Source organism: Tissierella sp. QWL-11 (genome assembly GCF_058683765.1).
Genome location: NZ_CM178750.1, coordinates 346,029 through 807,401 on the forward strand (window position 1 = coordinate 346,029; position 461,373 = coordinate 807,401).

At 30.1% G+C, this 461,373-nt stretch carries 452 protein-coding genes, 3 tRNA genes, 1 other RNA gene, 6 riboswitches and 1 other annotated feature (2 of these 463 running past the window's edge); of the genes, 387 read left to right on the plus strand and 69 right to left on the minus strand.

Translation table 11 applies throughout. From position 1 onward, the window contains the following. The 17 genes from AC4PG3_RS01635 to clpB form a co-directional block, all read left to right on the plus strand. Window positions 1-2,164 carry the 3' portion of an InlB B-repeat-containing protein gene (locus AC4PG3_RS01635; RefSeq protein ID WP_492197343.1) on the plus strand. The gene continues 4,886 nt to the left of window position 1, outside the view, so only the last 2,164 of its 7,050 coding nucleotides appear in the window; the start codon falls outside the window, past its left edge; its stop codon occupies window positions 2,162-2,164. 199 nt (window positions 2,165-2,363) lie between these two features. Then, window positions 2,364-2,539: riboswitch (cobalamin riboswitch) on the plus strand. 140 nt (window positions 2,540-2,679) lie between these two features. Next, window positions 2,680-4,347 carry an S-layer homology domain-containing protein gene (locus tag AC4PG3_RS01640; RefSeq protein ID WP_492197344.1) on the plus strand — a complete coding sequence of 556 codons (1,668 nt, stop codon included), beginning with the start codon at window positions 2,680-2,682 and terminating at the stop codon, window positions 4,345-4,347. A gap of 15 nt (window positions 4,348-4,362) precedes the next feature. Then, window positions 4,363-5,343, plus strand: a complete 981-nt coding sequence (locus AC4PG3_RS01645; protein ID WP_492197345.1) for a DUF4430 domain-containing protein — start codon at window positions 4,363-4,365, stop codon at window positions 5,341-5,343. Window positions 5,344-5,346: 3 nt separating this feature from the next. Then, a complete protein-coding gene (locus tag AC4PG3_RS01650) occupies window positions 5,347-6,237 on the plus strand; it encodes an energy-coupling factor transporter transmembrane component T (RefSeq protein WP_492197346.1) in 891 nt (296 codons plus the stop codon). Then, window positions 6,210-8,933, plus strand: a complete 2,724-nt coding sequence (locus tag AC4PG3_RS01655; RefSeq protein WP_492197347.1) for an ATP-binding cassette domain-containing protein — start codon at window positions 6,210-6,212, stop codon at window positions 8,931-8,933. Before AC4PG3_RS01650 ends, AC4PG3_RS01655 begins: the two co-directional genes overlap by 28 nt. 180 nt (window positions 8,934-9,113) lie before the next feature. Continuing rightward, window positions 9,114-15,527 carry an InlB B-repeat-containing protein gene (locus AC4PG3_RS01660; protein ID WP_492197348.1) on the plus strand — a complete coding sequence of 2,138 codons (6,414 nt, stop codon included), beginning with the start codon at window positions 9,114-9,116 and terminating at the stop codon, window positions 15,525-15,527. Window positions 15,528-15,596: 69 nt separating this feature from the next. Next, complete coding sequence (locus AC4PG3_RS01665; protein WP_492197349.1) at window positions 15,597-16,544, plus strand: AAA family ATPase; 948 nt, start codon at window positions 15,597-15,599, stop codon at window positions 16,542-16,544. A gap of 19 nt (window positions 16,545-16,563) precedes the next feature. Further along, entirely contained in the window at window positions 16,564-17,784 is a 1,221-nt protein-coding gene (locus AC4PG3_RS01670) for a DUF58 domain-containing protein (RefSeq protein ID WP_492197350.1), read from the plus strand. Then, window positions 17,768-18,766, plus strand: a complete 999-nt coding sequence (locus AC4PG3_RS01675) for a hypothetical protein (RefSeq protein WP_492197351.1) — start codon at window positions 17,768-17,770, stop codon at window positions 18,764-18,766. The genes AC4PG3_RS01670 and AC4PG3_RS01675 overlap by 17 nt, the downstream gene beginning before the upstream one ends. Before the next feature lie 101 nt (window positions 18,767-18,867). Next, complete coding sequence (locus AC4PG3_RS01680; protein ID WP_492197352.1) at window positions 18,868-20,907, plus strand: S-layer homology domain-containing protein; 2,040 nt, start codon at window positions 18,868-18,870, stop codon at window positions 20,905-20,907. Window positions 20,908-21,065: 158 nt separating this feature from the next. Next, window positions 21,066-22,859 carry a 5'-nucleotidase C-terminal domain-containing protein gene (locus AC4PG3_RS01685; protein WP_492197353.1) on the plus strand — a complete coding sequence of 598 codons (1,794 nt, stop codon included), beginning with the start codon at window positions 21,066-21,068 and terminating at the stop codon, window positions 22,857-22,859. Window positions 22,860-23,007: 148 nt separating this feature from the next. Continuing rightward, entirely contained in the window at window positions 23,008-25,383 is a 2,376-nt protein-coding gene (locus tag AC4PG3_RS01690; protein ID WP_492197354.1) for a heavy metal translocating P-type ATPase, read from the plus strand. Window positions 25,384-25,481: 98 nt separating this feature from the next. Further along, the gene (locus AC4PG3_RS01695; protein WP_492197355.1) at window positions 25,482-25,688 is read left to right on the plus strand and encodes a cation transporter; all 207 of its coding nucleotides are present in this window, start codon (window positions 25,482-25,484) and stop codon (window positions 25,686-25,688) included. Window positions 25,689-25,702: 14 nt separating this feature from the next. Beyond that, on the plus strand, window positions 25,703-25,972 hold the full coding sequence (locus AC4PG3_RS01700; protein ID WP_492197356.1) for a metal-sensing transcriptional repressor: 270 nt from the start codon (window positions 25,703-25,705) through the stop codon (window positions 25,970-25,972). A gap of 202 nt (window positions 25,973-26,174) precedes the next feature. Continuing rightward, window positions 26,175-26,327 carry an aspartyl-phosphate phosphatase Spo0E family protein gene (locus tag AC4PG3_RS01705; protein ID WP_492197357.1) on the plus strand — a complete coding sequence of 51 codons (153 nt, stop codon included), beginning with the start codon at window positions 26,175-26,177 and terminating at the stop codon, window positions 26,325-26,327. A 290-nt stretch (window positions 26,328-26,617) separates the two neighbouring features. Continuing rightward, window positions 26,618-27,562, plus strand: coding sequence for a DnaJ C-terminal domain-containing protein (locus AC4PG3_RS01710; RefSeq protein WP_492197358.1), 945 nt, complete (start codon window positions 26,618-26,620; stop codon window positions 27,560-27,562). A gap of 14 nt (window positions 27,563-27,576) precedes the next feature. Beyond that, window positions 27,577-30,156 carry an ATP-dependent chaperone ClpB gene (gene clpB, locus AC4PG3_RS01715; protein WP_492197359.1) on the plus strand — a complete coding sequence of 860 codons (2,580 nt, stop codon included), beginning with the start codon at window positions 27,577-27,579 and terminating at the stop codon, window positions 30,154-30,156. A 43-nt stretch (window positions 30,157-30,199) separates the two neighbouring features. Here the strand turns inward: clpB and ffs are convergent. Both ffs and AC4PG3_RS01725 read right to left on the minus strand, forming a co-directional pair. Next, an RNA gene (gene ffs, locus AC4PG3_RS01720) (signal recognition particle sRNA large type) lies at window positions 30,200-30,465 on the minus strand. Window positions 30,466-30,478: 13 nt separating this feature from the next. Then, a tRNA-Ser gene (locus tag AC4PG3_RS01725) sits at window positions 30,479-30,569 on the minus strand. Between the two features lie 211 nt (window positions 30,570-30,780). Here AC4PG3_RS01725 and AC4PG3_RS01730 point away from each other — a divergent pair. Together AC4PG3_RS01730 and AC4PG3_RS01735 are read left to right on the plus strand one after the other, a co-directional pair. Then, complete coding sequence (locus AC4PG3_RS01730; protein WP_492197360.1) at window positions 30,781-32,214, plus strand: PTS transporter subunit EIIC; 1,434 nt, start codon at window positions 30,781-30,783, stop codon at window positions 32,212-32,214. Beyond that, complete coding sequence (locus tag AC4PG3_RS01735; protein WP_492197361.1) at window positions 32,207-33,259, plus strand: MupG family TIM beta-alpha barrel fold protein; 1,053 nt, start codon at window positions 32,207-32,209, stop codon at window positions 33,257-33,259. Before AC4PG3_RS01730 ends, AC4PG3_RS01735 begins: the two co-directional genes overlap by 8 nt. A 100-nt stretch (window positions 33,260-33,359) precedes the next feature. Here AC4PG3_RS01735 and AC4PG3_RS01740 read toward each other — a convergent pair whose 3' ends face one another. Together AC4PG3_RS01740 and AC4PG3_RS01745 are read right to left on the minus strand one after the other, a co-directional pair. After that, window positions 33,360-34,388, minus strand: coding sequence for a PfkB family carbohydrate kinase (locus AC4PG3_RS01740; protein ID WP_492197362.1), 1,029 nt, complete (start codon window positions 34,386-34,388; stop codon window positions 33,360-33,362). Window positions 34,389-34,412: 24 nt separating this feature from the next. Beyond that, window positions 34,413-35,042: a bifunctional 2-keto-4-hydroxyglutarate aldolase/2-keto-3-deoxy-6-phosphogluconate aldolase gene (locus AC4PG3_RS01745; protein ID WP_492197363.1), complete on the minus strand. Its 630-nt coding sequence runs from the start codon at window positions 35,040-35,042 to the stop codon at window positions 34,413-34,415. A gap of 190 nt (window positions 35,043-35,232) precedes the next feature. Here AC4PG3_RS01745 and AC4PG3_RS01750 point away from each other — a divergent pair, with 190 nt between their 5' ends. From AC4PG3_RS01750 to AC4PG3_RS01845, 20 genes are all read left to right on the plus strand, one after another. After that, on the plus strand, window positions 35,233-35,994 hold the full coding sequence (locus tag AC4PG3_RS01750) for an IclR family transcriptional regulator (RefSeq protein ID WP_492197364.1): 762 nt from the start codon (window positions 35,233-35,235) through the stop codon (window positions 35,992-35,994). Window positions 35,995-36,380: 386 nt separating this feature from the next. Further along, complete coding sequence (locus AC4PG3_RS01755) at window positions 36,381-37,172, plus strand: hypothetical protein (protein ID WP_492197365.1); 792 nt, start codon at window positions 36,381-36,383, stop codon at window positions 37,170-37,172. Window positions 37,173-37,185: 13 nt separating this feature from the next. Further along, window positions 37,186-38,709 carry a sodium:solute symporter family protein gene (locus AC4PG3_RS01760; RefSeq protein ID WP_492197366.1) on the plus strand — a complete coding sequence of 508 codons (1,524 nt, stop codon included), beginning with the start codon at window positions 37,186-37,188 and terminating at the stop codon, window positions 38,707-38,709. A 210-nt stretch (window positions 38,710-38,919) separates the two neighbouring features. Then, window positions 38,920-39,690 carry a 6-phosphogluconolactonase gene (locus AC4PG3_RS01765; RefSeq protein ID WP_492197367.1) on the plus strand — a complete coding sequence of 257 codons (771 nt, stop codon included), beginning with the start codon at window positions 38,920-38,922 and terminating at the stop codon, window positions 39,688-39,690. Between the two features lie 19 nt (window positions 39,691-39,709). Beyond that, window positions 39,710-40,891, plus strand: a complete 1,182-nt coding sequence (gene nagA / locus AC4PG3_RS01770; RefSeq protein ID WP_492197368.1) for an N-acetylglucosamine-6-phosphate deacetylase — start codon at window positions 39,710-39,712, stop codon at window positions 40,889-40,891. A gap of 298 nt (window positions 40,892-41,189) precedes the next feature. Continuing rightward, complete coding sequence (locus AC4PG3_RS01775) at window positions 41,190-42,467, plus strand: AGE family epimerase/isomerase (protein WP_492197369.1); 1,278 nt, start codon at window positions 41,190-41,192, stop codon at window positions 42,465-42,467. Then, complete coding sequence (locus AC4PG3_RS01780) at window positions 42,454-43,734, plus strand: hypothetical protein (RefSeq protein WP_492197370.1); 1,281 nt, start codon at window positions 42,454-42,456, stop codon at window positions 43,732-43,734. The genes AC4PG3_RS01775 and AC4PG3_RS01780 overlap by 14 nt, the downstream gene beginning before the upstream one ends. After that, window positions 43,734-44,240: an SIS domain-containing protein gene (locus AC4PG3_RS01785; RefSeq protein WP_492197371.1), complete on the plus strand. Its 507-nt coding sequence runs from the start codon at window positions 43,734-43,736 to the stop codon at window positions 44,238-44,240. Before AC4PG3_RS01780 ends, AC4PG3_RS01785 begins: the two co-directional genes overlap by 1 nt. A 41-nt stretch (window positions 44,241-44,281) precedes the next feature. Further along, window positions 44,282-44,491 (plus strand): hypothetical protein, encoded by a 210-nt coding sequence (locus tag AC4PG3_RS01790; protein WP_492197372.1) that lies wholly within the window; start codon window positions 44,282-44,284, stop codon window positions 44,489-44,491. A 29-nt stretch (window positions 44,492-44,520) separates the two neighbouring features. Beyond that, window positions 44,521-45,576 carry a mannonate dehydratase gene (gene uxuA / locus AC4PG3_RS01795; RefSeq protein ID WP_492197373.1) on the plus strand — a complete coding sequence of 352 codons (1,056 nt, stop codon included), beginning with the start codon at window positions 44,521-44,523 and terminating at the stop codon, window positions 45,574-45,576. 2 nt (window positions 45,577-45,578) lie between these two features. Continuing rightward, window positions 45,579-46,436 (plus strand): SDR family oxidoreductase, encoded by an 858-nt coding sequence (locus AC4PG3_RS01800; RefSeq protein WP_492197374.1) that lies wholly within the window; start codon window positions 45,579-45,581, stop codon window positions 46,434-46,436. 108 nt (window positions 46,437-46,544) lie between these two features. Beyond that, entirely contained in the window at window positions 46,545-47,339 is a 795-nt protein-coding gene (locus AC4PG3_RS01805) for a Cof-type HAD-IIB family hydrolase (protein ID WP_492197375.1), read from the plus strand. Between the two features lie 93 nt (window positions 47,340-47,432). Then, window positions 47,433-49,085, plus strand: a complete 1,653-nt coding sequence (gene dnaX / locus AC4PG3_RS01810; RefSeq protein ID WP_492197376.1) for a DNA polymerase III subunit gamma/tau — start codon at window positions 47,433-47,435, stop codon at window positions 49,083-49,085. Window positions 49,086-49,102: 17 nt separating this feature from the next. Then, window positions 49,103-49,441, plus strand: a complete 339-nt coding sequence (locus tag AC4PG3_RS01815; RefSeq protein ID WP_492197377.1) for a YbaB/EbfC family nucleoid-associated protein — start codon at window positions 49,103-49,105, stop codon at window positions 49,439-49,441. Between the two features lie 16 nt (window positions 49,442-49,457). Continuing rightward, complete coding sequence (recR, locus tag AC4PG3_RS01820; protein ID WP_492197378.1) at window positions 49,458-50,060, plus strand: recombination mediator RecR; 603 nt, start codon at window positions 49,458-49,460, stop codon at window positions 50,058-50,060. 204 nt (window positions 50,061-50,264) lie between these two features. Continuing rightward, window positions 50,265-50,645, plus strand: coding sequence for an IS66 family insertion sequence element accessory protein TnpA (gene tnpA, locus AC4PG3_RS01825; RefSeq protein WP_492196142.1), 381 nt, complete (start codon window positions 50,265-50,267; stop codon window positions 50,643-50,645). 2 nt (window positions 50,646-50,647) lie between these two features. Next, window positions 50,648-51,004: an IS66 family insertion sequence element accessory protein TnpB gene (gene tnpB / locus AC4PG3_RS01830; RefSeq protein WP_492196141.1), complete on the plus strand. Its 357-nt coding sequence runs from the start codon at window positions 50,648-50,650 to the stop codon at window positions 51,002-51,004. A 129-nt stretch (window positions 51,005-51,133) separates the two neighbouring features. Next, a complete protein-coding gene (gene tnpC, locus AC4PG3_RS01835) occupies window positions 51,134-52,693 on the plus strand; it encodes an IS66 family transposase (protein WP_492198183.1) in 1,560 nt (519 codons plus the stop codon). Window positions 52,694-53,313: 620 nt separating this feature from the next. After that, the gene (locus AC4PG3_RS01840; protein ID WP_492197379.1) at window positions 53,314-56,004 is read left to right on the plus strand and encodes an N-6 DNA methylase; all 2,691 of its coding nucleotides are present in this window, start codon (window positions 53,314-53,316) and stop codon (window positions 56,002-56,004) included. After that, the gene (locus AC4PG3_RS01845; protein ID WP_492197380.1) at window positions 55,997-57,016 is read left to right on the plus strand and encodes a ComEC/Rec2 family competence protein; all 1,020 of its coding nucleotides are present in this window, start codon (window positions 55,997-55,999) and stop codon (window positions 57,014-57,016) included. Before AC4PG3_RS01840 ends, AC4PG3_RS01845 begins: the two co-directional genes overlap by 8 nt. Window positions 57,017-57,275: 259 nt before the next feature. Here the strand turns inward: AC4PG3_RS01845 and AC4PG3_RS01850 are convergent, their stop codons facing one another. Next, on the minus strand, window positions 57,276-59,045 hold the full coding sequence (locus tag AC4PG3_RS01850) for a multicopper oxidase domain-containing protein (protein ID WP_492197381.1): 1,770 nt from the start codon (window positions 59,043-59,045) through the stop codon (window positions 57,276-57,278). A 199-nt stretch (window positions 59,046-59,244) separates the two neighbouring features. On the opposite strand from AC4PG3_RS01850, the gene AC4PG3_RS01855 reads away from it, so the two are divergent. The 8 genes from AC4PG3_RS01855 to fosX all read left to right on the plus strand — a co-directional run bounded on the left by AC4PG3_RS01855 (window position 59,245) and on the right by fosX (window position 64,735). Next, window positions 59,245-59,826, plus strand: coding sequence for a pyridoxamine 5'-phosphate oxidase family protein (locus AC4PG3_RS01855; RefSeq protein ID WP_492197382.1), 582 nt, complete (start codon window positions 59,245-59,247; stop codon window positions 59,824-59,826). Beyond that, complete coding sequence (locus AC4PG3_RS01860; protein WP_492197383.1) at window positions 59,813-60,334, plus strand: YcxB family protein; 522 nt, start codon at window positions 59,813-59,815, stop codon at window positions 60,332-60,334. Before AC4PG3_RS01855 ends, AC4PG3_RS01860 begins: the two co-directional genes overlap by 14 nt. A 66-nt stretch (window positions 60,335-60,400) precedes the next feature. Then, window positions 60,401-60,826: an N-acetyltransferase gene (locus AC4PG3_RS01865; RefSeq protein WP_492197384.1), complete on the plus strand. Its 426-nt coding sequence runs from the start codon at window positions 60,401-60,403 to the stop codon at window positions 60,824-60,826. Window positions 60,827-60,851: 25 nt separating this feature from the next. Beyond that, complete coding sequence (locus tag AC4PG3_RS01870) at window positions 60,852-61,415, plus strand: cation diffusion facilitator family transporter (RefSeq protein ID WP_492197385.1); 564 nt, start codon at window positions 60,852-60,854, stop codon at window positions 61,413-61,415. Continuing rightward, window positions 61,405-61,836 carry a hypothetical protein gene (locus tag AC4PG3_RS01875; protein WP_492197386.1) on the plus strand — a complete coding sequence of 144 codons (432 nt, stop codon included), beginning with the start codon at window positions 61,405-61,407 and terminating at the stop codon, window positions 61,834-61,836. Before AC4PG3_RS01870 ends, AC4PG3_RS01875 begins: the two co-directional genes overlap by 11 nt. A gap of 308 nt (window positions 61,837-62,144) precedes the next feature. Next, window positions 62,145-63,338, plus strand: a complete 1,194-nt coding sequence (locus tag AC4PG3_RS01880; protein WP_492197387.1) for an esterase/lipase family protein — start codon at window positions 62,145-62,147, stop codon at window positions 63,336-63,338. Window positions 63,339-63,496: 158 nt separating this feature from the next. Beyond that, a complete protein-coding gene (locus tag AC4PG3_RS01885; protein ID WP_492197388.1) occupies window positions 63,497-64,198 on the plus strand; it encodes a lysophospholipid acyltransferase family protein in 702 nt (233 codons plus the stop codon). A 114-nt stretch (window positions 64,199-64,312) separates the two neighbouring features. After that, on the plus strand, window positions 64,313-64,735 hold the full coding sequence (gene fosX, locus AC4PG3_RS01890; RefSeq protein ID WP_492197389.1) for a FosX/FosE/FosI family fosfomycin resistance hydrolase: 423 nt from the start codon (window positions 64,313-64,315) through the stop codon (window positions 64,733-64,735). A gap of 217 nt (window positions 64,736-64,952) precedes the next feature. On the opposite strand, the gene AC4PG3_RS01895 is transcribed toward fosX, so the two are convergent. Then, on the minus strand, window positions 64,953-65,708 hold the full coding sequence (locus AC4PG3_RS01895; RefSeq protein ID WP_492197390.1) for an NADPH-dependent oxidoreductase: 756 nt from the start codon (window positions 65,706-65,708) through the stop codon (window positions 64,953-64,955). 212 nt (window positions 65,709-65,920) lie between these two features. Between AC4PG3_RS01895 and AC4PG3_RS01900 the strand changes: the two genes are divergently transcribed. The 12 genes from AC4PG3_RS01900 (at window position 65,921) to AC4PG3_RS01955 (ending at window position 75,715) form a co-directional block, all read left to right on the plus strand. After that, on the plus strand, window positions 65,921-66,448 hold the full coding sequence (locus AC4PG3_RS01900) for an ECF transporter S component (protein ID WP_492197391.1): 528 nt from the start codon (window positions 65,921-65,923) through the stop codon (window positions 66,446-66,448). 116 nt (window positions 66,449-66,564) lie between these two features. After that, complete coding sequence (locus AC4PG3_RS01905; RefSeq protein ID WP_492197392.1) at window positions 66,565-67,434, plus strand: hypothetical protein; 870 nt, start codon at window positions 66,565-66,567, stop codon at window positions 67,432-67,434. Between the two features lies 1 nt (window position 67,435). Then, window positions 67,436-67,999 carry a hypothetical protein gene (locus AC4PG3_RS01910; RefSeq protein ID WP_492197393.1) on the plus strand — a complete coding sequence of 188 codons (564 nt, stop codon included), beginning with the start codon at window positions 67,436-67,438 and terminating at the stop codon, window positions 67,997-67,999. Between the two features lie 170 nt (window positions 68,000-68,169). Next, window positions 68,170-68,664: an RNA polymerase sigma factor SigV gene (sigV, locus tag AC4PG3_RS01915; protein ID WP_492197394.1), complete on the plus strand. Its 495-nt coding sequence runs from the start codon at window positions 68,170-68,172 to the stop codon at window positions 68,662-68,664. Between the two features lies 1 nt (window position 68,665). Beyond that, window positions 68,666-69,559: an anti-sigma-V factor RsiV gene (gene rsiV / locus AC4PG3_RS01920; protein ID WP_492197395.1), complete on the plus strand. Its 894-nt coding sequence runs from the start codon at window positions 68,666-68,668 to the stop codon at window positions 69,557-69,559. 222 nt (window positions 69,560-69,781) lie between these two features. After that, window positions 69,782-70,198, plus strand: a complete 417-nt coding sequence (locus tag AC4PG3_RS01925) for an OsmC family protein (protein ID WP_492197396.1) — start codon at window positions 69,782-69,784, stop codon at window positions 70,196-70,198. A 146-nt stretch (window positions 70,199-70,344) separates the two neighbouring features. Further along, the gene (locus AC4PG3_RS01930) at window positions 70,345-70,977 is read left to right on the plus strand and encodes a metal-dependent transcriptional regulator (RefSeq protein ID WP_492197397.1); all 633 of its coding nucleotides are present in this window, start codon (window positions 70,345-70,347) and stop codon (window positions 70,975-70,977) included. A gap of 13 nt (window positions 70,978-70,990) precedes the next feature. Further along, a complete protein-coding gene (locus AC4PG3_RS01935) occupies window positions 70,991-71,914 on the plus strand; it encodes a metal ABC transporter solute-binding protein, Zn/Mn family (RefSeq protein WP_492197398.1) in 924 nt (307 codons plus the stop codon). A gap of 18 nt (window positions 71,915-71,932) precedes the next feature. Then, window positions 71,933-72,670 (plus strand): metal ABC transporter ATP-binding protein, encoded by a 738-nt coding sequence (locus tag AC4PG3_RS01940; protein ID WP_492197399.1) that lies wholly within the window; start codon window positions 71,933-71,935, stop codon window positions 72,668-72,670. 9 nt (window positions 72,671-72,679) lie between these two features. Further along, window positions 72,680-73,813 carry a metal ABC transporter permease gene (locus tag AC4PG3_RS01945; protein ID WP_492197400.1) on the plus strand — a complete coding sequence of 378 codons (1,134 nt, stop codon included), beginning with the start codon at window positions 72,680-72,682 and terminating at the stop codon, window positions 73,811-73,813. Beyond that, window positions 73,813-74,934 (plus strand): metal ABC transporter permease, encoded by a 1,122-nt coding sequence (locus AC4PG3_RS01950; RefSeq protein WP_492197401.1) that lies wholly within the window; start codon window positions 73,813-73,815, stop codon window positions 74,932-74,934. Before AC4PG3_RS01945 ends, AC4PG3_RS01950 begins: the two co-directional genes overlap by 1 nt. A 70-nt stretch (window positions 74,935-75,004) precedes the next feature. Next, the gene (locus AC4PG3_RS01955; protein WP_492197402.1) at window positions 75,005-75,715 is read left to right on the plus strand and encodes a class I SAM-dependent methyltransferase; all 711 of its coding nucleotides are present in this window, start codon (window positions 75,005-75,007) and stop codon (window positions 75,713-75,715) included. A 110-nt stretch (window positions 75,716-75,825) separates the two neighbouring features. Here AC4PG3_RS01955 and AC4PG3_RS01960 read toward each other — a convergent pair whose 3' ends face one another. From AC4PG3_RS01960 to AC4PG3_RS01985, 6 genes are all read right to left on the minus strand, one after another. Continuing rightward, on the minus strand, window positions 75,826-76,803 hold the full coding sequence (locus AC4PG3_RS01960) for an ABC transporter ATP-binding protein (protein ID WP_492197403.1): 978 nt from the start codon (window positions 76,801-76,803) through the stop codon (window positions 75,826-75,828). Beyond that, a complete protein-coding gene (locus AC4PG3_RS01965; protein WP_492197404.1) occupies window positions 76,796-77,806 on the minus strand; it encodes an ABC transporter ATP-binding protein in 1,011 nt (336 codons plus the stop codon). The genes AC4PG3_RS01960 and AC4PG3_RS01965 overlap by 8 nt, the downstream gene beginning before the upstream one ends. A gap of 9 nt (window positions 77,807-77,815) precedes the next feature. Further along, window positions 77,816-78,715 carry an ABC transporter permease gene (locus AC4PG3_RS01970; protein ID WP_492197405.1) on the minus strand — a complete coding sequence of 300 codons (900 nt, stop codon included), beginning with the start codon at window positions 78,713-78,715 and terminating at the stop codon, window positions 77,816-77,818. Between the two features lie 11 nt (window positions 78,716-78,726). Next, a complete protein-coding gene (gene nikB, locus AC4PG3_RS01975) occupies window positions 78,727-79,653 on the minus strand; it encodes a nickel ABC transporter permease (protein ID WP_492197406.1) in 927 nt (308 codons plus the stop codon). A 69-nt stretch (window positions 79,654-79,722) separates the two neighbouring features. Then, window positions 79,723-81,330 (minus strand): ABC transporter substrate-binding protein, encoded by a 1,608-nt coding sequence (locus tag AC4PG3_RS01980; protein WP_492197407.1) that lies wholly within the window; start codon window positions 81,328-81,330, stop codon window positions 79,723-79,725. A 291-nt stretch (window positions 81,331-81,621) separates the two neighbouring features. Further along, window positions 81,622-81,813: a YwbE family protein gene (locus tag AC4PG3_RS01985; protein WP_492197408.1), complete on the minus strand. Its 192-nt coding sequence runs from the start codon at window positions 81,811-81,813 to the stop codon at window positions 81,622-81,624. 237 nt (window positions 81,814-82,050) lie between these two features. Between AC4PG3_RS01985 and AC4PG3_RS01990 the strand changes: the two genes are divergently transcribed. Continuing rightward, on the plus strand, window positions 82,051-83,694 hold the full coding sequence (locus tag AC4PG3_RS01990) for a M20/M25/M40 family metallo-hydrolase (RefSeq protein ID WP_492197409.1): 1,644 nt from the start codon (window positions 82,051-82,053) through the stop codon (window positions 83,692-83,694). Between the two features lie 92 nt (window positions 83,695-83,786). Continuing rightward, complete coding sequence (locus AC4PG3_RS01995; protein WP_492197410.1) at window positions 83,787-85,184, plus strand: MATE family efflux transporter; 1,398 nt, start codon at window positions 83,787-83,789, stop codon at window positions 85,182-85,184. Window positions 85,185-85,215: 31 nt separating this feature from the next. Here AC4PG3_RS01995 and AC4PG3_RS02000 read toward each other — a convergent pair whose 3' ends face one another. Further along, window positions 85,216-85,842, minus strand: a complete 627-nt coding sequence (locus AC4PG3_RS02000; RefSeq protein WP_492197411.1) for a copper homeostasis protein CutC — start codon at window positions 85,840-85,842, stop codon at window positions 85,216-85,218. Between the two features lie 164 nt (window positions 85,843-86,006). On the opposite strand from AC4PG3_RS02000, the gene AC4PG3_RS02005 reads away from it, so the two are divergent. From AC4PG3_RS02005 to AC4PG3_RS02090, 18 genes are all read left to right on the plus strand, one after another. Next, window positions 86,007-86,795 (plus strand): nitrilase-related carbon-nitrogen hydrolase, encoded by a 789-nt coding sequence (locus tag AC4PG3_RS02005; RefSeq protein ID WP_492197412.1) that lies wholly within the window; start codon window positions 86,007-86,009, stop codon window positions 86,793-86,795. 85 nt (window positions 86,796-86,880) lie between these two features. Further along, window positions 86,881-88,359, plus strand: coding sequence for a methyl-accepting chemotaxis protein (locus AC4PG3_RS02010; RefSeq protein WP_492197413.1), 1,479 nt, complete (start codon window positions 86,881-86,883; stop codon window positions 88,357-88,359). A 292-nt stretch (window positions 88,360-88,651) separates the two neighbouring features. Then, window positions 88,652-89,968: an aspartate kinase gene (locus AC4PG3_RS02015; protein ID WP_492197414.1), complete on the plus strand. Its 1,317-nt coding sequence runs from the start codon at window positions 88,652-88,654 to the stop codon at window positions 89,966-89,968. A 13-nt stretch (window positions 89,969-89,981) separates the two neighbouring features. Next, window positions 89,982-90,956, plus strand: coding sequence for an aspartate-semialdehyde dehydrogenase (locus AC4PG3_RS02020; protein WP_492197415.1), 975 nt, complete (start codon window positions 89,982-89,984; stop codon window positions 90,954-90,956). 180 nt (window positions 90,957-91,136) lie between these two features. Then, complete coding sequence (locus AC4PG3_RS02025) at window positions 91,137-92,306, plus strand: cation diffusion facilitator family transporter (RefSeq protein ID WP_492197416.1); 1,170 nt, start codon at window positions 91,137-91,139, stop codon at window positions 92,304-92,306. Between the two features lie 106 nt (window positions 92,307-92,412). Then, a complete protein-coding gene (locus AC4PG3_RS02030) occupies window positions 92,413-93,468 on the plus strand; it encodes a copper amine oxidase N-terminal domain-containing protein (protein WP_492197417.1) in 1,056 nt (351 codons plus the stop codon). Between the two features lie 185 nt (window positions 93,469-93,653). Beyond that, a complete protein-coding gene (locus AC4PG3_RS02035) occupies window positions 93,654-94,865 on the plus strand; it encodes a homoserine dehydrogenase (RefSeq protein WP_492197418.1) in 1,212 nt (403 codons plus the stop codon). A gap of 10 nt (window positions 94,866-94,875) precedes the next feature. Further along, window positions 94,876-96,354 carry a threonine synthase gene (gene thrC, locus AC4PG3_RS02040; protein WP_492197419.1) on the plus strand — a complete coding sequence of 493 codons (1,479 nt, stop codon included), beginning with the start codon at window positions 94,876-94,878 and terminating at the stop codon, window positions 96,352-96,354. Further along, window positions 96,347-97,222, plus strand: coding sequence for a homoserine kinase (gene thrB / locus AC4PG3_RS02045; protein ID WP_492197420.1), 876 nt, complete (start codon window positions 96,347-96,349; stop codon window positions 97,220-97,222). Before thrC ends, thrB begins: the two co-directional genes overlap by 8 nt. Before the next feature lie 93 nt (window positions 97,223-97,315). Beyond that, window positions 97,316-98,491 carry a cation:proton antiporter gene (locus AC4PG3_RS02050; RefSeq protein ID WP_492197421.1) on the plus strand — a complete coding sequence of 392 codons (1,176 nt, stop codon included), beginning with the start codon at window positions 97,316-97,318 and terminating at the stop codon, window positions 98,489-98,491. 433 nt (window positions 98,492-98,924) lie between these two features. Next, window positions 98,925-99,476, plus strand: a complete 552-nt coding sequence (locus tag AC4PG3_RS02055; RefSeq protein WP_492197422.1) for a sigma-70 family RNA polymerase sigma factor — start codon at window positions 98,925-98,927, stop codon at window positions 99,474-99,476. Further along, a complete protein-coding gene (locus tag AC4PG3_RS02060) occupies window positions 99,476-100,942 on the plus strand; it encodes a hypothetical protein (protein WP_492197423.1) in 1,467 nt (488 codons plus the stop codon). The genes AC4PG3_RS02055 and AC4PG3_RS02060 overlap by 1 nt, the downstream gene beginning before the upstream one ends. 257 nt (window positions 100,943-101,199) lie before the next feature. Continuing rightward, on the plus strand, window positions 101,200-101,796 hold the full coding sequence (locus AC4PG3_RS02065) for a hypothetical protein (RefSeq protein WP_492197424.1): 597 nt from the start codon (window positions 101,200-101,202) through the stop codon (window positions 101,794-101,796). Window positions 101,797-101,968: 172 nt separating this feature from the next. Next, a complete protein-coding gene (locus AC4PG3_RS02070) occupies window positions 101,969-102,262 on the plus strand; it encodes a hypothetical protein (RefSeq protein WP_492197425.1) in 294 nt (97 codons plus the stop codon). Window positions 102,263-102,375: 113 nt separating this feature from the next. Beyond that, window positions 102,376-102,750, plus strand: a complete 375-nt coding sequence (locus tag AC4PG3_RS02075) for a GntR family transcriptional regulator (protein WP_492197426.1) — start codon at window positions 102,376-102,378, stop codon at window positions 102,748-102,750. 2 nt (window positions 102,751-102,752) lie between these two features. Continuing rightward, the gene (locus tag AC4PG3_RS02080) at window positions 102,753-103,199 is read left to right on the plus strand and encodes an ATP-binding cassette domain-containing protein (protein ID WP_492197427.1); all 447 of its coding nucleotides are present in this window, start codon (window positions 102,753-102,755) and stop codon (window positions 103,197-103,199) included. A gap of 39 nt (window positions 103,200-103,238) precedes the next feature. Beyond that, window positions 103,239-103,628 carry a hypothetical protein gene (locus AC4PG3_RS02085; protein ID WP_492197428.1) on the plus strand — a complete coding sequence of 130 codons (390 nt, stop codon included), beginning with the start codon at window positions 103,239-103,241 and terminating at the stop codon, window positions 103,626-103,628. Next, complete coding sequence (locus tag AC4PG3_RS02090; RefSeq protein ID WP_492197429.1) at window positions 103,609-104,232, plus strand: ABC-2 transporter permease; 624 nt, start codon at window positions 103,609-103,611, stop codon at window positions 104,230-104,232. Before AC4PG3_RS02085 ends, AC4PG3_RS02090 begins: the two co-directional genes overlap by 20 nt. Window positions 104,233-104,330: 98 nt before the next feature. Here AC4PG3_RS02090 and AC4PG3_RS02095 read toward each other — a convergent pair whose 3' ends face one another. Beyond that, the gene (locus AC4PG3_RS02095; RefSeq protein ID WP_492197430.1) at window positions 104,331-104,717 is read right to left on the minus strand and encodes a DUF302 domain-containing protein; all 387 of its coding nucleotides are present in this window, start codon (window positions 104,715-104,717) and stop codon (window positions 104,331-104,333) included. 275 nt (window positions 104,718-104,992) lie between these two features. Here AC4PG3_RS02095 and AC4PG3_RS02100 point away from each other — a divergent pair, with 275 nt between their 5' ends. The 4 genes from AC4PG3_RS02100 to AC4PG3_RS02115 all read left to right on the plus strand — a co-directional run bounded on the left by AC4PG3_RS02100 (window position 104,993) and on the right by AC4PG3_RS02115 (window position 107,724). Further along, on the plus strand, window positions 104,993-106,069 hold the full coding sequence (locus AC4PG3_RS02100; RefSeq protein WP_492197431.1) for a hypothetical protein: 1,077 nt from the start codon (window positions 104,993-104,995) through the stop codon (window positions 106,067-106,069). A gap of 95 nt (window positions 106,070-106,164) precedes the next feature. Continuing rightward, window positions 106,165-107,106, plus strand: coding sequence for a hypothetical protein (locus AC4PG3_RS02105; protein WP_492197432.1), 942 nt, complete (start codon window positions 106,165-106,167; stop codon window positions 107,104-107,106). Window positions 107,107-107,154: 48 nt separating this feature from the next. Then, complete coding sequence (locus AC4PG3_RS02110; RefSeq protein ID WP_492197433.1) at window positions 107,155-107,283, plus strand: hypothetical protein; 129 nt, start codon at window positions 107,155-107,157, stop codon at window positions 107,281-107,283. A 24-nt stretch (window positions 107,284-107,307) separates the two neighbouring features. Further along, a complete protein-coding gene (locus tag AC4PG3_RS02115; RefSeq protein WP_492197434.1) occupies window positions 107,308-107,724 on the plus strand; it encodes a hypothetical protein in 417 nt (138 codons plus the stop codon). Window positions 107,725-108,146: 422 nt separating this feature from the next. Here the strand turns inward: AC4PG3_RS02115 and AC4PG3_RS02120 are convergent, their stop codons facing one another. After that, complete coding sequence (locus AC4PG3_RS02120) at window positions 108,147-108,518, minus strand: type II toxin-antitoxin system PemK/MazF family toxin (RefSeq protein ID WP_492197435.1); 372 nt, start codon at window positions 108,516-108,518, stop codon at window positions 108,147-108,149. 19 nt (window positions 108,519-108,537) lie between these two features. After that, window positions 108,538-108,804 (minus strand): AbrB/MazE/SpoVT family DNA-binding domain-containing protein, encoded by a 267-nt coding sequence (locus AC4PG3_RS02125; protein WP_492197436.1) that lies wholly within the window; start codon window positions 108,802-108,804, stop codon window positions 108,538-108,540. Between the two features lie 272 nt (window positions 108,805-109,076). Between AC4PG3_RS02125 and AC4PG3_RS02130 the strand changes: the two genes are divergently transcribed. After that, entirely contained in the window at window positions 109,077-110,255 is a 1,179-nt protein-coding gene (locus AC4PG3_RS02130) for an IS110 family RNA-guided transposase (protein WP_492196428.1), read from the plus strand. A gap of 406 nt (window positions 110,256-110,661) precedes the next feature. Here the strand turns inward: AC4PG3_RS02130 and AC4PG3_RS02135 are convergent, their stop codons facing one another. Next, entirely contained in the window at window positions 110,662-111,351 is a 690-nt protein-coding gene (locus AC4PG3_RS02135) for an MBL fold metallo-hydrolase (protein ID WP_492197437.1), read from the minus strand. A 267-nt stretch (window positions 111,352-111,618) separates the two neighbouring features. On the opposite strand from AC4PG3_RS02135, the gene AC4PG3_RS02140 reads away from it, so the two are divergent. Next, a complete protein-coding gene (locus AC4PG3_RS02140) occupies window positions 111,619-111,729 on the plus strand; it encodes a putative holin-like toxin (protein ID WP_492197438.1) in 111 nt (36 codons plus the stop codon). Between the two features lie 255 nt (window positions 111,730-111,984). Here the strand turns inward: AC4PG3_RS02140 and AC4PG3_RS02145 are convergent, their stop codons facing one another. From AC4PG3_RS02145 to AC4PG3_RS02155, 3 genes are read right to left on the minus strand one after another with little or no spacing between them, the layout of a single operon-like run. Next, a complete protein-coding gene (locus tag AC4PG3_RS02145; RefSeq protein WP_492197439.1) occupies window positions 111,985-113,283 on the minus strand; it encodes a sensor histidine kinase in 1,299 nt (432 codons plus the stop codon). 2 nt (window positions 113,284-113,285) lie between these two features. Continuing rightward, window positions 113,286-113,645 carry a LytR/AlgR family response regulator transcription factor gene (locus tag AC4PG3_RS02150; protein WP_492198184.1) on the minus strand — a complete coding sequence of 120 codons (360 nt, stop codon included), beginning with the start codon at window positions 113,643-113,645 and terminating at the stop codon, window positions 113,286-113,288. Further along, the gene (locus AC4PG3_RS02155; RefSeq protein ID WP_492197440.1) at window positions 113,645-114,010 is read right to left on the minus strand and encodes a LytR/AlgR family response regulator transcription factor; all 366 of its coding nucleotides are present in this window, start codon (window positions 114,008-114,010) and stop codon (window positions 113,645-113,647) included. Before AC4PG3_RS02155 ends, AC4PG3_RS02150 begins: the two co-directional genes overlap by 1 nt. Window positions 114,011-114,113: 103 nt before the next feature. Between AC4PG3_RS02155 and AC4PG3_RS02160 the strand changes: the two genes are divergently transcribed. From AC4PG3_RS02160 to AC4PG3_RS02185, 6 genes are all read left to right on the plus strand, one after another. Beyond that, on the plus strand, window positions 114,114-114,728 hold the full coding sequence (locus tag AC4PG3_RS02160) for an accessory gene regulator B family protein (protein ID WP_492197441.1): 615 nt from the start codon (window positions 114,114-114,116) through the stop codon (window positions 114,726-114,728). Further along, the gene (locus AC4PG3_RS02165) at window positions 114,709-114,885 is read left to right on the plus strand and encodes a cyclic lactone autoinducer peptide (protein ID WP_492197442.1); all 177 of its coding nucleotides are present in this window, start codon (window positions 114,709-114,711) and stop codon (window positions 114,883-114,885) included. Before AC4PG3_RS02160 ends, AC4PG3_RS02165 begins: the two co-directional genes overlap by 20 nt. A gap of 121 nt (window positions 114,886-115,006) precedes the next feature. After that, window positions 115,007-115,882, plus strand: coding sequence for a hypothetical protein (locus AC4PG3_RS02170; RefSeq protein ID WP_492197443.1), 876 nt, complete (start codon window positions 115,007-115,009; stop codon window positions 115,880-115,882). 253 nt (window positions 115,883-116,135) lie between these two features. Next, window positions 116,136-116,459 (plus strand): transposase, encoded by a 324-nt coding sequence (locus AC4PG3_RS02175; RefSeq protein ID WP_492197444.1) that lies wholly within the window; start codon window positions 116,136-116,138, stop codon window positions 116,457-116,459. Window positions 116,460-116,725: 266 nt separating this feature from the next. After that, window positions 116,726-116,887 carry a hypothetical protein gene (locus AC4PG3_RS02180; RefSeq protein ID WP_492197445.1) on the plus strand — a complete coding sequence of 54 codons (162 nt, stop codon included), beginning with the start codon at window positions 116,726-116,728 and terminating at the stop codon, window positions 116,885-116,887. Window positions 116,888-117,363: 476 nt separating this feature from the next. Further along, window positions 117,364-117,648 carry a hypothetical protein gene (locus AC4PG3_RS02185; protein WP_492197446.1) on the plus strand — a complete coding sequence of 95 codons (285 nt, stop codon included), beginning with the start codon at window positions 117,364-117,366 and terminating at the stop codon, window positions 117,646-117,648. A 72-nt stretch (window positions 117,649-117,720) separates the two neighbouring features. On the opposite strand, the gene AC4PG3_RS02190 is transcribed toward AC4PG3_RS02185, so the two are convergent. Continuing rightward, the gene (locus AC4PG3_RS02190) at window positions 117,721-117,861 is read right to left on the minus strand and encodes a GHKL domain-containing protein (protein WP_492198185.1); all 141 of its coding nucleotides are present in this window, start codon (window positions 117,859-117,861) and stop codon (window positions 117,721-117,723) included. Between the two features lie 214 nt (window positions 117,862-118,075). On the opposite strand from AC4PG3_RS02190, the gene AC4PG3_RS02195 reads away from it, so the two are divergent. The 3 genes from AC4PG3_RS02195 (at window position 118,076) to AC4PG3_RS02205 (ending at window position 121,306) form a co-directional block, all read left to right on the plus strand. Beyond that, window positions 118,076-119,332, plus strand: a complete 1,257-nt coding sequence (locus AC4PG3_RS02195) for an ATP-grasp domain-containing protein (RefSeq protein WP_492197447.1) — start codon at window positions 118,076-118,078, stop codon at window positions 119,330-119,332. Next, the gene (locus AC4PG3_RS02200; RefSeq protein ID WP_492197448.1) at window positions 119,325-119,618 is read left to right on the plus strand and encodes a hypothetical protein; all 294 of its coding nucleotides are present in this window, start codon (window positions 119,325-119,327) and stop codon (window positions 119,616-119,618) included. The genes AC4PG3_RS02195 and AC4PG3_RS02200 overlap by 8 nt, the downstream gene beginning before the upstream one ends. A gap of 791 nt (window positions 119,619-120,409) precedes the next feature. Next, window positions 120,410-121,306, plus strand: a complete 897-nt coding sequence (locus AC4PG3_RS02205; protein ID WP_492197449.1) for a hypothetical protein — start codon at window positions 120,410-120,412, stop codon at window positions 121,304-121,306. A gap of 244 nt (window positions 121,307-121,550) precedes the next feature. On the opposite strand, the gene AC4PG3_RS02210 is transcribed toward AC4PG3_RS02205, so the two are convergent. Both AC4PG3_RS02210 and AC4PG3_RS02215 read right to left on the minus strand, forming a co-directional pair. After that, entirely contained in the window at window positions 121,551-122,159 is a 609-nt protein-coding gene (locus AC4PG3_RS02210) for a DUF5301 domain-containing protein (RefSeq protein ID WP_492197450.1), read from the minus strand. A gap of 20 nt (window positions 122,160-122,179) precedes the next feature. Beyond that, window positions 122,180-123,571: an MATE family efflux transporter gene (locus tag AC4PG3_RS02215; protein ID WP_492197451.1), complete on the minus strand. Its 1,392-nt coding sequence runs from the start codon at window positions 123,569-123,571 to the stop codon at window positions 122,180-122,182. Window positions 123,572-123,776: 205 nt separating this feature from the next. Between AC4PG3_RS02215 and AC4PG3_RS02220 the strand changes: the two genes are divergently transcribed. The 4 genes from AC4PG3_RS02220 (at window position 123,777) to AC4PG3_RS02235 (ending at window position 129,679) form a co-directional block, all read left to right on the plus strand. Further along, window positions 123,777-124,214 carry a MarR family winged helix-turn-helix transcriptional regulator gene (locus AC4PG3_RS02220; RefSeq protein WP_492197452.1) on the plus strand — a complete coding sequence of 146 codons (438 nt, stop codon included), beginning with the start codon at window positions 123,777-123,779 and terminating at the stop codon, window positions 124,212-124,214. A gap of 20 nt (window positions 124,215-124,234) precedes the next feature. Then, window positions 124,235-126,478: an ABC transporter ATP-binding protein gene (locus tag AC4PG3_RS02225; protein WP_492197453.1), complete on the plus strand. Its 2,244-nt coding sequence runs from the start codon at window positions 124,235-124,237 to the stop codon at window positions 126,476-126,478. Next, window positions 126,475-128,328, plus strand: a complete 1,854-nt coding sequence (locus AC4PG3_RS02230; protein WP_492197454.1) for an ABC transporter ATP-binding protein — start codon at window positions 126,475-126,477, stop codon at window positions 128,326-128,328. The genes AC4PG3_RS02225 and AC4PG3_RS02230 overlap by 4 nt, the downstream gene beginning before the upstream one ends. 190 nt (window positions 128,329-128,518) lie before the next feature. Beyond that, window positions 128,519-129,679, plus strand: a complete 1,161-nt coding sequence (locus AC4PG3_RS02235; protein WP_492197455.1) for a baeRF7 domain-containing protein — start codon at window positions 128,519-128,521, stop codon at window positions 129,677-129,679. Between the two features lie 76 nt (window positions 129,680-129,755). Here the strand turns inward: AC4PG3_RS02235 and AC4PG3_RS02240 are convergent, their stop codons facing one another. Beyond that, the gene (locus AC4PG3_RS02240; RefSeq protein ID WP_492197456.1) at window positions 129,756-130,235 is read right to left on the minus strand and encodes a cupin domain-containing protein; all 480 of its coding nucleotides are present in this window, start codon (window positions 130,233-130,235) and stop codon (window positions 129,756-129,758) included. Window positions 130,236-130,398: 163 nt separating this feature from the next. Between AC4PG3_RS02240 and AC4PG3_RS02245 the strand changes: the two genes are divergently transcribed. Beyond that, window positions 130,399-131,616 (plus strand): ABC transporter substrate-binding protein, encoded by a 1,218-nt coding sequence (locus AC4PG3_RS02245; RefSeq protein ID WP_492197457.1) that lies wholly within the window; start codon window positions 130,399-130,401, stop codon window positions 131,614-131,616. 196 nt (window positions 131,617-131,812) lie between these two features. Here AC4PG3_RS02245 and AC4PG3_RS02250 read toward each other — a convergent pair whose 3' ends face one another. Next, window positions 131,813-132,991 (minus strand): IS110 family RNA-guided transposase, encoded by a 1,179-nt coding sequence (locus AC4PG3_RS02250; protein ID WP_492196428.1) that lies wholly within the window; start codon window positions 132,989-132,991, stop codon window positions 131,813-131,815. Window positions 132,992-133,261: 270 nt separating this feature from the next. On the opposite strand from AC4PG3_RS02250, the gene AC4PG3_RS02255 reads away from it, so the two are divergent. The 4 genes from AC4PG3_RS02255 (at window position 133,262) to hcp (ending at window position 136,983) form a co-directional block, all read left to right on the plus strand. Further along, window positions 133,262-133,963, plus strand: a complete 702-nt coding sequence (locus AC4PG3_RS02255) for a GTP-binding protein (RefSeq protein ID WP_492197458.1) — start codon at window positions 133,262-133,264, stop codon at window positions 133,961-133,963. Continuing rightward, window positions 133,956-134,951: an ATP-binding cassette domain-containing protein gene (locus tag AC4PG3_RS02260; RefSeq protein WP_492197459.1), complete on the plus strand. Its 996-nt coding sequence runs from the start codon at window positions 133,956-133,958 to the stop codon at window positions 134,949-134,951. The genes AC4PG3_RS02255 and AC4PG3_RS02260 overlap by 8 nt, the downstream gene beginning before the upstream one ends. A 19-nt stretch (window positions 134,952-134,970) precedes the next feature. Then, window positions 134,971-135,213 carry a hypothetical protein gene (locus AC4PG3_RS02265; RefSeq protein ID WP_492197460.1) on the plus strand — a complete coding sequence of 81 codons (243 nt, stop codon included), beginning with the start codon at window positions 134,971-134,973 and terminating at the stop codon, window positions 135,211-135,213. A 105-nt stretch (window positions 135,214-135,318) separates the two neighbouring features. After that, entirely contained in the window at window positions 135,319-136,983 is a 1,665-nt protein-coding gene (gene hcp, locus AC4PG3_RS02270; protein WP_492197461.1) for a hydroxylamine reductase, read from the plus strand. A gap of 222 nt (window positions 136,984-137,205) precedes the next feature. Here hcp and AC4PG3_RS02275 read toward each other — a convergent pair whose 3' ends face one another. Together AC4PG3_RS02275 and AC4PG3_RS02280 are read right to left on the minus strand one after the other, a co-directional pair. Next, window positions 137,206-137,529 carry a GHKL domain-containing protein gene (locus tag AC4PG3_RS02275; RefSeq protein ID WP_492197462.1) on the minus strand — a complete coding sequence of 108 codons (324 nt, stop codon included), beginning with the start codon at window positions 137,527-137,529 and terminating at the stop codon, window positions 137,206-137,208. 208 nt (window positions 137,530-137,737) lie between these two features. Further along, window positions 137,738-137,869 carry a hypothetical protein gene (locus AC4PG3_RS02280; protein ID WP_492197463.1) on the minus strand — a complete coding sequence of 44 codons (132 nt, stop codon included), beginning with the start codon at window positions 137,867-137,869 and terminating at the stop codon, window positions 137,738-137,740. A 381-nt stretch (window positions 137,870-138,250) separates the two neighbouring features. On the opposite strand from AC4PG3_RS02280, the gene AC4PG3_RS02285 reads away from it, so the two are divergent. Then, the gene (locus tag AC4PG3_RS02285; protein WP_492197464.1) at window positions 138,251-138,904 is read left to right on the plus strand and encodes a hypothetical protein; all 654 of its coding nucleotides are present in this window, start codon (window positions 138,251-138,253) and stop codon (window positions 138,902-138,904) included. Window positions 138,905-139,586: 682 nt separating this feature from the next. On the opposite strand, the gene AC4PG3_RS02290 is transcribed toward AC4PG3_RS02285, so the two are convergent. Beyond that, window positions 139,587-139,736, minus strand: coding sequence for a hypothetical protein (locus AC4PG3_RS02290; protein WP_492197465.1), 150 nt, complete (start codon window positions 139,734-139,736; stop codon window positions 139,587-139,589). A gap of 406 nt (window positions 139,737-140,142) precedes the next feature. On the opposite strand from AC4PG3_RS02290, the gene AC4PG3_RS02295 reads away from it, so the two are divergent. The 9 genes from AC4PG3_RS02295 (at window position 140,143) to AC4PG3_RS02335 (ending at window position 145,877) form a co-directional block, all read left to right on the plus strand. After that, window positions 140,143-140,931, plus strand: a complete 789-nt coding sequence (locus AC4PG3_RS02295; RefSeq protein ID WP_492197466.1) for an ABC transporter ATP-binding protein — start codon at window positions 140,143-140,145, stop codon at window positions 140,929-140,931. After that, a complete protein-coding gene (locus AC4PG3_RS02300) occupies window positions 140,924-142,537 on the plus strand; it encodes a hypothetical protein (protein WP_492197467.1) in 1,614 nt (537 codons plus the stop codon). The genes AC4PG3_RS02295 and AC4PG3_RS02300 overlap by 8 nt, the downstream gene beginning before the upstream one ends. 4 nt (window positions 142,538-142,541) lie before the next feature. Beyond that, the gene (locus AC4PG3_RS02305) at window positions 142,542-143,264 is read left to right on the plus strand and encodes an AzlC family ABC transporter permease (protein ID WP_492197468.1); all 723 of its coding nucleotides are present in this window, start codon (window positions 142,542-142,544) and stop codon (window positions 143,262-143,264) included. Next, window positions 143,257-143,568: an AzlD domain-containing protein gene (locus AC4PG3_RS02310; protein WP_492197469.1), complete on the plus strand. Its 312-nt coding sequence runs from the start codon at window positions 143,257-143,259 to the stop codon at window positions 143,566-143,568. The genes AC4PG3_RS02305 and AC4PG3_RS02310 overlap by 8 nt, the downstream gene beginning before the upstream one ends. 12 nt (window positions 143,569-143,580) lie before the next feature. Next, window positions 143,581-144,264: a CPBP family intramembrane glutamic endopeptidase gene (locus AC4PG3_RS02315; RefSeq protein WP_492197470.1), complete on the plus strand. Its 684-nt coding sequence runs from the start codon at window positions 143,581-143,583 to the stop codon at window positions 144,262-144,264. A gap of 77 nt (window positions 144,265-144,341) precedes the next feature. Further along, a complete protein-coding gene (locus AC4PG3_RS02320) occupies window positions 144,342-144,863 on the plus strand; it encodes a hypothetical protein (RefSeq protein WP_492197471.1) in 522 nt (173 codons plus the stop codon). A 126-nt stretch (window positions 144,864-144,989) separates the two neighbouring features. Then, a complete protein-coding gene (locus AC4PG3_RS02325; protein ID WP_492197472.1) occupies window positions 144,990-145,154 on the plus strand; it encodes a hypothetical protein in 165 nt (54 codons plus the stop codon). 114 nt (window positions 145,155-145,268) lie between these two features. Beyond that, window positions 145,269-145,715: a hypothetical protein gene (locus AC4PG3_RS02330; protein WP_492197473.1), complete on the plus strand. Its 447-nt coding sequence runs from the start codon at window positions 145,269-145,271 to the stop codon at window positions 145,713-145,715. 33 nt (window positions 145,716-145,748) lie between these two features. Next, a complete protein-coding gene (locus AC4PG3_RS02335) occupies window positions 145,749-145,877 on the plus strand; it encodes a hypothetical protein (protein WP_492197474.1) in 129 nt (42 codons plus the stop codon). A 23-nt stretch (window positions 145,878-145,900) separates the two neighbouring features. Here AC4PG3_RS02335 and AC4PG3_RS02340 read toward each other — a convergent pair whose 3' ends face one another. Continuing rightward, complete coding sequence (locus AC4PG3_RS02340; protein WP_492197475.1) at window positions 145,901-147,238, minus strand: SLC13 family permease; 1,338 nt, start codon at window positions 147,236-147,238, stop codon at window positions 145,901-145,903. Between the two features lie 139 nt (window positions 147,239-147,377). Between AC4PG3_RS02340 and wrbA the strand changes: the two genes are divergently transcribed. Beyond that, a complete protein-coding gene (gene wrbA / locus AC4PG3_RS02345; RefSeq protein WP_492197476.1) occupies window positions 147,378-147,989 on the plus strand; it encodes an NAD(P)H:quinone oxidoreductase in 612 nt (203 codons plus the stop codon). Between the two features lie 70 nt (window positions 147,990-148,059). Here the strand turns inward: wrbA and AC4PG3_RS02350 are convergent, their stop codons facing one another. After that, window positions 148,060-148,935: a DUF4349 domain-containing protein gene (locus AC4PG3_RS02350; protein WP_492197477.1), complete on the minus strand. Its 876-nt coding sequence runs from the start codon at window positions 148,933-148,935 to the stop codon at window positions 148,060-148,062. 206 nt (window positions 148,936-149,141) lie between these two features. Between AC4PG3_RS02350 and AC4PG3_RS02355 the strand changes: the two genes are divergently transcribed. The 20 genes from AC4PG3_RS02355 to AC4PG3_RS02450 all read left to right on the plus strand — a co-directional run bounded on the left by AC4PG3_RS02355 (window position 149,142) and on the right by AC4PG3_RS02450 (window position 166,215). Beyond that, entirely contained in the window at window positions 149,142-150,107 is a 966-nt protein-coding gene (locus AC4PG3_RS02355; RefSeq protein ID WP_492197478.1) for a 2-keto-3-deoxygluconate permease, read from the plus strand. An 8-nt stretch (window positions 150,108-150,115) separates the two neighbouring features. After that, the gene (locus AC4PG3_RS02360; protein WP_492197479.1) at window positions 150,116-151,006 is read left to right on the plus strand and encodes a dihydrodipicolinate synthase family protein; all 891 of its coding nucleotides are present in this window, start codon (window positions 150,116-150,118) and stop codon (window positions 151,004-151,006) included. Window positions 151,007-151,018: 12 nt separating this feature from the next. Further along, window positions 151,019-151,303 (plus strand): UxaA family hydrolase, encoded by a 285-nt coding sequence (locus AC4PG3_RS02365; RefSeq protein ID WP_492197480.1) that lies wholly within the window; start codon window positions 151,019-151,021, stop codon window positions 151,301-151,303. Window positions 151,304-151,318: 15 nt separating this feature from the next. After that, window positions 151,319-152,488 (plus strand): UxaA family hydrolase, encoded by a 1,170-nt coding sequence (locus AC4PG3_RS02370; RefSeq protein ID WP_492197481.1) that lies wholly within the window; start codon window positions 151,319-151,321, stop codon window positions 152,486-152,488. 26 nt (window positions 152,489-152,514) lie between these two features. Then, complete coding sequence (locus AC4PG3_RS02375) at window positions 152,515-153,345, plus strand: fumarylacetoacetate hydrolase family protein (RefSeq protein ID WP_492197482.1); 831 nt, start codon at window positions 152,515-152,517, stop codon at window positions 153,343-153,345. A gap of 193 nt (window positions 153,346-153,538) precedes the next feature. Beyond that, window positions 153,539-154,312 carry an IclR family transcriptional regulator gene (locus AC4PG3_RS02380; RefSeq protein ID WP_492197483.1) on the plus strand — a complete coding sequence of 258 codons (774 nt, stop codon included), beginning with the start codon at window positions 153,539-153,541 and terminating at the stop codon, window positions 154,310-154,312. A gap of 84 nt (window positions 154,313-154,396) precedes the next feature. Further along, window positions 154,397-154,939, plus strand: coding sequence for a TIGR01440 family protein (locus AC4PG3_RS02385; RefSeq protein WP_492197484.1), 543 nt, complete (start codon window positions 154,397-154,399; stop codon window positions 154,937-154,939). A gap of 61 nt (window positions 154,940-155,000) precedes the next feature. Further along, the gene (locus AC4PG3_RS02390) at window positions 155,001-155,645 is read left to right on the plus strand and encodes an undecaprenyl diphosphate synthase family protein (RefSeq protein ID WP_492197485.1); all 645 of its coding nucleotides are present in this window, start codon (window positions 155,001-155,003) and stop codon (window positions 155,643-155,645) included. A gap of 93 nt (window positions 155,646-155,738) precedes the next feature. Next, window positions 155,739-156,587, plus strand: coding sequence for a YitT family protein (locus tag AC4PG3_RS02395; RefSeq protein WP_492197486.1), 849 nt, complete (start codon window positions 155,739-155,741; stop codon window positions 156,585-156,587). A gap of 165 nt (window positions 156,588-156,752) precedes the next feature. After that, window positions 156,753-157,622 carry an orotidine-5'-phosphate decarboxylase gene (gene pyrF, locus AC4PG3_RS02400; RefSeq protein ID WP_492197487.1) on the plus strand — a complete coding sequence of 290 codons (870 nt, stop codon included), beginning with the start codon at window positions 156,753-156,755 and terminating at the stop codon, window positions 157,620-157,622. Next, a complete protein-coding gene (pyrE, locus tag AC4PG3_RS02405) occupies window positions 157,619-158,173 on the plus strand; it encodes an orotate phosphoribosyltransferase (protein ID WP_492197488.1) in 555 nt (184 codons plus the stop codon). The genes pyrF and pyrE overlap by 4 nt, the downstream gene beginning before the upstream one ends. A 135-nt stretch (window positions 158,174-158,308) precedes the next feature. Continuing rightward, window positions 158,309-159,055 carry an IclR family transcriptional regulator gene (locus AC4PG3_RS02410; RefSeq protein ID WP_492197489.1) on the plus strand — a complete coding sequence of 249 codons (747 nt, stop codon included), beginning with the start codon at window positions 158,309-158,311 and terminating at the stop codon, window positions 159,053-159,055. Between the two features lie 36 nt (window positions 159,056-159,091). Further along, a complete protein-coding gene (locus tag AC4PG3_RS02415; protein WP_492197490.1) occupies window positions 159,092-159,868 on the plus strand; it encodes a dihydroorotate dehydrogenase electron transfer subunit in 777 nt (258 codons plus the stop codon). Then, complete coding sequence (locus tag AC4PG3_RS02420; RefSeq protein WP_492197491.1) at window positions 159,861-160,787, plus strand: dihydroorotate dehydrogenase; 927 nt, start codon at window positions 159,861-159,863, stop codon at window positions 160,785-160,787. Before AC4PG3_RS02415 ends, AC4PG3_RS02420 begins: the two co-directional genes overlap by 8 nt. Continuing rightward, window positions 160,787-161,542 (plus strand): ABC transporter ATP-binding protein, encoded by a 756-nt coding sequence (locus tag AC4PG3_RS02425; RefSeq protein WP_492197492.1) that lies wholly within the window; start codon window positions 160,787-160,789, stop codon window positions 161,540-161,542. Before AC4PG3_RS02420 ends, AC4PG3_RS02425 begins: the two co-directional genes overlap by 1 nt. Then, the gene (locus tag AC4PG3_RS02430; protein ID WP_492197493.1) at window positions 161,539-162,330 is read left to right on the plus strand and encodes an ABC transporter permease; all 792 of its coding nucleotides are present in this window, start codon (window positions 161,539-161,541) and stop codon (window positions 162,328-162,330) included. Before AC4PG3_RS02425 ends, AC4PG3_RS02430 begins: the two co-directional genes overlap by 4 nt. Window positions 162,331-162,342: 12 nt before the next feature. Beyond that, a complete protein-coding gene (locus AC4PG3_RS02435) occupies window positions 162,343-163,125 on the plus strand; it encodes a nucleoside phosphorylase (RefSeq protein ID WP_492197494.1) in 783 nt (260 codons plus the stop codon). Window positions 163,126-163,138: 13 nt separating this feature from the next. Then, on the plus strand, window positions 163,139-164,179 hold the full coding sequence (locus AC4PG3_RS02440) for an ABC transporter substrate-binding protein (protein ID WP_492197495.1): 1,041 nt from the start codon (window positions 163,139-163,141) through the stop codon (window positions 164,177-164,179). A 15-nt stretch (window positions 164,180-164,194) separates the two neighbouring features. Then, window positions 164,195-164,950, plus strand: coding sequence for an ABC transporter permease (locus AC4PG3_RS02445; protein ID WP_492197496.1), 756 nt, complete (start codon window positions 164,195-164,197; stop codon window positions 164,948-164,950). Between the two features lie 71 nt (window positions 164,951-165,021). Beyond that, window positions 165,022-166,215 carry a M20 family metallo-hydrolase gene (locus tag AC4PG3_RS02450; RefSeq protein WP_492197497.1) on the plus strand — a complete coding sequence of 398 codons (1,194 nt, stop codon included), beginning with the start codon at window positions 165,022-165,024 and terminating at the stop codon, window positions 166,213-166,215. Window positions 166,216-166,265: 50 nt separating this feature from the next. Here the strand turns inward: AC4PG3_RS02450 and AC4PG3_RS02455 are convergent. Beyond that, window positions 166,266-166,342: transfer RNA gene (locus AC4PG3_RS02455), tRNA-Val, on the minus strand. A 47-nt stretch (window positions 166,343-166,389) separates the two neighbouring features. Beyond that, the gene (locus AC4PG3_RS02460; RefSeq protein WP_492197498.1) at window positions 166,390-167,508 is read right to left on the minus strand and encodes a threonine synthase; all 1,119 of its coding nucleotides are present in this window, start codon (window positions 167,506-167,508) and stop codon (window positions 166,390-166,392) included. A 119-nt stretch (window positions 167,509-167,627) separates the two neighbouring features. On the opposite strand from AC4PG3_RS02460, the gene zupT reads away from it, so the two are divergent. The 20 genes from zupT to pulA all read left to right on the plus strand — a co-directional run bounded on the left by zupT (window position 167,628) and on the right by pulA (window position 185,684). Then, window positions 167,628-168,449, plus strand: coding sequence for a zinc transporter ZupT (gene zupT / locus AC4PG3_RS02465; RefSeq protein ID WP_492197499.1), 822 nt, complete (start codon window positions 167,628-167,630; stop codon window positions 168,447-168,449). A 62-nt stretch (window positions 168,450-168,511) separates the two neighbouring features. Further along, on the plus strand, window positions 168,512-168,793 hold the full coding sequence (locus tag AC4PG3_RS02470; RefSeq protein ID WP_492197500.1) for a DUF2508 family protein: 282 nt from the start codon (window positions 168,512-168,514) through the stop codon (window positions 168,791-168,793). 59 nt (window positions 168,794-168,852) lie between these two features. Continuing rightward, complete coding sequence (locus AC4PG3_RS02475) at window positions 168,853-169,113, plus strand: pro-sigmaK processing inhibitor BofA family protein (protein WP_492197501.1); 261 nt, start codon at window positions 168,853-168,855, stop codon at window positions 169,111-169,113. Between the two features lie 70 nt (window positions 169,114-169,183). Beyond that, a complete protein-coding gene (locus AC4PG3_RS02480) occupies window positions 169,184-169,816 on the plus strand; it encodes a 50S ribosomal protein L25 (protein WP_492197502.1) in 633 nt (210 codons plus the stop codon). A 130-nt stretch (window positions 169,817-169,946) separates the two neighbouring features. Beyond that, on the plus strand, window positions 169,947-170,138 hold the full coding sequence (locus AC4PG3_RS02485; protein ID WP_492197503.1) for a sigma factor G inhibitor Gin: 192 nt from the start codon (window positions 169,947-169,949) through the stop codon (window positions 170,136-170,138). Between the two features lie 73 nt (window positions 170,139-170,211). Next, on the plus strand, window positions 170,212-170,847 hold the full coding sequence (tmk, locus tag AC4PG3_RS02490) for a dTMP kinase (protein WP_492197504.1): 636 nt from the start codon (window positions 170,212-170,214) through the stop codon (window positions 170,845-170,847). Then, window positions 170,847-171,173 (plus strand): cyclic di-AMP receptor DarA, encoded by a 327-nt coding sequence (darA, locus tag AC4PG3_RS02495; protein WP_492197505.1) that lies wholly within the window; start codon window positions 170,847-170,849, stop codon window positions 171,171-171,173. Before tmk ends, darA begins: the two co-directional genes overlap by 1 nt. A gap of 10 nt (window positions 171,174-171,183) precedes the next feature. Next, window positions 171,184-171,468 carry a cyclic-di-AMP receptor gene (locus tag AC4PG3_RS02500; RefSeq protein WP_492197506.1) on the plus strand — a complete coding sequence of 95 codons (285 nt, stop codon included), beginning with the start codon at window positions 171,184-171,186 and terminating at the stop codon, window positions 171,466-171,468. Window positions 171,469-171,481: 13 nt separating this feature from the next. Further along, window positions 171,482-172,462, plus strand: a complete 981-nt coding sequence (holB, locus tag AC4PG3_RS02505) for a DNA polymerase III subunit delta' (RefSeq protein ID WP_492197507.1) — start codon at window positions 171,482-171,484, stop codon at window positions 172,460-172,462. Continuing rightward, a complete protein-coding gene (locus AC4PG3_RS02510; RefSeq protein WP_492197508.1) occupies window positions 172,463-173,296 on the plus strand; it encodes a PSP1 domain-containing protein in 834 nt (277 codons plus the stop codon). It begins immediately after the preceding gene. Window positions 173,297-173,378: 82 nt separating this feature from the next. Next, window positions 173,379-173,546 carry a 4Fe-4S ferredoxin gene (fdxA, locus tag AC4PG3_RS02515; protein ID WP_492197509.1) on the plus strand — a complete coding sequence of 56 codons (168 nt, stop codon included), beginning with the start codon at window positions 173,379-173,381 and terminating at the stop codon, window positions 173,544-173,546. A gap of 77 nt (window positions 173,547-173,623) precedes the next feature. Continuing rightward, window positions 173,624-174,349 (plus strand): tRNA1(Val) (adenine(37)-N6)-methyltransferase, encoded by a 726-nt coding sequence (locus AC4PG3_RS02520; protein WP_492197510.1) that lies wholly within the window; start codon window positions 173,624-173,626, stop codon window positions 174,347-174,349. Between the two features lie 8 nt (window positions 174,350-174,357). Beyond that, window positions 174,358-175,179 (plus strand): 16S rRNA (cytidine(1402)-2'-O)-methyltransferase, encoded by an 822-nt coding sequence (gene rsmI / locus AC4PG3_RS02525; protein WP_492197511.1) that lies wholly within the window; start codon window positions 174,358-174,360, stop codon window positions 175,177-175,179. 9 nt (window positions 175,180-175,188) lie between these two features. Beyond that, window positions 175,189-176,184, plus strand: coding sequence for a DNA double-strand break repair nuclease NurA (locus tag AC4PG3_RS02530; RefSeq protein WP_492197512.1), 996 nt, complete (start codon window positions 175,189-175,191; stop codon window positions 176,182-176,184). A 45-nt stretch (window positions 176,185-176,229) separates the two neighbouring features. Beyond that, window positions 176,230-178,068, plus strand: coding sequence for an ATP-binding protein (locus AC4PG3_RS02535; RefSeq protein ID WP_492197513.1), 1,839 nt, complete (start codon window positions 176,230-176,232; stop codon window positions 178,066-178,068). Between the two features lie 83 nt (window positions 178,069-178,151). Then, window positions 178,152-180,050, plus strand: a complete 1,899-nt coding sequence (glgB, locus tag AC4PG3_RS02540) for a 1,4-alpha-glucan branching protein GlgB (protein WP_492197514.1) — start codon at window positions 178,152-178,154, stop codon at window positions 180,048-180,050. 16 nt (window positions 180,051-180,066) lie between these two features. Further along, window positions 180,067-181,203, plus strand: coding sequence for a glucose-1-phosphate adenylyltransferase (locus AC4PG3_RS02545; RefSeq protein WP_492197515.1), 1,137 nt, complete (start codon window positions 180,067-180,069; stop codon window positions 181,201-181,203). Window positions 181,204-181,214: 11 nt separating this feature from the next. Continuing rightward, the gene (glgD, locus tag AC4PG3_RS02550; RefSeq protein WP_492197516.1) at window positions 181,215-182,339 is read left to right on the plus strand and encodes a glucose-1-phosphate adenylyltransferase subunit GlgD; all 1,125 of its coding nucleotides are present in this window, start codon (window positions 181,215-181,217) and stop codon (window positions 182,337-182,339) included. Window positions 182,340-182,343: 4 nt separating this feature from the next. Then, the gene (glgA, locus tag AC4PG3_RS02555) at window positions 182,344-183,819 is read left to right on the plus strand and encodes a glycogen synthase GlgA (RefSeq protein ID WP_492197517.1); all 1,476 of its coding nucleotides are present in this window, start codon (window positions 182,344-182,346) and stop codon (window positions 183,817-183,819) included. Beyond that, window positions 183,786-185,684, plus strand: a complete 1,899-nt coding sequence (gene pulA / locus AC4PG3_RS02560; protein ID WP_492197518.1) for a type I pullulanase — start codon at window positions 183,786-183,788, stop codon at window positions 185,682-185,684. The genes glgA and pulA overlap by 34 nt, the downstream gene beginning before the upstream one ends. Before the next feature lie 21 nt (window positions 185,685-185,705). Here pulA and AC4PG3_RS02565 read toward each other — a convergent pair whose 3' ends face one another. Then, a complete protein-coding gene (locus AC4PG3_RS02565; RefSeq protein ID WP_492197519.1) occupies window positions 185,706-186,731 on the minus strand; it encodes a resuscitation-promoting factor in 1,026 nt (341 codons plus the stop codon). Window positions 186,732-187,031: 300 nt separating this feature from the next. Next, window positions 187,032-187,264, plus strand: a binding site (T-box leader). Between the two features lie 58 nt (window positions 187,265-187,322). On the opposite strand from AC4PG3_RS02565, the gene metG reads away from it, so the two are divergent. From metG to AC4PG3_RS02600, 7 genes are all read left to right on the plus strand, one after another. Next, window positions 187,323-189,281: a methionine--tRNA ligase gene (gene metG / locus AC4PG3_RS02570; RefSeq protein WP_492197520.1), complete on the plus strand. Its 1,959-nt coding sequence runs from the start codon at window positions 187,323-187,325 to the stop codon at window positions 189,279-189,281. 12 nt (window positions 189,282-189,293) lie between these two features. Continuing rightward, on the plus strand, window positions 189,294-190,064 hold the full coding sequence (locus tag AC4PG3_RS02575) for a TatD family hydrolase (RefSeq protein ID WP_492197521.1): 771 nt from the start codon (window positions 189,294-189,296) through the stop codon (window positions 190,062-190,064). A gap of 118 nt (window positions 190,065-190,182) precedes the next feature. Further along, complete coding sequence (rnmV, locus tag AC4PG3_RS02580; RefSeq protein WP_492197522.1) at window positions 190,183-190,731, plus strand: ribonuclease M5; 549 nt, start codon at window positions 190,183-190,185, stop codon at window positions 190,729-190,731. Then, complete coding sequence (rsmA, locus tag AC4PG3_RS02585; RefSeq protein ID WP_492197523.1) at window positions 190,718-191,584, plus strand: 16S rRNA (adenine(1518)-N(6)/adenine(1519)-N(6))-dimethyltransferase RsmA; 867 nt, start codon at window positions 190,718-190,720, stop codon at window positions 191,582-191,584. The genes rnmV and rsmA overlap by 14 nt, the downstream gene beginning before the upstream one ends. A 31-nt stretch (window positions 191,585-191,615) precedes the next feature. Next, the gene (locus AC4PG3_RS02590) at window positions 191,616-192,788 is read left to right on the plus strand and encodes a hypothetical protein (RefSeq protein WP_492197524.1); all 1,173 of its coding nucleotides are present in this window, start codon (window positions 191,616-191,618) and stop codon (window positions 192,786-192,788) included. A gap of 16 nt (window positions 192,789-192,804) precedes the next feature. Beyond that, on the plus strand, window positions 192,805-193,170 hold the full coding sequence (locus AC4PG3_RS02595; protein WP_492197525.1) for an ArsR/SmtB family transcription factor: 366 nt from the start codon (window positions 192,805-192,807) through the stop codon (window positions 193,168-193,170). A gap of 61 nt (window positions 193,171-193,231) precedes the next feature. Then, window positions 193,232-193,465 (plus strand): glutaredoxin family protein, encoded by a 234-nt coding sequence (locus AC4PG3_RS02600; protein ID WP_492197526.1) that lies wholly within the window; start codon window positions 193,232-193,234, stop codon window positions 193,463-193,465. Between the two features lie 53 nt (window positions 193,466-193,518). Here AC4PG3_RS02600 and AC4PG3_RS02605 read toward each other — a convergent pair whose 3' ends face one another. Beyond that, a complete protein-coding gene (locus AC4PG3_RS02605) occupies window positions 193,519-193,704 on the minus strand; it encodes a DUF1858 domain-containing protein (RefSeq protein WP_492197527.1) in 186 nt (61 codons plus the stop codon). 146 nt (window positions 193,705-193,850) lie between these two features. Here AC4PG3_RS02605 and AC4PG3_RS02610 point away from each other — a divergent pair, with 146 nt between their 5' ends. From AC4PG3_RS02610 to AC4PG3_RS02650, 9 genes are all read left to right on the plus strand, one after another. Then, a complete protein-coding gene (locus AC4PG3_RS02610; RefSeq protein WP_492197528.1) occupies window positions 193,851-194,222 on the plus strand; it encodes a phage holin family protein in 372 nt (123 codons plus the stop codon). Window positions 194,223-194,355: 133 nt separating this feature from the next. Then, window positions 194,356-194,652 (plus strand): iron-sulfur cluster biosynthesis family protein, encoded by a 297-nt coding sequence (locus tag AC4PG3_RS02615; RefSeq protein ID WP_492197529.1) that lies wholly within the window; start codon window positions 194,356-194,358, stop codon window positions 194,650-194,652. 105 nt (window positions 194,653-194,757) lie between these two features. Beyond that, window positions 194,758-196,110: a magnesium transporter gene (mgtE, locus tag AC4PG3_RS02620; protein ID WP_492197530.1), complete on the plus strand. Its 1,353-nt coding sequence runs from the start codon at window positions 194,758-194,760 to the stop codon at window positions 196,108-196,110. Window positions 196,111-196,302: 192 nt separating this feature from the next. Next, window positions 196,303-196,587 (plus strand): Veg family protein, encoded by a 285-nt coding sequence (locus AC4PG3_RS02625; RefSeq protein WP_492197531.1) that lies wholly within the window; start codon window positions 196,303-196,305, stop codon window positions 196,585-196,587. A 108-nt stretch (window positions 196,588-196,695) separates the two neighbouring features. Further along, window positions 196,696-198,231 carry a DUF3794 and LysM peptidoglycan-binding domain-containing protein gene (locus AC4PG3_RS02630; protein ID WP_492197532.1) on the plus strand — a complete coding sequence of 512 codons (1,536 nt, stop codon included), beginning with the start codon at window positions 196,696-196,698 and terminating at the stop codon, window positions 198,229-198,231. Between the two features lie 62 nt (window positions 198,232-198,293). Continuing rightward, window positions 198,294-199,139, plus strand: a complete 846-nt coding sequence (gene ispE, locus AC4PG3_RS02635) for a 4-(cytidine 5'-diphospho)-2-C-methyl-D-erythritol kinase (RefSeq protein ID WP_492197533.1) — start codon at window positions 198,294-198,296, stop codon at window positions 199,137-199,139. A gap of 57 nt (window positions 199,140-199,196) precedes the next feature. Further along, entirely contained in the window at window positions 199,197-200,702 is a 1,506-nt protein-coding gene (locus AC4PG3_RS02640) for a spore germination protein (protein WP_492197534.1), read from the plus strand. Further along, window positions 200,695-201,786 carry a GerAB/ArcD/ProY family transporter gene (locus AC4PG3_RS02645; RefSeq protein ID WP_492197535.1) on the plus strand — a complete coding sequence of 364 codons (1,092 nt, stop codon included), beginning with the start codon at window positions 200,695-200,697 and terminating at the stop codon, window positions 201,784-201,786. The genes AC4PG3_RS02640 and AC4PG3_RS02645 overlap by 8 nt, the downstream gene beginning before the upstream one ends. Next, window positions 201,783-202,904, plus strand: a complete 1,122-nt coding sequence (locus AC4PG3_RS02650) for a Ger(x)C family spore germination protein (protein ID WP_492197536.1) — start codon at window positions 201,783-201,785, stop codon at window positions 202,902-202,904. The genes AC4PG3_RS02645 and AC4PG3_RS02650 overlap by 4 nt, the downstream gene beginning before the upstream one ends. Window positions 202,905-203,043: 139 nt before the next feature. On the opposite strand, the gene AC4PG3_RS02655 is transcribed toward AC4PG3_RS02650, so the two are convergent. Beyond that, the gene (locus AC4PG3_RS02655; RefSeq protein ID WP_492197537.1) at window positions 203,044-204,156 is read right to left on the minus strand and encodes a YibE/F family protein; all 1,113 of its coding nucleotides are present in this window, start codon (window positions 204,154-204,156) and stop codon (window positions 203,044-203,046) included. A gap of 135 nt (window positions 204,157-204,291) precedes the next feature. Here AC4PG3_RS02655 and spoIIR point away from each other — a divergent pair, with 135 nt between their 5' ends. The 6 genes from spoIIR (at window position 204,292) to AC4PG3_RS02685 (ending at window position 212,218) form a co-directional block, all read left to right on the plus strand. After that, a complete protein-coding gene (gene spoIIR / locus AC4PG3_RS02660; protein ID WP_492197538.1) occupies window positions 204,292-204,906 on the plus strand; it encodes a stage II sporulation protein R in 615 nt (204 codons plus the stop codon). Between the two features lie 63 nt (window positions 204,907-204,969). Next, window positions 204,970-205,686, plus strand: coding sequence for a spore cortex-lytic enzyme (gene sleB, locus AC4PG3_RS02665; protein WP_492197539.1), 717 nt, complete (start codon window positions 204,970-204,972; stop codon window positions 205,684-205,686). Between the two features lie 18 nt (window positions 205,687-205,704). Then, window positions 205,705-207,063: a germination protein YpeB gene (gene ypeB, locus AC4PG3_RS02670; protein ID WP_492197540.1), complete on the plus strand. Its 1,359-nt coding sequence runs from the start codon at window positions 205,705-205,707 to the stop codon at window positions 207,061-207,063. Between the two features lie 337 nt (window positions 207,064-207,400). Continuing rightward, a complete protein-coding gene (locus AC4PG3_RS02675) occupies window positions 207,401-207,739 on the plus strand; it encodes a PTS transporter subunit EIIB (protein ID WP_492197541.1) in 339 nt (112 codons plus the stop codon). Window positions 207,740-207,922: 183 nt separating this feature from the next. Beyond that, window positions 207,923-210,286: an LTA synthase family protein gene (locus AC4PG3_RS02680; RefSeq protein ID WP_492197542.1), complete on the plus strand. Its 2,364-nt coding sequence runs from the start codon at window positions 207,923-207,925 to the stop codon at window positions 210,284-210,286. Between the two features lie 87 nt (window positions 210,287-210,373). After that, entirely contained in the window at window positions 210,374-212,218 is a 1,845-nt protein-coding gene (locus AC4PG3_RS02685) for an LTA synthase family protein (protein WP_492197543.1), read from the plus strand. A 252-nt stretch (window positions 212,219-212,470) separates the two neighbouring features. Here the strand turns inward: AC4PG3_RS02685 and AC4PG3_RS02690 are convergent, their stop codons facing one another. Beyond that, complete coding sequence (locus AC4PG3_RS02690) at window positions 212,471-214,438, minus strand: sensor domain-containing protein (RefSeq protein ID WP_492197544.1); 1,968 nt, start codon at window positions 214,436-214,438, stop codon at window positions 212,471-212,473. 152 nt (window positions 214,439-214,590) lie between these two features. Between AC4PG3_RS02690 and AC4PG3_RS02695 the strand changes: the two genes are divergently transcribed. From AC4PG3_RS02695 to AC4PG3_RS02770, 16 genes are all read left to right on the plus strand, one after another. Continuing rightward, window positions 214,591-215,430 (plus strand): S-layer homology domain-containing protein, encoded by an 840-nt coding sequence (locus tag AC4PG3_RS02695; protein ID WP_492197545.1) that lies wholly within the window; start codon window positions 214,591-214,593, stop codon window positions 215,428-215,430. A gap of 93 nt (window positions 215,431-215,523) precedes the next feature. Further along, a complete protein-coding gene (gene murJ, locus AC4PG3_RS02700; protein ID WP_492197546.1) occupies window positions 215,524-217,065 on the plus strand; it encodes a murein biosynthesis integral membrane protein MurJ in 1,542 nt (513 codons plus the stop codon). Window positions 217,066-217,100: 35 nt separating this feature from the next. After that, window positions 217,101-218,492, plus strand: a complete 1,392-nt coding sequence (locus AC4PG3_RS02705; protein WP_492197547.1) for a sensor domain-containing diguanylate cyclase/phosphohydrolase — start codon at window positions 217,101-217,103, stop codon at window positions 218,490-218,492. A gap of 153 nt (window positions 218,493-218,645) precedes the next feature. After that, window positions 218,646-219,659 (plus strand): aldo/keto reductase, encoded by a 1,014-nt coding sequence (locus AC4PG3_RS02710; RefSeq protein WP_492197548.1) that lies wholly within the window; start codon window positions 218,646-218,648, stop codon window positions 219,657-219,659. A gap of 12 nt (window positions 219,660-219,671) precedes the next feature. After that, window positions 219,672-221,405 carry a sigma-54-dependent Fis family transcriptional regulator gene (locus tag AC4PG3_RS02715; protein WP_492197549.1) on the plus strand — a complete coding sequence of 578 codons (1,734 nt, stop codon included), beginning with the start codon at window positions 219,672-219,674 and terminating at the stop codon, window positions 221,403-221,405. Window positions 221,406-221,661: 256 nt separating this feature from the next. Then, window positions 221,662-222,879 (plus strand): diaminopropionate ammonia-lyase, encoded by a 1,218-nt coding sequence (gene dpaL, locus AC4PG3_RS02720; protein WP_492197550.1) that lies wholly within the window; start codon window positions 221,662-221,664, stop codon window positions 222,877-222,879. A 39-nt stretch (window positions 222,880-222,918) separates the two neighbouring features. After that, a complete protein-coding gene (locus tag AC4PG3_RS02725; RefSeq protein WP_492197551.1) occupies window positions 222,919-224,100 on the plus strand; it encodes a YgeY family selenium metabolism-linked hydrolase in 1,182 nt (393 codons plus the stop codon). Between the two features lie 136 nt (window positions 224,101-224,236). After that, window positions 224,237-225,664, plus strand: coding sequence for a dihydropyrimidinase (gene hydA, locus AC4PG3_RS02730; RefSeq protein ID WP_492197552.1), 1,428 nt, complete (start codon window positions 224,237-224,239; stop codon window positions 225,662-225,664). Window positions 225,665-225,848: 184 nt separating this feature from the next. Continuing rightward, the gene (locus AC4PG3_RS02735) at window positions 225,849-227,252 is read left to right on the plus strand and encodes a cytosine permease (protein ID WP_492197553.1); all 1,404 of its coding nucleotides are present in this window, start codon (window positions 225,849-225,851) and stop codon (window positions 227,250-227,252) included. Window positions 227,253-227,350: 98 nt separating this feature from the next. Beyond that, on the plus strand, window positions 227,351-228,943 hold the full coding sequence (locus AC4PG3_RS02740) for an N-acyl-D-amino-acid deacylase family protein (RefSeq protein WP_492197554.1): 1,593 nt from the start codon (window positions 227,351-227,353) through the stop codon (window positions 228,941-228,943). An 89-nt stretch (window positions 228,944-229,032) separates the two neighbouring features. Beyond that, window positions 229,033-229,164 carry an HAD hydrolase family protein gene (locus AC4PG3_RS02745; protein WP_492198186.1) on the plus strand — a complete coding sequence of 44 codons (132 nt, stop codon included), beginning with the start codon at window positions 229,033-229,035 and terminating at the stop codon, window positions 229,162-229,164. Window positions 229,165-229,333: 169 nt separating this feature from the next. Continuing rightward, the gene (locus AC4PG3_RS02750) at window positions 229,334-229,714 is read left to right on the plus strand and encodes a hypothetical protein (RefSeq protein WP_492197555.1); all 381 of its coding nucleotides are present in this window, start codon (window positions 229,334-229,336) and stop codon (window positions 229,712-229,714) included. A 94-nt stretch (window positions 229,715-229,808) separates the two neighbouring features. Next, a riboswitch (Lysine riboswitch) is annotated at window positions 229,809-229,991 on the plus strand. A 132-nt stretch (window positions 229,992-230,123) separates the two neighbouring features. Next, window positions 230,124-230,990, plus strand: coding sequence for a transporter substrate-binding domain-containing protein (locus AC4PG3_RS02755; protein ID WP_492197556.1), 867 nt, complete (start codon window positions 230,124-230,126; stop codon window positions 230,988-230,990). Window positions 230,991-231,046: 56 nt separating this feature from the next. Continuing rightward, a complete protein-coding gene (locus AC4PG3_RS02760; RefSeq protein ID WP_492197557.1) occupies window positions 231,047-231,799 on the plus strand; it encodes an amino acid ABC transporter permease in 753 nt (250 codons plus the stop codon). 11 nt (window positions 231,800-231,810) lie between these two features. Continuing rightward, entirely contained in the window at window positions 231,811-232,551 is a 741-nt protein-coding gene (locus tag AC4PG3_RS02765; RefSeq protein ID WP_492197558.1) for an amino acid ABC transporter ATP-binding protein, read from the plus strand. Between the two features lie 147 nt (window positions 232,552-232,698). Beyond that, on the plus strand, window positions 232,699-233,865 hold the full coding sequence (locus AC4PG3_RS02770; protein WP_492197559.1) for a M20 family metallopeptidase: 1,167 nt from the start codon (window positions 232,699-232,701) through the stop codon (window positions 233,863-233,865). 30 nt (window positions 233,866-233,895) lie between these two features. On the opposite strand, the gene AC4PG3_RS02775 is transcribed toward AC4PG3_RS02770, so the two are convergent. Next, the gene (locus AC4PG3_RS02775; RefSeq protein WP_492197560.1) at window positions 233,896-235,266 is read right to left on the minus strand and encodes an aldehyde dehydrogenase; all 1,371 of its coding nucleotides are present in this window, start codon (window positions 235,264-235,266) and stop codon (window positions 233,896-233,898) included. A 136-nt stretch (window positions 235,267-235,402) separates the two neighbouring features. Between AC4PG3_RS02775 and AC4PG3_RS02780 the strand changes: the two genes are divergently transcribed. The 10 genes from AC4PG3_RS02780 to fumC all read left to right on the plus strand — a co-directional run bounded on the left by AC4PG3_RS02780 (window position 235,403) and on the right by fumC (window position 246,050). Continuing rightward, complete coding sequence (locus AC4PG3_RS02780; protein ID WP_492197561.1) at window positions 235,403-236,575, plus strand: MalY/PatB family protein; 1,173 nt, start codon at window positions 235,403-235,405, stop codon at window positions 236,573-236,575. A 110-nt stretch (window positions 236,576-236,685) separates the two neighbouring features. Continuing rightward, window positions 236,686-237,531 (plus strand): DMT family transporter, encoded by an 846-nt coding sequence (locus AC4PG3_RS02785; protein ID WP_492197562.1) that lies wholly within the window; start codon window positions 236,686-236,688, stop codon window positions 237,529-237,531. 24 nt (window positions 237,532-237,555) lie between these two features. After that, window positions 237,556-238,044, plus strand: a complete 489-nt coding sequence (locus tag AC4PG3_RS02790) for a MarR family winged helix-turn-helix transcriptional regulator (protein WP_492197563.1) — start codon at window positions 237,556-237,558, stop codon at window positions 238,042-238,044. A 118-nt stretch (window positions 238,045-238,162) separates the two neighbouring features. Further along, a complete protein-coding gene (locus AC4PG3_RS02795; RefSeq protein WP_492197564.1) occupies window positions 238,163-239,344 on the plus strand; it encodes a MalY/PatB family protein in 1,182 nt (393 codons plus the stop codon). Window positions 239,345-239,512: 168 nt separating this feature from the next. Beyond that, the gene (locus AC4PG3_RS02800) at window positions 239,513-239,797 is read left to right on the plus strand and encodes a hypothetical protein (RefSeq protein WP_492197565.1); all 285 of its coding nucleotides are present in this window, start codon (window positions 239,513-239,515) and stop codon (window positions 239,795-239,797) included. Next, complete coding sequence (locus AC4PG3_RS02805) at window positions 239,794-240,858, plus strand: APC family permease (protein WP_492197566.1); 1,065 nt, start codon at window positions 239,794-239,796, stop codon at window positions 240,856-240,858. Before AC4PG3_RS02800 ends, AC4PG3_RS02805 begins: the two co-directional genes overlap by 4 nt. Before the next feature lie 140 nt (window positions 240,859-240,998). Then, on the plus strand, window positions 240,999-242,204 hold the full coding sequence (locus AC4PG3_RS02810) for a DUF401 family protein (protein ID WP_492197567.1): 1,206 nt from the start codon (window positions 240,999-241,001) through the stop codon (window positions 242,202-242,204). Window positions 242,205-242,228: 24 nt separating this feature from the next. Next, window positions 242,229-243,209 (plus strand): dipeptidase, encoded by a 981-nt coding sequence (locus tag AC4PG3_RS02815; RefSeq protein ID WP_492197568.1) that lies wholly within the window; start codon window positions 242,229-242,231, stop codon window positions 243,207-243,209. Between the two features lie 185 nt (window positions 243,210-243,394). After that, window positions 243,395-244,621, plus strand: coding sequence for a DUF401 family protein (locus tag AC4PG3_RS02820; protein ID WP_492197569.1), 1,227 nt, complete (start codon window positions 243,395-243,397; stop codon window positions 244,619-244,621). Window positions 244,622-244,685: 64 nt separating this feature from the next. Beyond that, the gene (gene fumC, locus AC4PG3_RS02825) at window positions 244,686-246,050 is read left to right on the plus strand and encodes a class II fumarate hydratase (RefSeq protein WP_492197570.1); all 1,365 of its coding nucleotides are present in this window, start codon (window positions 244,686-244,688) and stop codon (window positions 246,048-246,050) included. A 33-nt stretch (window positions 246,051-246,083) separates the two neighbouring features. On the opposite strand, the gene AC4PG3_RS02830 is transcribed toward fumC, so the two are convergent. Continuing rightward, window positions 246,084-247,334, minus strand: coding sequence for a Glu/Leu/Phe/Val family dehydrogenase (locus tag AC4PG3_RS02830; RefSeq protein WP_492197571.1), 1,251 nt, complete (start codon window positions 247,332-247,334; stop codon window positions 246,084-246,086). Between the two features lie 12 nt (window positions 247,335-247,346). Further along, window positions 247,347-248,468, minus strand: a complete 1,122-nt coding sequence (gene ald / locus AC4PG3_RS02835; RefSeq protein WP_492197572.1) for an alanine dehydrogenase — start codon at window positions 248,466-248,468, stop codon at window positions 247,347-247,349. A gap of 559 nt (window positions 248,469-249,027) precedes the next feature. On the opposite strand from ald, the gene AC4PG3_RS02840 reads away from it, so the two are divergent. The 7 genes from AC4PG3_RS02840 to AC4PG3_RS02870 all read left to right on the plus strand — a co-directional run bounded on the left by AC4PG3_RS02840 (window position 249,028) and on the right by AC4PG3_RS02870 (window position 256,762). After that, window positions 249,028-249,876 carry a MurR/RpiR family transcriptional regulator gene (locus tag AC4PG3_RS02840; protein WP_492197573.1) on the plus strand — a complete coding sequence of 283 codons (849 nt, stop codon included), beginning with the start codon at window positions 249,028-249,030 and terminating at the stop codon, window positions 249,874-249,876. Between the two features lie 47 nt (window positions 249,877-249,923). Next, window positions 249,924-251,591, plus strand: a complete 1,668-nt coding sequence (locus AC4PG3_RS02845) for an ABC transporter substrate-binding protein (protein WP_492197574.1) — start codon at window positions 249,924-249,926, stop codon at window positions 251,589-251,591. Window positions 251,592-251,659: 68 nt separating this feature from the next. Then, window positions 251,660-252,625, plus strand: coding sequence for an ABC transporter permease (locus AC4PG3_RS02850; protein ID WP_492197575.1), 966 nt, complete (start codon window positions 251,660-251,662; stop codon window positions 252,623-252,625). A 21-nt stretch (window positions 252,626-252,646) separates the two neighbouring features. Continuing rightward, window positions 252,647-253,570, plus strand: a complete 924-nt coding sequence (locus AC4PG3_RS02855) for an ABC transporter permease (protein ID WP_492197576.1) — start codon at window positions 252,647-252,649, stop codon at window positions 253,568-253,570. Between the two features lie 11 nt (window positions 253,571-253,581). Beyond that, on the plus strand, window positions 253,582-254,547 hold the full coding sequence (locus AC4PG3_RS02860) for an ABC transporter ATP-binding protein (RefSeq protein ID WP_492197577.1): 966 nt from the start codon (window positions 253,582-253,584) through the stop codon (window positions 254,545-254,547). A 12-nt stretch (window positions 254,548-254,559) separates the two neighbouring features. Then, window positions 254,560-255,558 carry an ABC transporter ATP-binding protein gene (locus tag AC4PG3_RS02865; protein ID WP_492197578.1) on the plus strand — a complete coding sequence of 333 codons (999 nt, stop codon included), beginning with the start codon at window positions 254,560-254,562 and terminating at the stop codon, window positions 255,556-255,558. A gap of 13 nt (window positions 255,559-255,571) precedes the next feature. Continuing rightward, on the plus strand, window positions 255,572-256,762 hold the full coding sequence (locus tag AC4PG3_RS02870; RefSeq protein WP_492197579.1) for a M20 family metallopeptidase: 1,191 nt from the start codon (window positions 255,572-255,574) through the stop codon (window positions 256,760-256,762). A 25-nt stretch (window positions 256,763-256,787) separates the two neighbouring features. On the opposite strand, the gene AC4PG3_RS02875 is transcribed toward AC4PG3_RS02870, so the two are convergent. After that, a complete protein-coding gene (locus AC4PG3_RS02875) occupies window positions 256,788-257,954 on the minus strand; it encodes a hypothetical protein (protein WP_492197580.1) in 1,167 nt (388 codons plus the stop codon). A gap of 185 nt (window positions 257,955-258,139) precedes the next feature. On the opposite strand from AC4PG3_RS02875, the gene pyrG reads away from it, so the two are divergent. After that, complete coding sequence (gene pyrG, locus AC4PG3_RS02880) at window positions 258,140-259,738, plus strand: CTP synthase (RefSeq protein ID WP_492197581.1); 1,599 nt, start codon at window positions 258,140-258,142, stop codon at window positions 259,736-259,738. A gap of 37 nt (window positions 259,739-259,775) precedes the next feature. On the opposite strand, the gene AC4PG3_RS02885 is transcribed toward pyrG, so the two are convergent. The 3 genes from AC4PG3_RS02885 to AC4PG3_RS02895 are packed head-to-tail and all read right to left on the minus strand — an operon-like array spanning window position 259,776 to window position 263,854. Next, window positions 259,776-261,089: an ABC transporter permease gene (locus AC4PG3_RS02885; RefSeq protein WP_492197582.1), complete on the minus strand. Its 1,314-nt coding sequence runs from the start codon at window positions 261,087-261,089 to the stop codon at window positions 259,776-259,778. Next, window positions 261,082-263,139 (minus strand): COG1361 S-layer family protein, encoded by a 2,058-nt coding sequence (locus tag AC4PG3_RS02890; RefSeq protein WP_492197583.1) that lies wholly within the window; start codon window positions 263,137-263,139, stop codon window positions 261,082-261,084. The genes AC4PG3_RS02885 and AC4PG3_RS02890 overlap by 8 nt, the downstream gene beginning before the upstream one ends. Before the next feature lies 1 nt (window position 263,140). Continuing rightward, on the minus strand, window positions 263,141-263,854 hold the full coding sequence (locus AC4PG3_RS02895; RefSeq protein WP_492197584.1) for an ABC transporter ATP-binding protein: 714 nt from the start codon (window positions 263,852-263,854) through the stop codon (window positions 263,141-263,143). Between the two features lie 267 nt (window positions 263,855-264,121). Between AC4PG3_RS02895 and AC4PG3_RS02900 the strand changes: the two genes are divergently transcribed. The 31 genes from AC4PG3_RS02900 (at window position 264,122) to spoIIID (ending at window position 288,987) form a co-directional block, all read left to right on the plus strand. Further along, entirely contained in the window at window positions 264,122-264,973 is an 852-nt protein-coding gene (locus tag AC4PG3_RS02900; RefSeq protein WP_492197585.1) for a class II fructose-1,6-bisphosphate aldolase, read from the plus strand. 11 nt (window positions 264,974-264,984) lie between these two features. After that, window positions 264,985-265,626 carry a fructose-6-phosphate aldolase gene (gene fsa, locus AC4PG3_RS02905; RefSeq protein ID WP_492197586.1) on the plus strand — a complete coding sequence of 214 codons (642 nt, stop codon included), beginning with the start codon at window positions 264,985-264,987 and terminating at the stop codon, window positions 265,624-265,626. A 79-nt stretch (window positions 265,627-265,705) separates the two neighbouring features. After that, complete coding sequence (gene glpX, locus AC4PG3_RS02910) at window positions 265,706-266,674, plus strand: class II fructose-bisphosphatase (protein ID WP_492197587.1); 969 nt, start codon at window positions 265,706-265,708, stop codon at window positions 266,672-266,674. A gap of 20 nt (window positions 266,675-266,694) precedes the next feature. Further along, window positions 266,695-268,032 carry a transcription termination factor Rho gene (rho, locus tag AC4PG3_RS02915; protein WP_492197588.1) on the plus strand — a complete coding sequence of 446 codons (1,338 nt, stop codon included), beginning with the start codon at window positions 266,695-266,697 and terminating at the stop codon, window positions 268,030-268,032. Window positions 268,033-268,123: 91 nt separating this feature from the next. Beyond that, window positions 268,124-268,324: a 50S ribosomal protein L31 gene (rpmE, locus tag AC4PG3_RS02920; protein WP_492197589.1), complete on the plus strand. Its 201-nt coding sequence runs from the start codon at window positions 268,124-268,126 to the stop codon at window positions 268,322-268,324. Window positions 268,325-268,409: 85 nt separating this feature from the next. Further along, the gene (locus AC4PG3_RS02925) at window positions 268,410-269,354 is read left to right on the plus strand and encodes a DUF1385 domain-containing protein (protein WP_492197590.1); all 945 of its coding nucleotides are present in this window, start codon (window positions 268,410-268,412) and stop codon (window positions 269,352-269,354) included. Further along, window positions 269,348-270,223 carry a peptide chain release factor N(5)-glutamine methyltransferase gene (gene prmC, locus AC4PG3_RS02930; protein WP_492197591.1) on the plus strand — a complete coding sequence of 292 codons (876 nt, stop codon included), beginning with the start codon at window positions 269,348-269,350 and terminating at the stop codon, window positions 270,221-270,223. The genes AC4PG3_RS02925 and prmC overlap by 7 nt, the downstream gene beginning before the upstream one ends. Before the next feature lie 2 nt (window positions 270,224-270,225). Beyond that, window positions 270,226-270,744, plus strand: a complete 519-nt coding sequence (locus tag AC4PG3_RS02935; protein ID WP_492197592.1) for a chromate transporter — start codon at window positions 270,226-270,228, stop codon at window positions 270,742-270,744. A gap of 14 nt (window positions 270,745-270,758) precedes the next feature. Further along, entirely contained in the window at window positions 270,759-271,289 is a 531-nt protein-coding gene (locus AC4PG3_RS02940; protein ID WP_492197593.1) for a chromate transporter, read from the plus strand. Window positions 271,290-271,302: 13 nt separating this feature from the next. Beyond that, window positions 271,303-272,370, plus strand: a complete 1,068-nt coding sequence (gene prfA, locus AC4PG3_RS02945) for a peptide chain release factor 1 (RefSeq protein WP_492197594.1) — start codon at window positions 271,303-271,305, stop codon at window positions 272,368-272,370. 17 nt (window positions 272,371-272,387) lie between these two features. Then, a complete protein-coding gene (locus tag AC4PG3_RS02950; protein ID WP_492197595.1) occupies window positions 272,388-273,431 on the plus strand; it encodes an L-threonylcarbamoyladenylate synthase in 1,044 nt (347 codons plus the stop codon). 26 nt (window positions 273,432-273,457) lie between these two features. Further along, window positions 273,458-273,889: a low molecular weight protein arginine phosphatase gene (locus AC4PG3_RS02955; RefSeq protein ID WP_492197596.1), complete on the plus strand. Its 432-nt coding sequence runs from the start codon at window positions 273,458-273,460 to the stop codon at window positions 273,887-273,889. Further along, window positions 273,886-274,323 carry a ribose 5-phosphate isomerase B gene (gene rpiB / locus AC4PG3_RS02960; RefSeq protein ID WP_492197597.1) on the plus strand — a complete coding sequence of 146 codons (438 nt, stop codon included), beginning with the start codon at window positions 273,886-273,888 and terminating at the stop codon, window positions 274,321-274,323. Before AC4PG3_RS02955 ends, rpiB begins: the two co-directional genes overlap by 4 nt. Before the next feature lie 50 nt (window positions 274,324-274,373). Then, window positions 274,374-275,006, plus strand: a complete 633-nt coding sequence (gene upp, locus AC4PG3_RS02965) for a uracil phosphoribosyltransferase (RefSeq protein ID WP_492197598.1) — start codon at window positions 274,374-274,376, stop codon at window positions 275,004-275,006. Window positions 275,007-275,061: 55 nt separating this feature from the next. Next, on the plus strand, window positions 275,062-276,081 hold the full coding sequence (locus AC4PG3_RS02970; protein WP_492197599.1) for a glycosyltransferase family 4 protein: 1,020 nt from the start codon (window positions 275,062-275,064) through the stop codon (window positions 276,079-276,081). 22 nt (window positions 276,082-276,103) lie between these two features. Continuing rightward, the gene (wecB, locus tag AC4PG3_RS02975; RefSeq protein WP_492198187.1) at window positions 276,104-277,213 is read left to right on the plus strand and encodes a non-hydrolyzing UDP-N-acetylglucosamine 2-epimerase; all 1,110 of its coding nucleotides are present in this window, start codon (window positions 276,104-276,106) and stop codon (window positions 277,211-277,213) included. 249 nt (window positions 277,214-277,462) lie between these two features. Further along, entirely contained in the window at window positions 277,463-277,693 is a 231-nt protein-coding gene (locus tag AC4PG3_RS02980; protein WP_492197600.1) for an AtpZ/AtpI family protein, read from the plus strand. 4 nt (window positions 277,694-277,697) lie between these two features. Further along, a complete protein-coding gene (locus AC4PG3_RS02985) occupies window positions 277,698-278,069 on the plus strand; it encodes an ATP synthase subunit I (RefSeq protein WP_492197601.1) in 372 nt (123 codons plus the stop codon). A 26-nt stretch (window positions 278,070-278,095) separates the two neighbouring features. Beyond that, a complete protein-coding gene (gene atpB / locus AC4PG3_RS02990) occupies window positions 278,096-278,767 on the plus strand; it encodes a F0F1 ATP synthase subunit A (RefSeq protein WP_492197602.1) in 672 nt (223 codons plus the stop codon). A gap of 29 nt (window positions 278,768-278,796) precedes the next feature. Continuing rightward, a complete protein-coding gene (gene atpE / locus AC4PG3_RS02995) occupies window positions 278,797-279,075 on the plus strand; it encodes an ATP synthase F0 subunit C (RefSeq protein WP_492197603.1) in 279 nt (92 codons plus the stop codon). 37 nt (window positions 279,076-279,112) lie between these two features. Then, on the plus strand, window positions 279,113-279,625 hold the full coding sequence (atpF, locus tag AC4PG3_RS03000; protein ID WP_492197604.1) for a F0F1 ATP synthase subunit B: 513 nt from the start codon (window positions 279,113-279,115) through the stop codon (window positions 279,623-279,625). After that, a complete protein-coding gene (locus AC4PG3_RS03005) occupies window positions 279,613-280,155 on the plus strand; it encodes a F0F1 ATP synthase subunit delta (protein WP_492197605.1) in 543 nt (180 codons plus the stop codon). The genes atpF and AC4PG3_RS03005 overlap by 13 nt, the downstream gene beginning before the upstream one ends. Before the next feature lie 9 nt (window positions 280,156-280,164). Next, the gene (gene atpA / locus AC4PG3_RS03010) at window positions 280,165-281,676 is read left to right on the plus strand and encodes a F0F1 ATP synthase subunit alpha (protein ID WP_492197606.1); all 1,512 of its coding nucleotides are present in this window, start codon (window positions 280,165-280,167) and stop codon (window positions 281,674-281,676) included. An 18-nt stretch (window positions 281,677-281,694) separates the two neighbouring features. Then, window positions 281,695-282,549: an ATP synthase F1 subunit gamma gene (atpG, locus tag AC4PG3_RS03015; protein ID WP_492197607.1), complete on the plus strand. Its 855-nt coding sequence runs from the start codon at window positions 281,695-281,697 to the stop codon at window positions 282,547-282,549. A gap of 19 nt (window positions 282,550-282,568) precedes the next feature. Next, window positions 282,569-283,966 carry a F0F1 ATP synthase subunit beta gene (gene atpD / locus AC4PG3_RS03020; RefSeq protein WP_492197608.1) on the plus strand — a complete coding sequence of 466 codons (1,398 nt, stop codon included), beginning with the start codon at window positions 282,569-282,571 and terminating at the stop codon, window positions 283,964-283,966. Window position 283,967: 1 nt separating this feature from the next. Continuing rightward, window positions 283,968-284,369 (plus strand): ATP synthase F1 subunit epsilon, encoded by a 402-nt coding sequence (gene atpC, locus AC4PG3_RS03025; protein WP_492197609.1) that lies wholly within the window; start codon window positions 283,968-283,970, stop codon window positions 284,367-284,369. 146 nt (window positions 284,370-284,515) lie between these two features. Beyond that, entirely contained in the window at window positions 284,516-285,304 is a 789-nt protein-coding gene (locus AC4PG3_RS03030; RefSeq protein ID WP_492197610.1) for a YwmB family TATA-box binding protein, read from the plus strand. A 15-nt stretch (window positions 285,305-285,319) separates the two neighbouring features. After that, complete coding sequence (gene murA / locus AC4PG3_RS03035; RefSeq protein WP_492197611.1) at window positions 285,320-286,582, plus strand: UDP-N-acetylglucosamine 1-carboxyvinyltransferase; 1,263 nt, start codon at window positions 285,320-285,322, stop codon at window positions 286,580-286,582. 104 nt (window positions 286,583-286,686) lie between these two features. Continuing rightward, window positions 286,687-287,763 (plus strand): stage II sporulation protein D, encoded by a 1,077-nt coding sequence (spoIID, locus tag AC4PG3_RS03040; RefSeq protein WP_492197612.1) that lies wholly within the window; start codon window positions 286,687-286,689, stop codon window positions 287,761-287,763. Between the two features lie 70 nt (window positions 287,764-287,833). Continuing rightward, the gene (locus AC4PG3_RS03045; protein ID WP_492197613.1) at window positions 287,834-288,682 is read left to right on the plus strand and encodes a peptidoglycan DD-metalloendopeptidase family protein; all 849 of its coding nucleotides are present in this window, start codon (window positions 287,834-287,836) and stop codon (window positions 288,680-288,682) included. Window positions 288,683-288,732: 50 nt separating this feature from the next. Further along, window positions 288,733-288,987, plus strand: coding sequence for a sporulation transcriptional regulator SpoIIID (spoIIID, locus tag AC4PG3_RS03050; RefSeq protein ID WP_492197614.1), 255 nt, complete (start codon window positions 288,733-288,735; stop codon window positions 288,985-288,987). 36 nt (window positions 288,988-289,023) lie between these two features. Here spoIIID and AC4PG3_RS03055 read toward each other — a convergent pair whose 3' ends face one another. Together AC4PG3_RS03055 and AC4PG3_RS03060 are read right to left on the minus strand one after the other, a co-directional pair. Further along, window positions 289,024-289,365, minus strand: coding sequence for a hypothetical protein (locus AC4PG3_RS03055; RefSeq protein ID WP_492197615.1), 342 nt, complete (start codon window positions 289,363-289,365; stop codon window positions 289,024-289,026). A 5-nt stretch (window positions 289,366-289,370) separates the two neighbouring features. Beyond that, entirely contained in the window at window positions 289,371-290,624 is a 1,254-nt protein-coding gene (locus AC4PG3_RS03060; protein ID WP_492197616.1) for a DUF1576 domain-containing protein, read from the minus strand. 215 nt (window positions 290,625-290,839) lie between these two features. On the opposite strand from AC4PG3_RS03060, the gene AC4PG3_RS03065 reads away from it, so the two are divergent. Continuing rightward, entirely contained in the window at window positions 290,840-291,856 is a 1,017-nt protein-coding gene (locus AC4PG3_RS03065; RefSeq protein ID WP_492197617.1) for a rod shape-determining protein, read from the plus strand. 37 nt (window positions 291,857-291,893) lie between these two features. Here the strand turns inward: AC4PG3_RS03065 and AC4PG3_RS03070 are convergent, their stop codons facing one another. Further along, a complete protein-coding gene (locus AC4PG3_RS03070) occupies window positions 291,894-294,731 on the minus strand; it encodes a phosphodiester glycosidase family protein (RefSeq protein WP_492197618.1) in 2,838 nt (945 codons plus the stop codon). Between the two features lie 190 nt (window positions 294,732-294,921). On the opposite strand from AC4PG3_RS03070, the gene AC4PG3_RS03075 reads away from it, so the two are divergent. Continuing rightward, a complete protein-coding gene (locus AC4PG3_RS03075) occupies window positions 294,922-295,113 on the plus strand; it encodes an asparagine synthase (RefSeq protein ID WP_492197619.1) in 192 nt (63 codons plus the stop codon). A 56-nt stretch (window positions 295,114-295,169) separates the two neighbouring features. On the opposite strand, the gene AC4PG3_RS03080 is transcribed toward AC4PG3_RS03075, so the two are convergent. Together AC4PG3_RS03080 and AC4PG3_RS03085 are read right to left on the minus strand one after the other, a co-directional pair. Beyond that, on the minus strand, window positions 295,170-296,114 hold the full coding sequence (locus AC4PG3_RS03080) for an IS3 family transposase (RefSeq protein WP_492198188.1): 945 nt from the start codon (window positions 296,112-296,114) through the stop codon (window positions 295,170-295,172). Continuing rightward, on the minus strand, window positions 296,027-296,563 hold the full coding sequence (locus AC4PG3_RS03085) for a helix-turn-helix domain-containing protein (RefSeq protein ID WP_492196023.1): 537 nt from the start codon (window positions 296,561-296,563) through the stop codon (window positions 296,027-296,029). The genes AC4PG3_RS03080 and AC4PG3_RS03085 overlap by 88 nt, the downstream gene beginning before the upstream one ends. A gap of 129 nt (window positions 296,564-296,692) precedes the next feature. On the opposite strand from AC4PG3_RS03085, the gene AC4PG3_RS03090 reads away from it, so the two are divergent. Together AC4PG3_RS03090 and proB are read left to right on the plus strand one after the other, a co-directional pair. Continuing rightward, a complete protein-coding gene (locus AC4PG3_RS03090) occupies window positions 296,693-297,931 on the plus strand; it encodes a glutamate-5-semialdehyde dehydrogenase (protein ID WP_492197620.1) in 1,239 nt (412 codons plus the stop codon). A gap of 13 nt (window positions 297,932-297,944) precedes the next feature. Continuing rightward, on the plus strand, window positions 297,945-298,760 hold the full coding sequence (gene proB, locus AC4PG3_RS03095) for a glutamate 5-kinase (protein ID WP_492197621.1): 816 nt from the start codon (window positions 297,945-297,947) through the stop codon (window positions 298,758-298,760). 235 nt (window positions 298,761-298,995) lie between these two features. Here proB and AC4PG3_RS03100 read toward each other — a convergent pair. After that, window positions 298,996-299,072: transfer RNA gene (locus AC4PG3_RS03100), tRNA-Pro, on the minus strand. A gap of 222 nt (window positions 299,073-299,294) precedes the next feature. Continuing rightward, window positions 299,295-299,396, plus strand: a riboswitch (SAM riboswitch). Between the two features lie 81 nt (window positions 299,397-299,477). Between AC4PG3_RS03100 and metK the strand changes: the two genes are divergently transcribed. From metK to AC4PG3_RS03135, 7 genes are all read left to right on the plus strand, one after another. After that, window positions 299,478-300,659, plus strand: coding sequence for a methionine adenosyltransferase (metK, locus tag AC4PG3_RS03105; RefSeq protein ID WP_492197622.1), 1,182 nt, complete (start codon window positions 299,478-299,480; stop codon window positions 300,657-300,659). A 124-nt stretch (window positions 300,660-300,783) separates the two neighbouring features. Further along, on the plus strand, window positions 300,784-301,005 hold the full coding sequence (locus AC4PG3_RS03110) for a DUF1659 domain-containing protein (RefSeq protein ID WP_492197623.1): 222 nt from the start codon (window positions 300,784-300,786) through the stop codon (window positions 301,003-301,005). Between the two features lie 30 nt (window positions 301,006-301,035). Continuing rightward, entirely contained in the window at window positions 301,036-301,221 is a 186-nt protein-coding gene (locus AC4PG3_RS03115) for a DUF2922 domain-containing protein (protein ID WP_492197624.1), read from the plus strand. A 44-nt stretch (window positions 301,222-301,265) separates the two neighbouring features. Then, complete coding sequence (locus tag AC4PG3_RS03120) at window positions 301,266-302,606, plus strand: ISNCY family transposase (protein ID WP_492196949.1); 1,341 nt, start codon at window positions 301,266-301,268, stop codon at window positions 302,604-302,606. Window positions 302,607-303,068: 462 nt separating this feature from the next. Continuing rightward, window positions 303,069-303,209, plus strand: a complete 141-nt coding sequence (locus AC4PG3_RS03125; protein ID WP_492197625.1) for a YvrJ family protein — start codon at window positions 303,069-303,071, stop codon at window positions 303,207-303,209. 135 nt (window positions 303,210-303,344) lie between these two features. Beyond that, the gene (locus tag AC4PG3_RS03130) at window positions 303,345-304,058 is read left to right on the plus strand and encodes a LytR/AlgR family response regulator transcription factor (protein ID WP_492197626.1); all 714 of its coding nucleotides are present in this window, start codon (window positions 303,345-303,347) and stop codon (window positions 304,056-304,058) included. Next, window positions 304,045-305,325, plus strand: a complete 1,281-nt coding sequence (locus tag AC4PG3_RS03135) for a sensor histidine kinase (protein ID WP_492197627.1) — start codon at window positions 304,045-304,047, stop codon at window positions 305,323-305,325. The genes AC4PG3_RS03130 and AC4PG3_RS03135 overlap by 14 nt, the downstream gene beginning before the upstream one ends. Here AC4PG3_RS03135 and AC4PG3_RS03140 read toward each other — a convergent pair. The 4 genes from AC4PG3_RS03140 to tnpA (AC4PG3_RS03155) all read right to left on the minus strand — a co-directional run bounded on the left by AC4PG3_RS03140 (window position 305,314) and on the right by tnpA (AC4PG3_RS03155) (window position 309,294). Beyond that, window positions 305,314-305,472, minus strand: coding sequence for a hypothetical protein (locus AC4PG3_RS03140; protein WP_492197628.1), 159 nt, complete (start codon window positions 305,470-305,472; stop codon window positions 305,314-305,316). The two genes, AC4PG3_RS03135 and AC4PG3_RS03140, sit on opposite strands and share 12 nt — an antisense overlap. Before the next feature lie 1,393 nt (window positions 305,473-306,865). Further along, the gene (tnpC, locus tag AC4PG3_RS03145) at window positions 306,866-308,425 is read right to left on the minus strand and encodes an IS66 family transposase (protein WP_492198183.1); all 1,560 of its coding nucleotides are present in this window, start codon (window positions 308,423-308,425) and stop codon (window positions 306,866-306,868) included. A gap of 129 nt (window positions 308,426-308,554) precedes the next feature. Beyond that, on the minus strand, window positions 308,555-308,911 hold the full coding sequence (gene tnpB / locus AC4PG3_RS03150) for an IS66 family insertion sequence element accessory protein TnpB (protein WP_492196141.1): 357 nt from the start codon (window positions 308,909-308,911) through the stop codon (window positions 308,555-308,557). A gap of 2 nt (window positions 308,912-308,913) precedes the next feature. Further along, window positions 308,914-309,294: an IS66 family insertion sequence element accessory protein TnpA gene (gene tnpA / locus AC4PG3_RS03155; protein ID WP_492196142.1), complete on the minus strand. Its 381-nt coding sequence runs from the start codon at window positions 309,292-309,294 to the stop codon at window positions 308,914-308,916. Window positions 309,295-310,111: 817 nt separating this feature from the next. Between tnpA (AC4PG3_RS03155) and AC4PG3_RS03160 the strand changes: the two genes are divergently transcribed. From AC4PG3_RS03160 to AC4PG3_RS03170, 3 genes are all read left to right on the plus strand, one after another. Next, window positions 310,112-310,369, plus strand: coding sequence for a hypothetical protein (locus AC4PG3_RS03160; RefSeq protein ID WP_492197629.1), 258 nt, complete (start codon window positions 310,112-310,114; stop codon window positions 310,367-310,369). Between the two features lie 236 nt (window positions 310,370-310,605). Further along, window positions 310,606-310,911, plus strand: coding sequence for a hypothetical protein (locus AC4PG3_RS03165; protein ID WP_492197630.1), 306 nt, complete (start codon window positions 310,606-310,608; stop codon window positions 310,909-310,911). Between the two features lie 243 nt (window positions 310,912-311,154). Then, complete coding sequence (locus tag AC4PG3_RS03170; RefSeq protein ID WP_492198189.1) at window positions 311,155-311,451, plus strand: IS3 family transposase; 297 nt, start codon at window positions 311,155-311,157, stop codon at window positions 311,449-311,451. Between the two features lie 226 nt (window positions 311,452-311,677). Here the strand turns inward: AC4PG3_RS03170 and istB are convergent, their stop codons facing one another. Beyond that, the gene (gene istB, locus AC4PG3_RS03175) at window positions 311,678-312,436 is read right to left on the minus strand and encodes an IS21-like element helper ATPase IstB (protein ID WP_492196212.1); all 759 of its coding nucleotides are present in this window, start codon (window positions 312,434-312,436) and stop codon (window positions 311,678-311,680) included. A 55-nt stretch (window positions 312,437-312,491) separates the two neighbouring features. Beyond that, a complete protein-coding gene (istA, locus tag AC4PG3_RS03180; RefSeq protein WP_492196213.1) occupies window positions 312,492-313,700 on the minus strand; it encodes an IS21 family transposase in 1,209 nt (402 codons plus the stop codon). 101 nt (window positions 313,701-313,801) lie between these two features. On the opposite strand from istA, the gene tnpA (AC4PG3_RS03185) reads away from it, so the two are divergent. The 4 genes from tnpA (AC4PG3_RS03185) (at window position 313,802) to AC4PG3_RS03200 (ending at window position 317,292) form a co-directional block, all read left to right on the plus strand. Next, window positions 313,802-314,143 carry an IS66 family insertion sequence element accessory protein TnpA gene (tnpA, locus tag AC4PG3_RS03185; protein ID WP_492198190.1) on the plus strand — a complete coding sequence of 114 codons (342 nt, stop codon included), beginning with the start codon at window positions 313,802-313,804 and terminating at the stop codon, window positions 314,141-314,143. Between the two features lie 2 nt (window positions 314,144-314,145). Continuing rightward, entirely contained in the window at window positions 314,146-314,502 is a 357-nt protein-coding gene (tnpB, locus tag AC4PG3_RS03190; protein ID WP_492196141.1) for an IS66 family insertion sequence element accessory protein TnpB, read from the plus strand. Window positions 314,503-314,631: 129 nt separating this feature from the next. Further along, window positions 314,632-316,191 (plus strand): IS66 family transposase, encoded by a 1,560-nt coding sequence (gene tnpC, locus AC4PG3_RS03195; protein WP_492198183.1) that lies wholly within the window; start codon window positions 314,632-314,634, stop codon window positions 316,189-316,191. 207 nt (window positions 316,192-316,398) lie between these two features. Further along, window positions 316,399-317,292, plus strand: coding sequence for a CPBP family intramembrane glutamic endopeptidase (locus tag AC4PG3_RS03200; RefSeq protein ID WP_492198191.1), 894 nt, complete (start codon window positions 316,399-316,401; stop codon window positions 317,290-317,292). Window positions 317,293-317,645: 353 nt separating this feature from the next. On the opposite strand, the gene AC4PG3_RS03205 is transcribed toward AC4PG3_RS03200, so the two are convergent. After that, complete coding sequence (locus AC4PG3_RS03205) at window positions 317,646-318,824, minus strand: IS110 family RNA-guided transposase (protein ID WP_492196428.1); 1,179 nt, start codon at window positions 318,822-318,824, stop codon at window positions 317,646-317,648. Window positions 318,825-319,051: 227 nt separating this feature from the next. Then, window positions 319,052-319,150, minus strand: a complete 99-nt coding sequence (locus tag AC4PG3_RS03210) for a putative holin-like toxin (protein WP_492197631.1) — start codon at window positions 319,148-319,150, stop codon at window positions 319,052-319,054. An 874-nt stretch (window positions 319,151-320,024) separates the two neighbouring features. Between AC4PG3_RS03210 and AC4PG3_RS03215 the strand changes: the two genes are divergently transcribed. From AC4PG3_RS03215 to AC4PG3_RS03290, 16 genes are all read left to right on the plus strand, one after another. Continuing rightward, window positions 320,025-322,070 (plus strand): YcdB/YcdC domain-containing protein, encoded by a 2,046-nt coding sequence (locus AC4PG3_RS03215; protein ID WP_492197632.1) that lies wholly within the window; start codon window positions 320,025-320,027, stop codon window positions 322,068-322,070. Between the two features lie 93 nt (window positions 322,071-322,163). Continuing rightward, window positions 322,164-323,339 (plus strand): dicarboxylate/amino acid:cation symporter, encoded by a 1,176-nt coding sequence (locus AC4PG3_RS03220; RefSeq protein WP_492197633.1) that lies wholly within the window; start codon window positions 322,164-322,166, stop codon window positions 323,337-323,339. 163 nt (window positions 323,340-323,502) lie between these two features. Further along, a complete protein-coding gene (locus AC4PG3_RS03225) occupies window positions 323,503-323,796 on the plus strand; it encodes a hypothetical protein (RefSeq protein ID WP_492197634.1) in 294 nt (97 codons plus the stop codon). A gap of 132 nt (window positions 323,797-323,928) precedes the next feature. Beyond that, window positions 323,929-326,145, plus strand: a complete 2,217-nt coding sequence (recD2, locus tag AC4PG3_RS03230; RefSeq protein ID WP_492197635.1) for an SF1B family DNA helicase RecD2 — start codon at window positions 323,929-323,931, stop codon at window positions 326,143-326,145. A gap of 95 nt (window positions 326,146-326,240) precedes the next feature. Further along, window positions 326,241-326,753, plus strand: a complete 513-nt coding sequence (locus AC4PG3_RS03235; protein WP_492197636.1) for an RNA polymerase sigma factor — start codon at window positions 326,241-326,243, stop codon at window positions 326,751-326,753. Window positions 326,754-326,796: 43 nt separating this feature from the next. Further along, complete coding sequence (locus AC4PG3_RS03240) at window positions 326,797-327,612, plus strand: DUF4367 domain-containing protein (protein WP_492197637.1); 816 nt, start codon at window positions 326,797-326,799, stop codon at window positions 327,610-327,612. Window positions 327,613-327,857: 245 nt separating this feature from the next. Further along, window positions 327,858-328,370 (plus strand): C39 family peptidase, encoded by a 513-nt coding sequence (locus AC4PG3_RS03245; RefSeq protein ID WP_492197638.1) that lies wholly within the window; start codon window positions 327,858-327,860, stop codon window positions 328,368-328,370. Window positions 328,371-328,454: 84 nt separating this feature from the next. Beyond that, window positions 328,455-329,636, plus strand: a complete 1,182-nt coding sequence (locus tag AC4PG3_RS03250) for a hypothetical protein (protein ID WP_492197639.1) — start codon at window positions 328,455-328,457, stop codon at window positions 329,634-329,636. A 60-nt stretch (window positions 329,637-329,696) separates the two neighbouring features. Beyond that, entirely contained in the window at window positions 329,697-330,314 is a 618-nt protein-coding gene (locus AC4PG3_RS03255) for a hypothetical protein (protein WP_492197640.1), read from the plus strand. Between the two features lie 177 nt (window positions 330,315-330,491). Continuing rightward, a complete protein-coding gene (locus tag AC4PG3_RS03260) occupies window positions 330,492-330,842 on the plus strand; it encodes an SH3 domain-containing protein (RefSeq protein ID WP_492197641.1) in 351 nt (116 codons plus the stop codon). 168 nt (window positions 330,843-331,010) lie between these two features. Further along, window positions 331,011-331,931, plus strand: coding sequence for an LCP family protein (locus tag AC4PG3_RS03265; RefSeq protein WP_492197642.1), 921 nt, complete (start codon window positions 331,011-331,013; stop codon window positions 331,929-331,931). Window positions 331,932-332,051: 120 nt separating this feature from the next. Further along, window positions 332,052-332,558, plus strand: coding sequence for a hypothetical protein (locus AC4PG3_RS03270; RefSeq protein WP_492197643.1), 507 nt, complete (start codon window positions 332,052-332,054; stop codon window positions 332,556-332,558). Between the two features lie 155 nt (window positions 332,559-332,713). Continuing rightward, on the plus strand, window positions 332,714-333,595 hold the full coding sequence (locus AC4PG3_RS03275) for a hypothetical protein (protein WP_492197644.1): 882 nt from the start codon (window positions 332,714-332,716) through the stop codon (window positions 333,593-333,595). 38 nt (window positions 333,596-333,633) lie between these two features. Next, complete coding sequence (locus tag AC4PG3_RS03280) at window positions 333,634-334,131, plus strand: hypothetical protein (RefSeq protein ID WP_492197645.1); 498 nt, start codon at window positions 333,634-333,636, stop codon at window positions 334,129-334,131. A gap of 124 nt (window positions 334,132-334,255) precedes the next feature. Continuing rightward, entirely contained in the window at window positions 334,256-334,747 is a 492-nt protein-coding gene (locus AC4PG3_RS03285; RefSeq protein ID WP_492197646.1) for a hypothetical protein, read from the plus strand. A gap of 76 nt (window positions 334,748-334,823) precedes the next feature. Beyond that, entirely contained in the window at window positions 334,824-335,489 is a 666-nt protein-coding gene (locus tag AC4PG3_RS03290; protein ID WP_492197647.1) for a ComF family protein, read from the plus strand. 6 nt (window positions 335,490-335,495) lie between these two features. Here AC4PG3_RS03290 and AC4PG3_RS03295 read toward each other — a convergent pair whose 3' ends face one another. Both AC4PG3_RS03295 and AC4PG3_RS03300 read right to left on the minus strand, forming a co-directional pair. Beyond that, window positions 335,496-336,401, minus strand: a complete 906-nt coding sequence (locus tag AC4PG3_RS03295; protein ID WP_492198192.1) for a YihY/virulence factor BrkB family protein — start codon at window positions 336,399-336,401, stop codon at window positions 335,496-335,498. Window position 336,402: 1 nt separating this feature from the next. Then, complete coding sequence (locus AC4PG3_RS03300) at window positions 336,403-338,070, minus strand: hypothetical protein (RefSeq protein ID WP_492197648.1); 1,668 nt, start codon at window positions 338,068-338,070, stop codon at window positions 336,403-336,405. Window positions 338,071-338,377: 307 nt separating this feature from the next. Here AC4PG3_RS03300 and hpf point away from each other — a divergent pair, with 307 nt between their 5' ends. From hpf to tsaD, 18 genes are all read left to right on the plus strand, one after another. Beyond that, window positions 338,378-338,914, plus strand: coding sequence for a ribosome hibernation-promoting factor, HPF/YfiA family (hpf, locus tag AC4PG3_RS03305; RefSeq protein ID WP_492197649.1), 537 nt, complete (start codon window positions 338,378-338,380; stop codon window positions 338,912-338,914). A gap of 142 nt (window positions 338,915-339,056) precedes the next feature. Beyond that, on the plus strand, window positions 339,057-341,795 hold the full coding sequence (gene secA, locus AC4PG3_RS03310) for a preprotein translocase subunit SecA (protein WP_492197650.1): 2,739 nt from the start codon (window positions 339,057-339,059) through the stop codon (window positions 341,793-341,795). A gap of 26 nt (window positions 341,796-341,821) precedes the next feature. Further along, a protein-coding gene (prfB, locus tag AC4PG3_RS03315; RefSeq protein WP_492197651.1) for a peptide chain release factor 2 occupies window positions 341,822-342,926 on the plus strand; the annotation gives its coding sequence in 2 pieces (ribosomal slippage) (window positions 341,822-341,896 and window positions 341,898-342,926; 1,104 coding nt in all). A 32-nt stretch (window positions 342,927-342,958) separates the two neighbouring features. After that, complete coding sequence (locus AC4PG3_RS03320) at window positions 342,959-345,064, plus strand: Tex family protein (RefSeq protein ID WP_492197652.1); 2,106 nt, start codon at window positions 342,959-342,961, stop codon at window positions 345,062-345,064. Window positions 345,065-345,076: 12 nt separating this feature from the next. Then, window positions 345,077-346,237: an amidohydrolase gene (locus AC4PG3_RS03325; RefSeq protein ID WP_492197653.1), complete on the plus strand. Its 1,161-nt coding sequence runs from the start codon at window positions 345,077-345,079 to the stop codon at window positions 346,235-346,237. Between the two features lie 50 nt (window positions 346,238-346,287). Next, window positions 346,288-347,787 carry a Na+/H+ antiporter NhaC family protein gene (locus AC4PG3_RS03330; RefSeq protein WP_492197654.1) on the plus strand — a complete coding sequence of 500 codons (1,500 nt, stop codon included), beginning with the start codon at window positions 346,288-346,290 and terminating at the stop codon, window positions 347,785-347,787. A 29-nt stretch (window positions 347,788-347,816) separates the two neighbouring features. After that, window positions 347,817-347,934: riboswitch (FMN riboswitch) on the plus strand. A gap of 83 nt (window positions 347,935-348,017) precedes the next feature. Further along, window positions 348,018-348,623, plus strand: coding sequence for an ECF transporter S component (locus AC4PG3_RS03335; protein WP_492197655.1), 606 nt, complete (start codon window positions 348,018-348,020; stop codon window positions 348,621-348,623). Window positions 348,624-348,785: 162 nt separating this feature from the next. Then, window positions 348,786-349,118 carry a nucleotidyltransferase family protein gene (locus AC4PG3_RS03340; protein WP_492197656.1) on the plus strand — a complete coding sequence of 111 codons (333 nt, stop codon included), beginning with the start codon at window positions 348,786-348,788 and terminating at the stop codon, window positions 349,116-349,118. Further along, entirely contained in the window at window positions 349,084-349,410 is a 327-nt protein-coding gene (locus AC4PG3_RS03345) for a HepT-like ribonuclease domain-containing protein (protein ID WP_492197657.1), read from the plus strand. The genes AC4PG3_RS03340 and AC4PG3_RS03345 overlap by 35 nt, the downstream gene beginning before the upstream one ends. A 20-nt stretch (window positions 349,411-349,430) precedes the next feature. After that, complete coding sequence (locus tag AC4PG3_RS03350; protein WP_492197658.1) at window positions 349,431-349,559, plus strand: hypothetical protein; 129 nt, start codon at window positions 349,431-349,433, stop codon at window positions 349,557-349,559. Beyond that, the gene (locus AC4PG3_RS03355; protein ID WP_492197659.1) at window positions 349,552-349,899 is read left to right on the plus strand and encodes a hypothetical protein; all 348 of its coding nucleotides are present in this window, start codon (window positions 349,552-349,554) and stop codon (window positions 349,897-349,899) included. Before AC4PG3_RS03350 ends, AC4PG3_RS03355 begins: the two co-directional genes overlap by 8 nt. A 51-nt stretch (window positions 349,900-349,950) precedes the next feature. Then, window positions 349,951-350,307: a hypothetical protein gene (locus AC4PG3_RS03360; RefSeq protein WP_492197660.1), complete on the plus strand. Its 357-nt coding sequence runs from the start codon at window positions 349,951-349,953 to the stop codon at window positions 350,305-350,307. Window positions 350,308-350,376: 69 nt separating this feature from the next. Continuing rightward, window positions 350,377-351,327, plus strand: coding sequence for a ribonuclease Z (locus tag AC4PG3_RS03365; protein WP_492197661.1), 951 nt, complete (start codon window positions 350,377-350,379; stop codon window positions 351,325-351,327). Between the two features lie 15 nt (window positions 351,328-351,342). Then, complete coding sequence (locus AC4PG3_RS03370; protein WP_492197662.1) at window positions 351,343-351,558, plus strand: hypothetical protein; 216 nt, start codon at window positions 351,343-351,345, stop codon at window positions 351,556-351,558. A gap of 84 nt (window positions 351,559-351,642) precedes the next feature. Beyond that, window positions 351,643-352,098 carry a tRNA (adenosine(37)-N6)-threonylcarbamoyltransferase complex ATPase subunit type 1 TsaE gene (gene tsaE, locus AC4PG3_RS03375; RefSeq protein WP_492197663.1) on the plus strand — a complete coding sequence of 152 codons (456 nt, stop codon included), beginning with the start codon at window positions 351,643-351,645 and terminating at the stop codon, window positions 352,096-352,098. Then, window positions 352,095-352,784 (plus strand): tRNA (adenosine(37)-N6)-threonylcarbamoyltransferase complex dimerization subunit type 1 TsaB, encoded by a 690-nt coding sequence (tsaB, locus tag AC4PG3_RS03380; RefSeq protein ID WP_492197664.1) that lies wholly within the window; start codon window positions 352,095-352,097, stop codon window positions 352,782-352,784. Before tsaE ends, tsaB begins: the two co-directional genes overlap by 4 nt. A 228-nt stretch (window positions 352,785-353,012) precedes the next feature. After that, window positions 353,013-353,465: a ribosomal protein S18-alanine N-acetyltransferase gene (rimI, locus tag AC4PG3_RS03385; protein WP_492197665.1), complete on the plus strand. Its 453-nt coding sequence runs from the start codon at window positions 353,013-353,015 to the stop codon at window positions 353,463-353,465. Between the two features lie 5 nt (window positions 353,466-353,470). Then, the gene (gene tsaD / locus AC4PG3_RS03390) at window positions 353,471-354,475 is read left to right on the plus strand and encodes a tRNA (adenosine(37)-N6)-threonylcarbamoyltransferase complex transferase subunit TsaD (RefSeq protein ID WP_492198193.1); all 1,005 of its coding nucleotides are present in this window, start codon (window positions 353,471-353,473) and stop codon (window positions 354,473-354,475) included. Between the two features lie 163 nt (window positions 354,476-354,638). Here tsaD and AC4PG3_RS03395 read toward each other — a convergent pair whose 3' ends face one another. Both AC4PG3_RS03395 and AC4PG3_RS03400 read right to left on the minus strand, forming a co-directional pair. Beyond that, complete coding sequence (locus AC4PG3_RS03395) at window positions 354,639-356,546, minus strand: ABC-F family ATP-binding cassette domain-containing protein (RefSeq protein WP_492197666.1); 1,908 nt, start codon at window positions 356,544-356,546, stop codon at window positions 354,639-354,641. A 67-nt stretch (window positions 356,547-356,613) separates the two neighbouring features. Next, window positions 356,614-356,826 carry a hypothetical protein gene (locus AC4PG3_RS03400; RefSeq protein ID WP_492197667.1) on the minus strand — a complete coding sequence of 71 codons (213 nt, stop codon included), beginning with the start codon at window positions 356,824-356,826 and terminating at the stop codon, window positions 356,614-356,616. Between the two features lie 136 nt (window positions 356,827-356,962). Here AC4PG3_RS03400 and AC4PG3_RS03405 point away from each other — a divergent pair, with 136 nt between their 5' ends. The 8 genes from AC4PG3_RS03405 to AC4PG3_RS03440 all read left to right on the plus strand — a co-directional run bounded on the left by AC4PG3_RS03405 (window position 356,963) and on the right by AC4PG3_RS03440 (window position 365,109). After that, window positions 356,963-357,601: a redox-sensing transcriptional repressor Rex gene (locus AC4PG3_RS03405; RefSeq protein WP_492197668.1), complete on the plus strand. Its 639-nt coding sequence runs from the start codon at window positions 356,963-356,965 to the stop codon at window positions 357,599-357,601. A gap of 23 nt (window positions 357,602-357,624) precedes the next feature. Further along, window positions 357,625-358,500 carry a DNA-3-methyladenine glycosylase family protein gene (locus AC4PG3_RS03410; RefSeq protein ID WP_492197669.1) on the plus strand — a complete coding sequence of 292 codons (876 nt, stop codon included), beginning with the start codon at window positions 357,625-357,627 and terminating at the stop codon, window positions 358,498-358,500. 99 nt (window positions 358,501-358,599) lie between these two features. Beyond that, window positions 358,600-359,283 (plus strand): DUF554 domain-containing protein, encoded by a 684-nt coding sequence (locus AC4PG3_RS03415; RefSeq protein WP_492197670.1) that lies wholly within the window; start codon window positions 358,600-358,602, stop codon window positions 359,281-359,283. A gap of 201 nt (window positions 359,284-359,484) precedes the next feature. Continuing rightward, complete coding sequence (locus AC4PG3_RS03420) at window positions 359,485-359,766, plus strand: co-chaperone GroES (protein WP_492197671.1); 282 nt, start codon at window positions 359,485-359,487, stop codon at window positions 359,764-359,766. A 27-nt stretch (window positions 359,767-359,793) separates the two neighbouring features. Next, window positions 359,794-361,431: a chaperonin GroEL gene (groL, locus tag AC4PG3_RS03425; protein ID WP_492197672.1), complete on the plus strand. Its 1,638-nt coding sequence runs from the start codon at window positions 359,794-359,796 to the stop codon at window positions 361,429-361,431. Between the two features lie 207 nt (window positions 361,432-361,638). Beyond that, window positions 361,639-362,625: a UDP-glucose 4-epimerase GalE gene (gene galE / locus AC4PG3_RS03430; RefSeq protein WP_492197673.1), complete on the plus strand. Its 987-nt coding sequence runs from the start codon at window positions 361,639-361,641 to the stop codon at window positions 362,623-362,625. Between the two features lie 9 nt (window positions 362,626-362,634). After that, on the plus strand, window positions 362,635-364,155 hold the full coding sequence (locus tag AC4PG3_RS03435; RefSeq protein ID WP_492197674.1) for a UDP-glucose--hexose-1-phosphate uridylyltransferase: 1,521 nt from the start codon (window positions 362,635-362,637) through the stop codon (window positions 364,153-364,155). Window positions 364,156-364,170: 15 nt separating this feature from the next. Next, entirely contained in the window at window positions 364,171-365,109 is a 939-nt protein-coding gene (locus AC4PG3_RS03440) for a BadF/BadG/BcrA/BcrD ATPase family protein (RefSeq protein ID WP_492197675.1), read from the plus strand. Between the two features lie 34 nt (window positions 365,110-365,143). On the opposite strand, the gene AC4PG3_RS03445 is transcribed toward AC4PG3_RS03440, so the two are convergent. Continuing rightward, window positions 365,144-366,931 carry a MutS-related protein gene (locus AC4PG3_RS03445; protein WP_492197676.1) on the minus strand — a complete coding sequence of 596 codons (1,788 nt, stop codon included), beginning with the start codon at window positions 366,929-366,931 and terminating at the stop codon, window positions 365,144-365,146. A gap of 117 nt (window positions 366,932-367,048) precedes the next feature. Between AC4PG3_RS03445 and AC4PG3_RS03450 the strand changes: the two genes are divergently transcribed. From AC4PG3_RS03450 to guaA, 16 genes are all read left to right on the plus strand, one after another. Beyond that, window positions 367,049-367,600, plus strand: coding sequence for an RNA polymerase sigma factor (locus AC4PG3_RS03450; RefSeq protein WP_492197677.1), 552 nt, complete (start codon window positions 367,049-367,051; stop codon window positions 367,598-367,600). Beyond that, window positions 367,587-368,072: a hypothetical protein gene (locus AC4PG3_RS03455; protein WP_492197678.1), complete on the plus strand. Its 486-nt coding sequence runs from the start codon at window positions 367,587-367,589 to the stop codon at window positions 368,070-368,072. The genes AC4PG3_RS03450 and AC4PG3_RS03455 overlap by 14 nt, the downstream gene beginning before the upstream one ends. A 1-nt stretch (window position 368,073) precedes the next feature. Next, the gene (locus AC4PG3_RS03460) at window positions 368,074-368,853 is read left to right on the plus strand and encodes a hypothetical protein (RefSeq protein WP_492197679.1); all 780 of its coding nucleotides are present in this window, start codon (window positions 368,074-368,076) and stop codon (window positions 368,851-368,853) included. Beyond that, window positions 368,846-369,178 (plus strand): LiaF transmembrane domain-containing protein, encoded by a 333-nt coding sequence (locus AC4PG3_RS03465; protein ID WP_492197680.1) that lies wholly within the window; start codon window positions 368,846-368,848, stop codon window positions 369,176-369,178. The genes AC4PG3_RS03460 and AC4PG3_RS03465 overlap by 8 nt, the downstream gene beginning before the upstream one ends. A 68-nt stretch (window positions 369,179-369,246) precedes the next feature. Continuing rightward, complete coding sequence (locus AC4PG3_RS03470; protein WP_492197681.1) at window positions 369,247-370,077, plus strand: MBL fold metallo-hydrolase; 831 nt, start codon at window positions 369,247-369,249, stop codon at window positions 370,075-370,077. An 83-nt stretch (window positions 370,078-370,160) separates the two neighbouring features. After that, complete coding sequence (locus tag AC4PG3_RS03475; protein ID WP_492197682.1) at window positions 370,161-370,706, plus strand: hypothetical protein; 546 nt, start codon at window positions 370,161-370,163, stop codon at window positions 370,704-370,706. A 117-nt stretch (window positions 370,707-370,823) separates the two neighbouring features. Further along, the gene (gene uvsE / locus AC4PG3_RS03480; RefSeq protein WP_492197683.1) at window positions 370,824-372,074 is read left to right on the plus strand and encodes a UV DNA damage repair endonuclease UvsE; all 1,251 of its coding nucleotides are present in this window, start codon (window positions 370,824-370,826) and stop codon (window positions 372,072-372,074) included. Window positions 372,075-372,291: 217 nt separating this feature from the next. Then, window positions 372,292-372,966, plus strand: a complete 675-nt coding sequence (locus AC4PG3_RS03485; RefSeq protein ID WP_492197684.1) for a GTP pyrophosphokinase — start codon at window positions 372,292-372,294, stop codon at window positions 372,964-372,966. A gap of 392 nt (window positions 372,967-373,358) precedes the next feature. Next, the gene (locus tag AC4PG3_RS03490; RefSeq protein WP_492197685.1) at window positions 373,359-374,555 is read left to right on the plus strand and encodes a DUF2812 domain-containing protein; all 1,197 of its coding nucleotides are present in this window, start codon (window positions 373,359-373,361) and stop codon (window positions 374,553-374,555) included. A 3-nt stretch (window positions 374,556-374,558) separates the two neighbouring features. Further along, window positions 374,559-375,209, plus strand: a complete 651-nt coding sequence (locus AC4PG3_RS03495) for a hypothetical protein (RefSeq protein WP_492197686.1) — start codon at window positions 374,559-374,561, stop codon at window positions 375,207-375,209. Window positions 375,210-375,360: 151 nt separating this feature from the next. After that, window positions 375,361-375,669 (plus strand): ArsR/SmtB family transcription factor, encoded by a 309-nt coding sequence (locus AC4PG3_RS03500; RefSeq protein WP_492197687.1) that lies wholly within the window; start codon window positions 375,361-375,363, stop codon window positions 375,667-375,669. Then, on the plus strand, window positions 375,666-375,899 hold the full coding sequence (locus AC4PG3_RS03505) for a thioredoxin family protein (RefSeq protein ID WP_492197688.1): 234 nt from the start codon (window positions 375,666-375,668) through the stop codon (window positions 375,897-375,899). The genes AC4PG3_RS03500 and AC4PG3_RS03505 overlap by 4 nt, the downstream gene beginning before the upstream one ends. An 8-nt stretch (window positions 375,900-375,907) precedes the next feature. Continuing rightward, complete coding sequence (locus AC4PG3_RS03510; protein ID WP_492197689.1) at window positions 375,908-376,309, plus strand: arsenate reductase ArsC; 402 nt, start codon at window positions 375,908-375,910, stop codon at window positions 376,307-376,309. After that, complete coding sequence (locus AC4PG3_RS03515; protein ID WP_492197690.1) at window positions 376,296-377,312, plus strand: permease; 1,017 nt, start codon at window positions 376,296-376,298, stop codon at window positions 377,310-377,312. The genes AC4PG3_RS03510 and AC4PG3_RS03515 overlap by 14 nt, the downstream gene beginning before the upstream one ends. Window positions 377,313-377,454: 142 nt before the next feature. Continuing rightward, window positions 377,455-378,906 (plus strand): IMP dehydrogenase, encoded by a 1,452-nt coding sequence (guaB, locus tag AC4PG3_RS03520; RefSeq protein ID WP_492197691.1) that lies wholly within the window; start codon window positions 377,455-377,457, stop codon window positions 378,904-378,906. A gap of 8 nt (window positions 378,907-378,914) precedes the next feature. Next, a complete protein-coding gene (guaA, locus tag AC4PG3_RS03525; RefSeq protein ID WP_492197692.1) occupies window positions 378,915-379,865 on the plus strand; it encodes a glutamine-hydrolyzing GMP synthase in 951 nt (316 codons plus the stop codon). Between the two features lie 341 nt (window positions 379,866-380,206). Here the strand turns inward: guaA and AC4PG3_RS03530 are convergent, their stop codons facing one another. Continuing rightward, complete coding sequence (locus tag AC4PG3_RS03530) at window positions 380,207-380,635, minus strand: helix-turn-helix domain-containing protein (RefSeq protein WP_492197693.1); 429 nt, start codon at window positions 380,633-380,635, stop codon at window positions 380,207-380,209. A 276-nt stretch (window positions 380,636-380,911) separates the two neighbouring features. Between AC4PG3_RS03530 and AC4PG3_RS03535 the strand changes: the two genes are divergently transcribed. From AC4PG3_RS03535 to AC4PG3_RS03565, 7 genes are all read left to right on the plus strand, one after another. Next, the gene (locus AC4PG3_RS03535) at window positions 380,912-381,100 is read left to right on the plus strand and encodes a hypothetical protein (RefSeq protein ID WP_029451037.1); all 189 of its coding nucleotides are present in this window, start codon (window positions 380,912-380,914) and stop codon (window positions 381,098-381,100) included. Window positions 381,101-381,102: 2 nt separating this feature from the next. Then, window positions 381,103-382,224, plus strand: a complete 1,122-nt coding sequence (locus tag AC4PG3_RS03540) for a site-specific integrase (protein WP_492197694.1) — start codon at window positions 381,103-381,105, stop codon at window positions 382,222-382,224. After that, window positions 382,217-382,537 (plus strand): plasmid mobilization protein, encoded by a 321-nt coding sequence (locus tag AC4PG3_RS03545; protein WP_492197695.1) that lies wholly within the window; start codon window positions 382,217-382,219, stop codon window positions 382,535-382,537. Before AC4PG3_RS03540 ends, AC4PG3_RS03545 begins: the two co-directional genes overlap by 8 nt. 95 nt (window positions 382,538-382,632) lie before the next feature. Continuing rightward, on the plus strand, window positions 382,633-383,574 hold the full coding sequence (locus AC4PG3_RS03550) for a hypothetical protein (RefSeq protein WP_492197696.1): 942 nt from the start codon (window positions 382,633-382,635) through the stop codon (window positions 383,572-383,574). Beyond that, window positions 383,561-385,009: a VapE domain-containing protein gene (locus AC4PG3_RS03555; RefSeq protein ID WP_492197697.1), complete on the plus strand. Its 1,449-nt coding sequence runs from the start codon at window positions 383,561-383,563 to the stop codon at window positions 385,007-385,009. The genes AC4PG3_RS03550 and AC4PG3_RS03555 overlap by 14 nt, the downstream gene beginning before the upstream one ends. A gap of 347 nt (window positions 385,010-385,356) precedes the next feature. Further along, window positions 385,357-385,698 (plus strand): plasmid mobilization protein, encoded by a 342-nt coding sequence (locus tag AC4PG3_RS03560; protein WP_492197698.1) that lies wholly within the window; start codon window positions 385,357-385,359, stop codon window positions 385,696-385,698. 75 nt (window positions 385,699-385,773) lie between these two features. Continuing rightward, complete coding sequence (locus AC4PG3_RS03565) at window positions 385,774-386,784, plus strand: DNA cytosine methyltransferase (protein WP_492197699.1); 1,011 nt, start codon at window positions 385,774-385,776, stop codon at window positions 386,782-386,784. A gap of 117 nt (window positions 386,785-386,901) precedes the next feature. Here AC4PG3_RS03565 and AC4PG3_RS03570 read toward each other — a convergent pair whose 3' ends face one another. Both AC4PG3_RS03570 and AC4PG3_RS03575 read right to left on the minus strand, forming a co-directional pair. Further along, on the minus strand, window positions 386,902-387,672 hold the full coding sequence (locus tag AC4PG3_RS03570; protein ID WP_492197700.1) for a hypothetical protein: 771 nt from the start codon (window positions 387,670-387,672) through the stop codon (window positions 386,902-386,904). 3 nt (window positions 387,673-387,675) lie between these two features. After that, a complete protein-coding gene (locus AC4PG3_RS03575; protein ID WP_492197701.1) occupies window positions 387,676-388,653 on the minus strand; it encodes a DNA cytosine methyltransferase in 978 nt (325 codons plus the stop codon). A gap of 398 nt (window positions 388,654-389,051) precedes the next feature. Between AC4PG3_RS03575 and AC4PG3_RS03580 the strand changes: the two genes are divergently transcribed. The 7 genes from AC4PG3_RS03580 (at window position 389,052) to AC4PG3_RS03610 (ending at window position 394,125) form a co-directional block, all read left to right on the plus strand. Continuing rightward, on the plus strand, window positions 389,052-389,864 hold the full coding sequence (locus AC4PG3_RS03580; protein ID WP_492197702.1) for a phosphoribosyltransferase-like protein: 813 nt from the start codon (window positions 389,052-389,054) through the stop codon (window positions 389,862-389,864). A 26-nt stretch (window positions 389,865-389,890) separates the two neighbouring features. After that, on the plus strand, window positions 389,891-390,211 hold the full coding sequence (locus AC4PG3_RS03585; RefSeq protein ID WP_492197703.1) for a hypothetical protein: 321 nt from the start codon (window positions 389,891-389,893) through the stop codon (window positions 390,209-390,211). A gap of 269 nt (window positions 390,212-390,480) precedes the next feature. Beyond that, window positions 390,481-391,539 carry a reverse transcriptase domain-containing protein gene (locus AC4PG3_RS03590; protein ID WP_492197704.1) on the plus strand — a complete coding sequence of 353 codons (1,059 nt, stop codon included), beginning with the start codon at window positions 390,481-390,483 and terminating at the stop codon, window positions 391,537-391,539. Window positions 391,540-392,241: 702 nt separating this feature from the next. Next, window positions 392,242-393,141: a hypothetical protein gene (locus AC4PG3_RS03595; protein ID WP_492197705.1), complete on the plus strand. Its 900-nt coding sequence runs from the start codon at window positions 392,242-392,244 to the stop codon at window positions 393,139-393,141. 208 nt (window positions 393,142-393,349) lie between these two features. Next, on the plus strand, window positions 393,350-393,610 hold the full coding sequence (locus AC4PG3_RS03600) for a hypothetical protein (protein WP_492197706.1): 261 nt from the start codon (window positions 393,350-393,352) through the stop codon (window positions 393,608-393,610). Next, window positions 393,603-393,983, plus strand: a complete 381-nt coding sequence (locus tag AC4PG3_RS03605) for a retropepsin-like aspartic protease (protein WP_492197707.1) — start codon at window positions 393,603-393,605, stop codon at window positions 393,981-393,983. Before AC4PG3_RS03600 ends, AC4PG3_RS03605 begins: the two co-directional genes overlap by 8 nt. A gap of 7 nt (window positions 393,984-393,990) precedes the next feature. Then, window positions 393,991-394,125: a hypothetical protein gene (locus AC4PG3_RS03610; RefSeq protein WP_492197708.1), complete on the plus strand. Its 135-nt coding sequence runs from the start codon at window positions 393,991-393,993 to the stop codon at window positions 394,123-394,125. A gap of 332 nt (window positions 394,126-394,457) precedes the next feature. Here AC4PG3_RS03610 and AC4PG3_RS03615 read toward each other — a convergent pair whose 3' ends face one another. Beyond that, a complete protein-coding gene (locus tag AC4PG3_RS03615) occupies window positions 394,458-395,297 on the minus strand; it encodes a KilA-N domain-containing protein (RefSeq protein ID WP_492197709.1) in 840 nt (279 codons plus the stop codon). 52 nt (window positions 395,298-395,349) lie between these two features. Then, the gene (locus AC4PG3_RS03620; RefSeq protein ID WP_492197710.1) at window positions 395,350-395,661 is read right to left on the minus strand and encodes a hypothetical protein; all 312 of its coding nucleotides are present in this window, start codon (window positions 395,659-395,661) and stop codon (window positions 395,350-395,352) included. A 735-nt stretch (window positions 395,662-396,396) separates the two neighbouring features. On the opposite strand from AC4PG3_RS03620, the gene AC4PG3_RS03625 reads away from it, so the two are divergent. From AC4PG3_RS03625 to AC4PG3_RS03695, 15 genes are all read left to right on the plus strand, one after another. Continuing rightward, window positions 396,397-396,759, plus strand: coding sequence for a plasmid mobilization protein (locus AC4PG3_RS03625; protein WP_492198194.1), 363 nt, complete (start codon window positions 396,397-396,399; stop codon window positions 396,757-396,759). Between the two features lie 78 nt (window positions 396,760-396,837). Further along, window positions 396,838-397,065, plus strand: coding sequence for a helix-turn-helix domain-containing protein (locus AC4PG3_RS03630; protein ID WP_492197711.1), 228 nt, complete (start codon window positions 396,838-396,840; stop codon window positions 397,063-397,065). A gap of 19 nt (window positions 397,066-397,084) precedes the next feature. Then, on the plus strand, window positions 397,085-398,779 hold the full coding sequence (locus tag AC4PG3_RS03635; RefSeq protein WP_492197712.1) for a class I SAM-dependent DNA methyltransferase: 1,695 nt from the start codon (window positions 397,085-397,087) through the stop codon (window positions 398,777-398,779). Further along, window positions 398,772-399,998, plus strand: coding sequence for a restriction endonuclease subunit S (locus AC4PG3_RS03640; RefSeq protein ID WP_492197713.1), 1,227 nt, complete (start codon window positions 398,772-398,774; stop codon window positions 399,996-399,998). The genes AC4PG3_RS03635 and AC4PG3_RS03640 overlap by 8 nt, the downstream gene beginning before the upstream one ends. A 13-nt stretch (window positions 399,999-400,011) precedes the next feature. After that, entirely contained in the window at window positions 400,012-403,233 is a 3,222-nt protein-coding gene (locus tag AC4PG3_RS03645) for a type I restriction endonuclease subunit R (RefSeq protein ID WP_492197714.1), read from the plus strand. A 134-nt stretch (window positions 403,234-403,367) separates the two neighbouring features. Then, the gene (locus tag AC4PG3_RS03650) at window positions 403,368-405,107 is read left to right on the plus strand and encodes an AIPR family protein (RefSeq protein WP_492197715.1); all 1,740 of its coding nucleotides are present in this window, start codon (window positions 403,368-403,370) and stop codon (window positions 405,105-405,107) included. 722 nt (window positions 405,108-405,829) lie between these two features. Further along, the gene (locus AC4PG3_RS03655; RefSeq protein ID WP_492197716.1) at window positions 405,830-407,104 is read left to right on the plus strand and encodes an RNA-binding domain-containing protein; all 1,275 of its coding nucleotides are present in this window, start codon (window positions 405,830-405,832) and stop codon (window positions 407,102-407,104) included. A gap of 310 nt (window positions 407,105-407,414) precedes the next feature. Further along, window positions 407,415-407,996: a DUF2806 domain-containing protein gene (locus AC4PG3_RS03660; RefSeq protein WP_492197717.1), complete on the plus strand. Its 582-nt coding sequence runs from the start codon at window positions 407,415-407,417 to the stop codon at window positions 407,994-407,996. Next, window positions 407,989-408,321 carry a hypothetical protein gene (locus AC4PG3_RS03665; protein WP_492197718.1) on the plus strand — a complete coding sequence of 111 codons (333 nt, stop codon included), beginning with the start codon at window positions 407,989-407,991 and terminating at the stop codon, window positions 408,319-408,321. The genes AC4PG3_RS03660 and AC4PG3_RS03665 overlap by 8 nt, the downstream gene beginning before the upstream one ends. Window positions 408,322-408,597: 276 nt before the next feature. Next, window positions 408,598-408,719, plus strand: a riboswitch (adenosylcobalamin (AdoCbl) riboswitch). A gap of 42 nt (window positions 408,720-408,761) precedes the next feature. Then, window positions 408,762-410,342 carry an ABC transporter substrate-binding protein gene (locus AC4PG3_RS03670; protein WP_492197719.1) on the plus strand — a complete coding sequence of 527 codons (1,581 nt, stop codon included), beginning with the start codon at window positions 408,762-408,764 and terminating at the stop codon, window positions 410,340-410,342. Between the two features lies 1 nt (window position 410,343). Next, the gene (locus AC4PG3_RS03675) at window positions 410,344-411,297 is read left to right on the plus strand and encodes an ABC transporter permease (protein ID WP_492197720.1); all 954 of its coding nucleotides are present in this window, start codon (window positions 410,344-410,346) and stop codon (window positions 411,295-411,297) included. Then, on the plus strand, window positions 411,284-412,105 hold the full coding sequence (locus AC4PG3_RS03680) for an ABC transporter permease (RefSeq protein WP_492197721.1): 822 nt from the start codon (window positions 411,284-411,286) through the stop codon (window positions 412,103-412,105). The genes AC4PG3_RS03675 and AC4PG3_RS03680 overlap by 14 nt, the downstream gene beginning before the upstream one ends. After that, window positions 412,102-413,040: an ABC transporter ATP-binding protein gene (locus AC4PG3_RS03685; protein WP_492197722.1), complete on the plus strand. Its 939-nt coding sequence runs from the start codon at window positions 412,102-412,104 to the stop codon at window positions 413,038-413,040. Before AC4PG3_RS03680 ends, AC4PG3_RS03685 begins: the two co-directional genes overlap by 4 nt. Next, window positions 413,033-413,710 carry an ABC transporter ATP-binding protein gene (locus tag AC4PG3_RS03690; protein ID WP_492197723.1) on the plus strand — a complete coding sequence of 226 codons (678 nt, stop codon included), beginning with the start codon at window positions 413,033-413,035 and terminating at the stop codon, window positions 413,708-413,710. The genes AC4PG3_RS03685 and AC4PG3_RS03690 overlap by 8 nt, the downstream gene beginning before the upstream one ends. Window positions 413,711-413,816: 106 nt before the next feature. After that, a complete protein-coding gene (locus AC4PG3_RS03695; RefSeq protein WP_492197724.1) occupies window positions 413,817-414,653 on the plus strand; it encodes a class I SAM-dependent methyltransferase in 837 nt (278 codons plus the stop codon). Between the two features lie 342 nt (window positions 414,654-414,995). On the opposite strand, the gene AC4PG3_RS03700 is transcribed toward AC4PG3_RS03695, so the two are convergent. Continuing rightward, window positions 414,996-415,562: a DUF2179 domain-containing protein gene (locus AC4PG3_RS03700; protein WP_492197725.1), complete on the minus strand. Its 567-nt coding sequence runs from the start codon at window positions 415,560-415,562 to the stop codon at window positions 414,996-414,998. 423 nt (window positions 415,563-415,985) lie between these two features. Here AC4PG3_RS03700 and AC4PG3_RS03705 point away from each other — a divergent pair, with 423 nt between their 5' ends. The 29 genes from AC4PG3_RS03705 to AC4PG3_RS03845 all read left to right on the plus strand — a co-directional run bounded on the left by AC4PG3_RS03705 (window position 415,986) and on the right by AC4PG3_RS03845 (window position 449,094). Next, complete coding sequence (locus AC4PG3_RS03705; protein ID WP_492197726.1) at window positions 415,986-416,471, plus strand: NADH-quinone oxidoreductase subunit NuoE family protein; 486 nt, start codon at window positions 415,986-415,988, stop codon at window positions 416,469-416,471. Next, window positions 416,464-418,044, plus strand: coding sequence for a complex I 51 kDa subunit family protein (locus AC4PG3_RS03710; protein WP_492197727.1), 1,581 nt, complete (start codon window positions 416,464-416,466; stop codon window positions 418,042-418,044). The genes AC4PG3_RS03705 and AC4PG3_RS03710 overlap by 8 nt, the downstream gene beginning before the upstream one ends. A gap of 9 nt (window positions 418,045-418,053) precedes the next feature. Continuing rightward, window positions 418,054-419,787 (plus strand): NADH-dependent [FeFe] hydrogenase, group A6, encoded by a 1,734-nt coding sequence (locus AC4PG3_RS03715; RefSeq protein WP_492197728.1) that lies wholly within the window; start codon window positions 418,054-418,056, stop codon window positions 419,785-419,787. Between the two features lie 157 nt (window positions 419,788-419,944). Then, window positions 419,945-420,955, plus strand: coding sequence for a spore photoproduct lyase (splB, locus tag AC4PG3_RS03720; protein WP_492197729.1), 1,011 nt, complete (start codon window positions 419,945-419,947; stop codon window positions 420,953-420,955). Window positions 420,956-421,275: 320 nt separating this feature from the next. Beyond that, window positions 421,276-421,923: a TetR/AcrR family transcriptional regulator gene (locus AC4PG3_RS03725; protein ID WP_492197730.1), complete on the plus strand. Its 648-nt coding sequence runs from the start codon at window positions 421,276-421,278 to the stop codon at window positions 421,921-421,923. A 94-nt stretch (window positions 421,924-422,017) separates the two neighbouring features. Further along, window positions 422,018-423,247 (plus strand): MFS transporter, encoded by a 1,230-nt coding sequence (locus tag AC4PG3_RS03730; protein ID WP_492197731.1) that lies wholly within the window; start codon window positions 422,018-422,020, stop codon window positions 423,245-423,247. Window positions 423,248-423,355: 108 nt separating this feature from the next. Continuing rightward, window positions 423,356-424,030: an ABC transporter ATP-binding protein gene (locus tag AC4PG3_RS03735; RefSeq protein WP_492197732.1), complete on the plus strand. Its 675-nt coding sequence runs from the start codon at window positions 423,356-423,358 to the stop codon at window positions 424,028-424,030. Beyond that, window positions 424,030-426,552, plus strand: coding sequence for an ABC transporter permease (locus tag AC4PG3_RS03740; protein WP_492197733.1), 2,523 nt, complete (start codon window positions 424,030-424,032; stop codon window positions 426,550-426,552). The genes AC4PG3_RS03735 and AC4PG3_RS03740 overlap by 1 nt, the downstream gene beginning before the upstream one ends. A 76-nt stretch (window positions 426,553-426,628) precedes the next feature. Then, entirely contained in the window at window positions 426,629-427,303 is a 675-nt protein-coding gene (locus AC4PG3_RS03745) for a response regulator transcription factor (RefSeq protein WP_492197734.1), read from the plus strand. Beyond that, window positions 427,300-428,325 carry a sensor histidine kinase gene (locus AC4PG3_RS03750; protein WP_492197735.1) on the plus strand — a complete coding sequence of 342 codons (1,026 nt, stop codon included), beginning with the start codon at window positions 427,300-427,302 and terminating at the stop codon, window positions 428,323-428,325. The genes AC4PG3_RS03745 and AC4PG3_RS03750 overlap by 4 nt, the downstream gene beginning before the upstream one ends. 514 nt (window positions 428,326-428,839) lie before the next feature. After that, a complete protein-coding gene (locus AC4PG3_RS03755; RefSeq protein WP_492197736.1) occupies window positions 428,840-429,934 on the plus strand; it encodes an ABC transporter substrate-binding protein in 1,095 nt (364 codons plus the stop codon). A 15-nt stretch (window positions 429,935-429,949) separates the two neighbouring features. Next, the gene (locus tag AC4PG3_RS03760; protein WP_492197737.1) at window positions 429,950-431,578 is read left to right on the plus strand and encodes an ABC transporter permease; all 1,629 of its coding nucleotides are present in this window, start codon (window positions 429,950-429,952) and stop codon (window positions 431,576-431,578) included. Further along, the gene (locus AC4PG3_RS03765; protein WP_492197738.1) at window positions 431,562-432,485 is read left to right on the plus strand and encodes an ABC transporter ATP-binding protein; all 924 of its coding nucleotides are present in this window, start codon (window positions 431,562-431,564) and stop codon (window positions 432,483-432,485) included. Before AC4PG3_RS03760 ends, AC4PG3_RS03765 begins: the two co-directional genes overlap by 17 nt. Further along, a complete protein-coding gene (locus AC4PG3_RS03770) occupies window positions 432,482-433,702 on the plus strand; it encodes a glycosyltransferase family 4 protein (protein ID WP_492197739.1) in 1,221 nt (406 codons plus the stop codon). The genes AC4PG3_RS03765 and AC4PG3_RS03770 overlap by 4 nt, the downstream gene beginning before the upstream one ends. Window positions 433,703-434,141: 439 nt before the next feature. Continuing rightward, window positions 434,142-435,140, plus strand: a complete 999-nt coding sequence (dhaK, locus tag AC4PG3_RS03775; RefSeq protein WP_492197740.1) for a dihydroxyacetone kinase subunit DhaK — start codon at window positions 434,142-434,144, stop codon at window positions 435,138-435,140. A gap of 21 nt (window positions 435,141-435,161) precedes the next feature. Continuing rightward, window positions 435,162-435,794, plus strand: coding sequence for a dihydroxyacetone kinase subunit DhaL (gene dhaL / locus AC4PG3_RS03780; protein WP_492197741.1), 633 nt, complete (start codon window positions 435,162-435,164; stop codon window positions 435,792-435,794). Between the two features lie 10 nt (window positions 435,795-435,804). Beyond that, entirely contained in the window at window positions 435,805-436,197 is a 393-nt protein-coding gene (dhaM, locus tag AC4PG3_RS03785) for a dihydroxyacetone kinase phosphoryl donor subunit DhaM (RefSeq protein ID WP_492197742.1), read from the plus strand. A 236-nt stretch (window positions 436,198-436,433) separates the two neighbouring features. Further along, on the plus strand, window positions 436,434-437,915 hold the full coding sequence (locus AC4PG3_RS03790; protein WP_492197743.1) for an alkaline phosphatase: 1,482 nt from the start codon (window positions 436,434-436,436) through the stop codon (window positions 437,913-437,915). Further along, window positions 437,915-439,030: a YibE/F family protein gene (locus tag AC4PG3_RS03795; protein WP_492197744.1), complete on the plus strand. Its 1,116-nt coding sequence runs from the start codon at window positions 437,915-437,917 to the stop codon at window positions 439,028-439,030. Before AC4PG3_RS03790 ends, AC4PG3_RS03795 begins: the two co-directional genes overlap by 1 nt. Window positions 439,031-439,197: 167 nt before the next feature. Continuing rightward, complete coding sequence (locus AC4PG3_RS03800; RefSeq protein ID WP_492197745.1) at window positions 439,198-440,181, plus strand: helix-turn-helix domain-containing protein; 984 nt, start codon at window positions 439,198-439,200, stop codon at window positions 440,179-440,181. 147 nt (window positions 440,182-440,328) lie between these two features. Further along, window positions 440,329-441,993 carry an ABC transporter substrate-binding protein gene (locus AC4PG3_RS03805; RefSeq protein ID WP_492197746.1) on the plus strand — a complete coding sequence of 555 codons (1,665 nt, stop codon included), beginning with the start codon at window positions 440,329-440,331 and terminating at the stop codon, window positions 441,991-441,993. A 69-nt stretch (window positions 441,994-442,062) separates the two neighbouring features. After that, window positions 442,063-443,049, plus strand: a complete 987-nt coding sequence (locus AC4PG3_RS03810; protein WP_492197747.1) for an ABC transporter permease — start codon at window positions 442,063-442,065, stop codon at window positions 443,047-443,049. Beyond that, complete coding sequence (locus AC4PG3_RS03815; RefSeq protein ID WP_492197748.1) at window positions 443,046-443,867, plus strand: ABC transporter permease; 822 nt, start codon at window positions 443,046-443,048, stop codon at window positions 443,865-443,867. The genes AC4PG3_RS03810 and AC4PG3_RS03815 overlap by 4 nt, the downstream gene beginning before the upstream one ends. 9 nt (window positions 443,868-443,876) lie before the next feature. Then, window positions 443,877-444,686 carry an ATP-binding cassette domain-containing protein gene (locus AC4PG3_RS03820; protein WP_492197749.1) on the plus strand — a complete coding sequence of 270 codons (810 nt, stop codon included), beginning with the start codon at window positions 443,877-443,879 and terminating at the stop codon, window positions 444,684-444,686. Then, complete coding sequence (locus AC4PG3_RS03825) at window positions 444,670-445,308, plus strand: ABC transporter ATP-binding protein (protein ID WP_492197750.1); 639 nt, start codon at window positions 444,670-444,672, stop codon at window positions 445,306-445,308. The genes AC4PG3_RS03820 and AC4PG3_RS03825 overlap by 17 nt, the downstream gene beginning before the upstream one ends. 277 nt (window positions 445,309-445,585) lie before the next feature. After that, entirely contained in the window at window positions 445,586-446,122 is a 537-nt protein-coding gene (locus tag AC4PG3_RS03830; RefSeq protein ID WP_492197751.1) for a signal peptidase II, read from the plus strand. A 122-nt stretch (window positions 446,123-446,244) separates the two neighbouring features. Further along, entirely contained in the window at window positions 446,245-447,039 is a 795-nt protein-coding gene (locus AC4PG3_RS03835; RefSeq protein WP_492197752.1) for a mechanosensitive ion channel family protein, read from the plus strand. Between the two features lie 149 nt (window positions 447,040-447,188). Continuing rightward, window positions 447,189-447,548 carry a LapA family protein gene (locus AC4PG3_RS03840; RefSeq protein ID WP_492197753.1) on the plus strand — a complete coding sequence of 120 codons (360 nt, stop codon included), beginning with the start codon at window positions 447,189-447,191 and terminating at the stop codon, window positions 447,546-447,548. Between the two features lie 22 nt (window positions 447,549-447,570). Continuing rightward, a complete protein-coding gene (locus AC4PG3_RS03845) occupies window positions 447,571-449,094 on the plus strand; it encodes a diguanylate cyclase (RefSeq protein WP_492197754.1) in 1,524 nt (507 codons plus the stop codon). Window positions 449,095-449,148: 54 nt separating this feature from the next. On the opposite strand, the gene AC4PG3_RS03850 is transcribed toward AC4PG3_RS03845, so the two are convergent. After that, a complete protein-coding gene (locus tag AC4PG3_RS03850) occupies window positions 449,149-449,724 on the minus strand; it encodes a rhomboid family intramembrane serine protease (protein WP_492197755.1) in 576 nt (191 codons plus the stop codon). Window positions 449,725-449,865: 141 nt separating this feature from the next. After that, window positions 449,866-450,005: riboswitch (cobalamin riboswitch) on the plus strand. A 110-nt stretch (window positions 450,006-450,115) separates the two neighbouring features. Here AC4PG3_RS03850 and AC4PG3_RS03855 point away from each other — a divergent pair. From AC4PG3_RS03855 to AC4PG3_RS03910, 12 genes are all read left to right on the plus strand, one after another. Further along, window positions 450,116-450,436 (plus strand): CGGC domain-containing protein, encoded by a 321-nt coding sequence (locus AC4PG3_RS03855; protein ID WP_492197756.1) that lies wholly within the window; start codon window positions 450,116-450,118, stop codon window positions 450,434-450,436. 20 nt (window positions 450,437-450,456) lie between these two features. Beyond that, window positions 450,457-451,482 (plus strand): ABC transporter substrate-binding protein, encoded by a 1,026-nt coding sequence (locus AC4PG3_RS03860; protein WP_492197757.1) that lies wholly within the window; start codon window positions 450,457-450,459, stop codon window positions 451,480-451,482. Between the two features lie 2 nt (window positions 451,483-451,484). Continuing rightward, complete coding sequence (locus AC4PG3_RS03865) at window positions 451,485-452,387, plus strand: FecCD family ABC transporter permease (RefSeq protein ID WP_492197758.1); 903 nt, start codon at window positions 451,485-451,487, stop codon at window positions 452,385-452,387. A gap of 5 nt (window positions 452,388-452,392) precedes the next feature. Then, window positions 452,393-452,560 (plus strand): iron chelate uptake ABC transporter family permease subunit, encoded by a 168-nt coding sequence (locus AC4PG3_RS03870; protein ID WP_492198195.1) that lies wholly within the window; start codon window positions 452,393-452,395, stop codon window positions 452,558-452,560. After that, window positions 452,557-453,324: an ABC transporter ATP-binding protein gene (locus AC4PG3_RS03875; protein WP_492197759.1), complete on the plus strand. Its 768-nt coding sequence runs from the start codon at window positions 452,557-452,559 to the stop codon at window positions 453,322-453,324. Before AC4PG3_RS03870 ends, AC4PG3_RS03875 begins: the two co-directional genes overlap by 4 nt. Before the next feature lie 144 nt (window positions 453,325-453,468). Continuing rightward, entirely contained in the window at window positions 453,469-453,858 is a 390-nt protein-coding gene (locus AC4PG3_RS03880; protein ID WP_492197760.1) for a GntR family transcriptional regulator, read from the plus strand. After that, the gene (locus AC4PG3_RS03885) at window positions 453,855-454,748 is read left to right on the plus strand and encodes an ABC transporter ATP-binding protein (RefSeq protein WP_492197761.1); all 894 of its coding nucleotides are present in this window, start codon (window positions 453,855-453,857) and stop codon (window positions 454,746-454,748) included. Before AC4PG3_RS03880 ends, AC4PG3_RS03885 begins: the two co-directional genes overlap by 4 nt. Continuing rightward, complete coding sequence (locus AC4PG3_RS03890; RefSeq protein ID WP_492197762.1) at window positions 454,741-455,832, plus strand: hypothetical protein; 1,092 nt, start codon at window positions 454,741-454,743, stop codon at window positions 455,830-455,832. Before AC4PG3_RS03885 ends, AC4PG3_RS03890 begins: the two co-directional genes overlap by 8 nt. Window positions 455,833-455,842: 10 nt before the next feature. Beyond that, window positions 455,843-456,805, plus strand: coding sequence for a hypothetical protein (locus AC4PG3_RS03895; RefSeq protein ID WP_492197763.1), 963 nt, complete (start codon window positions 455,843-455,845; stop codon window positions 456,803-456,805). A 183-nt stretch (window positions 456,806-456,988) separates the two neighbouring features. Continuing rightward, on the plus strand, window positions 456,989-458,545 hold the full coding sequence (locus AC4PG3_RS03900; protein WP_492197764.1) for an ABC-F family ATP-binding cassette domain-containing protein: 1,557 nt from the start codon (window positions 456,989-456,991) through the stop codon (window positions 458,543-458,545). 494 nt (window positions 458,546-459,039) lie between these two features. Next, on the plus strand, window positions 459,040-460,455 hold the full coding sequence (gene ltrA / locus AC4PG3_RS03905) for a group II intron reverse transcriptase/maturase (protein ID WP_492197765.1): 1,416 nt from the start codon (window positions 459,040-459,042) through the stop codon (window positions 460,453-460,455). 196 nt (window positions 460,456-460,651) lie between these two features. Continuing rightward, window positions 460,652-461,373 carry the 5' portion of a MurR/RpiR family transcriptional regulator gene (locus tag AC4PG3_RS03910; RefSeq protein ID WP_492197766.1) on the plus strand. It continues 142 nt past the right edge of the window, so 722 of the gene's 864 nt are visible here — the first part of the coding sequence; it begins with the start codon at window positions 460,652-460,654; the stop codon falls past the right edge of the window.

Sequence of the window (461,373 nt, forward strand, 5' to 3'; positions counted from 1 at the left end):
TATAGGTGCAATTGGTAAAAATAGTGAAATTACAAATTTAAAGATTTATGGGAAAATGGCAGCAAAACCTGAAAGAAGAAGTTTTGGAGGTTTGGCAGGATATAGTTATGGTGATATCAATAATGTAGATGTGGAACTAGATCAAGAAGATAGGAATGCTGTATCTTACGGTCAATTATCAGGAGGTTTAGTAGGTGGAAACTATGGAGATATAGATAATGTCACTGTTAAGGCCTATATGAAAGTTAAGGCTGGAAGTCATGTTGGATTGGGAGGTTTGGCAGGAGTAGCACAACCTGGAAAGGTAGAAAATATAACTATTAAATCCGGAAGCTATTTTGAATTTTCCTCTGTTGGCTCTCCGATTGCTTGTGTAGGAGGAGCCATAGGTAATGTTTTTGGAAGGGTAAGTAATGGAGATTACTTTAAAAATATTACTGTTGAGAAAGGTGTTACAATAAAAGGAGATGCACATATAGTTGGTGGAATAATAGGAAATTCAAAAGGACGAATTATGGATTGTTATAATGGAGCAGATATATATATTACTGCGCCTGGAGTTGGTGGTATAGTAGGTTTTGATTATGATGGAGAATCTACAATTATAGAAAGATGTGTCAATGAAGGAGACATATATGGAGAGTCAGGAGAGGGTGGCTGGAATTGGGTTAAAGGTGTTGGAGGAATATCTGGTGGAGCTGATGGCTGGGGTATGGGTTATGTAGAGGAAATAATAGATAGTTATTCTTTAGGAAAAGTTGTAGCAACAGATAATGGTACAGCTCATGGAATAGCTCCAGATGCTGCTCTTGTAAAAAACACTTATTTTTATGGAGACTTAGTAGGGAGTAAAAAATATGGTATAACATCTTCAGAATATGGAGATGTGGAAAACTCTTATTATGGCTCAGATGATGAAGAAGTAACAGATCCTAATGAAAATTCAGAGATGAATTCTACTAAAGTAGGAGCTCCTATAAATTATACTGGAACTAAAAAGGTAAGTAGGGAGCAATTTGAAAATGGTGAAGTTGCATATTATTTAAATAATAATAAAGGAGTGCAAAGAGAAAAGCCTCTTTGGGGTGTTGACCCACATACAAAATTGCCACATTTTGGACAAAATTATTATGTGAAGATAGAAGTAAGTGATTTTGATGAAGAAAAAGGAAGTGTAAATCTTGTTGATGAGAGAAATGGAGAAAAAGTAGAGTTAAAATCAGGAGAAAGTACTTTTGTTAAAAAGGATAAAGATTATAAAGTAGATATAAAAATAAATGTTAAAGAAATTGATGAGGATGGAAAAGAATTAGGATATGATTTTGATCAAATAGAAATAATTTTAGGCAGTGGGGATAATGAAGAGGTAATTACTTTAGATGATGGAAAAACAATAACAGTTAACAAAGATGGAAAAACTGAAGTTGAGCAAGAACAAGATCTTTCCCACATAGACAAAGAAGAGAAACCAGAAGAACCAGAAGAGCCACAAGAACCAGAGGAACCAGAAGAACCAAGTGATGGAGAAGGTGAAGAACCAGGTGATGGAGAAGGTTCAGGCGGTGGCTCAGGAAGTGGCTCAGGTGACGGTTCAGGCTCAGGCCACGGAAAAGGCAAAGGAAATGGAACGGGCAAAGGAGAAGGCTCAGGTAAAGGAAGTGGAACTGGCATAGAAACTGGTGAATCTCAAGGTGATGATGCTGTTGAAGATATAATCAATGAAGATGATGAATCCGGAAATATCTCCAATAATGAATTAGAAGACAATGAAGTAGATGCGACAGAAAAGAAAGAAGAAGATGTTAAAGAAGAACAATTAGTAGCAACTAATATTGAAGATGTAGAAGAAGAGGATATACAAGATATAGTAGCAGCTGATATAGAAGAAGAAACAGAAGAAACTGAAAAAGAAGATACACAAGAAGAAGAAACAGATGAAGAAATAGAAGACATAGATGCTTCATTAAAAGAGCCTGAGGAAACTGAAGAAGAAACAGATGAAGTTGAAGAGGAACAAAAGATTTCATTTATAGAAAAAGTTACTGAAAAGGTAAAAGAAAATCCTATATTGGCAGCAATTGTTGCAGTAGCATTTATAGGTATAAATATACTAATTGCTTCTATTAGATTTATAGGAAAAAAAAGAAAAGATACAAATGAATAGGAATATTCAAGGCTATAAGCTAAGTTAAATGTTATTTGGTTTTCTAGTCTATTAAAAGAGATGATATTGAGAGATATTGTCTCTTTTTTTGTAGATGAAAAGTTTGAAAAAGATTTAATTGTAGCACTTGGTAATGTTTGATGAGTTTTTTATATTTATGAAAATAAACCTTGAAATATATTTAAAATTGTATATAATTGTTGATAGAATAGATTTACAATTTAATACTACATTATGCTTAAGAGATGGAATCAGGTGTAAATCCTGAACAAACCGGTTACTGTGATGCGGAGTAAACTTCAAATGCCACTTAAAGGGAAGGCGGAGGGAACTATGAAGCTAAGTCAGAATACATACTTAAACATTTTAGTATAGTTATTTTCCTGGATATAGAATAACTACTATAGAGTCGTTCAATTTCAACACAAACATTTAATTTACATAAGTAAATGACATCTATATTCCATGGAATATAGATGTTTTTTTGTGATTTTATTTAATAGAGGAGGAATTCGATGAAAAGGTTTAGAGGAGTAAGCATTTTATTATTAGTTGTTCTATTATTAATAACTGGAATGAACACTGAGTCTTTTGCTGTTGTTAGCGATGAAAGACTTAATGAGGTGGTGGAAAACACTGCTCAGTTTATGTACAAAGAGGTATCTAGTCCCCAAGTGGGCTCTATTGGTGGAGAATGGGCTGTTTTAGGATTAGCAAGATCTGGATACGAAATACCTAATGAGTATTATCATAAGTATTATTCCACAGTCGAGGATTATGTCAAATCATTAGATGGAGATTTACATGATAAGAAGTACACGGAATATTCCAGATTGATAGTGGCTTTGACTTCTATAGGTAAAGATCCTAGCAATGTAGATGGATATAATCTTCTTAAACCATTAGGAGATTATGATAAAACTATTTGGCAAGGATTAAATGGTCCTATCTGGGCATTGATAGCTTTAGATTCTGGAGATTATCCTATACCTGAAAATCCTGAAGCAGAGACTCAAGCGACTAGAGATATGTATATTAATAGAATTTTAGAGTGTCAATTATCAGATGGTGGATGGTCTTTGTTTGGTGGTACTGCATCAGCCAGCGTTAATGAAAAGTCTGATCCTGATATAACTGGAATGGCTTTGCAGGCTTTGGCAAAATATCAGGATATACCTGAAGTAAAGAAAGCTACTGAAGAAGCTCTTGAATGTATGTCTAAACAACAAGGGGAAGAGGGAGGATATTTTAGTTGGGGTTCTGAAAACTCTGAAAGTTGCGTACAAATTATAGTTGCCCTTGCTGAATTGGGAATTCATTTAGAAGATGAAAGATTTGTTAAAAATGGAAATACCCTTTTAGATAATTTACTTACTTATTATAGAGAGGGAAATGGTTTTTTACACACACATAATGGAACAGGCTCTAATCAAATGGCTAGTGAACAAGGGTTCTATGGTGTAGTGGCTGCTCAAAGGGCTAGAGATGGAAGAAACAGCCTATATCGTATGAGTGATGTCAAAGACATAGGAGAAGCTCCAATTAAGAAAACCATTAAGGGTTTAGAAAATAAGCACGAAGACATAAATATAATGCCTATAGCAAAACCAGGGACTACCTTTGAAGATATAACAGGCGTAAATGCTCATAAACATCAAGTTGCAATTGAATCTTTAGCTTCAAGACTTATTATAAATGGTAAGACTGAAGATAAATTTGAACCTAATGCGAATATGACTAGGGCAGAATTTGCCACTATAGTAGTTAGAGCTTTAGGTATTGAATCAAAAGGTGAAGATATATTTAAAGATGTAAATAGTTCGAATTGGTTTTATGATTATGTAGCTACTGCTAATAGATATGGTATAGTAAATGGTATTTCTAAAGATGAATTTAGACCGAATGCTACTATTAATAAGCAAGAGGCTGCAGCTATGTTGGCTCGTGCTGCAAAGTTGGCAGGTATGTATGTTCAGATGAATAAGGGCAGTACTAGAGATGTTTTGGCTCAGTTTGAAGATTATGTAACAGTAGATAGTTGGGCTATGCCATCTTTAGCATTTTGCTATAATGAAAATATTTTAGATGATTCTAGTATGTCTATAGAACCTAAAAAGATTATCAATCGTGGAGAAATTTCACAAATGATATTCAATATGCTAGGAAAGGCTGATTTACTATAGAATAAGGTGGTTTTTATGAAATTTAAAATTAATAGAAAAAAAATAACTATTTCAATTATAATTTTGGCAATATTATTGTTTGCTTATTGGTATGGCGGTGGTGCACCAGGATTACAAGGTTGGAATGCAAATCCAGAACCTTCTGGAAATGAAAGTGATGTGGTTTTAGAAGATGAGGATGCTCTCGAAGAAGAAACTTTAGAAGAATCTGAAGGAAAAAAAGCACCAGAAGAAAAAGAAGAACGAGAAGAGCCAGAAGAAAAAGAAGAAACAGAAGAAGAAAAACTTGATGAAATAAAAGAAGTAGTAGATGAAAAGGTGAAAGATAAAGAAGAAAAAGATTTAAAATCTAGACCAGGTGGAACTGAAGGGGGATTATCTGCAAATGAAAAGATAGAACTTGCAAAAAAGATAGCCGGAGATTCGTCACCAGGCGTGGAAAAAGGCTCTAAGTCCTATTCTGAATCCATGGGTATGTCTATTGATGATAAAACTGGTAAAGATAAATACTTAACTGATCCTGTTCCAGATGGAAAACCGGTACCCATAGAGCCACAAAACACTGAAATTACAGATGTTGAAGGATATTGTACCTTATCTGTGAGATGCGATACTATTTTAGATAATATGGATTGGCTTGATCCTGAAAAAATAGAATTGGTTCCAGAAGATGGTGTAATCTTTGCTACTAAAAAAGTAAAATTTTATGAAGGTGAAAGCGTATTTAATTTGCTTTTAAGGGAAATGAAAAAAGCAAAAATTCACATGGAATTTTCTAATACCCCTATGTATAACTCAGCTTATATTGAAGGCATAAACAATTTATATGAATTTGATTGTGGAGAACTTTCAGGTTGGATGTATAAGGTCAATAATTGGTTTCCAAACTATGGATGCTCAAGATATGGTCTTAAGGAAGGCGATATAGTCGAGTGGGTTTATACATGTGATTTAGGTGTAGATGTTGGAGGGTTTTCATCTATAGGAGGAGAGTAACAGATGAAGGATGCATTTTCTAGATATCATCCAGTTGTAAATTTTTTATATTTTGGTTTTGTACTTGGATTTTCCATGGTATTTATGCATCCTATATGCCTATTGATATCTTTAATTTGTTCTTTGATTTATTCAACAGAGTTAAAGGGGAAGAAAGCAATTAGATTTAATTTTGCATTTCTTCTTCCAACTATGTTGGTTACATCTTTAATTAATCCAGCTTTTAATCACGAGGGTGCAACTATAATTACCTATTTACATACAGGAAATCCTTTGACTTTAGAGTCTATAGTCTATGGACTAGCTGCTTCTACTATGTTAGCTACTGTGATTTGTTGGTTTTCTTGTTATAACGAAATAATGACATCTGATAAATTTGTATATTTGTTTGGTAGGATTATACCTAGTATGTCCTTGGTTCTATCTATGGCTTTAAGATTCGTACCAAAATTTAAGTCTCAGATAAAGCTTGTATCTCATGCTCAAAGATGTATCGGAAGAGATATATCAAATGGCAGTATATTTGAAAGAATAAGGCATGGATTAACTATATTATCAATAATGATTACTTGGGCTTTGGAAAACTCTATAGAGACTGCTGATAGTATGAAAAGTAGGGGCTATGGATTGGAAGGTAGAACTGCATTTTCTATATATAAATTTGACATAAGAGATAAATTGGCGATTATATCGATTTCTTTGCTAGGTTCATATATTTTAATTGGTGGATTAATTGGAGGATTTAGATGGAGATATTTTCCTACTATGAAGGGAAGAACTTTTGAATTATTTCCTATTAGCTTGTGGATAGCATATATAATATTGTGTATTGTACCAATTATAGTGAATAGACAGGAGGAGAGGCAGTGGAGAGCTACTCAATTAAATGTTTAAATTTTTCATACCCTGAGATGGAAAACTTAGTTTTAAACAATATTAATTTAGATATAAAAAGTGGGGAGTTTGTTGTTTTGTGTGGACCTTCAGGATGTGGAAAGACTACTCTTTTGGGACAGCTTAAAACTGTTTTGTCACCCCATGGTGTTAAGACTGGTGAGATATATTTTGAAGGAACTTTGTTAGACCAGCTAGATATTAGAGAACAGTCTTCAAGAATAGGATTTGTGATGCAAAGTCCTGATAATCAAATTGTAACGGATAAAGTTTGGCATGAATTGGCTTTTGGTCTAGAAAGCTTAGGATACGATACTCCTACTATTAGACTTAGAGTTTCAGAGATGGCATCTTTTTTTGGAATACAAAATTGGTTTTACAAAGATGTAAATGAGCTATCTGGTGGACAAAAGCAGTTATTAAATTTAGCTGGAATAATGGCTATGCAACCATCTGTATTGATCTTAGATGAACCAACAAGTCAATTAGATCCTATAGCAGCTTCAGAATTTTTAGCTACAGTAGGGAAGATTAATAGAGAATTAGGAACTACTATTATATTGACAGAACATAGATTAGAAGAAGCAATACCTTTAGCTAATAGGCTTATTGTTATGGATAATGGGAAGATAATAGCAGATGGAGTTCCTAAAGATGTTGGACAGAGGATACAGAAAGATAATCACAAGATGTTTTTAGCTATGCCTGTACCCATGAGAATCTATGCTGGTGTACATAATAGTCTAGAGTGTCCCATAACTGTAAAGGAAGGTAGAGTTTGGTTAGATAAGCTTATAAGTAATGGTTTAGAAGTAAAAGATATAGAAGACAATTATAAGACTAGATTTAGGAGTAATGGTGAAATTGTCTTGGAACTAAAGGATGCTTGGTTCAAATATGGGGAAGAATTTGGAGATGTTGTCAAAGGAGTATCCTTGAAAGTTAAAAAAGGTGAGTTTTTAGCTATATTAGGTGGAAATGGAACTGGTAAAAGCACTACTCTATCTCTTTTATCTGGAATTAATAGACCGTATAGAGGACGTGCCTATATAAAAGGTAAAGGTTTACATGAGATACCAGATGCTCAAAAATTTAATGGATTATTAGGTGTATTGCCTCAAAATCCTCAAACTTTATTTGTAAAGGGGACTGTAAAAGAGGATCTCTATGAAATTTTTAAAGGGAAAAGTATTTCTGAAAATGAAAAAAAACTAAAAGTCAGGAAAGTTTCTCATTTATGTGATTTAAATGATTTATTAGAAAGACATCCTTATGATTTATCTGGTGGTGAACAGCAAAAGGCAGCGTTGGCGAAGGTACTATTATTAGAGCCAGAGATACTTTTATTAGATGAACCAACTAAAGGTTTAGATGCTGAATTCAAACAACAATTTGCTAATATACTTAAAAATCTTTTAGCTAATGGGGTTACTATAGTTATGGTTAGTCATGATATTGAGTTTTGTGCAAACTATGCTTCTAGATGTGCTTTATTTTTTGATGGCAATATAGTTACAGAAGGAGAGCCGAAGGAGTTCTTTTCAGGGAATAGTTTTTATACTACATCTGCCAATAGAATGGCTAGACATAGAATAAAAGATGCTGTTACAGCTGAAGATGTTATATTATCTTGTGGTGGAGAATTAGATGAAGAAACTAAGTTTGAGCCAGAAGATGAGTTATTTGAAGTAGAATTAAAAGAGGAAGAAAATAAGGAGAAAAAAATATGGTATAAAAATAAATTTCTTGGTTTATTATCATTTTTATTATTATTAGCTATTTCTATTAAAGGCTTTCCTATAATATCGGATTTTGCTTGGGCTGGACTTACTGGAGATTTAGAGAGTATAAAATTTGATTCAGCAAAGGAACAATGGAAATATGTTGGTATGATGTTGATGTTTGTAGTATCAGGAGTTATGTTTTTTTTATCTGTATTTGAAAAAGGGGAAAAAGTACCTACTAGTGTGATACAAACACCTAAAGACAAGAGGAAATTATCTGAAAGAACTATTACTGCAGCTATTTTAATATTACTATGTATTCCTTTAACCATATTTATAGGTGTATTTTATTTGGGGGATAGGAAATATTATTTTATCTCTCTTTTAATAATATTGGAAGTCATGATGCCTTTTATAATGATATTTGAAGGTAGAGACCCTCAAGTTAGGGAACTGGTTATAATATCTGTATTATGTGCTATAGGAGTAGCAGGACGAGCTGCATTTTTTATGATTCCTCAGTTTAAGCCTGTTGCAGCAATTGTTATAATCACAGGAGTGGCTTTTGGTGCAGAAAGTGGATTTTTAGTGGGTGCAGTTACTATGTTTTTATCTAATATTCTATATAGCCAAGGACCATGGACCCCATGGCAGATGTTTACTATGGGTATCATAGGTTTTTTAGCTGGAGTACTATTTAGGAAGGGTTTTTTAAGGAGAGATAAAGTTTCCCTATCCATCTTTGGTGGTGTTGTTGTATTTTTAATATATGGTGGCATAATGAATCCAGCATCTGTATTGATGTTTCAGTCTAAGATAAACTGGAATATGATAGTGACATCTTGGGTAACAGGAGTGCCCTTTGATTTGATACATGCTGCAGCAACTGTCTTTTTTTTAATGATTATGGGAGAACCTATGTTGGAAAAATTGGATAGAATAAAAGTAAAATATGGTTTAGTTGAAAAATAAAATTCAATATATGATATGGAAAAGGTGAAAATCCTTACGAGTCGGTCACTGTGAAGCCTATTTAGGATAAGTCAGATACATAATTTTCAAATTTATTACCGCAACTAATAAATTTGAATGTATTCTTATGTACCTTACCTATTTGGGTTCCATAATAGAAATTAAAAGGAGAGATATATTATGAAAAATAAAGGTAGGGTCATAAGTTTAATAGTTTGTTTAACTATGTTGATGACTCAGATTATATCCCCGATATTTACTATTTCTGTATATGCAGATAATAGTAAAATAGAGGGTGAAACTACTACAGAAGAAAATAGTTCTGATTCTGAAGAACCAAGCGAAGTAGAGGACACAGAAGAACCAAGTGAAGGAGAAGACACAGAAACTCCAAGCGAAGGAGAAGACACAGAAACTCCAAGTGAAGGAGAAGACACAGAAACTCCAAGCGAAGGAGAGGACACAGAAGAACCAAGTGAAGGAGAAGACACAGAAACTCCAAGTGAAGGAGAGGACACAGAAACTCCAAGCGAAGGAGAGGACACAGAAGAACCAAGTGAAGGAGAAGACACAGAAGCTCCAAGCGAAGGAGAGGACACAGAAGAACCAAGTGAAGGAGAAGACACAGAAGAACCAAGCGAAGGAGAAGACACAGAAGCTCCAAGTGAAGGAGAGGACACAGAAGAACCAAGCGAAGGAGAGGACACAGAAGCTCCAAGTGAAGGAGAGGACACAGAAGAACCAAGCGAAGGAGAGGACACAGAAGCTCCAAGTGAAGGAGAAGTACCAGGGCAATCAGAGATACCAGAAAATCCAGTAATTCCTGAGGATCCAGAAGTTGTTCCTACAATACCTGTAGAAGATAGTAAAAAGATTGAATTTGAAATAAATGAAGAGCAGGGTTCAATAAAATTATTAGAAAAAGAAGATGAAGTAGATAATGAAGTACAGTTTCAAGTAAATCCTAGAGATGGATATATAGTAAAGAGTGTTTCTATAAAAGTAGGCGATGTATTACAAGAATTGGAACTAAATGATGAAAATATATATAGATTTATTATTACAGAAGAGGAAACAGCAATAATAACTGCTGAATTTGAGAGAGTACTTAAAGATATAAAGGTATCATTTGATGGTAATGGTGGAGTTTTTTCAGATGAGGAAGAAAAGGAAAATATAAGGGTATTAGAAATTAAGGAAAACTCTAAAATTGAAGATGAAGATATAGATCCTATTTTCCAAGACTTGTATAGAGAAACCAAAAGGGAAGGAAATATATTTATAAGCTATAAGTTCAATGGTTGGTTTATAGATGAAGAGTGTACTGAAAAGTTTGATATGGAAACTATATTAGCAGAAGAGATTACACTTTATGCTGGTTGGATAGAGGAAGAAATAACAGAGATAATAGTAAAATTTGATGGTAATTTAGGAAAAAATGTTTCTATAGAAGAATTACCAGAGGAACAAAATATAGAGATCACAGAAGATGCTTTAATAGAGGATCCAAATATAATCTTAGAATATAATGGTAGAAAATCTGACAAATATATCTTTAAAGGTTGGTCTATAAAGGAAGATATAGAAAAAAATAATGAACTGTGGGATTTTGAAAAAAATAAAGTAATGGACTCTTTAAATGAATTAGAGGAAGTTCAGATTGAAGATAATAATTTAGTATTAAATCTATATGCACAATGGGATATAGAAGATTTATTTGAAAAAGGGACAAAAACAGAGCCTTTTCAATTTAAAGATGGAGAAACATTAGCTGAATTAGCAGAGAAGGTGAACTTTGGTAAAGATTATAAGGACTGTTATTTTGAAATAGCAGAGAATATAGATTTAAGTAAGATTAATCCTTGGATACCTATAGGGAATAAGGATAAAGCTTTTAGTGGGAGTATTTTTGCAGCAGAAGTAAAACATTCAAAACCAAGTGAAGGAGAAGAAGTAGAAACTCCAAGCGAAGGAGAAGACACAGAAGCTCCAAGCGAAGGAGAGGAAACAGAAGCTCCAAGCGAAGGAGAGGATATAAGTTCAGAAAAATATTATAAGATAGTAGGTTTATCCATAAATAAAAAAGATGAAGATTTTGTAGGCCTATTTGGAAATATAAAAGAAGCAACTATAGAAAACTTAATAGTTGAAGGAGAAGTTAAAGGAAATAAAAATGTAGGTGGATTAGTAGGGTATGCAGGAGATAGTTCAAATATAAATAATATAAAATCTAATATTGAAGTAGAAGGAGAAGAAAATGTAGGTGGTGTAGTAGGAGACGCAGGAGACGAAGTGAAAATATCTTCTACTATAAACAAAGGAAAAGTAAAAGGTCGTAATAATATAGGTGGAATTGTAGGCTCCACAAGTAGCAAATTCAAACTACATGATTCAGAAAATCAAGAACACATTAATGGAAAAGAAAATGTTGGCGGACTAGTAGGAGATATTGGTACAGACAGCAATATATCAAGCTCAATAAATACAGGAAAAGTTAATGGTACAAAGGATATTGGTGGCTTAGTAGGTAAAGCAAACGATAATGTTGGTATCACTGATTCTACAAATGAAGGCCCCATAGGAAATGGGGACAATACTGGTGGAATCATAGGAGAGTCAAACGACAGTACAAAATTAGAGAGTGTTACTAATAAAGGAAAGATAGAAGGAGAAAATAGTCTAGGCGGGTTAATAGGTAAAGCTAATGACAATTTAATTGTTAAATATAGTAAAAATAATGTTGAAATAGCAGGAACAAGTGACAATATTGGCGGATTAGTTGGGGAAGCTGGAGAAGGAAGTATTATAAAAAATAGCTATAATACAAAAAGCATATCAGGAGATAACAATATTGGTGGTTTAGTAGGTGTATTTAGTGAAAGATTTAAATCTATTGAGAACTCCTATAATATAGGGGAGATAGAAGGTAGCACTTCTATAGGAGGATTAGTTGGTATAGCTAAAGGAAGCACATCAGGAAAAAGTAAGGTGACTAGATCCTATAATACAGGGCATATCAGCGGTAAAAACATAGGAGGAATAATAGGAGGTAAAAGTGGGTTTTTAATATCAGGATTGAATATTGAAAAAACTTATAATGAAGGAGATATTGTAGGTCAAGGGAATATTGGAGGTATTGTCGCATACTTACCAAAATCTTCATATATAAAAGATTCATTTAATATAGGAAATATTGAAAGCTCATCTGGAAAAGTAGGCGGCATCTCTGGAGAAAATTATAAACCAAGAGATACTACTATAGAAGTAAACTCCACTTATGTAATGGATTCCTATAATTATGGTGCACTTCCCAATGGTTCAGGGGCTATTATAGGAGCTGGATATATAGATAAGAATAAAAATAATTATTATTTAGTAGATAGTGTTCAAGATCCTAGTGATATAGATAGTGATTTAAGGGCTAAAAGTAGAGAGAAATTTAGAAGTGGAGAAGTAGCATATTTCTTAGATCAAAGGTCAAAGGGTAGTAGAAAATATATATGGAGTCAAGGTTCAGCATATCCAGTTTTATCAGGAAAGCCAGTATATAAAATAGGTATGGATGTAAAAGGATATAGCAATGGGATTGTAGATCGATCTAAAGAATATGGTAATGGAGATGAAGTTATAACTATTAAAGCCATGTCAAATCAAGGCTATATACTAAAGGAAATTGATGTTACTGACAAAAAAGGTAATTTTTACAATTTAAATATCAACAAAGATAATTATAGTTTTAAAATGCAAGAAGAAGATGTTCATATATATATAGAATTTATTGAAAAGCCTTTAGAACAGGAATTTACCGTTATTTTTATGCAGAATAATGAAAAATATAAAGAGGAGAAAGTTATATCAGGGTCTAAAGTTAAAAAGCCAGAAGATCCAAAAAAAGAAGGTAAAGTATTTGATAATTGGTATTTAGATGACAATCCTTATAACTTTAGTTCAGCTGTATTGCAAGATTTAACTTTAGAAGCTAGATGGAAAAATGAAGGTGAGTTCTTAGTTGAATTTGATTTAAATATTCCGGAAGGAGAAAGTGGAAGTGAAACTCCATCTCCTGTTAAAGTGAAAAAGGGAGAAACTATAAATAGACCTTTTGATCCAAGTAGGACTAGTAATAATAGATTATTGGAATATGAATTTAAAGGTTGGTCTACAGAAAAGACAGAAGGAGAAGAATGGGATTTTTCTAGAAGTGTTGATAGTAATTTAAAATTATATGCACAATGGGAAGAAAAAGATGGTCTTGTAGATGGCTTTTCATTTGAAACAGCAGAGGAGTTAAAGTTTCTAGCGGATAGGGTAAATGTAGGAAATACTTATGAAGGTTATACCTTTGAATTGGGCAAAGATATAGATTTAAATGATTTAGATACTACTTGGGAAGCAATAGGTTATCATGTGCATATATATCGTCCAAATCAAGTTAGAAAACAGGAACCTAGTGGTAGTTCTATTGTATTTGAAGGAACTTTTAATGGGAAAAATAATAGAATAAAATTGCAATCTGAGCAGCTATATTCATTATTTGGTTGTCTTGGTACAAAAGGAGAAATAAAAAATCTAAAGATTTACGGAAAGATGTCATCTAATCCTAATAGACAAAGTTTTGGTGGAGTATGTGCTTATAGCTATGGATGTATTAGGGATTGTCATTCTGAAATAGATCAAATAAATAGAGATGATACCGCCTTTAAGCAGACTGTAGGTGGAATTGTAGCAGGAAACTTTGGAATCGTTGAAAATTGTAAGGCAAAAGTTCATATGAAGGCTGATACAGATGGACAAGTATATTTGGGTGGTATAGTAGGATTATCAAAGTTTGGAGTGATAGAAAATTGTAAATTACTAACAGACAGTGAGATTACAGCAATTGCATCTAGTCCATGGGGAGGCCAAGGAATGGGTTTTTCAGGAGGAATAGTAGGTGCTATGGCAAGTGCATCTGGTAAGGGAGCCATAGTAAACTGTGAAACTGAAAAGGGAACTATTATAAAAGGCGAAGGTACCCAATTTGGTGGAATTACTGGACAATCTTGCTATAGGGTTGAGGCTTGCCATAACCGTGCTGATTTAGAAATTGTTGGTACTGCAGTAGGAGGTATTACAGGTTATGATGGTGGTGAAACCATACTATCAAACTGTATAAATGAAGGAAATATAATTGCTGAAAGTGGATCAGGTTGGGTATCAGGAATTGGTGGTATCGCAGGATCTAATATTAAGCTTATAGAAAATTCATATTCTCTAGGAGATGTAGAAGCTATAAATGGCGGAGAAGTAGCAGGGATATCAACAGGAACATCTAATATTAAGAACTCCTATTGGTATGGAAACAAGCTTAAGGGTGGTGAGCTATCAGCCATTACAACTAAAGAAAGTGATGATGTAGAAAGCTGCTACTATGGTTCGCCAGATGAATCTATAACAGATGTCAATGATGGAGAAGGTGTCTTTAGAAAAACTAAAGGACAATTTGGCAGCGGAGAAGTAAGTTATCTATTAGATGTTGGAAATGGAAAAGATAAACAATGGACATTAAATAAGGAGAGAGGATTACCAGATTTAGGCACACCTCATTATTCGAAAATAGAGCTAGAGACTAGTGAAGGAGATAAAGATAAGGGTACTATAAGTTTAATTAAAGATGGAGAAGATCCTTTAGTATTAACAGATGATTCTCCTGTATTTGTAGAGATTGGCTCAGACTATAAAGTAAAGGTAGATTTGAATGAATTTAAAGATGAAAATGGAGAAAATGATTATAAATATCCATTGGAACATTTGGAATTAACTTTTGATGATGGAGATCCAATTCAATTAGAAGATGGAAAGATAATAACTATTATAGGAGATGGGAATGCTGATGCAGAATTTGCTAAAGATAGCGCACCAGTTGAACCAGAAAAACCAGAAGAACCACAAGAACCAGAGGAACCAAGTGATGGAGAAGGTGAAGAACCAGGTGATGGAGAAGGTTCAGGTGGTGGTTCAGGAAGTGGCTCAGGTGACGGTTCAGGCTCAGGCCATGGAACAGGCAAAGGAGATGGAACAGGCAAAGGAGAAGGTTCAGGTAAAGGAAGTGGAATTGGTACAGAAACTGGTGAATCTCAAGGTGATGATGCTGTTGAAGATATAATCAATGAAGATGATGAAGCAGGAAATATTTCCAATAATGAATTGGAAGACAATGAAGTAGATGTGACAGAAAAGAAAGAAGAAGATGTTAAAGAAGAACAATTAGTAGTAACTAATATTGAAGATGTAGAAGAAGAGGATATACAAGATATAGTAGCAGCTGATATAGAGGAAGAAACAGAAGAAACTGAAAAAGAAGATATGCAAGAAGAAGAAACAGATGAAGAAAAAGAAGATATAGATGCTTCATTAAAAGAGCCTGAGGAAACTGAAGAAGAAACAGATGAAGTTGAAGAGGAACAAAAGATTTCATTTATAGAAAAAGTTACTGAAAAGGTAAAAGAAAATCCTATATTGGCAATAATTGTTGCAATAGCATTTATAGGTATAAATATACTAATTGCTTCTATTAGATTCATAGGGAAGAAAAGAAAAAGTACAAATAAATAGTCTATTTATATGAATACAATGCTTGAGTTTTGCTCAAGCATTGTATATTACTTAATATGGAGGAGAAATATGGAGTTTAAAATTAAGGAGTATTCTAAATTGTTACATGATATAGTAGCAAATATTAGTAAGGTGATAATTGGTAAAGAAAAGACTGTGGAGTTAGTGATATTATCACTAATAAGTGGAGGACATGTTTTATTAGAAGATATACCTGGTGTTGGTAAAACTAGTTTAGTATCTGCATTGTCTAAAAGTGTAGTTTGTGATTTTAAGAGGATTCAATTTACTCCAGATATATTACCATCAGATATAACAGGATTTTCAGTATATAATCAAAAAACAGGAGAATTTGAGTTTAGACCTGGTGCTGCCATGAGTAATTTTGTTTTAGCAGATGAAATAAATAGGGCGTCTGCTAAATCTCAAGCTAGTCTTTTGGAAATAATGGAGGAAAAGCAGATAACAGTAGATTCTAAGACTTATAAATTAGAGGAACCATTTATGGTATTAGCTACTCAAAATCCAGTTGAGAGTTTAGGGACTTATCCATTACCAGAAGCACAATTAGATAGATTTCAGATAAAGACTTCATTGGGATATCCAAGTCTAAATGAAGAAGTAAGGATAATTACTATGGATAAATCAGAAAAAAAAGAATTAAAATCTGTGGCAACAGGAGACAATATCATTGAGATAAAGGACTTTTTAAAAAATATAAAAGTTCATGAGTCTGTTGCTAAATATATTGTTGATATAGTAAACGCTAGTAGAAATCATGAAGATATTAAATTAGGAGCAAGTCCTAGAGGTTCTATAGCACTTTATGAAATGGGACAGGCATATGCACTCTACAATGGTAGAGATTATGTAATTCCTGATGATATCAAGTACTTAGCACCTCATGTATTGCCTCATAGATTTATATTGACTCACAAGGCAAAGATAGGCAAAAAAACACAACAGGATATTATGAAGGATATATTAGACAACACAGAGGTTTTGGAAAACATATAGTGATGGAGTGAATGACATTATGAAACTTAGAAGAAAAATATTTTTACTAATTATTATTGTAATAATTACTTTCTTTCTTATTATAAGATCACCTATTAGTTTAATACCTCTAATATATATGATTTTATCTATTGTTGTATCTTTCATGTATTTATTATTGATAAAAAATAGTTGTGAAGTAATAGTAGATAGTAATAAAAAGAGAATGTTTAAGAGATTATCTAGAGAGATTTATAATATAAAGATTAGAAATAAAAATATATTAATATTTCCTAAAGTATGCTTTTCTTTACAGTTAGAGAATATAGATGGAGAAATATTTAAAAAATATGAGTATGATTTTATGTTAAATCCTAGAGAAGAAAAGAATCTAGAGATTGAAGTAGAATTTCCTCATATAGGGATGTATATAGTTAAGATATCAGAGATTCAAATATATGGCATATTTGATTTATTCTTTTTAAAGTATAATCCTAAATGGCAGGAGGAGATATTTGTAGCACCTAAGATATATGATATTGAGGAATTTGATATAGATACTAAGAGGGCTGTTTTTCCTGTTAATTTTACAGTACCTTATAAGATTGATGGTGAAATTTATGATGATATAAGAGAGTATATCCCAGGTGATCCAATTAAAAACATACATTGGAAATTGTCTGCCCATGCAAATGAGTATATGACTAGAATACTTACTACAGATGCAGTTAGTGGCGTAAGTATATATTTGGATTTTTGCTCTAAGGATGATTTAAATGAAATGGAAAGAGCAAGTATAAATGATGCTATTATAGAGACAGGCTATGCAATATCATTATATTCTATGAAGAAGGATAGAGGTGTTAGTTTAATATATTCTGAAGATAATAATCCTACTTTTAAAGTACCCAATACTATATTAGATTTAAGGGAAGATATATATGGCTTGCCTAAAGTGTCTAAAGAGGAATTATATCCAATAGAATTGCTAGTTTCTGAATATGGCAATTCAAGTAATTCTTTAGATAATATGTTTATAATTACCAGCAATATATCAAATGAATTAATTACTATATTATCGAATTTTCTTGAGAAAGGTAAGCGACCCATATTGTGTTTAGTAGAATGTACTTTGAAAGCATCTTATTTAAAAAAATTTAAAAGAAATTTAAAAGAGAGTAATATAGAATACTATATTATTGAATCAGCAAAGGATTTTGTGAGCTTATTAGGAGGTGGTTTAGATGTCGAAGATAAATAGCATATTCAAAAATCTACTATGCCTTTTAATAGCCATATTGGTTTCTTTTATGGAAGCACAATTTTTTTCAGGAACTAGCTTTTATCCAGTAGCTCTTATAATAGTGATGGTACTAACTATACCTACTATATATTTATATTTTTTACCTAAGCATGAAACTATGATTATATTTTTATATAATATAATTTTAGTATATTTATTAGACTTTTTAGGTAAAGATGTAGATATTAAATTATTTTTACTTACATTGTTTTTTATTGTACTATTATTTACTCATTCCCTCTATACGGCAAATTCTCAGAAAACTAAATTGAGGAATCCAGCCTATCTAGGATATGTAATAATCTTGGTAGTGATACTACTAATTGTTTCTCTATTTACTTTATGTATATATGAGTATATATTAAAACCTAATGTGAATGAACAAAATCAATTGGCATTAGTATACGAAAATAAAGATACTTCTAATAATCAGATAAATAATATCCAAGAAGAAGAAGTAGAAAACAACTCTGGTGGAAGTGGTGGAGGTGGTGGTGGCACCATAGATGAACCTATAGATTTCAAATCTATTATTAAGTGGATTTTAATAATATCATTGATTTTAATTATTGCTTATATCTTATATAAGAGAATTAAATATAGATTATGGTTAATGAAAACTTTAAATTTACCAAGAGAAGAACAAGTAGTTATATTTTATAAATATTTTTTGAAATCTTTGTCTATTTTAGGACTTAAAAAATCTAAAGGAGAAACACCTTATGAATATATGGATATTTGCAAAAAAGAAGAGTTTCCCTTGGATATATATAGGTTTGAAAAATTAACGGACAATTTTATTAAATGTAAATATGGTAGCAAGGGAATAGTTGATGATGAATATGATCAGATACTTGAATATTTTTATTCTATTTCAAAATCTATTAGAGAGTGTATAGGTTTGAAAAATTATTTAATAAAATATTTGATAAAAATATAGTATATCCAATAAGCTCTAAATCTTGACATATATTGTAATGTATCATAATATAAGTGTAAGACTATTTAGAATATAAAAAATATAAAAGGAGATGTATTAGTATGAAGAAAAAATTATCCTTAATATTAGCCATTGTAATGATGATAAGCATTATCGCACCATTAATTGCTTCTGCTGAAGAAGGGGTAGAGAAATATATTCCAAATATAAAGAAGATATTTGACATAGGTGATGAATATGGTGAATTCAATTTACATACCCATACCCGTAGGGGAGATACCAGATATGATATGAATTGGACGGATGAAAGTAATAATTATAATATAAGTGTAGAGATTGATGTAGATGGAAATATTTTAAGATATAATAAATATAAGATGAACAATAGACAAGAGCATTCAAAATTTCCTAAGATAAGCAAAGAGGAAGCTTTAAAAACTGCTAAGGAAATGATATCTAAAGTAGACCCTACTCTATTACAAAATACTAAATATGAAGATGAAGATATAATGGGAGATTTAAATGGATATTACTTTAGATTCCAAAGGATAAAAAATGATATACCCTTTATGTATAATTCGATATCAGTTCAGGTAGACAATTCTACAGGGGAGATAAACAATTTAAGTATAGATTGGGATAGAGATTCCAAATTACCTAATAATGATAATATAATTGACAGAGAAGAGGCTTTTAATCGATATAAAGAAGGTCAAGATATAGAATTGGTATATAGATTAAATAATGAGGATGATAAATTAGAAGGAAAACTTTTATATACATTTAAAGATAAGACTAGAGCTATAGATGCCAAGACAGGTAAGGCTGTAAAGAATCTATACAGTATGAATGACTATATACATTATGGATTTTTATTTGGACAGGTGGAAAAAGTATCTATAGAAGATGCAAATAAACTTATAAATGAAAAAGAAATAGTGAGTAGAGAAAGTGCAAAAAAATCATTGAGAAAGCTTGCCAATTTAGATGAATCTTATGAATTACAAGGTAGCAGCTTAAAGAAAAGTAAATTAGATGATAGCTATGTATGGGACCTACAAATGCATATGCAAAAGGGAAATGGTGGTTATGGTACTACAGTTTCTGTAGATGCTAAGACTGGGGAAGTTTTAAAATTTCATAAATTCAATATAAATGAAGAAGAACAAGAACCAAAATATACTGAAGATGAGGCAATGGAAATAGCTAAAGAGTTTTTAAAAGATAATATGAAAGATAAGTATAATAAAGTAGAAAATACTGAGAGTTCCGTAAATGTATTTGGACCAGACATACAAGAATATTCTTTTACATTTATTAGAGAAAAAGATGGAATAAAAGTACCTCAAAATGGTTTTTCATTGAGCATCAATGCTTCAACAGGTGAAGTAATGAATTATAATTACATGTGGAATGATATAGAAATCTCATCTATAGAAGAGGTAATAGGAGCTAAAGAGGCTGAAGAAATATTATTAGGTGAGAGTAAATTAGAATTAAATTATATCATAGATAAAGATAGTGTAAGCAAAGATAAAAAGGAAATAAAACTAGTATATAATTTAGATAGTGAACAAAGTGTATTTGTAGATGCCATAACAGGGAAACTAATAAGTCCAGAAAATCTATATAAAAATCCTCTGAATGAAAAAGATAAAGAGTATAAGGATATAGACAAAAGCTATGCTAAAGATAAGATAAAAAAATTAAAGGAATATGGAATATATCTTCCAGGAGAAAACTTCAACCCAAGAGAAGATATTGTCCAAAAAGATTTTCTATATCTATTAAAAAATACCAAGGGCTATATATCACCTTATAATGAAGAGTATATATATGAAAGATTTGGAATGGAAGGTGTAATTAAGTCTGGAGAAAAAGCTCCAAACAAGACTATAACTAGAGGAGAAGCTATTAAATATTTGGTTAGAAGCTTTGATCAAGAAAGAGCAGCAAATTTAGAAGGTGTGTACAATTCAAATTATGACGATATAGACACTGTAGATAAAGAATTAAAAGGATATATAGCTGTAGCAGAAGGTCTAGGAGTAATAAGTGGAAGAGGAAATTTTAGAGCAAATGATAATTTAACTAGAGAAGAAGCAGCGATGATTATATACAATATATTGGATAGAGATTAGTGAAAAAACCAAAGACAAAGAAGAAATTCTGGGTCTTTGGTTTTTTTGCTTTTATCTTGTAAATAATTTTCAAAGATGTTAATATTTACATATAACTATCTGAATTTACAAAATTCAGTTTAATTAGAAATAATTATCAAAATAATAGGAGGGTTTTTATGAAAATTGCTAACAAAAAAGTTTTAAGTCTATTTTTATCCCTAGCTTTAATCATGGGAATATTTTTAGGCACAATGCCTCAAGTCTCTTTTGCACAATCAGGAGATAATCAAGTGGAAACACTTACTATTTTACACGTAAATGATGTACATGGTAGATACCTCTACCAAGATGCAGAGCAAAGAGAGCCATCAATAGGACATGCTAGATTAAAGTCTAAAGTAGATTCTCTAAGAGAAGAGGGAAATGTACTATTATTAGATGCAGGAGATGTAGTCCATGGAACCGTAGATGTAACTCTTAGTGAAGGTGAGGCGATGATAAAGCTAATGAATTTAGTAGGTTTTGATGCCCTAGTCCCTGGGAATCATGACTTTAACTATGGATATGAAAGATTATTGGAGTTAAAAGATATGGCTGATTTCCCTATAGTTGCAGCTAATGTAGTTAAAGAAGCTGATGGATCATCTGATTTTGAGCCATATATTATAAAAGAATTTGACGGATTTCAAGTAGGAGTATTTGGTATTTCAACAGAGGAGACAAAAGTAAAGTCAAATCCTAAAAACACTGAAGGAATAGAGTTCAAAGACTATATAGAGACATCTAAAGAGATGGTAAAAGAATTAAAGTCAAAAGAAGTAGATGTAGTAGTTGGACTGATGCATATAGGTATAGATAAAGAATCAGATATTACTGCTATAGATATAGCTGAAAATGTAGAAGGTATAGATATTATAATAGATGGACACAGTCATACTAAATTGCCAGAGGGTAAATTAGTAGGAGATACACTAATAGCACAATCAGGTTCCTATTTGGCAAATATAGGTATGGTTGAATTAGAGATTGAAGATGGTAAAGTAGAAAATAAGAAAGCTTCTCTATTTACAGTAGAAGAAGCTGCAGATTTAGTGCCAAATAAAGATATAGAAGGGGAAATACAAAAGATATCAGAAGTTAATGAAGATATAAAGGGAGAAGTTATAGGAAAAACTAAAGTTGATTTAGTAGGAGAAAGAGAAGTTGTAAGAGCTGGTGAATCTACACTTGGAAATCTTGTAACAGATGCTATGCTAAGAGCTTCAGATGCAGATATTGCACTTACAAATGGTGGAGGAATAAGAGCTTCAATCGAAGCTGGAGATATTACTTTAGGAAATGTAATGAATTCCTTCCCATTTACTAATTTCTTATCAGTGATAGAAGTTACAGGAGATGAAATACTAAAAGCATTAGAACATGGTGTAGATACTTATCCAGGTACTGCAGGGAAATTTCCTCATGTAGCAGGTATGAAATGTGAATTCAATCCCTCAAAGCCAGCAGGAGATAGAATATCGAAGGTACTAGTAGGAGATGAATATATAAAATCAGATAAAAAATACAAATTAGTAACAAATGATTTTGTAGCTGTAGGTGGAGATGGATATACTGTGTTTGAAGGAAAGAAGATAATAGCTGAAGGTGCACTATTATCAGATGTATTAGTAGAATATCTTAAGGCAGAAGGAGAAGTTGAGCCAAAATTAGAAGGTAGAATAGTGGCATTAGAATTAGAAGAAGAAGTAAAAGAAGAAGAAGTAAAAGAAGAAGAAGTAAAAGAAGAAGAGGTGAAAGAGGAAATTAAAGAAGAAGTAAAAACTCAAGTAAAAAAATACACGGTGGTAGAGGGGGATTGGCTTTCAAAGATTGCTATAAAATTCAATACTACATGGAGAAAATTAGCAGAATTTAATAATATTAAAAATCCTAATCTAATCTTCCCAGGTCAAGAGATATTAATTCCTTAATAAAATAATTAAACTTATATAAAAGCATCTGTATTCTATTTGGATATAGATGCTTTTTAGTATATATAAATATTGTTGACAAAAATTAAAAAGAATGATAAATTGTATATACACCCCCCTGGGGAGGGGGAATATAAGGAGTGGTAAAATGTCAATTAAAAAGATAGATTTAGAAGTAGTAGGTATGACCTGTGCTTCTTGCTCGGCTAGAGTAGAGAAATCTCTAAATAAAAAAGAAGGGGTCAATAGTGCTATAGTAAATTTATTAGGGGAAAAGGCTACTATAGAATATGATAGTTACAAGCTAAGTCCAAAGGATTTAGTGGAAGTAATAGAAAAGACTGGCTATGAAGTACCTTTAGTTACCAGAACTTTATTAATAGAGGGTATGACCTGTAGTGCTTGTTCTAGTAGAGTTGAAAAGGTACTAAATAAATTAGAAGGGGTAGAAAGGGCAGGTGTAAATCTTTCTACAAATAAGGCTACAGTAAGATATAAATCTGGTATGATAGAAGAGAAAGAATTATTAGATGCAGTAGAAAAAGCAGGATATAAGGCAGAAATAGAAATAGAAAGAGATTTAGATAAGGAAAAAGAGAGAAGAGAAAAAGAAATAAAATCTCTAAAAACCTCATTTATAATTTCAGCAATCTTAAGTATACCATTGTTTACAGCTATGTTTTTTCATATGGCAGGGATAGATACTATCTTAACCAATGGCTGGTTCCAATTAGCTTTGGCAACTCCTGTACAATTTATAATAGGATATAGATTTTACAGTGGAGCTTATAAATCTCTAAGAGGTGGAGGGGCAAATATGGATGTACTAGTTTCCATGGGAACATCTGCAGCCTACTTCTATAGTGTCTATAATCTTTTTGCAGGAGTTCATGAATATTATTTTGAGGCTTCAGCAGTTATTATTACCTTGATTTTATTAGGTAAAACTTTTGAGGCTGTGGCAAAGGGAAAGACTTCAGAAGCCATAAAGAAACTTATGGGTCTGCAACCTAAGACCGCTAGAGTGATAAGAGATGGAGAAGAAGTTGATTTACCATTAGAAGAATTAGAAATAGGGGATATAGTAGTTGTACGACCAGGTGAAAAAGTACCTGTTGATGGGATTATAATAGAAGGAAGTTCTTCATTAGATGAGTCAATGATAACAGGTGAAAGTATACCAGTAGATAAAACTGTAGATGATAAAGTAATAGGTGCAACTATAAACAAATTTGGAAGTTTTAAATTTAAGGCTACCAATATAGGTAAAGACACCGTATTATCTCAAATTATAAAATTAGTAGAAGATGCTCAAGGGTCTAAAGCACCAGTACAAAGATTAGCAGATAAAATTTCAGGGATATTTGTACCTGTAGTAGTAGCCATAGCCTTAATTACATTTATAGGATTCTATCTATATACAAAAGATTTTAGTGTAGGTTTAATAAATGCGGTAGCTGTATTAGTTATAGCTTGTCCTTGTGCTCTAGGTCTTGCAACTCCTACAGCAATCATGGTAGGTACAGGAAAAGGAGCAGAAAATGGAATTTTAATTAAATCAGGAGAACATCTAGAAAGAGCTCATGAGATGGATGCCATAATTTTTGACAAGACAGGGACTATTACAAAGGGGGAACCAGAGGTTACAGATATATTATCTTTTAATGGCTTAAAAGAAGAAGAAATATTAAAAATAAGTGCATCTGTGGAAAAAACATCTGAACATCCTCTAGGTCAATCTATAGTAAAGAAAGCAGAAGAAGATATGTTGATGATAAAAGAACCTGAGACTTTTATGGCGGTTCCTGGAAAAGGACTTCAAGCTACATTAGAAGGGCAAAAAGTTTTAATAGGGAATAGAAAACTTATGAGAGAAAATAGTATAGAAATTGAAAATAAAGAAGATAATCTAAAGAAACTAGAAGGAGAAGGTAAAACTGCCATGCTTCTAGCTATAGATGGTAGATTGGAAGGGATAATTGCAGTTGCAGATCAAATCAAAGAGACATCTTTAGCTGCCATAAAAGAACTTCAAGCTATGGGACTTCAGGTCTACATGATAACAGGAGATAATGAAATAACAGCAAAAGCCATAGCAAAGCAAGTTGGTATAGATAATGTATTGGCAGATGTACTTCCAGAAAACAAGGCGCAAAATGTTAAAAGACTAAAGAGTGAAGGAAAGCATGTAGGTATGGTAGGAGATGGAATAAATGATGCTCCAGCTTTAGCTGAAGCTAATGTAGGATTTGCCATAGGTACAGGCACAGATGTGGCCATGGAGGCGGCAGATATAACTCTTATGAGTGGAAATCTACAAGGTGTAGTTACAGCTGTAAGATTAAGCCATAGGACTATGAAAACTATAAAACAAAATTTATTCTGGGCCTTTTTTTACAATGCAATAGGGATACCCTTTGCAGCTTTAGGATTTTTAAATCCTATGGTAGCAGGAGCAGCAATGGCATTTAGTTCTGTATCAGTAGTTACAAATTCATTGAGACTTAAAAATTTTAAGGGCTAAGTGTGTTGATAAATTATAAAAAACGATTCTCAGGCTCAAAATTTAAGAAGTATAATCACACATAAAAATAAGTAGTAGAAAAAGAAAGGATGAAAAAAATGAAAAAAATATTAATAGTAGAAGGTATGGCATGTGGTCATTGTGAAAAGGCAGTGAAGAATGCTTTAGGACAAATAGAAGGAGTTAGCAGTGTTGAAGTAAATTTAAGCTCTAAAACTGTAGAAGTTAATGGAGAAAACCTTGTAGATGAAATATTAAAAGAAGCAATAGAAGATGCAGGATATGATGTAGTAAAAATAGACTAGAAATTGGTGATAGTATGAATGAAGGAAAAATGAAGGCAGCTAGTAAATTAAAAACTGCCAAGGGACAAATAGATGGCATTATAAAAATGATAGAAAATGACAGATATTGTATAGATGTGTCTACTCAAATTCTATCTGCCATAGGATTATTAAAAAAGGCAAATATAGATGTATTAAATAGCCATATTAGATCTTGTGTAACTACTGCTATTTTAGAAGGAGAAGAAGAAGGAGAAGAAAAAATAGAAGAGATAGTCAACATAATTGATAGATATATTAAGTAAGATAAAACCCTCTAAGTTTGGAGGGTTTTGTCTTATTTAAGGGAAAAATGTATGTTGAAATTTAGAAAAAATTAATATAATATATAGCTTATGTGATTCAATATTATGTATACAAACTAAGATTAAAATTCGGGTGGAGTTTTCAAAGCCATCGGATAAAATATATTTATATAATTATAAATACTACAAGAGAGGAGAAAAGATGTTAGATAGGATAAACAATTTAAAAAAAAATCTAAATGAAGTTTTAGAAGGAGGAAAGTTAGTAGACAAAAAGACTTTAAAATTAAGCCAAGAGTTAGATATGCTTATTTTAAATTATTATAAAAATTTATATTCTAAAAATGCATCTTAAATTGTTTTAGTATAATGGAAAATATAGAGAAGGATCCTTAATTTAAAGAAATAGGAGATATAAAGAGATGGAACAAAATTGCTAGATTTACAAATTTCTTAAAGTTAAAACAGACTAACTCTACGAATTTTCTTTTCTTTTATTATATGGGGAAATATATTTATCTGCAGTTTAAAGCGACTTAGGTTGCTTTTTTTTATTGATAATATAGAAGAAAAGTTGTATAATAATATTAAAGTCAAAGAAGGTCAAACTATTTTGCTCTTAAAATAGTAAGAGGAGATGAGTCTATGGAATACAAAGATTATTATAAAATACTAGGAGTAGAAAAATCAGCAAGTCAAGATGAAATCAAAAAGGCGTATAGAAAACTAGCAAAAAAATATCATCCAGATTTAAATCCTAATGATGAAAAATCTCAAGAAAAATTTAAAGAAGTAAATGAAGCATATGAAGTTTTAGGAGATAAGGAAAAGAGAAATAAATATGATACATTTGGAAGTAGCTATGATTTCTCTGGTGGTCAAAACTTTGATCCGTCTCAATATGGATTTGGGGGAGGTCATACTTATACCTATACATCTTCAGATCCAGGTGGATTTAGTGACTTCTTCAATATGTTTTTTGGAGGAGGAGGAGCCCAGACTAAAAGCCAGGGTTTTAATATAAATGATTTATTTGGAGGAGGGAAATCCTCTAGAAGTAGAACTTCTCAAGGTGCAAGACAGAGCTATGATTCCCAATTGAGTATTAGCTTAGAAGAAGCTTATAAGGGAGTCACTAAAGAAATGAGTTTAAACTTTGGTGGAGAGACAAAAAATATAAGTATAAAGATTCCTAAGGGAATATTACCTGGGAAAAAATTAAAAGCAAAGGGTGAAAAATGGGGTATCCCTGGAGATATTTTATTTAAAATAAATATAATAGAAGAAGATAAAATTACTTTAGAGGGATTAGATATTATAAAGACTTTAGATATATTACCATTTGAAGCTGCCTTAGGATCAAAAGTTGTAGTAGACACTTTTGAAGGTAAGATAAAAATTACTATACCAAAGGCAATAGATAGTGGTAAAAAAATAAAAATACCTAAAAAAGGTTATAGAGATATGAAGGGCAATATAGGAGATTTATATGTAAAAATAAATATAGTGAATCCCCCAACACTTACAAGAGAAGAAGAAAAATTGTATGAAAAGTTGAAAAAAGTGTCAAAATATAATCCAAGAGATTAAAGGAGGAAAAGTTTATGGATTTAAATAAATTTACTCAAAAAAGTATAGAAGCTATACAGAATTCTCAAAATATAGCAATGGAATATGGAAATCCTGAGTTAAAAGAAATCCATATTCATAGTGCTCTAGTAGGTCAGGAAGATGGATTAATCCCAAGAATTATTTCTTATATGGGAGAAAACTTAGATTTAATAAAAGCAGATATAAAAACACAGATAGAAAAACTTCCTAAGCAATCAGGAGGATCCATTTATCCAAGTAGAATTTATACTGATATTTTAAACAATTCACAAAAGGAAGCTTTAAAATTCAAAGATGAGTATATAGGAGTAGAGCATATATATATTAGTCTGCTAAAGCAAAGGAATACTATATCAGAAAAAATTCTCACCAAATATAATATAAATTTACAAAGATTTTTAGAAGCTTTAAAAGAGATTAGAGGTAATCAAAATATAACCTCTGACAATCCAGAAGGAACTTATGAAGCTTTAACAAGATTTGGTAGAAACTTAGTAGAAGAAGCTAAGAAGGGAAAAGTGGACCCTGTAATAGGTAGAGATGATGAGATAAGAAATACTATTAGAATATTATCTAGAAGAACCAAAAATAATCCTGTATTAATAGGAGAGCCTGGAGTAGGTAAAACTGCCATAGTAGAAGGATTAGCTCAAAGAATAGTAAATGGTGATGTACCAGAAGGTCTTAAAGGCAAGACTATTTTCTCACTAGATATAGGCTCATTGATTGCTGGAGCTAAGTATAGAGGAGAATTTGAAGAAAGACTAAAGGCTGTATTATCTGAAATTGAGAAATCAGAAGGTAAAATCATTATGTTTATAGATGAGATTCACAATATAGTAGGGGCAGGTAAAACAGAGGGTGCTATGGATGCATCAAATCTATTAAAGCCAATGCTTGCAAGGGGTGAATTGCAAACTATAGGTGCTACTACCCTAGATGAATATAGAAAATATATAGAAAAAGATGGGGCACTAGAGAGAAGACTTCAAAAAGTAATGGTAACACAGCCATCAGTTGAAGATACTATTTCTATTTTAAGAGGCTTAAAAGAAAAATATGAAATTCATCACGGTATAAGAATTTCAGATGGAGCAGTTATAGCCTCAGCTGTATTATCAGATAGATATATAACTGATAGATTTCTTCCAGATAAAGCCATTGACTTAATGGATGAAGCCTCTGCTATGATTAGAACAGAAATAGACAGTATGCCTGTAGAATTAGATGAAACAAAGAGAAAGGTTTTACAGCTTGAAATAGAAAGAGAAGCTTTAAAAAAGGAAACTGATGATGCATCAAAAGAAAGGCTTGAAAAACTAGAAAAAGAGCTTTCTGAGTTAAAAGAAAAATTTAATTTACTACAAGCTCGTTGGGAAGATGAAAAGAAGAGTATTTATAGAGTAAAAGCTATAAAAGAAGAACTAGATCAAGTTAAGACAAAGATAGAACAGGCTGAAAGAAATTATGATCTTGAAACACTTTCGCAGCTGAAGTATGGAAAATTAGTAGAATTAGAAAATAGATTAAAAGAGGCAAATAAAAAGAATTTAGAAGAAGAGAAGATGTTAAAAGAAGAAGTCACTAGAGAAGAAATAGCAGATGTAGTTGCAAAGTGGACAGGAATTCCTGTGACTAAACTAGTAGAAACAGAGAGAGAAAAGCTGTTAAATCTAGGAGATATACTTCACAAAAGAGTAATAGGTCAAGATGAAGCAGTAGATTCAGTTGTAGATGCTGTTATCAGAGCACGTGCAGGAATGAAAGCTGAAAATAGACCTGTTGGTAGCTTTATATTTTTAGGACCTACAGGAGTTGGTAAAACAGAGCTATCCAAGGCACTAACACAAAACTTATTTGATGATGAAAGAAATATTATAAGAATTGATATGAGTGAATATATGGAAAAACATTCAGTATCTAGGCTGGTAGGAGCACCTCCAGGATATGTGGGATATGATGAGGGAGGTCAATTAACAGAGGCAGTTAGAAGAAAGCCTTATTCTGTAGTTTTATTTGATGAAATAGAAAAGGCTCATTCTGATGTATTTAATATATTACTACAGGTGCTAGATGATGGAAGACTTACAGACAATCAAGGTAGGACTGTAGACTTTAAAAATACTGTAATAATTATGACTTCAAATATAGGTTCCAATTATTTACTAGAAGGGATCAAACCAGATGGAACTATAGATTCTATAGCCAAAGATAAAGTAATGGAAGAAATGAGAAGGAGATTTAAACCAGAGTTTTTAAATCGTATAGACGAAATAGTTATGTTTAAGCCTCTACAAAGAGGAGAGATATTTAAGATAATAGACTTACAGATAAGTGAAATTCAAAATAGATTAAAAGATAGGCAGATAAAAATAGACCTGACAAAAGATGCTAAAGAATTAATCTTAAATAGATCCTATTCTAGTCATTATGGAGCAAGACCAGTTAAAAGATTTTTACAAAAAGAATTGGAAACTAAAATGGGTAGGCTGATAATAGCTGGTGAATTAAAGGACAAGGACATTATTAAGATAGATGTAAATAATGGAAAGTTTGATTTTCAGATAATATAGTAAAAGAGCTTTAGTCATATGACTAAAGCTCTTTTTTATGTAGCTGTACACCCAGAGTCGACATACTACTCCAAGCGTTACCCAAGCAGTTAGCTCGAAGCAGGCTTCCCTACGGCACACGAAAAATTTCACTTATCGCTGCTTCCTTCCGGACCTGACGAGGTTCATGAGTTTTCGTTGCGCAGGACCCACTTGTCAATACCACTTACTTGGGGCAGACCTTACAATAGATATTACTAGTCTGGGACTTCAACCCTGCTATAGCGGATTGCAGGTTATAGGGTGCCGCTAACTCCCCATCTAGTACAGCAAAAATTTCTAATGGCGGAGAGAGAGGGATTCGAACCCTCGAAACACTCACATGTTTACCCGCTTTCCAGGCGAGCGCCTTCAGCCAGCTCAGCCATCTCTCCAAGTTACCCACAGATTAATATTATAAACTAAAATAGAGTATATGTCAAATATAAACACAATCTAATTATTCCAAAAATGGGTGAAAAAACCTATTATTTAATGATAATAAATAGATTAGATATTTGAAAGTTTAGTTTATGGGTATAATATGAAATAAAGAATTATATATTTATAATGTAATTAAAAATTTTTCCAAGAGAGGTGTTAATTATGGCTAATGATAATAAAGAATTAGCTGGCAAAATTTTAGAACTTGTAGGTGGCAAAGAAAACATAATTTCTGCAACTAACTGCATGACAAGACTAAGACTTACCTTGAGAGATTTTTCAAAGGTAGAAATGGAAAAACTTAAAAATGTAGAAGGTGTACTTGGAGTTACAGGGGAGGACAATCTTCAAGTTGTAATAGGGCCTGGACGAGCTAAAAAAATAGCTGATATATTTATTCAAGATTTTAATGTAAAATCAGAAGCAGACTCAGTAGTTACAGAAGATTGGCAGGCAAATAAGCAAGATGTAAAATCTGGTCAAAAGAAAGGACCATTAAAGAGGGGACTTGAAACTATAGCTGGAATATTTATTCCACTTATTCCTGCAATTATAGCAGCAGGTATATTTAATGGATTTGCGTCACTTATTTCAACACTTCAAAATAATGGAAATCTTCCTACAACAGATACTTGGAATATTATACAATTGATATTTGCCCTAATAGGTGGTAGTTTCTTAGGATATTTTGCAATATACACAGGTATAAATGCGGCTAAAAAATTTGGAGCAACAGAAGCATTAGGTGGTATGGTGGGAGCACTTTCAATAGGGGCTCAAATAAATACTATATCCCAGACACTAGGGCTATTCAATGAAGCTGTCCCTTTAAACTCTATCCTAATCACAGGAAAGGGAGGAATTATAGGGGTTATATTTGGTGTCTATGTACTTTCTAAAATTGAAAAATCTGTTAGAAAGAGAGTTCCAGATGTATTAGACTTAATAGTTACACCTTTAATAACACTATTAATAGTTGCAGTTCTAATGGTACTTGTAATAATGCCTGCATCAGGATTTGTATCTGATATAATAGTTAGGGGTTTGAGCGTTATAATTAATTCTGAAAATACAATAGTGAGTATAATATCAGGATATATACTTGCAGCAGTATTCTTACCAATGGTGCTTTTAGGTCTTCATCACGGACTTATACCAATATATGCAATACAACTTGAAGCTATGGGGGGAGTATCCTTGTTCCCAGTGCTTGCTATGGCAGGTGCAGGGCAAGTAGGTGCTGCAATAGCAATATATTTAAAGGCAAAAAAAGTTAACAATACTAGAATGCAATCAGTTATAGCAGGTGCACTACCAGCAGGGATACTTGGTATAGGGGAACCTTTAATCTATGGAGTTACTCTTCCTCTTGGTAAACCATTTATAACTGCAGGACTTGGAGCAGGATTTGGTGGAGCATATGTAATGGCAACACATGTACTTGCAAATGCTTGGGGTCCATCAGGACTTGTAGCTCTACCTCTTATGCAGCCAGATTCAATTTTAAACTACTTCTTGGGTATAATAATTTCTTATATAGGTGGATTTTTAATCACTAATTTCTTTATAAAGAGTGAAACAATAGAAAATGTTTAATCCTTTAGGATTTTCTGTTTATCTATCCTCCTTTGAAGACCAAAAGGAGATGTTAAAAAAATTTAGTGGAAGTGGAAACTATATTTTCACTTCCTTCCATATCCAAGAGGAATTTCATAGTTTAAAAGATTATACAAGTCGAGCAGAGGAAATGTGTAAATGGTTAAAGTCTAGAGAATTTAAAATAATAGGAGATATATCTAAGAAAACATTAGAATTCTTTCAAATTGATTCCATATTAGAGTTTGCAAAACATATGGACATAGATGTACTTCGAATAGACTATGGATTTAGTGAAAAAGAGATATTAGATATAGCTAGAGAATATCCCATATCTTTTAATCCATCTACAGAAGATGAAATCATAGCAAAGAAAATACTTGAAACTGGAACTAAATTATTTGGGCTACACAATTTTTATCCAAGACCAGAGACAGGTCTAGATGTGGACCAATTTAGAGGGATAAATAATCGATTAAAAGATTTAGATATAGAATTATTGGCATTTATACCAGGAGATGAGAAAAAGAGAAGACCCATATTTGAAGGACTTCCTACATTAGAAAGTCATAGAAATATCCCTCCATATATATCATTTTTAGATTTAAAGATAAATCATCATATGGACGGTATATTTGTAGGGGATATAGAACTTTCAAATATACAAATAGATTTAATTTTAAATTATATAAAAGATGATATTATTTCAATACCTATAAAATTCTTAGAAGGCTTTGAATATTTATATGGAGAAGTTTTTACAATTAGAATAGACTCTCCAAAAAACTTATTAAGACTTCAAGAATCTAGGGAATATGCAACAAAAGGTGAAATCATTAAACCCTTTAATACAGTGGAAAGACCTATAGGTTCAATTACAATGGACAATGAAGGATATAAAAGATATTCTGGAGAAATACAGATTTTGAATAAAAATTTAAAACAAGATGATAGAGTAAATGTAATAGGACATGTAGATCAAGAATATTTAGGGATAATGGACTGTATAAAAAATGGACAAAAAATAAGATTTATAGGTGCATAGTAATTATTTAAAGTTTAATAAATTATTTAAAAAGTTAAAGAAAAGGGGATAGTCCAATGAGCAATCATTGGACTATTTGATGATTAATGAATAAAAATATTTATCTTTGTACTCTACCTGAAGTATCACCTTGTAATAAGTTTTCAACTTCAGATATTGTTACCATATTAAAATCTCCATGGATTGTGTGTTTTAAAGCAGATGCTGCAACACCAAATTCTAATGCATCCTTAAAGTTTTTACCTTCTAATAATCCATAGATTACACCTGAGGCGAAGGAATCTCCACCACCAACTCTGTCTACAATTCTTACATCATATTTTCTAGAGTGATAAAATTCATTTCCATCATAAGCACATGCAGACCAACCGTTGTCAGATGCTGAATATGATTCTCTTAGAGAACTAATTACATATTTGAATCCAAATTTATCTTTCATTTGTTTAAATATACTTTCATAACCTGATAATTCCAATTCACCAGAAGTAACATCTGTTTTACCTGGTTTAAATCCAAGAGTTAAGTGAGCATCCTCTTCATTTCCAATACATACATCTACATATTCCATTAATTTTGTCATTATTTTTTGGGCTTGTTCAGGTGTCCATAGATTTTTTCTATAGTTTAAGTCTACTGAAGCGGTTACACCGTGTCTTTTAGCAGCTTTTAATGCTTCTTCTGTTAATAAAGCAGATTTTTGACTTAATGCAGGAGTAATGCCTGAGAAGTGGAACCATTTAGCATCTTTAAAGATTTCATCAAAATCAAAATCATCTATATCTGCTTCAGAAATTGAAGAATGAGCCCTATCGTAAATAACTTTGGAAGGTCTCATGGATGCACCAGATTCTAGGTAATAAATACCTACTCTATCTCCACCTCTTGCAACATAATCTGTATTAACTCCGAATCTTCTTAAGTGATTGATAGCAGCTTGCCCAATCTCATGCTTAGGAAGTTTGGATACAAAATGTCCTTCATATCCATAGTTAGTTAAGGATACTGCAACATTAGCTTCCCCACCACCATATACCACATCAAAAGAATCGGATTGTACAAATCTTTCAAATCTAGGAGTAGAAAGTCTTAACATTATTTCTCCTAAAGTAACAACTTTTCCCTTCTTCATATAATATACCTCCATTAAATTATATTATTGATTTCTAGCTTCTTTTACTTTTTTAACGAATTTTTTAGCCGCATTAGTCATATCTTGGCTAGAGCCTTTAGTTAAGCTTCCACCTACACCTACAGCTACGCAGCCATTTTTAATCCAGTCATCCACATTATCAATACTAACTCCACCAGTTGGCATTAGTTGCGCTTGTGGTAATGGGCCCTTAATTGTCTTAATAAAGGATGGACCAAAAGCACTACCAGGAAATACTTTAATAATATCTGCTCCAGATTCCATAGCCGTAATCATTTCAGTAATAGTCATACATCCAGGCATGTATGGAATTTGATATCTATTACATAGTTTTGCAGTTTCTAAGTCAAATCCAGGACTAACTATGTATTTAGCACCTGCTAATATGGCAACTCTAGCAGTTTCACTATCTAAAACTGTACCTGCACCAACTAACAAATTATCGCCAAATTCTTCTGTTAAATCTTCAATAACCCTATGTGCTCCTGGTACTGTAAAAGTAATTTCTATGGAATCTATCCCACCATCCATACAAGCTAAGGCTATTTTTTTAGCAGTTTTAGTATTTTCTGCTCTTACAACTGCAACAACTCCAACTTTTTCAATTCGTTTAAGAATTTTATATTTTCTCATATTAAAAGCCTCCTCCCCTAAAATAGTTTCGAACAATGAAACATTAAACTGCATTATGAAACAATGTAATTTAATTATAGTCAAATAAGAAAACAATTGCAAGGATAATTTTAAAAAATTTATCAGATAAATAATATTGGTTTGTGCTATAATCAAATAAATAGTAGAATAATAGAAAGGAGTTAGAAAGATGATTGATGTAGTACAGTCAGTAGATAGGACTTTATCTATATTAGAATTAATATCTAATTACAATGAAGGATTAGGTATTACAGAAATAAGTGAAAAAGTAGATCTTCACAAGAGCACTGTTCATAGATTACTGGGGACCTTAATATATAAGGGGTTTGTAGAGCAAGATGAAATAACTAATAAATACAAGATAACCTTGAAGCTTTATGAACTAGGTTCAAAACGAATCGAGAATTTAGATATATTTAAAATTTCAAAACCATATACTGAGAAATTGATGGAAGAATTAAATGAAGTTGTTCATTTAGTTATAAGAGATGGAAATGATATAGTATATATAGATAAAGTGGAAGCTGATAATACTATACGAATGGCCTCCACTATAGGTAGAAGGTCGCCACTATATTGTACTTCGGTAGGTAAAGCTATACTAGCTTTTCTTGATGAAAAGGAAGTGGAAGAAGTATGGGAGAATAGTGATATTAAAAAATTAACCCATAATACAATTACCGACCTTTTAACGTTTAAGAAAGAGCTCAGTAAAGTTAAAGAACAAGGTTATGCAGAAGACGATGAAGAAAATGAACTTGGAGTTAGATGTATCGGGGCACCTGTCTTTAACTATAAGGGTGAGGTAGAGGGGGCTATAAGTATTTCAGGACCTACCATAAGAGTGACAAAAGATAAAGTAGAGATAATTGCTTTAAAGGTAAAAAAATATGCAGGTTTGATATCAAAAGAGCTTGGTTACAGGGGATAATTAGGATATTACAATAAATAGATTTGTTTATCGCAGGGTATTAATCTAAGAAAAAGATTAATACCCTGTTTTTTATTAGAATTAAAGTTTTATATATAGTACTGTAATTAATAGAAATGCTATAGTTTATTAAAAGTAAATTTTAAAAATAATTAAAGTTATAATTTAGAACCAAAGTTTTAGCTATATTATAGTGTTTAAAATTAACTTATTATTATTTAAAAAGATAATAACAAAAAATTCAAAATATCCTTGCAATTGTTTTCCTTATCAATTATAATGAAATAAATAGGTCCGCAATATGAATAGGGGTTCCGAGATATGAAACAAAATAGATTTTAGAATTCGTAGTAAATTAATTTATGATTAATTAGAGGAGAAATATTATGAAAATAAATAAATTTAACTTTCTATATTTTATTGGGATATTTCCATTATTCTTTATTATGAATATATTGCTACTTATGACATTTTATAATAAAAGTATAATTTTTTATATTATTGTCTTAAGTTTTTTTATTATTAGTTATTGGTTTATAAAAAAGCTTATTATGCTACCTAGAAATATAAGTAGCTATACAAACTATGAAAAAATTGATTGGAAACTGCCTGAAAATATTGACATACCAATATATTCATCTGCTGATTTTGATAAATATGATTTGATTGTAAGGACTATTGAGATAGTTTCACCATTGTTTTTGAATAGAGAAAATCAAATTAAATTATTTGTCAGTGAAAAATTATTAAAGGAAAAAAGCCATACTTTTAATAGTATAGCTATAACTAGAGAAATAATTAAATTTAAGACTTTTGTTCAAGTAAAATCGATATTACTTCTCATAGTTCCTATAATGGTATTAATAGATGGATTCTTGCTAATAAAAGTTATGAATGTCAAATTTGAGCAAATTTTAAATCCTTTTATTTATAATTTTGGTATACCATCTATAACTTTAATTATATTCTTAGTACATATATATTACTGGAACATTTTTGTACAAAGAGAGGAAAAACTTGTAGACAAAAAACTGTTAAAATATCATTCCGTTGAGGACGTGATTTCATATATTGAGCAAATGGAAATTATTGAAGGGAGGAATGAAAAAGATAAATATAAAGAGTTTAATAAAAATTATGTTACTCAACGAATTAGTAATCTAAAATCAGTAAAATAAAGGGGGAGAAAATATGACAATGCATTGGCTTGACTACGTAATGGTAATTATATTTTTCGTGGTAATGCTATTTATAGGCTTTAAATCTAAGACATCCGTTAAAAGTTCGGAAGATTTTTTTGTGGCTGGTGGTAAAGTACCTTGGTGGCTATCAGGAATTTCCCATCATGTGTCAGGGTATTCGGGAGTTGTTTTTGTTGGATATGCTGGTATTGCATATACTCATGGAATTTCTATTTATTTTTGGTGGGCAGTGAATATAGCTATAGCTATGTCTCTAGGAGCAGTTATTATAGCACCAAGATGGCCTAGATTAAGAAGAACTCTAGGAATTCAATCTCCAACTGAGTACTTACAAATGAGATATAATACATCAACTCAAGTTATTGTTGCGATATCTGGTGTTATTGTAAAATTACTTGATGTAGGTGCAAAATGGGCATCTATGGGAATATTGCTTTATGGATTTACCGGGATACCTATTTGGGTTGGAATTATTATTTCGAGTGTAGTTTCATTAATATATATTGCAATTGGTGGGTTAATTGCCGATTTGTGGACAGACTTTGCTCAGTTTGTCGTCCAAATTATTGCAGGATTAGTACTATTCTTTGGTGTTACTTCAAAATTAGGTAATTATGGTCATACGATATTTTCAGCATTGAAGGTGCTACCAGCCTCAAATCTTGAAATTCTTAATTCGGGTAGAGGGCAAGGATCAGTTTCATGGACATTGTTGTATTTTTTTGTGATTTTCTTTAGTTACAATGGAGGGACTTGGAATTTGGCTGCAAGATTTATATCCACTTCCGATGATAAAGAAGCTAAGAAATCAGCATTTTTATCAAGTATTCTTTATTTAATTTGGCCAATAATCTTATTTTATCCTATGTGGGTAGGCCCTATTATATTTCCAGGAATGGATCAAATACAAGCGGAAGCAACATTGTATTCAAGCTTAACTAATGAGTTTCTCCCGGTGGGATTAATAGGGCTTGTTTTAGCTTCAATGTTTGCTAATACTTTGTCTATGTGTACATCAGATGCAAATACTATAGCTGCTGTATTAACAAGAGATATAATACCGAAATTAAAACCTGAATTTCATAATTTAGATGAGAAAAAATCTTTGTATTATGCAAGATTAACAACAATAATATTTACTTCATTAACAATATTAGTAGCATTATTTAGAGATCAACTTGGAGGTGTAACGGGATTGATTTTATCCTGGTTTGCTGCTTTATTAGGACCTACTGCAATCCCATTATTATTAGGGTTACTTCCACAATTTAAATATGCAGATGGTAAAGCAGCTATAATATCAATGTTGGGAGGATTTTCGGTATTTGTTCTTACAAAACTAGGATTAAACCTTGAAGCTGATATAGCATTAATTGCTCCTTTAGCAACTTCATTTATTTTATTTGCAGGTACAACTCTTTTAAATAAATATGTTTTTGGATACAAAGTACCAGATGAGATTGAAAAGCTAATGGTAGATTTAGGAGACGAAAATTTAAATAAATCTATATAACTTATACTAATTTAAATTTATGATAAATTTACTCTATGTAGGGATAGATTTTTAATATAATATTAAATGTTAGAGTTTGAATATTAAAGAAAGAGTAATCTCCTACTATAATTTACTTAATGCTAGGGGATTACTTTATTAATATTAAGTTACCTTGTAATTTTTATAAATGACGCATTAAAATTAAACACGTATATTAGGAGGATTTAAATGACAAAGCTTAAAGAATATATGGTAGAAAATATGACGGTTAAAATTTACTCTAATAGAGAATCAATGGGATTACATGCTGCTAGAGAGGCTACTAAATATTTAAAGGACTTACTGATTAAAAAAGAAGTTGTTAATGTAATTTTTGCAGCAGCACCATCTCAATCAGAGTTTTTATTAGAACTAACTAGTGATACTTCCATAGATTGGAGAAGAGTTAACGCTATGCATCTTGATGAATATATTGGATTGCCAAGGAATTCAAAACAACTTTTTTTGAATTTTTTAAATAAAAATATTTTTGAAAAAGTACCTTTTAAAAATGTTTTTATAATGGATTTTGCTGATGGCAATATTCAACAAGAACTCAATAGGTATAACAATATTTTAAAACAGAATCCAATAGATATAGCATTCATTGGTGTTGGAGAAAATGGTCATATTGCTTTCAATGATCCAGGAGTTGCTGATTTTAATGATACATTCCTTATTAAGGAAGTAATGTTAGATATGGAATGTAGACATCAGCAAGTAAATGATGGGTGTTTTAATAAGATAGAAGATGTCCCGAAAACAGCTGCAACTGTTACGGTTCCGCTAATAATGAGTGCAAAAAGAATATTTTGTATTGTTCCTGCGGAAACAAAAGCTAAAGCTATAAATAGAATGCTGACTGGCTTTATAAATGAAGATTGTCCAGCTACTATATTAAGAAAACATGATTTTACAACTTTATACTTAGATATAGATTCAGCAAAATATATATTATAAAAAAGGGAGGTTAGTGAGTATGATTATGGCTATTAAAAACGGTAAGATTATTACTCCCTATAGGTTAATTGACAACGCTACCATAATAATAAAGGATGAGTATATCTTAGATATATATGAAGGTAATATAGAAATAGATGAAGAGGAGATTAATGTAATAGATGCTAATGGGTTATATGTATCTCCAGGATTTATAGATATTCATACCCATGGAGGTGGAGGTTATGACTTTATGGATGGGACATTTGAGTCATTTATAGATGGGGGTTTAGCTCATTTAAAACATGGAACTACTACAATAGTACCAACTACATTAACAAGCTCTAAAGAAGAATTAATATCAAACATTGAAGCATTTAGGAAAGCTCAAAGTACACCTAATGGTCCAGAATTTCTAGGTTTACATTTAGAAGGACCATATTTCAATATGGAAATGGCAGGAGCGCAAGATCCAAGATATATTAAAAATCCTGATCCAAAAGAATATTTGGAAATTCTTAAATTAGGAGAAGGGGCTATAGTTAGGTGGTCAGTGGCACCTGAATTAGAAGGAGCCATAGATTTAGGCATTGAATTGAGAAAGCGAAATATATTACCTTCTATTGCTCATAGTGATGCAACTTATCAGGATGTATATAGAGCTTTTGAGAATGGGTATACACATATAACTCATCTATACTCAGCAATGTCAATGTTAAGAAGGATTAATGGTTATAGATATTTAGGTATAATAGAATCCGCTTATCTTATTGATGAAATGACAGTAGAGATAATAGCGGATGGTTCTCATTTACCGCCTGAGCTAATACAATTAGTATATAAAATCAAGGGAAGTGATTGTATTTGTTTAGTTACGGACTCTATGAGAGCAGCAGGAATGCCTGAAGGTGAATATATTTTGGGAAGTTTAAGGAATGGACAAAAAGTGATTGTAGAGGAAAAGGTAGCAAAATTACCTGATAGATCTGCTTTTGCAGGTAGTGTAGCAACTACTGATATGTTAGTGAGAGTATTGTATAAGGAGGCAAAGATTCCACTAGTTGAAACTATAAAGATGATAACAGCAACACCAGCAAAGATAATGAAAATTGATAATAGAAAGGGAAGTATAGCTAAGAATAAGGAAGCTGATCTAGTTTTTTTTGATGAAGATATAAATATTAAAAAGATATTAATAAAAGGTAAGGCTATAGATTTTTAAAATTATATAATACAATATATTCGTTTTCACCACAGATATAGAAACTGTATTTTTAAATTAAAGACCTCTCTACTTTACAACAATACAACCTCGTTAGATATTCAGTAACTAGGTACTATCCAGCTCATTCGCATATAGATGTAAAGAAGAGGCGTAACCCTTAATTAGGAAGACAACGCTTCAAGGAGATGAACTACGACCCCTATCTGTACAATTATTATCTCACAAGAATAGTGAGATAGAAAAGAAAATATAGTTTTTAAATTATAACTTTATTATACGAGGAGATGGTTTGAAAATGAGAGAAAATTTAAAGGAGCTTAAGGAGTTTTATATAAATCAAATTGAAGAAGACCTTTTTCCATTTTGGGAAAAAGCTTATGACGAAGAATTTGGAGGAATATATAGTTGCTTTAATAATGATAGTACAGAACTAGTTTCTAATGATAAATATACGTGGTCTCAAGGTAGGTTTTTATGGCTAGTAAGTAATTTATATAATATGACGGTTGAGAAAAAGTTAAATTTAGACTTGAGAAAGCTAAAAAAAATGGGAGATCAAACTTTTATTTTCTTAAGAGATAATGTTTTTTTAGATAATAATAATTGTGCCTATGCTTTGACAAGAGAAGGAGAAAAAATAGATTTCGACGGTAAAATAGATATTAGTATTTTTGCTGATACATTTGTCTTAATAGGATTTAATGCATATGGTAGATTTTTTAAAAATAATGAAGCCTTAAAATATGCAAATAAGATTTTAAATAATATTATATATCGAATAGATACTGGAAATTATTTGACTGAACCATATCCAATAGACAAAGCATTTTCATCGCATTCAATACCTATGATTTTATCTAATTGTTTATCTGAATGTTTACAGACCAGTAAAATTACAGGGTTCAAATATGAATTAGATCTTGAAGGACTATTAAAAGAAAAAATAGATACAATTTTAGAATATCATGTGCAACATAATAATACTATATGTGAGTTAATGACAGAAATAGACGAATATAAAGATACCTTGCTATATAACCACATTAATCCAGGACATACTATTGAGTGTTTATGGTTTTTAATACACGGTCTTGATTTATTAGGAAATGATGATTCTAGTATTAATAGAATCAAAGATATATTTAACGCTACATTAGAACGTGGACTTGATAAAGAGTATGGTGGATTATTAAGATTTGTGGATAAAGATACTGGGTTAAAACCAGAAGGAAGGATGATTGAAGATAGGTTTGAGGAATTAATAAATGAAACATGGGATTATAAGCTATGGTGGCCTCATTCAGAACTTCTTTATACGTCTTTACTTTTATATTTTAAAACAAAGGATGAAGAAATGTTAAGCATATATTATAAAGCCCATGATTATATTTTTGAGATTTTTCCAAACCCAGATAGGAATATAGGTGAATGGATTCAGATTAGGGATAGACAAGGTAATCCGATTAATAAGGTTGTAGCACTACCAGTCAAGGATCCATTTCATATAATAAGAAATTTTATATTAATAATAGGTCTATTATTTGAAGAGGATAAGAAAAATGAAAATATATAAGGGGAAAATTGATATAACGCCACAAGAAAGGTTAAAGTTGGCAGGATTTGTTCATAGAACAAATCAGTTTTTGGGAATAAAAAATGAGTTAAATCTTAGAGTTTTAGCAATTGAAGTAGATGATAGAAAAGTGGTTATATTTACTGCAGATGTGTTGTTTTGGGATGAGGAAATAGTAGACAGATTAAAGAAGATGATAGAAAAAATATATAAAATAGATAAAGAAAGTGTAATATTTTCAGCTACACATAATCATAGTGGACCATTATTAGCAGATGATATGCCTGAAGAAATAGGTGAATATAATAAAAAATATGTGGAATATTTAGAAGAAAAGGCCATGTGTTTATTAGACTTAGTATTTAACAATCCAATAGATGTCCGTGTAGAATATGTAATCGATAAAATGTATTTTGGTGTTAATAGAAGATATAAAGAAAGTGGTAATGTTTTTATGAAACCAAATCATTTTGGAGCTATAGATAATATATGTACTGTTGTAAAATTTATAAATAAAGAATCTGGAAAATTAGAATCACTTCTTATCAATTATGCATTACATGCTAATGTTACCGATGATAATTATGTTAATACTGATTATCCTGGAGTTTTGTGTAATAGTTTAGAAAATAAGTATCCAGATAGTATAGTTTTATTCCTTCAAGGATTTACTGGGAATATACGGCCAAAACTAATAATTGGAGAAGAATTTTTTAGAGGAACTTTTGAGACAGTTAAAAGTTTTTCAAGACAAGTTGAGAATAGATTGATAGAAATTATTAAAAAAGAAGGAAAAAGAATAGAACCAGAAATTAATAGTTATTTACTTAGGGTAGAAATGCCAATGGATAAATCTATTCAAAAAAGAAATAAACTTTTTAATGAGAAAAATAATGGCTATTTCTTAAAATGGTTGGAATTTCTTAAAAAAAACCCAGAAAAAAAAGCTAGCAGAAATTATCTTTTAATTCAAGGAATCAAGCTTTCTAAGAGTTTAATTTTAATTACATTAAATGGAGAGGTAGTTACTGAATATGCATTATATTTAAGAAAAAGATATCCTAATATTAACTTCTTAATACTAGGATATTCAAATGGTATGATAGGATATATAGCTACTAAAGAACAATTATTAGAAGGTGGGTATGAAGCAGAAGATTTTATATATTATTTTGGATTACCAGGTAAATATTCTATGGGTGTTGATAAAATTATAAAGGAATCTATGATAGAATGTATAGAAAAGTTGAAAGGAGAAGTGAACTAATGACTATAGATATTATAGATATGTATTATGAAGCTGTTACCAATCATATTGATAAAATATATAAAGAAGAAAAAGAAAAGATTAAGGAAGTTGCTAAGGTATTAGCAGAACATATAAAAAAAGATAAGTTGATTTATATCTGGGGACCAGGAGGACACTCAAATTTAGCTTCACAAGAAGTATTTTTCAGAGCGGGAGGGCTAATGCATATTAGTGCAATATTAGATGGAGGAACGCTGCTTAGCAATGGAGCTTTGAGGTCAATGCAAATCGAAAGACTCCCAGGTTATGGGAAAATAATCGTAAGAGAAAATGAAGTAGGTGAGGGTGATATATTAATAATTGCGAATGCATATGGGATTAACTCGGCTGTGATAGATTCAGCTTTAGAAGCAAAGGAAATTGGCGCTACAACAATTGGAATATCATCTTTTATTCATGCCGAATCTACACCATTAGACCACATAGCTAGACATCCATCTAAAAAAATCTTCATGAAATTGTAGACTATGCATTAGACTGTAAAATTGAAGTTGGGGATGCAGTATTGAAAATTGAAGGATTAGAGCAAAAAGTAGGAGCACTTTCAACTTTTGCAAATGCTTTTGTTTTGAATAGTTTAGTAGTTGAAACAATAAATAATTTAGTAGAGCAGGGGATAAAGCCTCCTATTTGGCAAAGTGGTAATTCAGATGGTGGAGATGCTTGGAACAAGAAATTTATGGAGAGATTTAAAGGAAAGGTTAAATGGCTATAGTAAAGAGGAAATAAAGGAGGTTGGATTACTTGAGATTATCATTTAGATGGTATGGGAAAGATGATCCAGTGAAGATAGAATATATTAAACAGATACCTACCATGGATAGTATAGTAACTGCAATCTATGATGTTCCTGTTGGTGAAGTTTGGAGCATGGACAAAATAAATGAACTAAAAAAAACTGTAGAAACTGCAGGATTAAACTTTGATGTTATAGAAAGTGTTCCTGTACATGAGGATATAAAGCTAGGACTTCCAAGCAGAGATAAATATATAGAAAATTATAAGCAAAATATTATAAACTTAGGGAAAGCAGGAGTTAAGGTTATATGCTATAATTTCATGCCAATATTTGATTGGACAAGATCTCAATTAGACAAAGAATTAGAAGATGGCTCAACGGCTTTGGTATATTATAAAGAACAAGTAGATAAAATGGATCCGTTGAATGGAGAATTATCCTTACCTGGTTGGGATTCATCATATACCAAAGAAGATCTAAATAATTTATTTGAGGCTTATTCAAAGGTTGAAAAAGAAAAATTATGGGATAACTTAGAATATTTTATAAGAGAAATAATTCCAGTAGCAGAAGACCATGATATAAAAATGGCTATTCATCCAGATGATCCACCATGGTCAATATTTGGACTACCTAGAATCATTACAACAGAAGAAAATCTGGATAGATTTTTAAAGATTGTGGATAGCAAGTATAATGGTTTAACTTTATGCACAGGTTCTCTTGGAAGTGGTAGTTTTAATGATATAGTTAGAATGGTAGATAAATATTCAGCACAGGACAGGATCCATTTTATGCATGTGAGGAATATTAAAATCTTAGAAGATGGAAGTTTTGAAGAATCAGCACATCCTTCATCTTATGGTTCTTTAGATATTGTAGATATAATGAAGGTGCTTCATAAGAATAAATTTAATGGATACCTTCGTCCAGATCATGGCAGGATGATATGGGGAGAAAAAGGTAGACCAGGATATGGATTATATGATAGGGCTCTTGGTGCAATGTATATAGCTGGAATATGGGAAACTTTAGATAAGGTATATAAAGGAGAGGTGTAGTTATGAAATTACCATTTAAGACTGATTTAAGTAATAGAGTTGTAGTAGTAACAGGTGGAACGGGTGTATTAGGAAGTATTTGGGTAGATGCTTTAGCTGACTGTGGAGCAAAGATGGCCTTACTTGGTAGAAATCATGATAAATTAGATAAGAAGGTAAAAGAGGTTGTAGATAATGGTGGAATTGCCCTAGGATTTGAAGCAGATGTATTAAATAAGGAAAGTTTAGTAAAAGTGCATAAAGAAATCTTAGAAAAACTAGGATCTTGCGATATTTTAATAAATGGAGCAGGGGGCAATCATCCCAAAGGTACTACAACTAAAGAATATCTTTATGAGGAAGATCTAAACAATGATGCCAAAGATAAAATAACATTATTTGATTTAGATGAAGACAGTATTAGATTCGTATTTGATTTAAACTTCTTAGGGACATTTTTACCTTCTCAAGAGTTTGCTAAGGATATGGTTGGTAGAAAAGGATGCACCATAATAAATATATCATCTATGAATGCATATACACCATTAACTAAGATACCAGCATATTCAGGTGCTAAAGCAGCTGTATCTAATTTTACTGAGTGGTTAGCTGTTCATTTATCTAAAGTTGGCATTAGAGTAAATGGAATAGCACCAGGATTTTTTTTAACCAGTCAAAATGAATCTCTATTATTGAATAAGGATGGTTCTTATACTGATAGATCTAAAAAAATATTAAATAGTACACCTATGGAAAGGTTTGGGGAGCCAGAAGAACTTATAGGAGCATTATTATTTTTAGTCACTGAAGAAGTATCCAGCTTTGTTAATGGAATTGTAATACCTGTAGATGGAGGGTTTTCAGCTTACTCTGGTGTTTGATAGTAAATAAATTCATGGGTTATAACGTAATTGTTATAGCCCATGAATTTATTTTTCTTTATGATATAATATAAAATATAATCATAACAAAGCAAGGAGAATTTAAAAATGAAAAAACCAATAAAATTAATTGCCCTAGATATAGATGGAACTCTTATAGATGATAAGTTTAATGTTTCCAATAATACTATAGAAGCTATTAAATCTATAGTAGACAAAGGGATTCATGTTGTTTTAGCTACGGGAAGAGCTCATAGGGCCGCCAATAATGTTACAAAGCAAATAGGTATAGACCTGCCTATTTTATCTCATAATGGTGGGAAGATTATATTGGACAATGGAAATGAAGTTTCAAATATTAAATTCCCTATCTCTATGGTTAAAAATATAATTCAACATAGTGAAGAAAATGGAATCTATATAAAGATATATGTAGACGATATATTTTATGTGAATATAGAAAACGAGATAACTAAGTATTTTGCCAAAAATCATGGCTTAAAATATAAGGTTGTAAATAAATTAAGTGAAGATGTAATAGAAGACTGTAACATGGTTTTATTAATTTATGATAAACCAGTAGATATAGAGGAAATAAATAGGTTTAAGGATATAAATCTAAATATCACTATGTCTACGCCTAGAGCGTTAGAATTTATATCAAGTGGAGTATCTAAGGGGAATGGCCTTAAAAAATTAGCAGGAATTTTAAATGTAGATAGAAAAGAAATATTAGCTGTAGGAAATAGTTTAAATGATCTAAGTATGTTGGAGTTTGCAGGTACTGGAATTGCTATGAAAAACTCTGATGAAAACTTATTAAAACAATGGAACAATGTATCAAAGTTTACTAATAACGAAGAAGGTGTTTATAATATATTAAGAGAATGTTTGCTAGATTAAATCTAGTTATAATGGAGTAAGATTTCTTTGTAGGTGTATAAATCCCATTTATCTGATATAATATAAAATATTATTATAATTGTAGGTGAGAAGATGTATCAAGCTCTGTATAGAAAATATAGACCGAAAAATTTCAAAGAACTATTGGGACAAAATCATATAACTACAACCTTAAAACACCAAGTAGAAAGGAAGAATATAGGTCACGCCTATCTTTTTTCAGGTACAAGGGGTACAGGTAAAACTTCAGCTGCAAAAATACTCTCAAGAGCTGTAAACTGTTTAGATCCTAAAGATGGAGATCCTTGCAATGAGTGCGAAAACTGTAAAAGCATCCTAGAAGATACTACTATGGATGTTATAGAAATGGATGCAGCAAGTAATAATAGTGTAGATGATATAAGAGATTTGAGGGATAAGGTAATCTATCCTCCTTCTAAATTAAATTATAAAGTATATATAATAGATGAGGTTCATATGCTTTCAAAGGGGGCTTTTAATGCACTTCTAAAGACATTGGAAGAACCTCCAAAGCACCTTATATTTATCCTAGCAACCACTGAGCCAGAAAGGCTTCCTCAAACAATCCTTTCCAGATGTCAAAGATTTGACTTTAAAAGAATCACAAATAGAGATTTAGTTCATAATATGAAGAATATATCAGAAGAAATAGGGATACAAGTAGAAGATGAAGTCCTAAGTCTTATAGCTAGAAATTCAGATGGAGCAATGAGAGATGCTTTAAGTTTACTTGACCAGTGTATATCATTTAATAGAAAAGAGATAAAATATGAAGATGCCCTAAACCTATTGGGAATCGCAAATAAAGATATAATCTTTAAAATGATAGACAATATAAATTCTAAAAATCTTGAACAATCTTTATTCACAATAGATGAGATAATTGGAAGTGGAAAAGACATAAATCAATTTATAAAAGATATAATAAATCATTTTAGAAATTTGATGATAGTTAAGTCTTCTAAAAGCCCTCAAGATATAATCAATATAGATGATATAGATAGATATTTAGAACAAAGTGAATCTATCAATATAGACTATATTTTAAATGCCTTAGAGATAATGAATCAAGCAGACTCACAAGCTAAATGGTCTACTCAACCTAGGATTATATTAGAAATGGCAGTTATAAAACTAGTGAAGCTAGAAGAGAGATTGTCCTTAGAGGAAAGAGTCAAAGAACTTGAAAAAACCATAGCAAGTGGCCAATATTCTCAAGGGCATAAAAAAATAGAACCTAGGACAAATGTTAAAATACAAAATCCTGTAGATGAAAAGGAAAAAGCTAATACTATAAAACAAACTAAAGAAGTAGAAATGCCTACAAAACCAGAACAAACAAATAAAAAAGAGATAATAGATGATGGCAGGGAGCTTAGTTTAGAACAGATAAAAAGAGATTGGGATATTGTAATAAAAGAAATCAAATCAAAAAAGATAAATATCTATGCTCTTATTATGGAAGGAGAAGTATTATCCTATGAAAACAATCAACTTACAGTAGGATATGATGCAGGATTTGGATTTCATAAAGAGGCTATAAGTGGTGAAAAGAATAAAAAAATAGTTGAAGAAATTGTATCAGGCTACTTTAATAAAAACATAGCCTTGAGATTTATTATGAAGGGTAGTAAAATCAAAGAAGAGCCTAAAAAAAAAGATAGTGAAGAGGCAGTAAAAAAGGTCATAGATTTTTTTGGCGAAGACATAGTAGAAATTAAATAAGGAAAGGAGAATTTATAATGGCTAGAAAAGGATTCCCAGGGATGGGAGGAAATATGAATAATATGATGAAACAAATGCAAAAGATGCAAAAGAAAATGGAAGAGATGCAACAAGAGTTAGAGGAAAGAGAAGTAGAAGCAAGTGCAGGTGGAGGAGCAGTTACAGCTGTAGTAAATGGGAAAAAAGAATTATTAAATATAAAATTAGATGAATCAGTTGTAGATCCTGAAGACATAGAGATGCTACAAGATCTTATTATTGCAGCAGTAAGTGAAGCTGTGAGAAAAGCAGAAGAACAAAGTGAAGCAGAAATGAAAAAACTAACTGGTGGTATGAACATACCAGGTATGTTCTAATTCTAGGAGTGATTAAATGGATAATCAATATCCAGTACCTATAGCAAATCTTATAGAGCAGCTATCTACACTGCCAGGTATAGGTAGAAAAACTGCTCAAAGACTTGCATTTTTTATATTGGAGATGGAAAATCTAGAAGCAGAAAAATTATCAGAATCAATATTAGATGCAAAAGAAAAGATAAAACTATGTAGTGTATGTTGTAATTTAACAGAGGCAGATCCATGCAGAATATGTCAAAATGATAAAAGGGATAAATCTATTATATGCGTAGTGGAAGGTGCAAAGGATATAATAGCCATGGAAAGGTCACGGGAATATAAAGGTTTATATCATGTACTTCATGGTGTAATCTCGCCTATGGACAATATAGGTCCAGATGAGATAAAAATAAAAGAGCTTTTAAGTAGACTAAATGATGGGGAAGTAGAAGAGATAATCATAGCTACAAATCCTACAGTTGAGGGAGAAGCTACTGCAATCTACCTTTCAAGATTAATAAAGCCTCTAGGTATCAAGGTCTCAAGAATAGCCCACGGTATACCAATAGGTGGAGATTTAGAATACTTTGATGAAGTAACTATAAGTAAAGCTATGGAAAATAGGCGGGAGATATAGATCTCCTGCCTTTTTTTGTCCCCACAAAATAAAGTTCTTCAACAAGAAAATAAAGTTCTTCAAAACTCAGGAGAGAGATGGATTTATCGTAAGCGATCAATAATCCCATGGATTCACAAATGTTACGTAACATGAGATAATACTCTCTACAAAGTACTTTTAAAGTTAACAAAGTAACTTTGCCAACATTGAAAGTGTAGGGAGATGATTAACATTACAACTATGAAAGCTACTAAACATGAAATACTTAAGGCTCAATGGTCGGAAATCATTAAAAGGCATAGTGAAAGTGACCAGTCCATAAAAGAATGGTGTGAAGAAAATGATATTTCAAGAACCAAATTCTACTATTGGCAGCGAGTAATCAGACAAGAAGCCCTAATTAAAGCAGGAACACTAGCTGTTACAGGTCAAACTCAATTTATAGAAGTTAAGCCAAGTGAAGCTAAAGCCAATATAGTAGGATCTAAATCTAACAATAAAGGTATCTGTGCTATCTTGCGCTCAAATGGAAATGAAATTGAAATTCTAAATGGGGCAGATCCAAATACATTAGGTATAGTAATTAATTTAATTGGTAAATAATCATGAGAATTAAATTTCCGGATGATATACGAATATACATTGCCTGCGGTAAGACTGATATGAGAAAATCAATTGACGGTCTTTCCGCTATAGTATCTCAAAACTTTAAGCTAAATCCATTTGAAAATGCGCTTTTCCTCTTTTGTGGAGGTAAAAGAGATAGGATAAAAGCGTTGCTTTGGGAGGGAGATGGATTTCTTCTTCTCTACAAAAGGCTTGAAGGCGGGGTGTTTCAGTGGCCAAGAACTGAAGAAGATGTTAGGGAAATTACTCCTCAGCAATATAGATGGCTAATAGAGGGTTTATCAATTGATCAAAAAAAGGTCATTCAAAAGATAGATAACAAAAGGATAATATAGATGCTTGAAACTGCTCAAAATTACATAGTTTCAAGTATTTTTTTGTTGTTTGTAGGTTAGGAAAATGATATAATATATTTAAATAAAACATATTAGAAAGGCTAAATTCCAATGAATGAAAACTCTTTGATAAAGACACTTCAAGATACAATTGAATTACAGAATAAAACCATAGAAGGCCTTAGAGAAGAGTTGAAAAAGGCTAATGAAAATATGGAATACCTAATTAAGAAACTCTATGGAAGAAAGACAGAAAAGACTTCTGCCATAGACGGCCAATTAATCATTAATGATATGGAATTAGGTCTATTTAACGAAGTTGAAAAAGAAGCCGACTTCTCTATACAAGAACCTGTTCCATTTGAAGAGCCTATTAAAAGAACTAGAAAAGGCTACAAGAGAAAAGACTTGTTTAAAAACCTACCTAGCCAAGATCAAATATTTAGGCTGGAAGAATCCCAGCAAATCTGCCCAATTGATGGAAAGAGACTCTCAGTTGTAGGAAGAAAATTCGTAAGATCAGAAATCAGATACATACCGGCAGAAATATCTGTAATTAATATATATCAAGAAAATTATGAGTGTAGAACATGTAAAAAAGAAGGAAGACCTGGAATCTTTAATCCAAATACACCCGAGCCTGTACTTCAGCATTCCTATGCCACAGCATCATCAGTAGCCTGGACCATGTATCAAAAGTTTGTACAGTCAGTACCACTATACAGGCAAGAAAAAGATTGGAAACAGATGGGCTTTCCCATAAGTAGAGCAACCCTATCCAACTGGATAATTAAAACATCAGAAGAATGGTTAAATCCCATAGTAGAAAAGCTAAGGGAAGAACTATTAAAAGATAAATATTTACATGCTGATGAGACTCCAGTTCAAGTATTAAATGAAGAAGGTAAGAAAAATACCACAAAATCATATATGTGGGTGTATTCTACTTCAGTTAATGCAAAGAGAGGAATAAGAATATTTAAATATGCACCTGGTAGAACAGGAGACAATGCCAAGGATTTCCTAAAAGGATTCAATGGCTACCTCCATACAGATGGATATTCAGGATATAACAAGGTAAAAGATATCCACCAATGTTTGTGCTGGGCCCATCTTAGAAGATACTTTAAAGATGCCCTTCCAAAAGATGTAAAAAGTGAAGAAGCAAGTCTACCAGCAAAAGGAATAGCATATTGTAATAAACTCTTTGATTGGGAAAGAAAGTTTAAAGATCTCACTCCAGAAAAAAGAAAAATTAAGCGTCTAGAAAAAGAAAAACCACTTCTAGAGGCCTTTTGGTTATGGGTAGAAAATAATAATGATAAAGTACTTCCCAAATCTAAAATAGGACAAGCATTACAATATGCTCTAAATCATAAAGAAAAATTAGAAACCTACTTAGAAGATGGAAACTGTGTCATATCCAATAATATTGCAGAAAACAGTATAAGACCATTTACAGTAGGTAGAAAAAATTGGACCTTCTGCGGAAGTCCAAAAGGTGCCTACGCAAGTGCCTGTGTCTACACCCTAGTAGAAACAGCAAAAGCAAATGGACTAAACCCCTATAAATATTTAGAATACATCCTGTCAATATTACCAGGATCCAATCTTAAAACCAATCCTAAAATCCTAGAGCTAATGATGCCTTGGGATGATTTAGTCCAAAAATCATGTAAATCTGAATAAATACTATTATAGGGATATCATACCGATATCCCTATATTTATACAATACATCTTTTATTCAACGCTTACGATTTATCCCCATTTTTCTCTTGTTTTTTTATCCCATTTTTCATTTCTCTCTTTTTTTTCTCTTTTTTTAATCCTTCTAATCCCTTGAAACTACTGCATTTTATAGATTATTTTCCTGAACCTCCTTGAAGAACTTTATTTTCATGGGAAAGGCAGTAATGTAGGTGGATAGTGGGTTTGAGGGGTGTTGGGGGGAAGAACTTTATTTTCAGGTTACATTAAGCCTAGCACATAGGATTGTAGTTAAAAAATATCTTTAGGCTAAGTAAATTCAAGGTATTAGGGTAATAATATAAATAAGTATATATATTTAAGTATAAGCAAGTAAACATAGGAATTACTGAATTTGTTACTTAAGAAAGGTTGCTCTAAATAGAGTGATAAGAGGAAATATTAAAGATAACGATTGGAAATTACTTATATTAAAGTTAAAAAAATTTGAAATCTCACGATATAACTATTTAAATATAAAAAATACTAGTAAATACTTGACAAATAAGTTAATATAGTATATGTAAGCATTAGTTTTAACTAATCAAAGGAGGTGATGGTATGACCACTAGACTAGAATCATTAAACTATGTAAAAAATTCTTTATATAGCATAGGATATGATAGGGGAAAGATTGCTAAGAATTATCCTATTATAACAGATAATAAAGTCATATATTTTGACTTTGTTGCATTTGGTCATGATAAAATTCAAGATACATCAACATCCTGTATATTGGTTAAATATTGCGATAATCAAAAAGAAGAGATACAAGTAGTTAAGGAATCAGTATATAGTGCAACCCCAATACTAATAGTACCAAAGCGAAACAAGGTTAATGTTTGGAAGATATCTGTCGAGAAAAGGTCTGAGAAGATTTGGGAGTTAAAGTATGATGAATTAGGAGAACATTTTGCATTAAATAGAGTTAAACTAGACTATAATAAAATTGTTTCATCTAAAGAAGAGATAGAACAACTTACATTTTTTAATGCAAATAACTTATTTAAGTTTGCATCAAAGATAAACTGTGAACTATTAGGGAAAGAATTTAAAAATGCGATATATAAAGGTAAGAAGATTATAAATGTAGACAATGAACAGGAAGTAAAAGATTTAACTAGTATTATCATGCATATTATTGCTGCTAAGATACTAAATGATAAATTAGTTTTAGGTAAAAGGCATCAAAACATACATGATATTATAGGTATACTTTCTATACAATATAGTGATTACTTTGACAAGGAGCATTTATATAAATATGGAGAACATTTAATTGATTTAATATATAACAGTTTTAGAAATGATTTATCTTACAGAAGTATTGATAATAAAATTTTAGGAAATTTTTATGAAAATACTTTGTTTGAAAGTGATGATATAAAGAATAAAGAATTAAAACGAGAATTAGGAATATATTATACTCCACATTGTATTGTTAATAATATGCTAAAGGTTATGCCAATAGAATTGTTAGATTTTAGGAATAGATATGTACTTGATGGTAGTTGTGGCTCAGGTAGTTTACTAATTGGGGCATATAAAAGATTAAAGTCATTATTACCTAAGAAAATGGATGAAGAATTAAAACATAAATATTTAATAAATTCAATTAGAGGTATAGATATAGATAAGTTTGCATGTGAGGTGGCAAGATTAGAATTATTATTAACGAGTGTTCCGTTTGGTAATGGATGGCAGATATATAATGAAGATTTTACAATAATTAACAATATGCGTTACAAACCTTCTATTATAGTTGCAAATCCTCCATACAGAGAAATTAGAGAAGGTGAACAAATAGAGAAGGCTACTTTATTCTTGGAAAAATATATTGGGATACTAGAAGATGATGGAATTTTAGCAATAGTTTTACCAGAATCTTTCTTAGAGAATAATAGTGGAAAGATTGCTAGACAAAAATTATTAAATGACATAAATATTTATGAAATTTGGAGTTTACCTAAAGGAATATTCGATACTAATAATTGTGCAACAACAGTTATTGTAGGTAGTAAAGTTAAAGAAACAAAACTAAAGGATGCTCCATTTAAAGTTAGGATAGTAAATAAAAATAAAGAATCTATCAGTAATTTTAAAACAAAAGGAGATTTTGATTTTGATTTTGTATGTGAATCACAGAAGAAATTTCTTAAAAATCATAATTGTAAAATAATATTTTCACCTATAGACAGTATAATTAAGAAGATAGAAAAACATGAAAGTATATCTCAATATGTGGATTATACACAAGGGATACAAATTCCATTTAAATACAACTACCCTTTAGTATCAGATAACTATAAGGAAGGGTATTCAAAATTTTTTAGAAATGCTAGATATGGATTTAATAAATTTAAAATTGAATGGAGTGAACAAAAGAAAACTAAGTATATAAAATATGAACCAGACAATATATTAAATAATAATTTTATGTGTAAAGGTAATGACAAGGGCTTAAGGTTAAGGGCAAACAGAAGGGATGTATTAGAAAGTGAAAAAGTGATTTTATCCATAAATTCTACTCCTGGTACATTTTGGAGGACGAAGGCTGCAATAGACCGAGAAATAATTTATCCAAGTCATTCATTTTGGTGTATGATTCCTAAAAATGAACATATTTCTTTAGAAATTATTGCTGCTTTAATAAATTCTAAATTGGCTAATTTATATATAGGAACAAAAAATAGAGCATTAAATATAAAAAAGGATACATTACTTAGTATACCTATGCCTAGATTTTTAAATGAGCAAAAAATGAAAATAGAAATGTTGGTACAAGAGATAGAAGATGGTAAAAATATGGACAAAAACTTAAATAGAATTGATGAAATTATTTATGATTCATTTGATTTGACTAAGGAAGAAATTAATTTAATAGAACAATATTATAAAAATATAAGTGGTCGTGCAAAAAAAGAAATAATTGATAACATAAATAATATAGAAGAAACTGTTGAATTAACAGGAAGAACTATAAGTGTAGATTTAGATAATAATTATATCAAGGTACAATTCATTGAATGTGAGGATATAAAATATATAAGTATTACAGACGAGATTCCAGGTTGGTTATTAAATCAAGGTTTGGCATTTACAGGTATAGTTAAAGAGGAAGATTTTTATGAACAACATATTTTTATAAAAGATGTAAAACCATTAGATTATACTTATTTAAATGAATCTGAATTTAACAAGTTACTTAGCAATGATTTTAGTTTATTTATAGGAGGTGGTTATAATGAATAAATCATCTCCTATGAAAATTGCTTTTTTAGATGTTGGGCATGGAGACTCTATTGTTTTAACTATGACTGATAAAAAAGGATTAAATCGAGCAATTATTGTTGATAGTGGGAACTATCTAAAAACTAAAAAGTATGTGATAAATAATAATATAGATATAATAGATTACATTATTATAACTCATTTTCATACAGATCATTATAGAGGCATAAATGCTTTGATAGACTCATTAACTAATAATGGGATAGTAATAAAAAATATTTGTTGGGAAAAAGATAAAGTTTATAGGGAGCCGGAAGAACAAATTACATATGTAAACTTTACAAGGAAGTTATTGGACAACCATTTAAAACTAGATATAGGTTGCATGGTAAAAAGATTTAACGGTACAGACTATATAAAACTATCTATAGATGATGTAGATGATGTTGATATAAACATAGTATATCCTAATAATTTTGCAGCAAATAGTTTTAGTGATAAAAATATAAACAATACATCAACTGTTTTAAGAATTGAATACAAAAATAAAAGGATAATATTGCCAGGTGACCTAGAAGGTGAAGGATGGAATATTTTAAATAACTATTTAAAGGATTTAAAATGTGATATTTTAAAAATGCCTCATCATGGAGATTATTTTCACTCTATGGATGGAGTATTATCAACATCACAAATTATTAGAGAAACTAATCCGAAGTTTGCAGTAATATCTACTGGGAAAAATGATATATATAATCACCCTGATAAAAAAACAATAGAATACTTAAAAGGTAGTGATATTACTGTACTATGTACACAAGTTACAAATTTATGTGATAAAGATCGGATAAATAAAAGGGCATGTATATTTAATAAATTACAAATTGATACAAAAGGATATAATAAGGGGTGGTGTCCTTGTATTGGAGACATTATATTTGAAATAAACGATGATATAAAACTAATATCATATACATACGATGATGTGAATGATATAAAACGAATATTTGATACACCTAAGTGTATTAAATAATGGATAAAAAACAAGATTCACAATCTCTTGTGTCCAATCATAATAAACATTGGTTAAAACCCCAGCAGTATCTGCAAGAGAAGTCTTGTGAGTGCTGTCGGGGTTTTTGCTTTAGTTTGACTTATGAAGCCCTTGCTAAGCCAAGTGCCGAAGCAAGCAGGATATGCCTTGACTGAGGAAGATTTAAGAGTTACTACATCTTCAGTTTGCCTATTTTCTATTGTTCTGTTTTCCTCCAATAACTTTATGCTAACATGGATTATTTAGAATCCTTTACGATTTCCATTGGTCGCATCATTTCATTATCTTCGTGATCTAACATATGACAATGCCATACATACCCAGGAAATTCCGTTGGATCAAAGGGAAAATAATTTTTACCAACCTCTATATACTTTGGATTCAACGTGCTTGGAAAGATAGGGAGAATAAGTCGTGTTACTTGACCAGGATAACAAATTACTGTATCTTTCCAGCCTACTTCATTGGGTAAAGCCTTTATTGGATCGCCAACAAGATAAGTGTCTGGATCAATTACCTTTGTGGGGTGATTGAATGGTGGTTCACCATTGATACAAAGCCAATCTGCCGCATACATATCCTTATCTAGATCTTGTCGGTTAACGATTTGACAATCCACTAGATGAATATGAATAGGATGTGGTCCTGTGGCAAGATTAACAATTTCCCAAATCTGGGTAGAACCTATTAAAGGTTTTTCAGATACAGGAGAGGTAAAAGTTTGTCCATTTAGGAGCAACATGTCCACTGTACCGTCTTTATTAACCGCGTTGAGTACAACAACACGCTTGGATACTGTTTCTTTTAATTTAGGTATATAGTTCAGCTTTTCAGGTAAACATAAGGGTTGATCACATGAGGGATATTTAACTCTAAATCGCATAACTTGCCCTGTTGTACATGGATCTGTTTGTTCGTCCTCTCTAACATTTAGTAAAAGAATTTCTTCGTTCATATTTGCTTTGGAAAAGTCAATAATAATATCTGCTCTCTCTGCAGGTGCCAATGTAATTTCATCCATCCAAACAGGATGAGGCAAATATCCTCCATCACTTCCAATTTGAATAAATTTTTGCCCATTGGAAAGTTTAAACTTATAAAACCTGGCATTTGCACCATTAACAATTCGAAAACGATATGCTCTTTGTTTTACATCTAAATTTGGCCAAACTTTTCCATTTACTAGGTTCGTATTCCCATAAAAAAACCTTCTCCAATAAGGATGACTAGCAGAATCACCTTCAGCGCTAAAGAATAAACTACCATCTTCGTTAAAGGATTTATCTTGAATCATCAGTGGAATCTCATAGGGTCCAGAGGGTAATATATTAAGTTCATCATTATCTAAAGGATTATTAGGATCCCGTAAAAGATAAAACCCACTTAAACCAGCGTAAACATTCAACCTTGTAATTCCTAAAGCATGATCATGATAAAAGAGTGTTGATGATTGCTGTTTGTTTAAATAAAGATATTCGTTAGTTTCATAAGCTTTACCCCTCTTGTCATCATGGGTAAACCAGGCATCAGGAAATCCATCATATCTACCAGGTGTTTCTCCGCCATGTAAATGAACCACAGCGGGAATAGGATATTGAGCTAAGTTATATCCTGGTGGATAAGGTTTAAAAGGTTCTGTCGGTATCTGCATATTATTAGGATTTGCCCAATGTAAAGTAGGATCCACTGGAAACATATGAGGATTACAAAGTTTATTATGCCATTTGACTAAAACTTCCTCATCAGTTTTCACTTCAAAAGTAGGTCCTGGAATAGATGCTTCATATTTACCACTGAAGCATTCAGAATCATAGACTACTCCACCATAAGCATATCCTTTAGTTTCTGGAAAACCCTCAGGTAGCATTTGGGTGTTAATCTCTACCATATCAACATTATAAGTTAAAATATATTTATTTCTTGTAGGATCATATTCTCGACAGGGTTTAAATACAGGTGGTATTGTTAATTGAGATTTATATTTGGGTATTAGATTACTATCTATCACATTATTTCCTCCTTTATTTACATTTTATTACAGTATATACTTGTACAAAGGATATTGTGTATAAAAATGGCGATCTAATCTTTGAAGAAATTTATATTTGGATTCTATTTTCAAAATGTTTTCTTTATTTAATTGGATAAACTCATTTATTAGTGTAAAATGTAAAGTGAAAATATATCCTTAATAGGAAGGTGAGACTATGAGAAGAAAAGACAGAGAGATGAGTAGAGAGTTTGCTATAGAAGTCATAGATAAGTCAAGATATGGAGTTGTTTCTATGGTCGATGAAGATAATGAACCCTATGGAATCCCTATTTCAATTGTAAGAGATGGAGATGATTTGTATTTTCACTCAGCTATGGATGGGAAAAAAGTAAAGATATTTCAAAAAAATTCTAATGTTAGTGTGGCTTTTGTAGGAGAAGTAAAAGTGCCAGAAAACTATACAAAAGAAGAATTAGATGAAATAGTAAAAGATGAATCTAAAGCAGCATTACTTATTAGTAGTGTCTTTACAACAGAATATGAATCAGTAGTTGTGAAAGGGAAAGTAAAATTAGTAGAAGAGGAAGAAGAAAAAGTTAAAGCCATGAAGCTTATTTGTGAAAAATATACTTCAACAAAGATGGATTATTTCAACATGGCTATTAAGGCAGGATTAAAAAGAACTAATGTATATAAGATAGAGATAGAAGAAATCAAATCTAAAAGAAAAAAATATGATATACATGGGAAAGAGATGAAATGGGGTAGAATGGAGGACAAAAATGGTGGAGTCTAAAATCATTATAAATACATCAATGTCAAAAGAAGACTATAGGAAATTTTTATATATCTCAGTATTTAAAAAAAATAAACTTTCAATCCCCTTTCTTATTTTGATTTCTTTAATTGGAAGTATGATAATTAACTTTGGAAATGATAATTTTAGCTTAATAGGATTTATTATAAGCTGGATTTTATTATTTGGTCTAGTGATTGGAATTATTTTATTTAAAATTGAAAGAAAGAATAGACAACGAGTAAAAACAGATAAAACAGGCACTTTTGATAGCCTGGATACTTTGAAATTCTATGATGATAAAATAGTAATGGAGAACAAATCTCTTAAATCAACAGGTGAATTAAATTACAATCAAATTTTTACTGTAATGGAGAGCAAAGATTATTTTATTTTTTATGTCACAGCAAATCAAGCATCGTTAATAAGAAAAAAAGATGTAGAAGATCTTAAGAAATTCAAAGAATTTATTGTTGAGAAGTTTGAAAGTAAATATAAGCAGATATAAAACTATATAATAAATAGGAATTTGAAAGTGGAGAAAATTACAATAAAGATAAAAGGAGTACATCTAATGATAAGAGAATTAGAAGAATCAAAAATAGATAATATAATGAAGATTTGGCTTGAAACAAATATTGATGCCCATGATTTTATTTCAGAAGATTATTGGAAATCAAACTATGATTTTGTAAAGAATGTATTGCCAAAATCTACTGTTTTTGTCTATGAAGATAATGGTGAAATAAAAGGATTTATAGGAATTATAAAAAAATCATATATTGCAGGACTGTTCGTTTCAAATAAATATCAGAATGAAGGCATAGGAAGTAAATTACTAGAAAAATGCAAAGCAGATTATTCTATCTTAAAATTAGATGTTTATGGTAAAAATTTAAAGGCTATAAATTTTTATAAGAAGCATGGATTTAAAATAGAGAAAGAAAAAGAAAATAAAGAAACTAAGGAAATTGAGTATTCAATGATATGGGAGATATAGAAAAAACAAAAAGGGGTGTATTGATTTGGGACATAATCATAATCATGGAAAGGAAGATAATATAAAAGTAGCATTTTTATTAAATATTACATTTACTATATTAGAGATTATTGGAGGATTATGGACTAATAGTATGGCAATATTATCAGATGCCCTTCATGATTTAGGAGATTCTATATCATTGGGAATTTCATGGTATTTGGAAAGATATTCTGAAAAAAAACCAGATGCAAAATTTTCTTTTGGATATGCTAGGTTTTCACTATTGGGTGCATTAATAAATAGTTTAATATTGGTAGCAGGTTCAGTCATTATTATATTAAATGAAATTCCTAAGATTTTTAATCCTGAAAATGTAAATGCAAAAGGTATGTTAGTATTTGCCATATTAGGTATTGTTATAAATGGTTTGGCAGTATTAAGATTAAAGGGAGGATCATCTTTAAATGAAAAAGCAGTTTATTTACATTTATTAGAAGATGTACTAGGTTGGGTAGTTATATTTATTGCTAGCATCGTACTTATATTTATTAATATACCTATAATTGATCCTATATTATCGCAAAGGGGTGGGACCCATGAAGGATAATAAAAGTAAATACAAAAAATATTTTGAGGTGATGCCGGGTTTGGTACTACTTCTATTCATAGTATTGTGGTTATCAATTATAGTTATTGTGGATAGTAATTGGAGTTCTCTCCTGAATGTTATCGCCGAAAAACTTAATACAATGCCTGATGTGCTACTCCATAGACTATTAATTATTTTGGGAATAGGCTATTTGCTTTGGTTTTGTTATTCTTTATTTATTTCTTCAAAAGAAAAAAATAAATTTATATTGGGTAGAAAAGCTTCTGTTTCTGTGGGGTGGTTTATACTTGCTTTTATATACAGCATAGGAGACACCCTAGGAGATGATTTGGCAATATGGTTGATTAGAATCATTACATTAGTTTTTCTTATATTGTATGTAATACTTAGTGTTATGTCAGAGCGAAGAAAATCTTAAAAGCTGTTCTTTACCATTCTTTATTTTCTGCACAGTGGGCAAATAAAGTAAATAAATTAGGCGCCAAGGTATGCGAAAGCACTGATGCGTAGCATACATATGTGAATTTGTTATAAATTAATGTGTTGCTAAAAATTCAACAAAAATTTCGGATAATTATACCTTTGTTCTTTGCTTTAACATAGTTTGTCTTAGCTTATTAAGCCAAACTATGTACCCAAGTACTTTTTTTACAGTACTTGGGGATTTTCACTCACCATCATAAAGTTATTGAATATTCTAGTATAAAAATGAAAGGTGGGATTAAGATGGATTACCCTATCATTTTTATACCAGGGCTTTTTGGATCGTTAGGCGATGATATAATAGATGGAACAGGTGAATTTTCATTTGGATTTGCGGAAGATATTTATAGACCTTTTATTGAAATATTAAATGGAATGGGATATGTAGAAGGAAAAGACCTTTTTATTTCTTATTATGATTGGAGAAAAACCGTTTTAGAATCAGTAAATAAATATCTATTGTCTGATATACAAAGTGTAAGAAAGAAAACAGGATCTAGTAAAGTCATATTAATTGGACATAGTTTAGGAGGCTTACTAGGCAGGACATATATAAGTTATTTTAAACCATCATGTGTTGATAAATTGATTATGTTGGGTACACCAAATTTAGGCTCTGTAAATGCGTATTGTTTTTGGAGTGGAGGAAAACTTCCGTATTCTAATATAGAAAATAATATACTTTACAATGCTATTAAAGCAGGATTTATATTATATTATAAATTATTTCACAATATGGATTATATAGATGCTGTTCGTGAAAACTTTCCTGTTGCTAGAGATTTATTGCCAAGTTATGGATATGGAAATTATTTAATTATGAAAAAACATGGTATTAATAGAGAAATTCCAATAGAAGATATGTCTATAGAGAATTCATTTTTAAATTCAATGGAAAAAAGACCTGTTAATAGAAATAATACATTTATTATAAGTGGAGATGGAGTATCTACAAATAACAAATTTTTAGTAGATACTAAAAATATACAAAAAAACATATGGACAGATGGAAGACCTATAAAGGCATATAAAACACTTAATGGAGATGGAACAGTAACTACATTTAGTGCATTGGGGAATTTAGGAGTAAATAATCTAGTATTAAAAGGAAACCATACAGATATTTTATATAGGTCTAAGGATTATTTATCATCTATTTTAGGAAGAACTTCAGCAACAAGAGTTAAAGGCAAGACATTAGAAAAAATATATATTATTTTAGCAAAGGATTGTAAAAAGATAAATATCAAAACTTCAAAGAATAATGAAATATCCAGCCAAGGTATAAACATTTTGGATCCTAGAGTGCAAGCTATAAATTTTACAAATAATAATTTTTGGATAATGATTTCAGGGGATAGAGACTTAAAGGTAAAATTAAATGTAGAAAGATTTAAAAATGCTAATCCAAAAATCCGGATGTCAGTTATTAAATAAATTAAGTAAGAAGAGTTATAGGTTAGTGAGCATTAGAAATAGATTGTGCTGTGCGGAGTAAAGCTAAGCATTGGATCAAACTCCTTCTTAATAATATGTTTATAAAGTGTAGGAAGCTCATAGATTTTGATATGTTAATTAAAAAAAGGGGGAGGCAAATGATATCTACAGCAGTAATAAAAATCATAAATATTTTACCTGATAGGCTTATCAGATACACATCTAAAAAAATTGTCGATCAATATCTAAAAAAATATGCCAATATAAGCATAAAGGGAGAGAAAAACCTAAAGGGAATAATAACACCTACTATTTTTATATGTAACCATTTAAGCAATTCTGATGGATTAGTTTTAGACAAGGCTTTAAAGGAAATTGATCCAACTTTTGTTGCAGGTATAAAACTATCAAATAATGCTGTTACGAGTATAGGAATAAATGTAGTAAAGACCACGAATATAAAACCTAATAGTGTTGACAAAGATGGTTTAAGGAAGATTATTAACCTTATTAAACAGGGGGAGAGTATATTGATTTTCCCAGAGGGAACTAGAAGTAGGGTTGGTAGTTTGATAGAAGCTAAGAGGGGCCCCCTTCTTATAGCAAGAATGACAGGGGCTCCTATTGTACCTATAGGATTATATGGTACAGAAAAATTGTTACCTGTAAACACTGAAGGAGATATGAGTACAGAAACCTTTAATTATGCAGATATTCATATTAATATCGGAAAACAATTTGGACTTCCAAATAAAACAATAGGGCAGAATAAAAAGGATTATGAAGATCTTGTCATGGAATATATGATGAAAAAAATAGCAGGGTTATTACCTGAAAAATATAGAGGAGTATATAAATAGGCAAACTGAAAGTTATAATATAAGTAAGCACGCAAATATTTTGCTGATTAGATAAATATTAGTAGAATTAAATGAAGTAAAGACTATTTATATTCTTTAAGGAGGACGGAAAAATTGATAGATGGAATTAGCCATATTACTTTTATTGTAAAAGATTTAGAAAAAACAGCAAGGTTTTTTAAAGAAATTTTCGACGCTAAAGAAGTTTATTCAAGTGGAGACAATAAGTTTTCGATATCTAAAGAAAAATTTTTCTTAATAAATGACATTTGGATTGCAATTATGGAAGGAGAAAAAGTAGAAAAAAGTTATAATCATATAGCATTTAAAATAGATGAATCAGATTATGAAATGTATCTTAAGAGAATAGAAAACCTTGGTTTAGAGATAAAAGATGGGCGAAAAAGGGTTGTAGGAGAGGGTAATTCAATATATTTTTATGATTATGACAATCATCTTTTCGAACTTCACACTGGAACATTGGAAACAAGACTTCTTCGCTACCAAAAAGAAAGCAATATGCAAAAGCACATTTAGATTTATTCTTGAAAATGACATTAATTTGCTTTATATATGCCCTTATAAGTCTCTTATTTAAGTTGTCTACTTGGATAGACATTTTGGTTATTTCTTTGGCTGTAATTGTAACAGCATTTTCAACAATTTCAATAAAATTTGAGAAATAGAAACACTTCCTATGCAAAATAAAGTTTAAAAAATGAAATGAGACAATGTATCTGTCCCATTGTCTCTATCAATCCTTTAATCTAAACTTAAATCCTTGTTTATTAATTACATTTAAAATTTCAGCCCTTTTTTCATTAGGAGTTGTAAATCGCATAACTACTTGCTTGCTAAATGAGTCTAAGGGTTTACTATCATCTCTTAAATCATAATAAGTTTGCATAGTTTTATCATATTCTTCTATAGATTTTAAATAATCATCTTGAATCTGGTACTTATTTTCAAATACTTTTGATGAAAGATCCATTCTAGGTTTTAATTGTGGATTTTGATCTGGGTATCCAAAGCCTAATCCTACTATTGGAAATGTAAGAGGTGGAAGTTCTAATATATCTATCAATTTAGCAGAATCATTCAAGATGCTTCCAAGATATACTGCACCCATGCCTAAGGACTCTATAGCTACATACATATTTTGAGCAGCGATAGCTCCATCTGTAAATCCTTGGAAAAACTTATCCATATCTATTATATCATCAATATTTGTTCCCATTTCCTTAGAAATATTTGCATTTCTATATAAATCTACAATAAATATTAATAGCTCAGGGGCAGTTGCTACATAGTCTTGATTGCAAACTTCGGATATAGATTTTTTCTTAGCTTCATCTGTTATATGGATTATGCTGTAGGATTGCATAGCAACACTGGAAGCTGTGTGGTTAGCGACTTTGAATAGAGTATTTAAAGTTTTTTGATCAACTTTTCTATCTTTAAACTTTCTAATAGTTCTGTGGTTAAATTGATTTTGTATAGTTTTGTTCATAAAAACATTCCTTTCTTTATACATTTGTTAATATACATACCACTATTTAATATTATAAAACAATTCAAAATATAAGCAGTACAATAAAATGCATTTTCTCAATTGTACCCCTACGATATGCGGAAAATAGCTTAAATCCATATTTACACCAATACACTTTGGTGATAAAATAAAATTAAATAATAAAGATCGTATTTATAGGGGGTATTGTTATGAATAAAAGTACAATAGGGAATAGGATTCAAAATATAACTATCTCAGGTCTTTTAATAGCTTTAGTCGCTGTATCAACTATGGTAATCAAGTTTCCTGTAATTGCAACGGAAGGCTATATTCACTTAGGAGATAGTATGATATTTTTATCAGCAATTATTTTTGGGAAGAAAAAGGGGGCTATTGCAGGAGGAATTGGTTCAGCTATGGCTGATTTACTTTTAGGATATACCCACTGGATAATTCCAACTCTTATTATAAAGGGGTTAATGGGATATCTTGTTGGATTAATTTCTGATGGAGAAAATGAACACTTAATAAATCTTAGAAATAGTATTGCTCTAGTATTTGGTGCTATTTGGATGGTATCTGGATACTTTATTGCAGGTGGAATTGTGAAGGGAAGTTTTTTAGTTGCAATGGCAAGCATACCTGCAAATCTTATTCAGGGATTTGGTGGAGCACTGATATTTATACCAATAGGAATTGCCCTTAAGAAAACTAAATATTTTAGTCAGTTTGCATAGATGTGAAAGTCTCTAATTTTTTAATTAGAGGCTTTTTTATATGGAAAATATCACATTATATTAATAAATAATATGATATAGTATATGCATATTAATAAAATCTGGAGTTGATAAATGTGGATTTAAATAAGAAAATATTAAAACATGGTCTTATGTCAGTTATAATAGTTTCAATAATTAGTATGATATTTGTATTTTATCTTAAATTAGATAATCCTGTATTTTTAAGCACATATATGGAGGATAGATTTGCATTTTCAAGTACTATGGATAGAGATGAGATCCATCAAGAGATAGTATTTCCAATAACTTATATAAAAAATATTTCAGACAAAAGAGAAATACAGAGAGTGGAGTTTCCAGAACATAAAGATATTCAATTTAGGATGAGTCAAGACGGTTGGTTTTTTCATAGGAGAGAAACTCCAGGTATATATGGAGTTAAAACAGTGGCTATAGAGCTATATACAAATACTCTTCCTGAAGAATTTGATAAACTAGAGTTTAATAAAGCTAAAGTAATATTTAATAATGGTGACACTTTGGATGTAGATTTAGGAAAACTTATTATATATAGTAAAAACATAGATGAGAAGTACATAGATCATCAATCTTCCGGCAGTTCATCTGATGGAACATCTAGTTATACGGGAAGAATAATGAGAGATTTAACTCTGGAGAAATTAGAATCTAGCTTATTTAAAGAAGCTAAGGGATTTTATGAAATAAAAGTAAATGGAAAGGACTACAGAGATATCTCTGATATATCTCTTAAAGAGGGGGCTATACTTAAAGTAGAATCTATATTTAAAACACCAAATGATATAATAAATAGGTACAATCAATTTGAAATGCAACCAAAGCTAACTTTTAGAACACCAGATGGAAGAGAGGATTCTATAAATATATACAATATAGACTATAGACTCTATGACTTTAACTTTTTTGGGATTATAAAATATTTAAAAGCTAGAGGTGAGATTTAAAATGTATAATGGATATAACAAGATATTTTGGGGAATTTTTATATTAACATTTAATATTAAATTGGGAATAGTAAAGATACTCCCTAGCTTTGTAGGATTCTTAATTGTTTTAAGTGGAATAAATGAGATTTGTGAAGAGTCTAAAATAGATAAATTTGAAAAGGTAAAAAATCTAGGAATACTTATGACTATAATAGCTTTTATAGGAGAGGCAATAGATTTTTTTGTTCAAGGACAAATGGGTTATTTTCTTCCAAATATAATTTGGATAATTTTTTATATGTGTTTTGAATTTGTATTTTTCTTTAAGCTCCTAGAAGCTTCAATTGAGTATTTAAAGATTAACAATTACAATATCTTAGAAGGAGAATATATAGGAAAGCTTAGAAATTATACTATATTTTCTATTTTGAATATCATTTTGCTAAGTATAAGCTTAATTTTTAATATGAGTGGTATGACTATACCTGGAATTATAGCTGTTATCCTAAGAATATATTTGATTACTATGATATATGGGCTTAGAAATACATTTAAAGAGCCTGAGGACTCGGAGGAAGAATAAATAAAAATACATAAAAAGCAGAAGAATTCATGGAAAAATTAAGGGTTCTTCTGCTTTTTAGATAAATTTTTTAACACTTTTAAATTAATTAAAACTTTTTGCTATACTTATCCGTCTATATAGTGTAAAAGCTTTTAGATGTACATCAAAAATGAAGGGAAATTTCAAAAATGAAAAGGAGTAAATTAGAACAACATGTTGAAAATTATATAACAGAATATAAAGACTCTATTTACAGACTAGCCTACAGCTATGTAAGAAATGCCGAAGACTCCTTAGATATTGTTCAAGAATCAATATATAAAGCATTTATATCTATTGATAGCCTTAAAGAACCTAAATTTATCAAGACTTGGTTTTATAGAATAGTTGTAAATACTTCTATAGATTTTATTAGAAAAAGGAAAAGGGAAATTTTGGTAGGTGAAGACTTTCTTTTAAGTAATGATATAGGTCATAGAGATACTTATACAGATATAGATTTAAAAAGAGCATTAGATGATCTACCTGAGGACTATCGAATAATAATAATATTAAGATATTTTGAAGACTTGAAGATAAAAGAAATATCAGAAATATTAGATCAAAATATAAATACTGTAAAAACTAAATTATATAAAGGTCTGGATAAATTAAAAATAAATATTAATAGTCAGGAGGTTTAGCATGGATGACAAAAGAATAGAGCAATTGAAACAAGAGTATATGAATACACCTATTCCAGAGAAATTGGACTTTATGATAGAAGAAACATTAAAAGAGAGGAGAATGAAAATGAAAAAACAAAAAAACCTTAGGAAAGTATTAATGCCAGCAGCTTCTATAGCTGCAGCATTTACAATAACAGTAGCAGGTATAAATACTAGTCCTGCAATTGCAGATAGTTTGGGAGGTATACCTATCATTGGAGATGTAGTTAAGGTGTTAACCTTTAGAGAGTATGAGATAGATGAAGATGGTTATAATGGAAATATAGTAACACCTAAAGTAGAAGGCTTGGAAAATCAAGATTTACAAAGTAGTTTAAATGAAAAATATCTAGAAGAAAATAAAAAGCTTTATGATGAATTTATGGTGGAAGTTGAAGCATTAAAAGAAAATGGTGGTGGACATTTAGGAGTTGATAGTGGATATGTTGTAAAGACTGATACAGATGAAATATTGGCTATAGGTAGATATACGGTAAATACTGCAGCTTCATCTTCAACAAAATTCAAATACGATACAATTTCTAAGCAAGATAATATTTTAATAACTTTGCCTTCTTTATTTGAAGATGATAAATATGTAGAGATTATTAGTGAAAACATCAAAGAACAAATGATTAATGAAAATAAAGTTGATAAAGAAAAAATCTATTGGGTTGAAGGTATTGAAGAGGATATTGAAGGTTTTAAAGAAATTTCTCCAGATCAGCCTTTTTATATTAATGAAGATAGTCAGCTAGTTATATCTTTTGATAAATATGAAGTTGCTCCTGGGTATATGGGAGTTATAGAGTTTGTCATACCAACAGAAATTTTATCAGACATTTTAGTTAGTAGCGAATATATAAAATAGTATATTGATAGTGGGTGAGATCGTTGATCTTACCCACTATACTTTTAAATCAACAACTTCTATAGTTAAGTACATCTCCTCATAAATATTTTCATTTTCAGATTTCTTGAATAATACCAATAGATTTAAAGTAATGTTATAATATAGATAAGTATCATTGGATAGAATTAAGGGTTGTAAATGAAGTCATATTTTAAAAGAAAATTAAAGGAGGAAATAATTATGGATAAAGTGAAACTTGTAGGACATTTAAAGGGCAGTAGAGGTTTTGAAATGGATTTAGATGGTCATACTTTAATTACTGATGCACCTATTTCAAATGGGGGAGATAATGCTGGTCCAACTCCTAAACAACTTCTATTAGCAGGACTAATAGGCTGCATAGGCATAGATGTTACAACAATATTAGAAAAAAAGCAAACTGAGCTTGAGGATTTAATTATAGAGGTAGAGGCAGATAATACAAATGGTACACCTAGAGTATATGAAAATATTCATTTAACCTTTAGATTTAAGGGAGAAAACTTATCTAAAGAGGAATTAGAAAAAGTTGTAGCTCTATCTAAAGAAAAATACTGTGGAGTATCAGCTATGTTAGAAAAGGCTACACCAATCACTTATGAGATAGTGGTCGAGTAATAAATATCAAATAGGACAAGGGACCTGATTCCTTGTCCTATTTTTTCGTCTCATTTTATTTTCAAAATTACAAAACAAAAGTTTAAAACTTGCATATAGTGGTATTATATATAATATTAGGCGCACCTAATCTTAAGGAGGAAATCATGTTAAAAAATAGAGAAGATTATATAAAAGCTATATATGAACTAGGAGGTGAAATAAATAAAGTATCTACTAAAAGTATAGCAGCAGCCCTTGATATATCCCCGCCATCAGTATCTGAAATGATTAAAAAGCTAGTAGGAGAAGGATTTGTAGAGTACACAATATATAAAGGTGTGAAACTTACAGAGTTTGGGGCAGAGGAAGCCCTTAGAATAAAGAAAAGGCATATTCTCTGGGAAGTATTTTTAGTAGAAAAGTTAGGATATAGCTGGGAAGACGTACATGAAGAAGCAGAACTGTTAGAACATGTCACAAGTTCTAAACTAGAAGAGAGATTAGAGAAATACTTAGATTATCCAAAAAATTGTCCCCATGGTACACCTATATATCAGGGAAATTATCTATTTGATTTTATTTCATTAGATAAAATATCCATAGGTAGTATAGTAGTTGTAAAGAGATTAGAAGAGAACAAAGAAACTCTAAGATATGTAAAAGACTTAGGCTTAAATCTTGGAGATAGAATAAAGCTTATAGAAAAAGATATGGAAAAAGGGATTTTTAAAATAGAAAAGGATAAAAAAGCATTAGAAATAGAAAAAGAATTTACAAATAAAATATATGTAAAATAAGGAGAGATTAAATATGAAAAAGATTATAAGTACAGTTTTAATTTTATCTATATTAACATTAGTATTAGTAGGTTGTACAGATAATAATGAAGTAAATGATAGCGGGAAATACAAAGTAGTAGTTACTACAACTATAATAGAAGATTTGGTAAGAGAAATAGGGGGAGGTCTTGTAGATGTTGAGGCTCTAATGGGTCCTGGAGTAGATCCTCATCTATATAAGGCAAGTGCAGGAGATGTAAAAAGAATGAACGATGCAGATATGGTCATATACAATGGTCTACATCTAGAGGGGAAAATGGGAGAAGTATTTGAAAATATAAAAGATAAGATAATATTTGCAGCAAATGAAAACTTAGATGAAAGCAAGCTTTTAGACTTTGAAACAAATCCAGGATATTTTGATCCCCACGTGTGGTTTGATATAGAGATTTGGAAGGGTGCAGCTGAAAGGGTAGCTGAAGGATTAAAAGAGTTAGATAGTGAAAACTCAGAAGCATATGATAAAAATTTACAAGACTATTTAGAAAAGTTAAATGAACTAGATAATTATGTAAAAGATAGAATAGAAGAATTAGATCCTGACAAGAGAATTCTTGTAACAGCTCATGATGCATTTCAATACTTTGGAAATGCCTATGGATTTGATGTAAGAGGACTTCAAGGTATAAGTACAGATGCAGAGGCGGGCACATCAGATGTGAGAGAATTGGCAGACTTTATAGTAGAAAAACAGATAAAGGCCATATTTGTAGAGTCCTCTGTTCCTAAAAAGAATATAGAAGCTCTTCAAGAGGCGGTAAAAGCTAGAGGCTTTGATGTTGAAATAGGTGGAGAATTATATTCAGATTCTACTGGAGATAAGGGAACAGAAGCAGAAACTTATATCGGAACATTTAAGGAAAATATAGATACTATTATAGATGCATTAAAATAAGTTTTAGGAGGACATTAAATGAATGACTTGGATTATATTATAAAGGTTGAAGATATGACAGTAGCATACAGTAAAAAACCTGTATTATGGGATATAGATTTAGAGATACCAAAATCAGTCTTAATGGCGATAGTGGGGCCAAATGGAGCAGGTAAATCTACCCTTATAAAGGCTATGTTGGACTTAATAAAGCCAGTCTCAGGAAATGTATTATTTAATGGAGAAAGTTATAAGGCACATAGAAAGCATATAGGCTATGTGCCTCAAAGTGAAAGTGTAGACTGGGACTTTCCAGCAAATGTATTAGATGTAGTTTTAATGGGAAGATATGGAGAATTAGGTTGGTTTAAAAGGCCAGGGAAAAAAGATAAACAATTGGCCTTGGAGGCTTTAGAAAAAGTAGGTATGAAAGAGTTTGTAAATAGACAAATATCTCAGCTTTCAGGAGGTCAGCAACAGAGGATATTTTTAGCAAGAGCTCTTGTTCAAGATGCAGATATATATTTTATGGATGAACCTTTTAAGGGAGTAGATGCTAAAACTGAAGGTGCCATAGTGGAGCTATTAAAAGAATTAAAAAATAGAGGTAAAACTTTAATAGTGGTACATCATGATCTTCAAACGGTAGAAGAGTATTTTGACTGGGTAGTTCTTTTAAATAGACAAATTGTAGAAGTTGGACCAGTAGAAAAGGTCTTTACAGATGAAAACTTAAACAAAACATATCGAAGTACAGGTAAGATTTTAAAAAGGTAGGTGATAGGATTGAATGTTTTAGAACTTATATTGACAGACTATACTCTGCAAATAGTATCTATTGGATCAGCCCTTCTTGGGATAATAAGTGGAGTACTTGGAAGCTTTGCAGTAATTAGAAAGGAAAGTCTACTTGGAGATGCGGTATCACACTCAGCTCTTCCTGGGATAGCTTTGGCATTTATACTTACAGGGACAAAGAATACTGAGATTCTTCTTTTAGGTGCTCTTGTCTCTGGATTTATATCTACATTTTTAATTATGGGAATAAGCAAGTATTCAAAAGTAAAATTTGATAGTGCATTAGCTCTTATACTTTCTGTGTTCTTTGGAGGAGGATTGGTACTATTGACTTATATCCAAAAGATACCAAATGCAAATCAAGCAGGTCTTGAAAAATTTATATTTGGTCAGGCATCTACACTTTTACTTCGAGATGTAAAGATAATATTTATATTGGGTATTATACTAATTTCTCTTGTATTAGTATTCTGGAAAGAATTTAAAATAGTGTCCTTTGATATAGAATTTGCAGAAAGTCTAGGATTTGATACTAAAAAGATTACTATGCTCTTATTTGCCATGGTAGTTACATCAATCATTATAGGACTTCAGACAGTGGGTGTAATATTGATGAGTGCAATGCTTACAGCTCCAGCAGTGGCAGCGAGACAATGGACGGATAAACTTCATATAATGGTCATATTATCTGCTGTATTTGGAGCTATTTCTGGAATAGGAGGTACTATTATAAGTTCTCTTGTATCAAAGCTGCCCACTGGACCTATGATAGTTATAATAATAAGTACTATAGTACTTATTAGCCTTACTTTAGCACCTAATAGAGGTCTAGTTTGGAGATATATAAGAGAAAAGAAAAATCAAATGGCAATAGGGGAAGACCAAGTATTAGTAAATTTATATCATTTAGCCATGAATCATGATAACCCAAGTCATTGTCATGATATATTTACCATAGGTTCAAATATATTTATAGATTCAAAAGGTAAAGATCGAATTAGAACTGAACTTAAGGCTCTAAAGGAACGAGGTTTAACTAAAGAGGATTATTTTGATAAATGGTGTATCACAGATAAAGGTATAGATTATGTAGAAAATTACTTTAAGGAGGGAGAAGATTAATGTCACCACAATTAGAAATTCAATTAATAGCAGTTATAGTAGCGGTAGCTTGCTCTCTTCCAGGAGTATTTTTAGTCCTTAGAAAGATGTCTATGATGAGTGATGCCATAACTCATACTATATTATTGGGAATAGTAATAGCATTTTTCTTAACTGAATCTTTGACATCTCCATTTTTAATAGTTGGAGCAGCTATTATGGGAGTTATCACAGTATTTTTAACGGAAGTTTTAAATAGTACAAAGCTAGTATCAGAAGACTCAGCTATAGGAGTAGTATTTCCCTTACTATTTAGTATAGCTATAATAATAATATCCAAATATGCAGGTTCAGTACATTTAGATACAGATTCTGTATTACTAGGAGAGCTGGCATATGCACCTTTTAATAGACTTATACTATTCGGAAAGGATATGGGTCCTAAGGCTATTTATTCTATGGGTACTATATTAGTTCTAAATCTTATATTTATAGTAGTATTTTTTAAAGAACTAAAGATAGTAACTTTTGATCCAGCTCTAGCTACTATACTTGGATTTGTGCCTTCTTTGATTCACTATAGCCTTATGAGTCTTGTATCGATTACAGCAGTAGGAGCATTTGAGTCAGTAGGTTCAATTCTTGTTATAGCATTTATGATAGGGCCTCCTGTTTCAGCATATCTTCTTACAGAGGATTTAAAGATTATGATAATATTAAGTGCATTAATAGGTTCTATAAATGGAATACTTGGGTATCAACTTGCAGCATACTTTGATGTATCCATAGCAGGTTCTATGGCAGTTATGACAGGAATTAGCTTTTTACTTGTATTTATTTTTGCACCTAAGAATGGGCTCTTAACTATCATAAGAAGGAGAAAATCTCAAAAAATAGAATTCGCAGAAAAATCTCTACTATTTCATGTATTTAATCATGAAGGGGATAAAAATGAAGATGTAGAACTTGGAATAGACACTATAAAAAAACATATAAACTGGGATAAAAGTTTTTTAGAAAAAATAATAGATGGTTTAAAACAAGAAAAAAAGATATATATACAAGACAAAATAATAAAATTAACGCCTGAGGGAAGAGACTACGCTATAAAGAGCTACGAAGAAATCTGGGAGGAATCATAAATTAATCACTGATATATCTATTCCAAAAGAAGGGTACAATATTATAAAAGATTTTAAGAGGAGAGATATGATGAGTCAATATAAAAATTTAGCAGATTATTATGAATTTATATTCCCTTCCAAAAAGAAAATAGACTTTTTAAATCATGAGTTTGAAAAAGACTCCTATCTATTAGATATAGGGTGTTCAGATGGAAGAGTTGCAAAAGGATTAGGGGAGATGGGCTTTAAAATAGAAGCCATAGACTTAGATGAAGATATGATTCGTGTTGCTAAAGAGGTCAATAAAGATATAAAAGATGTCAAGGTAAGACTCTTAGATATGAGAGAAGTAGATAAATATTTTGAGCCGGGTAGCTTTGATGGAATATATTGTATAGGAAATACTCTTGTTCATCTACAGGATTATATAGCTATAGAAGATACTTTGAAAAAGTTTAAGAGTTTATTAAAAGAAGATAAAAAGCTGGTCATTCAAATTTTAAATTATGATTATATATACAAAAATAATATAACAGAGCTTCCACTTATCGAAAATGAGAAGATAAAATTTGAGAGATATTATACATTAAAAGAAGAAAAGACAATATTTAAAACCAATCTAAAAATAAATGAAACAGGAGAAGAACTTAAAGGTCAAGTAGAACTTTTTCCAATTAGAAAAGAAGAATTAGAAAAGTCTCTAAGAAGGGCAGGATTTAAGGACTTCGCTTACTATGGAGGATTTGGTAAAAAGGATTTTGATATAGGTTCTATGCCATTAATAGTGGTAGCAAAATAAAACAGGGACAGGGGGCTACCCTTGTCCCTATTCTAATGTGGAAAAATTCCGAAAGCATAGCATGATACTATTTATATAAATAATATTTTTAGTTTAGATATTTAATTTCTTTAAACGGCTCTATGAGAGGTTTTTTCGATAATTTCCATAAAACATGCTACTTGATGACCTTTAGATATTTCAATTAATTCTGGTTCATTTGAATGGCATTTTTCAGTTGCATATTCACATCTATTAGCAAATCTACAAACCTTTTTAGGTTCAATTGGAGATGTAATCTCTCCCTTTAGAGTTATGCGTTTAGGTTTGTAGTGTATATCCGGGATAGGTATAGCTGATAGTAAAGCAGTAGTATAAGGGTGAAGAGGATTATTAAATAACTCTTCTGCGGTCGCCTTTTCAACTATTTTACCTAAATACATAACGGCAATCTCATCTGAAAAATGATTAACTACGGATAAATCATGTGTGATAAATAAATAGGTTAAACCTAATTCTTCTTGTAGATCTTTCATAAGATTAAGTATCTGTGCCTGAATAGAAACATCTAAGGCTGAAACCGGTTCGTCACATACTATAAATTTAGGACTTAAAGAGAGTGCTCTTGCTACGCCTATACGTTGTCTTCTACCCCCGTCTAATTCATGAGGATATGTATTGACTAAACGTTCTGCTAATCCAACGATCTCCATTATTTCAAGAACTTTTTTCATCATTTCGGCCTTGGTTTTGTATAACTTGTGAATTATCATTGGTTCCATTATTGTTTGGCTAATAGTTTTTCTAGGATTTAAGGAAGAAAAGGGATCTTGAAAAATTATTTGTAAATCCTTTCTTTTTCTTTCCATCTTAGATTTACTAAAGCCAGCTAAATCTTCCCCTTCAAAAAATATATTTCCATCTGTTGGTTCTAAAAGCCTTAAAATAGCACGACCCGTCGTTGATTTACCACAACCGGATTCTCCAACAAGGCCTAGAGTTTTTCCTTTATAAATATCAAAGTTAATATTGTCTACAGCATGCAGCATTCCGTGAGGAGTTTTAAAATATTTTTTTAAACCTTTTACTTGAATTAATGGCTTATCCACGTCTGATTATCCCTCCTTTTTTTATGGTGTCACTATTATAAAGATGACATTCCACAAAATGCTGATCATTTCTATATATCTTTTTTGGATATTCCTTTGAGCATATATCCATAGCATAATCACATCTTGGATGGAAAGGACATCCTGTCGGAAGATTTGTAGGGTCTGGCATCAAACCCTTAATAGGTATTAATTTTGTTTTTCTATCCTGTAGATTTGGAAGGGAATTGAAAAGACCTTCAGTATAAGGATGTCTTGTATTATCAAAGATATCTACTAAATTTCCATGTTCCACAATGTGACCAGCATAAATAACTGAGACCCTGTCACATATTTCTGCAACAACACCTAAATCGTGGGTTATCATAAGCATAGAAGTATCGTATTGTTTTTTTAGATTATTCATTAAAGTAAGTACTTGAGCTTGTATGGTAACATCAAGGGCAGTAGTAGGTTCATCAGCTATTAGTAATTTAGGTCTACATGCTAGTACCATAGCTATTACAACTCTTTGCTTCATACCTCCTGAAAACTGGTGAGGGTATTCCTTACCTCTTCTAGGAGGAAGACCGACCATTGTAAGCATATCATGAGCCTTATTAATAGCTTCTTTATAATCACCAGGATTATGATATGAAATAACTTCTGCAATCTGATCTTCTATAGTCATTACTGGGTTTAAGGATGTCATAGGGTCTTGAAATATCATAGAAACATCGTTACCTCTAATTTTTTCCATATCCTTGTCTTTTAAATTTCTTATATTTTTACTGTCAAGTTCAATTTTTCCATTTACTATTACTCCTGGAGGTGATTGTACCAAATCTAATATGGAAAGAGCAGTAGTTGTTTTACCTGCCCCTGTTTCTCCAACAAGACCGTGAGTTTTACCTTTTTCAATTTTTAAATCTAAACCGTTTACAGCATTAACTACTCCATCATCAGTTCTATATTCAACTTTTAAATCCTTTATATTTAATGTGAGTTCATTTTTTTTATTCATATGTCCTCCTTATTTTAGTCTTGGGTCTAGGGCATCCCTTAGGCCGTCACCTAAAAGATTTAAAGACAATATTGTTATCATTATAGCTAAGCCAGGAAATAGAGCCATATAGCTATTTTCCCTCATATAAGCTCTAGCACTGGACAACATAGCTCCCCATTCAGGTTGAGGTGCTGAAACTCCTAGACCTAAAAAACTAAGTCCAGCTATTGTCAATATAATACTTGCTACACTTAGAGTAGTTTGAACTATTACTGGTGCTAAACTATTTGGAATTACGTGTTGAGTTATTATTCTGAAATTATTAGCTCCGATTGCCCTAGCTGCCTCTACAAACTCTACATCTCTAACAGTCATTACAGAGCTACGAATTATCCTAGCAAATCTGGGGACACCAGATATAGACAAAGCTATCATTAGATTTAAGGTACTAGTGCCAAGGGCAGCAACAATGGTTATAGCAAACAATGTCCCAGGGATTGCCAGGAAGATATCCATCACTCTCATGATTACATTGTCTATATACCCTCCATAAAATCCAGAAATAGCTCCCAATATGCCTCCAGCAGCGAGAGAAATAATTACTGATGTAAATCCAATGGATAAAGAGGTTCGGGATCCATATATTATCCTTGCTAAGATATCTCTACCTAGTTCATCTGTTCCAAAAGGATGTTCTAATGAAGGGGACTGTAATCTTTCGCTTATATTTTGGTTGATAATATCATTATCATAATCATATATAAAGCCTGAAATTATTGAAAGAAATATAAGTATACTGATGATTATAAGTCCTAGTACAGAAGTTTTATTTTTTTTCAATCTAAACCATATTTCTTTTATCTGACTTTGCTTTTCATATTTTTCTTTAATTTTTAAAACATCAACAGTTTTTGTATTGTCACTCATTGTGTCCTCCTTTAAGAATATTGACTTCTAATACGTGGGTCAACAAAAGCATAAATAATATCCACAATTAAATTTACCAGTGAAAATGCCACTGTAAATACAATTATACATCCTAAAACCGTAGGGATGTCTCGACCCTGTATTGAGTCTATCATCAATCTACCAATTCCAGGAAGTCCAAATACTGTTTCCGTAAGAACAGAACCTCCTAACAGGGAACCGATTTGTAATCCCGCAACTGTGATTGTTGGTATTAATGCATTTCTAAGGGCATGTTTTCTAATAATTGTATTGTATGGAACTCCCTTACTTCTCGCAGTTCTGATATAGTCCTGGCGAATAACCTCAAGCATTGAAGACCTTGTAACTCTTGCAATAGCCGCCATACTTAAGAATCCTAAAGCAATTCCTGGCAGAACAAAAGACTTCCAAGAGGAGGCTCCTGAAACTGGAAACCAACCTAATTTAAGAGAGAAAAATAGTAGTAACATTAGCCCGAGCCAAAAGACTGGAATAGAAACTCCTATTAAAGCTATAAACATAGTAAGACTATCAATCCAAGTATTTTGCTTAACAGCAGCAAAAATACCTAAAGGAATAGAAATAACTACGGCAATCGCAATAGCTAGTACTGCTAACTTTGCCGTTGTTGGTAGTCTTGATTTAATTTCTTCCGCCACACCAACTTTGGTTTTATAGGATGTCCCCATATCTCCCTGCAATAAACCTAAAAAATAATTTTTATACTGAATTAAAACATTGTCATTTAAACCTAATTCTTCTCTCAATTCCTCTATAGCTTCAGGAGTTGCCTGTTCTCCAAGGATTGTTTTAGCAGGATCCCCAGGTGCCATATTCATTATTAAAAATACTATGAAAGTAACTCCAATAATAACGGGAATAAGATAAAGAAAACGCTTAGTTATATATTTCCACATAAGTCCTCCTTGTCTGCTAATTTATGCCACTCCATCAATGTTCATTGATGAAGTAGCATAAATTAATTATTATTTCCAACTCCACTCTTGAACTCTAAAAGATCCACCTGCAGTTATAAAAGTATTATCTAAGTTAGCTTTATGCGCACTTATTATATAATTCTGATATAAAGGCGCCTGATAAGAGTTCTCGTTTAATATTTTAGAAGCTTCTTCAAGAATCGATTTTCTTTCTTCTTGATCTATAGTTTTCGAAGCTTTATCTATTAAAGCATCAAGCTCTGGATTATTTGTTCTAGTTTTATTAGAAGCATCTATATTACTTGAATGAAATACACCTTTTAGATAGCTAACCATATCATTAGAAGTGTATCCACCTATAAATCCGGTGAAATTACCGGCTGCTGTTTCTGATAGATAAGTTGCTAAGTCCATTGAGCTTAAAGTAGCGTCGATACCAATTTCTTTTAAATTAGCTTGTATAACTTCTCCAGCTCTTCTTTTTGTATCATTTGAACAAATTATATCAAGTTCAATTGTAGAAGGATCTCCACCCCAAGCATCCATGTGTGCTTTAGCTGCTTCTAAATCATAATTGTCAAAACCTTCAGGAGAGAATCCTAATAGTCCTTCAGGTGTTTGCCCTTTAGTGGGAATGCCTGCATCATTTAATGCCACAGTTATAACGTCGTCTCTATTGATAGCACTGCAAAGTGCTTTTCTTACATCTAAGTTATCAAAAGGTGCTTTCTCATTATTTACAGTTAACCAGTTATGAGAAACACTAGGTACTTCCAAAACTGATACATTAGAATTTGCCTTAAGACTGTCTAAAGATGTTGAATCTAATTCAATAATATAATCTATCTCACCAGATTCTAATGCTATAGTACGAGAAGATCCCTCAGGTATAATTTTCCATACAATATTTTTAATACTCGGAGCACGATCAGGATCAAAATAATCTTCATGTGCTGTAAATTTAAGTTGCTCTCCTCTAGTCCACTCTACAAATTTATAAGCCCCTGTGCCGATAGGATTTGTATTAAAATCGTTTCTAGCATCTATCAAGGCTTTTGGCTTTATATAATTACCGTGGTGACTTAAATCATAAAGCAAAGCAGCAGAAGCTCCATCAGTAAATATTTTTAATGTTAAATCATCAACCTTCTCTGTATCCACTACTGATGTTGTATAAGTACGCACATCTGGCTTTGTTTTAGCTTCTTTTAATGTAGCTATTACATCATCTGATGTTACAGTACTTCCATCATGAAATTTAATACCTTCATGAAGAGTCATAATCCATATGCTTTCTTCTCCATTTTCATCTTTTTCCACGGTATAATCTTTTACAAGATCTGGAATAGGATTTAAATCATCATCTAGACGAAATAAACCATTATAGGTTAATTTATTTACATAATCTCCAGCAACTGCGTTGTGCCCAGCTGGAGATAAAGAAGGAGTTTCATCAGCTGTAGCAATTACAACTGTGTCCTTATCTATAGCTGGTCCTGATTTAGTATTATCAGATGTTTCTTGGACAGTTTCTTCACCATTAGTAGATTGTTCATTAGCAGATTGTTCATTATTAGAATTAGAGCATCCAATAACTGATACTGCCAGTGCAAAAATAACTAGCATAATTAATAAATTTCTTTTTGTCTTAAACATATTCCACCTCTTTCTATTTTTATCTAAACAATTAGGAAAAACTACCTTTATCCTCTATAGTAGAGGATAAATTTTGTGAATTTAATGTTTTTTATCACCTCAATTACTTTTATATTAGGATATAATATACTATGTACAAGTCTTGATAATTATGATAAGAATAGAATAAATTAAGGTTAAAAAATTCTAGAAGCATAATGAAAAGATGGAAACTACCTAGTTTAAAAAATGGCACAAAATAGGGACAAATGGTTAGTCCATTTGTCCCAAAGTATTTACTTTATTTATATATCACATAATTTCCTGAACTCTTCCAATCTTTCCGCTTTCAAGTCTGACTTTTATACCATGGGGATGAGTTTTAGAATTAGTAAGTATATCCTTTACAATCCCTTCAGTTAAATCTCCAGATCTTTGATTTTGCTTTTCTACAATTTTAACCTTTATCCCTATTTTTATATTGCTTCGTGTTTTACCGTCCATTTTAAAACTCCTTTTATCTTAATTTGTTTCTTAAATATATTTTAATTAGGTCTTTTTAATTATAATATAAGTATCATTATAATAATACCACTATTTATAGTAATTTATGCTTATGAAATTCATAAAAAATTTATAGTATTAATGTTATACTATATAAGTAGTAGCAATATAATATCTCAAATATTAAAGACAATTGGAATAAGGGGCTACTCTTTGTTTCAAAAAAGGGGAGAGATTATGAATTTAGGAAAAGAAATAGAATTAAGTTTATTACAATATGTAAATACAAAAACTCACACTAATTCAAGTCTAGAAAATAATAATATGGTATTTTTTAAAAAATGGTTTAAGCAGGTAGATTATTTAAAGGATAATCCTGATAAATATGGTTTTTTTGAAATAGAAAATGACTATTTAGATAGAAAAATCCCTTGGGCTCTATTAAAAGGAGAGGGAGAGGACACTATTATTCTAATTCATCATACAGATACTGTAGATACTAATGATTTTGGAAAGTATAAAGATTTAGCATATACACCTAAAGAATTAGAATATATGTACAAAAAGGAAAAAATACAAATAGATGAGGATTCTAAAAAAGATTTAGAAAGTGGAGAATGGATATTTGGAAGAGGAGTAGCAGATATGAAGGGTGGAGGTGCTATTCATCTATCCTTGTTTAAAAAATATTCTCTTGATAAAGATTTTAAAGGGAACCTGCTTTTATTAGCTCTTCCAGATGAGGAAAACTTATCAGCTGGAATGAGGGGAGCAGTAAACTTACTTAAAAATTTAAGGAGTAAATTTAAGTTAAACTATATTTTAACCCTAGATGCAGAACCACATGAGAGGGAAGATGATAATTTTCCAACTATATATGATGGTTCCATAGGAAAGATAATGCCTGTGATATATGTAAGGGGAAAGTTGACTCATGTAGGTCAAATATTTCAGGGGTTTAATCCAATAAATTTACTATCAGAGATTATTAGAAGAACTGAATTAAACAAAGACTTTATGGAAAAAGTGGGAAATACAGTAACTCCTCCACCTACTTGGTTGTATATGAAGGACAACAAAAATGTCTATGATGTATCCCTGTCAATGTCAGCAATGGGATATATGAGTATATTAACTCTTAGGAATTCTCCAAAAGAGATTTTTGACAATTTAAAGAAAATAAGCGAAGAAGCATTTGTTGAAGTAATAGATAAGATGAATCAAAGCTATATGGAATACAATACTCTAGAAAACAAAGAAGGAAAAGATTTAGAATTTAAACCCAATGTACTATTCTATAGTGAATTATATAAAATGGCCATGAGAGATTCGGGAAATAAATTTAAAGAAGAAATTACCATTTTAAATTTAGAAATAAAAGATAAATTTGAAAAAGATCAATTGACAATGGTAGAAGGAGTAAATCTAATAATAGAAAAAACTTTAGAGTTTGTAAATGATCGTCTTCCTATGGTTGTCATAGCATTGGCACCACCATACTATCCACATGTGCACAATATGGATTTAAAAGATTCAAATGAAATAGATAAAATTTTAAAAGAGATAATGGAATTTTCTAAGGACAATTGGGATCAAGAGTATAAAATTAAAAATTATTATACAGGAATAACAGATTTAAGCTATGGAATGTTTACCTTAGATAGTGAAAATATAGGCTATATTAAAGAAAACATGTTGATGTGGGGAAATGTATATAGCATAGATTTTGATAGCATAAAGGATATAAGTACACCAGTGTTAAATATAGGACCTTGGGGAAAGGACTTCCATAAATATACAGAAAGAGTATATAAGGAAGATTTATTTGAGAGAACACCTAGAATTACAGAATTACTTATAAAAAGGCTATTAAAGAATTAAAAATATATATTTTATAAAATAATTAATTTATATTTGCCTTCTAGATAATATTATCCTAAGTGATATAATAATATTATTTAGGAGGTGTTTTTTTGAATGATGTATATGAAAATAGAAGAGAATTCTTATTAAATAATAATAATTTATATTCAAATGTATTTTATTTGGCTTGGCCTATAATTATACAGTCCCTTTTACAAGTTTCTATTGGAACTATAGATATAAAGATGGTGGGGTCCCTAGGAGTAGATGCAATATCAGCCGTTGGGACAGGTAGAAATATTATTATGCTTATAATGGTATTAGTAATGGCTGTATCTACAGGAACCATCGCCATGATCTCAAGATTTACTGGGATGAATGATGATAGAAATGTATCTATTAGTGCAGGCCAAGCATTTTTCTTAAGTTTATTGGCATCAGCTTTTATGATACCCTTAGGGCTTATGACAAATGAATGGATTTTACATATATTAGGAGTAAATGATGAAGTGCTTATTTTAGCTAAAGAATACATGTCAGTATTTTTTATATCAATACCATTTTTTCTGTTAAACTTTATGGCAAAGTCTATTTTTCAAGGGGCAGGAGATACAAAGACACCTCTTATTATAGACATAGTTATGAATGTGGTTAATGTACTTGGTAATTTTGTATTTATATTTGGATTTTGGATATTTCCAGAAATGGGGGTAAAAGGTGCAGCTATGGGTACTTTTCTAGCTAGAATAGTTGGAAGTACTTTAGGATGGGCTGCTTTAATGAGTGGAAGGTTTGTGGTTAAAGTAGATTATAAGGATATGATAAAGCCAAGATGGGCAGTTTCTAAACAAATACTTAGAATAGGTCTTCCGACAGCTTTTCAAGGATTATCTAGAAATATAAGTACATTTCTTATCTTTGCAATACTAGCAAGAACTCTAAGAGCTGATGCTGCAGTACCAGCTTATATAATAGGAACTAATTTAAACCAATATGCCTTAATGCCTGGACTTTCTATAGGAACTGCATCTGCAACACTTTCAGGAATGAACCTAGGTGCGGGTAAAAAGGAGAGGGCAGAAAAGACTGGAAAGGTTTGTGCAATACTAGGGGCAAGTATTATGGCAGTGCTTGCTTTTGTCCTGGTGATATTTTCTACACCTTTTATAAAATTTTTCTTAGATGAATACAATGGGGAAGTAATAGAAATAGGTAAGACTTTCTTAATTATAATAGGATTATCTGAGCCACTACATGGAGTTACAATTTCACTATCAAGAACTATGCAAGGGGCAGGTTATACTAAATATCCTTTTTTAGTAACCCTAATAACTTGGTTAATTATGAGAGTTAGTTTAAGCTATTTATTTGCCTTTGTATTCAATTTCCAGTCCACAGGTGTCTGGATGGGAATAAGTATATCTACAATTATGTCAGGCATACTTATGTGTATAGTTTTTAGAAAGGGAATTTGGAAGGATGTAGCCATAGAAGATGCTACACAATGATAAGAAAAGCTATGGATTTTCCTAGCTTTTCTTATTCTAGGGCACCTACAATTTTAGTACCATGGACTTCTTTTACTCCTGTTTTTTCAACTATAGCTTCAAAGTTTCCCTTAGTAATTCCACCACCAGCTAAGATAGTTATCCTATTGTCAGCATACTCTACTAGTGACTTCAAACTATCTAAATTTTCAGGGGCAGGTTTTATGCCACCTTTAGTAAGTATTCTATGTATACCTAAATCAATTAGCTTCTCTATGGCCATTTTTTTATCTTCTATAAGGTCAAAAGCCATATTAAAAGTTACCTCCATATCTTTAGAGGATTTGATAAGTCTTTTTATAGTAGGCTCGTCTATTTGATTGTCCTCAGTTAATGCACCTATTACAACTCCAGGGATTCCTAAACTTTCACATATTTCTATATCTTTTTCCATCACTTCAACTTCTTCTTCACTAAATACAAAGTCTCCACCTCTAGGACGGATAATTACAAATATGGGTATATTTAAATTTTCCTTGGATATTTTTATAGCACCTAGGCTAGGAGTAGTGCCTCCTTCATAGAGATTGTCACATAATTCTATTCTATCTGCTCCTAATTCCTCAGCTCTTTTAGCTTCTAAGTAATTGCCTACACAGGCTTCTTTTAATATAGTCATAAAGATCTTCCTTTCTAATACATATATTCTATTTTAACACATAGAAGGATTAATGGGTATTAATCTTTGGTAAAATTTCTAATAAAACCCAATATGAGTTGGCAAATAGTGGCCAATACATTACAATATAGGGAATAGACCTAAATTTATTTTGGAGGAGTTAGATGAAAGATACAAGGATAGCTCTAGTACAGATGGAGTCTAAATTAAATAATAAAGAACTGAATTTAAAAAAGATAAGAGATTATATAAAAAAGGCATCAGAAAAAAATACAGATATTATATGCTTTCCTGAGGCATGTATAAATGGATATAGCAAAGATGCATCTCCCATAACTATCAGTGAAAGAGAAGAATTATCACAAATTTTCAAATCTATTTCAATAGAATGTGAAATTACAATATTAGTAGGGTTTATAGAAGATAATCCTAACAATATGCCGTATATTACTCATATGATATCTACTCCAGATGGGAAAGTAGATTATTATAGGAAAAGTCACCTAGGGAAAAGTGAAATGGATTACTTTTCAAGTGGAGATGATTTACCAGTTTTTAAAACACCGACGGCAATTATAGGGATTCAAATTTGTTGGGAGACTCATTTTCCAGAAATCTCTACAATAATGAGTTTAAAAGGTGCAGAGATAATCTTTACTCCATTTGCTTCCCCGATAAAGTTAAAGAAAAGAAAGGATATTTGGATGAAATACTTACCGGCAAGAGCATATGATAATACAATTTTTGTAGTAGCTTGTAATCAAAGTGGAACTTTAGCTATAGATCCAAAAGGAAATTTAATTAAAGAAGATTTTAATGAGGGAGAAAGCATATTGTTTGTAGAGCTGGATTCAAAAATAATAGATAATATAAAGGATACAAAAAATACCAGTATGTCAGGTAGACACTATATAAAATATAGAAGGACTGATCTATATAAAGATATTTTATAATATTACATATTTCGACAAATAAAAAGATTAATATAATTTTAACAGGGTATATTGTAAGAGTCAGAATAATAGGAGGAATAGAAAAGTGTTAAATAAGATAAAGAGTAAAGATTGTAAAGAAAAAGAAGGAATACTGGAATTTATAAATGGAACAATTAAAGGAAAGCCTAGCAATTCAGTAAATACTAAGAACAAAGAATATAATGATATGTTAAATAAATTTGAAAAATTAGTAGCAAATGAAAAGAAAATGGCAAATTCTGCTAAAAAAATATTAGATATTGCAAGTTCTTTGAGTGATTTTGATGTGGGAATGTCACATATTTCCTATCAGTTAATGGATTTTGCAAAGGAGATGGCAATTTTAAGCCAATCTAATTTAGCAATAGTTGAGGAAACAACAGCTGGTATGTATCAGGTAAATGAATCTATAAATAGCACATCCGAAACCCTAAGGAGTTTGTCAGATGAATCAGAGCTATTAGTAAAGAAAAACGATGAAAGTATAGTTCTTTTAAAAGATATGGAAGAAATAAAAGAAAACGTGGAAAAGGACACTTCAGATTTAAATGATAAATTCAAGCAATTAGTAGAACTTTCTGGAGAAGTATCTCAAATAGTAGAAAGTGTACAACAAATAGCAGATCAAACAAATTTACTTGCTTTAAATGCAGCTATAGAAGCTGCTAGGGCTGGAGAACATGGTAGAGGTTTTGGTGTTGTAGCTGAAGAAATAAGAAAGCTTGCTGATGATACTAAGGAGAACTTAAGAGGTATGGGTAAATTTTTAGCTAGTATAGGCACTGCTACAGAAGAGGGAACAAATAGTTTAAACAGTACTCTAGTCTCTACAAATGCCATGAGTGACAAAATTGACATAATAAGTGATACTGTAAATAAAAATGTCCATATGCTTAAAAATGTTATAGGTGATGTAGAGAGAATTGATGCATCTATGGAAGATATAAAAGTTGCTACAAATGAGATAAATCAGGCAATGGATGAATCAAGTAAAGATGCAGAGAGATTAAGCAATATGACAGAGAGTATTCATAATGAAGCTGCAGAAAGTGTAAATTTTGCTAAGAAGATATCTAATATAGATGATGAACTTTCAGATATTATAATAGAGTTATTTAAGGGTTTAAAGGGAACTGAAAATGCCATGGCAAATGATGAATTGATAAGTATAATTAAAAAGGCAAGGGGATCCCACATAAATTGGATGGAGACTTTAAGGAAGATAAAAGATGAAATGAGGATTCACCCTATACAGATAAATTCAAATAAATGCTCCTTTGGACATTTCTATAATGCTGTGAATATAACTCATCCTGATATAAAAGAAGATTGGGAATCCATAGATGAAACCCATCATAATTTTCATGCACTAGGTGGTAAAATATTAAATCAAGTAAAGGAAAACAATAAAGGGGCAGTAGAAAGCCTATATGAAGAAGCAATTCTTAAATCAAAAGAGATGCTAAAGAAACTAGAGAATGTAGAAGAAAAGGTAAATATATTAAAAGAAAAAGGAATAAATATTTGTAGAGGAAGAGAATAAATTTAAAAATTCTGCTTGACTTTATATAAGCAAAGTTGTAAAATATTTAAAAGCTTTGAATAGGAAGAGTAAATTTTTTAAGATCACAAGAGATGGAAATTCACCGGCTGAGAGATTTCCTTGATGCACTAAATTGAAAACCACCTATGAGCTCAATCCTGAATTTAGTAGGGAATTGCGTAAGCTTAACGTTAAAGCATAAACCTTTTATTTGGGTGGAAACAAGATTATTACACTTGTCCTATTTTTGGATAAGTGTTTTTTTTACATAAAAAACTAAAGGAGGGAAAAGATGAAAGATGTAATAGTAGCAAAGTTTGGCGGGAGCTCCCTTGCAGATAGTACACAAATACAAAAAGTGAAAAATATAATAAAAGAGGATGAAAATAGAAGATATATAATACCTTCAGCTCCAGGAAAAAGACATAAAAGAGATCACAAAATTACTGATTTGTTATATATGTGTTATCAATTAGCATCTCACAATCTAAATTTTGACGATGTATTTAATATAATAGAGGATAGATTTATCTCGATTTGTAGAGAACTAGAATTAGATATAAAAATAGAGGAAATATTATCAGAGATTAAACATAATATAGTTAATGGGGCATCTAGAGATTACTGTGCAAGTAGAGGAGAATACTTAAATGGAATTATACTTTCAAAATATCTAGATTTTGAATTTATAGACCCTAAGGAGATTATAGTTTTTGATAATTTAGGTCAGTTTGATGGGGAAGCTACACAACAAAAGATTAAGACTAAATTTAAAAAAGTATCCCATGCAGTTATACCAGGGTTTTATGGTGCTAAATTAGATGGAAGCATACAGACATTTTCAAGAGGTGGATCTGATGTAACAGGTTCTATAATCTCAAGGGGAGTAGATGCAAAACTATATGAAAACTGGACAGATGTATCAGGATTTTTAATGGCAGATCCAAGTATAGTAAAGAATGCAAGACCTATAAAGAGTATTACATATAGGGAATTGAGAGAATTATCATATATGGGGGCTCCAGTTTTACATGAAGAGTCTATATTTCCAGTTAAGAAGTCAGGAATACCTATAAATATCAAGAATACTAATGCACCAGAAGATCCAGGTACTATTATAATAGATGACCTAAGTCCTAGGAGTAGTTTTGGAACTATAACAGGAATAGCAGGGAAAAAGGACTTTACAGTTATTTCCATAGAAAAGACCTTAATGAGTAGTGAAAGAGATTTCTTTAGGAAACTTATATCTGTATTTGAGACAAATGATATACTAATAGAACATATGCCATCTAGTATAGATTCAGTATCTGTAATAGTATCTACCCATGAACTAAATTCAAAGTTAAAGAAAGTAATAGAAGAAATAAGGATTTACTGTAATCCAGATAATATAATAGCATACCCAAATATGGCCCTTGTAGCAGTAGTAGGTAGGGGAATGATAAATACTACAGGAGCATCAGCTAGAATCTTTAAAGCTCTAGCAAATGCAGATGTAAATATTAGGATGATATCACAAGGTTCAAGTGAGTTAAATGTAATAGTAGGGATAGAAAATAGTGATTTTGAAAAGGCAATAGAAAATATATACAATGCTTTCGAATAAGGAGGAATAAAAAGTGGAAAAATATAATTTAGCAGTGGTAGGAGCAACAGGTTTAGTAGGAAGTACTATATTAAAGACTTTAGAAGAAAGAGATTTTCCAATAGATAATATTTATTTTTTCTCATCTAAAAAATCAGCAGGAGAGAAAATAAGCTTTATGGGAGAGGACCATATAGTAGAAGAATTAAAGGAAGACTCCTTTAAGAGAGAGATAGATTTTGCTCTATTTGCAGCAGGGGGAGCAGTAAGTGAAAAATATGCTCCTATTGCAGTAGAAGATGGAGTTATAGTTATAGATAATAGTAGTGTATTTAGGATGCACAAAGAAGTTCCTCTAGTAATTCCAGAGGTAAATCCAGAGGATGCAAAGAAACATAAGGGAATAATTGCAAATCCAAATTGTTCTACTATTCAATCAGTACTACCATTAAAATCATTACATGAAAAATTTAAGATAAAAAGAATTATCTACTCCACTTATCAATCTGTATCAGGTTCAGGTCTAGGTGGTCTAAAAGATTTAGAAGATGGTGGCATAAACTGTTACCCTTATCAAATTCAGTTTAATGCAATTCCTCACATAGATGTATTTTTAGAAAATGGATATACAAAAGAAGAAATGAAGATGATAGAGGAAACTAAAAAGATACTAAATGATGATAGTATAAAGGTCACTGCAACTACTGTTAGAATACCTGTAAAATATGCCCATAGTGTGGCAGTAAATCTAGAATTCGAAAAATCTTTTGATGTGGAAGATATATTCAAGATATTAGAAAAAGAAGAAGGCGTAATTTTAAAGGATGATATAAAAAATAATATATATCCTATGGCAATAAATGCTGAAGGCACAGATGAAGTATATGTTGGTAGAATTAGAAGAGATTTTAGTGTTGAGAATGGTGTAAATATGTGGGTAGTAGCTGACAATATAAGAAAAGGTGCAGCTACAAATGCAGTACAGATAGCAGAATTACTAACTAAGTAAAAATTAAAATAATAAATTTGAAGGATGCTTTTAACTAAAGGCATCTTTTAAATTTGCTTGAATGTTTTTTTGTTAAATAATGGGGGTATAAAATAGATAATATTGAATTAAAAGGGAAAACCTATATAATAGTAGATGTGAAATATAAATATACAATGTATTGGATTTGGAGGAAGAATTTTGACAAATTTTTTATTGAAACTAACAGTTAAGTCAGAGGACTATAAAGATGAAAATGTAAGAACCAAGGTAGGCTATCTTGCAAGTATTGTAGGACTTATATCAAATATAGTTCTAGCTATACTTAAACTTAGCATAGGGTTTGGTATATCTTCAATAGGAGTTATAGCTGATGGCTTTAATAATTTAATAGACAGCTCTTCATCTATAATAACCCTCATAGGATTTAAATTATCAAGTATGCCTGCAGACAGGGAACACCCCCATGGGCATGGAAGAGCAGAGTATATAGGGGCATTAATTGTATCTTTTTTAGTAATATTTATGGGACTTCAATTTATAAAATCTTCTATAGAAAGGATTTTAAATCCTACAATAGTAGAGTTCCAAATGATACCATTTATACTATTAGTTTTGTCTATTTTAGTTAAGATTTGGTTGGCTATATTTAATAAAGACTTGGGGATGAAGATAAATTCAAAGAGCTTAAAGGCAGTCTATGCTGATGCACTAGGAGATGTTCTGATTACTTCAGTGGTTGTATTATCTATATTTTTTGGACAATTTACTACACTTCCAATAGATGGAATTATAGGAGTAGTTATTTCACTACTCATATTGTATTCAGGCTATAGTCTTGTAAGAGAGACTATTAGTCCCCTTATAGGAGAAGCTCCGTCAAAAGAATTACAAAAAGCAATATCTAGAGATGTACTATCTCTAGATTATATAACAGGAGTTCATGATTTAGTAATCCATACTTATGGAGAAGGTAGGACTATGGCTATAATAGATGCTGAGTTTCCAAGTAATATAGATATGTTAAAGATACATGAGGTAATAGACAATGGAGAAAGAGATATTGGAGAAAGATATAATCTAACTCTAGTGATCCATATGGATCCCCTAGGTCCAGAGTCAAAGGAGAGGTACCAACTTAGAAATAAGATAAAACATATTATAAAGGAAAAAGCAATATATAAGTCAATGCATGATTTTCAGATATTAGATGAAAGTGATGAAAAAATAGTCGAATTTCATATTGTAGTAGATGGAAACCTTTTGGAAAAAGAGGATACTCAAAAGATTATTAAAAAGGAAATAGAAGATTTAATTAAAGATAGATGTGAAAATTTGGAATGTAATATAATAGTAGATATAGAATATTGAATTGTAACTTTATTGTAAATCTTATGTAATACCCTCTTAATAATATTTTGATAGTATGTAGATAGACGAAATGCAAATAGGTATAATATTGAAAGGATGATACAATATGAGTACAATGAAGAAAGTAGCAACTCTTTTATTGGCTTTTTCTTTGGTATTTACTCCTGTAGCAATGAATGCAGAGGATATGGAAGAAAATGTAGAGGTAAAATTAATAAATCAAGAATTAGATGAAGTTGAATTAGATGAATATATTACTTATGAAGGGCACATTGTAAATGTAAACGATAAGGAAGACAGTATATCTATATGGGTACAAGAGGAAGATAAAGATAATCCTCAAGAAGGTACAATATTTCATATAAATGAAGATGTATTTCTTCTAAGTGATAAAACTATGGATAAAGTTGAAAAAGATTATCTAAAAGAAGGCATGGAAGTTTTAGTTTATTATGAGGGAAATACTCCTATGACTATGAGCTTGCCACCTCAAATAACTCCAGATGGGATAGTAGTGAGGGAAAATAAAAATTTAAGATCTATTAAGGTATCTAAGTTTAACGATGAATTAGTAAGTTTAGACAATCAACTAAAATTAAATATACAAGATGATACAATAATTGTAGATCAAAATGGAGAAAAACTAGAAAAAGAAGATTTAAAAGACGAAGATTTATTAGTCTTTTATAGTGTAACAACTAGAAGTATACCAGCTCAAACTAGTCCTCATACAGTTATTGTTTTAAATGATACTGATGAAGATTTAGAATTAGAGGAAGCCATTACTGTATTTGATAAAATTTCAATAGATAAAGAAGATGAAGAAAAAACAGTAAAAGTATTGGAAAATGAAATCTACAAGAATGAAGATAATGTATTAATGGTTTCTCTAAGAGAAATTGGGGAGACTTTAGGATATGAAGTAACTTGGGATGCAGAAAATAGAGCAGCAGAACTTACTAAAGGAGCTCAATGGACAAAAGTAGTAATTGGTGAAGGAACTGTTGGAGAAGATAATTATAATTTTGCAAAAAGAATCGTAAAACTTGGAGCTTCTCCAGTGTTAAAGGATTCTACAACTTATGTACCTGTAAACTTTATAGAAGAAGTTTTACAAATGGATGTAAGTATAGAAGATGGTATGTTAAAAATAGAAGAATAATTAAAAATTAAAGTTTTGAATTATAATTTTAATACACTTAAAAGTCATTAGTAAGTTTGGCTTTTAAGTGTATTTTTTAGATTTACATTTATATCTATAAATTCTAATTTTGAAAATACACTTTAATTCTCTGGGCTATTGATGTATAATAGTACAAATATTTAAAATACATAGGAGATGAAAACATGATAGATATAGGAATACTTGGCCTAGGAACTGTAGGTACGGGAGTAGTAGAAATACTAAATAGCAAAAGAGAAGAATTGAAAACCCTTTTGGGAAAAGATATAAATATAAAAAAGATATTAGTTAGAAATAAAGATAAAAAAAGAGATGTAGAGTTAAATGAAGGAGTTTTAACTGATAATTTTGATGAAATTTTAAAGGACAAGGATATCGATATAGTAGTTGAATTAACTGGTGATTTGGAAAAGAGCTATGAATATATTACAAAAGCTTTAAATGAAGGAAAGCATATAGTTACTGCAAATAAGGCAGTAGTATCAAAATACTTTGAAGAACTTTCTGGGTTAGCAGATGAAAAAGGAAAGGCTCTTTTATATGAGGCAAGTGTAGGGGGAGGAATCCCTGTATTAAAACCATTAAAAGATCATCTTGTATTAAATGAAATTCAAGAAGTACAAGGAATTTTAAATGGAACTTGTAACTATATCTTGACTAGAATGATAGACGAAGACTTAGAATATGAAGCAGTTTTAAAAATAGCTCAGGATTTAGGATATGCAGAAGCAGATCCTACTGCAGATGTAGAAGGTCATGATACCTTAAGAAAGTTAAGAATACTAGGGACTCTTGGATTAAAGGGGAAAATTAGAGAAGAAGATATTATTTTAAGAGGGATAAGTAGTATTACAAAGCTTGATATAGAAAATATAAAGAAAATAGATTCAACAGTAAAATTAATAGGTGAAGTAAAAAAGGTAGGAGATGGATTTACTGCAACTGTAGAACCTATGATAGTAAAAAACAGTCACTATTTTTCTAGTGTAAATATGGCTTTTAATTCTGTAGCATTTAAGGGAGACAATGTAGGAGAATTAAAGTTTTATGGACCAGGAGCTGGAAAACTTCCTACAGCAAATGCAGTTTTAACAGATGTAATAGATATTATAAAAGATGATCATTTTAAGACAAACCCTCTAGGAGATAGAAAACTACAAAACTTAAATAATGATATAAAGGGACAATACTATATAAGAGTTCCAGAAGAAGAGGGAATTTTAGAAGAATTAAACTTTGCTGCTAAAAAGATAATTTCTCCTAAAGATGATATTATAATAGTTACAGAAGAAGTTTTCTTTAAAGATATTATAAAGATAATAGAAAAAAGAAATATAGACAAAAAAGATTACTTTATAGCTAAAATTTTAGATTAAGGAGAAAACTATGAAATATATAAGTACTAGAGATAAAAACATAGAGATAACACCTAGCCAGGCAATTATACAAGGGATATCAGAAGACGGTGGATTATTTGTACCTAAGAGTTTTCCTAAAATAGACTTAAATACTTTAGTAGATAAAGACTATAGAGAAATGGCTTTTATAATAATGAAAGAGTTCTTTACAGATTTTAAAGAAGAGGCTCTAAAAAATTCCATAGAAAAGGCATATGATAAAAAATTTACTAGGGAAGAAATAGTTCCTTTGAAAAAGGCAGGGGATGCTGAATTTTTAGAGCTATATCATGGGCCTACTTCTGCCTTTAAGGATATGGCACTTTCTATACTTCCTTATCTTTTAAAGGAAAGTATGAAGATAAACAATATAGAAAAAGAAGTAGTTATATTAACTGCTACTTCAGGAGATACGGGAAAAGCAGCTCTTGAAGGTTTTTCAAATGTAGAAGGTACAAAGATAGTAGTATTTTACCCACAAAATGGAGTAAGTGAAATCCAAAAGTTACAAATGGAAACTCAAGAAGGTGATAATACCTTTGTAGTAGGTATTGATGGAAATTTTGATGATGCACAAACTGGAGTAAAAGACATATTTAATGATGAGAGCTTTAAAAGAGAATTAGAGGGGGAAGGATTTATTCTTTCTTCTGCAAACTCTATAAATATAGGTAGATTAGTACCACAAATAGTATACTATTTTTATTCTTATTTTACACTTCTAAATAGAGGTGAAATTTCTTTAGGTGAAAAGATAAATGTAAGTGTCCCAACAGGAAATTTTGGGAATATACTTGCAGCTTTCTATGCTAAGAAGATGGGATTGCCAATAGATAGATTAATCTGTGCTTCAAATGATAATAAGGTACTTACAGATTTCTTCCATACAAAGACTTATGATACTAAAAGGGATTTAATCCTTACTTCTTCTCCATCCATGGATATATTAGTCTCAAGTAATTTAGAGAGATTGCTATCTTATTTAAGTAATGGAGATGATATATCTGTAAAGGGAAAAATGGAGAGTTTAAATAAGGAAAAGACTTATTCTGTAGATTTAAATCTTCAGGAGTTCTATGGAGACTATTCAAATGAAGAGGAGATAGAAAAGACTATCAAAGATCTATATAAAAAGGATAATTATCTAATAGATCCCCATACTGCAGTAGCATACAATGTATATGAAAAGTACAAAAGTGAGACTGAAGACCATAAAAAGACAGTTATAGCTTCAACAGCTAGTCCATTTAAATTTGGAAAGAAAGTAGCTAAATCTATAGATATAGATATAAAAGCCAAGGATGAATTTGAAATACTAGAGGCAATCAGAGAAAAGACTGGAGTAGAAATTCCAAAGAACATAAAAGAGCTTAAAAATAAAGAAATAATCCATAAAAACATTTCTACAAAAGATGGTATGAAAGATAAAATAAGAGAATTTTTACAGGTAGGTGAAAAGCATGTTTAAAATAAAAGTTCCTGCTACCTGTGCAAACTTAGGTCCAGGCTTTGATACTCTTGGATTAGCTTTAGACTTATATAATACCTATCATATAGAAGAGATAGAAAGTGGGCTTGAAATTACAGGCTGTGAAGCAGAATTTGCAGATGAAAATAATTTAGTATATACTTCTATGATGCATTGTTTTGAGAAAATAGGATATAATCCTAAGGGAATAAAAATAGACATGGAGACTGATATTCCAATATCTAGAGGACTTGGAAGTAGTGCAGCTTGTATCATTGCAGGGGTTATGGGAGCAAATTTAATTGCTGGAAGCCCTTTGGATAAAGAAGAAATCTTTAAAATAGCAACTGAAATAGAAGGACATCCTGACAATATTGCACCGGCTCTCTTTGGAGGACTTGTAGTGTCTATTATGGATGGAGATGAGATTTACTATACCAAAGTAGATATACATGAGGGGATTAAGTTCATAGCTCTTATACCAGATTTTACCTTATCTACTAGTGATGCTAGGGCAGTTATACCTAAAACTATTCCCTTTAAAGATGCTGTATTCAATGTAAGTAGAGTTTCTCTACTTATATCTTCTCTAGTAAATGGAGAGTTTCATTTAATAAAACATGGAGTAAATGATGCACTACATCAAAACTATAGGGGGAAACTAATCCCAGATTATTTCCATATAATTAAAACTTGTGAAGAAATAGGTGCCTTAGGTTCTATCTTAAGCGGTGCAGGCCCTACTATAATGAATATAGTAAAAGAGGAAGACAATGATTTCCAAGAAAAGATAGAAGAAAAATTAAAATCCTTAGAGCATAATTGGCAAGTTAAAGAACTACATTTAGACTTAAAAGGAGCTCAGTGAACAAAGGGGAAACTTTGTTCATTTCAAAACATATAAAAACTCCTGCAGATAAAGGGTATCTGTAGGAGTTTTTAATGAAAAAGGAGTGATATAATGGCTACAAGTTTAGGGATAATAACTGTATTAGGGCTTTTGGCAAATGCATTATTCAAAAAAATAAAATTACCAGGATTACTTGGGATGATTCTAGTAGGTATCTTATTAGGCCCTTATGGTCTCAATATAATAAGTGAAGATATGATGATGGTATCTGCAGATTTTAGAAAGATTGCACTTATAGTTATACTTCTTAGGGCTGGATTTGGAATAAGCAAAGAAGACTTAAACAAAGTAGGAATAAAAGCACTAAAACTTAGCACTATACCAGTAGTACTTGAAGGTTTTTTAATAGCTTTTGTATCTATGAAATTATTTGAATTTAGTTTTTCTCAAGGTGGTATTTTAGGTTTTATTATAGCTGCTGTTTCCCCAGCAGTTATAGTACCATCTATGCTTGAATTTATAGATAGAGGATTAGGAAAAGAAAAAGGTGTTCCAACAATGATACTTGCAGGTGCATCTGTAGATGATGTAGTAGCTATTACCATTTTTTCCACATTTTTAGGAATATATGGTGGGTCAAATATAAATATAGGAATAAAAATACTAAGTATTCCAGTGTCAATTTTACTTGGAATATTATTAGGAGGAATACTAGGTATAATCTTGGTGAAAGTCTTCAAGAATTATCATATTAGAGATACAAAAAAGGTTCTATATATAATAGGTGCAGGTATACTGCTTACAGGACTTGAAGATTTACTTAAGTCAAAAGTTGAAATAGCAGGACTTTTAGGGGTTATGACTATAGGATTTATTATACTTCAAATAATGCCTAAAGTAGGAAAGAGAATATCTGTTAAATTAAATAAAATTTGGGTGTTTGCAGAAATACTTTTATTTGTCTTAGTAGGTGCACAGGTGAATGTTGGTTTAGCTCTTGATGCTGGAGGAAAGGGGATCTTACTCATATTTTTAGGTTTGGTAGCTAGAAGTATAGGTGTATTTATATCATTACTTGGAAGTAATTTAAATAAAAAGGAAAAGATATTTTGTATACTAGCTTATATACCAAAGGCCACAGTTCAAGCAGCTATAGGAGCGATACCATTATCATTAGGTGTAGAATCAGGAGATCTTATTTTATCATTAGCAGTATTATCTATAGTTATTACTGCACCTATTGGAGCAATATTGATTCATCTTACTGGAGAAAAGTTGTTGTCTTAGTTTTAAGTCTAAATTAGATGTGTATTAGTAGAAAAATGCTTAGTGAAACAAAATAAATTTATTTGTACTATACTTCTTTATTCTCTTTATTCTATTATGATGATTATTTTAGAAATTCGGATTGCAATGACTTATGTGCTTGAAGGGGCATTACTGGTACTATATCTTATATTAGTATCTTTTTTAGCATATGTCATAATATGATATGGAATAAAAATCTATAGTGAACACAAAAATAATCAGAATTAGAAATTGATTAAGACTCAAATAAAAAAACAAATATATGAATATATCAAATTTGATATATTCATATATTTGTTTTTAAATCTTTTATATAATTAGATATTGATAATTTTTAAGTGTTTTTTGGATTTCAACCGTTATGTATGTATAGGCGGTTAATTTAGATACAATTGAAAGGAGATGATGAAAAATGAAGGATGAAGAAATTGCAAAAAAGCTTAAGCAAAAGGATTCAGATATATTTGATTACATAATGGAGCAGTACAATAAACTTTTGTGGGTTGTAGTGGGGAATATTTTAGAGAAAGTGGGTTCTTCAGAAGACATTGAAGATTGTATAAGCGATGTTTACATTAGATTATTGGAAAATCCAAAGATTTATGATTATAAAAAAGGTAGTTTGAAATCTTTTTTAGTTAAAGTCGGAAAAAATCTCGCAATTGATAAATATAGGAAACTCACGAGGGGGAATGTTAAGAAATTTTGTGAATATTCTAGTGCGTATGATGAGGAGGATCCTCTTCAATTTATGATTACAAAGGAAAGTAGGAGAAAAATTTTAGAAGTAGTGGACAATCTAAAAGAACCTGATAGAGAAATTATTATAAGAAGATATTTTTACAATGAAAAGGTTAAGATTATAGCAGAAAAAATGGATTTGCCATCAAAGAAAATTGAAAATACGCTGTATCAAGGGAAATTGAGATTGAAAAGGATATTAATAAAAAAGGAGGGTTTTTGATGAATAATAAGGACTTAAATAAGGATCTGGATAATAAGGAAATTGAAATGATGCTAAAATATGTCCCTGAATATACGGAAGATAACGCAAGAAATATAAAGGATAAATTTGCACAAAAAGCAAAAATGAAACAAAGAAAATTTTCATTCAAGAAATGGGCCTTAGTTGGAGTTGCAGCAGTTATGGTATTGACTACAACCCTTGTCTACGCTGAGATTATTGATATAAGCAAAGCGTACAGAATTATCTTTGGAGAAAGCTCAGAATATATTGATTCATATATTGAACCGTTAGAGGGCTCAAATGATATAATGGCTGTTGATGAAAATCCTAATAGTAATGCCCCCTTGTCAATACAAAGTGAATATGACGGAATTGTTATTAAACTAATTTCAGCCATTAATGATGAAAATGCTTTGCGTATCTTTGCGACTGTTACGGATACAAAAGCCGATCGCCTGGGTGAAGACCTTGATTTTACAAGTTGGGGATTAAGTCAGGGATATGGTGGTAATTTGAGCGTAGTTGATTATGATAATGAAACAAAGACAGCAACATTAATGATTACTTCATTAGGAAACCATCATCAAGGCAGTGCAACACTTACGGTAAATGGTTTTTCAACTGGACGGGAATTCCTTGAAGATTTACCAGAAGACAGGATTAATATAGATGAACTACTTAAAGGGCATACTCCAAATATAATCTCACAGACTGAAGTTTGGAAGAGTGGTGGTGGTGGTAATCACGATCTGTATGAAGGATCCCAATTGTTGAAACCAGATGAGATGGATATTCCATTCGAAAATGTTGATATATTTTCAATTTCAAATATTGGATTTGTGGATGGATTATTTCATATACAAGCAAAAGCTAATTTGAGTGGTGTCGCTTTAATTGACGGTTACTATATTAATGCAAAACTTGTAAATTTGGAAAAAGAAATTGTTTATGATTCAACGGTAGGAATTAACTTTATAACCGATAAAAAATATGCATATGAAAAACACAGTAAAGAACCTCATAATAAATACAGTGAAATTATTTATAGTGGTATAACAAAGCCAGAGCAACTAGATGATTTATCCTTAACAATTGACTATATGAAATCGCCAGAGATTACAGAAGGTAAGTGGGAATTTTCATTCATAATTCCAGAAAAAATAACAACAGAATTTAAAGTTGACAGAGAAATCGATATAAATGGTAATAGAACAAGGGTTAATATGGTTTCATTGTCGCCTATTGGAATCACTGTTCATTTAAATCAAGATATATCAGATAACTTCAACGATAGTGATGTGGTTTATGTAGAGTATATAGACGGGGATATTATTGAATTAAATCAATCTTCAATTCATACTTATGAATCTGAATCTACTCTTGTTTTTAGGGGAAATATAATTGAAATTGAAAAAGTAAAAAGTATATTAATTAATGGTGAAAGAATAAATATTACCCAATAATATCCTTATCTTACCTTAAAGGTTTTAAATTCAGGTAGTCCGTAGAAGGACTGCCTGAATTAACTTTTATAATGATTTTCTATATTATATTAAACTATGTAATTTAATTTGTCACAATTTCAATTATGATAAATTAATAAAAAGATAAAACTACTAGGATTATTTGGAATGATTTTAGTATGTATCTTATTAGGCCCTTATTGCATCAATCTAATAGGTGAGTTATAATTTATGCAATAATAAGGAGGAGAAAGCAAATGAATAAAAAGATTATAGGAATAATTATTTTGCAAAGCATTCTTATTTTAGTTTTAATTGGGTGTGGGTCGTCTAGTGAGCCTGTAGATAATACATTTCTAGATATAGTCGATTTTTATGGAGAATACAAATTTGATGAAGTAGTATATATGCCCAAATCTTCTGAAATAAGTGAAGAACAATTTGAAAATGACTTAAAAGTGTTAACAGAAAACTTCAAAGATGTAGAATTTTCAATAGGAGAGAGTTATTTCTATGAAACTTCAGGAATATTTGGAGAAAATCCATCAGAAGATTTTGAATTTATTACAATAGAGGATTATGGTGAGAAATATTATGATGATTTAGTTCGAAAAGATATTGAGAATTTTGAGGGTCTTAGTTCTATATTTGATTATGACGATATCAAAAAAGAATTAGATGTTGACGAAATTAAGCATTATACTATGTATGCGGAAGATGGGATTTTATCAAATCCTATGTTCTATATAACAAAAAATAATATCTTTGTTGCTATGGAGACAATATCTTTTGGAGAAACAGAAGATGATTTGAAGGGATATACCCATTATTTATTGAAACTTAAAGAAAATTAATGAAGGAAATTATATATTTCTAGTTATTTTAAGAAATATCAAGTATGTACAAGATCTAGTTATATGGCATTATTAGTATTAGATTTTAAATAATATGATTTCAGTAGTATTGATCTTTTGAAATAAGGGTAAAAGCAAAAGTAATAAATAAAATAACATTGGAGGAATAATAATGTGGCTAATATTTGGCGTAATTGCGATAATAATAACTTTTATAAATCTTTATATGTATAAAATGGGCAAAGATTATAAATTGGCAATGGCAATGGGATTGTCATTCACAGCACTGACCCTTGTTTCAGAATTTAGTATGGTATCCGATTGGGTAAAGGTGGAGGATTGGGCTGCTTTATTAGATGTGGTGCCTAATATTGAAACATTATTATGGATTTTGACTATTGCATCTATCGTATTAAATATAGCACCTATATTTTTAGAATTAATGGATAAAAAAATATTTAAATAGTATAGTATAAAAACATTCCAGTATGTTGGAATGTTTTTTATTGACATAAATATTTAAACCTGATATATTGTATATATAGTATATGTACAATATATAAACTGAAGGATGATTACATGGACATTATTATTAGCAATTCAAATAAAAATCCTATTTATGAACAAATTGCATCTCAGATAAAGGACATGATAATGATAGGAGCCTTAAAAGAAGGAGACGCACTTCCATCTATGAGATTGTTAGCAAAAGAGTTAAGAATAAGTGTCATAACTACTAAAAGAGCTTATGAGGAATTAGAAAGAGATGGATTTATTGAAACAGCTACAGGGAGAGGTAGTTTTGTAGCTAAGAAGAACTTAGAATTAGTCAAAGAAGAACAACTACGCAGGGTTGAAGAATATCTTTCTGGAAGTGTTGATATCGCAAAGAGTAGTGGAATCTCTTTAAAAGAATTAGTAGATATATTGACTACTCTATATGAGGGGGAATAAAAATGGAATATATTTTAAAAGCAAATAGTCTAAGGAAGAAATACAATAATTTCATTCTAAAAGATATAAGTTTTAATATACCTAAAGGCTGTATAATGGGCCTAATAGGAGAAAATGGAGCAGGAAAGACTACTACTATTAAATTGATTTTAAATCTTATAAAAAAAGATGGAGGAAGTATAGAAGTATTTGGTCTTAATAATATTGAAAATGAATTAGAGATAAAAGAGAAGATAGGGGTAGTTTTAGATGAAAGCTATTTTCACGATGATTTAAATTCTTTGGAGATTTCTCTAATTATGAAAAATATTTATAAAAACTGGGATAATGATTTATTTTTAGATTACCTAAAAAGATTTAAACTTCCAGAAGATAAAACAGTAAAGGAATTTTCAAAGGGAATGAAAATGAAATTATCCATTGCAGTAGCTTTTTCCCACCACCCTTAATTACTTATTTTAGATGAGCCAACTTCTGGATTAGACCCAATGGTTAGAAATGAAGTTTTAGGTATGTTTTTAGAATTTATTCAAGATGAAAATAAATCCATATTATTTTCTACCCATATAACCAGTGACTTGGATAAAATAGCAGATTATATTACTTTTATTCATAAGGGTGAAATAGAATTTTCTAAAAGAAGAGATAAGTTAATTGACAGTTATGGAATAATTAAATGTGCAACTAAAGACTTTAATAGAATTGAAGATACTGATATTGTATCCTATAGAAAAAATCAATTTGGATATCAAGTGCTAATAGATGATAAGAAAATGGCTGAAATTAAATATAAAGATTTAGTTTTAGACTCTGTTAACTTAGAAGATATAATGTTATTTTATATAGGGAGGGAAAAAGATGAAAGGATTAATAATTAAAGATATTTTAAACTTAAGAAAAACATTAAAGACAAGTTTTTTAATGCTTGGTTTTTTTACATTAATTGCTTATAATTCTAAGGATCCAACTTCTTTAGTAGGAATGTTTGTGTTTATTTTAACTATGCAGTTTATATCTTTGATTTTTTATGACAATCAAGCAAAATGGAATGTATATGCCTTAACTATGCCTATATCAAGAAAAGATATAGTATTAAGCAAGTATATAATATCAATTTTACTCTCAATTATAGGATTATTATTATCGACAACAGTTGCATACTTCATTATACTTCCTAAAAGTGGTCTTACAGGTTTAGAATTTTTAATAAGTGTATATATGACTTTTGGAATTGCTGTGCTATTTTTATCAGCTTTACTTCCTCTTATATATAAATACGGAGTAGAAAAGAGTAGAATGTTAATGATTATAGTAATCTCCATACCTTCACTTTTAATATTTTATTTAAATAAAATAGGAATTGCTTTTCCAGAAAAAAATCAGCTAATGACTTTATTAAAAGTATCACCTTTGATACTTATTGTAGTTTTATTTATTTCAATTAATATTTCCTATAAGATATTTAAAAGTCTAGATATATAGAGGGGGATAAACTTCAAACATATATGAAAATTCTCAAATACAAGCAAAACAGTATTTAATTGATAATTAAAAAGTATAGGTGATATCACCTATACTTTTTAGATTGCAGCATCCACTGATTTTATCAATATCTTTTCAACTTCAGAAGCCACATCCCCCAAGTCATCATGACCCATCATTCCCATTAGTTTTTCTGGTTTTGCTGTTCCGATTATAGTATTTCCATCTTTTTCATAGACTACCATCTTGCATGGAAGAAAATATCCTACTTCAATATGCTTAGATAAGACTTCGTTGGCCTTTTGGGGATTACATACTTCAAGAATCATAAAATTACTTTTAAATTTAATATCATGTTCAGCCATTTTATCTCTAAAATTTAACTTCCAAAGCACACCAAACTTTCTCTTTTTTAGTTCCTTAGTTATGCTTTCTACAGCTTGGTTAAAAGATTTATCAGTGACTTTTTCATATATCAAATCCATCTAAATTACCTCCCTTTATCTATAAAATACCCAGTATATATAAAATTATAAATTAAATTACCACTCACACCAAAAAAATACAGTTTAAACCAATTATTAACAAAACATAAGCTTTATCTGATACAATTATTGTAAATCAATTCTTTGTCATCAAAAGTTTTTAATAATAGTAATATTAAATATTTAATTATAATAAAAAGTATTGAAGGTACTGATGAAATTGAAAGATAATAATTCATTTAAGCAGAAAATAGTAAATATTAGGAGCTGAGTTTATGAAAAACAAGAAGATTTACACATTTATTATCGGAATAATGATTTCAATCTTGTTGGCTGCTTGTTCAAAAGATACAACAACAGTAGAGACAAATATTTCTTCAGTTAAATCAACGGGACAGATTCACCTATATGGGGAACAACATGGTGTTGAAAAAATATTGCAAAAGGAATTAGAATTATGGGATACATACTATCATAATGAAAATATGCGACATTTATTTATTGAAATGCCCTACTATTCTGCTGAGTTTTTGAACTTTTGGATGCAGTCGGATAATGATGATATTGTGGAAGAGTTATATAAGGATTTAAAAGGGACAGCTGCATATAATCCCTATACTAAAGAATTTTATGAAAAAATAAAAGAGAAGTATCCCGAAACTATTTTCCACGGTACGGATGTGGGGCACCAATATCATACTACTGGAGAAAGATTTTTGAAGTATCTTGAGGAAAATAAATTAGAGAACACTGATAAATATTTATTGGCACAAGAATCCATTGAACAAGGTGAATATTACTATAAGCACTCTGATGATGAATATCGTGAAAACAAGATGGTGGAAAACTTTATCCGTGAATTTGATAAATTAGAAAACCAGGATATTATGGGGATTTACGGGGCAGCTCATACAGATTTTGATGCTATGGCTTATAGATCTAAGTCCACTCCTAGTATGGCAAATCAACTAAAAGAACGTTATGGAGACAATATATATGCTGAAGACTTATCTTGGTTAGCTAAAGAAATTGAACCACTTAGAGTTGAAAAGATTACAATCAATGAAAAGGATTATGAAGCTTCTTATTTTGGTAAACAAGATTTGACAGGATTTAAGGATTACTCATATAGAAAATTTTGGCGTTTAGAAAATGCTTATGAATATTTTAAGGATAAGGAGAAGACAGCTAATGTATTGCCTTATAACAATTACCCAATGTCCATAGACACAGGGCAAGTTTTTGTTATAGATTATATAAAAAAGAATGGTTCTGTAGAAAGGGAATATTATCGTTCTGATGGATATATTTGGGATGGTATGCCATCAACAGAAGAATTCATTGTAGAATAGTTGGATAAAAATGATACATACGATATAAAAGTGCCATTAACCGAAAAATAGTATGGTAGGCTATTATATAATTTGTATTTAGGGGATGTATGACTATGAAAAAGTATATTTTAATTATAGCAATATTTTTCGTCGCTGTGTTTTTATTATTTGATAATGAACCTATTCAAGAAGTAGAGTGGAATGAGTTTGTATGGTTAGGAAGTACTATTGGAGAAGAATATTATGATAAAGTTGGGCTATTGATTCCTTTTAGATTTAAAGATATAGAAGTGGAATATTATTTACAATTAGATACAGGAGCTTCTTCAGTTTTATATGGAAATTCTTTTTATGATATAGATCCTAGCTATATCATAAAAAGACAAAAAGATCAGAAACCATCTATAGTGTCTATAGATGGAAACTTGGGAAAATATGAGTTTGAATATGGATCTTTTGGATTATTACAAGACTATGGTAATACATTGCAAGAATTAAAGGAGGCTGAATATAAATTAATTGGAAGCCTAGGTCTTGATTTTTTTAAAAATAAGATACTTATTATAAATTTTCCAGAAGAAAAATTTACTATACTTAATAATCGAAAAAGTATTCCAAGAGATATTAAAGAAAATAGTTATTTTTTAAATATGAAATATAAAAACAATAAAATATATTTAATGTCTAAAATTGGAGATGAAAATTTATCTTTGTTTTATGATACGGGAGCCAGTATTTTTGACATTGTTACGAATAAAGAGACTTGGACTAACTTAACTAATGTTAAAGATCCTAATGATATTAAATCATTAGAGGTTCCTTCTTGGGGGGATATAGTACAACTTAAAGGAGCTAGATCAGAGAATGGTTGGGAAATTGGAGATATAAGTATAGAAAAGCCATTAATCTTTTATGAACCATCTGGATTAGAGAATTTTAATTTTAAATTAATCCAAGCTGATGGTTTGATAGGAAATGCTATATTTTATGATAATTATATAATTAGTATAGATTTAATCAATAAAAAATTTGGAATTATGGAAGCTGGACCATAATAGATTCATACGAATTTAAACTTAAACAAGAGCCAGTGTTTTTAGCCAGTGTCTTTTGCAATTAGACTTTCAATTGTAGTTATGGGTGAAAATATCACCTCTCTAATCCTAGGACCAAATTCTACAGAACTTGTTATCCATTTAGGATTTGAAAGAGGGGGAGCATTAGGATTATAAAAAATATTAAAGGTGTGGATAGGATTGAAGAATACTAATTTATTTAAACAAAAAATAATAAATATGATACTTTTAATTGGCATACCTATATTTACAGTTTTAATAATAGTATCTGCTACTAAATTTCTTGACAATAAAAAGATAGGTACAATAGAAGAGGAATTAATTATAGCAGAAGATATGTTAAATGATTTTTTAGAAGATGAAGAAGATCTAACAGTATTTATAACTACTAAAATTATAGATAATATTCAAGCTGAGATAGGTGATAAGACTGTTTTTAATTCAGATGGAATCATTAAAAATATGGATCAAAATCAAGACTATTACGGTTTTCCTACTATTATTACAACTTATATGAATTCAAAACTCAAAGGCAAATTCATATTAGATGAAAATAGAAATGTTTACTATATTCATGATAGAAAGATGATATTATAGTTTGAAAGATATGGTAAAAGGAGGGGAGGATACATGAAAGTTATGATAATTCAGAAATAAAAGAGATAGAATTTGAAAAATTATCAGAGGATAAGAACAAAATCGTATATGCTGTAAAATACAATAAAAATTAATCTCTAATAAAAATATATCTAAAATCTTAAGGGGGTATTATAATGGGTTTGGCTTATTTAAGTATGTCTTTAGGCTATATTAAATTAATATTAGAAATTTTACTATATATGTCACTGATCACTGTTTCATTTAAGGGAGTAAAAGCATTAAATATTTATATCAATAAAAATGCAAGATAATTTATTATGTTTAATTTGTCCGATTTATATACTAACACTAATTCTTATAGAAGTATGTTAAGTTATTTTAAACAAATAATATGTAAAATGCAAAATATATTTTGAATTTTACATATTAAATAAATCTTCATATAAGGCTTCATGAATTTCTTTACACCTGTGCAATTGTTTTAGAGGTAATTTTTCTACATACTGAAATTCCCTATCTTTTAAATCAACCATTCTATGATGTTCCATTAGTATAACGCCTTTTGTTATTGTCCTAGAGTCTAATTCTACATGTAAGGGAAAGCCTTTTTTTGTATTAGTTATAGGTGCTACAGAAACCATTCCATTTAAAAGTCTATTTTGCTTTTTTGGATTAGTTAATATAACAGCTGGTCTATATCCAGCCTGTTCATGCCCCTTTGTTGGAGAAAAATTTAATTTTATAATATCTCCACATTCTAGTTCATGAAGTTTTTTTGTGATTTTTTCCATTAGATACCTCCATTTTTCACTACCAAACTTCTTTACCTACTGGATCTCCCCAGTCAATTGAAACTTTAAATTCCGCTGGATCATCATTAAAATCTTCAAATATTTTATCTAGTTTTGTCATCTTTTTTATGGGATTTAGAATAAGTTGGCCATTTCTTATTCTAATTTCAAACTCAATTTGATGATTTTCTATTTCTTCAAGATCCAAATTTAATGATCTTAAGGTTTCTTTACTTATTCTTATTCCTTGACTATTTCCCCATTTAGTTAATTGGGCGATTTTCATATATTTACCTCCTCGTATAATAAAGTTATAGTTATTAAACTATAATCTCTTTTCTATCTCACTAATCTTGTGAGATAATAGTTGTACAGATAGGGGTCGTAGTCTACCTCCTTGAAGCGTTGTCTTCCTTAAATAGGGTTACGCCTCTTCTTTACATCCATATGCGAATGAGCTGGATAGTACCTAGTTACTGAATATCTAACGAGGTTGTATTGTGTAAAGTAGAGAGGTTCTAGACTTTATCTGTTAATATTTTAAAAGCTGGTGATTTTATGTTTTATGTTGGTATTGATATTGCTAAGAAAAACCACGAAGCTTCTATTATTAATTCTAATGGTGAGCTTCTCGCTAAAAGTATTTCTTTCTCAAATTCTCAAGCTGGCTGTGCTAAATTAGCAGCTTTACTTGATAAGTTTGAAGCTGATACCTCTAAGGTAATTATTGGTATGGAAGCTACTGGTCATTATTGGGTTAGCCTGTATTCTTATCTAATTGATCTTGGATTTACTGTTTATGTTATCAATCCTATTCAATCAGATGCTTTTAGAAAAATGTATATTAGGCAAACCAAGAATGATTCTAAAGATTCTTTTATCATTGCTCAAATTATGCGTTTCGGACAGTTTTCATCCACATCTTTGGCGAATGAGGATATTATGGCTTTACGTCAATTATCTCGGTATCGCCTTGCCTTAGTAGATGAATGTTCTGATTGGAAACGCAAGTGTATTGCTCTTTTAGATCAAGTTTTTCCTGAATACTCCAAGCTCTTTTCAGATACCTTTGGAGTAACTTCTAGAGAACTTCTTTCAAAATATCCAACTCCTGAAGATATGGTATCTGTTGATACTGATACTCTTACAGTACTTTTATCAGAAGCAAGCAGAGGCCGTTTTGGTTTGTCTAAAGCTTCTGAAATACAAGAATCAGCTATTAATACTTTTGGAGTCAGTTTTGCTAAAGATGCATTTGCATTTCAAATTAAGCAAATTATTGCTCAAATTAACTTTATTGAAGAACAATTAAAAGAACTAGAAATCGAAATTTCAACCTTGCTACATCAAACCAATCAAGTTATCACAACTATTACCGGTATTGGTGATGTTCTTGGAGCCATAATCATTGGAGAAATTGGTGATATCTCACGCTTTGAAACTGCTCCTAAACTTGTTGCTTATGCTGGCCTTGATGTTGCTGTAAAACAGTCTGGTGATTTTGTTGGTACACAGACTAAAATTTCTAAACGTGGTTCTCCGTATCTTCGTAGAGCAATTTGGTTAGCAGCTACAGTAGCTGCATTTAAAGATCCGGCATTATCTGTCTATTATCAGTCACTCAAAGCACGTGGTAAACACCATTTAACTGCAGTTGGTGCAGTTGCTAGAAAAATGTGTAATATTATATTTGCTGTATTGCGTGATAATGAACCTTATGTGCCTGATATCAAGTAACAATCACTTGTATAGCTTATTTATCATCCTAAATTTTGTACACACAGTTTAGGCTTATTTGTTTTGCCTAATTTTACATAAGAATTTATGGCAGGTTCTGTCAAGGGGCTCTTTTTCCCTTGACGGGTTCTGACAGAAATTCTATAATCACAAAGGTAAAATAAATTAAATTATTTATTGACTTTTAATAGCTGGTCTATCATAATCAAAATTTGAATTGATTTTATTATCTTACAACTATAGTATATCCTAGGATATACTATAGTGTCAATACAATTTATCCTCATAAATCCGTATTTTAAACATAAAAATATGCCCTGAAATTACCGATTAAATCAAAAAAGTACCACTTAATCTAAACTGTAATAAAACGTTAAAAGTTGCCTATTTAGTATAGTCTATTCAATTATTTCTTAATTTGAACCACTTGACCTTCTTTATTTATATCCACAATTTTAGTCTCTACATCACCTATTTTGTTGATAAATCTATTTGACGTATCGAACTTATCCCCAAAGTGCATCGGAATTAGATAGACTGGACTTAACTGTTGTATAATATATTCTGCTCCAAAACTAAATCCTTCTCCAAGTCTTGGGTCTACTGGGGAAAATGCTACATCTATATGTGTAGCTATCTGGTTTATTTTTTCAATTTCATTTTTAAATTGTATTTTCTCATCTTTTTGTGTCTCTTTGCTATCATTTTCCCAGTGCCACCAGTTTAGGTCACCTGCAAAGAATATTGATTTACCCTTATAATCTATGAGTAGTGAAAGACCTAAGTCTGTAGACCCAAAACTTTTAATATGAATATCTTTTACATCCAATGATTCATAGGGATTCATAGTATATATATTATTTGAATCTGGAGCATCTTTTATATCAGAACTCAGCACATAAGAGATATCTTCTATCTCTTCTTGCCAATTAAATATTTCTTTTGTATAGTGATCTCCATGACCGTGGGTTACAAATACTATAGTTTTTTTATCTTTTAAATCGATATCACCTTTGTAATAATCAAATACCATTAGTATGTCTTCTGTTTCAAGTATAAAGCCACTGTGAAATATATGCGTTACTTTTACATCCATTTTGTTGACTCCTTTCTGCACTTGTGTAATTATCTCTATATAGAATGATACCCCAAAAATTACCCATCAGACCAAATTCTAATAAAACTTAAACTTTATCTGGTAAAAACTATTGCCATCTGAATAAGGAACATTCTATTATAGACTATCTAAAGTGTAGATAAATAGAGTTGTTTATAAATATGCCATATGTTAAAATTAGGATAAGGTAATCGAGAAAGCAGGTGTGGTTGCCACCTCACTTCAGAAGAAAGGAGGTGGTGTGATATGGATACATTTCAAGCAATTTCATTAATGATTTCGTTTGGTATGCTAATTATATCACTAATCTCCTTAATTGTTATCCTGATAAAGGAAATAAATAAGGATAAAAAATAATCACCCTGTCTAGTCCACAGAGTGATTATATCAATATAATCGTATAAGTGGTAACCGCACCTTTGCGGTATCGATTACCTTACTTATATTATATCACATGCAATGCAAAAGTAAACACAAGTTAAATAATTTTCTATATGGGTTAAATTTATCTATATAACAAGGGTTCAAGAAAGTATCCAATATTCCTTCGAGCTAAAAAGCATATCATTTAATGTAAATTATCCAAGATGTTAAAATCTCTTTTCCTATTATTTAGGAGTGACTTAAATGAAGTATTATAGTAACTGAATACTCATTGTTTTCTCTATTTATATCCATATATCCATTGTATTTATCTACAATATCTTCTATAATTCTAAGACCATATCCCTCTACAATATAGTCCTTTTTATTTAAATACACCTTTTTGCCAGGACGGATATTATTATCATAGCTATTTTTAATCTTATAATATAGGAAATTTCCCTCTGGATACAATTCTAAGTAGATATATTTATTCTCTATATCACTATTTAAACAAGCTTCCATAGCATTGTCTATTGTGTTAAATAAAATAGAACTTAGATCTAAATCATCAATATTTAACTTTGGTGGAGCTACAGCTTTTACATCAAATTTGATTTGATGAGAACTTGCTTCTAAATATTTATCGTTTAAAATTATATCAATTAAATTATTACCAGAGCTTATTTTATTGGGAACTCTTTTGATCTTTTCTTTAAGAGAATTAAGATATTTAATTTGATCACTGCTTTCTAAATCAGTCATTCTTTCTAAAGTTTTAATATGATTATTCATATCATGCCATATCTTAGATAATGAATCTTCTCTTTTTTTAGAGTTTATAACAAATTTTGCATAGGATTTATTATAAATTGACTTTGTAGTTTCCTTTTGTAAATTAATATAAAAATTATTCGCATAAAAATATATTATAAGCACTCCTATACCTATAAACAATATAAATAGACAAATTAAAAATAAAATAAATTGTATATTTTTAGAAGACAAACTTAAAGTGGCATAAAATAGTAAAATCATAGAAGCACTAGACAATAGTAATATAGCTATAAGGATATAGTTTAAAACCTTTGGAAGTATAATCCTTTTATTACTAAACTTCCTTTTAACTATTGAAACAATTATTATACTTACAAACTTACTCATTACACCCAAAGATAAAAAAGAGTATTTATAAGCTGACTCTATAGTTTCAAAATCTATATTTAGAACATTTGAAATTAGTAGAGTAACTAAAAGCTCAGATATAATTATTATAAAATAATACAATGCAACTAATAATATTCTCTCATAAAACTCTATTTTATATAAAAATGTTATTAAAAATAATATTATAGAAATGATAATTATTTTAATATAGGGGATAACTCCTAATAGAGTCAAAGTGAATGCTATAGCAGACATGCTAATTAGTACAATAATATTGGTAAATCTATAATTGTCCCTGTTTTTTTTGAACATAAATAATAAATTTAAGAAGACTACGGTATCTATAATGGAAAATATAAAACTTAGTATAAGATTTGCCATAACTATCCCTCGCTCTTAGATGAAATGTATCTATAAAATTTTTGTTTGAAATCATTGAGTCGTCTTCTAGATATAGGAAGAGTTGCTTTATTAGAAAGAATAATTTTGTCCTCTGTAAAATCTTTTACATGATTTAGATTAACCACTACTCCTCTATAAACTTCGTAAAATTGATTTTCTGTGAGTTTAAAAGGTATATCTTTTAAAGAACGGTAATTTGAAATATATTTATTTTCTTGAGTATGTATGATTAACTGCCTGTCCAATATTTCAAGATATAAAATGTGATATAGTTTAAAATAGATTAATTGATCATCTATGGGAAAAGGATATTTTTGAACTAGATAATCTAATCTTTTTATTAATGATTAAGAATAGGATCTATTTCTTCATAGAAATGACTTTTCCTAATAAAATGGAAAATAGTTAAATCTAGTGCCTCATATACCTTTTCATTTAAGTATGTAATGAATATAAATATAGTATCTTCATATAATTCTCTAATTTTTGTTGCAACTTCTATCCCACTTAACTTAGGTAATTCTATATCGAAAAAGATTATATCATATTGTACTTTAGTATTTATTATATTATCAAGAATATCTTCTCCTGAATAAAAGCATTGGATTTTACACCTTATATTATACTCTATAAACTTTTTATAGATAATTTCTTTTAATTCCAAGGCAAAATTTTTATCATCCTCACAAATCCCTATCTTAAACATAAAAATCCCCCCTAAATTACCGCTCAGACCAAAAAAAGACCACTTAGACCAAATTGTAACAAAACACAAACTATATCTGGTACAATCATTATAACAGAAGGGAATGGAAATTAAAGTGATAAATAATCTTATTAAAAACTATATTTTACAAATATCCAAAGATGAAGAGGAAAGAGAAGTTATAATTTATGGATTAAAAGTATTGGGGACTAATATCTTAACTGCCGTGATCATACTTTTAAGTGGAATAATGGTAGGAGAGCCTATATTAGCTATAATTTATTTATGTGTATTGATTTTACTTAGAAGAAATGTAGGAGGCTATCACAGTAAAACTTATTTAGGATGTCTATCTATCACACTTTTGAATTTTATGATAATAATTTTCTTAGAAAACAGCTTAAAATACAATTATAAAGAAGTCGCTGGAATAATTTTTATTATTTATTCCACAATTAAGATTTATACCACTATTCCTCAAGTACATAAAAATAGAATTGTTAATGAAAAGACTATAGATAGGTGCAATACAAAGAAGAATATAAATCTAAGTATTATTTTATTTATAACTTTAATAATTTACAATTTTGGGAAACTAGGTTTTATAAATGGGATTAATTACTTCTTTGCTATTAGCAGTTCTTTAATGATAGTAGCATTGAGTGTTAATAAAATAAAACTAAAGGAGGAGAAGGGATATGAGAAAGGTATTAATTAATCAAATGGAGAAGATAGGTGAGTTTGCAAAGAAGGTGGCAGTGGAGTCGCAGAATACAAGTTCTTACTTTTTGTATTATGAACCTAAGGCACCAAAGGGGATTAATGAGGGGATGCTAGGAAATATCACAGATATTAAAGAAATAAAAGGAAAGTAAGTATAATAGAAAATTGTTTAATAATACTTTAAGTAGTTATGTAAAAATGAGTTTCAGTATTAAAATTCAATATGAATTTCAAATAATAACTAAGATTATACTTTAAGAGGAGGAAAAACTTATGAAAAAAACTGTTTCTTTATTTATGATTATGATTTTTATAATTTCTTCTATTACACAAGTGAGTGCAAGTGATATTATAGCCAGAGAGCTAACACATAGAAATACAAAAACAATTGGTGAATTAGAAATGATTAATAATCTCAAAAAACAAAGTAATCAAGAATTAGAAGCACATGGATATACAGAAAATGAAATAAATGAAATAAGAAAGTTTGATCCTACTGAAGAATTATTAAAAAGAGCACAACTAGATAAGGAAATATTAGAAAATATGGGCTATTCCGATAGACAAATTAAAATATTAAAAAAATATGAACATAAAAATGATCCTAAAAACATAGATGAGAAAAACCATATCACGAAAGAAGATATGATTCTGCTAGATTCAAGACTAAGTGTGAATATGAGTCAAATTAGTTTTTCGCATTCTTCAACCAATGGAACTGATGCAGTTGTTGATTTTGATTGGTCTTGGTCAATTCTTCCACTGCAAAGATATTATGATATAGTTGCAGTTAGCTGGGGAAAGGAATTTAATTCTAATGAAAACAATTCTTATGCACGAGTAAACTATAAAAGTCCTGTTAGTGGAAAATTAACGACCAAAACCTTTACAATAGATAATAAAAGTGCTAATAAGGGTTGTAGTATTAAGTTCCCTTATAACAGAGACACATATGGTGGAGATGCGGTAAGTGGATATTTTAGAGTTTTCTTATATCATCCTGATAAGGATATTTCAACATTTGAAGTGGTGGGAGGATATGGGCATAGTTATTTTACTGTTATTCCAAGTGTAGGTTTTCCGAGTGGTGGTTCAATAAGCTTTTCAGGAGGCATATCTGAACACTTTGATTATTTGACAGTAGAATGAATAAATTAGCATTATATAAAAACATTTAATAAAGAAGTCAAACTTGACTTCTTTATTAAATGTTACTTACTGTATTTTATAACGCTTTGGAGGATTACTAAAACTACTGTAAAATTGAACGCTATAGTTTAGCAGAAAGTTAATTTATTTAAAAATCATAAGATGAGGTTGAAATCTCTATGTGGTAGGATAGTTGTCGTAGAGTAAAAATAATGTATAATATATTTACGACAAAACCTAAGGAGAATAAACCATGTCTAAAAACAATAAAAACAAAAGATATACCGAAGAATTTAAAGCATCTCTACTAAAAACACTAGAACAACCTACAACAGATACAGTTAAAAGTTTATCAGAAGAACTCGAAATTCCTAGACCTACAATATATGAATGGATAAAAAAGAGTAAAGCTAAAAATGGCGATAATAAAACAAAATATAAATCGCGGAATAAATGGACATCTGAAGATAAATTCCAAATAGTACTTGAAACATCAACCCTTAACGAAATCGAACTAGCTGAGTACTGTAGAAGAAAAGGCATCTTCGTAGATGAAGTAAAAACATGGAGAAAGTAATGTCTTAACGCTAATGAGGAAGTTTCAGAAGATCCAAATAAGCTTAAAGATAGTCTAAAAGAAGAACAAAAAAGAAATAAAGATCTTCAAAGAGAACTTACACGAAAAGAAAAAGCATTAGCTGAAACAGCAGCACTATTAGTACTTATAGGTAGAGGCTTCATGTCAATAGTAAATTGGAAACGAAGAAACATAGTTTTTTATAAGAAAGCACGACAACTTTAAATACAAAATAAAATTTATATTATTTAGGAGGAACAAATTCTATGAATCAAATAAAAGATATGCTTTTAGGTATATCTATAATTTTAATTGTGATTTTAATTCATCTATTCGTAAATACACCCTTCTGGAGTGATGTTTTTGGAGGAGGTATAGGAATTATATTTATATTAAAAGGATACTCATCAAAGGGTAGTAATGAATAAATGTAAATATAGGACATATAGAAAACTCCATACATATATATGCACAGTATTATATAGATATCAAAGAACCTTATATGGTAAGATAGTTTTCGTATAAAAAATTCTCCGATTATTAATGATGACTTAAATTTAAGAACTATTAAAAGTGAATGGATTGAAGCAAGATTAAGAACTGGTGCATTAGATGTTGGTAAATTAGCTCTGGACACAGTTATTGCAGTAATCTCTATTAAACTAGGAATGGCCCCTACTACTCTAAAACGAGCTATTTTAGACCAACTCAAAGATTATGCAATTGGTGATTTATTGCCAGATTTCTTCTACATTAGTTGGAAAGAATATATCTATTATAAAAATATTAATCAACCAAGACCAGATATGAAGATTGAAACATTATTTTATACAGGGCAATATTTTGATGACTATCTTGGGAAAACTACAATATATGGTTGATTTAATACAGGGGAGATGATTAAATGTTGGAAAAAGAAGAATTACCGGATGGATTATATATAATAATATTTGTGATTCTAGCTTTTATTAGGCGTTCTTTTACTGACTCCCTTGATAAACAATCTGAAGCTTATTTGATTGCTTTCCCTATAATTCTAACGACCATAGCAGTTATAGTTATAATTAATGCTATAATTGAGATGAAGAAATATAAGGGAACACGAAAAGTTATATCCGCAAAGTGGGATATTGCAATTATGACAATAGCAGTAATTTATTTTTGCCTGAAAGAGTTTGGAGTATTTTAAACAAAAATATTTTAAAAAAGGGGCTGTTTCATAACTATTAAATTAGTTATGAAACAGCCCCTTTTTTATTATTTAGGAGTGACTTAAATGAAGTATTATAGTAACTGAATACTCATTATCTCCTATATCTATATCTAGATATCCATTATATTTATCTACAATATCTTCTATAATCCTAAGTCCATATCCCTCTTTAATATAGTCTTTTTTTATTTAAATATACTTTTTAATTACTGCTCAAACCAAAAAACAACACTTAGACCGAATTTCAACACAATTCAAACTTTATCTGTTATAATTATTATAACAGAAGGAGATGGAAATTAAAGTCATAAATAATCTTATTAGAAACTATATTTTGCATAGATAAAGATTAAATTACTATATTTTTCAAATTTCATTAGTTATAATTTAGGGAGGGAAAATTATGAATAGTATTATTTTTATTGAAGCAACAACAACTGGTGCAGGATATAAGGGAATAAAGGTTGCCAAAAACAAGGAGTTAAATGTGATCCTCTTAACAAAGAATAGATCAAAGTACGACTCCTGCGGAATATCTAAAATATGTGATGTTGTAATTGAAACAGATACAGATGACAAAAATAATTTACTAAATTTTATTTTAGAGTTAAAGAGTAATAGCAATATCAAAATTCAATCTGTAACAACTTTTGCAGATTTTTATGTTCCGCAAGCTGCATATGTCGCTGAAACTTTAAACTTACCAACTATACCATATGAATGTGCAAGATTATGCAGGAATAAATACTATATGCGTAAAGAAATAGACAAGATAAATCCAAAATATAATCCAAAGTATTTTTTAGTTGAAAATGTAGAAGATGCATTGGCAAAGGCAGAATTATTAGGATATCCTCTTATACTAAAACCTCAAGATGAAAATGATAGTTTTAATGTTCTTTTGATAACAAGCCAAGATGAATTAGAAATTAAATTTAATGAAATAAGTAAAAACACCTTAAATAGAATTGGACAAAAAAAAGAATCACAGGCTTTATTAATTGAGGAATATATGAGTTCACAAGAATATAGTGTAGAAACATATTCTACTGAGTCAGAGATAGAACTTATTGGTATAACTAAGAAGATAACTTCAGGAAAGGAGAGGGGACAATTTGTTGAAATAGCACATGTTTTTCCTTCGAAAGAACATGAATTAGAATTATATGGAGCTGTAAAAGATGTTATAACATCAATGGGTATAAAAAATGCTATTTGCCATACTGAAGCTAAGTATGAAAAAGATGGAATTAAGATTGTTGAGATAAACCCCAGGCTTGCTGGAGGAGGTATCGGTAGTGATATGATTGAACTTTCAACTGGACTATCGCCAGTTTCATATGCAGTGGATTTATCCTTAGGAATTAATAAAAAATGGGCTCCCACAAAGTTGAAATGTTCTGTGATACATAAGATTCAAGCTGATAAAACAGGTATACTTAAATATATGAAATTGCCAAGTGAAATATATAATGATGAGAAATTCGTAAAATTTGAAAGATTTATAAAGGATGGTACTTCAGTAAGACAACCACTTTTAAATGCAGACTTACTAGGCTATATATTGATGGTTGGAGACTTATCTGATGATATGTTATCTATTGCAAAACAATATATTGATTCAGTAGAACTATATATAGAGGTAAATAAGCATGAGTGATAAATTTTTAAATGATTTGCAAGAAGATATTTTAGAGGAAAAAGGAATTTATGTATTGTATGTATTTTTGTTTGTCTTATTTTTTATAATTACTATTGAAGAGATAAAACTATACTTCGACATAGTAAGAATTATTTTATCTTTTGTTCCTTTATTATTTTTAATTTATTTTAAATGTAAAAAGACAAGGGATATAAAACAAAATGAGATAATTTTGAAACATATAGTTTTGTTTATTATATTGTTATTCGCAACTGTATTTCAATTTATAAAAAATATTATTTAGATATCATATTGATTACTTTGATTGCATTAGCCCTAATCTATGAGAGTATTTAGTCTTCTGTTTATAAAATAATAACATAATATTACATTGTTAAAATGGTTTGTTTATAAATAAATATTTCGATAATTGAAAATTAAACTATTAAGGGGAAAAAATGTTTAAAAAAGCAACTTCGTTTATACTGTTTTTTGTATTCTATTGGTAGTTCCAAGTAGTATAGGTGCAGCTGTTAGTCTTATTTTAGCTGGAGGCTCAATATCATGAACGGTTTAAGATGAACATAGAATCTATAATAACACATAAAAAAGAAAAAAGAATTAGAATACTAAGTTTTGCAATTGTTTTTTTAATTCATCTACCTATTAGGAGCAAAATTATAGGATATGATATTAACAAAAAAATAATTATTATAAATAAGATTATTGGTAATTATGATTTGAATCTTTTACATTATAATAGATAAACCATAATTTTTGTAGATGATTAATGAGAAGAGGTTATAAAAGCTTTTATTTGCCATAACAGTGTTCAACTTGTGTGTATAAAAGAAACAAAAAAAGACAATCAAAAATAATTATTTTTAAGGTAAGCAGAAAAATACTATAGAATATTTGATAGAATATAACTTGAATGAGAAAATATTGAGCTAATTAAATTAATACAGGAAGCGATAGATAAATTAGATAAGATTTCTTAAGTAGGTGTAATCTATCCACTCGACTACATTAGACAAAAATTTTGCAATATCTATGTTATGCTAATATCAAACTTACTATGAGGAGGTTGTTTTTATGAAAAACAAAAGATTTGTTGTGTTTTTAGTATTGATTATGCTAATGGTATTTACAGCAGTAGCATACCCGAATGAAAGTAGAGGGGAGGCTCTTATAAAAGAAAAAGAGATTGAGTTAATGGAAGTAAATGTATACACTGAAACAAAGGATGTATTCTCTAAGGATGTCTTTGATAAAGTATTTTCTAAAAAAGATAAATCTTTTTTAGAAAATGATCTAAATGCCGATATAAATTATTTAAAAGACTCTGTTCAAGTTATAATAAAAACAAGGATAAACCCATCCACTCAAAACAATCTTATTTTATATGCTGATAACAATCCGGTAGAAGTTAGCTCAAAAGGAACTATATTAATACCCAAAGATACAAAAGTAGTTTCTAAATCAGAACTTTTAAATGATGAAAATATTTCTAATATCACTATAGGATTAGATGGCTTTGATATATCTATTATTGAAATGACTAAGGCAAATGGATCAGAAATTGTTTTCAGAGCTAGTTCAGGAGAACTTTTAGCTGTAATGGATGAAAAAGAAGATAAATTCCTTAATACTAATAATATGGTATCTTATCGTAAAGGTTACGGTGATAAATATTACCCCGGAGACTGGGTTCACTGTAATAGATTTAATGGTTCGAGTACAGACGACGTGCATTACGATTGGAGAAACGGGTCTGCTGATGAAAAAGCCAAGGCTGTAAAAAATTTTTATGGGAGTGACTGTCATATAGCATTAACCCAAGCAGGGAGTAAATGCACCAGTATAGGTTCATGTAACTGTAATACATCAGAAAGGGCAGCATATTGTTCAGGTTTTACAAAAGAAAAATGGATAGATAAAAATTGTGATTATACATATCATAAACACTCGTATTTAGTAATTCCAAGATAGCTACACAATAAAAAATTATGATTGACATAAAAGTGAGAAGTAATTAAACTTCTAGATGTTTTTAAAAAATCGATATAGAGTGTTAATGGTAAATTTAATAAGTAAAAGGCAATATAACTAATCTGTATCTTAGGAATGACTAATTACGCTTAAAGATACAGATTAGTTATATTTTTAAAGTAAAGTAATAGTCGATCTTTATCTATTCTCATAAGTGAATTTGTTCTATAGATATTTTATTAAGTTACTTTTTCAAATTTTTTTTAAGTATCTCATCAAGTTGCATTGAAATACTTTCTCTGTCTCCCCTTTCTATAATCTCATTTAATACATCCAAGTCATTAGATCCTAATTTAAAAATACCATTATATGGTTGGTCTATATAAAAAGTTTCATTCTCTTCATAAATTGACCGTAGACTGTTATGTCCAGATGTAAAGTTAAAAAGAACTGCGGTAAATTTTGTTTTGTTAGGAAAGTCAGAGATACTGTCTTTATTTATTTTCTTAGAGTTTTTGAATACTTCTAATAGTTCATATATGTCCGATTGTTCATAAACAACAACCCTTTCAGCACATTTTTCATTGACAACATTAATAAACGTGATGCTGCTTAATTTTTCAGGATTAGGAACTGCCAAATAACTGTTATGTTTACTTATTATAAAAATAGAGATTGCACCCATAAACAATATAAATAGAACAATGATTTTCTTTGTTTTTCTATAAATAATATCTACTCCCTTCGCCAAGTATATATATGTTAGAAGACACATAGATATTTTAGTATATCTATTGCTTATTATTATAACACTCTTTATCATCTTCAGGGCAAATATCATTCTACATTTCAAGTTGATTTATTTCTCTTTTCCTAATTCTCATCACAATTATCTAGGTCTTTACAATCTTCCATTTTTCTAAACACTTCTGTAAATATCTTTTTAAATAATATCAACAATAGAATAGAAGAAACTAATTCAGAAATAGGGAAAGAATACCATACTAAACTAAGTCCTCCTACTTTTCCAAGTATATAAGCAAGAGGAAGCAGTACTATGATTTGTCTTAGAAACGATAAACTCAAGCTTATAAAACCCTTCCCTATGGCCTGGAATGTGGTTGAACCAACTATAGCTATACCTACTATTGGGAATGAAAGACTTATTGTCTTTAAGGCATCTATTCCTACTTTTACTAAATTTGGATCATCATTAAATAAAGTGATCAAAGTCCTTGGTATTGTTTGAAATAGGATAAATCCAAACATAGTTATTGTAAAACCTACTATAAGACCATACTTAATTGTCTTCTTCATCCGTTCTGGATTATTGTGTCCATAATTATAGCCTATTATTGGCATATACCCTTGGTTTAGTCCAAATACTGGCATAAATATAAAACTTTGAAGTCTAAAGTATATCCCTACTACAGCTAAGGCATCAGGATTATAAGATCCTACTATTATATTTAGACCACCTACCATAACCGATGCCAAAGATTGCATTATCATAGCAGGAAAACCTACACTATATATATCTCTTATAATAGAAAAGTCAAACTTAAACTTCTTTAAATTTAACTGTAAATCTCCCTTATTGTTTAATACCTTATATACAATATAAATTCCACTTACAAATCTACTAAATACTGTGGCATAAGCTGCACCTGCAACTCCTAGTTCTGGGAAAAATCCTATACCAAAGATTAGAAATGGATCAAGTATTACATTTATAATAGAACCTATAAGCATAGAGACCATAGGTACAAAGGTATTGCCTTCACCTCTAAGTATATTATTAGATAACATAGGGACAAATAAGAATATAGATCCTATAAATATAATACTAATATATTCTGTAGCCAGATTGATTAAACTTATATCATCAGTAAATATACTGATTAAATCTCTGGAAAAAAACATTCCTATAATACCAATTATAAGCCCATAAAAAATAGACAGTAAAAGTACATGCTCTGCTACATTAGATGCTTTTTTATCTTCTCCCTTCCCTAAAAGTCTAGATATCAATGAGCTAGTACCTACACCTGTACCTACTGATATAGATATTAAAATTAATTGTAAGGGAAAGGCTAGTGATAGTGCAGACAAACCCATTTTACTGTATTGTCCTACATAGATGCTATCTACAACATTGTATAGAGCTTGAATAGTCATAGATAGTATTGATGGAATAGATAGTTTTATTAAAAGTGGCAAAATAGGCTCTACTCCTAGTCTATTTTCCCTTGGTTGGTTTTCCATAGTAACACCCCTTGCTAAATTTAAATAAAATAGGATTTAATTTATTTATACACCAAATAAGTATAATTAAGCATTTATAATTATATTTAGTCAACTAATAGTTAAATATAATTTAAATAAGTAAATATTGGATATTGACAAGAGTTAAATATAGGAGTATTGTATTCAGTATGATTAGACGACTAATTAAATAGGAGATGAGAAATTGGAAATTATAGATAAAAATTCTCTTTACTATGCTTTTTTAGAAATACTTAGACTGCATCACATAAAAGCACACCAACTGTTAGAAGAAATAGGATTATATCCTGGGCAACCCCCTCTTTTATTTATACTAAATAAAAAAGATGGGCAAAGTCAAAAGGATTTAGCAAAGGTATTACATATAAAAGCTTCAACAGTAAATGTGATGATAAAGAGGATGGAAAAAGAAGATTTGATCCAGAGAAGACAAGATAGTGAAGATCAAAGAATTTCTAGAGTATATATTACCCCTAAAGGTAAAGAAGTATGCAAAAAAGCTAGTAAAATGATGAAAAAAATGGAGCATGAGATGTTTTTAAACTTAAATACAGAGGAAAAGATTGTACTTAGAAGGCTTCTTTTACAAGTTAAAGAGAATCTTTCCATATCAGAAAATTAAAGCATAATTAGGAGGGAAATATGAAGAGAATAATAAAAGAAATGAAGCCATTTACTTTCATTGTCATTATAATAGTAGGACTATTGTTTTTTCAGGCTATGACAGAATTAGCTTTACCAGATTATATGTCGAAGATAGTAAATGTAGGTATACAACAAAATGGTATAGAAGATACTGTGCCAGAGATAATAAGAAAAAGTGAATTAGAAAAAATAAAGATATTTTTAAATGAAGAACAAAAAGATATAGTAGAAAAGAGTTATAAATTAATAGAAGAGTTAAGTGAAGATGAATACAAAGAATACAAAGAAAAATATCCTTTAATTGATGGGCAAACTATATATGTACTCAATGAGGCAGAAGTAGAAAACATAGAAAAACTAGATGGCTTTTTAAGTAAAGCTATGCTTACAGTATATGGGATAGAAAATGGAGGATCTCAAGGAATATTTAAAGAAGAGATGACTGCTGAGAATCCATTTGGACAGTTTCCAGAAGGAGTAGATCCTTTTGTAGTAATTTCAAATATGCCTGAAGAACAGTTAAATGGAATCAGATCAAAAATTGATGAAAGGTTCAGTGAGCTTCCAGAATCTATGATTGATCAATCTTCTATTCCTTTTATAAAAGCAGAATATGAAGAATTAGGTGTAGATATAGAAAAAGCTCAATCAAATTATATCCTGAAAATTGGGGGTATAATGCTATTAATTGCTTTAATAGGGATGGTGGCATCTATATCAGTAGGGTTTTTGTCTGCAAGGGTGGCAGCATCCCTTGGAAGAAATTTAAGGGAAAAGACATTTTCAAAGGTTATATCCTTTTCAAATAATGAGTTCAATAAATTTTCAACTGCTTCATTGATTACAAGAAGTACTAATGATATACAGCAAATTCAAATGCTTATGGTAATGTTTCTTAGGATTATATTTTATGCCCCAATACTTGGAATCGGTGGAGTAATAAGAGCACTAGATACAAATACTTCTATGGCTTGGATAGTGGGTGTTGGAGTTGCAGGAATAATAATTTTAGTGGGAATTCTATTTACCTTTGCTATGCCTAGGTTTAAGATTGTACAAAAACTTGTTGATAAAGTAAATCAAGTTACTAGGGAATCCTTAAATGGACTTATGGTAATAAGAGCCTTTAACACACAAAGTCATGAAGAAGAGAAGTTTGACAAGGCGAATAAAGATCTTACAAAGACAAACTTATTTGTATCCAGACTTATGGTTACTATGATGCCTACTATGATGTTTATAATGAATAGCATCATGCTACTTATTGTATGGATAGGGGCAAAAGAGATAGATGCAGGCGGTATGCAAGTAGGAGATATGATGGCCTTTATGCAATATGCTATGCAAATAATCATGAGTTTCTTAATGATATCAGTAATCTCTATAATGTTACCAAGAGCAACTGTAGCTGCTGGAAGGATAGGAGAAGTTTTAGATACTGAAATTGAGATAAGAGATTCAGAAAAGCCAATTAGTATAAAAGAAGGCTCAAAGGGTGTAGTAGAATTTAAAGATGTTAGCTTTAAGTATCCAGGAGCTGAAGAATGTGTGTTAGAAAATGTAAGTTTCAAAGCAAATCCTGGAGAGACTACAGCTTTTATAGGAAGTACAGGTAGTGGTAAGTCGTCTTTAATAAATCTTATACCTAGATTCTTTGATGTAAGCAAGGGTCAAATTACCATTGATGGAATAGATATAAGAGATATAAAAATCCATGATTTAAGAGAAATAATAGGATATGCTCCTCAAAAAACAACTCTTTTTAAAGGAGATATAAAGAGCAATCTAAAATATGGGAAAAATTTTGATGTAAATGAAAAGGAAATAGAAGATGCAATAGATATATCTCAAGCGAGAGAGTTTGTAGAGCAAAAAGATGAAAAGATACTTACTCCTATATCTCAAGGTGGTACAAATGTATCTGGAGGACAAAAGCAAAGATTATCAATAGCAAGGGCCATTGTTAAAAAACCCAAGATATTGATATTTGATGATAGCTTTTCTGCCCTTGACTTTAAAACTGATTCAAATTTAAGAAAGGCTTTAAAGGAAAATATAAAGGATGCTACTATTTTGACTATTGCTCAAAGGGTAAATACAATTAAAAATGCTGAAAAGATAATAGTATTAGATGAAGGTAAAATAGTTGGGACAGGAACTCATAAAGAGCTTTTAAAGTCATGTGATGTTTATAGACAAATAGCCTTATCTCAATTGTCAGAGGAGGAATTATCAATATGAGCAAAGAAAATAGAGAAGTGAGAACTCCTAAAGGCCCAAGGGGAGGTCCTGGTCCAGGAGGAATGGGAGTAGTAGAGAAACCCAAAAACTTTAAAGGGACTTCTAAAAAGCTATTGAATTATCTTAAACCCTATAAGTGGAAACTAATTTTAGTTATAATCTTTGCCATAGGAAGTGCAGCTTTTTCAATAGTAGGACCTAAGGTTCTTGGTATGGCTACTACAAAGATATTTGAGGGTTTAATATCCAAAATATCTGGGATTCCTGGTGGAGGAATAGATTTTTCCTATATAGGAAATGTTATAACCATACTTTTAGGATTATATATTTTATCAGCTATATTTTCATATATTCAAGGATTTATAGTGACAGGGATTGCACAAAATGTATCCTATAATCTTAGGGAGAGCATATCTAAAAAGATAAATAAACTTCCCCTTAGATACTTTGATAAAAATACCCATGGAGATATTTTATCTAGGGTTACAAATGATGTTGACACAGTAAGTCAATCTTTAAATCAAAGTATGAGCCAAATCATAACTTCTGTAACCACTATAATAGGTGTTTTGATTATGATGTTATCTATATCTTGGAGAATGACCATTGCGGCAGTGCTGATTTTACCTGTATCTATGGTGTTAGTATTGCTAGTAGTTAAGAAATCTCAAAAGTATTTCAAAGCACAGCAAAAATCTTTAGGGCTGCTAAATGGACATATAGAAGAGGTATTTAGTGGACATGATGTAATGAAAGCTTTTAATGCAGAGGAAGAAGTAGAAGGGAAATTTAAAGATATGAATGGTGAGCTATATAATTCTGCATGGAAGGCCCAATTTTTATCTGGAATGATGATGCCTATTATGAAGTTTATAGGTAATATTGGATATGTTGCAGTTTCAATCCTAGGAGGATGGTTTGCAATCAGGGGAGTTATTCAGGTAGGCGATATTCTAGCTTTTATCCAGTATATAAGGAGATTCACTCAACCTATAGCACAAGTAGCACAAATAAGTAATGTATTACAATCTACAGTAGCTGCAGCAGAAAGAGTATTTGAATTTTTAGAAGAAGATGAAGAGGTAAAAGAGGCATCAAATCCTATAAAACTAGAAAATGTAGATGGTAGAGTTACTTTTGAAAATGTTAATTTTGGATATGATGATGAAAATATAATAATAAATAATTTTTCAATAGATGTAAAACCAGGACAAAAAGTAGCTATAGTTGGTCCTACAGGTGCAGGTAAAACTACCATAGTAAAACTTTTAATGAGATATTATGATTTAAATGGCGGAAGAATTTTAATGGATAATCATGATATAAATGAATTTACAAGAAAAGATTTAAGAGACAATATAGGTATGGTATTGCAAGATACATGGCTATTTTCTGGAACTATTATGGAAAATATAAGATATGGAAGATTAAATGCCACAGATGAAGAAGTAATATCCGCTGCTAAATCTGCCCATGCCCATAGATTTATAAAGACACTTCCAGAAGGATATGATATGTTGATAAATGAGGAAGCTGACAATGTTTCTCAAGGCCAAAAACAATTATTAACTATTGCAAGGGCCATATTATCAGATCCAAATATATTGATTTTAGATGAGGCAACTTCATCTGTAGATACTAGGACAGAGGTCTTAATTCAAAAAGCTATGGAAAATCTCTTAGAAGGAAGAACTAGCTTTATAATAGCACATAGACTGTCTACCATAAGGGATGCAGATATAATACTTGTAATGAAAGATGGAGATATAATAGAACAAGGTAGTCATGAAGAGTTATTAGAGAAAAATGGATTTTACGCAGAATTATATAATAGTCAATTTGCAGCATAATATATTTGGGATAAGGAGTAGGATGCCTTGTCCCATTTTTAATTTTAAAAATAAAATAAATTTCCATATAAATAAAAAAGTGGAAATTCATCTTCATTATTTATCTATATAAGGTATTTATAAATACACATATGAAACTATATATTGGACAAATTAATATATATAAATAAATTTTTAAAAAGGAGGTAAAATGAATATTTTAGATAAAGAAATTTATGAAGAACTATTAGATACAAAAGGTGATTTATTAATATCTATGTATTTTCCTACTTTTAAAATGGGAGCAGATGTAAAGCAAAATGCTATAAGATTTAAACAGAGAATAAGAGAAGCAGAAGATAAATTGTATAATATGAAACTTACTAAAAAAGAAGTAGAAAATATATTGAAACCAGCTAGTAATTTAGTAGATGAGACCAAGTTTTGGCAAAATCAAAGTGAGTCTTTAGCAGTATTTATAAATGGAGAAGAAATAAATTATTATAATCTTCCATTTGAAGTAGAAGAAAAGACAGTTTTATCAAATAAATTTTATACTAAACCTCTTATTTCCTTATTTACTGGAGATAAAGAGTACTATATATTAGCAATTAGTCAAAATGAAAATAGACTTTTTAAAGCATCTAAACAATTTATTGAAGAAATAGAATTAAAAAATGCTCCAGGGAGTGTAGAAGATTTGAATATGGATTATGATCCTAGAACTAATCTTCAAATAAAAACATCTAGTCCAGTAGGTGGAAATTCCTTAGTCTACAACAAGGCTACACAAGGTCAAGGAGTCGAAAATGACTTTGATATTAATCAAGTAACTAAGTATTTTAGAGCTATAGATGAATCATTAGATAGATATAAAAAAGGAAATATACCTTTAATTCTTACTGGAGTAGAATATTTAATACCAATATTTAAAGAATCTAGTAAATATCCAAATATAGTAGAAGAATATATTAAAGGAAATCCTGAAATATTAGATGCAAAAGATTTACATGAAAAATCATGGGGAATTATGGAAGATAAGTTTAATAAAATACAAGAATTGGCAAAACAAAAATATGAACAGTATAAGGGTCAAAAAAATAAATTATATTCAAATTCATTGAGCAAAATAATACCTCAAGCCTATAAAGGACAAATAGAAACTCTCTTCATAGCAGAGGATTTAGAAAAATGGGGTAATTTTGATCCTGAAAACAATAAAGTAAAGATATTAAATGATAAAAAATTTGAAGCAGAAGACTTAGTTGCATATGCAGCAGCTCTAACAACTACAAGAGGTGGAACAGTATATTCTGTATCAAAAGATAAACTCCCTGATGATAGTGAAATATCAGCAGTTTTGAGATATTAAGGAGAAAAGATCTCTCAACTACAAAGAGAGATCTTTTTAAATGAAATAGATTTAAATTGTAGAGTTAATATAAAAATTACCAATTATTATCATGCATTTCAGCATCTTCTTTAGTTTTATGAACTGTACCATGAGGATGTTCAGGTGGTGCATAAATAGAATATAATTTAAGAGGAGTACAACCTATATTTATTAGATTGTGCCATTTCCCAGCAGGTATTAATATTACTGAATCATCACAAACTCTTCTTTCAAAGTACATATTATTAGGACTGTCTCCCATAACAGTTAGACCTTGGCCCTCTTCTATACGAATGAATTGATCTACATCGTGATGAACTTCTAATCCTACATCATCTCCAGGATTTATACTCATCAAGGTCAGTTGTAAATATGTTCCTGTCCATAGTGCAAGCCTAAAATTAGTATTTTGTTCTGCAGCTTCATGGATATTTACTACATAAGGACATGGGCCATAATCTCTTAGATCAATACAATGACAACAATATTCTGAACCATTATGTGACCTTGGATATCTTCTATAATAATCATTCATAGCTATCTTCCTTTCATTTGAGTTTGTACACTATAATATATGATTTTTTTTCAAAAAAGGTTCATAATAATTGGTAACTAATGTTACCGACTATTTTTCTATATGGATATATAATAATTACAGAATATAAATTACTCTGCTTTAACTTTATTAGGAGGCAAATATGAATAAATATTTTAATATAAAAGACAAAATCTATGATATAACTGAAAAATATCCAGAGACAATAGATGTATTTGTATCTAGTGGATTTGATAAACTTCAAAATGAAAATATGAGAAAGATAATGGGAAAAACTATTTCCTTAGAAATGGCTTGCAAGAGTAAAAAAATAAGTATAGATTTATTTGAAAAAAAGCTTATAGAAACAATACAACAAAATAGAATTTCCGAAGATAAATCTTTAATAAATATAGAAGAAAAAAAAGATGCAGATATAAAAATTGAAGGAATTCTTCCATGCCCTGTAAAATTACCTCTATATGAGAGTTTTGAAAAATGGTTAGAAAAACAAGATTTTCAATTTACCTTGGACTATGAGTTAAAAGTAGCATCTGGTGGAGTAGATTGGATAAAGGATAAAATTAAAGATTTAGAAGATGAGAAAGAGATAGCAGATATATTTATTTCAGCAGGATTTGATTTATTCTTTGACAATGAATTGATAGGTAAATATAAGGAAAGAGGAGTATTCAAAGATTTTACTCCAGCTCAGATAAATGAAGATTTTGACAATGAGTATATAAATTTAAAAGACCCAGATTCTCAGTATGGAATGATAGGAGTAGTTCCTGCTGTATTTTTAGTAAATAAAGAAGAGATAGGAGATAGAGAATATCCTAGGACTTGGGAAGATTTATTTAAGCCTGAGTTCCAAGGAGAGGTGTCTCTTCCAGTAGGTGACTTTGACCTATTTAATGCAATACTTCTAAATATATACAAAAAATATGGAGAAGATGGTTTGAGAAAACTTGGAAAATCCTTTATGAGAAATATGCATCCTTCTGAAATGGTAAAGTCCTATAGGAAAAAAGATAAGCCAACTATAACTATTATGCCATATTTCTTTACAAAGATGATTACAGGAAAAGGTCCTATGGTTCCCATATGGCCAGAAGATGGTGCCATCATAAGCCCTATATTTCTTTTAAGTAAGGCATTGAAAGAAGAAAAATTAAGACCTTTTATAGATTTCTTTACATCAAAAGAAGTGGGAGAAATACTTTCAAATAATGGAAAGTTTCCATCAACTAATTTAGAAGTAGATAATCAGTTAGATAGGCATCAAAAGTTTATGTGGCTTGGATGGGACTATATAAACAATCATGATATAGGAGCCCTCATAAAAAAATGTGAAAAGATATTTAATGAATCTATATAGACCAGCTATTAAAAGTCAATAAATAATTTAATTTATTTTACCTTTGTGATTATAGAATTTCTGTCAGAACCCGTCAAGGGAAAAAGAGCCCCTTGACAGAACCTGCCATAAATTCTTATGTAAAATTAGGCAAAACAAATAAGCCTAAACTGTGTGTACAAAATTTAGGATGATAAATAAGCTATACAAGTGATTGTTACTTGATATCAGGCACATAAGGTTCATTATCACGCAATACAGCAAATATAATATTACACATTTTTCTAGCAACTGCACCAACTGCAGTTAAATGGTGTTTACCACGTGCTTTGAGTGACTGATAATAGACAGATAATGCCGGATCTTTAAATGCAGCTACTGTAGCTGCTAACCAAATTGCTCTACGAAGATACGGAGAACCACGTTTAGAAATTTTAGTCTGTGTACCAACAAAATCACCAGACTGTTTTACAGCAACATCAAGGCCAGCATAAGCAACAAGTTTAGGAGCAGTTTCAAAGCGTGAGATATCACCAATTTCTCCAATGATTATGGCTCCAAGAACATCACCAATACCGGTAATAGTTGTGATAACTTGATTGGTTTGATGTAGCAAGGTTGAAATTTCGATTTCTAGTTCTTTTAATTGTTCTTCAATAAAGTTAATTTGAGCAATAATTTGCTTAATTTGAAATGCAAATGCATCTTTAGCAAAACTGACTCCAAAAGTATTAATAGCTGATTCTTGTATTTCAGAAGCTTTAGACAAACCAAAACGGCCTCTGCTTGCTTCTGATAAAAGTACTGTAAGAGTATCAGTATCAACAGATACCATATCTTCAGGAGTTGGATATTTTGAAAGAAGTTCTCTAGAAGTTACTCCAAAGGTATCTGAAAAGAGCTTGGAGTATTCAGGAAAAACTTGATCTAAAAGAGCAATACACTTGCGTTTCCAATCAGAACATTCATCTACTAAGGCAAGGCGATACCGAGATAATTGACGTAAAGCCATAATATCCTCATTCGCCAAAGATGTGGATGAAAACTGTCCGAAACGCATAATTTGAGCAATGATAAAAGAATCTTTAGAATCATTCTTGGTTTGCCTAATATACATTTTTCTAAAAGCATCTGATTGAATAGGATTGATAACATAAACAGTAAATCCAAGATCAATTAGATAAGAATACAGGCTAACCCAATAATGACCAGTAGCTTCCATACCAATAATTACCTTAGAGGTATCAGCTTCAAACTTATCAAGTAAAGCTGCTAATTTAGCACAGCCAGCTTGAGAATTTGAGAAAGAAATACTTTTAGCGAGAAGCTCACCATTAGAATTAATAATAGAAGCTTCGTGGTTTTTCTTAGCAATATCAATACCAACATAAAACATAAAATCACCAGCTTTTAAAATATTAACAGATAAAGTCTAGAACCTCTCTACTTTACACAATACAACCTCGTTAGATATTCAGTAACTAGGTACTATCCAGCTCATTCGCATATGGATGTAAAGAAGAGGCGTAACCCTATTTAAGGAAGACAACGCTTCAAGGAGGTAGACTACGACCCCTATCTGTACAACTATTATCTCACAAGATTAGTGAGATAGAAAAGAGATTATAGTTTAATAACTATAACTTTATTATACGAGGAGGTAAATATGAATTTAATTGTATTTTCAGGTCCTCCATCATCAGGGAAGACCTCTATAATACTTAAGACAATAGAATCTATGAAACAAAGGGATATAAAGGTGGGAGTAGTCAAATTTGACTGTCTTTATACAGATGATGATGAATTATATAAAAAAGCTGGTATCCCTGTGAAAAAGGGGCTATCAGGTGCTCTTTGTCCAGACCACTTCTTTGTTTCAAATATTGAAGAAGTGGTTCAATGGGGAAATAAATTGGGATTGGATATGTTAATCACTGAATCAGCGGGACTTTGCAACAGATGCTCTCCATATATAAAGGATATAAAAGGAATATGTGTAATAGACAATCTCTCAGGAATAAATACTCCAAAGAAAATAGGACCTATGTTGAAATCAGCAGATATAGTAGTAATTACAAAAGGAGACATAGTATCTCAAGCAGAGAGGAAAGTATTTGCGATGAAGGTAAACTCAGTAAATCCAAGGGCTACTACTATGCATATAAATGGACTTACAGGTCAAGGAGCATACGAACTTAGTACTCTTCTTTATGATGAAGAGCAAAAAGTAGATTCAGTACAAGGTAAAGAACTTCGATTTCCTATGCCGTCAGCTCTTTGCTCCTACTGTCTAGGAGAGACCAAAATAGGTGAAAGTTATCAAATGGGAAATGTGAAAAAAATGGATTTAGGTGATGAAGATGAATAATTTGACCATAGAAGAGTTAGAAGCAAAGTATCCCTTTGTATCAACTTACTTTGAAGAAAATAAATTAGATGTAAGTGAATTCAAAGATATTACATTTAAAGAATATTTAGATCACTTTAGTGAAGAAGAAATAGAAGATTTTGCCATAGACAGGGAAAAAATGTATCTAGATCTAGAAGAGTTTATCTCACAAATGAAGGAGTTTCTGGGAATAGAAGACAATACAAATATAGAATCATTGACTATCCTTCCAGGGCAAGATAAATCTGGTGTAAAAGAAGGCTTTGAAGAATTAACTATTCATAAATCAGAGATTATTTCAATAGTAGGACCTACAGGCTCTGGGAAGTCAAGACTACTTGCAGATATAGAGTGGACAGCTATGAGAGATACTCCAACTAATAGGGGGATTTTAATAAACGGAGAAAACCCTGATAAAAAATGGAGATTTTCTACTAATAATAAATTAGTAGCTCAACTTTCACAAAATATGAACTTCGTAATGGATTTAACTGTAAGAGAATTTTTAGAGCTTCATGCTGAGAGTAGGCTTGTAGAAGATATAGATGATGTGATAAAGAAGATACTATATGCAGCAAATAATTTAGCAGGTGAAAAATTTGATATTGATACACCAGTTACTAGTTTAAGTGGAGGACAATCTAGAGCTTTGATGATAGCGGATACCGCAATTTTAAGCTCATCTCCCATAGTGTTAATAGATGAAATAGAAAATGCAGGGATAGATAGGAAAAAGGCATTAGAACTTTTAGTCTCCAGTGACAAAATAGTGCTAATGGCTACCCATGATCCAACTTTAGCACTTATAGCAGATAAACGAATAGTTATAGAAAATGGAGGAATAAAAAAAGTAGTAGACACTTCCCAAGGAGAAAAGGGAATTTTAAAAGAACTAGAAAAGATGGATAATCTAATTCAAAATATGAGAAATAGTTTGAGATATGGAGAAGAATTAAAAACAAATTAAAATTGAAGGAGAGATTTCTATGCATGAAGGATGTACAGGTAGTTTTGGAGATGGAAAAGCAGTTGTAGATAAGATTAGAATGATGGGATTTAATAAAAGGCCTATGCCAAGTCCTATTAAAATACTATGTAAAGAATGTGAAAATGAATTTGAAATGACTCATTTAGAGACTAAATGTCCACATTGTAATATGGTATATGGTGTTACGCCTTGTTCTACTTCAAATCCAGATAGAATAATGCCAGCAGGAAAAGATTATTAATATTGTATTTGGTAACCTAGGTTACCGAATATATATTTTATATAAGCTATAATTAATTTATAGTAAAGGAGAAAATAAAATTTATATATAGGGGGAGATTAGCAAATGACAATGTTTTGTTATCAATGTCAAGAGGCAGCTGGAGGTAAAGGTTGTACAAAAGTAGGAGTATGTGGCAAAACTTCAGAAGTAGCAAATCTACAAGATTTAATGATCTACAGCCTAAAAGGAATTTCACAACTAGGAGTAAAGGCAGATGAAATAGGATATAAGATGGAAGGCATAGATAGATTTATCATCGAAGGTTTATTTATGACTATTACAAATGCTAACTTTGATAGAGAAAGATTCTTCTCTAAAATTAAAGAATCTTTAAAATTAAGAGATGAATTAAAAGAGGAATTAAATAGAAAAGCAGTAGACTTAGGGAAATTAAAAGATGCAGCTACTTTTACAGTTAACTCTAATGATGAAATAGTATTTAAATCAAATAGTAATGAGGTAGGAGTTCTTTCTACTGAAAATGAAGATATTAGAAGTCTAAGAGAATTAGTAATATATGGATTAAAGGGTATGGCGGCTTATGCAGAACATGCTGATAACTTAGGATATGATGATGAAGATATACCTAAATTTATGAGAAGAGCTCTAGTTGCTACAATGGATGATTCATTAAGTGCAGATGATTTAGTTAAATTAGTATTAGAAACTGGAGAATATGGTGTAAAAACTATGGCACTACTAGATAAAGCGAATACTTCTACTTATGGAAATCCAGAAATATCAGAAGTGAATATAGGGGTTAGAAATAATCCTGCAATATTAGTATCAGGACATGATTTAAAGGACTTCAAAGAATTATTAGAACAAACTCAAGGTACTGGTGTAGATGTATATACTCATAGTGAAATGTTGCCAGCAAACTACTATCCAGAGCTTAAAAAATACGATCACTTTGTAGGAAACTATGGTAATGCATGGTGGAAACAAAAAGAAGAGTTTGAGAAGTTTAATGGTGCTATATTATTTACTACAAACTGTATAGTACCACCTAAGGCATCCTATGCTGATAGAGTATATACTACAGGTAGCTCAGGATATCCAGGGTTTAAACATATTCCAGATAGAGTAAATGATGAACCTAAAGACTTTAGCGAAATCATAGAATATGCTAAGAGACTTCCAGCTCCAACTGAGATAGAAACAGGTACAATAGTAGGTGGATTTGCTCATGCTCAAGTATTTGCCTTAGCAGATAAGATTGTAGATGCCGTTAAATCAGGGGCAATCAAAAAGTTCTTTGTAATGGCAGGTTGCGACGGAAGAATGAAGAGCAGAAGTTATTATACAGACTTTGCAGAAGCACTTCCAAAAGATACTGTAATTCTTACAGCAGGATGTGCAAAATATAGATATAACAAATTAAATCTTGGAGATATAGGTGGAATCCCAAGAGTATTAGATGCAGGACAATGTAATGACTCTTATTCATTAGCAGTTATAGCTATGAAATTAAAAGAAATCTTTGAATTAAATGATATAAATGATTTACCAATAGCGTACAATATAGCTTGGTATGAGCAAAAAGCAGTTATAGTACTTCTTGCACTACTTTCCCTAGGAGTGAAAAACATTCACCTAGGACCAACACTACCAGCATTCCTATCACCAAATGTTGCTAATGTATTAGTAGATACCTTTGGAATGGGAACTATTGGAGAAGTAGAAGACGATATAGAAATGTTTATGGGAGAATCTGTAGGAGCATAATAGAAATAAGAAAACTCTGACAAGTTTAATTGTAAAGAGCAATTTAATAAGAGCTATATAAATAAAGAGGTTAACATATTGTTCATATACAATGTGTTAATCTCTTTTATAATTTTTAGTGATTATTAGAATAAATAATGTTCACTAAAGTTACTAAAGATAGTTATATTTCAGTTGTACATATACTCCACTATATATCACTATTAGTGTTTAAATGAAGTATTATAGTAACTGAGTACTCACTTTTTTATCTATATCGATATATCCATTATATTTGTCTATGATATCTTCTACTATTCTAAGGGTATATCCCTCTGAAATAAAATCCTTTTTATTTAAGTGGATTTTTCTTCTATGATTGCGATTATCAATATTATATGTATTTTTAATATTATAATATAGAAAATTACCATGTGGATATAATTTAAAATTGATATGTTTATTTTCTACTGTACTATTGAAACAAGCTTCTATAGCGTTGTCTATAGTATTAAATAGAATAGAACTAAGATCTAAATCATCAATATTTAACTTTGGCGGGGCCATAGCTTTTGCATCAAATCTGATTTCATGAGAACTTGCATCTAAATATTTATCGTTTTAAATTATATTAATTAAATTATTATCAGAACTTATTTTATTGGGAGTATTTCCAATTTTCTGATTTTTCAGTTGCTTCTATTCCATTTAACTTAGGTAATTCTATATCAAAAAAAGATTATATCATAGTTTTGGTTAGTATTTGATATATAATCTAGGAGATCTTCTCCGGTATAGAGCATTGAATTTCACATTCTAAATTATATTGTATGAATTTTCTATGGATAATTTCTTTTAATTGCAAAGCAAAATCTTTATCATCTTCCCAAATTCTTATCTTGAACATAAAAACACCCCCTAAAATTACCGCTCAGACCAAAAAAAGACCACTTAGACCAAATTCTAACAAAACTTAAACTTTATCTGGTACAATTATTATAACAGAAGGAGATGGAAATTAAAGTGATAGATAATTTCGGTAAAAGCTAGGTTTTTTAAATGGGATTAATTACTTCTTTGTCATTAGCAGCTCTTTAGTGGTAGTGGCATTGAGTGTTAATAAAACAAAACTAAAGGAGGAAAAGGGATATGAAAAAGGTTTTAATTAATCAAATGGGAAAGATAAGTAAGTTTGCAAAAAGGAAAAGAGTGGAGTTGTAAAATACAAGTTCTTACTTTAAATACTGTGAACTTGAGACACTTAAGGAGATTAAGGAGGATAGTATCTATGAATAAAAGAATTAGTTGTCTATTATTAGTATTTATGATATTATTAACAAACTTTACAAATGTATTTGCTCAAAGTAAAGAAAAAATAGAAGGACCTATTAATAAGGATAAGCATCTAAGTATCATTAATCAAAAAGTTATCAATTTATTAGAAGATAAAGAATTAGAGTTTATTATAACTGAAGAAAACACAATAAAGTTAATAGATCCTAATCCACAAGTAATATCAGAATTAAATAATGATCTTAACACTAGTAAGTTAAGTAGAACAACTTATCCTACTAGGTGGGTAGATATACCTGCATGGGCTCACTCAAGTAATAAAAAATTCAGGGCAGCATATAAAACAGCTTTTACAACAGCTTTAGCTGCATGGTTGATGGATCATACATTGGTTGCTAAGGAGTTAGCAAAATTAGCGGGTGCGACATTTGGATCATATTATTTTATAAACTCAGATGAAGAGAATGTATATTATTTCACTAGACATGCATATAGAGAATTGGGACCAGGTTATTTTGATTCATTAGGTAATCACATAGGTGAATATGAAATGAGAAGAACTGATAGAGTTACTAAGTCAAGCACAGATCGTGATGGACAACATAAAGTAAGGTATGAAGAATCAAGTCAAATAGTAAATATATTTTAATGATAAAATATATATTTTAGAGGAACTGTAAGATCGTAGACAAAATACATTTAAATGGTATTTAAATGTGTTTTGTCTTTTATTTTAAAGATTTAATAATAATTTTGTAAATTTATAAGAAAATCGAGAAGATAATAAACCTAATATCACAACTTTTTTTCTATAAATTTATTTTAAACCTATAGTTTGACTTATATATCCATATTTTGCATATATGAAAAATATGGAAAATATTAAAATTTGTTGTAGACAAAGAGTTCCTAGAATTTACCTGAGGATTTATACCAAGTGAAAATTATTCAATGGAAGTAGCAAAACTATTGGAATATTTTAATGGTGTTTAATATGAGATGTAGAGACTGATTTGGAAAAATTCTTTTTGCTAAATCTTTAATTTAAGAGTTTGTTAAAATGAAAATAACGATCAAAGATGAATTGTATCTATTTAAAATCAAACAATACAAGTTAGTATCATAAGTCTAGTACTTGAAAATCTATTTAAGCACCATGTTTTCGATATCTAAATGAATATCAGATAAGAATATTATGGGTTAAATAATATGAGCCACATGAAAGAAGAATTTTATGTATCGTTTGTGAGAAAATAGAGATTAAGGCTTACTTGCTTATTATAATGAGGGAGAAGTTTATTCTTTTATTATTCATTTAAAGAAACTTGTTATTAATTATCTCCTTTCAATAGATAAAAAATTATATAAGTTGAGCTTGAAATTGCTAATGCCTTTATATTGTCAACTTTTGCAAACAAAGAATTAAGTCCAAGAAAAATCAAATTAAATTTAATGAATTTTTCAATTTTTCTTAATGTCATAGAATCACCTCCAATATTTAATTTTGATATATTGCATTATATTTATCTATCATAAGATCCTAAGTAATGACATCAATAATTAAGTAAGTGGGTAATATCTTTTTAGATAAAACCCTATTTTAAACAAAATTTACATAATATTTAAAATTTGTTTTCTTGAACTTATAGTTAAATGATCAATCTATTATTTATAATAATTATAACATAATGGATTAAAGAATGTTTGATTTTGGATTAAGTTGATATAGTAAAATTAAAGGTAATTAAATAGAGGTAGCAAAAACCTCAGTTCTATTAAATTTAGATATTGTGGTTTATTATTTTTGATATTGATTAATTTTTAAGATATTGGAATACAAGTGTTTTTTATATATAATAGAGATATATGTAAAAAAAGGAGAAAGATATGGAGAAAATAATAAGCATAAAAAATTTAAACAAATTTTATGGACAAAAACAAGTTTTAAAGGACATAAATCTAGATATCTATCCAGGTGAAATTATAGGATATATTGGACCAAATGGGGCAGGAAAGAGTACCACAGTAAAGATAATGCTTGGACTAATAGAAGAATATCAAGGGCAAGTAGAAATATTTGGTGAAGATATAAAGAAAAGTGGAATAGAGTATAAAAGAAAAATAGGATATATTCCAGAAAGTGGAGATATCTACGAAAATTTAACAGCTAGAGAGTACCTTACATTTATAGGTGAACTATATGGAATGGAATATGATAATGTAAATAAAAAGGCAGAAAAGCTTATGGAATTATTTGGAATAAAAGATGTTTATGATGGAAGGATAAGGTCTTTTTCAAAGGGGATGAGACAAAAGGTCATCATTATATCTAGTCTGATAAATGATCCAGATATTCTATTTTTAGATGAGCCACTAAGTGGCATAGATGCAAATAGTGTTATGGTATTTAAGGAAGTTTTAAAGGAACTTTCTAATAGAGGAAAGACAATATTTTACTCATCTCATATAATGGAAGTAGTTGAAAAGTTGAGTAATAGAATTATATTGCTTAAGGATGGAGAGATCATAGCAGATGGAAACTTTGAAGAGTTAAATTCTAAACTTAGTAAGGGGTCTTTGGAAGAAGTATTTAATCAATTAACTGGATTTGAAAGTCATGGGAAAATAGCTAAAGAAATAGTAGATACCATAAAGGAAGATGATAGAGATGAATGATCCTAAATTCTTAAAATTTTTAGATGTATTTAAAGGATTGTTTAAAGTGTTTAAAATTGACTATCCTCTTATGAGGGAGATACTTAAAACTAAGCTAATATTAGATAGTAGAAGAACTTCTACAGTAAATATGCTAAAAGCAGAGGATAAAAATAGGGAAGATAAAAACAATTTTTTAAGGTCCCTCCCTATATATGTATTTATGGGACTAATACTAATTCCCTTTTTGTTTTTAAGTGAGAATTATCTTATGGGAATGAGTATGCTATTTTCAATATTTATGTTTCTAATGATGACTTCTCTTATATCAGATTTTTCATCTGTATTATTAGATATAAGGGATAATAATATAATTCTTACAAAGCCGGTGGATTCTAGAACTCTAAATATGGCTAAAATTATACATATATTTTTCTATGTATTTATGATAACTTTATCTATAATAGGGCCTTCACTAATAGTTGGCCTATTTAAAAAGGGATTTTACTTTTTCATACTATATTTATTTTCTGTAGTATTTATAGACCTATTTATAATAATGATTACTGCCTTAATTTATCTATTTATATTAAAATTTTTCAATGCAGAGAAATTAAAAGATATTATAACCTATGTGCAGATAGTTCTTAGTGCAATAATAGCTATAAGTGGACAATTAGTAGGAAGAATGTTTGACTTTAGCCAAATCTTTGAAATTCAATTTCAGCCTACATGGTGGAGCTATTTACTTCCTCCAGTTTGGTTTTCAAGTTTTTTTGAACTATTATTAAATGGCAATAGGCAAGGCTTTATAATCGCTTATTCAATTCTAGGAATTATAATGCCTATTTTGTCAATTGTATTATATATAGTATTTATTCCAAACTTTGAAAGAAATTTACAAAAGCTGAACGAAGCTGATAACTTAGGGAAAAACAAAAATAAATTGACAGTTAAGATAGCTAATTTAGTTTGTAAGACAAAAGAGGAGAAGAGTTTTTTTCGTTTTACTACAAGTATGATTAAAAGTGAAAGAAATTTTAAACTTAGAGTTTATCCAAGTCTAGTATATGGTATAATGTTTCCAATTATCTTTTTATTTGCAGGTGGAATAAGTGATGTTAGAGATACTAAAGCCTATTTTACAATTTATCTTATAAGTATGGTAGTTCAACCTATAATCCAGGTTTTAATTTATTCGGAAAATCATAAAGGAGCTTTTATATATAATGTATTTCCCATTGATTATAATGAAGTCTATAAGGGATCTTTAAAGGCCATGTTTTTTAATTTAATAACTCCCTTATTTATATTAATGAGTATACTTTATCTATATATTTTTAAAATAATGGTTTTACCTCATTTAATCGTGGTTTATTTAAATTTGTTTTTAAGTATTTACTTGATTTTCAAATTCACAGAAAAGGCATTACCATTTTCTAAAGCATATGGCGTTACAAATAAGGGGAATTTTTTAGAATTTTTAAAGTCAACTTTTATTTTAGTAGCACTTGCAGGCTTACATTTTTTATTTGCGAAGATTAATTATGGTGTATATATTTATTTGCTAATAGTTTTGATTGTAAATAAGTTATTATGGAATAAAGGTTTTAATCTGAAAGGATAAAATTATGAATAATAAAAACCAAACACAAAACACAAAAGAGAGTATAAAACAAGGAGCAATAATGTGTACCCCTATGATACTGGGATTCTTACCTATATCAATAGCATTTGGACTCCTTGCAAAAAATACAGGATTATCATTTAGAGATACATGGCTAATGTCATTTATAGTATTTGCAGGGTCAAGTCAGTTTATGGTTCTTGATTTAATAAATGCTGGAGTATCTGTAGGTAGTATGATTTTAGCTACATTTTTATTAAATTTAAGACATCTAATGATGTCAGCTTCACTTAGTTTAGAGTTTAAAGATATAGATAGAAGATATCTTCCCTTGGTGGGGTTTGGAGTTACAGACGAGTCATTCTCTATAGTTTCTTTTAATAAAGATAAAATAAATTTACCCTTTATTTTGACCCTATTTTTTCTAGCTCATACAGCTTGGTGGGGAGGAACTGTTATAGGTTATTTAGTAGGGGAGATACTACCCAGCTCCCTACAATTAAGTCTTAGCGTAGGATTATATGCTATGTTTGCAGGTATTTTATTTCCACAGATCAAAAAAGCAAGAAAGGTTTTAACTCTTACTATAATTTCAATGATAATATATGCAATAATTTATTATATCAATATACTGGGTTCAGGATGGGATATAATTTTAGGAATTATTTTATCTTCTATGGCTTGCGTATATCTATTCGACGAAAAGAGGTTTGAAAAAAATGAATAATTATATACCGTTAATATTGGGAATGGCTTTAGTTACATATATACCACGACTTATTCCTCTATTGATATTGAGTGATGATAATGTAAATCCAAAGTTAAGACAATTTCTTACGTATATCCCCTATACCTCTTTGAGCATATTAATTATTAGGGGAATTATAACATCCTCTGATGAAATGAGAATTCCAACAATTATAGGGATAATCGTTGCAGCCATAATAGCTTATTTTAAGGAAAACTTAGTTCTATCAGTTCTAGGTGGGATATTTGCAGCCTTTATAACTATAAATTTTTTAGGTATGTAAAGAGGTGGAATTATGAAAAAAGAGAAGAAAACGGCTTTAAATGTTATCTTCATAATGATTATATCTATACTTATTATGTTTGTTGTTGAATACTATATAGTTCCTGGATATATAATAAAGTCCATATTAAAGGTATCTATGTTTTTAATCTTGCCTTTAGTCTATGTAAGATTTGATAGAAGTATAAATATACTAGACTATTTTAAAATATACTCTAGGAGACAATTTCTAAAATCTCTAAGCCTTGGTGTATCAATATATATGCTTATAATTGGTGCATATTTTATACTTATAACTTATATAGATCTAAATCAAATTAGACAAATATTATATGAAAGTGGAGATATAACGAAGAAGAATTTTCTTTTTGTAGCAGTTTATATTTCATTTTTTAATTCTCTTTTAGAAGAATTCTTTTTTAGAGGATTTATATTTTTAAGTTTAAATAAAAGAGCTAGTAGATCAGTCGCATATTTTGTAAGTGCTCTAGCCTTTTCTCTATATCATATAGGAATAATGGTAGATTGGTTTAATGTAATTATATTTTTATTGGCACTTACAGCTCTATTTATAGGTGGATTAATATTTAACTATTTAAATGAAGAGAATAAAAATATATATAATTCTTGGTTAGTTCATATGTTTGCAAACCTTGCTTTAAATACTATTGGATTTATAATGTATGGAATAATCTAGAGTGATGTATTGAATTTATTATAAGAATATATATTATTTTAGGGAAAAGATATTTAGTTAGGGTTGGAGATGATTAGATGAAGCGAGTGTCAGAATTTATAGGTATAGTTTTTATTGTGGTATTAATGGCGGGGTTTTTTCTATATTTTAACAATGATATCGGGATTAGTAAATCTGCTATTGAGAGTGAAGCACGCAAATCTCACAAAATTAAAGAAGATTGGCAGGTATCAAAGGATATTAGGGATACTATGTCTGCTATGGTTTTTTATCCAGAGGACAAGTCTGACCATACTTTTTCTATTTATGTAAACCGCCCAAGGATTTCGTTTGGATACTTTTTTAGGGGCGGTGGGGATATTGTGGCAGTCGAAGAGTATATATCAGAGTTTACCCTTGAAGGATATAATGACCGTGCTTTTATTTCTTTGAATACACAGGAAGTAGAAAGAATGGAAATAGATGACGGAAATTCCATTGAAATGATAGACATTGATAGTAATAAACCTTTTGTTTTTGTATTGCCAAAGAATATTGGTAGAATTACTTTTTTTGATATTTATGGAAATACTGTTGAAACAATAAACAACCCATTATAAGCATTATCCTTGAGCCTTCATCTGTAGGCTCATTGCTGTAAGAATTGTAAAAAATGGGAAATGAAGATTACTTACATAATAGTATATTAATGTGTCACAAATATTATTTAATAGGGGGTTATAACGGTGATAGATTTTATAAAATTGATAACTATTATAATGGGTGTGGCCTTTCCTGCATTTTTAATTAAGGCAATCAAAGCAGAAAATAATAAAACAATATCAAAATATACCACTTGGGCTTGTGTTAGTTTTGGAATTGTCGTATTCACTTTAATGGGGTTACATTGATGTATGTACTTTAATTGGGTAGGATTATGAGCATAACTAAGATTTGAACTTAAGTCCTAGAATGTATAATAGTAAGAAAATGTGGTATCGGAATTTTAGTTAGGGGTGAATTATATGAAGATAAAAAAGTTTTTATTAACTATGTGTCTAACTTTATGTTTTGGGTTAATTTTGGTATCGTGCACATCAAACAATGTAAGTTTAGAATTTTTGATTACACCAGACGAAATAATACTACATAGTAACAATCAACTCATGGCATTAAATAAAATAGAAGATAAAACAAAGGATTTTATCAAATCACGCAATGAAAAGTATGATGACTCTACAAAAATATCTGAAGAAGATATGAAAAAGGCTGAAGAAATTCAAAATGAATTCTTGGATATTCTAAATTCAGGGAGAAAAATCGAAAATAAAATTACTATCGAAGATATATTCAATCAGCTTAGAGAACTTGAGGGCATATATGTTGATTCATTTGAAGAAGATGTTATTGTTAGGATTGACTTAATTGAAGACCTAAAAACACAATCAGTCGTTTCTTTAGAGAATGCTTAGCTTAGGGCACTTATTTTATTAGAAGATGGTAATATGATAATTCCTAAAGGGGTAATATCTAAATCTGAAACAGGGCTTGAACCAACTGGTAAACTTGAATATATTAAAGTAAAGCTTCCTGAGGAATTAAAACTTGAACTTGAAGAACTTGCTAAAGATTAAATGACATCATTAATAAAATATGACTACAATAACCCCATAAAACTCCAATAAGGAATAAAAAATAAAAATATACTTCCTATGGTCAATATAGTAAGATAAAATCCAAATCTCATCACAGTTTTACTAGTAAAATAGCCTTTCCCTTCACCTATTACCAAAATCACATTGTGAAAAGGTAGTATACTATGGGTTACAATACTTAAAAATACTATAAAGATTAATATTTCACTTTTAACTATACCTGAACTTATAAGTAAAAGACTTGGTATAACTACAGATAGTGTTGTAACATTACTACCTAGGATCATATGTAAACTCATGGTAGTTATAATGATAATGAATATATACTTGAATGAAAAAGTTTGTGGAAATAAACTTGTAAATGAGCTAAAAACTTTTTGTGCAATTCCACTTTCATTTATTACTGCCCCTATTGAAAATGCTGCAGTCAAAAAAACCATTAAACTAATATTCAAAGATTTCATGTCCTTTTTTTGAAGTGTATTTGTAAAAAAGAACAGTATACAGCCTAAGATAACAATTATAGTGGAGCTAATATTGTGTATACTTTCTGTAGACCACATAAAAGTTGTAAACATTATTATGGATACATTTTTCCAATCTGTTTTTGTAAGAATTTCTTTTGAAGGTATATTAGAGTTTTGAGAGTATCCCCTTAAATCTTTTCTAAATGCAATATAAAACAAAGCGACTCCTGAGATAACCATCATACCCCCTGGAATAGTCATATACTTTATCCATTCAAATTCACTTAAAAATATATCGCTTATAGACATCATTCCTAATGTTAATATAATATCTCCGCGGACAAATAGTATATTTACAAGAAATGAAAAGACAAAGATTCCAAACATTAAAATACTTTTTAAATCACTTTTTATTTCTATAGTATTAAAATATTGGGAGTATATAAGGGATAGAATTATTATCCTGGAAAATGGTTGAGGAATTATAAATATAAGTATTAGAGGAAATAATACCATGGATATTAATAGAGCTTTTAAGCTCTTAGTATATTTATATAGTAAAGGCTCTAATAACTTTTCTCCTAAATGACTATTTGCGATTCCTTGAGAAAATAAAAAAGAAAACAATATTAAAAAGAAATTTTCTGATAGAGGAAAAGAAAATATCTTATAAATTGAAGTATTTCCAAAGAGGATAAATATGCATAACAAAAATATAGACATGTATGTCCTATTTATATGTCCAGTAACCCAAGTGATAATTGTAAAGACTAAAGAGGCAAGGACTACACTTTGTTTAAAGTCAATATTAAATGGTCTAAAAATAAGAATTAAGATTGGTACTATAAGGGTATATAAATTTTTTCTCAACATAATATCCTCTCCAAAATATATTTATAATATTATATCAGATATCTAAGTCAATATGAATAAAATAAAATCAGAGGATTATCAAAATCCATCTAGGGTATAATTATATATAATAATGGAAAACCATGAAAGGAGAGCAAACATGGATAAGATAAAATTGACCATAGTTTATTATAGTATGACAGGAACAAATTATCAGATGGCAAAGTGGGCTAAAGAAGGAGCAGAAGAAGTAGGGGCAGAAGTTAGGATAGTTAAAGCTAGAGAGCTTGCTGCAGAAGATGTAATAGATCAAAATCCTGTATGGAAGAAGCACTATGAAGATACAAAGGATGTGTTAATTGCTACCAGTGATGATCTTGTGTGGGCAGATGCAATTATATTTTCATCACCTACTAGATTTGGAACTGTTTCTGCTCAAATGAAACAGTTTATAGACTTGCAAGGTGGAATATGGGCTCAAGGGAAGTTAGCAAATAAGGTAGTTTCAGCAATGTCATCAGCGCAAAACTTCCATGGGGGACAAGAACAAACTATACAGTCTATATATACTCCAATGATGCATTGGGGTGCAATTATAGTGCCACCTGGATACACAGATGAATCCATATTTAAATCTGGAGGGAATCCATATGGTACAAGTGTTACAGTTCAGGATGGCAAAATGGTAGAGGATGTAGAGGCTTCAGTAAAGCATCAAGCAAGAAGAACAGTAGAAGTTGCTAAATGGATAAAAGATGGAGCTAAAGGATAATTTAGGATAAAAAAAGACCTAATTACAAGAAATATTGTAATAGGTCTTTTAATTTGCCCTGGTTTATGGTTTAAGATTTATCTTTTTTTATCTTTTTAAACACCTTAAATGAGATAAATCCAAGTAAAATTAGGATTAATCCAAATGGTAAGAAATATATAAACCATATTATAAAGCTTTCTAAGGCTATTTTAAAGCTATACATAGAGTTTGATAGGGCATTTTTTACCTTTATACCAAAACTTGTTTCTACTGTTTCCGTACTACTTAATCTTTCTACTTCTTCTATTTCAAGATTTATAGTACTGAAATCTACTTTATCATCTAAATTTAAAAGTCTAGATTTTAATCTTTCCTTTTCGTATACAACTTCATTTAATTGGTTTTCTAGAGCTATAATATCTTCTATTTTTTCAGCTTTTTCAAGTAGATTTAAAAGTCTTTTTTCCTTAGTTTCAAGTATATTTAGTCTAGATTCTGTATCATTGTATTCCTTAGTTACATCGGTTTTATCAGTGCTTTCACTTACTATATTACCTACTCCATTTAGATCTTCTTTAAAAGATAAAATTTTATCCTTTGGAACTCGTATTATATATGATGCATATCTAAAATTTTTAGAATTATAGTAATTATTATATTTGACAATGGAATTTTCTATATATGAGTCATGTTCCTTTATGATTTCTGATAATCTTTTTTGAGCAGCAGAAAAATCAATAGTTTCAAAGTGCATATTTACTGTAGTTATAACTTTTTCTGGTTCTAGACTGGATTCACTTTCTCCTTGGGTAAAATCACTTTCAATTCCACCTATAGAATTTGAATTTTCCATAGGTTCGCTTTTAGACATATCAGTTGTGTTCTCTGAACTACATGCAGAGGCAAATACAAATATAATAATCATACTTAAAGACAATAATAAAAATTTCGTATATCTTTTCATTAATATCAGCTCCTTTAATTAATTATAAATTATAAATATCAAGCAAGATATACAAAGTGGTTACAATTTAGATTCAATTTGCAAAATTAAATTAATTCTAAAAAAGGCTTGACATAATTTTATAATAGTTTATAATTTAATACATATTCAGTTCGTAAGAAGAAACTAAGTTCCTAAATACGAACAAGATAAAAGGAGGAGATCAAATGATTAAAAAGTTTTTAGACAGAGTACCCGCAGGTATGATGATAGTTCCGATGTTTCTTTCTTCAATTATTAATACTTTTTTTCCTGAATTATTTCAAATTGGATCTTTTACCACAGCAATATTTACTAGTTCAGGTGTAGCAGCAATTATAGGAGTTCAATTAGTATGTATGGGAAGTCAGTTAAGAGTTCAAAAATTGATGGCCGTAGTAAGAAGAGGTGGAGTTTTACTTTTATCTAAATTTATTATTGGTGCAGTGATAGGTATAGTAGTAGGGAAAATCTTTGGAATGGATGGTATATTTGGTTTAACTACATTAGCAATATTAAGCTCTATTACTAATAGTAATGGTAGTTTGTATTTAGCTCTAATGAGTACTTATGGTGATGAAGTTGATCAATCAGCTATGAGTTTCTTAGCCTTAAACGATGGTCCTTTCTTTACGTTAGTAGCTTTAGGGGCTTCAGGGTTAGCAACAATTCCATTTATCTCATTAGTAGCTGTAATCGTTCCGATTGTATTTGGTATGGTAATAGGAAATCTAGATGAGAAGATGTCTAAATTTTTAGCACCAGGAGTTGGATTATTGGTACCTTTTGTAGGTATAACATTGGGTGCAGGTATTAATATTACAAATATAGCTAGAGGCGGATTTTCAGGAATTCTTCTTGGTTTAATAACAGTACTTATTAGTGGACCATTTGTAGTATTTATGGATAGAAAATTAAATAAAAGACCAGGATATGCAGGTTGGGCAGTATCTACAACTGCAGGTAATGCTATAGCAGTTCCAGCTGTAGTTGCAACTCTAGATCCAGCTTGGGCACCATATGTAGCGACAGCTACTACTCAAGTAGCAGCATCAACTGTATTTACAGCTATTGCAATTCCATTTATTACAAGTTGGTGGGTTAAAAAACATGGTAGTCCGCAGTATCCGTTAAATAGTAAATTAGGAGGATAAGAATAAAGATGAAATACAGAATATTAACACCAACAATAACAGTTTTTAATAAAGATGAGACAATTGATTATGATGGTAACAAGAAAGTTATTGAATTTTTAATAGAAAATGGAGTAGATGGAGTTGTTCCCCTAGGTAGTTCAGGTGAATTCCCAGATATCTCTTTTAAAGAGAGAAAAAAGTTTTTAAAGTTTTACTTAGAACAAGTTAATAAGAGAGTGGAAGTTTTAGCTGGAACTAGTTCAATGAATTATAATGAAACAGTAGAACTTAGTAATTATGTCTTTGAGTTAGGTGCAGATGGAGTCTTAATAATCCCACCTTATTACTTTGGAATAAGTCAAGATGAAGTATTTAGATATTTTGATAGATTGGCTGGAGATGTTAAAGGAGATATTTATATATATAATTTTGAAGCAAGATCGGGGTTTGATATAGATGCTGAAACTTTAACTAAACTCGCGATAAAGCATAAAAATATTAAAGGTATGAAAGATTCTACAGCATCAGTAGCCCATACTAAAGAGTGTATATGTAAAGTCTTAGAACATAGACCAGATTTTAGGATTTATTCAGGTTTTGACAATCATTTTATTCCGAATATTATGGCAGGCGGTGTTGGCTGTATATCAGCTATATCTAATATTTTACCTGAGTTATGGAGTAATTGGATCAAAGAGACAAAAGCAGGAAATTTTGATCAAATAGTAAAAATCCAAAAAAAGATTGATGATTTAATGCAACTATATTCAATAGATAGTAATTTCTCTTTATTATTTAAAAAGCTTATGAAAGAAAGAGGATTAGATATAAATACCACAACTCTATTCCCTTTTGATCTTATAGATGATGATAAATATAATAAGGCAAAAGAAATATTTAAAAAATATTTAAATTAGGGAGGAAATAATATGATTAATGCAATACGTATTAGTGATGAAGATAATGTTATTGTTGCTATTGAGAACATAAAAAAAGGTGAACAAGTAGAATATGTAATCAATAATGAAAGATTAAGCTTTAAAGCTTTAGATGATGTTAAAATCTATCATAAACTAGCAAAAGATGATATTAAAGAAGGTGAACATATAATTAAATATGGTGAACATATAGGAATAGCTGGCTCAGATATAAAAAAAGGTGAGCATGTTCATACACATAATGTTGAAGATTCAAGAGAAAAATTAGAAGCTTAAATGGGAGGTAAAATAATGAGAACATTTTGGGGTTATAAAAGAGAAGATGGAAGAGTGGGTATTAGAAATCATATTTTAATATTACCAGCAAGTGTTTGTGCATCAGATACCACTAGAATTATAGCTAGTCAAGTTGAAAGTGCAGTTACATTTAATAACCAATTAGGTTGCTCTCAAGTTGGAGATGACTTTGTTTATACTATGGATACCATGGCTGGTTTTGCAGCTAACCCAAATGTATATGGAGTAGTAATAGTAGCATTAGGTTGTGAGAATGCTCAAATGCATTTAGTTAAAGAAGCTATAGAAAAAAGAACTAATAAACCTATTGAGAATATAATTATTCAAGAAGAAGGTGGAACACTCAAAACTATAGAAAAGGCAGTTAGATTTGCTAAAGAAATGGCATCTGAAGCTAACATGTTGAGGAGAGAAGAGTTTCCGATATCAGAACTAATACTAGGAACTGAATGTGGTGGATCAGATCCAACTTCAGGAATCGCATCTAATCCAGCAGTAGGAGCTCTAAGTGATTTATTAGTGGAAGCAGGAGGTACCAGTGTTTTAAGTGAGACAACAGAATTTATAGGTGCAGAACATATACTTGCTAAAAGAGCAAAAAATAAAGAAATACATGATAGAATATATGAAATTATATATAGATATGAGGATCATATAAAGGTAAATACAGGAGAAGATGTAAGAGATGGTAATCCATCACCAGGAAATAAGGATGGAGGCCTTACTACTCTTGAAGAAAAGTCTTTGGGTTGCATACACAAAGGTGGAAATTCAGTTATAAATAATGTTTATGATTATTCTAAACAGTTAAAAGCAAAAGAAGGACTTGTAATAATGGATACTCCAGGTAATGATGCTTCATCTGTAACTGGAATGGTAGCAGGAGGATGTCAAATTGTTGTATTTACCACAGGTAGAGGCACTCCAACTGGACACCCAATATCACCTATAGTTAAAATTACAGGAAATAGAGAAACATATAAGACAATGGAAGATAACTTAGACTTTGATGCAAGTCCAGTTATATATGGTGAAACTACTATAGAAAAGCTAGGAGAAGAATTGTTAGATAGGTTAATTGAGTATTGTAATGGAAAACTTACAAAAGCTGAGTCTTTAGGATATATGGAAACTGCCATTCAAAGGGGAGCTAATTTCGTATAAAAATAATTTTAAAAGGGAGCATCTATATGAGATTTTTAACTTATCTACATGAAAACGAAGAATATATAGGATTTATTGAAAATGATATAGTTTATAAAGTAAATAGTAATAATATGATCGATGTTATAAAGTCTTACAAAGATATAGATTTTGAATCTATGAAAAAAGACATAGACTCTATTTCTGTTGAAAAAGTAAAAGTAATGTCTCCAATAGTAAAACCTGTACATGACATCATATGTGTTGGGAAAAACTACAAAGATCATATTGTAGAATTAGGATTTGATATCAAAGAAAAATTTACAGCAAGTTATTTTGGGAAAAGAGCTATTAGAATAATGGGACCGAACGAAAACATTAAGGGAAGATTTGATTTGGATAGAGCATTAGATTATGAAGTGGAGCTTGCAGTTGTAATAGGAAAAGAATGCAAAAATATAAAAAAAGAAGATGCGTTAGAATATGTTTTTGGTTTTACGATATTTAATGATCTATCATCTAGAAATATACAAATGGACCATGGGCAATGGTTTAGGGGAAAAAGCTTAGATGAATATAGTATTATGGGTCCCTATTTAGTTACTAAAGACGAAGTAGATTATAACAATCTACAGATTAAATCTTATGTTAATGGAGAATTAAGACAAGATTCTAATACAAGTAATATGATAATAAAGATAGAAGAGATAATAGAAGAGCTTTCTAGTGCAATGACATTAGAACCGGGGGATATAATTAGTACAGGCACTCCAGCTGGGGTTGGTTTAGGATATACTCCTCCTAAATTTTTAAAATCAGGGGATAATATTAGATGTGAAATAGAGGGACTAGGAAGTTTGTACAATGAGGTAATTTAATTATAACTGATAGTAATAAGTGTAAAACAATAAAATATAAATTAACTTAGTATTAGAAAGAATAAGACGGTATAGTTACCATAATAGAGCTATACTGTCTTATTTATTTTGTTATTTAATAAGATAAATAGATTGATGAATTTTTTCAAATGTGTTAGTTTATAATGTAGTAATAAACGGGGAGGGATTTTTAATGAATAAAGTGCATAGACCAACAGAGAGGGTTATAGATATATTAACTATAGTTTCCAGATATAAAGAAGGTGTGACTTTTACGGATATAAGCAGTGAAACAAATATCCCTAAAGGAACATTATCTCCAATATTACAGACTTTAGTAGATAAAAAAATGCTGTTTTTAAATAGCACTACAATGCAATATAGAATAGGAACTAAAGCATTTAAAATAGGATATTCATTTACAGATAGTATAGACATAATAAAAACAATAGAATTAAAGATGAAGAAGATTGTAGATCAATGTCAAGAAATATGTCAGCTGGGAACACTTGATGGTAAAAATGTCCTATACATGGGAAAGGTAGAGCCTATTCAATCTATAAGATTAGAATCTAGTGTAGGTAAAAGCTTTCCTGCATATGCAACAGCTTTAGGAAAATGTTTATTAATTAGATATGATAATGACCATATATTAGAGATGTATAAAGATGGTATGGAAAAGATGACAGATAAGACAATAGATAATGCAGCTAAGTTAATAGAAGAAATAGATAAAGTAAGGAAAAATAATATAGCCTATGAGTGGGGTGAATCTAATGAGCAGGTAATGTGTCTAGCAGTGCCTATATATTACGATAATAAACCTATACTATCAATTAGTGTCAGTATTCCTATCTATAGAGTAGAAAAAGAAAAATTAAAGTTTATAGAAGAAATATTACTTAATAATAAAGAAAAGATAGAAAAAGAAATAAAATTTTTGGAGATATCTAATATCTTAATATAAATCGCAAATAAGATATACAAAATGTTTACAGTTTATACTATTATAAACATAATGTGGTATATTATATATGAGGAGATGATTTAAATGGATTTAAAAAATATAGAAAAAAATGTAGAGCAGATAACCTTAGAACTTTTAGAAGCTGCAAAATTAAATCCTAAAGATGCAGTTGTAATTGGTGGTAGCACAAGTGAGATAATAGGTGAGTATATAGGATCTTCTACTAATTTAGAAGTTGCTAAAATAGTTATCAAAACTATAGTATCTATTTTAAAAGAAAACCACATATATCCAGTTATTCAAGCATGTGAACATATAAATAGAGCCTTAGTCGTAGAAAGAGAATATGCAAACAACAATGGACTTGATCCTGTAAATGTAGTTCCAGTAGAAACTGCTGGAGGAGGATTTGCAACTGCTGCTATGGAAATTTTAGAGGATCCTGTAGTAGTGGAAAAAGTAGGGGTACAGGCAGGTATAGATATAGGAGATGTATTTATAGGTATGCACATAAAAGGTGTGGGAGTAGTAGTAAGAAGTGACATAAAGAAAATAGGCGAAGCAAATCTAAGTATGATAAGAACTAGACTCAAATTAATAGGTGGAGATAGGTCGAAACACTTTTAGATCTGTTGGCATAAATCCTCGTATATTGTAAACAATATATATAAAAGAATGGAGGATACTTATGCGAATACCAGAACATTTAGCAATTATTCCTGATGGAAATAGAAGATGGGCACAAAATAATGGAATGACAAAAGAAAAAGGGTATAAAAGTGGATTAAATCCTGGACTTCAAGCTTTTAAGCTATGTGAAAAACTTGGGATAAAAGAGCTTACTTTTTATGGATTTACATCTGATAATACAAAGAGACCTAAGTTTCAAAGACTTGCATTTACAAAGGCTTGTATAGATGCGGTAGAAATGCTAGCCAAGGAAAATGCAGATTTATTAGTTATGGGGAATGTAGATTCAAAGATGTTTCCAGAGGAATTAATACCTTATACAAAAGAGAGAAAGAGATTTGGACATGGTGGAACTAAGGTGAATTTTTTAGTTAACTATGATTGGAAATGGGATGTTTCTAATATACTTAATTACGAAAAGACTTCAAACAATTTAATAGTAAACTTAAAGTCAAAGGATATATCTAGAGTAGATCTAATAATTAGATGGGGTGGACGCAGGAGATTAAGCGGTTTTTTACCTATTCAATCTGTATATGCAGACTTTTATATTGTTCCTGATTATTGGCCAGATTTTAAAGAACAAGATTTTCATGATGCTTTAAAGTGGTATGATACCCAAGATATAACCCTTGGAGGATAAAAAATCAACTCTCAAAATTTGGGGTTGATTTTTAAAGGATTTAAACATAGAATTTATGGAGGAAGAGAGATGAAAAGGGGGAGGAGATGGATAATGAAAGACAAATTTGATATCAAGCGATTTTTAATAATCAATTTTGGAACTATAATTTTAGCATTTGGAGTATATTATTTTTTAGTTCCTGCAAACCTAGTGGTAGGTGGAGTTTCTGGACTTGCTATGGTCTTAAACTATATTGTCCCAAGCATTCCCATAGGAATATTTATGTTAATTTTTAATGTGGTATTATTTGTTTTAGCATTTGTAGTTATAGGAAAGGAATTTGGAGGATATACAATATATACCAGTTTAGCTTTATCTGCAATAGTTTCTGTGCTTGAAATTGTAAGTCCTATGGATGGACCCATAGTAGATGATATGATGTTAAATTTGATATTTGGAATTTTGATCCATGGAGTTGGAATGGCAATGATATTTAATCAAAATACATCTACAGGCGGCACTGATATAATAGCTAAGATAATAAACATATTTACACATTTAGAGATAGGTAAATCTTTATTGTTGTCGGATTTTTTAATAGTACTATCTGGAGCAGCAGTATTTGGTGTGGAATTAGGTCTTTATGCTCTATTGGGTGCTATAATAAATACAGTAGTAATAGATAAGGTTATAGCAGGTTTTGGAACTAGAATTAAAGTTTCTATTATAAGTGAAAAGGAAAGAGAAATTACCAGGTTTATAACTACAGAACTAGTTAGAGGTGTAACTTTATTTCATGGTTCAAGTGGATTTTCAAATGAGGATAAAAAGGTAATAAATACCATAGTTTCTAGAAAAGAATATATAAAGATTAAAAATAAAGTAAAGGAAATAGACCCTAATGCCTTTGTGTGGATGAGTTTTGTCAATGAAGTATTAGGAGAAGGATTTACACATTAAAATAGTTGACAAGCCTTCACAATTGTGATATTTTTAAAAAGAATAATACCTTTAAACTGAACCTGAGAGTTCAAAAAGGAAAGCATATAATATGGGATAACTGTGCCTTCCTAAGGAAGGCACTTTTTTGTTGCTTCCTTAAAAACATAAAAGGAGGAAATTTTTTTGATAATTGATAGGCTTTATAAAGAAGTTGAAAAGAAGGGAATTGTATGTCTTGGACTAGATACCCATATGGATTATATACCTAATTGGGTAAAAGAAAAGTATGGAGATACAGATGAGGTCATATTTCAATTTAATAAAATGATAATAGACAATACACTGGATATAGTTCCAATATATAAGCTACAAATAGCATATTATGAAGCATATGGAATAGAAGGACTTTTAGCTTATAAGAGAACTTTAGAATATATAAAGAGCAAAGGCTCTCTATCTATTGGAGATATAAAAAGAGGAGACATATCAGCTACAGCTAAAATGTATGCCAAGGCTCATTTTGAAGGAGATTTTGAAACAGACTTTATAACCTTAAATCCATATATGGGTTTTGACAGTATCACTCCATATTTAGACTATATAAAAGATGGAGATAAGGGTATATTTGTCCTTCTTAGAACTTCAAATCCTGGGGCTAAGGATATTCAATATTTAAATATTGAAGGAAATGAAAATTCATCCCTATATTATAGTGTTGGAGATAGATTGAACCAAATGGCAAAGGACTATATAGGTTCGAATGGATATAGCCCAATAGGAGTAGTAGTGGGTGGTACTCATAGAGAAGAGGCAAGTGAAATAAGAAATAGATATAAAGATCAATTCTTCTTAATTCCTGGTTATGGACACCAAGGTGGTAAAGCTGAAGACATAGGTCTATATTTAAGCGATAAAAATGGTGGTATAGTAAATTCATCAAGGGGAATTATCCTAGCATATAAGAATTATGAAGATGGGGAAGAGAATTTTTATAAATATGCAAGAGAAGCTGTACTTACAATGAGAGATGATATATTGGGGGTTATAAAATGATAAAAGACTTATTAAGAGAAACAAACGCTTTATTAGAAGGACATTTCCTACTTTCATCAGGAAAACATAGTGACGGATATGTACAATGTGCAAAACTAATCATGCATCCTGATAAGGCTGAAGTCGCAATTAAAGCTATTGCGGATAAAGTAAAAGATTTAGACTTTGACTTAGTTGTAGGACCAGCAATGGGAGGCATAATAGTAAGCTATGAGCTTGCAAGACAAACTGGGAAGCCAGGCATATTTGTAGAAAGACAAGATGAAGAGATGAAATTAAGAAGAGGATTTACCATAGAAAAGGGACAAAAAGTATTAATTGCAGAAGATGTAGTTACAACTGGAAAATCTTCATATGAAGCTATAAAAGTAGTAGAAGGATATGGAGCAGAGGTAGTAGGAATAGGTTGTATTGTAGATAGGAGTAAAGGAGATATAAAATATCCAATATATAGTGCTACAAAACTAGATTTAAAAGTTTATGATAAAGAAGATTGCCAGATGTGCAAAGAGGGAAAAGAAATTATAAAACCAGGTAGTAGAAAAATATGAAAATTCTGAGAGAGTTTAAACTTTCTCAGAATTTTCATATTTTTAATATTTAAAATATATTTACAAAGGATTAATAAAGTGATATTATATATTATAATCCGCTATACGGATATCGTTTCCATGAGGAGGAAAACAATGAAGTTGATAGATAGGAGTTTCAAGGTATTGGAGCTACTAAGCAAATATCCAAAAGGTATTAGCATTAGTGAAATAAGCACTACTTTGGATTTACCCCTTAGTACTACTCATAGACTATTAAAGGCAATTATAAAAAATGGATATGCAAGTCAGGATTTAGAGACTAATAAATATAAAATGAGTTTAAAACTTGTAAGTTTGGCTAGAGGATATCTAGGTGCTAATCAGCTTATCAATATGTCTAAACCTCATTTAAAAGAACTCTTTGATAAATATAGGGAAGTAGTATTTTTGAGTAGTTTAGAAGGTGAAAAGATAATTTGTATAGATTCTGTAAACATAGAAGAAGGAGTTAATTTCTATGTAAGAGTTGGAAGTGAAATGCCTATAAACAGTTCTTCAGCAGCTCAAGCAATTGTAGCCTTCTTAGAACCTGGACAAATTGATAGTTTTATTGAAAATGGTAAACATTATAAATATACTAGAGAGTCCTTAATTAATCCAATAAATATAAAAGAAAAGTTAAATAAAATAAAAAAAGATGAGTATGCTGTTTGTGATGAAGAGTTTGAAGAGGGAGTTATAGGGATATCAGCTCCTATTAGAGATAAAAATTGTGAAGTAATAGCAAGTCTATCTATGATTTGGATCAAGGATAAAAATAATAATATATCAGAAAAAGTTTCTGATTTAAAAATAACTGCAAGGTCTATATCTTTTAAATTAGGATGTATGAACTTATAAACTACATATGACATAAAAATTAGAAAGGGTCATCTTATGATTATAGAGCAATGTCAGGTATTAAAAAACACAAAATTAAATCACAAATATCATCATTTAATTCTTCAAAGTAAATCTATATCTTCAGAAATTAAAGAAGGTCAATTTCTTAACTTACAATGTAGTGATGAGAAGGAACTATTAAAAAGACCCTTTAGTATATATAGATTTGATAGGGAAAAAGAGACTATAGAAATAGTTTATGTAATGAAAGGAAAAGGAACTAGATTATTATCTCACAAATTGCCAGGTGATTTTATAGAGGTTCTAGGTCCTTTGGGAAATAATTATAAAATAAATTCAAATGAAAAGCCAATAATTATCATTGGTAGGGGAGTAGGAGCAGCATCTGTCATTTATGTAGGAGAAAAGGCAAGAAAAATGGGTAAAGAGGTAATAGCTATATTAAGTGCTAAAAAAAATGGAGATACTCTCGGAGGCGACTTTCTAACTGAGCTTGGCTGCAAGGTATACTATCTTTATGATGATATAGGAACTAGCTGTATGGAGAATATGACTGATTTGTTAGAGCAAATTATTGAATCGGAAAATCCGGATCAAATATTCACTTGTGGTTCAAACAGAATTGGTAAAGTGGTAGGAGATATAAACAGTAAACACAAAGAAATAGAAGCATATATTTCCTTAGAAGAAAAGATGGCCTGTGGAATTGGGACTTGTTTAGTTTGTGTATGCAAAACTAAATCAGGACATAAAACAGTATGTAAAGAAGGTCCAGTTTTTCCAGTAAATGAGGTGATCTTTAGTGAATAATATAAATTTAGAAGTAGAAATAGCCGGTATTAAATTTAAAAATCCTGTAATGTCAGCCTCTGGTACCTTTGGAATAGAAAATTGCAAATTAATAGATGCAAATAAACTAGGTGCAATTGTGCCTAAAAGTATTACCTATGAACCAAGACTTGGAAATCCAACTCCAAGAATAGCTGAAACACCCTGTGGTATTTTAAATTCTGTTGGAATTCAAAATGATGGAATTATAAAATTTATAAATAGAGATTTAAAATTTTATTCTAAGTTTGATACACCAACTATAGTTAGTGTATCTGCATTTACTGTAGATGAGTTTAAGAGGAGTATAGAAATTTTAAATAGAGAAGAAGCTTGCTCTATGATAGAATTAAATATATCTTGTCCTAATTTAGAAAAAGAGGGAAAGGCATTTGGAATGAATCCTGAAGATACATATAGGATTGTCAAAGCGATAAAAGCTATATCCGATAAGCCTATTATTCCAAAACTCACTCCAAATGTAAACGATATCGTGTCTATTGCAAAAGCTTCAAAAGAGGCTTCTGCTGATGCAATATCCTTAACTAATACTTTTTTAGGAATGGCTATAGATATAAATACTAAGAAACCTAAGCTTGCAAATATAACTGGAGGTCTTTCAGGTCCAGCAATAAAACCGATTTCATTGAGAATGGTATGGCAAGTTGCTAACAATGTAGATATACCAATTATAGGTATGGGAGGCATTGCTAATTGGGAAGATGCTGTAGAATATTTATTGGCTGGTGCAACAGCTATACAAGTTGGAGCAGCAAACTTTTCAAGACCTAATTCTATGATTCAGATTATAGATGGTATAGAAAAATATTTAATTAATAATAATCATTTATCTGTAAAAGATATTATTGGTAAAATGAAAACTAAAGAGGAGGTGCTATAATGAAAAATAATAGTTTTTTAGCTATTAAAGATTTGCAAAAGGTGTACAAAAGTACTTTTGGAAAGGAAACTATTGCCCTAAAGGACATAAATTTAGAAGTAAAACAAGGTGAATTTATTTCTATAATTGGTCCTTCAGGATGTGGTAAGTCTACACTTTTAAAAATTATTAGCAATTTAGAAAAGTACAATGGTGGAGAAATTCAGTTTAGTGAAGAAATAGATGCAGTAGAAGATATAGGATTTGTGTTTCAAGATTCTGTCTTACTTCCTTGGAAGACTGTATATGAAAATGTAATATTTCCCCTAAAAATAAAAAAAATGGTGAATGAAAAAAATAAAGAATATTTGGAGCAGTTATTAGAAATAGCTGGATTGTCAGATTTTAAAGATTCACTTCCTAGAGAGTTATCTGGAGGTATGAAACAAAGGACATCTATAGTTAGATCCTTATCTTATGATCCCCAAGTATTACTTATGGATGAACCATTTGGAGCATTAGATGCTTTGACTAGGGACACTTTAAATATGAAATTACTAGAGATTTGGGAAAAGACTCAAAAGACAATATTATTTGTAACTCACAGTATTGAAGAAGCTGTATTTTTATCAGATAGGGTTATAGTAATGTCTCCTAGACCTGGTAGGATAAAAGAAATTTTAGATATAGATATACCTAGACCTAGAGATCTTGAGACTAGAAATGGAGATAAATTTAATTCTTATACGAAATACTTAAGGGAGGTATTAGAGTGAAGACTCTTAGAGATTCAAAGTTTATAAAAACTATTACTGAATATACTCTATCCCTAGGTGTATTTGTATTGATTTGGTCTTTATATGTAAAGATCAATGATGTACCCCAATATATGATGCCTAGTCCGATGCCTGTATTTAAAAGGCTATATGAAATGATTGTAAGTGGAGAAGTTTGGATTCATTTTCTAGTAACTACAGGAGAAATATTTTTAGGCTATATATTAGGGATAGTACTTGGCATAGGTTTTGGATATATAATTGCAAAATCAGAGATTTTAAAGGATGCACTTATGCCATATTTAATATTTGCACAAGCTTCACCTAAGATTGCCTTAGTACCTTTATTTGTAATTTGGTTTGGTCTTGGGATGACTTCCAAATTGGTATTAATTGTATCAATGGTATTTTTCCCTGTTATGGAAGGAACCATAGTTGGTATAGGGTCTATTCCAAAGAATGTAAGGGATTTGATGAAAATCTTAAATGCATCTAGGCTACAAACTTTTAAGGAAGTTGAGATACCATCTGCTATGCCTATGATATTTTCAGGATTAAAAGTAGGTATGGTTCAAGCTGTTATAGGTGCAATTGTTGCTGAGTGGATATCAGGAAAGCAAGGACTAGGGTATATACTTATATACGCTTCTTCTATTTTTGATACTGTGCTATTGATTGCAGGCATTATATTTACTATAATAGTTGGTATAATCTTTTATGAATTAGTAAATATCACAGAGAGAAAACTGTTATATTGGCATGAATCTCAGATAGCTAAGACAAAATAAGGAGGTGAAAGTGTGTATACTACTGCCGATAAACCTTTGTATGACAACAAGGTACCCCATTTAAGATGTGAAGCAAAGGATATAAGTGAAGTAGTACTACTCCCAGGAGACCCAGCAAGGGTAGAGTTCTTTAGAGAATTTTTAGATGAGTTTGAGATAGTATCTAGTAATAGAGAATACAAAGTAGGTAAAGGCTTTTATAATGGACATCCAATAACTATTTGCTCTACAGGAATAGGTGGACCATCTACTGAAATTGCTGTTACTGAACTTATTCAATTAGGAGCTAAAGTTCTTATTAGAATTGGAGGTACAGGGGCTTTAAAGGAAGAGATAAATTGTGGAGATTTTATCTTAAATACAGCATCTGTTAGGATGGGAGGTACTTCCGTATTTTATGCTATGCCAGAGTATCCTGCAGTAGCAGATTTTGAATTAGTTAGTATGTTAAAAGAAACTTGTATGGAAGAAAAAGAAAATTGTTTTTTAGGTATAGGAGCATCTGTAGGTTCATTTTATAGAGGACAAGGTAGAGATCCCTTTGATAGTGGGGATAAAAGAGTAAAAGAGCTATATGAAAAATTTATAGGCTTAAATGTGTTAAACATTGAAATGGAAGCAGAGACAATCTTTACCTTAAGCTCTATATATGGGGTTAGAGCTGCAAGCATTTGCACTACCCATTGTAATAGAATAAGTAATAAGTGGTTGCTTGACTATGCAGAACCTCAGAGAAGGCTTTGTGAAATTGCCTTAAAAACCAGCACCAAAATATATAATAGACTTTTAAAATAATAGGAGGAAAAACATGAAATTTCAAAAGAAGAATTATAAGTTTTTAGCATTAATACTTGTATTAAGTCTTAGTTTAACTGTACTTGCAGGATGTAGTGATTCAGGAAACAATGAAGATACATCAGATAATGGTGATGTAGAAGAATTAAAGAAAGTGTCAATCCAAATTGACGGAGCAGCTGTTCCTTATTATGCTCCTCTATATGTAGCAAAGGAAAAAGGTTATTTTGAAGAAGAAGGATTAGATGTAGAATTTTACTATGCAGCTGCTGCAGAAATCGTAAAAAATGTAGCTGCTGGAAATGTTCAATTTGGTTTTCCAAATGCTGATTCAGTTATAGCAGCAAAGACTCAAGATATTCCAGTTAAAGTTGTTCATACAACTTATCAAAATGGATTAGGAGCTGCAATATTTAAAAAAGACTCAGGAATTGCGACTCCTGCTGACTTTAAAGGTAAAAAAGTAGCTGTAACATCTCTAGGTAGTCCAAACTACATTCAATTACAAATAATGTTAGAAGATGCTGGACTTACTTTAGATGATATACAATTAGAAGTAATAGGAACAGGAGCTATTGTAAATGCCCTTGTAACTGATCAAGTAGATGTAATAGTATTTTCTATGTTGAGAACAATAGAGATGCAAAATCAAGGTGTTGAAGTAGAAGATATACTTTCTGATGACTATCTTCCATCTCATGGAAATGTTTTAATTTCAAGTGAAGATCTTATAGAAGAAGATCCTGAGCTAATTGAAAGCTTTAAAAATGGATTGGATAAAGGATTACAATATGTTATAGATGGAAATGCAAGAGAAGCTGTAGATTTATCTGTAGAAAAATATGCTGATAGCTTTGCAGGAAGAGAAGAAATAGTTACAGAAATATTAGAAAAAGTATTTATACCTTATTTATGGCAAAGTGAAAACACAGACGAAAATGGATTAGGTGCTGCAGATTTAGACAAGTGGAACAAATCTATTGAGATATTAAATGAATATGAAGTAATAAATGGACAATTTGATGCATCAGAATTAATTTATCAAGCTGATTAATTGGAGGTAAATTAAATGAAAAATAGGGAGATAAGAAAGATAGTATTACCTATATTGGTATTCCCGGTTTTGATTTTGATTTGGAAGGGATATATTGCATTATTTGATGTTCCTTCCTACCTTCTCCCCCAACCTGAACAAGTTCTTTCTGGAACTATAAATATTTTTACAAATGAAAATCTAGTAGGACATGTGGTTACTACTTTAAAAGAAGTGTTTATAGGAGTTGGAATTGGGATAGCTTTAGGTATGGTATTAGGCTATATAGTGGCTAAATCTAAATTAATTGAAAAATTAATTATGCCCCTTGTACTAATTGTGCAAACAGCGCCTAAAATTTCTTTAGCTCCTCTATTTATATTATGGTTTGGTTTAGGATTAGAGTCTAAAATTGCCATTGTAGTACTGGTTGTATCCTTCCCCATCATGATAAATGAAGTGGTAGCTATAAGAAGTATTGATTCTAACATTATGAACTTTATGAAGATATTAGATGCTTCAAGATTACAAAAGTTTTTGTTTATTGAATTGCCATATTCTTTAAAGGCAATCCTTTCTGGAGTTAAGGTAGCTCTTACGCAAGCTATTGTAGCAGCAGTAATAGGAGAGATGATAGGAGCAAAATCAGGATTAGGATACCTATTGACATTAGGAAATGAAACATACGATATAGAGCTGGTCATTTCCTCAGTAGTAGTACTAAGTTTAATAGGATTAGTACTCTACTTAGTAGCAGAATTTACAGAGAAAAAATTGATTAAATGGAGCTAAAATATAAGAGATAACCTTCAAGTTATCTCTTATATTTATTAAGGTAATATTAGTAAAGAAGGGGGATTATAGTGGAAAACTTAAAAAAATGGTTTTGTGAATTAGATGAAATAGGAAAAGACACCTTAGGTGGAGTTTCCCGATTAGCCTACTCTGTAGAAGAAGATTTTATGCACGACAAATTATCCGAATTTTGCAAAAATATAGGGTTGAAAACCAGTGTAGATGCTTATGGAAATACATTTATATATATAAATGATTATGCAGAAGAATATACTTTGATAGGCTCTCACTTAGATTCTGTGCCAAATGGAGGTAAATATGATGGAGTAGCAGGTGTTCTAGCAGGCTTACTTATTTTAAAGTGGATAAAAGAAAGCAATCTAGATATACCTGTTATGGTAGCTGCATTTAGAGCAGAAGAAACAAGTATATTTGGAAAAGCTACAATTGGGAGCAATCTAGCCCTTGGGAAAATTAGCAAGGAAGAATTATCTAATATAGTAGATGAAAATAAAAAAGCTCTATATAGTATTTTAGATGAAAAAGGATTTTTAAAAAATACATTTAAATTACCAAATATTAAGAGATATTTTGAAATACATATAGAACAAGGTAGAGTTTTATGGGATAAAAATATGGACCTAGGAATAGTTACATCAATAGCCGCCCCAAGAAGGTTTATGCTAAACATAGAGGGACGCCAGGATCACTCCGGTGCAACTCCTATGGATATGAGAAGAGATGCTTTATGTGGAGCCTCAGAGATTATATTAGCTGTAGAAAAATATGGCCAACAAGAAATGTCAAATTCTACAGTTGCCACAGTAGGGATATGTGAGACTTTGCCAAATGCAATGAATGTAGTTCCTGGACAAATAAGTTTAGGAATAGATATAAGAGGTATCCAAAGTGAAAGTATAAATAGGGTAGTAGAAAACTTAAAAGAATTTATAAAACAAGTTACAGTAAAAAGAGGATTATCATATGATTTAGAAGAAATATATCATGAAGAGCCTGTAGAACTTAGTATGGAAATAATAAAAGGACTAGAAAATAAAGCTGAGGATTTAAATTTAAACTTTAAAAAGATGCCAAGTGGAGCAGGCCATGATGCTATGGGATTTGCACCAAATTATAAGACGGGGATGATATTTATACCAAATAAGGAAGGTATAAGTCATAATCCAAAGGAAGACATAAGAATAGAGGATTTATATAGAGCTTCTAGATTTTTATATGAATATATAAAAGAGATAAACTAGGTTTATCTCTTTTGTTTACCCACTATGGTTCGTTAATTTAGCTTATAAAATGGTGGTCGATACTGGGCTCGAACCAGTGACCTCTACGATGTCAACGTAGCACTCTAGCCAACTGAGCTAATCGACCACTTAATACTATTCACTATTATAGCATTTAAGCTTATGGTTTACAATCTATTTTTCTGATTTTAACCCTGCTCCACAAAGGGGTAATACTACTTTCCCTAAAGAGCTCTTGTCTTTATAATTATGATTAAAGGCTGCAAAAGTGGCAGCAGTTGTTATTTCTACAAAAAAACCTTTTTGGGCTAAGTCTATTTGAGTAGAGAGTATTTCATCTTCAGGCGCAGTGATTATGTCTCCATTTGTTTCCCTCATGGCTTTTAAGATTTGCTTGCCTCTTTTAGGAGCTGCTATGGCAATTCCTTCAGCTTGAGTACCTTTATTTTCAACTTCTTCTACATAGTCTAAATCTTCTTTAAGAGCTTTATATATAGGACAGCATCTATCAGACTGGACACCTATAATTTTGGGCATACTTTTTATAAGTCCTAAATCCATTAAATCTCTTAATCCATAATAAGCTCCAAGTAAAAGTGTTCCATTTCCAACAGGAATAATTAAAGTATCTACCATATCACCTTTTAATTGCTCATAAATTTCATAGACATAAGTCTTAGTGCCCTGGTAGAAGTAAGGATTGTATACATGACTTGCATAAAAGCCCTCTCCGTTTTCTACAGCCTGTCTTGCAGCCTTAGCAGTATCTTCCCTTGACCCAGTAACTATATGGACATTTGCTCCATGGGATTGTATCATTTTTATTTTTTTAGGTGAAGTAGTTTCTGGAACATATATATCACAGTCAATATTAACTCTTTTAGCATATGCAGCTATGGAATTACCTGCATTTCCACTACTATCTTGGATTACTTTTTTAGCTCCAAATTCCTTTGCTTTTGAAATTAATACACTAGCACCTCTATCTTTAAAGGAAAGTGTAGGCATCATATAGTCCATTTTAACTAATATATTAGTATTTTCAGGGTCTAGTGGAACTAATGAAGTGAGTCCCTCACCCATGGATACATCCTTCCAAATTGATTGGTTATTTTCAAATGGGAGAGCTTTTAGGTATCTAAATAGGCTCCACTCTTCTTTCAATATACTATTTAGAGAAAGAACTTTTTCAAAGTTATCTAAATCTAGCATACCTCCACAGGTGCATATGTATGGAAAATCATATGGTGAGTACTTTTTACCACATTCGCTGCATATATAATCAATAGACATAGAACCACCCCTTAAATTATAATCTATATACAATTATAACATTTTTTAGATGGAATTCTCTAGATTTTTGATAATTTTTAAGATAAAATAAGTATAAATCATATATATTGGAGGAAAACATGGATATCAATATTATAAATGTTTTACAGAGTTTTGGACTTACATTAGTAGTAGGTCTTTCAATGGGAATAGGTAGCCTTATATCTTTCTTTGCAAAGGAGACTAATAAAAGGTTTTTAGCTCTTTCTTTAAGTTTTTCAGCGGGAATAATGGTATATGTCTCTTTTATGGGTATATTGCCTGAAGGCATTAATCTAATAGAGAGAAATATAGGTCATGAGACAGGTCATGTATTGGCATTAGTAGCATTTTTTAGTGGAATGATTATTACAGCAATAATTGAAAAAATAGTTCATTTATTAGGTGGGGAGCATCATGATCATAGTCATAGTGGACATCATCATATACATAGAGATGGAGGCCATCTAAACAATCTGGGTATTGTATCTGCCATAGCAATAGCTATTCATAATCTTCCGGAGGGTCTTGCCATATTTACTGCAGGACTAAATGATATAATGCTTGCAGTCCCAATATCTGCAGCTGTAATTATGCACAATATACCTCTAGGTATGGCTATATCAATTCCAATTTATTATTCTACAAGAAGTAAAAAAAAGGCAATGTTTTATACAATATTGGTAGGACTTTGCCAGCCTTTAGGTGCAATTATTGGATATTTATTGTTGTATAAATTCTTTAGTGATATATTATTTGGAGTACTATTTTCTTTGATAGCAGGTATAATGATATTTGTTGCAGTAGATGAGCTTCTTCCAACATCTCAAAGATATGAGGACCACCATACATCTGTATACGGCTTCATAATAGGGATGATGGTAATGGCAGTAAGTCTTAGTTTATTTGGACACAGTCACTAGAAAAAGGTATATATTCTCCAGCTTTTGTCAATAGTTATGGTAAAAGTTGGAGGTTGATTATAGTGAAAATAAAATTACTAAAAGTAAAAGAAAAAGTATCTGAACTTATAAATGGAATCATAAAGAGTATATTTAGATTTGAAGATCTAAGTGCTGAGGAAAGAGAAGACAGGGAAAGAATAAAATTAATTCAAGATGCTCACAAAGAGTGGATGGAAAAAGAGGAGTATTTCCACTTTGTAAGTGATACTGATTTAGTAGATTTTGCAATTTATGATATAGAAGCATCTAAGAGAAAGTACACATATTTGTTAAAAAAATTTAAAAAAGAAAGAAATGTGTAATATTTATTTGGATTCTACTCTATATTTATAGTATAATAATATAGTGTGGAGGGATTTTTATGCCGTTTGGTACAATAGGAGCATATTTAATTGGACTTCTTTTGCTTTATATAGTTGGAATGATTTTAGTAGTTCCAATTAAAATTTTAATAAAGTTACTTATAAATGGATTAATGGGCGGAGTAGTTTTATTTATATTTAATTTAGTAGGAGGTATTTTTAATCTTGCTATAGCATTAAATCCCTTAAATGCAGTTATAGTTGGATTTTTAGGTATCCCTGGAGTTATATTACTCCTAATACTTCAAGTAATTTTGTAGTTTAGCAATTTGCATAAATGGGGAAAATATGATATATATAACTATATATAAATGAATAGGGGGCATTATTATGTCATCGCTAAAGATGAAAATAGAAAAAAGAACTGAAATTGGTAGTAATAAAGTAAATAAATTGAGAGCGGATGAAATGATTCCAGCGGTAATCTACAAAAAAGGAGAAGATACACAGAGTATTCAAGTTAATAATCTGGGTTTCTTAAAGATTTATAGAGAAGCAGGTACTACATCTATTATCAACTTAGAATTAGATGGTAAAACTGAACCAGTAGTAATAAAGGAAATTCAAAGACATCCAGTGAAAAATCAAATTATTCACATTGATTTCCAAGGGTTAAATATGAATGAAAAGATTAAGATGAATATTCCTATTCACTTAAACAATAGGGACAATATTAAGCTTCAACCATCAGTATTGTCTCAATTGCTGGATCAAGTAGAAGTTGAATGTCTACCAGGAAATATACCACATGGAGCAAATGTGGATGTAGCAGATATGGACTTTGATACACCAAAATTAGTTGGAGACTTGGATATTGCAAGTGATAAGACTATAGATATACTTACTGAATTAGATACGGCAGTGTGTGTATTATCTGCACCTTCAATGGAAGAAGTAGATGAAGAAGCTGAAGTGGATGCAGATGATGTTCCATTGGTTTCTGAAGATAAAGACGAAGAATAATTAGAAAACAGATAAGTTAACTTATCTGTTTTTTTATTATAAATTTACCTTGCCAAGCACAAATTAATATATTTTGAATAAAATATATTAATAAGGAAATAATAGGTAAAAATGGTAAGGAGATGGTATTATGAATTGTAAAATTTGTGGTAACAGTCATGATAATATAAGTTTATTTAAGATAAATATATGCAAAGCTTGCATAGAAGAAATCGTAAACGTGGATATCAATGATTCCAATTATGATAAATATAAAAACTTGATAAGAATTCTTCTCGGCTATTACATAGATGAAAGTCCTAAATTAAACCCTGTAAACTAATCAGGGTTTAATTTTTTACCTAGATGGAGTATAATATAGAACAAACACTAGTTATGACAAAGGGGTTGTTTTTTTGAAAGGACTTTTTATTGCCTTAGAGGGACCTGATGGATCAGGGAAATCTACAATAACAAATTTGATAAAAGATTATTTAAAGGATAAAAATATAGATTTTATTGTTACAAGAGAGCCAGGAGGTACTCTAATAGGAGAAAATATTAGAAAAATTATCTTGGATAACAATAATACTGATATGGATGCCCATACAGAAGCTTTGCTATATGCAGCTTCTAGAGCTCAGCATGTTCATGAAAAAATAAAGCCTGCTCTTGATGAAGGTAAAGTAGTAATATGTGACAGATTTGTACTTTCAAGTCTTGCGTATCAAGGGGTAGGTAGAGATTTGGGAGTAGAAAATGTAAAAAATATAAATGACTTTGCCATAGATGGAGTATACCCAGATTTAATCTTGTTTTTTCATGTGGACCCAAAAACAGCATTACTAAGAAAGACAAAAAAATCAGGTGGAGATAGATTAGAATTAGAGGGTAATAACTTTCACACAAGGGTATATAATGGATATACAGACTTAATTAAAAAGTACCCTGAAAATATAAAAATAATAGATGCTACAAAGCCTATAGAAGTAGTATTACAAGAAAGTATACTAGAAATTCAAAGGACAATAAATCTTAGGGAGGTAAGATAATGAAACTTATAGTTGCTATAGTACAAGATCAAGATGCTCCAATTCTAATACAGGAATTGACAGAAAAAAAATATAGGGTTACGAAGCTTTCATCTACAGGAGGATTTTTAAAGGCTGGAAACACAACTCTTTTAATAGGAGTAGAGGAGGATGAGGTAAAAGATATAATGGATATTATTGAAGAAAATTGTAAGACACGTGAAATTCCTACATCTCTATTAACTGTATCTATGCCAGGGGATACCTATATACCCTATCCTTTGGAGGTTAAAGTAGGAGGAGCCACAGTATTTATTTTAGATGTAGAAGATCATATTAGGATATAGGAGTGATTTTATGAAACTTATAATAGCTATAATAGAAGATCGATATTCAAATGAAATCATAAAGACTTTAATGGAAAACAATATTAGAATCACTAAATTGGCTTCCACAGGAGGATTTCTAAAGGCTGGTAACACTACTCTTTTAATAGGGACTGAGCAGGAGAACTTAGATAAGACAATATCTTTAATAAGATCTAAATGTGAAGTAAAACATGGTAAAAAAGTAGTTGGAAAATCAGATGTTGCAGGAGCAAATTTATTTATATTGGATGTAGATAAGTATATGAGAGTTTAGAATGGAGAGATAAATGGATTTCAATGATATAATTGGACACGAAAAGAATATAGAAGTTTTTAAAAAATCTCTACAAAACAAAAGTCTCAGCCATAGTTTCTTATTTGAGGGAGAGGAGAGTATAGGCAAAAAAAAGGTAGCATTTGTACTCTCTAAGACGATTTTATGTGAAAAAGAATTGGATAAGCCTTGTAATGTATGCAGTTCCTGTTTAAAGTTTGATCATTTTAATCATCCGGATTTTTCAATTATAAAACCTGAGAATGGGACTATAAAAAAAGAAGAAATAGAGAAATTAATTAAGAATACTCTAACATCTCCATTTCAATCTAAAAAGAAGATATTTTTAATAGATGAAAGTGATAAGATGACTATAGAAGCTCAAAATAGTCTATTAAAGACATTAGAAGAGCCACCTTCATATGTAAATATAATTCTTATATCTTCTAATATTAATAGACTTCTTTCAACGATTCTTTCTAGAACTCAAAGAATCAATTTTTATCCTGTAGAAGGTGAAAAAATAGTAAAAATACTAGTAGAAAAATATAATAAAAGAGAAAGTCAAGCTAGATTTATTCAAAGTTTTACAAAGGGAGCTATAGGTAAGAGTATATCTCTTTGTATGGAGGATAACTTTTTTTCAGATAGAGATATAATAATACAATTAATAGATGATATTATAAAAGGTAATACAACAAAAATCTTTAATTCCATCCAATTTTTCAACGAAAATAAAGAAAAGATTGAAGAAATACTGGATATATTCCTCTATTGGTTTAGAGATCTTTCTATATACAAGGAAATTGGAGAGAGTGATTTATTGGTTAATAAGGATAAATTACAAAATTTATCCTTACAATCTATTATGGACTCTAGTAAAATTAATGATATAATAGAAAAGATAGAACTAACTAAGATAAATATTAATAAAAATATGAACTACCAATTGTCAATAGAAACCATGCTCTTTAGTATACAGGAGGAATTATAGATGATTACAGTTGTAGGGGTTAGATTTAAAAAAGCGGGAAAAGTATATTACTTTGATCCTGATGATATAGATGTTAATTTCAATGATTTTGTAGTAGTAGAAACTGCCAGGGGAATTGAATTTGGACATGTAGTAGTAGGACCAAAAGAGATTAAGGAAGAAGAAATTGTATCTCCTTTAAAAAAGGTGTTAAGAATTGCTTTAGATGAAGATTTTGCCATTCATAGAGAAAATAAGAAAAAAGCAAAAGAAGCATTGATAATATGTGAAGAAAAAGTTACTGAACATAAATTAGAAATGAAGATTATAGATGTGGAATATACATTTGATAATAATAAGGTAATATTTTATTTTACTGCAGATGGTAGAGTAGATTTTAGGGAACTTGTTAAGGACTTAGCTTCCATATTTAAAACTAGAATTGAATTAAGACAAATTGGAGTAAGAGATGAAGCTAAAATGCTAGGTGGAATAGGTCCTTGTGGTAAGATGTGCTGTTGTGCTCAATTTTTAGGAGAATTTGAACCAGTGTCTATTAAGATGGCAAAAGAGCAGAGTCTATCACTAAACCCAACTAAAATTTCAGGACTTTGCGGGAGGCTTATGTGTTGCTTAAAGTATGAACAAGAAGCATATGAGGAAATATTAGAAAATATGCCAGAAGTAGGTCAAAGAGTAATCACGCCTGATGGACATGGAACCATTCTATATACATACACCTTGAAGAGAAAGGTTAAAGTAAAGGTAAGACTAAAAGATGGTACAGATGATTTGATTCAATACAAGATAGATGATATAGAAATAACAGAAGAAAGAGATCCAGAATATAGTTAAGATTAAAAATTAATTTTGGACTTTTAAAATTCTACTTAATCTGTTAAAATATCTTATATAAACATTAAAGGGGGTGAACAATTTGGCATATCATATAACTGATGAGTGTATCGCATGTGGTGCATGTGAACCAGAATGTCCTACAAATGCTATATCAGCAGGAGATGTTTATGTAATCGACGCTGATGCATGTATAGATTGTGGTGCTTGTGCAGATGTTTGTCCTACAGATGCTCCGCAAGCAGAGTAATAATACATAACAAAAAAGACCACTAGTGGTCTTTTTTGTTATCCATATTTACATATAAAATAAAAAAGGTGAAAAATATGATAAGAGAAAATGAAAGAATAGATATTGTACCAGGAACAAATTACAAAATAATCCAAAATAAAAGCAATTTTTCTTATGGTACTGATGCAATATTTCTCTCGAATATAGTCAAAGCTAAAGGTAAAATAGTAGACTTGGGCACTGGTAGTGGCATAATTCCCTTAAGATTAGTAGGTAAAAGAAAAGTTGAAAAGATATATGGTATAGAAATTCAAGAAAAAGTAGCAGATTTAGCTAAAAGAAGTGTAGAGCTAAATAATTTAGAAGACAAGATAGATATTTTAAATATAGACTTAAAAGATTTAGATAATAGATTTAAAAAAAATAGTATAGATATAATAACTTGCAATCCCCCTTATATGAAAAAGGGAGATGCCTTAATAAATAAAGATGAAAATTTTGCCATTTCCCGTCATGAAATAGCTTGCAATTTAGAAGACATTTTAAACATTTCAGATTATCTCCTAAAGCCCTTGGGAAAATTCTATTTAGTCCATAGACCAAATAGATTAGTAGATATATTTTATACTATGAGAAAATATAAGATAGAGCCAAAATGGATAAGATTTGTTCAAGCAAAAAAAGACAAAAAACCAAATTTGCTTTTAATAGAAGGGGTAAAATCAGGGAAAATAGATTTAAAATTCCACGATCCATTAATAGTCTATGGTAAAGATGGCAATTATACAGATGAAATATATAAAATTTATGAGAATGAATAGGTGAGAAAATGGAAACAGGAAAACTATATATATGTCCCACTCCTATAGGAAACTTAGAAGATATTACTTTAAGAACTCTAAGGGTATTAAAAGAAGTAGACCTAATTGCAGCAGAAGATACTAGACATAGTATAAAATTATTAAATCATTATGATATAAAAAACTCTTTGACAAGTTATCATGAACACAATATAAGGCAAAAAGGAGAAGAATTAATAAGAAAGCTAAAGGCTGGATCAGATATAGCTATAATAACTGATGCAGGAATGCCTGGAATTTCAGATCCTGGAGCGGATATAATAAGACTTGCAATAGATGAAGATATAGAGATAATCGGGCTTCCAGGGGCTAGTGCTTCTATTACAGCTTTAGTAGTGTCAGGTCTTCCTACGGAGAAATTTGTATTTGAAGGATTTTTATCTTCAAAAAAGCAAGAAAAAAAGAGAAGATTAAAGGAATTAGAGAGTGAATGGAGAACTATAATATTATATGAATCTCCCCATAGGATACTATCTACTTTAGAAAATATTATAGATGTTTTGGGAAATAGAAAAATATCTATAATAAGAGAGTTAACAAAGCTATATGAAGACATCTATAGAGGAGATGTAAAGACAGCTATAGAAAAGTATTCTAAAGAAAAAATAAAAGGTGAATTTGTAATAGTCCTTGAAGGTGGAAAGCAAGAAGAAAAAGAGGAAATTGATATATTAAAGGAACTTCAAAAATATATAGATGAAGGATTTAGCAAAAAAGAGAGCGTAAAAATGGTATCAGAAGTTTATAATATCAGAAAAAACATAGTGTATTCAGAGAGTTTAAAACTTTAAAATAAGTAGGTGATTAAGATATATAGCTTAGACAATAAATTAAAGGACAAGTTCTTAGACTTAAATGATTCTATAAAGTATAGATATAAAGACATAATAAATTTAAAGACTGAGGAACTAAGGGATTTTATCTCTAAAAATATAGGTGAGATAAAATCTTTAGAAAAAATAGATAAAAAAAACTTAAAAACTTATCAAGAAAAAGGTGGAATCCTTGGAGTAGATGGATCTACAAATAAACTAGGAGGCTCCTATCCTCATTTTGTAGAAGCCTATCAAGCACTTGGGAAATCTACCTTATATAGAGAAAATCCAACTATAATAGCTGATATCTTTAGCCCCCTATCTCTTGAAGAACAAGAAAACCCCTTAGAAAATGATGAAAGAATTATAACAGAACAAAAGAATATAAAGCTGTCTACCTTAGAAGTGGAAGCTGCTATAGAGAGTATAAAAAAATTTAAACCATATGCCATATTAATGGATGGTGGGCTTATTAGATATAATATATATGCCTATGAAAAGTGGATGGAGCTAAGAAGGATTTGTGAAGAAGAGGAGATTATATTAGTAGGAGTAATAAAGGATATAAAAACTTGCATCATAGGAAACAGATTATTAAACAAAGAGGAAGATGAAAAACAGTGTTTTTACGATAGAGAGCTGTTATTTGGTAAATTAAAATATAAAGAAGCCATATTTATAAGAGATGAAGTAAATAAAAAAGATCCTGAAGGCTATTCTTCAATTTTCTTAAGATCCTCCTTAGCTCCAACGGTTATAGGTATGGACATTATAGATAGTCAAAAAGACCGTATGGAGGAAATGGCAAGATTGATAATTACTTTAACACCAGAAAATAGTAGAGGTGTACCCCTATGGCTTGATATAGTGGATAAGGAAGTAAAAATATCAGATGAGTTAATGAAAGCTTTGGTACAGAGATATATGGATAGAGATATATATGAAAGATTTTTTATATCAGAAAGAGACAAGAGAAATTGAACAAACGGCAAACTTTGTTCATTCGAGAAAAAATGAGGTGATAATGTGAAAGTAATAGGTATAACTACTCAGCAAGAGGTGTATATAGGCTCTAAAGAGAGAAACTTTAGAATCAATGAATTTTTGATAATAGAAGATACTTATCAAGGAGATCTCCTAGGGGAAGTGGTAGAAGCAAATACTTTTAACCGATATATCCCATTAAATATACATGGAGATTTTGTAGACAATTCTGTTTTAGAATCCTTAAGGGCTCTAGGATACAATGTAGATGAGGATACTATATATATATCCAAAGTGAGACTTTTCAATGAAGCACTTTATCCTATTCAGACAGGTTCAAATGTGAGACTTCCAAAATTTGAAGAAGTAAAAGATATAATGATACATTCTTCAAAGGAAGATGGATTAGTACTTGGGGTCATAAGGAATACAGATGATATGGCAGATGATATGGATAATGAATTTAAAGACTTACTCTATACCTTTGAAGAAGGAGAGTTGAAGCCTCAAAGAGAAATCCCCTATATAATGGATATAAGATCTATGCATCATTATCCCCATATAGGTGTATTTGGAGGCTCAGGTTCAGGGAAATCCTTTGGTCTTAGAGTAGTATTAGAAGAATTAATGAATCAAAATATCCCTACAGTTATTTTAGATCCTCATTATGAAATGGACTTTGGTGAGATTGCAGATTATCTAGATGAAAAGGATTATGATTACAAAGATAAATTTAAATGTCTTCAAGTTGGTACACATATTGGAGTGAAGTTTGAAGATTTATCTTCTCAAGATTTAAAAAACCTTTTAAGTGCAGCCAGTAATCTTACAGATTCTATGAATAATGTGGTAGATGTACTTTTTAAGCCAAGGGATTCATATTATAGTTTTTTCAATAGACTTGATATGCTGACTCAAGCCCAAGAAGAAGGTTCTGCAGATAGGATTCAAAATAAAATTGATGGGGCAAGGGATTCTGACGAGAGAAAGGCTTGGGAGATGCGTCTAGAATTATATAGGACCTATGATAGGACAAGTCCATATAATTCAGTTAAGGGAATACTTTGGAGGCTTAAAAGGCTTTCTAATGAAGGTGTATTTTCTAAAGATATAAGAGAAATAGAAGAATCCCTCCATGTAGGGAAATTAGTAGTTATCCAGGGAAGCACTAGGATTTTACAAGTTTTTAGTACTTATCTTTTAAATAATCTCTATCACAAGAGAAGAGACTATAAGGATGCTTTATATAAAAAAACTCAAGCAGAATACTTTCCCCCATTTATCATAGTAACTGATGAAGCACATAATTTTGCACCAAAGGGATATGAATCACCTTCAAAATCTATACTAAAGGAAATATCTCAAGAGGGTAGAAAGTACGGAGTCTTTTTAATACTTGCAACTCAAAGGCCTACATTACTAGATGAAACTATTACAGCTCAACTTAATACTAAACTAATATTTAGAACAGTAAGGGCATCTGATATTCAAACTATAAAAGAAGAGACGGACTTAACAATGGAGGAATCAACTAGACTTCCCTATCTTAGAACTGGAGATGTATTTATTTCATCTGCAACAATGGGAAGGACTATATTTTCAAGAATTAGAGCTGCTATTACTACCAGTCCTCATAGGGAAAACCCCTTTGATGAATTAAAATTTAAAGCCAAGGAAACTGATGAGGACTTTTTTGAAATTATATCAAATAAGCTTCCTATAAATGATGTAGAACTAGTCCATGTAGCAGTTGAAATAGAACAGGAAACCAGTATAACATATACTGTAGAAAATTTAGAACAAAAACTAAAACAGTTAGTAGAAAAAGAGTATATAGAGAAAGAAGACACCATTTTTGGGTATAGGTATATAAAGAAATAATTATATACCTTTTTTTTCTACAAATTTTTCTTTAATACAATAGTATAATCATGTGACATGTTCAAATATAAGGGGGCATTATTGTGGAAGAGAGAATAGTAAAAGAACATTTTTACATTGGAAGAGCTGATTTAGATGTACATCTATTCCATGAAGGTACATATTATAGATCATATGATTTTTTAGGGGCGAATAAAATAGAGAATGATGAAAAAGAATATATAAGATTTGTAGTATGGGCTCCTGGTGCAAGAGAAGTTTATTTAATAGGTGATTTTAACAATTGGGATGAAAGCAATTTGCCATTATGTAGAATTGAAAATAGTGGATTATGGGAGATATCCATATCAGATGTAAGAGAATTTGACAATTATAAATATAAAATAATCTCATCTAGTGGAGAGACTAGAATAAAGGCAGATCCTTATGCTTTCCATTCTGAAGAAAGGCCTAAGACTGCTTCCAAATATTATAACCTTAAAGGATTTCAATGGACAGATAATATTTGGATGGAAAATAGAAAGAAAAAAGACTATTCTAAAGAACCTATATCAATTTATGAAGTGAATCTATTATCTTGGCGAAAAAAGCCAGATGGAACCCAATATTCCTATAAAGAAATGGCAGAAGAATTAGTAAATTATGTGAGAAAGATGGGGTCTACCCATATAGAAATCATGCCTATAGCTGAACATCCTTACGATGGTTCATGGGGCTATCAGGTTACAGGATATTTTTCCCCTACATCTAGATATGGGACTCCAAAGGATTTTATGTACTTGGTAAATAGATGCCACAAATATAATATAGGAGTCATACTTGACTGGGTGCCAGTACATTTTTGCAAAGATGATCATGGTTTAGCTAGATTTGATGGTACATATTGTTTTGAGTCAATTGACCCTAGAAAAGCAGAAAATGAGCCTTGGGGTACCCTGAATTTTGACTTTACTAAGCCGGAAGTCCATAGTTTTTTAATATCAAATGCCATATATTGGTTTGATTATTATCATATTGATGGTCTAAGAGTAGATGCAGTAGCATATATGTTATACTATGACTTTTCTGGGAAAGACATAAAAAATATCTATGGAGGAAGAGAGAATTTAGAGGCAGTAGAATTTATAAAAAAATTAAACAGTGTTGTAGAAAAGAATTATCCAGATGTAATAATGATAGCAGAAGAATCTACTACTTGGCCTAAACTTACCTATTCTGTAGAGGATGGGGGGCTGGGGTTTGACTTTAAATGGAATATGGGATGGATGAACGATATATTAAAGTATATGGAGACAGACCCCTATTTGAAAAAAGACAAACAAGAGGCACTAACATTTAGTCTGCTATATGCATTTTCAGAAAAATTTATACTTCCTTTAAGTCACGATGAAGTAGTTCATGGGAAAAAATCTCTATTGGATAAAATGCCAGGAGAATATGAAGACAAGTTCTCAAATTTAAGACTTCTTTATTTATACATGTATGCACAACCTGGTAAAAAACTTTTATTTATGGGTGGCGAATTTGGACAATTTATAGAGTGGAATGAGTGGCAAGCTCTAGATTGGCATCTATTAGAATATGAGAGCCATAATAGAATGAAGGGATATGTAGAAGAGCTAAATAAATTATATAGAAAAGAAAAATCATTATTTACTCTCGATGATTGTTCTGAAGGGTTTAAGTGGATTGAGCACGAAAATCATAAAGATAGCATTATAGCCTTTGAAAGAATATCTGAAAATGGCGAAAAAATTATAGGGATTTTTAATTTTGGACCTGTGGAAAAAAACTCCTACCCCATAGGTGTAGACAAACTAGGAATATATAAAACATTGATAAACAGTGCTCACAAAAGATATGGTGGAAAAACTAAGAGAGTAAAGTCTTATAAAGCTAATAATGAGGGATTTCATGGAAGAGATTACTCTATCTCAGTAGATATTCCAAGATTTAGTGGTCTTTTATTAAAACTTAAGTAAATTAAGGAGGGAGAATATGATTAATAACAAAGTGGTAGCTATGTTATTAGCAGGGGGACAGGGATCCAGATTAAAAACACTCACAAAGCATATTGCTAAACCAGCGGTTCCATTTGGTGGTAAATATAGAATAATTGATTTTGCCCTTAGCAATGCAACAAATTCAGGGATATCAGATATTGGGATTCTAACACAATATAAACCCTATTTATTAAATACTCATATTGGGATAGGTTCAGCTTGGGATTATGATAGAAATGTAGGAGGACTTAGAATACTTCCACCATTTACCTCAGAAGACGGTGGTCGTTGGTATACAGGAACTGCAAATGCTATATTTGAAAATATTGACTTCATTGATGAATTAGATCCAGAGTATGTACTGATACTTTCAGGAGATCATATCTATAAGATGAATTATAATGATTTACTAATAGCACATAAAGAAAAACAAGCAGATGTAACTATAGCAGTAATGGAAGTACCTTGGGAAGATGCTTCTAGATTTGGGATAATAAATGTAGATAATAACAATAAGATAGTAGAATTTGAAGAAAAACCAGAAAATCCAAGGAACAATATGGCCTCAATGGGAATATATATGTTTAATTGGCAGAGCTTAAGAAAATACTTAGTAAAAGATCATCAAGATGAGGACTCAGTCCATGATTTTGGTAAAAATGTTTTGCCCTTAATGTTATCTGAGGGAAAATCCATGTATGCTTGGAGTTATAAAGGATATTGGAAAGATGTAGGTACTGTCACTAGCTATTGGGAAGCTAATATGGATCTTTTAGATAAAGACTGTCTGTTAAATTTATATGAGAAGGATTGGAGAATATATACAAAGTCTTTAAATTTGCCACCTCAATATATTGCAAATGGATCTAGAATAACAAATTCTTTGATAAATGAAGGCTGCTATATACTAGGTGAAGTAAATAATAGCATATTATTTAGTGAAGTAGAAATAGGAGAAGGTGCAGTAGTAAATAATTCTGTCATAATGTCAAATTGCTTAATAGAACCTGGTGCAGTAGTGAATAATTCTGTAGTCCTAGAGGGAATAACCATAAGGTCAGATGAAAAAATAGGTAGAAAAGATGATCATAAGGTGTATCTAGTCTCAGAGGAAGGGATTTTAGAGGAGTAGGGGGGATAAAAGTGGACAAATGTATTGGAATAATAAATGGAATAAATAATGAAAATAATTTTGGAAATCTTTGTAGACATAGACCTTCTTATATGTTGCCATATGGTGGTAGATATAGACTTATAGACTTTAGTCTATCCAATATGGTAAATCATGGAATAAAGAGTATAGCTTTATTTACGGGGCAAAAGCTTAGATCTACAATGGATCATATTGGCAATGGAAATCCTTGGGATTTAAATAGAAGATTCAATGGATTGTTTTTATTTCCACCTATATTAGATGGAAATATGAGAATGCCTAAAGGGAATTTACAACATTTCTACAGTGCTGAAGAATTTTTTAGACAATCAAAAGAAAAGTATGTACTAGTGTATAATCCTAATTTTATATCAAAGGTAAAATTGGATGAAGCCTTTAAACACTTTATAGATACAGATGCTGACTTTACCCTTATATATAAAAGACAAAATGATCCTTATGGTGATTTTATATATAGAGATAAAATGCATCTAGATGAATCGGGAAATCTATTAAAAATGGGAATGAATTTGGGGACAGAAAAAGAATTTAATCTTTTTATAGATATGGGATTTATAAAAAAAGAAGTATTCCTAGAGATTATAAAGAACTCTCTTGAAAGAGGAGATGTAAATGAACTAAGGGATGCGATGGTAAATAATAGAGAAAAATACAAGGTTAATACTTATGAATTTAAGGGTCATGTTGAAAATATTTCTGATATAAAAAATTATTATGATGCTAATTTAAATCTATTAAAAAAGCATATTTCAAGGGAGCTATTCTTTGAAGATGGACCTATATATACTAAATCAAAGGATGAGCCATCTACTTGGTATATAGAAGGTGCAAATGTGCAAAATTCACTAATTGCCAATGGGTGTATCATAGAAGGTAATGTACAGAATTCTATAATATTTAGAGGTGTGAAGATAGGGAAAAATGCTATAGTAAAAAATTCTGTAATAATGCAAAAGTCAGAGATAGAAGAAGATGCTATAGTGGTGAATTCTATCTTAGATAAATACACTTATATTGAAAAGGGGGCAAGACTTGCAGGAAATTCGTCTATGCCCTATGTAGTTGGAAAATATCAAAGGATAAGAAAGGATTGAAAAAATGAAGATACTATACACAGCTTCAGAGTCTGTGCCATTTATAAAGACAGGGGGCCTTGCTGATGTTGCAGGTTCCCTTCCATTAGAGTTAAAAAAATCAGGCTGTGATATTAGGGTTGTAGTTCCATTATATTCGAAGATTCCAGAAAAATATAGAAATCAGATGGAAAAAATTGGGGAATTTTATGTAGATTTAGGGTGGAGAAGACAATATGCTGGAATTTTACAGTATACCTATCAAGATGTAATATATTATTTTATAGATAATGAGTATTATTTTAAAAGAGGGAATATCTATGGGGAGTATGACGATGGAGAAAGATTTATATTTTTTTCAAAGGCTGCTACTATACTTCCCAGATGTTTGTCGTTTAAACCAGATATTATTCACAGTAATGATTGGCATACAGGGCTTATTCCACTGTATGTAAAAGATTTTGCAAAGGGAGATTTTTTTTACAGAGATATAAAAACTGTATTTACTATACACAATTTAAAATATCAAGGGATATTTCCAGATAGTATATTAGAAGATATAGCTGGATTATCTAGGGAATATATAAATGAAGACGGACTTAAATTTAATGAATGTATAAATATGATGAAAGCCGGGATTGTATATTCAAATATAATTACTACAGTTTCTAATACTTATGCAGAGGAAATTAAACATAGCTTCTTTGGAGAAGGACTTGAAGGTATAATTAGAAAGCATGAAGATAAACTAAGGGGTATAGTAAATGGAATTGACTATAATGTATATGATCCTGAAAGTGATAGATTAATAGAAAAAAACTATACTATAGATACAATAGCAGATAAAAAACAAAATAAAATGTACTTACAAGAGAAATATAATTTGCCTAAAGATGTAGACATACCATTAATAGCTATGGTTAGTAGGCTTGTTCCTATGAAGGGATTAGACTTAGTAAGAAGAATACTAGATGAATTATTACAAGAGGATATTCAAATTGTAATATTAGGTACTGGAGATAGAAAATATGAAAATCTCTTTTATTACTTTCAAGACAAATACCCTGACAAAATGGCTTCCAGGATATATTTTAACGAAGAAGAATCCCATTTAATATATGCAGGTGCAGATATATTCTTAATGCCTTCCCTTGCGGAACCTTGTGGTATCTCTCAACTCATATCTCTAAGATATGGAACTATCCCTATAGTAAGAGAGACAGGAGGACTAAGAGATACAGTAGAACCTTATAATGAATACACTGAAAAAGGCAATGGATTTAGCTTTGCCAATTTTAATGCCCATGAATTATTATTTAGCATAAAAAAGGCAATGGAATTTTATAAGGATAAAGATAAGTGGGAAAACCTAATAAAGCAGGCTATGAGTTCAAAGCATAATTGGGAAGAGTCTTCGAAGGAATATATGAGAGTATATGAAGAGATAAGTTTCGAAGGGGAGAAATTATGGGAGACTTTGGAAAAACAGATAAAAGATTAGGAATGATTTATAAAAAAGAAAGTACAACTATCAGAGTATGGTCTCCTATGAAAGAAAATATAGTATTAAATCTATACGAAGATAATAAGTTTAATGATAAAAAGAGTTTTTTGATGAAAAAATCAAAAGATGGTGTACATGAGATAGTATTAGATGGAGATTATAAGGGCTACTTTTATACTTTATTAGTAGATGGTGAATATGAGGTAACAGACCCTTATTGTATAGCATCAGCTTTAAACTCTAAAGCATCTGCTATTATAGATTTAGAAGATACAAATCCTAAAGGTTTTAAGACACATAAAATTCCTGAAGGAAACAATGATTGTGATTCTATAATCTATGAATTGCATATAAAGGATTTCACCATATCTCACACTTCAGGTGCTAAAAATAAGGGTAAATATCTAGGGCTTATAGAAAAAGATACAAATTATAATGGGTATAAAACTGGATTTGACCATCTAAAAGAATTAGGGGTCACCCATATACATTTAATGCCTGTATATGATTTTTTTACAGTAGATGAAAGAAAAGATAGCTTTTATTTTGATAAAAACTATAATTGGGGTTATGATCCAGAATTATACAATGTGCCTCAAGGTTCCTATGCAAGTGATCCAGAGGATCCAACAAATAGGATAAAGGAATTAAAACAGCTAATAATGAAGCTTCATGAAGAGGGATTTAAGGTTATACTTGATGTGGTATATAATCACACATATAAGACAGAGGAATCGAATTTTAATAGGTTGATGCCAAAATATTATCATAGGACAAACTGGGATGGAAGCTTCTCAAATGGATCTGGAACTGGAAATGAAATAGACACTGCTAAACCTATGGTGAGGAAATTCATAATAGAGTCTTTAGTTTATTGGGTAGAAGAATATAAAATAGATGGATTCAGATTTGATTTAATGGCTCTTATAGATAAGATAACTATAAAAGAGGCCCTAGATACCTTGAGAAAGATAAAACCCAATATATTAGTATATGGAGAGCCCTGGGCGGCAAGTACTAGTTTACTACCTAATGATATGATGACTATAAAGGGGACTCAGAAGGAAAACAAATTTGCTTTTTTCAATGATGATTTTAGAAACGCCTTAAAGGGAGATAATAATGGATCTGGGAGAGGATTTATACAGGGCAATAGATATTTAAAAACAGCTGTAGAAACAGGTATTGTAGGATCTATTTATTATGACAATAGGCATATAGGATTTGCCAACAATCCTAAAGAGACTATTAATTATATAAATAGCCATGATGATCTTATAATATATGATAAGATTAAAAAGACATTTCCCCATATGGCAGAAGAAGATAGAGTAAAATTAAATAAATTTGTATTTAGCATTTTATTTACATCTCAAGGTATACCCTTTTTCCATGAGGGGAATGAATTTTTAAGGACGAAATATATGATCTCAAATACTTATAATAAACCTTCAAGTATAAATGCTATAGACTGGTCGTTAAAAGAAAAAAATATAGATTTTTATAATTATTTTAAAGACTTAATAAGTTTGAGGAAAGTGTATAAAGAGTTTAGAATATGTAATAAAACTGAAATATTAAAGAATCTAAAGTTCTTTAAAAATCTAAATTTAGAGAATGTAATAGGATATACAATAAAGGCTGAGGATGGATATTTACTGGTGTTACATAATGCTAATTTTTATTTTGTGAATATAAATAAAAGACAAATAGAAACACATTTGACAGAATATCAAAGCTTTAAAAGAAAAGATATAAAAATAAATATTATATTTTACGAAAATGGATTAATAGAAGAAAGTAAGTATTATGATATATTAAATATCCCATATTTTACTACAAGAATATATAAATTAAAATAGGTTCCCGAAGGGGAACCTATTTTAATCTAATATATAAACTTTTACATTTCTTCTACCAAAGTTTCTAACATCTGTAGAAGACTCAAAAAACAAATCAATTTTATTTCCTTTAATAGTCCCGCCTTTATCTTCTGCTACAGCAAAGCCATAGTCCTTAGTTCCATCTAAGGATTGTATATACAACTTAGTTCCTAAAGGTATAACTCTAGGATCTACAGCAACTACGCCAGGTCTAACCTTTGTACCGGACGCTGTTATGCCGTAATATTTATCACCGGGTTTTTTTCCTGTACTTTGAAAAGAAAGATCATAGGCTGATGCATTCATAGTTATTGCCTTTTTATATCTAGTATCTCCTCTAGATGTATTTATAGTATTTCTTAAACCTGTTTCTACTATATGATCTGAAACTTCTTGTATTACTTCATCTTTTTTCACTTTTGAAACAACTAGTTCATCATTAATATATAGATTATATGTGTGTTTTTCTCTTAGTCCATCTGCTCCCTCTTGAATAACTTTATTTACTCCAACATCTAAATCTCTGGTTGTAGTGACTATTTTTTCGTGAGGAATAACTATTTCTTCAACAATAGTTTCTTCTCTTACTCTAAATAGTCTAATAGTACCGTTGGGTTCTATTTCCTGATTCAATTTGGGATAAGTATAATCACCATCTGTAAGCTGGGTGTTTTGATCTTCTAATATTTTTTCTACAGTATTATAAACTGATTTCACCTTTGTTACAGCTCCATTGTCATCAATGTAATAAGTTTTTAAATTATTTATGATAATATTTGAATTGTCTTCTAGCTTAGCATCTAAAGGAACATTTATATAGGCTCCTTCTTTAAAATTTATATCTTCTTGTTGGATGAACTTTTCCACAGTTTTTGCATAGGAAACTATGTTAAACTCTTCGCCGTCTACTTCTAAGGATACCTCTACTCCCTTATACATATAGACTCCTAAAGATAATGTGGCAACTATAACTAATAATATTAAAACTCTAAACTTATCAGCAATAGTAGCTTTATTGTTTTCCATTATTTACCTCCTAAATTTTGTAAAAAAATTTGTAACTAATTTGTAACTTTTTACTATTGTTGTATTGTAAACTATAAATTTAATTTTGTCAAATTATCACCTGCGTATCCGCAATATTCTGAAAAAATACTACATATTAACAATAATATTATTTATGCTTTTAAGGAAATTTATATATTTTTTAATATTTGTTTCCATTTATATGATAATTTATTCCTTTTTCATTATATTTGTGAATTGACAAATATATGCTTATTTCGTATAATATTTATTAAATTAAGCATAATATAGAAAAACATAGAAAAGATAGAGATGGGAAGAGTAAGATATACTTTATTCATTAGAGAACTGGAGTAGGTGAAAACCAGTGTATAGAGTTTATCCTAAGATGGCCCCAGAATCTTACAGCCCAAATAGATTAAGCTGTAACGTAGGCATATGTTAGAATGCAAGGTTATATACCTATTAAGATTTAGATTGAAAAATTTAGATAAATTAGAGTGGTACCGCGAACTCATACCTTCGTCTCTATAGAGATGGAGGTATTTTTTAGTAGAGGATTTTTAAATTTTAGAAGGAGGAATACGAAAGATGAAGACTTATTACATCACAACACCGATTTATTACCCTAGTGATAATCTACATATAGGGCATACTTATACCACAGTGGCTGCAGATTCTCTTAAAAAGTTTAAGACATTACAAGGATATGATTCCTATTTTGTAACTGGTACAGATGAACATGGTCAAAAAATTCAAGATAAAGCAAAAGAAAGTGGAGTAACTCCAAAGCAATATGTAGACAATATAGTCGCAGATATCAAAAAGCTTTGGAAGATGTTAGAGATTGATTATGATGAGTTTATAAGGACTACAGATACTCATCATGAAAAGGCAATCCAAGATATATTTACAAAGCTTTATGAAAAAGGAGAGATATATAAATCTCATTATAAAGGACATTACTGTACACCATGTGAATCATTTTGGCAAGAATCTCAACTTATAGATGGAAATTGTCCGGATTGTGGTAGACCTACCCATATTGCTGAGGAAGAAGCATACTTTTTTAAGCTTTCAAAATACACAGACAAACTTCTAAAGCTATACGAAGATAATCCAGAATTTTTACTACCAGAATCTAGAAAAAATGAAATGGTAAATAACTTTTTAAAAGAAGGTCTAGAAGACTTATGTGTATCTAGAACTAGCTTCGACTGGGGAGTAAAGGTACCTTTTGACCCTGAACATGTAATATATGTATGGATAGACGCATTATCATGTTATTTAACTGCTTTAGGATATGGAACTGAAGACGATTCAAAATATAGAAAATACTGGCCAGCAAATGTACATCTAGTAGGTAAAGAAATTGTTAGATTTCATACTATAATTTGGCCTGCACTATTGATGGCCTTAGATATAGAACTACCAGATAGAGTATTTGGTCATGGATGGATACTATTTGATGATGATAAGATGTCTAAATCAAAGGGGAATATAATTTATCCAGAGCCTATAATAGAAAAATATGGAATAGATGCATTTAAATATTTTTTACTTAGAGAATTTCACTTTGGTCAAGATGGATCCTTTACTCGTGAAAAGTTTTTACAAAGAGTAAACTCTGATCTTGCCAATGATCTTGGAAATTTAGTAAGTAGAACAGTATCAATGATAGAAAAATATAATGATGGTGAGATTAAAGCTGCTTCTACAACAGATGAGATAGATGACTCACTAAAGGATTTGGCACTATCAGCAGCTGATAAGGTAGAAGAACATATGGATAAATTAAATTATTCTGGAGCTTTAGAAGAGATATGGAAATTAGTTAGAAGGACAAATAAATATGTAGATGAGACTATGCCATGGGTACTTGCAAAAGAAGATGATAAATCTAGACTAGATACAGTTTTATATAATCTTGCTGAAAGTTTAAGAATTGTATCTATACTAATAAAACCTTTTATGGAAAAGACTTCAATACAAATTAGAGAGCAATTAGGAATTAAAGAAGAGGCAGATTGGAAAGATGCAAAGGTGTGGGGCAATTTAGAATTGGGTAGTAAAGTATCAAAGGGAGAGATAATATTCCCTAGACTAGATATCGAAAAAGAATTAGAAGATTTAGCAAATAAAAATCAAGAACTAATAGACAAAAGAGTTAACACAAAGAAAAAGGAGAATACGGACATGGAAAATTCACAGGAAAATACTGTTACAACTGTTACATTAGATGATTTTGATAAATTAGAGTTCAAAGTGGCAAAGGTTGAAAAATGTGAAGATCATCCAAATGCAGATAAATTATTGGTATTTACATTAAAATTAGGAGAAGAGACTAGACAAGTAGTATCAGGAATCAAAAAATTCTACAATAAAGAAGATTTAGTAGGTAAGAGGGTTATAGTAATTACAAATTTAAAACCTGTGAAACTTAGAGGTGTAGAGTCAAATGGAATGATTCTTTCAGCGGAAGATAAGGATGGAAATCTATCTCTTCTTACTACATTGGAAGATATAGAAAGCGGATCCACTATTGCATAGGAGGAATTTAAAATGCTAATAGACAGTCATGCTCATTTAGATGATGAAAAATTTGATTTAGATAGAGAGTATTTAATTGAAAACTTAAAGGAAAATGGAGTAGAACTAGTCATGAATATAGGGGCAGATTTACAAAGTAGTATAAATTCTGTAAATCTAGCCAAAGAGTATGAAAATGTCTATGCTGTAGTGGGGGTCCATCCCCACTCAGCTAAGGATGTTACAGATGAAACCCTAGAGGAGATAAGACAACTTGCTGGAGAAGAAAAAGTAGTAGCAATTGGAGAAATTGGACTAGACTATCATTATGACTATTCGCCTAGAGACATACAAAAGAAACAATTTATATCCCAGTTAAAACTTGCTAAGGAACTAGAGCTTCCTGTGGTAATTCACTCAAGGGAAGCCACACAGGAAACTTTGGATATCATAAAAAAAGAAGTGGAAGATGGAGGGCTTCGAGGAGTACTCCATGCATTTTCTGGAAGTCCTGAGATTGCAAGAGAATATATAAAGTTAGGATTTTTAATTTCAATAGGTGGGCCTATTACATTTAAGAATGCAAAAGTAGTAAAGGAAGTAGCAAAGGAAATTTCCTTAGAGCATATGATAATAGAAACAGATTCTCCTTATCTAACTCCTGTACCTTATAGGGGAAAGAGGAATGAGCCTATATTTGTAAAGTATGTGGCAGAGGAAATTGCAAAGATAAAGGATATAGATGTGGAAGAAGTCATAAGGATTACAAATGAGAACACTAAGAGGCTTTTTGATATAAAGTAGGATAGGTTGTAAAAATGATTTTAAGTCTGTCATTCCGAGCCTGTGGAGGGATCTATGGTTTAAAGCTTAAGATCCTTCACTATGCTCAGGAAGACAAGAAACAGAAAGAAGTGAAACAATGATAAAAGAAGTAATTGTAGTAGAGGGAAAAGATGATATAGCTGCTGTAAAAGCTGCTTTAGATGCAGAGCTTATATCTACAAATGGATTTAGGTTTAAAAGAGATTTAATACCTACTTTAAAAAAACTTCAAAAAAGAAGAGGTCTTATTATCCTCACTGATCCTGATTATGCAGGAGAACAGATTAGAAGGAGAATCTCTAGTGAGATAAAGGGGTGTAAGCATGCCTTCTTACCCCAAGGTAAAGCTCTTAAAAAGGGAGATATTGGAGTTGAAAATGGTAATAGTGAAGATATTATAGAGGCGATAAAAAAGGCTAGACCTGAGGAAGAACAAAGGGTAGATCTATTTACAGAAGATGATATGTTAAACTATGGATTAAATGGAGGAAAAGGCTCTAGGGAGAAAAGAGACAAATTAGGTCATATATTAGGCATAGGATATGGAAATAGTAAACAGTTTTTAAATAGACTAAATAGTTTTAAAGTATCAAAAGAAGAGTTCTATAATGCACTAGAAAGGATAGAAAAGAATGGGAAAAGATAGACTTTATTCACCTAAGTATGTAAAGTTTTTGTTAGATAAGTACGGATTTAAATTTTCTAAATCTCTAGGGCAAAATTTTTTAATTGATGGAAATATCGTAAGAGGCATAGTAAATGGAGCTGGAATAAAATCAAGTGACAATGTATTAGAAATTGGCCCAGGTTTTGGAACTCTTACTGAAGAATTAGCCTTAAATGCCAAAAAAGTAGTATCTATAGAATTAGATAAAAAGCTTTTACCAGTTTTAGAAGATACTTTGAAAGACTATAAAAACACAAAGATTATTCCAGGGGACATACTAGATATTCCATTAGACAAATTAATAAAAGAAGAATTTAATGGAGAAAAGGTAAAGGTAGTAGCAAACTTGCCATATTATGTAACTACTCCTATTTTGGGAAGGCTTTTAGAAGAAGATTTAAATATTGAATCTATAACTGTTATGGTGCAAAAGGAAGTTGCTGAGAGAATGGTTGCAAAATCTGGCAATAAGATCTATGGAGCTTTATCACTATTTGTAAATTTCTATACCCATCCTGAAATTATATTAAAAGTTCCTAAGACTGTATTTATGCCTCAACCAAAAATAGATTCTGCAGTTATACATCTTAAATTAAAAGAAGATTTACCAGAGGTAGATAAAGATAAGTTTTTTAAAATAGTAAAGGCTAGTTTTTCAAAGAGGAGAAAGACAATTGTAAATTCCCTATCTAATTCAGAATTAAATTTAGAAAAAGATATAATCAAAGATTCTTTAGAAATGGCTAATATAAGCTTAAATAGCAGAGCTGAAAATTTATCTTTAGAAGATTTTATCAATATTAGTACAATATTGCCTCCTTTAAACATATAAATATATAAATGTTTAATAAGGAGGTATTTTTATGGCTAATAATTTGAAGTATTCTAGGAAGTTTATCATTCTAAAAAAAGAATATTCCAATATGAGAAATCTAAATCCTAAGGGTCACGGCAAAATAGAACTAAGAGGACCTAGATTGAATATTTCTCTAAATATTGAGAATGGGGAAAAAAACACTTACTATAATGCGATTTTATTAAGTGGTATTAAAAAGTACGAACTAGGGAAAATATATTTAGAAGATCGAACAAGGGGAAGGGGAGAGTTTACACTAAATTATAAAGATTTGGAATCTTTAGGCTTTTCTCTAGACAAGATAAATGCTATACTAATTTTAAGAGATGATAAAGTACTGCTTGGAAACTATATAAATAAAAATGATGGATCTATTGAACGATATTTGAATGATAACATAGAAATAAATAATTTGGAAGAAGAAGTAGTAGAAGAAGTAGTAGAAGAGGAGTTAAAACAAGGTGAAGAAGCAAAAGAAATAGAGAAAGTGGAAGAAACAGAAAAAGTAGAAGAAATATATGAAATAAAAGAAGATATAAAGTTAGAAGAGAAAGAAGAAATCTCTGAAAAGAAGGATGTCGAGGCAATAAAGGAAGAAGAGACACCAAAGGAAAACAAACCTATAGAAGATGAAATAACAGAATTAGAATATGAAAAAGCAATTACAACTGTATTTGAACCAAATCATTCTAGATTAAATGTAGATATTGAAAACAAAATAGATAAAGTAGAAAAAAGAGATCAAACTACTGATTATATATTAAATATATTGAGTTTTTTCCCATATGCAGAGCCTTTTAAAATTGATTTGAAAGGATATAATTGGTGGAGGATAGATATAGATAATCCATTAGAAGAAAAGGGTTTTCTACCTTATTTTAGCTATATAACTGGTGGAAATCAAAAATACCCTATCATAAGAGATGCAATACATGCAAGTGAATTGATGAAAATTCATAAACACTATATATTTGGTCTCTACAATGAGAGTAAAAAAGTTAAGTTTTATGTGTATGGAGTTCCAGGTAAATTTACATCTAAGGAACACCCTGGCAGAGGATTAACTGGATTTGGAACCTGGTTTGAAGGTAAAGATGGAGAGGGATACTGGCTATTGTATATAGATCCAAGTACTGGAAGGATAATCTATCCAATAAACCCAATGATACCTAAGGATTAAAGGAGGAGGATTCGCTTTGAAAAATACAAAAGAAGATGGAAAATGTCTAGGACATTTTATGGAAGAGAAGCAATTAATGGAGATTAAGTCTACTTTAAATGGAGAAAAAAAAATTGAAAAACTAAGCAAAATATTTAAAGCTATGGGAGATAAAAATAGATTAAAAATTATTTATGTTCTATCTAAATCTCCTCTTTGCGTGTGTGATATTGCAACCCTTCTTGATATGACACAATCCTCTATATCTCATCAATTAAGAATTTTGAGAGATTTAAATTTAGTGAAATTTGAAAGACAGGGAAAATTAGTAGTATATTCTCTGGATGACTTTCATGTATTAGAATTATTAGAATCAGGCTTAGAGCATACCCATCATTTATGATGATTAAGTTGAATTTATTTGGGTAATATGAATAACATACAGATATCAAGGAGGAATTTAAATGGCTAATGTAAAAGTTTATACTAGTAGTACTTGTCCTTATTGTACTACAGCTAAGAGTTATTTAGAAGAAAAGGGAATAGATTATATTGAAAAAAATGTTCAAACTGACAAGGAAGCTAGAAAAGAATTAATGGATATGGGACATATGGGAGTTCCTGTAATCGTAATTGATGGAGAAGAAATTGTAGGTTTTGATAAAAATAAAATAGATGAAGTATTATTTAAAAAATAAAATATTTCAAAAAGATATAAAAAAATGGAAGTCCTAGGACTTCCATTTTTTATCTATTCATTCAAAGCTTTCATTAATTTATCTAAATCTAAACCGTGTACCATAGCAGCTTCTTCCAAAGTTTCCATTTGGCTTGAAGGACAACCTACACATCCCATTCCAAAGGACATCAAAGTTTCTACAGCTTCAGGCTTTTTTCTTATAAGCTCACCAATTAGCATATCTTTAGTGATTTCCATTTAAAAACCCTCCTCTTTTAATTCTTACTAATATAGTAGCATATTTTTTATACTCTTTCCAGTACAAATATAGTATTTGTAAAATTAAATTTATTATTTGAATAATTTAATATTAGTTGGGAGAATACTATAGATGGAGGTGTATTATGGAAGATAAAAATAAAAATCCAGACAGAGAAAGAGACTTTAATATAGGAGAAATGCTTTTAAGAATTTTAGTAACTTCAATAGTAATTGCATTAGCAGCATACTTCACACCTGGTTTTACTATTGATGGTATGGGAAGCCTTCTTTTTGCTGCAATTGTAATTGGAGTTTTAGATCATTTAGTACAAAAGTTTACAGGAGTAGATGCTACACCTTTTGGTAGAGGGATCGCAGGTTTTTTGGTTGCTGCAATAATACTATATTTAACTAAATTTATTGTAGTAGGATTTAATATATCAGTAATAGGAGCCCTTTTAGGTGCTATAGTATTGGGAATAGTTGATGCAATAATTCCAGGAAGAGCAATGTAGATGTGACACAATATAATTTTCCCTCATAGAATAATATATTAAATCTTATTGACTTAAAATAAGATTTAATGTATTATGTTTATATGATACCCGCCTGGGGTATGTATATAATAAAATAAAAGGAGTGGATATTGTGAAGATCATTGTAACTGATAGGGGCAAAGAAGAATTAACTAAAACCTTGGAGACAAAAAATACTGACAAATCACTAAAAATATATGTTGCAGGCCATGGTTGAGGCGGTCCATCATTTGGTTTAGCTCTGGATGAGCTAAAAGATGGAGATACTAAAGTATCATCTGAAGGATTTGAATTTATAGTAGAAGAGGGTCTAGAAGATATATATGGAGCGTTTACTGTAGATTATAGTGATAGTTGGCTGAGAAAAGGATTTGTGGTTCTTCCAGATAGAGGAGGAGCATCTTGCTAAAATAGGCTTAGGCCTATTTTTTTTGCTTTAAATGACCTTGCTGTGATATAATAAGTAGTAAAGATTATTTAGCTTAAAACTAATATATGAAAGAGGGTGTGGGTCTTGGATAATAGTCCATTAAGAGAAGAACAAATATTAGACTTAATTAAAGAAAAAAAATATGTAATCCTTAAAAAAGAACTTTCTGAAATGAAGGATGTAGATGTGGCGGAGATATTAAATCCACTAGACCCCAATACAACTTTACTTATATTTAGAATGTTACCTAAGGATTTGGCAGTTGATGTATTTGCTAACTTTTCAGTAGATCAACAAAGAGAAATCATAAGTGCAATTACAGATAAAGAGTTAGAGCACATATTAGATGAATTATTTTTTGACGATATGATAGATTTGATTGAAGAGATGCCTGCAAATATTGTAAACAAAATTTTAACTAATTCAACACAAGATGAGAGAAAACTTATAAATCAATTTTTAAAATACCCTATAGATTCTGCTGGAAGCTTAATGACTATAGAGTATGTGGAATTAAGAAAAAACATGACAGTAAAAGAAGCACTACATCATATAAAAGAAACTGGATTAAATAAAGAGACAGTATATACTTGTTATGTAACAAATAGGAAGAGAGTCCTTGAGGGGATAGTATCTTTAAGATCTTTAGTTGTTTCAGATGAAGATGAATTAGTTAGAAATTTAATGGAAGATGATATTATATTTGTAAACACTCACGATGATCAGGAGACAGTTGCAAATATATTTATAAAATATAGATTTTTAGCTCTACCTGTTGTAGATAAAGAACATAGATTAACTGGTATTATAACAGTAGACGATATAATGAATGTAATGGAGCAAGAGGCTACAGAAGACTTTCAAATAATGGCTGCAATGGCTCCATCTGAGGAAGAATACTTAGACTCTAGTGTGTTTTCTCTAGCAAAACAAAGAGTTACTTGGTTACTTATATTGATGGTTGGAGCAGCACTTACAGGTGGTATCATTAGTAGATTTGAAGAAGTTCTTAGTACTGTAGTGGTTTTAACAGCTTTTATTCCCATGTTAATGGACACAGGAGGAAATTCTGGAAACCAATCTTCTACTCTTATAATTCGTGGTTTAGCAGTAGGAGAAGTAACATTAAAAGATAAATGGAAAGTATTATTTAAAGAATTTAGAATAAGTATAATAGTAGGAGTAATTTTATCTTTAGTAAATTTTATTAAAAATATATATTTAGACAAGGTGGATATTGCAGTTGCACTTACTGTTTCTATAACCCTTTTAGCCACAGTTGTAATGGCTAAAATGATAGGAGGAGTACTTCCGCTTATAGCTAAAAAGTTTAATTTGGATCCTGCTATAATGGCGGGACCACTTATAACAACTATAGTGGATTCTTTAGCTTTGCTTATATATTTTTCTATTGCCACAGCACTGCTTCACATATAGTATTAAAACACATAAGTAAAGACAAAAATTATTAAGTTTATTTAAATAAAGATTATTGCATATTTCATTGACAAATTCACATTAGAATAGTATAATATTTTGTTACTTGACAAAATCTTTTTTTGATGCTATAATTTATCTATGGGTGTAAATACACTGTTTCTGGATCCTGGATAATTAGGAGAGAAACTAATGGAAGGTGGCTATCTTATAGATATGAATAGCGTAAATAAGATTCGTGAAGATTTAAAAGAATGTATCGGGAAGACAGTTATATTAAAGGCGAATAAAGGTAGGAAAAGAACGACCATTAGAGAAGGCATACTTGAATCAGCATACCCCAGCTTATTTGTTGTAAAAATTTCAAATGAATATGAGAGTACTAGAAGAGTATCCTACACTTATTCAGATGTACTAACTTCTACAGTAGAAGTTACTGTTTGCAACGAAGGAAAAAATCAGACAAAAATTTCTTAACAGAACTGTACTATTTTTAAAAAATAGTACAGTTTTTTTGCGCATAAAATAACTTATGGTTTCATATATATCTTTATAAGGCTAAAAGATTCTTATAGGGGTGATATTGTGTCCATTGAAATTATAAAAGAAAATATCAAGATGGAAGAATTGATAAAAAGTGAGCAAAATCAAGTATTAGTAGAAAAGGAAATCTATGTAAATACTGGAAATAGTCATATAGAAAATCTTATATGGGTAGATCCAAAGGTGGATATTTTAAGCAGCAAGATCTTAGAAAATAGGGTTTTGGTGAACGGATTAGTTAAATTTAATTTATTGTATAAAGATTCGGAGGGTACACTATATACACTAGAAGAGCAAAGTGACTTTAAAGAAGAAATTGAGATAGAAGATGCAGCTGAAGGTATGTCTTTTGACATAGACACTCATATAGAATATATAGAAGAAGAAATAGAGGAAAATAAAATATATCTAAGAGCAGTAGTAAATTTAAATGGAAAAGCTACCAAAACTAAAAAATTAGAAATGATAAAAGATATAGAAGGTAAAGATGATCTTCAGTCTTTAAAAAAGGAAGTAAGGTACAAGGAAGTATTTGGAAGTGAAACTTCCTATGAATATATAAAAGATACTTTGGCATTAGATGAAACAAAGCCACCTATAGAAAAAATACTTAAGTTTTCTGCCAATGCTAAAGAATTAGAAAGTGTAGTAGCGGAGGATAGGGTAATTGTATCCGGTGAAGTTCTAATCTCTATAATATACTTGAGTGAAGAAGATGTATATACAGTAAAAGAATCCATACCATTTAATCATTTTATAGAGATGGAGGGAGTATATAGAGATTTAGAAAATACACTTAAATTAAAGGTTAAAGATGGAAATTATGAAGTTTTAGAAGATGAGTTTGGAGATTTGAAAAAAGTAGACGTAAACTTAAATGTAGAAATGACAACAGATGTCTATAAGAACACTTCTAGGAACCTTATAGTAGATATATATTCTACTAAGGAAAATATTTTATTAGAACAAGAAGAAATAAACCTAAAAGAAAATATAGATAATATACATTATGATGATATAAAGAGTTTTGATATAGATATTGATGCTAAGGAAATATTAGATATAGAGGTTTTCCAAAACATACTTGACAAAAGATATCTAGATGGTGAAATTATAATTGATGGAATACTAAATACTAATATATATTATATAGATAAATCTAGTGATGAACTTTCAATGCTTAGGGAAGTCCTTCCATTTAAGTCTAGTTTCCCTGTAGATGAAATTTGTGAGGAATATTTAATAGATTTAAATTGTAGCTTAAAAGAGACGAACTATATCTTGAAAAAAGAATCGATGTCACTTGAAAGTAATATTTCATATGATTTATCTTTCAATAAGGACAAAATCATATATTGTATAAAAAACATAGAAGAAACTGGAGAAATTATAGATAAGAGGAATAAGCCTAGTATAACTATATATATAGTACAAAAAGGAGATATACTTTGGGATGTGGCAAAAAGATATAATACTACTATAGAAGAAATACTAGATGCAAATAATTTAGATGGAGATTATAAAATGGAAGTTGGAGATAAAATAATTATAGAGAAAAAATTGGATTTAGAATTGTAAACTATAAAAACATAGGGTTTTATGGTATAATACTTTCATGTCAAATTTTACAAGGAGACAATATGGAAGAGATAGTTGTAAAATCCTATGGAAAAATTAATTTAGCTTTGGATATTTTATATAAAAGATCTGACAATTATCATGAAATAAGAAGCATAATGCAAAGTATTGACTTCTTTGATAGACTCGTATTTAAAAAGCAAAAAAAAGGCATCACAATACAGACTAATAATCCTGATGTTCCCACAGATAAAGAAAATATAGTGTATAGAGCCTGGGAATCTTTAAAGCCCTTTTCAAAAACTAGTACAGGAATCCATATAAAGATTGAAAAAAATATTCCTATTGCAGCAGGCCTAGCTGGAGGTAGCTCAAATGGAGCAGTGACCTTGAGGGTTCTAAATAAGCTGTGGAATTTAAATTTGAGTGAAGAAAAGCTAATGGAAATCGGAGGGGAAATTGGTGCAGATATTCCATTTTGTCTAATGGGAGGTACAGCTCTTGCAGAGGGAATAGGGGAAAAATTAACACCTCTTAAGCCTTTTGTGGATAAGTTAATACTACTTTGTAATCCTGACATAAAGATATCCACACCCTATGCTTATAGCTTAATAGATACTAATAAAGAAAAATATGATCTAAGGGATTTAATTTATTCATTAGAACAGGATGACATATATGGAGTCTCTCAAAATCTAAAAAATAAAATGGAAGAGCCTATTATAAAGAAATATCCTATTATCAAAAATATTCAAGATATTATGAAGGACTCAGGTAGTCTGGGAACCCTAATGAGTGGAAGTGGATCTACAGTATTTGGAATATTTGATGATAAGGAAAAGTTAGAATTTGCATATAAAAGACTTTTAAAATTGACAAAGCAAGTCTATATTACAAAGACAATATAGTATATAAACCCCAACTTTTGGTAACCCTATTAGGTACAAAGGAGGGGTTTTTTTATTTTGGATAAACTTTGTAAAGATATAGAAAGAAATCTTGTTGAGATGAAAAAAGTGTTCAAAGATTGCGATGATATATCCTATAGAGAAATAGAGGTAGGAGAAATATTTAGAACAAGGATGAGCGTAATTTTCATAGGAGGATTAGCGGATAAGAATTACATATCAGAATATATGATAGAGTCTTTACTAGAAATAGAAGAAGTAAAATCTCTAACTCTACAAGGATATAGAACTACAATTGTAGACGCCATATCAAAAGAAGGACTATACTCAGCAGAATTGGTCTTAGAGCAAGATTTTAGAAAAATTATAAACCATATTCTATCTGGAGACGCTGTATTATTAATAGAGGGAATAGATCAAGGGATAGTAATAGATTCTAGGGGATGGATGAGTAGGGGAATTGGTGAACCTCAAACTGAAACAGTAATAAGAGGTCCTAGGGATGGATTTGTAGAGAGTCTAAAGATTAATACTACTATGATAAGAAGGAGAATAAAAGATACTAATTTAAAGGTTAAAATGTATAGTGTTGGAAGACGCTCTAAAACAGATATAGCACTTATGTATATGGATGATATAGTAAATAGAAAGATTTTAGATGAAGTGAAAAAGAGACTGGAGAATATAGATATAGATTGTATATTAGACAGCTCTATTTTAGAGAGTCTTATGGAAGACAATTACCTATCACCATTTCCTCAGATAGAAAATACAGAAAGACCTGATAGCGTAGCTGCATCTTTATATGAAGGTCGGGTCGCTCTAGTAGTGGATAATTCACCTTTTACATTAGTTGCCCCATCAACTATAGGTACACAGCTACAATCATCTGAAGACTATTATACTAGGTGGTCAGAGGCAAGTTTAGTGAGGATTATTCGTATATTTGCAGTATTGTTTACATTTCTACCACCGGCACTATACATAGCAACTAGCGCCTACCATCCAGGGATTTTACCTTCAAAATTGATTTATTATTTAGCTGCAAGTAGGATAAATGTACCCTTTCCCTCAGTGGTAGAGGCTACCCTAATGGAACTTACCATGGAGCTTTTAAGAGAGGCTGGCACTAGGATATCTGGTCCTATAGGCACTACTATAGGCATAGTAGGAGGACTTATAATAGGTCAAGCAGCAGTAGAGGCAGGGATAGTAAGTCCACTTATGATAATTATAGTTGCGCTTACAACTATATCAACCTTTGCTATACCTTCTTATGAATTAGCTTCAGCTTTTAGATTGTCAAAGTTTTTCTTTATATTTTTAGCAGGAGTGTTGGGACTTTATGGAATTATGATAGGAGTAATTATCTTAATAACCCACCTTGCTACATTGGATAGTTTTGGAATTCCATATACTTCACCATATTCAGGTCTTGGAGTAAAGGAAGGGGATATAAAAGACACTTTGGTTAAAGCTCCAGTTCAAGAATTTATAAGACGTCCTGGATTTACCTATCCAAGAGATAAAATAAGAATGAAAAGAAGGAAAAAAGATGAATAAAGATCCTAAAATTTCAAATATACAGTTAATGGGAATGTTTGTATCTATAGTAATAGGAATAGGTATATTTAAGCTGCCAAATCGATTAGCTAATGACTTTGGATCTTCAGGTTGGCTAATAATAATCATATCTGGACTACTTATATTTCCCATATTATTTGCATATCAAAAACTTTTTTTAATGTATCCTGATATGGATTTTTTTGAAATTGGAAGAGAAACCATAGGTAGTGTGTTATTTAATATATATCTTCTCATATATTTAACCAGTCTAGTTTTTTTTATAAGCTTTATATCTAGGAGTCTCGGTGAGATGATAAAATCATTTTTACTTGTAACAACTCCTATAGAAGTAGTAATTTTAGTATTTATCATAAGTACTTCTTATATAGCTTGCTATGAAATAGATGTAATTGGAAGAGTGGGTTTTATGATATATCCTATAATAGTTTTATTTACAGTTATTATAGTATTGATTTCAATACCTGAAGCTGATTTTACAAATCTATTTCCCTTATTTCAATTTGAATTAAAAGACATACCAAAGGGTATAAATTCCTCCTTTTTCGCCTATTCTGGATTTGAAATAGTGTTATTTGCCATACCTTATTTAGAAAATAGAAGGGAAAGTTTTAAATTTAATTCCATTGGTTTAATGACTGTAATTTTCATATATGTAGCTACATTTATAGTAACTATATCTCAGTTCAGTATAGAGCAAGTGAAAAGGCAGACTTGGCCTGTTCTGACCTTGGTAAAAACAGTAGATTTACCTGGATATTTTTTAGAAAACTTAGATGGACTTATAATGTCAATGTGGGTTTTGGTAATTTTTGCAACTATGGCTCCTGTGTATTTTAGTGCAGGTAAAATTCTTTCTAAGATATTTAAGACAAAGTCTCATAAGTATTTTGTATGGGGACTTATTCCTGTAATATATTTGATCGCTCTAATGCCTGAAAATCATGTAGAGATAAGTCAAGTAATGGGGAGATATTTAAATCTATCTGGAGTATTAACTGCAGTTATTTTACCGTTTATACTGCTTTTAGTAGCGAGCATAAAAAGGAGTATTAAAAAATGAAAAAAATATTATTATTAATTTTAATCTTAACAAATATATTTCTTACTGCCTGTTGGGATATGATTGAGATAAATCAGAGGAAATTCCCGTATTCTGTAGGTATAGATTTAAATGCAAATCAGGAAGGAAAATATATAATAACTTTTTCATCTCCGAATATAAATGCTATTGGGAAAAATAGAACCCAAGATGTAAGACTTAGGATAACTAGTGTAGAGGCTGATTCTATATTTACAGGAGTAAAAAAAATGTTTAAAAAGGTGCAAAATCCTGTATATACAAAACACCTTAAGGTCTTAGTCTTATCAGAGGAAGTGGCTAAAAGTAAAGATGATATAAAGGGTATAATAGATGGATTTAATAGAGATTTCCAAATAAATAAAGCCGTAAGGATGACTTTAGTTAAAGATAGTTCAAAGGACTTTTTGAACTCTATACCAGAAGCTGTATCTCAAGAAGAAGTAGAGGGAACTTTGTATAAACTTCTTACAAACAATCAAAAATCTAGTGCCTTTACTCAAAAGACTGTTATGGATTTTATAAATGATCATGACAATAAAAAAAGTTCGATTATTCCCTTTGGGAAAATTGAAGCAAATGAGTATGTATTTGAAGGTGGGGCAGTTTTTAAGGATTATGAATTTATAGGATATATAGATGCAAATATAAATAAAGGCTTAGGACTTTTATTAAATGATATAAAGGAAGATGAAATAAATATACAACATGATGGGATAAATCTATCGATTCATATAATGAATATAAACTTAAAAAGAAAGCTTCAAGATAAAGAGAATTTAAGCATTGTTTATAATATGGAGGTAGAGTGTCATCTTCAACAATATATTATAGATCACAATAAACATATAGATGAGGAAAAAGAAGTCAAAGAAATTCAAAGAAAGATAAATGAAAAGGTAGAAGAGCTCACATATCAAGCCATAGAAAAATTACAAAAGGATTTAAAAGTAGATTATATAGGAGTAGGTGAATATATAAGAAAATTCCATCCTAGTATTTGGGAACAGGTAAAAGACGATTGGGATATTTTGTTTCCAAGTATAGATATAGAAGTTGATGTGGACGCAAAGATAAGAAGGAGAGGACTTTCAAAATGACAAGAGCTTGCTTTGTCATTCCGAACATATCCTGTCATTCCGAACATACCACTCCTGTCATTCCGAACGTAGTGAGGAATCTTTGGTCCTAAGATCCTTCACTACATTCAGGATGACTAATATTGGAATTTTCAGTTGGCTATATAGACTTATTAGTTTTTCTTTTAATCAATATACTTGCTACAAGAGCAGTTAGTGGGATAGTTAAGATCAATCCAATACTTCCAGATAGAGATCTTACTATTTCAGATGCTATTACATCTAGATTTATAATTTTTGTAAGGGAGGTCTCATAAGCCATAAATAACAGTAATAGTGGTATAGATGCTCCTGTATATGCTAATATTAGAGTATTTGTCATCGTACCCATTATGTCTTTTCCTACATTCATTCCAGCTTTAAAGAGTTCTTTTTGACTCAAATCTTTATTTGCAATACTTATCTCCTCTATGGATGAGGAAATAGACATACCTATATCCATGATTGCTCCCAAGGCACCTAGTATTATACCGGAAAATAGTAAACCTTTAAAATCAAAGTCTACACCTAGGGGAGTATACATTAGCATAGTTGCCTCTTCTCCACTAAGACCTGTAAGCTTTATCTTAGTACCTACAAAAAAAGCTATAAGCCCTGCAACTAAGACTCCACTTATAGTACCTATAATTGCAGCTAAACTTTTACTACTTAGGCCACTAATTATGGTTATGGTAAGAAAGGTTACTAGGATAGAAATTCCAATAGATAAAAGTATAGGACTCATGCCTTTAAGTATACCTGGTAAAAATACTTTCAAAACTAAAAATATAGTTATTCCTAGGGTTATTACTGCTTTTAATCCTTTCATTTTTCCGATTAAGAGTATTAGTAGTAGAAATGCGGCTAATAAATAGTATATATAATTATCTCTTATATAATCTGATACAAATACCTCTGCATAATCTTCATATTCATCTATCATAACTATGACTTTATCTCCAGGTTCAACCATGAGATTATAGGCCATATTATCTGAAAGATAATTTCTAGACTCTGCTATTTCTCCCTTATATTTACCAGTTAAAATTTCTAGTTTTATATTTTGTACTTTCTCTACTATTCCGTCTAAATCTTCTAAAGTTTCATTTTCGACTTCTAGTATAACTGCTTTTGCATCAAGAGATTGAAATTCTTCTTCGTTTTCTGCATATGTAAATTTAGGATTAGCAAGTACAAGTAGAAGCAACACTAAAATAAACATTCTGTTTTTCATTTTATCCCTCCAATTTTATTAACATATTATATCACAAAAAAGAAAAATAGGTTTTAATATTATAAATTAGTATAGATTTCCTTAAACTGGTCACAATAAGAATAGACAAGCCTTAAAAAACAGGAGGAGAAAAAAATGAAATATAAAAAAACTATACTGCTATTATCACTTTTTATTATAACTTTTATCTACATAATAAACCCTTATATAGATAAAGAAAGATTGTTAGAAGAAAATTTGTTCAAGGAAAATAATGATGAAATAATAAGATTTCATGTAAGAGCAAATAGTGATTTAGAAGAAGATCAAGAGCTAAAATTAAAAGTAAGAGATGAAGTCCTAGAGACAATGAATAAAAGATTTAATAAAGACACTACTTTGGAAGAAAGTAGAACTATCATAAAAAAGAGTATGGAAGAAATAAAAGATATAGCTAAAGATGTTTTAGATGATGAAGGTAAAGATTATGCAGTAGATGTAACATTAGCTCAAGAAGTATTCCCTATTAGAAAATATGGGAATATGGTATTTCCTCAAGGTGAATATGAAACTCTACTCATAGAAATAGGAGAAGCCCAAGGTAAAAATTGGTGGTGTGTAATGTTTCCTCCACTTTGCTTTGTAGATGTAACTCATTCTGTAGCTGTAGAAACTCCTGAACTGGAAGAGTTTGTAATCGATGAGGAGGAGCCTATTAAGGTAAAATCAAAAATTGTGGAGCTAGTAGATACGATTAAAGATAAATTTTAGCTTAATATGTATAAAAATCAATATAATACAAAAAATAAGAAAAACATTTCAAGGAGGATTAAATTGAAACTAAAAAAGAAGACCATAAGAAATATAGCTTTGATTATATTGGTTTTAACATTTATCCAAGTATATGAACCTAGTAGCATTGTAAAAACTGCAAGTAGATATAGTAGTTACTTTGCACCTAGAACTCTTTATTGGGGGGTCACAGGTCAAGATGTAAAAGTAGTTCAAGATAAGCTCTTAAGATGGAAGTATTATGATGGATGGGTAGATGGAATATATGGTGCTAGAACCTATAGGGCAGTAAGAAGATTTCAACAAAAGAATGGATTAAATGTAGATGGGATAGTAGGTCCATCTACGGCTAGAGCTTTAGGTATTCAATCACAGTCCACAGCAGTTAGTGGTGGGGGAGTAAATAGAAAAGCAGATGAATATATGCTTGCAAGGACTATTCATGGAGAAGCAAGGGGAGAACCTTATGTTGGAAAAGTAGCAGTTGCTGCAATAGTGTTAAACAGAACAAAAAGCCCTAGTTTTCCAAACACTATAGCAGGTGTAGTCTATCAACCTTTAGCTTTTACTGCTGTAGCAGATGGACAGATCAACTTAACACCTAATAAAGACTCCATAAAGGCAGCTAGAGATGCTTTAAATGGATGGGATCCTACTTATGGATGCCTTTACTATTGGAATCCAGCTACAGCAACTAGTAAATGGATTTGGTCTAGAAAGGTAATGTTAAAGATAGGAAAACACTGGTTTGGAATTTAAAACCATAAGGAGGATATAATGAATAGAAAAAATATAATTGCCCCTGTGGTACTAGGTGTACTTCTTTTAGCATCAGTAGTATGGGGATATAATGAAAGATTAGATAAGATAGATTATGAAATAGCATTAGATAATCACTATCAAAGACTGTTTTATGATGTAAAGAACCATGTGGAGAGTGTCCAAGTAGGACTATCTAAATCATTGGTAGCATCAACTAAAGAGAGGAATATACTTCTCTTTTCTAAAATAATGACAGATGCTAATTTTGCTCAAGATAAACTAGCTCAAATGCCAGTTTCACATAATGATATAGCAAACACTCAAAAGTTCTTAACTCAAGCAGCAGACTATAGTTATTTTTTAATACAAAAGCATTTAGATGGTCAGGATATAACTGATGAACAAAGGGAAACTCTTTCTAATCTGCAAAATAATTCAGCTGCATTTACTCAAGAATTGGCAATTTTACAAGAGAGTATGAAGGATTCAAGTGCAATTTATGGAGTAGCAACTATGGGAAGAGATCAAAACCCAGAAAATGAATCTGCTTTTCAAACTAGTTTGATAAATTTAGATAGTCAAGTGGGAGATACTCCAGAGCTTATCTATGATGGACCATTTGCAGATCAAATGATAAATAGAAAACCAGTAGGATTAAGTGAAGAGCCTACTTCTTTAGAACAGGCTAAAGAATTGGCAACGAACTTCTTTGGAAAAGATAGAGTAGAAGGTATAGAGGCTTTTGAAGAGGGAGAAAATATAAATGAATTGAGAATACCTGCTCATACATTTAATTTATATGAAAAAAATGCTCAAAAGGATATGGCTGTATATATGGGGGTTTCTCGAAAAGGTGGAAGAGTATTATGGATGGCAAATCCTAGGGCTGTTTCAAATAGGGAGATATCTATAGAAGAAGCTCAAGACTATGCAATAAAATATTTAAAAGAAAAGGGCTTTAAAACAATGGAGCCAAACTATTATTTAGAATATGATGGATCTGTGTTGTTTAACTTTGTATACAAAGAAGATGATGTAACCATATATCCGGATTTAGTTAAAGTTAAAGTAGCCCTTGATAATGGGGAGGTAGTAGGATTTGATGCCTCAACATATTATTTAAATCATCAAAATAGAAAACTTGGGAAAGCGGCTATTTCACAAGATGAAGCCCGTGAAAAACTAAGAGTGAAGTTTGAAATTGACTCAGAAAGACTAGCTATAATTCCTAAAGGAAAAGAAGAGGTATTGTGCTATGAGTTTAAAGGAAAATATAAGGATGCAGACTTTATAATCTATATAAATGCAATGGATGGAAAAGAAGAACAAATACTACAGATAATTAAAAATGAAAATGGAACCCTAACATTTTAACTAAAACCCCTCTTGTCAAATTGATAAGAGGGGTTGTGTTCTTCTATACTCAAGGGATAAATTATAAAATAAGACTCGGAATGTGAAAAGTTTAATAGAAGTATTCACTAAGGAAAAAAATGTTTAGGTCTGTACTGTTTGAGCATAGCGAGTTTACAGACCTATTTCTTTCTGTGTGATTATACTTCTTAAACTTTGAACCTGAGAATCGTTTTTATAATTTATCCCAATATCTTGACAAGTATATATCTGAGAGTTAAAATATAATCGACGATGGAGATAGGGATATATATAGTATAGATAGTAGCTCAGGGGAAATTATATGAGGAGGATTTTGATGTCTGAGGTTTCTAATGGTATAGATATGTTGATTGACTATATAGGCGGAGAAAGCAATGTAGAAAGTGTTTCTCACTGTGCAACTAGACTAAGATTTGTAGTAAGTGATATGGAAAAAGTAGATAGTAAAAGAATAGAAGAATTAAACTTTGTAAATGGTAGTTTTTACCAAGGTGGACAATTCCAAGTTATAATTGGAAATGAAGTAGAAAAATACTATAGCAAAATAGTTGAAAATGGAAAGATAAAACTTCTAAAAAATGGAGAATTAGATCAGCAAAAGCTAAAAAAAACAAGTTGGATACAGAAGATAACTGGAAAACTAAATAAAAAATAGACATATAATGGGTCTATAGGCTCATTTAAGCTGCTGTCAAGATTGTATTTGACAGCAGCTTTTTAATATAAATTATTTCTATATTGATTATTATATATTGATTCTTAAAATTTTCCATAACTTGAAAATGATTATGGATTAATATAAACTAAAATAGATTAATTATTAAAATGAGGTGATTCATTGATTTTACTTTCAATTTTATCTATGTTTAAAACTCTATTATTTATAAATATGACAAATATACAGTGGAATAAAATACATGTATTTTTTATAACAATTTGCATATCTATATTTGTTTTATCAATTATAGACATGTGGAATTCTAAATATAAAAATATATTACTTATAAGTTTTTATACTGTTTTTTCAACTATAATGTTGATAGATGTAATTTACTATTCATATTTTAATGCCTTGCCATCTGTAAAGATGTTTTCTCAAATAGGACAATTACAAGCAGTATCTGAAAGTGTAAAGAGTTTATTTACCTTGAAAAATCTATTGTTTTTAATAGATTTGCCCCTCGTATTTTTATACTTTTTCAAATTTAAAAATAGGAAAATAGAGAATTCGTATAATAATAAAAAAAGGATTTTATTGCCAATATCTACTTTTCTTATAACTATTTTATTATTTACAATCTCCATAAGCAGTGGAGAAATCAATTCTATAAAATTACAAGAGATATTTAGTTTTCACTTTACAGATATAGTAAATAGTTTTTCTAAAGAGGATAATTATTCAAATTCTAACAAAGATTTTGATAAAGAAGATTTACTAGAGCTTAAAGAAAGAGCTAGATTAAAGGATGGAAAATATACTGGGCTGGGAAAAGATAAAAATTTAATAGTAATACAAGTAGAAGCTCTACAGAGTTTTGTAGTAGACTTAGTATATGAAGATCAAGAAATAACTCCAAATTTAAATCAGTTGATCCATGATAAATCATCCTTATATTATGATGAGTATTATCAATTATTAGGTCGTGGTAATACTTCTGATGCAGAATTTGTAACCAATAATAGCTTACATCCATCTATGGAAAGCCCTACTTATACACAGTATGAAAACAATACATTTTATGGCTTACCTTGGTTGCTTAGGGATAATGGATATACTGCTTGGGCATTTCATGGATACGAAAAGGATTTTTGGAATAGAAATAAGGCATATAAAAATCAGGGATTTGAAAAATTCATCTCTGAAGAAGACTTTGAATTTGAAGAGAGTATAGGACTTGGAATCACAGATAAGGATTTTTTCAATCAGTCTATGGATTATTTAAAAGAACTAGACAAAGTAGAAAACCCATACTATGCCTTTATGGTTACTCTAACTAGTCATAATCCCTATGATATGCCTAGTAAATATTATAAATTAAATTTAAAAGATAAGCACAAAGATACTTTACTTGGCAATTATCTTCAATCTATACATTATTTTGATGAGGCTCTAGGAGAGTTTTTAAAAGAATTAAAAGAAGAGGGTTTATATGAAGATAGTGTTATAGCTTTATATGGGGACCATTTTGCTATACAAAATACAACCAAAGAAATACGTGATATTATGGAAGATTTCTTAGGACATAAATATGATTATAATGATATAATGAATATACCCTTAGTAATTCATTTGCCAGGAGAAGATTTAGGAGAAACTATCTCAAAGGTAGGTAGTCAATTAGATTTTTATCCAACTATAGGAAATATTATGGGTTATGATAATATTAAAGGTGTAGTCTTCGGTAGAGATTTAAATAATTATACAGGATATACAAATGTAAATCCTCAAACTATAATGAGGAAGGGATCCTTTGTAGATAAAGATACTATATTTGAAATATCAAGAACAGAAATATTTGATCATAGTAGGGCATGGGATAGAAATAGCAGAGAAAAGCTTGATATAAATAAATATAGGGATGTCTATGATAAGGCCATAGAAGAAATAAATAAGTCTAATTTTATATTAAAAAATGACTTAATAAAACTTTTACTAGAAGGGGATAGGGAATTAGACCTTGATAGTATAGGTGAAGATGAGATAAATAAAAAAGAGCTAATTTTAAAAATCATCCAAGGGGAAAACAAAGATATAATAGAAGAATTAACTAAAGGATATAAAAGAGGGAATAGAATATTTGCATTAGATATAACATCTTCTTTAGATTTAGACTCAATTATAGAATGGGTAAAAGATCATGAAGACGCACATATACTATTTAGAAATAAAGATGACAATAAAACAGAAATCTTTGAAAAACTAAAATATCGCTACAATAAATTAAAAACTGACTCTATAGTAGAAATAAATAGTTTTGATGAACATTACTTCATTACTTCCCATGGATATGAAAATCTTCTATTAAATATTTCTGATAAAGATTATACAGATAAGGAGATATTAGACTTTTTTAAAGTACACAAATTATTTGGAGTAGTGTTAGATAAAAAAAGAGCAAATACAGATCTGCCTAAAGAAATTAATAGCTTAGGAATAGATGTATATACAGAATCAGAGAAAATTCTCTCTCTTTTTCGATAGTTAGGACGAGAAATCAAGCTTTGTTCCAATCAGGGATATCATCCTGAGGAACGAAGGATCTTATAAACAATTAGAAAGGTAAAAATTATGATACTTACATTATTATTGGCATTAAAATTTACACTGTTTACCTACCTTATAAAGGTAGAATTTTATAGGTTTCATATAATACTCATTAGTACAATTATTTCCATAATCATAATTAATTTGATATACAATTCAAAAATGAAAAATAAATACAATAAGGTATTGAGTTTTTATGTATTTATATCAATATTGTTACTTGCTGATAGCACATATTTTGCTCATTTTAATATGTTGCCAAGTGTTCGTGCATTAAAACAATTGGGACAACTTACAGCAGTAGGTGAGAGTCTTAGAATGCTTTTAAAACCTAATATACTTATATTAGTACTGGATATCCCCTTTGCAATATATGCTATGAAAAAGAGGAAGTTTAAAAAATACTTTAGACTAAAATCTAAGAAAACACTTCCTAGTACACTAGTAGTAATTTTAGCATTGATACTATTCGTAACATATAATAGGGGAGGAATTAAGTCCGTTACATCACAAGAAGTATTTTCTTATCACATATTAGATATAAAGGATAGGATAGTAAGCATAGGAAAAACAGGGATAAATGAAGATATAATGTCCCAAGAAGATATAGATGAACTTAAAGAACGAGCTAGTCTAAAGGAAGGAAAGTACACTGGGATTGGAAAAGATAAAAACTTAATAGTAATTCAAGTAGAAGGGCTACAGGATTTTGTAATAGACTTAAAACAAGGTGGAGAAGAAGTCACCCCTAATTTAAATAAACTTACAAAAGATAAATCCACACTATATTATGATGAGTACTTTCAACTATTAGGGCGTGGTAATACATCGGATGCTGAATTCGTAACACATAATAGTCTTCACCCATCTATGGAAGAACCAACTTATAGTATCCACTCTGACAATACATTTTATGGATTACCTTGGTTACTTAGGGATAATGGATATACTGCTTGGGCATTTCATGGATACGAAAAGGAATTCTGGAATAGAAATACTGCCTATGAAAGTCAAGGGTTTCAAAGGTTTATTTCCCAAGAGGACTTTGATTTTGATGACATAATAGGATTTGGAATAAAGGATAAAGATTTTTTTAGTCAATCCATAGATTATCTAAAAGAAATGGACAAGGTGGATGAAAATCCCTTTTATGCCTTTTTAATCACCTTAACTAGCCACACACCCTTTAATATGCCTGAGAAATATCAAGTCTTAGATATCGAAAAGGAATATAAAGATAATATGATAGGAAATTACCTTCAAGCAGTTCACTATACAGATGCAGCTATAGGTGAATTTATAGAAGAGCTAAAAGAAGAGGGACTATATGAGGATGCTGTAATAGCTATATATGGAGATCACTTTGGAATATCTGCTGCTCAAGAAGAAAGTGAACTTATGGACAAACTATTAAATAGGGAATATGACTTTGATGAAATGATGAATGTTCCTTTAATAATCCATGTGCCAGGAGAAGAATTAGGGGAAAAAGTCTCAAATATAGGAAGTATGATAGATTTTTATCCTACTATTTCCAATATAATGGGCTATGATAATACTAAGGGCTTAGTATTTGGTAGAGATTTAAATAATTATGAAGGCAAAAACCTAGTAAAACCACAAACCTATATGCTAAAGGGTTCATTTATAGATGAAGATATATTATTTGAAATAGCAAGGGATGGAGTATTTGCTCACAGTAGAGCCATAAACAGACACACTAGAGAAAAACTAGATGTAGAGGAATTTGAAGAAAGGTCAAAGAAAATACAAGAAGAGATAGATAAGTCAAATTTTATATTACAGAGGGATTATTTAAAAGAATTCTCTAAAAACTTTAACGAAGTATATAAAGCAGTTAATGGGTAAGAAGATTATCTCAGTATGTAGAAAAAGGAATATCCTATGCTATTAAAAGTTTCAAAGACAAAATTGATTTTCTCGTCAGATCAATTTTTAGAAAAGAAGCTTTATTTAGCAAGTTAAAGTATAACGAAAAGTTGACATGCAAAGATAAAAATAAGATATTTAAATGTTGTTTTTAACCAATTAAATATCTTATTTTTATATTGGAGACTATTTTTATCTCTAAAGCATAAAATTTTTTACAGTCTCAAATAATTATTTATATTTAACTAAACTACTATTTAAATTTTCTGAACAAACTGGTTTTGAAATATAATAACCTTGACCTAAGTCACAATTCATTTCTTTTAGAAGATTAAATTGTTCTTCAGTCTCAATTCCTTCAGCTACAACAATTAATCCAAATGTATTTGCCAATGAGATTACTGATTTTACCATAGCTTCTTCTTCGCTATTTTTTGTCATATTATCTATGAAGCTCTTATCTAATTTTAAATAATCTATTGGGATTGTCTTAAGTCTTGAAAGTGTAGAATATCCAGTTCCAAAATCATCCATAGCTATCTTAATCCCTATATTTCTCAAATAATTAATATTTTCTTCGATGTTTTTTATATTATCTGTAAATCCTGATTCAGTAAGTTCTAAAATTATTTCAGAATTTTTAAGACCATATTTTTTAATAGAGTTTTCCATAAATAAATTAAAGTTTACTTTAGAAAAAGATTTAGAAGATATATTTATAGAAATTTTAGGTACATTTACCCCTGATAAATTCCATTGTCTTTTTTGATTTAATGCTTTTTCAACTACAAAATTCATTAAATCATAGGCTAAAACAGTTTTCTCTATAATTGGAATAAATTTTCCAGGAGAAACCATACCTTTTTCAGGATGAATCCACCTTATTAGTGACTCAACTCCTATAACTTCATTTGTATTTAAATTCATGAAGGTTTGATAGTGTAGTACAAATTCGTCATTTGCAATTGATTTTTTTATTTCATGGATTATATTTAAGCTATCCAGTACAATAGCCTCTAATTTTTTAGAATAATATTGATAGTTTCCCCTATCTTTGCTCTTTAAATATTCTGATGTTAGATGTGCATTTTTTAATAGTATATCAAATTCATCTCCATCATAGGGGGCTATGGTAACTCCTATAGTAGCAGTTACATTGTATTCAACATTATTAAATTTCCAAGGGATTTCAATTTTTTTATATATTTTTCTTATTACTTTTTCTATATCTTCTTTAGAGTTTACATTTGTTAAAATAATTGCAAATTCATCTTGAGTAATTCTAGATAAAATGTCATTTTTAGAAATAGAGCTTTTAAGTAATTTACTCATATAGACTAAGAAAACATCTCCTGCATGATGGCATAAGCTTTCATTTATGTGCTTAAAGTCATCTATATCTACATACAAAAAAGCAAAAGGTTTATCTTTATAACTCTTTTTGCTTTTTAAATTTTTATACTTTAATTCTAAAAAAGTTCTATTTGGTAAATCAGTAAGGGCATCATAATAGTCTAGGTAGTGAATTTGCTTTTCTAATAATTTTTTTTGTGTTATATCTATAAGAACTGCCGTATACTCTAGTTTATTTTTCTTATTATTATTTTTTAAACTTATATTAGCTAAGGCATACTTATCTTCATTTGAGTTTGATAATATTTTCAACTCCATATTTTTTATATTCCCAATTAAAACATCTTCTTTGTCTATAGAGGATTCAAAAAGAATATTTATTTCTTTGCCTAAAATTTCATTTTTATCTAAAGATGTGAATAATTCCAAGTTTCCATTTATATTTTTTATATTTAAGTTTTCATCTAAGGACATTATTAAAAGCGAAGCAGATTTAACAATATTATCTATAAGATGTTTTTGATTGTTTATTCTATATTCAGCTTGGTACAAGTCAATTTCTTTATGATAAATTTCTTTTAAATTAGATTTTATAGTTTCTTCATATGTTTTTATTCTATTTAAATTTTTATATACCAAAAATAAAATTATAAAAAAAGCAAATATAACAAAGGTATACGATCTAAGATTTTGAAAATGGACATATAGATCAAAGTCATATTTGTAGATATTTAATAAAATCTTATTACTAAAATATGTGCCAATTAGAGATATAAAAAGGTATATAGCAGCAATTTTTAAAGCGACTAAAAAAGGATCTATCTCATTATAACTTTTGTTTTTCAAATTATCACCAACTATTATTTTATAATTGTTATTATATCACAATTCTACAAAAATTTACATAACCTGGATTTGGATATAATTTGTAACCTTAATGTAATATATATAGTGTACAAATAGGGTATATAATAGATAAGTATAGAGGGGGAATACATATGAAAAGAATAAGTGTTTTTTTAATTATAATTATAGTTTTAAGCTCTTCTATAGCTTATGCTAATTTTGATAAAAGCATAGAAGAGCATTGGTCAAAACAGATTATAGAAAAAAATTTCGCAGAAAAATATTTTCCTTATTTAATTGAGGAGAATTTTTCCAAATTCAAACCTAATAATCACATTACAGTAGCTCAGTTTTCAAGGTCTATATCACTACTTTTTCAAGACCACAATTATAAAATTACTGATATACTAAATGAGGATTTTCTATCTAGAGAAAAGATGGTAAATATTTTAGGGAGTGAATTAGAAAATATTGGCATATTAGCTGATAAAAATGTAGATATTCCTTTTAAAGATACTAATACTATGGATGAAAGTAACATAGAATTATTAAAGATGCTTTATAAATTAGAGATAATACAGGGAGATACGAATACCGAATTCTCTCCTGAGAGAAGACTATCTCAAGCAGAGGCAGTGATAATCTTGCAAAGAGCAAGGGAGGTATTAAAAACTATGGATACAGTATCTTTTGAAACTTTAGGAGTTGTACAAACATTTAATGGGGAAGAAGAGATAACAGTAATTCCACAAGAGGAAAAAGTCTTAGTTACAATAACAAAACAATTTCCCACTCCAGGATATAATATGTCAGTTAGCCATATAGTTAGGTCAAAGGATGGACATAAGATCAACTTCGATATAAAACCACCTGAAAAGGATTCTATACAGTTACAAGTTATTACTTACAAGACTATTAGCTTAGAAATAGACAAAAAGGATTTGGGAGATATGCCATATAATTTCATATTGGATGGTTACAATAAAATTTAATAAACTAAAGAATAAGGCCTGAGAGATTGTATTACTTTTCAGGTCTTATTTTATGGTATAATACTTTTAGACAATAATATAAAGAGGGATTTTATGAAAAAAAAGAACAATATAGCAAGGTCTGCTTTAATGATTGCAGTTTTTACATTAGCAAGCAAGGGACTAGGATTTATTAGAGAAATAATGATAGCTTATAGATTTGGTTCAGGCGAGAAAACAGATGCATACTTTGTAGCAATGACAGCCACTGTCATAGTTATAGGGGCATTAGGTGCAGCTTTAAATACAACTCTGATACCCATCTTTTCTGGGATTAAAGAAAAACATAGTAAATATGAAATGAGAAGATTTTTAAATAATATATTGAACTTAGTATTTTTTACAACAGTATTACTTTCAATAATTGCCTTTATAGCATCGCCTCTAATTATTAAAGTTCTTGCAAAGGGTTTTGAAGGAGAACAGTTTGATTTAGCTGTAAGATTAAATAGGATAGGATTACCTATTGTAATTTTTTTAGGTTTTACATATGTGTTTTCAGGGTATCTACAAAGCAACGAAATATTTGGACCTCATGCTATAATGGGTATCCCTTATAATTTTGTATTTTTAGTATTTCTTTTTTTTATAAGTAGTGGAAGAAATATAGAATATTTAATGCTAGTTACAGTATTAGCTGCTCTTACTCAGGTTTTAATTCAAGTTCCAGCAGTAATTCATTCAAGATATGTATATACATTAGATATAGACTTTAAAGATCCAAATCTTAAAAAGACAATTCATTTGTTTATACCAGTTCTTTTGGGTTCCGGGGTTCATCAAATAAATGCTATAGTGGATAAAACATTAGCATCAGAATTAGTTACAGGAAGTATATCTGCTCTTACATATGCCAAAAGACTAAATGATTTAATTATATCTGTATTTGTTATGGCAATTACTACAGTTGTGTTTCCTATGCTAAGTAAGGCCTTTTCAAATCAAGATAATTCAAATATAAAAAGAACATTGTCACTTGGGTTAAATATAATACTAGTAGTGACAGTACCTGCTACATTTGGTTTGATAATACTTGCAAATCCTATAGTAGAGTTGTTTTTCCAAAGGGGAGCTTTTGATTCTACTGCTACAATTATGACTAGTAGTGCATTGGTATTCTATTCAATAGGGCTTGTAGGTGCTTCTTTGAGGCTTATGTTAAACAAAGTTTTTTATTCCTTTGAGGATACAAAAACTCCTATGATAAATGGAGTTATAGCTGTAGCTATAAACATAGTATTAAATTTTATATTTATAAGATTTATGGCTCATGATGGCTTGGCATTGGCTACAAGTATCTCAGCTACAGTAACTACCCTTCTATTATTCATAGATTTAAGAAAAAAACTTGGACCAATCGGAATGAAAAATATAGTTTTTACTTTTTTGAAAACCCTATTAGCTTCTTTGGTAATGGGTTTAATTGTATATCTTATTTATTTTAAACTTGGTACATTACTTCCAGATATGAAAATATTTCAAATGATAACTTTAATATTGTCTGTAATTATTGGAGGGCTTTCATATTTTATATTGTGTATAATTTTAAGAGTAAAGGCAATATCTCAAATTATAAGATTTAGATTAGGAAGATAATAGTATATATCAAAAAATATAAATGAGGGATAGCTATGATTAATTCACAGGATAGGAATTATAGAGATCTTTTTAAAAAAGCACCTATAGGATATGTAATTTTGGATTGTGGTTTAAATCTTAGGGTATATAATAAAGCTTTTTTAAGAGCTGTAGATGAAAGAAGAAAAAATATTTTAGGCAGGTCTTTTAAAGAATATATAAATAAAGATTATATTTCTAAATTTCTTCTTAGTATAGAAACTTTAAAAAGAGATAAGGCATTTACTAGTGTGAGTGTGTATATGGAGAACAAAGACAAAAAGTTTTATGCTAATTTATCTATGGATATTATCACTTTAGATAATATTGAATATATAGCTTGTGTAATAGTAGATATAAGTAATGAAAAGACAATATCTGAAGAATTAAAGTATTTAAGTTTACATGACAAACTTACTGGACTATATAATAGGAGATTTTTTGAAGAAGAACTAGATCGCTTAGATACGTTTAGAAGTCTTCCCCTTACAATTGTAATGGCAGATGTAAATGGTTTAAAATTAATAAATGATAGCTTTGGACATACAGAAGGGGATAATCTTTTGAAAAAGGTTTCAAAGGCCTTTAAAAGAGCCTGTAGAGAAGATGATATTATTGCGCGGATAGGTGGAGATGAGTTTATCATAATCCTGCCAAATACAGGGGAAAAAGAATCGGATGATATTATAAATAGGATAAAAGGAGAACTTGATAGAGAAAAGTCGTCTAATATAGAGATTTCTGTATCCTTTGGATCAAGTACAAAATACAGTGTAGAAGAGGATATAGCAATTATATATAAAACTTCGGAAGATCAAATGTATACAAATAAATTGATAGAAAGTCAAGAAATGAGAAATAAAACTATTGAAAAGGCATTGATATCTCTTTATTTAATGAATTCTAGTGAGTCAGAACATTCTAAAGGAGTTAATGAATTATTAAAAGAATTAGCAAAAGAAATGGATTTTAATGATTTGACTTTAGAAGAATTAGAGAAAGTAGCAATTACCCATGATATAGGCAAAATCTCAATTGATAAAAACATATTGTTAAAAATTGTTCCTCTCACAAAAGAAGAAAGAGAAAAGATAAGTAAGCATCCAGAGGTGGGTTATCATATGTTAACATCTATTCATGGGATGATGAGTATATCAAAGGTAATTCTCCATCACCATGAAAAATGGGATGGATCAGGATACCCAGGGGGGTTAAAAGGGGATGACATACCTCTAGCTTCTAGAATGCTTTCTATATGTGAATCATACGATTATATGATAAATGATACTCCCTATAGAAAAGCATTTAGTAAAGAATATGCAGTTGAAGAATTAAGAAAAAATAGGGGGACTCAATTTGATCCGAATATAGTGGATATATTTTTAAAAATGATAATATCTCAATAGTTTAAAGGGTGATGTTTATTCCAAATACTTTGGTGTAAATATTACCCTTTAAATTTTAGATATGTAAAATTTGATAGATAAATACAGTATATTTACTTTTTTCTGTAAATATAGTAAAGTTAAGATAATAAAAGATTAAAAGGGGAGAGAATCATGGAAAAGCGAATACTTGGTAAAACAGGATTTGAAGTTTCAGCAGTGGGATTTGGCGGTATTCCCATTCAAAGAGTAAATGAAGATAGAGCCTATGAACTAATAGAAGAAGCATACAATAGGGGAATAAATTTTATTGATACAGCTAGAGGATATATGGAGAGTGAGAGTCTATTAGGAGCTGCCCTAGAAAAGTTTGGTAGAGATAAATTTATTTTAGCTACTAAGTCTATGGCAAGAACCTATGATGGAGTAAAAGCTGAATTTGAAACAAGTTTAAGAAATTTAAGAACAGACTATATAGAATTATTTCAATTTCACAATGTAAAATCTGAGAAAGAATTAGATATGATAATGGGTGAAAATGGAGCATATAAGGCTATTAAAGAATACCAGGATAAAGGAATTATAAAAGAAATAGGAATCACAAGCCATAGTGTAGATTTACTTGATATAGCTTTGGATACGGATTATTTCTCCACTATACAATATCCCTATAATCCAGTAGAAACTCAAGGAAGAGAGATATTTAAAAAAGCCAATGCTAAAAATATAGGCGTTATAGTAATGAAGCCATTAGCAGGTGGAGCTATTCCTAAGGGTGAATTGTGCATAAGATTTATTTTGGAGAATAAGGATGTAACTGTGGCAATTCCAGGCATGGATTCTGTAGAACAAATAGAAGAAAATACAAGACCTGCTATAGATGGCAAAGTATTAACAGATGAGGAAAGGGAGTTACTATTAAAAGAAGCATCCCTTTTAGGTGAAGAATTTTGTAGAAGATGTGGATACTGTGCTCCTTGTAGCATAGGTATAGATATACCAGCTCAATTTATAATGGAAGGATACTATACTAGATATAATTTACAAGAATGGGCAAAATCTAGATATGATAGTATGGAATTAAAGTCATCTGACTGTACAGAATGCGGAATATGTGAAGAAAGATGTCCTTATGATCTTCCTATAAGAAGAATGTTAAAGAGAGTATCAGAAAACTTTGCAGGGTGATAAGGTGATAAAATGGGAAGTGTCTTAAAAAATATGCAGGAAACAGTTATAAAATATGCAGAAGTATTATCTCAAGTATTAAGAGTAGATGTGGAGATAGTAGACAATGAATTATTTAGGGTTGCAGGAACTGGTATGTTTAAAGAACATATAAATAAGGATATGGGAAAAGAAGGACATGTATACTATGAAGTTATGAGAACTGGAAAAGAGCAAATTGTAATGGAACCTGGAGAACATCCTATATGCCAATATTGTTACAAACAAAAAAAGTGTGATGAGACCTTTGAAATAAGTATGCCTATAAAAATAGAGGATGAAGTAATAGGGGTAATAGGTCTTGTATGTTTTACTGAAGAGCAAAAGTCTCATATTTTAGATAATCTTTCCCTATTTACTGAATTCTTAGAGCAAATATCTGATTTAATATCTTCAAAAGCTAAAGAAGAATTAGAAAAAGATAAAATATTGAGTATGATAGGTATTTTAAGAAATATATTAGATAGAGTAGAGCAGGGTGTAATTATAATAAATGATGACAATAAAGTAGAAAGTATAAATAATATGGCAATGAGTATACTTGGTTTAGAAAAAACTTTTGAATCCATAGATTATATAAAAGAGACAGGAAATAAGATATTAGATTTAATAGAGTTTGAATTAAGTATAAATTCTAAAACTTATACTATATTAGGAGAAGAATATAAGGTCCCTCAAGGTGTAAGCTCCTATGACAAGGTATATATGTTTACAGACTTAAATAGATTGGAAGATTTAAGTACATCCATATCAACTTCAAGGGAAAATTTAAGCTTAAACAGTATAGTTGGTGAATCAGAAAATATGAAGGAGTTAAAGACTAAAGTTAAAAAAATAGGAAAATCCTTATCGACTGTACTTATAACAGGAGAAAGTGGAACTGGAAAAGAATTATTTGCAAGGTCTATTCACATGGAAAGTGAAAGGAAGGAGAAGGCATTTGTAGCTATAAACTGTGCTGCAATCCCAGACGCACTTTTAGAATCAGAATTATTTGGGTATGTAAAGGGTGCATTTACTGGGGCAGATCCTAAGGGGAAAATGGGAAAGATTGAATTTGCAAATAAAGGGACTCTTTTTCTAGATGAAATAGGAGATATGCCCTTGTATTTACAATCCAAACTCCTTAGAGTTTTGGAAGAAAAAGAGATAATTAGATTAGGATCAAATGAACCTACAAAGGTAGATATAAGAATTATAGCAGCTACAAATAAGGATTTAGAAGAACTTATAGAAGAAAATATGTTTAGAGAAGATCTATATTATAGATTGAATGTTATACCTTTTCAAATTCCTCCTTTAAGGGAGAGAAGAGAAGATATACAGATAATGACCTACTATTTTACTGAAAAATATTCTAGATTGTTTAAAAAAAATAGGGTTAGATTTGCAAATGAAACAATGCAAGCTCTCTATAATTACAATTGGCCAGGAAATGTAAGAGAATTAGAAAATGTAATAGAATATACTATGAATATGGTTAAGCCTGGTGGAATAGTAAATTTATGTAATTTGCCTAAAAAGATAGTAAGAGAAAAATCAGACAAAAGAGATTCTTTACTTCTAGAGGATATGGAAAGGGAATATATTAAAAAGGCCTTAAAACTATATGAAAAGGATTATGATGGAAAGCAAAAAGCTGCAAAAGAGCTAGGTGTAGGTATAGCTACCCTATATAGAAAGATTAAAAAATATGGATTAAATTGACTATCAAATTGATAAAACTACTATCAAATTGATAGTTAGGTAATTTACAGATTTAGACAAGAAAATGCTAATATATCTTTAAAACTATTATCAAATTGATAGTAGTTTTTTTGTTTTTAAAATATAAAAATAAGATAAGGATGTCTTTAATACAGGAGCACTCTTATTTGTAAGAAAATTATATAATTTGAAAGAAATGGCACAAAAGTTGCAATAATATATAGAGAACAAATATAAAAATTTAGGAGGCGTTGAAGTGACAACAAAAAAAGAGCTAATTAAATCACATTTAGTTGATGTGAGAAGGGATAAAGAAGAAAAGACAGATGTAGATTATATATCTGAAAGTGTAATAGAAGGTGTTAGAAACTTTCACAAGAGTTTTGATGAATATTCAGTAACTCCTCTACATAAATTGGAGAATTTGAGTAATTATCTAGGAATAAAAAACCTTTTCCTAAAGGATGAATCCTATAGATTTGGATTAAATGCCTTTAAAGTACTAGGTGGTTCATATGCTATAGGAAAGTATTTAGCAGATAAGCTTGGATTGGATATAAAGGATATCACATTTGAATACTTAAAATCTAAAGATGTAAAGGAAAAACTAGGAGAAATAACATTTGTAACTGCTACAGATGGAAATCACGGAAGAGGAGTAGCTTGGGCTGCAAATCAATTGGGACAAAAGTCTGTTGTATACATGCCAAAGGGATCATCACAAATAAGACTTGAAAATATTAGAAAAGAAGGAGCAGAGGCGGAAATCATAGATGGAGATTATGATGATGCAGTAGCACTTTCTGACAAAATGGCTAAGGAGCATGGTTGGGTAGTGGTCCAAGATACTGCTTGGGAAGGGTATGAAGATATACCAACTTGGATAATGCAAGGATATGGAACTATAATCCATGAAGCTGTAGAACAATTAAATGAATATGGAGAGAAGAAACCAACCCATGTATTTCTTCAAGCTGGAGTAGGTTCTTATGCAGGGTCTATGTTAGGTTATCTAATATCAAAATTTGGAGAAGACAGACCAATAACTGTAATAGTAGAGCCAGATAATGTGGATCCCCTATTTAGCTCGGCTAAAAAAGGCGATATAGTAAGCGTAACTCAAGGACCAACTATAATGGCAGGTCTTGCATGTGGAACTCCAAATACAATTAGCTGGGAAGTCATAAGAGATTATGCAGATGGATACCTTTCTTGTCCAGACTATGTATCTGCAAGAGGAATGAGAATCCTAGCAGCTCCATTAAAGGGAGACCCACAAGTAGTATCAGGAGAATCAGGAGCCGTAGGAGTAGGAGTAACATCTCTTTTAATGCAGAAAGAGGAGTACAAAGATTTAAAAGAAAAGTTAAACTTAAATGAAGATTCAGTAGTATTAATAATAAGTACAGAAGGGGACACAGATCCACAGAAGTATAAAGATATTGTTTGGGATGGAGAGCATAGCTCAATATAGATAAATATATAAATCATAAAGAAAGTGGGAGGCAAAAAAATGTATATTAATGATTCACAAATAGTTACAAAATTGACACAAGATTTAATTAAAGCTAGAAGCTATTCTGGAGAAGAAGATAAGGTAGTAGAGGTTTTAAAAAAAGCTTTTATAGATTTAGGATTTGATGATTATCATGTAGATGAATATGGAAATATCATAGGAAGAATCAAAGGGAATTTACCTGGTAAAAAGATTTTATTTGATGCTCATATAGATACAGTTCAAGTTCCAGATCCAGAAAAATGGAGTGTAGATCCTTTTGAAGGAAAAATTATAGATGAGAAAATATACGGCAGAGGAGCCTCAGATATGAAGGGAGCTTTAGCTTATATGATGTGTGGAGCATCTCAGTTTGCTAAGGTTACAAATAAAGAATTCCCAGGAGAAATATATGTAGCTGGTGTAGTTCATGAAGAATGTTTTGAAGGGGTAGGAGCAAGAAAAGTAAGTGAATATGTAAAGCCTGATTATGTAGTAATTGGAGAGGCTTCAGAATTAAATTTAAAGATAGGCCAAAGAGGAAGAGCTGAGATAGTATTTGAAACCTTTGGAAAACCAGCTCACTCAGCTAATCCAGACAAAGGAATAAATGCAGTATATAAGGCTGCAAATTTAATCAATAGAGTAAAAGAATTAGAAATGACATATGATGAGCATTTAGGATATGGAATATTAGAATTAGTAGATATTAAGTCTTCACCTTATCCTGGGGCATCTGTAGTTCCAAACCATTGTAAAATAACTTATGACAGAAGACTATTGGTTGGAGAAACTTTAGAGGGAGTACTTAAGCCTCTAGAAGAACTTATAGAAAAGATGAAAAAAGAAGATCCTGAGTTTGATGCAAAAGTATCCTATGCAAAGGGAGAAGAAAAGTGTTGGACAGGAAACATTATAGTTGGAGAAAGATTCTTCCCAGGTTGGAGATATGAAAAGGATGAAGAGTTTATCCAAGATGCATATAAAGGATTAAAAGAAACTGGATTAGATCCAGAAATAACTCAATACTCTTTCTGTACAAATGGAAGCCATTACGCAGGAGAGGCAAAGATTAAGACTATAGGATTTGGACCATCTAGAGAAAACCTAGCTCATACCATAGATGAGCATATAGAGATAGATCAATTAGTTAAAGCTATGAATGGATATTATGCTATATCTAAATCATTATTGAAATAAGAAAATATAGGAGTTTTATAGATAGTAAATATAATAGTACTATTCATTAATTCAACTTTTAAATTGTAGAAATAAAAAGTAATCATAAAGTTATTAATATTTTGAATCAATAAAATTTTGAAAGGAGTAATAATTTATGTATGATTTTATTATTAAAAATGGGATGGTTGTATCACCATCAACTACAATTAAAACAGATGTAGCTATCTCAAATGGAAAAGTTGTTGGGCTAGGAAGTTTTAATGAAAAAGAAGCTGGAAAAATCATTGATGCAGAAGGAAAATATGTAATGCCTGGAGTTATAGAAGCGCATATGCATTGTATGGCTCCATTCCAAGGATGTCTAGGTGCTAATGATTTTTATGAGCAAAGCATTAGTGCTGCATTTGGGGGAGTTACAATGTATATGGATTTTGCCAATGTATTTAAGGGGCAATCTGTATTTGATGCAGTTAAAGAAAGAGTTAATGAAATGAGCATTTCTGCAATTGATTATAGTGTTCATGGAAAATTTGTTGAATCTCCTCCTGAAATAATTGAAGAAATAGATAAATTAATTGAATATGGAGTTCCAACTTTTAAAATGTTTATGACTTACAAAAAAGAAGGTGTAATGAGTGATGATGAAACATTGCTTAAGATATTTGAAAAAGCTAAGAAATTAAATGGATTACCAATGGTCCATTGCGAGAGCAATGCAATAGCAGAATCAAATATAGAAAAATATGCTCAAGAGGATAATTTAAGCTGGGTTAATTTTGCAAAAAGTAAGCCAACACTATGTGAGGCAGAAGCGTTTTCTAGGGCAGTACATTTTTCGGAATATGTAGGTAATGGGTTATTAGTAGTCCATACAACTAATAAAGATGCTCTTGATATAGCTAGAGTAGCTCATAAAAAGGATTTACCTATCTATGTGGAGACTGGACCACATTATTTAACTTTATTTGATGATTTATATGAAAAAGAAGATGGATACTTAGCTATTTGCTCTCCTCCACTTAGAACACCAAAAGAAGCTGATGATCTTTGGGAAGGACTTAAAGATGGTACTATATTGTTGACAGGATCAGATGATTGTACATTTGATATAGATGAAAAGTCAGCATTTTTAGAGAAAAAATCAGATGGAACATGGAAACAGGATTTTACAAAAGTAGTAAATGGATTATCTGGCATTGAGATTAGATTACCAATCCTACTATCAGAAGGGGTAAATAAAGAAAGGATATCAATAAACAAAGCATGTGAACTAACTAGTACAAATATTGCAAAGATATATGGCTGTTATCCACAAAAAGGAATAATCGCACCGGGTTCAGATGCAGATATAGTTATTGTAGATATGGAAAAAGAAGTAACGCTTTCTAAAGATGTACTCCATAATAATATTAGTTATTGTTTACATGATGGAATGAAAATAAAAGGTTACCCTATTTTGACTATGGCAAAAGGTAAAGTAATTGTAGAAGATAATGAATTTAAAGGGGAAAAAAGTTCAGGTGAATTTGTAAAAAGAAGTATAAATCCTAATTACTTAGAAGGATATGGATTAGATTATTAAAAAATATAACTTTAAAAATTATCTATAGGTAAAGAGATATCATAGTTTTAATTAGTAGATTTTTATATTAATGGATTGAAATTTAGAACTTTGATATCTCAAATTTAAAATAAAATAGTATAAACTAAGTTTCAATATTTTAAAGAAATTATTTATCTTAATATAGGATATAAGGAGGATTAATATGATAAATGAAAGCAAGCATTTAAGAAGTAAAGAATTGATGCCAACTTTAGATTCAGAAAGAACAATGTCTTTACCAGATTATATGATTCTATGGGCTGGTATGACAATAAATATAGTAGCGTTTAGTTTAGGAGCTCAATATTTTAATGGTGGGGAAGGGTTATCACCTTGGACTATGGTATTAGTAATGCTAGTAGGTTATGGAATGGTTACAATTTTAACTTCTTTGGTGGGAGATATAGGAACAAACTATGGTATTCCTTTTGTAGTATATAGCCGTGCTCCATTTGGATATAAAGGTGTTAACATTGCCGGGTTAGTTCGTGCAATTCCAGGTATGTATTGGTTTGGATTTTTGACTTTTATTGGAGCTGGAGCTTTAAATAAAATTATGAGTCTTATTTTTTCTGGATTTGATAATTTGACATTAATGTTAATAATATTTACAATTGTACAAATAGCGAATGCTATGTATGGATTGAAAGCTATGGCTAAGTTTGGTTGGATAGCAATTCCAAGTTTAGCATTATTATTTACTGCAGTTTTAGTTATGACTATGCAAAAATATAGTGTTACAATACCTGATATTATGGCAACGGAAGCTAGTGGTGGGTATTCCATCCCATTTGCTATTGCAGGTATTGCTGGTGGATGGATAACTATGGCTTTAAATGGTAGTGATCTAAGTAGAGAAATAAAACGTGATGAAAATTATAAAGAAATGAATTTTTTTCAACGAAATAAAAGGGCGATTTTTGGACAAGTGACTGGTTTGATGTTGGTTGGTGTACTAACAATGTTAATTGGTATGGCTGCTGGTATTACCTCTGGATATTGGGATTTAAATGATGTTATTGCAGACTTATTCTCAAATCCTATCGTTTTAATTCTATGTTATTTAGCTGTAGCTTTTGCTCAATGGTCTACTAATACTGCTGCAAATTTATTGCCGCCAACATTAGTTTTGTTGAATTTCTTTCCTAAAATGAAATTTTCAACAAGTACTATTATATGCGGAGTTCTATCGGTAGCTATTATGCCATGGAAAATTCAGTCTTCAGGTGGATTTCTTGTAATTGTTCAGAATTGGATTTCTCAAATGTTAGGTCCTATTATAGGTATTTTGTTGACAGATTATTATATTATTCGTAAATGCAAAGTTAATGTAAAAGATCTATTTACAGCAGGAGGTCAGTATCAATATGATAATGGATATAATATAAGTGCTATAGTTGCATTAGTAGCTTCATTTGTTATAGGACTATTTGCTGGTGGTTATGCATTCTTTGTAGGACTAATTTCAAGTGTATTTATTTATTATATATTGATGAAGACTTATACTTTGAAAAAATATGATCAACATCTTGGTGAAGAAGTGCCCTTTAATCCAGATATAGACTAAGTAATATCTAGAGAGATTTGAATTTTGAAATAAAAATTTATATATTTGGAAAATGTAAAACATTATATAAATAAGAATTAAAATGAGGAGTTAATATTATGACTAAATTATTAATTAAAAATGGTACAATAGTTGATGGTACAGGAAAAGAAAGATTTAAAGGGGATATAGCAGTTGAGAACGATATCATAGTTAAAATAGGAGATATATCAGAAGAAGGTTTTGATAGAGTAATAGATGCCACTGGCAAAGTAGTAACACCAGGATTTATCGATACTCATAGTCATTCAAGTATGCTTTTATTTGAAGATCCATATTTATCTCCAAAGATTCGTCAAGGAATAACTACTGAATTAGTAGCTCAAGATGGTATGGGGCCTGCTCCTGTAAGTGATGAGACTTTATCACCTTGGATAAAAGCTATGAAAGGACTTGAAGGAGAATATGAAGTTGATTGGACATGGAGAAGTGTGGCAGACTATCTAGATATTATTGAGAAATTAGACTTAGGTCCAAATATTGCCTATTTAGCACCCCATGGAAATGTTAGGATGGTGTCAATGGGTTTAGAAAACAGAAAGCCAAATGAGCAAGAAATAAAGCTAATGCAAAAAAATCTTGAAAAGGCAATAGATGAAGGGGCTTTTGGTATGTCTACAGGAATGATTTACCCACCTTGTTGCTATGCAGAAATTGAAGAATTTTTTGAACTAGGGAAAGTGTTAAGTGATAAGGGCGCTATATTTGTTACACATCAGAGAAGTGAAGCTGATTATATATTGGATTCTATGGAAGAAATTCTAAAAATAGGCGAAGAAAGTGGATGTAGAGTACACTTTTCACACTTTAAGGTTTGTGGTAAGAACAACTGGGATTTATTTCCAAAGGTACTGGATAGATTAGATAAAGCTAAAGAAGATGGAATGATAGTATCCTTTGACCAATATCCATATGTAGCAGGAAGTACTATGATGAGTGTAATACTTCCACCATGGGTTCATGATGGAGGTACAGATAAACTTTTAGAAAGATTAAAAGATAAAGAATTAAGAGAAAAGATGAAACAAGATATAAAAAATGGAATACCTGGTTGGGATAACTTTGTTGAATTTGCAGGTTTAGAAGGAATATTTGTTACATTTGTAGGCTCTGATAAAAACCAAGATGTAGTAGGGAAAAGTCTGGTTGAGGTAGGAGAGATTAAGGGCAAAGATCCCCTAGATGCAATATTTGATGTAATATTAGAGGAAGAAAACATAGTTGGGTTAGTAGATTTTTATGGTACAGAAGAACATGTGAAATTAATTATGAGTCGTCCAGAGCAAAATGTTTGTACAGATGGAATTATGGGAGGTAAACCACATCCAAGGTTATATGGATCTTTTCCAAGAGTTTTAGGAAAATATGTAAGAGAAGAAAAAGCTTTTTCTTTAGAAACTGCTATTCATAAGATGACTGGCAAATCAGCAGAAGTTTTAGGTCTAGATGATAGAGGACTACTAAAAGAAAATTATGCGGCAGACATAGTTATTTTAGATCCAAATACAGTTATAGATAAAGGAGATTATACTAATCCAAATCAATATCCTATAGGCATTGATTATGTATTAGTTAATGGGAAGATTTTAGTAAAAGGTGGAAATCCTCAACCACAAAAAGCAGGGAAAGTTTTAAAATTTAAAAAAAGGTAAGTTCGGAATAGTGTAGCTTATATAAATAAATGTAAGCTACACTATTTTATTTTTCATAATAATGTATACTTAAAATCATATATTGGTTTATATTCAAAACTAAAGGAGCAACTAAGGTAAATACACTAAAGTTTCTATCTAAGGAATTAAAGATAAATATAGAGGATATAATTGCTATAGGAAGTGGATTAAATAATTTAAAAATTCATGTATTGGAATAAATATGAAAACTCTGATCTAAGCCTTTAAAATAGGTAGGAGAGTGTTTTGGAATTTGATAACAATGAAGAGAGCGTATTTAATATAATAAAGGATTTATAATAAATATAATTGTAAAACTACTCTATTAAATGATATAATAAAATTACTATATTATAGGAGAGTGCAAAGATGGATAAAACTATGGAATTGCTAGAAAAACTTTATACTGAGATGCAAGGTATGAAAGCTGAAATGCAAGAAATGAAAAGAGAAATGGCAACCAAAGAAGACCTAAAAGACTTTGCAACCAAAGAAGACCTAAAAGACTTTGCAACTAAGGAAGACTTAAAAAACTTTGCGACTAAGGAAGACTTAAAAGATTTTGTCACTAAAGATGACATAAAGAATTTAGCTACTAAAGAAGATTTGAATCTTTTAGCAGAAGAACTACATCATGAGATTCAAGGGGTGCATGATGAGGTAAGGGATTTAAGAGAAGATTTAAATGTTATGGAGATGCTGACTACTAAGAACGCATATGATATATCTAAACTAAAACTAGTAAAATAATATAGAAAAATCTGATAAACTTACTTGACAATTATAAAATTGCGTGTTATGCTATATAAAATTAAAACTTAATAAAAATCCTCATCCTTCTTTCAGATGAGGTAGAGGCGCGATAACTAAGAGTACACATACAGAGGACGGAATCCTGTGAAGTATGTAGAAAGGATTTATCGCCGAAGTTATAGATACCAAAATCTATTGCTGGGGCTAGATTCAACAAATCTAGTACTGTCATCATAGTATTTGATCCATATTATGATGTTGAGCTATCTCACTATGATCAAGAAAAGGAGAGGATGTCTAGCTTTGCTATACGCATATAAGCACCTGACAACTCGTTAGGTGTTTTTTTAATACAACGAGTTAAATGTTAAATTTAAAATTGAAATATAAAAGGGAGAGATTAAAGATGAAAAAAAGATTATTATTACTTTTAGTACTTAGTTTAATTGCAAGTAGCTTCTTAATAGGATGTAGTTCAAATGGAGATGAAACTCCTGATGAAGATACTCCTATAGAAAATGGAGAAAGCCAAGATGAAGATAATACTTTTAAAGTAGGTATGGAAGCTGGATATGCACCTTTTAACTGGACTCAATTAGATGATTCCAATGAAGGAGTTCCAATAGAAGGAAACTCAGAATATGCAGGTGGATATGATGTAGAAATAGCAAAGAGAATAGCAGAAAGTTTAGGAAAAGAATTAGTTATTGTAAAGACGCAATGGAACGGACTTGTGCCATCATTACAATCAGGAAAAATAGATGCAATTATAGCGGGAATGTCACCTACAGCAGAACGTATGGAGGCAATAGACTTTTCAGATATTTATTATAAATCTGACCTAGTAATGGTTGTAAAAAAAGGTGGAGAATATGAAAATGCAACTACTTTAGAAGACTTTAGTGGTGCAAAGATAACTGGACAAAATACAACTTTCCACTATACAGTTATAGATCAAATACCAGGAGTGGAAAAGCAAACAGCTATGACAGACTTTCCTGCTATGAGAGTAGCTTTAGAATCAGGAATAATTGATGGATATGTATCAGAGAGACCAGAGGGTGAGAGTGCTTCATCTGCAAATGAAAACTTTGCTTTTGTAGAATTTGATTCTGGATTTGAGACATCAGATGAGGACACTGCAATAGCTGTAGGGCTTGTAAAGGATAGCGAATTAAAAGATGATGTAAATGAGGCTCTTTCTCAGATTTCAGAAGAAGAAAGACAGGAGATTATGTCTGAAGTTATAAAAAATCAACCAGCAGCTCAATAATTTAAGTTCGAAACTGGCCAGCTGGTCAGTTTCGAATTGTGTAAAGGAGTGAAACTATGAGTTTTGAAGTTATAGAAAAGATATTTATAAATAATTGGCCTATGTTTATTCGTGGTGCAGGTATGACTCTTTTAATATCCATAATAAGTACTATAATAGGTTCTGCAATAGGTCTATTAATAGGAGTTGTAAGGACAATACCAAAACCAGAAAGAGGAATTAAAAAGATAGTATTAAATATAGTGAATGGAATACTTTCAGCATATATAGAATTTTTCCGTGGAACTCCTATGATGGTTCAATCAATGGTAATATTTTATGGTTCTGCATCAGCTTTTGGAATAGATATGGATAGAACAGCAGCAGCTATATTCATTGTTTCCATAAATACAGGTGCATATATGTCGGAAATAGTAAGGGGAGGTATATTTTCCATAGATAAGGGTCAATTTGAAGCAGCCCATGCAATAGGGATGAATCATGTTCAAACAATGTTCAACGTAATACTTCCACAAGTAATTAGAAATATACTTCCTGCAACAGGAAATGAATTTGTAGTAAATATAAAAGATACATCTGTATTGAATGTAATAGGAGTTACAGAATTATATTTTCAAAGTACAACTATAGCCGGCAATTCATTTAGATTTTTTGAGACTTTTTTTATTACAAGTATCATATACTTTGTTTTGACATTTACTGTAACTAGGATATTAAGATATATAGAAAAGAGATTAGATGGTCCTAAGAATTATAATATTATAGGAAATCAGATGCAGGTAAAAAGACCAGAAACACCGATGAGATAGGAGGGAAGATTTTGGAAAGTATTATTGATATAAAAAATCTAAGAAAAAGCTTTGGAGAAAATGAAGTATTAAAAGATATTAATTTTTCGGTAAAAAAGGGAGAAGTAGTATCCATAATAGGTTCATCTGGATCTGGAAAATCTACTCTTCTTAGATGTGTAAATTTACTTGAACAACCTAGTGGTGGAGAAATAATATATAATGGAGAAAATATATTAGATGAAAGTCATGACATAAATAAATATAGAACAAAATTAGGAATGGTATTTCAACAGTTTAATTTATTTAATAATCACAATGCCATAGATAATTGTACAGTAGGACAGATTAAAGTTTTAAAAAGAAATAAAGAAGAGGCAGAAAGAATTGCCAAAAAGTACCTAAAAGTAGTAGGAATGGAAAATTATATAAATGCAATGCCAAAACAATTATCAGGTGGTCAAAAACAAAGAATTGCCATAGCTAGGGCTCTGTCTATGGAGCCAGATGTGATGTTATTTGATGAACCAACTTCTGCACTTGATCCTGAAATGGTAGGAGAAGTTTTAAAAGTAATGAAAGAGTTGGCAGACTCTGGTCTTACAATGATGGTAGTAACTCACGAGATGGGTTTTGCAAAGGAAGTTAGTGATAGAGTAGTATTTATGGATAAGGGAGTTATAGCAGAGGAAGGTTCTCCGGAAAAGATATTTAATAATCCTGATCAAGAAAGAACTAAAGAATTTTTAAAGAGAATATTAAATCAAGAATAAAGCAAAGCTAAAATACATCTTAAAAGTCAATTGACTTTTAAGATGTATTTTAGCTTTAAAGTAGTTGAGTAATAAACTATTATTGTGTTTTAAGAATATTTAGAGTATAATTTCAATAAATAATAGTTTCAAAGAAAGGGTGGTTATATGAATATTAAAGAGTTAGTAAAAAAGCATAGTGATTATATTGTAGAAATGAGAAGAGACTTTCATATGAATCCTGAGCTTAGCTTTGAAGAGTTTAGAACTTCAAAGATAATAAAAGAAGAATTAGATAAGCTTTCAATTCCCTATATTACATTGGCAGAAACAGGAGTAGTAGCTACTATAGAAGGTGGAAAAGAAGGTAAGACTATAGCACTAAGGGCAGATATGGATGCACTTCCTGTACAAGAAGAAAATGATATAGAGTATAAATCTAAATATGATGGTAAAATGCACGCTTGTGGTCATGATGGCCATACTGCTATGCTACTTGGAGCAGCTAAAGTATTTAGTGAAATTAAAGATGAGATACATGGAACTATAAAGCTTATATTTCAACCTGCAGAAGAAGTTGCAGGGGGAGCTAAAGCAATGTTAGAAGAATTAGATTTTATGGATAATGTAGATGGAAGTTTTGCAATACATCTATGGTCGGGAGTTGACATTGGTAAAGTTTCAGTGGAAGCAGGTCCTAGAATGGCAGGAGCAGATAAATTTGAAATTACTATAAATGGAAAAGCCGGTCATGGTTCTATGCCACAGCAGGCAATTGACCCTATTGTAGTTGGCTCTGCAATAGTTATGAATCTTCAAAGTGTAGCAAGTAGGGAAGTAAGTCCCCTTGATTCTGTAGTTATATCAACTTGTTCTTTTAAATCTGGAACAGGATGGAATATAATTCCAAGCAAAGCAGTATTAGAGGGAACTACTAGGAGTTTTGACCCTGAGATAAGAAAAGAATTACCAAATATAATTGAGAGAATTGCTAAGAATACTGCTTCAAGTTATAGAGCAGAAGCAGAACTTAAATACACACCAGGTGCTCCACCGGTGATAAATGATAAAGAGGCATCGGAAATAGCTGCCAAAGCTGTAGAAAAGATTTTAGGTGAAGGATCTGTAGTTGAAATGATAAAGACTACAGGTGGAGAAGACTTTGCTTACTTTTTAGAGAAGGCTCCTGGAGTATTGGCATTTGTAGGAATAAGAAATGAAGAAAAAGAATCCCATTATGCACATCACAATGAAAGATTTAATATGGATGAAGATGCTTTAGGGATAGGAACTAATTTATATGTTCAATATGCAGTAGATTATTTAAATAAATAGATAAAACCTCTCCTTATCCAGGAGAGGTTTTTACTTCATAAATTTTTTAGCGAATTTTAATTGTCGATTATTATATGGAGGATATTTAAGATTTGGTTCCAAATTTAAAGAAGATTCGAATATGCTCTTTTCGTATGAAAAAGTGTCAAAGGTATATTTTGAATGATATCTTCCTAGACCACTATATCCAACTCCTCCAAAGGGTAGATTTGGATTTATAATATGAGATAATGTGTCGTTTATACAGCCTCCACCAAATTCTATCTTATCTAAGATGAATTGTTTTATAGAATCATCCTTGGTAAATAAATACAATGCTAAGGGATATCTATTTTTTCTAATTATATCTACTACCTGGGAGATATTTTCATAAGTCAGTATAGGAAGTATTGGACCAAATATTTCCTCCTTCATAATACTATCTTCTAAATTTACATCATCCATTAGAGTAGGTTGTATGAATAAATTCTCTCTATTATAATTTCCGCCCTCTAGTACATTTCCTTGACTTAAATATTCTATCAATTTATCAAATCTTTTTTGGTTTATAATCTTACCTAAACTTTTAGAATCCTTATTATGCCTACCATAAAACTTTTCTATGTGAATTTGAATTTTATTTACTAAATCATCTTTTATACTTTTATGAACTAATAAATAATCAGGGGCTATGCAAGTTTGACCAAGATTAAAAAATTTAGCCCAAGTAATTCTCTTTGCAGCTGTATCTAAATTTGCATCATTATAGACAATTACAGGACTTTTCCCTCCTAATTCTAGGGTGACAGGAGTTAGCTGTTTGGCTGCCATTTGAGATATTTTTTTACCAACACCTATACTTCCAGTAAAAAATATATGGTCTAGTCTATGATTTTCTATTAAAGAATCTGTAACGGAGCCTGGACCTTCTATTACAGCTATATAATTTTTATGAAAATTTTCTCCTATTATCTTGCTAATTATTCTTTGAGTATTTTTTGATTGACTTGAAGGTTTAACTATAGCACAGTTTCCAGCAGCGATTGCTCCAATTAAAGGAGAAAACAAGAGTTGAAAAGGATAATTCCATGGACTTACAATAAGTACTACACCCTTAGGATGTGAATATATGTGGCTTTTTCCCAAACTCAAATAAACTGGAGTGGGTACTTTTTTAGGGGTCATCCAGTCCTTTAAATTTTTAATTGCAATATTTAACTCTTCATAAACTATACCTATTTCTGAAGTATATCCTTCAAATTCAGGTTTAGCTAAATCAAGTTTGATACTTTTCATAATATCTTCTTCATTTTCCTGTATAACAGTTTTAAGCTTCTTAAGTTGTGATATTCTAAACTCAAAGCTTAAGGTATTACCTTCATCAAAATATTTTCTTTCAGAATTATATATATCATCTATCATAAAATCATTCCTTTTATTGTATTTTTACCTATTTACATAGAAACAAAACAATAATATTAGAAATCCAACTAAAAATAAATACATTATATGATATAATATTATATCATATAATTAACAAATATTAGGAGATGGTAAGATGAATTATGGTTTTGATGAAGTTATAGATAGAAAGAGTTCGGACTCCGTTAAATGGGCAAATTTACAAGAAGAATATGGACATGAGGACATGCTTCCCATGTGGATTGCAGATATGGACTTTAAATCTGCACCAGAGATTATAGAGTCTTTAAAAGATAGAGTTGAACACGGAGTATTTGGATACAATTATATAGAAGATTCCTTTTATGAAGCTGTAATTAATTGGGTAAAAGAAAGACATAATTGGGATATTAAAAAAGAGTGGATTGTATTTACTCCAGGAGTAGTACCTGGACTTAGTATTAGTATTAGAAGATTTACTAAAAAAGGGGACAAGGTATTGGTTCAACCACCTGTTTATCCACCATTTTACGAAGTATTAAAAGGTAATGATAGGGTATTGAGTGAAAATCCATTGATAAATAATGGTGAAAAATTTGCTATGGACTATGAAGATCTACAATCTAAGATAGACAAAGATACAAAACTTATGATTTTGTGTAATCCTCATAATCCTGTAGGTAGAGTTTGGACAAGAGAAGAGTTAAAAGAACTTGGAAATATTTTAATAAAAAATAATATAATTGTTGTATCTGATGAAATTCATGGTGATTTAACTTTAAAGGGAGTAGAGCAAACTCCATTTGCTTCTATCTCAGAAGAATTTGAACAAAATAGTATTACTTTTATAGCTCCAAGCAAAACTTTTAATATAGCTGGACTTAAAGCTTCCATAGCTATAATTCCAAATGAGAATTTAAGAAGAGAATATCAAGCTGAAATAGATACTCTTCATATAGGAAAGCCAACTATATTTGGTCAAGTAGGATTAGATGTTGCATATAATACAGGGAAGCCTTGGTTAGAAAGTGCTTTAAGATATATTGAAGATAATATTGACTATTCACTAGAATATATAGAAGAAAATATTCCCAAGATTAAAGCCTATAAACCAGATGGAACTTATCTATTATGGCTTGATTTTACAGGATTGGATAAAACACCTGATGAGATCAATGATGCTTTAATAAATAAAGGTAAGGTTTTATTAAATGATGGAAGGCCATATGGTACAGGTGGAGAAGGATTTTTTAGATTAAATATTGCAACTTCTAGAGTTAATCTAGAAGAAGGATTAAAGAGAATAAAAAAAGCAGTAGATAGCTTATAAAAAAATATAATAGCCCTTAGTTAAAACTAGGGGCTATTATCAATCTTAAGAATATAATAAACTAGAAAAGATTGGATTCTTATGTTAAGATTATCTTTGGAGGTGTAAAAATGGGTATTATTTTAATTTTATTATCAGCTTTATCTTTTACATTTAGTACATATTTTGGAAAAATAGTTACAAATACTACAGATATGTCAGGAGTAATTACTTCCTTTACTAGGTTTTTCCTTGGAGCAGTTATTATGACTATATATATTATATATAAGAAAAAGAGCTTTAAATCTCCAGACATCAAACCTATAATATTAAGGTCTGGATTTAACAGCTTTGCAATAATGCTTTATTCCATGGCATATGGATATACTACAATAACAAATATAAATATGTTAAATATGACTTATCCAATTTTTGTTGTTTTATTTGCACCGTATTTTACTAAGGAAGTAATAGATAAGAAAAAGTATATATATTTAGCAATGATTATGGCAGGCTCATATATAGTTGCAAATCCAAGTTTTGGAAATATAAATATAGGAGATCTACTAGCTCTATCATCTGCTATTATGGCTTCTTTTAGCATCATGTCTTTGACAAATGCAACAAAGAAAAATGAAGGATATATAATTTTATTTTATGTAATGTTATTAGGAACACTTTTTAATTTACCATTTGCATACAATGACATTCTTTCCTTTGACACAACAGCTATATTCCCTGTGCTTATGTCTGCTATATTAGGATTTCTAGGTCAAATATTTATTACATGGGGATATAGGTATGTAGATTCAGCTACAGGTAGTTTGACATCTGCAAGTAGAATTGTAATGGCGGCAATTGTAGGATATATATTTTTAGGGGAACCCCTTACTTTAAGAATAATTACAGGAATGATTTTGATCACAGGATCCCTTGTGGGATTGAGTGGATATTTCCAAAAGAGGAAAACTACTTAAATTATATAGTAGAGGAGTTTTATTATGTCGGAGGAAAAAATTTTTGCAGAGATCATGGAAGCCTTTAATACCTATTTTCGTATAATATATAGCTATCAAAATACTCCAAGGAAATATGGTATAGATGAGCCTCTATTCATGGCTGAAGCTCATATCATACAGGCAATAGGAGAGAATCCAGGACTTAGTCTAAATGAATTAGCAGAAAAAACTTATAGGACTAAATCGGCAATGTCTATGATGGTTAAAAGTTTAGTTGAAAAAAAACTTGTCAAGAGAAAAAGAGATGTAGAAGACAATCGAAGATATATAATAAACTTAACTCAGAAGGGAAAAATAGTGTTTGATTTTCATGCTAAATTAGATAGTAAAAATTATGGAGAAATATTAAAATCTATGAGGGAGATATCAGATATTTCCTTAGAAGACTTAAATAAATTCCATGCATTTATGAATAGTCACAATAAAGTGTTAGATAAAAGAACTGCAATTAGGAAAGCTAGAAAAAATTAATTTTTTCTAGCTTTTCTTTATTTTATTAATAAAAAGGGAATGTCCCTCATATAATTTAATAGCAAAGGAATAGTTCATTAAATGAACTGTTCTATATAAATTAAAGGAGGAGATTTTGATGAAGTTTAATTTTAATGAAGTGATTGATAGAAGTGGTACTAATTCGGCTAAGTGGGACCCAGGTGTATTAAAAGAAAAATTTGGAGAAAGTGATTTATTACCATTTTGGGTAGCAGATATGGATTTTAAAACAGTTCCAGCTGTAGTAGATGCAGTAGTGAAAAGAGCCGAGCATGGAATCTATGGCTATAGTGCAAGACCAGATTCCTATTTTGAATCTATTATAAACTGGACTAAAAAAAGATTTGGTTGGGATGTGGAAAAAGAGTGGATTGAATATACTCCAGGAATAGTTCCTGCAGTAAATTATATGATTCAAGCTTTTTGCAAGCCTGGTGATAAGATAATCATACAAGAACCAGTATATTATCCATTTAAAATGGCAATTGAAAAAAATGGATGTCATGTAGAAAATAATGCTCTTAAATTCAATGGTGAATATTACGACATAGATTTTGAAGATTTTGAGGCTAAAGCTAAAGATCCAAAGGTAAAGATGTTTATACTTTGTAGCCCACATAATCCTATTTCTAGAGTTTGGAAAAAAGAAGAATTAGAAATATTAGGAAATATATGTTTAGAAAATGATGTACTAGTAGTTTCTGATGAAATTCATAATGACTTAGTATATTCTGATTATAAACACATAATGTTTGGATCATTAAATGAAGATTTTGCTATGAATTCTATAACTTGTACAGCTCCAAGCAAGACATTTAATTTAGCTGGTATGCAATCTTCTAATATCATAATTCCAAATGAAAAATTGAGAAAAGAGTTTAAAGAAACTCTAGATAGAAATCATATAGGAGGGCAAAATCCTCTAAGTATTGTAGCTACAGAAGTAGCTTATAGTGAAGGAGAAGAGTGGTTAGAAGCACTTTTAGAATATTTAGAAGAGAATATAGAGTTTATAAATGAATACTTAGCTAAAAACCTTCCTAAGGCAAATATGATTAAACCTCAAGCAACATATTTAGGATGGATTGATTTAAGTGAATATGAGAGTGATGGACAAAAGCTAGAGAAATTGATGGCTGAAAAAGGTAAAATTGCTATGGATGGTGGAACATGGTTTGGGGAAGCAGGAGCTGGGCTTATGAGAATCAATTTTGCCTGTCCAAGAAGCTTATTAAAAGAAGGATTAGATAGAATTAAAAATGCTATAGACAGTATCTAAAACAAACTACTTTCTACATGTATAGATTTGTTGCAAAATGTCTTGTAACAAATCTATACAAAAATTCTTAATACTATTAGAAGTTTTTCCCTAGAATTAGTAACAGACTGTTTTTTATAAAGATGATTTGTATTAATTTAATAATACAAATTAAAGGAGGAGTAAAACATGTCAAATGCTACATCTACTAAGGATTTAAAGAGAGTATTAGGCTTTTGGGATCTTATGAGCACAGCAGTTGGGCAAATTATTGGTGCAGGTATAATGTCTTTAACTGGAGTTGCTATAGCCATGACAGGTAAGTCTGTGCCTATATCATTTTTGCTTGCTGCAGTGTTTGTAATATTTTTTTCAATTCCCCTTGCTATAATTATGTCCACTGCAAGATTTAGAGGAGGACAGTATTCTGTAGTTGCAAGTCTATTTGGGAAAAAATATGGTGGTTTTATATGATTGTATTTATTTTAAGTAATCTTTCAATAGCAATGTATGCCCTATCATTTGCAGACTATGCTTTGACATTTATACCAGGAGTAGGATTAGGTGCTAGAAAACTTATAGCAGTAGGATTGCTTACAATATTTTATATTTTAAACTTCTTTGGAATAGATAAAATGGCAAAGATACAAAACATCATCGTTGGAACATTAGTAGTTGCATTGGCTTTATTTGCAGTATTTGGTATAACTAAAGTAAACCCTAATTATATAGATGAAAATTTCATGACAGGCGGATTAGTTGGAATGTTTCAAGCAGCAGCACTACTTACCTTTGCCACAGGAGGGGCCACAGCGGCAGCAGATTTAGCAGGAGAGGCTAAAAATCCAACTAAGGACATACCAAAAGTTATAATAGTATCTACTGTAGTTGTTGCAGTGCTTTATGGATTTATGTCTGTTATAGCAGCTGGAGTATTACCTATAGAGCAAGTAGCAAATCAACCCTTAACATGGGTAGCTAAGGCTATACTTCCTCAGGCACTTTATGTGTTTTTTGTAGTAGGCGGAGCAATGTTTGCATTAGTATCCACACTTAATGCTCAACTTGCTTGGGCCACAAAGCCTCTTTTACAAGCTTGTGTAGATGGATGGTTCCCAAAAAGATTAGCTTACTTACATCCTAAATACAAAACCCCAGTAATTTTATTAACTCTATTTTATATAGTGGGATTACTGCCGATTGTATTTGGATTTGATATAGGTGTAGTAGGAAGTGTTGTAGTAATAGTAGGGAGCTTTACTAAGGCAATGGTGTCTATATCTCTGCTTAGTATGCCTAAGGTAATGCCAGAATTATGGAATAAATCACCACTAAAGGTGTCTCCAGGAACGTCTAAATTAATAGTAGTTTTGGCCATAGCAGTAGCAATTATGCAAGTAGCATTGTTAGCAGTTGATCTTTCTATGCCTTTATTTATTGCCAATGTTGCAGTATTAGTATTTGGTATGATATTCTCAATTACTAGATATAAATCTGGAAAGGTGCAGATGGAAGTAAGTTACGAAGAGCTTTAATTTTATGGATTAGGGACATGGATTTTTCATGTCCCAATCTATATTAGGCTTTATAAAATAAAGAGCAGATAAACTTAGGTTTAAAAATGTTAATTAATTATTGGGTTTATCTTTAATCCAATAGAAATAGGGGGAGAATTATGGATATACTAAAATTAGTAATTATATTTATACTAATTATTGGAATTATAAGATTTAAAAAACCATTATATATAGCAATACTTGTAGGAACTTTAATGACTAGCATATTATATAAAGTTTCCCCGATAGAGATGTTTAAAATAGCTGTGGAGTCAGTTACAAATTCAACTACAATTACAATTTTATTATCTTTTTATGCTATTACATTTCTTCAAAGAATGCTTGATAAAAGAGGACATATTCAGCTTGCTCTAACTTCTTTAAATGGAATCTTTAATAATAGAAGGATAAATATATCCATAGCTCCATTTTTCATAGGATTACTTCCATCAGCAGGAGCAATATTTATAAGCGGAGATATGGTAGATGCATCTGCAGGTGATTTAATAAGTAGAGAGGATAAGACATTTTTAACTACTTTCTATAGACACATACCAGAGAGCTTTCTTCCAACATATGGGTCTATAATTTTGGCGACACAGATTGTAGATATATCTGTTTCTTCCTTTATTATTTCAATGATACCAGTGGTTTTTATGTTATTTTTCTTAGGATATACGTTTTATTTAAGAAAAATTCCTAAGGATACAGGTCAAGCTCCAAGTAAAGATAAGAAAAAAGATGTGATAAATTTAGTGAAAAGTCTTTGGACTATAGCTGTTGCAATATTTCTAATCCTAGTATTTAATCTACCAGTCTACATAGCTACAGTTATAGTGATAATTTTATCTATAATAATAAATAAGTTTAAGTTCTATGAATTAAAGCCTATGTTCCTTTCAGCTTTTGAGCCCAGGATAATGATAATTACAATTGTAGTAATGTTCTTTAAAGATACTATAACTCATACTGGTGTAATAAATACATTACCAAGCTTATTTGAACAATTACCTATTCCAACTCCTATGGTATTTGCTATGATATTTTTCTTTGGAACTATAGTAAGTGGTTCTTTGGCAATGATAGGATTAGCACTGCCCCTTGCATTTATAGCTATACCTGATGGAGCAGTTCCATTAATGATGCTACTTATGAGCTATTCTTATGCAGCTATGCAATTTTCACCAACTCATATATGCCTTACTCTAGCGACGGAATACTTTGAAACATCTATGGTAGATTTATTGAAGAAAACAGGTCCTGTCATAGGAGTATTGAGTATATTTATAGGAGTATATTATGTTATACTTGAAATGATCTTGTAAATAAAGCTTAAAGGAGGGTACAAGGTGAAATATATTGATTTACATTGTGATACATTGATGAAGCTTTCAGAAATAAAAGAGGATCAGAACTTACTTAAAAATACTATTGCAAGTGTAGACTTTACTAGAATGAAAGAGTCTGGTGCAATGGCTCAATTTTTTGCTATTTTTCTCTTAAATGATGAAATTTTTAAGAAATTAGGAAAAGAGTCTATGGAAGATGATCAATATATAGAAAAGTTGAGAAATGTATTATTAAACGAAGTAGATAAGAATTCAGATATAATAGCTATGGCTTATAATTATGATGATGTAATTAGAAACTATAGTAATAATAAGATGTCTGCATTTTTAACTATAGAAGATGGTAGAAGTGTAGATGGAAAACTAGAAAAATTAGATAAGTATTATAATTTGGGAATAAGGCTTATTGGTCTAACATGGAATTTTGAAAATTGCTTTGGATATCCAAATTCAAATGATCATGAAATCATGAATAAGGGACTTAAAGATTTTGGAAAAGACGCAATTGAGTATATGAACCATTTAGGAATGATAATAGATGTATCACATCTATCTGATGGAGGATTTTATGATGTGGCAAAAATAAGTAAAAAACCATTTATAGCATCCCATTCAAATGCTAGAGAATTATCTTCACATAGCAGAAACTTAACAGATGATATGATAAAAATTTTAGGTGAAAAAGGCGGAGTAGCAGGACTTAATTTTGCACCACAATTTTTAAACAAAGATATTTCTTCTAGAGATAGTACTATAGAGCTTATGGTAAAACATTTAGATTATATGAAGAATAAAGGTGGAGAGGATATATTAGCTCTTGGATCTGATTTTGATGGTATAAGTGGTAATCTGGAAATAGATAGTTCGGATAAAATGCCAAATTTATTTGATGCTCTTAGAAAAGATGGATGGACAGAAAGATTAATAGAAAAGCTTGCATATAAAAATGTATTGAGGGTCTTAAAGGATGTTACGATGTAATAGAAAAATTGCCATAATAAACATCCTACTTTTGTTATTCCCAACATCTCTAGATTGTAAAGAGATTTAATGAATTTTTATTTTTAAATTGACCTCTCGAAAAAAGAGGTCAATTTCTCATAATATATAGTTATAATTCTCAAAAATGATATAATTAAATTAAATAAAACAAGGAGTTGAAAAGTATGTACCAACTATTTGCAGTTCTAATTTCATTTGCAATAATTCCAATACTTATAAAAAACAAAGTAAAATTAAGTTTTACGCTTTTAATAACTGCAGGAGTTTTAAGTATTCTTTCTAATATAGGGATTCAAAATATATTTGATGCAATTTTGGGAGTATTTATAAATTCAGCTTCCCGGACTACTGTGCTTACAGTTATGATGGTTAGCATACTAGGTGGACTTATGGGTCATTACAAAGTTTTAGAAAGAATAGTAAATTCATTAGGGAAGATAATAAAAAATAAAAAGAACATTTTGATGATCATACCTGCCTTTATTGGACTCTTAGTAATCCCTGGTGGAGCACTTTTATCAGCTCCATTCATAAATGATTTGGGAAAAGATTTAAATTTACCATCAGAGAGAAGGGCTGCCATAAACTTGGTATTTAGACATATTGCTATGTTTATTGTGCCTTATTCTACGGGAATATTAATTGTTTCATCAAGCTTTCCAAATTTAAGTATTATGAGGATTATAGGATTAAATCTTATATTTATAAGTATTCTTATACTAACTGGTTATTTTCTATTTATTAGAGATATAGAAGTAGAAATTTTATCAGAAAGAAAAGATCTAAGTAAGAATTTAATAGAACTTATAATTTTAACTTCCCCTATATACATTCCAGTAGTAATAAATTTGACAACTGGTTTACCCTTTTATATAACTCTTTTATTTAGCATTTTGATTGTATATTTTTTAAGTGATAAAAAAGATTTTATTAAGAAATTTATTAAGTCTATAAGTTGGCATACGGTTCTAACAGTAGTAGCTATTTTAATTGTAAAAGAGATAATTTTAAGAATGGATAGTCTTTTAGATATATTTACGACTATGTTTAATAGTAGTGACAATATCCTATATACTCTATCTATATTTTTAATAACATCTATATTCTTTGGATTTATAACTGGAAATCAAGGGGCATCCCTTGCAATAATACTTCCAATGTTATCTCAATTAGAAGTATCTGATAATATGCTATATATCTATATTTACTTTGCATATGTAGCAGCATTTATGGGATATTTTTTCTCACCTCTTCATCTATGTCAAGCTTTTACTTTGGAAGTGATGGGGGTAAAGACTGGAGATTTATATAAGGAGTATAGGAAATATATACCTATAATGTTTGTAATTTTGATGGGAACTTTTTTTATATTTAGAATTCTATTTGTATAGATAGTTATATAAACATTTATTAGGGTATATGCTTAGTAAAATATACTATAAAAGAGGGATTGAGATGGAATACAGAGTTGAACATGATACTTTAGGAGAGGTGAGGGTCCCAAAGGAAAAATACTGGGGAGCTCAAACTCAAAGGAGTTTTCAAAATTTCAAGATAGGTATAGAGAAGATGCCTATAGAAGTCATTAGAGCTTTTAGTGTTTTAAAAAAGGCTGCTGCAATTACAAATAATAAATTAGATAAATTAGAAGATAAGAAGATGGAAATAATATCAAAGGTATGTGATGAGATATATGATGGGAAACTAGATGATAATTTTCCATTGGTAGTATGGCAAACTGGAAGTGGAACTCAAAGTAATATGAATGTAAATGAAGTAATAGCAAATAGGGCAAATGAAATATTAGGAGAAAAATTGATACACCCTAATGATGATGTAAATATGTCACAAAGCTCAAATGATACCTTCCCTACGGCTATGAGTATCGCTACAGTAATAGCAATAGAAGATAATCTATTACCTGCTATAAATAATTTAAAGAGTACTTTTAAAAGATTAGAAGAGGATAATAAAGGAATAATAAAGACAGGTAGGACTCATCTACAAGATGCAGTACCTATAGGATTTTCTCAAGAGATAAGTGCCTGGACTTATATGCTTAAGCTAGGGGAAGAAAATATAAGAAAGTCTTTAGAAAGTTTAAAAACACTAGCCTTAGGAGGAACAGCAGTAGGAACAGGATTAAATGCACCAAAGGATTTTGGAAAATTAGTTGCAAAGGAAATCTCAAGGCTAACTGGAAAAGATTTTAAGACTTCAGAGAACAAGTTTTATTCACTTACAAGTAAAAGTGATTTTGTAAATTCTCATGGAGCTATAAAAGCCTTAGCAGTTGACTTAATGAAGATTGCAAATGATATAAGGTGGCTAGGAAGTGGACCTAGATGTGGTATAGGTGAGATAGAAATTCCTGCAAATGAACCAGGAAGTTCTATAATGCCAGGAAAGGTAAATCCTACTCAAAGTGAAGCATTAACTATGGTAGTAGCGCAAGTTATGGGAAATGATGCTTCTATAGGAATGGGTGCAAGTCAAGGTAATTTCCAATTAAATGTATTTATGCCTATGATAATTTATAATTTCTTACAATCTGTAAGACTATTAAGTGACGGAATTGATTCATTTAATAAAAATTGTGCAATTGGAATAAAAGCAAATAAAGATAAGATGGAGGAAAATCTAGAAAAGTCATTGATGCTTGTAACAGCTTTAAATCCTCATATAGGCTATGAGAAATCAGCTAGGGTTGCAAAATATGCTTATGAAAAAGAACTATCATTAAGACAAGCAGTAGTAGAATTAAACTATCTTAGTGAAGAAGAATTTGATCAATTTATAGTACCAGAAAATATGATTTAAGAAAAGACTAAAAAACTCCCCTAGGGGAGTTTTTTAGTACCAACCTCTTAATTTCATAGTATCTGATAATTTTTTTATGGAAGACATATAAGCAGCTTTTCTAAAGCTTGTATTATAAGTAACTTTTATATCCCACACATTATTAAAGGCATCTACCATTGCCTTTTCTTCTCTTTGTGTAATCTCATCTATATCCCAATAATATCCGTATAGGTTTTGAACCCATTCAAAATATGATACAGTAACTCCACCTGCATTTGTAAGTATATCTGGAGTAACTAGGATATTTCTTTCTTCTAATATCTCATCAGCTGAAGGTGTAGTTGGACCATTGGCAGCTTCACATATTATTTTTGCGTTAATTTTCTTAGCTACATCAGATGTTATTACATTTTCAAGTGCTGCAGGTACAAATATATCCACATTTAAATCCCAAAATTCATCTATAGATATTTTTTCAGCTTTAGGATAATTAGACAAATCTTTATTTTCTTTTAGGTGCAAAATAAGATCATTGTAGTCTAATCCGTTTTCATTGTATAATGTAAAATTCCTCATAGCTAGGGCTACTATTTTAGCTCCTTGATTTTGTAAATGTTTTGCTGTAAAGCTTCCTACATTTCCAAAGCCTTGAAGGGATACTGTGGCTTTATTTATATCAATGTCCAATTTTTTTAGAGTTTCTCTTGCAGTTATTGCAACTCCTAAGCCTGTAGCTTCTGCCCTGCCTTGAGAACCGCCAAATTCTACAGGTTTTCCAGTGATAGTTCCTAGGGCAAATTCACCTGTAAGTTTCATATACTCATCTACCATCCAGGACATTATTTGACCATTTGTATTTACATCTGGAGCAGGAACGTCTATTTTTTCTCCTAAGTATTTGTAAAGTCCTTGTATATATCCTCTAGATAATCTTTCTAATTCTCCCTTAGATAGTTCCTTGGGATTTACAATTACACCGCCTTTAGCTCCACCATATGGGATTCCAGTTACACAACATTTAAAACTCATCCAAACAGAAAGCGCCTTTACTTCATCTAGATTTACATCAGGATGAAATCTGATTCCACCTTTTCCAGGGCCTACTGCATCATTATGAAGAGATCTATATCCTTTAAATACCTTTACACTTCCATCATCCATTTTAACAGGGATAGATAGTTCGATAACTCTCTTCGGATCCTTTAAAAGTTCATATACACTTTCATCTAAAGAAAGGGCATCACAAGCCATTTTGATTTGATGTCTAGCACTTTCTAATGGATTTAAATTATCTTTTGCCATATTATTTCCTCCTTAGTTGTTTAAGATATCTTTTAGTTCTACATATTCCATATTATATAAATCTGCAATGGCAGGATATACAATATGTCCATCTATAACATTTGCTCCTTTTCCTAAGGAAGAATCAAGTTCTAAGGCTTTTTTCCATCCATTATTAGCTATTTTTAGTACATAGGGAAGAGTTACATTGGTAAGGGCTAAAGTAGAAGTCTTTGAGACAGCTCCTGGAATATTACCTACTGCATAGTGTATGACTCCATGTTTTATAAATGTAGGCTCATCATGTGTAGTTGCCTTTTCTATGGTCTCTACACATCCCCCTTGATCTATTGCCACATCGACAATAACACTTCCAGGTTCCATCTGTTTTACCATATGTTCTTTTATAAGTTTAGGAGCCTTAGCTCCAGGAATTAAAACTGTTCCTATGACTAAATCAGCAGATTTAATACTTTCTTTTAAATTATATTCATTGGAATACAAGGTTTCGATTTTACCCATAAATATTTCATTTAGATAAGTAAGTCTCTCTATAGAAATATCAAGTACTGTAACCCTAGCTCCTAGACCTACAGCTCTTCTAATTGCACCAGTTCCTGCAATTCCGCCACCTACTACTACTATATGGGCAGGAGCCACTCCAGGAACTCCATCTATTAAAACTCCCTTACCTCCGTTTGTCTTTTCTAAATATATACTTCCTTGTTGTATTGCCATTCTTCCGGCAATTTCACTCATTGGTGTTAAAAGAGGCAATGATTTATTTGGAAGTTGGACAGTTTCATATGATATGGCAATTATTTGAGAATCTACTAAGGCCTTAGTAAGTTCTAAGTTGCTTGCTAAATGTAAATAAGTAAAGAGGATTAAATCTTTTCTAAAATATTTGTATTCACTTTTTAGTGGTTCTTTTACCTTTAAAATCATTTCAGATTTTCCCCATACATCTTCAGTTAAATCTACTATCTTAGCTCCGAATTCTTTGTATAGATCATCGCTAAAACCAGCACCTATTCCAGCGTCTTTCTCTATTAAAACAGTATGGCCAAACTTTACTAAAGAATTTACTCCTGCAGGGGTAATAGCTACTCTGTTTTCTTTTATTTTTGTCTCCTTTGGTACTCCGATTATCATTTGCATTCCTCCTCATAAACTTATTATGGTTATTCTATCACTTATCTATAATATTTTCATTATTTAAATAAAAAAAATTTTCCGTTTCATGGATTATATTTCATGGTTAAATTTATTTTGTATATTCTAATAAACTTAGAACAAAGGCAAAGGGGTTTGTTTATGAAAAATAGAGATACAAATTATTATTAGTGTTGTGGGATATAGTGCTTATAAATTTAGCATATTTTTTAAGCCTATATATGGTTGCACTCTATTATTTTAAATTATATAAGAAAATATAATCTTCATACATCAATCTATATAATAGTAACACTTATATATATGACTCTCATAGGAGGGATGCGTTTTAGTTTTAGAACTATAGGCAGTAAAATCCTAGAATTATTTAAAAAGGATAATAAAAAAGGGCTATGATAATAGAAACAAGTAATGAATAAAATCTTTAAAAATAAATAAAATTATAGTAATTACTTTAAAAAGATAAAAAAAATCATTGACATACAAGTATAAACATAGTAAGATATTAAAAATAATAAATTTTAAGCGAGGTTATGTATTGGATATTTTAGATATTATTTTAGAAAAAAGAGCTAGTTTAAGTAATAAACAAAAAAATATTGCAGATTACCTGGTTTCAAATAGTGTAAAAATAGGTTTTATGAGTTTAAAGGATTTGAGTTTAGAAATAGATGTATCTGAAGTTACCATATTAAATTTTGCCAAGGTTATAGGATGTGAATCTTTTTCTGAATTAAAGAAGTCGTTTCAAGAATTAATCGAAAAACAACTTCATGTACCAAAGGATATTAAATCCTCACTTATGGAATTAGATAATTTAGATGATGTATACGACAACACTATACAAATACATAAATTAAACTATGAAACTGCACTTTTAGACAATAATTTGGAAGTTCTTAAAGAGATATCACATTGGATAAATAGTTGTAAAAGAGTATATATATGTGGACAAGGTATTTCGAAGGTAATCGCTGATTATATAAACAATAGATTCAAGTTGATAAATATTGATAGTAAGAGTATTGACATAGGAGACTTAATAGACTCTAGTATAGATTTTGTAGGTGCTACTAAAGACGAATGTTTTATTTTAATATCCTTTCCTCAATATTCCCATAATGTAGTAAAACTTGCTAAATATCTTAATGATAATGATTTTGAATACTTAGCTATTACTGATAGCGATGATTCCCCACTTATGAAAAATGCAAAATATTCCTTAAAATCTTATAGTCGTTCCATAATATTTCAAAACTTTATTTCATCTACAATATCATTAATAGAGATATTGTTAAGCATTATAAGTTTTCAAATGAAGGAAGAATTGATGGAACATTTAGATAAGCTTGAAAATATTCAATCGGAATTATCCCAATATTCCTAAAAGGCTAATTTTTAATAATATAATAAAAATAAAAAAGGAGTGGTCAAATGAATAAAAAACTAATAATATTTTTATTGGTAGGAGTACTTATGCTTTCTGTATTATCAGGATGTGGAAATGATCAAGAAGTAGATGGTGATAATTCAAGTGGAGATGGAAATGTAAAAAGTGAAATACCTAAGGAGTTGACAATAGGACTTGCAGGTGATGCTTATTCTTTAGATCCATATCCACTAAATGAGACAATTACAAATGCAATAAATAATCATATTTATGATACTCTTGTTGCCCCAGATAAGGACTTGCAACCAGAACCTGCCTTAGCAGAATCTTGGGATGTAACAGAAGATGCTAAGATTTGGACTTTTAATTTAAGAAAAGATGTAAAGTTTCACAATGGAAATGACTTTACAGCAGATGATGTAATATATTCTTTTGATAGAGCTAAAGAAGAGATGTCAGCCTTCGATTATACTCTAGCAACAGTTGAAAGTTATGAAAAGAAAGATGCTTACACTTTAGAAGTAGTTTGTAAAGAGCCAAATGCATTACTTTTAGCACATATGAAGGATTTAATGATATTAGATAAAGAGAGCAATGAAGGAAAAGATGATGAATGGATAGCTTTAAATCCAAATGGTACTGGAAGATATAAGCTTGTAGAGCATATAGGTGGAGATAGGCTTGTTTTAGAGAGAAATGAAGATTTTTGGGGTGAATTACCAGAAGCCGAAAAAGTTACATTTAAACCAATTACAAATGAAGGAACTAGAACTGCTAATATGGTTTCAGGTGCTGTGGATTTTGTAGCGGATGTACCAGTAAGAGATGTAGAGGTATTAAAAGCTAAAGATAATATTAATTTAGTAACTCAGCCTAGTTTAAGAATTATATACCTTAATCTAGCAGGTTGGACTGATGATCCAAGTAGAGATGCAGAGATGAAGTTAAAATCTCCAGATGGTACAAATCCATTTAAGAGTATTAAGGTAAGAGAAGCTATGTATAGATCCATAAATGAAGAAGAGATAATTGAGAAGATAATGAATGGCTTTGCAACACCTGCTGCTTCTTATATTCCTGAAGGATTTAATGGTTACAATGAGGATATAAAGAGATTTGAATATGATCCTCAATTAGCTGAAAAACTTTTAGATGAGGCAGGATATGAAAGACAAGAAGATGGATATAGATTTGAAGTAACCTTAGATGCTTCAAATGACAGATATATAAATGATGGAGAAATTGCAACTGCTATTACAGGATATTTTGAAAAAGTAGGGATTAAGGTAAACTTAAATCTAATGTCAAGAACTGTATTTTTCAAATATATAAGTTCAAACAATAGGGAAGGAGATAATACACATCTTGCTATGACAGGTTGGGCAGATAGTGGTGGAGAAAGTGCACTTATAGGACTAGATGCTCTTTATAGTATAACTCAAGATGGAAGTGTAAAAGAAGGATACGGCGGTGTTAATAGAGGATATTATCAAAATCCTGAAGTAGATAAATTAATAGATCAAGCAATAGCAACTGCTGATCCAGATGAAAGAGATAAGATAATGCAAGAAGTGTGGAAAATGGCAGCAGATGATGTGTCATATATACCTTTACATTTCCAACAAGATATATATGCTCATAATGATAATATAGAATACACTCCAAGAAAGGATAATTATATCCATGCTTGGGATATGAAGTTTGTAAAATAAAATATCTGATAAAGGAAAGGTCTATCTTTCCTTTATCATTTTTTTAAATTTTTATGCGAGGTGATTGAATGTTTAGATATTTATCAGTAAGAATATCTCAACTTATTTTAGTATTAGTTATTGTATCAATGCTTGTATTTGTATTTACAAGTGTAATGGGTAATCCTGTGTATTTGATGGTAAGAGAAAATGCAACAGAAGCAGAAATCCAAGCTGCGGAAGAATATTTAGGATTAAACAAGCCCCTACCTGTTCAATATGGGATATTTATTAAAAATGCACTAAAGGGAGATTTTGGAAAATCATACATATACCATCAACCTGCTTTAAAGCTTATAATGGAGAGATTCCCTGCAACTTTAGAATTAGTAATAATAGCAATGCTTTTATCAGCAATTATAGGAATCCCATTGGGAGTAATATCAGGAGCATATCCTAATAAGTTTTTTAGTAAATTTGTTATGACCCTATCTATAGCAGGAATATCCCTACCTTCATTTTGGATTGGTATGGTTATGATATTTGTGTTTGGACTTACATTAGGAATACTCCCTGTATCTGGTAGAGGAACTGTGGGTACTATTTTAGGCATAAAAACTAGCATAGCCACTGTAGATGGATTAAAGCATTTAGTTCTTCCGTCTATCACTTTGGCACTGGGTACTATAGCTACTATATTGAGATTGACTAGGGCTGGAATGCAGGAAAATATGACTCAAGATTATGTTAAATTTGCCAGAGCTAAAGGTGTACCTCAGAGAAAAGTTTTATTTAAGCATGCTTTAAAAAACACTTTAATACCTGTAGTTACTATATTCGGACTTCAGTTAGGATCTTTAATAGCTTTTACAACTATAACAGAGACTATTTATGCTTGGCCAGGTATGGGAAAATTACTAATTGATGCTATAAACAGTGCTGATAGACCTATTATTTCGGCATATATATTATTTGTAGCAGTTATGTTTGTATTTATAAACTTTTTTGTAGATATTTTATATACTTTAATAGATCCAAGGATAGATTTAAAATAATTATAATAGGCAGGTGATAAGATGGAAACACAAGAAATGAGTATAAATAAAATTCAGGATAAAGATAGTAAATTAAAGGCATTTTTAAACTCAGAATTCTTTTTTAATTACAAACATTCTCCAACAGCTATTATCGGATCAATTATAGTTTTTTCTATAATTATGATAGCAATATTTGGTCCGCTGTTTACAGTTCAAAACCCATATGATTTAACTAGTTTAGATTTGGCCAATTCATATAAGCCTCCTGCATGGATCGAAGGGGGAGAGACACAGTTTTTATTAGGTACAGACCAACAGGGAAGAGACATTTTAAGTGCCATAGTTTATGGTAGTAGAATTTCTTTAATAATTGGAGTGGTTGGTACTATTTTTACAAGTGTTATAGGAATTATCTTAGGTTTAATAGCAGGATTCTTTGGAGGTAAAGTAGATTCTATAATCATGAGAATAGCAGATATACAACTTTCATTTCCAACAATGCTAATCGCCATATTTCTCATGTCCATAATAGGTAGAGGAGTAGTAAATATATTGGTGGCTTTATCTTTAGTTGGCTGGGTTAGATATGCACGAACAGTAAGGGGGGAGACCCTTTCTGTGAAGAAAAAAGAATATGTTGAAGCTACAAAGGTAATTGGTATACCTAATTTTAAGATAATTTTCAAACATATAATGCCAAATGTTTTTACATCGATTATTGTATTGTCAACAATTCAGGTAGGTTCTTTTATACTTACAGAGGCTACTTTGAGTTTCTTGGGCTTAGGAGTTCCAGTTACTAGACCTTCTTTAGGAATGTTATCTAATAATGGATTTAATGTATTATATAGCGGTTTGTGGTGGGTTTCTATTTTTCCAGGACTTTATATTATGATTATTGTTTTTGGTATTAACCTATTAGGAGACTTTTTAAGAGATGAATTAAATCCTAAATTGAAGTAAAGGAGAATAGTATGGAAAAGAGATTATTAGAAGTTAAAAATTTAAAAACTTATTTTCACACATTTAAAGGTAAGGTAAAGGCTGTAGATGGTGTAAATTTTAATATAAATGAGGGAGAAATATTAGGAGTAGTAGGAGAATCTGGAGGTGGGAAATCAGTTACTGGATTTTCTGTAATAAGACTTATAGGAGAGCCTGGGAAAATAGAAAGTGGGGAGATAATTTTTCAGGGAAAAGATCTAATGAATTTGTCTGAAAAACAGATGAATCAGATAAGAGGTAAAGAAATATCAATGATATTTCAAGATCCTATGACTTCCTTAAACCCAGTATACACAATAGGGGAGCAGATGGAAGAAGTTTTACTTTTACATGAGAAGCTAAGTAAATCAGAAAGAAAAAATAGATGCATAGAACTTTTAAAAGCAGTAGGAATTTCCAATCCAGAAAGTAGATTAAAAAGTTATCCACATCAATTTAGTGGAGGTATGAGACAGAGAGTAGTAATAGCTATAGCCCTGGCTGCAAATCCTAGGCTTATAATTGCAGATGAACCTACGACCGCTTTAGATGTGACTATACAATCTCAAATACTAAGACTTATGCTAAAACTTGTAAAAGAGCAAGGATGTTCTTTGATGTTAATCACCCACGATCTAGCAGTTGTATCTGAAATGGCAGATAGGATCAATGTAATGTATTGTGGAAAAATCATTGAAAGTGGAAAAACAAAGGATATTATAGAAAAGTATAAGCACCCATATACTAAGGGACTTATCAATTCTATTCCTGATTTAGATAAGGATTCAGAAAGACTTCAAGCTATACCAGGAATAGTACCAAATATGTTTGATCTTCCTAATGGATGTAATTTTTCTCCACGTTGTAGACACTGTGAGGATATATGTAAAGAAAAAGAACCTGAACTAAAGGAAGTAGAAGATGGACACTATGTAGCTTGTCATTTTCCGCTGTAAGGAGGTGCAATTATGGAAAACATATTAGAAGTGAGAAATTTAGAGCAAAAATTTGATTTAAGCAAGGGAATACTAGATAAACTTAAATATAAGAATGGAAAAATAGTCAAAGAAGAGAAAATCGTAAATGCAGTAAATAATATAAGTTTTTCTATAGGAAAAGGAAAAGTATTTGGTTTAGTTGGAGAGTCAGGATGCGGAAAGTCTACTACTGCTCGAACAGTTATAAAGTTAATAGAGCCAAAAGGAGGAAGTATTAAATTTCAGGGTGAAGATATAACCAATACAAATAGAAATGAGATGCTTAAATATAGAAAAAAAATTCAGATGATATTTCAAGATCCCTATGCTTCATTAAATCCTAGACAAAGGGTTATGGATATACTTATGGAGCCCATACTGTTTCATGGGATTGCAAAAAATAAAAAAGAAGGAGAAGAGAGGGTCTTAGAATTATTGAAAAAAGTAGGCCTTAGACCTGAACAAGCTACAAGATATCCACATCAATTTAGTGGTGGGCAAAGACAGAGGATAGGAATAGCAAGGGCCTTAGCAGTAGAACCAGAGCTGATAATAGCAGATGAACCAGTTTCAGCTTTAGACGTATCTATTCAAGCTCAAATATTAAATTTGATGATGGACCTAAAGGATGAGTATAATTTTTCATATCTATTTATAGCACATGATCTTTCCGTTGTAAAACATATTTGTGATGACCTTGGAGTTATGTACTTAGGAAAAATTGTAGAAAAGGGAAGTAGAGATAATATATTCAATAACCCTTTACATCCATATACAAAAGCACTACTTAATTCAGTTCCTAAAATATCAGGAACAAACTTAAAGGAATCTAAGAATATAGAAGGGGAAATTCCAAGTGCTATAAACTTACCTAAGGGCTGTTTCTTTCATGAAAGATGTCCAAATGCTAAGGATATATGCAAAACACAAATGCCTAAAGAAAGAGAAATAGAAAAAGATCATTTAGTACTTTGTCATTTATATCAATAGGAGTTGAATTTTTGTGAATATAAAAAATCGCATATTAGAAGAAGTAGAAGATATAAGGGAAGAATTAATAAATTTAAGCAAAAAGATACATGAAAATCCAGAATTGAATTTTAAGGAATTTAAGGCTGTAGAAAATATTACCTCAGTATTGAGAAATCATGGTTTTTCAATAGAAGAGAAAGTTGGAGGACTAGATACTGCATTTAGAGCTGAGTTTAATTGTAATAAAGAGGGTCCAACCATAGCTTTTTTAGCTGAATATGATGCTCTACCAGAAATTGGACATGGATGTGGACATAATTTGATAGCTACCATGTCTGTAGGGGCAGGGATTGGACTTAGCAAAGTGGCAGATAAATTATTTGGAAAGATAGTAGTTCTTGGAACTCCTGCAGAGGAAGGTGGAGGAGGAAAAGTCATTATGGCAGATAAAGGAGTATTTGATGATATTGACTATGCTATGATGATTCATCCTAGCACTACAAATTTAATATGTAGAGGTGGATTAGCTACTAGATTTATTGAGATAGAATACTTTGGGAAATCTGCACATTCATCTGTACCAGAGCTAGGTATAAATGCCCTTTCAGCGGTAATCCATACATTTAATTTAATAGATCATACTAGGGCAATGCTTCCTTTGAAATCAAATATAAACGGGATAATTAAAAATGGGGGAACAGCTACAAATATAATTCCAGACTATGCCTCCTGTGCTTTCAGTATAAGAGCAGACAATGTGAAAGATCTAAAGGTAATTGAAAAGAGTATAGAAAACATAGTGGATTCTGTGGAAAAATTGATGAATATAAAGTCAAATATCAACAAGACATTAATATATACAGAGAGATATCCAAATAGAATAATGGCAGAAAGATTAAAGGAAAATATACAGCCTCTGGGAGAAATTATGGAGTATCCAGATCCAAAGATGAAATATGGCTCTTCAGATATTGGAAATGTAAGCTTGCTTATTCCATCCATACATTCATATTTGAGAGTTGCACCTTTAAATACCATTAGTCATTCTGTAGAATTTACAGAAGCATCAATAACAGATATGGCATTAAATCAAATGATTAAGGGTGCTAAGGCCCTGGCTTTAACTGGATTTGATATATTAAATGATGAGGATTTACAAAGACAGATATATGAAGAGTTTTATAATACAGTACCTAAATATACTAAAGAAGATTTAGGATAATAAAAAACCCCCAATTTGGGGGTTTTTATAGACTGTCACCTAAAGCATAAAATTCTATATTTTTTATCTGAATTTCTTCTTTATCTGTAGACTTTATTTTAAATGCAGATATCTTATATTGCTTTTGTTCAGTCATTTCACCATTCAAGGTTAAAATTATCACTTTATTATTATTTTTGAAGCTCACATCTTGTATAATACCAGCATTTGTCTGATAGCTACTTATAGATGATGCAGAATTAGTATCTACAGATTTTGTGAAAAAAAGATGAATCTCCTGTGAGTTATTTGTCTTTACATCTATAAAATCAAACGAGACTTCATCTGTGGATATTTTATCTACCTTAAAACTTTTAAAATATGTAGATTTATCTTTACTTTCGAATCTATATTCATAACTACCAATTTCAAGTTCATCTATTCTATGTTCGAAATTACCTTTTTTGTCTAAATCTATAGAAATTAGTTTTGCTCCGCTTTTTATAGTAGAAGTAGTAGGTCTTAGATTTAGTTTTAGGGAATTTGTACCTTGAGCAGTTCCTTTAAAGGTTACAGAGTTTTTATCTACTATAATTTCTGAATCCACTTTAAATATTTTAGGTATATTTAAATCTAATATATCACCTAATGTAAGCAAACTTCCTTTTTTAGTTTCATTTAAGGTATTTAGCACCATATATGCCATTTCACCTCTAGAGAGATTGTCTGAAGGGTTAAGTTCAAGATCTTTTGTTATACCTAAAGATTTAGCATACTCAGGGACTTCATTCCAATCCTTTGCCTCTTCTCCATATCCAAGAGCTCTTAATAGCACTGTTTGAAATTGTTGTACAGTTACATAGCTATTAAATCCAAATTTATCTTTTTCTATTCCTTCTATTAATCCTTGATCCTTTGACCAAGTAATATATGGGATATAAAATTTACGATTTGAATCTAAATCTTTGAATACATTTTTACCTATATAGTTCTTAGCCTTTTCCTCTTCTTTATAAAGCCTTGAGATCATAACTACCATATCTTGCCTTTTCAGGTTGTCATCCAGCATTAAGTCGTCGTCATTATTACCTTGTAAAACACCGATATCCTTTAGAACATTTCCTACTTCATCATATACATGTTCTGCAATTACTGGAGCGAGTGCTGATAATAATAAGACTAAGACTAATAGTACTGCTAATAGTCTTTTCAAAATTTCTCTCTCCTTTCATATTTTACTAATTCAATTATACTACATTAATATGTATTTTAATATTACAATCTAGTTACACTATAGATAAATACTAAATTTCAAAAATAAAATTGACTTCTTTTTTTTATTAGTATAAAATGATATAGTTAATTAAGAGATAAACAGTTGATGAAAGGAGATAAGATATGCCAACTAAATATATATTTGTCACAGGAGGAGTGGTATCTTCTCTAGGAAAAGGGATCACAGCTGCAAGTTTAGGTAGGCTTTTAAAAAGCAGAGGATTAAAGGTTACAATTCAAAAGTTTGACCCATATATAAATGTGGATCCAGGAGCTATGAGCCCATATCAACATGGAGAAGTATTTGTTACAGATGATGGTGCGGAAACAGATCTAGATCTTGGACATTATGAAAGATTTATAGATATAAACTTAAATAAAAACAATAGTGTAACTACAGGTAAAATCTATTGGACAGTGTTAAATAAAGAGAGAAATGGTGACTACGAAGGAAGGACAGTACAAGTAATACCACATATTACAAATGAGATAAAAGAAAGACTTATGAGAGCATCTAAAGAAAAAGAGGTAGATGTAGTGATCACAGAAATAGGTGGAACTGTTGGAGATATAGAATCTCTACCATTTTTAGAAGCTATAAGACAGATAAAATATGATGTAGGCAAGGAAAATGTAATGTATATCCATGTTACTTTGATTCCTTATCTTTCTAAAGCTGGAGAATTAAAGACTAAACCTACTCAACACAGTGTAAAAGAATTGAGAAGTCTTGGAATTCAACCAGATATATTAATATGTAGAACGGATGTAAATTTAGAGCAAGAATTAAAGGATAAAATAGCTCTATTTTGTGATTTAGATCCATCTGAAGTAATAGAAAACTCAAATGTAGATTCAATTTATGAATTGCCTATAATGCTAGAGAAACAAGGATTAACAAAACTTGTAATAGACCATTTAAATTTACAGTGTGAAGAATTAGATTTAAGCAATTGGAATAGCTTATTAGATAAAGTAAATAATATAAAAGGTTCAATAAATATTGCCCTAGTAGGTGAATATGTAGAGTTGAAAGATGCCTATATCTCCATAGTAGAATCATTAATTCATGGTGGAATTGAAAATGGTGTAGATGTAAATATAAAATGGGTTCAATCAAAGGATATAGATGCAGACAATATAGATGAAACATTGAAGGATGTAGAGGGAATATTAGTACCTGGAGGATTTGGAGATACAGAAGCAGAAGGAAAGATAAAGGCTATAAAATATGCAAGAGAAAATAAAGTACCTTTCTTAGGAATTTCAATGGGTATGCAACTTGCAGTCATAGAATTTGCCAGAAATGTTTTAGGTTTGAAAGATGCAGACAGTACTGAATGGAATAAAAATACTCTATATCCAGTAATTGATTTAATGCCTGAGCAAAAGGATTTAGAAGCTACAAATGGAAAGATGAGAAAAGGGCTTTTCCCATGTAAAATAGAAGAAAATACTTTGGCAATGGATGTATATAATGATGAAATAATCTATGAGAGACATAGACACAAATATGAATTAAACAATGAATATAGACAGCGATTACAAGAAAAGGGACTTGTGGTATCTGGAATATCACCAGATGAAAGATTAGTTGAAATAGTAGAACTAAAAGATCACCCTTGGTTTATAGGAGTAAACTTCCATCCAGAGTTTAAATCAAGACCTACAAATGCACATTGTGTATTTAGGGAATTTGTAAAAGTAGTAAAAGGAGAATAAATATAAAAAACCTTCCATTTGGGAAGGTTTTTTATATTTATTCAGTTCTAATTGCTTCAAGTGCTGATAGATTCATTGCACGTCTTGCAGGGAAATATCCTGAGATTATGCCTATTGCAGCTGAAAATGCCATAGAGGCAAAGACTATCCAAATAGGTATAACAGATAACTTTACATCTGGGCTACTACCCATACTTTCTAAAAATGGTCCTCCAAATTGATTTATACCAAAGGAGAGTAGATAGGAAAATGCTACTCCAAATACTCCTCCTAATAGTCCTATAAGAGCTGATTCAAATAAAAATAGTCTCTTTATATCTTTTAGAGATGCTCCTATAACTTTCATAACTCCAATTTCTTTGGTTCTTTCATATATACTCATTATCATTGTATTTGTAATTCCAATAGCAGCTACAAGTAGTGAAATCGCACCTATTCCACCAAGCACTGCCTGAATCACTGCAGTTTGGCTTTTAACTGAATCCAGTTGATCATTTAGACTAAAGGCATCAAAACCCATTTCTTTTATAGTATCTTGAACTGTTTGTACATTTTCAGGATCATTTACTTTTACATCAATTTTATTGTATTCTTTGGACTTTCTTTTACTTTGACCTTTAGTATCTTCTACCTTTTCTTTTTCCTTAATCATATCTTCGACATCGCTAATTGGCATATATATACTATACATATTATCCCAATTACCTTCTTCGAGTACTCCTGCAGCTTTTATCTTGTATTCTTTATAATTCAGCGGTTTTTGACCAGGCATATCATAGCCATAGTTTGGATTTAAGTTAAGACTTATTTTATCTTTCATAAGATCTATATCTATTTCTCTCCAAACCCTGGCATTTGGATCATAGAAATAGTCTTTTATGCCTGCACCATATACTGCAGTTAATTTATCATTTCTGTTTAAGAGTCGCCCCTCTTGTACTTCAAATCCAAAGTCTTCCATAGAATCTGGATCAATTCCTTTAATATTTGCATTTGCAATATACTTACCATTTATAAAGCTACCATAAGTTTCTACCATAGGGCTTACTGCCATCACATTTGGAAGATTTTTCAAGTTTTCTACTGCCTTATTATCTAATTTTTCAACTTTTTTGCTTGGACCACCTGTGGGGCCCATATCTCCACCCCATGACTTACGGACATTTATAGTGGTTAAACTTCCCATTCTAGCTATTTCATTTTCAAAAAATTGATTTAAGCCAAAACCTATACTGAGCATTACAATAATTGAACTGGCTCCAATTATTACCCCTAAAACTGTTAGAAAGGTTCTAAGTTTTCTTCTCCACAGGTTTTTTGCTCCCATTAAGATTAGGTCAATTCTACTCATCTAATGCCATTTCCTCTTCTTTTTTCTTTTTTTTCTTTTTTATCACTATGCCAGTTATAATTGCTGCAGCGATTATAGTTATCCAAAGAAATGGACTTTTAAGTAATCCTGTTATACCTTTAGGGCCTTCTTCCATATCTTCAGGAGGGAAATTTTCATCCATAGGTGGCATATCTGTTACATTTAAACTAAATTCTTTTCTTATCTCTTGCTCTTCACCTGAGGAGTCTTCATAGGTAAATACTACATCTCCTTCTAGAGTACCTGGTTCATTTGGTATTACATATCCCTCAAAGAACTCACTATTACCACTATCAAAATTACCTACATAGTATTGAGCATTCTCTGTTTGGAAATCTCCTTCTAATTTTACCATCATATTAGATAGTTGAACTTTTCCTGTATTGTAAAATTCTAAGGATATTGGAGTTGATTGACCAACAAATGCTTCAGGCATATATTCAAGTTCCCCTAAATCTAACTTTGACTGTTGAACTACTGGAACACCTATTAATTCAGTTGCAGTAAATGATTCTGTCTCTGAATCTTCATATTCAAAATTTGCAGTCATAGTATATGTTTTAGCTTTTGCATCTGGAACTGTAAACATGGTAACCTTTTTTTCCACTCTACCTTTAGGAGGGATACTATCTATATAAAAAGTATTTGATGTATTTACAGGTGTAAATACAGATCCTCCAGTAGAAACAGTATCTGAATCTTGAATTTCATCAGCAGTTAGAAATATCTTGATATTCTTTACACTTCTAGTACTATTTGTATTAAAGAATGAAAGGTTCATAGTAAACTCTTCGCCAGCCTTAACTAAAGTAGGCATAAAGCTATATTTATCTATAATAAGCTTTGGAGTGCTTTTTTTGTCATCATCAGGGTTAAATGCATTTATACCTACATATTGAGTGACTTCTATTCTATTTTCTTCACCTTGATTTAACTCATCTTCATAGGTTATACTTATATTTATAGGATAAGATCTAGTTATAGAATTCTCAGTAGGACTAAATACAAATGTAAATGATTCAGAACACTCGGGATCTAAATCACTTAATTTTTTAATTCCTATAGATTTGGGAATTATTGCTTCATCTGGGCTGTCCACCTTTATTATTATATCAGAAGCACTTAAATCACTATTATTTTTTAAGTCAAATTTGAGGATAAAATCTTTATTAGGTACAATCTTTTCCGTAGGATATTCTAAATTTTCTATAGATAGATTAGCTCCCAGGTCTTTATCATCTTCAACAGTGAGGTAAATCTTTTGTGGTTCTTCTTTACCATCATAACTAAATATTGCTTTTAATTCATATGTACCTGGTTTGATATTTTTAGAAGATTGCAATTCAAATCTAATTACATGTAAAAATCCACCTGAAACTTTTCTAATATATCCTAAATCTGAACCAGATGCTATAAAAAATTCATTATTATTTAATCCTTCTAATCTAACTTTTATATCTTCTGAATCTATAGTACCTTTGTTTTCAAAGAAAACATCTAGACTTACATCTTGACCTGGATAGATAATATCAGGGTAAGTTACGATATCTGATATTATAATCTGAGGTTGTATGGTCCCATCCTTTACTTCTACATAGATGATTTCTTCGTAACTTGCTTTATATGTTCTATCATATCCAGATGTATATCTATATTCAAATTTTAAAGTGATTGGATAATTCCCTGGTTTTGCTTTTGAATCTGCTTTTATCTCAAATTTTATTCTTTCTTTTTCATCTTCTTCTATATCCTTAATTGACATAGAATTAGTGAAATTATTAGTAGAAAATGGGCTGTTCTCTCCAAAGATAGGGGTCATAATTATATCTTGTGCTTCAGCTTCTCCGGTATTTTCTAGACTGAATCTTATAGTTTTAGTATCATCTGGATTTATTGAGGGAATATCTTGATTTTTTATATTAAGTGAAGGTTGATAAAATTCTGTTTCTATTTCTGTAGTAAATCCTAAACTTGGTATTATAGTAAAAATCATTAAAACTATTAGCATGCTACATATAAATCTTTTCATCTTAAACAATTTCCCCCTTGATTATGTTTTCATTTTCTTCAATTTTTTCTATAAGACCATCTCTTATGTAGACTATTCTATGTGCATAGTCAGATATCTCAGTATCATGAGTAACTATTATAAGTGTTTGATTGGCCTCTCTAGCCATACCTGTGATTAGATCCATTACTTCGAAGGTAGTATTTGTATCTAGATTACCAGTAGGTTCATCTGCAAATACTATCTTAGGATCTCCCACAAAGGCTCTTGCAATACTAACTCTTTGCTGTTGTCCACCACTCATCTCTGAAGGCTTATGATGTAGCCTGTTTCCAAGCCCTACATTTTGAAGCATTTTTTTTGCCATTTTTTCTCTTTTAGCCCTAGGAACTCCTTTAAATGTCAGCCCTAAACTTACATTTTCTAAAGCAGATAAAGTGGAGATAAGATTATATGATTGAAATACAAATCCTACATGTAATTGCCTAAATTGGGTTACCTTTTTTTCGCTCATTTTTTCTAAATGGTGATTCTTAATTATTATTTCCCCTCTAGTAGGCTTTTCAAGACCAGCCATCATATTTAAAAGGGTACTCTTTCCTGAACCAGAAGTACCTAAAAGACATATAAATTCACGTTCTTGTATATTAAGATTTATATTCTTTAATGCTACGATTTTTTCTTCTCCCATTCTGTATACTTTTCTTAAGTTTTTTAATACTATTAAATCATTCAAAGAAAACTCACCTCCTAAAAAGTCTTGTTATTTTATAATATCATAAAGAATTTTGAAAAGAGTTACAATATGATTAAATATTGGCAATTATAGATTCATATATTACCTATTTTAACACAATTTGATATGTATAGCCTTACAATTTTGTAACAATTAATTTTAAAATAATTGTAGAATTACAATACTAGTGGTATAATTATCATGATTAATGGTATAAGATAAATAAGAACTCGTTTTAAAACAGGGTAAAATATGGAGGGGAAACTTATGTTGATGACAGGTAAGGAGTTGTTATTAGATGCTCAAAAAAATGGATATGCAGTTGGAGCATTTAATGTAAACAATATGGAGATTATACAGGCCATTATAAGGGCAGCAGAGGATGCAAATTCTCCAGTTATATTACAGGCAAGTCAAGGTGGACTTAAATATGCAGGAATAGAATATATTGCTGAAATGGGAAAGATGGCCGCCAGAAATGCAAAAGTTCCAGTTGCTCTTCATTTAGACCATGGTACTGATTTTGATCAAGTTATTAAATGTATCAAAAGTGGATTTACTTCAGTAATGATAGATGGATCTAGATTTCCTTTAGAAGAAAATATTGCTTTTACTAAAAGAGTAGTTGAAATTGCTCATATGGTAGGGGTAACTGTAGAGGCAGAATTAGGGAAAATTGGTGGAACTGAAGATGATATTACTGTAAGTGAAAGAGATGCTACATTCACAGATCCAGAGGAAGCTAAGAGATTTGCTGAGGAAACAGGTGTTGATTACTTAGCTATAGCTGTAGGTACTTCACATGGAGTATATAAAGGAGAGCCAAAACTTGATTATAATAGGATAAAGGCTATTAGGAATACTATTGATATTCCATTGGTATTACATGGTTCTAGTGGAGTTCCTAAAGAAAGTTTAAAGAAGGCAATTCCTCTAGGGATTTCAAAGATAAATATAGATACGGATATAAGAATTGCTTTCTCCACATCTGTAAAAGAATATCTAAAAGAAAATCCAGAGCAAATTGATCCTAGAAAGATATTAGGACCTGCAAGGGATTCTATGCAAAAAGTAATAATGGAGAAAATGAAGATATTTGGTTCTGCTGGTAGAGCTTAAAGGAGGAGAAGATGAAACTTTTTATTGATACGGCGAATTTAGATGAGATAAGGGAAGTAAATGATTGGGGAGTAATATGTGGAGTAACTACAAACCCAAGCTTAATAGCAAAAGAAGGTAGGGATTTTAAAGAAGTAGTAAAAGAGATTACAGATATAGTAGATGGACCTATCAGTGCTGAAGTGATTTCTCTTGAATCAGATGGTATGTTAGAAGAAGCTAGAGAGCTTGCTAAAATTCACCCTAATATAGTGATAAAGATTCCTATGACAAAGGAAGGCTTAAAAGCTGTAAAAGTATTAAATTCAGAGGGAATAAAGACAAATGTAACTCTAATTTTTTCAGCAAATCAAGCCCTTTTAGCAGCTAAAGCAGGAGCCAGCTATGTAAGTCCGTTTATAGGAAGACTAGATGATATTGGAAATGAAGGATTGTATATTGTAGAAGATATAGCTAAAGTTTTTAAAATTCACAATATTGATACTGAAATAATAGCTGCAAGTGTTAGACATCCAGTTCATGTATTAGATGCTGCGAAGGCAGGATCTCATATCGCAACAATTCCATACAAAGTATTTTCTCAAATGTTAAATCATCCCTTGACAGATATTGGTATAGAAAAGTTTTTAAATGATTGGAAAAATGTAAAATAGTGCTAAATTAATTTATAGAGCCTAGGCTCTATAAGTTAATTGTTATGCTTTTTAATAAAATTTAAAATGAGGTGATCTTGTGGATAGAAATTTACCTGTTAACTTAGCTAGAGTAACAGAGGCAGCAGCATTGGCAAGTGGTAGAATGCTAGGACGTGGAGATAAAAACTTGGCAGATCAATTAGCAGTAGATGCAATGAGAAGAATGTTTGATACTATAGATATAGATGGGACAGTGGTGATTGGTGAAGGAGAGATGGATGAAGCGCCTATGCTATATATAGGGGAGCAAATAGGTAATCCAGGAAAATCAAATTTAAAAGTAGATATAGCTGTAGACCCTCTAGATGGTACTACATCTGTTGCAAATGGGCTTCCAAATGCAATATCAGTTATAGCAGTTGCACCATCAGGATGTTTACTTCATGCTCCAGATACTTATATGAAAAAAATTGCAGTAGGTCCAAAGGCTAAAGGTGTCATAGATATTCATGCGACAGTTGAGGAAAACATAAATAATGTTGCAAAGGCCTTAAAGAAAGATGTAGAAGATATAACTGTAGTTGTAATTGACAGACCTAGACATAAGGATTTAGTTGCTGAGATTAGACAGGCTGGAGCTAGGATAAAGATGATAAGTGATGGAGATGTATTAGGTGCAATATCTACATGTTTTGACTATACAAATGTAGATATACTAATGGGAACTGGGGGAGCCCCAGAAGGAGTTATTGCAGCAGCTGCACTAAAATGTCTAGGTGGAGAGCTACAAGGAGTAATGGCTCCTGTAACTGATGAGCAAAAGAGAAGATGTGAAGAAATGGGTGCAGATTTAGACAAAGTATATACTACAGATGATCTAGTAAAGGGTGATGAAATAATATTTTCAGGGACTGGAGTGTCATATGGTGAATTACTAGATGGAGTCAAATATTTAGATAATAATAAAGCAACTACTCACACACTTATACTAAGAGCTGAAACAGGAACTGTAAGATTCATACAAGCAACACATCAATTAGACAAAAAACCAGAATATGCAAAATAAGAGAGACAGGTGGTGAAGTTTTGGATATAGAGACCTTAAAAAAGAAAAAAATTTCGGAGTTAAGGGAGATAGCTAAAGCTTATCAAATATCTAAACCTTACAAGTATAAAAAAGATGAACTAATAGAGGTTCTTGTAAAGGGCTATAAGGAAGAAAACATAGAAAATACTAAATTAGATAAATCTCAAATAGATTTAGGCGATTTATCTAATAAAGCTACAGAGGAAATTGAACAATTAGAAGATATAAATATGGCAGAGGGAATTCTAGAAATTCATATGGATGGATATGGATTCCTAAGGCAAAACAATTATCAATCAGGGGATGATGATATATATATATCCCCTTCTCAAATTAGGAGATTTAGACTTAGAACTGGAGATAAAATACTAGGTGTAACAAGACCACCAAAGTCTGGTGAAAAGTTTAAAGCACTACTTTATATAAAGGCTGTAAATGGAATGGATCCAGAGAATGCAACAAGGAGACCAGATTTCGATTCATTAACTCCCCTTTATCCTAATGAAAGGCTAGAGCTTGAGACTGATTCTAAAAAACTTGCAACTAGAATGATAGATTTAATAGCTCCTATAGGTAAAGGGCAGAGGGGGATAATAGTATCCCCTCCTAAAGCTGGTAAAACATCACTTTTAAAGCTTATTGCAAATGCAATATCTAGGAACCATCCTGAAGTGGAAATTATAGTGTTGTTGATAGATGAAAGACCTGAAGAAGTTACAGATATGAAGCGATCTGTAAATGGTGATGTAATCTATTCAACCTTTGATGAAGAGCCTAGAAACCATACAAAAGTTGCAGAAATGGTCTTAGAAAGAGCAAAAAGGCTTGTAGAGCATAAAAAAGATGTAGTCATACTATTAGATAGTATTACAAGGCTTGCTAGGGCTTATAATCTTACCATTCCAGCAACAGGGAGAACTTTATCAGGTGGACTTGACCCAGGAGCTTTATATAGACCTAAGAGATTTTTTGGAGCAGCTAGAAATTTAGAAGAAGGTGGAAGTCTTACTATATTAGGAACTGCTTTAGTAGATACAGGAAGCAGGATGGATGATGTAATATTTGAGGAATTTAAGGGAACTGGAAATATGGAAGTCCATTTAGATAGAAAGTTATCCGAAAAGAGAATTTTCCCTGCTGTGGATATTTCAAAATCTGGAACTAGAAAAGAAGAATTATTACTTAATAAAAAAGAATTGGATACAATTTGGGCTCTGAGAAAAGCCATGGGAAATGCTTCCAATCAAGAGGTAACTGAAACACTTTTGAAAAACCTTATGTTGACAAAAGACAATGATAGCTTCATAGATAAGATAGGAAATAAAATTTTGAATTAGTTGATATAAAAAAACTTTTATGCTATAATTTAATGGTTGAAAAGAAAATATCTATATGATATATATACTTATGGTGAAAGAGGTGAAATAAATGAAGCAAGATATTCATCCAGAATACAAAGAGGCTACAGTTACTTGTGCCTGTGGAAACACCTTTAAGACTGGTTCTACAAAAGACGAATTAAAGGTTGAAATTTGCTCTCAATGTCATCCATTTTATACAGGAAAGCAAAAATTTGCTGAGCGTGGTGGCCGTGTAGAAAAATTCAAGAAGAAATACAACAGAGACTAGTTTCTTCGAAATTTAGGTTAGTTGCAAGAGCATCTAACCTTTTTTTGTAGGAAATTACTTGTTATAAATAAAAGGAAGTGTTTTTTTGGACAAAAAGAATTCACAATTAAATCCTAAACATAAAACCAGCATAGGGGGTCAAGCACTTATAGAAGGTGTTATGATGAGAGGGCCCAAATTTATTTCTATAGCTGTTAGAAAACCAAATGGTGAAATAGAGCTAAAGGTTGATAAATTAAATACTCTTGCTATGAGATATAAAATATTTAAACTACCATTTTTAAGAGGAATCATAGCTTTGATAGAAGCTATGATGATCGGAACAAAGGCTCTTATGTACTCTGCAGAATTCTTTGAAGAAGAGGAAAGTAAAAAAGAAACTTTTTTAGAGAAGGTGTTTAAGGATAAGGCTCAGGATATTGAGATGGTCCTAGCAGTTATATTTTCTGTCGTAGTGTCCTTAGGGATATTTATGATACTTCCAAGCTTAGTAACTAGCTTATTTAAGAAATTTATAGACAGCACTTTAATATTAAATTTAATAGAAGGTATATTTAGAGTTCTTATATTTTTAATCTATGTAATTTGGATATCTAAATTAGAAGATATAAAAAGAGTATTTCAATACCATGGAGCAGAGCATAAATCCATACATTGTTATGAAAATGGAAAAGAGCTTACTGTGAAAAATGTAAAGAAATTTCCAATACTCCATGGGAGATGTGGAACTAGCTTTTTATTTATGGTTATGATTATAAGTATAGTAGTTTTATCTTTTTTTGGTTGGCCAAATCCCTTGCAAAGGGTATTAGTTAGGATAATCATGTTTCCAGTAATTGCAGGAATATCCTATGAGGTAAATAGAATTATAGGTAGGAGTGACTCAAGATTTTGTTATTTCTTATCCTATCCAGGTCTTATGATACAAAAGATAGCTACTGTAAGAGAACCAGATGACTCACAAATAGAAGTAGGTATAGAAGCTTTAAAAGCTGTTATTCCTTCTAACAGGGAGGAAGATGCGTGGTAATAAACGAATTGTTAAAAATTGGTATGACTCTGATCGAGGGGGTTGAATATTCGAACCCTCTTTTAGAGTCTATACTAGTTTTATCCCATATATTAAAGGTAGATAAAATCTATATCTATACTCATGGAGATGAAGAAGTAGAAAAATGGGTGAAAGATGAATTTTTAAAGAAAATGGAAAAGCGGAGCAAAAACTATCCGATAGCTTATTTATTAGGCTATAGAGAGTTTATGGGATTGGATTTTTATATAGAAGAAGGAGTCCTTATACCTAGACCTGATACAGAAATAATGGTAGAGTATGTTATAGATTATGTGAAGGAGAATTATAAGGATAAAGACGTAAAGATTTTAGATATAGGCACTGGAAGTGGGGCAATTTCTTTAAGTTTAGGAAAGTTTTTACCCTGGGCAGAAGTCTATGGCATAGATATAGATCCTTTAGCTATAAAAGTAGCTAAGGAAAACAAGAATAGATTAGAGGCTGACAATGTAAGGTTTTTACAAGGTGATTTATTTCAAGCTTTAGATAATGGAAATCTTTCTATAAAATTTGATATAATAGTTTCAAATCCTCCATATATAAGGGAAAGGGATATAGATACTTTGCAAAGAGATGTAAAAGACTTTGAACCTCTAAAAGCCTTAGATGGAGGAGTAGATGGGTTAGATTTCTATAGAAAAATTACAATGGACTCAAAAGACTATTTAAAAAATATGGGAGTCTTAATATATGAAATTGGTTATAATCAAGGGAAAGAGGTAAAGAAAATATTAAAAAATGGAAGATTTTTAGAAATTAATATTTTGAAGGATTTACAAGGCCATGATAGAGTTGTATTTGGCATTTTAGATCAAGGGGAAGATTAGCTATGATTTATTTACAACTATTTATATCTTTTTTTAAAATAGGAGCTTTTAGTTTTGGCGGAGGTTATGCCATGCTTCCATTACTTGAGAAGGAAGTTATAAATACTCATGCTTGGATGAGTCCTACAGAGTTCATAGATATATTTGCAATATCTGAAATGACTCCAGGGCCCATAGCTGTTAACTCAGCTACATTTTTAGGGTATAAAGTAGCAGGGATATTAGGATCTGTTATTGCCACTATTTCAGTTATCTTACCTTCTTTTATAGTGATAAGTTTAATATTTATCTTTTTAAATAGATTTAAAAATTCCCCCTATGTAAATATGATATTTATGGGTATAAGACCTGTAGTATTGGGACTTATAGCTGCAGCAGGGATAACTGTTGCAAAGACTAGTTTTGTAGATTTTAAGTCAGTTTTTATAGGATTAGGGGTTTTTTATTTAGTGTCTTTTAAAAAACTTAGTCCTATAATAGGTATAATAATGGCAGGATTTTTAGGATTTATCCTTTATTGAGAGGGAGAGATTATATGTTATGGCAGATGTTTATAACATTTTTTAAAATAGGAGCTTTTACATTTGGTGGAGGATTTGCTATGATCCCTATTATTCAGGAAGAAATAGTTGAAAAAAGGAATTGGATATGTGAAGAAGACTTTTTAGATACTATATCTATAGCTCAATCTTCTCCGGGACCTATAGCTGTTAATACAAGTATATTTGTAGGTTATAGGATAAAAGGTATTAAAGGAGCTTTAGTGTGTACCTTAGGAGCTGTATTGCCATCATTTATAATAATACTTTTAATAGCAGCTTGTTTTTCTAAATTTAGTGATAATCTCATATTAGAAAAAATATTTTTAGGTGTACGACCAGCAGTTGTAGCCCTTATATTTTCTGCAGTATATAAAATAAGTTATAGATCTAGGATTCACCTCAAAGGCTTAGTTGTAGCATTTGTTGCAACATTAATAATAGTGTTTTTAAAGGTAAATCCAATATATTTAATTTTAACAGGAGCTATAGGATCTATAGTTTTAAATAAGATTGGAATAAATTAAAAGAGGTGAAAATATGATAGAAAAATTAGATTTTATTGAAAAAAAATATAAAGAACTAACAGAGAGAATGATGGATCCAGATTTAATAAATAATTTACAAGAATGGCAAAGTGTTATGAAAGAACATGCCGATGTTGAGCCTATAGTACTTAAGTATAGAGAATATACTAAAAACAATGAAGAATTAGAAGATGCAAAGGTACTTTTATATGAAAAATTAGATGAAGATATGAAGGAAATGGTAAAAGAAGAAGTAAAGGGATTAGAAGAGACTAAAGAAGCTTTAGAAGAAGAGCTTAAAGTATTGCTTATCCCAAAAGATCCCAATGATCATAAGAATGTTATAGTAGAAATAAGAGCAGGAGCAGGTGGAGATGAGGCTGCTCTCTTCTCAGGGGTATTATTTAGAATGTACTCTAGATATGCTGAAAGAAATAACTGGAGAACAGAAATAATGAGTACTAATGAAATTGGAATTGGTGGATTTAAAGAGGTTATCTTTATGATTAAAGGTAAAGGAGCATATAGTAGATTAAAGTATGAGTCGGGAGTTCATAGGGTACAAAGGGTCCCAGATACAGAGTCAAGCGGTAGAATTCATACATCTACTTCTACAGTTGCAGTACTTCCAGAAGCAGAGGACTTAGATTTGGAAATAAACATGAAGGATTTAAAGATAGATACCTATAGAGCCTCTGGAGCTGGTGGACAGCATGTAAACACTACAGATTCTGCTATTAGAATAACACATATACCTACAGGGTTAGTAGTTTCTTGTCAAGATGAAAAGAGCCAAACTAAAAATAAAGATAAGGCAATGAAGATTCTTAAAACTAGATTATATGACAAGATACAAAGTGATCAAGCTGCTGAAATAGCTGAGGAGCGAAAAGGTCAAGTAGGTACAGGAGATAGATCGGAAAGGATTAGAACTTATAATTATCCACAAGGTAGAATTACAGACCATAGAATAAATCAAACAGTCCACAAAATGACTAATTTCTTAGATGGGGATTTAGATGAGATGATAGATGCTCTTATAACAACTGATCAAGCTGAGAAGTTAAAAGAACAGATGTAAGTCTAAAAGAGGTAAATATGGAAACTAAAATAGTTAAAATAGATGAAAATAATATAGATAGAGAAAATATAAAATTAGCTGCTAATCTTATAAAATTAGGTAATCTAGTCGCCTTTCCTACAGAGACAGTTTATGGGCTAGGGGCAAATGGATTAGACGAGGCATCAGTAAGAAAAATATACAAAGCTAAGGGGAGACCAAGCGACAATCCCCTTATATTACATATAGCTGATTTAGAAGATCTAGAGAGCTTAGTAAAAGAGATTCCAGATATAGGTTATAGAGTCATCGATAAATTTTGGCCAGGACCTGTTACAATTATATTTAAAAAACGAGATATAGTACCGAATATAATAAGTGCAGGGCTAGATACTGTAGCGATAAGAATGCCTAAAAATCCTATTGCATTAGAACTTATAAGAGAAAGTGGAGTTCCCATAGCTGCTCCATCAGCTAATACATCAGGTAGACCAAGCCCTACTAAGGCAAGTCATGTTATAGAAGATATGAAAGGGAAAATACCTATGATAATAGATGGAGGAAATACAGATGTAGGCTTAGAATCTACAGTCATAGATATATCATCTAATACTCCCATGATACTTAGACCAGGGGGAATAAGTTATGAACAGTTAAGAGAAATTATCCCGGATATTATAGAGGATAAAAGTATACTTGATGAGAAGGCTATTCCTAAATCACCTGGACAAAAGTATCGCCATTATGCTCCGAAATGTGATATGATTCTATTTGAAGGGGATATAAAAGATATTGTAAAAAATATTAAGATTCAAGCAGATATCTATATATCACAGGGTAAAAAAGTAGGTATAATGGCAACTAAGGAGACAGAGAGTTTATATAATAAAGGTATAGTATTAGCAGTAGGGTCTAGGGAAGACAAAGTAACTATAAGTTCAAATTTATTTGAGACAATTAGAAGTTTTGATAATCAAAATGTGGATATAATACTTGGAGAAACCATAGATTTAGAAGGTATAGGAAAGGCAATCATGAATAGAATGATAAAGGCAGCCGGAGGTAAAATAGTAAGAGTATAAGAGGTGATGACTTGGAGATTTTATTTGTGTGTACGGGAAATACTTGTAGAAGTCCTATGGCAGAGGGAATATTAAATCATTTGGATAAAAAACATAGTCTAGATTTAAAAGCTAAATCCGCAGGAATTTTTGCTAGGGAAAGAGGAGATGTATCCATAAACTCTATAGAAGCTATGGAAGAATTAGAGATAGATATATCTAATTTTACTTCTAAATCTATAGACAATCTAGACCTTACAGATATTGATTTAATCCTTGTAATGGGAAAAAGTCACAAAGCTTTTTTAATAGATAGATATCCTGATTTAAAAGAAAAGATATTTTTATTAAATGAATATGCTTTTGGTAAAGAAGAAGATATTATGGATCCATTTGGAGGAAGTTTGACAGATTATAAAATAGTTCGAGATGAAATATATATGGGAATTTTGGAAATAATAAGGAGTGAAAAAAGATGAAAATAGGTATAGGTAGTGATCATGGAGGATTTGAATTAAAAGAAGAAATGAAGGAATACTTAATTAGTAAAAATATAGAAGTTATAGACTATGGAACTAATTCTTTAGATTCTGTTGATTATCCTGACTTTGGAAAAAAAGTTGCAAAAGCAGTTATAGATAAAGAAGTAGACAAGGGGATAGTTATATGTGGTACAGGCATAGGTATATCTCTTGCTGCAAATAAGGTAAAAGGTATAAGATGTGCACTTTGCTCAGATGTATTTTCTGCAAAGATGAGTAGAGCTCACAATAATGCAAATATGTTAGCTATGGGTGGTAGAATATTAGGCAAGAGTCTTGCAGCTGAAATAGTACAAGCTTTTGTAGATACAGAATTTGAAGGTGGACGTCATAGTAGAAGAGTAGAAAAAATTGGTGAAATTGACTGCTAGTTTATGATATAATTTGAAATGGATAAATTCCAAAGAGAAAGGAGCTTTTTATGGATAGTAAAGTTATAGTTTTAGACCATCCTCTAATAAAGCACAAATTAACATATATTAGAGATAAAGATACAGGTTCTAAAGAATTTAGAGAATTAGTCAAAGAGGTATCTACCTTAATGGCATATGAAGTAACTCGAGATTTAGAGTTGGAAGAAATTGAAATTGAAACTCCCTTAACTAAGATGAAATCAGAGGTAATAGCGGGTAAAAAAATGGGATTAGTACCTATAATGAGAGCTGGACTTGGAATGGTAGATGGAATGTTGAGTTTACTACCTGCAGCTAGAGTTGGACATATAGGCTTATATAGAGATCCAGAAACTCATAATCCAGTAGAATATTATTGCAAAATGCCACAAGACATAGAAGAGAGAAGACTATTAGTACTAGACCCTATGCTTGCTACAGGAGGTTCAGCATCAGCAGCTATAGACTTTTTGAAGAAAAGAGGAGCTAATAATATAAGATTAGTTTGCTTAGTAGCAGCACCTGAGGGATTAGAGGCAGTCAGATCGCAACATCCAGATGTGGATATATATGTTGCAAGTATAGATGAAAAATTAAATGACCATGCATATATAGTTCCAGGTCTTGGAGATGCAGGAGATAGATTATTTGGAACAAAATAATTATAAGGGGTAGATAATACTACCCCTTATAGGCTTTTAAAAGGAGAGAATCAGGTTGAGAACTTTTATATTACCACTTTTTATAGCATTATTCATATCTCTTATGCTTACCCCACTAGTTAGAAAATTTGCCATTAAAATTGGAGCAGTAGATGTACCTAAGGACAATAGAAGAGTACATAAAAAGCCTATGCCTCTTATAGGAGGCTTGGCAATTTACATCTCTACGGTAGCAGCATCACTTCTGTTTTTGCCTTTAGATAAGACTATTTTATCTATAATACTTGGGGCTAGTATAATAGTTATCTCTGGATTAATAGATGACACTAGAGGGTTAAGCCCTAAGCTGAAACTATTATTCCAATTAATAGCAGGTATAATACTAGTTTTAGGCGATGTAAAGGTTGACTTTGTGACAAATCCATTTTCTAAAACTAATATATTATTATATTTAGGCTGGTTTTCTATTCCTGTTACTCTCTTTTGGATTATAGGGATTACAAATACTTTAAATCTAATAGATGGACTAGATGGACTTGCAGCAGGAGTAGCTACAATATCCAGCATATCTTTGATGCTTGTAGCAGCAAAGTTTGAGAGTACTAATATAATAATCCTTTCAGCTATTGTAGCTGGAGGATGTTTAGGTTTTTTACCATTTAACTTTAATCCAGCTAAAATATTTATGGGAGATACAGGGTCCCTATTTTTAGGATTTATGCTTGCTACAATTTCCATAGAAGGTGTTATGAAAAGTGTTGCAACAATTGCAGTAGTAGTTCCTATACTGATACTTGGAGTTCCTATATTTGATACTACATTTGCCATATTTAGAAGATTATTAAGTGGAAAATCTATTATGGCAGCAGATAAGAGTCATCTTCATCATAGACTTTTAGATAAGGGTTTTTCCCAAAAGAAAACAGTATTAATTTTATATGGAATATCTGCAGTATTTGGAATTTTTGCAGTGATTATAGCTAATGCAAATAGCAGACAATCGATATATTTATCAGTCGTATTATTTACTATAAGTATTGTTACCGCAGTAAAGCTAGGTTTGTTTGAAAAGTAAAAGAGGTGGAGAATTGGAAAAGATAAGAGTAATGACTGTATTTGGAACTAGGCCAGAGGGGATAAAGATGGCCCCTATAATAAAAGAGATGGAAAATAGAAGTGAAATAGATAGTATTATATGTATTACAGCTCAGCATAGGGAGATGTTAGATCAAGTTTTAGATTTGTTTCAAATAGATCCAGATTATGATTTAAATATCTTTAAAAAGGGTCAAACTTTAACTGAAATCACTACTAGGGCACTAGAGGGTTTAGAAGATGTAATAAAAAAAGAGAAACCAGATGTATTACTTGTACAAGGAGATACTACTACAGTGTTCGCAGGAGCTTTGGCTGCATTCTATCAAGGAGTAAAAATAGGTCATATAGAAGCAGGACTTCGTTCCTTTAATATTTTATCTCCATATCCAGAAGAAGCAAATAGAAAACTTACAGGTGTCTTGACGAATTTCCATTTTGCACCTACACAGAAGAATAAGGAAAATTTAATTAGAGAAGACTATGACGAAAAGAATATATTTGTAACTGGAAATACAGTTATAGATGCACTAAAGTATGCAGTAAAAGAAGATTATAAATTTGAAAATCAATTATTAAATGATTTAGACTATGAAAACAAAAAAATTATCTTACTTACTTCCCATAGAAGAGAAAATATAGGAAAACCTATGGAAAATATATTTTTAGCTATAGACGAAATAACTAAAAAATATGAAGATGTGGAAGTTGTATTTCCAATACATTTAAATCCAAAGGTAAGAGAGATAGCTAAAGGAATCCTAGGGGAGAATAAAAGGGTACATTTAATAGAGCCTTTAGATTATGAACCATTTACAAATTTAATATCTAAGGTTTATTTAGTAGTCACAGATTCAGGAGGGCTACAAGAAGAAGCTCCTGCACTTGCCAAGCCAGTATTAGTTGTAAGAAGAGAGACTGAGAGGCCCGAAGGTATAAAGGCAGGTACTGCAAAACTAGTCGGTACAGAATATAAAGATGTACATGATAATCTAGATACTTTACTGTCAAATAGAGAAGAGTATGAGAAGATGGCAAAGGCAGTAAACCCTTATGGAGATGGATTTGCGTCTAAAAAAATTGTAGATGCAATAATAGATAGTTTAAGATGAAATAATTTCTCATCTATAAATAGGATAGATTATGAAAAAAATTCCCGTTTTACTTTCACAATCTATCCCTTATCAATTAATTATTAGATTAAAGATTCTGTATTTCTATACTCATATATATGTTTTTTTTTTAACAATTTTATTTTTAAGAGACTCTTGCTTGAATATATCTAAATAGTTTGATAAAATAGACTAGTAAATGTTTTTTAATATATAATTTAAAAGCAAATTTTGGAGATGAAAACTCTTATGAAAAAGAATAAAAACTATAAAGAGTCACTTAAAGGCTTGGCTTTAATATCTCAAATAGGAATCTCTATGATAACCCCAATATTATTGGGAGTATTTATTGGCCAATTTTTAGATAAAAAGCTTGGCACTGAAGGTATCTTTGCTATTGTGTTTATTCTTTTAGGTGTGGGTGGAGGTTTTGTGAATTTATTTAAAATCACAAATACAAATAGAAATAAGAGGAAGTGAAGTTTTGACAGATTTGGTTTTAAAAAAGATCTATATAAGGACCTTAATTGTTAGCTTTTTTATTATAGGAATTAGTCTGTTTATGTTTAATGAACCTAAAGAGATAATACAAGGATATGTTTTTGGAACTATTATAAGTGTACTTGGATTTGTATTGATAGAAAGGACTGTCAAGAGAGCTATAAAGATGAATCCAGGAAAAGCCAGTGGATACACTATGCTACATTTCTTTTTAAGGTATGCTATATATTTTATAGTACTTGTAATATCTGCTATAGCAGATTATCTGAATTTTCCGGCTACAGTTTTAGGCTTATTGATCATCAAATTGACAATTATATTTTCCGCATTTTTTGATAAGAATTTTATAAAGTAACTATTACTTAGAAAGGAGGAGTATCTTTGGAAATTTTAATTTCACTCGGTGGAAAAGAATATATTATCCATGACACCATTGTAAATATCTGGTTTATAATTATAGTCTTATCTATATTGGCATTTGTTGTAAATAAAAAGATAAAAGATGCAAGTATAGATGAAGTCCCTACAGGATTTCTAAATGTAGTAGAGACAGGGGTTGAAACCATAAATGGATTAGTAAGAGATACAATGGGTCCCCATAATATGAAATTTGGGGCATATATATTTACACTTATGGCCTTTTTAGCAGTAGCAAATCTCTTAGGGCTAATAGGCTTAACACCACCTACATCAGACTATAGTGTTACATTTTCTCTTGCTATAGTTACATTTTTTCTAACTCAAATATTTCAATTCAAGACTAGAGGAGGAGTTGGAGGTTATTTAAAAAGTTTTACAGAGCCATTTCCAGCACTTACTCCATTAAATGTAATTGGAGAATTGGCAAATCCAGTCTCACTTTCTTTTCGTCTGTTTGGAAATATAATGAGTGGTGGGATTATAATGGCACTACTTTATAATGCGTTAGGATATTTTGCTCCACTAATCACCCCAGTATTACATGGATATTTTGATGTATTTTCAGGATTATTACAGACATTTATATTTGTAATGCTTACAATGATATTTATAGGTGGGGCAACAGAAGAATAAAATTTAAATATTTTAAAGGAGGAAACAAAATGTTAGAAGGTATAACAAGTGAAGCTTTTATATTAGGATGTTCTGCAATAGGTGCAGGATTAGCAATGATCGCAGGTATAGGTGCAGGTATAGGTCAAGGTAATGCAGCAGGAAAAGCAGCAGAGGCAGTAGGAAGACAACCTGAGGCACAGGCAGATATAACTAGAACAATGCTTTTAGGACAAGCGGTAGCAGAGACAACTGGTATCTATGGACTAGTAATAGCTATAATCTTATTATTTGTAAGACCACTACTTACAGCTTATTTAGGGCTATAATAATTTGCAAATTTGGTAGATTTAAGGAGGTCAGTTTATGAATATACAAGTATTAGCACTTCCTGAACCCTTGGCTATGGCTATTACATTAGTATCAGTATTTATTCTTTATCTGATTTTAAGAAAATTTTTATACAATCCAGTTACAAATTTTCTAGAAGATAGAAGAGAAAAGATTTCTTCCCAATTAGAAGAGGCAGATGTAGTAAGAGATCAAGCCTTAAAATTGAAAAGTGATTATGAAGAAAAGATGGCACAAGCAAATAGGGAAGGTCAAGATATAATAGAAAAAGCAAGAAGAAGAGCTACTGAAATAAAAGAAGGCATATTAGAAGAGGCTAAAGAGGAAGCAAAAGATATAAGAGAAAGAGCTAGCAAAGATATAGAACTAGAAAAAGAAAAGGCTTATCAAGATGTAAAATCTTCTGTAGGAGAAATGGCCATACTTATTGCGTCAAAAATTATGGAAAAAGATATCACTATGGAAAATCAAAATCAATTAATTGATAAGTTTATTGATGAGGTAGGTAGTTCAAAATGGCAAAACTAGTTGGAAATAGATATGCTATGTCTTTATTTCAAGCAGGTGTAGAATTAGAAAAAATAGAAGAATTTCATAGTGAATTAAATTTTATGGGTAAGATTTTAAAAGATGAGCCTAAGTTATTTGAAATACTTAAACATCCAAGAATTAGCAAAGGTGAAAAAAAGAAAATAATTGATGATATATTTAAAGACAATATATCACAAGAGATGAAAAATTTTCTTTATATAGTAATTGACAAAAGAAGAGAAGAGAGCTTAATTGATATAGTGGATGAATTTAATAGCAAATACAATGAATTTAAAAATATAGTAAATGTAGAAGCTATAACTGCTGTAGAAATGGAAACACCAGCTAAAGAAAAGCTTATAAAAACTCTTGAGAAAAAGATGAATAAAAATATAATACTTACTAATAAGGTTGATAAGTCTATAATAGGAGGAGTTATCTTAAAATTAAATAATAAATTTATAGATAACACATTAAAAACTCAATTAGAAAATATGAATACACAAATAAAAGGTGCATCACTATAAGAATTTGAGGTGAAAAATTTGGAGTTAAGGCCAGAAGAAATAAGTTCAATAATAAAAGAACAAATTAAAAGATATGAAAAAAAATTAGAATTAGTAGATATTGGAACTGTAATGCAGGTTGGAGATGGTATAGCTAGAATCCATGGACTAGAAGGTGCCATGGCAGGAGAGCTTATAGAATTTCCAGGCAATGTCTTCGGTATGGTTCTAAACTTAGAAGAGGACAATGTAGGTTGTGTACTTCTGGGATCAGACAAAAACATTAAAGAAGGCGACACTGTCAAAAGAACTGAGAGAATAGTAGAAGTACCTGTTGGGGATGCGCTAATAGGTAGAGTAGTAAATGCCTTGGGACAACCAATAGATGGAAAGGGAAGTATTAATACAGATAAATTTAGCCCAGTAGAAAAGATTGCACCTGGGGTTATCACTAGAAAAAGTGTTGATGAGCCATTACAAACTGGAATAAAGGCAATAGATGCGCTATTTCCAATAGGTAGAGGACAAAGAGAGCTTATAATAGGAGATAGACAAACAGGTAAGACTGCTCTTGCCATAGATACTATTATAAATCAAAAACATGAAGATGTACTTTGTATATATGTTGCAATAGGGCAAAAGAGATCCACAGTAGCTCAAATTGTAGATACATTAGAGAAACATGGAGCTATGGACTATACTACAGTTGTATCTTCTACAGCTAGTGAATTAGCACCATTACAATATATAGCCCCTTATGCAGGAGTTACAATTGCAGAGGAGTTTATGGAAAATGGAAAAGATGTATTAATTATATATGATGACCTATCTAAACATGCTGTGGCCTATAGGGCACTGTCACTTTTACTTAGAAGACCACCAGGAAGAGAGGCATTCCCTGGAGATGTATTCTATCTTCATTCAAGACTACTTGAAAGAGCAGCAAGATTAGATGAAAAATATGGTGGAGGATCTATTACAGCCCTACCTATAATAGAAACATTAGCAGGAGATATATCTGCATATATACCTACAAATGTTATTTCAATAACAGATGGACAAATATTCTTAGAGACAGATTTATTCTTTGCAGGACAGAGACCTGCAATAAATACAGGTCTTAGTGTATCTAGGGTAGGTGGAGCTGCTCAAATAAAGGCAATTAAAAAAATAGCAAGTAAATTAAAAATAGAAATAGCTCAATATAGAGAACTAGCAGCCTTTTCTCAGTTTGGTAGTGAACTAGACCCAGAAACTAAGGCTAGACTTGACCAAGGAGAGAGAATGATTGAGGTTTTAAAGCAGCCTCAGTATAGTCCAGTAAAGGTAGAACATCAAGTTATAATATTATATGCAGTAGTAAATAAACATTTGATGGATGTACCAGTAGATAGAATTCAATTATTTGAAAAAGAATTTTTAGATTATATAGATAATAATCATCCGGAAATAGTAAAAGAAATAGGAGATACAAAAGAATTGTCTGATGAAAATATTCAGAGAATAAAACAAGCTATAGAAGAATTTAAAAAGAACTTCTAAAGAGTTGGAGGTGAAAATTTGGCCGAATCAACTAGAGATATTAAAAGACGAATAAGAGGAATAAGTAGTACCAAGCAAATAACTAAGGCGATGGAGCTGGTTTCCTCTGCTAAGATGCGAAAAGCTAGAATTAGATTAGAAGAATCTAGGCCATACTACTTGACTGTTTTATCTAGTATAAGAAATGTGATAAATCATACAAATGTAAAGCATCACTTACTTTCTTGTAGGCCACCTGCCAAATCTCTATATATAGTTATAACAGGAGATAGGGGACTAGCTGGAGGATATAATTCAAATATAAATAAATTAATACATTCAAAATTTAAAGATAAAAAATCTGATATATCTTTGATTACTATAGGCAGAAAGGCCAGAGATTTCTTTAAGAGAAGAGATTATGATATAGTAAAGGAATTTATAGGAGTTTCAGAGAATCCTCTTTTTTCTGATGCTAGAGAGATAGGTAATTTAGCAGTAGATTTATTTAAAGAGGAGAAAGTTGATGAAATCAATTTAGTATATACTAAATTTGTAACTACACTTTCTTATGAGCCTACTATTTTAAAAATACTTCCAACTGAAGAGATATCACAAGGAAATATAAAAGAAAGTAGAGTAATAGATTTTGAGCCATCCCCTGAAGAAGTATTAGATTATTTAATTCCAAAATATATTCAAAGTGTGATATATGGAGCTCTAATAGAGGCTTCAGCAAGTGAGCAAAGTGCAAGAAGAGTTGCCATGGATGCGGCAACTGAAAATGCTCAAGAGATGATAGATGAGTTAAATATGAGCTATAATAGAGCTAGACAAGCAGCTATTACAATGGAAATATCTGAAATAGTTACTGGAGCAGAAGCTTTAAAGTAGTATAGAAAGGAGTGGGCAAATGAAAAAGAACATAGGAAAAATAGTTCAGGTTATTGGGCCCGTTGTAGATATTCGTTTTGATGAAGAAAATTTGCCAGAGTTATTAAACTCAATTGAAATAGATTTAAACGGTGAAAAGATAATTGTAGAAGTAGCCCAACATATGGGTGATGACACGGTAAGATGTGTTTCTATGAATTCCACAGACGGACTTAAAAGAGGCATGGAAGCTATAAATACAGGAACACCTATAGAGGTACCTGTAGGTGAAGAAACATTAGGAAGGCTTTTTAATGTGCTTGGAGAAGTTATAGATGAAAAGGAAGATGTATCAAGGAAAAAAATGTCTCCAATACATAGACCAGCTCCATCCTTTGAAGAACAAGAAACATCTAAGGAGATGTTTGAAACTGGTATAAAAGTAGTAGACCTTATAGCTCCATATTCAAAAGGAGGAAAAGTAGGGTTGTTTGGAGGTGCAGGTGTAGGTAAAACTGTACTTATACAAGAATTGATAAATAATATAGCCACAGAACATGGTGGTATATCTGTATTTACAGGTGTAGGTGAAAGAACTAGAGAGGGAAATGACCTATACTATGAAATGATTGATTCAGGAGTAATAAAAAACACTGCATTAGTATTTGGACAGATGAATGAGCCACCTGGAGCTAGGATGAGGGTTGCGCTTACAGGTCTTACTATGGCAGAGTATTTTAGAGATGTACAAAAACAGGATGTACTTTTATTTATAGACAATATATTTAGATTTACTCAAGCTGGTTCAGAGGTTTCTGCCCTACTTGGTAGGATGCCTTCAGCAGTTGGATATCAGCCAACTTTAGCGACTGAGATGGGTGCTTTACAAGAGAGGATTACATCAACTAAGCAAGGATCTATAACTAGTGTTCAAGCAGTATATGTACCAGCAGATGACCTTACAGACCCAGCACCAGCTACAACTTTTGCGCATTTAGATGCAACTACAGTTTTATCTCGTGCTATATCTGAACTAGGTATTTATCCAGCAGTAGATCCTCTAGATTCTAGCTCTAGAATACTTGATCCAGCAGTAGTAGGTAAAGAGCATTATGAAACTGCAGGAAGAGTTCAAGAGTTATTACAAAGATACAAGGACTTACAAGATATAATAGCTATACTAGGTATAGATGAGCTTTCAGATGAAGATAGACTTGTAGTAGATAGAGCTAGAAAGGTAAGAAATTTCTTATCTCAACCATTCTTTGTTGCAGAGACTTTTACAGGTCTACCTGGTAGATATGTACCTGTAGCTGAAACTGTAAGAGGATTTAAAGAAATTCTAGATGGAAAACACGATGATATACCAGAAAATGCTTTTTATATGGTAGGCACAATAGATGATGCTTTAGCAAAAGCTAAAGAGGTGGAAAATTAATATGGATAAATTACATCTAGAGATTGTAACTCCTCAAAAATCATTTTTTAATGATGATGTGGACATGGTAATCGTAAGAGGTTTAGATGGAGATTTAGCTGTGTTAAAAAATAGAACTCCAATAGCTACCCCTCTTAAAGTTGGAAAGGTCAGAATTTTTAAAGATGACTTAGAAAGGGTTGCTTCAGTTGTAGATGGCTATATAACAGTTATGGATAATCAAGCTACAGTAGTAACAGAAGCGGCAGAGTGGCCTGGAGATATAGATGTAGAGAGGGCAAAAGCTGCAAAGCTAAGAGCAGAAGAGAGACTACAAAGAAAAGAATCAGGAATAGACTTAGCTAGGGCTGAATATGCTCTAAAGAAAGCTATAAATAGATTAGAAGTAAGTAAATATAAATAAAAAAATAAAGAAATAAATATGTATAAAAAGTACCCACCTATGTCAATACTTATATCATAGGGAAAGGGTACTTTTTATTAAATGTTTTGTCCCCCTTTACATTTTTTAAAAACACCCTTTCCTAAAATAATTAGGAGGGTTTATAAATGAAAAAATTTATACTTATTGCAATCATAATTACAATTTTATTTAGAACTACTACCATAGCTGAAAATAAATTCGAGGATGGACAAGTACTAAGAGATATTTTACATACTCTAGAAGGAGAGCAAATACAAGAAGATATTTCATTAAATGGTAAGATACTAGATAATTTTATATATGGAGATGAAATGCAAACATTGGGAGACGAAATTAGAGAGAGAGCAGGTTTAGTAGGTGTTCAAATAGATCCTATTATAGAATATGATATATTGCCAGAAAAATTTTTTACTAAAATGGAGATATTCGAAAAGAACTTTAGTCAAATAAATTATTCTGGATTTGACAAAGATAAAAATAAAATTGAAATATTTTTAAGTTCATACTTAGATGATGAAGAAGATTTAAAAGAAACACATTTATATGTAAATATTATAAAAACAGATGAATTTTCGAAGAATAATGATACAATGGAGAGTATAGAAGGCCTTTTTGAAGAGTTTGATTCAACTGTAGAAATTACCACTTGTGTTTTAGGTGATTTTTCTGGTAAATTAGGTTATAATAGTATAGAAGAAAAAATAAATATTATAGAAGACAAATATGAAATAACAACTTTAGAAAATTTTACAGATGATAATTTAGATTCTTATACTATGTATACACCTTTGATAAAAAAATTTTTAAGGGTTGACAAAAAAAAGATTAACTTAAATCTTGCAATAAGGTATAATGTTTATGAAGACAAAACTTACATAATGATAGGTTCGCCTATTATTGCCAATGGATATTAAACAGGGGGAGATATTTTGAAGAAAATTATAGTGGAGAAAAGCCCTCCATTAAAGGGAAGAGTAAAGGTAAAAGGTGCAAAGAATGCAGCACTTCCTATATTGGCCGCTTCACTACTAGGTACTGAAGATATAGTTTTAGAAGATGTACCTGATTTAAAAGATGTAGAGATTATGTGCCAAGTTCTCACATCTCTAGGAGCAAAAGTTGAAAAATTAGATAAAAATACAATAAAAATAAATTCTAAAGATGTAAATAACTATATAAATAAATATGAGCTTATGAATAAGATGAGGGCATCTTTCTTGGTTATGGGTCCTTTACTTACTAGACTTGGAAAGTCGAAAAATTCCCTACCAGGAGGCTGTGCCATAGGAACTAGACCTATAGATTTACATTTAAAAGGTTTCAAAGCCTTAGGTGCTAGTATAGATACTGAACATGGAAATATAGAAGCTTATGCAGATGAGCTTGTTGGAGATAAAATATATTTAGATTTCCCATCAGTTGGAGCTACAGAAAATATTATGATGGCTGCAGTAAAAGCTAAAGGGGAAACAATTATTGAAAATGCAGCGATGGAACCTGAAATAGTAGACCTACAGAATTTCTTAAATAAATTAGGTGCAGATATAAAAGGTGCTGGTACTTCTAGTATAAAGATAAAAGGAGTAGAGAATTTAAGTGGAGCTACCCATCAGATTATTCCTGATAGAATAGAAGCTGGGACATTTATGGTTGCAGCAGCTATTACAGGAGGGGATGTAATTATTGAAAATGTAATTACAAGCCATATAAAGCCTGTGATAGCAAAGCTAAAAGAGGCTGGAGTCAAAATAATAGAAAATGGTGATAGTGTTAGGGTTATAAGAGATTCTAAATTAAAGCCAATAGACATAAAGACTATGCCATATCCAGGATTTCCAACAGATATGCAGGCTCAATTCATGACTCTTATGACTATGTGTGAAGGAACTAGTATTGTTATAGAGACAGTATTTGAAAATAGATTTATGCATGTAGATGAATTAAAAAGAATGGGTGCAGATATAAAAATTGATGGTAAATCTGCCATTATCCAAGGTGTTAAATCTCTTACAGGTTCTCCTGTAGAAGCAAGTGATTTAAGAGCTGGAGCAGCCTTAGTTTTAGCTGGACTTGTAGCAGAAGGAACAACTGAAATAGATAATATATATCATATTGATAGAGGTTATGAAGGCATAGAAGAGAGATTTAGAAACTTAGGTGGTAATATAAATAGGAAAGATATAGAAGAATAATTTAATAGAATATTTTAAAGCTATCTTAAAATTTTAAGATAGCTTTTTTCATAAAATCACTTCCTTTTGAATAAGTATATATATGGAACATAAGGAGGAGAGATATGAAAAAAATCGGAATCTATTTACTTACAACATTGATAATAATTATTTTTATACCTACATTAATTGTAAAGACTTTTAATTTTGTACCAAAGACAGATGCAGCTCAAATAGATCAATTAGATTTTGATAGAAATAAGCAAGAACAAAATGAAGAAGCTAAAGAAGTTAAAGAAAAAAAATTAAGTGTTAGTATAAGTGAAAAAAATCTTAATTATATTAAAGTGCAAAATACTAGAAATAACGAAGTAGGAGAATTATTACTAGATGAATATGTAAAAGGTGTAGTTGCTGCAGAGATGCCTGCAGAGTTTCATATTGAAGCTTTAAAATCTCAAGCTATAGCAGCTAGAACTTATGCAATTAGTAGAAGTATAAAGTATAAAGAGGGTCATCCAGATCATAAAAGTGCTCCATTATGTTCGGGGATACATTGTCAAGCTTATTTATCCCTAGAAGAGCTTAAAAAAATCCATGGAGATGAATGGGTGGATAAGTATTGGGGAAAGATTGAAGAGGCAGTTGAATCTACAGAGAATTTAGTAATATATTATAATAGTGAAATAATAGAGCCTCTATATCATTCTACAAGTGGAGGTATGACTGAGGATTGTGTAAATGTATTTGCCGTAGATAGTCCATACTTAAAATCTGTAACAAGTCCCTTTGAAGAAGATGCACCAAAATATAAAGATACTTTAAGAATAACTGTAGATGAGTTTATAGCTAAATTAAAGACAAAATATGAAAACACAAATATAACAAAAGATAATTTCCTAGAAAGTATAAAATTAGTTGAAAAGACATCAAGCGGAAGAGTTAAGAAATTAGCCATAGATGGAGAGATAATAGACGGCAAAGAAATTAGAACATTATTTGAGTTGAATTCTACTAATTTTAAAATAATATATGATAAAAATGTAGATATAATTGAAATTGAAACCCTTGGATATGGTCATGGAGTTGGAATGAGTCAGTGGGGGGCAAATGGTATGGCAAAGAATGGTAAAAATTATAAAGAGATTTTAACCCATTATTACAATGGAATAGAAATACATGAGATTCAACCCCTTTTATAGGGGTTATTTTTTTATCTATTTATGTATTAATTCCTATATACTGGAAATAATAATTACTGGAGGTGGAAAGATGAAAGATAAAATAAAATATATTTTAAAGAAAAATGGATTTTTAATAGTTCTTTTTATCTGTGTATGTATAGTTGCCGCTAGTACCATAATTATTTCTACAAGAGAGCTAATAGCAAAAGAAGATGGAAATAGTAAAAACAAAGATGCTCCTATAGTAGAGGAAGAAAATTCACAAATAGAAGAACATAAGAAAGAAGAAGTAGACTTAGGATTAGAAGAGAGCAGCTTAGAAACTCAAGAATTAGAAAAGGAAGAGGATGAGGATAAATTAGAAGAGGAGGCAGTAAAAGAAGAAGTAGTAGTAAAAGAAGAGAATGAATTAGAAAAACAAGAAATCAATGAAAATTCTCAAGCACAAGAAAATACAGTGGAAGTTTTTAAGGAAGATACAGATGAAATAGAGTTTGTAGATAGTTATGAAGAAGAGGTAAAAGTAGAAGAAGAAACTTCCATATTGCCTGTAGAAGGAGAAATAATCAATGATTATACAAAAGATACTCTCGTTTATTCTGAAACTTTAGGAGAATGGAGGGCCCACTTAGGTATAGATATAAAAGCTGAAGTAGGGACAAATGTAAAAGCTATATTAGATGGAGAGGTTAAAAAGGTATATAAAGATAAACTTTGGGGAAATGTAATAATTATAGATCATGGAAATGGTTTAGAAACTAAGTATGCAAATTTAAATACATTAGAAATGGTAAAAGAAGGAGTAAAGGTGAAAAAAGGAGATTATATAAGTGGTGTTGGGAAGTCGGCAGACATTGAGATGCTAATGGATGCTCATTTACACTTTGAAGTTTTTAAAAATGGGAAAGTAGTAGATCCTCGTTCTATTATTCCTTAAAAATGCATAATAATTAATATAATACGTAAAAGAGTAAGGGGGGTTAATGTGTGAAAGATTATATAGAAGAAAGAACATTAGAAATAGCTAAATACATACTAAGTGAAAATGCCACAGTGAGGAAAGCTGCTGGAGTATTCGGAGTAAGTAAAAGCACAGTCCACAAAGATGTAACAGAGCGTTTGCCAAAAATAAACCCTCTTATTGCAAGTATGGTAAAAGAGATTTTGGAGGTAAACAAACAAGAAAGACACATAAGAGGCGGGAAGGCTACCAAATTGAAATATAGAGCCATGAATGAATAAAAAGTCCTGTACAGGACTTTTTATTTATTCATTTATTTATCGTTTTCGAAGTACAAATATTTTCAGATAATCATCTTGAAATATTACTTTTCCTTCATCTACAAAACTACCAAGTAGTTCAATTTCAGGATATCCGTGTTCTCCTCCCATTAGTGGCCAGTAGTACTCTTCAAATTCAGGCTGTCTAATATCATTTAATGCATCTTCTAATTTTTCAAGTTTTTCATAAGGTGGATCACTACAAGGGCCCTCTATGGTTATTGTTCCTTGGGTTTTATCTATTTTAAAATCCATTTTTAAATCATTCATTCCTATATCAAAGCAGAAGTTCATAAGTTCATCTAAAACCTTAACTAATTTATCTCTTTCATCTTTCATAAAAATTATCCTTTCTTAAATGAATCTATTATTGGGACCAATATTCCAGCTACTAGACCACCTGCAAATCCATTATTATATAGGTTCATACCTCCATGGAGATATCCTATATTCATAACTATAGATAGATGCAATATCCCAGCTACAATTCCATATATCCATCCGAATTTTCCAGAGATAGGAGCTAATGTAGTTCCAAATAAAGCTGCTAATATAACTGCTGTAGAATTGATTTCCCATGTATTAAAAATTGTTGCTATATAAACTCCTATTATTATTGGGGTTATATTTTTAAGATGCTTTCCAAAGGCGCCAAATCCTACAACTGTAAACATACCACCTATTACTGGCCCGTTTAAGTCACCCTTTACTAAAAAAACATATAAGATACTTCCTAACCCCAGTATACCCATATTTACAAGACTCAATCCAAACCCATTTAGACCTACAAAGTCTGCCAGAAGTCTACCAGTATGTTTAAGAATATTTTTATAACCACTAAAGCTCTTATTATTTAATAAAAATCCTAAAAGAATCATACTGAGAAAGAAAATTGTAAAATAAATTCCTAAAATAAGATTATTTCCCTGAGATAAAATACTCTGGGGAGTGTTTTCCAGTCCAAATGATCTAAATAGAGACATAAAAAGGGTTCCCACAACTCCAGCTGTAAATCCTATATTGTACAAGTTAAAACCTTGATGAAAGCTTATAAAGTGATTTGCTAAAGGAGTTAAAAAAAAGCCACCTACGATTCCAATAATATTACTTAGAATAATAGATAAAATAGGATTAAAATTAAATCCAAATGAAATTTGACTTATCATAGGACCTAAAGCAGTACCAAAAAAAGCAATTATAATAAATTTATTAAAACTATCATCTTGAGTCAATGAATAAATATATACTCCAAAGATAATACCCCACACATTATAAATATTTTTGCCAAAAAAGGCAAATCCGCCAATTGTCATTATACTTGCAATTATTGGGCCACTTATGTGAATATTATTCATATAGGAAATGAATAATGCTAGTATCATCAACAAGCCACTGTTAAAAAAAGCAGAACCTAAATTTCCTACAGAAATATAATCTGTAAGTAAAATACTAGGAGATATTATAATGTTTTTCATGCCTGAAAAGATTTCTACTGGACTATTAAAGAAAAAAGCTGAAATTAAAATAAGGCTTGCATAGGTAAATAAAACCATATATTTTATTTTTTCTTTTACAATTACAATATTTTTGTTAACCATAGGTTCACTTCCTTTTCATATTTGAATAATACCCACATAGATTGAAGATATACAATTAATTTCAATACTGTTTGTCTATGTTTTAACAATTATATTATAAAGAATAGGAAAGTTCAACTTTTTTACCAAATAAAGTTAATTTATTTTGTAAAAAATAAAGGAAATTTGTCATTTATGTAGAATAGATATATAATAGGAAATGAAAATTAAAAGAGGTGATAGATTTGTCTTTAAGGGCAGATGCGGGTATAGATTTAGGGACATCTAGTATTTTGGTATATATAAAGGGAAAGGGCGTAGTCTTAAGTGAGCCTTCGGTAGTTGCAATTGACCAATACACAGATAAATTTTTAGCAGTTGGAGAAGAAGCAAGACAAATGCTTGGTAGAACCCCGGGCAATATAGTGGCTATAAGACCTTTAAAAGATGGAGTGATTTCAGATTATGAAATTACTAAGAAAATGATAAAATATTTTATTCGAAAATCTTTAAATAGAACTATATTTAAACCTAGAATAATAATATGCGTTCCAAGTGGTATAACAGAAGTTGAAAAAAGAGCAGTAATAGAAGCTAGCAATAGTGCAGGTGCATTAAAGACATATATAATTGAGGAGCCTATTGCTGCAGCTATTGGAGCAAATATAGATATCACTGAGCCCAATGGAAGTATGGTAATTGACATAGGTGGAGGAACTACGGATGTAGCTATTATAGCTTTAGGTGGTATTGTAGTAAGTAAGTCCATAAAAATAGCTGGAGATGACTTTGACGACTCCATAACTAAATTTATCAAAAAGAAGTATAATATGCTGATAGGTGAAAGGACAGCTGAAAAACTAAAGATCAATATAGGCTGTGCATATCCATTAGAAGAAGAATTATATGAAAATATAATTGGAAGAAATCTTCTCACTGGACTTCCTATAAATATAGAAATTAGCTCTAAAGATATTTTAGAGGCGCTAAGAGAGCCTATAGATGAGATATTATTAGGAATACATGCTGTATTAGAAAAAACACCTCCAGAGCTTGCATCAGATATTAGTGATAAGGGAATTTTATTAACTGGAGGAGGGTCTCTTCTAAAGGGACTTGATATTCTAATTCAAGAAAAAACTGGTATAGAAACTAAAATAGCTTACAATCCTATAGAATGTGTAGCCAGAGGAACTGGTAAATCTTTAAATTGGGTTAGTGTACTACAAGATAATAAGTTGAAAAAAAGATAAAGAGTCGACTTTTTAGTCGACTCTTTAAAATTATAGATTATTTATCGAATACATTTTTAATAGTATAGGATATATCAGCTCCATTTGCAACAAATTCTACTATACTTTGATTGTATATATCATCTTTAGAGTTTAGTTTCTTTGTGTTTAATCCAATATATCTTATTCCGTCTTTTAATTCGGCATATGTCTTATTATCTCCATGTACTACAAAGATATTTTTACCTTTTTCTCTTGCTTTAATCATAGTTTCATGGAATAATTCAGCTTCTAGTTTATCATTAAAACCTCTTTGTCCAAATATTGGAGTAGTTAGGGTTATTATAATATTTGTTTCAGGTCTATTTTCTAAATCCTCTTTAAGCTTTATCCATTGATTTGCATTAGTAGCTCTTATACCACCTTTAGATGAATTTAGATGTATAAAGGTAGTATCATAGTGCTTGTTTATATTGTAGCTTTTAGAAGCGTCTAATACTATAGAATTTTTAAGTCCAGATCTAAATCCTTCACTAGTTCCATTTAAAAATATAGAAATTTTACTTTTATTTATTTTATCTTTCATTTGAGCTATAGGATTGTTTTCCACAATAGTATCTATACCTATAGGTTCATTTGCAATTACAAATCTAAATCCGTCATCTTTGATGGGCATTTCTTTATTTAAGCTATCCTTAAATACTGTCTCCTTAGGAAGTTCCATGTTTTTAATATTATTGGGGTAATAGGCACTTAAAGAGTCAACTAGGATCTCACCTTTATATTTTTTAGCATTGTCCGTTTCTGCAACATAGATTCTATTGAATGAAATAGGATAAGGTATATCTGATGGTAGTTTTGCTTCTATATATTTCCAACCTTTCCAATCAATAGTTTTTGCAAAGTCTATAGTATGTTCTTTCTTAGAAGAATCTAAGATATTTGCTCTTAGCCAAGCGCCATTTCCGTCGCCTTTAACCCATAAACCTAATTTTGTAGGTGTGTTTTCTAATTTTAAACCAGAGTTATTAGGATATAGATTTATATATGCAGCTCTAGTATTTTCTCCTTGAGTAAAATCGTAGCTTAGGGATACACTGGTTTTCCCATCTTTAAAATCTCCATTTAAATCTAATTTACCCGGTACAATCCTTGGCCAAGATGAGAAGACATAGTCTTTAATATTTTCAAAACTGTATACATGCTCTGCTTTTGAACCCATAGAGACTAGGATATTTTTTATACCTTGTCCACACTTAAGAGTTATAGCACCACTATTTGGATTTTCACCACTATAGAAAAATCCATCTTCTACATATCCAATATCTTCTTTTATTTCAAATTCTATATCTTTAGGATAGATTCTAGATTGAATACCATTTTCATCTTTACCATAAAAATTTGGAAGTTTATATTTATTATTTGGCTCTATGAATATCTTGTCTATACTAGTATAGATATCTTGTACTTCATTTAATACTTTTAGGTTTAATTCACCTTTTGCATCTTTTAAATTTGCTGTAATAGTAGCTACTCCAGATGTTGTAGGGATAAATGTATTTCCTTCAAATTTCCCTTCTACTCCTGTTATACTATATTCTATTTGAGAGGGGTCTATTTTAACTGGATTGTGATATTTATCAAAACCTTTTATAGTTAAATTTCTCCTAGTATTTACAAAAAACTTATCATCTTCTGTAGATAGCTTTAAATAAGATAATTCTCCCTTAGGGGCATCAGAAAATACTCCTATACCATTTACTACAGATCGTTCTCCTCCATCAGAAGGCTTGTTTACTACTTGAGATTTATCCTCACCAAGGGGTTTGATTGCCATGGTAGTTGATCCACCTCCGTCTAGGTTTATGGCGTTATAAGCACCTAGTTTTTTCAAGATAGCTCCAAACATTTCTTGACTAACTCCCTTAAATGAAGAGTCTCTACCATCTAGAGTTACTAATATAAGTTCTGTACTATCTTTATTTATACCAATTCCAGTTCTAGGATTGTTTCCACTACTATTTATATTTGTAAGTGAAAGTTCTCCATCTTTTAAGATAATACTTCCTCCACCTATGGCAAAATCTAAATCTTCTAAGTCAGATAAAGCTTGTGCATTCAAAGTGACTTTTTGTCCAGTTTCAAAACGAGTAAGTGGCTCTGCTCTTTCGCCTCTTCCTGCTAATACATATCCATTTTCAGGGATAATAAAGGGTTCTCCACCAGTTCTTACTTCCTTGACTATATCATCTACTACTAATACTTCTACTAAGTCTTTATGAAATCTTGATCCAACTGACTTTTGTCCCCACTTTCTATTTAGTAGTGTAAGAGTGTCAAAATTAGGAGTCACCTTATTAAATGTGTTTACGAATACAGTTTCTTTTAAATCATAATTATCCACTAAGATTCTTCTATCTAGATAACCTATTTTAGCTAAATTATCTTTATTTAAATAAAAACTTGGGTTTGCATAGGCAAGCTCTATAGGTGATGAAATCATCTCTCCCTCACTTACTAATGTGCCCATAGAAGATGGAAGTGGCTTATAGTTGAAATAATCTCCATTTATTCCACCAACAGCATCTTGTTTTTCTACCATGGAGCTAACTTTATCTCGATAGTATAGTCCATCTTGATTGAAAAGTCCTTTAATTTGTGTATAGTCATCTTTTAAGTCAATTCTAAGTACATTTATATTTCGCCATCCTACAGTAGTAAATTCTTGGATACTCTCATAGACTACACCAGAAGATAATTGCTCTACATTTTTTATCTCTTGAATAGTATAGGGCATATTTACTGTAATTTTACTTGCTAATACATTTGAAGTAGTACCAACTATAGTGCTTGCTAATACAAATGATAAAACTACTTTTTTAAATTTTTTTCTCAAATTTGTCACCTCTTAAATTTTCCTTTATTGTCTGTTATTGTCGTCTTATCCATTATATAATTTAGATGTATCAATAGAGTTACAATTGTATTACAATTACCTAACAAAAATTACATTTTCTATTCACGGATATCAAATATTAATAATAGGCATAATAAATGTAAATATATGTTTAAAAGGAGGTTAAGTCATGAGAAAAGGATTGATTAAGACAGCTTTAGGTACTGCAGTTACAGGTACAACTCTAGTATCAAGTATGAAGGATATAAGAAACAGAGGATTTAGAAAGAACAATTTAAATTCTACAATTGGAACAGCTATTTTAGGATTTGGTTTAGCTCATATGGTATTAGGAACTATAGATTTTATAAGAAATAGGTAGATTTAGCAGGGATTATGATGTGAACCCTTTAATACGGACTTTCGGATAATATTTAATTATGCGGCTTGTTGCCTATACTCAATAGGTGACAGGCCGTTTAATTTCTTCTTTATTCTTTTGTTATTATACCAGTTAATATATTCTGTAATCTTTTTCTCTAACTTCTTAATGGATGTAAATTTTTCTCCATAGTACATTTCTTGCTTCAATATCCCAAAGAAATTTTCCATTGGAGAGTTATCTATACAATTTCCTCTTCTAGACATACTTTGTTCAATATTTCTCTTTTTTAATCTTTTCACCCATTGAGCATGCTGATAATGAAAGCCTTGGTCAGAGTGAATTGTTAATTGATGCTTCTTAGGAAGCTTTTTAAGAGCATTATCTAAGGCATCCGTTGTAAATTTTACTGTAGGAGCTGTAGATAGATTAAATGAAATTATTTCGTTGTTAAAAAGATCCATAATAGGTGATAGATACAGTTTTTGATTACTGCCTTGGATTTTGAATTCAGTTACATCTGTAACCCATACTTTATTAGGAACTGTTACTTGGAATTGCCTATTTAATTTATTCTCTGCTATCTTTCCAACTTCACCTTTAAAAGAACTATAACCTCTAGATCTTCTGGAAAATTTTATGCACTTCATATCATTCTCTTTCATGATTCTATATACTCTTTTATGGTTTATCTTTAAGTCCTTTTGTTTTAGAGCAATGGTAATTCTTCTGTATCCATAAGTTTCATTTGATTCTTCAAATATATTTCTAATAATATTTATCAATTTTAACTCTTCTTTGTTAACTGTTTCTAGTTTTTCTACCCATTCATAGAATGAACTTTTGGGCAAGTTAGCTATCTTAAGCCAGATTCTCAATTTGATTGAAGGGAATTTCTGCCTTAATTCCATTATTACTTTCGTTTTTTCCTTGTTTTTTGCTCTCTTTTTTGGACTAAGGCTTTTAGCTTTTTTTCGTATGCTAAGCTCGCTCTCAGAAATTCATTTTCTTCTCTTAATTTAATTAATTCTTCTTTATCGCTTTTGGTGAGATTTAAAGCATCTTTTTTCTTCTTGTTTTCAGACATAGTACTAGGCCTCCCAATCGACTTATTAAGCCCTTCGAAGCCTTCATCTAAGTATTGCCTTTGCCAATTAGCAATCGTACCCTGATTGCTAATACCAAAGTGATTAGCAGCTTCTCTGTAAGAGCAATTATGGTATTGCCTATATTGTAATACACGTAGCTTAAATTCTCCAGAGTAAAAAGTTTTTGTAGATTTTATTTTTAGTCCTTCTTCTCCGTAGCTTTCATAATTTTTAACCCAATCCCTAACTCGACTAAAATTTGTTATAGCGTATTTTTTTGCTATAGATTCATAACCACCTGTTTCTCCACTTAAATAATCTTTCACTACTTCTAACTTAAACTTAAATGAATATTTAGACATGATAAAACCCCCTAAATCCGTGTCCGGATTTGGGGGGTAACATCATTATTTCCCTGCTTTTTTTGTTGCTTTTTTATTGTAACATAATGGATATCTGATATAATAGATTAAAAGAACGGAGGAATTAATATGAGTTATATAGAAGAAATAGGTAAAAAAATAAAAAAAGTAGAAAGTAATTTGGCTACAGCTTCTACAAGGGATAAAAACTTAGCTCTAAAAGAAGTGAGTAAGGCTATAGATAAATTTAGAAGTGAAATTTTAAAAGCTAATGAAATAGATGTAAATTTAGCTATAGAACAAGGTGTAAAAGAAGGGTTAATAGATAGACTTAAACTAGATGATGCCAGGATAGATGGTATAATAGATGGTATAGACACAGTAATAAAACTTCCAGATCCAGTTTGGCAATCGGATAAAGCTTGGACTTTAGAAAATGATCTTACTATAACTAAGATGAGCGTACCTTTAGGGGTGATAGGAATTATATATGAATCTAGACCAAATGTTACAGTAGATGCTTTTTCTTTAGCTTTAAAATCTGGAAATGGTATAGTTTTAAGGGGAAGTTCATCTGCAATCAATTCAAATATTTCTTTAGTAAAGGCTATAAAAGAGGGACTTAGAAATAGTAATATCTCAGAAGATATAGTTCAATTTATAGAAGACACTGATAGAGCCTTAGTAGGAGAGATGCTAAGGGCTAACGGATATATTGATTTAATAATTCCTAGAGGTGGAAAAAATTTAATCAATTTTGTAGTAAGTGAAGCTTCAGTGCCAACTTTACAAACCGGTGAAGGTAATTGTCATCTATTTGTAGATAAAACAGCAAATTTAGAAGATGCTCTTAATATTTTAATAAATGCAAAAACTCAAAGACTTGGAGTATGTAATGCTTGTGAGACTTTATTAGTACACAAAGATATTAAAGAAGAATTTTTAAAGATGGTATATGAAAGTTTAAAAGATAGAGTAGAGATGCGAGGATGTACTGATACTTTAGAGATTATAGATATAAAAGATGCTAAAGAAGAAGATTTTAAAGAGGAATTCTTAGATGCAATTATAGCTATTAAAGTTGTTAAAGATGTAGATGAGGCAATAGACCATATAAACAAATATGGTACAAAACACTCTGAATCAATAATTACAAATGATTTAATAAATGCAAAGAAATTCCAGAGACAAGTAGATGCTTCGGCTGTATATGTAAATGCTTCTACTAGATTTACAGATGGATCAGAGTTTGGATTTGGAGCGGAGATGGGTATAAGCACTCAAAAATTACATGCTAGAGGGCCAGTAGGACTAGAACAATTAGTAACATACAAATACCTTATAGATGGAGAAGGACAAATAAGATAGTAGGAGGAAATTTATGGAGCATAATATAATAAATAACAGTTCTAAAATAATAGTAAAAATAGGCTCTAGCACTATTACAAGTGAAGATGGGCATATAGATAAAGATTTTATAGACAATCTAGCTTTTCAAGTAAAGACATTGAGAGATTTAGGGAAAAAAGTTATCTTAGTGTCTTCAGGTGCAAGAATAGCAGGAGTAAGTACCATAGATAAATGGTCTAGAAAAGAAGATATCCATTACAAACAAGCACTTTGTGCCATAGGTCAAGTAGAGCTTATGGATTCCTATAGAAGAATTTTCAACAAATATGGAATACATATAGGGCAAATACTTTTAACCAAAGAGGATTTATTGGCAAAGTCTAGAACTATGAATATTAGAAATACTCTCTTTACTCTTTTAGATGAAGGGGTAGTACCTATAATAAATGAAAATGACACAGTTTGTGTAGATGAAATAAAGATTGGTGACAATGATGTATTGGCAGCACATGCCACAGTTTTATGGGGTGGAGATCTACTTGTGCTTCTTTCAGATATAGATGGAATATATGATAAAAACCCTACAGAAAATAAGGATGCAAGATTAATAGAGGTAATTGAAGACATAGAAGAATTAGAGAAAAACATCACAATTGGAAAAACTAGCTCCTTTGGAACAGGGGGCATAATCACAAAGATAAAGGCAGCTAAAATAGTAAATAATTATGGGGTACCATTAATAGTTGCAAAGGGAAAAAAGGAAAATATATTATTAGATTTAGCAGAAGGAAAAGAAAAAGGCACCTTATTTTGCTCAAAAGGTCAATGTACTACAGTTAAATTATAATTTAATAAAAATAAAACTTTAAATGAAAAATAATACAAGATATGATTATATGATACTTCCAAAGTAGATGGTCTAATTAATTTTAAATAGACTACCTACTTGGAGGTATTTTTATTTAAAAGAAGGATTTTAAATCTTATGTAGACACACATCAAAAGGTATATCGGAGATTAATAAGATAATTTTTTACAAAATAAAAAAGCTATAGGAATTAACCTATAGCTTTTTGTCGTTATGGTCGGGGTGAGAGGATTTGAACCCCCGGCCCCATGGTCCCAAACCACGTGCGCTACCAAACTGCGCTACACCCCGTTGTCCTGACGACTATTATAGTATATGATAAATCCTATATAAACGCAACTTAAATTAAATATGATTATAAGCTCCTTTAAATCATATTTAGAGTTAATAATCAAATATCTTAATATTAATCAATTTACCTCCGTTTATCTAAGTATTTCATTTTGCGGATTTTATCACTAACTCCTTGACTATAATTTTAAATTATGTTAACATCTTATTAACTTAATAAATACCTTATTAAGAGTGGTGGAGGGGATAGGCCCGTTGAAGCCCAGCAACCTAGTGAAGACTAAGGTGCTAAATCCTACAGAATTTAATTCTGAAAGATGAGGTTTCAGACTTTTAGCCTTTTCTTTTTGAGAAGGCTTTTTTTGTTGCCTTAAAAGATACTTTTAAATATAGGAGGAAGAAAAGATGAAAAAATGGTTATTTACTTCTGAGTCTGTGACAGAAGGACATCCAGATAAGGTATGTGATCAAATATCTGACGCTATCTTAGATGCCATACTTGAAAAAGATCCAGATGCAAGGGTAGCTTGTGAGACTTTAGTGACTACAGGACTTGTATTAGTAGCAGGTGAGATAACTACAGATTGTTATGTAGATATTCAAAAAATTGCTCGTGATACTGTAAAGGATATCGGATATGTAAGGGCAAAGTATGGCTTTGATGGAGATACTTGCTCAGTTATCACAACTATAAATGAACAATCTAAAGACATTGCTATGGGCGTAGATGCTGCTCTAGAAAAGAAAGAAAATAGTGAAGATGATTTAGATAAAATCGGAGCAGGAGATCAAGGTATGATGTTTGGATATGCATGTAATGAAACTGAAGAACTTATGCCAATGCCAATTGATCTAGCTCATAAATTATCTAGAAGACTTACTCAAGTTAGAAAAGAAAATATATTAAAATATCTAAGACCAGATGGAAAAACTCAAGTTACAGTAGAGTATAATGATGGAAAACCTGTAAGAATAGAAAATATAGTAGTTTCAACTCAACATAAACCAGATGTAAGCCTTGAGACTATAAAAAAGGATATAATAGAACATGTAATAAAAGCCATCATCCCAGAGGATATGATAGATGATGATACAAAATATTATGTAAATCCTACAGGTAGATTTGTAACAGGAGGACCTATGGGAGATGCAGGACTTACTGGTAGAAAGATAATCGTAGATACCTATGGTGGAGCAGGTAGACATGGTGGAGGAGCATTTTCAGGGAAAGATCCTACAAAAGTAGATAGATCAGCTTCCTATGCAGCTAGACATATTGCTAAAAACATTGTAGCAGCAGGACTTGCAGATAAATGTGAGATTGGTCTTGCATATGCAATAGGAGTTGCAAAACCACTATCTATATATGTAGATACTTTTGATACTGGAAAAGTTTCAGATGAAAAGATGGTAGAAATAATAAGATCAAACTTTGAATTAAGACCGGCTGGTATCATAAGAGATTTAGATCTACAAAGACCTATTTATAGACAAACTGCAGCATATGGACACTTTGGAAGAAGCGACATAGATCTTCCATGGGAAAGACTTGATAAAGTAGAGGCTTTAAAAAAATATATTGATTAAAAAACATATTAGATACAAAAAAAGATTGGGTTTAAAATTAATTTTAAACCCAATCTTTTTTTATAGTAAAATCTTCTCCCCTATTCTATATACTTATTGAACAAGGAAAAGAGGAGGTGAGAAAATGGCAGTTACAAAAGTAGTAGAAGATGTGATTTTAAAACTAGAGTTAGATGGAGGAGTAGTTGATGGAAAACAAAAGATTAAATCTAAAAGATTTAATAAAGTAAAACTTGATGCACTAGATGAATCTATCTATCAAACTGGTGTAGCACTATCTGGTCTTCAAAACAAAACTTTAATGAATGTAAAAAGACTAGACGAAGTATCTTTAATCCAAGAGTAGAAATAGAAAAATTAAACTGGAGGTGAGAATATGGAAACAGTTAAACTGGAAATGAACTTTGGAGACGCCTTAGAAAAGAACTTTAGACTAAGTATAGAAGACCCCAAAGCAGATTTAGATGAAATACAAATCAAAGAAGCCATGACAAATATAATAACTCAAAATATATTTGACTCAAATGGTGAGTGTAGTTATTCTATGATAATGTCATATTAAAATTATTCTGATAAAATGTCAGTATGAGAAAGGAAATATTTAATATGACACAAAAAGAAATCTCTAGGCTTAGAGTCATCAATCAAACTATTGATGAAGTATTAACTATTCGTGAAGCTGCTGAACTTTTGAACTTAAGTGAACGGCAAGTATTAAGGTTAAAGAAGGGAGTTAAGAGTGAAGGACCTGGGTTCATTATCCATAAAAATAGAGGTAGAAAGCCAAAGCATGCTACAACGGATGATATTAAGAATTTAATTGTTAAACTGAAACAAACAAAGTACAAAGAAGCTAATTTTAATCATTTTCATGAGTTAATAGAAGAACATGAAAGTATAATAATTAGTTATCCTACTGTGCATAGAATTTTAACTAAGGCTGGTATTAAAAGCCCTAAAAAACATCGTAAGCGAAGGGTTCACTATCGCAGAAAAAGAAAACCTCAAAAAGGAATGTTGGTTCAAATTGATGCTTCGCCACATAAGTGGATTATTGGTGGTGATTCTTTTGATATTCATGGTGCTATTGATGATGCTACTGGCGAAATTCTAGCTCTTTATTTTACTCCTAATGAGTGTATGGAAGGGTATTTTGAGATAGTTAGACAAATAGTTTCTAATCATGGTATTCCTACTAGTCTTTATTGCGATCGTCATGCAGTATTTGTGCCTCGTAATTATGATAAATTATCTATTGAGGATCAATTAGAAGGAAAAACTGTTAATTTAACTCAGTTTGGTAGGGCTATGGAGGAGTTAGGTATTAATACTATCAAGGCATATTCTCCACAAGCTAAGGGCCGAATTGAAAGGCTATGGGGTACTCTTCAAAGTAGATTACCTGTAGAATTTAAAATACATGGTATTAAAACTATTGAACAGGCTAATTCTTTTTTATCTGAGTTTATGATTAAGTACAACAAAAAATTTGGGGTTTCTCCTGAAGATAGTACTTCTGCATTTAGAAGTTTAGATTCTAGTATTAATCTTGATTATATTCTTTGTATTAAACAAGAGCGCACTATTATTGAAGGTTCTGCTTTTTCTTATGGTGGAAAGTATTATCAAATTGTGAAAAATGATAAAAAATCTAGTGCATTACCAAAAGCTAAATTAACCGTTTTGACTAGCGATAAAATTGGAGTGAAAGCTATGTATTCAGGTCTAGTTTACGATACAAGAGAGTTGAAGGAACGACCTAAAAAGGCAATTTCTCATCATCCTAAGGAAAAGATTTGTAAAGCTAAACCATCTAAAAATCATCCTTGGAGGGTAGATTTAGATAAAAAAACCATACCCTATAGAGAGAACAGTCTGTATGAACCAGATACAGAGATCGATGAGATCTTAAAAGGATTGTTCAACTCCACTAGGGCATGGGGGTAAAGAGATTTACTCTTTAGAATATCATACTTCATTTTAAGGCTCTTTTTCAAGGGTTTATTTTCTTATGCCTATTTTAAATTGGAAATTCATAAATACAAGTATTTAATCGTTTATGCCGCGAAAGCCTATTGATATGGGGTAGACCCCTCTGGTAAAATCTTGAGGCGGAAATACCGACTGCTACAGATTATTTTCGACATAGATGGGTGTCCAGAGGGGTTAGGGGCCCCATGTCAATAGGAGCGTGGAATAAATGCGATTCTTCTAAATACTAATAGTGACATTTTCATTGAATAAAGCTTTATACTTTTAGGTGACATTTTCACTGACTATTGACATTTGACTCAAATGGTGAGGATATAATAACTGTAAAAAGTGCAAGACTTATAACTACAAACATTCAAGAAATGGAGTTTTAGTATAGGGGCCTTTAGGCCCCTATAAATATGAAAGGAGAATCCTATGGAAGATATATATTCTAATATAGCAAATTTAGGATTTCCCATAGTTATCTCCATATATCTACTAGTGAGGATAGAGGGAAAACTAAATCAGCTTACAGAGAGTATAAATGAACTTACAAAGGTAATAGCAAGTATATAGATAAAGCTGTTTTCTATGATTAATCATGGAAAACAGCTTTATTTATGTTTTGAAAATCTAATTATGTTAAAATAAATATAGTATTATAAATCCACCTAAATCAACTGTGAAATATAAATATTAGGAGGTAATAATATGGCTAAGATAATGATAGTAGAAGATGATATAAATACTGCAAAAGGTCTAGCTAAGATAGTTAAATCTATAGAAAGTGATGTAGAAACAACAATAACTGGCTATGCAAAGGAAGCTTTAGAGCATGCAAATACAAAAACTTACCATATGTTTTTGATAGACATACAATTACTGGACTATTCAGGATTAGAATTAGCAAAAGAGCTTAGAAATATTGATAAATATAAATTAACACCTATAGTCTTTATCACTTCAATTCCTACAAAAGAATTATTAGCGTTTAAAGAAATACATTGTTATGATTATATAATCAAGCCTTTTAAGAAAGAGGAAGTCATAAAAGTAATAGACACAATAATAAATTATGGAATAAAAAAAGAGATTAAAAAGGAATATATAAGTTTTAATCTAAGAGATTATGTGTATCGTGTAAAACTAGATGAAATAATATATTTAGAATCCAGATATAGAAAAATCAAAGTAGTAACTACAAAGGAAGAAATAAATCTGTCTAATTATACACTAAATAAATTATTAGATGAATTAACAGATAACTTCATAAGATGCCATAGGGGGTATATAGTAAATATAAATCATATTTATAGAATTGATAAAATAGGTGATTTAATAGAATTGGATCATGTTGATATATCAATACCAATGGGTAGAAAATACAAGGATAGTTTAAGAGGTGCTATGGATGAGCTTTATTGAGATTAGTATAATGTCTTTATTAGATTTAATTGGATATTTAATAGTTTCTAATAAATTAACAGCTGATACCCCTCATTTATATCTAAAAAAGAAATTATTAACTGTTATTTTGGTTATTGTATCTATATCTCTTACTATGGGAATTCTAGGGATTTTAGATATAGGAAATTATAGCTTTATCTATGGGGCATTACTTATCATTATATTTATTTATTTTTTATATAGAGGAAATTTTAAAGAAACTATATTTTTATATATTATATCTACAATTATACTCCTAATAATTCAAATTTTAATTATTTCTATTTTTGAATTAGTGGGAGTTTCGAAAACTTTAGATTTTAAAATGGGTCTGATAGCCCACTTTCTTATAATTTCAATTCTTCTTTTAATACATAAATATACTCATTTAAATTTAATATTTAAATATGTTTATACAGAAAATAAATTGTTCAAGAGCTTAGTTTTAAATATGTTTGTCATAGTAACTTCATTTCTAGTTTATAGATATATAGAAATGGAAGGATTCTTAAAAGACATATTAGTTGTTGCAATATTGTCTATAGGAATGATATATATAAACTTTGTATTGATAAAAAATGGCTTAAAAAATGAATATGAAGAAAAGATGCTCTCTACATATAGAAGATATCTCCCTGTTATAGACGATTTAATGGAAAAAATCAGAGGAAAACAGCATGAATTTGACAATCATATTCAAGCACTAAATATGCTAACTCTAACATGTACAGATTATGACAGCATGGTTAGTTCAATGAAAAAATATATTGATGACTTAGAATTAGACACAGATATAAGAGATTTAATTAAATTGGATAATAAAATATTAGCTGGATTTTTATATGAAAAGGTGAAAAAATCAAAAGAAAACAATATAGACTTTAAAATTAAAATTGAAGACTATGGATTTAAAACTAATCTAAAAGACTATGAATTAATAGAGATTATTGGTAATCTAATTGACAATGCCTTTGAAACTGAAGTAGATAATAATATAGTAGAGATTTTATTTAAAAATGAAGAAGATATGAATATTATTCAAGTGAAGAATAGACATCCATATCTTAAAAATGATTCTCTATCCAAGCTTTTTAAACAAGGATTTTCAACCAAAACAGGAAAAGGACATGGTTATGGACTACCCAATATCAAAAAGATCATAGATAAAAATAATGGAGTAATAAATCTTCAGAATGAAAATATTCATGGAGAAAATTACATAGTATTTAGGATACTATTTCTCTGAATACAACTCTAATAAATCATCAGGACATTTAGGTTCTCCCCACATAAGTATGCAATTTGTCTTTTGTAGCATTAAGGGAGCTAGACAAATTAAAAAACTACATAAAACATTAAGAATTGCTTTGATAATATGATTTCTTTTTTTCATAGATATCCACTCCTTTTTTTATTAATAATTGTATAGATTGTAAAGCAAAAATCCATATTGAATTTCTAAGATATGGATTTTCATTTGTAATTGTGTAAGCTATAAAATGTCGTTTAGACATATAGGAATGTTGTTCATCCGAATATATGGAAATTTCAAATTATTTATGATAGAGTGAAGTTAAAAATAGTGGATAAAAATGGTAGCATAATAAAATTAATATAACTAAGATTTATTCATATGTCTTGGTTTTATTTAGAACAAATGAAAAAAAGCGTTATACTTTTGGAAACTGATGCACAAATATTATAATTACTTCTATGCTTTTATTAGCTATTTAATAAAATATGGATTTATTATGTTTAATTTGTCCTTTTTCTTGACAGAGGACAAACAAGGAGAAATAAATAATGCAATTTAATAATAGTAAATTTATATACATTATTTTATTTTTTTTACTAATAATAAACATACTTTTTATTATTATAAAAAATAGTATATATAAAAAAAGATATTTAAAAAACAGTGAAAACTATAAAAATAAAATATGTATCGAACTTATAATACTAATATTATATATTATAACCATTTTCACAATTTTCAAAAATTATGAAAATAATATTCACGTTTGGACTATGTTAATTCTTGTAATTACAATAATTATAAAGTTTATGTTAATTCATTTATCAAAGTACTGATATAAGGCAAAATAACAAAGGTCAAATTTTTTTATTAAAAACACGCAAAGACCACAAAGATAATTTATATTATAAAAAAATATCTATCTCGTTTATTTCGTTAATTTTTATATCAGCAGAAGACCATATTGTAATTAGTTTAGATTCTAAAGAATATATTTTAAATCATAGTGACTTAATTCATATAGAAGGAGATGTAGTTTTAAAATAGTTAGAATAGGAGGTTTTATTATAAAAATAGAAGATAGATATTTATTAATTAATAAATATTTAATAACAATTTCTAATCTAATATTTTTTTGTATTTATTATTAAGAGATAAAGTAGGTCATCAACTAAATTGTATATTTTTAATTGTGTCTCTCTTAGTATTTGCATCTTCTCTTTCATTTTTAATTTTTTCTATGATAAAGACAAAATCTATTATATCAAAGACACATTACAATTATTATATAGTTTTGGTAACATGGTATATAAATTTATTCATTATTGTAATTCTATCTAATGTAATAAAATTAGGATAATATTTATAATAAAATATATTATAGATTTACAAATATAAAATAAAAATAGAGCTGTTTTCTATGAATTAATTCATGGAAACAGCTTTATTTTTGTTGTTTAGACGTAAGCGTTGAATAAAAGATGTATTGTATAAATATAGGGATATCGGTATGATATCCCTATAATAGTATTTATTCAGATTTACATGATTTTTGGACTAAATCATCCCAAGGCATCATTAGCTCTAGGATTTTAGGATTGGTTTTAAGATTGGATCCTGGTAATATTGACAGGATGTATTCTAAATATTTATAGGGGTTTAGTCCATTTGCTTTTGCTGTTTCTACTAGGGTGTAGACACAGGCACTTGCGTAGGCACCTTTTGGACTTCCGCAGAAGGTCCAATTTTTTCTACCTACTGTAAATGGTCTTATACTGTTTTCTGCAATATTATTGGATATGACACAGTTTCCATCTTCTAAGTAGGTTTCTAATTTTTCTTTATGATTTAGAGCATATTGTAATGCTTGTCCTATTTTAGATTTGGGAAGTACTTTATCATTATTATTTTCTACCCATAACCAAAAGGCCTCTAGAAGTGGTTTTTCTTTTTCTAGACGCTTAATTTTTCTTTTTTCTGGAGTGAGATCTTTAAACTTTCTTTCCCAATCAAAGAGTTTATTACAATATGCTATTCCTTTTGCTGGTAGACTTGCTTCTTCACTTTTTACATCTTTTGGAAGGGCATCTTTAAAGTATCTTCTAAGATGGGCCCAGCACAAACATTGGTGGATATCTTTTACCTTGTTATATCCTGAATATCCATCTGTATGGAGGTAGCCATTGAATCCTTTTAGGAAATCCTTGGCATTGTCTCCTGTTCTACCAGGTGCATATTTAAATATTCTTATTCCTCTCTTTGCATTAACTGAAGTAGAATACACCCACATATATGATTTTGTGGTATTTTTCTTACCTTCTTCATTTAATACTTGAACTGGAGTCTCATCAGCATGTAAATATTTATCTTTTAATAGTTCTTCCCTTAGCTTTTCTACTATGGGATTTAACCATTCTTCTGATGTTTTAATTATCCAGTTGGATAGGGTTGCTCTACTTATGGGAAAGCCCATCTGTTTCCAATCTTTTTCTTGCCTGTATAGTGGTACTGACTGTACAAACTTTTGATACATGGTCCAGGCTACTGATGATGCTGTGGCATAGGAATGCTGAAGTACAGGCTCGGGTGTATTTGGATTAAAGATTCCAGGTCTTCCTTCTTTTTTACATGTTCTACACTCATAATTTTCTTGATATATATTAATTACAGATATTTCTGCCGGTATGTATCTGATTTCTGATCTTACGAATTTTCTTCCTACAACTGAGAGTCTCTTTCCATCAATTGGGCAGATTTGCTGGGATTCTTCCAGCCTAAATATTTGATCTTGGCTAGGTAGGTTTTTAAACAAGTCTTTTCTCTTGTAGCCTTTTCTAGTTCTTTTAATAGGCTCTTCAAATGGAACAGGTTCTTGTATAGAGAAGTCGGCTTCTTTTTCAACTTCGTTAAATAGACCTAATTCCATATCATTAATGATTAATTGGCCGTCTATGGCAGAAGTCTTTTCTGTCTTTCTTCCATAGAGTTTCTTAATTAGGTATTCCATATTTTCATTAGCCTTTTTCAACTCTTCTCTAAGGCCTTCTATGGTTTTATTCTGTAATTCAATTGTATCTTGAAGTGTCTTTATCAAAGAGTTTTCATTCATTGGAATTTAGCCTTTCTAATATGTTTTATTTAAATATATTATATCATTTTCCTAACCTACAAACAACAAAAAAATACTTGAAACTATGTAATTTTGAGCAGTTTCAAGCATCTATATTATCCTTTTGTTATCTATCTTTTGAATGACCTTTTTTTGATCAATTGATAAACCCTCTATTAGCCATCTATATTGCTGAGGAGTAATTTCCCTAACATCTTCTTCAGTTCTTGGCCACTGAAACACCCCGCCTTCAAGCCTTTTGTAGAGAAGAAGAAATCCATCTCCCTCCCAAAGCAACGCTTTTATCCTATCTCTTTTACCTCCACAAAAGAGGAAAAGCGCATTTTCAAATGGATTTAGCTTAAAGTTTTGAGATACTATAGCGGAAAGACCGTCAATTGATTTTCTCATATCAGTCTTACCGCAGGCAATGTATATTCGTATATCATCCGGAAATTTAATTCTCATGATTATTTACCAATTAAATTAATTACTATACCTAATGTATTTGGATCTGCCCCATTTAGAATTTCAATTTCATTTCCATTTGAGCGCAAGATAGCACAGATACCTTTATTGTTAGATTTAGATCCTACTATATTGGCTTTAGCTTCACTTGGCTTAACTTCTATAAATTGAGTTTGACCTGTAACAGCTAGTGTTCCTGCTTTAATTAGGGCTTCTTGTCTGATTACTCGCTGCCAATAGTAGAATTTGGTTCTTGAAATATCATTTTCTTCACACCATTCTTTTATGGACTGGTCACTTTCACTATGCCTTTTAATGATTTCCGACCATTGAGCCTTAAGTATTTCATGTTTAGTAGCTTTCATAGTTGTAATGTTAATCATCTCCCTACACTTTCAATGTTGGCAAAGTTACTTTGTTAACTTTAAAAGTACTTTGTAGAGAGTATTATCTCATGTTACGTAACATTTGTGAATCCATGGGATTATTGATCGCTTACGTTTAGACATATAGGAATGTTGTTCATCCAAATATATGGAAATTTCAAATTATTTATGATAGAGTAAAGTTTGAGGGGTGAAAACGTTAAGGCTATTACTCCGTTAAACTTTTAAAGGATAAACAAAATATAGAGCAAATATAATGAGAAGGATAACTAAAGATGTTTGTCAAGCCAGTTGTAGCATTTAGATACTAATACTACAAAGGATAATTATCTATGAGAAATATAATAGTAAATATCATGCCAGTAACAATGATAATTTTAACAATATTATTGACGATATACATTATTAGGAAAATAAGCGATAAGACTAAATAACAAATAGAGATCCAATAATTCATATTTAGTATATTAGGTCTCTATTTGTTAACAAAAATAGATGACTACAAATGTCATAGCTGAAAGCGAAGAAATTTCTTTGGAAGAATTAGAGAAAGTAGAGAAAGCATTGAGACAATAAGGAGTAAAGGACCAAGACATCAAAAAACTTATAAATAAGTTGGTAAATGGAGATGGAATATGGGTAGATGGGACTATTGGCTAAATTTTCTTGAGTTATAAACATTGACAGTTAATGACCTTGTTCAGTCTAATAGAACAGAGTCATTATTTTTTTATTCCTAGAAATATAAACTATTTTTCATTCTAGCACTAGTCTCATTGTTAGTATTATTAAGGATAGGGAGGATTAGTCTCATATGATAAATCATAAGAAGATAAATGGGAAAGATTTTTTTCTTATACTAATTGCTTATATAGTAATTACTGGACAATTGGTATTTTATTCATTAAATGATATAGAACCACCTGATTTATATTTCTATCTTATGGTAGGAATTATAATGATATTCAATAGAATTGTACCAAAAAATAAATATATCAATATAATTAGATACACATCTAACTTCATTTATTTATTATATGGGCTATCAATCATAATTAGATTAATCAATTGAATTGTTTAAACTAATAGGGATATCTGTCATTCAAAGGCTCAAAATCTATAAAAGATGGATTTATATTATGAATTAATTCATGGAAACAGTTTTATTTTTGTGGTTCAGACATATAGAAATATCCTTCGTCCGAATTTGTAGAAATTTGAAATTGTTTATGATAGAGTGAAGTCAAAAGGGGTAAGAACGTTAAGTCTATTATTCCATTAAACTTTTAAGTGGTGAGTGATTATATAATGAAAAAAGATAAAACAAATTTATATATAATAATAGCAGCTTTAATTTCCATATCAACAAGTTTAATAAAAGAATTCATCGTAAAAGACAATTTATATGCATACTTAAGTCTAACCATAATTACAATAATTACTATGATTTATATTATTATTAATCAGATAGTTAAAATAAAAAGAAAACTAAATAGTAGAAAACAACAAGACAATTATAAAATCACTAAATTTATAGATGATATAGTACTATCTATATTAATTTTAATTGTCATTTATGGTTTAGCAATGGATGTTCTACATTTATTAATATAAAAAGAATCCTATCCTGAACGAGAATGCGTTAGACATCTTAAAAAAGGCTATAGGCATACTCAACGAAGATTAACTGAAGCAATATACATTGAGCTTGATAAAGCTAGAAAGAAACGTCAAATTTCAGTTAAGGGTGTGTCTAAATATCTAGGTATTTAGACATCTGGATTCTATGATTTTATAAATCGAAAAGAATCTAAGCAGTCAAAACGAAAGAAAAATATTAAATAGCTAATAACAGAAATCTATAATGAATCAAACCAAATATATGGAGCTCCAAAGATAACTAAAATATTAAGACGAATGGGATATATAGTTGCCGAAAAAACAGTGGATAACTATATGAAAGAGCTTAATATTAGAGCTATATGGGTTACGCCTTATAAAAGAGAGTGGATAAATAGATTTGTAATTCAACATCTTAGCCATGCTTATGAATTGATATTTGAGTATATTGAAACATTTTACAATACAAAGAGAATCTATAGTTATTGCAATATGAAATCGCCTTATGATTATGAAGAAGAAAATGTTATTTAACAGAATATAGATTTATTATGTGTAAGCGATCAATAATCCCATGGATTCACAAATGTTACGTAACATGAGATAATACTCTCTACAAAGTACTTTTAAAGTTAACAAAGTAACTTTGCCAACATTGAAAGTGTAGGGAGATGATTAACATTACAACTATGAAAGCTACTAAATATTAATGTCAAGATTATTTTGCATAAATGTGCCAATATTTCTATGTACAGTTTTGCTAATTATCTTTATTAGATATTTTAGATAGAGCAGTAGCTGTTCTATAAGAATTACCTAATATATTTACTATACTAGAATGATGGACTAATCTATCTAAGATGGCACTAGCTAACATATTGTCTACAAATATTTCACTCCAATCCGATAAATTTATATTGCTAGTAATTATTGTGCTTTTCTTTTCATATCTTTTATCTATTAGTTGGAAAAACATTTTAGCTTCCATCTCTCCAATAGGAAGATAGCCTATTTCATCAATTATTAACAATTTATATTTGCTAAAATGTTTTATTCTACTGTCTAATTTATTTTCTAAATATGCCTTTTTTAGTTGAGCAATTAAGTCTTGACATTTTATAAAATAAGTGCTAAATCGCTTTTTAGCAGCTGCCATACCAATGGAAGTAGCAAGATGAGTCTTGCCTACCCCACTATTTCCAATTAGTATTATATTACTATTGTTTTCTAAAAATCTTAAACTCTCAAAATCTAAAAATTGTTGTTTATTTATTTTAGGCTGAAACTCAAAATCGAAATCTTTCATTTCTTTTAAATGTGGAAATCCTGCTACTTTAACCATTGCATTTGTAGCATTAAAGTTTTTTATTTCTATTTCTTTTGTAGTAAGCTCATAAAGTGCGTCTACTAGACTTATTTTATCCTCATTTACTTTTGTAATATATTCATCTAGTCTCAAGCTTGTCTGAACTAACTTTAACTCTTTTAGGTTCTCACATAACTTTTGATAATTGTTCATTAAATTTCTCCAATTCTTTTAAATGTTTATCTGCATACTCTGAAACATCTTCTTTTCATTTAAATGTTAATCCTAACATCTTTAAATGATGATCATTGTGATAATTAATCTTTTTTTCTGTTATTCTATGGATTGTAATTAGTTTTTTGTTATAATATACATGTAAGTTATTTTCACTAACTTGTATTGTAACATTTTTACCAATTAAATCTGGTGGAGCTGAATACATATTATGCTTGTATTTAAATAGGCTATTGGTATTCACCTTTGCTTGTACAGTTTCATTTTTGTAAAAAGAACAGATTTTATCATGTGGGAGTGGTAATAGATGTTCTTTTTCTTTGTTAAAAACTAATATAGGTGGTAATCCTGTAGCTTGACATACTCTTGAATTAGCTTCATTTGTGATTACACTCATCTTTTCATGCAATTCTTGTAAATCTTCTAAAACACCATTGTAATTCATAATTTCATCAATTATTCTCATTGGATTTTCAACTTTTGCTTTAGTATTAGGTCTTGCTCTAACACAAGGATATATGCTAAATCCAAAGTCATCAGAAAGTTGCTTAAACTTACTATTTACTTTACCATCTGAACACTCGGTTCTAGCTTTATCCATCATAGTAGAAGCGTTATCAATTACTATTTCTTTTGGCACTCCACCTAATGATTCAAATGAATTAGATAAAAAATCAAATAGATGATTCTGACTTGTTGATGGATATATTGCCCATACCTTGAATCTAGAGGCAGATAAGACTAAGCTACCTACATTTAAAAGCATTTCACTATTATCTTTAAAAGAAAATTTTAATTTCTCTTTCCAATCAAACTGAGCTTGTTTACCAAAAGGTGTTTCAGATTTCACAGAATCTTTTTTTGCTTTTGGTTTAAAATACTCAGCAAATTCACTTTTCTTTAAAATGTAGTAATTAAAATTGCTACGAGAACATTCAAGCCCGTGCTCTCTTACCAGATATCTATAGAGATGAGATTTGTAGTAGAATATCTGCTTGCTTTTTGCTGATAGCAAAGAAGTGATAATATTGTGATAATCATCTATTTTAGATTTCTTCTCTTTTCTTTCTTTTTCCGTATTTCCTTCATAATATTTTTTAACTGTTCTCCTATCAACTCCCAACTCCCTTCCTATTTCACTGAAATTTGGTTTTTCCAAATTATTAACCTCCACTAATGTTTTTAATTTGTTTAAATCTTTTACAGTTTTTATCTCTATTTCTGTATTAATGTTTAAAATCACTTTCATCACCCATTAATACTATAGAGAATTTTGTAAATATTGTACATTAAAATATTGGCAACTTCCTACAATATTATTTTAGCATTTATACTAAACATGAAATACTTAAGGCTCAATGGTCGGAAATCATTAAAAGGCATAGTGAAAGTGACCAGTCCATAAAAGAATGGTGTGAAGAAAATGATATTTCAAGAACCAAATTCTACTATTGGCAGCGAGTAATCAGACAAGAAGCCCTAATTAAAGCAGGAACACTAGCTGTTACAGGTCAAACTCAATTTATAGAAGTTAAGCCAAGTGAAGCTAAAGCCAATATAGTAGGATCTAAATCTAACAATAAAGGTATCTGTGCTATCTTGCGCTCAAATGGAAATGAAATTGAAATTCTAAATGGGGCAGATCCAAATACATTAGGTATAGTAATTAATTTAATTGGTAAATAATCATGAGAATTAAATTTCCGGATGATATACGAATATACATTGCCTGCGGTAAGACTGATATGAGAAAATCAATTGACGGTCTTTCCGCTATAGTATCTCAAAACTTTAAGCTAAATCCATTTGAAAATGCGCTTTTCCTCTTTTGTGGAGGTAAAAGAGATAGGATAAAAGCGTTGCTTTGGGAGGGAGATGGATTTCTTCTTCTCTACAAAAGGCTTGAAGGCGGGGTGTTTCAGTGGCCAAGAACTGAAGAAGATGTTAGGGAAATTACTCCTCAGCAATATAGATGGCTAATAGAGGGTTTATCAATTGATCAAAAAAAGGTCATTCAAAAGATAGATAACAAAAGGATAATATAGATGCTTGAAACTGCTCAAAATTACATAGTTTCAAGTATTTTTTTGTTGTTTGTAGGTTAGGAAAATGATATAATATATTTAAATAAAACATATTAGAAAGGCTAAATTCCAATGAATGAAAACTCTTTGATAAAGACACTTCAAGATACAATTGAATTACAGAATAAAACCATAGAAGGCCTTAGAGAAGAGTTGAAAAAGGCTAATGAAAATATGGAATACCTAATTAAGAAACTCTATGGAAGAAAGACAGAAAAGACTTCTGCCATAGACGGCCAATTAATCATTAATGATATGGAATTAGGTCTATTTAACGAAGTTGAAAAAGAAGCCGACTTCTCTATACAAGAACCTGTTCCATTTGAAGAGCCTATTAAAAGAACTAGAAAAGGCTACAAGAGAAAAGACTTGTTTAAAAACCTACCTAGCCAAGATCAAATATTTAGGCTGGAAGAATCCCAGCAAATCTGCCCAATTGATGGAAAGAGACTCTCAGTTGTAGGAAGAAAATTCGTAAGATCAGAAATCAGATACATACCGGCAGAAATATCTGTAATTAATATATATCAAGAAAATTATGAGTGTAGAACATGTAAAAAAGAAGGAAGACCTGGAATCTTTAATCCAAATACACCCGAGCCTGTACTTCAGCATTCCTATGCCACAGCATCATCAGTAGCCTGGACCATGTATCAAAAGTTTGTACAGTCAGTACCACTATACAGGCAAGAAAAAGATTGGAAACAGATGGGCTTTCCCATAAGTAGAGCAACCCTATCCAACTGGATAATTAAAACATCAGAAGAATGGTTAAATCCCATAGTAGAAAAGCTAAGGGAAGAACTATTAAAAGATAAATATTTACATGCTGATGAGACTCCAGTTCAAGTATTAAATGAAGAAGGTAAGAAAAATACCACAAAATCATATATGTGGGTGTATTCTACTTCAGTTAATGCAAAGAGAGGAATAAGAATATTTAAATATGCACCTGGTAGAACAGGAGACAATGCCAAGGATTTCCTAAAAGGATTCAATGGCTACCTCCATACAGATGGATATTCAGGATATAACAAGGTAAAAGATATCCACCAATGTTTGTGCTGGGCCCATCTTAGAAGATACTTTAAAGATGCCCTTCCAAAAGATGTAAAAAGTGAAGAAGCAAGTCTACCAGCAAAAGGAATAGCATATTGTAATAAACTCTTTGATTGGGAAAGAAAGTTTAAAGATCTCACTCCAGAAAAAAGAAAAATTAAGCGTCTAGAAAAAGAAAAACCACTTCTAGAGGCCTTTTGGTTATGGGTAGAAAATAATAATGATAAAGTACTTCCCAAATCTAAAATAGGACAAGCATTACAATATGCTCTAAATCATAAAGAAAAATTAGAAACCTACTTAGAAGATGGAAACTGTGTCATATCCAATAATATTGCAGAAAACAGTATAAGACCATTTACAGTAGGTAGAAAAAATTGGACCTTCTGCGGAAGTCCAAAAGGTGCCTACGCAAGTGCCTGTGTCTACACCCTAGTAGAAACAGCAAAAGCAAATGGACTAAACCCCTATAAATATTTAGAATACATCCTGTCAATATTACCAGGATCCAATCTTAAAACCAATCCTAAAATCCTAGAGCTAATGATGCCTTGGGATGATTTAGTCCAAAAATCATGTAAATCTGAATAAATACTATTATAGGGATATCATACCGATATCCCTATATTTATACAATACATCTTTTATTCAACGCTTACTATTATGTTAAATTTGTCCTTTTTCTTGACAGAGGACCAATTTATGAACTTGTTTATCTATATTTAAATATTAATTTATTATTATATATATATCCAACATGCTTGATTTATAGATTAAAGAGGGAAAGAAGTGAGAGAAATGAAAGATGATAAATCTACTATGGAGTTTTTATTTCATAATTTAGTAAGAATAATATGTGTCACAATATTATTTTTAATTTTTAGCATTATGACATATAGAATTCCAATGAGTTTAAATTTTCTTAATGGATTAAGTATATTTGCTGTACAATTTTATGCTAGTATTCTTCAAGTTATTATCATATTTTTGATATTCAAATATGGTTTTAAAAATGAAAAAAAATTTGAAGAAGATAATAGGAAAATTAAAACAAACTTATTTGATGTATTTATTTTTTTATTTATAGGATTATTATTTAAAAATATAATTTATGAAGTATTATTCTATCTTGAAAATATTGTAAAAATTACTCAAAAATATAATAATGATGTGACACGAGGTTTAATTGAAGGAATGGAAATTACAAATGTAGATAAGATATATAGTTTTATAACAGGAGTAATATTATCGTCAATAGTAGAAGAATTATTTTTTAGAAAAGGTGTTTTTGAATATTTCGGGAGAAAGGATATTAGGTGTAGAAATTTGATTTTACTATCAGGCATATCATTTGGATTAACTCATTCAATGGGAATAATTATAGCAATACACGCTATGGTAACTGGAATCATTTTTGCAGCTATATATGTGATAACAAAAAATATTATCTACCCCATAATTGGACATGGATTAAATAATTTAATGCCATTTATTATAACTATATTCAGGGATAATAGCGGTATTGAAGATGTTGAGTCTTATATTGAAGCCGGTAGAATAATTGAGATTAGAGGAGCTATAATTATTAGTTTAATACTGCTGATTATCACAAGTATTATATCTTATATAAAAAGGAAAGTCATAATAAGTTCAGATTTTAAGGATAGTGTTAAAGAGGTATTTACTGAATAAATAATAGCAGAGACTAGTTTACTTTAGAGCTAATTGTGGTATAATATAAGTGAGGTAATCGATACCGCTAAGGTGCGGTTGCCACAAAATGGTTAATTAATTTAGATCACTCTGTACTGGCATACAGGGTGATTATTTTTTATCTCTTTCTAAATAGACCAGCTATTAAAAGTCAATAAATAATTTAATTTATTTTACCTTTGTGATTATAGAATTTCTGTCAGAACCCGTCAAGGGAAAAAGAGCCCCTTGACAGAACCTGCCATAAATTCTTATGTAAAATTAAGCAAAACAAATAAGCCTAAACTGTGTGTACAAAATTTAGGATGATAAATAAGCTATACAAGTGATTGTTACTTGATATCAGGCACATAAGGTTCATTATCACGCAATACAGCAAATATAATATTACACATTTTTCTAGCAACTGCACCAACTGCAGTTAAATGGTGTTTACCACGTGCTTTGAGTGACTGATAATAGACAGATAATGCCGGATCTTTAAATGCAGCTACTGTAGCTGCTAACCAAATTGCTCTACGAAGATACGGAGAACCACGTTTAGAAATTTTAGTCTGTGTACCAACAAAATCACCAGACTGTTTTACAGCAACATCAAGGCCAGCATAAGCAACAAGTTTAGGAGCAGTTTCAAAGCGTGAGATATCACCAATTTCTCCAATGATTATGGCTCCAAGAACATCACCAATACCGGTAATAGTTGTGATAACTTGATTGGTTTGATGTAGCAAGGTTGAAATTTCGATTTCTAGTTCTTTTAATTGTTCTTCAATAAAGTTAATTTGAGCAATAATTTGCTTAATTTGAAATGCAAATGCATCTTTAGCAAAACTGACTCCAAAAGTATTAATAGCTGATTCTTGTATTTCAGAAGCTTTAGACAAACCAAAACGGCCTCTGCTTGCTTCTGATAAAAGTACTGTAAGAGTATCAGTATCAACAGATACCATATCTTCAGGAGTTGGATATTTTGAAAGAAGTTCTCTAGAAGTTACTCCAAAGGTATCTGAAAAGAGCTTGGAGTATTCAGGAAAAACTTGATCTAAAAGAGCAATACACTTGCGTTTCCAATCAGAACATTCATCTACTAAGGCAAGGCGATACCGAGATAATTGACGTAAAGCCATAATATCCTCATTCGCCAAAGATGTGGATGAAAACTGTCCGAAACGCATAATTTGAGCAATGATAAAAGAATCTTTAGAATCATTCTTGGTTTGCCTAATATACATTTTTCTAAAAGCATCTGATTGAATAGGATTGATAACATAAACAGTAAATCCAAGATCAATTAGATAAGAATACAGGCTAACCCAATAATGACCAGTAGCTTCCATACCAATAATTACCTTAGAGGTATCAGCTTCAAACTTATCAAGTAAAGCTGCTAATTTAGCACAGCCAGCTTGAGAATTTGAGAAAGAAATACTTTTAGCGAGAAGCTCACCATTAGAATTAATAATAGAAGCTTCGTGGTTTTTCTTAGCAATATCAATACCAACATAAAACATAAAATCACCAGCTTTTAAAATATTAACAGATAAAGTCTAGAACCTCTCTACTTTACACAATACAACCTCGTTAGATATTCAGTAACTAGGTACTATCCAGCTCATTCGCATATGGATGTAAAGAAGAGGCGTAACCCTATTTAAGGAAGACAACGCTTCAAGGAGGTAGACTACGACCCCTATCTGTACAACTATTATCTCACAAGATTAGTGAGATAGAAAAGAGATTATAGTTTAATAACTATAACTTTATTATACGAGGAGATAAGTGATAAGATAAACATTCCAAATGCTATCATTAAATAGATAGATTCAAATATACTCATCTACACCACCTCCTTCCTTTCTTATCTGAAGTGAGGTGGCAACCACACCCTGCTTTTCGATTACCTTATTATCATATTATCACATTGTTTTTCAGCTTACAATATAGATTGTAACATATGTAAATATTATGTCGTTCAGACATATAGGAATGTTGTTCATCCAAATATATGGAAATTTCAAATTATTTATGATAGAGTGAAGTTCAAGACAATATACCGATGGGAATAGAATACATTAATATGGGGGTAGTAATATAAAAAAAATTTTAAATAGTATTGGGGAATCTATATTGACTGAAGGACCTTATTATTATTTATTTTGGATAATTTATTTTGGATCGGAACTACTAATTACTTACAATAATTATGATTTTTATAAATTTGTCATGATTGTAAGGACAATATATATAGCAGTTTACTTTATTTTAGTTTTATCTTCTTATATATTTATTAAACATAACAACAAAGATTCAAAAAAAATTAGAAAGAATATAATAATAATTGGTTTATTTTTATTTTTTTCTTTAATACGGATAAAAAAATAACATCTAAATTGAGGCCACTGAAAAAAATGGCCTCAATTGCTTTAACCTAAAATCGTAGGGAAAATAACTTTTAAGTAAAAGGTAGCAACAATATACATAGAACGAGCTAGTGCATATATATTAATAGGATGTATAAGCTTTATTAGAGATGATCATTTTCTATGGATACTATTTATACTTGTTATACTAAACATAATCAAATTAAATTATGATAAATGTATTTTCTTGGGAAATGATATGAGATAATCTTGACATATATATCCAAATATACTAGTATGAAGGCAACACTATTCAGAATATAATAAAAATAAAAAGGAGGATGGATTAGAGTGAAGAAAAAATTATCTTTAGTTTTGGCCATTGTAATGATGGTAGGTATAATCGCACCATTAGAGGTATCTGCAGATGTAGGAGTAGAGAAATATGTTCCAAAGATAAAACAGATATTTGATATAGGTGATGAATATGGAGAATTCGACCTACGCACAAATAGCCATAGGGGAGAAACTACATACCATATGACTTGGAGGGGTGATGGTGATAACAATTATATAAGTGTAAATATTGATCCAGAGGGAAATATTATAAGATACAGTAAATATAAAAGTAGTAATAGAGAAGAGCATTCAAAATTTCCTAAGATAAGTAAAGAAGAAGGTTTAAAAAAGGCAAAAGAGATTATATCCAAAATAGATCCTAGCTTATTAGAAAAGACTAAATACAATGATGAAAGCATAATGGGAGATTTAAATTCTTACTACTTTATATTTGAAAGAATGGAAAATGATGTACCTTTTATATATGATTCAATTTCAGTAGAGATAGATAATTCTACAGGAGAAGTAAATAGTTTGAATATATATTGGGATAAAGATATAAAATTACCAAATAAAGACAATATAATAAAAAAGGATAAAGCTTATAATCTATATAAAGAAGGTCAAGGCGTAGAGTTAGTATATAGACTAGATAATAAGGATAATAAATTAGAGGGAAAGCTTTTATATACATTTAAAGACAAAAATAGAGCTATAGATGCTAAGACAGGTAAAGATGTAGAAGACTTAAATAGTATGAATAGCTATATAAATTATGGATCGTTATTTAGAAATATGGAAAATGTATCTATAGAAGATGCAAATGAACTTGTAAATTCTAAAGAAATAGTAAGCAGAGATCAAGCAGGAAAAGCATTGAGAAAATTTGCTGATTTAGATAATTCTTATGAAATACAAGGTGGGAATCTAAAGAAAAGCAAAGTAGATGGAAGTTATATATGGGAGATATCAATACACAAGCAAGAGGGAAATAGTGGATATGGAACCAGTGTATCTGTAGATGCTAAGACAGGAGAAGTCCTAGATTTTCGTAAGTTTAATATAAGGGAAGATGAAGACCAAGAGGAAAAATATGGTGAAAAAGAAGCAATAGAAAAAGCCCGAGAATTTCTAAAAAAGAAGATGCCAGATAAATATAAACAAGTAGAATATACAGGAACTAATTTTTATCAATACCAAGAAAATATACAAGAGTACTCTTTTACATTCAATAGAGTAAAGGATGGAGTGAAGGTGCCACAAAATGGATTCTTATTAAGTGTTAGTGCTATCACAGGCGAAGTAATGGATTATAATTATATGTGGAGCGATATAGAAATCCCATCTACAAAAGAAATAATAGCAGAAGAAAAAGCAGAAGAAATACTTTTAAATGGTGGCAAGCTAGAATTAAATTACATCGTAGATAGAGATAGCATAAAAAACAAGAAAAAAGAAACAAAGCTAGTATATAATTTAAATAACGAAGAAAGTCTATATGTAGATGCTAATACGGGTGACACCATAAGTCAAAAGGATCTACTTGGTATGAATAACATAAACGAAAGAGAAAAAGAGTATAAGGATATAGATAAAAGCTATGCTAAAGATGCAATAAAGAAATTAAAAGAAAATGGAATATATCTTCCAGGTGAAAACTTTAAACCGAAGGAAGGTATATCACAAAAAGATTTCTTCTATCTACTTTCAAGCACAAAGGGATATGTATCTCCTTATGATGAAGAGAATATATATGAGAGATTATCTAGAGAAAATTTTATAAAGGCAGGAGAAAAAGATCCAGATAAAATTATAACTAGAGGTGAAGCTATAAAATATGTAGTAAGAAGCTTTGGACAGGAAAAGGCAGCTAGTTTTGGAGATATGTATAAATCAAATTATGAAGATATAGATAGTGTAGATAAGGAATTAAAAGGATATATAGCTGTAGCAGAAGGTCTAGGTGTAATAAGTGGAAGTGGAAACTTTAGGGCAAATGATAATTTAACCAGACAAGAAGCAGCTATGATTATATACAATATATTGAATAGAGATTAAGGAAAAATATGATCTAGTTTAGTTTACTTTGAGTTAACATATATATAATATATAAAGTAGTTATGACTAGGGAAAAATAAAAGGAGGAAGACAATGAAAAAAATAGGATTATTGCCTAAACTCATCATAGCTATTATACTAGGGATTATTATTGGAAGTACGTTACCTGAAAAAGTAATAGAAGTACTTGCTACTTTTAATGGAATTTTTGGGGAGTTTTTAGGATTTACAATACCGTTAATAATTTTAGGGTTTGTAGCTCCAGGTATAGGAGATCTTGGAAGAGGAGCAGGAAAAATACTAGGTATAACAACTGCTTTAGCGTATGGTTCAACTGTATTATCTGGGACTATAGCATACTTTGCAAACTCTGCAATATTAACTAACTTTCTAAAGGGGCAAAGTATTATGGCGGATTCTTTAAATGGTGGAAAAGAATTAGCAGGAGCACTTATAGAGATAAAGATTCCACCAATAATGGGAGTTATGACTGCGTTAATACTGGCATTTACAATAGGTATAGGGATTGCAGTGACGGATTCAAAAGTGATAAAAGGATTCATGAAAGAAACTCAAGAAATTATAAGTAGAATGATTAAAGGAATAATAATACCACTATTACCAATTTATATACTTGGAATATTTGCAAACTTAACTTTTGCAGGTCAAGTAGCATCTATACTAAGTGTATTTTCTAGGGTGTTTATTTTAGTAATACTATTACATTTTACTATTATTATTATTCAATATACAATAGCAGGAGCATTGGCTGGACAAAATCCATTTAAATTAATAAAAACTATGATTCCAGCATATTTTACAGCAATAGGAACTCAGTCTTCAGCAGCTACTATACCAGTAACTTTAGCTCAAACTAAGAAAAATGGTATAAATGAAGGTGTAGCAGATTTTGTAATTCCACTATGCGCTACTATACATTTATCAGGAAGTACTATTACAATAGTAAGCTGCTCTATTGCAATAATGATAATAAACGGAATTCCATTTACATTTGGGACATTTTTTGGATTTATACTAGCAGTAGGCGTGACAATGATCGCAGCGCCTGGGGTACCAGGAGGAGCAGTTATGGCTGCTCTAGGATTACTTCAAAGTATGTTACACTTTGATCCAACAATGACATCCTTGATGGTAACACTTTATTTAGCACAAGATAGTTTTGGAACTGCTTGTAATATAACAGGAGATGGAGCCATAGCAATAATAGTAAATAAGATTTCAGGCTATAAATTAAAACAACCAGCTTAAAAAAGCAATCACCTTAGTAAAACTTATTTTTTAGACAAATATCATTATGGTTAATTACTTTAAATCACTCTGTACTGGTATACAGGGTGATTATTTTTCAATCTCTTTCTAAATAGGACATAAGTGAATTGAGGGTTTGAACTTTTTCTGAGGAGGTAGTTCTATGTCAAATTTAAAGACTAAAAATAAAGAAAAAGTATATGCATTAGTATATATTATATTTCTTATTTTTGTAATTGTTTTATTAAGCAGTGATAATCCAAAAGCTATAATGATTTCTAAGCTTACTGCATCTTTTATATCCATACGTATGATATATTTATCATACACCTCCTTAGTTAAAAATGAATCTTTTATATCAAAAATATGGAACTTTTTCTTGATAGTATTTTCTACTATACTTTTTGTTATTTTACTAACATCTTTTTTAAATATAATTAGATTGATTTTATTTTAATAAAATTATCAACTAAATATAAAATATGTAAAAGAGCTGTTTTATAGGAATAAATTCCTATAAAACAGCTTTATTTATGTTTTAAAAAACTTGAAATATGCTATAATATCACTAATGACAGGGGTGATTTAGGTGTTAGTTGTAGAAGGCACAATAGAAGATATAATATTTAGAAATGAAGAAAATGGATATACTGTGGCAAAATTAAATACTAGTGATGGAATGGTAACCATAGTTGGAAATGCTGCCATTATAAATATAGATGAAATGGTAGAAGTGGAGGGCGAGTGGATATATCACAATACCTTTGGTGAGCAAATTCAATTTAAAAGTATCAAAACTACTAGCCCCTCTACTATAAAGGGTATAGAAAATTATCTTTCTTCAGGTTTATTGCCCCATGTAGGTCCTAAAACAGCAAAAAATATTGTAAATAGATTTGGATTAGATAGTCTTGAAATCATCCAATACAATCCAGAGAGATTAAAAGAAATCCCTGGTATTGGAGAAAAAAAGCTAGAAAAGATAGCTAAAGCCTATGAAGAGCAAAGAGAATTAAGAGATATAATGGTATACCTGCAGCAATTTGATATAACTGTAAAAAATGGAATTAAAATATATAAAAAGTATGGAAAAGACACCATAAGTACTATCTCAGAAAATCCCTATAGACTATCAGAGGATATATTTGGGATAGGATTTAAAACTTCAGACAATATAGCCAGAAAAATGGGCATAAGTTTAGAGTCTCCCTATAGAGTAGAAGCAGGGCTTAAATTTGTAATGATGAAAAGTGCAGGAGAGGGTCATTGTTATCTACCTAAGGATGAATTATTGAGAAAGACTTCTAGTCTATTGGAAGTAAATATGGAATTAATAGAAGATGCTCTAAGAAACTTAGCTTTAAGAGATAAGTTTTACATAGTTCAAGATAAAGAAGATGCATTAGTATACTATGCTCCATTTCATATAGCAGAAAATAATGTAGCTAAAAAATTAGTTGAAATGTCAAGAGTAGAGTTTCCAGATTTAGAGCTAGATGTAGAAAAAGAAATAGAGACAATAGAAGAAAGAGAAAACATAGAATTTGGAAAAAGACAAATTCTAGCTATAAAAGAATCCATAAATAATGGTGTAGTAGTAATAACTGGAGGACCAGGTACGGGTAAGACCACGACTATTAATGCAATTATAAATATATATGAGGACTTAGAGTTTAATGTAATACTTGCAGCACCTACAGGCAGGGCAGCAAAGAGGATGACAGAGACTACAGGAAGAGAAAGTAAGACAATCCATAGACTACTTGAGTTTGCCTATATGGAAGAAGACATGGCCTTTAATAAGGATGAAGATAGCCCAATAGAGGCAGATGTAATAATAATCGATGAGGCATCTATGATAGATATACTTCTTATGAATAGTCTTCTAAAAGCTATAAATCCTGGTACTAGAATGATATTAGTAGGAGACATAGATCAGCTCCCAAGTGTTGGAGCTGGAAATGTCTTAAAGGATATTATAAATTCTAAAAGTATAAAAATTGTAGAATTAGATCAGATATTTAGACAAGCCGAAGAGAGTATGATAGTAGTAAATGCCCATAAGATAAATAAAGGAGAGATGCCTTTAGTAAATCAAAAAGACAAGGACTTCTTCTTTTTATCTAGTGGAAAATCCAATAATACATTAGAAACTATAGTTCAACTCAATAGAGAAAGACTTCCTCAATTTTATAACTTTGACCCTATTAAAGACATACAAATACTAAGCCCTATGAAAAAAGGAGATATAGGTACAATTTCTCTAAATAAAGCAATTCAAGAAGCTTTAAATCCAGAGTCAGATGATAAGGAAGAAAAAAAGATAGGCGAGGACATATTTAGAGAAAATGACAAGGTTATGCAGATTAAAAATAATTATAAATTAGAATGGACAATGTTCAAAGATGGATCTTTAGAAGAAGGAGAAGGAGTATTTAATGGAGACTTTGGATATATAAAAAAGATAGATAATGAAGACCAAACACTTGAGGTTTTATTTGAGGATGAAAAACTAGTTGTATATGATTTTAATCAATTAGATGAACTGATCCTAGCCTATGCAACTACAGTTCACAAAGCACAGGGAAGTGAATTTCCTGCAGTTATAATTCCAGTTCACTGGGGACCCCCTATGCTCCTAACTCGTAATTTAATTTATACAGCCATAACTCGTGCAAGGGAATTAGTAGTATTAGTCGGAGAAGCTGGATATCTTAAAAAGATGATCGGAAACAATAAAATTGAAAATAGATATTCATCTCTAGATAAAAAGATATTAGAATATATCTATCAATTTTATAACTAAAGGAGTCAATATGGAATATATAAAAGTTTTTAATAATTTAATCTTTATGGGGAATGGGAGGTAAACAATTAAGAAGTTGTGGGAGGATACTTAATATGAAGAAGAGTGGTAATTATTCTAACAATAATTCTATATATAAAGATATTGCTAAAAAATACTATAGGGAGATATTTAATTACTGCTATGTAAAATTAAGATATAATAAGCAAGATGCTGAAGAATGTACACAAGAAACTTTTATGATACTTCTAATAAAATGGAAAAGCTTATCTAGTATAGATAACATTCGTGCTTGGCTCTATCGTACTTCTGATAATGTTATAAAAAACTATAATAGGAAAGCTAATAGACATAGGGATGAACTATCTCAATTTGATAATGCAGAATATGATATTAGTCTAAAATATGATGATGACTATTATGCTTTCGAATTGTTATCTATATTAAGTATAGAAGAACAACAATTAATTAAAGAATATTATTTAGATAAGTCAACAGCCAAAGAACTATCTAATAAATATCAAATCTCAGAAAGTGCTATATTTGTTAGGATACATAGAATAAAGATAAAACTAAAAAAAGTTATTAAAAAGGAAAACAATATGTAAGGTTTAGATATTTTGATGACATTACATATAAAGGGTGATTGAGATGAATAAGGAAAATATTTTAAAAGAAACATTAAATGATGATTCAATAAACTATTCTAAAGAAGATTTAGAACTTATTCTTGAAAATGAATTAGAGAAGTCATATTCGGATAGAGACTATGATTTGATTAATGAGATTACTGAGACTTTAATTATAATGGAAAATCAGGAAATAGATATTGATATAGACAATAGTATTAATGAGATTATAACTGAACATCATAGTAAAAAAAGAAAGTTTCAAAGGTTTTTACGAATGCCTGTCGCAGCAAGTCTAATACTTTTAGTACTTTTTGCTGTAAATACAATATCTATTTCAACCTTCAATATTGATTTGTTTGAAGAAATTGTAGAATTTGGGGAGGAACTTATAAGGTTTGATTTCAATGAATCTAAAAGTAATACCATAGAATTAGAGACATCAAATAAAGACCCATACGGACTTAGAGCTGAAATGGAAAAGATAGGTATGGTAGCTATGATTCCAAATTATATTCCAGAAGGTTTTGAATTAGAAAACTTAGAAACTGACGGTATAGAAGAAAATAGTTATGATTATTTATTATTAAATTATAATAACAAAAGAGAAATTTTAAATATTGATATTACACAATTTAAAGATCAAATTTCTAAAAATATTGGGATACCAAGTGACAAAGGCAATTTAGAAGAAATAAGAATAAATGGAATGAATATATTTATACTGTCAGAAGACGGATGGTATAGAAGTGTTTTTTCAAAAGATTTAGTAGTATATAATGTCTCCACTAATTTAGATTATGAAATATTTATAAAAATTCTAGAGTCATTTGAATAATAAAGTAAAAAACCTCCTAAAATTTGATAATTTTAAGAGGTTTTTTAAATAAATATAAAATATTTGTAAGGATTTTAGACTTTGTTGAAATTACATTAATGAAGGTGTAAATATAGAGTTTAAAATTCAAGGGGCGATTCCGATGGTAATATAAATGGATAAGATATAGTTACTATTTAATTTCCAAAATATAACAGGATAGGGATAAGGATTTTATATTTTGCAAGTAAGGGAAAGGTTAAGAGATGAGATCTTCAGCCTCTAGAAAACTAAATGTATCCTTAAGACAGCAACAAAGGAATAACTGGTGTGGTCCAGCTAGTGCTGAAATGACAATTTTATATGTTAATGGTAATAGTCCAAGTCAAAGTACGCTTGCTAATAATATGGGAACTGATGGTTCTGGCACCATAGTAGCAAATTTAACAAATGAATTAAATAAGTATACTAGCTATGGTTATACAACCACAAGTAAATCTAGTTATGTAAATGATTTAATTTATAGCATTGATAATGACAAACCCATGATAGCTCATGTTAGAGCTGGTGCACTTCCTCATTCTCCTGGGGCTGGAGCAGGTCATTATATTGTAAATACAGGATATCTTTGGGGAATGAGTGGGGCGACTAGTGAAGATGTTGTTTATTATAATGATCCACATCATAACAATGACTATTATGGTAAGTTTTCTTGTAGATGGGATCAAATGGTTAAAGCTATAAATGAACGTGCAGGTTTTTATATTAGAGGACTTTAACTTTTAGCATATTTAATATTATAGAGACTAATAATTATTAGTCTCTATAATATTAAAAAATTTCTAAAACTAGGAGGAGTCTATGTGAATAGACGTATACATATACATAAAATTAATGCAATGATTATTCTATTTACTATTCTTTTAATTTGTATTTCTTGTAAAAATATTGATATAGAGATTGGAGAAAATCAAGATAATATAAAAATAGAAGACGAAGTAATTGATACTAGCATAAAAGAGTTTGATATTTTAAGCATATTTCAAGAAAACAATATAGATATACTATATAAGTTTTATAATATTCTACTTATAGAAGACAATTTAATGTTTATAGCCATAGAAGACTATTTACCAGAAGATATTGATCCTATGGATGAACTAGGTCCAAGTGTCATCCATAATAATATAGTTGCTCTTGATTACAAAGCAGGTAACATTGAAAGAGTTATTAATTTAAAAGAAAAGATTTATTGTTTTGACTTAATAATAAAGGAGGAAAATGAAATTTTAATATCATATAAAATGGTTAATCTTAGAAAAGAAGATAAATCTTTAGAAGATGTATCATACTTTATAGGAAGTATTGATATTGAAGATAATATTAAAATTTTAGATACTTATGAAGGATTAAAATATATGCCTCCTAATTTCAATAAACTATCATCTGAAATATATTATACTAATCAAGAGAAGATAAATGGCAAATATATATGTGGAATAAATAAAATATATAATAATAAAATAATTGATATTATTGATTTTGAAGATGCTAATTATTTAAGTACAAAATTATTAGGAAATACAAATCTATTAATGGTTTTAGTGGAAAATAATTCTGCAGCATGTTTCTATGTTTTTAATGAAACAGGAATAATAGACAAAGTTTATTTAGAGCCATATGAAAAGATATTATCGTATAATATATTGGACGATGGAGTTATTGTGTCATATCAAAATGATAATAATGGAAAATCAGAGATAATGTTTATAAACTTTATAAATCATCAAAAAGATATTATAAGAAGCGCAGATACATATAGTATTGTCAGCAATGGTTCTAATCATTGTATATGCACAGATTATCTTTTTAATGTCTATAATATAAAAGTTGATAATGGTAAGATTATAATAAAAAAAATTGATACTATAAATCATATGAAGAATAGTGAAACAGATATTGTTATTTTATTTCCAAAAAATAACAATAATTATGGAGTATATTTGGAAGATGAATATTTGTATTTAGATTTAATTATTAAATGAAGTTCAAAATTAAAAAAGGTAAAATATAAAAAATCAGAAAAGAATATAGGAGATATTACTATGAAATTTTTAATGTTTTTTGTTGCAACTGTATTTATTTTACTAGTATATTCATGGACTAATCGAAATGATAAAGGTAGATATATAGCTTTAGGAACTATTATAGTACTTTTGATTATATCGTCTATTACAATCTATAAATATCAGAAGACTAAGTCTACTTTACATCAAGTAATGTATAATAATTATCGTGAATTTACATCTGCTCTTAATATAAATTACTCAGGTAATTCTGAATCAGAGAAAAATGAATATTTCAAGAGACAAATTGTGTTGTTATTAGATCAGATTATAGAATTTGATACAATTTCTGAAATTACACCTATGTCTTCCTTTTTTACTTCTGAATCTATGAGAGAAGTCTTTCCAGAGATTAAAGAAGCTATATACTCTATACATTTTAAAATAAAAGAAGAAGATTATTCTCTGGAACATAATATGATTGAAAGCCTATCTAAACATTTGAGTGATATAGGATTCATGCTAGGAGAACATGTGGATAGTTTGGGACATAATAACTGGGGTGTTTTAAGAGCTAGAATTGACTATGAAGAAAGTAAAATTGATAGGGTAAAAGAACTAGTAGATGAAATCAACCAAGTTTTAAATTCAAAGTAATAAACTAAAACCTCTTTTAAAATTATATAATTTTAAAAGAGGTTTTAAAATAAATATAAAATATTTGTAAGGATTTTATATTTTGGTGACATTACATTAATGAAGGGGATGATTCCAATGGTGAGATAAGATACTGATAAGAGTAAAACTAAGGAAGAGAGAAAGGAGAATTTATTTATGAAACAGGAAAATAAGAAACCAGTATTAATTTTGAGCTTAATAATGATTGTCTCAATCTTTTCTATAAGTGCAATAGCAGAAGAAGTGACTTTACCAAACATAAAAGAAGATGTTATGCCAGCGGCTGTTTATAAATGTGAAATAACAGAAAATGGAGTAAATATAAGATCTGGTCCAGGTTTAGAATATACAAGCTATGGACATTTAAATAAAGGGGATATTGTATATGAACATAGAGGTCCATTTGTAGATAGTGATGGTAGGGAATGGATGTATGTGCTACGTAATGATAATGGTAAATATGGATATGTAGCAAGAGAATTTTTGAGACAAGTCCCTGATTTTTAAGATAGAGTTTATTAAAAAATATTATCTATAATATTAGATGTAGTTGTAAAATTTAAAATAAGTAATAGAGATGTAACATTTTATATGTCCCTATATCTCTATTACTTATTATTTATTGATTAGATATTAAAATATAGTATTTTAAAAAGTTATAAAAGAGGGATACACATGAATAAAAAAATTTTAAAAGTTTTTATACTCTCAACTGTTATTTTTTCGACTTTTTATATACTTATAGGACATAAAATCTCTAATTTAGAAAGCTTTAGAGTAGAAAAAAATGTGTTTTATACTTCAGAAAAATTAAGTCGAGACAATAAAGATGGAGATCTTAAATTACTAAATAATGATGAAATTTTATTTTTAATAGCGGCGATTGATCATTATAACTTGTCAGATGTTCTAATGTTGTGCAAAGCTAATTTTAAAACGGGCGAAATTGATTTAATTTCAATTCCTAGAGATTCTAGAGTATATGTGGATGGAAAGCTAGATAAAATAAATCATGCTCATGGTAAAGGGGGAATTAATTTAACTCTTAAAACAATAAGTGATTTTTTAGATATAAAAATAGATAGATATGTGAGGGTTGACTTCAAAGCTGTAAAAAACATGGTAGATGCTATAGGTGGTGTAGATATCGATGTAAAAAGAAATATGCATCATGTAGATACAACAGTAGGAAAAGAGCTATTTATAAATATAAAAAAGGGGCAACAAGTTTTAGATGGAGATAAAGCATTAGAGTTCTTAAGGTTTCGTAGTTATCCAGACGGAGATGAGGGTAGGATAAAAGCTCAACAACAATTTATGGAGGAGTTTATTAAGCAAACATTACAGATTAAAAACATTGATAAATGGACAGATTTATTGGAGACTTATTATGGCTATGTAGATACTAATATACCTTTTACTGAGATAGCCAAAGGATTAAAAATGATTCTGAAATTGGATAAAGAGAAAGTTCAAATGCTAACTATACCTGGACAAGGAAGGTATATAGGGAATATAAGTTATTATATTGTTGATGAAGAAGGGACTAAAGATGTCATTGTAGAAATGTTGGGAGACTATTTACAATCTAAATAGTGATATTAGAAAACTTAAATTAGAGATTTAAAATATTTGTAAGGATTCTAGACTTTGGTGACATTACATTAATGAAGAGGTAAATATAAGAACTTAAAATTAAATGAAGGGGATGATTATTTGAAAAAGAGAAAGATTTGCATAACATTAGTGATGTTAATTTTACTATCTAGCTTTCCAGTATTTGGAGAGGGAAATAGCACAAAAAATATTTTAAAACCTACCGGAATTATTTCAGAAAATAAGAATCATGCAGAAGGAATAAACAATGAAGAAGTGACAGAACTTAAAAAAACAATTATTGATTCCACGAATTTAGATTTATATTTGGTTAGTGATGGAGATATAGCGATAGAAGCTTGGACAAGATGTATAGAAAAATCAAGTGTTGTTGGATTTAAAAAGATATCTCTTCAAAAATGGAATGGAAGCAAATGGGTTAATGTAATAACCCCTTGGGATGATTTAGAAAATAATATTCAGAAACATAATTTATCTTATCAAACTAAGGTAGATGGAGGATATTATTATAAGGTTTCACTATATCACTATGCTCAACAGGGAACAGGGCTATTTGCTAATAAAGAAGAAAGATTTAATGAGACAAGCTATATATGGGTTAATTAATAAAGAATTTATAAAAGGGAAGTGTATGGTGAAGTTTATTTTTATAGGATAGTATTTTAAAAATATGTTTATGACATAAGTACGATTAAGATATATAAATATTTGAATCAAATGATGGGTAGTATATTTTAGAGGCTTGTGAAAGGAGAATAATAATGAAAAATGCTAAAATTATTTGTATAATTATTGTTTTGTGTATTTTATTAACAAGTGTAAATATAGGTAGCATAAAAAGTTTTGCAGATAAAGCATATATAAGAGTTAAGGTAAATCCAAATAATATTAAGGAAGTCAATTCTGCAGTAGAAGCTTTTAAGCTGCACGAAGAAACTAAAAATAGCATTATAGAATTTTCCAAAAGTTGTATCAATGGGGAGATAAATTCTGAAGAATTATATATATATGTAGATACTCCGGATAAAACTAAAATTAATAATTTAGAAGTAGTTAATTTTTCCTCAATGAATTTAGATGAGATTAATAATTTTACAAATTCTAGAAGAACATATACAGGATATAAGGGTAGAACATATCAAGATGATATTTATGAAACCAAAATAAGCTCAAATTGGAACCTTATTTACGAAGGGAAAAATATATCAAAGTACTTTGATAGTACAATTTCTAATATAATTAGTTTAATTATTGATGGGAAAATAGACTTACAAACAAAGGGAATATGGAGTATCGGAAAAGTGATATTTAGCAAATTTAATGCTGATAAGATATCATCTAATACATCGATTAAACATGAGGCAAAACTTCAATCTAAAAAGGTTGAGAAATTTACTTATATTTTAGAACCCGATGGACAGTATTATTTAGGATGTAATACTGTTAGAGGAGATTACTATTTTAGAAATTATTTAGATGTACCTGGGGAAGAAGGGGTTGAAAGTAGTAGTCCAACATCATATTTTAAATCCGATTCATGGGATAAGGCTGATGAAAAAGCATGGCAATGGAGATATAACCCATGGCTTGAAAGTGCTAAAAGTGTAAAATATGGAGAAAAGACTTTTGTAATAGGGTATTAGTAGAATATTTTTAATTTAAATAATCAAAGAGGACAGATATGAAAATAAAAAAAATAATATTTCTAATTACCATATTGTTTGTTATGCTTATGTATTTGTTTACTATCCGAAATATAGAGGTTTTTGATTTTAAAGATGAGCAGATAATAGATTATCATATATCATATAGTTTTATAGATAAGGATTTTAAAGTTTATACATTAGAAGACAAACAAGTTTTCAACACTCTGATAAACAGAATAAAAAGAGAAGATTATGCAAAAGTAATTGAGCTGAGACCGAGAAATTCAACTAAATCATATACTACAAAGGGTTGGATTACAATTAGAGTCTGGATAAATGATGAAGGTGAATTTTTTTCTTATATATTTGATATTGATGGGAGTGGAAAAATAAATTATAAAAAACATAAGAACTATAAAGAAAAAAATGATATTAGAATTGCAGACAATAAAATAAAAATTGGTCTTTGGAACAATGAAGAAATTAAAAAGTTGTATAGTGATTTAAAGAATATAATTGAGGAAACTTTATAAATATCCTTGAAGTGTTTTAGGTACTAGTAGTATTTTGGCATGGGGACATTGATCAATTAATATATATTAAAACTGGCCGGGTTAATTAACCCGGTCAAAAAATATAGTAAGGTGGTTGCTTTATATGAACACAAAAACCAAAAGGATATTAATTTTATTGATTATAATAGCTGTAATTATTGGAATATATTATATTTCAACAAATACTGATAGAAGAAATAGAAAGTTTTTAAAAATATATGAATGGGAAGTTGAGGGAAAACCATATGTAAAAAAATACAGTTCAAAAGAAGATATAAAGGCTGTATTACAGGATATAGAGTGGATACTACAAGAAAATTCAGATTATGAAAAATTAATATCTATGTTATCAGAAATAGAAATAGAGTTTAATATTAAACCATATAGAAAATTAGAAATTTATCAATATAGCCTAAAACAAAAAAGTGGAGACAATCATATACTGGCATATATATGGAGGACTGATGGAGAAATAATATTATCATATGTTCAAAATACAGAAATACATCATAGAATTTGGTTCTGGCCAGTTAATTATGACTACGAAAAAATTAAAAGTGAAATCCCAGATTTAAAAGCGGATTATGCAAAATAAAATTAGCAGTAAAGTATTAATGTTATTATATATATGTTAATATGGTATCAAGATAATTGATGCTAAAGGAGTCCATATGGAATATATAAAAGCTTTTAACAATCTAATTTTTATGGGAAATAAAATGTGTCTCTTTTGTAAATGTGAAAATTTACATTTAAAAGACTTTATATGTGAGGATTGTAGAGATCATTTAGAAATAATAAATAGAAAAATAGAAATAGATTCTCCTTATATAGAGTTTGTGTACTATTCACTTATGTATAATAAAAAGATTAAAGAAGTGATAAAAGACTATAAATTTCATAAAAAGAGTTATCTATATAAGCCACTAGCAAAGCTTATGATAGATACTTTCAAATTTTATGATTTAAAAGATGAAGTAGATCTCATAGTATATGTACCTATGCATAGGAGAAAAGAAGCCATAAGAGGCTACAATCAATGTGAACTGCTGGCAAACTTTATAGGAAAGGAATTAGATATTCCCATATCTCACAATAATTTATATAAGACTAAAAACACCAAATCTCAAAATAAATTAGATAAAATTCATAGACTTGATAATTTAAAGGATTCCTTTAAATTAAAAAATCCAGAGGAGATAAGGGGTAAAAGAATATTACTAATTGATGATATTATAACTACAGGTTCCACTATGATAGAATGTGGAGAGGTTTTAAATAAAAATAAGGCAAGAAAAGTCATAGGTCTTGCCCTTACATCAAGTAAAAGAGTATAGAGTTGCTTAAATATAGTGTTTAAGCACGCTCTTATTTTTATGCCATTTCCATCCATATATTTTAAAATACTTTAGAGTTGCATTTATCTCTCCACCTAGGATTATTATTATAGAGCTTATAAACAGCCATATAAGTAGGAGGATAATCCCTACTAAACTACCATAGGTTATAGCATATCTGCCAAAATTATTTACATAATATGAAAATAATGTAGATATTATCATCCAACCAAGAGTTGTAAAAATTGCACCTGGTAGAGTTTCAGTTAGTTTAATACTACTTCTGTTTTTTATACAAGGACTATATTTATATAATAGAGCAAATATAAGTATCATATATAAAAGTGGTATTATAATTCTCATATATTCCCATAGGATTACAAAGATATTTTCAATACCCAAGAATGAAAATAACATATTGCCAAGTGCTTGACCAAATACTAAAGTTAAAAATACCATAGTAAGTAATATAAGTAGAGCTATAGTAAATAGCATAGATAGAAACTTTAATTTTAAAAAAGATCTCTCTTCTTTATAGCTATAAGCTCTATTTATAGCCTTCATAATAGCTTTTATTCCAGATGAAGCTGTCCAAATACCTAAAAATGCTGATACAGAAAGTAATTTTTGGCTACTACTTTGAGCTATATCATTTACAAAGCTATTTATTATATCTTGAGTTGCATTTGGTAGATAATAAATTATATTATCTAATACATTTTGATCTATCAAAGGAGTAAAGCTTACTATATTTAAAAAAAGAATTAAAAATGGAAACACAGACAATATGAGAAAATATGTCTGTTGAGATGCAACTGCGATTATTCCATCATCTGCAATCCTAAAAATAAGTTGGTCTAAAAATAAAGTTGGCTTATATTTAGTTAGGTCTTTTAAAAAATTATAAATAATATCACCTCTTTTTTAAACTTTCCAGATATATTAAATTTGATTTTTTATCTTCTGTATTTCTCTTTATAAAATAGTTTATTATAGATTTACCAAATGGTGTACTTGTACTGTTGTAATGTGGCGAATCTTCATATTTTATAATACTTAGTAAGTCTAATTGTTTAAATAAAGATTTAGAGATATTTAAATCTTTTGTTTTTAATAAAAAACTACTAAAATCTATATATTCACTATCAAATAGCTTGATAGACTTTAGATATTTATCTTCTATAAACTCTCCACTTAATACATATTTACATAGGATAGAATATTTTTCTTCATCTTTTAATCTGAAAAAGTAGTCTGTATTATCTGAAATAAATAAATTGTCTTCTTTTATCTTGATTAATTCTAAATTTAATGATATAAAATAAAACAATTCAATCAAGGGGTAATCTTGTTGATTTGGAGCCTTTGAGCTTGGAGTAGATTTAAGTCTTAAATTTTTATTTATATAGGATAAATGATCTCTACTTATAAATTTATTCTTTTTAGTAAGCTTTGGATTTGTCTCATCTATCATAGATAAGAAACTATCAAAATCTTTTAAAATAATCATCATATCATTATGAAAAAATTGAGATACAATATGAACTATATATGAATCTATATTAAAAATCATAGATTGAGATTTCATGTATTTTGTATACTTAAATCTGTCTTTACTTATATTTAAAATTTCTTTATAAGAGTCCTTATATCTTTTATCTATGGAATTTAAAAATCCTAAATATGATTTTAAAGTATCTACATAAGAATTAAATTCTTCTTTTGTAAGGATAAATCTATCATCCATAGATTCTTTTAAAAAATCTCTTAAATCTAGTAGGGCTAAGTCTTTAATGTGAATATTTTTTTCTTCTAATTTATATTCGTAAATATTCATTAAATTATTCATATGATTTTTTAAAATGTTTAGATTTGAATTAGAATTAGAAGATAAAAAGCTTTCGAATTCATCTAATTGGCTAAATAAAATATAATCTTCTTCATATTGAATATCTTCTACATCTAATAAGCTATTTTCATATATATTGTAGATATTTAAAGTATGAGTTTTTAAATAAGTTTTTATATCCATTTGTGGATAATTTTTCCTGATACTATTAAAATCTCTGAGTAAATTTTCCATAAAAATAGGTTTTACAGATATTGGTAGATAGTTTATATCTCCTATAAATTTATAGTTATCAAGAGTTTTTCCTACTCTTGATAGAAATATTTCTCCTTCTTTCATAAGTCCATTTAATTTTGGTTCCCATAATTTGTAGTTTAAATTATTTAGCAAATCCTTTACTATAATATATTCATTTTTAACTTTTGTTATTTCTAGAAGGCTTATAAATGAATTAGACTTTCCTCTTAATATATTTCTTTCTAACTGGTTTAAATTACTTGGTACTTTTTTTAAGAAGTTTTCAATTAGTCTTTCTCCTTCTTTATTTGCATAGTCCATAGTGAGCCAAGAATTAAAAGCTAGACGAGAACTTTCATCTTTAAAAAAGTTAAAGCTTTCATTTACCTCTCCATATAATTTGTGAATATCTATTAAAGAATCTATATAAACCAATAATTTATTAGTGGCATTTATTTCTATGTTTTGTACATCTTCATAGCTAATGTTTCCCATCATTTCCTCCTAAAGTAATAAATATAATTTTATTATATCCTACATTATACATGATAAATAATAAAAAAGCATTAAAAGTATAATGGTACACAAGTTTATACACAAGATAAATAAGTTATACACAATTGTCAACAGACTTATCAACATTATCCACAGGGTATGTATATAAGTATTAAAAACTATCAACAAAATATTAACAATATAGGTGGATAAACTTAGAAAAATATTTATATGTTTTAAATCCATACTTAGGTGGGTAATATAATAATAAATAGTATAAGTTGTTTATACGAAAGGAGTTGGGTTTATGAAAATGAACTATGCTGGAAAAAATATTGAGGTAACAGATGCGCTAAGAGATATAACAGAGAAAAAATTAGGGAAGCTAGATAAGTATTTTGACAAGGATATAGAGGGCAATACTACATTTAGCACAGAAAAAAATAGAAAAATTATAGAGGTAACCATAAACCTTCCTGGTACTATTATTAGAGCAGAAGAGTCTACTGATGATATGTATGCTTCAATTGACAAGGTTGTAGATGTACTTGAAAGACAAATTAGGAAATATAAGACAAAATTACAAGACAGGTATAAAAATAATCAGACAATTAGATTTGAAAATGTGATGCCAATGACTTCCAATGAGGGAGAAGATGATTCTCCTAGATTAGTTAAAACAAAAAAGTTTGGACTAAAACCTATGAAGTATGAAGAAGCAGTATTACAAATGGAATTACTTGGTCATAATTTCTTTGTATTTAGAGATGCTGATACAGAGGAAACTAATGTAGTATATAAGAGAAAAGATGGAAACTACGGATTAATAGAACCTATAAATTAAATAAAATTTAATTAAATAAAACTTATAAATTATAAAAAGTTGTAGCTTAAGCTGCAACTTTTTTGTATATACTCTAGTTGAAAGCTAAAGATATAAATGATAAAATAGTGTAGGTGTAAAAATTGAAAGGTGGTTAATTTAAATGGCAAGCTTTATCCAAAAGATATTTGGTACGTATAGCTCTAGAGAGTTAAAAAAGATTGACCCAATTGTAAGGAAGATTTTAGATTTAGATAAACAGATGCAAGGTTTGACAGATGAACAGCTAAAGGCAAAGACAATAGAATTTAAAAATAGATTAAATCAAGGTGAAACAGTAGATGATATATTAGTAGAAGCTTTTGCAGTTGTTCGAGAAGCATCCTATAGAGTCCTTGGAATGAAGCATTTTAAAGTGCAAATTTATGGTGGAATAATCCTTCATCAAGGAAGAATTGCAGAGATGAAAACTGGTGAAGGTAAAACTTTAGTTGCGACTTTGCCTGCATATTTAAATGCCCTATTAGGTAAGGGCGTCCATATAATTACAGTAAATGATTACTTGGCAAAAAGAGATAAATTATGGATGGGAAAGGTATTTGAATTCCTAGGATTAAAGGTAGGCTGTATAGTTCATGGTATAACAGGCAATGAGAGAAAAGATGCATATATGGCAGATATTACCTATGGAACAAATAATGAATTTGGTTTTGATTACTTAAGAGATAATATGGTTATATACAAGGAAGAAATGGCTCAAAGAGGCCAATTTTATGCCATAATAGATGAGGTAGATAGTATATTAGTAGATGAGGCTAGAACTCCTCTTATCATCTCTGGTAAAGGTGATAAGTCTACTAAATTATATGAGGCAGCAGATAGTTTTGTTAGGACACTTAAAGGAAGAATTTTAACTCAAGAAGAGACAAAAACAGATCCATTCAATAGAGAGATAAAAGAAGAAGTAGTGGACTTTTTAATAGATGAAAAGGCAAAGAGCTGTACTCTTACTGAAAAGGGAAATAAAAAGGCAGAGAGCTTCTTTGGTGTAGAGAATATGGCAGATATGGAAAATATGGAAATAGCTCACCATGTAAATCAAGCTTTAAAGGCTAGAAATATAATGAGAAAAGATAGTGACTATGTAATAAAAGATGGTGAAATCATTATAGTAGATGAGTTTACAGGTAGACTTATGTATGGTAGAAGATATAGTAATGGTCTACATCAAGCTATAGAAGCTAAGGAAAAACTAGATGTAAGATCTGAGTCAAAGACTCTGGCTACTATAACTTTCCAAAACTATTTTAGGATGTATGATAAATTATCTGGTATGACAGGTACTGCTAAAACTGAGGAATCAGAATTTAGAGAGATATATGATATGGATGTAGTAGAGATACCTACCAATAAACCAGTTATAAGAGAAGATCTTGCAGATAGTGTATATAAATCTGAAGATGCTAAATTTAATGCAGTAGTAGCAGATATAAAAGAAAGACACGCTAAAGGTCAACCTATACTAGTTGGTACTATTACCATTGAAAAATCTGAGCTCTTATCAAAATATTTAAAAAGACAGGGCATAGATCATGAAGTGCTAAATGCAAAGTATCATGAAAGGGAAGCGGATATAGTTGCTCAGGCAGGTAGATTTAATGCAGTTACAATAGCTACAAATATGGCAGGTAGAGGTACAGATATAGTTCTTGGAGGTAATCCAGAGTATCTTGCTAAAAGAGATATGAAAAAACAAGGATATACTGATGAGGTTCTTCAACTATTGGATGGTTTTATAGATACACAGAATGAAGAGATTCTAAAGGCAAGACAGGTATATGAAGATTTAAAAAATAAATATGAAGAAGATACAAAAGAGGAAAGTAAAAAAGTAATAGAAGCTGGAGGATTACACATAATAGGTACAGAAAGACATGAGTCTCGCCGTATAGATAATCAGCTTAGAGGTCGTTCTGGTAGACAGGGAGATACTGGTAGTTCAAGATTTTATATTTCCCTAGAAGATGATCTTATGAGATTATTTGCAGGGGAAAGATTAAAGACTATTATGGAAAATATGAGTATGCCTGAAGATGAACCTCTTGAGCATCCACTTCTTACTAAGACCATAGAGTCAGCTCAAAAGAAAGTGGAAGGCAATAACTTTGGTATAAGAAAGCATGTATTAAAATATGATGATGTAATGAATAAGCAAAGAGAAGTAATATATGGAGAGAGAAAGAAAGTTCTTGAGGGAGAAAACTTAAGAGACCATATATTCAATATGATTAAAGGATTGATAGATTCAAGTATAGAGATGTATACTATGGGGGCTAAATATCCAGAGGAGTGGGATATTGAAGGCTTAGAAAATCACATGGTAAAAATATTTGATTTCGAAAAAGATTTTTTAGCCGATTTAGATCGTTTGAATATGACTAAAGAAAGTCTATCAGAGCTTATATTTGAAAAGGCGGAATCTAAATATAAAAATAGGGAAGAAGAGTTTAAAGAAGAGAGATTTAGAGAAATAGAAAGAGTTATCCTACTACAAGTAGTAGATAAAAAGTGGATGGATCATATAGATGCTATGGATCAATTAAGACAAGGTATAGGACTTAGAGCATATGGTCAACAAGACCCAGTAAGGGCATATCAGATAGAAGGATTCGATATGTTTGATGAAATGACCAGTAGTATCTCTGAAGAAACTGTAAGATTTTTATATAATGTAGAAAATCCAGAAAAAGTAGAGAGAAAAAGAGTTGCAAACCCTATAAATCCTAATAAAAAAGAAGAAAATAAACCAGTAGTAAACAAACAAAAGAAAATTGGAAGAAATGATCCATGTCCATGTGGAAGTGGGAAGAAATATAAAAAATGTTGCGGTAAAAACATATAATTTTTAAGAAAGTAGGTTTTAAATCTATGCAAGATTTCTATATTAAGAGACAAGAGCTACAAGATTTAAGAGAGATGGTAGAAGAGATAGGTGTTTCACTTTGACTTAGATAGTCTAAGAGAAGAAGTAGCTTTAAATGAAAAATTATCATTTAAACAGGGGTTTTGGGATGACACACAAAAAGCCCAAAATATAATGCAAAAGATCAAAGCTCTAAAGGATAAGATCTCAGAGTATGAAGAACTTATAGGTGGCATAGAAGATTTAGAAATGCTTCTTCAGCTTATGGAGGAAGAAGAGGATTATGATGATTACAAAGAAGCATCAAAGTCTATAGATAAACTCTTAAAAAAGGGCGAAGAATTTAAATTATCTACACTTTTAAGTGGAGAACTTGATCAAAATAATGCTATATTGTCTATACATGCAGGGGCAGGTGGCTTAGAGGCTCAAGACTGGGCGCAAATGCTCCTTAGAATGTATAAAAGATGGGCAGAGAGTAAAGATTTCAAAGTTGAGACACTAGACCTTCAAGTAGACACAGAAAGTGGAATTAAATCTGTTACACTTTTAATTAAGGGATATAATTCCTATGGATATTTAAAATCTGAAAAAGGTGTCCATAGATTAGTTAGAATATCTCCCTTTGATAGTTCTGGAAAAAGACACACATCCTTTGCAAGTGTAGATATTTTCCCTGAATTGAATGAAGATGTAGAAGTTGAAATAAATGAAAAAGATCTGAAGGTAGATACCTATAGATCTTCAGGTGCAGGTGGACAACATGTAAATACTACTGATTCTGCTATTAGAATAACACATATACCTACAGGTATAGTAGTTCAATGCCAATCAGAAAGGTCACAGCATACAAATAGGCTTACAGCTATGAATATGTTAAAAGCAAAGCTTATACAGCTTAGAGAAGAAGAAAAAAAGGAAAAGATCGAGGATCTTCAAGGAAACTATTCTCAGATAGCTTGGGGTTCTCAAATTAGATCATATGTATTTCATCCATATAGTATGGTCAAAGACCATAGGACAGATGCTGAGGTTGGAGATACAGGTAGAGTTATGGATGGAGATTTAGATTATTTTATTAATGAATATTTAAAACAACAGGCTCTATAATAGAGCCTGTTGTTGGGTACAGGAGTGGTTAGATGGATATAAAAAAAATATTATTAGATGAATTTAAAATTAAAAGTATACACTTAGACAATGTGATAAGCTTACTTGATGAAGGAAATACTATTCCCTTTATAGCTAGATATAGAAAAGAAATGACAGGGGAAATGCAAGATACTACTCTTAGGGATTTATCCAATAGACTAGAGTATCTAAGAAATTTAGAAAATAGAAAAGAAGAAGTCATAAGATTAATAGATGAGCAAGAAAAGCTTACTGAAGAATTGGAAAAGAAGATTAAAAAAGCAAAAACGCTACAAAGAGTAGAAGACTTATATAGACCATATAAGCAAAAAAGAAGAACTAGAGCTACTAAGGCTAAGGAAAAAGGATTAGAACCTTTAGCAAATATAATTCTAGAACAAAAATTAGAAGGCAAAGATTTTGAAGAAAAGGTCTTAGAATTTATAGATGAAGAAAAAGAAGTTCTAACAAGGGAAGATGCTGTAAATGGAGCTATGGACATAATAGCAGAGATAGTAGCAGAAGATCCAGACCATAGATTGTGGATAAAGAATACTATATATAATAATGCTCATATAGATGTAGAGGCAGTAGAAAAAGAAGAAAAATCTGTATATGAGATGTATTATGAATACAAAGAACCAGTCAAGAAAATTCCAAATCATAGAGTACTTGCAATAAATAGGGGAGAAAAGGAAAAGAAATTAAAAGTCAATTTAGAGATAAATCAAGAAAATATAATTAAAAAATTGCAAAAGAGTATCACTACAAATCCTGATTGGAAAGAAAAAGAGTATTTAGAACAGGCTATAGAAGATGGGTATAAGAGATTACTATTTCCATCAGTAGAAAGAGAAATTAGAAGTGACCTAACTACAAGGGCAGAAGATGATGCCATAGATGTATTTTCTATGAATTTAGACCCATTACTAATGCAGCCACCTATAAAAGATAAGGTGGTAATGGCACTAGATCCAGGATTTAGAACGGGATGCAAAGTAGCTATAGTAGATGAAATAGGAAAACCATTAGACCATACGGCAATATTTCCACATCCACCTCAAAATAAAAGAAAACAGAGCAAAGAGACTTTAAAAGAGTTAATAAAAAAATATGATGTGAATATAATAGCTATAGGAAATGGTACAGCCTCTAGAGAAACTGAAAGCTTGGTTTCAGAACTTATCAAAGAGATTGATAGAGAAGTTTACTATATAATAGTAAGTGAAGCAGGAGCTTCAATATATTCAGCTTCAAAGATAGGTATAGAAGAATTTCCAGATTTGGATGTTACAGTAAGAGGAGCTATTTCAATAGCTAGAAGACTTCAAGATGCCTTGGCTGAACTAGTAAAAATTGATCCTAAACACATAGGAGTAGGCCAATATCAACATGATTTAAATCAAAAGAAATTAGATGAAGCACTTTCTGCAGTAGTAGAGGATGCTGTAAATACAGTTGGTGTAGATTTAAATACAGCAAGTAGTTCTCTTTTAAAATATGTTTCTGGAATATCTAATAAAGTTGCAAATAATATTATAGTATACAGAGAAGAAAAAGGAAGATTTAAATCTAGAAAAGAATTATCAAAAGTTAAAGGACTAGGTCCTAAGACATTTGAACAGAGTGCAGGGTTCCTACGAATTTCTGGTGGAGAAAATATACTTGATAATACAGGGGTACATCCTGAAACTTACGATATAGCATCTAAGCTTATAGAACTTGACTATCACAATATGGATATAGATGAGCTTTCAAAATCCCTAGATATAGGAGTGCCTACATTAAGAGATATTATAAAAGAACTAGATTCTCCAGGAAGAGATCCAAGGGACGAAGAAATAAAACCTATTTTAAGGCAAGATGTACTTAGTGTAGATGATCTAAAAGTTGATATGGTATTAAAAGGAACTGTTAGAAATGTAATAGACTTTGGAGCCTTTGTAGATATTGGAGTAAAAGAAGATGGTCTTGTACACATATCTCAATTATCAAATAAATTTGTAAAGCATCCAAAAGAAGTAGTAAGTGTAGGAGATATAGTAGATGTAAAGATAATAGATATAGACAAAGAAAGAGGTAGGATTGGTTTAAGTATGAAGGATCTAAATAAATAGGGGGGAGTTATAATGATACTTATAAAAAATGCTCGTATATATACTATGAAGGACGAAGTAATAGAAAATGGTTCTATATTAATAAAAGATGGAAAGATACAAGAAGTAGGTAAGGAGATAAATGCAGCTGATGCCAAAATAATAGACGCAAGTGGTAAAATGGTAACCCCAGGATTTGTAGAGGCTCATTGTCACCTTGGGATGTGGGAAGACGGTATAGGATTTGAAGGTAGTGATGGAAACGAAACTACTGACCCAATAACTCCTCAACTTAGAGCAATTGATGCCATAAATCCTATGGATAGAACTTTCAAAGAAGCATATGAAGGTGGAGTTACAACTGCTGTAACTGGACCAGGTAGTGCAAATGTAATAGGTGGTAGTTTTGCTGCCATAAAGACATATGGACATAGAATAGATGATATGATAATAAAAGAGCCTGTGGCTATGAAGATTGCCTTTGGGGAAAATCCAAAAAGAGTGTACAGTGACCAACAAAAATCTCCTATGACTAGGATGGCAACTGCAGCAATACTTAGAGAAACTTTATTTGAGGCAAAAGCTTATATGAAGAAAAAACAAAGTGAAGATGAGTCAAATCATCCAGATTTTGACATAAGGATGGAAGCTCTAATCCCAGTACTAAAAAAAGAAATTCCTCTAAAAGCTCATGCTCATAGAGCAGATGATATATTTACAGCTCTTAGAATTGCCAAGGAATTTGATGTAAATGTAACTTTAGATCACTGTACAGAAGGACATTTGATAAAAGAAGACTTAGCTAAAGAGGGAAAGGGCGCTATAGTTGGACCTTCATTAAGTGAAAGATCTAAATTTGAATTAAAGAATTTGACCTTTGAAACTCCAAAGGTATTAAATGAAGCTGGAGTAAAAGTAGCTATTACAACAGATTCTCCAGTAATTCCTCTACAATACTTACCTCTTTGTGCAGGATTAGCTCACAAAGCAGGAATGGATGAAATGGAAGCTTTAAAGGCAATTACTATAAATCCAGCTGAGATTATAGGAATAGATAATAGAGTAGGTAGTATAGAAGTAGGAAAAGATGCAGACTTAGTCATATTTGATAAAAATCCATTAAAGGATATAGATGCACATACATTTATGACAATTATAAATGGTGAAATAGTTTATAGTAGAGAAGAACAGTAATAGAACAAACAGATAAAATTAGACATTTACAAATTACAGAGGTGAAGAAAGTGGATTATGGTTGGTTATCAATTCTTCCACCAATTGTTGCAATAATCTTAGCACTTGTAACAAAAGAAGTAATTAGTTCCTTACTTGTAGGAATAATTGCAGGCGGATTGATTTTAAGTAGTGGAAATATATTAGTTATGTTAGAAACAGTTTTTGAACTTATGGGAAACCGATTAGGGGAGAATAGTCTAATGATTATTTTCCTTGCATTACTTGGTTCTCTAGTTATGGTTATGAATATTGCAGGAGGTTCATTTGCATATGGTAAATGGGCTAGTAAAAAGATAAAAAGTAAAAGTAGTGCAAAATTTGCAACCGCTATTTTAGGAACTTTAATATTTATAGATGATTATTTTAATTGTCTTACTGTAGGTGCTGTAATGAAACCTGTAACAGATGAAAATAATATATCCAGGGTGAAACTTGCACATATTATAGATTCATCTGCAGCACCTATTTGTATTCTTGCTCCAATTTCTAGTTGGGCAGCATCTGTAGTGGCAATTATAGGAAGTGCAGGTATAGAAAACCCTATGAAGGTATTTTTATCTACAATACCCTTTAATTTATATGCACTTCTTACAATCCTTACAGTTATGTACTTTTGTTTTTCAGATACAGAAATAGGGTCTATGCAAAAATTTGAAATAGAAGATACTTCAAGACTGAAAAATGAAGATGAAGTAGGATATGAGCATTCTGATAAAGGACAAGTAATAGACTTGGTACTACCAGTTCTTGTATTAATAGGAACTACAGTATTTTTTATGCTTAGAACAGGTGGATATTTTAATGGAGAAGGGATTTCTCTGGGAGCAGCCTTTGGTGAAGCTAATGTAAATTTATCCTTGGCAATTGGTTCAGTAATAGCAATCTTTACAGCTTTTATTATGTATATTCCTAGAAAATTGGTGACATTTGAAAGATTTATGAGTGGAATTGTTGAAGGAATGAAGTCAATGATTGGTGCAATAGTAATCCTAACTCTTGCATGGACAATAGGTGGAATAACAAGTGCAGATTATTTAAATACTGGTGGATTTATTGGAGGAAAACTTGCGGCAAGTACAGTTCCAATGTGGATTTTACCTTCGATAATATTTATGGTGGCTGCTTTTTTAGCTTTTTCCACAGGAACAGCATGGGGGACTTTTGGTATCCTAATTCCTATAATGGTACCTATACTTATGCATATGAATCAAATGGAATATTTGAGTATAATTCTTGCGTCCATATTTTCAGGTTCTGTATTTGGGGATCATTGTTCTCCTATTTCAGACACTACAATTCTCTCCTCAGCAGGAGCTGGATGTAATCATATTGATCATGTTCAAACTCAAATACCATATGCCTTAAGTGTAGCAGCAGCTTCCATAATTGGATTTATTATAGCAGGATTTACTAAAAATGTATTGATAACACTTTTGGTATCCACAATATCACTATTAATTATAATTAGTGTTATGAAGAGAATAACAAAGAAAAAATATTTGACTTAAGAAAAAAATAGAGTTATAATGAAATTATAATATATCTTCAGGGGGAGGTGCAATTCCTCACCGGCGGTAGAGCCCGCGAGCCATTTAAATGGTTGACTTGGTTAGATTCCAAGGCCGACAGTAAAGTCTGGATGAAAGAAGATAAATTAGACTATTTTTGTCTATCAACCCCGAAGAAAACTTCGGGGTTTTTTTAAATCCCGAAATACAATAAAAATGGAGGGATTTTTATGTACACATTGAGTAGAGATACTTGGACTACAAGAAACATGGTAAAGATGTCAGTTTTGGGAGTTATCTCCATGGTTTTGATGTTCTTTGATTTACCAGCATTTTTTGCACCACCTTTTTTAAAGATAGACCTATCAGATTTACCTTCTCTAATAGGTGCCTTTGCTATAGGACCTATGGCAGGAGTTATAGTACAGTTTTTAAAAAATATCTTAAATTTATTAATAGAAGGTTCTATAACTGGTGGAATAGGTGAATTATCAAATTTCTTAGTTGGAAGCATATTTGTATACGTATCAGGATTTGTATACTACAAAAAAAAGACTTTCAAATCAGCAATTATAGGCTTAGCATTAGGAATTTTAACTATGACTATATTTGCAACTCTTAGCAATTACTTTGTAATATTTCCACTATATGCTAAGATATTTGGATGGCCATTAGAAAAGTTAGTAGGAATGGGAAGTGCAGTAAATAAATTTGTAGTAGATTATAAAACTTTGATTCTTTTTGCAGTAGTACCATTTAATCTATTAAAGGGAAGTATAGTCTCTTTAGTAACTATACTTATATATAAAAAAGTATCACCAATACTTCGTAAATAAATAAAAGATAAAATAGATAAAATGTCTTAAGATATTTTATCTATTTTTTTGAATATTGGAAAGGTCTAAGGTCTAAGTTATGCTTCTTTATGTAGCAAGTTTATATTAATAGGGTATAATATAGATAAATATATTATTAAAGAATAATAGAGGTGAAGTGCTATGAATTCTAAAATTATTTCAGTTGAGGAAATTAAGGAAAATGTAATTCCGATATTAAGAAATTATCCAGTAAGTAGGGCAATATTATTTGGATCATTCGCAAAAGGAGAAGCTAATAAAAATAGTGACATTGATTTATACATTGATACTAACGGTAAATTAAAGGGGCTTGATTTTGTTGGGTTACTTGAAATTCTTGTTGATACTTTAGGAATAGACATAGACTTAATTGACAAATCACATATTGATACAGATTCATTGATTATACAAGAAATTGAAAGTGGGGGTATGATCATATATGAAAAATCAAAAGATTATTCAAAAGATAATTAACTATATTGATTCAATATTAAGATATACAGATAATATAGATTATTCTGAGTTTAGGAATAATAGTATGATGGTAGAAGCATGCGTATTTAATTTGAGTCAGATTGGGGAATTAGTCAATAAATTAGATAAGGAATATATGACAAAAAATCTACAAATACCCTGGTTTAAAATTAAAGGTTTAAGAAATAGAATAGTTCATGACTATGAAGGTGTAAATTTAAAACTAATATGGGAAATTATTGATACAGATATAAATACATTAAAACAACAGTTATTGAAACTAATTGACTAGATTTTTTTGAACATTGAGGAATGAAAGCTTTATCCTTTTTATTAAATCAAATCATAGATGAAGTGTTGTTAAGAGAAGATTTGTATGAATCAAAGAGAGAAGAATTTCTAAATAAATTATCTGGATTTAGGGTGAGATATAATGTATAGAATAGTATGTGAAAGTTATAAAAACTATAAAAAAGATTTCTTGCCAAATAATACTCTAGACTATAGGTATAAAGTAGCTGAGCCCTTGGAATTAATAGTAGATTTAGAAATATATAAAGAAGAAAAATTGGCAAATACATTGAAATATCGCAAACTAGAACATTTAATATATTTGTTAAAAGAAAATATTAATGAATATCCCAATTTTAAATCTTTTTTATGGAGTTTAGAATCCAGGTGTATTTATGGCAAGAACTATGAAGTTCTAGGAGACAAAGATTTTAAGGAATTAAGTAAGATCTTAAATATGTTTTTAAAATTATCTTATTGGGATTCATGAACACTAGTATTTAAACATGCAATAAAATAAATTTATATGGAGAGGATAAAATTGAGAAGAGGATTAGCTATTATTGTTATTATTCTTATATTATTAATAACCGGCTGTAGTTCCAATGAAAATGTTACTCATATGGGAGTAAATGCAGAAATTTTAGAAGTTAGCAATATTGTTAAAGGAATCGTTGTAAAAGGGTTAGATAAAAATAGTATTTTAGGAGAAGGGTGTTATATAAATTGTGAGGCACCAGATGTATATTTTCTTTATGTTAATAATACTTCAGGAGAAGTGACGGATATACAATTTGAGGATTTAATAGTGGGAGACAAAATAACTGTGGATGTAGAGTCAGTGGAAAATAAATATGCCTTAACTTCACGAGTTCAGCTTTTAACACAAAGGAAATGAGCATCTTCTATATAAAGCAAAAATTATCTAAATCTTAATTGGTAATTTCACTATAAAGGAATGATTTAAATGTTAGATATAACATTATTGGGAACTGGTGGAGGGATGCCTATCCCTGATAGATTTCTTTCTTCTTTAATTATAAACTATAAGGGAAGAAAGATTCTAATAGACTGTGGAGAAGGTACTCAAGTTGCCATGAGAAAAGAACATACTGGGTTTAAATCCATTGATATAATATGTATAACTCATTTTCATGGAGATCATATTCTAGGACTTCCTGGACTTCTTTTAACTATTGGAAATAGTGATAGGAAAGAACCTATTACTATAATAGGTCCTAAGGGAATAGAAGAGGTTTTAAATGGACTAAGAGTTGTAATTCCTTATCTTCCATACAGTATTAAAGTAATAGAAATGACAAAAGGAAAGTTAGATTTTAGTCTTTTACCTGAAGGATTAAATTTAAAAGAAGAAAATGATAATTTGGTAGAAGATGTTATAATTTCAGCACTGGAATTAGACCATTCTGCACCTTGTATCGGATATAGCTTTTATATACCCAGAAATCCTAAATTCGACCCTGAAAAAGCTCTATTAAATAAAGTTCCAAGAGAACTTTGGAAAATACTACAAAAAGGTCAAACTGTGGTGGATAAAGATAAAAAGTATGAGCCTGATATGGTATTAGGTAAAGGAAGAAAGGGTATAAAGCTAAGCTTTATAACAGATACAAGGCCTATTGATTCTATAGTAGGATTTATCAGAGAAAGTAATCTATTTGTATGTGAAGGAACTTATGGTGATAACAAAGACCAAGATAAGGCTATAGAAAACAAGCATATGACATTTGTTGAAGCCGCTAAATTAGCAAAGAAGGGAAATGTAGGTACTCTTTTATTTACTCATTTTAGCCCCTCAATAAAGATGCCTGAACAATATAAAGGGAATGCTACATCAGTTTTTAAAGATACAATTATAGGATATGATGGACTTACTATGAGTCTATCTTTTGAATAGAGAGGATGTATTAAAGTGAAGGATTTTATTGCCATATTTCTAGCTTGCTTTATGACTTGCATAATAGTGATAATATTTTTAGGGGAGCCAATCTTTAAAAATATTTGGCTTATTATTACAATGATTTCATTATTATTAGCTGTTTTAATTAAAGTTTTTATGAATCATGAAACTAGAATTGAAGAATTAGAAAAGAAAATTGAACTCTTATCTAGTGACAAAGAGGATTAAGGAATGTTTCCCAATCTCAATTATTGTCTACTCTCCATCTTAATGATATAATGATAGTAGTTTAAACTTGAAAGGCGGATAGTTTTGAAGAAGATCTTAAAAAACTTAGAAGATACAAAAGAATTTGGCATAGCTTTGGGAAAAGCTTTAAGACCAGGAGATATAGTCTGTTTAAATGGAGATTTAGGCGCTGGAAAGACTACCCTTACTAAATCCATAGGAGAAGGACTAGATGTAGAGGATTATATTACAAGTCCTACATTTGCCCTTATAAATGAATATGAAGGAAGATATCCAGTATATCACTTTGATACATATAGACTTGAAAATATAGAAGAGATAGATGATTTGGGATTTGATGATTATATATATGGAAGAGGAGTCTCTATAATTGAGTGGGGAGATAGAATAGAAAAATTTCTTCCTAAAGAAAAGATAGTAATAGATATTAAAAAAGGAAATAATAATGAAGAGAGAATATTAGGGATAAATGGATTTGGAGACAGATTTGATGAAATAATAGAGGAGTTAGAAAGATGAAGATACTTGGATTAGATACATCTACTATGATGGCAAGTTGTGCTGTAATAGATGAAAGGGAAGTCTTAGGAGAATACACCATAAATCAGGATATGGGTCATGCAGAAAATCTTGTACCTATGATAGAAGAAATGATGAAAAATATAAGTTTAAAAATAGATGATATAGATCTATTTGCTGTGGCAATAGGACCAGGTTCTTTTACAGGTCTTAGAATCGGAGTTGCTACTATGAAGGCCTTTGCCCATCTATTTAATAAGCCTATAATAGGGATTAATACTCTAGAGGCTCTAGGGTATAATTTAGGATTTCAAAATACAAGAGTTCCCATGATAGATGCAAGGAGAAATAGAGTATATACTGCCATATATTCTCTAGAAGATGGTAAATTAATAGAAAAGATGAAGACCAATGCAGTTGATATAGATGAATTAATAGAGATTTTAAAAGATGAAAAGGATATAGTTGCAAATGGAAATGGAACTCTGCTTTATAGAGATAAACTAGAAGAGGAATTAGGAGAAAATATTAGATTTGCAAGTTTAGCTCAAAATAGTCCAAGGGCAGTTAGTATATGTGAATTGGCTTTAGAAAAGTTTAAAGAAGGAAGAACAGATGATGCATTTACCCTTGCTCCAGATTATTTAAGAAAGTCTCAAGCTGAAAGACAATTAGAAAATAAATAATAGGAAAATTCTAGGCCGAATATATATTTTGTCTAGAATTTTCTATTTAGATGTTTTATAGATATAGATACTTTGTAATTTATTGGATTATTTTGCCAAAACTGTATGGCTCATTACCTTTAGGGGGAGCATAGTTAAACAAGCACAGACAAAAAATATGTAAACTACTATAGATATATTTATCTAAATTAGATACAATTATATAAAGAGATAAAAAGGGGTAATAGAATGGATATAAATATCCGAGATATGGAAATTAGTGATATAGATGATGTTTTAAAAATAGAAAGCGAGTCATTTTCTACTCCTTGGAGTAGAAAAGCTTTTTCAATAGAATTAAAGGAAAATAAACTAGCTAGATATATAGTAGCAGAAATAGATGAAAAGGTAGTAGGATATGGAGGTATATGGTTTATATTAAATGAGGGCCATATAACAAATATCGCCGTATTAAAAAAATATAGAAGCAAGGGAATTGGAAATAAACTTTTAGAAGGCCTTATTCGTAATTGTATAGAAAATGATATAGATAGCATGACTCTAGAAGTTAGAAATTCAAATATAGTAGCTCAGAACTTATATAGGAAATATGGATTTATAGATTCTGGTATTAGACCAGGATATTATTCAGACAATAAAGAAGACGCTATAATAATGTGGAGAAACAATAAAGAAAGGTGATTAATTTGTTAACATTGGCAATAGAAACATCATGTGATGAGACATCAGTTGCAGTATTAGAAGACGGAAGAAAAATATTATCAAATATAGTATCTTCCCAAATAGAAATTCACAAAAAATTTGGGGGAGTAGTTCCAGAAATAGCATCAAGAAAACATATAGAAAGTATAAATAATATAATACAAGAGGCCCTAGATGAGGCGGATTGTACCTTTAAAGATATAGATATTATTGGAGTAACTAGAGGTCCTGGACTAGTTGGAGCCCTTCTTGTAGGAATTTCCGCAGCTAAAGCACTTGCGTATGCCATGGATATACCTCTTGTAGGGGTTAATCATATAGAAGGACATATTTCTGCTAATTATATAGAGCATAAAGAGCTTGAGCCACCATTTACTTGCCTTGTAGTATCTGGAGGACACACTTATCTTTTAAACGCAAAAAGCTATGAAGACTATGAATTAATAGGACGAACTAGAGACGATGCCTCAGGTGAAGCTTTTGATAAAGTTGCCCGAGCTTTAGGTTTACCTTATCCAGGAGGACCTTATATAGATGAATTAGCTAAAAAGGGAAATCCTGATGCAATAGATTTTCCTAGGGTATTTTTAGAAAATGATAGCTATGACTTTAGTTTTAGTGGACTTAAAACTGCAGTATTAAACTATTTAAATCAAATGAAACAAAAGGGTGAAGAGATAATTATAGAAGATGTAGCAGCAAGTTTTCAACAGGCAGTATTAGATGTGCTTGTGGATAAGTCATTTAGACTTGCAAAAGAAACAAATTCTAATAAGCTGGTATTAGCTGGAGGAGTAGCTGCAAATGAGGGTTTAAGAAATATGATGGAAAAAAGAGGGAAAAAAGAAGGAATAGAAATTTACTACCCTTCAAGGATATTATGCACAGATAATGCAGCAATGATAGGATCAGCTGCTTATTATAATTATATAAATGGGAAAACTTCAAATCTACATCTTAAGGTATCACCAAATTTGGGGCTAAACTGACAAATATCAACAAGGTTTTCCACAGATTATTAACATGTTTAAAATAATAAAGAAAATAGCCTGTGGATAATGTGGGAAAGAATTCAGAAAATCTTCTATACAAGCTATAATCCGGGGATAACTTTGTGGACATTGTGGATAAATTGTTAATTACTTGTGGATATTACTCAGTAAGTGATATCCACTTATCATATATACTATCTAATTCATCTTGAAATAATTGTCGCTTTTCACCTAATTCTAAAACTTTTTTTGGATCCTCATATATATCCTTCTCACAAAGAAGTAAGTCTATTTCTTTAATAGAATTTTCAATTTCAGATATACTAGATTCTAATTTTTTAATTTGTTTATTTTTTTCTTTTTCTTGCTTTAATTTTTCTCTTTCTCTTTTCTTTTCTTCTTTTAATTGAGTCTTAGTCTTTTCTGGACTATTATCTTCTGTGATAATAATTTCATTTTTCTTTTCTAAATAGTAATTGTAATTTCCAAGATATTCTTTGATACCATTTTCAGTTAACTCTAATATCTTTGTACAAACTCTATTTAAAAAATATCTATCATGGGAGATGACAAATAAAGTTCCATCATAGTCTTTTACAGAGTCCTCTAATACTTCCTTTGAATCTATATCTAAGTGATTTGTAGGCTCATCCATAAGTAGGAAATTAGCCTTAGATAGCATCAATTTCAGTAAGTTTATTCTTGCCTTTTCACCACCACTTAAAAGAGATATTTCTTTAAATATATCATCTCCTATAAATAAAAATTGACTTAAAAGTGTTCTAATTTCAGTATGACTTAGCTTAGGATTTTCATCCCAAATCTCATCTATAATAGTTTTGTCTAGATTTAAACTCTCCATCTCTTGATCAAAATAAGCTGGAAATACATTGTGGCCTAGATTTATTTCTCCATTATCGTATTTTAATTCTCCTAATATTATTTTAAATAAAGTGGATTTACCTATTCCATTAGGACCTATTAAGCCTACTTTTTCTCCTTTATAGATTTGAAAATTAATATCTTCTAAGAGTTTAAAACTATCAAAACTCTTAGAAATACTTTCTACAAAAAGTACATCATTACCAGATTTTATCTTGGGTTCAAATCGCATTCTAGTCCTTGAAGATTCAGTTTTTTTCTCCATGACTTTTATTTTATCAAGCATTTTTTGTCTACTTCTTGCAAGACGATTATATCTTTCTCCGCCATATGCCTTAAATCTATCTATTATTTCTTGTTGTCTTTTAATCTCGCTTTGCTGTTCTTCAAAGTGCTTCTTATAGACTTCTAGGTCTTTTTTTCTTCTCTCCATAAACTCTGTGTAATTAGTATTGTAGATATGAAGACTTTTATCTTCTATATAGAAGATTTTATTTACCACATTATCTAAAAAGTATCTATCATGAGATATAATTAGACTAGATCCTTTATAGTCTTTTAAGAATTTTTCTAACCAAGATATGGCATCGATATCTAAATGGTTTGTAGGCTCATCTAAAAGGAGTATATCTGGTTTTTGAAGCAAGAGCTTAGCTAAACCTAATCTGGATTTTTGTCCTCCACTTAAAAGATTAACTCTTTTTTCAAAGTCTTCTTCTAAAAATCCTAATCCTAATAGGATGCCTCTTATCTCAGAATTATACCCATATCCATTTAGCTCTGTAAATCTTTCAGATAGTTCACCATATTTATCCATTAATTTAAGTAATTTAGGAGAGTTATCTTTAGAACTCTCCTGGGATATCTCATTTTCTAAATGTCTCAAGTCTTTTTCCATTTGAATTAAGTCTTTAAATATGTCTAGACATTCTTCAAATATACTTTTTTCACTGTCTATATTTACATGTTGCTTTAAATAACCTATTTTTAAATCTTTTTGAATATAAATTTCACCACTGTCTTTTTCAATTTCACCTGCCAGGATATTGAAAAGCGTAGTTTTTCCTGAACCATTTAGACCAATTACACCTATCTTGTCATTTGGTTCTACTCTAAAGCTTATTTCATCTAAAATAGTGTCTACAATATATGTTTTAGTAATATTATTACATGATAGTACGGACATAAACTTCCTCCTAAATTTTCATACTATCATTGTATCAAATATTAGATTTCTTTAAAAGAAATTAAAATTAAGATTTAAACTCTGTTTCCATAGCTAGGGCTGACAATACTTTGTCAATTAAATTTAATTCACAGGTATGTTCATTTGTGAAATGGGTACAATTAGTACAACTCTCATATTTTTCTTCACTCATACTTTTAAGAGAAGAGGCAGTAGAATCATCTAAATTATAACTATCACAGTGAACTGCAATTTTTCTAAATTGTTCTAGACTTGCCATTTAAATCACTCCTTTTAAATAGTATGAGGATATATTATTTTAATATTCAAGCCTAAATAACTTTAATTGTAGGAAAATTGACTAAGTTTTATCAAGATGCTATAATATGTAATAAACTATTAGGATGGTGGTAAGAATGAAAAAGGATAAGGTATCAATAACAGTAATTAGAAGACTGCCTATATACTATAGATATTTGGAAGAATTGCTTCAAAATGGAATAAATAGAATATCCTCAAAAGAATTAAGTAATATAACAGGTTTTACAGCATCTCAGATTAGACAAGATTTAAATAATTTTGGAGGGTTTGGGCAGCAGGGATATGGATATAATGTAAAAGAACTTCATGGGGAAATTGGCAAGATATTAGGATTAGATAAAGAATATAAAGTCGTATTAACAGGTGCTGGTAATCTTGGCCATGCAATTGCCATATATAAAGGATTTAAAGAATCGGGATTTAATACTGTAGAAGTATTTGACAAGAATCCAGATAATCCTAGACATAAAAATAGAGGTTTAGGAGTTAGACCTATGGAGGAATTAGAAGGATTTTTAAAAGAAAATCATATAGATATAGGTATTATAACTACTAATAAAGCTCAAGCTCAAAGGGTAGCTGATATATATGTAAAGAATGGTGTAAAAGCTATTTGGAACTTTGCACCTATAGATTTAGTAGTACCAGAGGATGTAATTGTAGAAACTGTAAGATTAAGTGAAAGTCTATTTACATTATCATACTTTTTAAAAGAATCAAAAAAGACAGATTAGTACTTATATATAAGGGAGAGTCTATGAAATATACTATAGTAGAAGAAAAGAATAGGATAATCCTAAAGGATATAAAAAATTTTAATCCTAAGCATATATTTGAATGTGGTCAAGCTTTTAGATGGGAAAAAAAAGAAGATTTAAGTTATGATATAGTAGCTTTTGGTCGAATGTTAAATGTGAAAAAAGAAAATCAAGATATTATCTTAACAGGTACGGATATAGAAGACTTTAATAGTATATGGTATAATTATTTTGATTTAGATAGGGATTATGATGAAATAAAAATGAAACTATCAAAGGATCCAATATTAAAAGAAGCTATAGATTTTGGTTCTGGATTAAGAATATTAAATCAAGAACCCTTTGAAATAGTAATATCTTTTATAATATCTGCAAATAATCAAATACCTAGAATAAAAAAATCAATAGAGTTAATTTCTGCAGAATATGGTACACAAAGGAGTGGACCTTGTGTGTATTATAGTTTTCCAACACCTTTAGAATTATCTAGGGCAAATGCGGAGGATTTAAGAGCTAAGGCAAAGGTAGGATTTAGAGATAAACGAATTGTTGAAACCAGTAAAATCATATCAAATGGAGATTTAAATTTAGACGATATATTTAAAATGAGTAGAGAAGAAGGAAAAAAATTACTTATGACCCTACCTGGAGTAGGACCAAAGGTTAGTGATTGTATACTTTTATTTGCCTTCAATAAAGATGAAGCTTTTCCTGTAGATGTTTGGGTTAAAAGAGTAATGGAGTATTTTTACTTAAAAAAAGATACAAATATAAAAGATATTGGTATGTATGGAGCTAAGATTTTTGGAAACCTTGCAGGTTTTGCTCAACAATATCTATTTTACTATGCAAGAGAACTTGGAATAGGTAAATAAATATTATTTAGGCTAGTTTATAGCCTATTTTTTTATGGTAATTTTTATTAAAATAGTATATTCTTATAGATATTAAATTAAAGGACAAGGAGGGTTTCTATGTTAGGCACTATGGTAAATGTAGTAGCAATAATAAGTGGGGCATTACTTGGAATTATAATAAGAAATGGAATAAAAGATGATTACAAAAATACAATTATGGATGGTCTAGGCCTATCGGTAATTATAATAGGTATAATGGGTGGTATAAAAGCTCAAAATATGACTTTAGTAATTGTAAGTATTGTAATAGGCAGTATTATAGGAGAAATTATAGGAATAGAAAAAAGATTAAATAACCTGGGAGATAAAATGGAGAAATCCTTTGGAAAAGGGGATTCTAATTTTTCTAAGGGGTTTGTAACAGCTTCTTTAGTCTATTGTATAGGGGCAATGGCCATAGTAGGATCACTTGAATCAGGGCTTATGGGAAATCACAACACTTTATTTGCGAAGTCTGTATTAGATGGTATCTCAGCTATAATATTTGCATCAACTCTTGGGATTGGTGTAGCCTTTTCTGCTGTACCAGTACTTATATATCAGGGAAGTATTACATTGCTTTCCGGTTCTCTAAAGGATATATTAACTCCAGAAGTTATAACAGAGATGTCTGCTGTAGGAGGAATACTTATACTTGCCATAGGAATAAATATACTAGAAATCAAAAAGATTAAGATAGGAAACATGTTGCCGGCTATATTTATACCTATAATATATTCAGTTATAATATCTTTATTTTAAAATGGAGAAAAAGCAAGTAAAACCAAGAAAATTTGAGTAAATAAGTATAAATTTGAATTAATGGTAAATAATGCTAGGGTGGTAAAAAATCTAGCACTTGATTAGACAAATAATTTAAGGTAACATTGAATACAGGACTTAGCACTCACTGCAGTCGATTGCTAATAAAATAAAAAAGATAAAACAAGGAGGTAGTATCCTATGAATTTAAAACCATTAGGAGACAGAGTGGTTATTAAAAAAGTAGAAGCGGAGGAGAAGACAAAGAGTGGTATAGTTTTACCTAGCTCTGCTAAAGAACAGCCACAAATGGCTGAAGTTATAGCTATTGGAGCAGATATTACTAATGATGAAAAGAAAAAAGAACAAATCAAAACTGGGGATACAGTAATATTCTCTCAATATGCAGGTACTGAAATCAAACTTGATGGCGAAGAATTAACTATCTTAAAATTATCAGATATCTTAGCGGTAGTTCAATAATTAATCGATTAAAAGGAGTGAATATAAATGGCAAAGGAAATTTTATTTGGTGAAGATGCCCGTCGTGCAATGGAGACAGGTATAAATAAATTAGCTAATACAGTTAAAGGTACTTTAGGACCTAAAGGTAGAAATGTAGTATTAGATAAAAAATTTGGTGCACCACTTATTACAAATGATGGTGTAACTATAGCTCGTGAAATAGAATTAGAAGATAAATATGAAAATATGGGAGCACAACTTGTAAAAGAAGTTGCTACAAAAACTAATGATGTAGCTGGAGATGGTACTACTACTGCAACACTACTTGCTCAAGCTATCATAAGAGAAGGACTTAAAAATGTAGCAGCAGGTGCAAACCCAATGATTATTCAAAAGGGAATAAAAAAAGCTGTAGATGCTACAGTTGAACAAATCAAAAACTTTTCAGTAAAAGTAGATTCTAAAGATGCTATAGCTCAAGTAGGATCTATATCTGCTGGAGATGAAGAAATAGGAAAACTAATAGCAGAGGCTATGGAAAAAGTAGGAAATGACGGAGTTATAACTGTAGAAGAATCAAGGTCAATGGGCACTACTTTAGAAGTTGTAGAAGGTATGCAATTTGACAGAGGATATGTATCACCTTATATGGTAACAGATACAGATAAGATGGTAGCAGAAATTGAAAACCCATATATCCTTATTACAGATAAGAAAATTACAAGTATACAAGAGATACTTCCAGTATTAGAGCAAATAGTTGAACAAGGTAAACCTTTAATCCTTATTGCAGAGGATATTGAAGGTGAAGCAATGGCTACTTTAGTAGTAAATAAACTTAGAGGTACATTCAACTGTGTAGCTGTAAAAGCTCCAGGATTTGGTGATAGAAGAAAAGAAATGTTACAAGATATAGCTATCTTAACAGGAGCTACTGTTATATCTGAAGAATTAGGATATGAATTAAAAGAAGCTACACTAGATATGCTAGGTAGTGCAGCAAAAGTTAAAATAGATAAGGAAAACACTGTAATAGTTAATGGAGCTGGAGACGATTCAGTTATAAAAGACAGAGTAAGACAATTAAAAGTTCAACTTGAAGAAACTGAAAGTGAATTCGATGCTGAAAAACTTCAAGAAAGGCTTGCTAAGCTTTCAGGTGGAGTAGCAGTTATCCAAGTAGGTGCTGCAACAGAGACAGAACTAAAAGAGCGAAAACTAAGAATTGAAGATGCTCTATCAGCTACTCGTGCAGCAGTAGAAGAAGGATTAGTACCTGGTGGTGGAACAGTTCTAATAGATTCTATACCTGCTGTTGAAAAAATCTTAGATGAAACTGTTGGCGATGAAAAAACAGGAGTTAAGATTATCCTTAAAGCTTTAGAAGAACCAGTAAAGCAAATAGCAACAAATGCAGGACTAGAAGGTTCTATCATAGTTGAAAAAGTAAAAGAAGCAGAAAATGGAATAGGTTTTGATGCTTTAAATGAAAAATATGTAAATATGGTAGAGTTAGGAATAGTTGACCCAACTAAAGTAACTAGATCAGCTCTACAAAATGCAGCAAGTGTATCTGCTATGGTTCTAACTACAGAATCTGCAGTTGCTGATATTGAAGAAGAAGACTCCATGGCTGGTATGGGCGGCATGGGAGGAATGGGTGGCATGGGCGGAATGATGTAATAATTCCCCAAACCCGTTAATCAACAATTTTATAAAGTGAAGAATTGATTTAATAAGAAGAGAGGTCTATCATTAATTGATAAATTAGTGATGGACCTCTTTTGATTGATCAGATGTATAATCTTTTTTAAATCTTGACAGTATTGACAATACAGAATACTTACAATAGTATTAGAATTAAAAGATGGAAAATTAAGGGGGAGAATTATGTCAATTTTAGTTTGTGGTGGAGCAGGATATATTGGTTCTCACTGTGTATATAAGTTGATTGAACAAGGTCAAAAAGTTATTATAATAGATAATTTAGAAACAGGTAATAAAGAGGCAATCCATCCTAATGCAGTGTTTTACAAAGGAGATATAAGGGATGAGAGCTTTTTAGAAGAGGTATTTGCCAAAGAAGAAATAAAGGGAGTTATTCATTTTGCCGCAAATTCTCTAGTTGGAGAGAGTATGGTAAATCCACTTAAATATTTTAATAATAATGTTCATGGAACAGAAGTCTTATTAAAATCAATGGTTAAACACAATATAGATAAAATAGTATTTTCTTCCACTGCAGCAGTTTATGGTGAGCCTGGAAAGGATTTAATAGACGAAGAGACAAATCCTAATCCTACAAACACTTATGGAGAGACAAAGTTAACCATGGAAAAGATGATGAAATGGGTAGATAAGATACATGGAATTAAATATGTAAGTTTGAGATATTTTAATGTGGCGGGAGCTCATAAAAATGGGAAAATAGGTGAAAGTCATGATCCAGAAACTCATCTTATTCCCTTAGTACTCCAAGTTCCCTTGGGAAAGAGAGACAAGATAATGATATTTGGGGATGACTATCCTACAAAGGATGGCACTTGCATAAGAGATTACATTCATGTAGAAGACTTAATAGATGCACATCTTTTAGCTCTTGATTATTTAAATAGGGAAAATACAAGCAATATATTTAATCTTGGAAATGGAGAAGGTTTTTCAGTAAAAGAGATTATAGAAGCAAGTGAAAGAGTTGTAGGTGAAAATATAAAAAAAGAAATTGCCAAAAGAAGAGCAGGAGATCCAGCAGTACTTGTAGCATCATCGGAAAAAGCTAGACAAACACTAGGTTGGAAGCCTAAGTACACAAATGTAGAAGATATAATAAATTCTGCTTGGAAATTTCATAAAAAACATAAAAACGGATTAAAATAGGTGATTAATATGATAGATATAAATGTAGAGATAAGAGATTTAGTGGAATACGCCATAGATAAAAAATTCTTAGATAGAAGAGACAGAGTATATGGTATAAACAGGATACTAGAAGTTATAAATCAAAAAGAATATAAAGAACCTGATACATTTACAAGCACTAAAAGAGATATAGAAGATATTTTAAATAATTTTAGAAAATGGGCAGTGGAAAATAAAATAGTGGAAAATGATAGCGTAAGTACCCTAGACCTATTTGATACAAGAATTATGGGGGTACTAGTAAAGAGACCTTCAGAAATAGAGAGAGAGTTTTGGGAGAACTATGACATATCTCCTAAAGAAGCTACAGACTTTTATTATAATTTATCTATAGATACAAACTATATTAGGAAACAAAGGGTTTCAAAGGATATAAAATGGGTTTATAAATCATCCTATGGAGATTTAGATATAACTATAAATATGTCTAAACCAGAAAAAGATCCTAGAGATATAGAGAGGATGAAAAATGAGAAGTCTTCAAATTATCCTAAATGTCTGCTATGTAGGGAAAATGAAGGTTATAGAGGTGGAGGGTCCCATCCAGCTAGAGGAAATCATAGGATAATTCAGCTAGATTTAAATGAAGAACAATGGTTTCTCCAATACTCTCCTTATACATATTATAATGAACATTGTATAGTCTTTAAGGGAGCTCATGAGCCTATGAATGTGGACATAAATACATTTAAAAGACTATTGGATTTTGTAGAAGATTTTCCCCATTATTTCATAGGTTCAAATGCAGGACTACCAATTGTAGGAGGTTCTATATTAAGTCATGATCACTTCCAAGGTGGTAGATATTCCTTTGCTATGGAAAATGCACAGGAGGAAAATCATTTAGAAATAGATGGGATATATACATCAACTTTAAAATGGCCTATGAGTGTGATAAGGCTTAAATCAAAAGATAAAGAGAGATTAATACAAAAAGCCTATGATATATCCAAGTCTTGGGAAGTCTATAATGATAAATCAGTGGGGATCATATCTGATACAAATGGAACACCTCATAATGCGATTACACCTATTTGTAGAAAAAGAGATAATCTCTATGAGATTGATTTAGTTCTTAGAAATAATAGAACTACAAAAGAAAGACCATATGGCTTATTTCATCCTAGAGAAGAATATCACAATATAAAAAAAGAAAATATAGGGCTGATAGAAGTCATGGGCTTGGCTGTCCTTCCATCTAGATTAAAAAGGGAAATTGAAGATTTAAAAGAATATCTTTTGAAAAAGGATTTAGATTCTATAAAAGAGGATAATAATTTAAAAAAACATTTAGATCTTGCTAAAAATATATTGGAAGAAAGCAAAGTAGATAGGGAAAATATTGATTATATAGTAGAAAATAAAGTAGGAGAAGTATTTTTAAATGTACTAAAAGATGCAGGAGTTTTTAAGGATACAGAAGAAGGCCAGGATGCTTTTAATAGATGTCGAGAGAATTTATTTTCACAAGTTCAAATAGTCTCATAGATTGAGGGGAAAAAGATGAAATTTTTAGGAGTAGATGGTGGTGGAACTAAAACAGAATTCATTATAATAGATGAAATGGGCAATATACTCTCATATTGTAAAAGATCTAGTTGTCATTACAAACAGACTTCTCTATTAAATTTTAAAAATGTCTTAAGGGAAGGCATTGATTATGTATGCAAGAAATCACACACTAAACTTTTAGAAATCGACTATGCAGTCCTTGGAATTCCTGGATATGGATGCATTATAGAGGATATGAATATTTTAGAGGATGTAGTAGGCGAAATATTTCCTACAAATAGATTTAAATGTGTAAACGATGGAGAAATAGCTTGGGCAGGTTCCTTAGCTTTTCAGCCAGGAATAAATATCGTAAGTGGGACAGGCTGTATTGGATTTGGAGTAGATAGGGAGTATTCCAAATTGGAAAGTGGCGGTTGGGGAAGTTTTTGTGGAGATGAGGGTTCAGGATATTGGCTTGGGAAAAAGGCAATAGAACTCTTCACTAAGCAATCTGATGGAAGACTTGAAAAGTCTCCCATCTATTATATCTTAAAAGAAAGATTTAAACTAAAAAATGATAGACAAATAGTGAATATACTATTAAACAAATACCATATGGATAGGAGAGAAATAGCATCCTTATCAAAGAGCTTAAAGCTTGCTGCAGATATGGGAGATAAGTTTGCAATAGAATTTTTTAAAATGGCAGCTTATGAATACTATTTAATTGTAAAATCGCTAATAAATCAATTGGATTATAAGCTAAAAGAAGAAATTTTAATTTCTTATTCAGGTGGAGTATTTAAGGCGGGAGAATATGTATTAGAGCCTTTTAAAGCTTATTTAAATAATCTAAGTGGAAACCTAAAACTTATAGAGCCAATTTTAAGCCCTGTGTTAGGGGCAGCTCTATATAGTATGAAGATAGTTTTAGGTGAATTAAAATGAACAAAGGGTAGGGGAAACTTTGTTTATTTTTCCCCTACTCCATAACCTCTATACCAACTAATTCCATAAGATGTCTTGCATTGGTAGACTTTGATCTACCTTTTTTTATTTTATAATCAAAGGAAATCTTTCCGTTTATATAGTCCTCAGCAAAGTGATAATTTTCTATCCTAGGATATCTATCTAGTTCACATAGCTCAAAGTCATGGGTAGTAATAGCACCTATTAATCCTAGGGCATTTAAATTTTTTAATACATTTTTTGCTCCAAATATTCTATCCTTAGAATTTGTACCTTTAAATATCTCATCTATTAAAAATACTGTATCTTTATTTTTTTTAGCATAATCTAAAATCTCTTTAATCCTCAAAAGTTCTGCATAAAAAGTAGATATTTTATTTTTTAAATCATCTGTAACTCTCATGGAAGTATAGACATTCATAATTGGAGATTTAAATTCCTTAGAGATAGTTACACATCCAGCATTTAAAAGAACTAGATTTATACCTATTGTCCTTAAAAATGTAGTCTTACCACTCATGTTAGATCCTGTGATAACTAATATATTATTATTTATATCTATATTATTGTTTATTCTATCTTCTACTTCCAATAGAGGATGACCACAGGATTTAGCTTTTATCTCCCTGTCGTTTATTACAATTGGAAATGAAGTATTTTCCTCTATCTGTAATAGGGCAGATAGACTTGTCAAAGATTCAAATTTTCCTATGGAGTAGATCCAATGTCTTACATCATTAGCATATTTATTCTTCCAAGCTTCTAATGAAAATACACATCTATATTCCCAAAGGAAAAGTATATTCAATAGAAGATAGAGAAGTCCACTGTGTTTTAAATTTATCTTCTCAGAGACTAGGTCTAATTTCTTTATAGCTTTAATTGCATTTTTTTCAGAAAATAAATCTGTTTTCATTTCCTTTAAAAGTGGAGAGGTAAAGTTTTCTTTCTCAATAACTTTTAAAAGGTCTAAGTATACTTCTAAATTATCTTTAAAGGGTCCTACTTTATCTAATATCTCTGCATTTTTTCTTATACCTAGTAACCAAATTATTATTTGAAATGCAAATAAAAAAAACACTAGGCTATATAATTGTTGAATTTTAAAGAATAAGATTATACCAGATATTCCTAAGACTACTATAGGTAACATCTCTATAAAAGCTCTTTTATTCTTAGAATAAGAAAAGCTTTCCTTATTTTCAAAATAAGATATTAATTCTTCTGGGCTTTTCATCTTTTTCTTTTTGCTACTTTCATATTCTAGATTTTGGGCAAAATCTAATTTAGAGGACAATTCTTCTATAGCCTTTTGTCTAGATAATATGTCATCTTTATTATACTGTGGGTTTAATAAATCATTAGCTAAAGTATTTCTTCCAATCCAAGTATTAGATAAATTTATTCTCTGAAATAGAGACCTATCCCCTATAATGTCTAAATCACTAGAGTATCTATGTGATTTATTCCAAAACTCTTCTCCTATGTCGGAAAAGTTTATCCATTTTCCATTTATTCTATCTAAATATCTATTGTTTATATCTATCAGACTCTTTGCAAAAGATAGTTTATCTTTTACTTTATTATGGTATATGATAAGACATATAAAGCCTATAATAGCTGCTATGGTTAAGAAATAAAAGAAGTCGCTGTAATTAGTTTTTACATATCGATATCCTAGATATACTATAGAGATAAAGGAGATAAGCCTTATACTGGCAATTAAGTTTAAATTTCTTTTTAAATTTTCTTTTTCTTCATTATATTTTTTTATTCTAGTGTAAAATTTATCTGTAATCAATATTTATCACCTCAGTTTAGTATTTACATTATTATCATAACATAAAAGAAAATAATAAGTTTATTTTGCAGTACTTTTTATTTTATTTTCGTTTACATTATTGAGAGGAGGGGAGAGATGGAGTCAATTTTAATCCAGAAAGCTACTAAAGGAGATGAAACAGCCTTTAGGCATATTGTGGAAAATTATAAGAATTATATATTTGCAATTGTATTAAAATTTATAAAAGATAATAAAGAAGCAGAGAATGTGGCTCAAGAAGTATTTTTACAGATTTATCTCTCCCTACCTAAATATAAGGATGATAATTTTAAAGCTTGGATTGGAAGAATTGCTACCAATAAAGCTATAGATTACAATAGGAAAAAGAAAAACAGAGAAAAAGAAGATTCACTAGAAGAAGAGATCATAGAAAATTTAAATATAAATACTCTACCCACTCCAGAGGAAATATTTATTCAAGAAGAAAAGAAGTCTGACATAAGAAAAGCACTTAAAAATCTACCTAAGATATATGGAGAAGTAATATATAAGTTTTATTTTGAAGCTAAATCATATGATGAAATAGCCATAGAAGAAAAGGTTACAAAAAAGACAGTGGCATCAAGGCTCTATAGAGGTAAAAATCTATTAAAAGAGGAATGGAGGCTAGAAGATGACTCATTATGATATTGTAGAATGGAAACTTTTTAAAGAAAATCTGTTAGATGAAAATATAAAAATAGACATGGAAGATCATCTATTAGAATGTGATAAATGTATGGATATATTCCTTTCACTTGTAGATGAAGAATTAGAAGAAAGTCCTAAGGTTTCAGATGATTTCACCCACAGTGTAATGGGAAAAATACAGAGCCAAACACAAATAAATAAAATCAATAAGAGAACTAAAAAATCTAAGAAAAACATCTACAACGAGCTTTTAGTCTACTATATAGCTGTTGCCTCTGTTGCAATATTTTTAACGGGAACTGGATTTTTTAACACCATAGTGTCACAAACACCTCAATTTGGAGAAACGATAATAGTAAGTAAAAAACAGGTAAAATTAGATTCTGTATATAATTTTTCCAAGAATATAACAGATTCTACTTCAAACTTTGTAAGAGATTTTAATTTAGAAATAAAGGAGAAGAGATAATATGAAGAAAAAAAGTAAATTTTTAACATTTTTATTGAGCTTTATACCAGGATTATCCCATATTTATTTAGGGCGTTTTGAAAGAGGAGCAATTTATCTGTTTCTAACAGGAGGATTATTTGTAGCTGCCATTGTCCTAGGGGGTATGATGTTTTATAATGATCTTGCAGTTTTAATGGCCTTTGCTGGAGTTGCAGTAGTATGGCTAATAGCTCTATTAGATGCTTTTTCAAGTTTGAATAATAGAGAAGCTTTAATTGATGAGGAGGGAAAAGTTATAAATAATAAAATAGAGAATAAAAAGATAATCACATTAGCTCTATCTATGATTCCTGGAGCAGGACATATGTATTTAAATTATCAAAAAAGAGGGCTTATATTTATGGCAGGATTTTTCTTTACCATATTCTTTATGGGATGGTTAAATTTAAGCTTTTTAGTATTTATATTACCACTTATATGGTTTTATTCATTTTTTGATGCATACCATATATTAAATGGAGGAGAAATAGAAGATATAAATTTAGAAGGATTTTTACCAAAATTAAAGCAAAAGTATATAGGTATAGCTCTTATAGTAATTGGAGTAACAGTTATACTTCAAAATATGGTATATCCATTAATTAGAATTTATATAGATCATAGCATGGTAAGATATATACAAACACTTATAGTATCATTTATATTTATCATAGGTGGAATAAAGTTAATAAAGGGAAGAAAAGAAATAGAAGATACAGAAGATATAATAGAAATAGAAGAAGGTGAAAGAGATGAATAAGAGAGTAGGTACTATATCCATGGGATTGGTCCTTATATTCTTTGGGATCATAATCTTAATAGCACAGGTAAGTGGAAGCTCTGCAGTAGAACTATTTGTAAAGTTTTGGCCTACTATCTTAATCTTAATAGGATTAGAAATCCTATTTTATTCCTACAAAAATAATACAGGAGATACAAAGATTAAATATGATGTATTTTCAATATTTATTGTGATAATTATACTAATGGTAAATATGGCCATATATGGACTTATGGAAACTGGAATAATGGACTTAATAAGATTGAGAGTAGATCAGGAAATAGAGTACTATGAACAATATTAATATATTATAAATATTAATGAAGATAAATTTCATCATAAGGGTAATAATTATCTAAGAGGTGAAGATTGATGAGAATAGTTACATTGATGGAAAATAAATTAGGCAGTACAGACGATTTAGATATAGAACATGGGCTTTCAGTATATATAGAGGTAGATAATAAGAAAATTTTATTTGACACAGGACAAAGTGGGAACTTTATAGACAATGCTAGAAAGCTAGGAATTGATTTGAAGGAACTGGACTATGTACTAATTAGTCATGGACATTATGATCACAGTGGAGGATTTCAAAGACTTATAGAAGAAGTCAATCCCCACATTAAACTCTATGTAGGAGATGGATTTTGGGATAAAAAATATGCCTTAAGGGAAAGTGGAGATTATGAATATATAGGGAATTTATTTGAGGAATCATTTTTAGTAGAAAACCATATACCTATAGAATATATAAATAAAAATATGATAAATATCACAGAAAACTTGATGGTGTTTACTAATTTTGATAGAAATGAGGATTATGAAAACAAAAATGAAACTATGTATTTAAAAGAGGATGGAAAATATAAAATAGACAATTTTACAGATGAAATCTCTTTAGGTATTAAAACAGATAAAGGTCTAGTAGTTATAGTTGGGTGTTCCCATCCAGGAGTTGTAAATATACTTGAAAGCATAATAGATAGAACTGGGATGGATATTCATACATTAGTAGGTGGGACTCATTTAGTAAAAGAAGATGATGAAAAGATAAACAATATAATAGAATATTTTAAAGAAAAAGATATAAAAATTATAGGGGCTTGTCATTGCACTGGAAAACAAGGGGAAACTATGCTTAGTCAACAATTAGAAGATATATTTATAAATAATAACACAGGAGATATTCTAAAGGTCTAAATTTGAAGAAAGATAGCTATTGAAAAAAGCCTTTAATAGTTGTAAAATGGAGAAGTTATTATAATTTTTTTTAGAGGTGAAAGATGGAAAAGCAAATTTATATTTTATTATCCCATAGTGGATCTATTTTGTCCAAGCTTATAAATATCTATACTAGAAAGAAATTTACTCATGTTTCCATAGGCTTAGATAAAAATTTAGATGAACTATATAGCTTTGGTAGAATAAGACCCAATAATCCTGTAATAGGAGGATTTGTTAGGGAAGATATATTAAATGGTACTTATAAAAGATTTCCAAAGACGAGATGTGCAATATATTCTTTAAATGTAACCCAAGAACAATACAACAGATTAGAAAAAGAGATTGGAAGATTTAAAAAAGAGCAGGAAAAATATGGATACAATTTAATAGGACTGTTTGGAGTCTTATTTCATTATCCAATATATAGAAAATATAATTATTTTTGCTCTCAATTTGTATCAGAAGTACTTGCAAATAGTGGTATAAATATTATAGAAAAATCTCCTGGTCTCACATCACCTACAGATTTTATAGGGTGTAAAGGGTTAAAAGAAGTATATGTAGGACCAATTAGAAATTATAAAAAGCTATCAACCTCCCTATAAGGGAGGTGTTTTTATTTTTAAACAAAAAAATAAAAATTTAAATTTAGGGTAAACATAGAGAAAACTAAGAATGATTCTTAAAATTAACAAAATTTAATAAAATTGTGAGGGAATTAAATGGAAATCGGCTATGCGTGTTTAACAATAGGAGTAAGAGATACTAATTTTAAGACTTGTAGCTTAAAAAATGCAAGCAAAGAAAATCTCATCAAAATTATTGATCATAATTTGAAATCTCTAGAAAATATAATAGACTACAATATAAAAAGTGGTATAAAACTATTTAGAATAAGCTCTGACATCATACCCTTTGGTTCAAGTCCGGTAAATACAGTATCTTGGTGGAGAGTATTTGAGACCCGTTTAGATTATATAGGAAAAAAGATAAAAAAATCTAATATGAGAGTATCTATGCATCCAGGACAATACACAGTTTTAAATTCAAATGATGAAGATGTAGTGAAAAGGTCGGTTGAGGATTTAGTATATCACAATAGATTTTTAAATAGTTTAGGTATAGATAAAAAGAACAAGATAATTCTTCATATAGGAGGAGTTTATGGAGATAAAAAAGGAGCAATAAATAGATTTATAAAAAACTATGAACTCCTAGATCAAGGGATAAAGGATAGGCTTGTAATTGAAAATGATGATAAATCTTATAATATAGAGGAGGTCTTAGGGATTTCAAATATATTACATATACCAGTAGTCTATGATAACCTTCACAATCAAGTGTTGCCAGCAGATTTTTTAAAAGATGATAGATACTATATAGAAAAGGCTAGAAAAACCTGGAAAATAGAAGATGGAAAGCAAAAGACTCATTATTCACAGCAAAATCCAGATAAAAGACCTGGAAGCCATTCAGAAACTATAGATATAAAAACATTCGCAGATTATATAAAAGGCTTACCTGATATAGATATAATGTTTGAAGTAAAAGATAAAAATCTCTCTACAATAAAAGCTATTAATTATTTAAATTTAAATCAAAACATCAAAAATCTAGAATTAGAATGGAGTAAATATAAATACAATGTTTTAGAACATTCCCCTAATGCTTATAAAGAGATAAGAAATTTATTAAAAGATAAGAAAACTTATCCTGTATTTAAGTTTTATAATTTAATAGATGAAGCTCTTGAAACTAAAGTAGAATTTGGTAATTCTCTAAATGCAATTTCTCATGTATGGGGATATTTTAAAAATAAAGCTTCAGAAAAAGAAAAGAAAAAATACAATTCGTATTTGAAGCGTTATGAGAAGAGAAGCTTTTCCATAAAAGCTATTAAAAAGCTACTATGGGAAATGGCAGTAAAATATGATGAAGATTATTTATTATCTTCATATTACTTTTACTTTTAAGGTTAGCAAAACTTTGAAATTATAAAAAAACAAGTGAATTTATTTTGATGACTAAAAAAATATAAAAAACTCTTACTCTTATATTAAGAAGGATATAATTAAATTAAATAAGAATATAAACAAAGTAATAAAGTGGAAGTAGAATATTTATAAAAGCTTTAAAGAAAAGTAAAAAGCTAGTATAATTAAATACATAATATTAAATGAGGTGGCATAAATGGAAAAAGATGATTCTAAAAAAACTATATTGACAGAAACAGTATTACCTAAAGTACCAGAGGAGATTATTAAAGAAATAGCAAATTTTAGAGAGCTTATGATGATATATAATTCTGCTATTAGAGAAGTAACTACAAAATTAGAGATATTAAATGATGAATTATCACTAAATAATAGAAAAAATCCTATACAATTTATTAAATCAAGAATTAAAAAACCAGATAGCATTTTAAACAAACTTAAAAGATTAGACAAAGAAATAAGTGTTGAATCTATCACAGAATCTCTTAATGATGTAGCAGGAATACGAGTAATCTGTTCTTTTATTGATGATGTGTATAAGATTGCTGATATGTTGATTAAGCAAGATGATATCACTTTAATTGATGCAAAGGATTATATTAAAAAACCTAAGCCAAATGGATATAGAAGTTACCATTTGATTATTGAAGTTCCTGTTTTCTTTTCACAAGAAAAGCAAATGGTGAGAGTAGAAATTCAAATTCGAACATCAGCCATGGACTTTTGGGCAAGTGTAGAGCACAAGTTAAAATATAAAAAGGATTTCGAAACATCCAAAGAAATAGAAGATGAATTAAAGCAATGTGCAGAGACTATTGCTCAAACTGATTTACAGATGATGAGTATCAGGGATAAAATAGAAGGGAATTAGTCTGTTTTATTAATAATGAATGTAAGATAAATAATGTGTAGTAATATAAGTTTGCTGGTGTAGACATATTTATAAAGAACGCAGGTTCCGTTCAAGATTCTTAAGTATCACGACACAGAATCTTTCATAAGTCAGCGCTTATGTTTATAAATATGTCTTGCGAAAAGGCTTTTCTTCAGTTAATTAAATAAAACTTGACATTGGAATAGTCATAGGTGCAATAATGGATGAAAATAAAAACAAAGAATAAACGAATGTTATGATTCAAAAACTTAAGACCTAGTATTTATCTCATATCTCTTAAATTATATAATAAAAAATACATATTTGAAACAGAAGACAATATAAGATAGTATAATGATTACATAATAATGTAAGTTGGTGATATTAATATGGATAAAGTAGTTCGAAGATTGTTACTTGGAGATTTGTCTAATATTGAAGAATATGAAGAATACTTTTCTGATATGTCTAGAGAAGGTTTACATTTAGAAAAGATAGGAAAAATATTTGCATATTTTAAAGAAGGAGAACCTAAAAATTTAAAATATAGAATAGATATAGCAAGGGAAAAACAAATAGAGGAGAAAAAAGAAAAACATAAAGAAAAGGGTTGGAATTTTGTTGCAGCTAAAGATTCTTTTCTAGTTTTTTCTATAGAACAGTCTTCTAATTTAAAGGAACTATATGAAACTCCAGAAGAACAAAGATCCTCATTCATAGATGCTCAAGAAGAAATTATTAAAGATGAGTTTAATAATGTAATAATGCAGGGGCTAGTTATTATAGTTATAGTGAGTCTTATTTATTTTCAAATAAGCATGTCTGGAGGTCTTTATCTTTCTTTAACAGAAGAAAATGAAATATATAGATTTATATTTATTACTCTTCTTCCTTTCTTTAGTTATGGAAAAAAGAGAAAAAACTTAAAAAGAATAGAAAATACTTTAGAATCTGGAGAATTTCTAAGACATGAAGGTGACTATTCTTCAATGAGTAAGAAGTTTGTTATTAAAAAATCTATAGCCACCTTATTAGTTTTAATTGGATTTATTCTTATATATTATAGAGGTACAAATTTTGAAATTATAGAACTCAGTCCAACAGATGATTTAGACAAATTGCCTATGGTCACAATTGAAACCATAGAAAAGGATAATCTTGAAGATAAAACAAATGACATCTATGAGATAAAATATCCTACAAGATCTCCCAATTTTATAAGGAAAGAATGGAGTCCCTTTGCCCCTAAAAATTATATATTGATACAAAGTGTTATATTGAAAAATCAAGATGAAGAGTCTAGGGATGCTAAGGCCTTTTTAAAAATAAACTATTATTTGACTAGATTTGAATTTATAGCTAAAGGCTTAGAAGAGGATATAAATAGAGAAAGAAATAAATACGGTATAAATTTTGAAAAACTTCAAGGGGAAAAAGATATGTCTATTCATTCCTTTGAAAAAGAAAATACCATATATCTATTAATGAGAAAAGACAAAGAAGTAATATTTTTAGAATATGAAAATGGAAGAGTTAATTTAGAAGAAATAATCCAAGTTGTAAAGAAAAAGATGGGAGATGAATAAGCTGTGAAAAAAATACTATATTTAATAATCTTATCTATGATGGTATTTATTACTTCTGCCTGTACAGCATCTAACTATTCTAATATGCACATAGAAATAGCTGAGTTAACACAGGAAGAAGAGAATATAGTAAAATTACTTGGTGCAGGTATGCACGGCAAGATATATGACTTTACTCTAGATGATAAAGCACAGACTATGAAAATAAATAAATATAAGTTAAAAGATGGAAAGTGGCATTCTGATTCTAATCAATTCAGAGAATTTAAAGACAATGATGGAAGATTAGCTTTAACTTTTGATAATCTTGCTAATGGTTTGGGAATTGCAGTACAAAGTGAGAATGGAAATGAATATAGTTTGCACTCAACTGAGTATGAAGAAAAACATGATGATAAGTCTTATACAACTTCCCATTTAAGCGAAAGAACAGAGATTATCTATGAAAAAGAAATACCCCTTGCTATTCAAATAATAACATCTAAAGATTCGGTTAGTTCTTATAATGTAGAATATTTTTATAGTCCTGAGGAATATGAAAAACATGGATATGAACATGTCTATGCAGTTACAGTAATGTTTAGTACCAAATCAATTAATGAATTAGATGATATAAAATTAGAAGAAGTAGAAGAAGAATTAAGCAAAAATTAGGAAGATAGGATAAATTTTAATTTTGGTTTTTATAAAAAACACACAATTAATTGTGTGTTTTTTATTTTTTAATACTAAAACTATTGACGAATTTATATCATAGGAGTATTATATAGATATATAGAAATGTATCTATGTAAGGAGGGAGAATTTGAAAGAAAAAGCAGAACTATTTAAAGCTTTAGGAGATGAGACAAGATTAACTATATTAGATATGTTGTCATGTGGAGAGTTATGTGCATGTAATATTATAGAAGGTCTAAACTTAACACAGCCTACTATATCACATCATATGAAAATACTTCAACAAGCTGGAATAGTAAATGGAAGAAAAGAAGGTAGATGGATTAAGTATTCTATTAATAGAGAAACTATAGATGATTTACAAGGATTTATAAATTATGTAACAAATTATAAAGAAGATTGTATATGTAATAAAAATAAGGAGGAATTAAAATGATAATTAAAATTTTAGGTTCAGGATGTAAAAAGTGTAAGAAGATGGAAGAAAATGTAAGAGAAGTAATAGAAGAATTAAATTTAGATGCAAAAGTAGAAAAAGTGGAAGACTTTAAGGAGATAATGAAGTATAAAGTTTTATCTACACCTGCACTAGTAGTAGATGAGGAAGTTTTATCTAGTGGTAAGCTTTTAAAGCCTAAGGATATAAAGAAACTATTGGATAAGTAGGTGTAAACATGAAAAAAAGAGTAGCTTTTGTATGTGTTCATAATTCATGCAGATCACAAATGGCTGAAGGATGGATGAAAGAATTAGGTAGTGATATATTTGAAACTTATTCTGCAGGAACAGAGGAGTATCCAGAAGTTAAGCCTCTAGCAGTTGAAGTAATGAAAGAAGTTAAAATAGATATAAGCAAACAGTATCCAAAATTATTAAAGGATATACCTGGTGAAGTAGATTACCTGATAACTATGGGATGCAATGTAGTGTGTCCATATATTCCAAATTCAATTACAGAGGACTGGGGTATAGAAGACCCATCAGGCGGTACTACCCAAGATTATCGTATTGCAAGAGATATTATAAAGGAAAAGGTAATAGACTTGATAAATAGGGAGAGGGGTGATTCAAATTAGAGCTTTCTTTAGTTTTTTTAATGCACAATTTCTTAAAATGGAGTGGCTTTGGAAATTAGTTGAACTACTAGTAGAAAAAGGATTTAGACTTTCTATAGATTCTAGATTAGGTAGTAGTATACATTTTTTCATATATGATGTAATAAAGATATTTATCCTATTATCAGTACTGATATTTACTATATCATATATCCAAAGTTTTTTCCCACCTGAGAGAACAAGAAAAATTCTAGGAAAATATAAAGGAATTACTTCAAATATACTATCAGCACTACTTGGTACAGTTACTCCCTTTTGCTCCTGTTCATCTATACCTTTATTTATAGGATTTACATCGGCAGGATTACCTATAGGAACTACTTTTTCATTTTTGATTTCATCACCTTTAGTGGATTTGGCATCAATAATTTTAATAGCAAGTATATTTAATTTCAAAACTGCTTTAGCATATGTACTAGTAGGTGTAATACTTGCAGTAATTGGAGGCAGTATAATAAGTAAATTAAAACTTGAAGAATATGTGGAAGGTTTTGTATATTCTGATGAGACAGTAGGTACAGATTATGAAGAATTGACAAAAAGGGAAAGAGTAGAGTTTGCTAAGGATCAAGTCTTAGATATTATAGAAAAAGTGTGGATATATATACTGATAGGAGTTGGAATAGGAGCTGCCATACACAATTATATTCCACAAGGAATAATAACTGCACTACTTGGGGAGGATAAATGGTATTCAGTACTACTTGCAACTATAGTCGGAATACCAATGTATGCAGATATATTTGGAACCCTTCCAATAGCAGAGGCTTTAGTTTCAAAGGGAGTAGGATTAGGTACAGCTTTATCATTTATGATGGCTGTGACGGCACTTTCTCTACCTTCGATGATAATGATTTCTAAAGTAGTTAAGAAAAAACTCTTATTTATATTTATATCAATAGTAACAATCGGAATACTTATAATTGGGTATTTATTCAATATATTTGGACATTTGTTAATCTAATAAGAGTACTTTTAGTGCTCTTTTTTAGTATTTAGAGTTACTATAGATTTTTTTATTTTAAAAGAATATAATTTTTAATATATATTATAAAAAAAGTGAGTTTTGTGGTATACTATTAAAAAACATAAGAGGAGGAATTGTAGTGGAATTTGTCGGAGATGGTTTAACTTTTGATGATGTACTATTAGTGCCTGGTAAATCTGAAGTACTTCCAAGAGAAACCAGTATAAAAACTAATTTAACTAAAAATATAAAATTAAACATACCTTTAATGAGTGCTGGTATGGATACTGTAACAGAATCAGAAATGGCAATAGCTATGGCTAGAGAAGGTGGAATAGGTATAATCCATAAAAATATGAGCATAGAAAAACAAGCTCTAGAAGTAGATAGGGTAAAGAGATCAGAACATGGAGTAATTACAGATCCATTCTTTCTATCACCTAATCATATGGTATCAGATGCATTAGAATTAATGGAAAGATATCATATATCTGGGGTTCCAATAACTGATGAAGAAGGAAAATTAGCAGGAATAATTACAAATAGAGATATTAGATTTGAAAAAAATATTTCTAAGAAAATAGATGAAGTTATGACTAAGGAAGATTTAGTAACTGGTGAAATTGATATTTCAATGGATGATGCTTTAGAAAAAATGAAAGAACATAAAATAGAAAAGCTTCCTCTAGTAGATAAAGATTTTTTCTTAAAAGGACTTATAACTATAAAGGATATAGAAAAATCAATTCAATATCCTAATTCAGCTAAGGACTCAACAGGTAGACTACTTGCTGGTGCAGCAGTTGGAGTTACTGCAGATGTACTAGATAGAATAGAGGCTCTAGTTAAATCAAAGGTAGATGTTATAGTAGTAGATACTGCCCATGGACACTCTAGAGGAGTATTGGAAACTATAAAGAAGATAAAAGCAGCCTATCCAAATCTAGAGCTTATTGCTGGTAATGTAGCTACAAAAGAAGCTACAATAGATTTAATAAAGGCAGGAGTAGATGCAGTAAAGGTAGGTATAGGACCAGGATCAATTTGTACTACAAGAGTAGTAACAGGTATAGGTGTACCTCAAGTTACAGCTATTATTAACTGTGCTGAAGGCGCAAGGGAGTACAATGTTCCAGTAATAGCAGATGGAGGAATTAAATACTCTGGAGATATCACAAAAGCTTTAGGAGCAGGAGCAGATGTTATAATGGCAGGTTCACTATTTGCAGGAACTAAAGAGTCACCTGGAGAAGAAGTTCTATATGAAGGTAGAAGATACAAAGAATATAGAGGCATGGGATCTATGGGTGCCATGGACTCTGGAAGTAAAGATAGATACTTCCAAGAAAACACTAAAAAATATGTACCAGAAGGAGTAGAAGGAAGAATTCCATTTAGAGGACCATTGGGAGATGTGGTTTATCAACTTATGGGTGGACTTAGATCTGGTATGGGATATGTAGGAGCTAAAGATATCCCAGAATTACATGAAAAATCTAGATTTATGAAAATCACTTCAGCATCTTTAGTTGAAAATCATCCTCATGATATCCATATTACAAAAGAAGCACCAAACTATAGTAGAAGATAGGTGATAAAATGAAAGATTTTATAGATAAAAAGATAAAAGAAATAAAAGAAACTGTAGGAGATAAAAAGGCTATTTGTGCCTTATCAGGTGGAGTTGACTCTTCTGTAGCAGCAGTTTTAGTAAATAAAGCTATAGGAGATAATTTAACTTGTGTATTTGTAGACCATGGACTACTTCGTAAAAAAGAAAAAGAAGAAGTAGAAACTACTTTTAGAGATAAGTTTCATATGAATCTAATAGTAGTAGATGCAGAAGATAGATTTCTAAATAAGCTTAAAGGCATAACAGACCCAGAACAAAAAAGAAAGATAATCGGAGAAGAATTTATCCGTGTATTTGAAGAGGAACAAGAAAAACTTGAAGATGAAGATACACAATTTTTAGTTCAAGGGACAATTTATCCTGATATAATAGAGAGTAAAGATAAATCAGGGAAATTAGCTGTGAAGTCTCATCACAATGTAGGTGGGCTTCCAGAGGATGTAAACTTTGAGCTTATAGAACCATTAAAAGAACTATATAAAGAAGAAGTAAGAGAAGTGGGTAGAGTTTTAGAAATACCTGAAGAAATAGTTGGAAGGCAACCATTCCCAGGACCAGGTCTTGGTGTAAGATGTCTAGGAGAGCTTACTAAAGAAAAGCTAGATGTATTAAGAGATGCTGATTATATCTACAGAGAAGAAATCAAAAAAGCAGGTCTAGACAAGGAAATCTGGCAATATTTTGCAGTCCTACCAAATATTCAATCAGTAGGAGTAGTAGATGGCAAGAGAACTTATAAGCATCTAATAGGACTTCGTGCAATCACTACTAAGGATGCAGTAACAGCTAAATGGTATCCAATGCCACTAGAACTATTAGAGAAAATATCTACAAGAATTACAGATGAGGTATCTGAAGTAAATAGAGTAGTATATGATGTGACAAGTAAACCACCTGCAACTATTGAGTGGGAATAGTTAAAACAGAAGATAAAAGCTTGTAAAACCAATGATTACAGAGATTAAAAATCATCAACTGGAACGAAATTGGGTAAAAAAGTTTTTTAGAATAACTCCATAAATAGTGCCAAGTGGATTGCAAATAGGGACACCATAGAGATCTTGTTAAAAGAATCTATGGTGTTTTTTGTATTTGTATTTATATTTATTTTATGAATATAAATAAATTTCTAAAGGTATCGAATTCGAGACGGTTAGAACTCGAGTTATGGACCATATACTTAGTATTGAATTATTTTTTTAAAACTAGTCGATTTCGACCAGTTTAAAAGTGAGCTTATATATTTATAGTGTAATAATTATTTTCTTAATCTAGACTTCTTAGGATATGAGAGCTTCCAATCCTCAAATTCCTCATCTGTAATTTCTCCGTTATAGTGTTTTTTTCTAATTTCATCCCATTCAATAAGGAAGTCATTCAAATTCATATCGTGTGAAAGCAGTCCTATTGTAGAATCTTCTACTATGGGTCTAATTTTTAAATCTTCTTCATAATCAAAAAGAATTTGCATAAATTCAAAATTAGATATAGGAGTATGGTCAATTAAGGCAGAAACATCACAGTCTAAGACCTGGGCTATTTTTATTAATTGATCCTTATTAGGCGAACGATAACCCAATTCATAATTCCTTATAGCAGAATCTGTAAGTCCTGATTTTATTGCTAATTCCTTTTGTGTCAATTCTCTAAGTAATCTTAACTTTTTTAGCTTTTCACCTGAAATCATTTTAAACTCCTCTTGGTAGTATTTTAATTTATTTTATCACAAGATATCATTTATAGCAACAGAAGTGAACGATTATAAATTTAATGAAATCTCTTGTTATAGGAAAGATAAATAGAAATAATTTAAAACTAGTCTTGACAACACGAAACTGTGCTGATATTATATAATTAAATAGCACGAAACTGTGCTATTCAATTATAAGGAAACCAAATTGATGCTCGTCATTTATTCATTGATGAGAAGCTTATAAATAAAAACACAAGGGGGAAGAAAAAAATGAATAAGATTTTTATGAACGCAAAAGAAGTTCAGGATTTTTTAGAAGTTAGCAGAACTACAGCCTATCAAATAATAAATGAAATGAATGGAGAACTAGTTGAACTAGGCTATAGAGTTCAAAGAGGCAAAATTAATAGACAATATTTCTTGGACAAGTATTGTTATCAAGTAAGAAAGGAGGCTTAGTAGTGGGAGCTTATAGGGATGAAAGTGGAAATGGCACCTGGTTTACCAAATTCACCTACACCAATTGGAGAGGTGAAAAGATTAATAGGAAGAAAAGAGGATTTAAGACAAAAAAAGAAGCTCTGAAATGGGAAGAAGATTTTTTAAGAGAGCAAGCTGGAAATCTTGATATGACATTTACTGAATTTTTTCAAGTATATGGAAAGGATATGCGACCAAGATTAAGAGAAAACACCTGGAGAACTAAGGAACAAATAATAAGGACGAAGGTGATTCCCTATATAGGAGATCTTCAAGTTAATGAAATTACTAAAATGACAATAGTTAAATGGCAAAATATATTAATGAAAGAGGAAGATGATAAAGGCAAAAAATATTCTCAAACCTACTTAAGAACAATACATGCTCAATTAAGTAGTGTCCTAAATCATGCTTGCAAGTACTATAACCTAAAATCTAATGTTGCAAGGGATGTTGGCTCTATGGGAGAAAAGGAAGCTTCTGAGATGAAGTTCTGGACTGAAAAAGAGTATGACAAATTTATAGAGGAAGTTAAAGACAAACCTTTATCCTTCCATGCTTTTCAAATTTTGTATTGGTGTGGACTAAGAACAGGAGAATTACTAGCTTTAACCAAGGAGAAATTTGATTTTACTAACAATACTATTAGAGTAAACCAATCTCTACAAAGAATAGATGGAGAAAACATTATTACAGAGCCTAAGACTAAAAAAAGTATCAGAACAGTTGTTATGCCAGACTTTTTGGCAGAAGAAATGGAAAAATATATGGCTGGAATATACAAGCTAAAGGGGGATCAATTATTATTTCCAATTACTAAGTCCTATCTACACCATGAAATGACTAGGGGAAGTAAAAAGGCTGGAGTTAAAAGGATTAGAGTCCATGACCTAAGACATTCCCATGTATCTTTATTAATTGAATTAGGATATTCGGCAATAGCTATAGCAGATAGATTAGGCCATGAATCCATCGATATAACCTATAGATATGCCCACTTATTTCCAAGCAAACAAAATGATATGGCTAACTCCCTATCTACTATAAGAAAAAGCAACTTAGATGATGAATGGGAAAAATTATTGGAGGATGAAGATGAGTAAGGAAATAAAAAAACAAGTTAAAAGAAAGAGAAATAAGATAATTTCTTTTAGGGCAACAGAAAAAGAGGCTGGCCTATTAGATAGAAAAGTAGAAATAAGTGGTCTTAGCAAGCAAGATTATATAATAAGTTTATTAACTTCTCCTACTGTGTCCATTAAAGCTGACTATAGACTTGAAGATAAATTTGCTATAGAAATATTTAGACTAGCAAAAGTTATAAAGAAATACGGAAGATTAGAAGAGGATGACCAAGAGATTTTAAGGTTTTTAATAGAGATTTACTATGAAATCAAAAAAGAAAAAAGCCTTTAGCACAAAGGCCAAAGGCACACCCCATATGGAATGTTTCTACCAAATTTATTTTACCATATGGGGTCTGTTTTGAACAGCATGAGGAGGTAAAAAGAATGGAAAAATATAAATATCTACCAGAAGAAATGAAAAAATTGAAAAGATTTGTAGGTTGGAGAAAGGAAGAATTAAATGGTAAAGTAGCCAAGCTTCCCTTTTCCCTAATTGATGGAAAAGCTAATGATTGGAATCATCCAGAGCGATGGATAGATTTCAATGAAGCTAAGACTAAGAATAGACCTCTAGGCTTTGTTTTAGTGGAAGAAGACAGGATTATCTGTATAGACCTAGACCATGCAATTCAAGATGGAAAGCTAACTCCTATGGCAAAAGAAATTGTAGAAAACTTTGCAGGAACTTACATGGAGTTATCCCAATCAGGCAAGGGAATCCATATCTTTGTCCAAGGGACTATTCCAGATAATCTTAACTTATCAAGTAAAGGAATTGAGATATATAAGAATAACCGATATATAGCTCTTACAGGAAATATAGGAGATGGATTCTTCTTTCCTAGAAGTAATAAACTTTTAGAAAAAGATGGTGAACTAAATAAGCTCTATAAGAAATGGACACAGGAGAAGGCATCTACTCTAAAACAAATTAGAGAGTATAAGTATGAGCCTTTAAACAAGTTTTCTAGACTAGATGACCTAAGCCTAGATGAAATACTAGTCACCATGGAAAGAACTAATAGAAAGGCAAGTATGCTTATCTCAGGAGCTAGTCTAACAGGTGACCATAGTCGAGATGACTTTACATTTTTATTACTTGCTAGAAACTATACAGATGGAAATCCTAACTTAATGAAAGAGCTATTTTTAATGACTCCTTTAAATCGACTAGGAAGCAATGAGAAAAGAAGGGATGATAGAAAGTATCTTGACTATGTAGAAAAGACTATAGAGAAAGTCTTAGACCTGGGAAATTTTGTGGCCTTTGACTGGAGTAGACATTTTCAATACAAGAAAAGGACTAGGGCCTATGAAAGAGTTTAAACTAGCTTTTCCTGAAATAGACCAGTCCTATTCTTTAATTGATTTACAAAAAACAGTAAAAGGTAATGTAAAGCAAATTACAGGAAATATTGTAACAGTACTTCTTAATCCAAAATATTGTAAGGCTAAGAAAATATATGAAGGACAAATCTTCTATGATAAGTTTACCAATGAAATTAAATTTCAGGGTAAGATTATAGGGGAAAAAGGCATAAAGCTAAACCAAATTAGGCTATGGGATGACTCACTAAACAATAGGCTAGGACTTGAAATAGAAAAGCATTTTGGACTTAATTACAATGCTAATAAAATGTGGGATGCAGTTCGCTTTGTTGCCCATCAGTATGAAATAAGTCCACCAAAACAATATCTAAAAAGCTTAACTTGGAAGGGAGATAGAAATGCAATAAGAAAACTTCTTCCAACTTATCTAGGAGCTGAAGATACAGAACTTAATGCCTGGATTATGGAGCATATGATTTTAGGTTTAATTAAAAGAGTCTTTGAGCCAGGATCCAAGTTTGATGAAATGATGGTTTTAGTAGGTGGACAAGGAATAGGAAAGTCTACTTTTGCTAGATATTTGGCTATTAGAGATGATTGGTTTTGTACCATTGAAAATATTCAAGGTAAGGATGCTGTTATGAACTTAATGGGAAAGACTGTAGTAGAAATTGAAGAATTTGTAGCCTTAAGAAATGCAAAATCAGCTAATGAAGCAAAATCATTTTTATCTAAATTAAGCGATAGAATAAGAATCCCCTATGAAAAGTTTTCAACAGATGTTCCTAGGACTTGTATTTTAATTGGAACATTAAATGAAAGAACTTTTTTAAATGACCATACAGGAGAGAGAAGATATTTACCTGTAGAATGTCATAAAGAAAAGAGAAGGAAGGCCATTTATCTCGACAAGGATTTTCAAGGAGAGCAATCAGAAAAAGAGTATTTAGATTCAATCCGAGAAGATTTTAACCAGGCCCTTGCCTATGGATATAAACTCTACAAAGAGAAGAAACATTCCTGGACCATACCAAAAGAACTCCTTGAGGATCTTTACCAGGAACAAGAAAAGTTTAAATACCTCAATCCAGATGCGGAAGATATTCGCTACTTCTTAGAAGAATATAAAGTAAAAACACAAGAACCAAATATAACTTGTTTTAAGGAATTATCCATGCAAGGCTATGGGATTAAATCAAAATCTTTTTCTGAAATCATGGATAATTATTTTCCAGAATGGAAGGCAATCAGGTCATCGAAGACTAAGAGAATTTCTCCTAGTGGAGTATCTATCCCAGTAAAACTTTATTATGAGAAGGGAGAAGAGAAAGAAAATGACTTTGTAGAAGTTGATAATAATGATTTACCAATAGAATGGCAAGAACCAGAGCAAATAGAAATGGACACAGGAGAGAATAGGAAAGAAAAATAGAAATTGTAACTTTGTAACATTGTAACTTGTAACCGAGATTTTAAAAGTACTTAAATTGGTCGAGTAAAAACTAAAAGTGATTGATATCAAGGATTATATAGATTAAGATAAATGCTAATGTCTAATTTGAAGACTTTTGAAATAGTAGGTTACAGTTACAATCTCTCTGTGCCTATTAAAACTTTAGTAGCAAGCACAGTAGCTGTACGGACAGCTACGGGAAAATTGTAAAAGTAAGTCCTGTTGGGCTTACTTCTACATATAAAATTTTCTACTTGTTCCTATCAGAATGATTTAGGGGTTCCCCCTAAGACCCTGTTTAAAATATAAAAGAAAAGGAGAAGAATATGGCGAATAGATATAGAAATGAAAGAATTGAAATCAAGCTGACCAAGGAAGAAAAAGAACTTTTCAAGAAAAAACTTGAACTAAGTAAATCAAAATCAATGGGACATTTTATAAGGAAAAGTGTTTTAGAAGCCCCTATATTTGTAATAGATATGAATAAATTTAGGAAGATGCAGACCCTTATTGGGAGGAATGCAAACAATCTTAATCACATTGCGAAAAGAGTAAATACTACAGGAGTAATTTATAGGGAAGACATAGAAGATATTAAAAAAGAGAATGATGAAATATCTAGAGAGATATTAAAGATACAGAATATCTTGTTGAGAAAATATATTTAAAACTACTTACAGCTGTAAAAACTAATAGAAGTTTGATATAATTACTTAATGGTATATTTAAAGAAGGAGGCAATTATGCTTGATATAAAGAAAAAAACACTAAAAGGATATACATTTATAGATTTATTTGCAGGAATAGGTGGGTTTAGACTTGCTCTTGAATCTTTTGGTGCAGAATGTGTTTATTCTAGCGAGTGGGATAAATATGCTCAGGAAACATATAACTTGAATTTTAATGAAATACCTGATGGAGATATAACACAGGTAGATGAGAAGAATATTCCAAGTCATGATATTTTATGTGCTGGCTTCCCTTGTCAAGCATTTTCTATTAGCGGAAAACAAAAAGGGTTTGAAGATAGCAGGGGTACTTTATTTTTTGATGTTGCTAGAATAGTAAAAGAAAAAAAACCTATGGTTGTATTCTTAGAAAATGTGAAAAATTTTGCTACTCATGATGGAGGTAATACATTAAGAGTAGTAAAAAAAACTATGCAAGAACTAGGATACAGTTTTGATTACGAAGTACTAAATCCTATTCATTATGGAATGCCTCAAAAAAGAGAGCGTATATATATGATTTGTTTCAGAGAAGATATTAAAAGAGAAACTTTTGTTTTTCCTAAACCTTTTCAATTGGATAGATATGTTGAGGATTTTTTATTACCAAGCAATAAAGTTATTGACTATATTGTTGAAAGAGATGACTTACTGTTAAATGATAAAGCAGAAACCACTGAAAATTCTAATTCTACAATTCGTGTAGGTACCGTTGGAAAAGGTGGTCAAGGTGAAAGAGTTTATTCTCCTAAAGGGATTGCTATTACATTATCTGCATATGGTGGAGGTATATTTTCTAAGACTGGTGGATATCTAATTGATGGTAAGACTAGAAGACTACATCCTCGTGAATGTGCAAGACTTATGGGTTTCCCTGATACGTATAAGTTGCATCCCAATAAAAATCAAGCTTATAAACAATTAGGAAATTCTGTAATAATAGATGTTTTGCAGCTTATTACAGAGCAAATAGGAGAAGCATTAAATTGTGAATATAGTGGTATTAAGCAATTAGCTATTATTTAAAGCAATAAGAAAATTTTCTAATATACCTGGAAAGCCTAGAAGATAGACTTTGTCTAATAATATATAGTGCTTAAACTCTTACCCCCTAAATCTATATAATGATTTAGGGGGGATTTATTACAATTTTGATTTAAATTTTTCTAAATCAAATTTATCTTGATCTTTAATTAATTTAATGCTAAAAATAACATTGGGGTTATTTGTATTTGATAGCTTTCTAATTCTGTAAGTATTACCATCATATTTTCTAATCATATAATCGGAATCTGCTATAGAAAATCTTATATTATCAATTGACTGAGTTGATTTAATCATGAAGTTATCTAACAGAACAAATTCTACATTCATGTTACTCAATTGATTGAGAACATCATTTTGGCGACTTTTAGGAACATTGCTTGATCCACTTTTTTTAACTCTAAAATTACAATTTATTTTAAAGTATTGGCTATACTGCTCAATAGGGAATATTATGAAATCTTCACCTTTTGTTATAAAAAATTCTACACCTTGATTCTTATAGTTACTAATAATCCAATTGCTAAAAAGATCTTGTGAAAGACATATTTCCTCTCCCCTAGTTCCAGCATTTTCATATTTAGAAAAGTTTTTGTTCATATGATCTATAATAAACTCAACATTTTTATCAATTTTGCTTTTATTCCTTGGTGAGAATACAAACTTCTTTTTATCAGAATCCGGCAATAAAACAAATTGTCCACTTTGTGCTGAGGGCATCTTTGCTTCAATAAAAAAAGACTTTTCATCCTTTTTGTATTCTATATCACTTGTGGTCGAGTCACTGAATCCTAAGTGACTGAAGTAATTTCCGTAGGTTTTATTTAAATAGTCCACGCATTCCAACTCAAATTTTCTCCAATTTTCCATTTACTATTTACCTCCTGAGAGTGTTTTTAATATTGACCTTCCTATTTCTTCAACAACATTTGCTGTCATTGCATTACCTGCTTGCATCAGTAAATGCCTATTAGTTACTTTGGTTTTGACACGGGATACATGTTCATGGTTAAATCCTTGAAATAATAATGCCTCTGCACCTGTCAAATAATACACCTTTTTATTTTTAACATAGTAAATCCCATCTCTATGTGCCCTTAAAGTTGGCATTCTATTGATATAGAGTCTTAAATCTGACATTCTTGTGTCTACAATTAAATTATCTTGGTTTAAAATATTATTGATATCAAATTTTCCTTTATTTTTTTCGTTATTAAGATACTTGTAATAGAACCACCTTTTATCATCAGGACTCATCTCATTATCCCTAGGAAATAAGAAATCTGATATATTTACTCTTGCCTTAGGGACAGGCCAAGAAAAATCTTGAGAACCAACATTCAAGTCTTCACGAAAACCAACTATAAAAACCCTTTGTCTCATATGTGGTACACCATAGTCAATGCTATTGAGAATCTTATAAAATACTGAATATCCAATTTCTGACAATGACACTATTATTTCTTTAAATGTTTTACCACCATCGTGACTTATAAGACCTTTTACATTTTCTAAAATGAAGGCTACAGGCTTAGTTTTTTCCAAAATATTCATTAGATAATAAATAATTTGACCCCTAGGATCTTTAGTTCCTGCTTGTCTTCCTATAACTGAAAAACTTTGACATGGGAATCCAGCTATTAGCAGGTCAAATTTAGGTGACACTTCAGGATCAAAATTTTTCAAATCACCATAATTTTTATCATTTTTATTTGGAAACAAAAGATCATAAGTAATATTTGCAAGCCTACTAGTATCAGATGATCCTACACATTCAAGGCCACAATTTTCTAACCCGAGTCTTCCTCCTCCAATACCAGAACAAAAGTCAAAAAACGTTTTCAATTCCAAATAATTCACCTCCCTAGGATATATTACTTTTTATTATATCAGCCACAAATTTTAAATACCAGAGCATACTTGCTTATCTATGGAATATAAAAGTCATTAAAGAATTTCAATGAAAAAACATTATTTTATTTGACGGATTTTATGGAGAAAAATAAAATAATTAAAATTTTCCTATATCTAAGAATTAGTTATGATAGAAATATTTATTTAAAGAATAAAAAGCAAGATAGGGTAAATTTATGTAATGAGATCTGTTATTAATATCCAAAAAAATATGTAATTATAGAGTTTAAACTAATATATGATTCTGCAAGTGGGAAGCTTGTCTTAATCTAGATTTTAGTATAAAATATAATTGTAATGCGGAACTTAATTATAAGGAAAGTGGAAGAAAAAACATGGTAAAACAATCTAAAGAATTATCGGCAATTGAATTGAATAAAATAATAAATCTTTTTGAAGAGAAAGGTTGGGAAATTGATGAAAGTAATAAGAGTAGTTTATATAAAAGATATATAAACAGATATACTTCATTGAAAACAAAAGAAGAAAAAGAATTTTTTCTTTCAATTTCTAAAGAATATAAGTTAGTTGATTTAAACGAGTATAATCAGTTACTTATAAATATACTAAATACAATTTTTAAGAAAACAGAAAGAAAGGACTTATTGATATTTCCATTGCTGCCCAAAAGAGATATTTCTAAAATTAAAAGCTCTACTTTTATGTGTTATTTATTTAATCATGTATCAATTAATTATTATGATAATTTATCAAAAAAAAGCTTTACAATAGTGGATAATTATAAAATGTTAAATATAAAATTTAAAGAAGGAAAATATCTATTGTTAGTAGATGACTATATAGGTAGTGGAGACCAATGTACTAATGCACTAGATGATATAATCAAAGAAATAGACATAGAAAAAGCCAACCATATTTATATAATTGCATTATATATAAATGAAAAAGGGATAAAAAGAGTTACAAATAAAATTAAAAATTATGACAATGTGAGTTTATATTATGGAGTTAAAACAGAATTTGTTTTAGATGAAAGTGAACATATTCTTGAATCAATAGGTATTGTAGAGAAAGATCAAAAATACCTTGGATATAAAGATTGTGGAGATTTAATTACTTTAATAAGAACTCCTAACAATACTATTCCTTTATTTAGACATAAAAAAAGTGCCCCCTTTCCTAGATAAACCAAATTTAAATTAGAAGGTGCGAAATGGAAGATAATATGATATTATTATATTTATTAATAATTATTAAGAACTCAAATGATATTTACGTATTAATAGAAAAATGTAATATATCAAGCATTACTCTTAACAAAGTCTATGTTAATGCACTAAAATTAGGATTTATTACAGAAATACAAAATGAAGCTATCCTTACTGAAAAAGGAGAACAACAAATTATTCAGTTAAGACGAGAATTCAACTTAAAGGGCATTAAGGCATTTGTTGTTCCATATAATTCATATAAACGCGAGGTCATTAGCAGGGATTATATATATATACCGCCAAAATTAGAAAATAGAAAGTAAAAAAAAAATAAATGTTAACTATGCTGACTAGAATGAATGTATAATTTGATTATATATGTATAGCGATGTCGCTATGCTTTTGTGAACATGCTTTCAAGCCTTCAGGGGAACCTTTGATGCGAAAAGGATTTCTCCTCAAAGGTTCCCCTGATGAAAATTGGAGAAAACCACTCCAATTATTCATTATCTCTTTGCTTAGTGAGAAAACCGCTCACTAAGCAAAGAGATGCAAGATATTTGGTAGTGGGCATAGTTATTTGAGGTGTTTTATGGAATTTAATAAATATGAAAATAATTTTATAAAAAAAGCTAAAGATAATAATTATTCATCTGATGAAATTGATGAAATGCTTAAATATGCTAAAGTATTACATGAGAAAAATGTACCTATTATTTTTGATACAGTTCATTTATCTTTACTTTTAGGAATAGATATAGGATATTTGTATAAGGTGAGCAATTCCCCAAAAAAATTTTATAGACGATTCACTATAAAAAAATCTGATAAAACTGATCGCATAATTGAAGAACCACTGCCGGTATTAAAAGAAATACATATCTGGATATTAGAGAATATATTAAATAATGTTTCTAGTAGTATATATACCAAAGCTTTCAAAAAAAATCTTTCGATAAAAGACAATGCTAGGTTCCATCAAAATCAAAATATTGTGATATGTATGGACATTAAGGATTACTTTGGTTCAATATCAGAATATAAAGTATATGAATTATTTAGTAAAATAGGGTACTCTAAACAAATCTCAACTCTTTTAGCTAAGTTATGTTGTTTAAATAATTCCATACCGCAAGGGGCTTCTACTAGTCCAGCGATCTCTAATCTGATTACTATTGATATGGATACAGAATTAGCGAAGCTTGCAAAGAAATTATCAACTGAAAGTTATAATGTTAGATATACTAGATATGCAGATGATATTACTTTTTCAGGTAAAATTATTGATAAAGATTACTTAATAAATTCAGTTAATAAGATTATTAAAAAGTTTGATTTTAAATTAAATACCAAGAAGACTAGAGTTTTAGGTAGAAATAGTAGACAATTAGTTACAGGAATTGTAGTAAATAAAAAAATGCAAGTTTCACGTAATAAGCGGCGGGAGTTACGTGCAAATATGTATTTTATTGATAAATTCGGAATTGACGAGCATATGAGGACAAAGAAAATAACGGAATCAAAAGAAAAGTACATAAGGAAATTACTGGGGACTGTAAATTTTGTGTTATTCGTCAATCCTAAGGATGTAGAGTTTATAAATTATAAAAAAATGTTAAATGAATTATATAATTTAAATAAACTATCCTAATTATTACTATTTTTACCTATAGGTTATATATTATATAACCTATTTTCTCTAAGTATTGCTAGAGTTGGGGATTAGGATGTTAATATTTAAACAAATTTCAAAATTAGTCTAATATACTTCTTATTCATGGAATCTAGAAAAATCAAATTATCAGCTATTTAATATTATGATATCTAAATTCATAGATAATTCAGAACCGGAACCGGAACTGGGACTGGAACGGGTAAAATTAATTATAAATGTATCCAAATTAGACGGATAGAACAGAAATGAACGTTCTAATAATGGCTAATTTAAAAGGTTTAATATATATCTGATGATATGAAATGAAGAGTGGGAGTAGAGAGAAAATTATTTATATTATTCTGAGTGCTCTGTAGTATACTAGAAGAGGGTTTTTTATTCCTCTTCTTTTTATTATCCAAATTTTGCTTATAAAATAGAACCATTTTAGAACCATAGTATCTTTGTCCCTATTATTCTTATATACTAGTGAAACAAGAGGAAGAATAATTATATGAAGAAATTTATAAAAGCAAAGAATAGGATGAATTCATTGTAATTAATGATATAATTACATATAAGCAGTGTATAGATTTAAAATACAAGATGTAAAATTAGTTTAAAAGAGGGTAAATTAGTAGAATTTTTAAAAAAATCAATACTTTTACGATTATATAATATTTTAAGGAGGGATGCGAAATGAAAAAGACTAAATTACTGTATGTTGTAATTGCAATTCTTGTAGTAACTCAAGTTTATTCTATATTTCAAATTAACAGTCTAAAAATAAAAGTGCAACAAACGAAAAACGGAATAGCTTATGCTGAGGAACGCTTAAAGAGAAATATCAGTGAAATTTATTCCAATGTAGATAGAAAACTCGAAGAATATACAAGCCTTGTAACAAGGTGTGAATATGAGATCGGTGAGTTTAATCTACAAACACTTAAAGTTCCTATAACTTTTAAATTACAGCCAAAAACACTTACTGAAACAACTGAGGTTTTCCTAAAATTCGGCGAAGAAAAAATTCCAATGAAAATGCAAGACACCGAATTTGTACTGACTAAGGCTTTTGCAATCAAAGACGAAATTTTCCCTACAATTCTAATAGAAGATAAGGGCACCTTACAGTTTGAGGAGCACAATTATCTTAGAGTATATAACATCAAAGATGAAGTCTTTTCCTCATTTTCACCTCGTTTTGAGGGGGAAATGGGATATAGTGGACAGGAGCCTTATAACTACCGCATGAAGGGCATTATTGCAATGGATCCTTCTGTCATCAACGGTAACAACAGCTTTAAAGACATAAAGTATATCGTCACATTAGATGATGAAGTTATTAAAACTTATCAAGCTGACTTTGTAGGTATGGGGAATATTGAAGTTAACGATAATTTTAAAATGGAAACTGGACAGACGCTTATAGGAAAAGTAATATCGACCGATGGACTTAATTTTACCCACGAATATTCGATTATGCACTATGTTGCAGGGGATGAGAGCGAAGAGAACAGACACTATCGTGGAAATGAAAAGATAATTGCACCTGATGGCACAGTGATTTACGATTATGATGAAAGAGAATATAGATAAAAAAATATTAAGCAGATTGATTTTAAAGAAGAAAAAGGTTTTACTATTGTTAAAAGATTAGATAATATTAGTATTATACGTCCAGATGTATTCAATCAGAATTCATTTTAAACTAGTAAATAAAAGACCTAAAAAGGGGTAATATATAAGTAAAAGGTATTACTATAATATTATAGATAAATTTTAATATTGAAAGGAGTGTATTATTTTGAAATGGAAAGAAGCTGTAAGAAATTATCCTAATAAGTGGGTATTATTTGAAGCTATAGAAGCATGTTCAAAAGATGGGAAAAGAATTATTGAAGACCTTTCAGTTATTAATTCATTTGATGATAGCAGAGAAGCCTTAAAAGAGTATTCTGAAATGCATAAAAGGGATAAATCAAGAGAAATGTATGTTTATCATACTAATAATAAAGAATTAATTATAGAAGAGAGAAGCTGGGTAGGGGTTAGAAAATATGGTTAAACTTGAATATAAATATGGACTACCCTTTTGTAAAATTAAAATTGAATATGAAGGAAAGTCAATAACCTTAGATAATATTCTTTTAGATATAGGATCAGGTGGTACTATTTTTAAAATGGATGAAGTTGATAAAATTGGTATTACAATAGAAAAAAAAGATACAATAGAAACTATTTCTGGTGTCGGTGGTATAGAATTTGTATATAAGAAAGAAATTGATAAAATTAAATTTGGGAATTTGGAAATAAAAAACTTTAATATTGAAGTTGGAGTTATGGATTATGGATTTGAGATAAATGGAATAATAGGGATAGACTTTTTAGAACATATAGGAGCAATTATAGACCTAAATAAAATGCTTGTATATAATTGAGAAAAGGATGACTAAGAAGTTTGTAGTATTACCTGATAAAACAAAAGAAAAAATATCAAAATTAGATGCTGAAACTTTAGAAATTATAATAGTTGAAGTTGTTGAATACAAAGGCTTAGAGGATATTAATAAATATTTATAAAATAATATAGATTTAAAAATAAAAAGTTTAAAGGTTCTAAAATGGTTCTAAAAATTTTGAAACACAGTATAATATAGCATATATTAAATAATATGAATAATAGAAGTATTGTAAAATACACATTGTATATTTAAGTAAATATGGGAATGTTGAGTGGGAGTAGGATTATAATATTTCCCTGTCAGGGTTGGCGAGATTTATAGCGACTAATAAGGAGCTAGAAGTTCGGAACCTACGGTGTGGAGTATTAAATAAAAGCCTTGAAACCTTTGGAAATAGAGGTTTCAAGGCTTTTTTGTTTTGTGGAAGTACTATTTTGATTTTAATAGTAGCTATTCTAGTTCTTTTAAGGTATTTGTATTTAAATTTTCAATAGATTTTAATTGTTTTTTAGCAAACTTATTTAATGTTAATATTCTTTCAGATTGTTCCATGCCCTGCTCAATTAAGATTGCATTATAATTTTCCATATTAGCAAGTACAAGTAATTCATTTAAACTAGCGTAGTCTCTAATATTACCTTTTTTATCTTTATTTTTTGTTCTCCATTGTTTTGCAGTTTGTCCAAAAAGTGCAACATTTAATAAATCAGATTCAGTAGCATATGTAAAACCGACTTGTGAGGGAGATAATTCAGGAACAATTAAATGTTCTTTAATTGCACCAGTATGGATACGATAATTAATTTTTGAAATTTCACGATTTAAATTCCATTCTAAAGATAATCTGCTATTTTCATCTGATTTTAAGCGCTTATAATCTTGAATAATATAGAGCTTAAATTCTGGAGAAATCCATGAAGCAAATTCAAAAGCAATATCTGAATATGCATAAGTTCCACCATATCTACCAGCTTTGGATACTATACCAATAGCATTTGTGCTATCAATCCACTTTTTAGGAGAAAGCGTAAAAGCATTTAGTCCAGCTTGATTTCTAATTCCCTCGAATTCGAGGGAATTGAATTCAGGATTATGAAGAGATTCCCATAAACCTAAGAATTCAAGCGTGTTTCTGTTTCTTAACCAGTTTGCAATTACAGCTGAAGGTTCGTCACTTTTATACTTTGCAATGTCGCTTAAAGATATAAATTCACTCTGATAATCTTCTGTGTATATTTCTATCGGAAGTCCTTTTGCATAAAGCTTGTCCTTTACAATTTTTTTACTCACTTTTTTCACCTCATTTAATTTTTATATAAAATTATAATCAATCTCTCTTTATTTAATCTTCTATATGATATTTATAATTCCTTTTCTTATTGCTTACATTAGCTTCATAGTCAGCATTAGTACTAGAAGGCCAATTTCCTTTCCAGTCCTCATATTCTTCTCTTGTAATTTCTTCATTATCGTATGCATCTCTCATTTTCTTCCAAGCAGGTAAAAAACTTGACATAGATGCAGCAGCTGCATCTTGAAAATGCATTACATATTCAGTTTTAGTATATTTGTTTCCCTTTTTGCCAGTATATTCAATATCAACTTCTTCTATCTTTAATGGATAAGTAGTATCTAGTTTAAATAAGCTATACATAGCTTCTTCTAAACTTTCAGGGAATCCCCCTGTTTCTAAGTATAAATCTTTTATATCTAAAGCCTCTGCTAATTCTTTTTGTAAATCTTCTCTTGGAGTTCTAGCTCCACTTTCATATTGTGTTTTTATAGTTTAATTATATAGCATAAAGACATTAAATCAAAATGTTTAAAAACTAGTTATCATATAAGTGTTATTGTACCTTTCAGTTTATACATGGTAAAGATACTATTATGAATTTAATTGGGAAGACAGTACGTTCATCTAAGACCAAAAGAATTTCTCCTAGTGGTATATCTATACCTGTTAAACTTTATTATGAGAGGTAAGAAAAGATATAAGAATTTACAGAAGTGGTTACCAAAGACTTACTAAAAGAATCATAAGAGCCAGAGCAAACAGGGAAGGATGAAAAAGAGAAAGAAAAATTGTAATTTTGTAACTTGTAACCAAGTTTTTAAAACCTTTAGAATCAGGCTGGTAGAAATGAAGGTCTAGTAATATCAAGGCTTGTAGGAATTAAGATAAGAATCAATGCCTTATTTGAGGACTTTTGAAATAGTAGGTTACAGTTACAACTCTCCTGTGTCTATTAAAACTTTAGTAGCAGCACAGTAAGTGTACGGACACTTACGAAAAAATTGATAAAGCGGACCTTAAGGTTCGCTTTATCAATTTTCTACTTGTTCCTATCTGAATGATTTAGGGGATACCCCTAAGACCCTAGTTAAAAATATAAAAGGAAGGAAAGATATTATGGCTAATAGATACAGGAATGAAAGAATTGAAATCAAGTTGACTAAAGAAGAAAAAGAACTTTTTAAGAAAAAACTTGAACTTAGTAAATCAAAATCAATGGGACATTTTATAAGGAAAAGTGTTTTGGAAGCTCCTATATTTGTAATTGATATGAATGAATTTAGGAAGATGCAGAGCCTTATTGGGAGGAATGCAAACAATCTTAATCAGATAGCTAAAAGAATAAATGCTACAGGAGTAATCTATAGAGAGGATATAGAAGATCTTAAAAAAGAAAATGATGATATATCAAGAGAAATATTAAAGATACAGAATATCTTGCTTAGAAAATATATTTAAGACTACTTACAGGTGTAATAAGAAAGTAAGTCTGTTATAATTATAGTAATGATTGAATTTACAGAAGGAGGCAGGGATATGGAGGATTTTGGACATGTGGTTTTCAAGATTGATCAAGTCTTGGAAGAAAAAAAGATTAGTAAAAATAAATTAGAAAAAGAAGCAAAACTTCAAAGAACCCAGCTTAATTCTTATTGTAACAATAAGGTCAGGAGGATTGATTTACAAACTTTGGCAAAGATTTGCTATGTATTAGATTGTGGAATAGAAGACATTATGGAGTATAAAATAGATAAGAAAATTTGAATACACGGGAGGAATAGATTTGGATACAAAAACAATAAAAGACTTAGAAAAAAGATTATGGGATACAGCAGATGAACTTAGGGCAAATACAGGACTTAAAGCATCAGAATATTCAACGCCTATCTTAGGACTTATATTCTTAAAGTTTGCTGATAGCAAATACCATACATATGAAGAAGAAATAAAAAGAGAATACCATGAACTAAAAGGTGGAAGAAGAGAAAAACCTATGGAAGAAATAGCGATAGAAAAATGTGGATTTTATCTTCCAGAAGAATCAAGATATGACTATTTATTAAATTTAAGCGAAGAAGAAGATATAGCAAAAAAGATCAAAGAAGCTATAGAAGGTATAGAAAAGTATTCCCCTGAACTAGTTGGAATACTACCAAAAGATAGCTATCACAATCTAAGCAAAGAAGATAACAATAAAATATTAAATAGATTACTTAGAAACTTTAACGATATACCAACAGATATAGAAAACGATATCTTTGGAGAAATATACGAATACTTTTTAGGTAACTTTGCCCTAAAAGAAGGACAAGGTGGAGGGGAGTTCTTTACCCCTAGAACGGTGGTACAATATATGGTAGAAGTCTTAAAACCAAGTGAAGGGAAAATATTAGACCCAGCCTGTGGTTCTGGAGGTATGTTTGTACAAGCTGCTCACTATGCTAAAAGACAAAAAGAAAAGCATGGAGAAAATCATTCCATAAACCTAAGAGCCTATGGAGTTGAAAGAACTGGAGAAACAGCAAATCTGGCTAAGATGAACTTGTTTTTAAATAATATAAGGGGAGATATAATAGAGGCTAACTCTTACTATGCAGATCCCCATAATTCATTTGGAAACTTTGACTATGTAATGGCAAACCCGCCATTTAATGTAGACAATGTAGAGCTTGATTTAGTAAAAGAGCAAAAAAGATTTAATCATTATGGAGTCCCTCAAACTAAGGGTAAAAAGCCAAGGGTTCCCAATGCAAATTATCTTTGGATAAATCAATTTGCAACTGCCTTAAATGAAGAAGGAAGAGCAGCCCTTGTAATGGCTAACTCTGCATCAGATGCAGGACACAGTGAAAAGGATATAAGAAAAGCCTTAATAGAAGATGGAGTAATATCTCAAATGGTAGCCCTTCCTTCTAATATGTTTATAACAGTAACCCTTCCAGCTACCCTTTGGTTTTTTGATAAAGGAAAAGAGAAAAAAGATGAAATTCTTTTTATAGATGCAAGAAATATATTTACCCAAGTAGATAGGGCCCTTAGAAAATTCTCAGACGAACAAATTAAAAACCTATCCATAATAACCAGACTTTATGAAGGAGATAGGGAAAGTTTTTATGAGCTTATTAAAGAATATGAAGATAAAAGGGATAATGGAGAAACAGAAGAAGATAAGCAATACTTTCAAAAACAAATAGATTGGTTACAAGAAAGATTCCCTCAAGGGATCTATGAAGATGTTCTAGGTCTATGTAAAGTAGCAAAACTCCAAGGAGAAGATGGAATAATAGACCAAGACTATTCACTAAATCCTGGAAGATATGTGGGAGTAGTTATAGAAGACGATGGAATGACAGCAGAAGAATTTAAAGAAGAACTCTTTGGACTCAATGATGAGTTTAAGAAGTTAAATAAAGAAGCTAAGGAACTGGAAAAAAAGATAGAGGATAATTTAGATAAATTGGTGATTGAGTATGAGTAAATGGAGAGAGGTTAGATTACAAGATATTTGTAAGGTAAATGGTGGTAAAAGATTACCTAAAGGTAAGTTTACAATGAAAACTAAGACAGATTATCCTTATCTAAGAATTACTGATTTAGGGAATCATGGAAATGTAAATTTAAACTCTATAGAATACATTACTAAAGAAATTTATGAAAAAATAAAAAAATATGTAATCTCGAAGGAGGATATATTTATTACGATAGCTGGAACCATAGGACTATCTAGTAAAATACCTGAAGAAATAGACGGTTGTAATTTAACAGAAAACTGCGCAAAACTAACCTTAAATAAAAATAAAGTTAATCAAATCTATTTATTAAATTACCTGAAGTTAAAAGAAAACGAAGAATTATTTAAAAGTTATTCTAGTGGTTCATCTCAACCTAAATTAGCTTTAAGATCTATAAGAAATTTTAGAGTTTTGATTCCCGATCTAGAAACTCAAGAAAAAATAGCAGACATTCTTTCAACCTATGATAGACTAATAGAAAACAATAATAGAAGAATAGAAATCCTAGAAAAAACAGCAGAAGAAATATATAAAGAATGGTTTGTAAGAATGAGATTTCCAGGGTATGAAAATACTAAGTTTATAAAAGGGATACCTGAAGGATGGGAAGTAAAGAAACTTAAAAACTTTTCGAAACTTGTACATGGATACACCGAGTCAGCTAATGAAGTGCAAATAGGTCCAAAGTATTTAAGAGGTACAGATATAAATAAAAATAGTTATATAAACTGGGAAGAGGTACCTTATTGTGAAATAGACAAAAATATGATAGAGAAGTATAAGTTATATAAACATGATATAGTCATAATAAGAATGGCAGATCCAGGTAAAGTAGCTATAGTTGAAAAAGATACTCAAGCTGTTTTTGCTTCATACTTAATTAAAATAGATTATAATGAAAATAAAATAAGACCGTATTATATGTTTTATACTTTATATTCAGAAGGATATCAAGATCGTATAAAAAGTTTTTCTAATGGAACAACACGAAGTAGTATTAATTCTAAAATGATATTAAATTCTAAGATACTTGTGCCAACTATTGAAATACAAGAAAAGTTCAATCAAATTATAAAGGTTAATAGAAATATGATGAATAAATTGCTTGACCAAAACCAAAACCTAATCAAGCAGCGTGACTTACTCTTACCAAGACTTATGAATGGTACTATAGAGGTAAAATAGAGGGGGGATATATGTGGCTAAAGTTTTAACCGAAGATATTATAGAAAAGGCCTGTATAGAAAGATTAACTTCTAATAAAGACTACAATCATATAAATGCATTTGTTTCAAAAGATCTTGTAGATTCTAAAGAAAATATTTTAGATACTATTAAAGATGGGACAGGAAGAAGAAATGTAAAAGAAATTATCTTACCAGAAATTTTATTTAAATCTTTAAAAGCTATAAATCCACAGATACCTGACAATATATTACAAGAAATAGTAGAAGACCTTAGACTATATTCAACAAACAAAGATATAAAAGATATCAACTATGAAAACTATAAAATGATTAAAGATGGAATAAGAGTAGAATATGAAAAAGATGGAAAGAAAAAACAAGATATTGTTCGGATAATTGCTTTTAATAATCCTTATAGAAATGACTTTACTGTAGTTTCTCAAATGTGGATAAGAGGAGAGCTTTATTTTAGGAGACCAGACCTAATTCTCTTTGTAAATGGCCTTCCTCTTGTCTTTATAGAACTTAAAAACTCTGATATAAAGTTAAAAACATCCTATGACAAAAATCTAAAGGACTATATAAGAGATATTCCACAACTGTTTTCCTTTAATCAATTCTGCGTCCTATCTAATGGAGTTGAAACTAGAATAGGAAGTTTTACAGCTGGCTATGAACACTTTTTTGAATGGCTAAGACTAAGGGAAGAAGATAAAGTAGATAGAGAAGAAATTAGAAAAGATGGGACAAGTATAGAATACCTAATAGATGGATTGTTTTCCCATGATGAATTATTAGATTATATTGAAAACTTTATCCTATATGAAAATAAAAGAGAAAAGATTATAGGAAAAAACCACCAATACTTAGGAGTCAATAAGGCAGTTGAAAACTTTAAAAATAGAAAAGAACTAGATGGCAAGCTAGGAGTATTTTGGCATACCCAAGGTAGTGGTAAATCATATTCTATGGGAATGTATGTTAATAAGGTAAACAGAAAAGTTTCCGGAAATTTTACCTTTTTACTTGTTACGGACAGGATAGACTTAGACGGTCAGCTTTATAAGAATTTTTTGAGGACAGAGATAATTACAGAAGAAGAGTCTGCCCAGCCTAGAAACAGTAAAGAGTTAAGAGAAGACCTAAAGACAAATAAGGCCTTTGTCTTTACCCTAATTCATAAATTTGGTTACGATAAAGGAAAAAAATATCCTATATTATCTAAGCGAGATGATATTGTGGTTATAGTAGATGAGGCCCATAGAACTCAGTACAAAGATTTAGCACAAAATATGAGAACAGGGATTCCAAACGCCCAGTATATAGCCTTTACAGGTACTCCACTCCTAGGTTCAAAGAGACTAACAAATCAATGGTTTGGAGACTATGTATCTGAATATAACTTTGCAAGATCTATTGAAGATGGGTCTACTGTTCCTCTATATTATTCTAGGAGGGTTCCAGAAGTAGAGCTTGTAAATACTGATTTAGACGATGACTACTTAGAGATAATAGAAAAAGAAAACCTAACAGCTGAAGAGCAAGAAAAACTAGAAAGAGACTATGCAAGGACAAATGAAGTTTTAAAAAGAGACGAAAGGCTTGATAAGCTAGCAAAAGATATAGTTGATCACTTTCCAAGTAGAGGTTATTTAGGTAAGGCTATGGTTGTTTCTGTTGATAAATTTACTGCTGTAAAAATGTATGAAAAAGTACAATACTATTGGGATAAAAAATTAAAAGAATTGTACGAAGAAAGATCAGCAAATAGTTCAAAAAAAGAAAAGGCGGATATAAAGAAAAAAATAGACTATATGAAAAATGTAGAGATGGCAGTAGTTATAAGTCAAGATGACGATGAAGAAAGATTTACTAAGTATGGATTGGATATTAAGAAGCATAGGGAAAGAATAAATCATATAGATGAAAATGGCCATGATATAGAAGATAATTTTAAAGATCCCAATCATCCCCTATCACTAGTATTTATATGTGCAATGTGGTTAACGGGCTTTGATGCACCTAGCGTATCTACCTTGTACCTAGACAAGCCTATGAAGGGACATACCCTAATGCAAGCTATAGCAAGAGTAAACAGGGTATATCCAGGAAAAAGTTCAGGTCTAATAGTAGACTATCTAAACCTATTTAAATCTATGAAGAGAGCCCTTGGTGACTATGCAAGTCCAGATAATGAAGATGAAATGCCTGTTAAAGATATAGAAGCTATGCTAGAGTTATTGGATCAAACCATAGATGAAACTTATAAGTTTTGCAAGAAGCTTAGTATAGATTTTGATAGGATATTAGAGATAGATCAAGCCTTTTCAAGAATATCTTTGTTTGAAGAATATTTAAATATATTACTAGATAAAGATGATTACAAAGAAGAATTTAAAGTCTATACTAATTTATGTAGAAATATATATGAAGCAAGCAAACCAGAAGTATTTGAAAGAAATTGGAATAATAAGTATTTAACAGTTATATTTTATTTAGATGATATGTTTAAAGCATCTGTTAGAGAAATAAATATAGATAGGGCTAAAATAGAACTAGATAAAACTTTAGATTTAAGTGTGAAGGCTTCTTCTGTACATGAAGAGAGTAAAGCCCAAGAATACGGAATAAAGTCTATGAAGACTATAAGTCTTGCAGAAATAAATACAGAAGATATAAAAAGAAAAATACAAGGGTCACCATATAAAAATATCGAGATACAAGAGCTTAGAAGCTTTATAGAAGAAAAACTTGAAAAACTATTACAAGAAAACAAGACAAGAATATCTTTCTCTGAAAGATATAAAGCCATAATAGATAGATATAATTCAGGTAACTCCAGTAATGAAAATTACTATGAAGATCTAATAGACTTTGTAGATGACTTAAAAGAAGAAGATGAAAGAAATATCAAAGAAGGTTTAACAGAAGAAGAATTAGAGCTATATGATTTATTAAGGAAAGACAATTTAACTAAAAAAGAAGAAGAACAAGTGAAATTATCAGCTAAAAAACTATATGAGGCTATTATGAGAGAAGATAGTGAAACAAAAGTTGTAGACTGGTATAAAGATGAACAACCTAGGAGAAAGGTTAAACTAAGAGTTGAGAAAATATTAGATGATTTTCTACCTGAAAGCTATAGTAGGGATATATTTACTAGAAAATCAGAAGTAGTATTTACACATTTACTAGAAGACGCAATGATGGGAAGTCAAAGATATGCTAGTTAAGGGGATTGGTTATTTTAAAAAACAGTGCTCAGCCTTTAACTTAATAAGAAATATTATTTATCCCAAAAAAGTAGGATAATGAATTATTTATTATATGCTAAATTATTATCTAATGAGATAGCAAGGAGGAAATAATGGGAAAAACAAATAGTAATAAAATAGAAGGTACAAAGATAATACTAAATGCCGTTAAAAAGAGTATGGAAGATATATATAATAATAGTTTTGATGAATTAGTATTTGATGTATTTTTTGATGAAATAAGTGCTAATTTTGATATAAGCAGGATATGTACAGATGCTTATGGTGACGGAGGTGTAGATTATTTATTTTTCACTGCTAATAAAAAAATATTATTAACGGAAGAAGATATATTAGATATTGAAGATAAAGATATAATAGATATTCATTTTTTACAGATGAAAGAAAGTGGTAAAATAGATTCTAACGTTCCTAATAAACTCATAGAATTGAGTGAAAATTTCTTTAATGGTAAGAACATTTCTCATTATAATCAAGAGGTAAAGGATAATATTGATTTATTTAATAAGATAAGTGATAAGATTCTACCGAAAGGAAAATTTAAACTTAATTTTTATTACTTTGGATTTTTTGATAAATATCAACTTAAAGATGCTAGTGATTTATGGAGCAGGTTTGACACGTTAAGAGAAAAAACTCAAGATCTGGATTATATATCTAAAACAAACATTTCAATAAAAAGCATTTCAGATATTTATAATGAATTATCTAAAGGCCGTGAATTTGAATATAACTTTAAAAAGATTGAAAAGTATGTTGCGGAAGTTAATGAAAATACAGATGAAACAGAGGCAGTTATTGCATTGATACCAATAAGACAATATTATGACTTTATAACATCAGAAAATGATGATATAAATACAAAACTTTTTGAATCGAACATTAGGGATTACAAAGGAAAGTCAAGCGTAAATAAGGATATTCTTAAAACACTTTCAGAAAATAATTATTCGATGCAATTCTGGTGGTTAAATAATGGCATAACTATTATTGCTGAAGATATAAAAGAATCTACATCTGCAAAAAAAATATTGATCACTAATCCACAGATTGTTAATGGATTGCAAACATCATACTCTATTTTTAATTTTTTCAATGAAAACAAAGAAAGATTAGATAATGAAGCAAGAGATATATTTATAAAAATAATAAAGATAGATCCTGAGCTTGAAGGTAAAGAATTAGATATAACTATAGCAACAAACAGGCAAAATGAAATAAGAGATAAGGATATAAGGGCTAATGATGAAGTGCAAAAAAATATAGAACTATTTTTCAAAGAAAATAATAAATATTATCAAAGAAAGGATAAGTATTATACAAACAGAAAATATCCTAAAAAAGACATAATAACTTTATTTGATTTGGCAAAATATGTTTACACAATTTATTATAAAGATCCAGCTTATACAAGAAATAATCCAGGGAAATTATTAAAGGATGATAAATATGATAAAATCTTTGATGTAGAAAACAATAACCAAGACTATAATAGATACTTGGTAGCCTATCAAATATATGAAAGAGTCATTTCATTAAATAAAGGTAAAATAAATATAATGGATAATAGTTTTGAAAAAGCTAACTTTATACACCACCTAGTATATGTAACTATATCATTGCTTAATAAAGATAGATATTATAATTTTAAATCTATAAAAAGTATAGAAATAAAAGATATAAATGAAAAATTAGTGAGTGAGGCATATGATATTATAATAAAGGCTATTAATGAAAACGAAATTTTGCCGAGCCAAGTTCTAAAAACCATTAAAGAACAAAAATTTAATGTGTTCATAAACAATAAATTAGATGAAGTTATAAATGGATGATACAATAAAAAGAATATCTTTATAATATAAGCTTCAAGATATTGAATTAATTCCAAGCAATCCTTTTAATAGTAGATAAAATTGAAGATAATAAAGAGTTTTTAAAAGATTTACTTATGGAAATATTTAATATGAGATATAGTTCTGTATCGTGAAACATAGATATACAATTTTACGCATTGATAAATTGCTGTATAGGATCAAGCAATGTTTTTATAACTATATGACTTAATATAAAATAGTAAAATTTTTCACCGGAACTGGGACTGGAACGGGTAAAGTTAAGTATAAATACATCTAAATTAGACGGATAGAACACAAATGAACTGATAGACAATGGCTAAATTGAAAGTTTTTGCATATAGCTGACTATATAAAATGAAGAGTGGGAGTAATTTCAAAAGTTATTCTCAGTTATTCTGAGTATTACCTATTATTCTAGAAGAGGGTGATTATTCCTCTTCTTTATATTATCTATATTTAGATTATATAATAGTGCTATTTTGGTACTATAGTAATTTTGATTCCAAAAAGATTTTAATTGCCTTGAATTCGAGTCAATTAAAATCTTTTTCTTTAAGCAGATATATCGATTCAATCGTTATGCAACGATAAATACATATTTAGATTTATTTGTAACGATAACTGCAACGATAGTATTATCGTTGCAAACCTATGGAAATGATGTTAGAATATATATAAAGATAAAAAGAGGTGAAATTATGTTTGAAAGAGAAAAATATGATTTAGAATTTAAAGAAAAAATATCAAAAACCTTTTTAAAAACGGTTAGTGCATTTGCTAACTATAATAATGGCAAGATAATATTTGGAATTAGTGATTATGGAGATGTAATAGGATTAGATGTTACAGATGAGGAATGTTTAAAAATAGAAAATATGATAAATGATTCTTTGGATCCTGTACCTGATTATAAATTAGAAATAAAAGACTGGGAAGGAAAGAATATTATAATCTTAAAAATATATAAAGGAAAATATACACCGTATTATTATAAAAGTAAAGCTTATAAAAGATCAAACACTTCAACTTTAGAAGTAGATAGATTAGAGTTAAATAGGCTAGTAATGGAAGGAATAAATATAGATTACGAAGAAAATAAAGCATCAAATCAAAATTTGAATTTTAAAGTATTAGAAACAAAACTTAAAAATATAGTTGGAATAGACAAACTAAGTTTAGATATATTAAAAACTTTGAACTTATATAATAAAGACGGATATTATAATATCGCTGGTGAATTGTTAGCTGATAAAAATTATATTGAGTTTTCAGGTATTGATATAGTTAGATTTGGAAAAGATATCAATCAGATTTTATATAGGGAGACTTTAAATAACAAATCACTATTATTACAATATGATGAGACGATAGAAATATTTGAAAGATATTATCAATATGAACAAATTGAAGGATATAAACGTATAAGAAAAGAATTAATACCTAGAGAAGCTTTTAGAGAATCCTTAGCTAATGCAATAGTGCATAGAGTTTGGGATATCAAAGCTCATATACAGATTTCTATGCATAAAGATAGAATAGAAATAAATTCACCAGGAGGGTTACCAATTGGAATATCAAAAGAAGAATATTTAAATGGAAATATATCTATATTAAGAAATCCTATTATAGCAGGAGTATTTTATAGATTGAATTTCATAGAACAATTTGGAACTGGAGTAATGAGAATAATAGAGGAATATAGGCAAAGTATTTCTAAGCCGAAATTTGAAATTAGTGAAAATAATATAAAAATAATTTTACCAGTTATAGAAATAGATGAGTCTAATTTATCAGAAGATGAAATTTTAATTTATAATATATTAAAGGATGAGATAGAGTTATCTAGAGGAGAATTAGATGACAAATCTGGATTCAACAAGTCAAGAACACTTAGAGTTATTAATAACCTTACAGATAAAAACTTAATTAGAAAATTAGGAAGGGGACCAGGGACAACTTATACTTTGAACTAGCATAATTATTTGCTATTAATAAGTTGAACTACTCCAAAATTTCGATGAGTTCAATTTATAAAAAATTAATATTGATGTTTTGATTTGTATCAATAGAGTTTTAACCTAAGGATTAAGCTTTATCATGATATAATATATATGAATATTTAAGAGATAAATACATTAAAATGAAAAAATATAAGTCATATTAATTATAACTATATTGGATAAGGAGGATGTAAATGTCTGGAGTAAGAGGTGTAGAAATATCTGACCTATTATGGGGTTATCGGGTCCATTATGTAAATTGATAGAAAGTGTCTCTAGGGGAGTGGGGAAAATATATGAACCTACAAATATAAAAAGGATAGCAAAAGCTAAATCTGAAGAATTAAAAATGATTAGCGGTGCAGTTAATGAGAATATTGATCTTCCCATCAGTTATAAAGATGGTGAAATTGAAATTGATTCTTCTAATGTTGAAGAATTACTTAAGAGAACAGGAGAAAGATTCATTTTTCAAGAAATACAAAAACAACAAAATATAGAAACTGTAATAGGATATGCTTATTCTGAACTTGAAGAAGAGGAAGAAGTTTCAGAAGAGAGTGTTGATACAGATTGGATTTTAAGATTTATGAATTCTATAGAAGATATTAGTAATCAAGAAATGCAAGAATTATGGGGAAAAATACTAGCTGGAGAAGTTAGACAACCTACAACATATAGCCTTAGAACATTAGAAGCATTACGTAATATTTCTGCTGATGAGGCTAAAAGATTTGAAAGATTATGTGAATTTATTGTTACAATAAATAATGATATTTGCATTTATAACAACAATAAAATACTTAATAAATATAATATAACATTTATTAAGTATTTTATTATTAGAAGAATGTGGGTTGGTTAAATCAAATGGACTATCATTAAAAACAAAAGTAAATAGTGATATAGATTGTAAAATATATAATTCCGAAGTTTTAGGTATAATTAAGGGGAAAAACAAAGAATATAAAGATATTGATTTTGGTATTTATATGTTGTCTGAGACAGGAAATCAATTATATAAAACATTGAATATAAAAGCAAATGAGAATTATGTTATTGATATAATTAAATTAATTGATGAAACTCTGTCTAGAGAGGACTATATTATTAGTGCTCATAAAATTATTAGTATTGATTCAAAAGAAGGTATTAATTATTATGTGGAAAATATTTTAGAAAAATTTTAACTATCCTATATCCTACTACATAGGGTAAATCACAGGTTACATTCTATAGTACTAAAACAATACTAAAAACTTCTAAACACCAAATAGACACAGATAAATCAAATAATACAAATACTACAACCATTGAAAAATACAAATCTAGAATGAAAATATTCCTATAATCATTGAGTTTTAGATATAGGACTAGCAGGAGATATCATTCTGATGATAACTATCTTTGTTTTTAAATATGTTGCTCTTTATATCAATTCATTATATAATGGATTGAGAAAAATAAATAGACTAAAAAGGGGAAGTAAGGTGAAAATCCTTCACAGTGACGCTACAGTGATGTCGTAAGACTAAGTCTGAGTACCTATATATAACCAAACTCTTCCGATCCAGAGGAGTTGGTTTTATATTGTTTATTTATAATTCAAATACTATAATGGAGGAATTATATGCTAAACAATTTAAACAAGAGAGGTTTAAGAATTTTCTTAGTTTTTTCATTAATATTTTCTTTGGCATTGGTAGGATGCCAGAGTAATAATGAAGACATACAAGAAACTAACAGCGAAGAAGCAGTAGAGAAAGACGAGACAATTGTCTTAGGAGGTAAAAGACATTTAGCACCAGGAGAAGAGGATGGATATTATTGTAGTTCTATTTTATATGTTTGGGAACCACTTATAAGACAAGGAAAAAATGGAGAACCTGTACCATCTTTAGCGGAAGAATGGAAAATGTCAGATGATGGAAAGGAATGGACATTTAAACTAAGGGAAGGCGTAAAGTTTCATGATGGACAAGACTTTAATGCAGATGCTGTTATAGCTAACTTTGATAGAATGAGTATAGGAGTAAAGCCTTCTTCTTACTATCCACTAGATATAGACTCACACTATCCTGGATTAGTTTCTTATGAGAAAACTGGAGACTATGAGTTTAAGTTAGTCTTTGAAGAACCTAAACCAACACAACTATATAGAATGGTTAATTTTGGAAGTCCGATATATAGTCCAGAAAACTTTGATGAAGAAGGAAATTTCAATGGAATTGCAATTGGGACAGGCCCTTTTAAAATCACTGAAAACAAGAAAGACGACTTTGTAATGCTAGAAAGAAATGAAGAATATTGGGGAGAAAAGGCAAGAGCAAAATCCTTAAAAATAAGATCGATTCCAGATGTAGATACTAGGTATTCTGCTTTAAAAGCAGGAGAGATTCATGGAACATTGGACTTAGATTCATTAACACCTGCTTTAGCTGAAGAACTAAAGAAGGATGATAAATTTTCAGTAGTTACTACTGGCTCTACCATGATAAGATTTTTGGTTATTAATGGTGAAAAAGAACCATTTAATGATCTTAGATTAAAAGAAGCCATAAGCTTGGCTTTAAATCGTCAAGAGATAGTAGATGTAGTTTACTTTGGCTATGGATCTCCGACGACTAATATATTAAATTATTCAACTCCTTTTTATAAAGACTTTTCAGTTGAAGAGGATATGGAAAAAGCTAAAAAATTAGCAAAGGAAGTTCTTGGAGAAGAAAGACTAGAGACAGTTTATTATATAAATGGGAATGCTCCAACGCAAAAGACTGAAGCAGAATTAATAGCACCTTGGTTAGCCGAGATAGGTATAGATGTTAAGATACAGCCTATGGAATATTCAGTTATACGAGAAAAGTTAAAAGAAGGAGATTTTGGATTTGCAAGACTACAACAAGGTCTTTCAAATGGAGAACCATCTACAATATTTAGAAGATTTATGCTAGTTTCAGGTGATCATAATGGGAATTATAGCTTAGGCTATAACAATGAAGAAGTAAATAGTTTGATGACAAGAGCAGATCAAGAGTTAGATGTTGATAAATTAGAAGAAATATATAATGAGGTTCAAGAACTATCTACAACAACTTATCCAATATTCCCTTTATTTAATGATACTAATATTATGGGACATACAAATAAATTGACAAATTATAAAGCAGAAATGTATGGTTTAGAATTGCCTGAAATAGAATGGGCTAAGTAATATGAAAAAATATATTATGGAAAGAATTAAATCTCTTTTTATAGTATTAGCTGGAATAACAATAATTGCTTTTCTTCTGGGTTTAATAAGCCCAGGAGATCCAGCTGAATTATCATTGAGTAGAAGTGGAAACTTTAGCCCTACACCAAAGCAAATAGAAGAAAGGCGAGAAGACCTGGGATTAAATAAACCAGTGCATCTTCAATATCTTGATTGGGTAAAAGGTGTAATTAAAGGTGATTTAGGAAAGTCATATTCTAATAACGAATCCGTATCAGAAATGATTAAAAGAAAATTACCTGTGACTTTTAAGTTAGCTACATATTCCATAGCTATAACAAGTTTGTTAGGCATAAGCCTAGGTATTATATCGGCTATATATAAAGATACTGCTATAGATAGTTTAATTAAATTTATGACTAATATTATGCTAAGCCTTCCTTCGTTTTGGCTAGGGCTTTTATTTATTTTGATTTTTTCTGAGATTCTGAGATTATTACCTACTTCTGGAAATGGTGGATGGAGATATATGATTATGCCAGCATTTTCTTTATCTCTTGTTACTATTGCAACTACTATTAGAGTTATGAGATCTTCAATGATACAAGAAATGGGGAAACAGTATTATTTAGCTCATAAAGCTAAGGGTATCTCTAAATATAGTTTATATATTAGAAATATACTACCAAATTCTATATTGCCAGTATCAACCCTATTGGCTAATTTTATGGGGTCTATACTAGGAGGGTCCGCAGTTATAGAAACTATTTTTGCATTACCGGGATTAGGTAGTTATGCAATAGAATCTATTTATCTTAAAGATTTCCCATATTTACAATCTTATGTTTTAATTACTGGATTTATTTTCGTGCTAGTGACAACTATGATAGACATAATATCTATAATTATAAATCCTAAGATTAGGATAGGAGATGTTAAATATGAAAAACAATAAAAAGATAGCAGGTATAATAGCAGTATCTATTTTAATGATAATAGTCTTAAGCTCTATATTTGCTAATGAAATAGCACCTTATGATCCAAATTATCAAGATTCTGCTAGAAGGCTCGAAACTTCTAGTGCAGAACATAAGCTAGGAACAGATGCATTAGGTAGAGATTTATTAAGTAGGATAATTCATGGAGCAAAAACATCAATACTAATAGCTTTAATAGCTACAATAGTTTCAATGTCTATAGGGGCTTTAATTGGAACTATAGCAGGATATTATGGTGGAAGAATTGATTACTTATTAACTTCTATAACTAATATATTTCAAGCATTACCACAAATGTGTTTTATTATAGCTATTGCGGGAGTTTTGGGTCCTAATATTAAAAACTTAATATTGGCACTTAGTATAAGCTCTTGGGCAGGATTTTCTAGAATAATCAGAACTGAAATATTAAAAATAAAAAAAGAGCCATATATCGAAGCTATGATTTGTTTAGGGAGTAATGATACATCTATTATTTTTAAACATATAATGCCCAATATATTTCCTAATATTGTAATTTTATTTGTAATAAGAACAGGAAGAGCTATATTAGCAATAGCATCTTTGAGCTTTTTGGGATTGGGAGTACAGCCACCCTCTCCAGACTGGAGTGTAATGATAAATGATGCTAGGCTGTATTATAGAACTTATCCTCATTTGATAATAGTGCCGGGATTTTTTATTTTTCTTACATTGATGTCTATAAATATGATTGGAGATTTTTTGAGAGATATTTTTGATGTGAGGAGTGAAGAAATAATATGAATCTAAATTCTGATATAGGATTAGAAAATTTCCAGGTAGAATTTAATACAAGAGGACAAAAGGTTAAAGCATTAAGAAGCACAGATATAACAATAAAAAAAAATAAAGTTACTGGAATTGTAGGCGAAACAGGATGTGGTAAAAGTGTTTTAGCCTTAGGCATATTGGGGTTATTACCTAAATATGCTGTTATAGATGGAAATATTTATTATGATAACTTAAATCTTCAAAAAATAAATAAAAAAGAAAGAGCTAAATACTTAGGTAATGTTTTTGGATATATTCCACAAAATCCAGGTGAGTCTTTAAATCCTATAAGAAAAGTAAAACAACAAATTAAAGAATCATTAAGACTAATTTATAATAAAAAGAATGATATTTACAATAAATCTAGAGAGTTAATTGGGATGTTTGGATTTGAAGACGTTGAAAGAGTTTTAAATTCATATCCATTTCAATTAAGTGGTGGGATGCAACAGAGAGTTTTGACTGCAATATCTATAGCTAGTAATCCTGACTGGATAATAGCTGACGAACCTACAAAAGGGTTAGATAAAAAGGTTCAAAAAGATGTTATTAAAGTGTTTAATCAGATAAAAAATCAAGGGATAGAATCTATGCTTATTATAACTCATGATATAATTTTAGTTAAAGATTTTTGTGACGAACTTATAGTTATGTATAGTGGTGAAGTAATTGAAATTGGAGAAAATATTATAGAAAAGCCTATGCATCCATATACTATTGATTTTTTAAAATCTTTACCTGAAAATGGTATGAAGCCTATTTTAGGAAAAGCCTTATCACCAACAGAAGATATAGCAGGTTGTAGATTTTTCAATAGATGTAAATATGCTACAGAAAGATGTAAATTAGAAAAACCTAATTTATACAATATATCAGGTAGAAAGGTTAGGTGCTTTCTCTATGATTAAATTAATAAATATTAGTAAGAAGTATTGTAGTGGAGTCAATTCTAGTGAAAATTTAGTATTAGATGAAGTGAACTTTACACTTGGAGAAAACGAAATCTTAGCTTTAATGGGACCGAGTGGATGTGGTAAAACTACTATTGCTAGATTGATATTGGGTTTAGAAAAACCTGATAAAGGTTCTATCTTTTATAAAGAGGTAGATTTATCAAAATTGAATAAAAAAGAACTTAAGCTATATAGAAAGAAAATACAGTTTATATCACAGAATCCAGGTTCTTTCTTTGATCCATCTATAAAGTTGGGTAAAAGTATAATTGAACCACTAAATAATTTTAAAATCTCTGTAAAAAGTAAAGAGGGTAAAATAGACGAATTACTAGATGATTTAAAGCTAGATAGTAAAATTTTGACAAGGTATCCACATCAAGTTAGTGGAGGAGAAATCCAAAGATTATCTATTTTAAGAGGATTACTACTTGAACCAAGGGTACTTATTTTAGATGAAGTTACCTCAATATTAGATATATCTGTTCAAGCTCAGATCCTATCTCTTCTAAAAGAGATAAAGAGAAAGAATTATATGTCATATCTCTTTATTTCTCATGATGAAGAAGTAGTGAATTTATTCGCTGATAGAATGATAAGATTAGATAAAGGGAAAATCATATAAAACATATAAAACATATAAAACATATAAATTAAAAACTACTATTAATAAATCATTTGATTTTGGGTTTAGATATGGTTTTCAATATTTTATTAATAGGGGGAAAAGGATGAATTATAGTTTATTTATAAAACAATTAAAAAATGATACCAATAAAATGTGGATGGAAACTTTAGTTTCTAAAGATGAGTTTAGTACTAAAAGGGCATGTGATGATGATGTAGAAAAAGAATTTTGGAAACATTACAGTCAAGAGTATGATAATAAACCATCATTATATCAGTATTGCCCTGAAACCCTTGATAAGATAATTAGTATTATAGGTGAAAATAAGAATGTGTTGGAATTTGGAGCAGGTACTGGTCAATTTACAATACCCATGGCTAAGAAACAAAAGGGTATTATAGCTGTTGATTTTTCTCCTGATATGTTAAATAAACTTGGAGATAAAATTGGAGAAATAAATAATATAAAACTTGTACAAGATAAAATCGAAAATATTAGCTTATATGAAGTAGACGTAATATATGGGGTTAACTGTATATATAGGATACAAGATATGAAGCAGGCTATTAATAATATGCTAGAGATAGCAAGTGAGAAAGTTTTATTTGTTTGGACTATGCAAAGAAGTAAATATGATAGTATTATTAACAGTACAGGGAAAAAGGGTATTTTAAGGAAACAAGAATATATTCATATTGTTAATCTTCTTTACGATATGGGAATAGATTGTAATCTTGAAATAATGAAAGTAAATAAAAATATATTAATTGAAGATATCCAAGATAATTACAAGGAATTATTGGAAATTAGTAAGAAATATAATCTTGACTATAATTACTTGAAAAATAAATTTGAAAAAAGAGTATTTAGTGATGGAGAAATATATTATAAATGTGAATTAAAAGTTGCATATATTTATTTTGAAACAAGAGAGGAATAAAAATCTGTAGTACTAAAACAGTACTAAAAACTTCTAAACACTAAATAAACACAGATAAATCAAATAATACAAATACTACAACCATTGAAAAATACACTCTAAAGTAAAGATATTTTTATAATCTTTGAGTGGGAGTAATTCCTCATTGCATCAAGCTTTTAGCGTAGATGGAATGAATAGAATTACCCCTGTCAGGGTTGGCAAGGTTTGTAGCGACTGTAAAGAGCTAGAAGTCCGCAACCTACGGCTGGAGTAAGATGACAAAAGTCTTGAACCTCTTTGAAATAAAGGGTTCAAGACTTTTATATTTTCGGTTAACTTTTATTATAATTGATTAACATACTATTTCTTCTCAGTTTGATTGCTTTTTTTCATAGATGGTAGTTTCAATTTTTTAGCCTTTTTCATTGAACTAACTAAGAATCCACCTTTAAATCTTCTTGGCTCATAAGAAACAATAAATGCAGTTGGTTCATACTCGGTAATCAAATCTAAAAGTTCTTCTTCCCTATTTCGCTTTGTAAGGATGTCTAAACTATATCTTTTGCTGTCTCTGCCTTCTCCTTCAAAAACTGTAACTCCAAATCCTTCATTTCTTAGATGGTTAATTAAATCTATATTTTTATTCATAAGATTTACTGTAAAACTGTTATATCCAATTGCAAGTTTATTTTCAACAGCTCCACCTACAAGTATACCTAGTCCAAATCCAAGAGCATATACTAACATTGCAAGTGGTCCTTGTTCCCCACTAAATACAAGAGACAATCCAAATACATATATAAGTGCTTCTACAAATCCAAGAATTGCTGCTATTGTAGTCATGTTTTTAACTAAAAATATGGTCCTAAGAGTTAAGATTGGAACATATACTAATTGTAATACTAGAATTAAAAGTATATCTATCATAAAAGCTCCTTCCTTAGTTTAATGTATAACATAATTATAAACTAATACAAATAATTTTCCAAATTGAAGACTATTTTTCTTTAATGTGCAGTAAATAAAAAAGAAAATATAGAAAAATTTTAGGAGGATGTATTAACTAGGTTCTGGAGTTAGAAATATTTATAAATATAGTAAAATAAAAATGAACCAAAAGTTTACAATATATTAAATCATCAAGTAGAATTATCCAGATGAAAATTTAGATAAGGTAATATACAACATATTAACAGAAAAATAAATTTAGTCAAAACATACAAAATACATTTTTAATACAGAATATTCTAAAAACATCTTTCGTTTTTACTAAATATTTGCTATGATATGTTAAAAAGGCAGGAATATTAGAGATATTATATGAATATGTTTTTATATGGAGGGGAAAAAATGATAACCCAAGAAAAAGAGAAGTATGAAGTTGTAAACCAGTTTTTAAATGGTGTTGAAAGCGAATCAGATCTTATTGAGGTATTGCATAAAACTCAAGACTTATTTGGATATATTCCTAAACCAGTAGTTACTAAAATTGCCGAGACATTGGACATTCCAGGATCTACTATTTATGGGGTAATCACATTTTATTCAAGATTTAGTTTAATTCCAAAGGGCAAATATTCTATAAGTGTTTGCATGGGTACTGCTTGCTATGTAAAAGGAGCGAATGATATTTTAGATGCTTTTTCTAAAGAATTAGGAATTGGAGTAGGAGAAACTACAGATGACCAATTGTTTTCAATTGTGGAAACCAGATGTGTAGGACAATGTGCTTTGGCACCTGTAGTAAATATTAATGAAGATGTATATCCGTTTTTTAAGATTGAAGATGTTAAGACTATAATAAATGAATTGAGAGCAGGTGATAAGAATGAGTAATAATTCCATGCTAGAAAAAATAAAAGACACTGAATATCCAAAACTGTTGGACAGGCTATCTAAGGATAGTAAGTATATAGTTGAAAATAACAATATTACTTTAAGTGGTGACTTCTATCAAAAACAACAAAGAATTGCACTTAAAAATTATGACATTATAAATCCTGAAAGCATAGAAGAATATATTGCACTAGGTGGCTATTTTTCTTTGCAAAAAGTTCTATTTGACTTAGATACCACTGAAGCAATTGATATTATCAAAAATTCTAATCTTCGTGGCAGAGGTGGGGCAGGATTTCCTACTGGTAGGAAGTGGGAAAGTGCAGCAGGTGTAGAGTCAGATGTAAAATATGTAATCTGTAATGCTGACGAAGGGGACCCGGGAGCGTATATGGATAGATCTATACTTGAAGGAGATCCTCATAGCGTTATTGAAGGCATGATAATAGCTGGAAAAGCTATAGGTTCAAACTATGGATATTTATATGTTAGAGCGGAATATCCAAAAGCGGTCGTAATGCTTAAAAAAGCTATAGAACAAGCTAAAGAATATAATTTACTTGGAGAAAATATACTTGGAAGTGGCTTTGATTTTGATTTAAAAATTAGACTTGGAGCTGGAGCTTTTGTATGTGGTGAAGGTACTGCTTTAATTCAATCTGTGGAAGGGAAAAGAGGAATGCCACAGGCAAAAGTATATAGAACTTATGAAAAAGGATTATTTGGAAAGCCAACTATAATAAATAATGTTGAGACCTTTGCAAATATAGCCCAGATAATTACTAATGGTGCTGATTGGTTTAAATCCATTGGTACAGAAGACTCTGCAGGGACCAAAGTATTTGCATTAGTAGGTAAAGTAGTTAATGCTGGTCTTGTAGAAGTACCTATGGGAACTACTATAAATGAAATAGTTTTTGAAATAGGTGGAGGAATACCAGACGGTAAAAAAGTTAAAGCTGTGCAAACAGGAGGACCTTCTGGTGGGTGTATACCTCCAAATTTATTTGATACTAAAGTAGACTTTATCTCCCTAGAGGAAATTGGTTCCATAATGGGGTCTGGTGGTATGGTAGTAATGGATGAGGATGACTGTATGGTTGATATTGCTAAGTTTTTTATGGATTTTACTGTAGATGAATCCTGTGGAAAATGTACTCCATGTAGAATAGGGAATAAGAGGGTACTTGAGATATTGGAAAAAATCACATCAGGAAAAGGAGAAATCAATGATCTTGTTTTACTAAATGACCTTTGTACTGTAATTACAGATGCAAGCTTATGTGGCCTTGGTAAAACTGCTACTACCCCTGTTATTAGTTCTATGCATTACTTTAAGGAAGAATACGAAGAACATATACTTAAGCAGACCTGTAGAGCTTCAGTATGTAAAGATTTATTGAGATATTATGTAATGTACAATTGTATTGGATGTGGTATATGTAAAAAGAAATGTCCTGTAGATGCAATCTCAGGGTCACCAAAATCCAGACATGGAATAGATAGAGATAAGTGTATAAAATGTAATGCTTGTTTAGAAGCATGTCCTGTTAAAGCTATTATTAGAAAATAGAGGTGTCTTATGATAAATTTAAAAATTAATGGTAAAGATGTTTTAGTAGAAGAAGGTAGTACTATTCTAGAAGCTGCTAGGAAAGTAAATGTTAATATCCCCACTCTATGTCATCTCGACTTACATGGACTGGGACTAGTAAATCAAGAAGCTAATTGTAGAGTTTGTATGGTTGAAACAAAACGTGGTAAGATGGTTCCGGCATGTAATACATTAGCAAAAGAAGGTATGGAAATAAGAACTGATACTTTAAGGGTAATCAATACAAGAAAGACTATGATAGAGCTTTTATTGTCTAATCATCCAAAAGATTGCTTAGTATGTGTTAAAAATGGAAACTGTGAGCTTCAAGACTTAGCACAAATGGCTAATATAGATAGAATAAGATTTGAAGGAGAAACTATACAGTTTCCAATAGATGATAGTAGTTTGTCCATAGTAAGAGATCCAAATAAATGTATTCTATGTAAAAGATGTGAAACAGTATGTATGAATGTTCAAACAGTAGGTACTTTAACAGATATTGGAAGAGGCTTTGATACTGTTATAGGAACCCAATATAATAATCCTATGCATAGGACTAATTGTACATTTTGTGGACAATGTTTAGCAGTATGCCCTACTGGAGCACTTGCAGAAGTAAATAGTGTTGGAAAGGTATACGATGCTTTAAGAAGTAATAAAACTGTTGTAGTTCAGACTGCTCCTGCGGTTAGAGTGGCATTAGGTGAGGAGTTTGGTATGGAACCAGGTACGGTAGTAACGGGGAAAATGGTTAGTGCATTAAAGAATCTTGGATTTGATTATGTTTTCGATACAGATTTTGCTGCGGACCTTACTACTATGGAAGAAGCGGCAGAATTAGTTCATAGATTAAAAAATGGTGGAAAATTACCTATACTTACTAGCTGTTGTCCAAGTTGGGTAAAATTTATTGAGCATAATTTTGGAGATATGCTGGATATACCATCAACATGCAAATCACCTCACGAGATGTTCGGTTCAATAGTTAAAACATATTTTGCAGATAAGAATAATATCTCCCCAGAGGATATAGTAGTGGTATCAGTTATGCCTTGCGTTGCAAAAAAATATGAATCTGCAAGACCAGAACTAGGTGGAGAAGGCTATAGTGATGTAGACTATGTAATTACTACTAGGGAATTAGCATCTATGATAAAGGACTTTTCTATATCTTTTGCTGATCTACCTGATACAGAATTTGATAATCCATTAGGAGAATCATCAGGAGCTGGAGATATATTTGGTGCTTCAGGTGGAGTTTTGGAATCAGCCTTAAGAACTGCATATCACATGATAACTGGAAAGGATCTGGAAAAACTAGAATTTAATGATTTAAGAGGATTAAAAAGTATTAAAAAAGCAGAGATTGAAATAGATGGTAAGACTTTAAAGGTTGCAGTTGCAAGTGGACTTGGTAATGCAAGGGAATTGTTAAACAATGTGAGAAAAGGGATAGAGCACTATGATGTAATAGAGATAATGGCATGTCCAGGTGGATGTATAGATGGTGGTGGACAACCATTTATACATGGAGATGTTTCAATAGTAGAGAAACGTATGGAAGGTCTTCACGGTGTAGATAAAGACAAAGAATTAAGACTTTCATATAAAAATAAATCTATTAAAAAGATATATGAAGAGTTTTTAGGAGAGCCTTATGGAGAAAAAGCTCACGAACTTCTACACACTAAGTTTGTTTATAGAAAGAAACATGAATAGTACTTTATTTAATAGGAAAAAATTTTAAACATCAAACAAATACCTTTAGATTAAGACTTCTAGGATTTAAACAGTATATTTTCATAGGTCTTTTGGTACAATAAGTACTTTAGAAGATATCATTAAAGAGGCTTATATTATAATTGAGGTGGAAAAAGTGAAATTTTTTATACCAGATAAAGCATTTATTAATCCTAGGAGTTTAGAATATGAGGTTGGCAAATTTGCTAAGTCTCAATTAGAAAAGTTAAATGTTCCAATAATAGAAACTAGAAATGTTTCAATTGAAGGTAAATCACCTTCTGAAAATTATGTTAAGGCAAAGAAAACTATTTATTTAACTATAACTAAAGAAAAGAAATTAAGGCCTTGTAAACCATCAGCAGATTATCAATTTGCTCTATCAAGTTCATGTCCAGGCCACTGTGAATATTGTTACTTGCAAACAACTCAAGGGGAGAAACCTTTTATGAAGGTATTTGTAAATATTCAGGATATACTTGATGTTATTCAAGCTCACATAGATAAGAATTTACCTAATATAACTACTTTTGAATCAGGGAGTATTACAGATTCAATCGCTCTTGAACATTTGACAGGAAATCTTAAAAAATGTATAGAGTTTTTTGCAAATAGTAAAAATGGTAGACTTAGAGTGATTACTAAATATGATAATGTAGATTCTTTTTTAAAGATAAAACATAATAATCATACTAAATTTAGATTCAGTATTAATACTAAATATGTAATAAATAAATTTGAACATAATACTTCTAGTTTTCATGAAAGAATAGAAGCTGCAAGAAAGATCGCAAAAGCTGGATATCCTATAGGATTTATTATTGCTCCTATTATGAGATATGACAATTGGAAAACTGATTATAAGGAGTTATTAGATGAATTGAGAGCTCAATTAGGAGATTACAATGAAAAAATTACTTTTGAACTGATACAACATAGATTTACGGCTACTGCCAAGGAACTTATACTTACTAGATTTCCTAAAACTCAACTTGATTTGAATGAAGAAAATAGACAATTAAAATGGGGTCCTTATGGAAAATTTAAATACGTTTATCCTAAGGAAGAAAGTAATGAAATCAAAGAATATATTTCCCACCTTATTTTAAACAACTTTAGTAATGCTGTAATCGAATATTTCACATAGAAAATTGATCAAACAAAGATAGTTTCTAGTACTACATGATAATTTTTATAGAAGAAGTAAAAATAAATATTTTAAATTTAGTGTTTATATTATACCATTTAAATTTCAAAAATAAAGAGCTATATAGAGACGGACAATTTAATTTATCATAATCTTTAAAAAATGGATATTATTTAGTAAGAAACTCAATAACATCTGTAAATATTATAAATAAGAGAAACTCTATAGAAGTTAAGTGGGAATAACAATCAATTGACAAGAAAATAAAATCGTGTTAAAGTAAACATACCGTTAGTATGTTCATGATAAGGAGTGGTACTATGGCTAGGAATAAATATCCTGAAGAAACAATAGAACGTATTTTAGACGTATCCTTAGAACTATTTACTCAAAAGGGATATGAGAATACTTCTATTCAAGATATAGTAGATAACCTTGGAGGTTTAACCAAAGGAGCTATATATCACCATTTTAGATCTAAAGAGGAAATTTTAGAGTCTGTAGCTCAACGTATTTATTCTTCTGCAGAAGATTCTATGTTAAGTATAATAAATAGTGAGGATTTAACAGGGTTAGAAAAGTTAAGAAAAATATTTGATAAATCTATAGAAAATCCAAATCAAGATTTAATGTTTTTAAGTTCACCAAAATTATTGGAGAATCCTAACTTACTTGCTATGCAAATGAAGGGACTTATAGAAGAGGTTGTTCCTAACCATGTGCAGCCAATTATAGAAGAAGGAATACAAGATGGTTCTATTAAAACAGATTATCCTAAAGAATTAGCAGAAGTAATAATATTACTTTTTAATATTTGGTTAAATCCCTTAGTTTATGATGTGTCTGTTGATGAACTAGTAAACAAAATAAAGTTTTATGACCTTTTATTAAAAGGAATAGGAATGGAGATTTTCAATGAAAATCTTTCTGAAAAAATCATTAAATTGAAAAATTTATCAATAAGATAATATAAAATTTTAATAGCTGCCTAATTAAAGGCAGCTATTAAAAAAACAGATACATACCAACGGTTGGTATCTAAAATAAAAGGAGATGCTTCATATGGAAAACAAATTATTTACTAAAGATTTTACGCTCGTGATAATTGGGCAAATTATTTCATTATTTGGAAACACTATTTTACGTTTTGCTCTACCACTATATCTATTAAGAAAAACAGGATCTGTAGCTCTATTTGGACTGGTTTCAGCATTATCATTTATTCCAATGATAATCATGTCTTTAATTGGTGGAATTGTGGCGGATAGAAAAAACAAACGAAATATAATGGTAATTCTAGATTTTTTAACAGCAATTACTGTTTTAGTTTATGTTTTATTTTATAAAAACATATCTTTTGTTCCATTTTTAATTATCATTTTAATGATTTTATATGGGATTCAAGGAACTTATCAGCCAGCAGTTCAGGCTAGTATTCCTTTACTTCTAGATAGGGATAAAATAATGCAGGGAAACTCCATTATAAATTTAGTTAGCTCTTTAGCTAATTTAATAGGACCTGCAATTGGAGGAATTCTTTTCGGTGCTTATGGAATTATGCCAATTTTAATTGTAAGTATAATATGCTTTATTTTTTCTGCAATCATAGAGATATTTATTAAAATTCCTTTTGAAAAAAGTAAATCCTCAGGTAGTGTATTTTCTATTATTAAAGATGATATGACATTAAGTATTAATTTTATATTAAAAGAGAAATCAATTTTAGGAAAATCTATATTGATAATTTCTGCATTTAATTTATTTTTAACATCAATGCTTATTGTAGGTATGCCATCTATCATAATAAAAACCTTAAATCTTAGTGATGAATTATATGGTATAGCACAAGGGATATTAGCCATGGGGTCAATTATTGGAGGGATTATTACAGGGATTTTAAGTAAAAAATTGAACATTAAAAACTTACACTATCTGTTGATAGCTTGTACATTTTCAATTATTCCCATGGTATTAGTGTTGTCATATACAACATCATCTTTATTTACCTATATTATAATATCTGCAATGGGATTTTTTATTATGATATTTGCAACTATGTTTAGCATTCAAATGATGACATTTATCCAGAGACAAACTCCACCTGAAATAGTAGGAAAAGTAATTTCTTGTTTATTGGGAGTATCTCTATGTGCTATGCCTATTGGTCAAGCATTATATGGAGGGTTGTTTCAAAACTGGATAAACTCTCCTGAAATTGTCCTTATAGGAGCTATAATTTGTTCCCTTATTATATCGATTTTCTCCAAACGCACATTTAATCAATTAAATTAGCTATATTAAATTTTATATTACTTTGTAATGGGATTGTAAGAACTAGTATGTATAATTTAGATCATAAGATAATTATGGTCTATTTTTTATTTAAAGGAGGATTTTACAATGACTATATTAAAGACAGAAAAATTAAAGAAGTATTATGATGAAAAGATTAATTTAGTAAAAGCTCTTGATGGAGTGGATTTAGAAATAGAAAAAGGTGAATTTGTTTCAATTGTAGGTACATCTGGTAGTGGGAAAAGTACATTATTACATATGCTTGGAGGTTTAGATAGGGCAACAGAAGGCAAGGTATATGTAAGTGGTAAAGATATATTTTCAATGAAAGATGATGAATTGGCAGTATTTAGACGTAGAAATATAGGTTTTATATTTCAAAACTATAATTTAGTACCTATATTAAATGTTTACGAAAATATTATACTTCCTATAGAGCTTGATGGAAATAAAATAGATAAAAAGCATTTAGACAATATTATAAAAACCCTTGGACTTTCTGAAAAGATTAATAATCTACCAAACAATCTATCAGGTGGTCAACAGCAAAGAGTAGCCATAGCAAGAGCACTTGCTACAAAACCAGCTATAATTTTAGCGGATGAGCCTACGGGCAACTTAGATAGTAAAACAAGTCAAGAAGTCTTAGGGCTTTTAAAGATAACCAGTGAAAAATTCAATCAGACAATAGTTATGATTACCCACAATGAAGAAATTGCACAGCTTGCAGATAGGATTATTAGAATAGAAGATGGGAAAATCATAAGAGGTGATAATTAATGTATGAAAATAATAATAAGGCTATTATAAATAAATTAGCGAAATCTAGCATTAAGACCAATAGAATGAGAAATAATTTTGCTATAGTAGCTATCATACTTACTACTGTTTTATTTACCTCTGTATTTACCATAGGAGTAAGTATGATGAAATCCATTGAATATAGCACTATGAGACAAGTAGGAGGCTCAAATCATGGAGGATTTAAATATCTTACAACAGAAGAATATGAAATATTAAAAGAACATAAGGATATAAAAGAATATGGAATAACTATTCCAGTGGCTGTTGCAGAAAACCAACAGCTTGCAAAAAGACAAGTTGAAATAAATTATGTAGATGAAAATGAAGCTAAATATAGATTTATAACACCACTTATGAAGGGAAATATGCCAAAAAAAGAAAATGAAATTGTGTTAGATACCATAACTTTAGATATGTTAGGTTTAAATTATGAATTGGGGCAGGATATTACACTAGAATATAGTATCAATGAAGAGGATTATAGTAAAGATTTTATTTTAACTGGATATTATGAAGGGGATATAGTATCTATGGCAAGTGCAGCCTGTGTATCAAAAGAATTTATAGAAAAAAATCTTTCGGATATAGATCAGGAATATTCTAGAGAAACAGGTTCTTATGCAGGTGTAATTAATCTTGATGTAATGCTAAATAATAAATATAATATTGAGGAAAATTTACTTAAAATATTGTATGACAGTGGATTTGAACCAGATAATATTGAATATGGAGTAAATTGGGCATATATAGGTAGTGGCTCATCAATGGAACTTAGTAATATACTATCATTGGTAGTTTTATTATCTTTAATAGTTCTAAGTGGTTATCTTATTATTTATAACCTGTTTTATATATCTATAATTAAAGATACAAGGTTTTATGGACTTCTTAAGACAATAGGTACAACCTCAAGACAACTAAAAAAGCTAATTATCAAACAGGCAATGATGCTTTCGCTTATAGGTGTTCCTATTGGACTAGCCATTGGATATTTAGTGGGAATAATTCTTTTGCCATATGTTATGCAAATATCAACTATAACACATTCTACTATATCAATAAATCCGATTATATTTATTGGTTCTGCTCTATTTTCCATAGGGACTGTGTTAGTAAGCTGTTATAAACCTGCCAAAATTGCTGCGAAAACATCACCTATTGAGGCAGTCAAATATACAGGATTATCTAATAAGGGAAAGAAAAAGTTGAAGAAATCATCTAATGGAGCAAAACTTCATAAGATGGCATTTTCAAATATATTTAGAAATAAGAAAAAAGCTTTTGTAGTTATAATCTCACTGTCTATTAGTATGATATTGTTAAATAGTGTCTATACAATGGTATCTGGATTTGATATGGACGAATATTTAAAGAGACGGGTTGGAAGTGATTTTTCCATAGGAGATGCTACATATTATAGATGGAATTTCCATGAGGAAAACTCCAATGCTGTTACAGAAGAATTATGTAAGGAGATAGAACAGCTTCAAGGTGTTGAAGGTGTTTACAAATTATATAATAGGCAAGTAAATGTACCTATTACTGAGAAAATAGAATTGTTATTGAAGGATAAGATGGAAACAGTAGATGATAAATACAAAGATATTTTTGAGAACAACCTTATGAGTAAGAAAACTTTAATTGATGTATATGGAATGGACAACGAGTTACTTCCACTATTAAACCAATATGTAGTTGAGGGTGAACTTGATTATGAGCCATTTAAAACAGGGGACTATGCAATAATAGTAAAAAGAACTAGGGATATCGACATGTATCATGTGGGTGATAAAATAACCTTATCATCAGACAATGGAAAAACTAAGGAATACACTATAATGGCAGCTGTTGATAATTTACCATCATATATTTATAGTGGGAAATTCATTGTAGGTGCAGGTAATATATATATTCCATCAGCAGAGTATGTAAAGCATACAGATAATATGTCAATAATGACTGCTTTATTTAATGTGGAAGATGATTATATTGAAGATGTAGAAAATTATATGCAAAACAAGGTAAAGGAAATGCCAACTTTAGATTATCGTTCAAAATCAATTTATGAACAAGAGTATAATGAGATGATAGCTACTTTTACTGCTGTAGGATATACTTTAAGCTTTATAATTGCTTTAATAGGTATACTAAATTTTACTAATGTCATAATTACAAGCATTATATCTCGTAGACAAGAATTTGCTACAATCCAAAGTATAGGTATGACAAGAAAACAACTTAGGAAAATGCTTATTTTTGAAGGACTATATTATGCTTTAATCACTTTTATAGTTGTTTTTTTAATAGGATTGCCAATTATTTATCTAGGAGTCAATTCTTTTGCAGGACAAATGTCATTTTTTAGTTACCATTTTACTTTGCTTCCAATATTTATTTGTATGCCTATACTAATTGCTATTGCAGTATTAATACCTATTTTAAGTTTTAGTGATATTCAAAATACAAGTATAGTTGAAAGATTAAGAGAAATAGAATAATTTATAACACAAAGAGGGCTAGAAATAGCCCTCTTTGTGTTATAATATAGGCAACAAAATTAAAGGATCTGATTAAATGAGTACCATATTAATAATAGAAGACGATAAATTATTAAATGAGGGCATATCCTTTGCTTTAAAAGGTGAAGGATATGGTGTATTATCCGCATATAATGGAAAAAATGCTGAAAAACTATTGAAGGATAAAGTAGATTTAATAATACTGGATATAAATCTTCCTGATAGAAGTGGTATAGATTTATGTAAGTACATTAGAAAAGATATGAATACCCCTATTATTTTTTTGACAGCTAAAGATACAGAAGAAGATATAGTAAAGGGATTTAAGGCAGGGGGAGACGATTATATAACAAAACCTTTTTCCCTCCCAATACTTAAAGAACGGATAAAAGCAGTATTAAAGAGGAGAATAGCTGAAAGTAATATATATAGCTTTAAGGAGCTTGAATTTGACTTTGATAAATTGTGTCTTACTAAAAATGATTTAGACATACCTATTACTAAAGTAGAAGTAAAATTACTAGGATTATTTATAAAGAACAAAGGAAAGGTACTAACTAGGGCTCAAATTCTTGAAAAAATTTGGGATATAGATGGAGATTTTATAGATGAAAATACTATTAGTGTAAATATCCGTAGACTTAGAACTAAGATTGAAGATGATCCTTCAAGTCCTATTTTTATAAAAACTGTTTTTGGAATAGGGTATATGTGGAGTGATAATAATTGAAAAATTCCATAAAAAACTTATTTATTATTACTATTACCTTAATAATTGTATTTTCTCTATTTTTTGTCGGGGGAATTTCATATTTTCTTTCTGATTTTAATATAAAGATACTAGGTATAGTGTCAGGTTTTTCTGTGTCCATAATAGTGATCTGTATCATATTTATGATATTAGTATCCAAGAATGTAGGAAATACACTGGAGGCATTAAGCCGAACTATTGAATCAATAATAGATGATAACCCTGTAGATACATTTTCTACAATTGAAGATACAATGCTTTCTAAACTACAAAGCCAGATTATAAAGCTATCAGATATTTTAAAATCACATAGCATAAAACAGAAAAAAGAAAAGGATTCTATAACCGAATTAATTTCAGATATATCACACCAATTAAAGACACCATTGGCAAATTTAAATATATACAACTCTTTATTGCTAGATGGAAATCTTGATGAAGATAAAAGGATAGAATTTACTAAAAACATGGAAAATCAAATTGAAAAGTTAAATTGGCTTATGGAATCTTTAATTAAGATGTCAAGGCTGGAAGCGGGAATTATAAAATTAAATGCAGAAAATCAATTAATATCACAAACAGTTCTACAAGCTATATCAATGATATCTAAAAAAGCAGAAGAAAAGGGAATAGATATTATATTTAATGGTGAAGATATGGAACTTGTCCATGATAATAAATGGACTCAAGAAGCTATTTTTAATATATTAGACAATGCAGTGAAATATAGTCCTGATAATAAGAAAATAAATGTATCCATAATGAAATATGAGCTATTCTGTCGTATAGATATCAAGGATGAAGGCGAGGGCATATGTGAGTCAGATATTAACAAGATATTTACACGATTTTATAGAGGAGAGAATACTAAAAGTATTGAAGGTGTTGGAATAGGATTATTTTTAGCTAGAAAAATAATTTCAGAACAAGGTGGATATATAAAAGTAAAATCAATATTAGGACAAGGCTCTATTTTTTCCATGTTTTTGCTAATAAATTAGCTTTTTATCAATGTATAAGCTTTAATATATTTTAAAAATACAAGAAATATTAGTGATAGAAATAAAATAAAGGACAAAATTTATATATATTATATTCTTATTGAAAACTATTTCTATTGTGATAAAATTGTAGCGAAAGGAGTGTTAAATAATGGAAAAATTTCTAAATGTTTTTAGAAGTATATTATCTATAAATTCATTATTCAATTTCTTTACATGACAAGGAGATAATCCTTCATGGCATGAAGCAAGTTTTAAAGTTTGTTATCCTTTCACAAAGCTTTTCCAATAATCAATCTTACTAGATTTGTTAAGTTCTTAGATATAAGAGCTATTGGTCTTTGTTAAAGATAGCAAAATATGCCAATATATCAAGTGCTTAATCTAATACTATAAATTTTAAATTCCTAATTACAATTGAATATTATTTTTCAGCCTAATATACTTAGGTTTATTTTGGTGCTATGATTGAGCATGTTAAACAAAATAAAATATTTATTAAAGGAGATTAATTATGAAAAAGAGAGTTTTATTAATTATGTTAATCGTTTTTAGTATGTTGATTTATACAGGGTGTTCAAAAAATGACCAAGAAGGAACTGAAGATACAGATATAGAATCAACTGAAGATTTAGCTACAGAGGATGCAGGGGATACAGAAGAAGAAAAATATGATTTTGAAGGTAGGACTATGAATGTAGTTACTACATCTGAAAAATATGTAGAGCTATTTGATGCTTTCTCAGAAGAAGTAAATGCTGAAGTGGAATTTTTATCTATGAGTAGTGGAGAAGTTATTGCTAGAATTGAGGCAGAAGGTGGACAACCTATGGCTGATTTATGGTTTGGTGGTGGGATAGATGCTTTTATGGCAGCCAAGGATTCAGGACTACTTGAGCAATATGTACCAAAAGAAGTAGATAAAATAGACCAACGTTTTATAGATAGTGATAATTATTGGTTATCTAAAGGTTTAACAGTTGTTGGATTTTTAGTAAATGAAGAACTATTAAAAGAAAATAATTTAGAAGCACCTACAACTTGGGAAGAACTTGCAGATCCTAAATATAAAGATGAAATAATAATGGCAAATCCAGCTATATCAGGAACTAACTATGGTGCAGTAAAGGGAATCCTAGATATGATGGGAGAAGAAAAAGGCTGGGAGTATCTTGAAAAGTTGAATGACAATATACCTTTCTACGGAAAAAGAGGGAAGGATCCACAAGAGAAAACAGTAGCAGGAGAATTTTCCATAGGAATTATACCAGCAGATAAAGGATCATTTGATGTATCGGAGAAAAACAATTTAAAAGTAATCTATCCAGAAGATGGTATTCCATGGGTACCAGAAGGAGTAGCTATTTTTAAAGGTGGAGAAGGATCAGATATAGCAAAGGCATTTATAGACTTTATGTTAAGAGATGAAAATCAAAAAATGCTTTCAGAATTAGACGGAAAAGATAGTGCCCAAATGATAAAAGAAGGAATAGAAGGCTATGATTTAGGTCTACCAAAAGATAAACTAATAGACCAAGATATTTCCACTTTTGGTACAATGAGAGAAGATATATTGACAAAATGGGGAGAAATAACTAAAGGAAAATAATATAGGTGATATTAAATGGGTATAAAGAACAAGACTTTAGATATAATGGATTTAATACTGAAAATGTGTATAATTATTTTGATTTTAGTCTTTGTTTTATACCCGTTTATATCAGTGTTTAGTAAGGCATTATATAGAGATGGACAATTTAATCTATCAGAGTTTTTTTTTCTAAACGAGGAATTTTACTTAGTAAAAAATTCAATAATATCTGCAAGTATTACGGCTTTTTTGTCTACTATATTTGCATTGGCTTTATCCCTTATGACATTTTTTATTACAGAGAGACAAAAGAAAGTCATAATGTTTATATTACTCCTTACTATGGTTTCACCCCCATTTATAGGGTCTCTAACTTATATAGAGTTATTTGGTAGAAATGGGTTTATAACAAAAAAAATATTACAATTATCTATAAATCCCTATGGTTTATGGGGAATAGTATCTGTACAAACTTTAGGATTTACATCATTAAATTCAGTTTTACTAATAGGATATTTAGATCATTTTGATAATACTATGATAGAATCTGCTAAATCTTTAAAGGCAAAGACTACTAATATTTTAATAGATATAGTAATCCCTCTGATGAAACCAGCCATAGCTGTATGTTTTTTGTTGAGTTTTATTAGATCAATGGCAGATTTTTCAAGCCCTATGATAATAGGTGGTGCATTTAATACCTTAGCAACAGAGGCTTATTTATCTATTATAGCCAAGGGGAATTCTCCGAGGGCATCTGCAATTTCAGTGGTACTTTTTATTCCTTCTGTAATAGTTTTTACAGTATATAGTTATTTTTCAAAGCAGCAAAAAAGTGCTTCTAAAAATTTAAAAGAATCTAAGGCAACAATTAAAAAGACAGGATTATATCATCTAGTAAAGGGCTTGGCTTTGTTTTTTATATTATGGCTAATAATTCAATATTTAGCGATTTTTATATCTGCTATTACAGATAAATATAAGGGAGAGACCTATTTTACAATAAATAACATTTTAGAAAGTATTCCATATATTAAAGATAGCTTCATAAGGAGTATAGGATATTCATTAATTGCAGGAGTTTTTTCAAGTTTAATAGGTTTAATACTATCTTATTATTCTTATATTAGAAATAATAGGTATATGAAAATATTAGATTTTATTGGGAATATGCCCTATATAGTACCAGGAACTTTTTTTGGCTTAGGATATATTTTTGCTTTTAATAAGAATCCTTTGAAGTTAACGGGGACAGCTATTATAGTTATATTAAATCTTATATTTAGGCAGCTACCTATGTCTATTAGGACAATACAAAATAGTATGACCCAAATAGAAAGGCCAACTTTAAATTCAGCAAAGGATTTGGGTGCTCATAATCTACATATATTAAAGGACATAGTATTTCCTATGAGTTACTCAGGATTATTTCTTTCTTTTACAAATGCTTTTATATCTTCAATGACAACCATAGGATCCATAATATTTTTAGTATATCCAAGTAGGAAAGTAGCAACTTTAGTACTGTTTGATTTAGTATCTAGTGGAAAGTATGAGATAGCTTCTGTACTTTCTTGCACTATAATTATAATATGTTTATCAGTTAGCTTATTATCCTATAGAATATTTAACGGGAGTAGAAAAAATGTTTCTAGAAATTAAAAGATTAACTAAATATTACAATGATATAGAAGCTTTAAGGGAAATTACTTTTTCTGTAAAAGAAAAGGAAATAGTCTGTATCCTTGGGCCTTCAGGTTGTGGAAAAACCACAATACTCCAATCTATAGGTGGATTTATTCAAATAGATAGTGGAGAAATTATATTAGATAATAAAAATATAGAAAATATAGGACCAGAGGAGAGAAATATAGCAACTGTATTCCAATCCTATGGATTATTTCCACACAAGACTGTAATAGAAAATATAATATATGGACTAAAATTTAGAAAATACAAGAAAAAAGATGCTCTAATAGAAGGAAAAAAAATGCTTGAAATTCTAAACTTAAAAGGTTATGAAAACAAAAAGGTTACCCAATTATCAGGTGGAGAGCAACAAAGGGTAGCTTTAGGTCGTGCTTTAATAGTAAAACCTAAACTACTATTATTAGATGAACCTTTTTCAAATCTAGATACAAAACTTAGGATTACCATGCGTGAAGAACTTCTTAGAATAAGGGATCTTTTTAATATTACTATGATATTTGTAACACATGATCAAGAAGATGCATTTTCAATAGCTGATAGAATAATCTTGATGAACAAAGGTAAAATAGAACAAATAGACACAGCAAGAAATATATACTTAAATCCTAAAACAGAGTTTGCTCTTAAATTTATAGGGACAACTAATATGGATAATGGTTTTTTTATAAGACCAGAATCTATTAAATTATCTAAAAATGGAGAAGAGGCTACAGTGGTAGGTAAAATTTTCAAAGGTTCTTTTATGGAATATATTATAGAGTATAAAAATAATAAGTATAAAATGATTAGACTTAATAATGAAGAAGAACTTCAAATAGGTAATAAAATATATGTAGAAATGGAAAAGAGGGAAATATGAAAATATTACATGTGTTGGCACAATTGCCATCAAAAACAGGTTCAGGAGTATATTACTCCAATATGATAGAAGGTTTTAAAAAATATAATCATGAACAAAGGGCTATCTTTGGGTACCAAGATAAAAATCTATGGGATATTTTAGATAATGAGCATCAATGTCCTGTAGCCTTTAAGAGTGAAGAACTACCTTTTCCTATAGTTGGTATGAGCGATGTTATGCCTTATGAAAATACTTTATATTCATCCATGACTGAAGAAATGGTGGATATTTGGAAAGAAGCCTTTAGAAAAAGACTAGAAAAAGCTAAGAAGGATTTTAATCCAGATATTATATTTGCACATCATCTTTGGATTTTGACTTCTTTAGTTAGAGAAGTATTCCCTGATACAAAAATTATTGGACTATGTCACAATACTGATTTGAGACAATCTAAAATGAATCCACATATGAAAGATAAATATGCGGATAAAATACATGAATTAGATAATGTGTTTTCAATTTCTGAACAGCAAAAGGATGAAATAGTAGATATATATGGTATAGATAGGAATAAGATAATTTCTGTAGGTGGAGGTTATAATCAAAATATTTTCTATCCTCCAAAAGAAAAAGAATATGATGATAAAGTTAGACTTGTATTCTGTGCCAAAATAGACCCATCTAAAGGAGTTTATGAACTTATAGAGGTTTATAAGTCTTTAGGATTGGAGTATGCAACTTTAGACATTATAGGAAGTCCTAATGAAGAAAATAAAAAGAAAATAGAAACTTATATTCAAGGAGATACTAGCATAAGAGTATATAATGTAAAAGACCAAGTAGCTTTAGGAGATGAACTAAGGAAGAAAGATATATTTCTAATGCCTTCCTACTATGAAGGATTAGGACTTATGGCTATAGAGAGCTTGGCCTGTGGACTGTATGTAGTGACTACAGAAATAGAAGCATTAATGGCACTTTTAGGAGAAGAGATAAAAGAATCTGGCATAATTAAATATGTACCACTTCCTAGAATATATGATACAGATAAACCTGTTAAGGAAGATTTACCAGAGTTTAAAGAAAACTTAAGAGAAGCTATACTATGCCAAATTGAAAAGATAAGAGAAAAGAAATATTGCTATAAAAATATGGAAGATAAAATAAAATCTTTTTCCTGGGAAGGATTAGTTCATAATATGAATAATATAATAAATACTATAGTTAAATCATAGTATTAAAATCCTTAAATTTAATAATACAAATACCACAATTCTTCAAAGAATATGTTATAAACAAGAAAAAATAAACCTTATAATTGCTTAAGATAGCTTTTATAAGGTTTATTTTTATACTTTAAGTATAAATATACTTATATATATTCTATATTTTATAAATCTTAGGGTATAAATGTTTATAAAGTATCTCAGATAATTAACAAAAATAAGAAAATTTAAAATTAAAGAAATAAATTGGAATAGAAAGGTTTTATAAATTAAAAGTATTGGATATGTGAAATTACTTTATAAGCATATTATTTTTATACAATTCATATTTTTAAATAGGGATAAGGATGTCTTATATAATTTGAAAGGAGGAATTGAGTTTACATCAGGGGATAGTCATAGCAGTAGAAACCTAATAAAACCAATGAAATAAGGAGGGGTATGTATTATGAAAAAGATAATCAATGATAGTGAAAATGTAGTTGAAGATATGCTTCAAGGTATGATAAAAGCTCATCCAGAATATTTAAAGAGGGTAGAAAACACTCATGTACTAGTTAGGCAAGATACACCAGTAAAGGGAAAAGTAGGTCTAATAAGTGGTGGAGGTAGTGGTCATGAACCAGCCCACGCGGGTTTTGTTGGATTAGGTATGTTAGATGGAGCAGTGGCAGGAGAAGTATTCACATCTCCTACACCTGAACAGGTATTTAATGGAATAAAAGCAGTAGATGGTGGAGCAGGAGTACTACTGATTATAAAGAACTACTCAGGAGATGTAATGAATTTTGAAATGGCTGCAGAATTAGGACAAATGGAAGGCATAGAGGTTCAGCAAGTAATAGTTAATGATGATGTGGCAGTAGAAGATTCTACATATACTGTAGGACGAAGGGGAATAGCTGGTACTATACTTGTACACAAAATAGCAGGAGCAGCAGCAGAAAAGGGAATGGACTTAGACAATGTAAAGAGAGTAGCAGAAAAGGTAATTAAAAATGTTAAATCCATGGGTATGTCTTTAACTCCTTGTATAGTTCCAGAAGTGGGTAAACCTAGTTTTGAAATAGAAGAAGATGAAATGGAAGTTGGACTAGGTATCCATGGAGAGCCAGGAATTCGTGTGGAAAAAATAAAAACTGCTGATAAAATTGCATCCATATTGCTTAATAATATATTAGAAGATATGAAGTTAGAAAAAAATGAGGAAGTAGCAGTAATGATAAATGGACTAGGTGGAACTCCTCTAATGGAGTTATATATATTAAATAGGGAAATGCATAATCTATTAAATGAAAAGGGAATTAAAGTATCTAAGACCATAGTAGGGAATTATATGACATCTTTGGAGATGGCAGGAGCTTCCCTATCATTATTGAAACTAGATGATGAACTGAAAGAATTACTAGAGGAAAAAGCTGATACTCCTGCTTTTAAACAGCTATAATTTAACATTGGAGGGATAAATATGTACAATATAGATCTAGCAATAAAGACAATAGAAAATATAGCAAAAAATATAATAGAAAATAAGGAGTATTTAACAGAACTGGATAGAGCAATAGGAGATGCAGACCATGGTATAAATATGAGCAAAGGTTTTAATGCAGTAAATGACAAATTAGATGAGATGAAGGGAAAGGATTGGGGTTATATATTAAAAACTGTAGCTATGACCTTGATATCCACAATAGGAGGAGCTTCAGGGCCTTTATATGGAACTGCATTTTTAAAATCTTCTGCTGTAGTAAATGGAAAAATGGATATAGATAAAGAAGATGTCCTAAATATATTTGAACAATCAATAGAAGGTATTAAGATGAGAGGAAAATCAAATCAAGGAGACAAAACAATGTTAGATGCCTTGATACCAGCCTTTGAAGCCTTAAAAAAAGCATATGATGAAGGAGAGGATACTAAAGCTGCATTTAAAAAAGCAGAAAAGGCAGCCTTAGAAGGTGTAGAATACACTAAGACTATAATTGCTAAAAAAGGCAGGGCAAGCTATTTAGGAGAGAGAAGTATTGGACATCAGGACCCTGGGGCTACTTCTACCTATATCATGATAAAGTCAATAAATGAAACTTTAGAAGAAAATTAGGAGGATATCTATGATTGGATTAGTCATCATATCTCACAGCAATAAGATTTCACAAGGTGTAGTAGAACTATGTTATGAAATGGCAGGAAAAGATTTGAAAATAATATCAGCAGGAGGTACTTCAGACGGCAGAATAGGTACTGATCCCATATTGATAAAGGAATCTATAGAAAAAGCTTATGATGGAGATGGAGTTGGAATACTTGTAGATATAGGAAGTTCTATTATGAGTTCAGAACTAGCAATTGAAATGTTAGATGATAAGATAAGAGAAAAAGTTTTCATCTTAGATACACCTATTGTAGAAGGTAGTATAGCCGTATCAGTACAAGCATCTATATCAAATGATATGGATGAAATAAAAAGGGTAGCAGAGGAAGTCCGAAATATGAAGAAAATTTAGTATGGGATATAGACCTTATAATTGCTTTAAATAGCTGTTATAAGGTTTATTTTTATTTAATAAGATTTAGACTAGAATAAAATGATACAATATAAATTAAGGATAAAAAAGTTTGAAGTCTGGATTCCTGTTGTAAAAGTATAATAAAATAATTTACATAAAGTTTACTCCTATCTAATCTCTTTCTAATGTAAATGACATATGATGTATTTGAAATAATGATTAGGAGGGATTAGATGTTTAAAAAGGGTTCATTAACAAAGATAATGGTAAGTGCACTTTGCATCTCCATTATTTCCATTGAGGCTTTAGGTGGTGTAAGCTTTGCAAATGACAAGGTAAAGGAAAATGTGACAAAGGAAAAAGTAGTAGTGGAAACAGTAAGCAATAAATCAGCAAAAGCTCCAAAATATATATTTTATATGATAGGAGATGGCCTAGGAGCATCACAAAGACAAATTGCTGAGTATTACAAACAACAGGTTGAAGGAGATGACAATTTAAAGTTAACCATGAATAGTTTCCCGGTAGCAGGTATGAATACTACCCATTCACTTGATACTCTAGTTACTGATTCTGCAGCAGCAGGGACAGCATTGGCAACTGGTTACAAAACAAATAACGGAATGATTGCACAATTGCCTAACGGTAAAAATGTAAAAACTTTAATTGAAATGGCAGAAGAAAAAGGATTAGCTACTGGTATGATTACAACAACAAGATTAACCCATGCAACTCCAGCTGTATTTGCTTCTCATAATGCAAGTAGAAATAACGAAGATGAGATAGCTGTTGATTATTTAGATAGTGGTGTAGAATTTTTAGCAGGAGGAGGATATAGGCATTTTGCTCCTAAAAATTGGATTGGTGGAAAATCAAAACGTACTGATGAAAGAAATGTATTAAATGAATTTAGGGAACAAGGATATGAAGTTTTTTATAATGAGTCAACAGTAAATGAGTTTAGAGACTATGAGCCGGGAGCAGAGGAAAAAGTAATCGCTACTTTTTCATACAGCCATTTGCCATATGAAATTGATCGAATGAAGGAAGATAAAACTCCAAGTTTAGCTGAAATTACTGAAAAAGGTATAGATGTATTATCTAAATATGAAGATGGATTTTTTCTAATGGTAGAAGGTGGAAGAATTGACCATGCTTGCCATGCAAATGATGCACCAAGTAGTATTCATGATACATTAGCATTCGATGAAGCTGTAAAGGAAGCTTATGACTTTTATTTAGAACATCCTGATGAAACTTTAATTGTAGTAGTGGGAGACCATGAGACAGGTGGATTAGGAATGGGATTTGGTAATGAATATTTTATAGATTTAGACCATATTAAAGATGTAAATATTTCCATAGAGGATACACTACAAAATAAATATACTGGTGATAAGGAAAGTTATTTTAAATATATTGGTGAAAGCCTTGGATTGAAGGATTTAACAAAAGAAGAAAAAGCTAGTATTGTAGAAGCTATGGACAAGGTAGATAAAAATATAGAAGATTCCAGAAATTATGGATCCTATGACCCTGTAGCTATTGCCACTACTCATGTTATTTCGGAAAGGGCCAATATATTTTGGACAACATTTGCTCACTCAGGAACAGCTATACCAATGTCTGCTATTGGTGTCAATGCAAATGAATTTGGTGGCTATAAAGACAATACAGAGATAGGAAAAACTTTAGGAGAAGTATTAGGATACTAATGATAAAAAAGATAGCCCCAATTATATTTGTTGTAATTTCAATATTAATACTTATAGGAATTGTAGTAGTAGAAAATAAAGGGAAAGTTGAATCTGATAATATAGTGGAAGTAAAGGCCGAAGTAACCCATATAGATGATAGTAATATCATACAATCTGGAATAACAAGGATAGGGGATCAAAGCCTTATAATAAGAGTATTAGAAGGAAAATTCAAAGGTAAAGAAATAAATGCTGTAAATCATCTAATGGGAAAAATGGAAATAGATAATTATTACTATCCTGAGGATATTATTATAGCTGGATTATTAGTAGAAAATGACATTGTTGTATCTGCAAAGGCAATTGATTTATATAGACAAAAGAGTTTACTTATACTATTTTTAATATTTGTATTTTGTCTTATTATATATGCTAAATTTACAGGATTAAAAGCTTTACTTTCATTTATATCTAGTTTATTTATTATTTATAAATTTCTCATACCAGGATTATTAAGTGGTAAAAGTCCCTTAGTCTTAACTGGGATTTCATTAGTTGTCATTACAGCTATTATTATATTTTTAGTAGCTGGAGTGACAAAAAAAGGAATCATTGCCTTTATAGGAACTATGTGCGGTCTTTTTATTACCATGGGACTTACATTAATCTTTGGAGAACCACTAAGATTAAATGGTATGACTGCACCCTTTGCTGAAACTCTTTTATACAATGGCTATATGGATTTAAATATGCAACATATTTTTTATGCAGCTATAGTTATAGGTGCTGCAGGAGCGGCTATGGATATTGGAATGGATATAGCAGCATCTATGGAAGAAATAAAGAGCAAAAAACCAGATATTCATATGAGGGAATTAATAGAATCAGGATTTAACGTGGGAAAATCAGTTATAGGCACAATGACAACAACCCTTTTATTAGCTTATTCAGGAGGATATTTAACATTACTAATGCTATTTATGGAAAAGAACTCAAGTATTGAAAGAATGGTTAATTTGAAAATCGTAGCAGCAGAAATTATGAGAACATTGATAGGTAGTATAGGATTAGTATTAATAGCCCCTATAACAGCTATAATCGCAGGATGGATTTATACACATGAAAGGCATTAGGATAAACTAATGTCTTTTTGTTTTTATTTAAATATATTATTTTCATGATATGTGCTTATAGATTACCAAAATAATAGATCAGAAAAACAATAATTTAAACTTTAGTACAGAAATAGAAGAATATGGTATACTCTTATTGATATGGATTATTAACAAGGAGGATTTTCATGAATGGGGATAAAAGTTTTATAATAGATAAATATTTCCAAGAAATAGAAAAGCAGTTTTCCTGTTTTAAAAGTCTTGAGATATTAGGTACTAAATATACTTTTTCAAAAGAAATAGGAATTGGAGAAATTTTAAGAATTCCTATTAATGATAAATTAGAAATAGGGATTTTTGATATTTTATCAGAGTGCAAATACTCTATAAAAAATAAAAATGAGATGGATTTATTAATAGTATCTTATTGTTTAGAAGGAAATAAAGAAATAAATTGTGGAGAGAAATATTGTATAAAAAAAGGAGATATAAAATTTTTAAGACAATCAAAAATAAATAGAGAAATTACTCATAAATTTTCAAAATATAAATCAATGTGTTTATTTATAGACTTAAAATATTTTAAAAATATTTTAATAAGATCAGAGGATTGTTTTTTAGATTGGAAAAATTCTATAGATATAATATGTAAAGAAAACCATATTGTTATAGAAAAAGCACCAAATTTTATAAATGAAATGGTAAATGAAATAAAATATATTAGTCCAAAAAGTGTTATAGATTATATAAAAATTAATGAATTAGTATTAAACTGTTTTGCATCAATTTTTAAGTTTAAATTAGATGAAAGATGTTTATTAAAATGTGGAAATGAAGATGATTATATATGTAAAGCAAAGAAAATTATAATAAATAATTTAGAAAACCAACTTTCTATAAAAGATTTAGCAGAAAAATTAAATACAAATACATATAGATTACAAAAAAGAATAAAAGAGACAAAAGGGACTACAGCATACGAATTTATTCGTAAAACAAAAATAGATTATAGTAAAAATCTTCTAGAGGAGACAAGTCTACCAATTATTTGTATAGCCCAAAGTATAGGATATGAAAATCCAAGTAAGTATTCAAGTGCATTTAAAAAAATTACTGGACTAACCCCAACAGATTATAGAAATAAATTTAAAGAATATGGGAAATTTTAATTATTGGAGCATAATACTATTTTTTGGGGTTGATATTGATAATTATTATCAATATAATTGTACTTAGTTTAGTTCAAAAATCAAATTTAATCAATTAAATTTAGTTTTTGTTTTAAAATAGCTAATAAATAGAAAGGACTGAATTAAGTGAAGAGATATAAAAAAATCATATCTATGCTCCTACTTGTAGTTATCATGGGAACTCTTGTAGGATGTAAAGCTAATGAAGTAGGTAATCAGGATGTAAATGAAACTGATAATACAGAGTCTAAATTAGAGAAAGATGAAACAAAAGAATCTAGCTCAAAGAAGGATGAATTAATTGTTTCAATGGGAGAAAGGATACCCCATGAATTTGATCCAAAGAAAAGATGGGGAATGTATAATGAAGGACATATTATACATAGTACATTACTTATGAAAACTGCAGATTTAGATATAGTTGGAGATTTCGCTAAAGACTATAGTATCTCAGAAGATGGGAAAGTATGGAGTTTTGATCTTCATGATAATTTTAAATTCTCTAATGGTGAGCTGGTGACTGCAGAGGATGTTAAGTTTTCCTATGAAATGTTAAAAGATTATGGTCAACATTGGGATTTAGCATTTATTGAGAAAATAGAAATTCCTGAAGAAAATAAAATAGACATATATTTAAATGAACCACGCTCCACATTTTGGGCACAACTTACAGAAGTTCCTATAGTGCCAAAGGCTCATTACGATGATAATTATACTCAAAATCCTATAGGTTCAGGCCCATATATGGTTACTCAATTTGATAAGGATGAGCAAGCTATTTTTGAAGTTAATCCATATTGGCATGGAGAGGAGCCATATTTTAAAAAATGGACTTGGGTTTGTTTAGATGAGAATACTGCTCTTGCTGCAGCTAAGGCAGGAAAAGTAGATATTGTATATGCCATACCTGAATTTGCAGATGAGGAGATTCCAGGCTGGAAATTATTTGAGTATGAGTCCAATGACGTTAGAGGATTATCATTACCTTATGTTAAACCTGGTCAAACTGAATCACCAGATGGATATCCTGTAGGAAATGAGGTTACAAGTGATCCAGATATAAGAAAAGCATTAAATATAGGGCTTAATAGACAGGAAATTGTAGATATAGTTCTAAATGGTCATGGAAAGCCAGCTTATTCAGTTATAGATGGTATGCCATGGTGGAATTCAGAAACAGCTATTGAGGATGGCAGAGTAGAGGAAGCTAATAAACTTTTAGATGAAGCTGGATGGAAAGAAGGCAAAGATAAAATACGTGAAAAAGATGGTATCAAAGCAGAATTTGAACTATATTATCCTACAAATGATAAGTTAAGAACTAATGTAGCTATTGCAGCTTCAGAACAGGCTAAAAGTCTGGGGATAAATATTAAAGTAGTAGGAAGTAACTGGGATGAAATGGTGACAAAAGCTCATGAACATGCTCTTTTATATGCAGGTGGTAGACATCATCCTAATCAATTCTATCAATCTCATGATCCTGAAAGGGCAGGCCATGGATGGGCTAATATAACTTTTTATGATAATCCTAAGGTTATGGAATACCTGGATAAAGCTATGACTGCTATAGACTTAGATGAAGCAAATAAATATTGGAAATTAGCTCAATGGGATGGTGAAACTGGAGCTAGTACATTGGGAGATTTACCAAACTGTTGGTTAGTAAGAATTAATCATACTTATTTAGGAGATAAGAGACTAAATGTAGGAAAACAACCTATGCACACTCATGGGCACGATTGGGCTTTACTTCACAATATATATGAGTGGACTTGGGAAGAAGACTAAAATAGTTTTTAAAAAAGGTGCCATATGATATATGGTGCCTTTTTAAAATAAGTACTAGGAGGAAGAAATTTGAAAAAACAAATTAGGTTTATTTTTCATAAATTGTTGAGAGGTCTTACTCTTCTTTTAGGTCTTTCTATATTGACTTTTATTTTAATGAAAAATTCGCCCATTGATCCTGTAATGGCGAGTGTTGATTATGATACTTCTTTAACTCCTGAACAATATGCAGCTATTGAAGAGTATTGGGGTCTTAATAAGCCACCAATTAATCAATATTTTTCTTGGTTGAAAAGTATTCTTTCTGGCAATATGGGTATTTCTAGAGTACATAAAAGACCGGTTATAGAAGTTATAAAGGAGAAGGCATTGGCCTCTGCAGCATTAATGGGAATATCTTGGACCCTTTCAGGGATTATAGGTATAGCATTGGGGACTATAGCAGCTTTTAATAGAGGAAAGTTATCAGATAGAATAATAAAATGGTTTGCATATTTGCAAGCTTCTGTTCCAACATTTTGGATTGGGTTAATATTTTTATTAATTTTTTCTGTAAAACTAGGCTGGTTTCCCATAGGGATTTCCGCTCCTATAGGTGTTATTAAAACTGAAGTTACCATATGGGAGAAGATACATCACCTTATATTACCAGCCCTTACATTGAGCGTTTTAGGAACTGCAAATGTAGTATTGCATACTAGAGAAAAAATGATAGATGTATTAAATAGTGAATATGTACTTTTTGCCAGAGCTAGAGGAGAGAGCAATTTCCAAACATTTAAAAATCATGCTCTTAGAAATGCAACAGTACCAGCTATAACTATCCACTTTGCTTATTTTGGAGAATTGTTTGGAGGATCTATATTAGCTGAACAAGTCTTTTCTTATCCAGGATTAGGTTCTACATTGACAGAGGCAGGATTAAAAAGTGATATGCCATTACTATTGGGAATTGTAATGATAAGTGCGGTTTTTGTTTTCTTAGGGAATATGATAGGAGATATTATAAACGCAAGGATAAATCCATATTTGAAACAGGGAGGACAACAAATATGAAATTAAATTCAAGAAAAAAACTAATATTTTCTATAATATTATCTTTAGTAATAATATCTATTATTGTAATCTTAGGATTTTATTTAGGTGAAGATAAATTATTGACAAATAGTGCAAAAAAAAGTTTGTCACCAGATAGTGAGCACATTTTTGGTACAGATTGGTTAGGAAGAGATATGTTTACAAGGACTATCAAGGGTTTAAGATTTTCTATGTTAGTAGGGTTTTCAGGAGCCTTAATAGGAGCTATATTCGCTATTACTTTAGGAGTTATGGCTGCCACATGTGGGAAAACAGTAGATTCTATAATACTATGGCTTATAGATATGTTTATAGGTATGCCTCATATGATATTTATGATTTTAATATCATTTGCTGTGGGAAAAGGTGCAAAGGGAGTTGTAGTTGCAGTAGCACTAACCCATTGGCCTACACTTGCTAGACTTGTTAGAAACGAGGTAAATAATATTAAAAATCTAGAATATATAAAGATATCTAAAAACTTTGGAAAAAGTAAAATGTATATTGTTAGAAATCATATTTTACCAGCTATAATTCCTCAAGTTATGATAGGGTTTTTATTACTATTCCCTCATGCTATCTTACATGAGGCTTCTATGACATTTTTAGGATTTGGCTTGTCAGCTCAAGTCCCATCTATAGGAGTAATTTTATCTGAAGCTGTAAAACATATATCAATTGGAGATTGGTGGCTAGTTGTATATCCAGGTTTACTACTTATTATATTAGTAAAGAGCTTTGATAATATTGGAGAATCATTAAATACACTACTAACTCCTCAAACAAGTCATATATAGGAGGCAAATATGAGTGAGAACATATTAAAAGTCAAAGATTTATGTATTTCATTTAGTCAATATACAAAGGGACTAAATATACAAGAGATAACTCCAGTGGAGTCTTTAAATATTGAGATTAATAAAGGGGAAATACTGGCAGTAGTAGGAGCTAGTGGTTCTGGTAAGAGTTTACTAGCTCATGCTGTTATGGGTATTCTCCCTAGAAATGCTACAATAGAGGGAGATATGTATTATAAGGAAAGGAAAATGTCTCAGGAATTAATTGAAGAATTAAGAGGTAGTGAGATTGCTTTTATTCCCCAATCAATAAACTATTTAAATCCTCTTATGAAGGTTAAAGATCAAGTAAGAATAGGATTACCTAAGGAAAAAGCTAAAAGTATTCAAGAAAATTTATTTGAAAGCTATGGGTTGAACAAAGATGATGGAGATTTGTATCCCTTTCAATTATCTGGAGGAATGCTTAGGCGTGTTTTATTTGCAACTAGTGTAAGAAAAGGAGTAGAGCTTGTTATAGCTGATGAGCCAACTCCAGGTATACATCCTGAAGTTTTAGATACTATACTATTGCAACTTCGAAAATTTGCAGACAGTGGTATGGCTGTTATGTTAATTACTCATGATATTATGTCAGCTCTTAAAATCTGTGATAATGTAACTATATTTAAAGATGGAAAAAATATAGAAACATCACCAGCAAAAGCTTTTGAAGGTAATGGCAGCAAATTAAAAACTGAATATGCAAAACTATTATGGAGATCATTACCTGAAAATGAATTTATAGAGATGGAGGAATTTAATGACATTAAAATGTAGAAATTTAGGATTTTATTATGAGAAGGATAATTGGCTATTTAGAAATGTGGATTTGACTATTAACCCAGGAGAAGTAGTAGGAATATCTGGATATAGTGGATGTGGTAAAACAACCTTAGCTAAAGTTTTAGCAAATTATGAAAAACCCTGTGAAGGACAAGTATTTATTCATGGAGAAAAAAAGAAAAAAGCAGGATTTCAACAGGTACAATTAATACTTCAACATCCTGAAAAATCTATGAATCCAAAATGGAAAATGGAGAAGATAATAAATGAAAGCTATACCCCAGATAAAGAGTTATTAGATACATTTGGAATAAAGGATGAATGGATGAACAGGTGGCCTATTGAACTATCTGGTGGAGAATTACAAAGATTTTCCATAGTTCGCTCATTAAATAGAAATACTAAATACATCATTGCAGATGAAATGACCACCATGCTAGACGGAATTACCCAAGGAGAAATATGGAATAAATTGCTAAAAATATGTAAAAAAAGAAATATAGGATTGATTGTAGTTAGTCATGAAAAAAGCATATTAAATAAGATATGTGATACTATTTATTGTATGAATGAGTTAAATAAAGATAAAAATAATAGTAAATCCTGTTATTGTTGAAGTTAGTAGATTAGATTTAAATATAGATTTAAGAGATAGATAGTTAGGCTATTAAAATTATAAGCTTAACTATCTATTTTTTATTTAATTGTATATATTTAGAAATTTATTAAATAATTAAATGTATGAAAAGCCCATAAATATTAATTGGATAAATAATATTTGAATTGCTATAATAAATATAAATCAATAAGGTTTATTTTATGTTTTATAGGTGTAAGATGGATTTTTTTAGACAGTCTAAGGTAGAGAAAATATTTATATAATGGGGTGTAAAATGAATTTGAAAATCAAAAATAAAAATACATATCTAGGAGTAATTATATTAGTAATGTTAGATCAGGGGATTAAAATTATAATTAATAATAATTTTTTGGATAAAAGATTTACTATACTACCTTCTTTTCTATACTTTAAGCCTATGTTCAATAGAGACTATTCATGGTTTAATTCTATGCTACAATTAGGTGTTGGTAAATGGATACATATTTTAGTAGTAGCAATTATGAGTATATTGATATATTTATTTTATCAATATTTAAATAGGCAATTTAAAACTGAGAAAATTATTAATACTATGTATGCCTTTATATTTTCTGGTTCTATATGTTCATTGATTGATAAGGTTTTTTGGAATGGTAGCTTAGATTATATATTAGTAAAGGGTCTTTTTACATTTGACTTAAAAGATGTATATATTAATATTTTTAATGTATTGCTAATATTATCAGTTCTCATGAAAAACAAAGCTTTAAGTCAAATCGATGATAATGTAGTGAAAGGTTTTATTAAGTATATTTTAGGAAAATCATAAAAAAGCAGAAAAATAGTAGTTGACCATTCTGACAAGTAAGTTCAAGTTCGATAGGTAAATGTCAATAATATATAGGATTTGAAATTTTATTTTTGGGTATATGTGTTAGCGGAGGGATGTCTATGTTACAAATATATTCAACAATACTTTTACCACTGGCTAAGAGTATTACACTTGCTATTATTGTACTCTTTGTAGGGCTTATTGTAATACGTAAAATAACTGAGCTGGTAGGAAAACAGATTGAAAAGTCAAAGCTTGATGATACATTAAAACCCTTTATTATGTCATTGGTTAGTGGGATTTTAAAGGTTCTTTTAGTATTGAGTGTAGTAAATATACTTGGAGTTGATACTTCATCCTTTGTGGCAATAATAGCTGCAGCAGGCTTCGCAATAGGACTTGCATTTCAAGGTTCATTATCAAACTTTGCAGGAGGAATACTTCTTCTTATATTGAGACCTTTTAAGATGGGAGATTTTATAGAGGCAAATGGATTTAGTGGGACTGTGGAGTCAATTCAGATTCTAAACACTACTTTGAAAACTCCTGATAATAAGGTGATTTATGTACCAAATGGAGATCTTTCAAATACAAGTATTGTAAATTATTCAGTAAAAGATACTAGAAGAGTGGATTGGGTGTTTGGAGTAGGATATGAACAGGATGGGGACAAGGTCAAAAGAGTTCTTACTGAAATTGTTACTTCACATCCATTAGTACTAAAAGATCCAGATGTATTTGTAAGGATGAGTGAACATGGGGATAGTGCTGTAGGATTTACAGTTAGGGCATGGGTAAATTCACCAGATTATTTTACAGTTTACTTTGACATAATGGAGACTGTGAAAAAGAGATTTGACCAGGAGGGTATTTCAATACCATATCCTCAAATGGATATTCATATGGAGAAGTAAGAAAAGGCAGGTTAATCCTGCTTTTTTTATTTTAACTAAAAATAAAAAATATTATGTAAAAAACACTTACACATATGCTATAATCAAAACAATAAATAACTTTATACAATATAGTGTTTTAAAAATAAATTATTAAAGGGGAGATTATTTTGAAATTAAAAGTAAATACAGAAATTAAATTTATTATTTCTTTAATATTTGCTATTTTAGTGGCAGTATTTGCTATTCAAAATTCAGGGAATGTAGAGGTTAGGTTTTTTCTTGCACAATTTACAATATCTCAAGCCGTAGTAATACTTATATCTGCAATTGTAGGGGCTATAATTGTGCTTTTATTAGGACTTATTAAACAAATAAAACAGAATATGAAGATTAAACAATTATCTAAGGAAGTAGACCAACTTACAAAGGAGAAAAATGAACTTGAAGCTAAATTAGAGGAGTTAAATTTAGTTACTGAAGAAAAAAATGAATTAGAAGAAAAAGTAGATTATGGTTCTAGTATATAAAAATTAAAAGGAATAGATAAAATTGAAAAACAAATACACAATTATTACACTTTCAGTAGCAATCATAATATCTTTAATGGTTATGTATTTCAATTTTTCATCTCATAATGAGACCCAAAAAATATATTTAGAGCAAACTGAAAAGACAATTATGAATTTGAAAAAAGATTTTTTAAAGGATACAGTAAATAATATTTTTGTGGAAATAGATAACTTAAAAGAATCTAAATGTAAAAATTATAAAAAAAATATAGAATTTAAATTAAGTGAATTTCAAAATCAATTAGATTTTAAAAATGAAGAATTTGAAAAAAATTTTGTAGATAGCTTTGAAAATAACTTGAATTCTGAAATGTGGACAGCCTTTTTATGGAACAATAATACAGGAGAAGTCTTATATGACCCCCTAAATTTGCACAGGGGAACCATAGAGAATACTATAAAAAACTTCAAATCTTCCATGTCTTCTTATGGTGTAATTGAAAAGGGGAGTATTCAAGGTGTTTTTGGAGTTAGTAAAACCTATGTAGATGAAATCGTAAAAAAAGAAATAGGAGATATAATAAGAAGCCGAAGATTTTCAAATGATTCTTATATATGGGTAAATGAGATTATTAACTATGAAGGTGGAGAAAATTATGCAATTCGTAGAATCCATCCAAATCTAAGTGATACAGAGGGAACATATTTATCTACAAATATGAAAGATATAAAAGGTAATTTACCATATTTAGAGGAATTGGAAGGGATAAAGAAAAATGGGGAGTTGTTTTTTACTTATTATTTTAAAAAATTAAATAGTTCCCAGATATCAGAAAAGATCACCTATGCAAAACTCTATGAGGAATATGACTGGATAATTGCCATGGGTGTACATCTAGATGATATCAATACTTATACAGAAAAGGTTAATAAAGAAATTTATTCACTATCTCGTAAAACAATAACTAGATTATTAAGATATATTTTTATAGTTTTATTGATAGGATTTATAGTGCTTTATTTAATAGGAAAGAGGAGCTTTTTGAATTCAACAAAATCTTTAGAAGAGGCAATGAACTTAGATGTATTAACTAGTACATCTAATAGAAGATGTGGCCAGAAGAATTTGAAATTATTTTTTCAGGAGTATAGATTAATTGGAAAAAGTCCAGCTATTATGATATTAGATATAGACAATTTTAAATATGTAAATGATAAATATGGTCATAAAGTAGGAGATATTGTTCTTTTAGAAGTTGTAGAAAGAGTAAGTAATTTTATAAGAAGCTCAGACCACTTAATTCGATGGGGAGGAGATGAATTTGTAGGTATATTCCCAGGATTAAGAGAAGAAGATATAACGAGATTTGGTGAAAAATTACTAAATGAAATTTCTAAACAAGAAATTCTAGTGGAAGATAAGACTATCAGTATAACTGCTTCTGTAGGTTTTTCTTATTTTAAGACTAGTGACAATAACTGTAGTGATGTTTTACAGAGGGCAGATAAAGCTATGTATGAATCAAAAGAAAAAGGGAAGAACAAGGTAAGTATATTGTTATAAGAGAGATATAAAAGACATTTAACTCTATATTAAATGTCTTTTATATCTTTTATTTTATCTAATGAATATATAAGAAAGCAAGTATCCTATTACAAGTCCTCCAAGGTGAGCTGTAGTACTTATACTTGGTATTGCTAGTGTCAATATTAAATTTATACCAAGTAGTTTTAATATGCTTTTTCTGCCTGCTGGAGTAACCATATCCCTATGGCGATGGACTAGATATAAAAAAGCACCGAATAGTCCAAATAAACTTCCTGATGCACCAGCAGAAATTGAGACAAAATCAAAGAAAAATGTGGTTAAGTTCCCCCCTATACCTGTTATGAGAAAAAATAATAGATATTTTTTAGCACCCATAAGTCTTTCAATTTGAGGTCCAAATATATATAGGGCATAACCATTAAAAAATATATGCATAATTCCTATATGGATAAAAATTGAAGTTATAAATCTATAATATTGATTATATTCCATGACAAAAGGAGGAAATAGAGCACCATATTTTATAAGTGCCTCAATATTTGTAGTCCCACCATTTAAAGTTATAAATATAAAATAAACTATCATTATAGTTAGAAATATAAATGTTACTTTACTTTTCTTATAAAAATCTGTTAATCTTTCCAAGATTCTTGTCTCCTATTCTATTATTACATTAAAATTCTTTAATCGTATTATTACATAATACCCTTGAAATATCAAACTTTAAATTGCTTTATAGAAAATATGATTTGACAAATGTTATATTATATATTATTCTTATGAAGACAATTAAAGAATAAAAATAGTTTTTTATAGGGGAAGTTGGGTTAAAATCCCACACGGTACCGCCACTGTGAAATATAATCTTTTATGTACTTAAAAATTATATTAAAGTCAGAATACCTAGCTATTTTAGTTTGCCAGAACTTTACGGATTATAAAGGGGGTAAGAGAGAAACTTTGTTTATTCAGCCCATTTATATAAATTGGAGCTGTTTTTTTTTATTTAAAGAAGATTTTTTGAAAGGGGAATACTATGAAAATTGCTATAGGAATGTGTGGCAAAACTAGTGGAAGATGTTCAACCATGGGTTGCTTTAGAGCTTACAACAATAAAGATAAGCACTTTGAAGTTTATAAAGATATTGATACAGAACTTTTATCTTTTTTTAGTTGTAATATGTGTTTTGAAGATGGAGAAGAAAAATTAGAGAAAATAGCAGCAAAACTTAAAGATAATGAAGTTGAAAAACTTCACTTAGGGGGTTGTGCTGTTAGATGTAAGGAAGATAATTTAGAAGAAATAAAGAAAGTGTTTCTAGATTTAGACATAGATGTAATAGAAGGAACGCACTAAAATTAAAGGAGACAAGAAAAGTGAAAAAAATTTTAAGTTTATTATTAGCTGTAGCTATGTTATTTAGTATTACTGCCTGTTCAAATGAAAAAGAAGTATCTCAAGAAAAAGATGAAGTACAAAATGAAAACATAAAGAATGAAGAAGCACAAGATGATGAAAATTCCCATTATCCTGTAACTATAACAACTTATAATTACCAAAAGAAACCTGTAGAAATTACTTTTGAAAAAGCACCTGAAAAGGTACTAGCTATATATCAAAACTCTATTGAAACCCTATTAGCCCTTGGATTAGAAGATAAAATAGCTGCTGCATCTGGCTTAGATCATGATGTAAAAGATGAATATAAAGAGGCATTTAAAGATATTAAATACTATGAAAACCTTCCTACAAAAGAAGAAGTTCTTGGTATAGAACCAGACTTTATTTTAAGTTGGTATTCTTTATTTGACGAGAAAAGACTAGGAAATGTAGATTTTTGGCATGAAAGAAATATAAATACTTATATGGCACAAAATAGTGGATTAAAAAGTCCTGATACTTTAGAAAATGAATATGAAGATATATTAAATATAGGTAAAATATTTAATGTAGAAGAAAAGGCTAATGAAATAGTAGACAATATGAAAAAAGAAATTCAAAGGGCAAAGGAATTTTCTAAGGACAGTCCTTCTGTAAAAACTGTTATATTAGAAGTAGGTTCAGATAATACTTATAGAATATATGGAGAAAATAGTATTGGTGGAAATATAGCAACACTAGTAGGAGCCGACTTAGTAGCTCGTGAGAATGGTCGAATAGGGGCTGAAGACTTAGTAAATTTAGACCCTGAAGTTATATTTACAGTTTATTATGGTGATTCTGTTGTAGAAAAAGCTGCCCTAGAAAAAATTATGAATAATCCTTCCATTTCTAGTATTTCAGCTGTAAAAAATAAAAGAGTATATCCAATAATGTTAAGTGAGGTTTATGCTAGTGGTATTAGAACTTTAGATGGGATAGTATCAATTAGCAATGGTCTATATCCTGACCTTCAAAAATAGAAATGGACAAACATTTAAATAATAAAGGAATATTTAAAAGCACTCCTATCTATATAATTACTTGGATATTACTTTTTGTTTCCCTTGTGATTTCGGTATTCATAGCAGTTACAATGGGGTCTGTTGAAATATCTGTATCAGATATCTATAGGGTGATAATTTATAAGGCCTTTTCACTAGGAAGTGTAGATACACTTCCTAGTGCTTCGATAGTAGATATAATTTGGTTTATAAGACTACCTAGGATTATTTTAGCAATTGGAGTTGGCATGGGCCTATCTGTGTCAGGGGTGGTTATGCAGGCAATAGTAAAAAATCCTTTGGCAGATCCATTTATATTGGGTATATCATCAGGTGCTTCCTTTGGAGCCACTCTTGCTATAATGCTTGGAGTTGGAATATCCCTTGGACCAAATTATGTAGGAATATCGGCTTTTATAGGTGCTTTTATAATCTCATTACTTGTTATATCTATGTCAAATATAAAGGGAAGGGCAAATTCTACAAAACTTTTATTGTCAGGAATGGCACTTAGCACATTAACTTCTTCCTTTTCTAGTTTTATAATTTATTTTTCTAAAAACAAAGAAGGGATAAAAAACATAACATATTGGCTTATGGGAAGCCTTGCAGGAGCTAGTTGGGAAAATATAAGATTAGTTCTTCCAGTAGTAATAGTTTCTACTATTTTTTTTATAACTCAGTATAGGACATTGAATTTGATGCTTTTAGGAGATGATGTGTCTATCACTTTAGGTAAGGACCTTCATAGATACAGGATATTTTATTTACTTATATCCTCTTTAATGGTGGGATTAATAGTATATTCATCTGGGATAATAGGTTTTGTAGGCCTTATAATTCCTCATATTATAAGAATATTATTTGGTACAGATCATAAATAATTTCAATTACAGCACTTAGTGGAGCTATCTTTTTAATATGGGCGGATGTATTATCTAGAATAATAATTTCAGGAAGTGAACTTCCCATAGGTATATTAATATCCATAATAGGTGCTCCTGTATTTATATATTTAATGATAAGTAAGTCCTATGGATTTGGAGGAAAATCATGATTGAGATAAGTACTAAAGGCTTAGAAGCATGTCTTGGAGGAAAAAAGATATTAAAAAATATAGATATTCATATACATAATAGAGAATTTGTAGGAATAATTGGACCCAATGGAAGTGGCAAAAGCACTCTTTTAAAATGTATATATCGTACTTTAAAACCTAGCAGTGGAACTATTTTTATCAATGATAAAACTTTAGATAGTTTTCCAATAAAAGAAACAGCAAAGAAAATAGCGGTAGTGTCTCAGCACAATGAAATTGCTTTTGACTTTTCGGTAATAGATATGGTCTTAATGGGTAGATCTCCTCATAAAAAGTTTATGGAAAGAGATAGTGCTTATGATTATGAAATAGCTTTAGGATCTTTACAAAAAGTTGGAATGGAAGATTTTAAAGATAGGAGTTTTAATAGCTTATCTGGAGGAGAAAAACAGAGAATAATACTTGCTAGAGCCCTTGCTCAAGATACAAAATGTCTAATATTAGATGAGCCTACAAATCATTTAGATATAAAATACCAACTACAGTTTATGTCTATTGCAAAGAGTTTAAATATAACTATAATATCCGCTATACATGATTTAAACTTAGCAGCTATTTATTGTGATAAACTGTATGCTTTAAAAAAAGGTAAGATAATAGACTATGGATCTCCAGCAAAGCTTTTAACTAAAGAGCTTATAAAGGATTTATATGATGTGAATTCAGAAGTTGTTTTAGATAGAGATACTAATTTAATAAATATAGTATTTAAACCATTTTAAATACTAATAGGACTTGTAGATAAAAAAATTTCATATCTACAGGTCCTGTTTTTTTTAGACTTATTTTAATAAATACTTTACAAAAAGTGTACTATAGTGTACTATTATATGTAATACACTTAATACACTGAAAGGAGGAAATCCATGTTTAATATAAATACTGTAAGTGACAAACCAATTTATGAACAGATTATAGACAATATAAAAGAATTATCTTTTAAAAAAATATTAAAGCCCGATGATAAATTGCCTTCAGTAAGACAGATGGCAAGTATGCTATCTGTAAATCCTAATACAGTTAGTAAGGCGTATAGAGAGTTAGAAAGACAAAAGATCATTCATACGGTGAGGGGGAAGGGGACATTTATGAATTCAGATATGGACTTTGCTATAGACAATGATCGAATAAATAAATCTATAGAAAGTCTGAGAGATATTTGTATAGAATTAGCACATTTAGGATTTGATAGAAAAAAGACAATAGATGAAATAGAAAAGATATATAGTGATATCCAAAAAGGAGGGCTAAAATGATAGAAGTAATAGATGCAAGCAAATCTTTTGGTGGATTTAAAGCTTTAGATAATATAAATATAAAGATTAAAAAAGGAACTATCCACGGCATAATAGGAGAAAATGGTGCAGGGAAAACAACTCTTTTACAGATGATGGCAGGAGTATATGCTGTAGAAGAAGGGAAAGTCCTAATAGATGGTGAGAATGTGTATGACAACAATAAAGTGAAGAATAAAATTGGATATGTAGCAGATAGAAATCAATACTTCAAAGACTATAAATTAGATGAAATGGTGGATTTTTATTCTGGTATATACGAAAACTTTTCAAGAGAGGATTTTGAAAAATATAATAAGATATTTAATTTAAACCTAGATAAAAAGATAAAACAATTATCTAAAGGGATGCAAATGAGATTATCACTTATGTTAAATCTATCTACTAGACCAGGAGTATTGATATTAGACGAACCCACATCAGGGTTAGATGCTATTATCAAAAAAGACTTACTAGATATACTTATAAAGCAGGTCTATGAAAAAGAGGTAACCATAGTGATAAGTTCTCACCAGATAGGGGAATTGGAAAAGTTTTGTGATGAATTTACAATATTAAATAAGGGAAAAGTTAAATACCAATCTAATATAGAAAAGATAAAAGAAAATGTTAAGAAGCTACAGGTAATATTTAAAGAAGATGTAGAAGATAACATAAGTCAAATAGATGGAATTATAAATATTGAAAAGATAGGTAGTGTGTATTACATAGTTACTGATAACTATAGTCAAAAATTAATAAATGATTTAAAAAATCTAGGGGCAGAAATTATTGAGAGCATAGGAATTACCCTAGAAGAAATATTTATATATACAAATAAAAAGGGAGATAGAGGTGAGATAGATGAATAAATCCATATTGAAACACGAAATTAGATCTATGAGATGGATGTTATTATTATCTATCCTAGCAAGCTTGTTTTTAACGATAGTATTTAGTGTATTTCTAGATAGCAGATATGAGATGATATTTTTACACGGGATAGAAGGAAATCAAAGTTTGATTCAGGGAGTTCTAAACAATGTGAGTCCTATGATATTAGTACTATTTACACTTATTTCTATAGTGCAGATATTTATGCAGTTCAAATCAGAAAAGGGTCAAGAAACGGGAAGATTTTTAAAATCCTTGCCAATAAAAAAGGAAGAGTTTTTTAAGATAAAATTAGGAACAGGGATAATCAATTTAAGCTTAGCTTTTATAGTCCTAGTCATAGGGCTAATAATTGTAAGAAACAATAATATGTTTTGGATAAAAGATATCCACAGCATAAGTGATATCTCAGAACCATTTATAAAACTTGATGGAATTAGAAATTTACTAAAGGAAATAGGTCTTGTATATCTAGTAGTCTTGGGATTCTATACATTTTTATTTATGGTTCAATACACCTTTACCAATGTAATAGGAGGTATAGTAACAGGATTTTTAGTATGGTTGTCTCCTGCATTTATATTGATGTCATCAGTATTTACATTAGAAAAAATCAATTCAGGATCTCTATATAATAGCACTATATTAAATAATGTATATGATTTTTCACAATGGTTATTACCTTGGATATATCCTTTAGATTATAATTATGAAGGAGTATACACAGAATCTAATATATCCATGGTTATGATTTCTACTATAGATAATTTACAAGTCAAATATATAATAGCTGTAGTTTTAATACTTTTAAATATAATGATAGCTTATAAATTCAACAAGAGCTCAAAGGTTGAAAATGAAAACAAGGTAATAGTTTTTAAAAGCACTAGAAATATATTTAAAATTGGAGTTACTATTTGTAGTGGACTGTTAGTCTCAGCTATATTAGGTGGAATATTAATGATACCTATGAATGATATATTGTATATACTATTAATACTATTAGGCGGATTTATAGGATATCTAATAAGTAAGAAGATAACAAAAGTAGGAAGTATATAGGAGGATTATAATGAAAAAATTGATATGCATATTGGGAGCTATATTGATTCTAAGTGGATGGTCTACAGAGTCTGCTAATATTGAATTTAAAGATACAGCTATAGAAAAACAGTCAAATGAAATAAAGGACAATAGACAAAAAAGTGTATATATAAAAGATGATGTAAAAAAAGTAATTGAAGAAATAAATGATTTAAGTGAAAAATACAAAGAACAAGTTGATAATAGAGAAGGCTATCCTATATATATAAATATATACGAAGATAATAGTCAAAATAGAGTCAAAAAAACTGAATTTAATAATAGATCTATTTTCAACAAAGAATATTTTAATGATTTAGTAGAAATATTAGATAGGAGTCTAGCTAAAGGATTAAAAGATTATGTCAAAGAGATGGAGAATAAAAAAATACAGATGAATGATCCTATTATAAAAAAGTTAGGAAGAGCTATGGTATGTTCTGACAACATAGGAGCAATAGACAATTATATATCTATTGCTGTCAATTTCTCAAATATAGAAGATGAAGATTATAGAGATATTTTCCATGAGATATCTGAGGATAAATATGTCTTAAACAATGTGGTACTAGGGGAAAAGCAAAATTTAATAGATTTTGGCAATCCAAACAGTGTCTATAATATGTATCATGAAAATAATTTTACCGTAAGATACAATATGTTTTTTGAAGATAGGGATATAGAAAAGGTAAATATACTTCTCCAAGGCAAAAAGGGGATGGATTTAAAAGGTGAGGACATAGATGTATTTATCAATTTACTAAACACCTTAGAATTAGATGGAGATGATAAAGACATATTGATAAAAGAATATAAAAATATATTTAAAAACAAAGGAAATACCAAAACAATTGATATTGAGAATCATGATGTATTCATCAAATACAATAAAGGAAATATATATGGAACAAATAATAGAGAATTAATCTATTTTTCTATTGAGAAGAATTGATACTATTCAAAGGGAGGCCCGAGGGTCTCTCTTTCGCTAACAGCTCTATCTTTATCCCAAGGTTCAAATGACTATATAGATATTGAACTACTACAAAGGGAATTAATACTACCTACCATATTACTGCTTATGTTATAATAAAAGCTATAGCCCTATGGGATTTGTTTTGAAAGGAGTATTAATATGAGTATATTAACAGTGAAAGGCTTAAGTCATAGCTACGGTGGTAGAGAGATATTAAAAGATGTTTCCTTTAGATTATTAAAAGGGGAGCATGTTGGATTGATTGGTGCAAATGGTGAAGGTAAATCTTCATTTATGAATATAATAACAGGGAAACTAGAGCCTGATGAAGGTCAAATTGAATGGTCTAAAAGAGTCAGAGTAGGATACTTAGATCAACATACTGTACTTCATAAGGGATTGACTATAAGAGATATACTTCGTGATGCATTTAAATATCTATTTGATATGGAACAAGAGATGCAGGATATGTATATGAAAATGGGTGATGTAAGTGAAGATGAATTAACATCTTTACTAGAAGAAGTAGGTACAATTCAAGATATATTGGAACATAATGATTTTTACATAGTAGATTCTAAAATCGAAGAAATTGCTAAAGGATTAGGTTTAGATGAAATTGGACTAGATAATGATGTGAATGATTTAAGTGGTGGACAAAGGACTAAGGTACTACTTGCAAAACTTTTATTAGAAAAACCTGATATTTTAATGCTAGATGAGCCTACTAACTATTTAGATGAACAACACATAATATGGTTAAAAAGATATCTAGAAGAATATGAAAATGCATTTTTACTTATATCCCATGATATACCATTTTTAAATAGTGTGGTAAATCTTATCTATCATATTGAAGATAAAGAATTAAGCAGATACGTTGGTAATTATGATGAATTTGTAAAAATATATGAGGCGAAAAAACTTCAATTGGAAGCAGCATATAAGAAACAACAACAGGAAATTGCTGAACTAGAAGATTTTGTTGCTAGAAATAAGGCTAGAGTAGCCACAAGAAATATGGCTATGTCTAGACAAAAGAAGTTGGATAAAATGGATATTATAGAGCTTTCCCGAGAAAAACCAAAACCAGAGTTTAATTTTAAAGAAGGAAGAACAGCAGGAAAATTAATTTTTGAAACAAAGGATTTAGTAATTGGATATGATGAGGCCCTCTCTAAGCCTCTTAATTTGAGGATGGAAAGAGGACAAAGAATAGCATTGACTGGAGCAAATGGACTTGGAAAGACAACATTGTTAAAGTCTGTATTGGGTCTAATAAATCCATATTCTGGGAATGTATCATTAGGAGACAATCTGGAGATAGGTTATTTTGAACAAGAGATAAAAGAAAAAAACAATAACTCATGTATAGAAGAATTATGGACAGAGTTCCCTAGTTGGCAACAATTTGAGATTAGGTCAGCTTTGGCTAAATGTGGATTAACTACAAACCATATAGAATCTAAAGTCAAGGTCTTAAGTGGTGGGGAACAGGCAAAGGTTAGATTGTGCAAGATATTAAATAGAGAGACCAATATATTGATCTTAGATGAGCCTACAAATCATTTAGATATTGAGGCAAAAGAAGAATTAAAAAGAGCTTTAAAAGCTTATAAAGGTGGAATATTACTTATATCCCATGAACCTGAGTTTTACAGAGATGTGGCTACTGAAATATGGAATTGTGAAGAATGGTCCACTAAGATATTTTAAATGTTTTTAAATAGTATCCCATCAAAAAGATAATGAAATAAAAGCTGTCTTAAAGTTATTTTAAGACAGCTTTTATTGTGCGCCCAGCATGGACGCAAACTAGTCGGTGAAAGTCCGATACGGGGGTTGATAGTGCCAACCGTTAGCTTAAGACAAGGGTGTCCACTGTGAGGTGGAATCTGAAGGAAGTCGGCGGCAAAACTCCGGTCTGAGGTACACGAACTACATTTGAGGCTTGACCTTGTGGATGAGGTTGCAATACAAACCAAAGTCCTAAACTATCCGAAACAGGGGAAGTAAATGTAGCAGATATATGGAGAGAAAGTTTGTATTCTTACCTGGGGAGGTCTGATAGATAAGTCATAAAAGACTACGGTCTACATGACAAACTACATAGTGATATGTAACTGAATTATCAGAAGTCAGCAGAAGTCATAGTACAAGATTAATCATGATAATCTTGGAAGGACTGAACATTAGGGAGGTGAGTAAGTTTGGCAATCTCAACAAACATGAAAAGAATACAGAAAACCAAAGATTTGGGCTGGACTGTGGAAGTAGAGATGGAAACTCAAGGTAAACAGGGAGCGTATAGTGATTTGTCGGCGAAGTCAAATCTGAAAACCAAGTCGGGATTTAATACTGAAAATCTACTCGAAAAGATTGTAGATAAGAGAAATATCTTTGAAGCATACAAAAGAGTACTAGCTAACAAAGGAAGTAGTGGAATAGATGGAATGAGAGTAGATGAACTTCTAACCTACCTGAAAGAAAACTACGAAACTTTGAAAGCAAATCTGTTAGATGGAAAATACAAAGTACAACCAGTAAAAAGAGTAGAAATACCCAAACCCAATGGAGGCATAAGACTCCTTGGAATACCAACAGTAGTAGATAGATTAATCCAGCAAGCAATAAACCAAGTGATTAATCCGATATTCGATAGAGCATTTTCAAATAATAGCTATGGATTTAGACCAGGAAGAAGTGCACACATGGCTCTAAAACAAGCTCAAACATATATAAATGAAGGATACAAACAAGTTGTAGATATGGACTTAGAAAAGTTCTTTGACAATGTAAACCATGACATATTAATGAACTTAGTATCAAGAAAGATACAAGACAAAAGAGTATTAAAATTAATAAGGAAGTATTTAAACTCAGGGATAATGTTAAATGGTATAGCAGTCAAATCAGAACAAGGAGCACCCCAAGGTGGTCCTTTAAGCCCATTACTCAGCAATATATTACTTGATGAATTAGATAAAGAATTAGAAATAAGAGGACATAAATTCTGCCGTTACGCTGATGATTGTAATATCTATGTTAAAAGCACAAGAGCAGGAGAAAGAGTCCTTAAGAGCATCACTAAATTTCTAGGAAGAAAACTAAAACTAAAAGTAAATACTGAGAAATCAGCAGTATCTCCACTAACTAAAAGAAAATTTCTAGGATACAGTTTCTACTACTCAAAAGGTAAAATTAGATTTAGAACCCATAACAAGAGTTATGAAAGACTTAAAGAAAAGATTAGAAAGATTACTAATAGAAATATAAACATGAATTTTGATTATAGAATTAAGAAACTAAATGAAATAATTGTAGGTTGGGTAAATTACTTTAAACTGGCAGATATGAAGACTAAACTAACAGAACTAGACAAATGGGTACGAAGGCGACTTAGAGCTTGTGTATGGAAAACATGGAAACTAGGTAGAACAAGATTTAAGAATCTAATGAAACTAGGAGTACCTAAATACAAGGCTTGGGAGTATGCAAATACAAGGAAAAGTTACTGGAGAACATCAATTAGTCCAATACTAAGTAAAACCATAACTAATCAAAGACTGATTAGTCATGGTTTTAAAAGTTTATCTTCACAGTATGAAAAAGCTAGACTGTCTTAATGAACCGCCGTATACCGAACGGTACGTACGGTGGTGTGAGAGGACGGAAAATAAAATAATTATTTTCCTCCTACTCGATTATAAAAATTATTATAGAATAATGTTAAGTTTTTTATAATAGATATATAGAAAAGTAAAAGATATAGATATAATCAAAAATTAAATCATTAACTATAAAATAAAAAGGGGGTTCGAGATGACCGTAATAGAAAAAATAAATGAAGAATACTCTAATTTAAGTAAGGTTCAAACAAAAATTGCAGATTATATAATAAAAAACACAGACAAAGCATGTTTCCTTTCACTTAAGGAAATGTCAGAAGAGGTAGAAACTACAGAGGTAACAATTATTAATTTTTCTAAGAAAATAGGATATGATAATTTTAGTAATTTTAAGAAGGATTTACAAGCTTATATTCAAATGATGCTTTCGCCAAGTGATAAGATTGTAAATGCAATAACTAATATTGAAGATAAAGAAAGTGAGTTAATAGAATTTATAAAATTAGATGAAGAAGCTTTAAAAAGAACTATGCAAGGAATTAATATTTTAGATGTAAAAAAAGCAGTAGAAATTATAAAAAAAGCAAATAAAGTATACTTAGTAGGTCAATGTATCTCTGAAGTACCCATTATGTTTTTATATTTAAGATTGACATTATTAGGGATAAATACGGAAATACTAGATATTAGTTCATATAATGCTATTAGTATAAAAATGATACAAGTAAAAAAGGAAGATGTATTTATAATGTGCTCATTTCCAAGATATTCTAAAAACCCAATTGTATTAGCAGAGTATCTAAAAAATAATGGAAATAAAATTATAAGCATAACTGATAAAAATACTTCACCAATAGCCATAAAGTCAGAAGTTGTATTTACTTGTGCTACATATACATTTCTGTTTTATAATTC

What these genes read in the sequence shown, in the direction of transcription:
- AC4PG3_RS01640 (WP_492197344.1), top strand. Translation starts at nt 2,680, where the DNA reads ATGAAAAGGTTTAGAGGAGTAAGCATTTTATTATTAGTTGTTCTATTA.
- AC4PG3_RS01645 (WP_492197345.1), top strand. Translation starts at nt 4,363, where the DNA reads ATGAAATTTAAAATTAATAGAAAAAAAATAACTATTTCAATTATAATT.
- AC4PG3_RS01650 (WP_492197346.1), top strand. Translation starts at nt 5,347, where the DNA reads ATGAAGGATGCATTTTCTAGATATCATCCAGTTGTAAATTTTTTATAT.
- AC4PG3_RS01660 (WP_492197348.1), top strand. Translation starts at nt 9,114, where the DNA reads ATGAAAAATAAAGGTAGGGTCATAAGTTTAATAGTTTGTTTAACTATG.
- AC4PG3_RS01665 (WP_492197349.1), top strand. Translation starts at nt 15,597, where the DNA reads ATGGAGTTTAAAATTAAGGAGTATTCTAAATTGTTACATGATATAGTA.
- AC4PG3_RS01670 (WP_492197350.1), top strand. Translation starts at nt 16,564, where the DNA reads ATGAAACTTAGAAGAAAAATATTTTTACTAATTATTATTGTAATAATT.
- AC4PG3_RS01675 (WP_492197351.1), top strand. Translation starts at nt 17,768, where the DNA reads ATGTCGAAGATAAATAGCATATTCAAAAATCTACTATGCCTTTTAATA.
- AC4PG3_RS01680 (WP_492197352.1), top strand. Translation starts at nt 18,868, where the DNA reads ATGAAGAAAAAATTATCCTTAATATTAGCCATTGTAATGATGATAAGC.
- AC4PG3_RS01685 (WP_492197353.1), top strand. Translation starts at nt 21,066, where the DNA reads ATGAAAATTGCTAACAAAAAAGTTTTAAGTCTATTTTTATCCCTAGCT.
- AC4PG3_RS01690 (WP_492197354.1), top strand. Translation starts at nt 23,008, where the DNA reads ATGTCAATTAAAAAGATAGATTTAGAAGTAGTAGGTATGACCTGTGCT.
- AC4PG3_RS01695 (WP_492197355.1), top strand. Translation starts at nt 25,482, where the DNA reads ATGAAAAAAATATTAATAGTAGAAGGTATGGCATGTGGTCATTGTGAA.
- AC4PG3_RS01700 (WP_492197356.1), top strand. Translation starts at nt 25,703, where the DNA reads ATGAATGAAGGAAAAATGAAGGCAGCTAGTAAATTAAAAACTGCCAAG.
- AC4PG3_RS01705 (WP_492197357.1), top strand. Translation starts at nt 26,175, where the DNA reads ATGTTAGATAGGATAAACAATTTAAAAAAAAATCTAAATGAAGTTTTA.
- AC4PG3_RS01710 (WP_492197358.1), top strand. Translation starts at nt 26,618, where the DNA reads ATGGAATACAAAGATTATTATAAAATACTAGGAGTAGAAAAATCAGCA.
- clpB (WP_492197359.1), top strand. Translation starts at nt 27,577, where the DNA reads ATGGATTTAAATAAATTTACTCAAAAAAGTATAGAAGCTATACAGAAT.
- AC4PG3_RS01730 (WP_492197360.1), top strand. Translation starts at nt 30,781, where the DNA reads ATGGCTAATGATAATAAAGAATTAGCTGGCAAAATTTTAGAACTTGTA.
- AC4PG3_RS01735 (WP_492197361.1), top strand. Translation starts at nt 32,207, where the DNA reads ATGTTTAATCCTTTAGGATTTTCTGTTTATCTATCCTCCTTTGAAGAC.
- AC4PG3_RS01740 (WP_492197362.1), bottom strand. Translation starts at nt 34,388, where the DNA reads ATGAAGAAGGGAAAAGTTGTTACTTTAGGAGAAATAATGTTAAGACTT.
- AC4PG3_RS01745 (WP_492197363.1), bottom strand. Translation starts at nt 35,042, where the DNA reads ATGAGAAAATATAAAATTCTTAAACGAATTGAAAAAGTTGGAGTTGTT.
- AC4PG3_RS01750 (WP_492197364.1), top strand. Translation starts at nt 35,233, where the DNA reads ATGATTGATGTAGTACAGTCAGTAGATAGGACTTTATCTATATTAGAA.
- AC4PG3_RS01755 (WP_492197365.1), top strand. Translation starts at nt 36,381, where the DNA reads ATGAAAATAAATAAATTTAACTTTCTATATTTTATTGGGATATTTCCA.
- AC4PG3_RS01760 (WP_492197366.1), top strand. Translation starts at nt 37,186, where the DNA reads ATGACAATGCATTGGCTTGACTACGTAATGGTAATTATATTTTTCGTG.
- AC4PG3_RS01765 (WP_492197367.1), top strand. Translation starts at nt 38,920, where the DNA reads ATGACAAAGCTTAAAGAATATATGGTAGAAAATATGACGGTTAAAATT.
- nagA (WP_492197368.1), top strand. Translation starts at nt 39,710, where the DNA reads ATGATTATGGCTATTAAAAACGGTAAGATTATTACTCCCTATAGGTTA.
- AC4PG3_RS01775 (WP_492197369.1), top strand. Translation starts at nt 41,190, where the DNA reads ATGAGAGAAAATTTAAAGGAGCTTAAGGAGTTTTATATAAATCAAATT.
- AC4PG3_RS01780 (WP_492197370.1), top strand. Translation starts at nt 42,454, where the DNA reads ATGAAAATATATAAGGGGAAAATTGATATAACGCCACAAGAAAGGTTA.
- AC4PG3_RS01785 (WP_492197371.1), top strand. Translation starts at nt 43,734, where the DNA reads ATGACTATAGATATTATAGATATGTATTATGAAGCTGTTACCAATCAT.
- AC4PG3_RS01800 (WP_492197374.1), top strand. Translation starts at nt 45,579, where the DNA reads ATGAAATTACCATTTAAGACTGATTTAAGTAATAGAGTTGTAGTAGTA.
- AC4PG3_RS01805 (WP_492197375.1), top strand. Translation starts at nt 46,545, where the DNA reads ATGAAAAAACCAATAAAATTAATTGCCCTAGATATAGATGGAACTCTT.
- dnaX (WP_492197376.1), top strand. Translation starts at nt 47,433, where the DNA reads ATGTATCAAGCTCTGTATAGAAAATATAGACCGAAAAATTTCAAAGAA.
- AC4PG3_RS01815 (WP_492197377.1), top strand. Translation starts at nt 49,103, where the DNA reads ATGGCTAGAAAAGGATTCCCAGGGATGGGAGGAAATATGAATAATATG.
- recR (WP_492197378.1), top strand. Translation starts at nt 49,458, where the DNA reads ATGGATAATCAATATCCAGTACCTATAGCAAATCTTATAGAGCAGCTA.
- tnpA (WP_492196142.1), top strand. Translation starts at nt 50,265, where the DNA reads ATGATTAACATTACAACTATGAAAGCTACTAAACATGAAATACTTAAG.
- tnpB (WP_492196141.1), top strand. Translation starts at nt 50,648, where the DNA reads ATGAGAATTAAATTTCCGGATGATATACGAATATACATTGCCTGCGGT.
- AC4PG3_RS01840 (WP_492197379.1), top strand. Translation starts at nt 53,314, where the DNA reads ATGACCACTAGACTAGAATCATTAAACTATGTAAAAAATTCTTTATAT.
- AC4PG3_RS01845 (WP_492197380.1), top strand. Translation starts at nt 55,997, where the DNA reads ATGAATAAATCATCTCCTATGAAAATTGCTTTTTTAGATGTTGGGCAT.
- AC4PG3_RS01855 (WP_492197382.1), top strand. Translation starts at nt 59,245, where the DNA reads ATGAGAAGAAAAGACAGAGAGATGAGTAGAGAGTTTGCTATAGAAGTC.
- AC4PG3_RS01860 (WP_492197383.1), top strand. Translation starts at nt 59,813, where the DNA reads ATGGTGGAGTCTAAAATCATTATAAATACATCAATGTCAAAAGAAGAC.
- AC4PG3_RS01865 (WP_492197384.1), top strand. Translation starts at nt 60,401, where the DNA reads ATGATAAGAGAATTAGAAGAATCAAAAATAGATAATATAATGAAGATT.
- AC4PG3_RS01875 (WP_492197386.1), top strand. Translation starts at nt 61,405, where the DNA reads ATGAAGGATAATAAAAGTAAATACAAAAAATATTTTGAGGTGATGCCG.
- AC4PG3_RS01880 (WP_492197387.1), top strand. Translation starts at nt 62,145, where the DNA reads ATGGATTACCCTATCATTTTTATACCAGGGCTTTTTGGATCGTTAGGC.
- AC4PG3_RS01885 (WP_492197388.1), top strand. Translation starts at nt 63,497, where the DNA reads ATGATATCTACAGCAGTAATAAAAATCATAAATATTTTACCTGATAGG.
- AC4PG3_RS01895 (WP_492197390.1), bottom strand. Translation starts at nt 65,708, where the DNA reads ATGAACAAAACTATACAAAATCAATTTAACCACAGAACTATTAGAAAG.
- AC4PG3_RS01900 (WP_492197391.1), top strand. Translation starts at nt 65,921, where the DNA reads ATGAATAAAAGTACAATAGGGAATAGGATTCAAAATATAACTATCTCA.
- AC4PG3_RS01910 (WP_492197393.1), top strand. Translation starts at nt 67,436, where the DNA reads ATGTATAATGGATATAACAAGATATTTTGGGGAATTTTTATATTAACA.
- sigV (WP_492197394.1), top strand. Translation starts at nt 68,170, where the DNA reads ATGAAAAGGAGTAAATTAGAACAACATGTTGAAAATTATATAACAGAA.
- rsiV (WP_492197395.1), top strand. Translation starts at nt 68,666, where the DNA reads ATGGATGACAAAAGAATAGAGCAATTGAAACAAGAGTATATGAATACA.
- AC4PG3_RS01925 (WP_492197396.1), top strand. Translation starts at nt 69,782, where the DNA reads ATGGATAAAGTGAAACTTGTAGGACATTTAAAGGGCAGTAGAGGTTTT.
- AC4PG3_RS01930 (WP_492197397.1), top strand. Translation starts at nt 70,345, where the DNA reads ATGTTAAAAAATAGAGAAGATTATATAAAAGCTATATATGAACTAGGA.
- AC4PG3_RS01935 (WP_492197398.1), top strand. Translation starts at nt 70,991, where the DNA reads ATGAAAAAGATTATAAGTACAGTTTTAATTTTATCTATATTAACATTA.
- AC4PG3_RS01940 (WP_492197399.1), top strand. Translation starts at nt 71,933, where the DNA reads ATGAATGACTTGGATTATATTATAAAGGTTGAAGATATGACAGTAGCA.
- AC4PG3_RS01950 (WP_492197401.1), top strand. Translation starts at nt 73,813, where the DNA reads ATGTCACCACAATTAGAAATTCAATTAATAGCAGTTATAGTAGCGGTA.
- AC4PG3_RS01955 (WP_492197402.1), top strand. Translation starts at nt 75,005, where the DNA reads ATGAGTCAATATAAAAATTTAGCAGATTATTATGAATTTATATTCCCT.
- AC4PG3_RS01965 (WP_492197404.1), bottom strand. Translation starts at nt 77,806, where the DNA reads ATGAATAAAAAAAATGAACTCACATTAAATATAAAGGATTTAAAAGTT.
- AC4PG3_RS01970 (WP_492197405.1), bottom strand. Translation starts at nt 78,715, where the DNA reads ATGAGTGACAATACAAAAACTGTTGATGTTTTAAAAATTAAAGAAAAA.
- nikB (WP_492197406.1), bottom strand. Translation starts at nt 79,653, where the DNA reads ATGTGGAAATATATAACTAAGCGTTTTCTTTATCTTATTCCCGTTATT.
- AC4PG3_RS01980 (WP_492197407.1), bottom strand. Translation starts at nt 81,330, where the DNA reads ATGTTTAAGACAAAAAGAAATTTATTAATTATGCTAGTTATTTTTGCA.
- AC4PG3_RS01985 (WP_492197408.1), bottom strand. Translation starts at nt 81,813, where the DNA reads ATGGACGGTAAAACACGAAGCAATATAAAAATAGGGATAAAGGTTAAA.
- AC4PG3_RS01990 (WP_492197409.1), top strand. Translation starts at nt 82,051, where the DNA reads ATGAATTTAGGAAAAGAAATAGAATTAAGTTTATTACAATATGTAAAT.
- AC4PG3_RS02000 (WP_492197411.1), bottom strand. Translation starts at nt 85,842, where the DNA reads ATGACTATATTAAAAGAAGCCTGTGTAGGCAATTACTTAGAAGCTAAA.
- AC4PG3_RS02005 (WP_492197412.1), top strand. Translation starts at nt 86,007, where the DNA reads ATGAAAGATACAAGGATAGCTCTAGTACAGATGGAGTCTAAATTAAAT.
- AC4PG3_RS02015 (WP_492197414.1), top strand. Translation starts at nt 88,652, where the DNA reads ATGAAAGATGTAATAGTAGCAAAGTTTGGCGGGAGCTCCCTTGCAGAT.
- AC4PG3_RS02030 (WP_492197417.1), top strand. Translation starts at nt 92,413, where the DNA reads ATGAGTACAATGAAGAAAGTAGCAACTCTTTTATTGGCTTTTTCTTTG.
- AC4PG3_RS02035 (WP_492197418.1), top strand. Translation starts at nt 93,654, where the DNA reads ATGATAGATATAGGAATACTTGGCCTAGGAACTGTAGGTACGGGAGTA.
- thrC (WP_492197419.1), top strand. Translation starts at nt 94,876, where the DNA reads ATGAAATATATAAGTACTAGAGATAAAAACATAGAGATAACACCTAGC.
- thrB (WP_492197420.1), top strand. Translation starts at nt 96,347, where the DNA reads ATGTTTAAAATAAAAGTTCCTGCTACCTGTGCAAACTTAGGTCCAGGC.
- AC4PG3_RS02050 (WP_492197421.1), top strand. Translation starts at nt 97,316, where the DNA reads ATGGCTACAAGTTTAGGGATAATAACTGTATTAGGGCTTTTGGCAAAT.
- AC4PG3_RS02055 (WP_492197422.1), top strand. Translation starts at nt 98,925, where the DNA reads ATGAAGGATGAAGAAATTGCAAAAAAGCTTAAGCAAAAGGATTCAGAT.
- AC4PG3_RS02060 (WP_492197423.1), top strand. Translation starts at nt 99,476, where the DNA reads ATGAATAATAAGGACTTAAATAAGGATCTGGATAATAAGGAAATTGAA.
- AC4PG3_RS02065 (WP_492197424.1), top strand. Translation starts at nt 101,200, where the DNA reads ATGAATAAAAAGATTATAGGAATAATTATTTTGCAAAGCATTCTTATT.
- AC4PG3_RS02070 (WP_492197425.1), top strand. Translation starts at nt 101,969, where the DNA reads ATGTGGCTAATATTTGGCGTAATTGCGATAATAATAACTTTTATAAAT.
- AC4PG3_RS02075 (WP_492197426.1), top strand. Translation starts at nt 102,376, where the DNA reads ATGGACATTATTATTAGCAATTCAAATAAAAATCCTATTTATGAACAA.
- AC4PG3_RS02080 (WP_492197427.1), top strand. Translation starts at nt 102,753, where the DNA reads ATGGAATATATTTTAAAAGCAAATAGTCTAAGGAAGAAATACAATAAT.
- AC4PG3_RS02085 (WP_492197428.1), top strand. Translation starts at nt 103,239, where the DNA reads ATGGTTAGAAATGAAGTTTTAGGTATGTTTTTAGAATTTATTCAAGAT.
- AC4PG3_RS02090 (WP_492197429.1), top strand. Translation starts at nt 103,609, where the DNA reads ATGAAAGGATTAATAATTAAAGATATTTTAAACTTAAGAAAAACATTA.
- AC4PG3_RS02095 (WP_492197430.1), bottom strand. Translation starts at nt 104,717, where the DNA reads ATGGATTTGATATATGAAAAAGTCACTGATAAATCTTTTAACCAAGCT.
- AC4PG3_RS02100 (WP_492197431.1), top strand. Translation starts at nt 104,993, where the DNA reads ATGAAAAACAAGAAGATTTACACATTTATTATCGGAATAATGATTTCA.
- AC4PG3_RS02105 (WP_492197432.1), top strand. Translation starts at nt 106,165, where the DNA reads ATGAAAAAGTATATTTTAATTATAGCAATATTTTTCGTCGCTGTGTTT.
- AC4PG3_RS02120 (WP_492197435.1), bottom strand. Translation starts at nt 108,518, where the DNA reads ATGGAAAAAATCACAAAAAAACTTCATGAACTAGAATGTGGAGATATT.
- AC4PG3_RS02125 (WP_492197436.1), bottom strand. Translation starts at nt 108,804, where the DNA reads ATGAAAATCGCCCAATTAACTAAATGGGGAAATAGTCAAGGAATAAGA.
- AC4PG3_RS02130 (WP_492196428.1), top strand. Translation starts at nt 109,077, where the DNA reads ATGTTTTATGTTGGTATTGATATTGCTAAGAAAAACCACGAAGCTTCT.
- AC4PG3_RS02135 (WP_492197437.1), bottom strand. Translation starts at nt 111,351, where the DNA reads ATGGATGTAAAAGTAACGCATATATTTCACAGTGGCTTTATACTTGAA.
- AC4PG3_RS02140 (WP_492197438.1), top strand. Translation starts at nt 111,619, where the DNA reads ATGGATACATTTCAAGCAATTTCATTAATGATTTCGTTTGGTATGCTA.
- AC4PG3_RS02145 (WP_492197439.1), bottom strand. Translation starts at nt 113,283, where the DNA reads ATGGCAAATCTTATACTAAGTTTTATATTTTCCATTATAGATACCGTA.
- AC4PG3_RS02155 (WP_492197440.1), bottom strand. Translation starts at nt 114,010, where the DNA reads ATGTTTAAGATAGGGATTTGTGAGGATGATAAAAATTTTGCCTTGGAA.
- AC4PG3_RS02160 (WP_492197441.1), top strand. Translation starts at nt 114,114, where the DNA reads ATGGAAATTAAAGTGATAAATAATCTTATTAAAAACTATATTTTACAA.
- AC4PG3_RS02165 (WP_492197442.1), top strand. Translation starts at nt 114,709, where the DNA reads ATGAGAAAGGTATTAATTAATCAAATGGAGAAGATAGGTGAGTTTGCA.
- AC4PG3_RS02170 (WP_492197443.1), top strand. Translation starts at nt 115,007, where the DNA reads ATGAAAAAAACTGTTTCTTTATTTATGATTATGATTTTTATAATTTCT.
- AC4PG3_RS02175 (WP_492197444.1), top strand. Translation starts at nt 116,136, where the DNA reads ATGTCTAAAAACAATAAAAACAAAAGATATACCGAAGAATTTAAAGCA.
- AC4PG3_RS02180 (WP_492197445.1), top strand. Translation starts at nt 116,726, where the DNA reads ATGAATCAAATAAAAGATATGCTTTTAGGTATATCTATAATTTTAATT.
- AC4PG3_RS02185 (WP_492197446.1), top strand. Translation starts at nt 117,364, where the DNA reads ATGTTGGAAAAAGAAGAATTACCGGATGGATTATATATAATAATATTT.
- AC4PG3_RS02195 (WP_492197447.1), top strand. Translation starts at nt 118,076, where the DNA reads ATGAATAGTATTATTTTTATTGAAGCAACAACAACTGGTGCAGGATAT.
- AC4PG3_RS02200 (WP_492197448.1), top strand. Translation starts at nt 119,325, where the DNA reads ATGAGTGATAAATTTTTAAATGATTTGCAAGAAGATATTTTAGAGGAA.
- AC4PG3_RS02205 (WP_492197449.1), top strand. Translation starts at nt 120,410, where the DNA reads ATGAAAAACAAAAGATTTGTTGTGTTTTTAGTATTGATTATGCTAATG.
- AC4PG3_RS02215 (WP_492197451.1), bottom strand. Translation starts at nt 123,571, where the DNA reads ATGGAAAACCAACCAAGGGAAAATAGACTAGGAGTAGAGCCTATTTTG.
- AC4PG3_RS02225 (WP_492197453.1), top strand. Translation starts at nt 124,235, where the DNA reads ATGAAGAGAATAATAAAAGAAATGAAGCCATTTACTTTCATTGTCATT.
- AC4PG3_RS02230 (WP_492197454.1), top strand. Translation starts at nt 126,475, where the DNA reads ATGAGCAAAGAAAATAGAGAAGTGAGAACTCCTAAAGGCCCAAGGGGA.
- AC4PG3_RS02235 (WP_492197455.1), top strand. Translation starts at nt 128,519, where the DNA reads ATGAATATTTTAGATAAAGAAATTTATGAAGAACTATTAGATACAAAA.
- AC4PG3_RS02240 (WP_492197456.1), bottom strand. Translation starts at nt 130,235, where the DNA reads ATGAATGATTATTATAGAAGATATCCAAGGTCACATAATGGTTCAGAA.
- AC4PG3_RS02245 (WP_492197457.1), top strand. Translation starts at nt 130,399, where the DNA reads ATGAATAAATATTTTAATATAAAAGACAAAATCTATGATATAACTGAA.
- AC4PG3_RS02250 (WP_492196428.1), bottom strand. Translation starts at nt 132,991, where the DNA reads ATGTTTTATGTTGGTATTGATATTGCTAAGAAAAACCACGAAGCTTCT.
- AC4PG3_RS02255 (WP_492197458.1), top strand. Translation starts at nt 133,262, where the DNA reads ATGAATTTAATTGTATTTTCAGGTCCTCCATCATCAGGGAAGACCTCT.
- AC4PG3_RS02260 (WP_492197459.1), top strand. Translation starts at nt 133,956, where the DNA reads ATGAATAATTTGACCATAGAAGAGTTAGAAGCAAAGTATCCCTTTGTA.
- AC4PG3_RS02265 (WP_492197460.1), top strand. Translation starts at nt 134,971, where the DNA reads ATGCATGAAGGATGTACAGGTAGTTTTGGAGATGGAAAAGCAGTTGTA.
- hcp (WP_492197461.1), top strand. Translation starts at nt 135,319, where the DNA reads ATGACAATGTTTTGTTATCAATGTCAAGAGGCAGCTGGAGGTAAAGGT.
- AC4PG3_RS02275 (WP_492197462.1), bottom strand. Translation starts at nt 137,529, where the DNA reads ATGGCCCCGCCAAAGTTAAATATTGATGATTTAGATCTTAGTTCTATT.
- AC4PG3_RS02280 (WP_492197463.1), bottom strand. Translation starts at nt 137,869, where the DNA reads ATGTTCAAGATAAGAATTTGGGAAGATGATAAAGATTTTGCTTTGCAA.
- AC4PG3_RS02285 (WP_492197464.1), top strand. Translation starts at nt 138,251, where the DNA reads ATGAATAAAAGAATTAGTTGTCTATTATTAGTATTTATGATATTATTA.
- AC4PG3_RS02290 (WP_492197465.1), bottom strand. Translation starts at nt 139,736, where the DNA reads ATGACATTAAGAAAAATTGAAAAATTCATTAAATTTAATTTGATTTTT.
- AC4PG3_RS02295 (WP_492197466.1), top strand. Translation starts at nt 140,143, where the DNA reads ATGGAGAAAATAATAAGCATAAAAAATTTAAACAAATTTTATGGACAA.
- AC4PG3_RS02300 (WP_492197467.1), top strand. Translation starts at nt 140,924, where the DNA reads ATGAATGATCCTAAATTCTTAAAATTTTTAGATGTATTTAAAGGATTG.
- AC4PG3_RS02305 (WP_492197468.1), top strand. Translation starts at nt 142,542, where the DNA reads ATGAATAATAAAAACCAAACACAAAACACAAAAGAGAGTATAAAACAA.
- AC4PG3_RS02310 (WP_492197469.1), top strand. Translation starts at nt 143,257, where the DNA reads ATGAATAATTATATACCGTTAATATTGGGAATGGCTTTAGTTACATAT.
- AC4PG3_RS02315 (WP_492197470.1), top strand. Translation starts at nt 143,581, where the DNA reads ATGAAAAAAGAGAAGAAAACGGCTTTAAATGTTATCTTCATAATGATT.
- AC4PG3_RS02320 (WP_492197471.1), top strand. Translation starts at nt 144,342, where the DNA reads ATGAAGCGAGTGTCAGAATTTATAGGTATAGTTTTTATTGTGGTATTA.
- AC4PG3_RS02330 (WP_492197473.1), top strand. Translation starts at nt 145,269, where the DNA reads ATGAAGATAAAAAAGTTTTTATTAACTATGTGTCTAACTTTATGTTTT.
- AC4PG3_RS02335 (WP_492197474.1), top strand. Translation starts at nt 145,749, where the DNA reads ATGATAATTCCTAAAGGGGTAATATCTAAATCTGAAACAGGGCTTGAA.
- AC4PG3_RS02340 (WP_492197475.1), bottom strand. Translation starts at nt 147,238, where the DNA reads ATGTTGAGAAAAAATTTATATACCCTTATAGTACCAATCTTAATTCTT.
- wrbA (WP_492197476.1), top strand. Translation starts at nt 147,378, where the DNA reads ATGGATAAGATAAAATTGACCATAGTTTATTATAGTATGACAGGAACA.
- AC4PG3_RS02350 (WP_492197477.1), bottom strand. Translation starts at nt 148,935, where the DNA reads ATGAAAAGATATACGAAATTTTTATTATTGTCTTTAAGTATGATTATT.
- AC4PG3_RS02355 (WP_492197478.1), top strand. Translation starts at nt 149,142, where the DNA reads ATGATTAAAAAGTTTTTAGACAGAGTACCCGCAGGTATGATGATAGTT.
- AC4PG3_RS02360 (WP_492197479.1), top strand. Translation starts at nt 150,116, where the DNA reads ATGAAATACAGAATATTAACACCAACAATAACAGTTTTTAATAAAGAT.
- AC4PG3_RS02365 (WP_492197480.1), top strand. Translation starts at nt 151,019, where the DNA reads ATGATTAATGCAATACGTATTAGTGATGAAGATAATGTTATTGTTGCT.
- AC4PG3_RS02370 (WP_492197481.1), top strand. Translation starts at nt 151,319, where the DNA reads ATGAGAACATTTTGGGGTTATAAAAGAGAAGATGGAAGAGTGGGTATT.
- AC4PG3_RS02375 (WP_492197482.1), top strand. Translation starts at nt 152,515, where the DNA reads ATGAGATTTTTAACTTATCTACATGAAAACGAAGAATATATAGGATTT.
- AC4PG3_RS02380 (WP_492197483.1), top strand. Translation starts at nt 153,539, where the DNA reads ATGAATAAAGTGCATAGACCAACAGAGAGGGTTATAGATATATTAACT.
- AC4PG3_RS02385 (WP_492197484.1), top strand. Translation starts at nt 154,397, where the DNA reads ATGGATTTAAAAAATATAGAAAAAAATGTAGAGCAGATAACCTTAGAA.
- AC4PG3_RS02390 (WP_492197485.1), top strand. Translation starts at nt 155,001, where the DNA reads ATGCGAATACCAGAACATTTAGCAATTATTCCTGATGGAAATAGAAGA.
- AC4PG3_RS02395 (WP_492197486.1), top strand. Translation starts at nt 155,739, where the DNA reads ATGAAAGACAAATTTGATATCAAGCGATTTTTAATAATCAATTTTGGA.
- pyrE (WP_492197488.1), top strand. Translation starts at nt 157,619, where the DNA reads ATGATAAAAGACTTATTAAGAGAAACAAACGCTTTATTAGAAGGACAT.
- AC4PG3_RS02410 (WP_492197489.1), top strand. Translation starts at nt 158,309, where the DNA reads ATGAAGTTGATAGATAGGAGTTTCAAGGTATTGGAGCTACTAAGCAAA.
- AC4PG3_RS02415 (WP_492197490.1), top strand. Translation starts at nt 159,092, where the DNA reads ATGATTATAGAGCAATGTCAGGTATTAAAAAACACAAAATTAAATCAC.
- AC4PG3_RS02425 (WP_492197492.1), top strand. Translation starts at nt 160,787, where the DNA reads ATGAAAAATAATAGTTTTTTAGCTATTAAAGATTTGCAAAAGGTGTAC.
- AC4PG3_RS02440 (WP_492197495.1), top strand. Translation starts at nt 163,139, where the DNA reads ATGAAATTTCAAAAGAAGAATTATAAGTTTTTAGCATTAATACTTGTA.
- AC4PG3_RS02445 (WP_492197496.1), top strand. Translation starts at nt 164,195, where the DNA reads ATGAAAAATAGGGAGATAAGAAAGATAGTATTACCTATATTGGTATTC.
- AC4PG3_RS02460 (WP_492197498.1), bottom strand. Translation starts at nt 167,508, where the DNA reads ATGTCTATTGATTATATATGCAGCGAATGTGGTAAAAAGTACTCACCA.
- zupT (WP_492197499.1), top strand. Translation starts at nt 167,628, where the DNA reads ATGGATATCAATATTATAAATGTTTTACAGAGTTTTGGACTTACATTA.
- AC4PG3_RS02475 (WP_492197501.1), top strand. Translation starts at nt 168,853, where the DNA reads ATGCCGTTTGGTACAATAGGAGCATATTTAATTGGACTTCTTTTGCTT.
- AC4PG3_RS02480 (WP_492197502.1), top strand. Translation starts at nt 169,184, where the DNA reads ATGTCATCGCTAAAGATGAAAATAGAAAAAAGAACTGAAATTGGTAGT.
- AC4PG3_RS02485 (WP_492197503.1), top strand. Translation starts at nt 169,947, where the DNA reads ATGAATTGTAAAATTTGTGGTAACAGTCATGATAATATAAGTTTATTT.
- darA (WP_492197505.1), top strand. Translation starts at nt 170,847, where the DNA reads ATGAAACTTATAGTTGCTATAGTACAAGATCAAGATGCTCCAATTCTA.
- AC4PG3_RS02500 (WP_492197506.1), top strand. Translation starts at nt 171,184, where the DNA reads ATGAAACTTATAATAGCTATAATAGAAGATCGATATTCAAATGAAATC.
- holB (WP_492197507.1), top strand. Translation starts at nt 171,482, where the DNA reads ATGGATTTCAATGATATAATTGGACACGAAAAGAATATAGAAGTTTTT.
- AC4PG3_RS02510 (WP_492197508.1), top strand. Translation starts at nt 172,463, where the DNA reads ATGATTACAGTTGTAGGGGTTAGATTTAAAAAAGCGGGAAAAGTATAT.
- AC4PG3_RS02520 (WP_492197510.1), top strand. Translation starts at nt 173,624, where the DNA reads ATGATAAGAGAAAATGAAAGAATAGATATTGTACCAGGAACAAATTAC.
- rsmI (WP_492197511.1), top strand. Translation starts at nt 174,358, where the DNA reads ATGGAAACAGGAAAACTATATATATGTCCCACTCCTATAGGAAACTTA.
- AC4PG3_RS02545 (WP_492197515.1), top strand. Translation starts at nt 180,067, where the DNA reads ATGATTAATAACAAAGTGGTAGCTATGTTATTAGCAGGGGGACAGGGA.
- glgA (WP_492197517.1), top strand. Translation starts at nt 182,344, where the DNA reads ATGAAGATACTATACACAGCTTCAGAGTCTGTGCCATTTATAAAGACA.
- pulA (WP_492197518.1), top strand. Translation starts at nt 183,786, where the DNA reads ATGGGAGACTTTGGAAAAACAGATAAAAGATTAGGAATGATTTATAAA.
- AC4PG3_RS02565 (WP_492197519.1), bottom strand. Translation starts at nt 186,731, where the DNA reads ATGGAAAACAATAAAGCTACTATTGCTGATAAGTTTAGAGTTTTAATA.
- metG (WP_492197520.1), top strand. Translation starts at nt 187,323, where the DNA reads ATGAAGACTTATTACATCACAACACCGATTTATTACCCTAGTGATAAT.
- AC4PG3_RS02575 (WP_492197521.1), top strand. Translation starts at nt 189,294, where the DNA reads ATGCTAATAGACAGTCATGCTCATTTAGATGATGAAAAATTTGATTTA.
- rnmV (WP_492197522.1), top strand. Translation starts at nt 190,183, where the DNA reads ATGATAAAAGAAGTAATTGTAGTAGAGGGAAAAGATGATATAGCTGCT.
- rsmA (WP_492197523.1), top strand. Translation starts at nt 190,718, where the DNA reads ATGGGAAAAGATAGACTTTATTCACCTAAGTATGTAAAGTTTTTGTTA.
- AC4PG3_RS02590 (WP_492197524.1), top strand. Translation starts at nt 191,616, where the DNA reads ATGGCTAATAATTTGAAGTATTCTAGGAAGTTTATCATTCTAAAAAAA.
- AC4PG3_RS02600 (WP_492197526.1), top strand. Translation starts at nt 193,232, where the DNA reads ATGGCTAATGTAAAAGTTTATACTAGTAGTACTTGTCCTTATTGTACT.
- AC4PG3_RS02605 (WP_492197527.1), bottom strand. Translation starts at nt 193,704, where the DNA reads ATGGAAATCACTAAAGATATGCTAATTGGTGAGCTTATAAGAAAAAAG.
- AC4PG3_RS02610 (WP_492197528.1), top strand. Translation starts at nt 193,851, where the DNA reads ATGGAAGATAAAAATAAAAATCCAGACAGAGAAAGAGACTTTAATATA.
- AC4PG3_RS02625 (WP_492197531.1), top strand. Translation starts at nt 196,303, where the DNA reads ATGGAAGGTGGCTATCTTATAGATATGAATAGCGTAAATAAGATTCGT.
- ispE (WP_492197533.1), top strand. Translation starts at nt 198,294, where the DNA reads ATGGAAGAGATAGTTGTAAAATCCTATGGAAAAATTAATTTAGCTTTG.
- AC4PG3_RS02645 (WP_492197535.1), top strand. Translation starts at nt 200,695, where the DNA reads ATGAATAAAGATCCTAAAATTTCAAATATACAGTTAATGGGAATGTTT.
- AC4PG3_RS02650 (WP_492197536.1), top strand. Translation starts at nt 201,783, where the DNA reads ATGAAAAAAATATTATTATTAATTTTAATCTTAACAAATATATTTCTT.
- AC4PG3_RS02655 (WP_492197537.1), bottom strand. Translation starts at nt 204,156, where the DNA reads ATGAAAAACAGAATGTTTATTTTAGTGTTGCTTCTACTTGTACTTGCT.
- spoIIR (WP_492197538.1), top strand. Translation starts at nt 204,292, where the DNA reads ATGAAATATAAAAAAACTATACTGCTATTATCACTTTTTATTATAACT.
- ypeB (WP_492197540.1), top strand. Translation starts at nt 205,705, where the DNA reads ATGAATAGAAAAAATATAATTGCCCCTGTGGTACTAGGTGTACTTCTT.
- AC4PG3_RS02675 (WP_492197541.1), top strand. Translation starts at nt 207,401, where the DNA reads ATGTCTGAGGTTTCTAATGGTATAGATATGTTGATTGACTATATAGGC.
- AC4PG3_RS02685 (WP_492197543.1), top strand. Translation starts at nt 210,374, where the DNA reads ATGATACTTACATTATTATTGGCATTAAAATTTACACTGTTTACCTAC.
- AC4PG3_RS02695 (WP_492197545.1), top strand. Translation starts at nt 214,591, where the DNA reads ATGAAAAGAATAAGTGTTTTTTTAATTATAATTATAGTTTTAAGCTCT.
- murJ (WP_492197546.1), top strand. Translation starts at nt 215,524, where the DNA reads ATGAAAAAAAAGAACAATATAGCAAGGTCTGCTTTAATGATTGCAGTT.
- AC4PG3_RS02705 (WP_492197547.1), top strand. Translation starts at nt 217,101, where the DNA reads ATGATTAATTCACAGGATAGGAATTATAGAGATCTTTTTAAAAAAGCA.
- AC4PG3_RS02710 (WP_492197548.1), top strand. Translation starts at nt 218,646, where the DNA reads ATGGAAAAGCGAATACTTGGTAAAACAGGATTTGAAGTTTCAGCAGTG.
- AC4PG3_RS02715 (WP_492197549.1), top strand. Translation starts at nt 219,672, where the DNA reads ATGGGAAGTGTCTTAAAAAATATGCAGGAAACAGTTATAAAATATGCA.
- AC4PG3_RS02725 (WP_492197551.1), top strand. Translation starts at nt 222,919, where the DNA reads ATGTATATTAATGATTCACAAATAGTTACAAAATTGACACAAGATTTA.
- hydA (WP_492197552.1), top strand. Translation starts at nt 224,237, where the DNA reads ATGTATGATTTTATTATTAAAAATGGGATGGTTGTATCACCATCAACT.
- AC4PG3_RS02735 (WP_492197553.1), top strand. Translation starts at nt 225,849, where the DNA reads ATGATAAATGAAAGCAAGCATTTAAGAAGTAAAGAATTGATGCCAACT.
- AC4PG3_RS02740 (WP_492197554.1), top strand. Translation starts at nt 227,351, where the DNA reads ATGACTAAATTATTAATTAAAAATGGTACAATAGTTGATGGTACAGGA.
- AC4PG3_RS02750 (WP_492197555.1), top strand. Translation starts at nt 229,334, where the DNA reads ATGGATAAAACTATGGAATTGCTAGAAAAACTTTATACTGAGATGCAA.
- AC4PG3_RS02755 (WP_492197556.1), top strand. Translation starts at nt 230,124, where the DNA reads ATGAAAAAAAGATTATTATTACTTTTAGTACTTAGTTTAATTGCAAGT.
- AC4PG3_RS02760 (WP_492197557.1), top strand. Translation starts at nt 231,047, where the DNA reads ATGAGTTTTGAAGTTATAGAAAAGATATTTATAAATAATTGGCCTATG.
- AC4PG3_RS02770 (WP_492197559.1), top strand. Translation starts at nt 232,699, where the DNA reads ATGAATATTAAAGAGTTAGTAAAAAAGCATAGTGATTATATTGTAGAA.
- AC4PG3_RS02775 (WP_492197560.1), bottom strand. Translation starts at nt 235,266, where the DNA reads ATGATAGATGATATATATAATTCTGAAAGAAAATATTTTGATGAAGGT.
- AC4PG3_RS02780 (WP_492197561.1), top strand. Translation starts at nt 235,403, where the DNA reads ATGAATTATGGTTTTGATGAAGTTATAGATAGAAAGAGTTCGGACTCC.
- AC4PG3_RS02785 (WP_492197562.1), top strand. Translation starts at nt 236,686, where the DNA reads ATGGGTATTATTTTAATTTTATTATCAGCTTTATCTTTTACATTTAGT.
- AC4PG3_RS02790 (WP_492197563.1), top strand. Translation starts at nt 237,556, where the DNA reads ATGTCGGAGGAAAAAATTTTTGCAGAGATCATGGAAGCCTTTAATACC.
- AC4PG3_RS02795 (WP_492197564.1), top strand. Translation starts at nt 238,163, where the DNA reads ATGAAGTTTAATTTTAATGAAGTGATTGATAGAAGTGGTACTAATTCG.
- AC4PG3_RS02800 (WP_492197565.1), top strand. Translation starts at nt 239,513, where the DNA reads ATGTCAAATGCTACATCTACTAAGGATTTAAAGAGAGTATTAGGCTTT.
- AC4PG3_RS02805 (WP_492197566.1), top strand. Translation starts at nt 239,794, where the DNA reads ATGATTGTATTTATTTTAAGTAATCTTTCAATAGCAATGTATGCCCTA.
- AC4PG3_RS02810 (WP_492197567.1), top strand. Translation starts at nt 240,999, where the DNA reads ATGGATATACTAAAATTAGTAATTATATTTATACTAATTATTGGAATT.
- AC4PG3_RS02820 (WP_492197569.1), top strand. Translation starts at nt 243,395, where the DNA reads ATGTACCAACTATTTGCAGTTCTAATTTCATTTGCAATAATTCCAATA.
- fumC (WP_492197570.1), top strand. Translation starts at nt 244,686, where the DNA reads ATGGAATACAGAGTTGAACATGATACTTTAGGAGAGGTGAGGGTCCCA.
- AC4PG3_RS02830 (WP_492197571.1), bottom strand. Translation starts at nt 247,334, where the DNA reads ATGGCAAAAGATAATTTAAATCCATTAGAAAGTGCTAGACATCAAATC.
- ald (WP_492197572.1), bottom strand. Translation starts at nt 248,468, where the DNA reads ATGATAATCGGAGTACCAAAGGAGACAAAAATAAAAGAAAACAGAGTA.
- AC4PG3_RS02845 (WP_492197574.1), top strand. Translation starts at nt 249,924, where the DNA reads ATGAATAAAAAACTAATAATATTTTTATTGGTAGGAGTACTTATGCTT.
- AC4PG3_RS02850 (WP_492197575.1), top strand. Translation starts at nt 251,660, where the DNA reads ATGTTTAGATATTTATCAGTAAGAATATCTCAACTTATTTTAGTATTA.
- AC4PG3_RS02855 (WP_492197576.1), top strand. Translation starts at nt 252,647, where the DNA reads ATGGAAACACAAGAAATGAGTATAAATAAAATTCAGGATAAAGATAGT.
- AC4PG3_RS02860 (WP_492197577.1), top strand. Translation starts at nt 253,582, where the DNA reads ATGGAAAAGAGATTATTAGAAGTTAAAAATTTAAAAACTTATTTTCAC.
- AC4PG3_RS02865 (WP_492197578.1), top strand. Translation starts at nt 254,560, where the DNA reads ATGGAAAACATATTAGAAGTGAGAAATTTAGAGCAAAAATTTGATTTA.
- pyrG (WP_492197581.1), top strand. Translation starts at nt 258,140, where the DNA reads ATGCCAACTAAATATATATTTGTCACAGGAGGAGTGGTATCTTCTCTA.
- AC4PG3_RS02885 (WP_492197582.1), bottom strand. Translation starts at nt 261,089, where the DNA reads ATGAGTAGAATTGACCTAATCTTAATGGGAGCAAAAAACCTGTGGAGA.
- AC4PG3_RS02890 (WP_492197583.1), bottom strand. Translation starts at nt 263,139, where the DNA reads ATGAAAAGATTTATATGTAGCATGCTAATAGTTTTAATGATTTTTACT.
- AC4PG3_RS02900 (WP_492197585.1), top strand. Translation starts at nt 264,122, where the DNA reads ATGTTGATGACAGGTAAGGAGTTGTTATTAGATGCTCAAAAAAATGGA.
- fsa (WP_492197586.1), top strand. Translation starts at nt 264,985, where the DNA reads ATGAAACTTTTTATTGATACGGCGAATTTAGATGAGATAAGGGAAGTA.
- rpmE (WP_492197589.1), top strand. Translation starts at nt 268,124, where the DNA reads ATGAAGCAAGATATTCATCCAGAATACAAAGAGGCTACAGTTACTTGT.
- AC4PG3_RS02935 (WP_492197592.1), top strand. Translation starts at nt 270,226, where the DNA reads ATGATTTATTTACAACTATTTATATCTTTTTTTAAAATAGGAGCTTTT.
- AC4PG3_RS02940 (WP_492197593.1), top strand. Translation starts at nt 270,759, where the DNA reads ATGTTATGGCAGATGTTTATAACATTTTTTAAAATAGGAGCTTTTACA.
- prfA (WP_492197594.1), top strand. Translation starts at nt 271,303, where the DNA reads ATGATAGAAAAATTAGATTTTATTGAAAAAAAATATAAAGAACTAACA.
- AC4PG3_RS02950 (WP_492197595.1), top strand. Translation starts at nt 272,388, where the DNA reads ATGGAAACTAAAATAGTTAAAATAGATGAAAATAATATAGATAGAGAA.
- rpiB (WP_492197597.1), top strand. Translation starts at nt 273,886, where the DNA reads ATGAAAATAGGTATAGGTAGTGATCATGGAGGATTTGAATTAAAAGAA.
- upp (WP_492197598.1), top strand. Translation starts at nt 274,374, where the DNA reads ATGGATAGTAAAGTTATAGTTTTAGACCATCCTCTAATAAAGCACAAA.
- AC4PG3_RS02980 (WP_492197600.1), top strand. Translation starts at nt 277,463, where the DNA reads ATGAAAAAGAATAAAAACTATAAAGAGTCACTTAAAGGCTTGGCTTTA.
- atpE (WP_492197603.1), top strand. Translation starts at nt 278,797, where the DNA reads ATGTTAGAAGGTATAACAAGTGAAGCTTTTATATTAGGATGTTCTGCA.
- atpF (WP_492197604.1), top strand. Translation starts at nt 279,113, where the DNA reads ATGAATATACAAGTATTAGCACTTCCTGAACCCTTGGCTATGGCTATT.
- AC4PG3_RS03005 (WP_492197605.1), top strand. Translation starts at nt 279,613, where the DNA reads ATGGCAAAACTAGTTGGAAATAGATATGCTATGTCTTTATTTCAAGCA.
- atpD (WP_492197608.1), top strand. Translation starts at nt 282,569, where the DNA reads ATGAAAAAGAACATAGGAAAAATAGTTCAGGTTATTGGGCCCGTTGTA.
- atpC (WP_492197609.1), top strand. Translation starts at nt 283,968, where the DNA reads ATGGATAAATTACATCTAGAGATTGTAACTCCTCAAAAATCATTTTTT.
- AC4PG3_RS03030 (WP_492197610.1), top strand. Translation starts at nt 284,516, where the DNA reads ATGAAAAAATTTATACTTATTGCAATCATAATTACAATTTTATTTAGA.
- spoIID (WP_492197612.1), top strand. Translation starts at nt 286,687, where the DNA reads ATGAAAAAAATCGGAATCTATTTACTTACAACATTGATAATAATTATT.
- AC4PG3_RS03045 (WP_492197613.1), top strand. Translation starts at nt 287,834, where the DNA reads ATGAAAGATAAAATAAAATATATTTTAAAGAAAAATGGATTTTTAATA.
- AC4PG3_RS03055 (WP_492197615.1), bottom strand. Translation starts at nt 289,365, where the DNA reads ATGAAAGATGAAAGAGATAAATTAGTTAAGGTTTTAGATGAACTTATG.
- AC4PG3_RS03060 (WP_492197616.1), bottom strand. Translation starts at nt 290,624, where the DNA reads ATGGTTAACAAAAATATTGTAATTGTAAAAGAAAAAATAAAATATATG.
- AC4PG3_RS03075 (WP_492197619.1), top strand. Translation starts at nt 294,922, where the DNA reads ATGAGAAAAGGATTGATTAAGACAGCTTTAGGTACTGCAGTTACAGGT.
- AC4PG3_RS03085 (WP_492196023.1), bottom strand. Translation starts at nt 296,563, where the DNA reads ATGTCTAAATATTCATTTAAGTTTAAGTTAGAAGTAGTGAAAGATTAT.
- AC4PG3_RS03090 (WP_492197620.1), top strand. Translation starts at nt 296,693, where the DNA reads ATGAGTTATATAGAAGAAATAGGTAAAAAAATAAAAAAAGTAGAAAGT.
- proB (WP_492197621.1), top strand. Translation starts at nt 297,945, where the DNA reads ATGGAGCATAATATAATAAATAACAGTTCTAAAATAATAGTAAAAATA.
- metK (WP_492197622.1), top strand. Translation starts at nt 299,478, where the DNA reads ATGAAAAAATGGTTATTTACTTCTGAGTCTGTGACAGAAGGACATCCA.
- AC4PG3_RS03110 (WP_492197623.1), top strand. Translation starts at nt 300,784, where the DNA reads ATGGCAGTTACAAAAGTAGTAGAAGATGTGATTTTAAAACTAGAGTTA.
- AC4PG3_RS03115 (WP_492197624.1), top strand. Translation starts at nt 301,036, where the DNA reads ATGGAAACAGTTAAACTGGAAATGAACTTTGGAGACGCCTTAGAAAAG.
- AC4PG3_RS03120 (WP_492196949.1), top strand. Translation starts at nt 301,266, where the DNA reads ATGACACAAAAAGAAATCTCTAGGCTTAGAGTCATCAATCAAACTATT.
- AC4PG3_RS03125 (WP_492197625.1), top strand. Translation starts at nt 303,069, where the DNA reads ATGGAAGATATATATTCTAATATAGCAAATTTAGGATTTCCCATAGTT.
- AC4PG3_RS03130 (WP_492197626.1), top strand. Translation starts at nt 303,345, where the DNA reads ATGGCTAAGATAATGATAGTAGAAGATGATATAAATACTGCAAAAGGT.
- AC4PG3_RS03135 (WP_492197627.1), top strand. Translation starts at nt 304,045, where the DNA reads ATGAGCTTTATTGAGATTAGTATAATGTCTTTATTAGATTTAATTGGA.
- AC4PG3_RS03140 (WP_492197628.1), bottom strand. Translation starts at nt 305,472, where the DNA reads ATGAAAAAAAGAAATCATATTATCAAAGCAATTCTTAATGTTTTATGT.
- tnpB (WP_492196141.1), bottom strand. Translation starts at nt 308,911, where the DNA reads ATGAGAATTAAATTTCCGGATGATATACGAATATACATTGCCTGCGGT.
- tnpA (WP_492196142.1), bottom strand. Translation starts at nt 309,294, where the DNA reads ATGATTAACATTACAACTATGAAAGCTACTAAACATGAAATACTTAAG.
- AC4PG3_RS03160 (WP_492197629.1), top strand. Translation starts at nt 310,112, where the DNA reads ATGATAAATCATAAGAAGATAAATGGGAAAGATTTTTTTCTTATACTA.
- AC4PG3_RS03165 (WP_492197630.1), top strand. Translation starts at nt 310,606, where the DNA reads ATGAAAAAAGATAAAACAAATTTATATATAATAATAGCAGCTTTAATT.
- istB (WP_492196212.1), bottom strand. Translation starts at nt 312,436, where the DNA reads ATGAACAATTATCAAAAGTTATGTGAGAACCTAAAAGAGTTAAAGTTA.
- tnpB (WP_492196141.1), top strand. Translation starts at nt 314,146, where the DNA reads ATGAGAATTAAATTTCCGGATGATATACGAATATACATTGCCTGCGGT.
- AC4PG3_RS03200 (WP_492198191.1), top strand. Translation starts at nt 316,399, where the DNA reads ATGAAAGATGATAAATCTACTATGGAGTTTTTATTTCATAATTTAGTA.
- AC4PG3_RS03205 (WP_492196428.1), bottom strand. Translation starts at nt 318,824, where the DNA reads ATGTTTTATGTTGGTATTGATATTGCTAAGAAAAACCACGAAGCTTCT.
- AC4PG3_RS03210 (WP_492197631.1), bottom strand. Translation starts at nt 319,150, where the DNA reads ATGAGTATATTTGAATCTATCTATTTAATGATAGCATTTGGAATGTTT.
- AC4PG3_RS03220 (WP_492197633.1), top strand. Translation starts at nt 322,164, where the DNA reads ATGAAAAAAATAGGATTATTGCCTAAACTCATCATAGCTATTATACTA.
- AC4PG3_RS03225 (WP_492197634.1), top strand. Translation starts at nt 323,503, where the DNA reads ATGTCAAATTTAAAGACTAAAAATAAAGAAAAAGTATATGCATTAGTA.
- AC4PG3_RS03235 (WP_492197636.1), top strand. Translation starts at nt 326,241, where the DNA reads ATGAAGAAGAGTGGTAATTATTCTAACAATAATTCTATATATAAAGAT.
- AC4PG3_RS03240 (WP_492197637.1), top strand. Translation starts at nt 326,797, where the DNA reads ATGAATAAGGAAAATATTTTAAAAGAAACATTAAATGATGATTCAATA.
- AC4PG3_RS03245 (WP_492197638.1), top strand. Translation starts at nt 327,858, where the DNA reads ATGAGATCTTCAGCCTCTAGAAAACTAAATGTATCCTTAAGACAGCAA.
- AC4PG3_RS03255 (WP_492197640.1), top strand. Translation starts at nt 329,697, where the DNA reads ATGAAATTTTTAATGTTTTTTGTTGCAACTGTATTTATTTTACTAGTA.
- AC4PG3_RS03260 (WP_492197641.1), top strand. Translation starts at nt 330,492, where the DNA reads ATGAAACAGGAAAATAAGAAACCAGTATTAATTTTGAGCTTAATAATG.
- AC4PG3_RS03265 (WP_492197642.1), top strand. Translation starts at nt 331,011, where the DNA reads ATGAATAAAAAAATTTTAAAAGTTTTTATACTCTCAACTGTTATTTTT.
- AC4PG3_RS03275 (WP_492197644.1), top strand. Translation starts at nt 332,714, where the DNA reads ATGAAAAATGCTAAAATTATTTGTATAATTATTGTTTTGTGTATTTTA.
- AC4PG3_RS03280 (WP_492197645.1), top strand. Translation starts at nt 333,634, where the DNA reads ATGAAAATAAAAAAAATAATATTTCTAATTACCATATTGTTTGTTATG.
- AC4PG3_RS03285 (WP_492197646.1), top strand. Translation starts at nt 334,256, where the DNA reads ATGAACACAAAAACCAAAAGGATATTAATTTTATTGATTATAATAGCT.
- AC4PG3_RS03290 (WP_492197647.1), top strand. Translation starts at nt 334,824, where the DNA reads ATGGAATATATAAAAGCTTTTAACAATCTAATTTTTATGGGAAATAAA.
- AC4PG3_RS03300 (WP_492197648.1), bottom strand. Translation starts at nt 338,070, where the DNA reads ATGGGAAACATTAGCTATGAAGATGTACAAAACATAGAAATAAATGCC.
- hpf (WP_492197649.1), top strand. Translation starts at nt 338,378, where the DNA reads ATGAAAATGAACTATGCTGGAAAAAATATTGAGGTAACAGATGCGCTA.
- secA (WP_492197650.1), top strand. Translation starts at nt 339,057, where the DNA reads ATGGCAAGCTTTATCCAAAAGATATTTGGTACGTATAGCTCTAGAGAG.
- AC4PG3_RS03320 (WP_492197652.1), top strand. Translation starts at nt 342,959, where the DNA reads ATGGATATAAAAAAAATATTATTAGATGAATTTAAAATTAAAAGTATA.
- AC4PG3_RS03325 (WP_492197653.1), top strand. Translation starts at nt 345,077, where the DNA reads ATGATACTTATAAAAAATGCTCGTATATATACTATGAAGGACGAAGTA.
- AC4PG3_RS03335 (WP_492197655.1), top strand. Translation starts at nt 348,018, where the DNA reads ATGTACACATTGAGTAGAGATACTTGGACTACAAGAAACATGGTAAAG.
- AC4PG3_RS03340 (WP_492197656.1), top strand. Translation starts at nt 348,786, where the DNA reads ATGAATTCTAAAATTATTTCAGTTGAGGAAATTAAGGAAAATGTAATT.
- AC4PG3_RS03345 (WP_492197657.1), top strand. Translation starts at nt 349,084, where the DNA reads ATGAAAAATCAAAAGATTATTCAAAAGATAATTAACTATATTGATTCA.
- AC4PG3_RS03350 (WP_492197658.1), top strand. Translation starts at nt 349,431, where the DNA reads ATGAAAGCTTTATCCTTTTTATTAAATCAAATCATAGATGAAGTGTTG.
- AC4PG3_RS03355 (WP_492197659.1), top strand. Translation starts at nt 349,552, where the DNA reads ATGTATAGAATAGTATGTGAAAGTTATAAAAACTATAAAAAAGATTTC.
- AC4PG3_RS03365 (WP_492197661.1), top strand. Translation starts at nt 350,377, where the DNA reads ATGTTAGATATAACATTATTGGGAACTGGTGGAGGGATGCCTATCCCT.
- tsaB (WP_492197664.1), top strand. Translation starts at nt 352,095, where the DNA reads ATGAAGATACTTGGATTAGATACATCTACTATGATGGCAAGTTGTGCT.
- rimI (WP_492197665.1), top strand. Translation starts at nt 353,013, where the DNA reads ATGGATATAAATATCCGAGATATGGAAATTAGTGATATAGATGATGTT.
- AC4PG3_RS03395 (WP_492197666.1), bottom strand. Translation starts at nt 356,546, where the DNA reads ATGTCCGTACTATCATGTAATAATATTACTAAAACATATATTGTAGAC.
- AC4PG3_RS03400 (WP_492197667.1), bottom strand. Translation starts at nt 356,826, where the DNA reads ATGGCAAGTCTAGAACAATTTAGAAAAATTGCAGTTCACTGTGATAGT.
- AC4PG3_RS03405 (WP_492197668.1), top strand. Translation starts at nt 356,963, where the DNA reads ATGAAAAAGGATAAGGTATCAATAACAGTAATTAGAAGACTGCCTATA.
- AC4PG3_RS03410 (WP_492197669.1), top strand. Translation starts at nt 357,625, where the DNA reads ATGAAATATACTATAGTAGAAGAAAAGAATAGGATAATCCTAAAGGAT.
- AC4PG3_RS03415 (WP_492197670.1), top strand. Translation starts at nt 358,600, where the DNA reads ATGTTAGGCACTATGGTAAATGTAGTAGCAATAATAAGTGGGGCATTA.
- AC4PG3_RS03420 (WP_492197671.1), top strand. Translation starts at nt 359,485, where the DNA reads ATGAATTTAAAACCATTAGGAGACAGAGTGGTTATTAAAAAAGTAGAA.
- groL (WP_492197672.1), top strand. Translation starts at nt 359,794, where the DNA reads ATGGCAAAGGAAATTTTATTTGGTGAAGATGCCCGTCGTGCAATGGAG.
- galE (WP_492197673.1), top strand. Translation starts at nt 361,639, where the DNA reads ATGTCAATTTTAGTTTGTGGTGGAGCAGGATATATTGGTTCTCACTGT.
- AC4PG3_RS03435 (WP_492197674.1), top strand. Translation starts at nt 362,635, where the DNA reads ATGATAGATATAAATGTAGAGATAAGAGATTTAGTGGAATACGCCATA.
- AC4PG3_RS03440 (WP_492197675.1), top strand. Translation starts at nt 364,171, where the DNA reads ATGAAATTTTTAGGAGTAGATGGTGGTGGAACTAAAACAGAATTCATT.
- AC4PG3_RS03450 (WP_492197677.1), top strand. Translation starts at nt 367,049, where the DNA reads ATGGAGTCAATTTTAATCCAGAAAGCTACTAAAGGAGATGAAACAGCC.
- AC4PG3_RS03455 (WP_492197678.1), top strand. Translation starts at nt 367,587, where the DNA reads ATGACTCATTATGATATTGTAGAATGGAAACTTTTTAAAGAAAATCTG.
- AC4PG3_RS03460 (WP_492197679.1), top strand. Translation starts at nt 368,074, where the DNA reads ATGAAGAAAAAAAGTAAATTTTTAACATTTTTATTGAGCTTTATACCA.
- AC4PG3_RS03465 (WP_492197680.1), top strand. Translation starts at nt 368,846, where the DNA reads ATGAATAAGAGAGTAGGTACTATATCCATGGGATTGGTCCTTATATTC.
- AC4PG3_RS03470 (WP_492197681.1), top strand. Translation starts at nt 369,247, where the DNA reads ATGAGAATAGTTACATTGATGGAAAATAAATTAGGCAGTACAGACGAT.
- AC4PG3_RS03475 (WP_492197682.1), top strand. Translation starts at nt 370,161, where the DNA reads ATGGAAAAGCAAATTTATATTTTATTATCCCATAGTGGATCTATTTTG.
- uvsE (WP_492197683.1), top strand. Translation starts at nt 370,824, where the DNA reads ATGGAAATCGGCTATGCGTGTTTAACAATAGGAGTAAGAGATACTAAT.
- AC4PG3_RS03485 (WP_492197684.1), top strand. Translation starts at nt 372,292, where the DNA reads ATGGAAAAAGATGATTCTAAAAAAACTATATTGACAGAAACAGTATTA.
- AC4PG3_RS03490 (WP_492197685.1), top strand. Translation starts at nt 373,359, where the DNA reads ATGGATAAAGTAGTTCGAAGATTGTTACTTGGAGATTTGTCTAATATT.
- AC4PG3_RS03505 (WP_492197688.1), top strand. Translation starts at nt 375,666, where the DNA reads ATGATAATTAAAATTTTAGGTTCAGGATGTAAAAAGTGTAAGAAGATG.
- AC4PG3_RS03510 (WP_492197689.1), top strand. Translation starts at nt 375,908, where the DNA reads ATGAAAAAAAGAGTAGCTTTTGTATGTGTTCATAATTCATGCAGATCA.
- guaA (WP_492197692.1), top strand. Translation starts at nt 378,915, where the DNA reads ATGAAAGATTTTATAGATAAAAAGATAAAAGAAATAAAAGAAACTGTA.
- AC4PG3_RS03530 (WP_492197693.1), bottom strand. Translation starts at nt 380,635, where the DNA reads ATGATTTCAGGTGAAAAGCTAAAAAAGTTAAGATTACTTAGAGAATTG.
- AC4PG3_RS03535 (WP_029451037.1), top strand. Translation starts at nt 380,912, where the DNA reads ATGAATAAGATTTTTATGAACGCAAAAGAAGTTCAGGATTTTTTAGAA.
- AC4PG3_RS03545 (WP_492197695.1), top strand. Translation starts at nt 382,217, where the DNA reads ATGAGTAAGGAAATAAAAAAACAAGTTAAAAGAAAGAGAAATAAGATA.
- AC4PG3_RS03550 (WP_492197696.1), top strand. Translation starts at nt 382,633, where the DNA reads ATGGAAAAATATAAATATCTACCAGAAGAAATGAAAAAATTGAAAAGA.
- AC4PG3_RS03555 (WP_492197697.1), top strand. Translation starts at nt 383,561, where the DNA reads ATGAAAGAGTTTAAACTAGCTTTTCCTGAAATAGACCAGTCCTATTCT.
- AC4PG3_RS03560 (WP_492197698.1), top strand. Translation starts at nt 385,357, where the DNA reads ATGGCGAATAGATATAGAAATGAAAGAATTGAAATCAAGCTGACCAAG.
- AC4PG3_RS03565 (WP_492197699.1), top strand. Translation starts at nt 385,774, where the DNA reads ATGCTTGATATAAAGAAAAAAACACTAAAAGGATATACATTTATAGAT.
- AC4PG3_RS03570 (WP_492197700.1), bottom strand. Translation starts at nt 387,672, where the DNA reads ATGGAAAATTGGAGAAAATTTGAGTTGGAATGCGTGGACTATTTAAAT.
- AC4PG3_RS03580 (WP_492197702.1), top strand. Translation starts at nt 389,052, where the DNA reads ATGGTAAAACAATCTAAAGAATTATCGGCAATTGAATTGAATAAAATA.
- AC4PG3_RS03585 (WP_492197703.1), top strand. Translation starts at nt 389,891, where the DNA reads ATGGAAGATAATATGATATTATTATATTTATTAATAATTATTAAGAAC.
- AC4PG3_RS03590 (WP_492197704.1), top strand. Translation starts at nt 390,481, where the DNA reads ATGGAATTTAATAAATATGAAAATAATTTTATAAAAAAAGCTAAAGAT.
- AC4PG3_RS03595 (WP_492197705.1), top strand. Translation starts at nt 392,242, where the DNA reads ATGAAAAAGACTAAATTACTGTATGTTGTAATTGCAATTCTTGTAGTA.
- AC4PG3_RS03605 (WP_492197707.1), top strand. Translation starts at nt 393,603, where the DNA reads ATGGTTAAACTTGAATATAAATATGGACTACCCTTTTGTAAAATTAAA.
- AC4PG3_RS03610 (WP_492197708.1), top strand. Translation starts at nt 393,991, where the DNA reads ATGACTAAGAAGTTTGTAGTATTACCTGATAAAACAAAAGAAAAAATA.
- AC4PG3_RS03620 (WP_492197710.1), bottom strand. Translation starts at nt 395,661, where the DNA reads ATGTATAGCTTATTTAAACTAGATACTACTTATCCATTAAAGATAGAA.
- AC4PG3_RS03630 (WP_492197711.1), top strand. Translation starts at nt 396,838, where the DNA reads ATGGAGGATTTTGGACATGTGGTTTTCAAGATTGATCAAGTCTTGGAA.
- AC4PG3_RS03640 (WP_492197713.1), top strand. Translation starts at nt 398,772, where the DNA reads ATGAGTAAATGGAGAGAGGTTAGATTACAAGATATTTGTAAGGTAAAT.
- AC4PG3_RS03650 (WP_492197715.1), top strand. Translation starts at nt 403,368, where the DNA reads ATGGGAAAAACAAATAGTAATAAAATAGAAGGTACAAAGATAATACTA.
- AC4PG3_RS03655 (WP_492197716.1), top strand. Translation starts at nt 405,830, where the DNA reads ATGTTTGAAAGAGAAAAATATGATTTAGAATTTAAAGAAAAAATATCA.
- AC4PG3_RS03670 (WP_492197719.1), top strand. Translation starts at nt 408,762, where the DNA reads ATGCTAAACAATTTAAACAAGAGAGGTTTAAGAATTTTCTTAGTTTTT.
- AC4PG3_RS03675 (WP_492197720.1), top strand. Translation starts at nt 410,344, where the DNA reads ATGAAAAAATATATTATGGAAAGAATTAAATCTCTTTTTATAGTATTA.
- AC4PG3_RS03680 (WP_492197721.1), top strand. Translation starts at nt 411,284, where the DNA reads ATGAAAAACAATAAAAAGATAGCAGGTATAATAGCAGTATCTATTTTA.
- AC4PG3_RS03685 (WP_492197722.1), top strand. Translation starts at nt 412,102, where the DNA reads ATGAATCTAAATTCTGATATAGGATTAGAAAATTTCCAGGTAGAATTT.
- AC4PG3_RS03690 (WP_492197723.1), top strand. Translation starts at nt 413,033, where the DNA reads ATGATTAAATTAATAAATATTAGTAAGAAGTATTGTAGTGGAGTCAAT.
- AC4PG3_RS03695 (WP_492197724.1), top strand. Translation starts at nt 413,817, where the DNA reads ATGAATTATAGTTTATTTATAAAACAATTAAAAAATGATACCAATAAA.
- AC4PG3_RS03700 (WP_492197725.1), bottom strand. Translation starts at nt 415,562, where the DNA reads ATGATAGATATACTTTTAATTCTAGTATTACAATTAGTATATGTTCCA.
- AC4PG3_RS03705 (WP_492197726.1), top strand. Translation starts at nt 415,986, where the DNA reads ATGATAACCCAAGAAAAAGAGAAGTATGAAGTTGTAAACCAGTTTTTA.
- AC4PG3_RS03710 (WP_492197727.1), top strand. Translation starts at nt 416,464, where the DNA reads ATGAGTAATAATTCCATGCTAGAAAAAATAAAAGACACTGAATATCCA.
- AC4PG3_RS03715 (WP_492197728.1), top strand. Translation starts at nt 418,054, where the DNA reads ATGATAAATTTAAAAATTAATGGTAAAGATGTTTTAGTAGAAGAAGGT.
- AC4PG3_RS03725 (WP_492197730.1), top strand. Translation starts at nt 421,276, where the DNA reads ATGGCTAGGAATAAATATCCTGAAGAAACAATAGAACGTATTTTAGAC.
- AC4PG3_RS03730 (WP_492197731.1), top strand. Translation starts at nt 422,018, where the DNA reads ATGGAAAACAAATTATTTACTAAAGATTTTACGCTCGTGATAATTGGG.
- AC4PG3_RS03735 (WP_492197732.1), top strand. Translation starts at nt 423,356, where the DNA reads ATGACTATATTAAAGACAGAAAAATTAAAGAAGTATTATGATGAAAAG.
- AC4PG3_RS03740 (WP_492197733.1), top strand. Translation starts at nt 424,030, where the DNA reads ATGTATGAAAATAATAATAAGGCTATTATAAATAAATTAGCGAAATCT.
- AC4PG3_RS03745 (WP_492197734.1), top strand. Translation starts at nt 426,629, where the DNA reads ATGAGTACCATATTAATAATAGAAGACGATAAATTATTAAATGAGGGC.
- AC4PG3_RS03755 (WP_492197736.1), top strand. Translation starts at nt 428,840, where the DNA reads ATGAAAAAGAGAGTTTTATTAATTATGTTAATCGTTTTTAGTATGTTG.
- AC4PG3_RS03760 (WP_492197737.1), top strand. Translation starts at nt 429,950, where the DNA reads ATGGGTATAAAGAACAAGACTTTAGATATAATGGATTTAATACTGAAA.
- AC4PG3_RS03765 (WP_492197738.1), top strand. Translation starts at nt 431,562, where the DNA reads ATGTTTCTAGAAATTAAAAGATTAACTAAATATTACAATGATATAGAA.
- AC4PG3_RS03770 (WP_492197739.1), top strand. Translation starts at nt 432,482, where the DNA reads ATGAAAATATTACATGTGTTGGCACAATTGCCATCAAAAACAGGTTCA.
- dhaK (WP_492197740.1), top strand. Translation starts at nt 434,142, where the DNA reads ATGAAAAAGATAATCAATGATAGTGAAAATGTAGTTGAAGATATGCTT.
- dhaL (WP_492197741.1), top strand. Translation starts at nt 435,162, where the DNA reads ATGTACAATATAGATCTAGCAATAAAGACAATAGAAAATATAGCAAAA.
- dhaM (WP_492197742.1), top strand. Translation starts at nt 435,805, where the DNA reads ATGATTGGATTAGTCATCATATCTCACAGCAATAAGATTTCACAAGGT.
- AC4PG3_RS03790 (WP_492197743.1), top strand. Translation starts at nt 436,434, where the DNA reads ATGTTTAAAAAGGGTTCATTAACAAAGATAATGGTAAGTGCACTTTGC.
- AC4PG3_RS03795 (WP_492197744.1), top strand. Translation starts at nt 437,915, where the DNA reads ATGATAAAAAAGATAGCCCCAATTATATTTGTTGTAATTTCAATATTA.
- AC4PG3_RS03800 (WP_492197745.1), top strand. Translation starts at nt 439,198, where the DNA reads ATGAATGGGGATAAAAGTTTTATAATAGATAAATATTTCCAAGAAATA.
- AC4PG3_RS03815 (WP_492197748.1), top strand. Translation starts at nt 443,046, where the DNA reads ATGAAATTAAATTCAAGAAAAAAACTAATATTTTCTATAATATTATCT.
- AC4PG3_RS03820 (WP_492197749.1), top strand. Translation starts at nt 443,877, where the DNA reads ATGAGTGAGAACATATTAAAAGTCAAAGATTTATGTATTTCATTTAGT.
- AC4PG3_RS03825 (WP_492197750.1), top strand. Translation starts at nt 444,670, where the DNA reads ATGACATTAAAATGTAGAAATTTAGGATTTTATTATGAGAAGGATAAT.
- AC4PG3_RS03830 (WP_492197751.1), top strand. Translation starts at nt 445,586, where the DNA reads ATGAATTTGAAAATCAAAAATAAAAATACATATCTAGGAGTAATTATA.
- AC4PG3_RS03835 (WP_492197752.1), top strand. Translation starts at nt 446,245, where the DNA reads ATGTTACAAATATATTCAACAATACTTTTACCACTGGCTAAGAGTATT.
- AC4PG3_RS03855 (WP_492197756.1), top strand. Translation starts at nt 450,116, where the DNA reads ATGAAAATTGCTATAGGAATGTGTGGCAAAACTAGTGGAAGATGTTCA.
- AC4PG3_RS03865 (WP_492197758.1), top strand. Translation starts at nt 451,485, where the DNA reads ATGGACAAACATTTAAATAATAAAGGAATATTTAAAAGCACTCCTATC.
- AC4PG3_RS03875 (WP_492197759.1), top strand. Translation starts at nt 452,557, where the DNA reads ATGATTGAGATAAGTACTAAAGGCTTAGAAGCATGTCTTGGAGGAAAA.
- AC4PG3_RS03880 (WP_492197760.1), top strand. Translation starts at nt 453,469, where the DNA reads ATGTTTAATATAAATACTGTAAGTGACAAACCAATTTATGAACAGATT.
- AC4PG3_RS03885 (WP_492197761.1), top strand. Translation starts at nt 453,855, where the DNA reads ATGATAGAAGTAATAGATGCAAGCAAATCTTTTGGTGGATTTAAAGCT.
- AC4PG3_RS03890 (WP_492197762.1), top strand. Translation starts at nt 454,741, where the DNA reads ATGAATAAATCCATATTGAAACACGAAATTAGATCTATGAGATGGATG.
- AC4PG3_RS03895 (WP_492197763.1), top strand. Translation starts at nt 455,843, where the DNA reads ATGAAAAAATTGATATGCATATTGGGAGCTATATTGATTCTAAGTGGA.
- AC4PG3_RS03900 (WP_492197764.1), top strand. Translation starts at nt 456,989, where the DNA reads ATGAGTATATTAACAGTGAAAGGCTTAAGTCATAGCTACGGTGGTAGA.